The sequence below is a fragment of the Megasphaera hexanoica genome, from assembly GCF_043520715.1.
Classification (GTDB): Bacteria; Bacillota; Negativicutes; order Veillonellales; family Megasphaeraceae; genus Megasphaera; species Megasphaera hexanoica.
This window is the reverse complement of record NZ_CP171361.1, coordinates 1,380,329-1,841,701: the sequence shown is the minus strand read 5'-3', so window position 1 is coordinate 1,841,701 and position 461,373 is coordinate 1,380,329. Positions and strand designations below refer to the sequence as shown.

The window sequence follows — 461,373 nt, the reverse complement described above, 5'->3', positions numbered from 1 at the left end:
GTGTTGTTTTCCTTTACCCGGCGCGGCGCCAGACTCAGTATTTCCATACAGTCGTATCTGAAACTGTGTGGCTGGCAGGTCCGGGCATTGACAGGGAAAAAATTTGTATCGCTCGATTCCCAGCTGGAAGAAATCGAGCCGGATCTGGCCAGCTGTACCGGTCAGGCCTTTTCCGGGGCAGAACTGCTGGTCTTTATCGGGGCTTCCGGTATTGCCGTGCGCAGTATTGCTCCTTATATAAAGAGCAAAACGACCGATCCGGCTGTCCTGGTCATCGATGAAAAAGGGCAGTACGTCATTCCCCTCCTTTCGGGGCATATAGGCGGGGCCAATCAGATGACGCGCAAACTGGCCGGCTATCTTCATGGCCAGCCGGTCATTACGACGGCGACCGATGTCAACCATCTCTTTGCCGTCGATGAATGGGCGGCACGGAATCACATGGTCATTTCGTCCATGCGGGAAGCCAAGGCATTCTCGGCAGGACTTTTGGACGGCGGCCCCGTCGGGGTATACAGTGATTTTCCCGTAGAAGGTACGTTGCCGGAAGGACTGGAAATGCAGCCATCGGGGCCTCTGGGCATGGCCATTACTCTCAGCCAGGACTGTTATCCCTTTGCCGAAACAGTCGTGCTCCGGCCGCGCATCATCCATCTGGGCATCGGCTGCCGCAAGGATACGCCGGAAGAAGCCATCAGCCGCCTCGTACTGCGCGAGCTGCGGCGCCTGCGCATCGGCCTGAACCTCGTCGCCGATATAGCGACTATTGACATCAAGAAGCAGGAAAAGGGCCTGCTGCATTTTGCCAGGAACAACGCCATCCCCATCCAGTTTTACTCGGCCGGGCAGCTCAATGCGGCACCGGGCCTGGGATTTGCCTCGTCCCGGTTCGTACAGAAAACGACGGGGACCGATAATGTCTGCGAACGGGCTGCCGTACTGGCCAGCCGTGGAGGACGGCTCCTGCTGCATAAAACCGTCCGCGATGGCGTGACGCTGGCCATTGCCTGCGAAGAATTCTGCGTCAATTTTGAAATGATGGAGTGACCATATGAAGAAGAACGTATATGTCATCGGCATCGGTCCCGGGTCGCGTGATGAAATGACATTCCGGGCCGCCTGTGTACTAAAAGAGTGTGATGTCATCGCCGGTTATCAGACGTACATTGACCTCATTCGGGACGATTATCCCGATAAAGAATACATCATTACGGGCATGACCAAGGAGACCGACCGCTGCCGCATGGCCCTGGAACGGGCACAGCAGGGCGCCTCTGTCGCCCTCATATCCAGTGGTGACGCCGGCGTCTACGGCATGGCCGGCCTTATTTATCAGCTGGGCGCGGCCTATCCCGACGTGGATATCACGGTCATACCGGGAATCACGGCGGCCTGTTCCGGCGCAGCCCGTCTGGGTGCCCCGCTCATGAACGATTTCTGCCTCATTTCCCTGAGCGACCTCATGACGCCGTGGGAAACCATCGAAAAGCGCCTGGACTGTGCCGCAGCTGCTGATTTTGTCATCTGCCTGTACAATCCGGGAAGCCACAAACGGGCCGATTATCTCCAGAAGGCCTGTGCCATCATCTTGCGGCACCAGAATGGATCCGTCCCGGCCGGCCTGGTCCGTCACATTGGCCGGAAGGGAGAAGACGCGGCGATCATGACACTGGGCGAACTGCAGCATGTGCCGGTGGATATGTTTACGACCGTATTCATCGGCAACAGCCAGACAGAACTCATAGACGGCCACATGGTGACGCCCCGCGGGTATACGCTGCTGTGACGGGGACGCTTTGGATCATCGGCGGGACGACTGAAGGCCGGGAACTGGCCGCTTATGCCGGAAGCCGGGGCATTCCGACGTATGTCACTGTGGCCACGGCATACGGTGCATCCCTGATTCCGTCATGGCCGTCGCTGACGGTGTGGACCGGCCGCCTGACCGAAGAGGATATGGAACGATTCCTGCTGGAGCACGCCATTTCTCATGTCGTAGATGCCAGTCATCCCTATGCGGCTGTCGTAACCGGCAACTGCCGCACGGCATGTATGCGCCGCCGCGTTTCCTATATCCGCGTGACCCGGCCGGCATTTCCCCATGGAGACGCCGTATCAGTTTATTCCATGGAAGAAGCAGCGGATTTTCTCAGCGATACGGAAGGTGCGGTCTTTCTCACGACGGGCAGTAAGAATCTCGACGTGTTTACCCATATCCCGGACTATGAGAAACGGCTCTATGTGCGTATCCTGCCGCTCAGGGATTCGCTGGACCGGGCCTTGTCCCTGGGGTATGTGCCAGGACATATCATCTGTATGCAGGGGCCTTTTTCTACGGAATTGAACGCCGCCATGTTCCGTCAGTATCACAGCCGGTATGTCATTACCAAGGATTCGGGAAAACCGGGCGGATTTGCAGAAAAACAGGAGGCGGCCCGTATGGCCGGTGCCCGGCTGATCGTCGTCGGGCGGCCAGCGGAAACGGGGGATTCACTGCAGGCCGTCAAGGAGCAGCTCGAGGCCCTTTGGCACGATTCCTGAGAGAGGCGGAGAGGAGAAGAAATGATGGATGTCTATGTCATCGGTATCGGTCCGGGAAATCCGGAATATCTGACAGACCGGGCCCGTTCTGCTATTGCAGCCTGCCCGGTCCTGGTGGGAGACCGGCGCATGGTGGAGCCGTATGCGGCAGCGGGCAAACGACTCGTATATACGTATAAAAAAGATGAAATATATGAGCTGGCCCTGTCTCTCCTTCCGGACGGCGGCCCTATGGCTGTCCTCGTATCGGGCGACGTCGGGTTTTACAGTCTGGCGTCTCTCATCCGGGACTTGCCGGACTGTCATATCGTCCGCATACCCGGCATCAGCAGTCTGGTGTATTTCGCCGCTCTCCTGCAGACGAACTGGCATGATACCTATATTGTCAGCCGCCATGGCCGCCGCGATTCCCTGACAGAAGCCGTGCGCCATCATGGGAAGGTATTCTGCCTTACCGGTGGCAGTGACACGCCGGCCGCCTTGTGCCGCATGCTCTGTCATGCTGGTCTGGGACAGGCCCGGGTTGCCGTGGGATACCGACTGTCTTATGAAGATGAACACGTAGCCAGGGGCACGGCAGAAGAACTGGCCGTGCTGAAGGAAGAGGGCTCGCTGGCCGTCATGATGATCTGGAACGATAAGGCCCGGCCCTGGCAGCGTCCGGTCCACGGCCTTCCCGACGAGTCTTTTATCCGCGGCAAGGCGCCTATGACCAAGCAGGAAATCCGCAGTATTGCCCTGTCCCGTCTGGCGCCGTTTCCCCAGGCCGTTATTTATGATATCGGAGCCGGCACCGGTTCCTGTACGGTGGAACTGGCACTGCTGGCACCGGCGGGGGAAATCTTTGCCTTTGAAATCGATGAAGAAGTCCTGTCTGTCCTTACAGCCAATATAGACCGGTTTGCCTTGTCCAACGTGACCGTCGTTCCCGGGAATGCCGCCCGGACACTGCCCAGTGTGGCAGATGCGCCGGAATATGCCTTTATTGGCGGGACGAAGGGGAATATACCGGCTATACTGGATGAAATATACCGCAAGAACCGGGCCTGCCGCATCGTCATGACGGCTATCACTGTAGAAACACTGGCGGCGGTCACGGCGTATTATGCAGGCCGACCGGACTATACGCTGGATATCACCCAGGTCATGACGGCCCGGTCCCGTCGTGTAGGCAGCAGCCATATGATGATGGCCCAGAATCCCGTGTATATTATGACAGCCGCCTATGATCCCGTCCCGGGCGGAGAAAGGAGTTCGTCATGCCTATAACGGACCTGCCACGACTCATGGTTGCCGCTGCCAGCAGTGGCAGTGGCAAGACGACCGTCGTCTGTACACTCCTGGAACTGCTGCGCCGGCGTTCCTGTCAGGCCGCCGCCTTTAAAAGTGGTCCCGATTATATCGACCCCATGTTCCATAGGCGCGTACTGGATACGCCGTCGTATAATCTCGATCTGTTCCTCCTGGGACGGAACGAACCGGGCCGGGATACGGCCTGCCGCATTCTCGGGCGGCATGGCAGACAAAAGGAGATTGCCATACTGGAAGGAGCCATGGGGTATTACGACGGTATCGGTATGGGCAGTGAAGCCAGTGCCTATGAACTGGCTTCTGCGACGGGAACGCCGGTCGTACTCGTCGTCGATGGCCGGGGCAGTGCCCTGACACTGGCGGCGGTTCTCAAAGGGATGGCGGCATTCCGCAAAGACAGCCGGATTGCCGGTTTCATAGTCAACCGGGTAAAACCCATGGTGTATGCCCGTTACCGCCGTGCCTGGGAAGGGGAATCGGGACTCCGGTCGCTGGGTTATCTGCCGGACATGCCGGACTGTACCTTTTCCAGCCGTCATCTGGGATTGGTGACGGCTTCTGAAATCGCCGATTTACAGGATATACTGCGGAAATTAGGGGATGCAGGAAGAATGAGCCTGGATTGGAGTGCTATGATGGGACTGGCCCGGACGGCGCCGCCCCTTTCCTGGAAAGAACCGGACATGGCGGCTCCGGCTGATACGGTGCGTCTGGCCATCGCCCGGGATGAGGCATTCTGCTTCTACTATGAAGACAGTCTGGATACCTTACGGTCGTACGGGGCGGAGCTGATTCCCTTCAGTCCGCTCCACGATGGAAGCCTGCCCGATTGTGACGGCCTCTATCTGGGTGGCGGCTATCCGGAGCTGTATGCACAGAATCTGAGCCGCAATGGGAGCATGTCCGCATCAATCCGGCAGGCCATCAGGCAGGGCATGCCCTGTCTGGCCGAATGCGGGGGATTCATGTATCTCCATGACTATTACCGCTGCCAGGACGGGCAGCTGCTTCCCTGGGCTGGCGTCATTTCCGGCGAAACCTATATGACAGGCGGCCTGCGCCATTTTGGCTATGTGACCCTGGAAGCCCGGACCGACACCTTGCTGCTGCCCCGTGGTAAAACCCTGACGGCCCATGAATTTCACTATTCCGGTAGTACGGCTTCCGGTTCGTCCTGTACCGCTTATAAGGCCGGGAGCAGCCGCCAGTGGCCGGCTATTGTGGCCAGTGGGCGGCTATTTGCCGGGTATCCCCACATTCATTTCAGCGGCTGTCCGGACTGTGCATCCCGCTTTATCGGGGCCTGCCGCCAATTCAGAAAGGAACGAATGCGATGAAAGTAGAACACATCCTGCCGGCTGATATCGAACGGCGCAGTATGGAAATCATAGAAGAGGAACTGGGGGACATCATCCTGCCTCCCGATGAAAAAGACATCATCAAGCGCGTCGTCCATACGACGGCCGATTTTGACTATGTACGGAACCTGCGCTTCAGTCCCAGCGCCGTCCGGCGCGGACTGGAAGCGCTGAAGCATGGCTGTACGATCGTCACCGATACGAATATGGCCTGTATGGGCATCAGTGCGCCGGGACTAAACAAACTGGGAGCCGGCAAAGTATGTTACATGGCCGACAGTGATGTAGCACAGGCGGCCAGAGAACAGGGGACGACGCGGGCGCAGGCATCGATGGATAAAGCGGCAAAGCTCACCGGTCCCCTGATCATCGCCGTCGGTAATGCGCCTACGGCCTTATTGCGCCTGAAAGAGCTCATAGAATCCGGACGGATCAATCCGGACCTGATCATTGCCGTGCCGGTAGGATTCGTCAACGTCGTCTATGCCAAAGAAGAAATCATGAAAGCCGGCGTCCCGTACATCACGGCCCTGGGACGCAAAGGCGGCAGCAACGTCGCCGCGGCTATCTGCAATGCCCTGATTTATACACTGACGCGCCAGTCCTGATACGCTGGCAGAAAAGAGGGGATTTTATGAATTGGAAAGTCGTTCTGGCTATTCTGACCTGCAACATCCTCTTTATGTCATTCAGCTATACGATGCTCATTCCCTTCCTGCCAATCTATCTCACGGACGAATTGGGCGTTCTGCCGGGAGATGTCCACCTCTGGTCGGGCATTGTATTTTCCTCCACTTTTCTGGTCAGTACCATCATGGCACCCATCTGGGGAAAGCTGGCTGATGCCCACGGAAAAAAGCCTATGGCTATCCGGTCCTGTCTGTTTTTGTCGCTCAGCTATTTCTGCGGCGGCCTGGTCACCTCACCGGAACAGCTGACACTCATGCGGCTCCTCCAGGGGTTTGCCTACGGATTGTGGCCTATGGATCTGGCCATTATGACACTCTATGCTCCCGAAGACAAGCTTGGGTTCTGCCTGGGGACCATGCAGGGGGTCATGACGGCCGGCAGCGTCCTGGGACCGCTGTTTGGGGGCATCCTGTCCGATTTGTTCGGCATGCGCTTTTCTTTCTTTATCGCCGCCTTTTTCCTCTTTATAAACGGCCTCATGTTCATCTTCTTCATCAAGGAGCCGCCCGATCCGGAAAAGGACGAAGCCGGAAAGACGCGCCACCTGTCCCAGCTGGACGTATTGCGCCAGCCCCTCCTGCGCAATATGCTGGTATGCGGAGCACTGATCCAGATGGTCATTTTCATCCTCCAGCCCGTCCTGTCTACGTATATCACCAGTCTGGCCGGTGATATTCCCAATCTGGCCCTTACGACAGGATTCGTCATTTCCCTGTCCGGTGTTTCCGGTGCCATCGCCGCGCCGCTGTGGGGAAAGGCAGGGCAGAAGAAAGGCTTTATCCGCATCCTCACCGTGTCGATTTTTGTCACCGCTATGGGAGAAGCCCTGCAGGGCCTTCCCAATACGCTGGCAGCCTTTTCCGTGACTCAGTTCACCATCGGCCTCTGCTTTTCCGGCATCAATCCGGCTCTCAACGCCATCATGGCCCAGCATACGCCGCCAGATTTCAAAGGACGTATTTACGGTCTGCTGTTTACGGCCCAGCAGCTCGGCTCCATGGCCGGCCCTCTTCTGGGAGGAGCTCTTGCGACCTGGTGGGGTATGAAATCTATCTTCTTCGTTATGTCGGCTATCCTCCTGGCGGCCAGTTTCTGGCTCTACCGCACCTATCACAACGAGGACCCGAAACCGGTGTGGTTCTGAGTGGTTTTTAAAGGAAATGAGCCTTCCGGATAAAAAAAGACTGCCTTCATCAGATTCCCGTCGCCGTGTTTCCTGGGTAACGGTCTGAATCCGATTCAAGGCAGTCTTTTCTGCGCTGGTATGTCTTTATATATTAAAATACGATTTTGACCCGTTCGTCGATGGGCAGTTTTTCAATCGGTCCCGGCTGGCTCAGAGGCTGGCCGAAGGGCATCTGGGCGATGAGCTGCCACGAGGCCGGTACGTCGAATTCACTGGCCAGGGCTTCGTCGATGAGCGGGTTGTAGTGCTGCAGGTTGGCAGCCAGGCCCATATTGGCAAAGAGTGTCCACAGGGCATACTGCATCATGCCGTTGGCCTGCTGGGCCCATGTAGGGAAGTTGGCGGCATACAGGGGAAACTGTTCCTGCAGCTTTTTCACGACATCCGTATCGTCATAATAGAGGATGGTGCCGTAAGCGGCAGCAAAGGAATCGATTTTCTTTTCCGTATTGGCAAATGCTTCGGCCGGTACGACCGCCCGGAGGGTGTCTTTGGTTATCTGCCATATTTTGTCATGAGCACTGCCGTAGGCAATGATAATGCGGCCGGACTGCATATTGAAAGCCGACGGGACTTCCCGGACGACCGCTTCGATGCGGGCCGTGATTTCTTCCTGGGGCAGGGTGACATCCTTTCCCAATGTATAATTCGTACGACGTTTGGCGAACATCTGCTGTACTGTTTTTTCCATGGTATCACCTCATCATGAATATGTAATAAATAACGATTATTTATTATGTATAAAGTATACCAAAAATATCCACATAAGGCAAGCTATAATTGCAATGCCTGAATAAAACTTTCTCCCAAACTGGACAGGTATCGTCCTTTGGGCCAGATGGCGGCAATGCGCGTGCGCAGGGACGGTTCGTCGATAATTTTCACGCTCAGGTTATCGTGGGCTGCCAGATGTACGGCAGAAGCGGGCGTAACGGCGATGCCCAGACCGGCGTTGGCCCAGAGGATGGTCGTACGGGCATCGTCGTTGCGGCAGAAAAATACGGGATTCATATCCTGGCTGGTGCAGATATCCTGAAGGAGCTGGTTGAAGCGCCGGTAGATGATGAGCGGTTTCTGATTGAGTTCCCGGAGGGTAATATGAGTCCGGTCGGGACACCAGTCCAGTTCCCGGGGCAGTGCGGCCACCATCGGCTCTTCGTTGAGTATTTTACAATGGAAAGATCCGGCCTTGAACGGCGTGCGGACAATGCCGATTTCAACCAGGCCCTTGTGCAGCATATCGATGACCTCAAAGGTATTGCCATCATAAATTTCGAAATGAACGCTTTCATGCTTCTGATGAAAATCGCGCATAGCCGAACTGAGGATGACACTGCCTGAGCTCGATACGGTACCGATGTGCAGCGTTCCTTTGAGGCCCTGCCTGAAATCGCGGATTTCCCGCCTGGCCGAATCGCTGAGATTCAGGATCTGCCGGGCCCGTTCATAGAGCAGTTTTCCCGCTTCCGTCAGTTCCATGTGACGGTGCTCCCGGATAAACAAATCTACTTCCAGCTCTTTTTCCAGTAACTGTATCTGCTGGGATAGTGGCGGCTGTGCCATATGAAGCTGCCGGGCCGCTGCCGTAATCTGTCCTTCCTCGACGACGGCGACGAAATACCGGAGTTGTCGTAAATCCATGGATACCCCTTCCTTACTATATGAAAAATATATATTTGCTAAATTAAAATTATATTTTTAATATAGCACGAATGCTGGTATAATTCCAGATAGAAACGAGGAAACAATTGCACCTGTCTGATAAAGGAGGAACTACCGATGGAAGAAGAAACCACATTGGAACATCCCCGCCGGGATGCCCATTTTTTCTGGGTCTTATTTAAATCCACATTTATTATTAGTGCCTTTACCGTTGGCGGCGGCTATGTCATCGTGCCCCTTCTCAAGGCCAAATACGTCGATGAATACCACTGGATCAGCGACAAAGAAACGCTGGATATGGTCGCCATTGCCCAGTCCATGCCCGGTGTCATTGCCTGTAACAGTGCCATCATCCTGGGATACCGCATGGCCGGTATCGCCGGTACACTGACCGCCCTCATTGCGACGGTGCTGCCGCCGCTCATTACCTTGACCATTATTTCTTACTGCTATGATTTCTTTATCCAGAGCCAGATAGTCAAGATGATCCTGCGGGGCATGCAGTGCGGTGCTACAGCCCTCATGGTCAATGTAGGCATCAATCTGCTGATGAAGCAGTGCAAAAAAAAGCTCGTCCTGCCGCTGGTCATCATTGCCGCTACGTTCATTGCCAATGTCGTCTTCGACGTGAACCTCATGTATCTGGTCCTCATCGATGGCATCATCGGGCTGTTATGTATGCGTGATGCCAGGTATGATTAAAAAGGGGGAGATAGATCATGATTTACTGGCAATTATTCTGGGAATTCTGCAAAGTCGGCATTTTCTGTGTCGGCGGCGGTTATGCTTCCATGCCGCTCATCCAGGCATCGGTGGTCGATACCTTCCACTGGCTGTCTATGAGTGAATTTGTCGATATATTCACCATTTCACAAATGACACCCGGCCCGATTGGCATCAATGCGGCTACCTTTGCCGGGACGAAAATCGCCGGTCTCGGCGGTGCTGTCTGTGCGACGGCCGGATTTGTCGCTCCGTCCCTGATTCTGGGAATCATCCTGGCCCGGGTGTTCTTCAAATACGGCAATATCGGTCCCATCCGCGGCGTATTGAACGGATTGCGCCCGGCTGTCGTCGGACTGATCTGTGCGGCCAGCCTCAGCTTTGTCTGGCTCGCCGTGTGGAGCACTGAATCGGTGCCGGAAGACTTTGGGGCTTTCAGTCCGGCTGCCATCCTCGTCCTCATCCTGGCGCTGATGGCTATCCGCCGTAAAATCGGCGTCATCAAAGTCCTCATCGGATCGGGCGTCCTGGGCCTCGTACTGGGACTCATGGGCATCCTGCCTGTATAAGAAAGGAGACTGTTATGCATCTGGGAACACAAGAACTTATCCTGATTTTACTCATTGTCGTCGTCCTCTTTGGAGGCAAAAAAGTTGCCGGCCTGGGAAAGGCGCTGGGAACGAGCCTGCGGGAGTTCCGGGCAGAAGTCCGGAAAGACGATGACTCATCGTCAGAACAGACCGATACGTCACAGACGAAACCGGAAGAATCATCGGATGTATCATCAAAAGAAAACGATGAAACGTCTCACCGGCCGTCTACATAATATTGATACCTATCTAACCCTATATCACAGGAAAAGCCTGACTGACTGCCTTCTCCTTCGGCAGACCGGGCTTTTCTGCTTGAAAAATAAAGGATATACTTGATGGCAATGTAATGATTTTTAATATATATTGCCTCATATGTAAACAATTTAACCTAATCCGCCAGAAGTCCTCCACCTCTTAGGTGGGGGATGAAGGCGGGTATGGCGAATTTACGTAAGTAATTGAGCCATACCATTGCTCTGTAGATAGTTCTGTAGATAGTTCTGTAGATAGTTCTGTAGATAGTTCTGTAGTATAATTAGTCGTATATGAGAAAGAATTGATTATACTATGAAATTGGATAGCAATAACCATTCAGTATTCTTGCTCTATTACCATCTTGTTTTGGTGGTAAAGTATCGCCGCAAAGTATTCTCTATACAGAACTATCAAAATTCATCAATGCTTATAAAAGTGCCAGCTCTAGGCTGATCAAAAAAGATTTTCCAGAGGTTAGGCGTAAATTGTGAATACATAGAACATCAAGGCAGGTGAGATTATAGTGAATAAGGCATACCGATACAGGCTCTATCCAACGGCTGAACAAAAAATTATGTTTGCCAAGACTTTCGGCTGTGTCCGATTCATCTATAACAAGATGCTTGGAGACCGCCTTGATTACTATAAGGAAACCGGTAAGAAACTGAATAATACTCCTGCACAGTACAAGGAAGAATTCCCTTGGCTGAAAGAAGTGGACAGTCTTGCTCTTGCCAATGCACAGATGAACCTGAACAAGGCATATAACAATTTTTTTCGCAACCGAAAACATTTTGGCAAACCGCACTTCAAGTCTAAGAAGACAGGCCACTGCTCATATTCTACGAACAATCAGAAAGGCTCTGTCCGATTAGAAGGAAATAAGGTTAAATTGCCTAAAGTTGGTTGGGTAAAATTATGTCTGCATCGTCCCCTGATGGAAAACAGCACGATAAAGACCGTTACCATAAGCAGAACACCTTCAGGAAAATTCTATATCAGTATTTTGGTGGAGTACGAAAACCAAATACTCCCTATAATGCCGAAGAAATTTCTTGGGCTTGATTTTGCCATGCACGGTCTATATGTTGCTTCTGACGAAGATGATGCGAATTATCCAAACTTTTTGCGTAAAACCGAGAAGAGATTGGCTCAAGCACAAAGAAAACTATCCAAAAGGCAAAAAGGAAGCCACAATCGTGAAAAGCAAAGGCTTCGCGTAGCTGTGCTTCATGAGAAAATTGCCAATCAACGCCGCGACTTCCTGCACAAAAAAGCCCGCTACTTGGTAGACCACTATGATGCCATAGGTATTGAGGATATCAGCGTCAAGGCGATGGCTAAACGCAAGAAAGGCGGTAAATTCAGTTTTGGTAAGTCCGTAGCAGATAATGGCTGGAATATGTTCACAAATATATTGGAATACAAATTAGCATGGCAAGGAAAACAGCTTGTAAAGGTAGACAAGTGGTATCCAAGCAGTCAGCTATGTCATGTTTGTGGCTTCCAAAACGATGCAACTAAGGACTTATCTGTAAGGGAATGGGATTGTCCTAAATGTGGCAGTCACCATAACCGAGATAAGAACGCTGCGATAAATATACGAGAAGAAGCTAGGCGAATATCTGCCTGACATAACGCATAAAGTACCGTGGGTCGCACGGAAACTTACGCCTGTGGAGAGAGTGTAAGTCGCCACAACTCTTCAGAGTCAGTGGTGCTGTTCTCGTTGAAGCAGGAAGCCCCCGCCTCTATAGACGGGGGTACGTTCACTAAAAACAATTGACATATTTTATATATGGTGATATTATATGGCCATGAGTTGATCCTCATGAATGATATATCCGGGGCAATGAAGCCTTCTCTTCCTGATGGGAACGAGAAGGCTTTTTTAATAGCACCGAGGGGAAAACTCATGATACCCGCGCTGAAAGGGTCTTGCAGCCCAAGGCATGACGCTTTCAGTTTCATATACCTTTATCTCCCATATCCCAATGGAAAGGCCGTACAGACGACTCCTGCCTGTACGGCTTTTTCCTGTGTGGTTTTAGAAATCTCTTGTGTAAGAGTCGTATTCAGTATATGATAGAGAGAACATATCCTATAGAATGTGATACTAATGAAAGGGAGCAGGACCATGAGCGATATCCGCATTATTACAGGGCATACGACCCGGTTCAACCCGGACCAGACATTGCGCCTCCTGGGATGCCGGTCAGGCAGTGATGCCTGGGACCGGACAAAAAAAGATGTAATGGAACGAATACCGGTCCTGCGCCGCATCATCCGTCCCAAAGGGGCTTTTGCCATGAAAGAGGATGAGGGTAAAACCTGGATATATGCCATGATGACGCTGGGAGGAGCCATTACGGCGTATACCGGCCGCCTTCGCGAAGAGGGCGATGCCGCAGCAGCCCTGCTCTTAAACGCCATGGCAGACAGCAGCCTGTTTTCCTTTGAAGAAGAACTGCAGCAGGCTCTCCGGTCTTTTTGCCGGGAAAAAGGGTGTGGCATCTCCCGGCGGTATGAAATCGGGACGGACCTGCCACTCCCGTGGCAGCAGCGTGCCTATGACTGCCTGGCTGCCCGGCGTACGCTGGGACTGACCATGACGCCGGACTATATGGTCGTTCCGGAAAAGTCGCTGAGTCTTGTTTTTTCCGTGAGTCCGGACCCTGAAGAATTCCATGCCGGCCATGACTGCCGGCAGTGCGCCCACAGGGACTGCCGGCTCCGGCAACAGCCGTACGGAACAGAAACCGTTGTTTCTGCCAGTCCGGCCTTTCAGGAATACACCTGTCCTGCCGGACAGAATCTGGCCGTTTCCCTGCGTGGGCAGGGAGAGCTTCCTGCCCTGTGCGGTGGCAAGGGCACGTGCGGGCGCTGTGGTATCCAGCTCGTCGAAGGGGATCTTCCCGTCACGCCGGCCGACCGGAATTTTTATTCCGGAGAAGAGCTGAAAGACGGCTGGCGCCTGGCTTGTCAGGCCGTTCCTGCCGCACCGGTCCGGGTGCGTCTGCCCGTACATCGGGAAGGACAGATGACCGGCCTCCATCAGGAGAAGGCGGCCGCTGCCGTCCGGACCAGCGGAGACTATGGCCTGGCCGTTGACCTCGGTTCGACGACCATAGCCTCATCACTCGTATCCCTTTCCGATGGGACTGTACTGGATTCGGCAAGCGCCGTTAACCGCCAGCGCACTTTTGGTGCCGACGTTGTCAGCCGCATTGCTGCCGCTTGTGACGGACAGGCTGACGAGTTGCAGAAGCTGGCTATGGACAGCATAGAAGAAGTGCTGCATAAGCTGCTGGCTCCGTATCCCGGAATGAGGCAGCAGCTGCGGCGCATGACCCTGGCCGGGAATACGACCATGGAGCATCTCCTCATGGGATGGTCCTGTAAGGGGCTGGGAAGCTGGCCGTTCCAGCCCGTATCGCTAGGAGGAGTCACCCTGCCGGCAGCGGAACTATTTGGCAGGGTACTTCCCGATTCCTGTATGCTTACCATACTTCCCGGCTTTAGTACCTATGTGGGGGCCGATATTGCCTCGGGGCTCATTGCCTGCTCTATGGACCAGAGCAATACGAACAGCCTGTTCCTCGATTTGGGGACCAACGGGGAAATGGCACTGGGAAATGGCGATGGCATTTTTGTCGCTTCCACGGCAGCCGGGCCGGCCCTTGAAGGCGGACAGCTGCGCTGTGGCATGAGCAGCGTTCCCGGAGCTGTCTGCAGTGTGACATGGAATGGATCCGGACCGGTAGTCCGTACGATCGGCGATATTTCCCCCCGTGGACTGTGTGGTACCGGCGTGATAGAAGCCATGGCAGGCATGGTAGAGCATGGAATCGTGGACCGGCACGGGACGCTCAGGGAGCCGTGGTTTACAGAGGGATTTCCTCTGGCTCAGGGAGCAGACGGCACGCCTGTCGTGCTTACCCAGCGTGATATCCGCCAGATACAGATGGCAAAAAGCGCTATCCGGGCCGGTATATCCGTCCTTCTTAAGACAGCCGGCCTGCGCGAAGACGATGTGAAGACAATCTGGCTGGCCGGCGGATTCGGCTATTATCTTAAGCCGGAAGCAGCCGCCTCTATGGGACTCATCCCGCCGTCGTGGGCAGCCAGGACCCGTGCTGCCGGCAATACGTCTCTGCTGGGGGCCGTACAGGCCCTGACCGATGGCAGAGCCGTAGAACGGATGACATCGTTCATTCAGAAGGGAAGGGAAGTCGTCCTGGGAAATACGGCGGATTTCCAATCATTATACATACAGCATATGGATTTTACCGATGGAACGATATGATAGATATGGGGAGATAGATGATGACACGAGATGAATTCAGACAGTTATTGGAACAAGGTGTTTTTATCCTTGACGGTGCCACTGGTACCAACCTGCAGAAAGCCGGCATGCCCGTCGGCGTCTGCCCGGAACTATGGATTATGGAACATCCGCAGGCCATACAGGACCTGCAGCGCCAGTTCGTAGAGGCCGGTTCCCGCCTGGTCTATGCGCCGACTTTTACGGGCAACCGCATCAAGCTGGCCGAATACGGCCTGGAAGACCGGCTGATAGAAATTAATACCCGGCTGGTGCAGCTATCCAAAGAAGCCGTAGGGGACAAGGCCCTGGTCGCCGGCGACATGACCATGACCGGCCAGCAGCTCTATCCCATGGGAACGCTGACTTTTGAAGAATTGGTTGACGTATATAAAGAACAGGCCCGCGCCTTATATGAAGCGGGCTGTGATGTATTCATCGTCGAAACGATGATGAGCCTGCAGGAAACGCGGGCTGCCGTACTGGCTATCCGTGAAGTATGTGACCTTCCTGTCATGGCAACTCTCACCTTTGAAGCAGACGGCCGGACGCTCTATGGGACGCCGCCGGAAGCGGCCGTCGTCGTCCTGCAGGAACTGGGCGTCGATGCTATTGGCACCAATTGTTCCACCGGCCCGCTGGATATGGTGGAACGGATCCGGGCCATGTACCGCTACGCGACGGTGCCGCTCATAGCCAAGCCCAATGCGGGCCTTCCGGAAATCGTCGATGGGAAAACGGTCTATCAGACGACGCCGGAAGAATTTGCCCGTGATGCCCGTCTGCTCGTCGAAGCCGGCGCCCGCATCATCGGCGGCTGCTGTGGCACGACGGTGGATCATATCCGGGCCCTCCATGATGCCGTCCGGGATATGCGTCCCCAGCCTGTATCGGCAGTGAAAAAGCGCGCCCTGGCATCCGAACGGAGCGTCGTGGAAATCACCCTGGACGGCCCGTTCCAGGTCATTGGTAAACGCATCAATCCGACGGGAAAGAAAAAACTGCAGGCCGAACTGCGCGCCGGCAGCATGGCCATGGTCCGGTCCTTTGCCCGGCAGCAGGAAAAAGACGGTGCCGCCGTCCTCGACATCAACATGGGAACCAATGGCATCGATGAAAAGGATATGATGATACGGGCTGTCTATGAAGTGACGGCTGTTACGGGGCTGCCCCTGTGCATCGACTCCAGTTTCCCGGAAGTCATTGAAGCGGCCCTGCGCATCTATCCCGGCCGGGCTCTCATCAATTCGATTTCTCTGGAAGGGAAAAAGTGCCAGCGCCTGCTGAAGGCGGCTAAAAAATACGGGGCCATGTTCATTGCCCTGCCCGTATCGGACGCCGGCCTTCCCAAATCGGTTGAAGAAAAGCATGACATTATCCGGTCCCTTATCAGACAGGCAGAAGCAGCCGGCCTTGCCCGGGAAGACATAATCGTCGATGGCCTCGTCGGTGCCGTAGGGGCACTGCCGACGGCGGCTCTCGACTGCCTGGCCACGTTCCGCTACTGCCACGACGAATTGCAGATACCGACGGTCTGCGGTCTGTCCAACATTTCCTTCGGCCTTCCGGGACGGATTTATGCCAATATGACATTTTTGTCCATGGCGATTGCCAGCGGACTTACCATGGCCATTGCCAATCCTGGACAGGACCTGCTCATGAATGCCGCTGCGGCAGCCAACATGCTGATGAACCGTGCCGGCAGTGATCTGGCCTATATCCGGCGCATCCGCTATGTGGAAAAGAAAGAAGAGGAAAAGCGGCAGCATCAGCCGCCGGTTCCCCCTGCGGGTCCTTCCGTCCAGCCGGAAGGCAGTACAAAGCAGGCCGGTTCTCCGGTCAATGGGAACCCCGTATACCAGGCCGTCCTGAACGGGGAAAAGGACACGATCATCTCTTGTACGAAAGAAGAACTTCACAAGGGGACGGGTCCGGAAGACATCATCAACCAGCTTCTCATCCCGGCCATCAATACAGTAGGCCAGCTCTACAATGACCAGTATTATTTCCTGCCCCAGCTCATCGCCAGCGCAGCCGCCATGGAAACGGCTATCCATCATCTGGAACCGATGATACAGCGCAGCAGTAGTGAAAAACTGCCTACCATCGTCGTGGCAACCGTAGAAGGCGACGTCCACGATATAGGCAAAAATCTGGTAGCCCTCATGCTGCGCAACTACGGCTATGAAGTCATCGACCTGGGCAAGGATGTCCCGGCATCGGCCATCATTGAAAAAGCGCTGTCGGCCAAAGCGGCTGTCGTCGGCCTGTCGGCGCTCATGACGACGACGATGATGCACATGAAAGATGTCATTGCCGAAGCCGTCAAACGCCATTATGACGGTAAAATCATCATCGGAGGGGCTGCTGTAACTCCCAGTTTTGCCGACGAAATCGGTGCCGACGGTTATTCTAAGGATGCGGCGGACTGCGTGAAACTCGTAGGCCGGCTGCTCAAGTAACCGGTCATCATTGTCAAAAATCGGACACATTGTTCTAAACGGCCTTGCTGTCTCCTGCCGGGGAGTGATATAATTTCAACACTGGGGACCAGGCGTCCGGACGCCGTATGCCGACGCGGCCCATGCCAGCGGGTTCGCGCCGTTGTATCTGACGCGGGGCAGCATGAAACATAACAGTACCCTTATTTGTTGTAACGAAGCAGACCTTTACCGGCCTGCTTCTTTCTGTTATGATAGGTATACGGCCATATGTTTCTGGCCAACTCATCTATGAGGAGGAAAATTATGTTTCATTTCGATATACTGTCTCTCGTTGCCGCTATACCAGGGCTGCTCATGGCTCTTGTCATCCACGAATATGCCCATGCCCTGATAGCCGATAAAATGGGGGATTCTACGCCGCGCATGACGGGAAGGCTCACGCTGAATCCCATTGCCCACATCGATCCCATCGGCCTTATTATGCTGCTGGTTGCCCAGTTCGGCTGGGCCAAACCGGTCATGATTAATGCCAATAATTTCCGCAACTGGCGGAAAGGGGAAATCTGTGTGTCCCTGGCAGGACCCTTTGCCAATTTCATCCTGGCCCTCGTCATGTTTGCCATACGGATGATCCTGTACTGGAGCGGCATCCGCATGCGCAGTCTGGATTTGGTGCTGGATTTGATCATCATCTATAATATCAATTTCGGCATCTTCAATCTCATTCCCCTGCCGCCGCTGGACGGGTCGCGCCTCATCACGGTCTTTCTGCCGACAGAATGGGCGATACGCCTGGCCAGTGTGGAACGGTACAGCTTCCTTTTGCTGATCGTCCTCATGGCGACACCCGTATTCAGTTACATCCTGATTCCCTTGCAGCGCCTGATTTATCTGATTGATTACACGATTGTACAGGGGCTGTTTTATTGGATTTTCGTTTGACTCTGCAAATTCGTAATGCCATATGCCATGGCCTATGAGGAAGGAGGAATTCTTTATGAAATGGAAGACACGTCTGGCCGTACTGGCTGCCGCCATGTATATACCTGCCGGTGCGCTGGCTTTTGATTATAATCTGTCTATTGATGAAATCAGCGAACATCCCCTGACGGCGTATAATACGGTGTACCTGGGGATGCCCAAAAAGGATTTTGCCCTCAATTTTTCTATCCTGCCCGACTGGACGTTCTATGGAAGTGACGGCACGACGGAAAAAGCCGAACGGTCGGTGACCCAGGATGGCGTTACCGTCATCGAAGGGCTGTCTATCGAGACGGCCGATGGATCCCCGGCGGGACGGGTCCTGGCGTTTGAAAATTACTTCAGGACGACCAACCGCAAGACGGCCCGCGATATGTACGCCCGCCTGTCGGCAACGATTTATTCCAATATGGAAGACTTTCCAGCGAGCCAGAATAGTAAAGAAATCCGCTGGATACAGAATGATGTTACCATCGTGACCCGGCTCGATGACAAAAAAGACGGCGAAGGGTATTATACGGTCCTCATCCGCCGCTATAATAATCACGTCCTGTCCGAATAGTGATGCATAGAGAATATGAATCGAACATATTGACAGAATGACTTTTTCTGTTATAATATAGTAAATTCGGATTTTACCTTTTGACTTTTGATTTTTTAGAATAGAGGAGAGTAGTATGAACCGTTTAAAGACAGTCTTTCTCATGACTCTGCTGGCGGTGATTATGATGGCCATTGGCAGAGCGTTTGGCGGTGTTCATGGCATGACCGTCATGCTCATTCTCGCAACGGGGATGAATTTCTTTTCCTACTGGTTCAGTGATTCCATCGTCCTGCGCATGTACCACTGCCAGCCCGTAGGTCCGGAACATCGGCTCTACCACATCGTAGAAGATCTGGCACAGCGTGCCGAACTTCCCATGCCCAAAGTATATATCATGCCGACGGAAGTCCCCAATGCCTTTGCTACAGGGCGCAACCCGTCTCACGCGGCCATCGCGGCGACGGAAGGCATCCTCGACATGCTTGATGATGAAGAAATCCGCGGTGTCCTGGCTCATGAAATGTCCCATATCCTGCACCGGGATATCCTCCTGAGCACCGTCGTGGCTACTTTTGCCAGCGTTATTTCCTGGATTGCCAATATTGCCCAGTGGGCGGCTATATTCGGACGCGGCAACGATGATGACGACAATGGCGGCATCGTCGGCCTCCTGGTAACGATCATCATCGCTCCGATTGCGGCGACGATTATCCAGCTCGGCATCAGCCGGACACGGGAATATATGGCCGATGAAGAAGGCGGCCGCATGATCGACGATCCCCTGGCCCTGGCCCGGGCGCTTGCCAAGATAGACAACTACGCCCACTATCAGGTGCTGCCAGGTGCTTCTAAGACGACGGCACACATGTGCATCATCAATCCGTTTTCCGGTATCCAGTCGGGGCTGGCCAATCTGTTCAGTACCCATCCGCCGACAGAAAAGCGGATTGAACGCTTGAAAGAATTAGATTATGAACTGCATGGCTGATGTCATACACAAAGGAACGGGCCTGCCGCGTTATGGGCAGGCCCGTTCCTGGGTTCATACCATATATGTTCAATCAAAGCCCCTTTTCATCGAGGACCCGGCGCAGATCCGTGCAGGACGGTAATGAATCCGTTTCTTCGTTGACGGCTGCGTAAAGTATGGGCGAATCAAAGGTGTTCCCTTTCAGGAGTTCCGCTTTGGCAACCGGGCCAGTTGGCTGGATGATGACCTTGAATTCGTAATTTTCCTGTAAAAATGCGCGGACAGCCTGACGGACGGCATCGATATCATCCGTCGTCTGTGCCGGGAAGGTGATGTGGAATGTACGGGCTTCCAGGTCAGACAGACCGGTCAGGCGCTGTTCCAGGGATGAGGCCTCTGACGCATTGGTCAGGGACAGGGAAATGATCGGAATCAGGCCCGTATCCATACATTGTTCCGACAAATCATCTATGAGATCGGGGTCTGTATCGGCGGCGATTTCCAGTGCATCGGGAAGGCCGCTGCGCAGGGCAAAGGTCATGATGTCACGGTAGTCCCGTTCGGTACGGCAGTATTCAGGCAGATCTTTTTTTTCACATTTAAAAATAAACGTCCCTTCATTGGTTGCCTGGGTGATCATCAGCAGGGCATTCCACAGCTGGGACAAATTGGGCAGGCCGTTAAAGGTGCCGGCATTGTACTCAATGATGTCATGCGGTTTTTCCCGTATCTGCTGGCAGCTGTAACAGATGTCACCCACTGTTGCGCCAGTACAGGGAACACAGATAATCGGTTTTTTCCGGTTCAGCCGGATATTTGCTAAATTAGCCATACAAAGAACCTCCCATTGATATGTATCATACAATATCAAGTATAGTGTACCACGTTATGGATATTTTTGCACCGTTTGACTTTTTCCGGTGTTTCTGCCCGGCTGGAAAGCTCCGGGCACTATTTATTTTACTTTTTTTTCGCTATTTTAGCAGATTCTATCATTTCCGGCGGCGGTTTATGGTATAATATAATTCAATGCTTTTTTATATTTTAGTCACTGTTCCTTTTTTTCGATGAGGTGTAAATATGTTTATAGACAGAGCAAGAATATTTGTGCAGTCCGGCAAGGGCGGAGACGGGATGAGCAGCTTCCGTCATGAAAAGTTTGTACCCAAAGGCGGTCCCAATGGCGGTGACGGCGGCCAGGGAGGAAATGTCATCCTCGTGGCTGACCGCAATGTGAATACGCTGGTAGATTTCCGCTATCGCCGGTTGTTTAAAGCCAAACCGGGCGGAAAAGGCCAGGGGAGCAATAAATTCGGCCGCGACGCCGATGACCTGCTCATCCCCGTACCCGTCGGCACGGTCGTGCGCGATGAAGAATCGAACACTCTCCTCGCTGACCTGAGCCACGACGGACAGCAGGCCATCGTCGCTAAAGGCGGCCGCGGCGGCCGGGGCAACTATCATTTCCGTACCAGTGCCAACCGGGCACCAACCTTTGCTGAACGGGGGGAACCGGGGGAAGAACGCTGGCTGCGCCTGGAACTCAAAGTACTGGCCGATGTAGGGCTTCTGGGGTATCCCAGCGTAGGAAAATCGAGCATCCTGCGCAAAGTATCTGCGGCTGAACCGGAAGTAGCAGCCTATCATTTCACGACGCTGAACCCCATCCTCGGCGTCGTCGATCTGCCGGATCAACGCAGCTTCGTCATGGCCGATATTCCCGGCCTTATCGACGGGGCAGCCGAAGGCGTCGGTCTGGGCCATGATTTCCTGCGCCATATTGAACGGACGAAAATTCTCATCCACGTTCTCGACGTGTCCGGCAGTGAAGGACGCGATCCCATCGAGGATTATGAGAAAATCAATGGTGAACTGGCAAAATACAGTGAAAAACTGTCGCGGAAACAGCAGGTCATCGCAGCCAATAAAATCGATTTATTATCTGATGATACGAATCTGAAACGGCTCCAGCAGTATATGGATGAACGGGGCCGGGACGTATTCCCTATCTGTGCTATGTCCGGCGAAGGATTGCCGGAGCTGATGGAATATGTCTGGAAACTGCTGGAAACGTATGTGGAAGAACCGGACGAAACGGATGAAGAGGTCATCTATAAACCAGAAGAAAAACCGGATTTTGAAATTCATCGCGACGATGATGGTGCCTTTGTCATTACCGGCCCCCGGATCGAACGGCTCGTCGCCATGACGAATTTCGATGATGACATGTCCCTGCGCCGGTTCCAGCGTATCTGGCGTTATATGGAACTGGACAAGATGCTGCAAAAAGAGGGCATCCAGGAAGGCGATACGGTGCGCATTTATTCCATGGAATTTGAATACCGCAAATAAGGAGATAGAATATGAATAATAAAGATAAAAAACAACTCAAGGCACTGGCCAGCCAGATGCCGTCGGTCATCCAGATAGGAAAGGAAGGACTGTCCGACGCCGTCATCGATAGTGCCCGGGCTGCCATTACCGCCAGAGAACTGGTCAAGGCCCATGTGCTCAATAATGCCGACCTCGATACGGCGGAAACCATGGAAACACTGGCAGGTATGCTGGGAGCCGAACTCGTACAGGTCATCGGCCATTACGGTGTCCTGTTCAAAAAGAAGAAAGATAAATCGCATTACGACTATATTAAAGAGTAGGACAGTGATGGAAGTGGACTGCAAGCAGAGAGATTTTACCAATAAAAGACGCATCGTCGTCAAAGTAGGGTCCAGTACGATTTCTTATGAAAACGGCAAGCTCAATTACCGGCGCATCGAACATCTGGTCCGGGAACTGGCCGATTTGCAAAATCAGGGGAAAGAGATGATCCTCGTCAGTTCCGGTGCGACCAATGCCGGTCTGGCCCCGCTGCACCTGGACCACCGGCCGCGCAGTATCCGGGAAAAACAGGCGGTGGCAGCTGTCGGACAGGGCGTACTCATGCATACCTACGAAATGATGTTCCGCGAATATGGACAAATCGTAGGACAGGTACTTTTGACGCGGATGGATTCCCAGGACCGGAGCAAGTTCATGAATTCCCGCAATACGCTCCTGACCATGCTGGAGATGGGAATCATTCCTATCATCAATGAAAACGATGTCGTCGCCGTCGATGAATATAAAATCGGCGATAACGATACTCTTTCTGCTATGGTCAGCGGTCTCGTCGATGCCGATCTGCTCATCCTTCTCTCCGATATCGACGGGTTATACACGGACAATCCCAAAACACATCCGGAAGCGACCATCATTCCCGTCGTCCATACGATTGATAAACACATCTATGAAATCGCCGGTGATGCCGGATCCAGTATGGGCACTGGCGGCATGCATACCAAAATCCAGGCAGCCTCGATTGCTACTGCGGCCGATGTCGATATGGTCATCGCGTCGGGCAGTGAAGACGGCATTATCAGCCGCATCGTCGGAGGAGAAGCCATAGGTACGCTGTTTAAAGCCAAGGATACGCCTCTTCACTCCAAGAAGCGATGGCTCGTTTCGGGCAGCAGGGCGAAAGGCAGTATCGTCGTGGATAAGGGCTGCCGTGATGCCATCATCGACCACGGGTCGAGTCTTCTTCCCGTCGGGATTACGGCCGTAGAAGGTATATTCCAGGAGGGAGATATCGTCAACGTCCAGTACGATGGCATCATCATTGCTAAAGGGATAGCCAACTACAGCAGCATCAATATCAATGCCATCAAAGGCGTCCAGTCTTCCGATATTCCTAAAGTACTGGGCCATGACGGCATTTATGAAGAAGTCATTCACCGCGATAATCTCGTGGCTATGTATTAAAGGGGGAAGAGGCTATGGAATCAGAAGCCGTCCGGAAAGCCCGGGCAGCCCGGCAGGCATCGTATGCTCTGGCCAATGCGGATACAACAGTAAAAAATAATGCTCTCACCTATATTGCAGATGATTTGCTGGCTCAGGCCAGTTCTATTATGGAGGCCAACGCAGCCGATGTAGCGGCAGCCCGGGAAAAGGGAATGAGCGACGCCATGATTGACAGGCTGACCCTGACGCCGGACCGCATCCGGGGAATGGCTGAAGGAGTCCGTCAGGTCATTGCCCTGCCAGATCCCGTCGGGCAGACGCTGGCATCCTGGGACCGTCCCAACGGCCTGCATATCGATAAGGTGACCGTTCCGCTCGGCGTCATTGCCATCATCTTCGAATCCCGCCCTAATGTCACTGTCGATGCGGCTGTCCTGTGTCTGAAATCAGGTAATGCGACCGTATTGCGCGGAGGCAGTGAAGCCATCCATTCCAACGTGGCTCTGGCGGGAGTCATCCGCCATGCCATTGCACGTGCCGGCCTTCCGTCCGATGCCGTTACGATTATGGAAAATACCGACCGGGCCCTGGTCGGCGAACTGCTGACACTGCGCCAGTACATCAATCTGGCGATTCCCCGCGGGGGAGCCGGTCTGATCCGCATGGTCGTCGATACGGCGAAAGTTCCGGTCATCGAAACGGGAAGCGGCGTCTGCCATGTCTACGTCGATAAAGATGCCGACCTCGACATGGCCGTCAGCATCATTGAAAATGCCAAAGTATCCCGTCCCTCTACGTGCAATGCCATGGAAACACTGCTGGTCCACAAGGACGTCGTCCAGCCGCTTATGGAAAAGCTGGTACCGGTCCTGAAGGCCCGCCATGTTGAAATGAGGGCCGATACGGCTGCCAGAGAAGCTGGCGGAACGGGCATAGAAATGGCATCAGAAGAAGACTGGCGCACGGAATACAATGCCCTCATCATGTCTATCCGCACGGTTTCATCTCTCGATGAAGCGCTGGATCATATCCGCCGCTACAGCACCCATCATTCAGAAACTATTGTCACGGAAAATACAGATACGGCGGAACGATTCCTGCAGGAAGTCGATTCAGCAGCCGTGTATGTCAATGCCTCGACGCGGTTTACTGACGGCTTTGAATTTGGCTTTGGCGCAGAAATCGGCATCAGCACGCAGAAACTCCATGCCCGGGGACCGATGGGACTGGAAGCGCTGGTCAGCTATAAATATCTGATCCACGGTAAGGGACAGATCCGCCAATGATGCGATGCCTGCGCGGATACGTGCGGACGCTGCGTCAGTATGCGTCCTCGCCGAAGACGCAATATGAGTATAAACATTACGCCATTTTTTTGCTATTATATATAATAGTAGTGGCTATTATCTGGGGAGGTATGTATATCTATTATGGAAATCACTAGATTGGGTGTTATGGGCGGAACTTTCAATCCGATCCACCTGGGACACCTGATGATAGCCGAAGAAGCACGGGAAGCGTATTCGCTGGACCGCGTCCTCTTTATTCCTTCATACATTACCCCTCATAAAGAAGTACACGGCGCTACGGCACGACAGCGGCTGGAAATGACGCGTCTGGCGACGGCCGATAATCCCTATTTTACGGTCAGCGACATGGAAATACGCCGGAGAGGACCGTCGTATACGTTGGATACACTGCGTTTTTTAAAGAAATTGTACGGCCCCAGTCATGAATTGTATTTCATTTCCGGTACGGACACCATACAGGACCTTCCGAACTGGAATCATCCGGAAGATATATTACGTCTGTGCCATTTCATCGGCGCAACCCGTCCGGACGGTACAGAAGCCATCATGCCCGTCGTCCGGCATTTCGGCAGTCTGGGACATCACATCCTGAAGCTGTCCGTACCGACCATGGAACTCTCTTCGACGGAACTGCGCCGGCGCATCCGGGAAGGCCGCAGCATCCGCTATATGATTCCCCGGGCCGTTGCAGACTATATCAGGAAGAATGGGATATATCAATGTACAGCACAACGTTAAAAGAAGAAATAAAAAGTGATTTAAAAAGCATATTATCTGCCCACCGGTATAAGCATGTCCTGGGCGTAGCCAAGGCAGCCCGTCAGCTGGCTTTGCGTAATGACTATGATCCCGATAAAGCTGAAACGGCTGGTCTTCTGCACGATGCGGCCAAGCAGCTGCCTCTGGAGGAAATGCAGGAACTGGCCCGGCAGTCTTTCGGCGACCGTCTCGATGATGCCATCATGACAAACGGCGGCCTGCTCCATGGGTATGCGGCCGTCACCGTTGCCCGCACGAAGTATCACCTGACCGACGAGGAATTTCTTGCAGCCCTGGCCCATCATACGACTGGGGCAGAAGTTATGGGGACACTGGAAAAGATCATCTTTGTTGCCGATTACATCGAAGAAAACCGTGATTTCGACGGCGTAGAACACCTTCGCGAATTGGCCGCTGCAGACCTGGACCAGGCGGTCCTTGCCGGATACGATTCGACCATTTCCCATCTGCTGGAACAGGACAAGCTTATTTTTGCCGGCACGGTCATCAACCGCAATGCCCAGATTCTGGCGATGCAGAAGAAGGGGAGACAGAAAAATGGGTGAAACGCAAAAGAAAGGGAAGACGCGGAACAAGCGTCGCCGGACCGTCAGCCCGGATGAACGGAAACGCCGGTTCTGGCACAGATTGGGAATGGCAATCCTCATCGGGCTGGCTATCATTGCCGGTGTACTGGCCTGGTTTCATTTCCGTCCGTCACCGGCAAACGAAGAATTTGCCCAACAGAGTCCGGATATACCTCTCTATGTGCTGGTTATCGGTGTCGATGAAGAAGCGGCGCCGCGGACGAATTTCGTCGGACTGGCAGCCGTCAATAAAGAAAAGAAGACCGTTGATTTCATCATGCTGCCCAATAACACCAAGATTGAAGGACGGAAGGGAAAAGGAGTACAGGCACTGCAGGATATTTACACCGAAGGCGGGATGAGCCTTACCCGGGCTGTCGTAGAAGATATCTTCCACATCCGCATTCCGTATTATATTTCTTTTACGCCTGAATCGTTTGCCCGGATGATCGATATCAATGACGGCCTGCCACTGTATGTAGAAAAACCGATGTACGGGGAAACCAGCGATGGGGCGGTTGATTTTAATCTCGGTCAGGGATACCAGCTGCTTACGGGGCGGGAATCTGCCGGCTATATGAGTTATAGTGACAAGGAAGGCCCGCTTTTCCAGGCACTGCGGCAGGAACGATTCCTTAAAGCGTTTTATGAAGACCGGGAAACCCACTTTGGCATAACGAATGCGGTAAACGCATACCGCGTCTGGCACGACGTAGATTCCAACATATCGGCCAAAGACATGGCACGACTTGTCTGGACATTCCGCAATGTGCCCGTGTCGGACATTCACTTTTACATGCTGCCCGGCGAAATTGCCAAGAGTGGAGAAACGAAAACGGCTACATCGGATACGTTATGGAATTTTGATCCCGTAGAAGTACAAAAGATTATCGGGACGAGCAGCCATGCCATAGCCAATGAATAGTACGGCGTGGATGGGATAAAAAAGGAGAAGATAGAAAGAAATGCCATTAGTAATGAAAGAACAGACACACGACACAAAGGAAAAGACTTGTTATGAAATCGCAGCCCAGGCTGCATATGACAAAAAAGGCTGGGATATCATCATCCTCGATATGATGACGGCATCGATCATGGCCGATTATTTTGTCATCTGCAGCGCCCGCAATACCCGTCAGGCCCAGAGTATTGCCGACAACGTGGAAGAAGAACTTGAAAAGAACGGATACACGGTCCGTCATGTCGAAGGCTACCGTTCCGGCCGCTGGATCCTCATTGATGCCGGCGATGTGGTGACCCACGTTTTTGTCGATCAGGACCGCAGCTATTATGAACTGGAAAATCTCTGGTGCGATGCACCGCGGATTCCCTTTGAAGGAGAATAAGATGAATCAACTTTTGCAGGAAAACAGTATCGCTGCCCTGAAAGTGCTCCGTCTCGGCGAGATGGGCGCCTTCCTCGATGGCGGTACGGGCAATACGAATGATGATATCCTGCTGCACAAAAATCAGCAGACTCATCCTGTTGCTGTCGGGGATACGGTGACCGTATTCCTGTATCATGACCCGTCAGGCCGGCTGACTGCCAGCATGCGCCTGCCAAAAATCAAAATCGGTCAGATTGGCTATGCCCCTATCATCAACACGACCCGTTTCGGCGCCTTTGTCGATGTCGGGACAGAGCGGGGGATTTTCATGCCCTTTGCCGAAATGAAGGGACGGCCGAAAGAAGGGGAATATGTATGGGTCCGTCTCTATGAGGATAAATCCCATCGTCTGGCCGTTTCCATGGAAGTAGAAGACGAAATGCGCCGCGCTTCCCGGCCGGCGACCGATGCCAGGATTGGCGACTGGGTAGAAGGTGCCGTCTATAATATGAACGACCAGGGTGCCTATATCATGACCCGGGAACGGTGGATTGCGTTCCTGCACCGCAGCGAGTTCCATGGCCCTATCCTGATTGGCCAGATGATCAAAGGGCGCATTACCTACCTGCGGGAAGATGGCCGTATCAATATTTCTCTGCGACCGGTCAAGGAAAAGGCGATGGATGAAGACTGTGCCCAGATTGTAACATTCCTGCAGAGCCGTAAGGGGAAGATGCCCTACAGTGATTCGACGGCACCGGCTGTCATCAAGGCAAAATTTGGCCTGAGCAAATCGGCGTTCAAGCGTGCGCTGGGGCATCTCATGAAAGAAGGGAAAGTCCATCAGGAAGATGGCTGGACCTATCTCGATGAGCAACAGTCCTGAGTGCTATGTGATTTCTTTGCAAAAAATGCATATATGAGGCGATTTAACTTTTAAAGTGCTTTTCTGATGAGCAACAGAGTTTGTCCGATGGACAAACTCTGTTTTTTTATGTGGTATGTCCCGGGGAGCAGGAAAATCCTTGAGTATGGTTCATACATATTGTATACAAAATTCAATTCATACTAAAAATATAGATTAAATAGGCAATTTGATAAAAATATAATCATTTATTTTAAAAATTTAAATTGTTTTTCCGAAATACCCTTGAAAAAATTTAATAAATGTTCTATACTTTAATCATTCAGTGAACTGAATTCTTCGGGAAATAAAAAAATAAAATGAATATTTTAATATTGTAAAAGAATATTCATGCGAACTATGTCCTGAAGGAATACCAACTGGAAAGGAGAGAGGTATATGCGAGTGTTGATTACAGCCATACCATTCATCTGGTCCATCTTCTGTCTTCCCTTTGTCAATGTGGCTCATCCTTACGTGCTGGGGCTTCCCTTTGTCGCCTTCTGGGAACTGGCAGGAATCATCATTTCCGTAATCGCATTGCAGCTTTTGTGGAATGTGGACCACAAACCTGGCGGTATTGCCTCAAAGGATCATTTGTACATGGATCCGAACGTCAATCGTGATGACATCAAATAAGTGCAAGAGGGGATGTGAACTGGATGGATAATTTCGGTGCATTAATCATTTTATTTGCTTTTATTATCGGTATCTCTATTCTCGGTGCTATTCCGGGCCTGAAGGATAGAAAAATGAGTGCTGAAAACTGGGCTGTCGGCGGCCGTAATTTCGGGCGCTGGCTGAACTGGTTCATTATGTGCGGGGAAGTATACACCGCCTTTGCTTTCTTAGGTGCCAGTGGGTGGGCATATGCCCGTGGGGGCCCTACCTTCTATATCCTGGCTTATGGCGGTCTGGCATATCTCGTCGGTTACCACGTATTGCCCCGTGTCTGTGCGCTCGGCCATCGTCATAAATTAGTGACCCAGGCAGACATGGTAGAATATCTCTACAGCAGCCGTCCCCTTGGGATTTTCATTTCCTGTGTCGGCGTCGCCTTCCTCCTGCCGTATCTGCAGCTGCAGCTTACTGCTCTGGGTCTTATCGTGGAAGTCGCTTCTCTCGGAGCCATCGGCCGCGTCCAGGCCATGCTCATCGCCTTCGTCATGGTTGCGGCATTCGTCTTCCTGAGCGGCTTGAAAGGTGTTGCTTCTACGGCAGTATTTAAGGACGTCAGCATGATCGCTGCTATGCTGATTTTTGGTATTTATCTTCCGTATCATTACTGCGGCGGTTTCTCTGAAATGTTTACAGCCGTAGAATCGATTAAACCCGATTTCCTGACTTTCCCTGGCGGCACGAAGAACCTCGATGTGACCTGGGGGATGTCTACCATCGCACTGACTGCCCTGGGTTTTTATATGTGGCCCCATTTTTCGACCAATACGTTCAGTGCAAAAGACCCGGACGTACCGCGTCATAATGCCATTTATCTGCCCTTTGCCCAGCTAGCACTGATTTTCCCAATGCTCGTCGGCTTTACGGCAGTCATCGTATACGCCAGCAATCCGCTGCCTCGTACCGATATGGCATTCCTGTTCCTCGTAAAGGATACGTTCCCGACATGGGTACTGGGAATCCTCGGCGGTGCCGGCGCTCTGGCCTGCATGATTCCCGCAGCGGATCTGCTCCTTTCTACGTCGCTGCTCATTTCCCGCAACATTTATGTACGCGGCTTCCGTCATAACGATGAACATGTTACACCGGAACACATGAAGAACGTAGCCCGGTATCTCATCCTCATCCTGACGGCTGTTGCTCTTTACCTTTCCATTTTCCATGCCAACCTGCTGGTCAATCTGCTGCTCACGGGCTATGCCGGCGTTACTCAGTTCTTCCCGATTATCGTACTCGGCCTGTTCTGGAAAAAAGCCAGCAAGCTCGGCGCCGTCTGTGGCCTCATTGTCGGAGAATTCCTGGTATTCTTCCTCATCCTGAGCAAAATGGATCCCGTTGCCCTCGGTTCGGTCCATATCAATGCCGGATTCTTTGCCCTGTGCATCAACACGCTTGTCTTCGTCATCGTCAGCATGATTACTTCGTCGGGCAAGACGAAGATGATTTAACGGTCTCTATCCTCATGATTGACAACTCCCACAAGATTTGCTATGATTAGTGGCATGAAAGCCGATGAAAGAAAGTAGTATGCAGTCCGCCACAGCGAGGCAGGGAAGGTGTGAGCCTGCCAGAAGGAGTGCAGAAGGCATTCTGAAGGCGGCAGCCGGAAGCCGTTGTGGTGTGTATGGCTGCATAAAGTGAGCGGGTCAATCGACCAATCAGGGTGGAACCGCGGGTGTTAACTCGTCCCTGTAACATCAAGAGATGTTACAGGGACTTTTTTTGTACAGGAGGGAAAAGCAACATGAACTTTCAGGAAATGAGCTTCGCTTTGAAGAAATTTTGGTCCTCCCAAGGCTGCATCATCCAGGAACCGTATGATGTAGAAAAAGGGGCAGGTACAATGAATCCGGCGACGTTCCTGCGTACGCTGGGACCGGAACCGTGGCACGTCGCATACGTCGAACCGTCCCGCCGTCCGGCCGATGGCCGTTATGGCGATAATCCAAACCGGCTGTATCAGCATCATCAGTTCCAGGTCATCTGCAAACCGAGCCCGGACAATATCCAGGAACTGTATCTGCAGAGTCTGGAAGTACTGGGCATCAACCCGAGAGAACACGATATCCGCTTTGTCGAAGACAACTGGGAATCGCCGACACTGGGTGCCTGGGGTCTCGGCTGGGAAGTCTGGCTCGACGGCATGGAAGTCACACAGTTTACTTATTTCCAGCAGGTGGGCGGCATAGACGTTCATCCTGTATCATCGGAAATCACATATGGCATGGAACGACTGGCCATGTACATTCAGGGTGTAGACAACGTATACGACCTGGAATGGACGGATGGCGTGACCTATGGTGACATTTTCCATCAGAACGAATTCGAACAGTCGTCCTATGCCTTTGAAGTCAGCGATGCCAAGCTGCTGTTCCATCTCTTTGACCTCTATGAAGCCGAAGCCATGCGGACCATCGAAGCCGGCTTTGTCCTGCCCGCCTATGACTATGCGCTGAAATGCTCTCATACGTTCAACCTGCTCGATGCGCGGGGCGCTATCAGCGTCAGTGAACGGGCTGCTTTTATCGGCCGTGTCCGCAACTTGTCCCGGGCCTGCGCCAAAGCCTATCTCGAACAGCGTAAAAAACTGGGGTTCCCTATGTTGAAGGAGGAAAAATAAATGAGCAAAGATTTACTGCTTGAAATTGGTACGGAAGAAATCCCGGCTCATTATATGCCGAGTATCCTCAGTCAGATTAAGGATCTGGCCCATAAAAAACTGGATGAAGCTAACATATCCTATGAATCCATCCGCTCGCTGGGCACGCCGCGCCGTGTAGCTCTTCTGATTGCTGGTGTGGCAGAAAAGCAGTCCGATGTATCGGCCAAGAACAAAGGGCCGTCCGTCAAGATTGCCTATGACAGCGAAGGCAAACCGACGAAAGCTGCTATGGGGTTTGCCCGGGGCCAGAAGATAGCCGTAGAAGACCTGGTCGTAGAAGACGGGTATGTCTATGCCAACGTTACGACAATCGGCAAGGATACAGCCAGTCTGCTGCCGGATATCCTGAAAGATATCATCCTGTCCCTGAGTTTCCCCAAGAGCATGATCTGGGGTGACCAGACGGTTCATTTCGTACGGCCTCTGCGCTGGTTCGTAGCGCTCTTTGGCACGGATGTCGTTCCCTTTGAAATTGCCAAAGTAAAATCCGGGCGCATCAGCCGCGGCCACCGTTTCCTCGGTACGGGCGATTTTGAAATCCCGTCTATGAAAGACTATGAAGCCGTAACGAGAGAACATTTCCTCATCGTCGATCCGGAAGAACGCAAACAGATGATTCTCCAGGGCATGCAGAAACTGGCAGACGAAAAGGGCGGTACGATCATCATGGATGAAGACCTCCTGGAAGAAGTCGTATTCCTCGTCGAATATCCTACGGCCCTGTGCGGCGGATTCGATACGGAATTCCTCCAGCTCCCGGAAGCGGCCATCATTACGCCGATGAAAGACCATCAGCGGTATTTCCCCATGCGCGATAAAGACGGCAAGCTCATGAACCTGTTCCTCACCGTCCGCAATGGCGATGACTATCATCTGGAAACGGTCCAGCACGGCAATGAACGGGTACTGCGCGCCCGCCTGGATGATGCCAAGTTCTTCTTTGAAGAAGATAAGAAAAAGAAACTTATCGACCGCGTCGATGACCTGCAGCGCATCGTATTCCAGGACGGCCTGGGTACACTCAAAGATAAGGCACAGCGTCTGGAACAGATTACGACATTCCTCAATCACAAACTGGATCTGGGCCTCGATGATGGCGACCTTACCCGCCTGTCCGACTTGGCCAAGACTGACCTCCTGACCCAGATGGTAGCTGAATTTACGGAACTTCAGGGCGTCATGGGACGAGAATATGCCATGATTGACGGCGAAAAGCAGGAAATTGCCGATGCCATCAACGAACAGTATCTACCGCGTTTTGCCGGCGACGAACTGCCTCAGACTACGATGGGTAAAGTCCTCGGCATTGCCGATAAATTCGATACCATTACCGGCTCGTTCAGTTTGGGCCTCATTCCGACAGGGTCGCAGGATCCCTTTGCTCTGCGCCGCCAGACTATCGGTATCCTGAATATCCTCATGGATGCCGGTTGGAACCTCAACTGTGACGAAGTCTTTGCTTTCATTCTCAATCTCCTTCACGTGGAAGAAGATAAGCAGGCCGAAGTCATGAGCCAGCTCAATGAATACTTCACCCTGCGTCTGAAAAATATCTTCCAGGATAAAGGGATGGATTATCATATCATCGACTGCGTACTGGCATCGGATACGCTCAATGCATCGGAAGCGGCCAAGAGAGCCGATGCGCTCATCCGGGCCGACCTCATGAGCCAGACCGAACTGCTCCAGGCTTATACCCGTGTAGGGAACATGGTCAAAGACGCTGACGATACTCAGGTTAATCCGGACCTCTTTGAAACAGAAGAAGAACGGGCCCTTTATGGAGCCGTCGTAGCCATGCAGGCCAATCTGCCGCAAAAATACGCCGTATACGACTATGCCGGCGCTGCTGAAGTCCTGACGGAAGGCATCGGGGCCATCAATGCCTTCCTCGACAACGTTCTGGTCATGCATAAAGACGAAGCGGTCAAACAGAACCGTCTCAATCTCCTGACGCTGACCTTCAGCCTGATCCAGCCTATCGGCGATATCAAAAAATTGAGCTGATACAGCAGATGGGTGTGTCACAATCTTCTTACAGTCTGTAGTATTCGGCTGACGATATGACAAATTCATGATATAATAGAAGCAAAAATAGATGTGGATCCGCTCCACATCTATTTTTAAATGATGTATACGAAGGGAATGATATGGATGAAAGGAAAGAAAATCGCGCTGCTTCTGGCTGGTCTGGCTCTCGTTTCCTCCACAGCCCTGGCAGCTAATACACCGTATGGACTGCTGGACAGCTCCGATAAAGACAGCTATGCCAAAATCATGGTCTATCAGGCTAACGATATGAATTATTACCGCTACATCAACAGCAGCTATCATTATGCGCTGGATATTCCGACAGAAGTCAATAAAGCCGACGAAAATGAAGGGGGAGATGGCTGCTATTTCCAGAACCTCAAAAATAAAGTCGTCGTCACGACCTATGCCGTTAAGAATCAGATGAATTTTTCCCTGGATGAATTGTACAACATGGATATCGGCATGAATGGATCTCCAAAACTGACGACAGACAATAAGACGGTCAATCACTATGCCATCGCCTGGACGAAAGACGGCAGGAATTTCTATAAAGAACTGTATCTCCTGAATGATACGAATACCTATGTCTGCTTTTCCGTCGTCTATCCGACTAAGCTGGAAAAGAAATACCAGAAGTATATTTTCCACATGAGCCAGAGCTTTATGCCAAGCGGAGCCGTTATCTAAAAAAAGCTTGCAATACTGTTTCTCCTATGGTATAATATCGCTGTTAATTTAGGCAGTCCTCTGCCCGTAAGGCGATTGTCACAGCTGGGTGATGACGCGGGCACGAATGTCTTATAGGAGGAAAATAAACATGAACATCATCAGCGTACTTGAACAAGAACAGCTTCGTAAGGACATCCCCGATTTCCGCCCTGGCGATACCGTCAAGGTACACGTAAAGGTTGTCGAAGGCAACCGCGAACGTATCCAGGTATTTGAAGGCGTCGTTATCGGCCGTCAGAACGGCGGTGTCCGTGAAACATTCACGGTTCGTCGTGTTTCCTACGGTGTCGGCGTTGAACGTACTTTCCTGGTACATTCCCCGCGTCTGGCCAAAATCGAAGTTGTACGTCATGGTATCGTTCGTCGTGCAAAGCTGAACTATCTGCGCGGTCTTACAGGCAAAGCTGCCCGTATCCGCGAACGCCGCTAATTTGCAGGCAAGAACACTGGAAAAAAGACTGTCTGATGGCAGTCTTTTTTTTATCCATATTGGTGCCCTCCTATGGCAGGTGGCCGTGACGTATGGTATAATAAACAACAGGATTAATTAAATTACAAGTATTTAATGAGGTGATTTATTGTGGCAAAACCAATTTTTGTTACAGGGCATAAAAGCCCCGATACAGATTCTATCTGTTCCTCCCTTGCATTCGCGAAATTAAAACAGCTCCAGGGCATCGACGCCGTCGCTATCCGGGCTGGTGAAATGAATAAGGAAACGGCCTTTGCGCTCGATTATTTCCACGTCGAACCACAGCCGATCGTCAAAGATTTTTATATCAAAGTGGGCGATGCTGTCCATACAGAAGTTGAAGCACTGAAAATCAGCGCCAGCCTCAAAGACGCAGCCAAATGGTTTGCAGCTCATCCGTCTCCCATCGCTCCCGTTGCCGACAATGGCACATTCGTAGGTGTCATCGACCGGGCCGCCCTGGCAGAAGAATTCATCAAGACCGTTACCGGGGAAGAACTGAGCATGGTCAAAGACCTGGTACATGATCCGGACCGCTTCTTCCAGACGACGGATAAAGGTTGTGATATCCCGCAAGACGGCAAATATGTCGTCGTCGATGATGGCAAATACGTCGGCATGGTATGTGCCGAATGCGTAGCCGCTGCAGAAAAACAGCAGGTCATCCTCGTAGACCACAACGAAAAGAAACAGATCATCGACGGTTCTGAAGATGCCGACATCGTCGGTGTCGTAGACCACCACCGCATCGGCGGCACCCTTTCGACAGAAGGCCCGATTTTCATTCTCTTCCGTCCAGTAGGCTGCACGGCGACGATCGTAACCGGTCTGTACAAACAGGCAGGCATCGCTATTCCTAAGGATATAGCCGGCCTTCTCCTTTCGGCCGTAATCTCCGACACGGCCCTGTTCCGCAGCCCTACCTGCACGGAAGAAGATAAGAAGACCGCCGCTGAACTGGCTGCTATTGCCGGCGTCGATGTCGAAAAATATGGCATGGAAATGCTGAAAGCCGGCGCCAATGTATCGGATCTTACACCGGAAGAAATTGCTGCCAACGACATGAAAGAATTTTCTGACAGCGGCAAGACCTTTACGATTTCTCAGGTTCAGGTCATGGACACATCGGATCTTCTGCAGCAGAAAGACGTATTGCTCAATGCGCTGGAAAAAATGCGCGCTGCCCACAGTTACGATGCCGCATTCCTCATGATTACCAGCATCATCGACGAATCGACCAACCTGATCTTTGCCGGCAACATGGATGACGTAGTCACCAAGGCCTTTGCTAAAGACGTCGTCGATAAGGAAGTCTATCTCCCGGGCGTCATGAGCCGTAAGAAACAGATCGTTCCGCCCATCCTGACGGCTCTGAAATAAGTTTTGCTATACCTGTAATCCAACAAGGGACTGTCGTCGTGCGGCAGTCCCATTTTATACGTATGCCGTCTCATAAAGGAGTTTGAATGAATCCTATTTTTGCTACTCTTAACGAACGCCAGTTCGAAGCTGTCCAGCATACAGAAGGGCCGCTGCTCATCACGGCCGGTGCCGGCTCGGGTAAAACAAAGGTACTGACCTGCCGGATTGCCCATTTACTGGAGCTAGGCATTGCGCCATATCGCATCCTGGCCATCACCTTTACCAATAAAGCTGCCAGGGAAATGCGGGAACGTGTAGAAAATCTTGTCGGTGCCGAAGCAGAACGCATCTGGCTCAGTACGTTCCATTCCTTTTGTGCCAAACTGCTGCGTTTTGAAATCGACGGATTTCAAGGGTATACCCGGAATTTCACGATTTACGATGCGACGGACCAGCAGACACTCGTCAAGGACTGCCTGAAAGAACTGAATCTGGACGATAAGCAATTTCCACCTCGATCCGTTCTGGGAACTATCTCCGGAGCCAAGAATGCGCTCATGGATTCCCAGGCGTTCGCCCGCCGGGCCGGTGATTTCTATGAACAAAAAGTAGCCGATGTCTACGACCTGTATGAAAAGAAACTGAAAGCCAATAATGCCCTCGACTTCGACGATTTGCTGCTCCTGGCTGTGCGCCTGCTGCAGGAAAACGAAGAGGTCCGGGAAAAATATCAGGACCGGTTCCAGTATATTCTCGTCGATGAATATCAGGATACGAACCATGCCCAGTACATGCTGACCCACATCCTGGCGGCCAAATGGAAGAACATCTGCGTCGTCGGCGATGCCGATCAGAGCATCTACGCCTGGCGTGGTGCCGATATCCGCAATATCATGGATTTCAACCGCGACTACCCTCAGGCTGCGTCCATCAAGCTGGAGCAGAATTACCGTTCTACCAAAACAATCCTCAAAGCAGCCAATGCCGTCATCGACAACAATATGGACCGGCCGCAGAAGAATCTGTGGACGGAAAATCCGGAAGGCCATAAAATCATACATTATCACGCCCAGACGGAACACGATGAAGCCGATTATGTAGCGGGTGTCATCTATAACCGTCATACCATTGAAAATGAGCCGTACGGTGATATGGCCATCCTGTTCCGCACCAATTCCCAGTCCCGTGTGCTGGAAGAAAAACTGATGCGCTATTCGATTCCCTATACCATGGTAGGCGGTACGAAATTCTATGACCGCAAAGAAATCAAGGATATTATCGCCTATCTGCGCCTTTTGTATAATCCGGAAGACAGCCTGAGCCTGATGCGCATCATCAATGTACCGAAGCGCAACCTCGGCGCTACTACGCTGGAACATCTGGCAGAATATGCCGAAAAGAAGGGCATTTCCTTATTTGAAGCCCTTTCGTCTACGGAAGAAATCCCCGTCACCAAACGGGCCAAGGCCTCACTGGAACAGTTTTCCATTATGATTTTCGATTTGCTGGGCCATGTCGATGAATGGGATGTCCAGACTCTGATGGAAGAAGTCATCCGCCAGACCGGATATGGCGATATGCTCGATAAAGAAGCTGCCCATGATCCGCAGGGGGAAAGCCGTAAGGATAATGTCGGCGAATTTCTTTCCGTTGCCAAAGATTATGTCGATTCCAATCCGGAAGGGAGTCTGCAGGATTTTCTGGAAAATGTCGCTTTGGTCAGCGATGTCGATGAATTTGAAAGCAGCGATTCCAAGGTTACGCTCATGACGCTTCACGCCGCGAAAGGCCTGGAATTCCCTGTCGTATTTCTGGTCGGCATGGATGAAGGATTGTTCCCTCACAGCCGGACTCTCATGGACGAATCCCAAATAGAAGAAGAACGGCGCCTGGCCTATGTCGGCATTACCCGGGCGGAACGCCAGCTGTATGTGACCAATGCTTCGACGCGCACCATGTACGGCCGTATTTCCGCCTATCTTCCCAGCCGCTTCCTCGACGAAATCCCGGAATCGCTGGTTGAAGAGTACCACCGCCGCACGGCCATGCCCCAGAATCACGCCGGGGACGTGCCAGCACGGCAACGCGTGTCTATCCTGACCAAGCCGGTCACGACGAGTCTGCCCAAAAAGCACGCTGTCGATCACACCTGGCAGAAAGGGGATACGGTACGTCATAAAATATGGGGAACCGGCAAGGTCCTGGAAGTCATAGGCAGTGGTGAAAATCTGCAGTTGAAATTGGAATTTCCCACTAAGGGTGTGCGCCAGGTCATGGCAAAATTTGCACCCATAGAAAAAGTGTAGCCGCACAGGCTCACCGAGGAGGTCTGAATGGAAAAAGAAAAAGCGCGCCTGCTGGAATTGCGCAAGACGATCGATGAACTCAGCTATCAGTACTATACACTCGATAAGCCGACGATGACCGATTATGAATACGATATGCTGTACCGGGAACTGGAAACGATAGAAAAGAATCATCCGGACTGGGTGACGCCTGACTCGCCGACCCAGCGCGTCGGCTCGAAAATTTCCGGCGGCTTTGAAAAATATACCCACGACAGACCCATGCTCAGTATGGGAGATGTCTTCAACGACCAGGAACTGATGGAGTTTGATCAGCGTGTCCGCAGTGATCTGGGGGGAGAAGACCTGGAATATGTGGTCGAACTGAAAATCGACGGGCTGGCAGTCAATCTCATTTATGAAAATGGCCGGTTCATACGTGGCGTTACCCGCGGAGACGGGCGGGTCGGTGAAGATGTCACCAATAATGTCCGTACTATCCGTACGATCCCCCTTCATATCGACAGCACTTCCCCCCACATGGAAATCCGCGGCGAAGTCTATATGCCGATACAGGCCTTTGAACAACTCAATGCCCAGCGCCGTGATGACGAGCTGGAACCTTTCGCCAATCCCCGCAATGCCGCGGCCGGATCGCTGCGGCAACTTGACCCGCAGATTACGGCCCAGCGCAAACTCGCCTTTTTCGCCTATGCCATAGGGGGAACGGTAGGCATTGACATTCCCAGCCAGGAAGCACTGCTGGAAGATCTGAAAGCATTTCACTTCCAGGTCAACAAGGAATACCGGAAGTTTAAGACGATGGCCGATGTCATTACTTTCATCCATAGCTGGGATGACCGGCGGGACAAGCTGCCATATGCGACAGACGGCATGGTCGTCAAAGTCAATTCCTTCGCCCAGCAGGCCCGTCTGGGGAACACGGTCAAGATTCCCCGCTGGGCCATCGCCTATAAATTCCCGCCGGAACAGGCCCGTACGAAGGTGCTGAATATTTCTGTCAGCCTGGGCCGGACCGGGGTTCTGACACCGGCTGCCGACCTCAAACCGGTCCGTCTCGCCGGGACTGTAGTCAAACGGGCCACGTTGCACAACGAAGACTATATCCGCGAAAAGGATATCCGCATCGGCGATACGGTAATCATCCAGAAGGCAGGAGAAATCATTCCCGAGGTGGTCCGCGCTGTTACAGCTGACCGTGATGGCAGCGAACAGGTATTTTCCATGCCGGCCCGCTGCCCGAGTTGTGGCGGACCGGTCGTACGCCGCGAAGGAGAAGCGGCTACGCGCTGTATCAATCCCGACTGTCCGGCCGTCATCCTCGAACGGGTCGCCCACTTCGTTTCCCGCAATGCCATGAATATTGACGGCCTCGGCGATGCCATCGTCAGCCAGCTCCTGGATCATCATCTGATCCATACCGTAGCCGATATTTATGGCCTGAAGAAGGAAGATTTGCTGGACCTCGACGGATTTGCCGATAAATCGGCAGATAATCTGCTGAAAGCTATCGAAACGAGCAAACATGTAGGCCTGGCACGGGTCTTGTTTGCCCTGGGAATCCGCTTTGTCGGTGCCAAAGCCGGTCGGATCCTGGCCGAATGTTTCGGATCCATCGATGCCATCATGGAAGCTAAGGCAGATGAGCTGACCGTCATCGACGAAATCGGACCGCGTATTGCCGAAAGTGTCGTTTCTTACTTTGCCGATGATAAAAGCCGGGCCCTCATCGAGCAACTGCGCCAATATGGTGTCGATATGACTTGCGAAAAACGGCAGCTCATCAATGCTTCCTTTGATGGGGAAGTAGTCGTCCTCACAGGAAAACTGGAATCCATGACCCGCCAGGAAGCGCAAAAAGCCGTGGAAGACCGCGGTGGCCGGTGTACTTCGTCAGTTACGAAAAAGACGACTCTCGTCATAGCCGGTGCCGATCCGGGAAGTAAGTATGAAAAAGCACAGCAGCTAGGCACACATATCATCTCAGAAGCGGAATTCCGTGAATGGCTGGAACGGGAATGATAACGCATTAGAAGAGTCATGACGCTGTCCGTGGCAGTGTCATAGTCAGGGGACTGCAGCAAAATGGGAAAACAAGGCCCGTTCTGTTACAGTCCTCTTTTTCTCTGTGACTTTAGTATGAAAATTCTTGATTTATTTCATTAATAATGAAATAATATACATAACAAATATCCTATGTTGAAGGACTGATGCAACATGAAAAATAACAAGCTGACGATTGGACAAATGGCAAAAATGAATCATACGACGATCAGTACGCTTCGCTTGTATGATAAACTGGGCATTTTAAAGCCAATCTATGTCAATCCAAACAGCAATTACCGGTATTATGACATCCGTCAGTGCATCACTTTCCGTGCCATACAATTTCACAAAAATATCGGATTAAGCTTAAAAGAAGTTGAAAATATATCCCAAACAGATACATTTTCTTATGTCGAAGAATTATACTATCGCCGTCTTGATGAACTATCCAAACAAATCGAAGCCCTTAATGCCCAGCAGCGGGCTATCATCCGATCTCTCCATGCAATCCGCCATATCGTCGATCTGCCTCCCGTCGGGACAACCAGCCTGACGTACTTCGATACAGAATATGCGTATACCAAACCAGCAGAGCGCGATTACTTAAAAGAAGATTCCGGCAGCGTAGAACTGGGGATTTCTCATCTTTTGGAGGACATGGAAAAAAACAACTATTCTTATGAATATGCCTTCTTTATTGGCCTGACGGTCCGACGTGAAGATTTTCTTTCTAATAGTGCGAGAAGTGATATGTTATGCCTGTATGTTGACCGGTCGTATGCGGACAAACGCCATATCCAGGAGCAGCCTCAGGGTCTCTACGCCTGCATATATTTTGACACGTTCAGCAGAATTGGCGAATACATGGATAAACTGTACCAGTTTTGCCAGGAAAAAAACTGTACGATTACAGGAGATGTCATTTGCCGTTGGATGGGAACGATGAATCTGCAGCGGTTCATTAATCATGAAGAATTTTTACGCCTGCAAGTACCTGTCACTCTTCCTGAACCACCGGATATAAACGTTTAACTATTTTTTCAAACAGAGTTTAAAATCGTATAGTTTTAGTTAATTTGTCTACATGCCAACGTAAAATAAGATGAAAACTATTATGCTAAATCAATATGATTTTAAAATAAAAAATATATCATATTTAAACGGGATTAATCCTTATTTTTCTTCTAAAAATTAACATAATATAAAAAATAATTAAACAAATACATGATATATTCTTATTACACCATAAAAAACAATTTGTTTGACTCTCGCCTCTATATATGAGTTATAATTATATATATAATTTTTAATCTTTTGTTCATCATAACATGTATCCATATAACATTTTTGAATCAGGCAGGGGAATAAACAGTCAGGGGAGAGAAATAATTATGGTGCAGTATACAGATCGATTGAAATATTTGCGAATCAGTAATAACCTTTCACAGAAAGATGTTGCCAATTTGTTGGGGTGTTCTCAGGTCGCCTATGGCATGTATGAGCTGGGAAAACGCCGCATTTCTCTCGAGAAACTCATCATTCTTGCAAAATATTATAATACGACGCTGGATTACATTGCCGGTTTATCTGACAAAAAATAAGGTGGTTGTACGGCCACATTGCTTTCGTGGGAATGTGGCATTTTTTCTTTTGTTGTTTTTGCAACAGAAAAAAACAGCGTTTCCGTCTATACTGATAACGTAATAAGAGACGCCAGAGGAGGCGGAAACGATATGGATAAAACAATTGATGATATCTGGTCTATTGTGCCGGATTATTTTAACAGAAAAGAATGTGAAGGCTGCGGCTGCTGTATCAGCATCTGCCCGGCCCATGCGATTACCATGATAGAGCGCATGGATGGCAGTGAACGGCCTGTCGTCGATATGAGCAAGTGCATCCGTTGCACCCGCTGCATGGATGCCTGTGAAATTTACAAGTGCTATCATGCCTGAGCGGCGTACCGCTCCGTTATTATCAGGATTGCTATTCAAAACAGGAAGAAGTTCTATGTCAAAGGGCATCTTCCTGTTTTTATTTTGTCCTCATACAGCTGAACGTTTTTTTCAAAATTATGCAATATATTTTTGAAACTTCCATCAACTTTCATTGCAATATATAATACATAAGCTTATAATAAAATCTGTCATAAGAAAAACATAATACTCCAGTGCATAGTTTAAGGGGAGGAATTAAAACATGAATGCATGGATCAATAACGTTTGTGAAAGGCGGTTTCATCTCAGCCGGTTTCATTCATCTGTCAGTACAGAAATTATAGCCGGGCTGACTACTTTTGCCACGATGGGTTACGTACTAGCTGTCGTGCCCCATATGATGGGGGAAGCCGGATTGCCTGGCGGGGCCGTTCTGACAGCTATGGTACTCATGATTTTTCTGACTACGATGGCCATGGGCCTGTATACAAACCGGCCCTTTGTCCTGGCTCCGGGAATGGGCAGCGTTGCCATATTTTCTATTACCTTGGTGCAGTTACAGCATGTATCGGTCAGTATTGCCAGTGCTATCGTATTTTTAAGCGGTATTTTATTCATTCTCGTCACGGTTCTCGGTATCCGCAAAGCCATCGTTATGGTCATTCCTAAGGGTATCAAGATTTCCATCAGTGCCGGTGTCGGCATGTTCCTTGCCGTAATTGGCCTGCGCAATGCTAAATTACTGGCAGCTAATGCCAAGAAAGTCGCCCTGTCTTTCGGTGACCTGACACAGCCTGTCGTCATTCTGGCTATGATTACCTTCATCATTCTGCTGGCACTGCAGGCGCGCCGTGTCAAAGGGGCAGCTCTGATCAGTATCATTGCCGGTACTATCATTGGTATCCCCATGGGTATTACCAAAATCCCGGCTACGCTGTTTACCATGCCGGACAGCTTGGCACCGGTATTTTTTAATTTTGACCTGTTCGGGGCACTGGACGTCAAATACTTGCCGTATTTATTCGTATTTTTCCTGCCGGATTTCTTTTCTAGTTTTGGAACGGCTATTGGTATAGGCGGCAAAGCGGGATTCCTCGATAAAAACGGGGATCTTCCTGACATAGATAAAGTGTTCCAGGTCGATTCGGTAGCAGCTACGCTGGGTTCCTTCTTTACCATTCCTGTACTCATTACCTATCTGGAATCGGGTGCCGGTGTCGAAGCCGGTGGCCGTACGGGGCTGACTGCAATTACTACGGCTATTATGTTTCTCCTTATCCTGGCCGTGACTCCACTGGCTCTCATGATTCCGGCAGCGGCTACAGCTCCTGTCCTGGTCTATGTCGGTGTGAGTATGATGGCAGGCATGAGAAATCTGGATTACACTGATATGTGTGAATATATACCGGCTTTCCTTTGTATTGCCTTTACGGCTTTTACTTTTAATATTGCTAACGGTATCTCCGTTGCGTTCATTGCCTATGTCATCATGAAAGTCGCTTCCGGCAGAGCATCGGAACTGAATAAAGGACATTTTCTGCTGGCACTGCTTCTGGCGTATTATTTCTATGCCATTGCTGGCGTTAAATAAGGGAGTGATGGATGGTGAAAATCGATTGGCTGTTAAAAAATGGGAATATCTATAATGTCTATCTGAAAAAATTTATTCCCTGTAATCTGGCTATCAGTGGGAAACGATTTTGTTATATGGGAAATGACCCTCTGCCCATCAAGCCGGAACATGTGCGGGATCTTGATGGCCAGTACGTAATCCCCGGCTTCATCGATTGCCACATGCATATTGAAAGTACGATGGCAGCACCGCGTACCTTCATGAAAGGAGCTGTCCGCAATGGTGTAACGACACTCATTGCCGAACCTCATGAAATTGCCAACGTATTCGGCCTTGCAGGCATACAGGCCATGGCTAAAACAATGCAAGAGGGGCCATGTGACGTTTATATCGCCATTCCCAGTTCGGTCCCATCGACAAATGAAGAACTGGAAACGACCGGTGGCGTCATCGATAATGATGATGTAGAATCTCTGATGCATATGGACCACGTCATCTGTCTGGGCGAAGTCATGAACTGCCGCGACGTCATACGGGACAGCCATTCCAAGACCAGCCGCCTGATCCGGCAGATCCGGGCTGGCCGGCCCGATTTCTCTCTGGAAGGCCATTGCCCCCGGTTCAGTGGCTGGGAGCTGGCCCAGATTTTGATGAGCGGCGTGAATTCCGACCATACGGATCAGTCGCTGGAAGGCCTGAAGGAACGGCTTATGAATGGCATGTTCGTACAGTTGCAGGAAAAGTCACTGAAACCGGAATTTATCTCTTATATTAAAGAAAATAATCTACTGGAACACATGGCCATCGTAACGGACGATACCATGCCCGATGCCTTCATGGAACGGGGCCATCTCAATTATCTGGTAAAAAAGGCCATGCACAATGGCCTGACACCGGAAGAAGCTATCTATACAGCGACGTATACACCTGCCCGGCGCATGGGCTTGCGCGATAAAGGGAGCATTGCACCTGGCAAAATCGCTGATTTCGTCATTTTGTCTGACCTGGCTGACCTGACCGTTGAAAGTACCTGGTGTGCCGGGCAGGAAGTCTATACAAAAGGAGATTCCTGGCAGGAAGCAGAACGGGATACGTCTTTCCCGAAAGCCTTTTATCATAGTGTCCACGTCGCGCCGCGCACGTCCGATGATTTTACTCTGAAGGCTCCTATAGAAGAAGGGGAGGTTACCTGCCGCATCCTGGAGGTGCAGGAACATACGACCTTTGTCAAAGAAGGACGGGCCGTGCTGCCAGTCCATCATGGAGAAGTTGATTGGGAACATAGCCCTTATAATCTGGCAATCGTCTGGGAACGCCATGGAAAGAACGGTGCCCATGGGACAGCTCTTGTCGGGGGAACGGCCATGACAAGGGGTGCTGCAGCTACGACCTATGCCCATGACCATCATAATCTCCTTGTCATAGGTCAGACAAAAGAAGATATGATGGCGGCTGCTAATACGGTCATCGCCAATCAGGGAGGCTATGCCGTAGCTTGTGACGGCGTCACAAAAGCCTTTGCTCCGCTTCCCATTGCCGGGATTCTGTCCGACCGGCCGCTGCCTGTATTGGGAAAACAAATACAAGAGGTGCATCGAGTCCTGACAGATTGTGGATATCGCCATGATAATGTCATCATGTCCCTCAGTACCTTGTCACTTCCCGTAAGCCCATTCTTTAAATTGACCGATAAGGGGATCATTGATGTCCGTAATGCGAAAATCGTCCCACTTATTACGGAAGCACGGGAAAAGCCGTAGAATACGAATAAGTAAATAGATAAACGAAACAGACGTGCTGTCTGGAGCTCTATACACCAGACGGCACGTCTGTTTTACTACATCCGGACGTTAAAAGGATTGAAGTGGAACGGAGATTGGGTATAATGAATGTAAAAGGAAGTGATACGTGTGAATATAGCCATTGTAACAGGAGCTTCCAGTGGTCTCGGCAGGGAATATGTACGGCTTCTTGATGAACAGTCTGTCGATGAAATCTGGCTCATCAGCCGCCGTCAGGAAAAACTGGAAGAGACGGCACATGCATTGAAAACAAAATCCCGCATTTTACCGCTGGACTTGCAGAAACCGGCATCGTATACGTCTTTTGCTACAGCTCTCAGGCAGGAACAGCCCGTCGTTTCGTATTTCATCCATACTGCCGGATATGGCCGTATGGGCCGGGCTGCTGCTATGACAGAAGCAGATACATCCGGTATGATTGCCGTACACTGCCAGGCCGCTGTCTCCCTGACGAAGGCGGTCATTCCCTATTGCCAGCAGGGCAGTCACATTGTTGAAATCTGTTCCTGTGCTGCTTTCCAGCCATTGCCATATCTGGCCGTATACGCTGCCTGCAAGGCCTTTCTTCTCCGGTACAGCCGGGCATTGGCAGAAGAACTGAAACCATCGGGGATTCTGGTCTCGGCAGTCTGCCCATACTGGGTCAAAGATACGGCTTTTATTGCGACGGCAAAGAAGACCGACCAAGAAAACCGGTTTACGCACTACCTATTTGCCGGAGACAAGAAGACTATCGCCCGCCGTTCTTTCCGTCAAATCCGTCAGGGACGTGTCGTCATTACTCCTGACCTGATTTCTACACTTCATCGCATCAGCTCCGGTATCCTGCCGCAATCCTTTTTCATCTGGATCAGCCGCTTTTTCCGCTGAAAATAGATATCCTGTGTGTCTGTAAAGCCGGATATTGTCAGGTTTTATTGCGTATGGCAGAGGGGATGATGCCAATGGCGCAGAGAATGGTAAAAATCAAAAATGCCAGCTGGATATGGGCTGTAAGCCATGATACCGTACCATTCTGGTTCTGCGAAAGAATCAGTGTAATAATGGCAACACTCAGGACCTGCCCGATGAGCCGGACTGTTCCGACGACGGATGAGGCAGCACCGTAATACTGGGGTGTAACGGAACCCATGATGGCATTGTTATTGGGGGCCGTGAAGAGGGAAAAACCGATACCGATGATAACCAGGGCGGCAATAATACAGATAAACAACGGATGGGTGACAGTATAGGTCAGTGTGGCAAGACCAGCTGTGATGAACACCATGCCGGATGAAGCCAGGACAGACGGGCTGATTTTATCGGACAGCGTCCCTGTCACCGGCGATAACACCGCCATGAATACGGGCTGCATCAATAAGATGAGGCCCGTATCGCGGGCATTCATGCCCATGACACGCTGCAGGTAAATGGACAAGAGAAAACTGATGCCAAAGGTTGCACAATAATTGAGCATGGCAGCCAGGCTGGAAAAGGAAAAGACACGGTTGCCGGAAAAAATACGTACAGGCAGAACCGGGCTGGCCGTATGCCATTCACGATACAGGAATACGCCGAATGCCAATAGTCCTGCTGTCAGCAGATATTTCCCAACGTCCCAGACGGCTAGTTCAGAAAGGCCGGTCATGACGGCTACCATAGCCAGTGCATACAAAAGACTGCCTGTACCGTCCAGACTGCCGCCAGCGTTGACGATCCATTCTTCTTTCATATAGCGCAGCGATAAAAGATAGACAATGGCACATACGAGGGCAATAAAATAAAAAATAGCCTGCCAGTTCAAATAATACGAAAAAAAGCCGCCCAGGACAGGGCCAAAAGACAGGCCGCTATATACTGCCGCTATGGTAAATCCCATAGCACGGCCCCGGCGCTGAGGATTGGTAACGAGTGAAATGATTGCCATATTGGTAGCAAAAATACAGGCGCTGGCCAGCCCCTGCAGGACGCGTATGACGAGCAATGCCATAATGGATGAAACGAAAAATACCGATAGAGAAGAACAGCAGAAGAGAAGGACGCCGATTAAGAATATGCGCCGTTTGCCCCACCGGTCTGCCATTTTGCTGACGGGCATAATCGTGATAGTGGAGACGATGAGAAACGTTTCAATGACCCAGCTCAGGGCCATTTCACTGGCTCCGTATGCAGTTCCAATGTCAGGGAGAGCTGTTGTAAGAGCACTGCTGGTGAACGGATTGATGAACGAAACCATCATCATGAGAATTAAAATCTTATTTTCATAGGAAATGCGTTCCATGCCATTATCCTTTCTGTATTATAGATTACACGGCTAAGCCGGTTTGTTGACGTATTTTATCATACGCTTTATTCCATATTCTGACAAGAAAATTTCCCTATGTATCACTAAATATATGAAATAATTTACCAAAGACATCGCTGGTCTTGACAGATTGTTTACATCAGCCTGATATAGTGAATGCAGATATACAGGAGGTGTAATTTCATATGAATAAAAAATGGAAACGCTGGATAGCTCTAGGATTGGCCGTGTCTTGTCTGGGAAGTGCTGCCGTGCTGGCTGAGGGAGTCCAGACTAAATCGTATATTGTACATGCCGATTCCTATCAGCTGCCCTATAAAGGCAACGAAAAAGCCTTCAAGCATCACATTAATCCAGGATACGGGTCGGCATTGGCCCTGAAGGATATCAAAACCGATGGAACCATCGAATTTTATGCAATTACAGACCGGGGCCCTAATGGAGACATCCCGACATACATAAAAAATGGTAAAAAAGTAAGTGGAAAATTCTTCCCAACCCCCGATTTTGCCCCGTCTATCGGAGTCATTACCGTACGTCCCGGACAGAATCGTGCCGATATAACAGAATCTATCCCGCTGAAGGTACAGGGGAAAGCGATTACAGGCAAACCGGTACCGAAAGGAATGACTGGTTCTACAAAGGAAATCGCCCTCAATTTTAAAATGAAGGATTTGGGAACCGATATCAACGGTCTGGATACGGAAGGACTGGCCATAGATAAAGACGGTAATTTCTGGATCAGCGACGAATACGGCCCTTTTATCGTCAAAGCCGATAAAAATGGCAATATAGTGGAAAAATTTGCTCCCGGTGCCGGACTGCCCAGCATCCTTGCCAGCCGCGTTCCCAATAGAGGCAGTGAAGGCCTGACCATTGATGAACAGGGACATATCTTTGCTTTGATTCAGAGTCCGCTGAATGTAGATGGCAAAACGGGCAAAACATCTAAATATACACGTATTGTAGAACTCGACCCGGTAACTAAAGAAACGAAAATGTACGCTTACCCTGTCGATTCAGGCTATAAAAACACAGGAGCCGCCAAATTAGGCGATATCACCTCCATCGGCCACGGCCAGTTCCTCATGATTGAACAGGGGAAACAACACGGTGTTATGCAAAACCTGATTTATAAAGTAGATCTCAATGGTGCCACGCCCGTAGCAAATAATGGCAATCTGGAATATGGACGCCTCGACGGAAAACTGATACCAGCCAGGAAAGAACTCGTTTTAGACCTGCGTGCCAACGGCTGGAATATCGAAAAAGCCGAAGGCCTGGCACTATTGCCGGACCGCAGGACCATAGCCGTCGTAAACGACAATGACTTTGGTATGGACATTTCCGTACAGGACCCCAAAGCCCCGTCAGCCGATGTATCGGACTATACCTATGACAGCGACAAAAAAGTCATGATATATAATAAAGACAAAACAGTCCATAAAGTAAAACTCAGCCTTAAGAAAAATGCACCGTCTGAACAAGAAAGCCAGATTTGGTTTTTCACATTGCCCAAATCATTGTAAAGAGAAGTATTTACTTCCGATAACGTTAATGAAACGGATAACCCGCATAAACACTGGGCTCGCGGGACTTTTTCCGCTATTTTTTCCGCTATAAATTTGAAATAGCGGAAATGCCTTAAAGTATGCTGTCCATTACAGAGAGAGCCTCTTTTTCGCGCTTGTCGGTTATCGTATCGTAGACATTGGCCGTAGTATAGATAGATGAGTGTCCCAGCCGCTTACTAACGTAATCCAGCGCAAGACCATTTTCTATCAGCATCGTTGCGTGCGTATGCCGGAATGAATGGAAACTAAGCCCGCCGAACGTCTGCCGGCACCAAAGATTAAAATACCGGAGATTATTACTTGTAAGCGGCTTCCCGCAGGCTTCCGTGCAAATAAAATCCGTGCGATCATAATATTTCCCATACTGGAAACTATTTTTCTCCTGCCAGAGTTTCTGGGCCTGCAGTTCATCGGCCAGTTTCTTGCCGAACGTAATGACCCGGATAGATGATTCTGTTTTCGGCGACTGAATACAGGTTCCTGATTTATCGTATTTATTTCCCACGACTTCAATGGTCCGGGACGCAAGGTCTACGTGCTTCCAGGCAAGGGCAAGACACTCACCAAGTCTCATGCCGGTACAATAGGACAGCATGCAGGGCATATGGAGCTGATTCCCGCGGGGGAATCGCTCGAATATTTTTCGGATCTGTGCCGGTGAGAATATTTTTACAGCGGCAATTTTAGGTTCATACCGCGGAAGCCGTACGTTATCCATGGGGTTGATCGTGATGTACCGCCGATTTGCTACGCACCAGCGCAGTGATGCACGAAGTACGGCCATGATGGCTTTCAGCGTCCCGCAGGAATATTGATTTCTGAGACCCGTAATGTAATCCTGGAGCATGGGAGTTGTAAGGTCCTTCAGCCGGATCCGCGCAAATGTCGGGGCCAGATGGTTCCGGATGATACTGCCGTATGTATCGGCTGTATTTGGCTTGCGATTAATTTCGACCTCCTTTTCCATCCATTCACTAAGAAAATCGGGAAATAACATATCGCTCGGCTCGAAAAACTTCCCCGTCCGGTCGATTTCCTGCATGGCGGCGCGGTACGCTTTAGCAGCCTCTGTCCGAGTGAATCCTCCGAAATGTTCGTGCTTATGATATTTGCCCAGGTTGTCTTTTTCGTTGATGGTGTAATACCAACGGCCGTTTATTTGACGTAGAAACATAAAAAAATCAGCCTCCTTATAGCTATAGCGGATAGCGGGCTGATTGTGGTATACTATACCTGTAAATCAGCCCTGACTGGTGGTGGATTTACTGCGTGCGAGGATGGCGCCCCGCACATTCCCTGTTATCGTGTCACGAACGGTAACAGGGATTTTTTAGTTATTTCTTGACAAAAGATGATATAATAAAATTAAGAGAGGAGGGATTGGCAATGAGTAAAAATATAGCTAAGGCAAGGATTGCTTATGATGGTCCAGCATTAGAGCAGGGAACTATAGATGTTCGAGAACTTGCCCCCTCCTTATTGGCATTCGCCGATTTAGTTGACAACGTAAATAAAGTTCTTGGAGGAGAACAAAAAATACAAGTCCTATTGAATCAGGATAGCATACAAAAAGGTTCTTTTGATATCACAACCATTTTACAATATTCCCTTATACAGCAGGTACAGTTGTTTGTTTCGACAGCAGATCAAAATGGCCTTAGCAGTATTATGACGGTACTTGGATGGGGAGCCATTGGTGAGGGGATTGTTGCTGGAATATTTACTTTTATAAAAAAAATACAGGGACGTAAAATTAAAGCAGTTGAAGAACAAGGAAATAAAGTAACTGTAACGTTAAGTGACGGGAAGACCATTGTTACTAGTCAAAATACATTTAATGTATATCTCAATATTAATTGCCGGCAATCTATTGATCGTGTTTTAGCGCCTTTACAGACCGAAGGAATTGATACGTTTGAATTACGAGATCCCAAGCAATCAACAAATAAACAGGCAATCGAGTCTATAGATAAAACAGATGTACCTTATTTCAAAGCCCCGCCGGCAAACTCAGCAGAAAATATAGAAACGTTTCCAGAACAAGAAATGACTGTAAAAATAACGTCTGTTACTTTTGAAAAAGGAAATAAGTGGAAACTAACAGATGGGAATAATACGTTTTGGGCAACTATTAAAGATGAAAAATTTTTAGATGATGTTGATAAAGGGAACATTGCTTTTAAAAACGGGGACATGCTTCGTATTAGATATCACATCCAACAAATACAGAAAGGAAAAACGCTGTCTACTGAATATACAGTTACAAAAATTTTAGAAGTAAAAGAACGACCCGAACAAATAAAATTAGATATTTAGTCGCTATGCTTTCCGCCGTATAAATTACGGCGGATTTTTTTATTAATAATTTAGTAGATTAAGTTATGACAGCGCGGGCATTGCTCCGTTCCTTTTTCGACCAGCATGCCGCACGTTGGGCATTTTATCATGTTGTCTGTATTTTGTGGTTCCGATTTTGGAAGTTCCCGGCGGCAATGAGGGCAAACAACGGCCCCGGACTTTACCGGTTCCCTGCAATACGGACACTCGATATAGCCAGCGTTTTTCAATTCTTTTTCTTTTTGTTCGTTCGTCTTACCAATAATCAGGGAGTGGGGAATAGCTATAATGAGCAGGCATACACCGTATATATACCACAATACGAAACTACGCCCTTTGTTACTTGCGATGAACGCGGGAATTAGCGCAAGACCTAATAATATAAGAATCATATCAATTGTCATACTATACACCTCGATTACTGGATTACTTTGTCCGTTTTTACAGTATCGGCTTCCACGGGATTACTTTGAGATGCCTTCCAGGATGTACCATCTGTATAATGGATTTCGTATATTTTAGCGTGGAATTTAGTACCATTTTCATAACCATGAAGAGTCCAATAATACCGAAAATCAGATAAGGCGCCGGGATCAATTTTGCGTTGACTCATCAAACTGGCAACAGGCTTACCGCCACCAAATTCACGAACTTCTTTGCCGAAATTATCTTTTGCAGATACAAGTACTTTGAAACCATCAATTGTTTTATCACTATTGTTTTTGATCTGAATTTTTGCAATAGGTTCTCCAATGACATTGATATCAATTTCGAAATTTTCAATAGACGTTGGTGCTGGTATTTTTTGTACTTCTTCTTTTGATTTTGCCTGAGTTGTTTTAGTTGATGATGCTGGCTTACTAGTCGTTGATGCCGGTTTAGAGCTGAACGCCATTGTAATAACTCCTAATAGAATAGCAATGCCAATAACTGACGCAATAACCGTTGACTTTTTAGATGATGTTTGAGGTGGCTTATCTGGAATATACGGTGTCGGCTTATCAACATGTTTTTGCATATTTTCTGGCGTTTCTGCTGGATTTCCGCAATATGGACAGAACTTTGAATCATCAGGAATTTGCTTACCGCATTTTGTACAGAACATAACATTGACCTCCTTATTGTGAATAAAATTTCTTGAAAGCTGAGCGCCTACCAAATTAAATCATATATCTGTTGGAAGTGAGCCGAACTAGATACAGATGCATTCTGCACTTGAGGACTAGAGAACATATAAATTTGACTACCATTGGCGCGGTGCCCGCGTCCATAAATCCACGATATTTGTCCGCTTTTTGTAACGTACCACTGCATCAAATAACAATCTCCATCGGATGTTTCTGTCTTAGTCCAAACAATTGCATATGTATCACTCTTAACGACATGCGAATTATCTAGATACATATTAGCTGTCTTATCGCTGAATAGATAATACCAGTTAGTGTTCGGGTCGTCTTCTTGTGAATAGGCAGAAACATTAGAAAATACGCAGCCAACAAGAATTGTTAGTATTATAATTAATCGTTTAATCATGACACAACACCTCTTCACGTCAAAGTATGGCCCTTAAAACATTTTAAATTTATGAACCGTTCAGGTACGCCGCGAAGCCGGGCTATCGTATATAAAGACATGTCCGCATGATCCGCCAGATACTCATCGTTTAACAGCAATTCAACAGCAAACTGATTAGCTGTATGTTCAACTTTATCCGCGTTGATGCTCATTGTATACGTTTTTAGCCATTGTGTATTATCTTTAGACGTACATATCGCGTGCCCCAGTTCGTGCGCACAGACAAAGGGGAGCAGATGGGCTGGAGTGCGTACATCATCTATAATGATAAATTTTGATTTCTTATATTTTAGATAGTTCCCGTATTTACCGCCCAGATCGCCATACATGATGATGATGTTCAGATGATCCGCCAGGCGGAACGGATCATCTGTTTTAAATTTACGAATCAGTTGGTATACGTGCCGTCTTACATCCATAGCGTTTTCAGCCCTTTCGATATTTCTTTGGCGTATATTTTTTCTTGGCTATTTTCTTTGCTTGGATCATTGCCGCCTTGATAGTTGCTTTAAAAGCTTCTGCGTCTTCCATTTCTTCTTCATTATCATAAGCAGCCGATGCGACGGCGTTCATCATGTCTTCAAGGTCTGATTCTATTTCACGTTCATCAGATTTATTTAATTCTGGTAAACAATGTATTGATTGTTTATCGGTTGGAATCTCATCAGACAACAAATCTAATGGCGATAATTTAAGCGCCTTGGCTAATAAGGCCATTTTATCGCGGCGCATATTCTTGATATATCCTGATTCCCATTTTTTAACAGTACTTTTACCAACGCCAACAGTTTGTGCAACTTCTTCCAGTGTCATTCCAAGTTCTTTGCGGCGAGCGGCAATTAGTTCATTAACCTTCATGTATTTAATCGTATCATTTTTATCTGGATATTTAGATTTACCCAAAATCCACATTGGATTTACATTTAATGCCCTTGCAATAGCATCAATTACGGGCATTTTTATTTTGTTTATTTCGCCTTTTTCGTATCTCGAAATCGTAGAGGCGGCAACATGAATTTTATTCGCAAGTTCTTTTGCTGTAATGTTTTTTGCTTTTCTTGCTTTTATAATCCTAGCTCCGATTATACGATTGTTTGATGTATTTTGTTTCATAGTAGAATCGAGTCCCAATAACCAAGCAGGCGATACGTTAAGAGCATATGCTAATTTATATAGATTATTTGACTTGGCTTCCCATCTGCCAGAAATATATGAACTTAATGCTCCTCGAGAAATGCCGGTTTTTTCTGCAAGCTCTATTTGTTTTATACCTCTTAGATTCATTACTTCTTTGAGTCTGTTGCCAAAATCATTGGTATTCATTATGTAAAAATCCTTTGTATTTTCCAAATATTAATAGTACATTAAAATTTATTTTTCTCACCAGGTTCTGCGACTTTCGACAACCTTGCCAAGAATAGACACTGGAAGTAACTGTATTTGTTGATCAGAATAAAAATGTGGTTCATAAACATCTGTATTAAACCCAAAAAGCATAATGCCGCCTTGCACTTTTTTCACCTGTTTAATTGTCGCGTCGTTCCCATTTACTAATACAATAGCAACATCTCCTGTTTCAACGTCTTCTTGCTTTTTAACTATTACAATATCTCCGTCTTCTAATTTAGGAAGCATTGAATCTCCTTTTACTTTTAAGGCGAAGAATTCACCAGTGGCGGCAAGCTCAGGGGTGATTTCTTCATAATCAAGAACTTCCTGAATAGCGTCTATAGGAATACCAGCCACTACACGACCTAAAACTGGGATACGAACAGCTCTTGATTGCTCCATTGAACTACTAATATTTTTTTCTTCTAAAAGGTCTGATTTTTCAATACCAAAATACAATGCTAATTGTTCAACTTTATTCATTCGTGGCATTTTAGTTCCATTAATCCATGTAGATACGGTAGACTTGTTTAAATCCAAATCATTAACCAAATCACTTTGAGTTTTATTATGTTTAACAAGCTGTGCGTTTAGGTTTTTTGCAAAGATTCTTTTAAAATCAGTCATTACGACGCCCTCCCTTTTTATTCTATATTAATACTATTAGTAGAAAAAATCAATACTAAAAATAAAAAAAGTTTACTTTTGGTATTGACATTCTACTAAAAGTAAACTAAAATAAACGTATCAAAAGGAGGTGATCAAAATGAAACGTTTAAAAATATCGTTAAAAGCGGCTAGAACAAACGCCCAATTATCTCAGGCGCAAGTAGCAAAAGCATTGCATAAATCTAAGACTACTATTAATAATTGGGAAACAGGGAAAACATACATTGACTATGGAAATTTATTAGCGTTATGTTCTCTATATTCTATTACCATTGACGATATTATTTTGCCATTTTAGTCTACTTTAAGTAAACCATTTATATGGAGAAACCACTATGCACGATTTAGAAATCCGCATCATACGGTTCCTTGATAAGCAGGAGGAAACGTATGGCAGGGATATAGCCCAGATGTTCCTGTCGATTTATCTATGGGCGATATTATCCATTATTTCAATATGGATATTCTTGATAGTACAGTTTGCCAGTCTATAGCGTACAGCAACAGATTAGTTACGATTGTTCCCAAAATACTAACGAATAGCGGAACAACAAGCCTATATTTCCAATACAGCCAATGCCAATACCGGCGGTGCCGGGCGAGATTAGTCGGATAGATTGTCTGGCAATCAGTCAGATATCCATAGGAAACTAAATCGCGAATAATCGTTTCCAATTTTCCGGGATCGTAATCCCGATATAGTTCAACGAAACGGGAAGCAAAATAAACCTGGTCATCCTGATAACATTGCAAAATGGAAGTAAGGATTTTCGACTGCTCTTTGTTAAGCGGGACAAATGGTCCGTAATCAGACATTTTCATACGCTATCACCTCAAACTAATTGTATCATACGGAGGCTATTTTATGGGAAATGTAGAAAAGCAGCTCTATCAGCTGTATCTCAAATCGCCGGATATCGGCAACAAAGACGCGGCCGCGGCGCTGGGATGGTCGGAGCAGATGCAGAATACGACAAAATCCCGGCTCAAGAAAAAGGGGCTGATTACCGTCACACCGCACAAAGTCATCTGCAACAAAAAGTTTCTTTTCGAGGACACGACAGAAGAGGATGCCATCAAACAGTCGGAGCGGTTCAAGCTGAAGCAGGAATACTATGAACAACTGCTTGATTTATGCATGGAACGGCTGAAAACAAGGGAATTATCCGATTCAGCATTTACCGCCCTGGTACTCGAAATTCGTCAGATTCTGGCGCAGTTATAGGAAGGCGATATCATGACCACAAACGCACAGAAAATCATGGCACTGGCGCATTTTGAAAGCGCGCTGGCGGCAGGCGGCAAGCATTTCCAGTTAAGGCTCATCGACGATAATACCGTCGAGCTGACCGACCTGGAAGGCGGCGCAATGAAAAACATCAATATCGCACTGGATAACGTCCCGGCCATGCTCTATGACATCCTGAGACAGGGCGGAGACTGGATTATGTAAGGAGACGATATCATGGCAGAAAAAACGCAGAAACTAGAAGACCGGCTGTTATCGGTCAACGAGGCGGCTAAATGTCTGGGCGTCGCCCCAGCACTAGTCGTCCGGATGGCCAAAGCCGACATACTCCCGGCGCTCTTGTTCGGTAGGCGTTGGAAGTTCAGCACAGAAGCAATAAAAATATTTTTCAAGGAATACGAAGGACGAGACGTTATGAAAGCCCTGAAAGAAAAGGAGGCGAAAGCATGAAGCGGCAGGAAATCACCATTGCAGAATGGATAAACAAAAAGCCCATTCCGGATATACCGGAATGGGTGAACCAGAAACAGCCCCGCGTACGGGCCGAACCGGAAGGCGATGACGCCAATGAAGGTGTTGGCTTTGCGGCGGTTATCGCCATTATGGCCATATTTGCCGGATTGTTGTAAAAAAAAATCCGCCCGCTGGAAGCGGACGAATCAACCACTTATAGTATAGCACGAAACAGGAGGCTAGACAATGATTGTATATGTATCCCATCCATTCGGTGGAAAAGAATCCGCAAAGGAAGACGTCCGGCGCATCTGCCAGAACGACGCCGAAAACCTGCCGGATGTATTATTCATCCCGGCGCTAACGATAACCTGCCGGGACTACGATCCAACAGAATACGCCCGGGGCCTGGGACTGCTGATTGAACTCGAAAGCCGTTGCGACGCCGTGTTAATGGCGGGTAACTGGGAACGGTCCATCGGGTGCCGCACGGAATACGAATATGCCGCCCGAAATGGCATCCCCGTTGCAGAAAACTGGCCGGAACTACTTGCCATTTATTACGACTGGAGGAAACGTAAATGAAGAAGGAAATTCTGATAGAAGAAATTCTATCGTTGACTGAATTATTGAATAAATATACTGATGCAGAAGCCATACTATATATCGTATCCAGAATCGACGCAGTATCATACGAACTTGAAAAGGAGGTAAAAAAGAATGACGCTGTATGAAATCGACGAACAGATACGGAACTGTATCCGTATCGATGAAAAATCAGCCGTAGATACATTGACTGGGGAAGTCATTGACCTGAAACAATTGGACGAGCTTGCGATGGAACGATCGCAGAAAATCAAGAATATCGCTCTGTGGTATAAAAATCTCGTTGCTGACGCAAGGGCGCTGAAAGACGAAGAAACCGCGTTTGCCATCCGCCGGAAGACAGCCGAAAACAAGGCGGAACAGCTGAAAAGCTATCTGCAGACCATCCTGAATGGCGAAAAAGTAAAAGACCTGCAGTTTGCTATCACATGGCGGAAATCCCAGGCTGTACAGATTGATGATGAAAAATGTATCCCCGCTGAATTCCGAATCCCCCAGCCAGACAAAATTGATAAATACGGTATCCGGAATGCCCTGAAAAACGGTGAATCCATTGCCGGGGCGGAACTGGTGGAACGGAATAATATACAGATTAAATAATTAAGGAGTGATTTATATGGGTATACCGGTACTAATTCTTGGCCAGTCGGGGAGCGGAAAAACGGCCAGCCTGCGGAATTTCAGCGAGAACGAACTGGGCGTTTTCAACGTTGCCAGCAAGCCACTGCCATTCCGAAAACGGCTGCCATTAATTAATCATCCGTCATATCAGATTATCGAGGCGACGCTTAAGAAAAACAGCCTCAAAATATACGTCATCGACGACAGCCAGTATCTCATGGCGTTCGGTTTATTCCAACGGGCGAAAGAACTCGGCTATCAGAAATTTACCGATTGCGCGCTGAATTTCTATAACCTCGTATCATCGGTAATCAACGACACATCGGATGATACGATCGTCTATTTCCTGCATCATACCGAACGCGCAGAAGATGGCCATATCAAGGCTAAAACATCCGGAAAGATGCTGGACAACCAGCTGACGCTGGAGGGCCTGTTTTCCATCGTTTTGCTAGCGGAAACAGACGGTAAGGAACATTATTTCTTGACTCAATCGGACGGCATGACAACGGTTAAATCACCGATGGACATGTTCCCGCTGAAAATCGAAAATGACCTGAAATTAGTCGACACGACCATCCGTAAATACTACGGATTCACGAAGGAGGATAAAAAACAATGAAACAGATTAACTGGAAAGACATCGATGAAGCGAAAGACTATGAATATCCCGGCGCCGGCGGCTATGTGTGCCGTATCGTGAAAGTCGAAGACAAACCGGACCGGGAATACCTGCTCGTTGAAATGGACATCGCAGAAGGCGAATTTAAAGGATTTGCCGAAGCCGCCGAAGCATCGACGGGCAACGATTGGAGCTATATCCGTCTGTATCGCTCGTACAAGGAAAAAGCGCGCCGTATGTTCGCCGCGTTCCTGGGAACGCTTGAACGGTCGAATCCAGGTAAATTCACAAAGAACGGTTTCGACGGCGATGAACAGAAAATGGTAGGTTTAACTATCGGCGTCGTACTCGGACAGGAAGAATACGAAAAGAAAGACGGCGATATCGGATTACGTACCGTTGTGAAGAAAATCATGACGCCCGACAAAATCCGTAAAGGCGATTTTACCGTACCGGAACTGAAGAAACTGGTAGTTAGCCAGCAGACAACACCAGAAGAAACAACGGTAAACGATGCCGACTTACCGTTCTAGACTCACACTCGATGATGTGTTACCCGTTCTAACGAATGTGAAGCGTAAAGTAGATGGATCAGCGGTCGCCGCTTGCCCGATATGTGAGGCGGGCGACAGCCGCGGCCATCATCTCTATTTAAAAGATGATGGCAGTAAACTGCTGGTATACTGCCAGAAATGCAACGCGCATTTTACGGACCTGCTGCCGAAATTCGAGGAACTCGGAGCGCGACACGACGAACCGGAGCCAACGGAACGGACCGTCATCGAAGAGACGTCATATGAGTATCGAAGTCCCACGGGCGAAACGGAATACTACAAACTACGTCGGAAATTTTCCGACGGCAGTAAAACGTTCGTATTTGCCTACCGGGACGAAAACGACAAGGTGATCAAACGGAAACCAGACGGGTGCGACAACCTGTACAACCTGGATAAGATGCAAGTCGCTGATGTGGATACGGTGTTATACATCGTTGAAGGTGAAAAATGTGCAGATGCCATGACGCGGCATGGATTTTTAGCCACAACGGCCAACACGGGTGCACAGAAACAGGTCAAACTATCCGAAACGGATAAAACGATGTTACAGAAATTCAAGAACATCATCCTGATACCAGACAACGACGAAAAAGGCGCCGATTATGCCGGCGCATGGCCTGTTAACGTGCAGGTGCTACCAATGACAAGTATCTGGCCTAAATGTCCTAAAAAGGGCGATATAGCCGATTTTTTCCAATACGGCGGAACGGCGGACGAGATACGGCAATATAAACCGTTGGAGCCGGAAAAACTCGACGCCTACAGCATTATATCAAGGCAGACGCTCGAACAGCTCTATTCCATCCGGGACCCGTACGATCGGGAGCAGATGTACAACACGTTACAGCTCAGAGCGAAAGAACTACGAGCATCTCAGGAATTCAAGCACTGCTGGAAGGCGTTCTTACAGAAAAAAGCTGCTGATGGTATTCTATCGGAAAACAGTACGAACTTCCCACCGGGAGTCGGTGTATCGTTTAAATCCGGCGAATGGACGGCAAATGCAACTGGGATTTTTAAATCCGTTACAGATGCCAACGGGAAGACGCGGCGCGATACCGCATCGCCGATACCCATTCTGCCCGTTGCCGTCTATCGGAACTACGAGGACAACACGGAAAAGGTGAAATTAGCGTTCTATAAAGATGAAATCTGGAACCATATCACGGTACCACGGTCCATCATTGCCAGTACACCGAAAATCGTCAATCTGGCGGATTATGGCATACCAGTAAATTCGAATAATGCGAAATATCTGGTACAGTACATCGCTGATATCATGGCACTCAATCCGGAAAAACTCATTCCGATTAAATCATCAGGTCATATGGGATGGGTCGAAAAAAAATTCTTGCCGTATGACACGGAATACGCGCTCGATTGCGAAACGCAATTCCGCAGTATCGTTTCCGCTATCCGTAGCGAAGGCGATTTAGATTCCTGGATACTCTACATGGACCGGTTACGGGAGAATACAGCATTCCGCCTGACACTCGATGCCGCGTTTTCCAGCCCGCTCGTTGAAATCGTCGGTGCTCTGCCGTATGTGTATCACCTGTTCGGCGGCACAGGGTCCGGTAAAACCGTGGCGCTCATGTGCGCGGCGAGTATCTACGGTAATCCGTCTATCGGAGCACTGGTCCGGACGCTGAATTCGACAGTTAACGCGATGATCACGACAGCCTACGTACTGCATAATATCCCGTTTTATGGGGACGAATTGCAGACGATTAAAAACCGGGAAGGGAATTACGACCGTCTGCTGATGCAGGTAACGGAAGGCGTGAACCGCGGTCGGATGACGTCGGGTACAGAGGTACAGAAACGGATGGACTGGCGGAATGTATTCATGTTCACCGGCGAAGAGCCGGCGACAAATCCGGGTAGCGGCGGCGGCGTATATAACCGCGTCATTGAGGCTGAATGTACAGAGCCGGTCGTTAAGAACGGCGGCGACGTCGTGGATTTTATCCGGAATAACTACGGGGCGGCGGGACGGAAATACATTGAAAACCTGCCGGGCGCTGCCGAAATCAAGAAACTGCATCGGCAGTATACACAACAGCTGCTCGACCGGTTCGACACGACGGAAAAACAGGCTATCAGCATGGGATTAATCCTGACGGCGGATGCCATTGCGAATCAGATATTCTGGCCGAATACATTCGAAATCAGCCTGGATGATATCGGCACGTACTTGAAACGGATTAAAGAAGTCGATGCCGCCGAACGTGCCTACAGTAAAATCATCGATTGTATCAATGAAAATATCAACCGGTTCGACGCTCCGGATGAGAATCCGGGTACCGTCTGGGGAACGATTGTAAACGATTATGTGTTAATGAATAAATCAGTCCTTGAAAGGGAGCTGAATAAAATGGGATTTAATTTTAACGCCGTGAAACGAAAATGGGCGGCAAATGGATACATTGCATTAAACAGCCAAGGGAAAATATCGCATCAGACCAGTGTAAACGGCGAACGTGGTAGTTATATCAAAATATTGTTAAATAATAGCGATGTGAAATAAAGGTAAGATTGGTAAGACATTGGTAAGACGCAAAAACCCGCATGGTTGAGCGGTTTATATATATATATCTTACTTTCTTACATATCTTACTTATATTTAGTATACATATGTGAAAAGAAAAAAATAATTATTTTTATATTTAAATACATACACCCTTTGCGAAAAATGGTAAGAAGGTAAGACATTGGCTTAACCATGCGGTTTATCGTCATTTTTTAGGTAAGAATTTAGGGTGAATTTTAGTAAGTTTCTTACAAATGGGGGCGATTTTATGGAATTACGACCGTATCAGCAAGATCTGGTCAATAATATCAAAAAATCCATGCTGAACGGTCATCGGCATATCGTTGCCGTGTTAGGATGCGGCGGCGGCAAATCAGTTATCCAGGCGGCAATAGCAAAATCAGCAACGGATAAAGGCAACCGTGTATTGTTTCTTGTACATCGCAAGGAACTATGTGAGCAAATAGAACGTACGTTTCGTGATATGGGAGTCAATTTGAATCTATGCCATATCGGGATGGTACAGACGGTCACACGACGATTAGCGCGGATGGAAATACCGGCGGTTATCCTACAGGATGAAGCGCACCATGCGTTATCGCCGACGTATCGACGGATTTACGACCATTTCAGTGACGCGTATCTGTTAGGATTCACAGCGACGCCGCAACGGATGAACGAGGGCAGTTTAGGTGCCGTATTCGACGACCTGATAACGTCCGTCTCGACGTCGTGGCTCATTGAACATCACTATCTAGCGCCGTATCACTATTATGGCGTGACGTTAGCTGATACATCACAGTTGCACACGAAACACGGCGAATTTGATAAAGCCGAAGTCGAAGAACTGATGAGTAAGCACGTTATTTACGGTAACACGGTGAAAAACTGGAAGAAATACGCGGACGGTAAACAGACTGTCGTCTATTGCGCGTCCATCGTTGCCAGCAAGGCGACGGCAGACGAATTCAGAGCCGCCGGAGTAAACGCGATACATCTCGACGGTTCGACGCCGAAACACGAACGCGAACGAGCCGTTCAGGCTTTTCGGGATGGTGCCGTTACCGTTATCTGCAACGTTGACCTGTTCGGTGAAGGATTCGACGTACCGGATTGCGAGGCTGTCGTATTGCTCAGACCAACGAAATCGCTGGCACTCCATATCCAGCAGTCTATGAGATCCATGCGATATAAGCCGAATAAAGAGGCTATCATCATGGACCACGTAGGGAATTTCATGCGGCACGGTTTACCAGATGATGAACGGACCTGGACGCTGAAAACGAAGAAAAAGAAGACGAAGAACAAGATAAACGTTAAACGCTGCCCGAACTGTTATATGGTCGTGCCGGTATCAGCTAAAGTATGTCCGACATGCGGTATGGAACTGACGCGCGAAACGGAAACGAATCCGTCGAAAACGCTCGATATCATGCTACAGGAAATATCACGGCTGCCGTACGACGATTACCAGAAGTGTAAAACCTGGGACCAGTTGGAATTATTCCGGAAGGCGAAGAAATATAAATTTGCATGGTCTTTGCATAAGGCACTCGAAATCGGGATAGATATCCCGGATAAATATAATTATATGCTCTACAGAATGGGGATGAGGCGATGACGGAAACTGATATCATGCATCAGATTATGCTCGATGTATCCGCAGCGGGAAACCTGATTTTCAGGGGCAACGTCGGGAAAGTGAAATTGCGAGATGGGAGATGGTTCGATACGGGACTGCCGAAGGGATTTAGTGATCTGTTCGGAGCCGATAAAGATGGACGATTATTTTTCATCGAGGTTAAAGTACCCGGCGGACGCGTACGGGACGAACAGAAGAAATTTATTACAGCAATGCGGAAACGCGGTTTAAAGGCGGGTATCGCACACGACAGCAAGGAGGCTTTAGAAATAATCAATGGACATTCGGAACGCATTTAAAGCAATTTTAAACGATATGGATACGAACGGGCCGCTGAAAACGGATAAAGAAACACAGGATGCCTTAAAGGTAATCGTTGCCCGTGTCGAATATTTCAGGGACGAGAATAACTGGCCTGTCATGGAATATACGGACGATTTTAAACAGTTCCATCCTCGGGATTCTGCCTTATGGGAACAACTGTTCACTCTGGCGGCGCTGAAAAACCAGAACCTTGCTGATGTGTTGTGCTTCCTGCGCGGCTCCGGGTGCGAATTGATCCCGGATGCAAAATATGGATACGCCATCCGCCCGATTATCGGCGGTCATGGATTCAAGTCGCACCGGGAATACGAGGAAATGCGCAAAGGATTGGCACTATACAGTTCAACGTTGGTTGATGTGTTGAAAAAACTCGGGGAGATGAATCATGGATAAGTGGAAACGGACAACGGATTCAACCAAATGGGCCAGCAGGTACAGGAAGAAATCCCATTCTAAGGCGGTGACGCCATGAAGCACTGTTATTATTGCGGAAAGCCGATTGCAGGTTTCTGTCATTACGTCGTCTTGTCAGATGGCAAAGAGGTGCCCGTATGCGCCGATGACAGGACTTGCAAACCACGCGGCATGAAAACATATGGGCACAAGCCCCAAACGTCCAAAAACGGCAAAATTCGCGCATTAGAAAGGAGTAGAGACAAGTATGCAGGTACGGATTAAGAAATGGTTAGACAATTACGGAACGGAAGACGTGAAGTTACCACTCATCACGGATGGAAACGCATGTTTCGATTTTTACGCACCGGAAAAAGTAGTCATCTATCCGGGAGAAACGGGAGTGTTAGTCGGGACCGGGGTAGCGTTTGAAATTCCAAAAGGCTATCACATGAAGCTGTTCATGCGGTCGAGCTACGGAGCGCATCGGAAATTGAGACAATCCAATTGTGTAGGTATCATCGACAGCTCATACCGTGGCGAAGTCAAAGGGCTGTTCGATAATGTCGGCGATTTGCCGGAAATCATCGAGAAAGGCGAACGGTTTATGCAGGGACTCATAGAAAAGAACGTTGAAATCGAATTCAAGGAAGTGGATACGCTGACAGAAACACAGCGTGGAAGCGGAGGTTTTGGCAGTACAGGGAGATGATCGCATGAAATTCGGGAAGTATCAGCCGCAAGTAAGCCGGTCAGACTGGGGGAACGAACGATACATTTTCCAATTTGAGAACGGCTACGGGGCAAGCGTCATCAGGAACCACCTTTCATACGGCGGCCCGGAAGGATTTTACGAACTGGCAGTACTGAAAAACGGGAAAATTATATATGACACACCGATCACCAATGATGTGGTCGGCTGGCTGGACAAAAACGATGTTGCAGATACACTGAAGCAGATAGAAGAACTATAGGAGGCAGACATGAGAAACGATTTAGGCGAACTTAATGACATTCTTTTCCAGCGATTGCGTGCGCTCGATAATCCAAACCTGACTGGAGAAAAACTGGACGAAGAAATCCGCAAAACTGATGCGGTTATTGATGTCAGTCAGTCCATCATTGCAACGGGAAACCTGGTACTCAAGGCTGCCCTTGCCCGGAGCGACGGTATGTACCGAAAAGACTCCGAAGCGCCGAAGATGCTCATGACGGGAGATGATGACAATGAGTAGGTCATGGCTTAAAGACAGCGCCGAAGCCGCGTGGCTCCGTGAGAACTACAAGGGTCGGCATATTAAAGATATCGCAGATGAGATGTCCCGTATATTTGGATACAACGTCAAGCCATCACGGATAACAAGCTACTTATATCACCACAAATTAAAAACCGGCACGGGTGAACCTTTACTAACGAAAGAGCAGTATCAATGGCTTAAAGACCACTGTCATGGCTTGTCTTACGAGGATCAGCAGAAACAGATACTGGAACGGTTCGGGGTCTATGTGACGCCTGACCAGGTAAAGAATATGCGTAACCGGTACAAAATGAATTCCGGGCTTACCGGACAATTTAAGAAAGGAAACGTACCGTGGAACAAAGGAATGAAAGGGTGCAGCACCGGCGGCAGATCTACTCAGTTCCGGCCCGGCCACATGCCACATAATACGAGACCGGAAAATTATGAATCGGTTGATATAGATGGCTATGTGCATATCAAGCCGCCGGGAGAGAAATATATGATACTGAAACACCGGTGGATATGGGAGCAGGCATACGGACCGATTCCGCCTGGGCACTGCCTGATATTTTTAGACAGAAATAAACAGAACTGTTCCCTGAATAATCTGGCATTGATTACGCGGGCCGAACACGCCAGAATGTGCCAAAAACACTTGCAATTCGATAATCCGGAGTATACGAAAGCAGGTATCCAAATTGCGAAACTAATGCTGAAAAAATCAGAACAGAGCAGGAAGCGGAGGAGACGAAAATGATATGTGTGGCTTGCAACAAAGAATTCGAATCAAAGAACAATGAAACAATATGTCCCGTCTGTTTCCAACGTATACTCCGCGATATTCAGAAGCCAAAAAACGGCACATGTCCTATATGTGGTATTCCATCCAAAAGGTACAAATATTGTAGCAACCGTTGCTATAACATTGCTCATTCGGTCCTGGCGCGTAAATATTACAAAGCTCATTCTGAGGAAATACTTAAGAAACAAAAAGCCGGGAGAATGCGTAAATATAAACATGGTGACCGGATGGACGCAATCGAACGAATCGGTCGGTCTATTCATATGAGTTACGGCATGACCCGAGCATTGTTACAGCGGCGGGCAGCCAGGGACGGGATATCACTCGATATGGTTATAGCGATTGTGCAACAGGAAAGGAGGATATGACGAATATATTTTGAAAGGTGGAAGTAAACGGAACTTAAAGAGGCCACATCACAATTAGTGACATTATTAAATGTGAATACGGTAAAAGATATACCGATGCTAAAACAGCACTAAATCAACGAGAAAATATGTTGCTGGCAGAGATGCGAGATGCAGCATTGCCAGGGTTAATGTCCGGAAAAATTAAAACCGGACAGGATATAGAACAGCATGGTAGGTGAATAGAATGATGAAACAAGAAGAACTGATTGAGCAATTACGATTAATCCGGTTGATGACAGACCGTCTGTGTAGGGATACCGATGATGCGATATATAAAAATTTCAAGCCTGAGTGGCCTGCACACTGCTGTACGCGTACGGCCGCGATGGATAGGATACGGATACTGCGTGCCGAACTAACCAGACTGAGTAAATTAATAGAGGGGTATAACATATATGATAACTGACGTAGAGGCCAGACAGGCGGCAATGACGATCATCAGGTATTGCGTCGAAAACACATGTGATACATGCGCTCTCAGCCATGCCTGCTACAAGCTGAGAGGCGAAGAAATGCCGCCGGATGAAATGTCAATACATGATTTGCAACCGAAATTAGAACCGGTAACAAATTGTGTTGAATCAGACGTAGACCCAAGGTTACATGCGTCGTATGTAGACCATGACGGAAATGTCGTGTTTGTGGATTGAGGAGGCGAATAACATGATGGCAGAAAGATACATTTTGCAATTTCCACGGGGTATTGCGATTACGATTTTTCCGCATGATATGAGTCAATTCCATCAGTTTGAGTTTTGGGACGACTTCAGGGAGCAGATTAAGAAGTCGTTCAGGGATTACACAAAGGGAACAAATCCTGATTACATTATTCAGGATAAATTATCTTTTATTAATTTAATCCGGGAACTGAATTTCAACGTATCGGGTAAACAAATTGTAAACGAACACATACGGGAAGAGTTCGACGATAAAAACGAGGTGTATCTGGAAGATATATCAGATACCAACTCAATTGAAGAAATGATTGACGAGGGATTATCCAGGTATAAAAAAGATTGGAACCGTTGGAGCGGGGATAAGCACGTTGATGAAATGGTATGCGCACTCGTTGCCGACGCGATAAAGACCGTCATGGAATACTCAGAGCTGGAAATAAAATCTGCAAAAAAGAGAGGTGAATAGCATGTGGGAAAAAACACCGTGGTGGACATACTCTTTAAATGATGAATCGAGCTTTATGCCGTTTCAATACACATCAAAAGAAGATGCGCTAAAAGCGGCGATGGAAGATGCAGAAATAGATGAGGCAGAACGGGTATATATCGGACGGATTAATGAATATATACCAACCGTCGATGCGGCACAGGTTATTGACCAGATACGGCTTGATGAAGCCAATGAGGCGAAAAAAGCAGACACAAAACTCCCATTTGATTTAATTGATAACGCGACTGTTGATGATATCTATGAACTGGAAGAGATGCTTACTAACGCATACAGAAAATGGGAAGACAAGCATGGATACACATCAGGTGTTTATAAAATTACGGATATCGAAGAATTCCAGGCGGGGGAGAAATAAACATGAACACGACACTAATGAGAGCAGAAGAAGCCCGAACACTGACAGCACTAAATGAGAAATATATAGCTAAAAAAATCCTCGTTGAGCAGATTAACGAAGCAGTCGAAGACGCAGTATACGAAACAGGTATAGCAGAATGGTGCATGACCCCGGAAAACAAGAAATGGCTGGAAGATTACGGCTATATCGTAGAAAAAGACCCGGATCACAAATGCTATACAATATCATGGAAATAACATCCCGTGCAGATGCACGAAATGGTTAACGGAGGTGACAACGAATGTATCAAGTACCAATGGATGATGACTTTCAACTAATGCTGGTATCCGCTTTACGGTATGCGTTAACACGTAATAGCTATATTGTAGGGCTGACAATCGAATACATAGAGTGGAAGATGCCACTTATGGACAAGAAGTATCTGGCTATTATGAGCCGGGACATAGGTGAAGAAATAAAGCTGTCCGATAGGCTAAGCAAAGACATAGACAAGCGCTGGATGAGTAAAGACATGGACAAGCGCTGGATACAGCTGAAAGAAAAGATTGATGAAAGACTGAAGGAGGTATAAGCATGATATACGAAGTGCAGAAACCGGAAGACGCGACGTTTGCTACGCAGTATGACGGAAGCACGAGCAGTATTGCAAGAATTATTTATATGGTGTCCGCCAAATGCGGATATGGAATATCTGTAACCGTTGGTGGCAAGAAAAGTCGCGCTGAATGCGAGCAGAAAGAAGGTAGCCTCACAATTCGCATCGCAGGTGAGGGGTGGTATGGTATTGATGTTGCTCAACTTCTGACGTTACATAGCGATGAGTATTTACTTGCCCGTCCAAAAGGCGAATTTACAATAGCCGGACCAAATGAATTTAACGCGGCGTACGACATCAATGATATTGATTAGATTGAGGGTTAAACGTAACGGAAGATTTGAACGATTTCTAGGAATAGGCTAAAAGGCGAGGTGATACGTATGGACAAAACTAATCTCATCAACGCCATGCATGACGTGCTGTTAAACTATTGCATCACAACGCTTAGAACGAAAAAAGCGGCATTGGCAGGACACAAAGACGATTTCACAGCATTTGATTACGGTGCATATATTGGGGCGAAAAACATGGCCATTACGGTGCTGGAACATATCTCTAGTCAGGAAGAGACGAGAAAATTTTTAGACAGGATATACGAAGAAGCTAGGAGGCGGATAGAAGATGAAGACTAAATGCCGTAAAAAATTGCGCAGAACCGGCCCGTAAAGAGCCTAAATATATGAGCTATACAGATACCTATCGGGCGGTATATGACCTTGCATACGGCCTGCTGAGAGCCGAAAACGGCGACGAATATGCAGACCAGATATTGCAGGAAATAGACACGAAATGCGGCTTGGACTGAATGGGAGGGGCAAAGAATGATAAAAACATACACTGCTGTGGAAATGAAAACATATAGTGAACTACGAGAAATGGCCTATGTTATGGAACAAATCAAGGAAGCGGCTGACCGGGGAGAATTCGATACCAGGATTGCGCTGGGTGGACGCCGTGAAAAAAAAATAAAGATACTAAAAGACTTGGGATATGAGGTTACGCCAACGGATCATGGCGACCCATATATCGTCAGTTGGAAATAGAAAGGAGCATATAGTATGGAATATGCCGCACGAGCAAAGAAGCGATTCAACAAACAGCCACATCCGTTATTAGGCGGAGGAATCGAAAGTGATGTATATCGGGGATTGAAAGGCCGGCATAGTGTCCGCTCGCTGGAAGAGCAGGAGCAATTCAATAAATATCTGGCTACGATAAAAGACCAGATAACGGCGCAGGCACTGGATTATATGATCGTAATCGTTATGAATGCCTTACATGATGAATTCGGGTTCGGAGTCAAGCGGTGCCAGCAGGCGTTCGATAAAATCAACCGGATAGCGTCGTGCGTCAACGTAACGGTTTCATGGGACGAACTGACACGGTTTATGGCCTGTGACTTCGACGAACGAAAATACGAAAAGCTGTACGGCCCGCGGTCTCAATATGATACGGAAGAAGCTGACAAGAAGATGCGCCGCATCATACGGCTGGTAGCAACGGACGATTTATATCAGCGTCTGGATGCAGTAGCCGAAAAGAAAGGCATGACGGTCAATCAGCTTGCTATTAAAGCGTTGGCAAACGTCGCGGCAGGAGAGTGGGAGCCATGAAAAATTACTATAAACCTGGCGAGTGTATTACCCGCCAAATGACACCAGAAGAAATGGAAGCGGACCGAAAGGAGCAGGCTGCCAGACGCCGGAAATTCCCCTGGCGCTACAAAGGCGCACAGGCCGAACATGACTGCAACGATTACTGCATCGAGCAGAAATATCTAAGTGTTACGGGGAAACGGAGGAAATCGAAATGAGCCAACGGAAAACCTATTATGTTATGACAGATGCGTACGGGCATACGGTGGCAGTTACAAATAAGCTGAAGCGGGTAGCCGTTTTCATGGACGGACATCCGTTTGGCCCGGACATTACGGTCATTCGGTATACCTGTGACACGGCAGACGGGTCGGTCGTCCATTGTGAGGTGATACTTGATGAGTAAAGCATGCGTTGTTTGTGGCGCGTCCGCTATGCCAAATAGCAATCTATGTAAGCGATGCGAGGACGAAATCGCACGGCGTATCTGGAATCCCATACCCGGCAGATGCCCAGTATGCGGTTCCCGTGTGCGAGGACGCAAAAAATACTGCGGCCAGATATGCTATCATATTGGGAGTAATATTCGTCAGAAAGAAGCGTATTATCGGCAGGAAAAACAACGGCGAAAAGTTCATTCTGGTTCCAGACTGGACGAGCATATTCGCAAATCCCGTGAGCTTGGTATTTCTTACGGTATGTATATGGCAAGACTAAGAGGTGATAGCGTATGACATTAATGGTTTTTATGCTAATTGCCGGCGCGCTGTTTGCCGTCTGGTCGGCCGCAACGATATGGCTGGTATTTACCATTCGTGATTTTATGAGACACAGGGGGTGACAGTATGACAGAACCAGTTCATCATCCGGACCATTATACATGGCGTGGCGAAGAATGCTTAACGATTATTAGCGCTATGACCGATGGCTCGGACGGTTATGAAGGATACTGTATTGGTAATATTATTAAATATCTGTACCGGTATCCGCGGAAAGGCGACATGGTACAAGACCTGGAAAAAGCAAGAGAATATATGGATATGCTCATCCGGTATTTCAAGGGGGACGATGAATGACAGCTACAGAATATCTGGAATCCATCCGTCGGCTGGATGTACGGCTCCGGATGAAGGAAAAGGAACGCGCCTGTGTCGAGCAGGATATATGTTCTATCCAGGCCATTGACTATAGCAAGGACCACGTCAGTGGGACGCATACCGCCGATATTGCCGATAAGATTACGCGTCTTGATGATATCATAGCTGAAATCGAGCGGGAGTGGGACGAACTCATTAACCGGCGCGCAGCAGCGCGGCGGCTGATACGGACCATGCCGGATGGCATCGGGCAGGAACTGCTGATTGCTGTCTACGTCCGTGCCCGGGATATCCACGAGGTAGCAGACGATATGCATGTGTCCCGGTCTCAGTTCTATCGTATGCGTATGGCGGCTATCCAGGAGTTCGCTCCGTATTATCATAAGTTGGGACAAATTGGGACTCCATGAGACGCGGAAACGTAGTATAATATAAACTAGGAAAAGATGAAAAATGAAACGCCTCCGTTTTTCTCTACCTATAAGGACATCCAATCGGGTGTCCTTTTTTATATCCAGTGCAGGGAGGTGATGACCATGGCAATGCCCCGGAAAGAATTCGATAAAGAACAGTTCGAAAAGCTCTGTCAGATGTTCTGTACAGAAAAAGAAATCTGTTCGTGGTTTGGAACCAGTGATAAGACGTTAAGCAACTGGTGCAAACGTACATATGGAAAAACATTCTCCGAAACTTACAAAGAAAAACGAGAAGGCGGGAAGGCCAGTCTCAGGCGTATACAGCTCCACCTGGCGGAGAAATCGGCGGCTATGGCCATTTTCCTCGGCAAGAACTATCTGGGCCAGTCGGACGCTGATACGCACAAACAGGCAGTAGATAAGGCTAATCTGGAACTGCGTAAGCGGGAAGTCGAGGCGAAAGAGTTCTAATGGCACAGTCATGGGCGGTACAATTCTACAAATCAGAAGCGTGGCGCGCACTGCGACGGGCTCTCATTCAGGAGCGCGGGACGGTATGTCCTGTCTGCCATAAGGATTATCTGTTCGACACCTCGAAGCTCATCGCGCATCATATCAAGGAACTAACGCCGGACACGGTACGCGATGCGTCTATTGCCCTTAATCCTGATAACGTCGAGCTCATCTGCTTCGACTGCCACAATGCCGTTCATAAGCGGTTTGGCAAGGGCGTCCATCGTATATATATAGTATATGGCCCGCCATGCAGCGGCAAAACAACGTTGGTTCGGCAGATGATGCATCGCGGCGACCTCGTCGTCGATATGGACCTGTTATATCAGGCGGTGTCTGGGTGTGCGTTATATGACAAGCCGGATCAGTTAAAGGCTAATGTATTCGGCATTCGCAGACTGCTGTATGACCAGATTGCCAGGCGCGTCGGACACTGGGGTGACGCCTACATCATCGGTGGGTTTCCGCATCAGCTGGAGCGGGACGAACTGGCAGTACGGTTAGGAGCCGAATGTATCTTGTGTTATGAGCCATATGATATATGTATCCTCAATGCTAAACGAGCGCGGGGAACACTGGCAGGCGAATGGGCTGGGTATATCCAGCGGTGGTTCGATGAATTCGATGGACCGCCCCCCGGGTCAGAAGAAAAATCGCAAAAAATCTGAACCGTTGAGGGAACTCTTTTTTCATCTGCACCAAAATTTTGACTTTTCTGATGACGTTTTGAAAATGGAGGCAAGATTGATGGAAATAGGAGAAGAGTACGAGAGAATCAAAAAACTTTTCGACGGCGTAGATGACAACCAGCTGGCGCTGGTGGATGGAGCGATTGCAGAAGCGGCCCGCTTACGTGTCGAACTGGACCGGCTCCATGAAATTGTAGATAAAACTGGTCTGGTAAAAATAGATCCAAATAATCCGCTACGCCAAAAAGAACTGCCCGTATCTCGGATGCTCCCAAAGGTGCGGGCGAATTATACGAATATTATTTTTAAACTGGCTGGTATCCTCGGCCGGTCAGTTGAGGATGAAGACCTTGGACTTGACGAGTACGAATGAGTTATATACAGGAATACTACGAAAAAATCAAATCGGGAGATATCATTGCCGGGCGATATATTAAGGCAGAGCTAAACCTGCTTATGAATGATATACATAACAACGACGTGCGCATGGATTACGATGCATCGAATAAACGTATTGCCTTCATTGAGCACGAATTGCGGCATGGCCAGGCGCCGTTTGCAGGTAAGCCGTTTAAACTTGAATTATTTCAGAAGGCCATCATTGAGGCGATTTTCGCGCCACATATCTATGACGAAGAACTTAGGCGGTGGGTGCGCAAATATCAGGATGTACTGTTAATAGAAGCCAGAAAAAATGGTAAGACGCCACTGGCGTCAGCGATATCATTAGCTGAATGGGTGTGCGGTCCAATGGGCGGCAATATTTTGTTCGGATCTAACGATTTTGACCAGGCGGATTTGCTTTTCCAAAGCACGAATGACATGCGAGAGGAGTCGCCGAAGCTAGTCCGATGCACCCACAAGAACCAGAAGGGTATTTTCTGGGGCAATCAGAAGCAGAAGCACGCCCGCGGGAAATTCAGCCGGCAGAACAAAGGGACCATCAAGAAATTGTCGGCACGGCAGAGCGCTAAGGAAGGGAAGAACATTTCCATCGGCGTCGTCGACGAAGTGCATGAAATGCAGGACAACACACTGGTCATGCCTATCCGCCAGGCCCTGTCTACACAGGACGAGCCGCTTTATATTGAAATTACGACAGAAGGATTTACAGAAGATGGATATCTTGATGAACGATTGCGGCTTGCAAGACAGGTATTAACGGGCGACGTCGATATGCCCAGATGGCTGATATTCCTATATCAGCAGGATACCGAGATGGAAGTGTTCCAGGACGAACAATCCTGGTATAAAGCGAATCCCGGGTTGGGAACAATTAAGAAATGGTCCTTCCTTCGTCAGATGGTCGATGAAGCTCGGACGAACCGGAAGACGCGGGCCTTCGTGCTGGCCAAGGATTTCAATATCAAACAGAGCGTTGCGGCGGCATGGCTTGATACGGCTACTATCCAGAATGAACAGACATTCGAGCCGGAAGAAATCGACGGACAGTATTATATCGGCTCCCTTGATTTCGCTGAAACGACCGATTTGTGCAGCGCCAAGGCATTGTTCGTGAATCCGTGGACGCGGAAGAAACGAACGCTGTCCATGTATTTCATTCCGGAAATCAAGGCAAGTGCACTGGATACCGACAGCGAGCAGGCACTCAATCCGGAAAAACGTGATTACCGGGAATGGGCGCGTCAGGGTCTTGTTACTATCTGCCCGGGGTCGGAAGTCGATGCAAGAATGGTCGCCGATTGGTTCCTGAAGCTGTATGAACAATATCACGCTATACCGTTTAAAATCGGATACGACAACTGGCACGCTAAGGACTTTAAGAAAATCATCGCTGAATATTTCGGTGAGGAAGTCCTTGAGCGTATCATTATGGACTATTTGTCTTTGTCGAATCCCATGTCTGCATTAGAAAGCGATCTCAAACGTAAAACGTTAAACTATAACAACAACCCTATCGATAAATGGTGTTTGTCTAATACGGCATTTAAAATGAACAATCTCAGCCAGATGATGCCGGTTAAGGTATACGGCCAGTCAAAGAACCGCATTGACGGGGCGCTGGGATTTATTATTGCCTATGCCGCTTACGGACGATTTAAATCAGAATATCACGAACAACAGAAATTGATTATTCCGGAACCCGCAGGAGGTGACATCCGGTGCTGAAATTTTTTTCTACGCTGCTAACTAAATACCAGAAACACCGGAATGATCAACTCATGACATCCATCTATACCGGAAATATCGCAGTCATGAAACAATTCGGCAGGGATATCTACCTATCGGATCTTGTGAATAACTGCATCAACCGCGTAGCGAAAGAAGTGGGGAAAATCAAAATCGTATCCGTTATTGACACGAATGATGCGGTACAGCCACAGAATGATGATATTTCCCGTTTGTTCCGGTTCCGGCCGAACCCGTTGCAGACCACCAAGGATTTCCTGGAATGTGTGCAATGGCTGAAAATGAAGACCCGTCACTGCTGGATTTTTCCGGAATGGTACGAAATCACGGACAATAAAGGGGCTGTGCATCGTTATTATACAGCTATGTATCCACTGAATCCGCAGAGCGTCGAGATGGGGCCGGTAGACGATGGTACATGGTACGTCAAATTCTGGTGGCATGACGGGACGACGGATACGGTTCCGCTGGGAGACCTTATCCATCTCTGTTGGCGGCGCGGTACGAATACGATTCTTTGCGGCGGCGATGATTTAGGTCTTGCCGACGACAGGGATACCTTGCAGACGCTGTCTGTACTTGATGAGGCGAAACAGGGTGTTGCAAAGAGCATTATTAGTGCATTGCAGATACGCGGAGTGCTTATTAACAAGACGGTTATCGCTAACGATAAATTGCAGAAATCCATGGAAGACTTTGAATCTCATATCCATCAGTCAAAAAGCGGCGTCGTGGCCATGGATCTGGCTGGCGAATATGTGCCGATTAATAATGCCGTTCCGGTCATCCCGGAAACAACGCTTAATTTTCTGAAATCGGATATCCGTGAAAAATATGGCATATCTGAGGCGGTTTTGTCCGGTGATTATACCGGCGACCAGCAGGACGCGTTTTATCAGTCTTGTGTCGAGGAATCCATTATAGAAATCGAACAGGCGTTCTCAGCGGCGCTATTTACGCAACGGGAACAGGACGTGGGGCACCGCGTACGGTGTTATTATAATCAGCTGAGTCACTTGTCAACGAATGGGAAAATCGAGCTGGCTAAAATCGCTCATGATACCGGTGTTCTGACGCTGAATCAGATAGGCGCGATGTTCGGTATGCCACCGTTCGAGGGTGGCGACCGTCGTCTGCAGAGTCTGAATTACGTCAATCAGAATCTTGTTGATAGCTATCAGTTGTATTTGAATACCAAAGGGGGAGAAAAATCAGATGGCAAATCCAAAGATTGATGAGCTGAAGAAAAAGGCGTTTGAATGGCGCCGGTTCGGAATCGAGAACCTGAGAGCCGAAATCCGTTCGGGCGGCGATGGCGAGCCAGGCAAACGCATTATTGATGGTCATGCCGCTGTATATAACCGGCAGACGGATATTGGAGACTGGTTCCATGAAATTATTGAGCCGGGGGCATTTGATGGCTGTGACCTGACGGACGTACCGTTTATTGTTAATCACGACTCCCGTAAGATTCCGCTGGCGCGGAGTCGCAATAATAACGGAAACAGCACGTTGACACTTACTATTGATAATGTTGGTTTGGCGTTTACCGCATCCGTCGATACTGAGAATAATCCAGAAGCACGTCAACTCTATTCCGCTATTCAGCGCGGCGACATCGACGGAATGAGTTATTGTTTCCGTATCCAGGAAGACCGCTGGACCGACCTGGACCAGGATATGCCGACACGGCACATTCTTAAAATTTCGAAAGTGTTTGAAATAAGCGCGGTTACATTCCCCGCTTATGAAGATACCGACATCAACGCGCGGTCCGAACAGATGGTACTGGAAAGTGCCAGAGAAGCGCTGGAGAGCGCCAGGGCCAAGGCAGGGCTGGACAGCCGGGCCAATGAATCGCTGGATAGCGAACTGCGTGATGCATATAAATTGAAGAATCGTATTTTAGCAGGAGGGTATACACATGGATTTTAAACAGAAAATCACTGAATTAGAGCAGCGCATGGCAGAGCTTGTGAAACGCTCGGAAGCGTCGGAAGATGTAACCGAACTGCGCTCGATTAATCACGACATCCAGGCATGCCGTGAACAGATTGATACGCTGAGAAGCGCACAGGCAGAAGTACAGGCCGCTGAAGAACGTGCCGCTAAACAGCCGGAACCGGTCGTTGATGACCGTACTGCGGCTGTGAACGAAGAAGCCGAAAAACGTGCCAACGTTCCGGCAGGAGCTATAAAAACTCCTGTTTCCAACGAACAGCGTGAACAGGATGCGCGGGCGGAAATGGAACAGCGCGGTGCCAACCTTAAACAGCGCGGTACGGTTGTCCGTTTTGCCGCAGAAGGTCTGTTCCCGCATGAAAAACGTTCCATCCTGACGTCTACACCGACGATTATCGTTCCTACATTTGACAGCTCTACAATCAACGAAGGATTTAATACCGTGTCGTCCCTGGTGGACCGTGTAAAACATGTCAACCTTAATGGCGGCGAATCGTATGAAGAACCGTATCGCATCGATATCCCCGATGGGGCATATACGGCTGAAGGGGCTGCGGCATCTGATACAGATGTAACGTTCGGTAAGGCTGCTATGACGAAATCGAAGATTACTGCGTACAGCGAAATCTCCCGTGAAATGCTGAAACTGCCGAACGCCGATTATGCTGGTTATGTACAGAATGCTATCCGCACCTCTATCCGTGCGAAGATGACGAAAGAAATCCTGCTCGGCAGCGGTGCGACCAACTCCTTCGTCGGCATCTTCTCCAACAAGGCCACAGCCATCGACCCGAATACGGATCTTACGCTGACTGGCATTGATGATACGACGCTTGATCAGATTATCTTTAACTACGGCGGTAAAGAAGACGTCGAAGATGCGGCTGTCCTCATCCTGAACAAGCTCGACCTTCTGGCATTTGCTTCCGTTCGTACGTCTACAAAACAGAAATTCTACGATATCAAGAGCCAGGGCAATACGGGCACTATCAACGGTATTCCGTACATTATCAACAGTGCCTGCAACCAGCTGACTGACTCTACTAAGAAGACGGCCGATTACTGCATGGCTTACGGTTCTCTCTCGAACTACACTATCGCAACGTTTGCCGACATCGAAGTTGCTCAGTCCGACCAGTATAAGTTCAAGGAAGGTATGATCTGCAACCGTGGCGATGTTTATGCTGGCGGTAACGTTACCGTTTATAACGGCTTCCTCCGTATCAAACGGAAAGCAACAACCTAGAAAGGAGGTGACGGCAGGTGGCTGATCCAACATTTCCAGCAGATGATCTGAAACGTCTGCTCCATATCGACAGCAATGAAGAATTGCAGAACGCGCAGGACCTGCAAGCGGCGGCTGAAATTTATTTGAGCAATGCAGGCGTAGAAAAAGATTATAACAACGCCCTGTATCGGCAGGTAATCATCAGTTATGTTGCTAAAATGATGGATCAGCCCGACCTGCTGACCAACCTTTCTGAAAATACAGGGCTGATGCTCAATGGGTTCATCCATCAGCTGCGGCTGAGCCAGACGGCGGGTGACACGCCATGAACTATAATAGCTATGGCGAATTACGGTCGGGCGATTTGAACCGGCGCATTACGATTTTGACGTATCCAGAACAGGATGATGGCCAGGGCGGTACCTATATTGATCGCGACCATCCTGTACAGGTAACGGTCTGGGCGTATATGGCTAAACCACATTTCGCTGAACAGACATCGGGTGGCGGGCCGGCATCTATCATCACGCAGGGATTTGTTATCCGTAAACGTGTCGTTAATGCCAATGATATTGTTACATACGAGGGACAGCGGTACAAAATCCTGCATATTGATATGTCCGGTACGCGAAATATGACGCTTACCTGTCAGGCGGTGGTGCATAATGGCTAAATCGTTCTGGGTCTCGACGAACATCACAGCCGAGGTCAAAAAAGCACTGGGAGATATCACGAAATACGACGCTGCTACCCGGCAACGCCTTGATGGTGTCATTCGCGACATGACAGGGCGTGTGTTCGAGGGCGCCGTATCCCGTGTACCAAAGAAAACCGGAAAACTGGCCGGTAGCATCAAACAGGAATTCCGGACAACACCGCACGGTCTGCAGGGCTACGTTAAGGCCATGGACCCCATCGCCCATATCATTGAATTTGGTGCAGCCGGGGCGGTTGTAATCCCGACACGGAAAAAGGCCCTGCATCCGGGAGCAGAAGGATGGTTCGCGGCACATGCCATTATTCCGCAACGGGCGGCGCATCCGTTCATGAAACCAGCAATGGACGCCGTACGGCCAGAGATGGAACGTGCTGTCAAGGAGGCAGTAGACCATGATAAGTAGAATCCCGTTCAACGAAATACAAAAAGGGTTATATCAGCTCCTGCACAAGGGGCAGACGATTCCTGTCTATGACAGCATCCCTGATGGTACGGAAACCATGCCATATATCTGGCTGGGCGAATTCCACGGCGCCCCGGCCGAAGAAAACAAAACAGTCGTAATGCATCAGGTGTCGCAACAGCTCCATATCTGGAGTGCTCAGAAGGGCAAAAAAGAAGTAAATAGTATTATGAACGACGTCGTTACCCTGCTGACGAAATATCAGCTATCCATGGATGGCTTCCGGCAGGTGGGAACGGCGATTATCTCTCTCTATCAGACGACCGGGGAACTCTATGAGAATGGCGATAAGGCCTATCATGGTGTTATCCAGGTCGAATATCTCGTAGAACAGTTGAATTAGGAGGTAGAATATGGCATTAACAGAGGAACAAATCAGCAACCTTCCCGTAATGGACGATAACATCAAAGCCGTCGCCGGGAAAGATACTCTGCTTCTGATTGGTAAATCTACCGATCAGAACGAATTCTTACTGCTGGGCGGCCAGCGTAACAACCCGCTTTCCCGTAAGGCCGATAGCATCGACGCCACTAGCAAGGACAGTGGGGACTTTTCTGACAAACTGCCCGGTATGCTGTCGTGGTCGATGAGTTACGAAGGATTATTCATCCTGAATGATAACGCATATGAAATCGTTGATTACTGCTACACACACCGTAAGCCTGTTTTCATCCGTCAGGAATATCCGGACGGCTCGTATCGTACCGGCTGGGCAACGATTACCCAGCTTGATGAAGACCATAGCTATAACGGCGTGTCGACGCTGAAAATTACGCTGGAAGGCAAGGGCGCTATCAGCGATGTACAGACAGTCGGCACGCCGACTATCGCATCGCCGACGATTACCTTTAGTTCTGCCAGCGCGAAAGACGCTACGGTCAATATTACGCCAACGAACGCATTCCCGCGTTCTATTACAACGAGCGATGGCGATCAGCTGACACAGGATGTGGATTACACATATAGTAAGGGCACACTGACAATCAAAAAAGAATATTTGACAAAGAAGAAAGCGGCATTTACGCTTAATGTTAAGCTGACCGCCGATGTAGAAGTAGCGGTAAAAGCCACCGTTTCTGCATAAAAAACAAAATGATAAGGACGTCTATATGACGTCCTTATTTTATTATAGGAAGGAAGATATCCATGAAAGAACAGATTACGATACAGATAAAAGATAAGCAGTATCCGTTATATTTAACGATTGGCGACCTGCGTATGCTTGAACGCGGCATCGGCCATTCCGTATTATCTATCATGTCAGGCAATACGGTAGATGATGCAGTATCTTATATCATGACCGATGAACTAGTAGAACTTATCCGCTGGGGCATTCATGACGACAAACACGGCAAGCGCACTGATGACGAATGCTACGATTTTCTGCAGGCGTACTGCGACAGCGGTCATAATTACGATGAAGCTACCGCGCTCTTTATCAGAGCGGTGTGGAATACAGGCTTGTTCGTTCCGCTTCCGGGGCTGAAACCAAAAAACGCCAGAATGGCGGAACAGAAAAAGTAGTACGTTCCGCCACAGAATGGATTGAAACGGTTGAGCCAATTGCATACGGCCCGTTGGCACTTAGCCCGGACGGATTCGCCGCATTGCAGGTTGGCGAATTCAATAAACTGCTGGCCGGTTATATGCGGCGTCGGCAGGAAACCGACCGTCGGCAGTCGTATTTTACGGCCTGCCTGATGAGTGCCCTGTCTACGGCACCGGTCAAGCCAGATGATATTTATTACGGACTGCATCCGGAAGAGAAGCCTGACCTTGCCAGCGAACGGGACGAATTTTTAAAGGCGATGGGAATGCCGGTTATGAAAAAGGGGGACAGGCAGTAAATGTCTACGATAGCAGACTTATTAATTAAAATCGGGGCGGACAGTTCTGGACTGTCCTCTGAACTGAATAAATCAAAAGACACGATAAACAACACGTTCAGTGTCAGCCCGGTAAAAGAATTTTCAGGAAGCATCGATGATGTTACCGGTAAAGTCATCGGACTTACGTCTAGCTTTACGAAACTGGCTGGCCTTGCCGCTGGTGGTTTTGGCCTGAATGCCGTCGTCCAAAGCGCCGTCAATGCCGGTGAAGCTGTCTACCAGTTAGGTCAGCGCTATAGCATGTCCGCCGCCCAGGCGGGCCAGCTGAACGCAATCATGAAACTGACTGGTGGCGACGTCGATACCGCAGCCGCGGCTATGATGCGCTTCGACAAGACTCTTTCGTCATCAGGCTCAGCTGGCGACAAAGCCCGAAACATCATGCAGCAGCTCGGCATCTCGATGACCGACTCTTCGGGCCGTTTGAAGCCGCTGAACGAACAACTGGGGGAACTTGCCAAGGGCTATGAAAAGGCGAAGGCCGCCGGCCAGGGACAGGAATTCTTGATGAATACGCTCGGCGTCCGGGGCCGGGCTTTAACGAAAACCTTGGACAACTATACGGAAGCCGCGGAACGGGCTTCTAAAATCAAAGGCGTCGGGCTGAACCCTGCCGAGATGCACAAAGCTTACATGGACATGCAGGAAGTCAACATGCAATTCGACCAGCTCGGTATTGTGACCGGGGCGGCACTGGCACCACTGGTATCAGAATTACTTCCGTCCGTTGAAAAGGACCTTGCGGGTGTCGCCGGGTGGATACGGAACAACAAAGAGCTGGTCAGCGGTACGATCGTAGAAATTACGAAGCTAGCAGTGGCGTATGAGGCGATGAAAGTCGCCCGTAAGGCGATTAATACCGGCAAGGAAATTTATGATAAAGTACAAGGCACGCTAAAGCCATCTGCTGATACAGGCGAGGAAGAACGGTTATCCCGCGAACAGGAACGGATTATCAAGAAATCCCAGGCAGACGCAGAAAAGATGTACGCCGCAAGGCGGCGGGAAGCAATCCGTACGGCTAAGCAGGAAAACCTATCAGCGCAGGAAATGCAGGCATTCCTGACGGAAAAATTCACGCAGATAGGGCAGGAGGCCGCTATTACGTCGGAACGCATCCGCACAGAAATGACTGCGGCGTTCCAGCAGGCAAATATTGCAGCCCAGGAGGCCGCGATCGGCGTGCAGGAAGCAAACGCCCGGATGCTGGCCAGCAATGCAAATGTCAGCGAATCAGAAATGCAGACTGGAACGGCGGCACAGGAATCGGCGGCCGTCAAGCAGGAAGCGAATGCCATTAAGATGGCATCTAACGAGGAAGTTATTGCCAGTAACGCGGGTGTCAGTGAATCAGAAGCGCAGACCGGCGTTTCGGCGCAGGAAGGTGCGGCCTTAAAAGAAGAGGCCAGTGCGGCTAAAATCGCCAGCAATGAAAGCGTTATGGCAAGCAACGCCGAACTGGGTGCGACAGAAGTTGCCGCCGGTGAAAAATCCGTAGCCGCCAGTACCATGGCTGCTAGTGGTTTGGCTCAGGTAGAGGGGAAGGCGAAAGATACTGCTAAGGCGCATGTCGTTGCTGGAACCGAGGCAGTAAAAACTGGTGCGAAAACCGTAGGGGCAGCGGCCCAGGGATTCGGCGCAATTGGCAAAGTCACGTCTGCGTTGTCTATGATGGCCGGCGGCTGGATGGGTGTTGCCGCTGCGGCCCTGTATGCTGCGTACTGCGCGTTTAAATATTTTAATGCGAAATATGAAGCGGCTAAGAGTAATACGTGGACGGGTGATGACGGATACACCTATGTAAATCATGACGGGAAAATTTACCGTCAGATACCGGGTAATGATACTCCAGATGTAGACCCGATGGGGCTCGGAAGTATCGGAAGCGGTGGTGCCACAGAAGAAGAAGTTGACCTCGACTCAGAAGCCGGGCAAGCTGCGTATCAACATTTTAGAAATACAAAAGGCAGTGAAACCTATAACTATGAACAGGCGCAGAAAGCCGCGAAAGAAGCGCAGGAACAAGCGGATGCAGTAAACAAGAATTTCCCGGCTGCATTTGACCTTAGTGGATTTGGCGATGATGATGGTAGTGGAAAAAAGAAATCAGGCGCATCTGCTAAGGCGGAAAAAGCGGCATCGACTATTACCAGGTATTCCTTTGAAGACGACCCGGAATTAGCACAATGGGCTAACCAAATCGAATACGCGGCCAATTATCATGGAATCGACCCGCGATTATTGGCGGCCGTTATCAAAAGGGAAAGCCATGGGCGGACAGGTCCGGGCAATGACTGGTCGTCAGATTATGCACATTACGGGCTTGCCCAGATATCGCAGGATATTGCTGATACGTATAATGGCGGTCAGGGTTACGGCGAAGGTTCGGACCCGAATCAGAACATATTGGCGGCTGCGGCGTATTTAGCCGATTTATACAATACGTATGGCGACGTATCGCAGACGATATCTGCATATAACGCCGGTCATCCCACTGGCAGTAATCAGGCATATGTAAATGACGTTATGGGCTACATGAGTGCCATGACGGCAACGCAGGTCTCCGGGTCGTCCGCGGCTAACACACAGCCTGTAGCGTATGATATCCCGGTCGGCGAATATGTCGCTTATCGGGCAATGAGTGATTATTATGACGGCGAACAGTGGCGTGGTGAGTTAGGTAATGATGTTGACGGCTGGTGTGATGATTTCACTCATGATTTGTATGAACGTGTGTTTTCGTCACTGGGCCGTCAAAATCCATTCGCTGGTGGTGGCGTCGTTAACGATGAGGATTTCAAAGCTCTCGGTGCGTATCACGAAGGGAACTTGGATGCTGTCCGTGGTGCTTTACAGCCTGGCGATCTGGTAGACACACCGGGGCATGTCGGCGTCTATATCGGCAATGGCATGGTCCGGTCCCGACAGTCGTCTGCTGGCGTCCATGACCTGTCACTGGATGAATTCAATTCGACGTTTGGTGGCATCCAGGGCTATGGATCAATAGCAGAAGCGTCTGGCAATATGCAGGTAACGTCAACGCTGGTCGGGAAAACGGCATCTAATAAGGCCGCTGCGGAAGCGGCACGGAAACTGGCTAAGGCAAAACAAGATTACGCTGATATTGTTACAGGCCTGCAGGCGGCACTGAACACAGAATCGGGCACAGAATACGAATCAGCCCTTGCTAAAGTACAGAAAGCCGTTGCGGATCAGATGAAAAAAATTCGTGCCGTCGATAATGTCGGTGGCGTCGATACGTCATATGCCAAAGAATTGCTGAAGCAGTATCGCACAGCCGAACTCGATAAAGTGAACCAGAAGCTGATACAGAATCAGCAGAAATTAAAGGACGAAACGGCTAAAATAAACGCCGAAGTAAAAGGCGATTATGCTGCGCTGTATGACGCCGAATTAAAGGCCGCTGTTGAACGACTGGAGAAAGAAAAGCAGGAATGGTTTAAAGCTGTTGCTCAGCATAAGAATGATATCGAAGCCATGAAGGCCGTTGAAGAATGGTATACGGCTGAAGTAAGCAAACTGACCCAGAAACGGGAACAGGAACGGGCACAGGAATTTGATAAGGCCGTGCAATCTGCTATATCTAATCGGGACATGTCAGCATTCAACCAGCTGTTTACCAGCCAGAAGTCGAAGCAGGGCCTCGCCGGTATCGACTGGGAAGGAAAAGGAAAGGCGATGACAGAGTTCTACAGCCTGTGGAAAGATGCGAATATTTCGACCATGGATATCGCGGCTGAAGCCGCTGGTTCTCTGGAATCAGGCCTATCGAATGTATTTTCCGACCTTGGAAGTAACATCGAAAACGTTGGGAAGCTGGCTGATAACATGGGCAAGGTCATCCTGACGACGATTGCCAGTATTGTGGCAAAATGGTCGGCCGCAAAGATTACTATGGGCTTACTGGGCGGATTTATGGGTATGGGCGCAAGCTCAGCCGGCTGGAATTATTCGAGTGGATACGGTAGCTGGTATTCTGGCGCCGGACTTCCGGAAATACCTAAATTTGCAAACGGTGGTCGTGTTACTGCCCCGACGTTGGCCATGATAGGTGAGGGGCAGGACGAAGAAGGCGTTTTTCCGCTTAATAGCGATACCTATTCCCGGATTGCCAGCGGCATCGTAGCGGCCCGCGGAGGCGGCGGGAATGCTCCCGTTGTCAATATTATTAATAACAGCAGTAGTCAGGTCAGCGTTAAGGATAGTCATTACGACAACAACCTGCGTCGTTGGGTGCTGAACGCTGTCGTTGAAGACGTCAATAATAACGTCGATGGTTCTGCGACTAATCTGAAAGCCGCACTGGGGGTGAAATAAATGAATGTTTTTCCATCGGATGAAATACCGAAACCACTGGTCCAGTCGGCATCCAACATTGGCAATACGCACGTTGAGACCATATCGCCCAGTACGATATCGACGGAAACTGATGGCGGATACAAACAGACGCGTCCGCGGAATACACGGATGAAATCGACGTGGACGTATTCGTGGGCTAATCTGACAGACGTTCAGTATCAGACGCTTCGTACGTTCTATAAATCCGTCGGTACGGCTGATATGTTTACATTTACTGATTATTCATTAGGAGAATCGCATACCGTGCGGTTCGCCGGTGACTGGTCTGGGCAGTATTACCATCCCACTGGATGGTCCGTAACGTTGCAGTTCGAGGAGGTGTAAAGCGTGCTTACATGGGAAACAGCGGCTATCATGGAGAAAAACAAATTATCCAGCGATAAGCCGTTTTTACTGCTGTTACAGGTGGAACACAAGAGCCTGCCGGAAGTCGTTCGACTGGCCCGCAACACAGAAGACGTGACCTGGAACGGTCACACATGGACACGGTTCCCGATTAAATTTGAGTCTGTTACAGCCGACGGCAAGACTATGCCGACATGCAAGATATCCGTATCGAGTTGCGGCGGCCTTCTGATGACATATGTAAAAAAATATGAGGGGCTGACAGATGCGGTCGTAACGATTTATACCGTCCATGCTGCTATGTTGGACCATACACAGCCGCTCCTGACGCTGGAATTCGTGAACCGCGGTACGAGTTATGACGAAAACTGGATTACCTTTGAACTGGGATGCGCGCCGGACGTATATAACCGGTTCCCGCCGGATAAATATATGATGAACTATTGTCCGTTTGTATTTAAATCTATTCAGTGCGGATATTCCGGTACGGCGGCGTGCTGTAATAATACACTCAAGGAATGCCGTATTCCATCTAGGTTTGGCGGGGAACAGGGGATGACAGGAACCTATGTATAACTATCAGGAGCTGGTTGGGATTCCGTTTGTCGATGGCGGCAGGAATCCGAAAACAGGATTCGATTGCTGGGGACTGGCACGGTATATCTATCATATGCGTGGTATCGACCTGCCGGAATATCCTATCGACCCGCGTGATCATCAGGCTGTCCACGCTAATATTGTAACTGCATCAGCAGACTGGGACAGCGTGGGACATCCAGAAGAAGGCGACCTTGTACTATTACAGCTGTACGAAGGGGTAGCTAATCATGTCGGCATTTATATTGGCAATGGCGATTTTATCCACGCGTATGGCACGTCTGTCGTCATTGACAGGCTTAGACGGTGGCGGTCCCGGGTCGTTGGATTCTATCGGCCCAAAGGAGCAGAAATATGTTTACACTCATCATAGTAACTAATCCATTTACAATCGAGAAAACAGTACAAAAAATTAACTATACCGGACGGCCATTGTCATTTTACGTCCCGGACTTAGATGTATATGATGTGTATAAAAATGGCCGCCTGATTAGCGGCCCGGCATCGTGCTATCCGCAAGACGGGGAAGAATTCATTGTAACGCCTCACATCGGCGGCCATGGGTTCAAGAAGTTCTTCGGCATGGCTTTGATGATAGGACTGATGATTGCCGCCCCGCACATCACGTTTGGCGTAACCAGTATGTTTGGGCGGGCCTTAGTATCCGGAGCGGTAATGATTCTGGGTGGCAAGCTGATTAACAGCATGTTCCACCTGAGTCAGGTCCCGTCGTCCGAAATGAGCAGTTCGCAGTCGTATGGCTGGGACCTTCCAGGTGTTCAGACGCAAGAAGGAAACGTTATCGGTGAAACATACGGTGAGTGCATCCCGGCTCCGCAGCTTCTAATGTGTCACGTAGAAACGGCGGATGAAGACACACAGTATCTTAATGTACTGTATTGCGGCGGTTATGGCCCGGTAGATAGCATTTCTGATATCCGTATCGGCTATACTCCGATTGAGAATTTTTCCAACTGCCAGATAGAAACCCGGCTCGGTACAAACGACCAGACACCGATTTCTTTCTTCCCGGATACAGTAGCCGACCAAAGCATCGACCTGACATTAAAGGAAGGAAATCCCGTTACTAGAAGTACGGACAGCAATGAAGTCAATAAAATCGAGGTCGCTGTAACATTTCCCTCTGGCATCTATTACCAGAAAGACAACGGGAATTTTGGAGACCAGACGGCAAAATTTAATATTTCGTACCGCGTAACTGGTACGCAGACATGGACAACTCATGAATATTCGCTGACACGAAAAACGAACCAGTCTATCCGCAAAGTATATACGTTTGCCGGCCTTGCTTCGAATCGATATGACGTCATGGTGACAGCTATAGAAACACCGCTTACGAATCGTCGGTGCGCACTCATGCAATGGTCTACATTGTCATCTTATATCTATACCGGAGCATTTGTCCGGCCAAATAAAGTACTCGTTGCGATGCGCGTCAAAGCAACTAGTCAGCTGAATGGCAGTGTCCCGAATGTGACCTGGAAACAGACGCGGGCACATGTCTGGGTATATGACCCATCGGCGAAAAAATACGTACAAAAAAACGCAAATAATCCTATCTGGGCGGCGTATGACATTCTGCATCATTGCCGGCAGTTGAAGAACATCAATACGGGAGCTATGGAATTCGTTGCAGACGGAACGCCGAAAGAACGATTTACACGGTATTGGGATGAATGGAAGGATGCGGCCGCTTATGCCGACGAACAGATAGCTACAAACGACGGAACTAAAGAAACACGCTTCCAGTTTGACGCGATATTCGATACGTCGCAGAAACGGCTGGAAGCGGCCAACAAAGCGGCGTCTGTTGGACATGGTGTCATTATTCAGCATGGAACACAATTAGGTATCGCCGTTGATAAACCAGGTGTCATGCGTCAGATTTTCGGCGAGGGACGCACGATTATGTCATCGTTTAACGGGTCTTTCTCGTCACTCGACGATCGGGCGCGTTCTGTTGAAATCACATATAATGATAAAGACAACGACTATAAGAATACTGAATTTTTCATCCGTTCGCCCCGCTACGCGCAAGATGTAGAATTACAGGATAATACCGCACAGCTTACGTTGTTTGGCGTAGCCAGACGCTCTCAGGCTTATCGAGAAGGTATGTATCTTCTTGCAACGAACGAACGGCAATTAGAAACGGTTACGTTTTCCGCTGACATCAATGCCATCGTCTGCGAATATGGCGATATCATCGGCATTAGCCATAGTGTGGCCCGTATCGGACTGGCGTCTGGCAGGATCGTGGCCGTAAATGGAAACACAATTACTTTAGATAAGGAAATTATATTGACAGCTAATGAGGCGTACGGGATTAAAATACAGCTGTCGAAAAATGATCAGATCGTAACGCGGGATGTTAAAACAGTATCTGCCGACACAACAACGAAAACGATTACCATTACGGAGGCGTTCGATGCCGATTCAACGCCAGCACAATATGACTGCTACGCCTTAGGCGTCGTTGATAAAATCGTACAGCCGTTTCGCATTACAAAGGTGGAACGAGACGGAGATGAAAAAGTATCGCTTACCTGTGTGCAATATGACGAAGCAATTTATGATGTGGATTATAGCCGGTATCCCGTTATTGATTACACGGCGCAGGACCCATTGCGAGCACCGATTAACTTACAGCTCGTTGAGCAGGCTCAGCAGAATTATGCAGGTGTAAAAACTTGTAACATCGTAGCAAGCTGGCAGATGCCTAGTAACAGCCGTTATGATAGTTTCCATGTGTATTACTCGACGGACGGTATCAGCTGGACGAATGCGGGCAGTACGAGCGATATGCAGTATACGATTACCAATGCGGACCCGTTACAGGGATATCGAGTGCGCATATGTGCCGTACTAGACGGCGTAGAATCGGCGTATACGACGGCAACGATTAGCCTGACGGGTAATATACAGCCAGCCGTTGAACCGACGAATCTGACGGCATATACGCGCTATCGGGTACTGGCAGACGGTACGCCGCGCTATGATATCGAGCTGACCTGGGACCCGGATAGTTTAACGGGCCGGGTATACTATAAGCCGAATCATGTACAGGCGGACCAGCTCGTAATAGCAGAGGGAGTATCAGCAGACGACCTCGGATGGTACGGGCCATGGACGTACGCCGGATTAGGTACGAATCAGTTTAGTATTCCGCAATGTGTGCCGGGTGATACCTATCGGATAGCCGTCTGCACGGCGAACGAGGTCGGCGAATACACGAAGCCAGACAACGCGCCGTATATCGAAGTATTATGCGCGGCGAAAACGACGACGCCGAACACACCGGATAAACTGACGATAGTATTCACGAAATCAGCGGCAACGCTGAACTGGTCGGCAGTTACCAACGCGGATATTGCATACTACGAAATCCGTACGGATACGGCAACGGGCGTCAAATCGGACGCGTTTTTATTGCGTACGAATAACCTGACAGCAGAATTGAAGTTACCGTCGAGGTCGGGGACGATATATGTATTTGCATGCGGGACCGACGGGAAATACAGCGCGGCGGCTGAATTACAGTACAATAAACCGGCACCAAAAAAGCCGGACGCACCGACGGTAACGGATAAACTCGGCGGTATGAGTATCGTTGCGGACAGTATTCCGACGGATTGTACGGGTATGTACGTTAAAATCAACGATACCGTCGTATATACGGTAAATAACACGATAACGTATACATGCGCGGCGGGTGTGTATAACGTCAGTATCGCATACGTCGACTTGTTCGGCGCGGGCGAATATTCCGACGAAACGACCTGTACGGTAAAGGTTAAGGTCGACCAGAGCCTGTTAGACGCTGAAGCCGTGTCCATTGATAACGTCAATAAAGCACTGAAAGAGGCTATTGACAAAGGCGTTGATGCACAGGACAAGGTCATTACGATTGCCGGGAACCTGGACGATGAAAACGGCTATAAAAAATATTCCGCGCTAGTACAGCTCCAAAATGCTATGGAGGCGCGCGTTGAAGACACAGAAAAGCATCTGATAAGTAAAATAAACTTGTCGCCGGAAACCATTACGATAGATGGGAAATGGATACATGTAACGGGCGATACTACGTTTGATAATAATGTCATTACGAAAGGGATGATTCAAGCCGGGGCTGTTACGGCAGAGAAAATTGCGACTAATTCCGTCACGGCCGATAAAATGAATGTGGAAAGCTTGTCAGCTATCACGGCAACTATCGGGCTGCTACGAACGGCATCAAGCGGGGCTAGGACAGAAATTAGAGATAACCTGGTTGAAGTTTACGATAATAACAATGTTGTGCGTGTGAGGATTGGAGTGTGGTAGATGTGGAAGATTGGATGATTTTAATTCTTTTAGTAGGTATCGCAGTAGTAGCAATGTATATAAAAAAAGAAAGAAGGAAAAAGATATGCCAGCCGGGATACAGATTTTTGATGCAAATGGGAATAAGACTTTGGATTATACAGAAAGCCTGACACGAATTGGCGGAATTATATGCCCACGAACCGTTACAGGGTCGTATACGATTGATAATCCTAATAATGAACGGATATGGCTGGATGTGTATTCTATAAACACTACGACAGATAGGTTTTTCGGATATTGTCCAATTTCCATTTCAATTAATGGAAATACAATTTCTTGGACTTATAGCACACAAAGCATCTATGGCGACCGCGCTAAAAACTTAGATGTATTCGGTTTTAATATCCGGTATGGTACGTTTTAGGAGGAACTTATGTCTAATTATATAGAAGTAAAAAACGATAAATCTGTTATTATTAATGATTCGTATCAAAACGTTTCATTTGATTATAGCGTAGCCGTTAGAGGTACCAATGAAGTGAATTGGTCTAAGGGATATCGTTTTAGTGATATCTCTCACGGAAGCTATCTATGGTATAGCGCTTCAAATACGATTATCCTATATTTTCATGTCCCTACAGATAAAATCATTGGTATCTACTGCCCATCACCTAACTTCGGTATTAGAACAATGAGATTATATAATGGTGAATGGCTCCAAGTGTATGTAAAAAATCGTGCCGGTGGCAGTGCTAGGGATATTTTAAATGTTGATTTAATACTATACTACTTTTCATATAAATCCAGTAATCAGCGAAATGGGTTGCAAGTAATGAATGCCAGCGGACAATGCATCTTTAATAGCAATCTAAAGTATTTACGCGTAATCGATTATATTTTGCAACGAAATGATTCAGACCCGAATGACCTTGGAACTAAAAGTTATAATTGTAATATTGCAGTAATGATTGGTTGTTTGCAGGAGAGAGTAGGTGCAAAACATGCAAAAGACCAATATGTGTACTTTCCAAATCATAAATCATTTGGCGTATACGTATATGATGATTATGTCAGTTCAGACGGTACATCAAAAGAAGTATATGGCTGTACCAGTATTGTTGTGATAAATACAGATAATTATTAAAGAGGTGAATGTAATGAAACGACAGGCATTCCAGCCCGGCGAAATCCGGGACGAAAACGATAATATAATCCGCGAGGGTACGTATGGAAAAAAATCGGCGTTTGCCACGGCTGACAACAAGGGTATCCTGGATTACATGATTAATAACTTTGACGCGCTGAAAGACGCCATCGACGGCGGACGTGTATACGTAGCCAGCGCATCAGATTTACCGAAAACTGGCGATACAGCTGCCGTGTATATCGTAGAAGACAGCGGTAAATGGTATTACTGGGATTCCAAAACAGCGGCATATATAACGATGGATAACGCAAGAACAATAGCTAACGAAGCTATTGCCGCACGTGACGCAGCTAAAGCCAGTCAGACAGCGGCAAAAACGTCGGAAACGAACGCGAAAACCTCTGAAACAAATGCAGGTAACAGCCAGTCCGCTGCAGCCAGCTCTGCCAGTGCAGCAAAAACATCGGAAACCAACGCAAAGAGTAGCCAGACCGCAGCCGCATCGTCAGCGTCGGCGTCCGCGTCCAGTGCATCAGCAGCTAAAACAAGTCAAACCGCCGCGGCGACAAGCGAAACAAATGCGAAAACAGCTCTGGTGTCCTGTCAAAACATCCAGACTCAGGTCAACAACGGCCTACAGTCTTTGACGAGTGCGGTCAAATATCGTGGGTCCGTCGCATCATTTTCCGCCCTGCCTACCTCCGGGCAGAGTGTCGGTGATATGTATAACATCAAAGCGGCAGGCGGTACCGATGCGAACGGGACAGCTGTCCGCGCCGGGGATAACGTTGTCTGGAATGGCTCCGGCTGGGATGATCAGGCGGGGACAGTGGACCTGTCGAACTACTACACAAAGAACGAAATTAATGGGGCTGTTATATCTACTACCGTATCAAACGACACTATCACCTTTATCCACAAAGACGCCTCAAAGACGACAGCAACAGTTAATAACGTCGGCCACGCAACGAAAGCCTCTCAAGACGATAAGGGGCAAACCATCGACGTAGCAGCGTTAAAGACGCTCATCACGAAGACCGTCGATGACGCTGTGTTGCAATGCAAAAAAGATTTATACCCCGTCGGCTCTGTATTCGTCAGTATGACCGACAGCCGCAATCCGTCAGCTATCCTCGGATTCGGTACATGGGAAGCCCTGCCAGCAGGCTACGGGCTAGTAGCACAAGGCACGGCCACGGCAGAGGACGGAAGTACGCTCACATTTACAGCTGGACAGAAGTCTGGCGAATTCAAGCACCAACTCTCTGTCTGGGAACTGGCTAGTCACCAGCATGAGATAATTACACATACTTCTGGCGGCCAATCTACTACCGACCATAAGTGGACTGCTTCGATTGCTAACGTGGCAGATAATACTGTTGTAGACATATCTAGTGGCTTGGTAACCGCCGGAACATCTATATCTGGTAACAGTGAGTATCACAACAACGTATCTCCCGTCATGGCAGCCTATCTATGGAAGCGCACTGCGTAGCTGTCGGAGAAATGCCTAGCCATAATCACGAGACCAATGAAGACGCCCCAGGGCTTTTTGAAGGCTGGGGGTCCAAATCACAAGACGGCTGGGTTACAGCGGCAAGGCAAAACAATAATGGTGGGACATACCGAACGGCGTACGCAGGTGGTAATCAGTATCACAATAACGTCGCCCCATGTATAGCAGCTTATGTTTGGCAACGTACCGCCTAGCTGTCGGGGAGATGCCTAAAGGAAAGTGAGGGCCGCATCATGAGTCTCAAAATAGCCAAGTGGCCGCTGCTTGCCGGCTATTGTCTTTTTAACGACAAACGGGCGCCTCCTGTGACCCTGTAATTTATAAATAGTACCAAATCCATTAGGTAATCTCATTATAATCACACTCCGTTTTTATCTGAGTGTACTATGAAAGGACGGCGAAAAGAATTGCTGGACCAAATCATTGTAGCTGTCATCAGCTACGTCATTCCGGCCGCCAGCATCACGATGCTCGGCTGGATCATCAAGGCTTTCCGTAAGGATAGGACTCGTCAGCAGGCACTGGAAGAAGGGCTCAAATGTCTTCTCCGCGACCGCATCATAGCGGCACACCGTTATCACGTCATCGATGGCCACGAAGTGTCGCACGAAGAGTACAACGCCATGACTGATATGATTGCAAGTTATACGGCGCTAAAAGGCGCCAACGGTTACATCGAGCGCATCGCGAAAGAGTATACCGAGGCGCCGGTTGCCGATGCGCTGCACTGATGGGGGGAGCCATGAAAGAAAAAATCATCCGGCTTGGCCGTTGGGGCCAACAGAACTGGTTGCCGCTCATCATCATCCTCAGCTGCATCATGATGCTTTTCTTGGTCGCTGTCATGGTGAGCTGGCTGGTCGGGTATTGGGCCAACGCGCTGTGCGGCATGCACTTCGAGCTCTCCAGTTGCTGGAGCGGCATCAGCGTCGTTGTAACGGGACTAGCCGGGGTCGTCGCCCTGGCCGGTGCCTGCTGGACGAAATATCACACAGACTCTAAATTCAATACGCCGGCGGGACTTCCGCCGGTCGTATCCCGTATCGTAGACAAGGGAGGTAATGCGAAATGATGGAAGGTATCGATGTAAGCTATTGTCAAGCGGGTTTTGATTTTCAGGCCGCGGCGGATGCCGGAAAAGAATTCTGCATCGTTCGTATCGGACGAACGCGTAGTGACGGCCAGCAGGAGCTGGACGACTACTTCGTGGACAACATCAATGGCGCGAAAGCAGCCGGGATGAAACTCGGTATCTATTTCTATTCGCTGGCGACGACGGAAACCGAAGCCGCTCAGGAAGCGAACTGGCTCTTAGACACGATGCATGAGTACCTTGACGGCGTATCGCTCGAAGCCGGAATCTGGCTCGACGTCGAAGCACCGTGCCAGCTCGCTCTGAGCCCTGCGCAGTTGACTGCAACCGTCATGAGCTGGGTCAACACCATGAATGCTGCGGGCGTCTATGTCGGTATCTACTCATATTACTCGATGTTCAACGACAACTTCGAGCTCGGCAGCATCCCGGGGTACGTACCGCTGTGGGTCGCGAACACGGCGTCGGTCAACTACCTTAAAGTCGAGAACCCGGAACTCAACATCCCGGTCTGGCAGTACTCCGATGCAGGTAACATCGCCGGCATCAACGTCGACCTGGACGTATGGTATTAAGGTGGCGGTACGATGAGCCGAAAAGAGGTCGTCCTCCAATTTTTCCATGATAACTGGAAATTTTGGCTTTCTGTGTGCCTGGTTGTCGCGCTTTTCGCTATCGCTGTGACAGTTTATATGCGCAAAGAAGAAAAACGCGTCACAGAGCCGCTGACTGTGAAATATGAGGATTCAACCAATTCCGAGAAAATGAAGAAGGCCTTGGACGTCGATTCGGGCGCGTCTCGGGAAATCACGAGGGAAATCGAGCGAATTCACGATGGCGATGTGCGGCCGGTCGTTACATATACCGTTGAAGCGCCGACCATAGAAGCCGCAGCCATGGAAACGGCAAAGAATATCGAACAGAGAGATACCCGTCTGCCGAAACAGGCCGTTGAAAAAACAGACCGCACCGTCATTACACCAGACCCAAATAAGCAGACAGTCGATGTTTACAAGATTAATCTGCGGAACAACCATAAAATAAAAGTTGGTGTTCTTCAGGTCGATGGTAAAACATACGGTGGTGCAGGGTATCAGGCAGGACGATGGGAAGGAATGGTTTATACGAGAGACGGCAGGCAGATAGACGCCGGCAGTATTATGTATACAATTAAACAGTGGTAATAATAAACCCCTGGCTACGAGTGCGTGGCCGGGGGATATTTTTATACTTAAATTGTTGTTTTTTGTCCTATTACTAGTAGAGGCAGGAAATGTTTTATAGAATCATCAGATTTTACTACCTGTCGCGGCTATTTAGTAGGAGGATGATAATATGAATAAAAAGGTACAAGGATTATTAGACAATGCACGTTATTTCAGGGACAAAGGGGCTATGTATATTTACAAGGCAGAAATAAGTGATACCCATTCTTTACAGTTTGACCGTTATTTGCAACGGGCCGCTTCTGCACTCGACGCGTCTACTACTTATTACAAAACGGCGTATCATGTAGCTACTGATATATATGGAGAAAACGAAGCCATTGAAATACTTCTAGATGATATTGGCAATAATAGTAAATTGCTTAATTACCTGACAAATATCACAGAATAATAAAAAACGAGCATCGAGCGCATGCGTTGACAAAAATCCCGACACGCTGATAAATTCCAGTGTGACGGGATTTTTCTTTTCCGCTATTTTTTCCGCTATAGCCCATGTTTTTATGTATAATTGTTTATATTTGTTTGTATTTATATAATATGGTAATTCCTTATTAAATAGCATAATACTGCATGTTAATGGTAATTGTTTATAAGAGTATATGATTGTATATTTCATTACTTCCGATAACGTTAATTTATCGGAAGTAATGAAATGAGTGATTTCCGGGAGTATCTTTAAGGTCTCGTAAACCGCTTATTTATGCCAACTATCAGGTATTACTGTACATTGGTAATGCTCTTCAACGTTTGTCGAATCTCTTAAATTAGTATCTCATAGTGGGAAGGTTTGTGGGAAGGCTGATAAATACCGCTGTAAATTTATTATGCGGTATTTTAACAATGGTATGCTAATCGATATCATACAAAGAATGGCCAATTGCAAAAATGCAGCTGGCCATTCTGTTTTTTATTCTTGTTCTTAAAATCAAACATAATACGCTTACCATTTGTACTACGTACGTGATATAATACCTGTATACAGCAAGTTATTGTGATGCCCACGAAGGAGGGTGTATTTACTATGTTAGCAAAAAAAGTAGCTAAATTGATTAATGACCAGGTTACCTTAGAATTTTATTCTGCTTACCTCTATCTGGATTTTGCAAATTATTATATTGATGAAGGACTCGATGGCTTTGCTCATTGGTTCGAAATCCAGGCCCAGGAAGAACGGGATCATGCTATGCTCATGCGTACGTATCTGCAAAATAATGATGTCCGCGTCGTTTTTGGCACGATAGACAAACCGGATCAGGAATACAAGGATTTGAAAGCTCCTCTTAAGGCTGCGCTGGAACATGAACAGTTTATCACCGGCTGCATTAATAAGATTTATGGAGCTGCCTCTGATGAAAAGGATTACCGTACCATGGAATGCTTCAACTGGTTCGTCAAAGAACAAGGCGAAGAAGAAAAGAATGTCGGCGATCTGCTTAAGAAATTTAAACTCTTTGGCAATGACCCGAAGGGACTCTATGCATTGAATCAGGAACTGCTGACCCGGGTTTATGCGGCTCCGACACTAGTCCTCTAATCCAACTTTGAATTTCTTATATGATATATGACAAATCTCCCTGGCCGGGCGTACTCGTCGTCGCTAGCCAGGGAGATTTTTTTTACCAATATTGATGTATAATACGGGCCGTTTCATCATGGACCAGACCATTGGTAGCAATGATATGTTCATTGTGTAATACGTCAGGAACCTGTCCATCATATGTCGTGACTCTGCCGCCCGCTTCTTCGACAAGCAAAATACCGGCGGCCATATCCCACGGCTTCAGGTTGCGTTCGAAATAGATGTCCGTTCGCCCGGCTGCTACATAGGCCAGATCGAGGCAGGCGCTGCCCGTGCGGCGGATATCCAGACATTGGGAATACATGGCCTGGAATAAAGGGAAATTCTTTTCTGTATATTGCCGGTCATACGGAGACGTTCCAATGGCAACTAGACAGTGAGATAATGCTCCATTTCCAGTCACATAGATGGGTTTGCCATTTAAAAAGGCGCCGCCACCACGGGTTGCATGAAACAGTTCATCTGTAAACGGGTTATACACGACAGCCGCCTGTAAAGTGCCTTGTGCATAATAGGCCAGCGATACGGCACTCATATCGAAATGGCGGATAAAATTCTGGGTGCCGTCAATGGGATCAAGAATCCAGTATCGGCCATCGGGATCCATAACCTGACTATTGTCCTGCTCTTCTGACAAAAGTGTGACGTCCCTGTCTATTTCCTGCAGTTGAGTGCGCATATATTCCTGTACGGCAACATCCATCTGGGTGACGAAATTAGCCCTCCCTTTGGCCGTAATTTCTAAGTCTTTTTCTTCCGTCAGCATATCGTGGGTACTGCGAACGAGCTCTATTATTTCTCTTTCAAACATGAATCGCTGGCCCCCTTTTTTCTAGTGTGTTGAACATTTGTTTGGCGAGCAAATTCCGGCTTCCAGGAACACATGTTCGGAAGTTTTTCAAAGCGCCATGTCTGTTGGCAGTCGGGATATTTCTGGTGATCCACCTCACTCATAAACATGGCCAGAGGCCGCAGATAATGGCCATACGAGCCATAAAGCGCCTGATACACTACATAGGATTCGCCGGTCTTAGCATCCTCTGCCAACGTGATGATACGGTACTGTTTTTCTTTGAAATGGATCCAGATCTCTCCGGCTGATGGCAGTGCTCTATTCATGATGACCTCCTTATCCGCGTATTGATTGCGTATCGATATGAAAATACTACTTCAGATAATAAACTCTGTCTGCTTTTCTCGGTGCGGCTTTGGGGAGCGCTCCTGCCGGATAGCCTATGATGCAATGTCCAATGCCTTCCCATTCATCAGAAGACAGGCCAACCTGGTCCAATATCTTCTTTCCCAGAGGCGTATCCATTTCCTCTTTGGCCCGGTGAATCCAACAGCTGCCAAGACCTAGGGAATAAGCGGCAAGCATCATGTTTCCCATGACCAGGCTGCCATCGTATTTTTCTTTTCCTTCTCCCGTTTTGCCTAATACGAGAATGACGACAGGAGCGCCATAAAATGGGTCATTGCCAGCAGGCCAGCCGCCAATCTGATTGTTGAGTTCTGACAAATCGTGACGGAGTTCATCGTTCGTAATCACAATAATTTTCGTATTCTGCCGCCCCATACTGCTGGCCGCATAGAGGCCGGCTTCGACGATTTCATGGATCAGCTCTTCAGGTACCGGTTTATCTTCATACGTACGGATGCTGCGCCGTTCTAACATGGCTTTTATGATTTCATTCATATCAATCACCCTTTCTTTTTTTACCTTTTTCCGTCACTTTTGACCTGTGTCGCAACGAGGAGCGTAAAGACGCCCGTACCGCCGATGATATTTCCCAGGCCCGTTGGCAGGAGAAAACGGAAGAAATAATCAAACATCGTGGAACCACCCATGAGTACATCATAGGCCGCTTCGCACGACCCGACGACGACATGGGCGAAGTTTCCGATAGAAATGAAATAAGTAAACATAAAAATGATAAAAAAGGCAAAGCTCCGCGACATGGGCATCATCCAGACGATAGCTGCAATCAGCATGCCTGCCGGAATCCCCCGCATGATGTTATCTACCGGACCGGGGGCCATGATATGGTGGGACACGTTATACAGGCACTGGGTAATTTCCGGTGTCGTGAAAATCGGGCTGGACATGAAAAGAGCCGCGATCGCGGTGCCGACAATATTGGAAAGGAAAACAATCCCCCAGAGCCGCAGGAGCAGGCGGAGATTCTTCCAGCAAGGATCACGGAAAACGGGGATGACCGTAGTAATCGTGTTCTCCGTAAAAAGCTGGAGCCGGCCTAAAATAACGATGAGGAAACCCGTCGTATATCCGACACCGGTGATGGCTTCTGCCCAGGAAGCACTCCCAATATAGACATTGATAATGGAGCGGAAATAGAAAGAAAAAGAAATCATCAATCCCGCAGCCAGTGCCGATAAGACGAGGGGCCAGGCCTTGCGTTCCAGTTCCAATTCGCCGTCATGACGGATAATTTCAAAAATCAGATTCGGTGATAATTTTTCATATTCTTCCACAATGACGCGGGTCTTCTGCTCTTCTGACTGAGGGCAGGAAAAATCGCAATCGCAGGGATATTTCGTTGTCATACATCCTCCTGATAGATACTAAAATATTACTAATAACTGGGTTATTGTACCACATACAGCTTCATTTTGGAATAGAAATTATCCGGCTAAGAAAGCTTCTAATTGTTCAAACGACGAAAGAAAGGCGACTTGTCCGGCCCAATGATTATCAACAAACCCTTCCTCTGCCATATGCCGTATGAGTGATTTCATCGGCTGGTAATAGCCATTGAAATCGAGGAATGCAAAACGGCCCTGCAATAATCCCAATTTAATCTGACTCATGACTTCACTGATTTCTTCCAGAGTCCCTATTCCTCCAGGGAATGCCAGGAACACATCGCCCAGTTCCATCATCTTTTCTTTGCGCGATGCCATATCGTTTGTCACAATGAGCTGGGTCAATCCTTCATGCTGCAATTCGTCGTCCATAAAAAACTGCGGTTCCACGCCAATGACGCGCCCGCCGTGCTCCAGAGCTCCATCGGCCAGCTTTCCCATGAGTCCGGTCCGGCTTCCCCCATAAATGAGCGTATGACCGTGACAGGCAATCCATGCTCCCAGTTCATAGGCATATGAACGATAGACTGCACTGTGTCCCGTCCTTGCTCCCAAATACACCGTAATATTCATGATATTCCCCCGGTTAATCGTCTTTAAGTGATGCATCAATGAAATGCAGATTTACTTCCTGTGTCCCTGCTCCGTATACGGTCGTAACCCACGCTCGCAGAAAACCTGGCACATCGCCTTCTCTGTCATCCCTGGCAGGGTATCCTGGTACCCCTTCCTGCCCCAGCGCAAACTGTACCAGAGACTGTACGAGGTCCTTTCGCGTCAATACGCAGGCATAAGAAGGCAACCCGGAAGGCACATCACCGTTTGTATCATACATACAGTGGATAGTGCCTTCCAGAGCCTTGCTGCCATCAAGTTGATCCCATTGCTCCTGATAATACCGTGCCATGGCAAAGCGCCGATTAACAGCCTTTTTATATGCTTCATACCGGGCACTGATTTTAGAAATCCGGTCCCGGTCCGCCGCCGACTGCATGCACATGCGGAACAGATTCCGTTTCTCTTCCTCCGTTACGACCAGAGGATGAACAGCAAACCGTGGGAAATCTCCCAACTCCTCCTTATCAACCTGTACCAATTGCTGCCAATGCTGCAGAATCGTTTTCTTTTCATCACGCGTACTCATGGACATCCCTCCCATTTATACAATCTGGAAATCTCTCTGTTTAATACTTTATTATATATTATAGCAAAAATCAGTTTGTCATTACAGACATTGCGAACCATCATAAAGAACTCAAAAACCATTGGAATATCCAGGAAGGTTAGTGTCAAGAAGTTTCCGGTTATTTTACATCAGCCTGATGCAATAGGCACAGTATAGTTGAATATTCAACTATACTGTAGAAAGTGTGATGTAGAAGCATATGGGGCTTCTATATTTGATACTCGTATCAGTTCCTGTCGATACGTTGATTATGTAATATCAAGGCCCCAGGGATTATTCCTGAGGCCTTTTTCAGAAGCATTATTTCAAATGATATTCTTGTAGTAATTTTTCCTGATATTCATTGTCCTGCAAAACGCGGTTGATATCTTCTGTCCTGCCTTCCTGCAACAGTTTTTGAAGCAACGCACTGAGTGCCTGCCTCCCTGTTTTCTCACCGCGTTCCTGGCCAATTCTTTCGCCGCGTTCCTGGCCAATTCTTTCGCCACGTTCCTGGCCAATTCTTTCACCGCGTTCCTGACCTGCCTTTTCCCGGCTGTAAAGGGCCGAAGCAATATCGCGCATGGTACGTTCATGCTCCCAATAGGCCGATTTCAGCTCATTATTGGTGGCAAATTGTTTTTCATAATCCATCGCTTCCCGGATAGCCGTATCACTCATTGCAAGCGCCCTCCTTTCCTGGTCCGTAAAATTAGGTGAGAAATATGCAATCCATCGTTCAGACCGTTTCAGCTTTTTAATGTCGCTGATATGGATTTTCTTGAGTTCGATGAAATGCATTTCCAAATGGTTCGTCAATATATCATGGGTATCATCATTTGTGATATGATACGTGTTTACATACGTATCATACTGTGGAAATCGGTTGAAATCTAACAGATTGATGGTGATGACCGGACGAAGGTCTCCATATAAATCCCCCTTTTCCAGCTCACGACTGTATATACGTCCCCAGTAGTACAAGGACCGATTGACCATGTATTCATCCATGAGCACCTGTACTTCTACATGCACCCGCGTCCCGTCATCCATTTTCACCAGAACATCAAGAAATGATAATTTTCCATCAATCCGTGGAGGAACGATTTCCTTATCTGAAAATGTAATGGACGTAAAAGCATTGCTGCCTTCCCGGTTCAAGATGGCATTGATGAAATTCAACGTCAGTGTTTTCCGCTCTTCAGAGCCTAACAAGGCCTTAAAGAATACATCGTTAAGGCGGTTTAAATGAGTAATATCAGGAATATCCTGCATTGGCATCGCAATCACCTCTTAATTCATTCTATCATTGGCGTGATAGAACGTCAATCATGATTCAAGACCCGGTTACTGTCAAAAAGTTTTCGTTTGTTTCCCATCAGTCTGCTGCGATAGATGCAATATGGTTGAATGTTCAACTATGCTATCTGAAAACTGGCCCCTGCCAGTCAGAATCATGGGAATCTGGTGACAGGGGTTTTGGTTTATACTTGATATATGGTTGGAATGTTATGTGCCTATAGCTCTTTTAGGTATTCACGGAAAGATGGGCCCAGGTCTTGTCGTCTTAGGGCATATTCTACCGTTGCTTTTAGGTAGTCCAGTTTGTTGGCTGTGTCGTATCGTTTGCCTTGTATTGGGCAGGCGTATATTGTTTGTCGGTCCAGCATGAGGCGCAGGGCATCGTGCAAGTGGATTTCTCCATCGTCCCTGGGTTCTACCCGGTTCAGGATTTCAAAGATATCCGGGGTGAAAACGTATCTTCCCAGGCAATTATAGTTTTGGCTACCTTTGGGTGCTTTGTGCAGCTCTTGTATATTGTGAACGCGTATGAGTCCACTATCGGCACATTGGCTTCCTTTCAGGGCATCTACGGGCATCATTTGTTCTTCCGTCATTGGCTGACAGCCCATAATCGTTGTTCCTGTCTTTTCGTAGGCCTGCAATAGTTGCTGAAGTGCAGGATTCTGATTATTATACATCATATCATCGCCGAGAAGGACGGCAAAGGGATCATTGTCAATGAATGATTTAGCACAAAGAATGGCATCTCCCAAACCGCGGATATGTTTCTGATGGATATAATGAACGTTGATTGCCGAAATGTCTTGTACCAGCTTCAACATCTGGGCTTTTCCTTTTTGATACAGGTCATACTCTAATTCTACGTTGGTGTCGAAATGGTCTTCAATAGCCCGTTTTCCATGGCCGGTAATAATCAAAATTTCTTCGATGCCGCTTTGCAACGCTTCTTCTACAATGTATTGAATGACGGGTTTATCTACGATAGGAATCATTTCTTTGGGAATAGATTTGGTGGCCGGTAGAAAACGGGTACCAAATCCAGCTGCCGGGATGACGGCCTTGCGTATCGGTTTCATCATTATATCTCCTACTCTATTCTGCCATTACTTTCTTTACCATATCCAATGCACTGGCAATGACATCATCCATATCGTAATACTTATATTCAGCCAGACGACCGCCAAAGATGACATTTTTTTCTTCTGCTGCCAGAGCGGCATATTGACAGTATAATTTCTGGTTCCGTTCATTATTTACCGGATAGTATGCTTCTTTTCCGGGCTGCCAGTCAGCCGGATATTCCTTGGTTACATACGTGACAGGCTGTGCGCCAAATTCAAAATGCTTGTGTTCGATGCTGCGCGTGTACGGCGTTTTCCGATCGGTGTAATTCATGACGGCTACGCCTTGGTGATTCACTTCTTCCAGCCGTTCTGTTTCAAAGCGGAGTCCCCGATATTCCAGTCGCCCCAATTTATAATCAAAGTATTCATCAATAGGTCCCGTATATACTACTGTTTTTGCCAAACCTTCATATTCCTGACGGACCTGATTATAATCGACGCCAGTACGCACTTCGATACCTTTGAGAAGCGCGTCAATCAATACATTATAACCGCCGATAGGAATGCCCTGATAACGGTCATTGAAATAATTATTGTCAAACGTATAGCGTACAGGCAGACGCTTGATGATGAAAGCAGGAAGTTCTGTACAGCTACGGCCCCACTGTTTTTCCGTGTAGCCTTTGATCAGTTTCGTGTAGATATCCGTACCAATAAGGGAAATAGCTTGTTCTTCCAGATTCTTCGGTTCCGTAATCCCTGCTTCCTGTCGCTGCTGGGCAATCTTTGCGGCAGCTTCTGCCGGCGTTACGACACCCCACATTTTGGCAAAGGTATTCATATTAAAGGGAAGATTGTACAATTCTCCCTTATAATTCGCTACAGGCGAATTGACATAATTATTGAATTCCACGAACTGGTTCACATAATCCCAGACTTCTTTAATCGATGTGTGGAAAATATGGGCACCATATTTATGAATATGGATACCTTCCTTTTCTTCACAATACACATTTCCGCCCACATGGTCACGACGTTCCAGAACCAAACAAGACTTGCCAGCCTTCGTCATTTTATGAGCGAATACTGAACCAAACAATCCACTACCAATAATAAGATAATCGTACATCACACTAATAGCCCCCTTAAAACTATAACCAATTTAAAGAACTTATCCTCGGACCTTTTTATATTTCATTATGTCTCTTTGCTTGAACTATAATTACAATATATACCTCTTTTCAAAGGAAATCTAACCTCGTACAGCACGCCTCTTCATAACATAATTCCAAATCGTCACAATTACTGTAGCAAAAATCTTTGCTAGCATATAGTACATGCCTACTAATTCCACAAACAACCACATACAAAGTTGATTTAGACCCAACCCAGCGATACTGGACCCGATAAATAATATTGCTTGTTTTTTTGTTTGATTTTTGGCACCTTCAAATACATAGTTAACACAAAGCCAGTAATTAAATATAACAGATACTGTAAAAGATACTGCAGATGAATATAGGTAATATATTTCAAGAAATTCAGTACATATATATAATAAACCATAATCTACTAAAAAAGAAGCTCCCCCCACGATACAGAACCGAGTGATTTCCCATAATCTATCTTTGCTCATGCCTTAACATCATCCTGATAATGTTCATTTGTATTTCAAAGTTTTTACGACTATTAGTTGCATTCGTATCTAATATTAAGCCGCATACAACTGATAATAAGGAAATTGTCATAAAAAAAGCACTGACAATAAGTGTAGGGAATCGGGGAACCAATCCTGAATATAAATATTCGATAAAGATAGGAATAAATAAGATCAACGAAAAGAGGCACAATAAAACAGCTAATATGCCGAAAAAACTCATAGGTTTATAGTCTCTGTACAAGTTAAAGATTGTGAGTAGTACTTTTAGCCCATCAGTATATGTATTAAGTTTGCTTTCACTTCCTTCTGGTCTGTCTCTATATTGTACGGGTAAGCTACGGATCATTAAATTTTTATCTAATGCATGGATTGTCATTTCCGTCTCAATTTCAAATCCTTGAGACAGAATAGGAAATGTTTTAACAAACATTGGGCTAAATGCACGGTATCCTGTCATAACGTCTTTTATCTCTTCTTTAGGATGCCAAAGGAAGTTGATAGATTTACGGACCAGGTCATTTCCAAAGTTATGAAAAGGCCGTTTATTTTCTTCAAAGTAAGTAGAGGACAGACGGTCACCAATTACCATATCGGCCTTACCATCAAGAATTAATTGGCACATTTCGCTTGCATTCTCTGCCGGATATGTGTCGTCTCCATCTATCATAAGGTAACAATCGGCATCAATATCACGGAACATGGTTCGAATGACATTTCCCTTCCCTTGACGATACTCATGTCGAACAATTGCTCCTGCTTCTATGGCTATCTCAGCAGTATCATCCGTAGAATTATTATCATAAACGTAAATGTCAGCATCTGGCAATACAGCTTTATAATCTGTTACTACTTTTGCAATGGTTTGTGATTCATTATAGCATGGTATTAATACAGCTACTTTATTCATAGTATTCCCTTTCTAATTTTTCAGATTCATTTTTATAGACAAATAAACACCACGAAATAATTAAGGGAAACGTGTATACGAGCGGATATAAATACCGTCTTCCTTCGAAGTGAATAGAAACAGGCGCTAACCAACATCCCAAAACGATAGATACAATCATAGGAATTGCTGGAAGCCAATATTGGATATCTTTCTTTTTATGTTTTCGAATAACAGTGCCTAGCATAAACGCGGGAACTATTGAAGCATAAAAACCATAACACAAAAAGATTGTAAAAAACGGTATATTGAACAAGTTATCAAATAAATTCTGATAGATAGTTGCCGTCATCTCAGAAAAATTATTTCTTTCAGGAACCCATGCCGGAATCATGTCAGGATTTAACTGATTATGCCAGGCCATATCCATCAATGGTTTATATTCATAAAAAGAAAACCATCCTGATACCATTGCGTTATATGCATTTATATATACATTAGGATGTCTGATTCCTTGAGATATCCAGGTTTCTAAATATATAAAGTAATCTTTTTTAGTTCCTTTTTGACTATAGCCTTTTACAGGGTCGGCAGAAATTGGTTCATATCGGTACGGTAAATTATTAAAATCTAATACTTTATCAATAGCTGCCCTTTCTTTAGGTGTTATATCATTTGGGTAATATTTTACATACCTAGCGGTTTGTTGAAAAGGTATTGAAAACATTTCTTGAAGTCCACCAGAGGATATGCCTAGTGCATGGCGTATCCCTGGTAAAATAACTCCAATTGCACATAAGGTAATTAATAAACATATAACTATTCTCTTTTTATTAATAATTTTAGCTACTAATAAAGCAAGCATTGATATAGCAATAACATATATTCCTACTTTTTTAGTTAAGATACAAAAAAGTACTATTAGAATAAATTTAATAAAAAATCGCTTCTCTCTTAAAATAAGTCCTTTAGTCCTAATAATTTCCATAAAACATAAAAAAAATAGAACATACCCCCATGAAAACAACGCATCTTTTGATACAGTTTGTACGCTCGCTGCATATATAGGAAAGATACAATACACTATTAATATACTAATAGAAAATTCATTTCCGATTTTCAACTTATGATATACATATAGTATTGAATAAGCAAAAACAAAACTAGTTATAATCGCTTGTATAATTACATAGCTAAAAATAGCAATATGCCATGTTCCAGTTATTTTTGTCAAAGGAATAATAAAGCTTCCTATAAGAAAAGTATCAAAAAAAGGATGATGATCACTCAACACGTTTCTATGCAATGTACCATCATTTGTAAACTCTATAAATTGTTGCAATTGTCCCCATGTATCATTTATTAAAGTACCTGGATAGAGTACTATTAATATGGGTAACCAACAAATAAAGATCACCAATGTTATTTTTAATAATGCCCATTTAGAGTAAAAAAGATAATTGCATATATGTACAAGTTTAGAACGATTATTATCCAATTTGTTTTTTAAGGACATACTGTAATATAAGAATATCGCTCTTCTAATAATTGCACTACATCCCAATAAAAACAAAAACAGGAAGAGTACTGACCCAAAATATACACTATCAAATTGACAACTGCCATTTTTTATATAATATGGGGATGCAATAAAAGCCAATGATAAAAATAAACAAAGTAATACATCAATCTTCATTATACACTTATTCATTTTATTCCTTCCACTCTGCTAACAATTTTTTAAATGTGCTTCATTCCAAAACGAAAATTATAAAATCCAAATAGATTAATTTAAAATCAAATTTTTCAAAGATAGGTCTTTAATTCATATCTGTATAGACTGCAAGATATATGTTTACAGCAGATTATACAACTCGCCTTTATAATTTGTGACCGGCGAATTGACATAATCATTGAATTCGACGAACTGGTTCACATAATCCCAGACTTCTTTATTCAAGGGGTGGAAAATATGGGCACCATATTTATGAATATGGATACCTTCCTTTTCTTAACAATACACATTTCCGCCTACATGACCACGCCGTTCCAGAACTAAACAGGACTTACCAGCCTTCGCCATTTCATGAGCGAATACTGAGCTAAACAGACCATTACCAACAATAAGATAATCGTACATGTAAAATACCTCCTGTGAAATGCCATAAACATTTTAATTATACCATATCACAACTTGTCTGTCCGATATAAATGTGATATATATAGAAGAGTGTAAAATTCATTAATTCAAGTAGGAGTATTCTATGTCAAATAGTGTTTCAAAAAACTACATCTATAATGTCAGCTATCAGTTGCTCTTATTGATTACCCCCTTTATTACGACGCCATATCTGTCCCGCGTACTGGAGCCGGCTGGTATTGGGACTTATAGTTATACCTATTCCATTGTTTCGTATTTTATCTTATTAGCATCTCTCGGTGTCGCCGATTATGCTCAACGGGAAATTGCCTATCAACAGGATAATCCGCATCTCCAGAGCCGAACTTTCTATGAAGTGAACCTTATCCGCTTCCTGCTGGTCGGCTTAAGTCTTTGCATCTATTACTTCGTTGTTTCCAGCTTTCTTGGAAATCATCTAATTTATTGGTACCAGGCACTGAATATTATTGCCGTCCTTTTTGATATCTCTTGGTTCTTTCAAGGTCTAGAAGAATTCGGCAAAATCGTACTGAGGAATTTTATCATCAAATTTGCCAGTATTATCCTCATTTTCGTTTTGATTCATCAGCCAGAGGACTTAAATAAATATGTCTGCCTTATAGGCATGATGAACGTCCTTTCCGGCCTTTCTATCTGGCTCTATCTTCCCAAATATCTCGTTGTCGTACCACGGCAGGAAATCAAGCCGTTCCGAAACTTCTCTATTATCATCCAAATGTTTTTACCACAAATTGCAATCCAAATTTATACAGTCCTCGACAAGACGATGATCGGCGTCATAACCGGTTCGCCACTAGAAAACGGCTATTACGAACAGGCAGAAAAAGTCGTAAAACTTTCCCTGACCATTGTTACCTCGCTAGGAACCGTTATGTTACCTCGTATTGCATATGCTTATGCACATAAAGACTATGAAACCATTAAAACAAATATGATGCGCTCCTATCGTTTCGTCTGGTTTCTAACTATGCCTATGTTTTTCGGATTTATAGCAATCAGCAACAATTTTGTTCCATGGTTCTTCGGTCCTGGTTACGACAAAGTCGTTCCACTTATGCAAATTCTCAGCGGTCTCGTCATTGCCATTGGACTTAGCAATGTAACTGGAATTCAATATATGCTACCCACAAATCAGCAAAATAAATTGACACTGACCGTCGTCTGCGGTGCAATCGTGAACTTTATTCTTAACTTTTTCTTCATACCCATGATGCAGTCCATCGGGGCCGCTATTGCCTCATTGATTGCAGAAATCACTGTTACAGCCGTACAATTCTATATCGTTCGTAATATATTTTCAATTACCGAAATCGGACGGCTTTCTATTAAATATTTATTTAGCGGTCTCATCATGTTTACAATAATCTGTCCGCTCAGTATTTACCTGAAACCGGGCATTGTCCATACCTTTATAACAATAACAGCAGGATTCCTCATTTACATTGGTATCCTGCTGCTAACAAAAGATTCTATGCTTTATATGTTCATCTCAAAAGTGCAAAGAAAAATTCATCATTGAGATTTAGAATCACACTCCAAGGTTCCATAATAACCAATCAAGGCGCCCAATAAAAGCCAATAAATATAAAGCTGAGTTGAATTTCCTCCAATAAAAGCAACCATCAGACCAAAATAACTAATACCCAAAATTGCAATATGCATATATTCTTGGAGACCAGCCTTTATCCAATAAACTTTCTTCTTAAATAAAAGAAACATGGCATAAAAAGAAGGCATTAAAAATAAAATAAACCCAGGAAGGCCATAACTGGCAAATTGGTGCGTGTAGTCACTAATAATCGGAAAACCAGATTTTAATAGCCCCTTCGTCTTTTGATAAGTAACCCACAAACGTACTTCTCGATTTTTCATTAACCAATTAGGAATATAAGAAACAAAATATGCTTGTTTCAGCTCTTGTCCACCTACTCCAAAGAAAGGATGAGCACGTCCGATTAACGTTTCTACATGCATCATCCCATAACGTTGCTGATTACTCCCTTCTGTTTGAGATGTCATAGCAGTCATCTTATTTTCTAGCGGCTCTGCCTCTCCTTTATCTACCAAACGATTTTGATTCCACTGTAACGTAAATTTTGCTGCACCTTGAGAAGCAAGTCTTATGTCATTTTGAAACGCATTATTGGTTGTCAGTTCCATTACAACATTAGAATATTCTTCTTTACTGATAGGTTCTGGAAGCCTAACTGCAACTTCACAACTTTGACCAGGAAATAAAGTTCTATCTAATGGAACATTTACACGTCCCGATTCGTCTTCCCAATCCTTCGTAAACCAAGCACTTGTAAGATCAATGCCTGTTCGTTTATCCCAAACAATAGGACTCTTATTTGTTATCTTTAGCGTAACAGTATCATTTGATGTAATAGAAATTAAATCATAGTCCACAGCATATCGATGTTGGAAAAGCCAATTCAATCCTATACCAGTACCACATAAAAGGATAATAATCAATAATGGAAAAAAAGATTTCTTTAAAGAAATCTTTTTTCTACGCAAATAGAAAAAAATAATGGCACTTAAAGCTTCAGCCAGTAAAATTCCCATAGCCGTTTTGCTATTTGTTCCCCACATCATAAAAAGTTGCATGGCAAATAAAACTTTCCAGAACCATTTTTTAGTTTTCGCTATACGGATCTGTGCTAAAAGAAACGGAATCGTTACCGTCATATAAAGTGCCATATATGCTGGTTCTGCAAATATGGAACGTACTCGATTCCCACCTAATAATGGTGGCCACCATCCATGTGATATTTCTATGTCATAAATCCAAGAATTGATATGTGCCAAAATTGCCATAGCATCATAACTACCAAAAAGATATAAAAATTCTATGACAGAATATGTTGAACAAATGATAGCACCACTCAAAATCCCATAACGTAATGCTTGAAAAGAAATTTCCCTATTTCGATAAAACAAAGAAATTCCCCATATTACAACACCATAAGTCACAACGTATTCTAAAATATGTGTAAAAATAAGTTTTATCGCCCACCAAGTGTGTCCGATGACCAAGGTATCAAGAAAAATTCCTTTACTAGATAAAATTGAAAGTAAAAAATCCAATTTTTTAAATTGATTAGCTGATATTTCTTGCCAATTAGGAAATATCACTAATCCATGTATCAGTGAGAAAATTTGCCAAACAAGGAGAATGCAAAAAAAAGTACTGCATATTTTAGGAACATACCATTCTCGTTTTTTTACACATTGGTATAAAAAAAGGCATAATCCAATCAGTACAGGAAAAATGCTTAATTTGCTTCCCATACTTCCAAAAAGAGAAATACTCAAAGCCATGTGTCCAGTATGAAATGGTATTAAAAAAACAGCAATACCAAACATTATGTATTCCCAATCATAAAGAGAACGAGTTTTAAAGTTAAATATCACTTTATGCATCACATTTCACCAATTCTATAAAACACAATAATAATTGTCATATCGATACCTTTTATAATCTCACATGTACTATTAAAGACTTAACTGATGTAATACCGATCTTGTAAATCCCCCATCAATAACTGTCTCTTGCAACTGATGAATATTCTTTTTATAAGCTGAATATTTTTTTTCATCAATGGTATCTATTATTTCAGATATCTGCAGAACACTATCCACTACGAACCCAATATTATTATTTTGTATAAACTCTGCAATAGCAGCTTGTCTCCACGTGATGACTGGTATTCCTGACGCAATATAAAGAGATAATTTATGAGGATTGTTATACTTTAAATAGTTACCCATAAATCCTTTACATTCATCTAAAGAATTGCCATCCCAAACAAGTCCAAAACTCCCTTCTAATTTAAAAGGAATTTCATTTGGGCCATAGCTTCCCTGCCAAATAATATTTTTTTTATTTTTTAAAGAAGCTGGCATGCCATTACCATATAAATTCCAGGTTAAATTCTCGCCAGCATGAGATAACAGCGGCAAAAAGCCGCTTTTTTGTAAATTACCGGCAAAAACAATTTCTTTTCCAAAATGAATCCTATTTTGATAATTATTAGGTTTTTGATCAAGAACATAATCAAATAGACCTAATTCAATTACCTTTGCAGTAAGGCCATGCTTGCATAAAATATCTTTCATATAATGATTATGAACAATAACTATTTTAGCTTGATTTAATAATTTTATCTCATCTTCCAAAACAGCATGACCAAAATGTCTCAAAGAATCAATATCATGAACAAAAATAATCACGCTATTATTTAAGATAAAATTGTTCAAAAGATGATTATGTATTCTATTAAAATAAAATGGATATTGTAAAATCACAGTATCAGTAAATATTTTCCGCAATTCGCTAGCACTTTTTAAATTTTGTTTTTGAGTAAAATATTTTATTTTTAATAAGATATTTTTAATTTTATTTGTTCTTGTTGGCATCGCTTCAATATTAAATAAACAATCATAGTTTTCATGTAATATTATTTCAATATCAGCTCTTGCCTTAGACCCTGCATTTTTACTAAAAGCTAAATTTTCACCTACATATTTCATTTTTACATTCTCCGCCATTTCAATTTTTTTCTAAATAAATATCTTCCATCTTTTTAGATATCCCATGTATGTCATATCCTTTTTCTGCAACAACATTAGCAAACTTAGCGCGTTCAGTGCAATGACTCCTTGCAATCTTTTTTGCCCATTCCTCATCGGACTTTTCGAGGGAGATAAAATGTGCCAATTCTGTCAAACCAACTTCTCGTGTAATGGTATCCGAAAAAAAACATGGTAACCCCGCAGCCTGTGCCTCTATTCCAACTACAGGCAACCCTTCAAACCTTGAAGGTAAGAGAAAACAATCCATCGCTTGCATCAAAAACGGTACATCACTCCGCATACCCAAAAATTGCACACAATTCATCAAACCATATTGCTGTACTTTTTGTTTTGCAATTTTATAGTATAATTTATCTCCTACTACATTGCCAATTAATAGTAGTACAGCTTTGGGATTTATTTTGTGGATCTCATAAAAAATCTCAATCAAAAAATTATGATTTTTCTGATAAGTAAATCTACCAACATGACCTATAACAAATTTATCATCAATATCTAATGATTTCCGCAGTTCTTTGCGAACATCTGAATTAAAGCGAAATTTATTACAATCAATCGCATTTGGTATGACTGTAAAAGGAATCTTATCACCAAACATCCATCTTCCAGCTAGTTTGGAACAAGCAAAGTAGTCAGTTGCCCCCCATTTCAATAGTCGCCTATTTATAGTTATTATAATTTTTTTTATAAAGCCAATTTTGTGTTCAAATCCAGAATTATGAGAATGCATAATTCTCATGGGAATTCCAAAAAATCTTGCAATAAAAATAGGGAAAACATACGTAATACTATTAGAATTTAAAACAATAGCCGTATATTCTCCAGCTATATTATGAAGTAATTTAATCCATTGCCAATAATGCCGTATAGGATTTGAATGCCTAGAACGCACACCATAGATTCGACTACCGGCTTGCAAAATTTTATCTTTAAAGACAATTTCATCCTCACTCGTAATATTGACAAAGTCATATACAACTTGACTTTTGTCTAAATAATCGAATTGCTGTATCAGGTAAGTCTCTACGCCGCCAATATTCTTAGTCATGCCAATTTGTAACACTCGAATAGGCATCTTTTTCTTCATTATATTCACCTCTTTAATACAGCAAAAATAAAAGGACAATGTATCCGGACAAAGCTGATTCCATGAATCACGCCATGGATCAATACTTCATATTTCGAACGCAAAATTAAAATCATGATTTTTTGTTTCACGCTGATATCTACAAAATGAACGGATCGATAAATAGCAAATAAATCACTGCTTCGAATGGCTTTAATAAAAGTATTAACGGGCTCGTTATTAGCCGTCTTACGCTGTATAGCAGAATATACAAAACGGGTATACAGCCAAAAAATATCACTCATTGTCTGAGCATCGATGCTTTCTATTGAAGAAAAACTCTGCAGGAATTCTTTGATTTTCATCATATGCAATTCATAATATTCATCATTATTTTTCGTCGATAAGCTGAGACTATTCAGCCGTTTCGCATAATGATAGCCGCAATAGGAACTGCACTGCATCCGTTGTACATACTTAAAATAGCGGATATTAAAATCAAAATCTTCATTAACTCGATACTGGACATTAAATAAAAGACCTTTATCTAAAATAATCGAAGCTCGGTATATCGTATTCCACAGATAGCCAAAAAGCGGAATTAGTTCCATACGAACCATCTGTTGTCGGATAGTATCAGGAGTGTCATAAACCTGCTCAGTTAAACAACATTCTTTTGAATAAGCCTTTTTCCCATCAGAATTAAAGTATTCCTCAATACAACCAAATTTTACGCAATCTATTTGATTATCATTGACATAGGAATACGCAACCGCCAAGAAGTCCTGATCAATGGTATCATCACTATCAACAAAAACTATATATTGGCCTTGAACGTAATCAAAGGCCAAATTACGTGCTGCCGCCGCGCCTCTATTTTGTTTAGCTTGTACTACCTTAACCCGATTATCGTGTTGTGCTATTTTCTCACAAATAAAGTAACTATTATCATCTGATTGATCATCCACTATGATAAGTTCAAAATTTGAATATGATTGATTCAAAATAGATTGAATCGCTATTTCTACATATTTTTTAGAATTATATACAGGCATGACAACTGAAAAAAAGGGCTTAAATTTTCCATGAAAATACCTACTTTTATTTTTTAAAATCAGAAAAATTAGATAACAAAGAGGAAATTTCTAATAATTTATCTCTTACGCCTTGATTAATAATTAATTTCCCAATAATTATTTCATCACTATTTTCACTGCTAAATAATGCGTTATATAACGAGTCTGCTCTTTTTTCTATATCAATAAAGGTTTTACTAGTTTCAGTTCGTAAAAAAGTTTCCTTATCGCCTAATAAAAAATCCACAACTCTATCATACTGAGTCATATTTTTTATTACATTAACAAAAAGCGGGGCTTCTTCTCCGCGAATGAATTTTCCATATAATTCGGGCTGAATAACATTAATACCCAGCATAATAGGAACTACAAAAAATCCACAAAAAGTTAATGCATCTCTTTGATTCATGTCCAATAACATCATATTTGGAATTTTATTAATAGTATCCTTTAGAAGTTGGCTGGCACTGATAAAGCGAATGATGTCACGTAATTCAAAATGAAAAGAACTAATAACCGTACGGATTGCATAATCATAATAATAGTGATCTCCCAATCCAAATTTTTTATAGTAATTATCTAAATTGGCTGGATTTAATTTTATAATTAAATCAAAGAAACGGCCTAAGTACCTGCCAGCATTAAATGCTTCTCCATAAAAATGTCGAACAGTATTAGATAGTTCCTCAAGATTTATAGAAAATACAAATGTAATTTTTTCATCTACAAAATAATGTTTTATACGTTCTAATAATTTAACAGCAAAATCAGGTCGGCATCTATCTAATTCATCAATAATGACAACAAGCCTATTTCCATTTTCATAAATTAAACTGTGTAAAAAAGTTTGAATATCTTCCTGCAAGGTTGCTTTATTTTTTTGTTCATTTAATATATTAGATGTCTTAAATAATTCTGACAACGCAGGTAAAACTGCCCCACTTCCAGGTAAAATTCTATCAATAATTTTTTGTCCAACATCCATTAGCATCTTTTTAGAGTCTATACTTAAAGTATCAAAGTAATCATACGCTTCTGTAATACTGTAAATTAACGATAAAATAGGATCAATATCATTGTCATGCTCCCAGGCATCATAATAAACAGGATACTGTGGTTGTAAATCATCCACTTTGGTTACATTTGACAGTGTTTCTTTTATACTAGTTCTTTTTTCATCATCCATAGAAATGGAATCATTACAGGCATCCAAAGCTAATTTTGCTTGTTTTACAAAGAACGTTTTACCGCTTCCCCATTTTCCATCGATAGCAATTGAGTAAGCATCTTCAACATGATTTAAGAGTTCAAGGAAATAGCCTAATTCTGTATTACGACCAAGAATATTTTCGTTTAGTGTTGCAATAATATTATCATCTGTCGGTAATAATTCTAATTTTCTCATACATGACCTCCCAATTAAAGGAATCAATTTCTACGCAACAATAACTCCGGTCAATATTACAAATTGAATATATTTATAAGTAACAGTTTCAACAACTATTATTTATCTCCCAAAGATTTTTCTTTTCAAAAATGCTCCGCCTTTTTTTATCCAGTCCTGTTTTTCCATAAAGGAAACATTCTGCTCGGCATATTTAATTTGATTATGTTCAAGCCAAATATCTAAAAGCAATTCACTGACAAAGCCATAAATACGGGATTCATATGTATCCCAGCCTGTAATATCTATTCGTTTTTCCAGTTCAAAAAGGATTGCAAACATCCATTGCATATAGTTGTCATAAAGGTCGCGGCGCATAACGAACATATTAAACATATGAGCCCATGTACGATTCATTACTTCTTCAAAAGCAGGGAGATATTCCGGATATGCCTCTTTGATAATTTCTTGAGTTATATCCAGGCCTTCTGGATAATGGGCATGATTATAATGGGAACGGTTTGTTTCAATATAATAGTTTCGTTTATCCGGCACGATGACGGGATGTTGGGCTAATAATGCAGTCCATTCAGGTCCAGTAAGAATCTGCTTCTTTTTACCCTCAATGGAGCGTACTTCTTTACGGGTAAAATAACGGCGGTAATGGACAAGTCCCAGATAGTCAGCATCCAGATTTTTCCAAACCCAGTAGAGTCCAGTGAGTTCACAGAAATGGGGATTTTTCGCGCTAATGTTTTCGCCCGTATTATCCGGTGTATAGCCTATGTCTTTTTTCCCTTCTGCACCAACCTGTACCGGCAAATATACCGGATCTGTTGGCATCCAATATGGTTTATGAGCAGCAACGATAATTGATATATGCATACTTTAGTAACTCACTTTCCGTTTAATTTTCAAATTTTACAATCAAATAATCATACATATTTTTAACTACCAAAAGAATATTTCCTATTCTCTTATGACTTTTTTCGGTAAACAGAATAAAATCTCTCAGGATTTCTTTTTATTAGAATCACCAACAGGTTTATAACAAAATTTTAATTCTTTCACTTGAAATGATTTTACGCTATTGCACACAAAAGTTTTCTCATTAAAAACAGCATAATTCACTCCACCCTGATGCAAGGTACTGGAAAAACAAATACCATCATAACCAAGTCGTTTTGCAAAATCAGCAATGTATTGTGATGGAAGGTAGTCCAGTACACTATCATTTCTTCTCATTGGTTTGGCTATTTCCTGACTGATCTGATGAAGAATTTCAACATTGACAGCGAACCAATCCACTCCAATACCAATTGTAGCAAAAGGGCTCAGTTTGTCGAGCTGTCTAAAATCAACCATATTAACAGTTTTTACAGGTGAAAACTTTGCTACCGTAATTTCATCAAAAGCCCTGGCTCTAATTTCATGAAGCGTTGTTTCTATGGTATCAGCTAAATATAAACACGGAATTCCTTTGGAATTAACTCTTCCCTCTGATGCCTTACTGGCAGGTGGCACCCCCATTTCCTCTTTACGATAAAACCCATCATTACTAATTCTTGAACGATATAATTCAATTTTAGGATTTAGCTTCAAATGTAGAGTTTCACTTTCCAATAATGTTCTTAATACATCTAAATTTAAATGATTATGAAATCTTAACTCATGTTTAAGTGAATTAGAAAAATTCTCCCAAGTTTTTTCTCCTGTAAGGCAGTTATCTTTTAAGAAACTAGAATCACTTAGTTCGCTTAGTCCTACAGGTTCTTGAAATATGGTTTCATTACCACTATATTCACTTTTACATATAGCTAATACAATGTCCCGGATATTAGTTGGACTTATTGAAGGAGAAAAGATTCTCCAATCTGTGTAGAGTCTATTTTCAATTAAATCAAAAGACTGACGTCCATTGTCTTCCAGTTCGTTTTTAGGAGCATATAGACTGAGTATAGATGAAATATTCGCTTCCAAATCATTTACTTGATTCTTATTGGTATCATATACCCAAACATCGCCTCTATTTTGAATATCGCAATGTCCCTTTAAATTTTCAGACTGAATAATGGAGCGAATTTGTAGATCATTAAAACAATCAATACCGATTTGCATTTTATTAAACTCCGTTTAAATAGTGATCCATTAGTTCTAAATGGTGCATAATAGAATATTTTTTTACTGTACCCAACCCAGGATATTTACGTTCTTTTTGTGTTTCTAACAGAGAATTCAATCCTGCAGTATAATATATATTTTCAGGATTTTTTTGGCACCATTCAGCTATTTTATTCACTGCTTCGCCATATTTCCCTGCTGGATCATTAATATCGCTATTTGAATCAGATACAAAATGATGAACTCTCAAGTCATCATTTTTGTCAAAATAAACCACATGAATAGCAACTGCTAAAGGCGCAAAACCAGTTTCATTATATTTATTTCCAATAACAGAATAATCCGAAAATCCAATGAAACCTTCTGATTCAATTCCTACGTGGTCATCTGAGAAAAATTCATCGTCCTTCTTTGCATAATCCGCATTTCTGTCTTTTAAAGGAAAATGATCTTCAAGCAGTATTTTTCCTTTGTGAATTTTTTTCTTGAATTGTCTTTTATCTGGTATAAGTGTAAATTTAGGTTCTGCTTCGTTAGTAAAAATTTCATTAAAAGTCGCATAACAATCCATATCGTTGTTAATAACCATTATGTTATCATGTGAAATATGACATAATTTATTAACAACTTTTTTATTCATTAAATAAGCGTTAATTTGTTTACTTTCAGAAACACTGTTTTTATATTCGTTTTCTATATCCTGACTTTTTTTTATTTGTTCCCAAAAGTTGCCATATTGAGGATTTTGAATAAGAGCATATATTTTGCTTTTTTCCTTAAAAACCTTTAATGTCTTAATCAAAGTAGGCGAAAATCTCACAGGCTCAATGATAGGAACGACTTTATTTGAAAGACAATTCTTTTCTACTAGATCTCGTAGTGCAAGCAATTCAAATTGCCTTCCACGTAAATAAGGATAATATGTTAAACTCATTTTAGCCTCCATAAACTGTTGTTAAAAGTTTCTTAAGTTTTGGCATACGCCGTTCTCCTGTTCTATCTGTATAAACTAGGAAACGTAAAGTTTCAGGTATTTTAACTGCCACATCTCTTTTTTCCATACTTATACGACTTTTTAATTCTCGTAACATTTCTTTTTGAGCAGTTTGTACATCAATTTGAGAAAACAGTGCAAAACATTCTTTATAATAGCAAAAAGCATCACATTCAGGTAATGATTTTCCCGAACGCAAAATAATGGACTCAAATTCTTCTTTTCTCAAAATTTTAAAAATAGTCTCTCTATCAAAAAATTCCTTATCATCGAGTGCTTTCCGTATAGTGCGCAAGGCTCCTCTTCTTGTTAAAACCATGATTCCAACAGAGGGAGGAACTATTTTCTCAACCTTTCCAATATTTTTTTCATGCGTAAGAACAACTACCTGAGAAAAAGCTTTATAGTAATCATTAATTTGTGATGTAAGACGATCAAGGTTATCTAACTCAGTTTTTATTTCATAAACTTTTCCTATTCCATTAATCATTACAAAATCAGCTTTAGACCGCGCAATTGGCAGCTCAGTAAAAGCTACAGTTGTACGAGGATTGTGCTTTTTTAGGAGTATCTTGTTGAACAATGAATTTTTATAATAGTATTCTGTCCGATAAGAATGCGAAATATATAAATAAATACAATCAAATAGTTGAGTATAAGTCATTCCTTTGGGATGCTCCACGTACTTGTTAATTGTTGCTGAGAAAAAACTATCATGTTTATTCAAAATAAGACGTTGAAGCATTGATTTAGAAAAAAATCGTTTAAGTATTTGATCTGATTGCATGCTTCTTCATCTCCGTTCTTTTCTCTACTTAACTAAAATTCAACAAATAAGCTAACTATACGTAGCGAATAATCATTTGACTAAAGTCTAAAATACTACTACAATCACCAAGTTGCTTTACCTGTATTTTTGGATGCCTAATACGCACCCTTGTGTTTCAATACAACGGATATGGTTCTCCAGATGAGTACGATGTCGAACCAGACATTCCAGTTGCGGACGTACCAGGTATCCATCTGGACCCGTTCGTCGTAGGTTGTGTCACTGCGGCCGCTGGTCTGCCACATGCCGGTTACGCCGGGGCGGACCATGTAGAAGTCTTCGATGTATTTGCCGTATTTGGGAACTTCGGCCTGTATGATGGGACGTGGGCCGACGAGGCTCATTTCTCCTTTTAGGACGTTGAATAATTGCGGTAGTTCATCCAGGCTGGTTTTGCGCAGGAATGCACCGCTACGGGTAATCCGGGGGTCGTCTTTGAGTTTGAATTCTTTCTCCCATTCTTTGCGGGCTTCCGGATTTTTGGCCAGGAGTTCTTTGAGCCTGACATCGGCATCGACGCACATGCTTCGGAATTTGTAACAGTTGAATTCCTTTCCATGACGGCCGACGCGGCGGTGCTTGAATATGATAGGGCCGGGCGAGTCTTTGTATATCCATAGGGAAACAGCCAGGAAAACAGGGCTCAGACAGATAATGCCGATACAAGTACAGACTATATCGAACAGGCGCTTGATGATACGGTTGTACCGCCGGGCCATGTTATTGCGGATTTGGAAGGCGACGATGTGTCCATCGATGAGGGTTTCCATATCGAGGGTGGCCAGAGGCATGGTTCCCATATCGGGGATGAAGGCGATGTTTTTGACTTTGGGCTGCAACCGGTAAATGATATCCTGTACTTTATCATTGCTGAGGCCCGGCGCTATGACCAGGACGTGCTGGACGCCTGTCTGGTCGATGACGGCTTCGGCATCGGCAAAGGTCCCCAGATGCGGCATGAGTCTGGCAACGTCTGGTTCCGGCTTATTATCTTCCAGAAAACCGATGAAATCATAGGCAAGACCGGAATCGTCCCTGAAGTATTTCAATACGATGGCAGCCGTCTTTCCTGCCCCCATAATGAGGACCGGGAGCTGCAGCATATGGAGACGGTTCAGTATTTTACGGCTGATGAAACGGAATAATACGAGAAAAAAGAAGGAAAAAATCCATACGAATCCAATAAATAACCGCGATGTATGGGATGCTGTTTCCAGAACATACATGAGAAATATCATCATCCCGACAGCATACAAATCGGCTTTGAAAATACGGGAAATGATGCGCCAGAACTGCATGCGCCGCGTATACAGGGATTGCACCTGCATAAAGAGGATAAAAATAGCTGGCCCAATTACGTGAAAACTGAGCCAGGAAATATGTAAGACTGAATCAGTTATTAGCACATTACGTAATGAATAAGATACGTATTCAGCCAACAAAACTGCCAGATAATCAATAACGCCCCATACCAAAGGCAATATGGCGGTACTGTATTTATTTTTAATAGAAATGGATGTCTTCATGACCCCACCATGGCCGTTCATTCCTGCAACCCCTTTCAAGCATTATAGCATGCTCTATTCTAACACAAATCCCAGTCTTTGTCAGTATTATCAAACGGTATGCTCTAAGCAATTTATCTTTTTAGTCTATTTAATGAAACTATAAAAACATCATTCCTTAATTTCAAACATCAAGTTATTAGATGGGGCTATCCATTTTGCTTTCCAATCTTCTAATACAAATAGCTTGCTTTCTGGATTAGGAGAATCAGCACTTTTATCTTTTTTACCTATTTCTAAGATACACTGACATTCCAACATATATAATGCCGATAACATAAGCAGGCAATTTTCCAAAGTAGCCTTGGAGAAATACTCTATACGATTGTGCTTAATACCCGTAAATGCTTTCCACCAAGTCATAGGACGATTCTTAAGGACACCTTTACATTTTTCGAAAGGAATCAATATAATATCTGTATCTAAAATTTTTACCCTTTGTTGAATCAGTTTAGGTTGTTTATCAATGAGCTGTTTGATATATATTTTAATATTAAAATCGTTACTGCGCTTTATTTCAAAAAACGCCTTAAAGAAAGCATCTAATTCTGCACCGGTTAATTGCAGGATAGACGCATATTGATTGGAATACGTTCCGAAATTATCTTTATTTAATGCCACAAAATCGAACGTATTCATAAGTAACTGTTCCAAATGTATGTAATATTTCCAATATTCTTGAAAAATGCGTCTCTCCATGATTCTCCTTATTATCCATTAGATATATTCTAATATAATGGACTCATGATATGGACTCTGTATTTGAGTAAGACTCCTTCAGACGCCTACGGCGCCAGCTTCATCTCTGCTGTCCGTTTTGACAGCCAGCCTGCATCTTTCCTTTAGTCGATACGTGTTGGGCCAAAAAGGCCCCTAACGGGGACGGCTTTTAGCGTTCGTAGGCTGGGATTATAAACTGACAGCATCTTGGAATTCAGCATATTTTGTATTATTGCGTATGTAAGTTCGTTTGAAGGCGGCAAAAGCAGCATCTCTTTTTAAGCGGACCATCACTCGTCTTTTATTCATGAGTGTTTTATGTTCTTCGTAGTTTTGCAACTCATTATAAAATATATTCATTTCCTTTTGTAGAGCTTTGAATCTGTATTCAGATTTATTTATTCGCATTCCTGTATTTTTTAAATTAAATACTTCATAAATTAATTCTGCAGTCGATTGTGACGTTGGCTCTTTATCTAGAGCTGTAATACAAACTTCTCTGTCTTTATATTCACATTTTATGTGTTTTTCCGGGTCTTCCTGACAACAATTTATAATCTTACCATCATATTTTCTTTTATTTTTGATACTATTACAATGGCCACAGCTCCAGAAAAGGTTATTCCAATCAAATTTCAAGTCAAGATTTCCTTTATGTGGAATCAAGTGCTCGATTTCAGGATCTTGAAGCCCTTTCAGTTCACAAATATAGCATTTATCATGAAAATCTGTCTTCAGCTGTTTTACGACATCATCGTTACGATATGAGCCACTGTTACCTTTTGCTTTTTCCATTTCCAGAGATGCTGGTGCAATCGGGGATTTATCACATTTTACCATCTTACCTACTCCTTCTGCGATAATTCCAATTTTAATTTTTTGTAATCGGTCATAAAGTCTAATCCCAGATAATCAGGGATTTCATCGAGATAATATTCAAGATCTGCAATTTCTGTATAATCATCGTCAGTTAAATTCTGTTTATGAGCTAGTTGTTTGTATCTTTCGTATTTTTGCTTTAACTCATTAGAAAGCATGGATGCTTTGAAATACCCTTCTACAATTCCATCGTAAGGGATGTTAGATAATCCTTCCGGATTATCTACTAATGTATGATTAGCTAAGTCATATATCACAGCATTAGATATGGAGTTTAGGATGAAGGGAGAATGGGTCGTCACAATAAATTGGATATTAGAGAAAATACCTGTTAGAATCGGTAAGATTTTCTTTTGAAGTTCAAGATGCAAATGTGTTTCGATTTCATCAATCAATACAACACCTTCCAAATCGTAACGCTTCCCGGCTTTCTTTTCCATTCGCATCATCAAATCTACGACAATATCCAAGACGGCTGCATATCCGCTGGATAATGTGTCAAAGGTAAATGGTTCTCTGCCTGGCACGATAATATGAAATTCAAACGTTTCAATATTAAAATCTAAATGGGCCTGAACATTGTCAAAAATGGTTTGCAGAACATGGTCGAAATTATGGAACCATTGTTTGATTTCAGCAGCTCTTTCCGCTTTACCACTGACTTCGGCCATAGCTCCAATTGTTTTGAGATTTAGGATATATTTTACAAACTCCTGTCCCGGATGTTCATGGATAGCATATTTTTCTTTTAAATCCACTTTCGATACGTTTTTTTCATTATGCGCCGCATATTCACGTTCAGCTTTATAGCATGCAAAGATATATTCGCCCGTATATACCTTGGACTGCATGCTTTCTATGTCATTGAATTGAGCAGTTACTCCTCGGTAAAAGTGATTGATATACTCTTGGTGTTGCTTTATTCTTTCTGAAATCTCTTTATATTGGGAATCCAAAGGATCTAATGATTTGATTTTTTCTTTGTCCGCCAACAACTGCCTTTTGCAATACTCAAGTGTATTAACAGTACTACTATCTTCTGTATATATAGATAAATACGCACTCAGTGCCTCAATGACGCTGGTTTTACCACTGCCATTTTTCCCTGTCAGAATCAGATGTTTACAAGTTGTTTCTGATAATGGAATGGTGATATTTTGTAAGTGCCGTATTTTATCGATATGTATGCTTGTAATAAAATGCTGATTCATCCAATCATCTCCTATGTTTTATAAGGATTCAAGATAAGATTCATATTTGAGTAAAGCCCCTTCAGACGCCTACGGCGCCAGCTTCATCTCTGCTGTCCGTTTTGGCAACCAGCCTGCATCTTCCTTTGGTCGATACCTGCTGGGCCAAAAAGGCCCCTCGCGGGGACGGCTTTTTACGATGCAAACTGGCTCTATTCTGATTTTCCTTTGGGTTATATTAGCAATCACTCTTTAGCCTTGCTTTTAGATACCAAATAATGATACCTGAATATTCTTTATACTTACCTTCATTGTCTTTGCTCTCATAGTAACCCAGCATTTTTCGTAAAAACGATTGATTCCAATCCTCTGGCCTGTCTTTTCTTTGTTTATTCATCTTTTCAAGACATACTTCAAGCACATTGCGTCGATTTAAACATAGACTAAAATCTGGTCCTTCATAATTTAGATTTAAGGTATTATTCAAATCGTCATTAATTTGTGCATCATCAGAATATATCTCACCTGTTCGAGTATGATATTTAATTTTTTGAATTAAGTGTTTGTCTAATGGATTGATTTTTAAATATTTATTCTGTCTATGAGTATCACAAGTTGTACAGTCATACGGTTTACCAGCATTTCCCATGCATACGGCAAGCATATTTTTGAAATCTAACTTTTCTGCTTCTGAACATTGGCTTTCAGGAAGCCAATGTTCAATCTTCATATGGACTAAACCACCGTCCGATAAGTTACCATCACTTATACGTCGCATACAATATGCACAAAGATATCCCTGGTCTTCCAATAGTCTTTTTCTTATATCTGCTTTATTGCATCCATCATAATACGCATTGGATTGGAGTTTATATTTTGTCAATGACCTTAGCTCCATTCTTTTTTTATATAACGCATTTCAGTCCTCCGCAAAAGCTATTTCTAAATCCAATCGTTCCCTGGCTTTCACGACAATCGGGTTTTCTAATCCGATTTCATTTTCTAATTTCAGTAACATCCCCTCAGCTTGATGCAGACTACCATCATCAACATACTGATAAAAATCTTTTAACATCTGTGTTACCAAATCAGGCAGATTGGCAGCATGCTGGATATTTTTCAAAATATAATCCACTTCCAGGCCATACCCGTTCATGGAACATTTTGGTTTCCTGATATTCTCTATGTTAATACACCAAACAGATTTTGCCGAAGCAATGATAATAGGTGAGTGAGTCGTTGCAATAAATTGTACACAAGGAAAAGCATGACGTAATACTTCGATGATTTTCCATTGCCAGCGGGGATGGAGATGCACGTCTAATTCATCAATCAAAACAATTCCAGTTGTTTCATGAATATCATCTGTCATGAAAGGGTTTAAAACTGCCATGCGATAAGCAATATCAAAAATCATCCATATAAGCGATTGATACCCTGCACTTAATACGGAGATAGGAACTACTTCATCCCCTTTTTGGTACATCAATTCTTCAGATTGCTTATCATAAAAAACGGTAACGGGTATATGTTCTAATATCGTCATTGCTTTGGCTACAGCTTGTTTGACAGCCTCATATTCACGTACAGGCTTATTTTTTTGCCATGAAATTTGTTCCATTCGTGAACACCAGTCTAACATTACCTTCATGCTGGACTCATCACTGACACAATCAATATAACCGGCAATTCTGCTAGTTTTCTTTCGGGTGAATGTGTTCGTTTGTTTTTTCCGCTTCTGTGACCATACGCGAGCTGCACTTTGATAGCATATTACAGGTAATTTAGCTGATATATCTGCTAAAAGTTTTTCTGCAAGATGGCAAATATCACGGGGACTGGTTACCGTTTGAGCCCCGTAGCCAGCTTTAGAACGCACCCATGTATATTGCTGACTATCTATATCAGCTGTAATTTCAACGCTGGGCCAATACGTAATGGGTTCATAGGCCCCGTCACCTTGCAATGTATATACCATCCGGGCCTCTTCTGGTAAAAAATTCCGTGAACGGATGCCATTTCCATGTATGCCAGAGATAAAGCCACTTAATCCAATAGATAGTGCTTCCAGAATAGACGTTTTCCCCCGTCCGTTTTCACCAATTATTAAGTTAAAACCTTCTCTAAAAGAAAGGTGACAATCGTCAATCCCTTTAAAATTATGAATTGAAAGTTCTTTTATATACACTTTGATCACCTCTTTATACTTCTTTTATATTGCAAAAAGCAATCCTTTCGACATGGCCAATCCTGATTTAATACGCGCCCTTGTGCTTTAGTACGACTCCTATGGTTCTCCAGATGAGTACGATGTCGAACCAGACATCCCAGTTGCGGACGTACCAGGTATCCATCTGGACCCGTTCGTCGTAGGTTGTGTCACTGCGGCCGCTGGTCTGCCACATGCCGGTTACGCCGGGGCGGACCATGTAGAAGTCTTCGATGTATTTGCCGTATTTGGGAACTTCGGACTGTATGATGGGACGAGGGCCGACGAGGCTCATTTCTCCTTTTAGGACGTTGAATAATTGCGGTAGTTCATCCAGGCTGGTTTTGCGCAGGAATGCGCCGCTTTTTGTAATCCGCGGATCGTCTTTGAGTTTGAATTCTTTTTCCCATTCTTTGCGGGCTTCCGGGTCTTTTGCCAGGAGTTCTTTGAGCCTGACATCGGCATCGACGCACATGCTGCGGAATTTATAGCAGTTGAATTCTTTTCCGTGACGGCCAACGCGGCGATGCTTGAATATGATAGGGCCGGGCGAGTCTTTGTATATCCACAGGGAAATAGCCAGGAATACGGGACTCAGGCAGATAATGCCCATGCAGGTACAGACTATATCGAATACGCGTTTGATGATACGGTTATACCTCCGGGCCATGTTATTGCGGATCTGGAAGGCGACGATGTGCCCATCGATGAGGGTTTCCATATCGAGGGTGGCCAGTGGCATGGTTCCCATATCGGGAATAAAGGCGATATTTTTTACCTTGGGTTGCAGCCGGTATATGATGTCCTGTACTCTATCATTGCTGAGGCCCGGCGCGATGACCAGGACGTGCTGGACGCCTGTCTGGTCGATGACGGCTTCGGCATCGGCAAAGGTTCCCAGATGAGGCATGAGTCTGGCTACTTCCGGTTCTGGTTTATGATCTTCCAGGAAGCCTATGAAATCATAGGCAAGGCCGGAATCGTCCTTAAAATATTTCAGCACAATAGCAGCCGTCTTTCCTGCCCCCATGATGAGGACCGGGAGCTGCAGCATATGGAGACGGTTCAGTATTTTACGGCTGATGAAACGGAATAATACGAGAAAGAAGAAGGCAAAAATCCAGATAAATCCGATGAATAATCGCGATGTATGGGATGCTGTTTCCAGGACATACATGAGAAATATCATCACACCGACGGCATACAGATCAGCTTTGAAAATACGGGAAATGATGCGCCAGAACTGCATGCGCCGCGTATATAGGGATTGCACCTGCATGAAAAGGATAAAAATTGCTGGCCCGATGACGTGAAAACTGAGCCAGGAAATATGCAGGGTGGAATTGGTAATAAGTGTATTGCGCAGGGAAAAAGCCAGGAACTCTGCCAGAAGGACGGCTATGTAGTCAATGACGACCCATACCAAAGGCAGCACGACCGTACTGTATTTATTTTTGATAGAAATGGATGTTTTCATGACCTCACCATGTCCGTTCATTCCCAGAATCCTCCTAGTTTGTAGCTTTTTTCATTTTAGCACACCCGGCAATTTTTGTCATTACGAATCAAACGTTTTGTTTTTTCTTTGAAATAGCGTAATCGGTTCAGTCTTATTTCATGGTCGTACGTACAGAAAATCCGCACAGCAACCAAATCTACTGTGCGGATTTACATCATTCATAATCAGTTTCTTTCAGATTGAATCCGTTATTTCTTTTGCATCTCATTTGTGATATGATTGTAAAAAAGCATACGAAAGGAACTGCCAAATGAACTTAAAATGCGCATTGCTCTTGTTTGTTCTGACAGCCATTTCCATGTCCGGCAGCCCCAGTCTGGCTGCCAGTTCTTCTGCTCCGGTACGTATCCCTGATGATGTACAGTCTGAGCCTTTGGAAGACCAGGAAATCCCGACAACACTCAAAAATACCTATCCCTATGTAGAAGTGCACGGTGATTACCGCTGGCTCTGGGGAAAAGGACGGTTTTCCGCTCATACCGCCCAGCCTGGCAGGGAGAGTCGCCGCCATGATGAAACGATATATATGGCGACGCGCCGGCTGCGTATCTTTCCTTTCATCTATGTGAACGAACATACGTCTATCCGGACCCAGCTGGAAGATAACCGGAATGATAAAGACCATGAGGCAGACCATCATCTTTATCTGGGCAGACTGTATATCCAGCATGAGACGGAGCAGACGAAAGTAGAAGCAGGCCGTTTCAATTATTATCTGCTCGATGGCAATGTCATCGACAAAAAGGTGGACGGCCTGCGGTTCCGCCTCGGCCAGAAAGGGATTTCTCCCGGCAGCATCACTCTCTTTGCCGGCCGTACGACAGGGCCTGATGATGAGCATCGGAAAATAGGATGGAGTCTCCTTCACAGCAGGCTTAACGGCCGCTTCCAGAGCGATACGGCCTTTCTGTATTTCCGCAATGCCAGCAGTCTCCCACCGACGTTTCCATCATTGACCGCTTACGGGATATATCCGGGGCAGGCCGGTACGAGGTATGACCGGCAGCGCATCTTCCTGTGGCGCGGATCTTATCAGATACGGCCGGATTTGTCGGCCCGGCTGGAATGGCTCCACGCCTGGGGACGTCATGAGGCGGACCACTACAGCCAGTCTGAAACGGGATTTGTCGCCTCCCTCATCTACGGAGAGCTGGATGAACGGAAACAAGGCTCCTACGAAGCATGGATCCGCTATTATGATCAGCCTGCTTCTACCATCCTGTACCACACGATGGATGCCGATGCGACATTTTTCCGTCGCATGGGATTCCGTGGCTGGGGACTCCGTCTGGACTATGTTCTCCAGCCGGGACTTATTTGGGCTGTCGAAGGCTTTTCCCTGAAAAACCGTCATGATACCACCTATATGGCTTCTTTCCATGAATATGTCATCGGCACCAGTCTGACGGCTTATTTCTAGGGTCCCGACGCATATCCTTTATCAGCAGCTTCGACAGCCAAGCCAACGATGCTTTTATGGCCGGTCTTACTTAGCATATTGCTGATATGAAAGCTGACGGTCCGCTTGCTGATTCCCAGTTCGTCGGCAATTTCCTGATAGGACAAATTGCGGCAGATCAGCTGGAGGATATCCAGTTCCCGCTCGGTCAGGGTTACGCCACAGACACCGAACGTCACATTCCCCTGTACATCGGGATATATCTGCTCGCCTGCCACCGTCCGCTTCATATAGTCTATAAAGGCGGCGGCCGAACTTTCTTTATAGATGAAACTGTCGGCCCCGGCATCACGGGCCATTTCCAAAAAACTAATATCCTGAAACCCGGTCATGATGATGATTTTCTGACCGGGATTTTTTTCTTTTAACCGCTTTGTCAGTTCGATACCACTGTTTTTCCCCTCCATGCAGATATCCATGAAAATGACATCCGGCTTTGTCAAAGAGCAGGCGGATTCGGCCATCTCCGAGAATGGAATCGTTCCGACAATTTCTACATCGTCACATTGAGATAAAATGGCTGCCAGTCCTTCGAGCAGAATTTTTTGATCGTCAATGACGAGTACGCGAATCATAGTCATCCTCTCCTTCTACGGACAGAACAAAATGAGGATTTCCTTTCAGATGGAGTGCAGCGCCCATTTTTCTGACTCTTCGTTCAATTCCCTGCAGTCCATTGCCGGGCTGTATAGGCCCCCGGCACCCGATACCGTTATCACGGATGGTCAGTATCCGTTTTCCCGTAAGAGGAAGCTCTATGGAGACCCGGCTTGCCTTTCCGTGGAGGAGGGCATTGGTCAGGGATTCCCGGATAATACTTACCAGATCAGCCGCGTCCTCTGTGTCTGCCGGCAGAGCACCGGTCAGGGTGACGTCGATGCCAAGGCCGCAGTAGGTACGGATGAGTACGTCCAACCGTTCTGCCGGATTATCCGCCGTCTCGCGGCGCATATCGGCCAGGACATTTTCTACCAGTGGCAGGATTGCCCCATAATCGGTCGTATTTTTATTATTCAGGAGCTGCTGCAGGATAGTAATGCGCTGCCCCATGAGATCGTGGATTTTATAGCGCATTTCTTCTGTCGTCCGCTGGGTTTGTATATCGACAAGATGATTGAGAAGGTATTTCATTTTTTCATTCCGCTGTTCCAGAAGCTGGTTTTTCTGGTCCAATTCCCGGTTCACCCGGTCTAGATTCGTCACATCCAGTGCCGTGATCTGCCAGCCAGACTGATTTCTGAACTGGATATGATGCCGCTGCAGCAGCCATGCCATGCCATTTTTCTTACGGAACAGAAGGTCCTGCCCCTGCCGCTCCATGGTAACGTGTTCCGTATTGCTCCAGTTTGCCAGGAGATGCCAGAAGATATTCGCATTGCGGATGACCGTGCCCAGCAGCTTTTCCATGACATCATACATGACGTAATTGACCAGGACAGGCTCTCCTTTTTCCAGACTGAACAAGACTCCCTCTTCCAGAAAATCGACGGCCGCCTGGATGGAACGGGCTGTCAGCTGCTCCCGGTATTGGCGGTATGCCGCCGGAAAAACACGGACGAGGCGAAGGGCAATGCATGACAATGCCAATAGCAATGACCAGGGGAGCCACGTATCTAATTCCGGAAGGAGAAAGAACGAGGCAATGAGCAGGTACTGGCCGCCGGCATGGAAATCATGGATCATGTACAATGTGCTGATGATAATTACCAGTATGATGCCATAACGCCAGATATTCAGTGCTTCTATATACAGGATGCCATCGGCTCCATCACTCATGACTTCATATAAGATAGTCACAATTGCCAGAAGAACAATGAGATTGCTCCCCTCGAGGCATTTGCGGCCCATATTGCGGAATTCCTGCTGTGGCATCAGAAAATAGTACAGCAGGCTGCTGGCAATGAAGAGGATGATGGCCACGGTCATACAACTGATACAGAATGTACGGGAAAGGGTGTAAATATTAATCATGATACGACTCCTTTCCAACAGAAACAGTCAGACGGCGCCCATATTCGAGCCTGTCATAGATAAGCGGCGATGGCAGTATGCCGCCGGCCAGAGCCCGGGGAAGCCAGTCCGATTCTTCCGGCCGGTCTTCCAACATGACCGAAAGCGTCCATGCCCGGCCGGTTTCGGAAAAATGACAGATCCAGTACGGTTCCTGATGAGCAATAGATGCTTCACCTATTTCTTCAAACATATCATATAGAAAGAGCGCTGCCTTATCCGGTATGGTCCCGGAAAGACGGACCGTAGCCATGCCACGCAGGCCTGCGACCGTCATATAATGCTGGGATTCGCTGACTGCCAGAGATAATTCCCGGATTTCCAGGATACCCTTTTCTTTTCCGCGGAGCAAGAGGATGCACCGCTTCTTCAGATAACAGACCATGACATTGAGCCGGCTGACGATGGCATCGGCTTCGATTCCCGGCTTCATAGACTGCAGCGCTTTCATATAGGCTGCAATACGCTCCCGCTTGCTGCTGATGACTTGCTCCAGTTCGGCATAGATACGCCGGCTGACTTCCTGATGAATGACCTGGCGCTGGATTTCCTCTTCTCTCCGTAACAGGCGGTACGACCGTTCCAGTGCCTGCGCGACGAGGGAAAGCTTGCTCTTTTGCTGACGCAGCTGTCGTACATCGCGATACCAGCGCACCCAGCCACCCCGTATGGGCATGGTCTGGATTTCCATATCTTCCAGAGGCAGATTATCTATATCCCGTGATGCATATGCGACACGGCCCGAATCATCACAGAGCTGTATGGCCAGACGGGACTGACGGAAAAATTCGATATAGCCTTCATTAGTCGGGATAATCCGGATACGCATCGCTACTTCCAGCCAGATAAGCGTCCATAAGACGGTCGTAAAGACTAGTTCAGAAATATGGCAGAAAGGGATTTTCATCAGATAGCCGACGATATATCCTCCGTAGAACAGGCAGCACAGGAACGGCAGAATAAGGCGGAACGAACGCTGCACATGCTGCTTCCACGATGCATAACAGAGCCAGAAATTAACGACCAGGAACTCGACGCCATACGATACGGCCAGGAGGTAATACAGCGGTCCATTAACATGATGAGAATCGGCATCGGCTGCAATGACCGGCAGGATGAATGCCCATTGATGTATATCATTCGCACATACGAGTACGGCCAGTACCAGATTATAAGAAAACAACAGGCGCAGCCATGGCGGGCAATCGGGGTGCCAGTCCGGTTGTGACGCCATGTAGCCGATCCATACGATCAGGGAAACGAGCAGGCCGAAAAAAAGGTAGTAGCCATACCAGCTCCAGCGCATCCAATCCACAGCATATCCCGGCAGCATTAATTTGTATATGCGCAGGAGAATCCATCCACAAAGGGCAAGGGTGAGATAAGCATAGGCATTCCGCATACGGGGCTGTATGACGTGGCGGCGCAGGCGGCAGCCCCAGAGGATTGTCACAAACAGGGCGGCCATATACCATAACATGTTATTCGTACCGGTGAGGACATTTTTTTCATACACATGAAAAACATGGAACAGCATCTGATGGCTGATCGAATCGGCACCGACAAAAAAGGATTCCAGATCAGATATCCGCACGGCCCCTTCCATGGGCTCTGTCCGATAAGCGGCATCATCCAGACGTTCAGCCAGTGCGGCATCATCCACTACCAGAGGCGTCTTGGATAAAAGCCCCTTCTGAAAGGCCAGTGTTCCTTCATGGGGTACGACGATGTGGATAGGCGCCCCGCGCCGCTGCCATTGCCGCGCCTGGTAATCGTAGAGAACATAGACTTGTGCAGCCGGACGGTTTCTGTAGGGCTGCATGATATTAAATCCCGTGAGTGTGTCCAGCTGGAACCGGCTCTCCTCATGGATTTTCTTCAGTGCCTGCACGGCCAGCTGGCCGGAAACATCTCTGCCTAATCCATAACTCATAGCCTGGATAGAAAAAAAATATTGTGGCCGTGATGAAAGGATACAGACCGATACAGGCATGGTCTGCAGACTATGCCAGCCTGTAATGTCATACGGGCAGTCATCACTGACAGCTAATACGACAGTTGCCATATAATGAGGATACCAATAATAAGAATAATGGGTGCTTTTCTGTAATACGGCGGCCTGGATATCGTATGCTTCCATAGCCGTTACATCCGTATCGGTAAATAATTCCATGATATAGTCGTCATGGCCGGTACATTCATCTAAAGAAAAGACGCTGCGTTCCAGGACCTGTCCATAGGCATCGCTCCAGGTGTTATCGTATATGACAGAAACGGCCTGGCACATCATTGATATGAGCCAGAATACAACAATTCCGCATGCGGTCAGCCATTTTTTTCTGATCATCGTTTCACCTGCCAGTCGCAAATGTATCTATTGCTCATTTGTTATAAATATTATACCATGCACACATGACAGCTGTCACGACAATATAATGTAGATATGGCAAGAGGAACCGGCCGCTGGCCAGTCCCTCCTGCTCTACTGTTGCAGGTCTATCCGGTAAATATGCTGTACCTTTTGTTTGTTATCGTATAGAGTGAAATACACATGGTTCGTATCATCTGTGGCAATAGTATCCGGTGTATACACTTTGTCATCGATTTGATAGGTGATATCACCGACGGCGGAACCTGTCTTTTTATCAAATATGCGGAACAGTCCCCGTCCTGTAAAACCGACATAATCGCGGGTGACAAAGACAGGTCCGCTGGCGGAAGCTTTTTGCATCCCTTCAGCCAGGCCCGTATTCACTTCAAAGGAACGCAGTTCCTTGCCATCCGGGTCAAAAGCATAAAGCGGGTTTGTCCATCCCGTGCCATTTGTTGAACCATTACGGGCCGTCCACTGCATATAGAAGCCGTCTGCATCAGCTGCAATCAGCTTGGGAGCGACTTCGTCTTTAGCAGCTTTGCGCTGGTCCATATAACCAAAGGTCGCCAGCAGCAGTTTGGGATTCGAAAAACCGTCTTTCGTGAGCGTGGCCCGCGTGATGCCGGCAGTCGCGCTGGCCCCTTCGCGATCGAAATAGACCGTATCACTGCCGTAGACAGTCTGGAGGGAGCGTTCCCGGTTGCTGCTCAGGGCCGCCTGGGTGACAGCCGAACCGTCATAGATTCCCTGAACCTGATCACCCTGACAAAAATAAACGTTCTTGCCGTTCGTCATCAGCCAGGACAGTTTCATCAGACCGATTTCTTGTCCGGCCGAGAGCTTGTCGCCCTTCATCGGGAATTTCCAGATTTGTATTATTTCTATTAAATTATCGGTAAGTCTTCAAAGCCCGATGGTAATCCGTCCCTGTCCGGCCGGGTTCCCATAGTCAGCAGCCAGTGTGTCCCCTTTATGGGCGAGATAGTCTGCCAGGGCCTCGACATCGGACAATCCCGTATCTTCCAGCAGGATACCGCCTTGCAGGCTGGTTTGTCCATCGCCGCCATTTCGCAGGACGTAAGCCGTACCGCCGCCGCGGTAGTCTTCATCGGCCTCGATGGTCTTTCCGTTGACCATGACGTCTTTGACCCGCCGCGGGCCGGCTACTTTGACGAAACGGCCTTTATCGTCGAGGACGACGGAACTGGGAATAGCCGGATCGATGCGGTAAGTCAGGCCGGATACCTGCAAAAATCCGCCAAATTCCTGAGGATACCGCGAAGCCCCCATTTCCAGGGCATCGAGGAGCTGCTGGCCCGTTACGCTGCAGACGACGAGCTGATTGGAAAAGGGAAAGACGCGGTATAGCGATTCATAGGTCACGACGCCGGCTGATAGCGGGGCCCGGAAGGAGCCGCCGTTCAGGAGAGCCACATCGGTATGCAGCCGGTAACGGATGGCATCGACGGCTAAATCAGCCAGGTTGGTTTCCCCGTTACGGACGCGCCGCTGGCCCTGGATATCTGTCACGAAATCCACAGGCGACATGGCAACCTGCAGCTGGAGCTGTTCCCGGACGACAGCCATCCCCCGCTGTACGACGGCTTCTGTTGCCGCATCGGCCCCGTCCAGCCGGGTCACTAATTCGCCCTGCACGTGGCCGTAGTCATCGATGACCAGCTTGCCGATGGACTGGAATTTCGTTCCCGTCTGTGCGATGAGGACGGGCTGGCCTTTGCTGTTCCTGACCAGGTGTTCATACCGTTCATGGGAATGACCATCGATGATGGCTGCCACTTTCTGCGTATGTGCAGCCAGGGCCTCGCTGGTCCAGACCGGGAGCGATCCATTCTGGCCCAGGTGGGTAACCAGGATGATTGTCCGGGCCCCCTCTTCCCAAGCCTGGTCTATAGCCTTTTGGACCTGTTCATAGAGTTTCTGTCCTGTCGCATCTTCGGAAAAGCCGTAGATGAACTGTCCCTTATCGTCCTGGAAGTAACGGGGCGTCGAGGAAATCAGTGTCTGGGGTGTCGTCACACCGATGAAGGCCGCCTTTTTCCCGCCGTCATAGGTCACCATCTTATACGGCGGAAAGACCGTTTTCCCCGTCCGCAGATCCACCAGGTTACAGCTGTAATAGCCGCCAGTAAGCTGTGGTGCCAGTTCCAGCAGGCGTGCTACGCCATAGTCGAATTCGTGATTGCCGGGAATGGCGAAATCATAGCCAGCGGCATTCATGATGTCGATAACGGCCTGCCCCCGGGTCAGACTTCCCAGGGGTTCGCCCTGGATGGCATCGCCAGCATCGACGAGCTGCACCGTATCGTCAGGATTCTTCATCAATTCCTTCTTATACTGGGCTACCTGGGCATAACCCAGCTGATTCTCCACGCCACAGTGGGCATCGTTAGTGTGTAAGACGACGAGATCGGCACGGACCTGGCCTGACCCCTGCAGGGCCAGGCAGAGGGCCAGGACCAGCCAGTATTTCCTGCCAAAAGCCATCCTGTTCCCTCCTTCTTAATAGACCTTTAATACATAAACGGTGATGCCTTTGGTAGAAATCTGTTTGATTTCATTAGCGCCACATCTCTTGAGATAGCCTACGAGGACCGTATTGGGGGTCATGATTTCACTGCCTGTGCCGCGCAGCGCCGCATAAATGTCTTCGGCTGCCGTCCGGCCGCTGTGGCTGGAATAATATTCCTTGACACTGCTGCCATTTTTGACGTACACCGACGTCCGCGACCGGTCCGTCACTCTGACCCACATCGTATTTTCCGTAATATTATAAATAGTTACCCGGCTGGTATCGGGCCCTCCGGTAGCAGCCAGTGCGGCACCAGTGGTGAAAAAGCAGGCTGCGAGCAGCGTGACCAACAGTTTCTTCTGCTTCATTCCAAGCGAGGTTGTCCTGAATTTCATAGCAAACACGTCCTTTCTTATGAACGACAGGGCTTATCCAAATCCTTCTTTACGGCCCATATAGATGTCATAGCTGTCCTGGAGCATCCATTCGACGATTTCCGTACGGCCTACCCAGGGGCCGGCTGCCGTTTCAGGATGCATGGTGAACCAGGCGATGTTATGCTGGAAGATGTGCCGGTAATACCATTGCTTGCTCTTCAAGGTCAGGCCCTGGCGCTGAGGGTTCACTTCATGGACGACGGGAACGGTTTTTCCCTTCTGGTCCTGCGTCAGGATTTCCAGCAGGCCGTCGCCGTCTAGGTCGGTGACAGCAAATTTCTTTAAGGGGTTCCCGTCCCTGGGATAAATGGTATCCCAGTATTGCGTAAAAACGTGAATCTGCTGCGCTTCATCAGAATCCAGGCGCACGGCCCGGCGATACCCTTCTTCACAGGCTAAGGCACTGGTTCCAATCAGGCAGGCCGCCATCAGCATGAGCAGTATTTTTTTCTCATATCTCATAACGAGCTCTCCTTATACACCTGTTTAAAACTTCCCTCCTCCGCCACCGTGACTGCTGTCGGTGCTATCGTGGCGTTCTTCTTTTTTGGCTTTGGCTACGCGGGACACGTTCATGAACAGGAAGGTATCGTCCTTCTCTACGAGGTCGAAACTGTCTTCATCAAGGTAGGCCGAAGCCGCCAGGGCCGGGGCGACATTGCTCATGGTACTAATGAGATAGCGCCGGATGAGGAAGCCACCGCCGATACCGAGGACCAGGGCGATGGCCAGGGCCGTAACACTGAACTGGTCATGAGGATCGTAGGCCTTGCCATTGGCTTCATAATAAGCCAACAGTTCACCAGACTCCGACGCATACGCTTTGAAAGCATCGGCATATTTCTTTTCTTTCAGCAGAGGCAGGAATTGTTCTTCCAGTGCCGGTATGCCGCCTTTATCCGTGATGCGCTGGCGCATGGTCTTATCTGTAGCGATGTAGTAATCGCGTGTATCCATGGCCAGGACCAGGACCATATTGCCATTCTTTCCGTCCTTATAGGTGCTGTCCAGAATCTGATTGGCATAGTCACCGATTTTCACTTGCTTCGTCGAGGCGACCGTGACGACAGCCAGGCGCACGCCATATTTCTTTTCGACATTGCCGATTTCATTTAACACGGCAATGCGTTCACTTCCCTTTAAGAGCTGAGCCCCGTCAGCCAGGCTGGACGGATTGGCAGCCAGGGCGTTCATCGTCAGGAAGAACAGGCAGACAAGGAACAGCATACATTTCGTTACATATCCTTTCATGACTATCCCTCCTTATACGAACAACTTGGCGATGAAGTAAGAAATCACTGTCAGGATCAGAGAGCTGCCGGCCCAGTACAGATTAGCTTTCTGCTTGTCATAGGGCAGGCTGCCGATCATCTTGCCGGTCTGGCCGTTCATCATGAAGGTATACGGCTGGTCCTGGTAACGCGTCGTCAAAATCCACACCGGCGCCATGGCGTAGGACACAGCTCCTTCATCTTTGCTGATGACATCTTCTTTGAGTTCTACCCGGTCATACCCTTCGACGGTATCTTCGAGGACACCGATGGCGCTCTGGCGGACCCGTTCGTCTGCCCGGGGTACGGCTGCTTCAGCATCGACATCGTATTTATCGGCAAGGCATCCCGTCAGGTAGACACTGCTGAAATCTTTCATGCCATCATAATCGTAAGGTTCGATGCTTTCCATGTACGTGTCATCCATCTTCTGGCTGCCATCGACGGGGATACGCTGGAAGCGCATAGTCCCCTTGCGGTCGCAGCGGTAGACGCTGGTCTCAGTGATGCGTTCGTCTTTCGTTTCATAGACCGTATCAGTCTCTGCCTTGAATTCAGCCGACGCCGTCACTTCGGAATCAAAGAGCCAGAAGGGCACGTACATGGGCTGGATGGCTTCTACGCGGTTATGGGCCGTAAAAGCTTTTGGCAGGAGCCGCTTTCCCTTATAAAACGCATTTAATGCTGCTATGGCATCTTCTTTTGTCTTTGTAAAGGGGATGACAAAGTCCGGCTTGAGCATCCCCGAGAAACGACTGGGCAGCATGGTAGGATTGCCACAATAACAGCATTCTGTCGCCATTGTATTGCTATCACTGACGATTTCAGCACCACAAGACGAACAAGTGAAAATCTGCAGTTGGGCTGCTTCGTCTTCACTCCATTCACTGCCGGCATTTGCCGTATCCCATTTAGCTTCCTTTGCAGCCTGGGCTTCTGCCGCCATCTTTTCTTGCTTTGCAAACAATTCTTCGATTTTGGCAACTTCGAATTCCGTATCACAATACGGACAGGTTACCTTGGCGGTACCAGGAGCAAATTCCAGAGGCCCTCCACAATTGGGGCATGTATATCCCACAGAGGTATTAGCCATAATCTCACCTCATTTCATACGTCACTGTTTATCGTTGTCATCAAAAGGATCGCCGCACTGAGGGCAGAATTTTGGCGGATGATGGGGATCCGGCGGCTGCCAGCCACATTTATCGCATTTGAAAAGAGGGGCATCAGCCGGCTTTTTCGTACCGCATTCCATACAGAACTTGCCCTGATTGACAGCGCCGCACTGCGGGCAGGTCCATCCATCGGCATCTTTTTTCTGTTCCGGACGGGGCTTGCCACAATTTTCACAGAATTTTCCCGTATTGCCTTTCTGTCCACAGCCACAGTCCCACATACCTTCAGCCGGTTTAGGTTCCGGTTTCTTCGTTCCGCAGTTGAGGCAGAACTTGCCCTGGTTCGCCGTGCCGCATTGCGGGCAGGTCCAGCTGCCTGCCGTACCGGCCGCCATCGCTCCGCCTGCCTGCGCAGCTACGACCCGTTCCGCTTCGAACTGCTGCGGGTCCATCAGTCGTTGCCGCCGGTTCATCAGCTCCTGCTGCTGAGCCATCTGCTGATACATGCCGGCACCGGCATTGCCGGCCATACTCATGTTCATGAAACCAAAAGCTGCACCGCCGGCACCTTCATTCTGGGCGGCCATACGCATGGAATCGCTGGTGGCATCAGCCATAGCTCCCATGGCCAGGGACGGATCTGACAGCGTCTTACCCATCTGTACTTTCTGGATTTTCGCTTCATCTTCTTCATTAGCTTTGATACTGTTGATGCCAAAGGATACGATTTCCAGACCGCGCAGTTCCCGCCATCGTTTGGACAGGACCTCATTCAGGGCATCGGCGATTTCAAACGTCCGTCCTGGCAGTTCGACGTAGTCAATCCTCTGGGCGCTCAACCTGGCGAAAGCCGGCTGCAGCGCATTGAGCAGTTCCGATTTCAACTGGCTGTCAATCTGGCTGCGTTCATACCTGTCGTCGACATTGCTCGCTATATTCGTATAGAACAGGACGGGATCGACGATATGATAACTATATTCGCCAAAACAACGCAGACGGATCAGAAGAATCTGCCCCGTATCGGGATCTTTCATCTTGAAAGGAACTTCCTGGGGCGTACCGTATTTATTACCGACCAGTTCTTTCATGTTGAAATAGTAGACACGCTGATCTTTCCCCGTATCGCCACCAAAGGTAAATCGTTCCTTCATCTGTCCCCACATGTCTTTGAGTCCCTGCTTGAGATCACCTGTAAAAATAGATGGCTCCGTAGATTTATCATAAATATACTCGCCCGGCTCGTTGCAGAGATCGACGACCTTGCCCGATTCGACAATCATCATACACTGTCCGTTATTGACGGCAATTTTCGAGCCGTTAGAAATGATGTTGTCTTCCCCGCTCGTATTGGAACTGCGGCCACGGGAACTAATCCGCTTCTGCCCTTTCATCATCAGGACGTCTGCAGGCATACTGTCACAATAGAAAAACTCTTTCCACTGGTCGGCCAGGACGCCACCTGCCGCACCCATCGCTGCTTTAATTAAACCCATAATACAACCTCCTTTACAAAATGATTCATCGTGGGCATTCTTTTGTTATTTTTTTAGTTCTATTTATCTACGTATAGGATACTAAATTTCAAAAAAAAATAACCTGTACTTTAATACAGGTTATTGATACATATTGTGAATAGAAATATCTTATTTCTCCAGTCAATATGCATATATTAGATAAATAACTTCCTGTTCTTTTGGCTGAATACCTGTTTCGCTTGAGAGACAATGGCCGTACGACGCAAAAACACCTGCCTTATGAGATAATTCTCCCATAAGACAGGTGTTTACTTTATACAGTATTACTGCATCACAGACTGCAACGTTTATTAGAATGCATTGTGGCTGTATTCATAATACAGATTCAGCAATTCATCCATCTTGTCGTTCATGATGACCATCAGGTCGGAAGCCGTGTCATAATCTTTGACAGCCAGGGCTTTTTTGATTTTGGAGAAGATAGACAGATTCTTTTCCGTATCGCGGCCCAGTTCTGTACGGAGCGTGTTGATGATCTTCCAGCGTTCAACTTCCAGCGGGTTGGAATCGGCTTCTGTATGAAGTTGTTTGCATGCGATGACCTTTTCCAGGTTGTCCGGGATGATGCGGTACTGGAGTTCCAGAGCCCAGCGGGTAAGAGCACCCAGTTTAAACGATTCTACAAAACGTTTTTCAAAGGCACCTTTGGTAATTTCTGCCAGTTTTTCCGGATATTCGTCGAGAGCTTTGAAGTTTTCCCAGACGGTCTTCGGAGCCTTGCCAAACATGTCAGCCCGTTCTTCATCGGTAAAGGCTTCAAATACATCGACTTCGCTGCGGTATGCACGGTCTTTTTCAAGGTAATCGGCGTCATCGCCCGGTTTCTTCGAAAGTTCGGCACATAATTCAGCCGGTGTCTTGCCACTGGACAGGGCATATTTGATACCGTCGAGAGCGGCAATATACAACAGGGAAATGGCAATATAAGTATTAGTGAAAGCGTTAGGAGCACGCAGTTCGAAACGGGTAGCAGCCGGTTTCATCGTATTGCGGATCAGGCCGATGAGGACCGAACGGTTACGGGACTGTACAGCCGGTGTTTCGCCACCGAGGGCTGTTACGATGCAGACCGGAGCTTCAAAGCCCGGTTTGAGACGATTGAGGGCATCGTTTGTCGAAGAAACGAACGGATTGATGACTTCGTAATGTTTCAGGATGCCCATGATAGCACCATAGCCGAGAGCAGACAGGAATTCCTGGGACATGTCATCAGGATTGTAGAGGTTGACGAATTTACCGTTCTTCATGATGGCACCGATGCCGATATGGGTGTGTTCGCCACTGCCGGCAACGCCCTGAATCGGTTTAGCCTGGAACGTAACTTCAAGACCGTTTTCACGGAATACTTCACGGACGATGACACGGGCCTGGATTTCGTTATCAGCCGTCTGTACGGGATCGCCTGTGTATTTCCAGTCGATTTCGAGCTGTTCGAGAACGTAAATCAGATTACCGGAATCATCAATTTGGGCTTTGATACCACCGACTTCTTTATGCCCCATTTCTGGTTCGAGGCCATAGAGACGGAGGCGTTCAACAGCCTGTTCCAAAGCTGTACGGACTACGCCGTGTGTACGCTGCCAATACGATTCCTGCAGTTTCTGTGTAACGGAAAGGCTGCGTGTTGCCACTTCCTGGCTCGGGGTCTTGACCCAGAATTCCAGTTCGGTTGCCGTCGTAAATACGATTTTTTCGATATCGTCAGTATTAATGGTCAGGCCTTTGACGCCGTATTTTTTGATGACTGCCAGAAGTTCATCATTAACATAATTCAATGTGTTGCGGAGAATGGAACGGGAATCGATATAGCCCGTTGCATGACGCAGAAAGCTGGGGATACGGAGAGTACCAACCGGCTTGCCTGTTGCATAATCGATGTTGCCATCGTTATAATCGACGAACCAGTTTACGCCGGGGTCAGCCTTGATATCAACACGGGCATTGGAAAGCGTTGCAATACCCGGCAGGACGACGGAAGAACCATCTGTCTGGAAAGCCGTTGCATTGAAGAAATCATCATAGTCATCAAAGAACGTAGAAATAGGAATCTTTTCATCTGTATCATTGCCGGCGAGATCGACGCCTACGAGAGATACAAATTTGATTTCCGGATGCTGTTCGAGCAGGGCCAATACCCCTTCTTTACCATACTGACCTGCAGGAATGACATAAACTAAATCTTCTTTTACCATACCCAATTCCTCCTTAACAAATAAAAAAGACTTCTCCCCTAAAATTTGGTTTGAAGTCTTCTTTGACTTGATTCATGACTTATTTTGTTGTCTAAATCATGGTTAAATATTACAATCAATCAGCGGATTTGTCAAGCGATTTATGATAAATTCACTACTTGTTTTGTAAGATTTTTTTGACGGTCTGGGAAACGACCTTCCCGTCGGCTTTGCCCTTGACTTTCGGCATGACGAGCTTCATGACATCGCCCATCTTAAGAGACGACGCATCCTGCCCGGCAATGGTGTCACGGACGATTTGCGCAACTTCATCTTCCGTCAGCTGTTTTGGCATATACTTTTCCAGAACGGCCATTTCAGCCTTTGTCTGGTCTGCCAGGTCAGTACGGCCGGCTTTTTCAAATTCAGCCAGCGATTCTTTGCGCTGTTTCATTTCTTTGGCAATGACTGCTGCCACACCGGCATCATCCAGTTCGCATTTACCATTGATTTCCGTATTTCTAATGGAATTACGGACCATGCGTATGACGGAAAGAGCTGTCTTACCAGCTTCTTTCGCTTTCATTGCCGTTTTCATATCTTGAAGCAGTTCTTCTTTCAGAGACATGATATCACCCTTCTACTCTTTGCGATTATGCTCTATACTTCCGTTTCCGTGCTGCTTCAGATTTTTTCTTTCTCCGTACGCTCGGTTTTTCATAGTGTTCGCGTTTCCGGACTTCGGAAAGAACACCTGCTTTTTGGCAAGAACGTTTGAAACGGCGCAGTGCGCTGTCCAAGGATTCATTTTTACCAACTTTGATTTCTGCCATTCTATATCCCTCCCTCCAAATGTATGTTAGGGAGTGCTTTACTGCACACATTGAAATTATACTCAAAAAGAGCATATTTGTCAATCCGTAAAGTACTGTAGAAAGTGAAGTCATACACTTTCGTCAGGCAGACATCAAGGACAATTGCCTATTATAATCCGGCTTCTTTACGGAGAATATCGGCCTTATCGGTCTTTTCCCAGGGAAGATCCAGATCGTTGCGGCCAAAGTGACCATAAGCAGCGGTCTGTTTGTAGATAGGACGCTGCAGGTCGAGCATTTCGATGATGCCGGCCGGGCGGAGATCAAAGTGTTTATTGATCAGGCTGACGATGACATCGTTATCGACCTTGCCTGTACCGAACGTTTCAACGTGGATAGAAACAGGGCGGGCAACGCCTATGGCATAAGCCAGCTGGATTTCGACCTTATCAGCCAGTCCCGCGGCAACAATATTCTTGGCTACATAACGGGCTGCATAAGCGGCCGAACGGTCGACTTTTGTGGGGTCCTTGCCGGAGAAGCATCCGCCGCCATGACGGGCCATGCCGCCGTACGTATCGACGATGATTTTCCGTCCCGTGAGTCCCGAATCACCCTGAGGGCCGCCGATGACGAACCGTCCCGTCGGATTAATATACAGTTTCGTCTTGTCATCGAACAGGCCTTCAGGAAGTTCCGGCTTGATGACGTATTCGAGGAGATCTTTTTCAATCTGGTCACGTGTTACTTCCGGGCTGTGTTGTGCCGAAATGACAATGGTATCGATGCGGACCGGCTTGCCGTCATCGTATTCGACCGTGACCTGTGTCTTTCCATCGGGACGGAGATAAGACAGCGTGCCATCCTTACGGACCTTCGCCAGGCGGCGTGCCAGACGGTGTGCCAGGGAAATCGGCAGTGGCATGTAATCGTCCGTTTCATTAGTAGCGTAGCCGAACATCATACCCTGGTCACCGGCACCAATCATATCAAATTTATCCTTCTGCCCTTCTTTTGCTTCCATAGCTTCATCGACGCCCATAGCAATATCTGAAGACTGTTCGTCAAGGGATACGAGGATGCCGCATGTATCGCAGTCAAAGCCGTATTTAGCCCGCGTGTAACCGATTTCACGGATTGTTTCGCGGACGATATGTGGAATATCGACATAACAGGTAGTGGAAATTTCACCTACGACATGGACCATGCCAGTCGTTACCAGCGTTTCGCAGGCAACGCGGGCATTTTTGTCTTTTGCCAGGATGGCATCAAGGATGCTGTCGGAAATCTGGTCAGCCATCTTATCAGGATGACCTTCAGTAACGGATTCAGAAGTAAAGAATTCGCGGTTTTTAGCCATTTGTATATCCTCCTTAACTTTTTTAGTTCCATTTGATACGTATGTAAAAAAAAGCCCTCTCTGACAAGAGGGGGCTACGTATACCCATCTGCCAGTATATACACTGTTGGATTTAGCACCTTTCAATAGATGAAGGTTGCTGCGGCATCACAGGGCCAGTCCCTCCGCCGTCTCTTGATGGAACTATATTTTATTTGACGTAAGATAGTATACCCGATATAGCAGGATAATGCAAGTCTTTTTCAAAAGAAATTTTCCCTGCCCGGTAACACCTATACCGTATCAGTCTTCGGGCACAGCTGTTGTTTTTTCATCCCGGGCATTGTCCTTTGTAACAGGATTGAGTTCGTCCTTCGAAATGGTAAGACGATGCTGGGCTGCTGCCAGGATGAGGTCTGCTGTCTTTACGACACCGTAATCGCTGGATTTCAGGCTCATATCGTAATTGGCCCCATATCCCCAGTAGGAATCAGTACAATACATGCAGTGGTCGCGCCGTTCCTTGTTGACGCGGTTGCGGATTTTCATGGCCGTATCGGCATCGACGTGTTCGCGCAGCATGATGCGCTGCACAGCCCAGTCCGGATCAGAAGAAATAAATACATTAAATGTATTGGGACGCTTGCGCAGGATATAGTTTGCCAGCCGCCCGACGATAACGCAGGATTTACCGTTGGTTAGTTCCCGGATGACATCGGATTCATCATTAAACATCTCCTGCCGCTTCGATTCATACCCTGTCGAATAATGGACGTAATCATCGTAGACTTTAGCCAGGAGCGGACCGAGATGATTGTCTTTTTCCCTGCGCCAGGCTTCGAATGTCTGGGGATGTTCTTTCCGTGTCATATTGAGAATAGCCGTGTCATAGTAGGGCACGCCCAGCTTGCGGGCTACGAGTTTGCCTATATTGCGGCCGCCACTGCCGAATTCCCGGGAAATAGTGATGACCAGCGGGCATTCTGCATCTTCCCGTATCCACGCCGGATGATTCTTACGCCCTTCGATTTCACCGACCGCATGATGGCGGAACAGGAGATGTTCGATAGGCCCTGCCATGGTACAGCCCAGAAGGATGAGAACCAGACCGATGACAGCGTTCATTGTAATCGGTTCCGACAGAATAATCGCCGACAGGATCAACGCGATGACTGGTTTAATGAAGAAGGCAAAAGATGCATTAGAAGGGCCAGTCAGTTCAATTGCTTTCATGAAGCACAGGTACCCGAAACCGGTAACGACGAGGGAGCAATAAATGAGCGGCCAGATAGTACTGGAATTGATGCCGCCCAGGATAGGATCGCCGTGAAACAGGAGGATAAAGAACAGGAAAAAGCAGCCCAGAAGGAAACTGAAGGCATTTTCTACATTGCCGCCCAATTTGGCAATACGCAGCTTACCAAGTGTCGTATAGAGGGCAAAGGAAACAGCTGCCGCAGCCGAAACGAGCAGCCCAAAATTGCCGCTTTCGATAATGGCTACGGGATTGGCCACGATAATCAGACCGACGATACTCAGGACCAGGGTAATTGCCTTTTTGCGGGTAAATGCTTCATGAATAATAAAATACGAAAAAATCATGACAAAGACAGGATTACTGGAAAAGACGATAGCCGCAAGACCGGCATTGGCCATATTGACCCCAATCTGGAACAAAATCATGCTGAAACAAATATTGACCAGCCCCAGCACAGCCAGATAGGCTATATCAGAACGATTCAGATGGATATGGCGCTTCTTCATATCCCGCAGTGCCAGAGGCATCAACAGCAAACCACCGACGAGAAAACGAAGAAAGGTCAATTGAAAGGGAGTAAAAGCAGTGCCAGCGATTTTCAACGAGATTTCCATGGTCCCGAAGGCAATTGCTGTCAGCACAATACAGATTGTGCCTAATTTAGATGACATAGAAAAGCCTCCTCTTCATACATTACTGCTTTTAAATGAAATGATACATCAAACCATCAAAGCAAATCTCATTATATACCCGCTCGATAAGCGTTGCAATATAAAAAGGTGCTACACTTTTCCATCCCATTCTTTTGTTTTTTTATATTCCCGGTGTTCACTACACCATCTATTCAGACAGGCTGGCAGCAAGCCGCTTCCGTCTCGGCGTATCGTTGAGGACGTATAATAAGCCTTCTTTCGTCGCATTCAGAACGAGAGATTCAGGAAAACAAGCGTCTTGCAAAAAGGCGTCCGACCGCTGCAAATCTCCGACATCGAGCCATATATGCGCGTCACTGCCGGCAATGACAGGAACCTGATACTGCTGACAATATTTCAGCAGCACAGGAATATTTTTTTCTGCACCGGTACGCCCGTTACGTGGCGAAGCAGAACTATTATTGATTTCCATGGCAATATGTTCGTGGGAAGCCGCCTCTACGAGTCTTTCATAATCGACAGGAAAGCGGTCATCGTCAGGATGCCCCAGAATTTTAACATAGGGATTTTTCATAGCCTGTATGAGCGCCGATGTGTTCTCCTCTACCGATCCGGACTGGATGCAGTCTTTATGGAGACTGGCAATGATGTAATCGACTTTCTGCAATATGCGTTCTTCCATATCGACATGTCCATCATAATCAATAATATTTAGTTCCATTCCTGTAAAGACGTGCAGTCCATCGATGATGTCAGGGATTACTTTAAAATTGGTAAAAAAGATAGGCTGCGGCGCACCGGGCATGGAACTGGAATGTTCTGATACCCCCAGACCCCAGAGGCCCCGTTTCCTGGCCGCAGCAATATTATCCGTAAAGGAACCATAGGCGTGGCCACTGGCCAGCGTATGGGTATGCAGATCAAATAAATAATTCATATGCTTTCCTCTTTTCACGCTGTAAATACGAGCCGTACCGATTCGCCGGGGAAAAATACTTCTCCTGACCGGGCAAAAACTTGGAATTCTTCTTTACCACAGGTGACGGCGTAGTGTATTTCCCTGCCGTGAAACTGCCGGTTCGTTATGGTCGCTTCCAGTCCCGGCCCATCATAGGTGATATGGAATTGTTCCGGCCGGACGGGATAGAGGCCTTTTTCTTTTAAAGGACAGGCAATACCCGTATCAGGATATACGAAAGGATGTCCCGCCACATGAAAATCACTCCCCTGCCAGGTGCCATGAAGGAGATTACATTTGCTGACGAAGGTAGCGACGAATTCGCTTTCCGGGTGAGTATAAATTTCTTCCGGTGTTCCCAGTTGTTCGATGACGCCGTAACGCATGACCAGAATGCGGTCTGCCATGGCCAGAGCTTCGCTCTGATCGTGCGTGACGTATATGATAATGGCGCCCGTACGGCGGTGTATGTCCTGGATTTCTTTGCGCATATTGATTTTAAGTTCGGCATCGAGAGCACTCAGAGGTTCATCCATAAGCAGGATGGACGGCTTGCTGACGATAGCCCGGGCCAGGGATACGCGCTGGCGCTGGCCGCCGGACAGTTCCCCGGGATAGCGGTCGGCCAATGCATCGAGTCCCATATCATGGATGGCCTGGGCGGCAGCGGCTTCTTTTTTCTCTGCCGGCCAGCCTGCTTTTTTACGGCTCTTCAGGGGAAATTCCACATGTTCCCGCACAGTCATGTGTGGCCACAGGGCAAAGGACTGGAACACCATGCCAAGGTCTCTGTTTTCAATGGGAACCATGACTGATGAATCAGAATAGACCGTGCCATCGAGGCGTACTGTGCCAGAGGTAGGTTTCAGGAAGCCGCCGATAATCCGCAGCAATGTCGTCTTGCCACAACCGGACGGGCCGAGGATAGCAAGGAATTCTGACGGTCTGATAACCAGATTAATATCATTAAGCACTGGCGTGCTGCCGAATTTCTGTTTTATGTGTTCGAGATGCAAGCTCATACACGTTTTTCTCCTTCTTTTTTAAAGATGTAGCCCAGGCCAGCATATATCCGCCAAGGAGCAGTAATACGACGACGGTGGACATGGCCGCCGACAGGCTGTAATCGCCGGCCTGCTGAAAACTGAAAATCGTAAGGCCGATGGTCTTTGTACCGGCACTGGCCAGAATAGACGATAAGGTTAGTTCGGTCAGGGACAGGCCGAATATGAGAAACGAACCGGAAAGGACAGGCCGCATCAGCAGGGGCACCAGCACATAGCGCCAGACTGACAGCATAGAACCGCCGCTGGCACGGACAGCATCCTCCAGTTCGGGATTAATGGCATTCAGTGCAGTCTTACTGCTCTTTATCTGAAGAATCAGGTAACGCGTGATGTACGCAAACAGCAGGATGTAGATTGTCCCATAGAGCTGGGGCCGGACCCCGGGGAGCGGTTCCGTCCACTGGAAAATCATGGCCAGAGCCAGGACAATGCCCGGCAGTGCATAGGTCAGGGCTGCGCATTTTTCAGCAATTGCAGCGGCCAGACTATGGCAACGCACTTGACGGAATGCCAGGACCGTACCGATCACGATGCATACCAGACAGGTGACCAGTGCCAGAATCAGGCTGTTGCGGACAGCCGTAAGAACGCCCGTATTGGTAAAGACAAAGGAAAAATTACGCAACGATATATTACTATAGGTCACGGCAAGGCCATAATTTTTCAAGAACGCGTTGAGAATCATATCAGCTAATGGAACGAAGTTGAGAAGGCTGAGCAGACCCGTGACACCCCACTCCAAAATCTTTCGTCTGCTGCCGTTCAGGATGATGCGGGGCTGGAAATCTTCTTTGATGGATTCCATGGCGCTGCGGCTATGGACAAAACAGCTTTCCAACAGTGTCCCGCCAATGGCGATGCACGACAACAGGACAGACAATGCGGCTGCCATGGGAAATGCATCGGGTCCGAAACTGATGGCCTTTTCGTAGATGTACGTACTGAGTACGGGAATCCCCGATGAAATGCCCAGAAAGGCCGGCACGGCAAAGTTATCAATAGCAGCCAGGAATGCCAGCAGGCTGCCACTGGCGATAGCCGGCCAGACTTCCCGCAGGTCAATGCGCCATATAGTCTGCCAGATAGTAAAGCCGCAGGCCCGGGAGGCCCATTCCATCTCTGCAGGTATCTTGCGCAGCATGTGGACGACGCTGAGGTAGACAACGGGAATATTGATGAACCCCAGGACAACCCATATGCCGGTCAGACTGTATAAATCGAGCGGGGCAAGCCCCAGTGATGTCACAAACGTATTAATATGGCCTTGCTTCAGCAAAAGGCCTGACCAGGACAGTGTCACAATATAAGACGGGATGATAAACGGCATGAGAACGAGCAGTTCCAGCAGCTTTTTGTGACGAATATTGGTATAGGCTGACACAAAAGCAAGGAAACTGCCCACAAAGGCAGCCATAATCGTCGACGCAATGGAAATGATCAATGTATTTTTTATGGCTTCCCACGTCCGCTGGTCATGGAACAAGGTAATGAAATTGGCCAGACTATAGCCATCTGCGCCATGAAAACTCATGACGCAGAGGCGCAGGACCGGAGCCACAAAGACAAAACACAGAAGGCTGTAGAACACCAGTCGTACTATCGGCCGCTGTATCTTTGAGGATAACAATGGAAGTCCCCCTTTATGAGAAGATGCTGCTGAACTGTTTTTTATCGGCTTCACGGTTGGTAAAGAGTGTCGTCACGTCGCCAGACAGTACATGGATATCCGTAATCGATTTCAAACCTTCCGGAGCAGCGACTCCTTCTTTGATCGGCGTATATCCGATGCTGGCAGCCAGTTCCTGTCCCTTTTTAGACAGTACGAAATCGATAAAAGCCTGGGCTGCTTTTTTATGTTTGGCATTCTTTATCAGGCCGATTGGTTCGGTTACGGCAGGAGATCCTTCCGACGGATAAATGAAGGTGACAGGCGCTCCGTCTTTCCGGGACCGGTTAGCCATGAAATCGGCAACGATACCGTAAGCTTTTTCACCAGAAACGACAGCTTTCTGAACGGAACCATTTCCCTTATCGACTTTAACGCCATTGGCTTTCAGGGCATTATACCAGTCCCAGCCAAGGCCGTTTGTCCGGGTAAGCAGGCTCAGGTTATAGGCAGCCGCGCCGGAATATAGCGGACTCGGCATGGATACTTCGTCTTTCATCGCCGTTTTTGTCAAATCGGCAAAAGCAGCCGGCTGTTCTTTGGCTTTATCCGTATTGACCATAATGCCCGTCGTGATGACTTTCGTTCCCGTATACATGTGGTCCTTATCGATGAACTGACTGGGAATACCGGACAGTTCTGACGATTCATAAGCTTCCAGCATATCTTTATTTTTCAGGGATTCAAAGGTTACATTATCGGCGACCAGCAGCACATCTGCTTTGATATCACCGGCCGATTGTTCTGCCATGACTTTACTGATGACTTCTTCCGTACCGGACCGGAATACACTGACTTTGACATCAGGATGTTCCTTGTTAAACGCTTCTATCAGCTTCTGGGCATCTTTTTCCGGCTGGGACGTATAGAGGACGACTTCCCCTTTAAGGTCGTCTTTGGCAGCCGATGACTGTTCCCCGCTTCCTCCGCAGCCAGCAAGACTAAACAGCGTAACACCGGTCAGTAAGAGACCGCAGGTTTTTTTTATCCATGTATTCATGTTGTTCCTCCTCATGTAAGAAATCAAGATTTTTGTGTAATATCGTGTAGCCGGTACCGGCATCAAACCCTTCTACGACCAATGGCAGCTGCCGGCTGTATAAAACGGGCAGCAGTTTCATGAAGTCATAATCTCCTTCCCTAAGGGGCGTATGATATACGGGACCCTGACGGTTGCTGATATGTATCTTAGACAGCCGTGGCATCTCATTCAATATGCGACGGATTTCCGCTGTACTGTCACAGTGGGCCGTGTCCAATGTATAATAAAATGCATCAAATAAATCTCCTGCTGCGTTCTCCATAGCCTCAACAGATGTGACGAACTCTTTCGGAATCTTCTCCATAATTTCCAGTGATACGGGGATTCCTAAAACATGAGATGCTTCGGCAATCTGTTCCAGCGACTGATGAAACAGGGCCACGCTGGTCCTGGGCCAGAATGGCATAGTCATATGTCCGGGATGAACCGTCACTTCAGAAGCTTCCAGATCTCTGGCCAGATGCAGAGAAGCTATGACTTCCTGAACAGAAGCCTGCCGTATTCCCTCATTGAGTGAAGCCAGGTTCAGATCCCAGCTGCAGCTGTGCACAAAAGTTTTCATCTGGAATTTCCTGGCATATTCTCTATAAACATTCCGGTCGTACTGATGATAGAAAAAATGCTGTGCCCATACTTCTATCCCTGCCAGCTGATGGTCCCGGACGACCTGTGCCATATCCTGCAAAGGTGCACTCCACATCAGCGTGGAAGAGAAAAAAACTTGCTTCATATAACCCCTCCTTCTGCACGAACACATCTATTGTGAATCGCCTTTGTAAAGATTTCCTATATATCCCGTTGCTTCTATGTAAAACTTTCTACTTCTATCGAAAATTATGGTATATCCACACATCGGGGATTCTGGTATACTATGTTCAGTATTACACTTTCTTTTTCGAAAGGAGCCTTTCCATGACCGATATTTCTCAGGAAACGAAATCAGAAATACAGAGCCGCTTCCCTCTGTTTAAAGAAGCCTGCCACGCTTTCTATGCCAAAGAGCTGCCGCCTGCCAAATACAAGGGCACGTCTGGCAAGTTTGGAAGCTATGGTGAACGGGGCGGGCAGAGTTCTATGCTGCGCCTGCGCTTTTCCGGCGGTGCCGTCCGGAAAAAGCATATTCTCTTTTTAAAAGATATACTCGGGCGGTATCCCTTAGACCTGATTCATTTCACGACAGGTGAAGCTCTCCAGATTCACCATTTGTCTGAAGAAAATCTGCTGGCTTTGTACCAGGAATGCTTCGATGCCGGCATATACTGTTATGGCGCTGGAAGCGACAATCCGCGTAATATAACGGCCAGTCCCCTCCACGGCGTCGAACAGGGTGAATACTTTGATATGACCCCTTATATCGAAGCAGCTTCCCACTTCGTCATCAATCTCATGCCCAGGCTGAACCTTCCCCGCAAATTTAAAATCAGCTTTTCAAACGGCCTCGACAATGAAGGTCATGCAACGTTTAAAGATCTGGGATTTGTAGCCCGCCCGGACCATACATTCGATGTCTATGCCGGCGGAGGTTTCGGCGTCAATGGCTCCCGCTTTGGCATTCTCATCGACCACGGTATCGATCCCCTAGATATTTCTTACTACATTTTTGCCTATGCCCGCGATATTTATATGAAATATGGTGATTATGACCACCGCGGCCGCAATCGTTCCCGCTTTATTCTGGAAGCCATGGGAGAAGATGCGTTCCGTAAGGCCGTTCGGGACGCCGTCAGGAAAGTCCGCTCTGAAGGAAATTACAGACTGACGATTGAACCGCAGACACCGTCGACAAAAGGCAGTGATGACGATCGCATATTGTCTGACCCGCGCATAGGAAAGCAAAAACAGCCCGGCCTGTACTATGTAGCCTACAAGCCCCTGGGAGGTACGCCGGATATGACTGTATTCACCCGTCTTCTTACGGCACTTTCAGCTATGGATGATGTCGAAATCCGGCTCAACGCTGATGAAACAGCATATATAATCAATCTGACTGCCCCTGAAGCCCGGGCGATAGCGGATATTACCGTAAGTGATACGGCACGGACACCGTTTGAACAGTCGGTCAGCTGCATCGGCGCAACGGTATGCCAGCAGGGATTGCGCGATTCGCACGGTACATTCGTCCATATTGCCACCGTACTACGGGAAAGTGGCAAAGACACGACGCTTTTGCCAAAATGTCATTTTTCCGGATGTCCGTCTAATTGCACGGTCCAGCAGCTGGCCATACTGGGATTGCGCGGATCCGGCAAAAAAACAGGCACTGCCATGGAAGAAGCGTTCGACATCTACGCTGGCGGCAGTTATGCCATCGGTCAGGGTGTCATGGGCACACAGATTGGCACGATTACAACGAAAAATCTGCCGGCATTCTTTCTGGCGCTGAATGACCGTCTCCTCGCCGATTCCCAGGCCTTTACTGACTGGTATCCGTCTCATAAAGATACCTTCCGGGACCTGGTACAGCAGTTTGAATAATTTTGAATACAAAAGAGGGGCCGCAGCAAAATGAACTATCCTGGTCATTTTGCTGCGGCCCTTTTTTTGTTTTATATCGTAATGCTTCATGCTTCTGGTAATCCGTATGTCCCCAGAAGGATGCATTTAGTTTTTACATGCACTTACGGTTTTTCTGTTTCATATTTTTTCAGCTTCAGCAGATGAGTTCCCTTTAGTTTTTCAGCATAGATATTCAGTTCCACATCATCGCGAAGTTGTGGCAAAAGGCGATAGAGATTCTTGCCCGGGCAGTCCGTACTGTTCACATCGCGGTGACCGACAATCGTTGCCGGGCCGGGATCGATATGATAGATACGGCAAAGCGCCGTCACCAATTCTGTAAGGGATTTCATCTGGGCATCAGTCGGGACTTCTTTGTCAAAATTTCCAGTCACGTTAATGCCGACGGTATGATAATTTTCCCCGTAGGCATGAGCTCCCACAACGGCCAGAGGCCGGCCCCGTTCGATAACGCCATTTTTGCGGATGACATAATGATAGCCGATGCCAGCCCATCCATTGGCCAGATGAGCCCGGTGGATAGCCGCTGCCGGTGTATCACCATCGGGGATTCCTACATGATGGATGACAATCATATCTGTCCTGGGCCGTACAAGGAGTGGTTCAGTAAAATGAAAATTCGTTTCCTCAATGACCAGTCCTTCCGATGGAGCTGCATCCTTTTCAGGATTGTAGACAGAAAGGCCGTCATCGTGTGCTGCCTGTCCTTTCTGATACGTATCGGCTTTTTCCGTACTGGTGGCCGGTCTTACCTGAGCCGCCTTTTTTTTCGACTTCTTTGTCTTTTTCTTTTTTACCTGCTCTTTTGATGACGCATTCTGTACGGCTGCCGTCTGATCTTGAGACTGAACAGCTTCCGCCTGTTCACTGGCACTGACGGACGGCAGGCTGAAGACAGAAACGGCCACTGCGGTCGTCAATACAAATACAAATTTCATAAAGGATTTCATCTTGTTACCTCCTTACGCCAAAAGTGACTGCCCCAGGAAATGTAATACTCCTGGGGCAGCTGTCTTTTCTATTTTCCTTGTTACGGCTGGGGGATATGTTCCGCCAGTGGTTTTGTCATTTCCATATTAGCAAAGTAAGCATGGGTCTTCCACAAAAGGGCACTGAATGCACTAAAGGTCAGACGGAAACGGAAATGTTTGAAACTGACCGGACCTTCAAAGAAGGGGACCCGGTCCAGATCGTAGTGGTCATCCCAGGGGAAATCACGGCCTGTTTCTACAGTAAATCCATAATCATACCCGGCATTTTTCGTTTCTTCCATGACCATAGCATTGAACTTTCCTTCCGGGAAAGCGATGAAATTACAAACCTTGCCCGTCCGGGCTTCAATCATGGCTTTCGATTCCTGCAATTCTTTTCGTACGCCATCGCGGTCAAAACTGGTCAGAGGCTTGTGGCTGATCGTATGGGATCCGAATTCCATCCCGTCGTCGCTCATTTCCTTGACCATATTCCAGGTCAGATATCCTGGCTTTTCCATGAGATTCATGATGAGAAAAATGGTGCCACGGAATCCATATTTTTTCATGATAGGATAGGCGAACTCGTAATTATCGACATATCCATCATCAAAGGTAATCAGAACCGGACGGTCCGGCAATGACCCTTCCCCGCGCATATAGGCATCAAATTGTTCCTGAGTAATGGAATGATAATCGTTGTCGTGCAGATATTTCATCTGTGCTTCAAAGTTTTCAGGCTTCATAGTGAGACATGTCTCATAGCGGTTGTTGACCTGATGATAATTGAGGACGGGAACCCCCGTCAGATGATAATTGGTCGATCCAAAATACCAATACGCAAAGATACCGGCTACAAGAACGATGACTGTAAAAAGAATACCTAAAAACCAGGAAAAAAATTTTTTCACATTAAAACTCCCTTGTCCTGACTCTAAGCAATTCATATCTGTTTAAGGATATCACAACATGTGTGTACTGACAAGGATTTTTTCGCACTAAATATGATTTATTGTTTTGATAAACCCATTTTCCCGGAGCCAGTTCTTGTCTTTTTGTTCTAATGCCTGCTGCAGGTCTTTCAAGCAGACATTTTCCGTTTCCGCTGTTTCCCGCACGTGAACGAGGTACTGTGTATCTTCGAAAATGTATTCTTTTAATTCTTCAGGATCTACGATGCCTCTTATGGCATAACGGATATCTTCCGATTCCTGCACGATATGGAGGATTTCCTTCCAATTGTCGTATTCCTGTTCAGAGAGGATGAATTCCCCCATCACGCCCGTATCGAGCCGCTCCTGGGAACAAATGACACTTTTTGCGTAATCGACGCCGCTGCTGCGGTCGTAAACGTGGAGTTCCCGTTCTTCATTGTTGACGTATACTATCATGATTAGTGTCTCCTTCATTAAAAATATTTTCTATTATATCATATTAATGTTTATTCCATAGCATCTTTTGTCACATAAAATGATGCTGTCCAATGTAAAATTACAGTGAAAACACTTTCTTTCTCCGCAACGATGGTATACTATGGTTGCATACAACATGTATTCTGGTATACAGGAGGCAATACGATGAAATCAACCCCTTCTCTAAAAGAAATGAATGACCTATATCAAACCTTGTTCGAACTTCGCCAGAACGTTTTAGAGCAGGGCATGAAAATGTATCAAGCTGTTTCTCCATCTATCCGGCGCAGCTCCTTCCGCTTCAGTGCCCTGAATCTGGCTTTTTATCTTGCCATACGCTGCCACGACCTGCGGCCCCTGCAGGAAAAGCTGCTGTTATTGGGATTATCTTCACTTGGGCGCAGCGAAGCCCGTACGATGGCGAATCTCGATGCCGTCATCGCTTCATTGGGGCGGATCTGCCACAAGCAGGAACATGAACTCATCGCCTATCCTGCACCAAAATGGTTTTTCCACGGCAACCGCCTGCTAGCTCATAATTCCAATCTGATATTTGGCATTCATCCTGATGCATCCTATACGAATATTATGGTGACTATGCCGCCGGAAGCAGCTACGGACTACAAACTGGTCCGCAATCTTCTCGAAGCAGGCATGGACATGGCCCGCATCAACTGCGCTCATGATACACGGGATATGTGGCAGGCCATGCTGCACCATATCCATAAAGCGGAAAAGGAAACAAAGAAACGCTGTAAAATCTACATGGACCTGGCCGGTCCGAAAGTCCGCATTTCCCAGGTATTAGTCCCCGGTGATGACGACCGTGTCTTTACAGATGATTTCTTTTTCCTCGCCCGTGGAAAAATTTCCGATTACCCTGCCGATTATACAGGAAATGTCATCATTACCTGTAGTATCCCCCAAGTATTCGATCATCTTCAGGAAGGCGATTCCGTCGTCATCGATGATGGCAAACTGAATTGTGTCGTCACCAGGCTTACGCCTCAGGGAGCCTATCTGCGCGTCATTTCGACAAAAGCCAAGGGATTCCGTCTGAAAAATAAAAAAAGCTTGAATTTCCCTAAAACACCACTGGACATTACGCCCCTGACGAAAAAGGATCTGACCGATCTCGATTTCATTATCCATCATGCCGACGCAATCGGCTATTCGTTCGTCCGCAGCCGCGCCGATATTCTCCTGTTGCAGGATGAACTGTACAAACGGATGGGAAATAAAGCACGGAACATGGCTATCATCGCAAAAATAGAGACCAGAGACAGTGTGCATAATCTGCCAGAAATCATCGTCCAGGCCGCTTCCCGGAATCCCTTTGGCGTCATGATTGCCCGGGGCGATCTGGCCGTTGAAGCGGGATATCATCGTCTGGCAGAGCTGCAGGAAGAAATACTCTGGATTTGTGAAGCTGCCCATATTCCCGTCATCTGGGCTACACAGGTTCTGGAAAACCTTGTCAAGACAGGCATTCCGTCCCGGGCTGAAATCACCGATGCCGCCATGAGTGAACGGGCCGAATGCGTCATGCTCAATAAAGGACCGTACATCGTAAAAGCCGTTTCCAGCCTGGCGGATATTGTTAAGCGTATGGAAGGCCATCAGTATAAAAAAGCACCCCAGCTGCGCACGCTCCATATCGCATCAGATGCGCTGAAAGCATTCGATAATTAAATTATTGACTTTTGTTGTTTATATTATTGACATATGTCGTTATATGATGTATACTCTTTAATAGAAGAAAGATTCAGTATAGTCAGGTTATATTAAGGAGGAATTCATATGATGACAAATGGCAAAATTGCCGTAACCTATGACAACGGCAGCGTATTCCAGCATTTTGGACGGACAGAAGCATTCAAGTTTTATACAGTAGAAGACAAAATCGTAACGGGGAGCGAAATCATTTCCACCAACGGTGTCGGCCACGAACCGCTGGCCCAGTGGCTCAAAGATCACGGTGCTGACGTACTCCTCTGTGGCAATATGGGACCGGGAGCGCGTAATGCCCTGCAGCAGGCTGGTATCCCCTTCTACTGTGGCGTTCAGGGATCCTGTGACGAAGCCGTACAGGCATTCCTGGAAGACCGGCTGCAGTATAATCCGGATGCCACCTGCAGCGGCGGTCATCATCAGCACCACGCCGGTCATGGTCATACATGCAATCATCAGTAGTCCTACCGGACAAGAGTACAGCGGAAATCACATCAGCTGTACTCTTTTTACGTTTTCTTACTGCGTTAACAGAATTACTGTTTTCCCCTTTTTCCGGCTCGTGTTTATAATAAAAAGTAACAAAAGAGCACGTGTTCTGCAGCACAGCTTTTGTCTGTTCCTGCGCCGTCTGCAGCTGGATACGAAAATCCTCTTACATGTCCCTTTTAGGATTCTTGTATGCTGATTTTAGCAGGAATATATTTATATCGAGACTCCCTGAAAAAGGGGCTGCAGCAAAGTGAACCAGAAGCATTCACCTTGCTGCAGCCCCTTTTTCCACGCACAGATTTTCTTTAATGGAAATATCCATTCATGTAAGACTATCTTTAATGAACTCTTTCGTACATTCAATGAACGCCCTGGCCGGGACAGAACATTCACTAAAGGAAGCCACTGTCAGGATAATATCACAAGTCAGGGACGGTGAAATCGGCCGTGCTGTGAGTCCCGGATGCATAGGAGCATAAAAATCCCACATATAAACGGGAAGCAGACTGACACAAGGTGTCTGTTCCAGTTTTTTCAACATGACATAATTGCAGTTGGACGTAAACGTCGAAAGAGGCTGCAGATTATACTTTTTCATGTACTCGGCTACATTCGATTCCAGACCATGGCGTGAACGGAACATGAGTACCCGGGACTGCTGCATTTCTTCTGCCGTAATGCATTCGTTCCGGGACAAAGGGTTCTGTTTGGACAGGACAGCCACATAAGGATTGACATTGAGGATAATCCATTCATTTTCATAATCTGGCTGTTTCGTCGTAATCGTAATATCGGCAACGCCGCTGCGCACCCATTCGGCTAGCGTTTTAGGACTGTTCTCTTCCAGAATGTCCACATCAATATTGGGGTATCGTTCCTGAAAGCGCTCGACGACAGGCAGTATGATGGCACAGGCCGTGCTGGTGAATCCGGCAATGCGCAGGCGGCCCAAATGAATGCCCTTGATATTTTCACACTGCTCTTCCAGCCGTTCTTCCACTTCTACGAGCTGCCGGGCATAGGGCAGGATGGCGTGTCCTTCTTTGGTCAGAACAACACCTTTGTTGCTCCGCTGTAGCAGGCTGAAACCACATTCATTTTCCAGGGAATTCATCATCTGGGTCACCGCCGACGGCGTATATCCCAGTTCCCGCGCAGCCTGGATGAAGCTTCCCTTGCGGGCTGCCGTGAGAAAGACTTTGTATTTTTCTATATTCATACAATCACCGCTTTTTCTGTAATTCATATACGGTAACTTCCCGGGAGCACAAGACCCGGAAAGGCAGCCAGTGGCCCGTACCGCGATTGACATACCCATAGCAGCCGTCTTTTTGGAACAGGCCGCGGAGATATTTAAATCCTACGGCCTGGACTAAAGGCCCGATAGGTGCAAACTGGGCACCATGGGTATGACCACACATCGTAAGAGGAATATGATGAGCGAATCCTTCATCGATGAAGGCCGAATTGTGTGCCAGCAGAATCGTAAATGCACCTTCTGGTATTCCCTGCAAGGCTGTCTGCGTATAGTCCCGGCGCTGTTCATCGTGGAGACGGCCGCTGGGGGCAAAACTGAAATCTGTGCCGGCAATATAAAAGGGCCTGTTATCCCTTCCGGAACGGCCGGAAAGATTCCGTCCCCCTCCGGGACTGGCACAGAAATGGCTGTTGCGTACGATACGTATGGGTGTCGATTCCAGCATGTCTGTAATATCCGCCAGTCCCCGGTAATATTCATGGTTGCCGTAGCAGAAATCAATGCCATCGGGAAACAAAGCGGCTCCCTCCATAAGGACCTGCCGGCACTGAGGAAGCCGGCTCAGCTCATCGATGAGATCCCCCGTAATTTCCAAGCGGTTGACTTTTTCCGCTGCCAGGCGCTCCATCGCTGTTTTTAAGTCCTCCGGGCTGAAAAACAGCCCAATATGGCTATCAGAAATCTGTCCGATGCGGTACCCTTCCAGATAATCAGGTAAGTCCGGAAAGGAAAGGGGAAGTTTGGTCACAGCCAGATAACTTTCGCCCACGACATTTCCCAGTCCGCTCGTCGCTGCTGCCGCTACGGGAACGGCAGCGGCCATCCCTTTCAGGAATGTCCGCCGGCTCATGGATGGCCCCTGATGTTCCCTGGCAGTCATATTTTCTGCCGGTGTAACCGGTCGGCCGCGCCGCTTCAGCCGGTAAAAAAAGATGCCAGCCGCCAGCACCACCAGGACAGGAAATGCCAGGAGAAAGGTGAGGAACCAGCTCACTGACGCCAAAGCTCCTATATGGAGCCCCATCAGGCGGATGCCCCCCGTCAGATTGGGGAACCAGTGGCTGTACCAATACAACTCCCCTGCCCCCAGCGCCGAGCAGCATGCCGTGAGCAAAGCAATTTTCTTTCCCTGTCCGCCTTGTACGATGTAGTTATATAGTACGCCTGCTGCTACGGAAAAACAGGACAGGATTACCATAAAATTAATAAAAAAAAGACCTTTCATCTAAACTATGGCAGTGATTTTTCCATGGGGCCCGGCCCAGGGAACCTGCGTGTAGCCAGCCTGTGGCAGCCACTGCCAATCCTCCTTATCCAATAGCGTCCCATTTGCATACGGGGCTGTATATATCGTCATCTGCCAGACTTTGTGGGAAAATACATGGCGCAGTGTACCGACTGGCCCGCTGGCACTACCGGCGCGGATTCCTGCTTTTTTCAGAACTTCTCTGGCTGCATCCAGCCCGGCATTTCCCTTTCCCACGGCATTGGGAAATTCCCACATAGAAGCGAGCAGTCCCTTTGCCGGACGGCGATGGATGAGCCAGGACTGCCGGTCGGAAACGACCAGAACGGTTATATCCACCGCAGGCTTGTCTTTTTTGACAATGCGGACCGGAAGTTCCGTCTCCCGCCCTTTTTCATGGGCAAGGCAGCAGGAAACAAGAGGACATTCCTGACAGCGCGGATGACGGGGAATGCAGATCGAAGCTCCCAGGTCCATGAGCGCTTCATTGAAATCGCCCGGCGCATCGTCGGGGATGACATCCTGTGCCAGGCGGGTAACTTCTTTTTTTACTTTCGCCGATAAAATATTATCCTCTATGAGGTACAGGCGGGAAAAGATGCGGAGCACGTTGCCATCGACAGCCGGGACCGGCCGGCCATAGGCAATACTGAGGACTGCCCCGGCCGTATAGGCACCGACTCCTTTGAGTGACAGCATATCCTTTTCCCTATCCGGTACCTTCCCGCCGTACCGGGCCTGCACTTCACAAACGGCCTGATGGAGATTGCGTGCCCGCGAATAATACCCCAGCCCCTGCCATTGGCGCAGCACTTCTTCCTGGGTGGCACTGGCCAGGGACGCCACCGTAGGAAAATGATCCAGCCAGTTTTCATAGTACGGCCGGACGGCTTCGACTTTCGTCTGCTGCAGCATAATTTCTGAAACCCATACTTTATACGGATCACGCGGCGAAGTGCGCCAGGGCAGGTCACGGCGGTGAGTCCGGAACCAGCCGAGCAGCAGCTGCGGCCAGTCATGGGCTGTTTCGTTGTGTATCGTCATAAACGGTTCATACCTCTGTTTTTTCAATGTAATCACACCGGAATGCCAGTCTGGCTCCGGTGCTTTATATTATACCACATCCCCTGCCATATATCGTATTTGAAAAAGCGTATCTCTATGCTACAATATACGGTAGGTATTAGTAAAGGAGTCCGTCATAATGGAACACAATCCGTCATTACATACATTGATATACAATCTGGACCTGGGCAGGACAAAGCCGGATACGGTGCACCGCGACGCGTCGTACTGCCCGTTCTGCGACGTGGCACATTTAAAAAACATCATGGAAACGCGGGGACACATGATATGGCTGGAAAATGCCTATCCGGTCCTCAAGGATTCCTGGCAGACACTAATCATCGAAAGTGACGACTGCGACGGTGAATTTTGTGAATATACGCCGGATTATGCCACAAAGCTCATCGATTTCGGTCTGGAAAAGTGGCAGCAGGTCAAAGAAATGGGGCGCTTCCGTTCCGTCGTTTTTTACAGGAATCACGGTTACATGTCCGGTGGAACTATTCATCATCCCCATTCCCAGATAGTCGGATTTGAAAACTATGATTATCATGACGACATCAAGCTCTACCATCTCCTGGGGACGCCCATCATCGAAGAAGACGGTCTGGAAATCAATCTTTCAACCCGTCCCATCATCGGCTTTTATGAAGTCAACCTGATTCTTGAAAACAAGGAAAAACTGCCAGAGTTCGTTCGCTATATGCAGCTCGTCGCCCACTACTTCATCCACGATTTCGTGTGGCGCAACGAAAGCTATAACATCTTTTTCTACGATTTTCCCGGTGACAGCCGGCTCTTTGTCAAAATAGTCCCACGTTTTCTTACCAATCCGCTGTACGTAGGATATATGATTGCCCAGGTCGCCAACAAGGGACATCAGCAGCGGGTTATAGAAAAACTGCGTACCATTTTATCGGAAAGGAAATAATATATGCGTTTATTTGCAATCGGTGATTTACATCTGTCCGGTAATCCGCCTAAAAAGCCCATGGAGGTCTTTGGTCCCCGCTGGATCAATCACTGGCAGCGGATCCGGGAAGACTGGCTCAGCCGTGTCCATGAAGACGACGTCGTCCTCATCGCCGGTGATACATCGTGGGCCATGCATCTTAAAGAAGCTCAGGAAGATCTCGACGAAATCCGGGAACTTCCCGGCACGAAATATATCATCCGCGGCAATCACGATTACTGGTGGGAAAGTGCCGGCAAGTTAAACCGCCTCGATGAAGGAAAGGGCATGCACTACTTATACGGCAGCACCGTCACTCTCGACGAAGGCCGCATCGCTGTCTGCGGTACTCATGGCTGGGTCTGCCCCGGCGACATCCACTATCATGAAGAAAAAGACGCCAAACCTTACCGCCGGGAACTGCTCCGCGTCGAACGGTGCCTGCAGGAAGCGGCAGCACTGAATTGTGAGCACACGATTCTGCTTCTCCACTACCCGCCGGTCTGTGATCTGACAAGACCCAGCGGTTTTACAGAACTTCTGGAAAAGTATCACGTTCCTCTGTGCGTGTTCGGCCATCTCCACGGCATGCAGCCCAACACCATGTTCCCCCGCAGATATAACGGGACATTGCTGCAGCTCGTCTCTGCCGATTACCGGGACTGCCAGCTGCTGGAAATTACATTTGATGATAAAGGAGAAGAATCATGAGCCAGATTGCCCAGAAACATCTATTAGCCGGGTTCATCTTCGGCGATAAAGAAAATAACGAATACATCTATCTGCCCGGTGGCGAAGTCGGCACGGAACATCCACTCTGCGTGTATGAACACGATGGTTCCCGGGAAGATATTCCCCTGGAAGAAGCAGGCTATCTCGTCGGCCATCTGACGCTGAAGCCGTGCAGTCATCCCGTGCTGGGAAAAAAGTCGTTTTAATGCAATATGAGGCCGCAGCATAATGACATGAACCATTCATTTTGCTGCGGCCTCCTTTATTTGCCGTTCATAGCAGTTTTGCGACAGTCATCCGAATGAAACGAATCAGCAGGCTTTCAGAGTAAACCAGAATGTTACGCCGTCCGGTTCATTGTACACGCCATACGTTTCATGGTGCAGTTTCAATAAGGCTGCCACGATTCCCAGACCCAGGCCATGACCGCCAAAAATACGCTGGGATTTACGGGTCCTGGCGGCATCTACTTTATAGAACGGTTCCCAGACGCGGCTCAGGTCATGCTCCGGTATCTGGATTCCCTGATTGTAGATACTGATGGTATAACGGTCTCCCGAACGGACGGCAGAAAGAATAATACGTCGTCCTTTTTCCGTATAGTCGATAGCATTGGAAAGGAAATTGCTAAGGACTGTATCAATGCGTTCCGGATCGGCATAGACGACCATTTCTTCAGGCAGGCAGCACGAAAACCGGATTTCTTTTTCCTTCAGGACTCCTTCGAAACGGCAGCGCGCTTCTTCTACGAGAGCCCGGAAATCAAACTCCGTCATATCGATGCGGAACGTCCCCGTTTCCAGCCGTGACAGGTTGAGCAGGTCCTTCACCAGATGATCCATCTTCATCGTCTCACTGTGTATGACCTTGCAGTAATGCTGCCTCGTCGATTCATCCACATCGAGACTGTCCAGCCCTTCGGCATATCCCTGGATAAGGGCCAGTGGCGTCTTCAGCTCATGAGACACAGCAGAAATAAATTCTTTACGCATCTTTTCCACTTCATTGGCTTTTTTTAGCTGTACTTCCAGTTCGCTATTTGCCTGTTTGAGCTCTGTAAGGGCCGTATTCAGCTGATTAGACAAATTATTCAGGCTCTGGCCCAGTTCCCCGATTTCATCATTGCGCGTATTCGTCCATTTATGGGAAAAGTCGAGATGGGCCATAGCAACAGACAGCTTTTTCAGATGAATCAACGGCTTCGTCAGGGCGTTGGTAAACAGGATGGAACCGATGATGGCAACAAACAGCCATATGATACCGCACAATGCAACGAAATTCTGCACGACGACAACGGTCGCTTCCAGTGGTTCCAGCGGTTGGGAAACAATAACGTAACTATTACGGTCTTCGTCTACAGGATAGACATAACTGATGAATCGCATGTGATCGTCCCGGCCGTCAATGTAAATTTCATTAGTTTCATCCTGGCTTAAGGCTTCGCCATTGAACAGTTTGCGCATGATGGTGACATGCCGTGGCTCTTTCATCGGCTGCTCTTCCCCATCGGGATTGAGCCTTTTCAGTCCTGGGGCAGTAAATTCCTGCTGTCCCTTGAATGACGGTCTTCCCAGTACAGCTTTCCGGTTCGGCATGGACGAATACACAAGATGCTGATTGTCCACGATATAAATGACAGAACTGTTCTGCTGGCTAAGGCGGTCGAACTGTTCTGTATTATCGGTCCCGGCTTCGTGGTACATGCGGCCGATATCCTTGGACATAGATATAAGTGTGTCCTTCCTGTATTCCAGATAAAAAGTCTTAAAACCTATCCCAATAGCCAGCATGAGCAGCAGCGCCGACAAAATCGTAAAGGCAGCAAGGAAAAAGCATGTTTTTTTGCGCAGTGATATCTTCATCATTTCGACGCTTCGTAACGGTACCCGTAACCACGTACGGTTTTAATGACATATCCTTTGTCACCGAGTTTAATGCGCAGTCTGTTAATATGCGTATCAACCGTGCGAAGATCGCCGTAATATTCATAATTCCAGACTTTATTGAGAATCTGGCGGCGGCTCAGCGCTTTGCCGGCATTGGTCATGAGATAGTTGAGCAGTTTATATTCTGTCGGACTGAGATCAACGTTTTTGCCATCGATGACGACCTGACGGGCATCTCGGTCAATAGATACACCTTCAGCCGCCTGGGGTTGTTCTTCTTCAGCTTGTACGCGGCGCAGCAGCGCTTTTATTTTGGCTACGAGAATTTTGGGGCTGAAAGGTTTGGTTATATATTCATCGACACCCAGATCGTAGGCAAAGAGCTGGTCTATTTCTTCACCTTTCGCCGTCAGCATCATAATAGGTACAGTCGATTCCCGGCGGATTTCCCGGCAGACCGTCCACCCGTCGTATCCAGGCATCATGACATCGAGAAGAATCAGATCCGGATGTTCTGACCGGTATTTTTCCAATGCTTCTTTTCCATCAGCAGCTTCTACGATTTCATAGCCTTCTGGTTTTAAAAAATCAATGACCAGCTGCCTCATCAATTGTTCATCATCGGCAATCAGTATCTTTTCCATAATCTTCTCCTATTCTATTTTAATAATCTGCCTGCGTTCGGGCAGCTTTATCAGCAGTTGTCCGATATCAGTTCCCCCTATCGTCAGATGAGGGGCAATTTCCTGCAATGGCACGAGGACAAAAGCCCGCTGTGTCAGATATGGATGGGGCAGTGTCAGCTCTGCGGTCCGGCAGGTCACGTCAGGACTGTACACGAGGTCTATATCGATCGTGCGGGCTCCCCATTTTTCGTGCCGTACCCGGCCCAATGCCGTTTCCACAGCCTGACACTTCCGGAGAAATTCCACGACAGGGAGCGATGTCTCTGCCAGTGCTGCCGCATTGATGAACGGCGGCTGATTCTCTTTTCCCCAGGGCGGAGTTTCATAAAAGGATGATACAGCAGCCAGACGCACCCCGTCAAGAGCCGATATGGCACGGACCGCCTGCTGCAGCGTTTCCTTCCGTCTGCCCAGATTAGCCCCCAGGCTCAGATAGACCCTGATCACGACCGGCTCCGCCTGATGACAAAGGTCACATCATCAAAATGACCGTCAATGGGCGCCTGCGGCTTGTGGAGTGTCACTTCCACCGCCTGTATCCTGTGATACGTATCAAGTACCGTATCGGCAATAACGGCAGCTACTTTTTCGATCAGTTTGTATGGCCTGCCTTCGACGATTTCCTGTACTGTCGTATAGACGGCACTATAATCTACTGTATCTTTGATGCTGTCACTTTGCACGGCATCGCTTGTATCCAGTTCCATGATCAGATCGACGGAAAAAGGCTGCCCCTTTCTCGTTTCTTCCGGAAATACGCCGTGATACCCATAAAAATGCAATCCTTTTAATACTATTTTATCCATAGGAATCTCCTTATCCACTTATTCCGGCCGTAATGCATCGGCCATTTTACACATGCGTGCTATAGGTCCGACGTCATGGACGCGGACGATAGCCGCCCCGTCGAGTACACCGGCTACACAGGTTGCACCTGTTCCTTCCATGCGTTCCGTCACAGGAAGATCCAGGATGCGTCCGATGAACCCTTTACGGCTCGTACCGAGAAGCAGCGGATAAGGCAGGTCCGTCAGTTCGCGGAGATGTTTCATGACGTACACATTCTGTTCAAACGTCTTGCCAAACCCGATTCCGATTCCCGGATCAGTAATAATGTTATCGCGGCTGACACCGGCAGCGTCGGCAATAGCTACGGAGCGGGCAAAAAAAGCCTTCATATCGCCTATGATATCGCCGTATTCCGTCCCATCCTGATTGTGCATGACGATGACCGGCACGTCGAATTCAGCGGCGACGGCGGCCATTTCTCCCGGTTCCGGGGCGTATTGCAGTCCCCATATATCATTCATGATGTGGGCACCGCAGGACATGGCATAATGTGCCGTCTTGGCCTTGTAGGTATCGACCGATACGGGAACCGGGCAGTCTGATACGAGGCGGCGCAGGATGGGTTCCAGTCGGCTGATCTCTTCCTCTGCCGAAATAGGGGTAAACCCCGGCCGTGATGATTCGGCGCCAATGTCGATGATATCGGCACCGGCCGCTACCATATCTTCCATATGGTGAAGAGCCTTATCCACGTCATTCCAGCTCCCGCCGTCCGAAAAGGAATCGGGCGTATAATTCAATATGCCCATAATCAATGTCTTATCCCCGACAGTAAGAGTCTTGCCATCTTTCCAGTGATACGTGCGATGTTGTCTTGTCATTCCTGTGCATCCCCTTCCATAAGCAGTTTCCATGCCTGATGCCCTGCATCGGTACCGTCGGCCAGACATCCCAGCCCGGCCTGGGTAATAATATCTGAATCGCCGCCCAGATGATTGCGCATGGAAAGGCACAAATGAGTCCCCCGGACGATGACCAGGGCACCTCTGGCCCCCAGTCCATCCTGAACGGCTTTACATATTTCATAGGTAAATCGTTCCTGAAGCTGCGGTCTGCGGGCCAGTACGTCTACCACTTCGGCAAAGTGGCCAAACCCGGCTATTTTGCCTTCTGCCGGATAATACGCGATGTGAACGATGCCAAAAAAAGGCAGCAGGTGATGTTCACACATGGAATAAAACCGAATGTTGCGTACGGCAACCAGCCCGTCCGACTGGGTAGGGATTAATTCACCCCAGCAGTTTTCCGGATTTTCTTTCAAGCCAGAAAAGAAATGGGAAAAGGCCATAGCTACCCTGTACGGTGTTTTTTCCATGCCGAGTTGTTTGAGGTCCAGTCCCAGAGCCTGCAGAAAATCTCCCGCGGCCTGTACGGCCTTTTCGTTCACTTCAGTCTGCTCCGTCATATGTTTTGAAAAATCAGTCATGACTATACTTCCTTACATTGTAATATAATAAGTTGCAATAAATATCAAGCCGCCGACAATGATCATGAACGGACTGGCATACTGCTGCAGCGTCGTCTGTTCGTGATACAAATAGATTTCTTCCGGTTTTTGCGGATTGTAGCGGATATCGACGGTATCGCCAGCTTCAAAGCTCCACTCACTGTTGCCGAAGGTATAGCGGGCCGTATACTGCTCTGCTCCCGCCTGAAAGCGGATGACGGGGTAATACATATCGCCGCTTTTATTTTTCTGTACGTCAAACTGCACCACCGTGCCCGTTGCCGGAACCGTACAATGCCTCGTCAGGGCACGCAGCCGCCAGCCATGCCAGGTGCCGATACCGATGAACAGCACGCCAAGGACAGCTGGTACATAATAGAAAATGCTCATTGCGCCATGTCTCCTTCTAAGAGGATGGAAACCCTCTCTTAACTATCTCTACATGTGTCTTAAAATATGATACAATAAAAAGCTGAAAGTATCTAGTGCAAACTTATATGAATGAGGTGCGAGATGTCAAAACGTTTTATACAGTCTATTAATTATATGCGTGGCCTTTGTATGCTGGGAGTCATCGGGATCCACGTCGGCTCCGTAGCCCTTCTCAGCCCCTCTCCCAATCTGGGACTGGTCGCCGTGCTGGAAATTCTCTCCCGCTTTTCCGTTCCGGCCTTTTTTTTCCTGTCCGCTTTCGGCATGTTCCTCAGCCAGCCTCTCAATCAGCCTTTTGTATACAAAGAGTACCTGAAGCGCCGCCTGCGCACGGTCCTAATCCCTTACCTCTCCTGGTCCTTATTTTACATGTTGTACGTTTCCGTCATCGGCCATAATTTTACTCTGTTCCATCCCGGACAGTTCATCCGTACACTCTGGTACGGCCTGGCCATGTATCACATCTATTTTCTCGTCATTCTCCTGTGGTTCTATTTTCTCATGCCCCTCTGGCGGCCCCTTTTGCGCTGGATGGATAAGAAACCGGCCCTATCCTTTACCATTCTCTTTTTCGCCAACATGATATTTAACTTCTATTCCAGTTATATCTGGAATTTTCATTTTGCCAGCCCGATTCTGCAGGATGCCTTCAATTACCGCCTCAATTACGTCGTCCTTCATTATCTGTTCATCTTCCTGTTCGGCGCTTTTACGGCAGAACACTTTTCCGCCGTCTGCGACTGGCTTATAAATCACGGACTTCTGGTCAATCTCTTCCAGGGGCTTTCCACAGCAGGCATGCTGGCCGCTTATTACGGCATCATGTACTATAAGGGCTATGATGCCCTGTCTGCCGTGTTTACCATCCACCAGCTCAGTCCGGTAGGAATGGTTTATACTTTGTCTACGATGCTGTTCTGCCTGTACTGGTGGCAATGCCGTCCCGTGCCGCGTGCGGTGGATAAAGTGTTTTCTCTCCTGGGCGATTACTCCTATCCCATCTATCTGGTCCATCCCCTGTTTCTGGCACTGCTCACCCATCTGGCATCTCACTTTCATATTTTTCTGCGCAGTCTGTACATCATGGCCATCTACTGCATCGTAACTCTCCTGGCCATCGCCTTTTCCATCGTCGTCACCAAAGCTACACTGCCGCGGTGGCTGCGCATCTGCATCAAAGGAAAATAACCACATACATATAGACGCAGAAAAGAAGCGGCCGCATTAAGCATAAACACGTAATGCGGCCGCTTCCATTTTGTTATTTATTGAGTTTTTCCAGTACTTTCTGCAGTACTTCATCGGCCATGCGGGCCCGTGCCTTGATGACATTATTGCCGTTCTTGATGGATTCGGGATAAAAACTGCTTTTATACTTGCTCTTTTTCGTCTTTGTTACCATTTCCTTGAGCTGGATGGTCTGTTCATCCACGTTGTAGACATAGGTGCAGTAATCCGTCGAATCACCAGCTTTTTCTACCGTATGGAAGGTAAGAGTCTGCATGCCTGCCGGATAGGAAATCTTCGCTGAGCTCATATCAATAGTCGTAAACTGATTGTACTGCCACACTTCTTCCTTGGCAAAAGCCGTAACGGATACAGCCAGGGACAAAACCAGGGCAGCCAGTATTTTTTTCATTTTCAAGAAGAACACCGCCTTTATGTTTACTATGAACTATCGTTTGTTCTATTATACCATATCTTTTCCAATTTCTGTCAATGGCAGAAAAACTGAGACAAAACCGTAACCTGAAAGTATCTGTCAACGGTTGTCGATGGTTTCCGGATAGAGATCGTGCTGAGACAGGCGCTGCCAGGCTACCTGTTCCCAGGGAGTCCCGGCACGGCCGTAATTGCAGTACGGGTCGATGCTGATACCGCCACGGGGCAGGAATTTCCCCCACACCTCAATGTATTTCGGGTCCATGGCATGGATCAGGTCGTCCATGATGATGTTGACACAGTCTTCGTGGAAGTCCCCGTGATTGCGGAAACTAAACAGATAGAGCTTCAGCGATTTGCTTTCTACCATCCGCTGGTCCGGTACATACGAAATATACAAAGTAGCGTAATCGGGCTGTCCCGTCTTGGGGCAGAGACTGGTAAATTCGGGACAGTTGAACTTGACGAAATAGTCCCGGCCGGGATGTTTATTAATAAACGTTTCCAACAGTGATGGATCATAATCGAACGTATAGGCTGTATGCTGATTTCCCAGAGACGTAACTCCCTGTAATTCTTCCTTTGTGCGGCTCATAAAAAAACTCCTTTCCTACAAAAAAAGTGCAAGAGTACGGCACGTATACAAGCGGTACGCGCACCGGCTCTTACACCCTATTTACCAAATGACTTTCCCCAGGACGTGATCAACCGGGACCGGCCCGATGAAGCGGCTGTCACTGCTGTGGTTACGGTTATCGCCCATGCAGAAGACATATCCTTCCGGCACCTGGACTTCCCCTTTGCGGCTATAAGTCATGGGTTCATTGATATACGGTTCATCCAAAGCCTCACCGTTGCGCCATACTTTGCCGTCATGGAAAGCCAGCGTGTCGCCCGGGCGGCCAATGACCCGTTTTACCCAGACATTCTTCGTCTGGAAGCGGGAGCTGAACAGGGCCAGATAATTGTCCATTGGTTCGGCTACGTCATCTTTCCACGTCCGGGGATAGCCGACGCGGCTGTCGATGATGACGATGTCACCGTAATTGGGTACATCTCCCATAATATGTCCCATTTTTGAAATAATCAGATATTCACCGTTATGCAGGGTCGGCACCATGGATTCACCTGAAACCCGTGTCGGCTGCAAAAAGAATATATGGATAACCATGGCAATGGCCAGCGCAATGACAATGGCATAGAGCCATTCCAATATTTCATGTAATACCGTATTCACTATATGTTCCTCCTCGCGTACTTATATATTGTAGCAAAGAGGCCCCTATAAAGCAAGCAATATTTCCACGGCGGCCGGTAAGAACAGGCGTCTTACAACTGTTCCAGGAGCCAGGGAATACGGCTTTCGCCAACAACGGAAATGCCCTCTTTCCTGAACAGGGCCGCTGTCACGCCATCACCTTCTGTAAGAGTGCGCGTAAACGTGCCGTCGTAAATGCAGAAGCTGCCACAGGACGGGCTTTTCTCCTTGAGGACGGCCCAGCGGCAGCCATATAGCCTGGCCAGGCGCAGTGCCTCACGTGCTCCCCGTTCATACTCAGCGGTCATATCGCGCCCTTCCCGGGTAAAGACGCCGTTTTTGGATCGTTCCGCTGCTGGTCTCGGCGTAGCCAGGCCTCCGGCCTGTTCCGGACAGACGGGAATGAGCACGATGTCTTTCCGGCTGCACAATGGGGTAATCTCCGGATACTCCCGGCATTGCCCGTCATAACGGCAGGATTGCCCTAAGAGACAGGCACTGATGATAATAAACTGCATAAATCGCATCTCCTTTCACATTACGAAAGAAAAATTTGTATGTTAAATTTTAGGATGCAGAATATAATTCTACATCGCGGCATAATATTTGACAGGTAATTTATCATAAACATTGGATAAACCCTTGTATTTACAGTATTTTATTTCTCCATTCATTCATTTTCGCAAAGGAAAGAATTATTAAAACTAGATTAAATTTCATATTGTGAAATTGAAAAAGTCATTTCCAGATACTATAATTGGAGCCGCAACAGAAAAGTATCTGTGTTATTAAGAGAGGGGATCATCCAATGAAAACAAAACAGCGCAATACAGCCGATCTTTTAGTCGAATGTCTGGAAGAAGAAGGCGTTCATTATATTTTTGGCATTCCCGGCGAAGAAAACCTCGCCATCATGGAAGCACTGAAAAGATCTAAAATAGAATTCATCACTGTCCGTCACGAACAGGGCGCCGCCTTTATGGCTGACGTCTATGGCAGACTGACCGGCAAGGCCGGCGTCTGCATGGCAACTCTCGGGCCGGGGGCGACAAACCTCATCACCGGCGTTGCCGATGCCGACTGCGACGGGGCGCCGCTGGTTGCTATTTCCGGTCAGGTAGGCACAGACAAGATGCACATTACGGCCCATCAGTATCTGGACCTGCGCTCTATGTTTGAACCGATCACCCGCCGCGCCTATACGGTCGTCCGGCCTGATACGATGGCAGAAATCACACGGCTCGCCTTTAAATATGCCGAACGGGAAAAACCAGGTGCTACCTTCATCGACCTGCCGGTTAATATCAGTAAAATGCCCGTCGGTGACGACGAAAGGCCACTGCAGCGCAAGACCATCCAGCCGGAAACGGCCCTGGAAGCGCAGATTGAAGCCGCTGCATCCATGATTTCCTATGCCAAGAATCCGGTCATCCTCGCCGGAAGCAGCGTTATCCGCAGCCATGCCACAGAAATGCTCACTAAATTTGCAGAAAAGCTGAAACTGCCGGTTATCAATACGATGATGGCCAAAGGGGCTATTCCCTTTGACAATCCCTATTCGATGTGGACTGTCGGCATCCCCATGGACGATTATCAGACGAAGATGTTGGAAAAAGCCAGCCTGGTCATCGCCATCGGTTACGATATCATCGAATATGCCCCGGCTAAATGGCACATGTCCAACGCCGATATCATCCATATCGATACGATGCCGGCCGACATCAACAAAAATTACCAGCCCGAAGTGGAAGTCGTCGGCAATATTCCCGATGCGCTGGAACGGATCATGAATAAAGCAGCCCGCCTGCAGGAACCGGTCCCCTTCCTCAATCTGCGGAAACAGATGGTCGAAGAACATGAAAGCTATGCCCAGGACCTTTCCTATCCTGTCAAGCCGCAGAAAGCACTCATCGACTGCCGGCGCGTCATGGACAAGGATGATATCGTCATCTCCGACGTAGGGGCCAATAAGGTCTGGGTTGCCCGCCATTATAACTGCTATAAGCCCAATACATGCATCATCTCCAACGGATTCGCCACCATGGGTCTGGCCGTCCCCGGCGCTATTGCCGCAAAACTGGTCCATCCTGACAGAAAAGTGCTGGCCATCACTGGTGATGCCGGCTTCATGATGAACTGCCAGGAATTCGAAACGGCTCACCGGCTGGGAACGAATTTCGTCACCCTCATCTTCAATGACCGCAGCTACGGCCTGATCAAATGGAAGCAGGACATGCAGTACGGCCATCACGAATACGTCGATTTCACCAATCCTGATTTCGTGAAATTTGCCGAAAGCATGGGGGCCATCGGCTACCGCATCGAAAAGGCGGAAGACCTGCTGCCGACGCTCATCAAATCCTTCAAGCAGGATAAACCAGTCATCATCGACTGCCCCATCGATTACAGTGAAAATATGAAACTGACCCATCATCTGGAAGAACTGATGAAGGAACTTTGAGAAAGGTGATCTTACGAAAAAATGCCGCTATGAACGCGGCATTTTTTTTGCATTTTCCAGCGCAGACAGCAGTGTATCGGGAAGATGCTGATCTTCTTCGTTGTGACCGAAGATAACGGCTATTTCAACGAAATCGCCATGCTGCCAGGCCAGAACATAAATGGACTCGGTAAAATAAGACTGGTTGATGAGCAGTACGTGACGCAGCCGGCTTTCATAGAACGTCGTCCCCCGCACTTTCCGTGCCGTGAATGGCTGAACCAGTTCAAATTCTGATGGGAGAGAAATACGGAGCCGGTTATTGGCATGGCTGGCCAGCGTCTGCGCCGACGGGCGGCTGCCAATATCGCGGAGATAGGCATTCTCCTGCTGTTTTCCTTCTACGGCCGCTTCAACCTGCCATATGTCAAGGCTGTAGCGCAACATGTATCCGTATTGAAAACTGGCATCATCCTTTTCTACAATCTGCCAGCATACCGGTTCGGCCGGATATATTTCTTCCAGCATACGTACGACATCATTGCCATAGGACCGGGCTGTCAGAAATGGCTGCGTCCCTTCTTCCATCGTGATATCCGGAGGCACTGTCACGATTCCCCAGTTGTCAAACCGCGTTTCCACGCCTTTATCTTTATCTTTCGCCATTACAGGCAGGCTCAGGCAGATAAGAGCCAGAGCCACAAGACACCATTTACCCTTCACGAGCTACCCTTCCTTCTCCTATTGCTTACAAGTATAATTCATTGTACCGTATTTCTTTTATAAAGTCCACTGGCCGGACCCGTCCTATTCATTCTGCGCACAATATGGTACAATAAAATAAAAAAATGAATAGCGAGGGATGAAATAATGGATTTCACACTTACTCTGCAATCTTCTGCAGAAACAACAGAAAAAGTTACCGAACAGAATACAGCTATCCGCTACGCCAGCGGCACGGCCCCCGTCTACGCCACACCGGCACTGGTAGGCCTCATGGAACACGCCGCCGTTCTGGCCGGTGATTCCCAGCTACCGGAAGGCTATAGCACCGTCGGCATCTCCATGAACGTCAAGCACCTGTCGGCCACTCCTATTGGCCTTACGGTCCGTGCCAAAGCCGTCCTGACAGAACAGGACAGACGAAAACTGACCTTTACCATCCAGGCCTGGGATGATGCCGGACTCGTTGGGGAAGCCGTTCACGAACGGTTCATCATCGAATCGGCACCGTTTGTCGCCAAGGCGGAAAGCAAACTGAAAAAATAACTTCGTAAGCAAAACCCCACAGGAAGGAATCATCCTCCTGCGGGGTTCTTCTATTTCTGCATCTCCTGCTTATCTACCCTTTTTGTCTTTATCCATTTCATGCTGCAGACGCACCAGATCCTGCAGCGTAATGTGATCGACGACATCGTTGATAGCCGTAGCCAGTTTCTTCCACACATACTCTACAGCGCACGGCGGCAGATCAGGGTTGATTTCCGGTACAGGTGACAAATCACCTTCCATCAGACGCAGTATTTCACCTATGGTAAACTCTTCAGGCGGCCGTGCCAACCGGTAGCCGCCAGCCGGACCGCGGGCACTGAATACCATGCCGCCCCGTCCCAAACGTGTGACAATCTGTTCCAGATACTTCTCGGAAAGATGCTGGTGATCCGCTATCCCCTTGATGGAAATATAGCGGGGCTCCTGTTCGTGCATAGCCAGTTCCAGCATCAGACGCAATGCATAACGACCACGGGTAGATATTTTCATGGAGATTACCTCTTCTCACTATTGGGTAATAACGGCTAAGATATCTCCTGTCTTAACGTTATCACCGACCTGGACACGGATTTCATGAAGGGTTCCATCAGCTGTGGCAGTAATATCGTTCTGCATCTTCATCGCTTCCAGTACGACCAGTACATCACCTCTCTTGACTGACGCACCACTTTCTGCCTTGACTGCGGAAATCTTGCCCGGCATAGGAGCTTTTACCGTGATGGCTCCTTCCGGAACCGGGCCTTTGGGAACAACCGGCGCTGCCGGAGCCGGCTGGGCTGCCGGTGCTTTCTGTACAGGCTGCGCGGCTGGAGACGGTGCCGGAGCTGCAGCAGGAGCAGCCGGCGCAGCTGCCTTCTGAGGGGCGCCAACTTCTTCTACTTCTACTTCATAGGTCTTGCCATTGACAGTTACGTTAAATTTTTTCATTATACTAATTCCTCCTGGAGTCCAATTTCTCTTATCTCATACCAGCCAGACGGCCTGCCATGACCCAGCCACGGCTCTGATGCGGCCGGGTTGTATCCCGCCGTATCGACCGGATGGCTGCAGGGCTGTAACCGCAGGCGGCAACGGCAGCCATGATGACGGCTACGACTTCAGGCGGTATTTCACTATCCGATGGGACGTCTTCTATAGCATCTGTTTCCGGCTCTTCCACAGAGGCAGTCTGCACCGGTTCTTCTGCCACAGTTTCCGCCACTTCCTGCACAGCCGTTTCTGCCGGTTCTACAGGAGACGAAGCTGCTGCCAGAGAGGCCGGAGCCGCAGCCAGTTTTTCTTCTGCCGCGTTCAGGCGTGCCTGAAGGCCATCCCGTTCTTTCTGCAGGGCTTTTACATCCGCAGCCAGCGATTGAATCTTGCTGTTTAAAATATACCAGCCGAGCAGGAGCAGCACAGCCAGGGCAATCAGGGCCGCTAATACGAGTTCCATCGAAATGGCTGATGTTTCTTCCATGACCTGATTCCCCCTTATAACGGAATATTACCGTGTTTCTTCTGCGGCCGGTCTTCCCGCTTGCTGTAGAGCATAGCCAGGGCATTGATGATGCGCGGACGCGTTTCTTTCGGATCGATGACGCAATCGACGTAGCCGTGTTCCGCCGCTTTGTACGGTGTCAGGAATTCCTTGATATATTCCTGTTTCTTGGCTTCCTTGTCAGGATCGCGTTTGAAAATGATGTCAGCTGCTCCATCAGGTCCCATGACGGCGATTTCCGCTGTCGGCCAGGCAAATACCATGTCGGCGCCGAGCTGGCGGCAGCACATGCCGATGTAGGCGCCGCCGTAGGCTTTGCGCGTGACGACCGTCACTTTGGGAACCGTCGCTTCGCAGTATGCGTAGAGCAGTTTGGCACCGTGGCGGATGATGCCGCCGTGTTCCTGATTGATGCCCGGCAGGAATCCTGGTACGTCCACGAAGGTGACGACAGGGATATTGAAGGCATCGCAGAAGCGGATGAAGCGGGCAGCTTTGTCGGACGCATTGATGTCGAGGCAGCCGGCTAGGAATTTAGGCTGATTGGCAATGATACCCACGCTCTGGCCGTCGAAACGGGCAAAGCAGGTAATCATGTTCATGGCATAGTTTTCCAGCACCTGATAGATTTCCCCGTTATCGACGCAGGATTTGATGACATCAACCATATCGTAAGCTACGTTGTCGCTGTCGGGAATGATGGAATCGAGGGATTCATCCATCCGTCCGGGATCATCGGACGAATCGTATACGGGAGCTTCTTCCATGTTATTGCTGGGCAGAAAATCGAGCAGGTATTTAATCTGCTCGATGCAGTCCGTTTCGTTTTCACAGGCAAAATGCGCCACGCCGGAAATGGTATTGTGCGCTACGGCACCGCCCAGGTCTTCTGCCGTCACTTCTTCCATAGTGACCGATTTGATGACCTTCGGTCCCGTAATGAACATGTTGCTCGTGTTCTTTACCATGTAGATGAAATCGGTCAGGGCCGGACTGTAGACGGCACCGCCGGCACAGGGTCCCATGATGACAGAAATCTGGGGAATGACTCCGGACGCCTTGGTATTATTCATAAAGATGCGGCCAAATCCGGAAAGGGCATCGACACCTTCCTGGATGCGGGCACCGCCGGAATCATTGATACCGACAATGGGAGCTCCCATTTTGAGTGCCATTTCCTGTACCTGGCAGATCTTGTGGGCATGCATTTCCCCAAGAGAGCCGCCTTCGACGGTAAAATCTTCTGCATAGGCAAAGACGAGGCGGCCATTGACATTGCCGTATCCCGTGACGACGCCGTCGCCGGGGATTTCCTTCTTTTCCATGCCAAAATTGGTGCAGCGGTGATGGATAAACTGGCTGATTTCGGTAAAACTGCCTTCGTCAAAAAGCATATGCAGCCGTTCCCGGGCTGTCATCTTCCCTTTTTCATGCTGTTTATCAATTTTCTGCTGGCCGCCGCCCATTTCTATCGTATCAAGCTTCTGATGCAGGAGCTCAATCTTTTCCTGAACTGTTGCCATAATGCACCTCCAATACACTTTATCGCATAGTTATTATATTTTATCATATTTCCCATGTTTTTACTACAGTTATTCTCTATTTATTATAATACTATTTTACTCATCATTCCACAAAAATTTGTAAATACGTACGCCATATCATCATAAGGATACAAAAATACCGCGGCAACTGGCATACAATACCAACTGCCACGGTAGAAAACGGACTCAACGTATAAAAACTCTGAATATAAGCAAAGCCCCCTCAGTCAGCATAGCTGACAGCTTCCCCTGCAAATAATCTCTTCCTACTGATGGAGGAAGAAGGTTTTTCCTTCTTCTGTTTCACACGTAAGGTCGCAGTCGGGAGACAGGGTATGGCCATCGAGGATGTAGACGACGGCACGGCACCAGTCACGAATCATCGCTTCGGTGAAGTGCAGGAGGTAGGCCACGTCCACAATATAATCCAGCTGATCATTATAAATGCGGTCATCGATGGCGGCAAGCATAAAGAACCAAAAAACTGTATCGTAGGGAGCAGACTCGGGAACACGGATATCATAATAGCTACTGCCAGTAGCATTGGGCTTAGAAATAGAGAAACTATTGTTTTGAACATAACCATATACATTATTTCCCATCTCACACCGGGAAAAAATAGATTCTGCTACTAACATGTTGATATAGGGATTATCGACGTATGAAGAAAGCCATTCAGGACCTACAGGAACACAAGGAATACTTGAAGAAGACCTATAAGGCCATAAATATTTTTGCAGTCGTTCGACGGTTGTTTTAAATTTTACAATCTTCATTTGCGTTACTTCTGCGTTCTGTTCGTTATCTGCCATGGGTATTCTCTCCTTTATTCTGTCTGTACGTATGTCTATTTTGTCTCATAGCCAGGATAGCTGATTTCCTGTATTTTCTGTTATGCACTCCTTATAGCCGGTCGAGGAAACGCTGGAAGGCTCCTTCTTTTCTGCAGGACCGGGCTGCCAATATGAGAGGGCGCGTCGAGACGTCAATATCAAAAGTCGCCCGTCCCAGTTCTGCCTGGGCCGTATCCAGCAGGCAGTGTGTCGAGACGTCGATATCGAAGGTCGCATGTCCCAGTTCTTCCCGGGCTGCATCCAGCAGGCGGTGTGTCGAGACGTCGATATCGAAGGTCGCCCGTCCCAGTTCTTCCCGGGCTGCATCCAGCAGGCGGTGTGTCGAAACGTCAATATCAAAGGTCGCATGTCCCAGTTCTGCCTGGGCTGTGTCCAGCAGCTGCCTCGTCGCTACGTCGATATCGAACACGGCTGCTCCCAGTATATGCTGGGCTTCTTCGTACAGGACCGCTGCTTTTTGCTGCTGTTCGTCATTCAGCTGGCTTTGAAAGGCCTCGGACACGACGTACGGCTTATCCTGTTTATGGTTCTGCCGTACTGGTTCCGGTGGTTCTTCCGGTATTCTCAGCTGTTCCGGCAGATCAGCCTGTTCAAAGACAATTCCCTTTTCTTCCAGTTCGTCGGGCGATGCAGCGTCAATCTGGATGCGGGGCCTGCCGAGAATGCCAATATAGGTCCGCTGCACCACATCAGCCGGCACGGTAAATTCCTCACCGCATAGGTATATGACCGGTACGCCGTCACCGATGAGCTCATCCAGATCTCCCTGGGTGAAAGCTGTCGTTTCCCCGTGCTGCCAGATGGATTCATCGGCTGTCATCTGCCGCAGCAACGCTTCTTTTTCCTGCCGCCGCTGCATCCGTGTCACATCTACAGTCGTTTCCTTCGCTTCCCAGGCGACACCCAGGAGATGGCACAGCTGCTGTTCCAGATCCGGACTTTCCGCCGGCAGAGACTCTACGGACGCGGCCAGTTCATCAAAATACCGGTCCCGCAGCCATTCTGCCAGTTTGCCGTCGAGAAAATATCCCAGTACATGGGGCCAGTCGAAATGGTCCCGCAAATCTTCCAATGTCCGCACTTTGGCCCCGTCGGCCATGGTGAGGGCATATTTTATTTTTTTTACCATAGGTACACTCCTGCATCAGAAAAAACTAAAAATGCTCTTAAGGCCGTTCTTGATTCCTCTGGCAACCGCCTTTGCACCGGAATACAGAGCATGGCCCACGCTTTTGGCGACGCGGACAGCCGTTTTGGCAACGGTTTTGACGCCGCTGTACACGGCTTTTCCCACAGTAGAACCGGCCAGACAGCCGGTCAGGCCGCCTACGATGCCACCTACGATGGCACCGACACCGGTCCCGATGACGGGGATCCACGAAAGCATGGCGGCTCCTGTAATGGCGCCTTCAACCATACCGATACTGCCGGCGATGTATCCGCCAACGGTCGATACGGTGACGCGGCCCATGGCGTCGATAGCCTCCATAGCCGTCAGTTCTCCCTTGGCGGCACGATAGCAGATTTTGACCTGTTCGATACCGGCCCAGGCCAGGGGCGTCAGTACCGCAACCGGCGTCCCTCTGGCCAGTAAGGGAATGAGATTTTTTTCCACACTGACTTTGAGAGCCCCGGCGGCAGCCGCCTTGATTCCCGTATCGGCGCCGGTCGTAATGGCCGTGCGGACCACTTCTTCGCCATCGATTTTTTCTCCCTTCAGAGCTTTTCCCGCCAGATGGAATCCTGTGGCCAGAGCTGCGCCGGAAATACCGGCCAGAGCCGCCTGTTTGCCGATATGCAGGGCCAGGGAACGGGTATTGAAGGAATTCCAGTTGTCCTGAGCCAGCCGGCGTCCACGCTGGACGCGTTCCTGCATGGCCTTGGCCTGTTCTTTGCCCAGTGGCCGGGACTGGACGCCATCGGGGCTTTCTATCGTATCGGACACGTGTTTCCCCGGCGAGACGCGCTGACGGACTTCACTTACCTGCCCTTTCGGCACCAGGGCGCGCTGGCCCCGGTAGTCGCCGTGCTCCAGATAGGAGGCCGTAGCATCGGCATTGCGGCCAAATTTCAGCTGATAGCGCCGTACCGGTGTCTGCACCTTCAGACGGGTATCGCGGATGACGACATCGACGGAATTTTTTCCATAAGTTGTACCGTCAGGCTGGAGTACATCCGCACGGTACGGGGAGTTTTCCAGTGCCGCCGCCCGGTTGAAGGAATTGACCTGTTGCTGTTCGGCAATGAATCCATCGAGATTTGGGTTCATATTGACCGTGCCATTCTGTTTCATGATTACCTTGAGCATGGCCTGATTGTTATCAGCCAGTACGTCGTCTATGTGCTGCAGATACTGGCCCATAGTCGTCACGCCGACGCCGACAGATGCCTGCTGCACTTCATCAGCAAGCCACGATTCCTTTGTCTGCCCCGCCGCACAGGCCTTGTCCAGTGACGTCTTGCGCGCTTCAGCCTGTTCTATTTCGCGCACGATGTCCCGGCTCATAGCGGCTATGTCGTCCTTACTGTACGATGGAAGCTCTTTGCCCAGTGTTTCCGTCAGCCACTCCTCGGTGCTCACGGCCGGGTCCTTTGCCCCGTAAGAACGGAAAAACCGTTCCATGACGGGCCGCATTTGCCGTACCATGTCTTCGCCGCTCGTCTGACGGGGCTGTTCTTTTTCTTCCATGATTTTGCTCCTTTCTATGCCGAAGCATTTTTGAACTTCCGTTGTTTATAGAGAGATTCCATCTTTTGCAGGGAATCTTTCATGATTTCCTTCAGAGAATGCGTCTGGCTGACTGCCTCCAGGATGCCGTCGGTCGTAATCGCATCTTCTCCTTTGGCAAAAGCTGCTTCGATGCTGTCCTTGACGACGCCTTCGATATCGGCGCCGCTGTAGCCGTCCGTACGGGCTGCCAGCCGGTCCAGGTCGATACCTTCCAGATCGTCGGGCCGCCGTTTCCCGATGTGGATGGAAAAGATTTTTTTCCGTTCTTCCTTATTGGGCAATGCCACATAGAAGATTTCATCGAAACGGCCTTTCCGCAGCAGTTCCGGCGGCATATTGGCGATGTTATTGGCCGTGGCCACGACAAAGGCCTGACTGTCTTTTTCCTGCAGCCACGTAAGGAACGTTCCGAACAGACGGGTTGTCACGTCTGCTGCGCCGCCGCTGCCACCGACTCCGGCAAAGGCTTTTTCCAGTTCATCGATCCAGAGCACACATGGCGCAATGGCTTCGGCCAGGCCGATGGCCTTGCGCATATTGGCTTCCGATTCACCGACATATTTGCCCATGAGGCGTCCCATATCGAGGCGCAGCAGGGGAACACCGAAGAGCTTGGCCGCCGCCTTGGCATTTAAGGATTTGCCACAGCCGGGCATGCCGGCAATGAGAACGCCTTTGGGCATATCGACACCAAAGGCCGCCGCGGCCTCCATATTGCGGAAAATCTTTTCCTTTCTCTGGAGCCATTGTTTCAGGCTTTCCAGTCCGCCAATATCGTCCATGCCTTCTTTGAGGGGAATCATTTCCAGTATGCCCGATTTCTGTACGACCTGTTTTTTCTGTTCCAATATGAGCGATAAATCAGACCGGGTGATTTCCCCGTCGTCGGACAGAGCCAGTGCCAGGATGGTATTGATTTCATATTCCGACAGGCCCTTGAACATCTGGGACAGTTCGCGGATGAATTCCGGCAGCATGTCCACTTCCTGATCGTGGCAGAATTGTTCGATGACGCCGCGGATATCCGATACAGTCAGGTAATCGTCGTGGAGAATGGTCAGGAAGGGATCGAGTTCTCCGGGAATGTAGACCTCAGAAGACACAATGACAATATTAAAATCGGGCAGGGAGCCATTGCCAATCCGCCGGGCCAGGTATTTCAGCAGTTCGATGACGGCCATCTGATCTTTGAAAAGGGGTACGTCTTTGAGGACCAGAACGGACCGCTGCAGGGACAGGGGGTCATCGATAAGTGTCCGCAGGATATCTTCCAGCGGCGCTTCGGCCTGCATGAGTACCTGGTTTTCAAAATAGCCGCGCACATTCCATTCCTCTATTTTCCGGCCGCCGGCAACGGACCGGATAAGGTCATCGGCTTTATCTTCTTCATACGTATCGAGGTAAATAATGGGAAATCCTGCATCCATATAGCGGATGAATTGTTCTTTTATATGCTTCATGTCGGGCAATCCTCCTTACTATCAGTATAAGCGTTTTGTATTTTCTGCAGTGTCTGGATAAAGGCCTGCCGGAACGGTTCCGGCCCGATAATGACGATGGCATCGCCCTGCATGAGGAGCCAGCGGAAAAAACCGGGAATGCTTACGGTCACTTCCACCAGTACGGTCTCCTCTTCCCAAGAAAGTACCGTGTGAGCGGGGATTTTATCGAACAGGGCTTCGGCCGCCCGATGCTGACAGCGCAGGGTCAGACGGACTGGATTTCCACCGAACATAAAGGGCGTCGTCGAACGCAGGCGGCGGAGAGAAAAGTCATTGTCTTCCGGGGAGAATCCGTTCCCGGGAAGGACATCGAAGGAACGGATGCGGTCGAGGCGGAAAAATGCCGGTTCCTTGTGAATCGTCCCTTCCACGGTGGCGATGAGATAAAAATATCCATCGGAAACGACGACTGAGAGGGGAAACACGATATGCGCCGTCCGCATGTCATCGCCGCGGCTGTAATGAAGGCAGATTTTTCTGTGGTCCCGTATGCACTGCTGCAGGTCCCATTGGGTCTTGATGATGGCCTGATGATGAGACGGTTCACGATAGCCGTCAAGCTCTTCTTCCAGCAGCCGTGAAAATTCCATTTCATCCCGGGGCGACAATAATCCGCACAGGGCCTGTACCAGCCCTTCCATCTCATCGAGACGCAGTGCCCGGCTGCCCAGCAGGATTTTCAGGATGGTCAGTGCCTCCATGCTCTGCAGCGGCCGGTGCTGATAGTGGTTCAGGATATAGGACCCCTTCTGCCGGTCCCAGAGAAGTACGACCGGGCTGCGGGCTTCGGAAAGGACGGCGCGGATGGACTGCATATCCCGTTCGATGGTTCGTTCTGTCGTATTAAATTCCAGTGCCAGATTCGTCTTATTCAGCCATTCGTGTTTCAATAAACGGCAGAATACGAGAAGTATCCGCTCAGCTTTATCCATACTCTCTCCTTTCATCCCTATAGTATCATAAAATTACGACACATATTGTCGCTGTATTCATAAACAATTTGTAACATATTATAACATAAAATGGGGCTTTACATGCAAAAATCCCTCAGGATATACGGTGCTCCTGAGGGATTTCACTAAGACTGTTATTTTTCGTAATGTTCGTGCCACTGATGGTGAAACGTGCCTTCCCGGTCGGTGCGCTGATAGGTGTGGGCCCCGAAGTAATCCCGCAGAGCCTGTATCAGATTGGCTCCGACGCGGGGACTGCGGTAGGCGTCGAGATATTCCATGGCATTGGCAAAAGCCGGGATGGGAATGCCTTCCTGTACGGCCAGGCAGACAATCTGGCGCAGGCTTTCTTCGTTGGCATTGATTTTATCCAGGAAGAATTGGTCGAATATCAGGTTTTCCAGATCCGGATTCTTTTCATAGGCTTTGGTAATCTTATTGAGGAACTCCGCCTGGATGATGCAACCGGCCCGGAAGATAGAGGCAATACGGCCGTAGTCGAGATCCCAGTGGTACGTTTCCGAGGCACTGCGGTAGAGTGAAAATCCCTGGGCGTAGGCCACGATTTTCCCCGTATACAGACTGCGCCGCACGGCTTCGATGAATTTTTCTCCTTTTACAAGCTTATGTTCCGGCCCGGAAATAACCGTTTCAGCCATGTGCCGCTGAGACAGGTTGGACATGACGCGGGCGTTGCAGGCAGCGGTGATCATAGAAATGTCGACGCCCTGTCTCAATGCTTCGATGCTGGTCCAGCGGCCTGTCCCCTTCTGCCCTGCCGCATCGACGATTTTGTCAATGACCTGTCCGCCTGTTTCGTCATCTTCGGCAAAAATATCGGCGGCGATGCCGATGAGGAAACTGTGCAGTTCGCCCTGATTCCACTGGTGGAAAATATTGGCGATTTCACTATTCGTATAGCCGCCGACGGTTTTCAGCAGCAGATACGATTCGGCAATGAGCTGCATATCCGCATATTCGATGCCGTTATGGACCATCTTGACATAATGGCCGGCGCCATCACTGCCGATATAGGTGCAGCAGGGTTTGCCATCACTGGCTTTGGCTGCAATGGCTTCATAAATGGGCTGGATTTCGGAATACGTGTCTTTATTGCCGCCGGGCATGATGGACGGGCCGCGGCGGGCGCCGGTTTCCCCGCCCGATATACCCATGCCATAAAAATGGATGCCCTGCTTGCGGCAGTATTCATAGCGGCGGCGCGTATCACCGAAATAAGAATTGCCGCCGTCGATGAGGATATCCCCCTGGTCGAGGAGAGGGATGAGCTGGTCAATCATGCTGTCTACGGGCTTTCCCGCCATAATCATGAACATGATTTTCCGTGGCCGTTTGAGAGACGATACGAAATCCTGCAGGCCGTAATAGGCAGTAATATGATCATGGGGCCGTTCTTTGACAAATTTTTCCGTCAGATCCGGTGTGTAGTTATAGACGCTGACCGTAAATCCATGGTCTGCCATATTGAGAGCCAGGTTGCTGCCCATGACGGCCATGCCGACAACGCCGATATCATGTAAATCCATTGTATATTCGCTCCTTTATCACGGACTTCGTCCGGTCAGATTTTTTTCTGGTATTCTGTAATTTCTGCAAATTCGTCCTGCAGTTTCAGATACAGCCGGGCAAAAATACTGTACAGCTCCCGGTATGTCGCCACGTTTTCGGCTATCGGTGTATATACTTTCTTTGCATGGACCAGATGGGCCGTGTCGGCAATGCTCTTTAGTCTGCCGCTGGCAATGAATCCCAGTGTCGCCGCGCCGAAGGCTGCTCCCTCGCTGTTGTCGGGGAGAGTCAGTTTTTCGTTTAGCACGTCCGACAGGATCTGCAGCCAGAGGCGGGATTTGGTAAAGCTGCCACTAACGCGGATATCGCGGATATCACCGAATTCCCGGAGGGCCAGCATGACGCTGTTCAGGCTGTAGCAGATTCCTTCCATGACGGCCCGGATGATGTGGGACCGGCTGTGATTGAGGGAAAACCCGAAGAACATGCCCCGCAATTCCGAATTCCAGTAGGGCGCCCGTTCCCCTGTAAAGCAAGGCAGGCAGATGAGGCCGTCGGCACCGGCATCGACGTGTTCAGCCTTCATGGTCATGAGGTCATAGGGGTCGATGTCCAGGTCTTCCAGCTTGCTGCCGCCGTAATGGCAGATTTTGTCGCGTACCCAGCGCAGGATCATGCCGCCGTTATTGATGGCGCCGCCGGCAACCCACATGTCATCGGTCAGATTATAGCACCAGGTGCGCATCTGCGGATCCGTCTTCGGCTGTCTGGTCAGCATGCGCAGAGCTCCGCTGGTACCGATGGTCGCGCTGAGCTGGCCCGGCTGGACGGCACCGATGCCGACGTTGACCAATACGCCATCAGTAGCGCCGATGACCACGGGAAGTCCTTCCGGCAGATGCATGGTCCCGGCGGCTTTGGGTGCCAGCGTGTGCATGTACGTCGTGGAAACGACAGGCGGCATATACGACTTGTCTATCCCAGCATAGGAAAGGATTTCATCGTCCCACTGGAGTGTCCGTTCATTGTACATGCCGCTGGTACTGGCCGTCGATTTATCGATGACCCACTGACCCGTCAGATGATAAAAAAGATAGTCTTTGATGGATCCGACGTATTTCATCTGGCGGAACAGGTCCGGCTGATGGCGTTTGAGCCAGAGAACCTTGGCCAGGGGATAACAGGCATGGATGGGGCAGCCCGTCCGTTCGTAAAAAGAATGGCACAGGACCGGATCTTTTTTCATATCACGGACTACATCGGCACTGCGGCTGTCGGCCCAGGTCTGCATATCCATGAGAGGTTCCAAGTGTTCGTCAAGACCGGCAAAACTGTGCATGACCGTGCTCAGGGCAATCCCTGCCAGTTCTTTGTTTTTATACCACAGCTGGGCCGCCGTCTTGCTGATGACTTCTTCTACCGATTCGTATATCTGAAGCGGACTTTCTTCGGCCCAGTCCGGGTGGGGCGTCAGGAGCGGGTAAAACGCTTCGGACGAGCACACATTCGTACCGTCTTCCGTATAGGCAATGGCCCGCACGCCTGTCGTTCCTACGTCGACGCCAATCCATACTTCCTGATTGGATGATTCCATACTCATGATTATCTTCTCCCTTTCCGTTTATCACAGATTTTCACTCATGGTTCAGACCACAAGGGCTCCTACGATATCGGTAATATGTGTAATGCCTTCTTCTTCGCAATACTGGGCCATCCCCTCAGCAATTTCCTGTACCGCCCGGGGATTGACAAAGTTATAAGCCCCTACGGCGACGGCACTGGCTCCGGCCAGCATGAATTCAATTGCATCCTGCCAGCAGGCAATGCCACCCAGGCCGAGAATGGGAATCTGCACGGCCTTTGCTGTCTGCCATACCATGCGCAGAGCAATCGGTTTGACGGCAGGACCAGATAGGCCTCCGGTGATATTACCCAAAAGAGGGCGCCGCGACCGGATATCAATGGCCATCCCCGTCAATGTATTGATGAGGGACACGGCATCGGCACCGGCCGCTTCCACGGCTTTCGCCATGACCGTGATATCTGTCACGTTCGGTGATAATTTTACAATGACCGGCTTTTTCGTATGAGATTTGACCTGTCCGGTTACGGCAGCGGCCGCTTTAGGGTCGGTCCCGAATACGATGCCGCCTTCTTTGACATTAGGGCAGGAAATATTGACTTCCAGGCCGGCTACGCCATCGACATCGAGGGCTTCCGCCAGCTGGCCGTATTCTTCAGCCGAACCGGCCGAAATATTGACAATAATGGGAGTTCCCATCTGTTTTGTCCGCGGCAGGATGTCCCGTTTGAACGCATCGAGACCGGGATTTTCCAGACCGATGCAATTGAGCATGCCCGACGGCGTTTCCGCCACCCGTACACCGGGATTACCCGCCCTCGGCAGGGGCGTAATCCCCTTGGAAATGACAGCGCCGATTTCACTGAGGTCGAGGAAATCACTATATTCCACGCCAAATCCGAATGTACCCGAAGCTCCCATGACGGGAGTCTTCATAGGAATACCGGCGAATGTAACGTTTAACCGATCTGTATTCATTAAAATACCTCCTTCGCCGGAAATACCGGTCCATCTGCACATACCTTATGCCGTCTGCCATCGATTTTGCTGGCAAAGGTACAGCCGAGACAGACGCCGATGCCGCAGGCCATGCGTTTTTCCATGGATACTTCACAATATACATCCGCTTCGGCCGCAGCTTCTGCAATGGTCTTCATCATCACCGTCGGGCCGCAGACGGAAATGCGGTCTATGGCATGTTCCTGAAAAATTACAGGCAGTGCCTGTACGGCAAATCCTTTTATTCCCCGGGACCCGTCATCAGTCGTCACGTAGATATATTCCGCATAGGGTTCAAAAAACCGTGTCCAGAACGTTTCTGCCGCCGTCTTGCCAGCCACGAGGACCACCGGATGATCCAGCCTTTTTGCCAGGAAAATGAGCGGTGCCAGCCCGACGCCGCCCCCAGCCAGCAGGACCTTGCCAGGGGAAGTCGTAAAGACGCCATCTCCCAGAGGACCTTCCACATTCAGCACATCACCGGGATGCAGCCGCGATAATTCTTCCGTTCCCGTACCGACGATACGGTAGATAATCGTGACCGTACCCTCTGTTGACGTATCGACGATGCCAAAGGGACGGCGCAAAAAGGTCGTACCGCCATCATAGTGTACGTTGACAAACTGCCCCGGCCGTGCTGTCCGGGCAATCTGCGGCGCATGGAATTTCATCTGCCATACGGCAGGAATAATCGCTTCGTTTTTTAGTATTTCAGCTTGCTCCACATATTTCATAAGCAATGCCTCCTATAAAAAGTTTCCCCGGATTTCTCCTTTTCCTATTCTACCATAGATAGAAAGAAAGTAAAAACGCCCTGCATGAATATTGTGTTCACACAGGGCGTATCCTATACCTGTTATTTATGTTCGACTTCTTTTTCCATATTCAGGGTAACTTCATCACGCCAGATACCGAGTCGGGCCACACAGTCAGCAGCCGATGCGTCCCACTTTCCATCTTGGAGGCGCTGTTTGTAATCGTCTACGAGAATCTTGACTTTGCCGCTCAGAAGGAAAACGACAATGAGGTTGCAGACGACACATGTGCCATAGAAGAAATCGAAGGAAGACCACAGTGTCTTGGCTGCTCCGATAGCACCGACAATAGCCCAGGCACAACCGATGGCATAGTAAATTTTGATCCATGCGCCTTCAAGGCCCAGGGAGTTGAGGCAGATACCGCCATAATATACGTTGACAACACAGGTCGTAAAAGCAAAGAAAGTAATGATGACTGAAATAAATACAGCACCGACAGCCACACTGCCAAAGGCAGAGGAAAAACCAGCTGTCGTAAGAGCAGCACCGGAAATACCCGTATTCCACAGGCCCGAGGTCATAACGACCATAGCCGTCATCGTGCAGACGACGATGGTATCGAAGAAGACTTCAAAAATCCCCCACAGGCCCTGTTTGACCGGATGGTTGACCGATGCCGACGAATGAGCCAGCGGAGCTGTACCCGTACCGGCTTCGTTGGAATAAATACCACGGGCCAGGCCCCAGCGGACGGCCAGCATGACCGTGCTGCCAGCAAAGCCGCCCGTTGCAGCCGTACCGGTGAAAGCATCTTCAAAAATCATAGCAAAGGCCGAAGGAATCATGCTGGCATTGACGATGATAACGAAGATAGCACCGACGATGTAAATGACAGCCATAAACGGAACGACGAGATTAGCGAAATTGGAAATACTCTTGAGACCGCCCAGGAGAACTGCTGCCATTAGGACAGCAACGGTGATGCCGACGATATACGGATTGACAGCAAAGGCTGTATTAATGGCATTGGAGATTTCTGCTGCCTGGATAGACGGGGCAAACATCATGCCCGCTGCCATAACGATAGCCCAGATAGCCGACAGCCAGCGCCAGTTTTTGCCGAGACCGTTCTTGACATACCAGGGGAAACCGCCGTGCCAGACACCGCTTACGGGATCTTTTTCACGATAAGCCAGGCCCAGGGTAACTTCTGAGAACTTGACGATCAGGCCCAGCATGGCGATGAACCACATCCAGAAGACGGCACCGGGACCGCCCGTTGCGATAGCGACGGAAACGCCGGCGATGTTGCCAACACCCAATGTCGAAGCCAGAGCCGTACAGGCCGCCTTAAACGGCTTGATATTGCCGTCACCAGACCCTTTGTCAAAGATTTTGCCAAAGGTATTCTTCATAACATGGCCAAAAAAGGCAAACTGGAAAAAGCCGAGACGGATGGATAAGAAGACGGCTACAAAGGACGTGCCGATGAGCAGCGGCCAGCCCCAGATAAAATCAGCAAAAGCCATCATCCCTTTTGCAATCAAACCAAAAAATTCCATACACATTGCCCCCTCATGCAATTATTGGAATTCTCGAATAAAATAATGATGATATCTGTAAAAGCGGAACGATACCGGCCGAGAACCCCCCAGAGATACGATATGACGTTCCTTTAAGAATGTGAAACAACACACTTACTATAGCACATTATCAAGCTCTTTGTAAATATATTTTTAGCATACTAGGACAATTTAGCTGAATATTTCTATTTTTATCTGGTAAAATACTTCTTTTTGGTATTTTGTATACAATATTCAATCAATTTTTAAGTATATATATCTTTATTTTTGCTTTGAAATACAAAAAAAGCACTCAGATAATCTCTGAATGCTTTAACTTCTTCTTGGTGACCCAGTAGGGATTCGAACCCTAGACCCACAGCTTAGAAGGCTGTTGCTCTATCCAGCTGAGCTACTGAGTCATAAAAAAATGGAGCGGGTGATGGGAATCGAACCCACGTAACCAGCTTGGAAGGCTGACGCTCTACCATTGAGCTACACCCGCGTGCAGATGGTCGGAGCAGCAGGATTCGAACCTGCGACCCCCTGGTCCCAAGCCAGGTGCGCTACCAAACTGCGCTATGCCCCGTCAACGTAAAATATTATACACGTTATCCCATCATTTGTCAAACATGAATATACATTAATTTTGAAGGTGGTAAAATTGGATATCGGCCAGCCGGCCATCTTCTGCCGTAACGATGGCATACGTCCCCTTCCGCCCGTCTCTGGGCCGGCTGATACTGCCGGGATTGACGATGACAAGGTCTTCCTGTTCCAGCAGATACTGGCGGTGTGTATGGCCAAACACAACCAGGTCGGCCCCGGCATGATGACCCCATTCTTCTAATTTCTGGAGTCTCTTTTCTCCATACCACTGGCTGCCATGGATGACCGCAATGGTAAGGCCCGCCACTTTTACAAGGCGTCGTTCCGGCACATTCAGGTCTGTCAGGTAATCATTGTTGCCGAGGACGGCATACACGGGAACGGCAGCATAGGCTCCTAAATCTTCCGCATCTTCACAATAATCTCCTCCATGTATCCAGCAGCAGACGTCAGGAGCCTGATCTACCATCTGTTCCAGGCAGGAAAAGCGGCCATGGCTGTCACTGACTAATCCGATGCGTACCACACTCATGGCAACAGCTCCAACAGTTTTTTCAGAGCCCGGCCACGGTGGCTGATCTTGTTCTTCTCTTCCAGTGATAATTCCGCCATAGTCCTTCCATAGGACGGAACATAGAATAATGGATCGTATCCGAATCCGCCTGTACCAGCATAGAAATCACGGATAAGGCCGGAACAGGTCCCTTCAGCATGGATTTCCCGTCCATCAGGCCAGATGAGGACCAGATCGCATACATAATGGGCCGTCCGCTTTTCCGGCGGGAAAGGCCGTAATTCTTCAATGAGTTTCTGGTTATTCTGTCCGTCGTCACATTCCGGTCCGGCATAGCGTGCCGAATAGACACCAGGACGACCATCAAGTACATCGGCAATGATTCCCGAATCGTCAGCCAGGCAGGGACGGCCTGTAGCCTTCATATAATACCGGGCTTTCAGGCGGGCATTTTCCACAAAGGTCGTACCCGTTTCTTCCGGCTCCTTGATATCAGAAATGACGTCATGCACAGACACGACGTCATATCCCAATGGTTCAAGAGCGCCTTTGAATTCTCTGATTTTTCCAGCATTATGCGTCGCCAGGATAATCGTTTCTTTCATAGCAGGTTCCTTCTCCATCGTTAGTTATTTTCTTTGGCAGCGGTTTCACTTTTTTGTTCCCGCACGGCCTGGGCATAATTCTTGATGACGACAATAGGCGTCTTCTGCGATGCATTGCCAAAGGGGTTATTAATCAGGATACGGGCGATTTCCTTTGGATTCAGGCCGCGGGAATGGCCCAGTACAGCTGAACGCTTAAGGTCATTGACGTCGGCCACGCAGGCGCCATAACAGCCCATGCGTTTTTTGATTGCTTCAGCCACTTCATCAGGCTTATCCGGGCCATAGACGATGCATTTATCAAAAGGCGGCATCGTGCCCGTCACGTCATCAGTCAGCGATGCCTGGCGGCATTTGGCATACCACACGCCATTTTTGCCAACCAGTTTTGCCAAAAAACCGATGATGAACCAGAAGAGCATCTTCCATTCCCCTTCAAGGTTCATCGCCGCCTGCATGCCATAGAGACTGGCCATGCTCCCTTCACCGGGTACGAAGCGGCGCATGAGACGGCACTGCCAGGTTGGTGTCAGTTCTTCCGGGCGGGTATAGCGGTGCTGGGTGATGGCGACAACGCTTTCTGCCGAGCATACAATATCATCAGGTCCGACGATATCTTTTGCATATTCTTCTATGACATCGACGATGTCATCTTTATCAGTAAGAATTCTGGTCTTTACCGGTACTAATTCTAATTCTGCCATGTCTATTTTCCTCCTATGCTTGTTCCATAGCCCGTTTTACTTCTGAAGCTTTGAGTGTAATACGGGCCTTGTGAATATACCATTCACTGCGGGAAACGACCTGATATACCAGGTCAATGGGCATATCGGGGAAGGTCTTTAAATCTTCACGGATGGTTCCTTCCTTGCTCACCAGTTCAATCGTAACGCGGATGCGGCCCGATTCACCGGGATTGATGATGACCGATTCCCAATATCCATCGTTCCGTTCAGCTGCTTTATTTGCCAGCTGGGAGTGGACAATGACCTTGTCATACTGTTCATAAGGCAACAGGGTCCGGGGATAAAAATCCATAATCGTTCCTAGTTGTTTCCCTATATTCTTAAAGGGAACTTCTGTTTCAAATACAGCTGTACCGGCAGTCAGGCTTTTTAAGGCAAAAGGCTGGCGTCTCCGCGCTTCGATGACAAACCGGGCATCCCCCTGGTGCCAGGCAAAGAGGCGGAATAACAGATACAGTACGGCAATGAGGCCGACGATAAAGATAATGATGTTCAGCAACTGATAGACAATCACGACACAAGACTCCTTTAGGTAAAATATGAAGTAGAACTAGAACAACGGCTGCAGAAACAGATCACATTTCCTGCTGATCTGTTTCATACATGGCTTTCAGCCTGAGGTACGGACCATCGCCAATGCGGGCTACCTTTCCCGTATCCTTATGGGTAAAAACATTCTGCGTCGTTCCTTCGGCCATGAGGCGGCCGTCCCGTTTCCGCAGAATACGGTAGGCATATACCATCTGAGCCCGCGATAACTTGACCAGGCGGGCTTCGATGACGATTTCATCATCGTAATAGATATTATCGATGTATTCACAGTTTACGTTTTTAATAGGAAAAAGAATGCCTTCATCCATGAGTTCAAATAAATCGACACCGGCAGCACGCATATACTCGCAGCGCGCACATTCAAACCAGCGGATATGATTGGCATGATGGGCGTTTCCCATCATATCTGTCTCGCTGAAGCGGACCCGTTCTGTTACGCTGACCATTTTCTCCACTCCTGTCTTCACTTAAACATGCCCTATTATTTTACGCTGTATAGGAGCATTTGTCAAAACTTACCAGACAAAACCTGGCGCTTTATACTGTAAAAAAGCTGCCGCAGATGCGGCAGCCTGAAACACTATCCTCGGCGGATCTGCAATTGATGCAGACCTTCCTTCCACAGAGAAAATTACCAGTCGCAGTGAGCAAACGGAAGGATACGCCGTACTTTTTCTTTATGCTCCGGTTTGATGTAAGCCGCTGCAAACTTCAGAGCCGCCGCTACGACAGCAGCGTCATCGACCCAGCCGGCAACAGGCAGAAAATCGGGAACAACATCAATAGGCAGGATGACATATCCGATAGCACCCATAAGTACGAGCCGGACCAGTTTGGGCGTATCCTTATCCTGGATGCAATAGAAGATGGCCAGGAGCTTCGGGAGGAAATGTAGTTTTCCCTTCGTTTTACTCAGAAACCGCAGAAAACGGCCTGGCGAATAGAAACGGGTAAAAAACAACAGCAATTTCCACATAGGCACACCTTCATTTATTTTTCATCAAGAGGAATCTTGGCGTCTTCTACAGCTGCCTGTACTTTTTCATCGACAGACGGTTCCGCCGTATCGGCAGCTGGCTTTTCCCCTGCCGGTGCCGCTTCTTCCTGTGTCGTTTCTTTTACATCAGCACTGTCTTCTCTGGCTTCTTCCACATCATCGAGGACGCTGCGGCGCCGTACAGAATCAATGACTACCTGGCCCTTTTCCTTGACATCGTCAAAAGCATCAATAGCAGCGTCTTTGGCAACACTGCCCCAGCGCTTCATGAAATCTACTGTTTCATCTCCGAGCGGCACATTTTTCAGTGGATTATCACGCAATTTATCTACTTGTTCACGGGCCTTGTCCTTCCACTGGGCCATCATTTCGATGTACGGGCCCATATCGGTAGGCATGCCGTCTTTCATCCAGCGCTGTGTTACCCGGCCCAGGCTGTACGTAATACCGACGGCGACAGGGACCTGCACCGCACTGAACGGAATAAGCGTCGTCAGGAGATTTCCCGCCATACGGCTGCCCATGGCACCGAGGAAGGCAATGACAGCCCGTTCAGACAGCTTGACATTGTAGACTTTGGCAATGCGGCTGACGAGATACACTTCATTTGCCATGAGGGCGATTGTGCCAACGAGGGGAGCAATGACAATGGCTCCAGCACGGGCAGCTGCCCAGCGGCAATAGGTTTCAACCTTGAGATCAGCATCGGCAGCAGAATTTTCGATAGACTGGATTACTTCCAGGGAAGCAGTCGGCGCTACAGGCGCATGGGCTTCTTTTTCAGCTTTCATAGCTGCCAATTCTTTTTTCAGGGCATCGATTTCTTCTTGTAATGCCTGTACTTTATCCATTTCATCTGACATAGGAATCCCCCCATTTTCAAAATACATTTTTCTTTATTTTCCCATGTTTTCACCAGCTTGTCAAACCGCCATCGACAGGAACTGCTGTAGCCGTCATATACGACGCTTCCCGGCTGAGAAGGAATACGATGACCTGCCCTACCTCGGAAGCCTCAGCCAGCCGGTATAGCGGGTACTGCTGGCGCAGAGACTCTTCCGTTTCGTCAGGATTCGCTTCCATCTGGCGGGACAGAAGCGGAGTCTTTACATCGCCGGGGCAGACACAGTTGACCCGTACATCATGAGGGGCCAGTTCCAGGGCAAGTGATTTGCAAAAAGACACAACAGCCCCTTTAGTCGCACTGTAGACTGAACAGCCGATATTCCCCTGCAGGCCGGCATCACTGCTGACCATAACAATGCTTCCCTGATTTTTTTTCAATGGTTCCAGCGCTTCCCGGCAGAGATATATCGTACCGTAGACATTGGTGGCAAACAGGCTCTCTACGTCCCTGGCCGCAACATTTTCCAGCAGCTGTTCTTCATAATACCCGGCCGATGTTACCAGCCCGTCCAGCCTGCCAAAATGATGCAGTGTCTCCTGAACGATACGGCAGCACGCTCTCTCGTCGCTTACATCTCCCGGCACAAACTGGCAGGAACCGGGAAGAGACTGAAGATGTGAAAGAGCTGCCCGGCCCTTTGCGACATCCCGTCCATTGATGACGACACCGGCCCCTTTTCCCAGGAGGATCCGGGCCGTTGCCAGACCAATACCGGACGTACCGCCACTGATGAGAATGACTTTATCTTTCCAGTCCATACGCATACACCTCAGAATAGTCCTAAATACTGCAGAATCAGTTTGCCTATGAGCAGGGTCGTCACAGTCATCATGACGACGCGGACGAAGCCGCTGCCCCTGCGGATAGCCATACGGGATCCAAAAAAGGCGCCGATGAAAATGCCCAGAGCCATAGTCAGTCCATAAGCATACAGGACTTTTCCCGAATAGATGAACAGGCAGAACGCCGTAACATTGCTCACAAAATTCAGCACCTTGGCATTGCCGGCAGCAACGACGAAATCAAATCCGATCATGGCAAAAGCGATGATCAGGAATGTTCCCGTGCCCGGCCCGATAAAACCATCGTAGATACCGATGGCAAAGGCAAAAGCCACAGCCTGGATCAGCTTTTTCTTCGTTTCTCCCGTATAGGTACTGGCCGCCCCAAGGTCCCTGCGGCTAAAGACGAAAATAGCTACGGCTACCAGTGCAGCAATAACCAGGGGCTGAAGCACGGCTGCCGACATATGAAGCATGAGCAGGCATCCAAGGGCAGCCCCGATGAACGTAAATGGCACGAGTTTCTTCATGAGACCCGTATCTACTTTTCCAGCCCTCATGAACTGGACGGTACTGATACCGCTGCCAAAGGTGGCAGCAAATTTATTGGTACCGATGGCATAATGGGGCGGCATCCCCATGGCCAGAAAAACAGGCAGGGAAATGAGTCCCCCTCCGCCGGCAATGGAGTCGATGAATCCCGACAAAAAGCCTCCGCACAATGTAATCAGCAAATACTCCCAGGAAAGGGAAAGAAAATCCATATTCAAACGACTCCTATTCCATCAAATCTGTGGCAAAGACCAGGTCGATGCCTTCATTATGCAATTCGTCTATCATTTCACTGATAGCCTGTGCCGTATTCCAGCGGCAATGACCGATTACGATGGCACTGCCGTTTTCACGGGCAATTTGTCCAGCCTGGCGCAGGCGGCTCTTGACAGCATCGACGCTGGCATCGTTGTCGATAAACAGGTTATTGCGGCTGGTCACGACACCCATGGCCCGGGCCGTCTGTTCCCCAACAGATGTACTATTAGTGCGGCTGTCCAGGTATGCCAGGCCGCGGCTGTTCATGACCTGCATGACATCTTTCATGATCCGGCTGTCTGATGTTGCCAAAGACCCCTGATGATTATTCATGCCGATGGCATGGGGTACCTGATCCAGGATTTCATTGGCCGTAGCTTTTACTTTGCTGTCGCTCATATCCGTTCCGATATAGACCGATTCTGATGACGGAACTCCCTGGGGCTGCATGGGCATATGAACAAAGATCTGCCGTCCTGCCCGGTAGCCGCTGTCGGCACTTTCTGCTGTATGAGATTTATACGGCATGACGGCATAGGTCAGTGGAATGGGCATAGCATTGAACTGGTTCAGGATATCAAGGCTGCTTCCGCAGTCATCAATGACGATGGCCAGCCGTCCCCGTACTTCTGACGGATGCTGTTGGCCGGCCGTGCTCTTCTTTTCTTTCACACTGGCCAGGTCCTTATCTTTTGCGTTCAGCACGGCTTTCTTTACGGCCTCTTCTGTTTCTTTCGCAGCTCCCGGTTCGGTGACATACAATTTTGTCACGACGAGATAGACCTGTTCCTTATCCAGCATGTCGAATAAGGCGATGTCATATTCTGTAATGGTATTGCTGCCAGCTTTTTTCGTATCCACCTGATACAGGACAGCTTTTCCTCCACTCTTGGCAAGTTCCCTTTCCAGACTTGTCCGCGAAAATTCTTTATCCGGTACGACTTCGACCTGTTTCGTCGTCCAGCGGATTTTCCCTCCTGTCGCCCGGCGGTTTTCTTCCCTGTTTTCTGTCTTCAGGACTGTCACTGAAGCATGTTGTGCCTTCAGCCATGTTTCCACGGCATCCTGCAGTTCGCTGGCCGGTCCGGTATAATCAGCATCGACACCATTATCCTGTACGCTGTCTATACGGGTCATTTCTTCATCGGCCTTTTTTTCCGTATTGCCGTTGAGAAACCACCAGGCCCCGGCACAGAGGGCGATGAGCAGCACCAGGACGGCAAGCGGTCTTGCCAGGGACGAACTTCCGGAAGAGCGCCGGCTCCGTTTACGTTTTATCATATGTCTTCCTCCATAGTAAAAAGCGGAGCCGCTTTCATAGCAACTATCTATGAACAGCCACTCCGGTTTCTCTCATTTCTGAATCAAATCAGGCTTTTGAATATTCTTCTGTCGTTATATCCAGTTCCGGCTCAGCACTGCCATGAAGCAGCTCCAGAACGCGCCGCCCTATGATCTGTGCCCCGTTGCGGTGGCAGGCAAGGCTTGATGCGGACATTTGCTGCAGTGTTTCCGGCGATCTGAGCAGCTCGGAAACAACCGCTGCCAGGTCATCTTTCGTTTTGACCCAGCGGGCGCAGCCCTTGCTCTGCATATAGGTGGCATTGGCTTCTTCCTGCCCGGGAATAGGACTGTACAGCACGATGGGCACCTGAACAGTAGCCGCCTCCGTGCAGGTCAGGGCTCCTGGTTTGGTAACCAGAAGGGAGGCCCGTACCATCAATTCCGGGATGTGATTGGTATAACCCAGGATTTCCACATGGTGATGCAGTTCCCGCCGCATCTGGCAGAGTTCATCGTACAAATCAGCATTATATCCTGTTACGACAGTAAAATCACCTACATCAGGAAGCTTATCCAGAACAGATAATGACTGGCGAATCGACCCCATGCCGAGGCCGCCGCCCATGATGAGGACGTTGCGCCGTCTTTCGTGGTCTTCATCCCAATGCCAGCGCTGCTGCTGGAAGGTATTGCGTACAGGAATACCGGAAACGACGATTTTTTCAGCCGCCACATGCTGCTCCATGAGCTGCTGTTTCAACTGGGACGTCGCTACACAGTACAGATCCATTTGCGGATAGACCCAGAGCTGATGGATGGTAAAGTCCGTAATGACGCCAACCAGGGGAATCTGCAGGCGGTGCTGCCGTTTCAATAAGACTGCCGCCCCTGCCGGGAATGGATGAGTAAAAACGATAATGTCGGGATTCTTGTCCGCCAGCACGCGCAACATACGGCGTTTCAATCCCCACGAAAAAAGTGTTTTCACTACCATGCCTTTTTTATAACCCTGGGAGGAATAATACATCAGATCATAAAGCATGGGAAATACATCGAGTATTTTCAAATACGTTTCCTTGACAATGTTGTCGATAGAAAGCACATCATTGGATATGAAATCAAAGTGTTCCACTTCGCATTCTGCCGGCAGGGTTTTCAGATATTCTTCTATAGCATGTGCTGCCTGAGTATGACCGCTCCCAATAGAAGCTGACATAATCAGCACTTTTTTCTTCGTCATCCTGATTCCCTCTTTCAGACGGATAGTCCTACTAAATTATATATCCATGGTACGACAAAATGCAAGAAAAGAAAAGAGCCGTTTCTGACTGCGGCTCTTTTTCTCATTGACTTATTTATTGTTAACCAGATCTTTGAGCTGTTTGCCCGCTTTGAATGCCGGTGTATTGGAAGCGGCAATCTTGATGGTTTCTTTAGTCTGCGGATTGCGGCCTTCCCGTTCTTTGCGGTGACGTACTTCAAAGGTACCAAAGCCGATAATCTGAACTTTGTCATCCTTCTGAAGGCTTTCGCTGATAGCTTCAAATACAGCTTTTACAGCTTTTTCAGCATCTTTTTTCGTGATATCAGCTTTTTCTGCTACACTGTTTACTAATTCGGTTTTATTCATTGTAAATCCTCCTTTGATTTGTTACATCTATCGTTTCCGTCTAACAGGAGTTCCCGCATCTTTTCGTTCTTCCCGCTTCGCCTTTTGCCAGAAGCCATCCAGCTCATCCAGGGAAAATTCAGACCAGTCTCTGCCCGAAGCACGGACACAATCCTCTACATAGGAAAATCTGCTGCGGAACTTGTTGTTAGCCCGATGTAACGCACACTCCGGTTCTATGTCATATCGCCGGCATAAATTGGCCAGAACGAACAGGACATCGCCTGCTTCTTCCTCCATATGATTCCTGTCACCTTCAGCCACGGCATCCAGGAATTCCTGCCATTCTTCGTGGACTTTGGCTACCACTTGTTCAGCCGTATCCCACTCAAATCCTTTTTTTGCAGATTTTTCCTGAAGTTTATAGGCGGCAAGGAGTGAAGGAAGGCCTTTGACGACTCCATCGAGAAGATGGTCGTGCTGCTGGCGTCGTTCGCTCTGTTTCAATCTATCCCAGTTTACCATACTCATATGCCTGTTTTCAAGGGGTTTATCCGTAAAAACATGGGGATGGCGGCGAATCATCTTCTTTGTTACATCGTTTACAATATCCTGTGCTGAAAAAAGGCCTTCTTCTTCAGCTATGCGGGCATGGATGACGACCTGATACAGAATATCGCCCAATTCTTCCCGGATACCTTCTATGTCGTTCTGATCTATGGCATCGAGCATTTCATACACTTCTTCGATGAGGAACCGTCGCAGGGTCTTGTGAGTCTGCCGTTTATCCCAGGGGCACCCTCGTTCGCCGCGCAGGCGTGCCATGACCTGTACCAGGGGATCGAGATCAAAAGGCATCCCCTCTTGCGGCGTTTCTCCATCCTCTGACACCACATCCCCTTCTACCGGCGGCACAGGAAGAAAGAGACTGGTCAGGTGGTCAATCTGGTCACAGCGATCCAGTTCATAAAGCTTTATCGGCCGTATCGATTCGTCAGGAAGACTGACATGATACACCAGCTGTGCTTCATATTCGTCACCGTAAATATCCATCAAAGACAGTTTCAAATCCGATGCGACGTGGCGGTCGTATACCTGGGTCACGATAAAGGGCGTGCGGATATCACGCGGAACCTGTCCGGCATCGGAACTGTCGATAATGGTCACGCCGTTTACCGGGTCAAAACGGAGCCGCGTGTACATGACTTCGAGGAAACTCATCCCCGGATGGACTACGACGGGGATATGACGTCCCGCTCCCTCTTTTTCCAGCATAAGTACCGTCCGTTCCGCTACGACGGGACTACCCGGCACGGCATAGACGACATCTCCTTCCGATGCCCGGTCCAGCACATAATCAGTAATGCCCTGATAGACGCTGTCAAAAGATGTCCCCTGTTCGTAAAAACGGTCCAGTGCCTCGTAGGCAATATGTGCTTCATCGAGCATAGAAACAGACGGATGCACAGCCGTCCGCAGCAGCAGGCAGCGCGCTTCCTGCATAAGCCGGAAAGCCGAAAGTGTAATCAGGCCGGCATCTCCCGGACCCAGCCCGACAATATGTATCGTTCCCATAATCAGCCTCTTTTCCATAACGTCATTATTCCAGTTTTTTTACCCAGCGATATATACGGGGCCCCAATACGGGGATTTTAGCAACATCCTCAGTGGCGATAGCCCGAAAGGCAAACAGACAAATGAGGTAAATCAGTGCTGCCATTCCCATAGCGGCGACCGTGGCCAGCGCGTCAGGAGCTACTGCCGACAAACCTTTGTGGACAAACCAGGCTGTCCCGGCCATGGCCGCTGCCGCCAGAAATAGTTTTCCTATATAAAGCCATTGTACGGCATAGCGGCAGTAGCGCCGGGCAAAATATAAATTGAGTGCGGCAGCAATAGCCAGATCGGCATTGGTCGCCCAGGCGGCCCCTACTTCAGCCAGCCAGGGCAGGGCCGTCAGATACCAGCTCAGGGCAATTTTGGCAATGGCCGCGGCGGCCATATTATACAGAGGAATCGCCGTACGGCCCAATCCCTGCAGGAGACCACCCGTGACCTGCTGCAGGCCGATGAGGAACACTGACAGTCCCAGGACACAGATGGAAGGCCCTGCAGCCGGTGTCGCATAGAGCAGCCGTGAAATAGGCACGGCCAGTACAGCCAGTCCCAGGGAAGCGGGAATAGTAATCAGGCAGGCAATGCGCATGGCCGTATGGGTCCGCGCCAGCACCAGATCTCTTCTGCCACTGGCAAGGGCTGCCGAGACTGCCGGGACGAGACTGGTAGCAAGAGCCATAGTCAGGATAGCCGGCAGCTGCACCAGCCCGTTAGCCATGCCAGAAAGATAGCCGAACAGGGCCGTAGCTTCATGAGCCGTGTATCCGGCAGCAATGAGACGGCGCGGCACGATGAACAAATCAATACTGGCTACGGCTGGCAGCAGCATATTAGCTGCCGCGACCGGAACGGCAAGGACAACCAGGCGTCTGATGACAGTCAGGACGTGTAACGGTGCAAATGTTCCTGTATCGGGTAGCTGCTCTTTTTTTTCATGGCGGATGTACAATGCGGCGATGATACAGAGTCCAGCCGCTGCACCGGGGACAGCGCCAAAAGCAGCTCCGGAGGCAGCCGGTACCAATCCATATGGCAAAAGGGCCCAGGCCAGCGTAAGCATGACACACACCCGGACGAACTGGTCCAGCATCTGGGACAAAGCTGTCGGAGTCATGAGCTGCAGGCCCTGGAAATAGCCGCGAAAGCAGCAGGTCAGGACAGATAAAGACAAAGCCGGAGCCAGTACGACCAGAGGCCAGTAGGCCCGTTCATCACTGACAAGCCCCGTAGCAATGAGTGCGCGGGCTCCCAGCACCATACCCAGACCGCACAAAACGGCAATGACAGCCATGAAAGCCAGAGTAACGTGAAAAATCCTCCGCGTACCGCTGTAATTGCCCCGGGCCGCCTGCTCGGCCACCATGATGGAGACAGCAATAGGAATGCCGGCGCCGACAATACTGAGCAGCAGGATATACATGGGATAGGCCATCTGATAGAGACCGATTCCCTCACCGCCCAGAAGGCGGGACAGGAGAATGCGGTTCACGCCGCCCAGGATTTTTACGACAATCCCGGCAACGGTGAGCACCATAGCTCCCCGCAGGAAAGAAACGTTAGCCAAGGGAATTCCCCTTTCTCACTGTGTTGAAAGACGCAAAAATCTGATCTAAGAAGGTCAGGATATCTTCTACCCCGGCAAGACTGATCCGCAGCATTAGGGGCATACCCGGTACCGTACGGAACCGGCGCCGCAGCGGCCCTGTCAGCTCTGCCAGCGGTGGCATATCCTGCAGGCTGCGCCACTTCAATTCCAGCGTGTCCCGTTTTTGTGCGATGAGTGTAAGGCCCAGGCTGCGTCCCGTAAGACGGATCCGCGTCGCGTGGAGCAGCGTCTCTACGGGACGGGTAGGACGACCGTAGCGGTCCAGTAGTTCTTTTTCCAAATCATTCAATTCTTTTTCGTCGGTAATAGTGGCCAGACGCTGATACATTTCTATCTTCTGTCCACCGTTGCTGATGTAGGCATCATCGATAAAGGCATCAATATGCGTTTCCATGACCGTTTCCGGTGGCGGCAGTTCATCGCTCTGTCCTTTCTGGGCTTTGGCGATGGCTTTTTCCAGCATGCTGCAGTACATGGCAAACCCGACACTGGCAATATTGCCATGCTGTTCCCGTCCCAGGAGATTGCCGGCACCGCGGATTTCCAAATCGCGCATGGCTATTTTAAACCCTGAGCCCAGTTCGGTAAATTCCTTAATTGCCTGAAGACGTTTTTCTGCCACTTCCGACAGGACTTTATCCCGGCGGTACAGGAAATAGGCATAGGCCATGCGATGACTGCGGCCGACACGGCCCCGCATCTGATACAGCTGGGACAGGCCGAAATGGTCCGCATCATAGATGATGATCGTATTGGCATTGGCCACATCCAGACCGTTTTCGACGAGGCTGGAACACAGGAGAATATCATAGCGGCCTTCATAAAAGTCGAACATGACCTGTTCCAACAGTGTCCCGGCCATCTGGCCGTGGGCGATGCCGATAGATAAATCCGGCAGTAATGCCTGAAGCTGGTCTTTCATTTTTTCGATGGAATCTACCATGTTGTAGACAAAAAATACCTGCCCGCCCCGGTGCTTTTCCCGCATGACCGCGTCACGGACAATACGGGCATCGTATTCGGTGACATAGGTCTGGACGGGGAAACGGTCTGTCGGTGGCGTTTCGATGACACACATCTGGCGCAGATTGACCAGGGACATATGAAGCGTACGTGGTATCGGCGTCGCGCTCAGAGTCAGCACATCGATATGGGCTGCCCAGGCTTTCCATTTTTCTTTCTGGGCCACACCAAAACGCTGTTCTTCATCGACGACAAGCAATCCCAGATCTTTAAATTTCACACGTTTATTGAGCAGACTATGAGTCCCGATAAGGACATCGATTTCTCCGGTCAGCGTCCGGCGCAGGATGTCCTTCTTTTCCTTTTGTGACCGGAACCGGTTGAGAACATCACAGTTGACACCAAAATTACGGAACCGTTCCGTAAAAGTCTGGAAATGCTGCTGGGCCAGAACTGTCGTCGGGACGAGGACCGCAACCTGTTTGCCTCCCATGACGGCTTTGAATACGGCCCGCATGGCGACTTCCGTCTTGCCAAAACCAACATCGCCACAGACAAGACAATCCATCGGGAATGGTTTTTCCATGCTCTTTTTGATTTCTGCTACGGCTTTCAGCTGATCTTCCGTTTCTTCATAGGGGAAGGCATCTTCAAATTCTTTCTGGAACGGCGTATCCGGCGGGAAAGCAAATCCTGGGACGATTTCACGCTTGGCATAGACTGCAACCAGTTTTTCCGCCAGGTCCGTAATCGATTTCTGCGCCTTTGCCCGTGTCTTCTGCCAGTCACTGCCACCCATCTTGTGCAGTTTTGGCGTATCACCTTCATTACCGATATAACGCTGCAGCAGATTAAGCTGGTCCGTCGGGACATACAAGATATCTTTTCCGGCATAATGGATTTCCAGATAATCTTTATGGACGCCGTCGATTTCTATGGTCTTGATGCCGGCGTAGCGGCCGATGCCGTGGACTTCATGAACGACATAATCGCCGGCTTTGAGATCGGTAAATACGTTGATTTCCTGCCCTTTCTGCACGTGATGGCGCAGGCGGTGCTTCTGCATGCCGTAAATATCCCGTTCAGATATGACGACTAACTTGGCATAAGGCAGTTCGAACCCATTTCGTATTTCCCCTTCTGCCAGGTAAATCTGGCTGGCCTCAAGGGGTATCGTTTCTTCGTATGCAGAAACGGAAAATCCGTTCTGGGCAAACCAGCTTTTCAGCGTCGCAATCCGCTGGCGGCTGCCGAGTACAAAAAGAATCGCATCGCCGCTTTCCTGCCAATGCGAAAGTTCATCGTGAAGCAGGTCAAACTGTTTCTGGAAACTGGCCATGGCCTTGGCAGAAAAGCTTGCCGACGAATCTATCATCATATCCGGTACGGACTGAGCCATGAGAGACAGGACAATCTGTGTCCCCTTTCGTTCTGCACCGGACAGAGATCGCCATGAACAGAGCCATTCTTTGTAATCGGCGCTTTCTTTCAGGAATTTCTTTAAATTTTCCCGGCAGCGGTTGGGTTCATCCCAGATAATAACGCCTTCGTCAAGATAATCGAGGATCGTATGTTCTTTGTCTTTATCGCCATCTATAGCAAAAGGAAGGATACGGACCGTATCGGTCTTATCGAGGGATTTCTGGCTCGACGCATCAAAAAAGCGCAGGCTTTCCAATGTATCGCCGAAAAATTCCAGACGGAGCGGCTGTTCATAGTTTACGGCAAATACATCGATAATATCACCGCGCACAGAAAAATGGCCCCGCCGTTCGACCATATCGACCCGTTCATATCCGTCATCTGCCAGGCGCCGGAGCAGCGTTTCCCGTTCGTAATCCTGCCCGGCAGATACGTTAAACGCTGCTGCATTGACATGTTCCGGCGCCGCGATGAACTGGGCCGCTTCTTCTATCGTCGCGACGACGGCACAAAAAGCATGACTGCAGAGTGCTGCCAATACTTCCATCTGCCGGGCTGTCCGTTCCATGCTCTTTGCCGTCGTTGAAAATACGGCCCGGTCCCCTAAGGGAAATGTATAGACGGGTAAATCCGCGGCAAAGAACTGCAGATCCGTCTGCCAGGCCGTTTCCTGCTCTTTCGATGGTACAATGATCAGAGCCGGTTTTCCCACAGCCATGACAGCCCGGGCGGCAAACGACGTTTTGACCGATCCTCCGACACCGTATATGCTGTGGCACCCGGGCTGGATAAACAAGTCAGCACAGGAATGTATATTGGCATCCTCGTTCATGCGTTGAAAAAAAGTATTCATATTACACGACCTCATAGAAAACGGGGCCTTAGTAAAAAATCCCTAAAGCCCTTTTAGTAAACAATGTTCAAGTGACGTTTCATTATATCATAGAACGATTTTTTTTTAAAGACACACTTGGCCCATTCAAAAGAAAGAGGCTGCAACAAAATGGGCTTTTACGCCGTACATTTTGCTCAGCCTCTTCCCGTTTACTGCAGATCGTGCTTCCGCTGGCATCAATTACTCAGGTTTTCCAACGAGCGGTGTCAGCAACTGCCTCCTGCGTCAGGAATAGTCATCCTGGTACTACTTATTATCCGACTGTGGCAGATCGCGGTTGGTACAGATGCGGCCCTGCCTTTTACCGATAGCAGCGATAATTTCGTCTACCCTGGCCGGGTCTTTTTCCATACCCGTTGCCGCCCGGACGAGATTCTTCAGATAATCCCAATCCGTAAACGACCGGGCCATGACGGTAGACGCTTCCTGGTTTCCTCCGCCGTGGAGAGCCATGGCCGTCCAGTTGGAACCGCGGGCCATATGTTCAATAAACCGGCCGGCTCGGAGACGATCCATTGCCGTATAGGCCGGATTGCCCGGATTAAACGCTCTCTGACAGAGTTCTCCTACTTCTTTACTGCGCATATCCAGTTCAGATGGCGCCGTTTCTCCAAATCCCGCCAGAATATCCCGGGCCAGCCGCACAGCTTCAAAAGGCATCTGGGTACAGGTATACTTACAGGTATGGGACATAAGCGGATTGGGGATCCAGAATCCGCTGGGGTGCTGGAATCCTTCGACGCCCGATGCCAGGGACAATCCGTACACCGTTTCGGCCGTCATGGCCATCTGGGTCAGCTTTGTGCGGATATGCCCGGCTTTCTGGACACCAATCATATCGGCAATGAGGCTGGCCGCACCACACAGGGCCGAACAGCCGCCTGCCTTGCAGCCACCGGCAGTCAGGCGATGGACAGCGGTGAAATAACTCAACAGGCGGCCGACATATTTTGTCTCGCCGCACATAAAGACCCGGTCATTGGGCACGAATACATGGTCAAAGTATACCAGAGCCTGATGGTCGGCATATTTTTTGCCCAGATCAATTCCTTCGATATCACCGCCGACTTCAAAGAAACGCTTATCCTGGGGCGTGCGGCCCAATACAAAGGTCAGGCCCGGCGTATCGGCCGGAACGGCACAGGCCAGAGCAAAATCTTTATCTTCAGGACGCATATTAGTCGTCGGGACGATGACGATTTCGTGAGCGAACAAGATGCCTGTCTGGTTGCATTTATAGCCGCTGATGACGATACCGTCATCGCGTACTTCATTAATGTGTACGTATGCATCTGGATCAGGCTGTTCGTGAGGGGCCAGCGTGCGCAGGCCTTTGACGTCCGTCACGGTTACCGTACAGGTCAGGTCATTGCGTTGCACATAATCGAGGAATTTCATGAACCGGTCGAAGTAATGAGTTCCCAGATCCTGATCCATATCATAGCAGGCCGGGCCCAGACCGGCAAAGGCTTCTGAACCGGTACAGCGGTGAGTACAACAGCCGACGACTTCCGCAAGAGCACGGGCAGCCCGGGTCTTGCGGTTTGCGTCTTCTGCCGAACGCAGGGGCGCATTGTAAATACTGACCGGCTGTCCGCTGAGATGGGATGGCACCGTAATCAGGTCTTTCCATTCCGGACGGCTCTGCAGGTCATAAATAGTAGAAATGGCATTAAAGCTGGCCGCCAGTGGCGGGAACGTCGTCAAGTCTTCGATTTTTTTGCCCAGAAAATAAACATTCATCGGTTTGCGGGCACGGATACTGGCTTGAAATTGCTCTTTTGTCATCAACATAGTGATTCCTCCTCCCGTACAGTCACAGCATCACACAATAATATGCATCTTTCTGGCTGCCTCCGTTAATTCTTCCCGGAAAGCAGGAGCTGCAATGCGAATCAGCGCTTTGGCACGCTGGGAACAGGTCAGCCCTTTCAGCCGTGCCATTCCAAACTCAGTAACTACATAATCGACATCGTTTCTCGTCGTACTGACACAGGCTCCTTCTGTGAGGACCGGTTTAATCTTGGACACTTTCCCTTTTTTTGCCGTTGCCGTAAAAGCGAGGAACGATTTTCCTCCTTTGGAAGCAGCGGCCCCACGGATGAAATCAATCTGCCCGCCTACACCGCTATAGTTCTTTGTTCCCATCGTTTCCGAGCATACCTGGCCGAACAAGTCGATTTCGATGCACGAATTGATGGAAATGACCTGATCATTCATAGCAATGACGCGGGGATCATTGACATACGATACGGGCAGGAAGGCGACACCGGGATTATTGTCAATAAAATCATAGGTCCTGCGGGAAGCAAAGGTAAAGGTCGCAACAGAGGTTCCGCGATGAATCCGTTTGCAGCCGTTAGTAATGACTCCGGCCAGTGTCAGATCAACCATGCTGTCACAAAACATTTCACTATGTACGCCCAGATTCCGCTTATCGAGCAGGCTCTGTGCCACCGCATTGGGAATGCCGCCAATTCCCAGCTGCAGCGTGGCTCCATTGGGTATCTCGTCAGCAATCATCTGCCCGATGGCAAGGTCCGTATTGGTAACCGGCGGCGGATCGACTACTGTAATGGGAGCATCATTTTCCCATATACCGTCTACTTCTGAAATATGGATAAAGGAACCAAACGACCGGGGCATAGTCGGATTTACTTCTACCAGTATTTTTTCTGCATGATGACGGACTTCACTCAAATCGGCCGCCGTACCGAAACTAAAATACCCGTGCTCATCCATAGGGGATACGGCAGCGTAAAACACATCCGGCTCAGGCAGGACACTGGTCCACACCTGTGGTACCTGACTGTAATGGGCCGGCATATAATCGCCGCGGCCTTCCCATATCATGTTCCTGTCATAAGCACTGACAAAGTGGGAAATGTGATAAATATATTTCTCCATACCGGCTTTCATGTACTCCTGCTGCCGGAGGGGAAGGAGTACACAATGGCGGATATGTTCCAGGTCCAGCTCGGGAGCATACGAGGCCAGTACCTGCAGAATTCCCGTCGGTTCCGCCACCTGCCCTGTGCTGACACAGACATCCCCGTTTTTGAACTGCCTGGCCAAGGATTCAGCCGTCATCTTCTTTTCTTCGTACATGCGCTGCCATTGATTCATCATGTCCGCCTCCTTTTCCCTCCATTCACATGATTTGGGATGGGATATTTTTTCCCTGCCCCTTTTCTCCCGTCTCTACAAGTATATATGAAATAATCGCGCCAATTATTCGTGAGCAAACGGAATGGGGCCGGAGCCCATGATTCAGGCATCGAAAAAAAAGAAGCGTTTCTTTGTGATGTCATTTTGCATCATCAAAAAAACGCTATATCAGAAATGCCGGCTGAACCGTGAGATCATCCCCTATAAAAAGACCGATTTCTGATGCAGGATTACATCAGAAAATATGCAGTCCTGCATCAACAGCCGGATATATTTATTTCTTCTTTCCCAGGGACAGACCGTACTTCTGCATCTTCCGGGATATAGTAGACTGATCAATATGCAGTACATCTGCCATGGCCCGTGTCGAACGGCACTGGGCTGCCGTCATCTGGAGCACTTTCCGCTCCACTTCGGCCATAGTCTGGTTCCATGGGGCCACACGGCGTATAGTGACGATAGCCTCGCTTTCTTCCATCTGGATCTGACTGATAAAATCTTCCGGCCGCAGGTCATCGCCTTCGGTCAGTACAACCAGTGTTTCCATGGCATTTTCCAGTTCCCTAATATTGCCGGGCCAGTCCTGGACCATGAGAAGACGGCAGAGTGCCGGTGTCAGTACTTTATGCTTCTCATATTTTGTATTGAACGTATGGAGAAACTGCGCTGCCAGCGGTATGACGTCCTCCCGCCGTTCCCGCAGCGGCGGAATGTGGATATGGATGACGTGGAGCCGGTAATACAAATCACTCCGGAACCTTCCCTGCTGCACCATGTCCCACAAATTCCGGTTCGTAGCGGCAATAAGACGGACATCAACGTGGATAGACCGGGTAGCGCCAATTCGCTGTACTTCCTGATTCTGTATGACCCGCAACAATTTGGCCTGAGCTGCCAGACTCAGTTCCCCTATTTCATCGAGCAGGAGTACGCCCTGATCGGCCAGTTCAAAAAAGCCGGCCTTACCCTGCCGCCTGGCTCCGGTAAAGGCACCGCTTTCATAACCGAACAATTCCGATTCAAAAAGCTCATCGGGGATGGCACCGCAGTTAATTTTCAGGAACGGTTTATCCCGGCGCCGGCTACGATGATAAATTTCATTGACGACGACTTCTTTACCCGTCCCCGATTCCCCTGTAATCAGCACCGTCGAATCGACATCCGAAACGACCTCGATGAGATGCATGACCTTCTGCATCGCCTGACTGCGGCCGATGACCATATCATGGGAATGACTGCTCAGAACGGCGACTTTGCGTATAAATTCATTCATATGCTGCCGCTGTTCCTTGAATTTTTCCCACAATATCTTCCATGATGACACATCCTGGATATCTACGACGATACAGCGCATCTGATGATTGCGGTCCAGTCCGGGAGTAGCCGTATAGACGAGCTTGCGCCCCTTATATTCGACAAGGGAGACGCCGTGCTGCCGTTTATGCAGCGCTTTATCCAGCAGTTCCCGGGGTATCTGCGTTTCTTCCCTGATTGTTTCGATAGACTTGCCTAATATGGCTTTCCGTTTCAGGCCGTATAATGCTTCAAACCGGCGGTTGACCCGTTTGATCATACCCCTGGAATCGAGCACTAAAAGTCCCGTCGAACCGGCTTCCAGCACGGCATCGATTTCCTCTACGACATCGCGCACGACATTCAGTTCCTGAACGGCACAGGAAGACACGCACGATTCATGGACAATGAAGATACTTCCCCGACGTCGCTTTCCTGTCTGCCATGGACGGATATGACAGATGAAATCACGCGATGCAGCCGTTACCACATAGCGGCCTTCACAGTGGACGGCATCAACCGTTTCTCCCAGTCTTTTGATGATTTCCCGGCACGATCCGGGCAATCTCCGTTCCAGATCACAGGCCGCACTGTTCCAATATACGGGAATCCCCTTTTCATTAACCAGTATGAGAATACAATACACCGCATCGGTAATCGCCATAAAATCTTCACGGGTTAATGCCAACGGTCTCGTATTCATCGCCATACACCTCCGGCAGTGGCAGGAAAACGTGCAGTATCGCAGGGGTAACAAGTCTATATTTTTATTATACCAAAAACAGCCTGCCCCTGTCCTGCACAACGCGAATCACTTTGTGTTACGCAGAAGAAACGAGTTTTTCCCAGCTTTTCTCCTCCTTTCCCTGTTTACGAACATCACTTTTCTTAGTATAATAGTATGTACTGTATTTTTTGATTATTCGAATTCATGAGGTGGAACATGTCATTAGTAGATGAAGTAAATAACCGCCGTACGTTTGCCATCATCTCTCACCCGGATGCTGGCAAGACGACATTGACTGAAAAACTGCTCCTCTACGGAGGTGCCATACATCTGGCTGGCTCTGTCAAAGCGAGAAAGACAGCCAAACATGCCGTATCTGACTGGATGGAAATCGAAAAACAGCGTGGTATTTCTGTCACCAGCTCGGTCCTTCAGTTCGATTATGAAGGCCATCATATCAATATCCTTGATACGCCGGGCCATCAGGATTTCAGTGAAGATACGTACCGTACGCTCATGGCCGCAGACAGTGCCGTCATGCTCATCGACGTCGCAAAAGGCGTCGAAGCCCAGACGAAGAAGCTGTTCCGGGTCTGTAAAGAACGGGGTATCCCCATCTTTACCTTTGTCAATAAAATTGATCATTTCGGCCGTAATCCTTTCGACCTGATGGATGAAATCGAAAATATCCTGGGCATCCACGCGTATCCCATGAACTGGCCCATCGGTCTCAATGGCAATTACCAAGGTATCTATGACCGGACGACAGCATCGATTGAACTGTTTGAAAAAGACACGTCCCACGGCCAGCGCAAGCTGGCATCGACCAAAGGTTCAGCCGACGACCCGGTCTTCAAGGAACTCCTCGATGACGATGTACATCAGGGACTCATCGACGACATCGAGCTCCTCGATATGGCCGGTGACGAATTCGATATGGAGAAAGTAAAAAATGGCCAGCTGACACCGATGTTCTTCGGTTCAGCCATGACCAACTTCGGTGTCAAGCCCTTCCTGGAAGAATTTCTGCGCCTGGCTCCACCGCCCCAGCCCCGTCCCTGTGCCGAAGGCGTAGTCGAACCGACGTCTGATCAGTTCACGTCGTTCGTATTCAAGATTCAGGCCAACATGAATCCCCAGCACCACGACCGCATCGTATTCATGCGCATCTGCTCCGGTCAGTTTGAAAAGGGCATGACCGTTACCCATCGTCAGTCGGGAAAGACCCTGCGTCTCATGCAGCCCCAGCAGTTCCTGGCGACAGAACGGACTATCGTCGAAGAAGCCTATCCTGGTGATATCATCGGTGTATTTGATAATGGCACCATGGGCGTCGGCGATACACTGTACTCAGGCAAAAAGAAAGTCACCTTCAAAGACTTCCCGACTTTCCCGCCGGAATTATTCGCCCGCATCCGTGCCAAAGATTCGATGAAGCGCAAGCAGTTCCTGAAAGGCATGACCCAGCTGGCCCAGGAAGGGGCCGTCCAGATTTACGAAAATCTCGGCTCCATGGAAAGTTATATCGTCGGTGCCGTCGGCCAGCTGCAATTCGAAGTGCTGGAATACCGGCTGAAGCATGAATACGGCGTCGATCTGGAAATGAACACTCTGCCTTACACGGTAGCCCGCTGGATTCAGACCAATGGCCATGACTACAAGGAACTGAAAAATATCGACAGTGCCATGATTGTCAAAGACCACAAGCAGCGTGTCGTACTGCTCATCGCCAACGAATGGCAGACCAACTGGATTGTCGAACGGAATCCGGACTTTACTTTCTGTACGACACCAGATGAACTGGCCATTGACGAACCAGACGAAGAATAACGATTCCGGCACGCATCCCGCGCTTAAGATTCCCTGTCAACTGTCAGATTTTTAATCTCAAACTCAAAAACGAGGCTATCGCATTATGTAATTTTAACCTAATGCGATAGCCTCGTTATTTTTCTTTATCTATGTTTTCCTTATCCAGATCTTCTGAAATCTTGCGCAATACCTTCTTTGCCTGCTGGCGCCGATGCCAGTACCAGAGTCCGCCATAAATCACCGTAATAGCAATAATCAGTATGGTAAGGCGCAGGGTATGATCTTCGAACATGACCACATCATGTCCAACGAACACTTCACAGGCTACCGACGGAAGCTTGCCAATAAAACAGCCCAGAATATAATCGCGGTAACTGATATGGCTCAGAGCGCCCAGGGCCGTCACCAGTCCGTTGGGTGAATACGGTACAGCCCGTGCTACGGTCATAGCCTGCCACGTGCTGTAATGGTCCAGCTTACTGAGCATTTTACTTTTTTCTATGACTTTTTTGGCTTTGCCCCGGAAGAGAGTCCGCATGAAAAAGAAACTGATGATGACACCGATTGTTTCGGCAATCCAGGAAACGATGGTTCCCTGGAATACGCCGAACACGACGCCGTTCGCCGTCGAAATAAAAATTGACGGCAAAAAGCCTACGATGTTGATGACTATATCAATAATCATGCTGACTGCCATAGCCCAGATTCCGAAAGACCGGAGATACGCTATGGTCCCCTGCATATTGCCACTCGTCGAAAGGTCCCAGACGGTGCGGTAAAAATCCGGGATAGCCAGATGAATCCCGGCCAGCATCACGACGAGCATGCCAAAAAATGCGATTTTTATATGCGTTTCGTTTACTTTCATGGTCTTCATACTTCTTCTTTTGCATTCCGTTCCCTAATCTCAGCCATTTCAGCAATACGATCGTGCTTGAGCTTAGTCAGGTACATAGAACCACCGATAATCAAAACGCCGCCTGCTACGGTGAGCAGGGTCAGCATTTCCTGGAATATGACAAAACCCCAAAGGGCATTGAAAAAAACGCCGATATAGGATACAAAACTGACGACGACCGGATTCGCCATGGCGTAGGCATCGGTCATCCAAATCTGGGCAATGACCGTAATCACGCCCAGTGTGATATACCAACCCCATTCCTGCAGATTGGGGACGAGGAAGCTGCCGCCTAATATCATGAGTACAGCTCCTGACAGGGCCGCACAGACGAGGAAATACAAAACGATTTCATAGGGATGGTGCTTTCCCGAATCAGTCAGCTTACTCACTGTCGTATAAGCACCGGCGGCAAACACGGCCTGTGCCAGAGCAAACAGGGAATAGACATTGAATGAATCAAAATTCCATGGCCGGACGACAAGACAACCGCCGGCAAAAATGATAACCAGAGGCAGTTTAGCCCCTTTGGGTAATACCTCTTGGAGAAAGATTGCCGCAAAGAGCATGACAAAAAATGCCGATAGCTGGGAAATGATGGACACGTCTGCCAGGGGCATTCCACGCAGGGCATAGAAAATGCATATCATACCCGTACCACCCAGTATGCCGCGCAGCCATAACGTCGGCCTGTCTTCATGAGACAAATGGACATGATTGGCCCGCATCAGTCCCAGGATAAGAACAGCACTGAGGAAACCGCGGAAAAACGCGATTTCCCCAGTGCTCATGGTATACGATAGCTCTTTGACAATGACGTTTTGAATACTGAACGCCAGAGCAGATAAAATGGCATATACAACGCCTTTGTTCATATAAAACCAGAGCGCCTCTTTTCTATTGCTTCTTGCTGATATCGTCGATAAAGGACAATACAGCCTGCTTCATATCTTCTTTTTCAATACTATCTGCAAAGCGGACCGGCTTCTGCTGCAACGCGGCCAGCGGTTCCGGCAGGGCGATGCCGGTCAGACTGCTGATAGACTGGAGCATGGCAAACGGATCGTCACTGGACGGCAATGCCAGGGCCTTGCAGATAACTGGCGGAAATTTGTATGGATGAGCCGTAGACATGATGACCGTATGACGCCCCTGGTCCATGCCCTGCTTGTGACGGTTCAGGTACACGCCATAGGCGACAGCCGTATGCGGATCCAGGAGATAGCCAAAGTCGTTATAGACGTGATTGATGACAGCTTCTGTTTCATCATCATCAATCCAGCCGCCACAGAAATCCTCCTGCAGCCAGGCCAGTTCGTCTGCGTTGACCGCCATCTTTCCCGTTTCCTGCAGGTCTTTTTCCCACTGGGCCACGCGCTGGCAATCGCCTTTGGCAACATAGAACAGAAATCGTTCAAAATTACTGGACAGAAGGATATCCATGGACGGGCTGTCCGTCGTATAGAAATCGCGGTTCATGTCATAGACACCGGTTTCAAAGAAATCGGCGAGGACCTTATTGCGGTTCGATGCACAGATGAGCCGGCCGATATGAGCCCCCATCTTTTTGGCAAACCATCCTGCCAGGATATTGCCAAAATTCCCTGTCGGCACGACGACATCAAATGATTCATCGGGAGCGATGACACAGTTGTCTACAAGGCGTACCCAGGTCGAAACATAGTAGGCAATCTGTGGAAAGAGCCGGCCGATATTAATGGAATTGGCACTGGAAAAGAGCACGCCATGGTCATGGGCATAGGTATTGACTTCTTCACTCGTAAAGACCCGTTTCAAAAAGCTCTGGGCATCGTCAAAATTTCCGTGTATAGCACTGACGCGGACATTTTTCCCTTCCTGCTTCTGCATCTGCTGCTTCTGCATGGGGCTGACGCCATCGCTGGGATAAAAGACCATGATGTTCGTGCCATTTACGTCTTTAAACCCTTCGAGAGCTGCTTTGCCCGTATCACCGCTGGTTGCCGTGAGGATGAGGATATCGCGCTTTTCTTCTTCCTGTATCTTGGCAGCTGTCAACAGATAGGGAAAGAGGGATAAGGCCAAATCTTTGAAAGCCAGTGTGCGGCCGTGATACAATTCGGCAACAGAAAGATCCGTATCGATTGAATGAAGCGGTACAATGCGGTCATCACGGAACGTCTGATCATTGTAGGCAGCATCAATCATTTTCTGCCGCACTTTAGGCGTAAAATTCGTAAAAAAGTACGCTAAAACAGCATCAGCGATTTCCTGATAGGACTTTTCTTTTAAATCTGTATACGATAATACCTGTTCCGGGAATTCTTCCGGGACATATAGTCCGCCATCGCGGGCCAGGCCATGTAATAATGCATAAGACGGAGTAACGGTTTCTTGCGAACGAGTGCTTCTGAACTTCATGGGACCCTCTCCTTTATTTCATTAAGTAATAGCAGAATCAATCTGCTGCTTTATTATATCATACTTAAACCATGGCGTCAGCCTTGTCTGAAGCCGGTCAGACGACCTGGAACAAGTAGAATTTCAAATAATTTGTTTCCGGCACATTCCAGAGAATAGGATGATCCGGCGACTGCTGGCGCCCTTCAATCTGGCGCAGGTGGACACCGGCATCGGAAGCCGCATCGGCCAGCATGGACCGGAACAAATCATCGCGCATGAAATGGGAACACGAACAGGTAGCCAGGTACCCGCCCCGGGGCAGCAGTTTCATGGCTTTCAGATTGATTTCCTTATAACCACGGATGGCATTGCGCACCGTATGGCCCGATTTGGTGAAGGCTGGCGGATCGAGGATGATGAAATCATAGTCATGGTTTTTATGGTCTGCCAGGTCCGTCAGAAGGTCAAAGACATTGGCCTGCATTGCCGTAACCTTGTCTTCCAGTCCGTTGCGGCGGATATTTTCCCTCGTCATGGAAACGGCTTCGTCCGATATATCGACGGCGGTAACACTGGCCGCTCCTCCTCTGGCTGCATTGAGGGCAAAGGCTCCCGTGTGGGTGAAACAGTCCAGTACATGATGGCCTGCGGCAATTTTGGCTACGGCCAGGCGGTTATATTTCTGATCGAGGAAAAAACCCGTCTTCTGGCCGTTCTCAACATCTACGTCATACAAGATGCCGTTCTCATCAATCGTCGTAAGGGCGCTGCCCGGTTCCGGCAGATAGGGCGTCTCGTACCAGCCCTTGTACTGTTCCATCCCGTCCAGTTCGCGGACGCGGACATCGTTACGTTCGTAAATTCCCCGGATGATGACACCCATATGGCGCAGCTGGTCTGTCAATGCCTTGAAGATGACCGGTTTTACGACATCCATGCCATAGCAAAGTGTTTGGGCTACGAGCAGGTCATTGTACCGGTCAACAGTCAGACCCGGCATTTCATCAGCATCACCAAAAATAAGGCGGCAGCAGGAAAAATCTTTCTCTCCCATGACGGTCCGGCGGTATGCCAACGCATACTGGACACGGCGCTGCCAGAAGGCTTCATCAAAGCGGTCATTGGCATTGCGTGATATGATGCGGACCCGGATTTTAGAAATATCATTGGCAAATCCCGTTCCCAAGTATTTTCCTTTTTCACTGAGGACATCTACCAAGTCTCCTGTCTTGTACTGCCCATCAACATGGGTTACTTCTTCTCCATAGACCCAGGGATGACCGCTGCGGGCAGCCCGTTCTCCTTTGCGGGTCAGGTACAATTTAGCGTAAGGTCTCATATGACTCCTTTATATTATACAAAAATGGTAAACAAAAGATAAATCAAATTTAAGATTATCTTTAATTATGGCAAATATTGTAGAGAAGTGCAATAGCCAGACCAGAAAATAAGGCCAGGACCACTGCAATACAGCGTTTCCCGGCCTTGATATATCCAGTTTCCGTTATTTTGCCTGCAATTTTTTGATTTCCCGCTGAAGGATAGGCATAACTTCAAACAAATCGCCTACAATGCCATAATTGGCAAATTTGAAAATGGGTGCGTCCGGATCCGTATTGACGGCAATGATCAGTTCTGCCTCTTTCAGGCCCAGTTGATGCTGGATGGCACCGGAAATTCCCAGAGCGATGTAAATCTTCGGAGCTATTTTTTTGCCTGTCACGCCAACCTGTGCATCATGGGGCATCCAGCCGTTATCGACCAGCGGTTTGGAAACGCCCAGCGGCGCGCCAATGGACTCGGCAAAGGCAGCTACCTTTTTAAGGCCGTCTTCGTCTCCTACCCCCCGGCCGGCTCCGACAACCAAATCAGCCGTTTCGATAGTCAGCGTTTCATCGAGCGGCGGCAGGCTTTCAAAGCCGGTCACCTTCTGGGATACGGTACGCGTACAGGAAAGACCGTCCTCTTTGATGACTTCTCCACTGCGGCTGCTGTCAAACGTATTGCCCCGGAAAATCCGTTCGCCAATCGTAGCCAGCTGGGGACGCGTCGTCGTCAGAATCTTAACGAACAATTTTCCCGTGTAAGCCGGCCGTATCCAGGTAAGACTGTCATCGTCTCCTTCGTACCGGCAATCGATGCAGTCGGCAACGAGTCCCAGATTCATAGCGGCAGAGAGCCGTCCACCCAGGTCACGGCCGTCAGGAGATGCGCCAATCAGCATAGCACTGGCTTCATATTTTGTCAGGATCTGCTGTACGATTTCCGTGTACTGCGAGGCATCAAACGTATCCAGCCCATCGCGGTTAACGACGACCGCCACATCGGCGCCATAGCCTATAATATCAGAAGCCGCTTCTTCTGCTCCCTTACCCACGAGAAGAGCCATCAGGGCTTTATTTCTACTATCGGCCAGTTCCCGGCCTTTTCCCAGCAGTTCAAGGCTCAGCTGTGACGGTTTCCCATCCACTAATTCTATGTACACCCAGATATTGTGTTTCTTTTCCATAACCATGCGCCTCCTTATATCAGTTTTTTCGCTGCCATATCTGCCATCAGTTTCTGGACAGCTTCTTCTGTCGTATTGCCGTCAATCATGATGCCGACAGCATGTTTTTCCGGCGCAAACACTTCGGTAACATCCGTTGCCGAACCGGCACTGCCCGATTCAGACGGATCGAGTCCGATATCTTCCAGCCGCCAGACATCAAAGACGGCTTTTTTTGCTTTCATCTTGTTACGGATACTGGGTGAACGGGGCACGTTCATCGTTTCCATGACTGAGCAGACTGCCGGAAGCTTCGTTTCTACTGTTTCCATTCCACCGTGATTCTTCCGCGATGCCCGGATCACCCCATCTTCTGCCGTGAGGCTTTCTGCATACGTTATGAGACTGAATCCCAGGTGTTCGGCAATAGCTGGCGGAATCTGTCCCGTATCACCGTCAGCCGATTGTTTTCCTGTAAGGACCAGATCGACAGGCGCCAGTTTTTTAATGGCCAGGGCAAGGATTTTCCCCGTCGCCAGCGTATCGGACCCGGCCATGCGTTCATCGGACAGAAGGACGCCGCCATCGGCCCCCATGGACACGCCTTCCCGCAGAGCTTCACTGGCCATAGCCGTCCCCATGGAAACCAGAGTCACTGTACCTCCCTGTGCTTCTTTAATGGCAATGGCTGCCTCAATGGCATTCTTGTCTACAGGGTTCAGCATCGTCGGCGCCCCGACACGGACCAGATTATGATTCTGACTGTCAATCTGGATATCCGAAACGGCTGGTACTTGTTTAATCAGTACTACGATATTCATACAACACTCCTCCTTTAGTCTAGCCGAATTATTTATGTATTAATATTATATATATTATCTCACGGTCACATAAATTTATCAAGAAATAATGTTTATTATTTTATAAAAAAGTTTGTAAAAAGAAAAGCATCCGGAAACGGATGCTGGTTCATATTATATATGCACACATTGTCTGGTCATCTTACAGGTAGCCCCGCTCACACAGGCTGACAAACACACCGTCACCGATGATGATGTGGTCCAGGATTGGGATCTCCATGACATCACCGGCTTGTACGAGGCGGCGCGTGACATCGATATCTTCCTGACTCGGCTCAGGATTGCCACTGGGATGGTTATGCAGCAGGACGACAGCGGCCGCATTACACTGCAGCGCGTAGCGGAACACGTCTCTGGCCTTGGCCAGGCTGGCATTAATAGTCCCTACGGTCAGAGTCTGGACGCGCAGGAGCTGATTCTTCGTCGAAAGGTACACGGCGGCAAACCGTTCCTGCGGTAGGAAGCGCATGTCTTCCATGACGTATTCGGCAATGACCTGAGGTGAACTGAAATCGGGATTATCCCGGCGTACCCGGCAGCGGACGATGCGCCGGCCGAGTTCCACGGCTGCACAAAGAGTGACAGCCTTGTCCGGGCCGATGCCGCGGATCCGGCATAATTCACTAAGCGTGATTTCGCCAAGACAGCCCAGATTACCTCCCGGCAGGGACGCCAGCAAATTCCGGGCCATATCCAGTACTGAACAGCCCCGGGTACCGGTCCGCAGGAGAATGGCCAGAAGCTCTGGATCCGTCAGCAGGCGGGCGCCATGCTGGATCAGTTTTTCCCGTGGTTTTTCCCGCGATGACAATTCTTTCAGACAAGTCATCCGATAATTTTTGCCTTCTGGAGCAGCGTATAGACCTGGGATAACGGCAGGCCGACTACGTTCGTATAGGAACCGTTGACTTTTTCAACGAAGACAGCGGCCTTTCCCTGGATACCATAAGCCCCGGCTTTATCCATGGGTTCACCAGAATGGACATAGTCCTTGATTTCACTGTCTTTCAACTTCCGGAACCAGACTTTGGTTTCCACGACTTTGGTATAAGTCTTTTTACCGCGCACCAGTGCTACGCCCGTGAACACGGAATGTTTACGGCCCGATAATTCCTGAAGCATGCGCATGGCATCTTTTTCATGCTTCGGCTTACCCAGGATTTCCCCGTCGAGTGCCACGACCGTATCGGCACCCAGTACCCACTGACCCGGATATTTGGCCGCTACATCATTGGCTTTACCCAGTGCCTGGGCCAGGACAAATTTAGCAGGATCTTTCTTTTTAGGTGCACCTTCTTCATAGGTGCTGGGATTGACCATATAGGCTACCCCAATCTGAGACAGCAATTCCCGGCGCCTCGGTGAAGCGGAAGCCAGAATAAGCATAATAAAAAAACCTCCTTATCCTTATATACTATTATAACCGGCGGAAAATAAGAAATGCCAGTATAATGCCAAGAATACTCAGCAGATTAGGGGCAAAATGAATGCCGAACTGGATCTGCATGACATACAGATTCAGATGGACGTTCTGAATATCAAATATTTCATAATGCTGGGACAAGAGCGGCATGAGACTGCCAAAGCTGACATGAGACAGCAGTTCTCCCAGGATTCCTCCCAGAATACCGCCTACGACAATAAATAAAATAAAAAGCAGGACACTATGTGTACCTAATACTTTCATACGCACATCTCCTCTGCAATAACTACGAACTTCATTATACCGTTATTACCGGTACAGCGCAACGATAAGACAGAAAAAGGCCGCTTTTCTCAGTTAATTTTAATATACTGAAAAAAAGCGGCTTATTTTCTCATTTCATTTTAATCTTATTGTTTCTTATTTATTTTTCTTCTGCATCTTAGCCCAGGTATCGCGCAAGCCGACGATACGGTTCACGACGATATGATCTTCTGTCGTATCGGGATCAATAACAAAGTACCCTTCCCGCAGGAACTGGAAGTGGTCGCCTGCTTTATACTGTTTGATGCAGGCTTCAGCCTTGCTGTGATACACATCTAGGCTGTGCGGATTGATCTGGGAAAGGAAATCCTTGCTGTCCGTTTCTTCTTCATCGTCGGTATCGGCATCTTTGAGCAGATAGTCATAGACCCTCGTTTCGATATCGACAGCATCATCAGCATTGACCCAGTGAAGTGTCCCTTTAACCTTGCGATTGGCATTTTTGCCGGTACCGCTCATGCTTTCCGGATCATGACTACAATGGATTTCTACGATATTGCCATCAGCATCTTTGATGACTTCTTCGCATTTGATGATATACGCATATTTAAGGCGCACTTCCCTGCCCGGAGCCAGGCGGAAGAATTTCTTTACCGGTTCTTCCATGAAGTCTTTGCGGTCAATATAGATGTTTTTGCTGAACGTCATCTGACGCGTACCCATGGCTTCATTTTCCTGGTTATTTTCTGCCGTAATGGTTTCGGTCTTGCCATCAGGATAATCCGTAATAACGACTTTGATGGGGTCGATGACGGTCATGATGCGCGGAGCCTTGAGCTTCAAATCTTCACGGATGCAGTATTCGAGGAGGGAAATATCGACGACGCTGTCGGCTTTTGCCACGCCGATGCGGTCGCAGAAATCACGGATGGATTCCGGTGTATAGCCACGGCGGCGGATACCGGCAATGGTCGGCATACGGGGATCATCCCAGCCGCTGACAATACCCTTTTCGACGAGGACACGGAGCTTGCGTTTGCTCATGACCATCTTGGTCACATTAAGGCGGGCAAATTCAATCTGACGGGGCAGCTGGCCTTCCGGGTCTTCCCAGTCCTGGATACACCATTCATAGAGAGGACGATGGTCTTCAAATTCGAGAGTGCAGATAGAATGGGTGATCCGTTCAATAGCGTCAGAAACAGGATGAGCAAAATCATACATAGGATAAATGCACCATTTGTCACCCGTACGGTGATGAGTAGCATGAAGAATACGGTAGATGACAGGGTCACGCATGTTGATATTAGGGCTTGCCATATCAATTTTGGCACGCAGGACCTTTTCGCCGTCGGCATATTTCCCGGCCTTCATTTCTTCAAACAGGCGCAGGTTTTCTTCGACACTGCGGTTGCGGTACGGACTTTCTTTTCCCGGCGTATTGAAGGTACCACGGTATGCTTTAATCTGTTCGCTTGTCAGATCATCGACATAGGCCTTACCCAGTTTGATCAGTTTGACCGCATATTCATAAATTTGATCAAAATAATCTGAGGTATAATACAAGCGGTCTCCCCAGTCAAATCCCAGCCATTTGACATCCTTTTTGATGGATTCAACAAATTCTGTATTTTCTTTGGACGGATTCGTATCATCAAAGCGCAGATTCGTCAGGCCGCCGTATTTTTTGGCAATGCCAAAATTCAGGCAGATAGACTTGGCATGACCGATATGCAGATACCCATTCGGTTCAGGCGGGAAACGGGTGTGTACGCGCTTCCCATATTTATTCGACGCATTATCTTCATCGATGAAATTTTCAATAAAGTTCTTAGTGATTTCAGTACCCATATAGTGTCGCTCCTCGCTATTACAATATAATACTCTCACATTGTATCATAAATATCGCTTCAACACTAGCATATATCAACATCTGACAGTGTCAAGATGTTGCGGGAATTTTGTGAGATGAGAGGAGCGTTTTTGCATCGCTACATAATCCTCATCCGCCAAGAGTCCCCCTGTTCAGTCGCGGCGGATGAGGAGATGGATGCCTTCTTTTTTGTAGGTCTTGTAGATGCTTTTGATGAACTGGTGCTTGAGAACGGCTTCGTCGACGATGTTGCGGATACGCAGAACGACTTTGAAAGAAATGCCGTATTCCCCCATCTGGTCATAGCGTACGAGGGGCTCGAAACCGGTGACGCCGTACTCGCTGTGGTCGAGGATATGGCGGGCTACGCCGAGGGTGACGTCTTCGACGTGCTGCAGGTCGTTATCATAAGTAATAGTCAAGGGAATGGAAATGGTACATTCGGCCAAGGGCTGTTCATAGTTAGTCAGTGTCGCAGTGGCAATGCTCTTGTTGGGGACGATGACCATATTCCCCGTCGCCGTGCGGATGGTCGTATTACGCCAGTTCATGTCGACGACGCGCCCCGCTTCGCCGCTGGCCAGGCGGATATAATCGCCCATGTGGACCTGTTTGGACACGAGCGTCGTAATGCCGGAAAAGAGGTTGGACAAGGTATCCTGCAAGGCCAAGGCCGATGCCAGGCCGCCGGCGCCGAGGGCTGTCAGGAGCGGTGAAATGGAAATGCCGTAGGAACTGAGGATGAAGAGGATGCCCATAATGTAGACGCCGAGGTCGACGACGGTCGTCAGGATGGACGTCGTCGCCTGCTTGTCGCCGCTCTTGGAGAGCTTATCCTTGAGGAAAGACGAAATCGTATGGGCACAGAAGAAGGTCACCGTAATGATGACGACACTGTGATAGTGATAGGACAAGATATTTTGGACGAAGTTAGGCAGATTCAGGATATCCTTGGTCAGGCGGATGCCCAGGAGAATACCGAGGAGGGTCGGCATGAATCGGAAGACATTGCGCCAACTGTCCCGCGGGACTTTCGTCACGCGGCTCAATACCTCGATGACGCCCCGGAAGACGCCGTGCAGGATGGCGATGCCGATGATGATAAATAAAATAAAGGCCAGGAAATGCACGTGCGGCCCGCCGTGTTCCAGCTCAAATGTAAACGTATTGACAATGTAATCCATAAAAAAATCCTCCCCCGAAGAAACAAATCAGAAAGTACGATTTATTATACTCCGGAGAAGGACAAACAACAACTCAAGAACGGTTACAGTTCCATGTCATTTATGATATGACACCTTTATTGTAAGGCCCTTTCAAAAGGCGTATACTAAAGAAAAATCAGCCCATAGGAGTGACATCATGGAAATACGGACCCTGCAATACTTCCCTGGCCGTCGCCAGGGAACAGAATATGACCGGAGCAGCCAATGCAGCCCAGCTCATCCGGACAGGCATTACCAGTGCCCTCGGCATCGACGAGTTCTTCCAACTCCAGACACCGGATTTAGTCTTTATCCCCTTGGAGCCAGCCGTCACCGTCTCATGTCTCGAAGCCTGGAAAAAATACCAGCTCCTGTCGCCGACGTGCGAAGCCTTTTTGAAAGGCCTGAAAGAAGAGATTCATCTACCAGGAAAGGATTGATAATGATGTTAGATTTACGGGTACTCAATTATTTCCTCACCGTCGCCCGAGAAGAAAGCATTACCCACGCAGCCGAAGCCCTGCACTTGTCCCAGCCGACACTGTCGCGGCAGTTGCGTGACATGGAAGAGATGCTAGGAAAAGAACTGATGATCCGCGGCCCCCGTCGCATTACGCTCACCGAGGAAGGCCTATTCCTGAAAAAGCGGGCTGAAGAAATCCTGTCTTTAGCCAGCCATACGGAACAGGAACTACGCAGTGACGATACGGAACTAAACGGAAACATCCGCATCGGTTCGGCTGAATCCGACAGTGTCCGCTTCATCATGCAGACTGCCCATAAACTGCAAAGCCACTACAAGAACCTCCATTTCCACGTTACCAGTGGCGATGGACAGGCCATCATGGAAGCCCTCGACAAAGGACTCATCGACGTCGCCGTCGTCTACGGTCATGTCGATACGGAAAAATATGAGGTCCTGCCCTGCCCATACACTGATCACTGGGGCCTTCTTTTGCAGCGCAGCCACCCGCTGGCAGCCAGGGAGGCAATCCGGCCACAAGATTTATGGTCGGAAAATCTCATCCTGTCCCAGCAGGTATTGCAAGCCAACAGCCATGGCAATAAATTGCAGACATGGATAAAAAAGCCCTTTGCCGAATTGAACATCCAGGCAACCTACAATCTGGCCTATAATGCATCCCTCATGGTCCGCGAAGGGCTGGGGTCCTGCATCATGTTGGAAAAAATCATCAACGTGCCACCCTATGACCCGGAGCTCTGCTTCCGACTCTTGGACCCGTTGTTGGAGGATACCCTGTTCATCGTATGGAAACGATTCCAAATATTCTCCAAAGGGACCCAGCAATTCATCCATCTCTTGAAGGAAGAGGCAGAAAAAATAAGCCAGCTATAAAACCTCACTGTTCAATGTTTTTGATAAAGTGAGCCGGTACGCCGCCGACGACAGTATACGGTGGGACGTCCCGGTTCACGACGGCACCGGCTGCGACGATGGCATAACGGCCGACAGTGACCCCAGCTGTTATGGTCGCATTAGCCCCAATCCAGACGCCTTCATGCAGGACGATCCGGCCCGGCATGAGCTCACTCCGTTTATCCGGGGCTGGATGATGATTGAGCGTAGCTAGGACAACATTATGTCCAATGAGGACATTATCGCCGATGAAAATACCTCCCTGGTCCTGGAACTTGCAGCCGCTATTGAAGAAGACATTCTTGCCAAGATGGATATTCTTGCCAAAATCCGTATAAAACGGTGGAAAGAAGGCAAATGTATCATCGACAGGACTGCCGATGAGCCGTGAAAAAAGTTGGCGCAGTACTTCCGGTTCATGGTACTGTGTATTGATTTCCATGAGAATCTTCTGCGCCTGTCGGCTGTAAAAGCGCATGGTTTCAATTTCGTCTGCTGTCGTACCGATGACCGGCTCCCGGCTCCATCGTTTCAAGGCTTGCGATAAAGATAACATATGAAGGATCCTTTCTAAGGTGCTTACTTTTATTTCAATGCATCGTCAAAAAATTGGACCAAATCGTCAAAAGGAATCTTATCCATCTGATCATATAAATCGGTATGCGTAGCCCCGGGAACAACGATTTCCCGTTTCGGAGCCTTCAATTTAGCATACGCCGCATCGGCAAAGTATTTCGAGTGAGCTTTCTCACCGGTAATGAGCAGGACCGGACGCGGGCTGATTTCATCAATGTGTTCCATGAGAGAGAAGTTGAAGAATCCATACGGCGTCGTCGAATCCCAGGCCAGTGTATTGGAGTTGATGGACCGCGGATGATATGCCCGCCCTACGTAATAATCATAAAATCCTTTCACTACACTATTTGCATCGGCTGGCAGTTTGTCTGGAAACATCGTATCATGAGAAATGACATGTCCCTGCGCATCGACGGCCAGTTCATGCGAGCCCGGGATAGCTTGCCCTTCTTTGGCTTCTTTGTCCCGCATAACAGCCAAATGTTCCTTCACTTTTTCCCGCTGTTCCGGCGTATAGTAATCTCCTTGATAGTGATTGCGGATACTGTCGGACATATCATACATCGCTGAAGTTGCGACGGCTTTGATGCGCGTGTCATTGGCAGCAGCCGTCAGAGCCATACCGGACAGACCACAGATGCCAATAGCCCCTACTTTATCGGGATTGACGAATTTCAAATTACTGATGAAATCGACAGCAGCACTATAATCTTCTACAAAGATATCAGGCGAAGCCATATTACGGCGCGTGCCCCCGCTTTCTCCAGTCATGGACGGATCAAAGGCGACAGCAACATATCCGTGTTTTGCCATTTCCTGAGCATATAAGCCGGAAGATTGTTCTTTGACAGCGCCGAAAGGCCCCGAAACGACGACGGCCTTATATTGCTTCTGGGCATCGAAATTTTTCGGCAAATAAAGGTGGCCAGCGATGTCGAAACCATAACGGTTCTGAAAGCGGACATTCTTCGCTTCAATCTTGGGGTCAACCTTGAATACCCGTGTATCATTCGTTAATTCGCTGATGGAAGACTGTTTCATCTGCGATCTCGCCTGCAAAACCGCTGCCGGTGTCGCCGCATATGCGGCACCCGTGCCGAATCCAGAAAAGGGAAAGGTACTCACACATAAAGCAGCCGCTATTAATAAGACTTTCTGATGTTTTTTCATCTTCATGGTGCGGCGGAGACTCGTGACTTTAGTCATGAGAGGAGCCGCACCTCCCCTCCTTTCAATAATAAATAATAGACTTTTAGCAAAAAAATTATGATATAATAATTTTGATGAAGTAGTATAGATTTTAGAAAGGTAGGTGAAAAAATGTCTAACCTAACTAAAACAATAAAACTTCGTATACATGCTACTCCCGAACAAGAGACGCTGTTCCGTCAGATGACGGAACAATACCGTCAGGCTTGTAACTTCGTGTCGCAGTACATCTTCAACAACCGATTTAACATGACCTACCAAAGTCTCAACAGAGAGCTGTACAGTGACCTGCGCAGCCAGTTCGGTCTGAAATCGCAGCTGGCCCAGTCTTCTATCAAGACGACGATTGCCAGATATAAGACGGTAAAACAACAGCTCTTCCAAAATCCCTACAGATATAAGGATAAGAATGACAACTGGCAACGCATCGCCAAGACATGGGAATGGCTTTGGAAGCCGATATTCTTTACTCGTCCGCAAGCTGATTTGGTCCGTAACCGAGATTACAGTTTCGTTGATGATGGTCAAATCCTATCTATCAATACACTCGGAAAAAGAACCAAATGCACTTTTGAGGGCGAACATTTCGCTGAATACCTTGATGGCGCTTATGACCTTGGAACAGCAAAACTGGTCGAACTCAAAGGTTTATGGTATCTCCATATTCCCGTAACCCAAGCTGTCGAAGATTTTCAGAAAGAAAACGTCCGTCACGTTGTCGGTATTGACCGTGGATTACGTTTTTTGACCGTTAGCTATGACGAGCAGGGCAAAACTGAATTCGTCTCTGGTAAGAAGATGGCTACTAAACGCCATAAATTTCAGGAAGTCCGCCGCCAGCTCCAGTCTAAAGGTACAAAATCAGCAAAGCGTAGACTCAAAGCCATTTCAGGACGAGAGAACCGTTGGATGTCTGATGTAAACCATCGGATTTCTAAGACACTCGTTGAAAAATACGGCAAAGATACGCTGTTTGTGCTTGAAGATTTGACCGGTGTTAGCTTCGAAGCGTCCCATCTTTCAAGAACTGCTAAACAAAATTACGACCTGCGCAGCTGGGCGTTCTATCAGTTGGAACAATTCTTGACTTATAAAGCTCATGAAAATCGTTCCGAAGTTCTGAAGGTATCTGCTAAATATACCTCTCAACGTTGTCCCAAATGCGGTACTATCCACAAGGAAAATCGTGACCATCACAAACACTTATATCGTTGCCAGTGTGGTTACAGATCTAACGATGACCGTATCGGAGCTATGAATATCCAGCTCCTCGGAACTATGTGGATTTCCGGAGATAACAATCCTCATTACGAAAGAATAACAACTGCTTCGGAGTAAACTCCTTAGCAAAGCGGGTGTTGTCAGCCACCCGATGATGTAGGCGGATTTGGGAAGACATCTTTTAGATGTCGTTAGTACCTATGCAGTTCCGACTTACAAGCTCCCGACTTTAGTCGGGAGTAGTTGACGTTACATACTCCTTTTTCAACACTTTTGAAACTCTCTATTGCTTGATTACAGTATACATTGCTATCTATTGAATAACAAATGCCTATGAACTTTGTTAATCAATGCTTTTTTGCTATGATTGTTTAAATAAAAAGAAGGCTGCCGTATTCAGACAACCTTCTTCTTTTTCTATCAGCGATTCAGGCTCTGAACCCACTGCTGAACCGTACTTTCCGACACATTGGACGGGAAACGCTTGCCTTCCAGCCAGCTGCCCGTGCCAGCCATCTGTTGCAGCTGTCTGCCGCTGTCGCCGAGGCCCGAACTGGCCGACGTGGCAAAGGGGATGACCGTCTTGCCACTGAAGTCATTGTGCTTGACAAAAGTATCTACCGGCCAGGCAGCGATGCCCCACCAAATAGGATACCCGATAAAGACCGTATCATAGCCTTCCCAGTTGTCGGCCTTATCCTTGACCAAGGGAATGTCGCGCAGGCTGGCATCATCGTGTTCGCGATAGACGCGGCTGTCCCGATTATTATAGTCCAGGTCCGCTTCCGTATAGTCCTGGACCGGTTTCAGTTCCATGACGTCGCCGTTGGTCGCTTTAGCGATATAATTGGCGACGTTCTTCGTATGGCCGCCAGCCGAATAATAGACGACCAACGTCTTGCCATTGCCCTTGGCCGGAGCCTGGGCCGCCGTATCGGTCTTTTTCGACGTGCTGGAAGACGCGTCTGCACTGTTTGTATTGCCACAGGCAGCCAGTCCCAGGACCATGAGGCTGCTCAAGGCGAGCGTTAAAATTTTCTTCATCATTTAACTCAGATCCTTTCTCAAAAATTACACTTTATTTAACATTTTCACTATATACTTCTTTGGCATAGCCAAAGGCCGCCCAAGCTTTGGGCCAGCCGCTGTAGAAACCGAGCTGTGTGATGATTTCTGCCATTTCTTCTTTCGTGACGCCGTTCTTCTTGGCCGTCTGGATATGATACTTCAAAGAACTGTCCGTAATCCCCTGAGCGATCAGGGCCGAAACGGTGACGATGCTGCGGTCGTGCAGGGAAAGGACATCGTTCTTGCTCCACACTTCACCAAAGAGGATGTCGTCATTATAACGGGCAAAATCGGGGGCAAAGTTTCCCAGCTGCTGCCGCCCTGCGGTCTGGACAATTTTAACGGCTTTTTTCGGCTGATTATCAGTTGTATTCATGGCAAATGCATCTCCTGTTCCCAAAAATCCTATCCCGGCCAGGGCGATGAGCCCGGCTGCTAACAACGGCTTACGGAAGAGCTTCATAATCAGCCTCCTTGACGGCTTCACACCATTCCGTACTCGTATCGGTCCCGTCGACTTCGATGGCCAGATGCTGGAAGGCACTGTCCTTGGCAGCACCGTGCCAATGCTTGACATTGGCCGGGATGTGGACGACGTCGCCAGCATGGAGCGCCTGGGCCGGTTTCCCCCATTCCTGATACCAGCCGCGGCCGGCCGTGACCAGGAGCATCTGGCCGCCGCCTTTTGTAGCATGATGGATGTGCCAGTGATTGCGGCAGCCCGCTTCAAAAGTCACATTGCCGACGACGACCTGCTTCAGTGAGATCATATTGAGATAGCTCGTACCGTCGAAATACTGGGCGTAATCGACATTTTCCCCGCCGATGGCAAAGGGACCGTTCTTTTTGATTTCTTCTAAATTCATGATTTTCCTCTTTTCACCTGATAAATCAAATAATCAAGACAATCGAGCTGGCGCTGGCCGTCATGTATGCGGCAGAGCAGTTCTTTCCGATGCTGCCGCAGGCGGCAAAGCTGTTCACTGCCGCTGCCCGCTGCTGCATAGTCGTCAATGAAGCCTTCCGAGCAGCCCGCATCGACCAGGTTCTGCCGTACTTTTTCATCCATGGCATCCACCTCCTGAGACCTTGTTTTCTTTACACTCTTATCTTACCAAGGTTCCTGTGAAATGTGAAATGCCTATAATTTAGTTTTAGGAATACGTACGGCAAATAGTGAATGTACCCCCGCCTACAGAGGCGGGAGCTTCCTGCTTCAACGAGAACAGCACTACAGCTCCGAGGAACTGCTGAGGCTTACACTCTCTCCACAGGCGTAGATTCCCGTGCGACCCACGGTACTTTATGCGTTATGTCAGGCAGATATTCGCCTGGCTTCTTCTCGTATATTTATGGCAGCGTTCTTATCTCTGTCATGATGACTGCCACATTTCGGGCAATCCCATTCTCGTATAGACAAATCTTTCGTTTCATTGTTCTGGTAACCGCAAACATGGCATAGCTGACTGCTTGGATACCATTTGTCTATCTTGATAAGCTGTTTGCCTTGCCAAGCCAGCTTATATTCCAACATGTTTGTGAACATATTCCAGCCATTGTCGGCTACGGACTTACCAAAACTGAATTTACCGCCTTTCTTGCGTTTAGCCATCGCCTTGACGCTGATATCCTCGATACCAATAGCATCATAGTGGTCTACCAAGTAGCGGGCTTTTTTGTGCAGGAAGTCGCGGCGTTGATTGGCAATTTTCTCATGAAGCACAGCTACGCGAAGCCTTTGCTTCTTACGATTGTGGCTTCCTTTTTGCCTTTTGGATAGTTTTCTTTGTGCTTGAGCCAATCTCTTCTCGGTTTTACGCAAAAAGTTTGGATAATTCGCATCATCTTCGTCAGAAGCAACATATAGACCGTGCATGGCAAAATCAAGCCCAAGAAATTTCTTCGGCATTATGGGAAGTATTTGGTTTTCGTACTCCACCAAAATACTGATATAGAATTTTCCTGAAGGTGTTCTGCTTATGGTAACGGTCTTTATCGTGCTGTTTTCCATCAGGGGACGATGCAGACATAATTTTACCCAACCAACTTTAGGCAATTTAACCTTATTTCCTTCTAACCGGACAGAGCCTTTCTGATTGTTCGTAGAATATGAGCCGTGTCCTGTCTTCTTAGACTTGAAGCAAGACTGTCCACTTCTTTCAGCCAAGGAAATTCTTCCTTATACTGTGCGGGAGTATTGTTCAGTTTCTTGCCTGTTTCTTTGTAGTAGTCAAGGCGGTCGCCAAGCATCTTGTTATAGATGAATCGGACACAGCCGAAAGTCTTGGCAAACATAATTTTTTGTGCAGCCGTTGGATAGAGCCTGTATCGGTATGCCTTATTCACTATAATCTCACCTGCCTTGAACAAGTAAATCTATAGAATACCTTATCACTTACACTTCCATGTTAATTCGTATTTCTCTTGGTATTATATCATATGTATCAAATATTAGAATCAGGCAACAAGCAACCAACAAAAAAAGAACGATGCATCGAGAAAATTTTTCTCTTTGCATCGTTCTTTTTCCTATCCGTTATTCAATGGTTCGTTGAGCTTATTTATTTTTGTTTTCTTTGACTGTGCGAACACGCTGAATCGTCGGATTGCCTGCTTTGTCTTTTGCTATCGTATCGACAGTGAAGTATTCTAATTCATGCGAGAATTCGCTGAGAATCTTGTCGGACAAGACAGCGCCTTTTGTCATGGCACGATACAAGATAGCTGCAAATTCATACCGCGTCATCGGGCGGTCTCCGGCAAAGTTGCCATCCGGATAGCCTTCGATCATGCCGTTGCCGGCCAGCTGTGCTACGTATTCGTAAGCCCAGTGATTCTGCGGTACATCCGGGAAGAGCTGCAGTTTGGATGTATCTATCTTCTTACCTGCATTGGCATCGAGCATGGCTGACTTCATAGCTTCCAATTCACCGCGCAGTTCTTTAATTTCCTTCGCCATCGCTACACGAGAAGTCGATACATGACTGCTTCCGGAACCTAGTTTGAAGCTTACGCCGGCATTAACCATGTTTTCGCCATTACCAAAGGTTCCGCCTACAGAGAACATCGTGTCTTCATTCGGACGATAGTATGCCCCAACAGCAGCTGCATTGGCGCCGCGGTAGTTGCCATAGCCTGCCGCAAAGTCCCACTTCGCATCCGGATCAAAATCCAATGGATGTAATGCTGCCAAAGCCGCAGCACCGGCACCGACTTTGTTGACACGGTTGTCGAGGTTGCTGATAGAATGGCTCAGTGACGAAATGTTGGTTGCGTTGTTGGCAATCGCCTGGTTCGTTTCATAGAGCTGGCTACCATTTACAGCGTCCTTGGAGGTTGCGCTGAGTTCACCTGCAGCAACATTGGTAACCTTTTGGTCATTAGCATTCAGGCCTTTATCGCTGATATAGGTCTTGCCGCCAACTTTTACGCCTTCATCGCTGATGGAGGTCTTGCCTGCGGTTACAGCAGTTGCAGATACGCTAACCTTATTGCCAACCTTCAGGCCGTCTTTGTTCATTACAGTTTGGTCAGCTTTAAAGGTATTGGCGGTTACGCTTTCAACAGTGATATCCTTTTTCAAAGCCACATTGTAGTTTTTGCTACCGTCAGTATTAGTTCCCGGAGTTACAGTAATGTTATCACCCTGGGTTACAGTAGTGTGCTTAGCTGCAGTTGCTGCTACGTCCTTCAACGCCTGGTCAAGCTTGCCGATAGAAGTAGTTGTGTTTTCGCCATTAGTAACATAATTACCCTTGCCGCCTTCTACATAGTTCAGGTCACCAACCTTGTTGTTCAACTTCTGGTTCAGGTTGTTTACAGCGTCAACAACGGTAGTATGGCTGCCGTTTTGGTTCTTAATATCGCTGTCAATATTATTAACCTCGCCTACGTCACTTGCTTTGGCTACGTCGGTAATGGTTACAGTACCGGTTACCTTACCTTCTTTATTAACAATATCCATAGATACGCCCTGAGATTTATTGCCAGTGCTGTCAGTTACTTCGCCAACTGCATAGTTGCCACTCTTAATATGCGTATCGTTAGCTGCAACATAATCCGTCAGCTGGCCTACGTTTACAGCGTCAGTATCGTCTTTACCTGCTACTACGCCTTGGATTCTGCCGTCACTGTTAAAAGTATTTTGGTTAACCTTAACATTGCTGCCTTCAAAGCTGATGCTTCCTGCGCCAGTGCCTGCACCAGTGATGGATTGAATACCCTTCAGGGTAGTATTCATAGACAGGCCGTCTTCGTTAACTACCAGGTTTTGCTCGCCGTCTTTCAGCTTAACGTTAATCTTCTTATCGGTGATGGAAATACCCTTACCTTCAGTCAAAGTTACGCCTGCAATCTGGTTATTCACATACCCTACGTTGGTTACAGATTCATTCTTGCTTGCATCAACGTTGGTTACATATGCATTTTGGGTAGTTACGCTGGTCAGACCTGTCAATTCTTTGTTCAGCTCTACCTTTACATCTTTGCCAGTATTGCTTACTTTGATGTTCTTGTCGCCGCTGAAGTCAACAGATTCGCCGGGTTTTACGTTGGTTGCTTCGGTTGCAACACCGTTGGTGGACAGGTTCCAGCCTGCATTTTCAGTTGCAGCCCTCAATTGTGCTACGTTTACAGCATCGGTAGCTTCGCTGCCAGCTGCTACATTGGTAATTTGACGAGTAATGGTATTGCTGCCTACAGATACAGCACCAGCATTGGCTTTCCAAGTAAGGCCGTCTGCACCTTCAGGAGCAAAAGCACCAACAACACCGGCTTCTGCTGCTCTATTAGCAACTGATGACGTACCCAAAGCGACACCACCATATACATTAGCTGTGGCAGCACCTCCCAAAGCAACAGCATTTTCTGCAGTTGCTTGTGATGAAGTTCCTATTGCCGTGGCAAATCGGCCTTCAGCTGTGGCAGCACCTCCCAAAGCAACAGTATTTTCTGCAGTTGCTTGTGATGCACTTCCTATTGCCGTGGCAAATTGGCCTTCAGCTTTGGCATACCCACCACCAATAGCAGTAGAATAATCTCCCCATGAACCACTTCCATACCCAATAGCAGTTGACATTTCACCAGACTTTCTCCATTCACCCGGATGCTGTTTATTCCAATCTGCATCTACGTTCGTCATCGCACCAAGTGCGGTAGAATAGTTACCAGTTGCATGTGCTTGTTGACCTACAGCTGTCGCTGAGACTCCAGTGGAATGGATATCATCACCAATTGCCACACTATACTGGCTATTAGCTGTTGTATCATTACCAATTGCGATGCTGTCACCGCCAGTAGCTTTTGTTTCACCGCCAATGGCAATGCTATCTAACGCTGTAGCTTCTGCCTTAACTCCAATCGCCGTGGAAGATTCTCCTGTAGCTTTCGTTTGATCACCAAGCGCAACAGACTTCATTCCTGTAGTTGCCTCTTTGCCAAGAGCAATTGACGATGAGCCTACGGTACCAGCGTTGGTGCTATGAAGTGACTTATTCTTATCATTATCTTGGTAGACTACTGCGACATCGTCAGACTTCGCATACTCGGACAAATCCACAGAAATCTTATTCTTATCATCAATCTTTACATTCTTTCCGGCACTGTATGTAGTATCTGTTGCATCAGCAGCATATATAACGCCTGTCCCGATAGTTAGCATAGTTGCTGCCATAACAGCCGCTACAGATGCAGCTTTTATACGGCTTGAACCCGTTTGATGATTTTTAGCAAATTCCGAAGCTACAACATAGCAATTTTTTGCTTTATTCCACACGACTTTATATATTTTATTCATATAGATATCCTCCTTCTTTTATACGTACTTTTTCAGGTATTATTTCTGTTCATACGAAACTTTCCGCCGTTTATTAAACCAGCGTTTTTGGCAGTCATCACAGCAAAAAGCCCGATGCCGGTCTTTGGGGGTCGTAACGATGACGATTTTCCCACATTCCCGGCAAGTAAATTCTCGATGCATTACTACCGAAGATACTTTTTTGGAATGTTTCCAATATAATTTTTCACAATGCTGTGAACAGAATTTAGTACGGCAGTCTCTGCCATCTGTTACCCGCACGTGTTTACCACACCGCAGACACGTAAATTCCCGTATAACGGGAGCATAAAGAGGCCCTTCGACACGGTTGTCATTGATTCCATGGTGATTGGCATACCTCCTGCAGGTATATCCGCAGTATCGCTGGGTAATACGGGTCGGGGGTAAATTCTTTGCCGCAAACAGCACATTTCATACGAACATGGCCATGCTCCTGTCATTCCATACTGAATGGCAGACAGGTGGTAACCAATAATTGGAAATAACAAACGAATGCAAACATGCCAAAAAGGAGAGTATATGCCTACACTGTCCTTCTTTATATCTATATGAAACAAGACGCACCCATTCCTGGGCCTGTTTTTTTATATATGTGCCTTTACTATCTTGTAAATCCCCCCCCTGTATATTGTTTAGCCGTCACCTCTCTGCCGATATGCATGATGGCCGTAAAACTAGTTGTAAAGTAAGAAATCATCAGTTGGACAGGATACATGATTTTCACCCCCCCTCTTACATTTTATGATAATTTTATTATAATATAACTATAGCATAATATGGAAGGAACGGCAAGATATCCGGAATCATAACCACCAGTAAAACTGGTGGTTTGCTCAGGCCCTATAAGGGCCTAACTCCTGTGGTAGCACTCTAAAGAGTGCACCGAATAAAAGTCTGGCAATCACACTTTTATTACAGGCTGCCCCCTACTCGGGGGCTTTTTTTGGCCTACTTTTTCCTGCTACCCGTAAACGGGTCTACGTATTCCTTGAAATCTAATGTATCCATTTCAATATCTTCTTGTAATTGATTGCGAATATACTCCTTAATAGCTCCTTCATATTTTCCCACTGTATCCACATAATAACCTCGGCGCCAAAAATGTCGATTCCCATATTTATATTTCAGGTTTGCATGGCGGTCAAAAATCATCAGGCTACTTTTACTCTTTAAATATCCCATGAATTGAGATACGCTAAGATGCGGTGGAATAGCCACTAAAATATGAATATGATCCGGGCAGCATTCTCCTTCAATTAACTCAACCTGCTTTCGATTACAAAGTGACCTTAATATCTTTCCTATATCTTCTTTTATTTGTCCATAAATAATTTGTCTACGGTACTTAGGCGCAAATACAATATGATACTTGCATCGCCATTTGCTATGTGATAAACTTTTTACGTCATTCATTGACATGAACCTCTCTTCTGAATAATGTAGTGGTTGCCAGACCATCTACATTGTATCATGAGAGGTTCTTTTTTTACTTTAAGAAATTTTACTTACCCCCAGTTGAACTGGGGGTTTAATCATGCCTATTCGGCGCCAATAAAGCAAACTATATACATACTTTAGTATATATATAGTTTTCAGTGTGAACGTACCCCCGCCTACAGAGGCGGGAGCTTCCTGCTTCAACGAGAACAGCACTACAGCTCCGAGGAACTGCTGCGGCTTACACTCTCTCCACAGGCGTAGATTCCCGTGCGACCCACGGTATTTTATGGATTACGTCAGGCTGATATTCGCCTGGCTTCTTCTCGGATATTTATGGCTGCGTTTTTATCCCTGTCATGATGACTGCCACATTTGGGACAATTCCATTCCCGTACAGACAAATCTTTAGTTTCACTAGTTCGGTAGCCACATACGTGACACAGCTGGCTGCTCGGATACCACTTGTCTATCTTGATAAGCTGTTTGCCTTGCCAAGCCAACTTATATTCCAGCATGTTCGTGAACAGATTCCAGCCATTGTCCGCTACGGATTTGCCAAAACTGAACTTACCACCCTTTTTCCGCTTTGCCATCGCTTTGACGCTGATATCCTCAATGCCAATGGCATCATAGCGGTCTGCAAGGTAGCGGGACTTTTTGTGCAGGAAATCCCGGCGTTGATTGGCCACTTTCTCATGGAGAATAGCTACGCGCAGTCTTTGTTTCTCTCTGTTGTGACTTCCTTTTTGTTTCTTGGATAGCTTCTGTTGCGCCTTAGCCAGTCTTTTCTCTGCCTTTCGCAGGAAATCGGGATATTTAGCATCCTCCTCATCGGAAGCCACATACAAGCCGTGCATCGCAAAATCCAAGCCAAGGAAGGTCTTCGGTATGACAGGGAGTACTTGGTTTTCATACTCCACCAGCATACTGATATAGTACTTTCCTGATGGCGTCTTGCTGATGGTTACGGTCTTTATGATACTGTTCTCTGGCAAGGGGCGATGCTGGCATAATTTCACCCAGCCGACTTTTGGCAGTTTCACCTTATGGCCCTCGATTCGGACAGAACCCTTCTGGTTGTTCGTGGAATACGAAGCGCGACTATTTTTCTTTGACTTGAAGCGCGGCTTGCCGAAATGCTGGCTGTCATTCCAAAAGTGGCTGTATGCCTTGTTCAGATTCAGTTGGGCATTGGCAAGGGCCAAACTATCGACTTCCTTTAGCCAAGGGAAGTCTTCCTTGTACTGCGCAGGCGTGTTATTCAGCTTTTGGCCGGTTTCCTTATAATAGTCAATGCGGTCACTCAGCATCTTGTTGTAGATGAATCGGACACACCCAAAGGTCTTGGCAAACATCATTTTCTGTGCCGTTGTCGGATAGATTCTGTATCGGTATGCCTTATTCACTATCATCACCTGCCTTGACTTTCTATATACTTTCACTCTTACTACTGATTATACTGCAAATCAACTTGTGAAGCTATTGTTTTTCTGATGGCATCGAGCCCTCAGAAAAACCTGCAATTCATCTCACCGCCTAAAGAGGCGGGAGACTTCTTGCAGAATCAGGATAAATAGGAGCCACGACATGATGTGACCCCCAATCGTTAGATGTTAGGTCTAACAATTGGGGGTCAGCTCAAAAAGTTTAATCTGTTTTTAATGACATTTCTCGGACTCAGATGGATGCTGCGTATCCTGAAATTCCGGATTGCATTACGACCGTGTGCCACATGTCATAAATTCCGGCTATGCCCAGGATTCACGCGGGCGCCCGGTTATGGGCGCCCCTACGGCCGTATAATTATTTAATATCGCCTGTATGCGATTTCGTAGGGGATTGCGCTTGGCAATCCCGCCCAGAATAATGGCATCGTCACGGAATTTATGACGGACTGCGCATGGTCGTAATATAATCCTGAGTCTAAAGGCACGCAGCGCCATCTGAGTCCGAGGCGATGCGTCAGCGAACCCGTTTCGCCAACGATGAACGATGAACGATTCCGCAATTTCCGGACTACGGACGGCCACAGGCACGTCTTGGATATTTACTTTTTTTCACTATGATGCAGCAGTTAGACGTAAAACACGTTCCCTTCCCTTACATGGCCTGCCGGAAGATATCCCTGATTTCGTCTTTGGTCAGGACTCGATAGCCGCCGTCGAGGATCAGCGTGCCGTTTACGAGGTCGTCGAGCATGTCTTCTGTCGCACCGAGTTCTTTGATGTGGAGCACGAGGCCGAGTTCCTGCATCCAGGTCTTCATGCGTTCCAGGCCGGCTGCGGCGATTTCTTCATCGCTCCTGCCGTCGGCATCGACATTCCATACGGCTTTGGCGAAGCGGACGAATTTCGGCAGACCGTCTTTCATGATGAAGCGGTAATACGGCAGGGACACGGCAGAGAGCGTCATGCCGTGCGTGGCATTCGTGCAGGCGCCGACGGCCTGGCCCAGCATGTGGACCATCCAGTCCATCGATTTCCCCTTGGCGATGAGCGTGTTCAGAGCCCAGGTGGCGTCCCACATCAGATTGGAGCGTGCTTCGTAATCCGTCGGATCGACGACGGCTTTGCGGCTGGCTTCGATGACATTGCGCATGAGGCCTTCGGCCAGATAGTCGCTGGTATTGTCGTCTTCACCGGAAAAATACTGTTCGCAGATGTGATTGAAGATGTCATAGATGCCAGCAATCATCTGATATTTCGGCAGGGTCATGGTGTAGACCGGATTCATGATGGAAAAACGGGGCATGACGCTTTCGTCAGCAAAGACATGGTCAATCTTCAGTTTCTTTTCCGGATAGGTAATGACGGAACCGGCGTTCATTTCAGAGCCCGTGCCAACCATGGTCAGGACATCGCCGACAGGGACGATGTCACAGCTCGGTTCTTCGAAGCGGATGAAATATTTATCCCACGGATCTTCGTCGCAGTGTACGGAGACGGCCAGGGCCTTGGCATAGTCGATGACGGAACCGCCGCCGACGGCGAGGATGAGGTCCACGCCGTGCTTTCTTGCGATGTCGATGCCTTCGCGCAGCTTATGGATTGTCGGATTGGGCATGACGCCGGCGATTTCCGCTACGTCCTTGCCTTCGTCCTGCAGGATTTTGACGACGTCGTCATAAATCCCGTTCTTCTTGATCGAGCCGCCGCCGTAGACCAGGACGATTTTCTTACCGTATTTCTGCAGTTCGCCGTGGAGGTTTTCCAGTGCATCTTTGCCAAAATAGAGTTTCGTCGGATTGCAGTATGTGAAATTCCCTAACATGAGTCTTCTTCATCCTTTCTGTAAATACCAGAATCAATTCATTTCATGCTCTTATCTTACCAAAAAAAGTATGAAATGTAAAAAACTTATATTTTATATCCGGAAATACGTAAAAAGCATTGCCAAATGGACAGACCTGCCGTATACTAAACGAAAAAGAAAGGAGTGTGTTGCCATGGAATTGCGGACATTACACTATTTTCTGGCCGTCGCCAGAGAAGGAAACATGACCGGAGCCGCCAATATGCTGCACATCACCCAGCCGACACTATCACGACAGATGGCCGACCTGGAAAAGGAGCTAGGTAAACAGCTCTTCATCCGGACCAACCGCAATACCCACCTGACAGAGGAAGGAATCCATCTCCGGCAGCGGGCCGAAGAAATCCTGTCCCTCGTTCGCCAGACTGAAGCCGAAATCAACAATGATCAGCTGGAACTGACTGGCTGTATCCGCATCGGTGCCGGGGAGACTCCGGTCATTCATTTCCTGACTGATGCCTTTGCCAGGCTGCATAGTCAGCATCCCGGTGTCACGTGCGAACTCTTTACGGGAAATGCCGATACGGTGGAAGAACGACTGGTCCATGGTCTCATCGACTTTGCCCTGTTCATCGAGCCGTTTAATCCGGAAAAATACGAATACCTCCGTTTGCCTGAAACCAATACGGTCGGAATCATTACCCGCAGCGACAACCCCTGGGCGAAACTCCCGGCCATTACACCGGACATCCTGAAGGATATCCCCTTGCTCACGTCTTCACGGACAGCAACGGCTGCCTTTGATGTCCGTACCTGGTCCGGAGGACAGGTGACAACGGAGGACCTGCAGATTGTCGGACGCTTCGATCTCATCGCCAATGCAGCCCAGCTTATCCGGACAGGTATTACCAGCGCATTTGGCATCAATGAACTCTTCCAGCTCCAGACGCCGGACCTGGCTTTTGTCCCCCTGAAGCCGGCCGTCTCCTGTTCCTGTCTCGTAGTCTGGAAAAAATACCAGCTTCTCACCAAACCATGCGAAGTCTTTTTACGACTGCTAAAGGAAAGCTGTCCACATACGGATACAGAGAATACATGACGCAATGAATTATGATATAATAAAACAAATATGACAAGGAGAAGATAGCTATGATGATAAAAAAACTGATTACCTTTGAAGACCTGGGATTCGTTCAGTGGGGCGTGCTGGATACCGAAGAAACAGGAGTATACAGCGCTATTGCCTTAGAAGAGGCGTTCTTTACCCCTCTTCCGGAAACATTGGCAGAATTTATCCAGCAGGGAAATGAAGGCCTGCTGGCCCTGGCCGATGCCCTCGAACAGAACGAAAAGACCCAGGCCGTGAAAGCCAAACCGCTGGCCACGGTACACATTCTGGCCCCGTTGCCGCAGCTTACGAAAAATATCTTCTGCGTCGGTGAAAACTATGCCGAACACATCGAAGAATTTCATAAGAAAAAACTCGATTCCCTGCCAAAATATCCCCAGTTTTTCACCAAAGCCCCGACCTGCGTCATCGGGCCGGAAGATACCATCGATTCTCATCCGCAGGTAACGAAAGAATTGGACTATGAAGGAGAACTGGCCGTCATCATCGGCACCAGCGGCAAGGATATCCCCGTCAGCGAAGCCATGAATCACGTCTATGGATTTACCATCATGAATGATGTAACCGCCCGTGACCTGCAGCGCAATCACGGCCAGTGGTTCCACGGTAAAAGCCTCGATACCTTTGCCCCCATGGGCCCCTGCATCCTGCTGCGCGATGCCGCTCCTGATACGTTTACTATCGTGACCAAAGTCAATGACGAAGTCCGCCAGGATGCCTCGACAGAAGAATTCATCTTCCCCATTCCGTCGCTCATATCCACCCTATCCCAGGGCACGACACTCCAGCCCGGTGATATCATTTCGACGGGTACACCATCAGGTGTCGGCGCCGGCTTCAAACCGCCCCGCTACATTCATTCGGGAGACACTGTAGAAATTTCCATCTCTTCCATCGGTACATTGAAAAACACGGTAAAATAAAGGATTGTTTCCAGTATAGAAAAAACAGTTTGCCATGCTATACTCTTCTGAATTACATATGAGAACTCAGATTATAAAGGCCACCACTAAAAAAGCCAGCCATAACGCAATTATGTTGCGTTATGGCTGGTTTCTTTTTGTCTGTTCTATTTTCGTTATGCAGACACGTACTACTTATCCATTCAGACGGGACAGGATTTCCTGAATCTGTTTCTTCATTTCCTGGTTTTCTTTTTCCAGGGCATCGATTCGTTTATCCTTGGCTGCATCGTTCGCTTTAATAGCCGAGATTTCTTCAGCCTGATCATGGATTGTCTGTGCCATTTCAGCCTTGCTGACGCCGTTGTATGCGGAGCCTTTGCCAATCTTGAAGGAGACACCGGCATTGAAGCCCGGGTCGCCATTGCCAATAGAAATGCCCATGTTGACCATGGTATTGGCATTCGGCTGATAGAAGGCACCGACAGCGGCTGCATTGGCGTTACGGTAATGGCCGTAACCGACGGCGAAGCTGGCTTTATCAGCCGGGTCGAAATCGAGCGGATGGAGAGCCGCCAAAGCATTGCTGCCGGCTGCCGCTCTGTTGATGTTCGTATCCAGACGGCTATAGGCATTGTTCATATCGCGGTAAATCTGCTGTGTATTGGCACTGGTAATACCGTTGACATAGCCGACATTTGCCGCACTGGTCAGATCTTTGCCATCTGTCATGACTCCTGTGATGACGCGGCCTGTAGTATTGCCATCCTTATCCTTTCCGCTGACATCAATCTTCGTAGCCGTGCTGTTGCCACCAATCTGGATGGTGTCACCCTTGGCGTTCGTGTGTATGAGGTCACTCGTCGTCTTGAGGCCCGAATCCAGAGCAGACAGGTTCTGACCGACCGTATTGTTACTCTTGATATAGGAACCATCGCTATCGACATGGACTTCCTTATAGAGCGTGTCGCCGGAAATCAGACCGGTATCGCCAGAAGCGACCTTGCCCGTGCCTTCGACATTGACGGCATACGTCGTCGGAGTCGTATCCGTGCCATCGACCTTAGTGACCGTCGTATTCTTGCCATCGACAACTTTGACAGCATCCTTGGCAATATTATGGATAGCTGTCTTGCTAGCATCCGTGAAGTCACCATTCTTAATCTTGGTAATTTCATTGGTGTTGTTCGTCACCTTTTCAGTAATGTCCTTGTCAGCCGCTTCACGAGCTTTCTGTTCGTTGTAGAGCTGCTTGCCATTGACGGCATCCGAGCTTTTTTCACTCAGAGCACCATCCTTGACGTTGGTGATTGTCGTGCCGCCTTCACCGCCCAGCGTGACTTTTGTCTTATTGGAATCTTTGTCATACTGGACAGCATTATCGCTGAGGTTTTTCACGCTGTTCGTGATATTCTGGATGGACTTAGTGTTATTCGCGATATTATCGGCATTGGTCTTGACCTGTGCATCGAGCGTGCTCAGGTTCTTAGAAATACTGTCATCCTTCTTGATGTAGTTTGCATCGTCATCCAATTTGCCAATCTTACTATCCAGAGCCGACAGATTTGCACCCGTAGTCTGATTTGTCTTCACATAGTTGCCATCTTCCTTAGGACGGACTTCATTATAGACGGTATTACCCGTTACCAGCTGGCCATTATTGGCTTCGATTTCACCAGTACCGATAGCCTTGCCCCAGGCATTTTCATTTGCAGTCTTTTTAGCATCAGATGCCGGAGTCTTGCCATCTTCATCTTTCAGATTAGCCCCGATGTTGGATGCATCGATATTGGCTTTGTTATTCAGACCATTATCACCACTGATCAATTCTGTCTTGGCATCATTGACCATGTTTTGAACATCGCCGATATTAGCGGCATTGCCTTTGTTCTGGTCTGTAACGGTATATTTGCCATTTGCATCTGTTTCAATGCCACTGCCTACATGGGTAATCTTATTGCCGCTGACATTAACATCGCCGCCGGAAATGGTAGTCGTGCCATCAGCACCAAGAGTAATCTTAGCACCGGTGGTTACATCCTTGCCGTCAACCTTAGTCGTCTTCTGATTGCTGATGGACGTGATGCCCGTCAGATCTTTTGCCAGCTGGACCTTCAGCTTGCCGCTGTCGTTGTTGACGCCGATGTTGCCTTCTGTCAGGTCGCCCTTCGCACCGCCGATGATATCGAGAGTGCTGTTGAGCTTCTTGTTAATGACAGTCGTATCATCACCCTTGAATTTCAAGCCGTCTTCCATGGTAGCTACCTGATGTTCACCGGCACCATCTGTGTAAACGATACGTGTCAGGCTTGTACCATCGACACCTTTTTCACCTTTGACACCATCCTTGCCATCTGTTCCAGCTTTTCCATCATAACCATTCTTGACGGTGATATCGATCGACGTTCCTGGCTGTCCATCTGCACCTTTTATGCCATTAGTGCCGGCGGGTCCCGTGAGACTGATATGGCCTTCTGTACCATTTTCACCATCGACAGCTTTCATGGTCACACCATCTTTGCCATCTCTGCCTTTGATGGAGATGCCGTCTTTGCCATCAATACCGATACCGGATTTGCCGTCCCGGCCGTTGATGCCGATGCTGCCGGGAGCACCATCTTTGCCATCCTTGCCATTTACAGCCAGCTTTTCCACAGACATATCCTTATCCATGAGGATGGTGATGTTGCCATTTCCATCGATCTCCGTAGTCAGATTATCAGCTGTGTATTCATGGCCCTCTTTCTTGGCAGTGCCCTGAATCGTCACCTTGCTGCCCAGCTTAGCCGTGTATTCGGCCCCAGAGTTAGCCGCGAATTTCAGTCCCTTGCCTGTCAAACTTGTAGCGGTACTTTCTGCAATGGTCTGGACATCGCCGATGTTGGCAGCATTCGTCTTGCTTGCTTCTGTGATGTTACCAGTAGCATCTTCTTCAATGCCACTGCCTACCTTGGTGATCTTGCCACCGTTGACATCAACATTGCCATCGGTGCCAAGGGTAATCTTAGCGCCGGTGGTCTTGCCGCCTTCGGTCTTCTGGTTGCTGATGGATGTGATATCTGTCAGATCTTTTGCCAGTTGGACTTTCAGCTTGCCATCCGTCGTGCTGTTGACGCCGATGTTGCCTTCTGTCAGGTCGCCCTTCGCACCGCCGATGATATCGAGAGTGCTGTTGAGCTTCTTGTTAATGACAGTCGTATCATCACCCTTGAATTTCAGGCCGTCTTCCATGGTAGCTACCTGATGTTCACCAGCACCATCTTTGTAGACGATACGGGTCAGGCTCGTTCCATCCACACCATTTTTACCGTTGACACCATTTGCTCCATCATAGCCGTTCTTGACGGTGATATCGATGGAAGTTCCCGTCTGTCCATCTGCACCTTTTATGCCATTGGTGCCAGCAGGGCCTGTCAGGCCGATATGGCCTTCCGTGCCATCCTTGCCATCGACAGCTTTCATGGTCACACCATCTTTGCCATCTCTGCCTTTGATGGAGATGCCGTCTTTGCCGTCAATACCAACACCGGACTGGCCGTCCTGGCCACTGATGCCGATGCTGCCGGGAGTACCGGGAGCACTATCTTTGCCATTCTTGCCGTTTACAGCCAGCTTTTCCACGGACATATCCTTATCCATGAGGATGGTGATGTTGCCATCTTTATCGATCTCCGTAGTCAGATTATCAGCCGTGTATTCATGGCCCTCTTTCTTGGCAGTGCCCTGAATCTTCACCGTGCTGCCCAGCGTAGCCGTGTATTCATCCCCAGAGTTAGCCGCGAATTTCAGTCCCTTGCCTGTCAAACTTGTAGCGGTACTTTCTGCAATGGTCTGGACATCGCCGATGTTGGCAGCATTCGTCTTGCTTGCTTCTGTGATGTTACCAGTAGCATCTTTTTCAATGCCACTGCCTACATGGGTAATCTTGCCACCGTTGACATCAACATTGCCATCGGTGCCAAGGGTAATCTTAGCGCCGGTGGTCTTGCCGCCTTCGGTCTTCTGGTTGCTGATGGATGTGATATCTGTCAGATCTTTTGCCAGCTGGACTTTCAGCTTGCCATCCGTCGTGCTGTTGACGCCGATGTTGCCTTCTGTCAGGTCGCCCTTCGCACCGCCGATGATATCGAGAGTGTTGTTGAGCTTCTTGTTAATGACAGTCGTATCATCACCCTTGAATTTCAAGCCGTCTTCCATGGTAGCTACCTGATGTTCACCAGCACCATCTTTGTAGACGATACGGGTCAGGCTCGTTCCATCCACACCATTTTTACCGTTGACACCATTTGCTCCATCATAGCCGTTCTTGACGGTGATATCAATGGAAGTTCCCGGCTTTCCATCTGCACCATTTATGCCATTGGTGCCAGCAGGGCCTGTCAGGCCGATATGGCCTTCCGTGCCATCCTTGCCATCGACAGCTTTCATGGTTACACCATCTTTGCCATCTCTGCCTTTGATGGAGATACCGTCTTTGCCGTCAATACCAACACCGGACTGGCCGTCCCGGCCGTTGATGCCGATGCTGCCGGGAGTGCCGGGAGCACCATCTTTGCCATCCTTGCCGTTTACAGCAAGTTTTTCCACGGACATATCCTTATCCATGAGGATGGTGATGTTGCCATTTTCATCAATTTCCGTGGTCAGATTATCAGCCGTGTATTCATGGCCCTCTTTCTTGGCAGTGCCCTGAATCTTCACCGTACTACCCAGCTTAGCCGTATATTCGGCCCCAGAATTAGCCGCGAATTTCAGGCCCTTATCTGCATTGGCTTTGACCTGTGCATCGAGAGCACTCAGGTTCTGGCCAGTCGTATTGTTTGCCGACACATAATTCAATTTCTTGTCAGCAGCTGCAGTCGGTGCGTCGTAGTTGTACAGCGTCTTGCCCGTTACCAGCTGGTCCGAAGTAGAAGCATTCGTAGCAGCATCGGATGTGCCTGTAGTAAACGGTTCTGCACCAAGAGCCTTGCCCCAGGCGTCTTTATTGGCGTTCTTCTGGTCTGCTGTCGCATCGGTTTCTGTAATGGTTTCTCCATCATTGCCGACGGTGTAGGTCTTCAGATTAGCGCCAACGTTAGATGCGTCCGATTTGGTATACGGTTTCAGCTGTTCCATGACCACGGCATCATGGGCATCAATGCCGTCAGCGGCTTTGACGAGACGGTTATAGTAGGCAGACTGATATGTTGTTTCTGTTTCAATAGGATCCTGAGTGTAATCGTTTAACGTCCCATCTGAATTGACTAGCTTATTATAATCATCAGCTGAAATTTCCTTATGGTTTGCATCGTAATATTTTACTGAATAATTATCGTCAACTTCCATAGTGGCTTTCTGTTTCCATTTTTTTGCTACGGAAGCTACATCTCCCTTATCATGGCCAAAGGCGATGACTCCCGGCGCATCGGCAGTGGACTGATAACCGACAGCTGTTGAAATCCGGTCCAAAACCTTTGGAGAAGAAGAACCATCACCAGTATCCACCTCTCCACTGAATCCAGGCCAGGATTTTATTCCTTGATTGATTTTATCTGCTTCATCCTGTGTGATAGGACGCCATTCTACACCACTATCAGTAACTACAGATTGATAACCGGCAGCCAGGGTGAATATCGCATTCTCACCAGTAGAACCTCCAGCGATTCCAGTCGAAGCGTTGCCATTTACACTAGAATCCTGACCACCTAAGGCAACTGAAGCATTGCCAAAGGCCATATTTTTCATACCGCCAGCAGCATAAGAGGAACTTCCATAACTGGTATTTTTAGCCCCGCCATTGACTGTACTATCCTCTCCTATGGCAACATTCTGAACGCCGCCAACGACAACAGATTCATTTCCTTTCGCATCATTATTTATTCCGCCTAAAGTAGTGGCATATCTTCCCGATGCTGTATTTATTGTACCACCTATTGCACTGGACCAGTCTCCATCGGCTTCATTATGGTCGCCGCCTAAGACAGAACTGTGCCCACCAGCGGCTTTATTCGACTGTCCACCAAATACTCCGGCTCCTCCACCGTCTGTTTCGTTCAATTCACCACCGACTACAATAGAATGGCCGCCAGATACCTTATTTTGATAACCTCCGACAATAACAGATCTTCGGCCTGTAACTGTGTTGGTATCACCGCCAACGATGACAGCATTTTCTCCTGTCTGAGTCACATCATTTGCAACGGTATCGATAAGATTATTGAAGCCGCCCACAAGGACCGAATCTTTGCCATATGCCCCGGCCTTGACATTATCCCCTTCGTTGTTGAACAGTATAGATGCGGCGCCGCCAAGAATCATGGAATTTTCGCCACCTGCTTCAAAAGTGACTTTCCCTTCACCTTTCCACGGATTCCCATAGTTCGTCCCCAGGTTGCGGTTCAGACTGATGACATTTTTAGTTACCTTTCCGGTCGTGTCTTTTTCATCAGCAACGTTGATGCCCCAGCCAGCATTGACAGAGAGGTCTTTCGTCAAATCGTTTGTAGCTTTGGTCAGCTGTTCCATGACGACGACATCATGGGCATCCTGACCGTCGGCAACTTTGACAAGGCGGTTGTAGTAAGCATCTTTATATGTCGTAGGAGTTACAGAATCGGGAACCTGCGTATAATCGTTGGTTGTATGATCTGCATTTGTCTTGCCATCGGTCCGCTTTTTCCATGTGACAGCATAACCAGATACATCTCCAGCATCATGGCCAAACGCAATCGTGCCTTCTTTATCAGTTGTGGCCTGATAGCCAACGGCTGTACCATTAGCTGTTGTGACAACGGACTGATTACCTGCCGCTAAGCCATTTAACGCATCAGTACCGGTAGAACCACCAGCCAGACTAACTGAGTAGTTACCATTTACACTAGTGCTGTAACCATACATACCATTGCCGCCCGTTCCGCCGATGGCGGTTGAAGAAGTCCCCAATGCATAGTTGTATGCACCACCAAGAGCAACAGCCTGCTGACCATTGGCAACATTCATGATACCGCCTCCGGCTGTAGAAGCAATACCAGCAGCCGTGTTATCACGTCCACCGAATACAGCAGACTGATTTCCTGCTGCATTATTGTTATCACCGCCGACGACTACAGACGTAGCGCCAGAAGCAACATTGTCCAATCCACCGACAACGACACTGCTCTTGCCGGATGCCAAGGCCTTACCAGCACCGACGATAACGGAATTTGCATCAGCAGCACCGTACTGTTTTGCAGGATCTCTGTCTTCAACCAGACCGCCGATGATCATGCCGTTAGCCTCGTCATCGTTGTACCCCGTGCCAAGATTGTGTTTCAGGCTGATGACATTTTTAGTTCCCTTTCCGGTGTTCGTCGGGTCGTTTTCATCAGCAACGTTGATGCCCCAACCGGCATTGACGTTCAAATTATCAGCTTGTTTAATAGCGTCATTCATCTGACCAACGGTAACAACATCGGAGTTATCGGTACCTTTAGCGACATTGGTAATGCGACGCTTAAGGTTTGCATTACCTACGGAGACGTAGGAATCATTTTTATCTGTAGATGTAGCATCTGAATAGGAACCAATGGCGATATTACCGTCTTTTGAATGAGCGTTATAGCCTAAAGCTACAGAAGCTCCCTGGATTGTCGGGTTTTCTTCTATTCCATAAGTATCATCACTTACTGTACCAGAAGTATTAGCATTCCCTACTTCTTTTACAACTTGGCTCTCCATCTTTGAATTTTCAGCGGTTGCATTAGAGCCGATGGCAATAGAACCCCAACCGGTAGCATCAGATTGGAACCCAACAGATGTCACATAGTTGTTTTTCATCCCAGCAGGATCATTATTCCCATTATTATATCCGCTATGTTCGCCTATGAATACACTGCCTTTTGACTGGCCAGCATTACGATCACCAATGGTAACCGTCTGCTGTCCTGCTTGTGCGTATAAACCTGCGGTGACGGCACCAGGGAACTTTGCACCACCGCCCTGATAGTTAGGTAATTTGCCTCGTGCACGGTTATTAAAGGCACTAGTCAATTTATATTGATATGTTGTCCATTCACCCTTATCTTCATCATAATACCAATATTGATCATTAGCTCCTACAAAATCGTTATTTCGTAAGCTTTCAGTGCCGTCGGCCGCCTGCACCACTGGCATCCCTACAAACGAGAAAGCTCCCAAGGCCAGCAACACAGCTGCCGTCAGGGCTGTTTTGCTTCTGGCGGTATGACTTTGTGTGGTTTTGCAATGACTTTTTGCTAGTTCTGAGACGACAACGTAGCAATGCCTGGTTTTGCTGTAAATAACTTTAAATATTTTGTTCATAAAATTACGCATCCTTTGTTTTTAACGATTTGATAATACGCGCAGACATTCTATAGTTTTTTATTACACCGCCTTTCATTTTATTACAATTTTATACGTATTATACAATCTTAAAGCTAAGGAATTATAGCATGTATTTTATGTGATTAAAAGGCTTTATATAGCCATAAAAATATTATTTACAGCTGTCTTTACATCATTTTGTTTCGATATATTTATTCATTTTATAATAAATAATTCATATATCATATATACAATATATTAATAAAATATTACATAAAAAATTTTATAAGAAAAGAGCATTTTATGTGGTATTACAGAGATATCTTAGTTTGATATTCAACAATAATATGGTATTACTGTGGTATTATTCATACATCACGCCAACCGCTTACATTACTTATGATTTCTTCGTCTCATCTTTAGCAGTAATATCGAAGGGAATCCGTTGTTCCCGTACAGATTTCATGATGAAAATGTTAATCGCCGTTGACATACTCATGCCCGTAGAACTGCAAAACTGCTCAAATTCTTTTTTCAAATTCTCATCTAAACGGATGCAAATCGTCGTTTGTGCCATTGTATACACTCCTATTTCTTACTAACGAGCCGTTTAATCATTGCATTTTGTTTCTTTATTGGGCCATTTATGGTGCGCTATATCACTTTCTGGTCCTAGTCTAACATTCAACCCCGTTCGTTACTTTCCGATATCATCACCAAAACGCAAAGTCCCCCCCCAGTAGACGGTAGGAATGACAAACTATTCTATTTATCTATTATTACGCCACTATTATACCACAAAGTATTATTTTGTTACAGTTTTATCGATTATTTTTTATTTAATATTATTTTTTTATTTATATTATTTATATTTATTATTCATGATTCTTCCAGATAGACATCATGGTATTATAAGAAACGTACAAAAAACGCATAGAATATAAAAACGCCTCAGAAAGCCATGTCACTTTCTGAGGCGTTTTCTTTACCTTACATATATCAGATTTTACTGAGTGCCTGATCCATATCGGCAATAATATCATCAGCGTGTTCTATGCCAATGGAGAACCGGATCATGCTAGCAGAGATACCACATTTCTTCAGTTCTTCCGGCGGATAGGCCCTGTGGCTTGTCTTGACAGGATAGGACAGGGTCGTCGAGAAGCTGGCCAGGCTCGGTACAAATTTGATGTACTGGCAGGCAGCAATAAAATCTTCTGCTCCTTTAGCACCGCCGGCAATGTCGGCACTGACCATACCGCCGCACATGCCATCGGTAAACTGGGAGACAGCCCGATCATGATAGGGAGAACTTTCAAGACCTGCATAATATACTTTTTCCACCTTGGGATGCTGTTCCAAGAATTGCGCCACTTTCAGTGCATTTTCACTATGCTGGCGGACACGCAGCTCCAGAGTGCGCATACTGCGCGTCAGGAGGAACGAGTCAAATGGGCTCAGGAGGTCACCGTACAACGTAGCATATTTCTGGATATTGGCAATATCCGCCGCACCGGCACAGACGGCACCGCCTGTGAAATCACTATGACCGCCCAGGTACTTGGTGGCACTGTAGACGACGATATCGGCACCCAGTTCCAGCGGCCGGCAGACGACCGGTGTAGCAAAGGTATTATCTACGACGAGTTTGCATCCGTGCGCATGAGCAGCAGCTGCCGCTTTGCGGATATCCGTAACTTCCATGAGCGGGTTGGCTATCGTTTCCGTATAGACGAGCTTCGTATTCGGTTTGATATGAGCTTCAATATCTTCCGTATCAAAATCGACAAAATCAACGGTTACACCCCACCGTGGCAGTTCATTGGCAAAATAATCGTAGACACCGCCATACAGAACCGGCGACGATACGATATGATCGCCGCTTTTTACATTGCTCATGATAGTCGTAATGATGGCAGCCATACCGGCACTGAAAACGATAGCCCCATCGGATCCTTCGGCAGCCCGCAGCACATCCTGAGCCGCATCAAGGCCCGGATTTGCCATGCGGCTGTACACATAACCGGATTTTTTACCTTCATAGACACTGTCCAGCGTAGGCACATCGTCAAAACTAAAGACACTGCTCATGTAAATAGGAATGACTTTGGGAACCGATACCGATTCCGCTATTTCCTTGGCCAGTTCATGTTCCCCCGCCCGGCACAACTTGGTTGTAAGATGACTTGTACTCATGACCATTCCCCCTCATCAGGCACTATATAGATAAAACCGATGTGACAGTACCACATATTTTTAAGTATCTATTCAGTCTGTCCATCATACATTCATTGACCTGCCTATGCGGTTATAGTATCATAAAACGAGTTACTTTACTAATAAAAATTATTTCATCAGTAATAGGTATTATCTATTATGTAATGAGGTGCACTATGCGTCTACAACAGTTATTATACGTAAAAGAAATCGCCCGCTGCCGTTCTATGAATCAGGCAGCCGTCCGTCTGTACATATCCCAGCCCAGTCTGTCCGAAGCCATACGGGACCTGGAAAAGGAATTTGGCATTACGCTCTTTGACCGATCCCGCCGTGGGGTGAGCCTGACGGCAGAAGGCATCGAATTTTTACAGCTGGCCGATAAAGTCCTTGCCGATGCCGACGAACTACGCAACCATTATCTCATAAAAAACGATGTGACACGGCTCCACCTGCAGATATCCTGCCAACATTATGCTTTTGTCATCGATGCCTTCATCCATTTTCTCCATACTTTTCAACAGGAACGCTACACCATTTCCCTGAAAGAAACGGAAACCATTACGGCACTGGAAGACGTATACTTAAAAAAAAGTGCCTTCAGTATCGTTGCTATCACTGAAGAAAATAGTCACTACATCCATCAGGTACTGGACAAATGGGGCCTGTCGTTCCACGTATTATGCCCTGTCATCCCTCACGTATTCATGAATATCCATCATCCCCTGGCCCAGCACCAGACGGTGACACTGGGCGATATACGGCCTTATCCACTGATTCAGTATGCCCAATCCGCAGCCACGAGATACGCCGACGAAGAACTGGTCACATTGAAAGATCATGACAAAATCATCTATTCATACGACCGGGGGACGACCAACAACCTTCTGGCCAGTACGGACTGCCTGAACATCGGCACGGGCTGCCTCATCCCGGCAGTCATGCCATCGGCCATCACCGCCATTCCCTTGTCAGGTCTCACCGTACAGGCTCAGATTGGTTATGTACAGCTCCATGCACAGCCATCCAACGAAATCATCAATGCTCTCATACAGGGCATCCAGCAATCACTAAAGACTTACAATCCGGGCAGATAATGCTGATATCATTCCTCCAGCAACTTTTCTAATTTCATCTGACAGGCCTTCAGGTCTTCCCTTTGCCGTTTCACGATTTCCGTATGCGTCGTTTCATTTTGTTTCATACGATGAAGCAGCATTTCCGACTGGGAAGTGAAAGCCAGCATCTGTTCCTGAATTTGCCGCCGTTTTTCCTTTAGCTTAGCTATCCCTTTTTCCACTCGCTTGTGCCAGACAAACGTATAGCGGTTCGCATTCGCTTCCATCTTGGTTTCATCCATATACCATTCTGTAAAATCTACGGAATCCAGTAAAGACAACTGATGCACAAACTGGACAAGCAAATGGCGAAGTACGGCTATGAGAATCCGGTGAAAGAAACGGCCAATGCCATAATCCAATGGCAAAACGAGTTGCCTCGGAGTGTAAGTAAGTTTTGGTATACTTTACGTGGTTGATTTTGTTTAGCATACAATAATTATACCAGCAAAGAGGCCCTTTGGGGCCTCTTTTGCTTAAAAAAATGGGCTCAGATAACTGAGTCCATTTTTTTAGATGAGGCTATTATGTTACAGCCCCCTTTTTGATGTTGTCTGAAGGCCTTATCTTTTTATTTTCAATCCATCATGAAAGGCCTGGCCTACGACGGGGCCGATCAGGCGATAGGTCATGGTGGAAATGTCAAAGATGATGGGCTGCAGTTTGTCGTAATCGATTTTGCCGTCAGTCAGAACCGATTCATCAGCCTGCTGGGCTACGATTCTGCCTACGAGAATGCCTGTGTTGTCATCATAGCTGGTGCATTCACATTCAAGTGTGACCGGAAATTCTTCGATAATCGGGGCATTGACATGAAGGCTCTTGTGGACGTGGCAGCCTGCTTTTTCTATCTTATTCACCTTGTTGCCCGTTTCTACGCCAAAGTAATCGGCAATGTCCACCGTATCTTTCGTTGCGAAGGCTACCGTAAAGGCCTTGGTGTGCTTGATGTTGTCCGTCGTCTTGTGCTTTGCCAGAAAGAGCGTGATTTCACCGTAATCCGACTGGGAACCCCAGGCCGCATTCATGGCATTGGGCACACCCTTTTCATCATATGTCCCGATGATGAATACCCCTTCCGGCGCGATGCACGCCTTCTTCCCTTCAAATTCTACACTCATCAGATATACCTCCTTATCAGTTATTCTTTACTTAGTATACACTATCTGACCACCTGACGGGAAGACAGGCCTCTGCCCGTACAAAATCTGCTCGATTGACAAACCACATTTTTGTTCTATACTAATAAACAGAATGTCATCGTCAAACGACCACATGAAGGGGTACACCACCTTGGGTGTAATCTTTCGTGCGGTCGTTTTTTTTAGTCAGGAGGTCATATATATGAAAAAAGAATCTCAAATGCAGCGCGGCCTGAAGAATCGTCATCTTCAGATGATTGCTCTTGGCGGCGCTATTGGCACCGGTTTATTTTATGGGTCGGCATCGACGATTTCCCTGGGCGGCCCATCCATCATCGCAGCCTATCTCATCTGTGGCATCGTCATTTTCCTCATCATGCGCATGTTAGGCGAAATGGCTGTGGAAGAGCCCGTATCCGGTTCCTTCAGTTACTATGCCAACAAGTATTGGGGCTCTTTTCCGGGTTTTATGCTGGGCTGGAACTATTGGTTTTCTTACGTCATCATCAGCATGGCTGAATTGACAGCTGTCGGCATTTATGTCCATTACTGGCTCCCGGACCTGCCCCAGTGGATCACAGCTCTTGTCTGCCTCATCGCCATTACCTGCCTCAACCTGGTCAATGTCCGCGCTTACGGCGAAACGGAGTTCTGGATGTCCTTCATCAAGGTAGCCGCTATCATAGGCATGATTTTTCTCGGGGCCTGGCTTATTGCTCAGGACAGCCGGCCATTTCCGCAGGATTTCAGTAATCTTTGGGCCTATGGAGGCATTTTGCCAAACGGAATCTGGGGGTTCTGTCTGGCTATGGTAACGGTCATCTTTTCTTTTGGAGGCGTCGAATTAATCGGTATCACCGCAGGAGAAGCAGAAAATCCCGAACGCTCCCTGCCCAAGGCAATCAATCAGATTATCTGGCGCATTCTCGTCTTCTACATCGGTACGATGGTCGTCATCATGAGCCTTTGGCCGTGGAATCAGATTGGCACGCAGAACAGCCCTTTCGTCCAGATTTTCACCAATGTGGGCTTTCCGTCTGCGGCAAATCTCCTCAATTTCGTTGTCCTGGCGGCGGCCATTTCCGTCTATAACTCGGCAATTTACGGCAATTCCCGCATCGCCTATGGACTGGCAGAAGAAGGTCATGCCCCACAATGGTTCAGGGAGCTGTCGGCCCGGGGCGTACCAGTCCACACGCTCTGCCTTTGCTCGGGCCTTACCTTGTTCGTCGTCGCCGTAACCTATTTCTTCCCAGGAAAAATTTTCATGTACTTCCTGTCCCTTACAGTCGGCGCTACCATCATCAACTGGGTCACCATCATCGTGACGCACTTGAAATTCAAGGCCTACCGCCAGAAAATGGGCAGGACGACGAAATTTCCGTCTCTCTGGTACCCGGCAGCAGACTATTTCTGCCTTGCCTTCCTCTGCTTCATCGTACTCATGATGACCCAGATGCCGGACATGCTCACAGCCGTCCTCATCATGCCTGTCTGGCTGGCTATCCTCTGGTGCTGCTGGCGCCGTCTGTCTCCTTCGCCAATGCCGACATACACCAGGCAAAAGCCTTAGCACAACGCTGACCCGTATGCTGGAAATGATTTCCTTTGTTCCATTCTAACGTGGTCTGGATATGGGGCAGTATTTCCAGATGCGCATACTGCTGACGGATACAGCCTCCTACCGTCGCCATGATGGGATTTCGCGTCCGTTCTTCTCTATCACCCAGACTCAGATATACGGCTTTCGTCATTGGCTGCTGCTGCCTGGCATAGTCCAACCAGCCAGGGAACCAGACAGAGGGGGAAGCGGCAGCAACAGCTGAAAAGATATCGGTCTGCCAGCCACTCCACAAAGAAAAGAGAGCTGCCAGAGAATAGCCGCCTAATATGACAGGCACTTCGTCAGACAAGTGAAATTGTGTTCGGACAGCTGGCAGAAGTTCATTTTCTACAAAATACAGAGTTCCCGCCGCGCCGTGCCCGAAGTCATCCGGTCCAAAAACAGCCGGACTATCCCAGGGAGATAATTCCCCGTTCCAGTCCACCACAGGAAATGCCACAAATACGAAGGGCAATTGAGAGGCTTCGGCAATAGCTGTAACCTGCTCATCCAGCACTTCCCGGTCGTGGTCATCGACAGGCTGGACCAGCATATATGCCGGCTTGCCTGTCGAATACAAGAGACAGTCTCTACCGTCAATAGAATATATCGTCTTGTCCAAGAAATTCACCTTCCTTATCGTGTTCATGCTATTTCAAGTCATGGTATGAAAACGTAAACAAAATGGGACAGTACTTATTTTATCTGTCCTGGTTGTTTGTCATGATTTCTCGTGTTATAATAAGCACAAATCCTATAATCATGAGGTGATCATTGTGAAGAGGAAACACTTTGCATCCATTTTAGCCATCACAGCTATGCTGACCAGTTTCACCATGACGGGAACGATTGAAGGGGCCAGCCGGGCTGAGCTGGCAGCCATCCACGTCAATAAAGCAGGAAACTTCCAGTACTGGAACCGCGATTCCGCCGCTAAGGAAAAATTGGTATCGTATGTAAAGGATGTAACCAATCCGAAGAGTCCCCATTTCATCCCCGTAGAACATCGCCTGGCCGTCTTTGACATGGACGGGACCCTGTTAGGTGAACGGACGCCGTCCTACACAGATGGTGTATTTTATGCTGACCGGGTCCTTCACGATCCGAACTGTCAGGTATCGGCAGAAGATAAAAAATTTGCCCAGGACTATTGGGATGCCATTTCCCAGCGCAAGCCCGTTCCACCGGAAATCGACAATAATTTGTACAATAAACTATATGCCGGACTAGCCGGAATGACGCCGCAGTCCCTGGACACCTATGCGCAGGGATTCATGAAAAAGCCGGTCATCGGCCTGACCAACCTGACCTATGGCGAAGCATTTTATATGCCTATGGTAGAAGTCATCTCCTATTTGCAGTCCAATGACTTTACGTGTTACATCGTCTCTGCTTCGGACCGTCCCCTCGTCCGCGCACTGACCCGCGATGTCATCCATATCCGTCCTAATCAGATCATCGGTTCGGATCCACAGATTGTCGCCAGTCATCAGGGAAATACAGACGGCGGTTCCTACCAGATGACATACGAAGATACCATTCAGTACGGTACGCTGGACCGGGTAAATGAAAAGATGAATAAAGTATCCTCCATCGTCCGGGAAATCGGGATCCAGCCGGTTCTGGCCTTTGGCAACAGCAGCGGTGATTATTCTATGTTCCGCTATACCTTAAAGGATAATCCCTATAAAGCAGAAGTCTTCAATGTTCTCTGCGACGATACGCAACGTGAATACGGTCGTCCTGAACGGGCAGAACGGGATAAGAAGACATCCGACGAAAATGGCTGGAATACCATTTCCATGAAAAATGACTGGAAAACTATCTACGGGGATAATGTAAAGAAAACAAATTAAAAAACTTCAAAATAAGGAAAACTGGCATAGAACATGCTCTACATGCTCCATGCCAGTTTTTTTCATACTCCCGGCAGATTCAATCAGAACATAGTATTGCTATTTTCTGCTTTTTCCGGAATATCCTGGATAACGTCCCAGTGCTCTACGATTTTTCCATCTTTGACACGGAAAATATCGACTGCCGCCTGCCCCCGGTCCGAAGCATTCAGCGTAATATGGTTATGGATGAACACGAGGTCTCCATCAGCACCAATATGTTTGATGACTGCTTTGCTTTCGGGAAATTCCTTGAGGAATCCCTGAATACCATCTTCGAAAGCCTGGCGTCCATCAGCAAAACCCGGGCTATGCTGGATATAGTTTGGAGCTGTCATGCTGTCGATGACAGAGGTATTGTGCTTATTGAATACTTGATTCCAGAAATATTCGACCATCTGCTTGTTGTTTTTGAACGCCGGCATCTTATCCGCAGCAAAGGCAGGACCGGCAGACATGGCCGTAACCAGGCTCAATCCCAACAGTACCGCCATCATTTTCTTCATCTTTTTCATCTTCATAAAAGTTCCTCCTCATTCATGTTTCTTCATTTCATCCTGCATCTCTAAAAACAACTCTTTTAAAGTGACGCCCTGCATCTGTTGCAACAACAGCTGTTTCCATGCATCAAGATGCCTGTCCAGTACTCCTTTGATTGACTTTCCGACAGGACAGTTCGTATTCGGGTGCTCATGCATATGGAACAGTTCTTCCGTGGAATCCTCTACGGCTCCAAAAATATCCCTCACCGTGATATCTCCAGGCGCTTTTTTTAGGCAGGCACCACCAGTCCCTCTGCGGATTTCAATGAATCCGGCTTTCTTCAGGAGCTGTAGCGTCTTGCGTATATTGACTGCATTCACACCGGTCGTATCGGCAAGGACTTCAGATGTTACTTTCTCTTCTTTTTCATATTCTTCCAGATACAGCAGGATATGGATGGCCACGGTCATACGGCTGGAAAATTTCAACGGAATCACCTTTTTTCATTCGTTGTTGTCCGAACGGCTACATCTTATCATACTTTCGTTGTATTGTAAAGAGCAACAACAAAAATATATGATACGTAATCCGCCTGCTCCCTGCTCCAATACCAAAAGACGTCAGGATGACGAAATCGTTGGACGATAAAAAGGCCCATCGGCATGCGATGAGCCCGTTTCTATTTCTATTTATCAATATTTCAATGCATAGTCCAGAACGCGCCGGACGTTGGCTTTTGTTTCTTCAAAGCTTTCTCCCGGCTGAGCTTCATATAATTTATGGAAGCCGTCGAACATGCTGGGATCGTAATAATACTGATGACCAGCCACCAGGTCCGGATGCTGGGTTTCTTCAATCCAATCTATTTCTACTTTCCCATATTCCGGGTTTTCTGCAATCAGATCTTTCAGTGCCTTTTTGGCATTAGCACAATACGGGCAGCCTGTCAGATAAAAAGCGGTAATTTTTTTCATATCGTACACACTCCTCCAATGATATATTTGTAAGCAGGATTTCCGCCCTGCCTGCAGGGTAAACAAACGTTTTTCGTTGTGTTTTATAATACTACTATAGCATAGTTGATATGAATTTTCCACAAAAAAATAATTAGAAAAACCGGAGCCGTCTCACCATGACAGCTCCGGTTTTCTTACATTACATCCTATATGCGTTTTTACGCTTCTTCTGTTTCAGCTTTTTTGTCGGGAACGACTGCCTTGTAAATCAGACCGACGATGAATCCGGCTACGAGGAACGGAATCCAGTCCATACCGAGGGAATGGAGAGGCAATCCCTTGAAGATGGCATCAATCGGTCCCAGCGGAATCTTAGCTGTCTGCAGGCCCGTTACGAGAGCCGGTATAAAAGTGAAGATTGTCGAGCAGACCCATACACAGCGGCGACCGCCAAACAGATTGTGGGTAAAGGTAAGAATAATGTTGGCAACGACCAGAGGATATACGAACATCAGGACCGGGATAGCGGCGACGATGATGGTCTTCAGGCCGGCAGTTGCAACTGCAAAGGATGCAATGGTAAAAATGGTAACGTAATTCTTATAGCTCGTCTTGCCGATGAGCTGATGGAAGTACGCTGCACAAGACGTAATCAGACCGATTGAAGTGGAAAGACATGCCAGGAGTACGATGACTGCCAGCAGCAGAGCGCCGCCATAGCCGAAGAGAATCTGAGCACTCATAGAAAGAACAGGAGCGCCCGTTTCCTGCATGGAAATGGCCTGTACGGACTGGGCACCGAGATAGGCGACGAAGACGTAGACGAAAGCGAGCAGCGATACGGCCAGGCCGCCGGCTTTGAATACTTCATGGGTAATTTCTTCTTTCGTCGTAGCACCGTCTTCTTTGACGAATTCGATGACCAGGATGGCAAATACGAAGGCTGCGATGGCATCCAGCGTATTGTAACCATCGATAGCACCCTGTGCCAGTGCAGTAGTTGCCGTAGCATAAGCCGGCAGTGGCGGCTGGGGAACGCCCATAGGCGTAATCAGGGATTTTACAATCAGAGCCAGAATGGTGAGCAGCAGAGCCGGTGTCAGGACCTTGCCGATGCGGTCAACCAGTTTAGCTGGGTTGATGGAAAGCCACCAGGAAAATACAAAGAATAACACCAGGAATGCCCACATGATTGGCTGGGAACCGCCGCCATCGAGAAGCGGGCGGACGGCAATTTCATAGGAAACCGTCCCCGTTCTGGGGATAGCAAAGGCAGGACCAATAGCCAGATAGGAAATGACCGTGAAGAAAATAGCATATCTTTTATCTACACGATTCATCAATTCCTGCAGGTTGCTGCAGCCCGAATAACCCATAGCCAGTACACCCAAAAGCGGCAAGCCTACACCGGTAATAACAAAACCAGCAACAGCGTACCAGACGTTCGTACCTGCTGCCTGACCCATGGATGCAGGGAAAATAAGGTTACCGGCACCAAACCATAAGGCGAATAACATTAAGCCAATTGCAATCGTTCTATTGCCCTTTTTTCCTCCCATACGTCAAACCTCCTTACTTATAAGAACAGATAATATAGAATAATAACAACATACCAGAAGCTCTGCTTCATTTATTGTTTGTCTCATTCTACCATAAATTTTTAAAGTTATCTACCCTTATAAGTAGCAAATTTGCATATTTAACCTTATTTTAACTTTGCTTTAATCTTCATTTAATTTAAATGTGAATTTTTTCCTTTATAATGTCTGAAACGATATGTTAATGTGATAATATTGCCAGATTTCTTATTGTTATTCTTAAAATAATTAACTTTTATTTTTTAAGCATGCTTTTATTGTCTCTACGACATACTCATTCTCTTCCCTGCTGCGGACAGCCAGGCGGATGTAGTAGGAATCCAGCCCCGGATAGTTGCTGCAGTCACGGATGAGGATGCCCTGCTCCTGCATGTGTCCGGCCAGTACCGTCGCTGTCAGGCCCGTCTGTCTGATATGGCATAAAATGAAATTGACCGACGGCTGACATATTGTCACTCCGGGAATGCAGGACAACATCCGGCTCATCCAGTCTCTTTCTTCTCTTACCAGTGCCCGTGATGCTTTTTGATATGCCGTTTCTGCAAGGGCTTCTATACCGGCAGTCTGAGCCAACGTATTGACGTGCCACACATCCGTCTGCTCCATTAATCCCTGTATAACTGCTTCGGGTGCGATGCCGAACCCCAGCCGCAGACCGGGCAGAGCATAAAATTTCGTCAGTGAATGGATGACAAAAACCTGACCGGACTGGCTGGCAAAGTCTGCCACAGTGAAATCCGGACCATCGTCGAGGAAATCAAGAAAAGATTCATCGACAATGACAAACTGCCCTCGTTGTACCGCCCGTTCGAGAAAGGAAATCAATTTCTGCCGTCTGATGAGATTTCCCGTAGGGTTATTGGGATTGCCGAGGACAATGCAATCAGCATCTTTGACCTGACTTGCTATAGCAGTCAGATCAGGCTGAAACGCTTTATCTGCTTCCAGATAAGCATATACAATCTCTGCCCCGGCAGACCGGGCAGCCCGTTCGTATTCACTGAAAGCCGGAACGGGAATACAGACGCGCCGGAAGTGGAAATGATGAAAATACAAGTATAGCAGTTCCGCTGCCCCATTTCCAGGAACGATAGTTTCCACAGGGAGATGATAAAACCGGGACAGAGCTTCCCGCAGGGCCGTGCAATCAGGATCCGGATAGTGAATGACATCGTCCAGATGGGACGATATGGCATTGCGGACGCCTTCAGCCAGACCCAAAGGGTTGATATTGGCACTGAAATCCAGTACAGGCCTGCCGCCTGCATGGCGGTATATATTTCCTCCGTGTTCAAAGGGACGGATCATACAGTCACTCTTCTTTCTCTATGTCCATAGTACCACTGATAAGGGGCACCACATCTAGTAAGGTATAATCAGGGAAGCGGGCTGTCAATTCGGTCATGCACTGCTTCACTTCAGAAACAGGCATGAAGGAAGGAAATAATACGCCACACACTGTACCGCTGTGAGCCGCGTTAACGCCTAAAGCACCCATTTCCCGGCAAGCCTGTATCAGCTGGGGCAGGGCTGGTTTTGGCAATATATTCTGATGAGCCAGGGCACTCATCGTTGCCGCCTCTCCAATCTGCTCTTCCGTCGGCTCCTTGTCAAGAAGGGAGAGCGCAGCCACAGCCGGAGCTGTATGGTACGGCATGGTTTTATCCCACTGGTGGTGAAAGGTCTGCGTATCTACCGTGCCACCCGTATCCAGTATGGCAACGTTCATGGGCGGGACCGGTTCATACGACCGGATGATATTGCCACGACGGTATTGAATCAGCGAAAGTCCCCGGGCAAAAACGCCGTCTGTCGGATCTACACGAGCCGCCAGATGGCCTACGTCCTGCTCACTCAGTGTCCTGCCACAGGCACAGGCCACGGCCTGTATCACTGCTGCTACATCGGCACTGCTCGAGGCCATACCTTTTCCCCGAGGAATGGACGAAACAAGTTGCAGATGATAGGGAAAGGACGAACAGTGCAAATATGATAACGTAAAATTCACGGCTTGTGCTGCCTTTGGCGGGAGCCGTGAAAAGCCCGGTTCGTCAGATACAACAGCAGTGCTGAAAATCGGAACCGGACAGGTCAGAAGGAAGGGCGTCCCATGACAGACGCCCTGTACCAGTTCCCCACAGGATCCGGGAACACGGACGCGTATCACCATAGCCCCCTCCCTGCCCAGCACAAAATGGCAAGGGCTGCTCCCATCACTGTTACGGTATACATGAGTTGCACTGCCCCGCGGATATGACGGGCTTTGAGCGGCTGTCGCGCATCTCCCATGTAGGCCCGGAAGGTCATCTTGCCGAAATAGGAATTATACCCGCCAAGACGGATGTCCAGCGCCCCTGCAACAGAAGCTTCGGCATAGCCGCCATTGGGACTGGGATGCTTTGCGGCATCGCGGCGCATCATGCGCCAGGCATTTCTATAATCCAGTCGCAGGAGGAAGGCTGCCATGACAAATAACAGGCCCGTAATCCGCGCCGGAATAAAATTGCATACATCATCCAACCGAGCTGCCACCCGGCCAAAATAGAGATATTTTTCATTCTTATACCCCAGCATGGAATCCATGGTATTGACGGTCCGGTAAAGCAGCGCCAGGGGCAGACCGCCAAGGGCATAGAAAAATAGCGGGGAAATAATTCCGTCCGTCGTATTTTCTGCCACCGTTTCTACCGTCGCCCGCACAATTTCTCCTTCATCGAGCTGGTCTGTATCGCGTCCTACGATCCAACCAACCTTTTCCCGGGCAGCACCGAGATGATGATGAACGAGGAAGGTATAAATTTCCCCTGCCGCACTGGCCAGACTGCGTGGACAGATAGTAAAGCTCAGGAGCAGTGCTTCTACGCCTGTCGTGACATAGACGTTTCCCAAAATATCGAGTCCCCAGTACAGGATGTACAACACATTAAACACCACGAGGAGAACCAGAAGGACAACAACCATGCCGGCCGTCATCTGCATAAGCGGTCTGGCCTGTCTGGAATAAAAGAGATGGTCCAGCCAGCCGATGAGTTTTCCTATGAGGGCCACCGGGTGGAGACGCGTACGGGGATCACCAATCAGTGTATCGATTATAAATGCTGCCAAACATGTTATCATAAGCCACTATCTCTCATTATCCGTAATATTGTATCCATATCGAGATGCTGTGCCGTCACCGCCGCCAGACGGTCATAACTGCGTTCTTTTTCCGCCCGGTAATTGCGCTGTACCGGAAGAGGCGCAAGCCCTTTGTGACGGCGCAGGATATTAATCATATCCCGGCGGAACGGGTCATTGTCAAAGAGACCGTGAATATACGTACCAAAGACAAGACCATCTTCCCGGGCCGTCCCCACCGTAAGTGAGCAATCCCTGCCCGAACGCTGGCAGACGACAAACGGTTCGACAGCACCGGGCGCCACGTCAGTCTGACCCATGTGAATTTCGTATCCCCCAAGTCTTCCGGCCTGCAGTGTTTCTCCCATGAAAGAAAAGGGACGGCACAGGGCCTGTACCTGATAGGTCTGTTTCCAGTCGGCAAAAGTCGTCGTAACCGGCAGCAATCCCAGGCCGGCTACTTCCGAAAAATCTGATTCTGTATGATGCGGGTCATAAATAGACTGTCCCAACATCTGATATCCTCCGCAAATGCCAATGACGGGCGTCCCCCTTTTCACCTGCAAGGACAAACAATCGGCCAGTCCCGATGCCCGGAGCCAGCGCAAATCTTCGGTCGTATTCTTACTACCCGGCAGGATGATGACATCGGGATGTCCCAGCTCCTCTACTGTACGGACGTAGTACAGCGATGCATCTGGTTCTTCCGCCAGGCTGTCAAAATCAGTGAAATTAGAAATTTTCGGCGTCTGGATGACAGCTATCTGTACATCTCCTGTCTGAGGAACGCGCGGTTTGTCATCGAGAGAAACCGAGTCTTCTTCATCGATTCCCAATTTCTCTATATAGGGAATGACGCCTAGGACCGGTTTTCCCGTCTTTTGTTCCAGAAAATCCACGGCCGGCGTAAACAGGGATATATCTCCCCGGAATTTATTAATAATCAGCCCCTTGACCAAGTCCCGTTCCTCCGGTTCAAGCAGTTCCAGCGTACCAACCAGTGCTGCCAGAGATCCGCCACGGTCGATATCGGCTACGAGCAGGACCGGTGCCCGGAGATACTTTGCAACGCGCATATTGACGATATCATGGTCCCGGAGATTGACTTCGGCCGGGCTGCCCGCTCCTTCAATGACAATCGTGTCATACCGTTGTTTCAGCCGCTCCAGAGCCTCCGTAACAGCAGAAAAGGCACGGAGAGAATACCCTTTATGATAGTCCCGGGCAGACATATTCCCAATTGGCAGACCATCGATGATGACCTGGGAACAGCTGTTTCCCGTCGGTTTCAGCAGGACCGGATTCATATCGACCGCGGGTTCCAGTCCGGCAGCTTCAGCCTGGGCTACCTGGGCCCGCCCCATTTCCAGTCCCTGACGGGTCACGTATGAATTGAGTGCCATATTCTGTGCCTTAAAGGGGACGACCTGCCGTCCCATGCGGTAAAAAATACGGCATAACGCCGTCGTCAGGATACTTTTGCCTACGTGGGAACTCGTCCCCTGGAGCATAATATATTGTGTCAAATCGATTCACCACCTCTAAAGTGTAAAACATACATCATTATTATAAAGAAAACCTGCCGGAGATACAACCTCAGGCAGGTTTTGATTTGTTTATACTATGTGTGGTCTCAACCGGGCTTTATCCTGTTATTAGAGGATGTAATGGCTCAGATCAACATTTTGTACGACATCGTTCAGTTTATCCGCTACGAAGTCTTTATTGACGATGATATGCTTCGTTTCGATATCCGGCGCTTCGTATGCAACGTTTTCCAGAATTTTTTCCAGAATCGTATGGAGGCGGCGGGCGCCGATATTTTCCGTTTCCTGATTGACACGATGGGCATATTCGGCAATGGCATTGATACCGTCATCTGTAAATTCGAGAGTCACGCCATCAGTTGCCAAAAGTGCCGTATACTGTTTGACCAGAGATTGATTCGGTTCCGTCAAAATGCGGCGGAAATCATCGACTGTAAGCGACTGCAGTTCGACGCGGATAGGGAACCGGCCCTGCAATTCAGGGATAAGGTCGCTCGGCTTGGATACGTGAAAGGCCCCGGCGGCAATAAACAGGATATGATCCGTCTTGACCGGACCGTATTTCGTGTTGACCGTAGCCCCTTCGACAATAGGCAGAATATCCCGCTGTACGCCTTCGCGCGATACGTCCGGACCGTTGGAACGGCCTTTTTCTGCAATCTTATCGAATTCATCGATGAATACGATACCAGCTTCTTCTGTCGCTTCGATAGCTTTATCGACGATGACATCCATATCAAGACATTTTTCCAGTTCTTCTTCCTTGAAAACTTCCCGTGCCTTGGCAATGGTCATTTTTTTCTTCTTTTTCTTCTTCGGCAGGATACTGCCCAGCATTTCCTGGAAATTATTCGTTAGTTCTTCCGTCGAATTGCCTGTCAGGATGCCCTGGATGGTCCGTTCCTGTTCGGCTACTTCCACTTCGATTTCCCGGTCATCCATCTTGTGCTGGCAGATATCATCGAACATCTGCTGACGGCGGCCAGACATAGGTTCTTCCAGCTGTTTGGGCACATCTTTTTCTTCCCCTTCATCGTCGGAGGAAAAGAAGACATCCATCGGGTTGGGGACCTTTTCGGTCACACTTTTCTTCTTCGGCCACAGGACCTGTAAAATGCGCTTATTGGCTTCTTCTTCGGCTTTCTGTTCATAACGCTGGCTTTCCTGTTCCTGTACCATACGGATAGCATTGGTAACGAGGTCGCGGATAATCTGTTCCACGTCCCGGCCTACATAGCCTACTTCCGTATACTTCGTCGCTTCGACTTTAATAAACGGAGCCCCTACCAGGCGGGCCAGGCGGCGGGCGATTTCCGTTTTGCCTACGCCGGTCGGCCCGATGAGCAGGATATTCTTGGGAATGATTTCATTCTGCATATCCTCGCTCAGCCTTTTGCGGCGCCAACGGTTGCGCAGGGCAATGGCGACGGATTTCTTGGCTTCACCCTGGCCAACGATGTATTTATTCAGTTCAGCGACAATCTGCTTTGGCGTCAATTCGATTTCGTTCATGCTATACCTCTTTCCTACGTTTATATTTCTTCTACGATTACATTATGATTGGTGTAAACGCAGATATCTGCTGCTATATGAAGAGATTTCTCTGCAATATCCCGGGCAGACAGGTCCGTATTCTGCAGCAGGGCGCGGGCCGATGCCAGGGCATAGTTACCGCCCGAGCCGATTGCCAGTACGCCATCATCGGGTTCGATAACTTCGCCGTTGCCGGAAATGAGCAGGATGCGCTGGCTGTCTGCCACGAGGAGCAGGGCTTCCAGCTTGTGCAGTATCTTGTCAGACCGCCAGTCCTTGGCCAGTTCGACGGCACTACGCACCAGGTTGCCGTTATGTTCATTTAGTTTATCTTCAAAGCGGTCAAACAGGGTAAAGGCATCGGCTACGGATCCGGCAAACCCACTGACGATTTTACCATGATACAGGCGGCGGACCTTCTGGGCCGTCCCCTTCATGATGACCGAATTGCCCATAGTGACCTGTCCGTCACCGGCAATGGCCGTTTTGCCGTCCCGCTGGACGGCGCATATAGTCGTAGCATGAAATTCTGTTGTCATGTCAAATACTCTCCTTCATTGCATCAATTTCTTCCAGTGCCCGTTTAGCCAGAAGGCCATTCTTTTCCTTCTTTTTCATCCGTTTTTTAATTCCCAGCGGTTCCATGATACCAAAATTAATATTCATGGGCTGGAAATTGTCATGAGGCGATGAAATATACTGGCTCAGGCCGCCTATAGCCGTACGCTTGGAAAAGGTCAGGCAGGATTTTCCCTGCAGCAGCCGGGCGGCGTTGATTCCTGCCAGGAGCCCCATCGATGCCGATTCCAGATACCCTTCGACACCAGTCAGCTGGCCGGCGAAAAACACGTGTTTGTTTTTCCGGTACTGGAGGGTCGCGTCGAGGAGTTCCGGAGAATTGATATAGGAATTGCGGTGCATGACACCATAGCGGACAAATTCTGCCGATTCCAGGCCGGGAATCATGGAAAATACCCTCTTTTGTTCCGGGAATTTGAGATGTGTCTGGAAGCCGACAATATTATACAAAGTTGCACTGCCATTATCCTGACGAAGCTGTACGACCGCATAGGGAAGTTCCCCTGTGCCGGGAATTTCAAGGCCAACGGGCTTCATAGGACCGAACCGCAGGGTATCAATGCCACGAGCAGCCATGACTTCTACAGGCATGCATCCTTCAAACACGGCATCATTTTTTTCAAAATCGTGAAGTTCGGCACATTCTGCCGTCGTCAGGGCCTGCCAGAACGCTTCGTATTCTTCTTTCGTAAACGGACAGTTCAGATAATCGGCACCGCCCTTGCCATAACGGGCAGCCCGGTATACTTTAGTCATGTCCAGCGACTCTACTGTCACGATAGGCGCTGCAGCATCGTGAAAATGAAAATATTCTTCTCCCGTCATCTGGCGGATGGTCTCGGTCATAGCCGGGCTGGTCAGCGGCCCCGTGGCGATGATGCATATCTGATCATCGGGAAGGTGGGAAACTTCTTCATGACGGACCGTAACCAGGGGATGATTCTGGAGATGATCGGTAATATACTGACTGAAAGGGACCCGGTCTACTGCCAGTGCTCCCCCGGCCGGTACGCGGTGTGTATCAGCCGCTTCCATGATGAGCGACCCAAGACAGCGCATTTCTTCTTTCAGGAGACCGACGGCATTTTCAATATTGGCAGCCCGCAGAGAGTTACTGCAGACCAGCTCAGCAAAGAGGGCCGTATGATGGGCCGGAGACGGTTTGACCGGACGCATTTCCACCAGTTCGACGGGGATGCCCCGCTGTACCAACTGCCAAGCCGCTTCCGAACCGGCCAGGCCGGCGCCGATGACGAGTACACTATTCTTCATTCACTTCTTCACCCTTTTTATGATTTTCACATTCCGGATTACTGCAAAAGAGCTTGTCCGGACCTTTTTTATAATGTTTGATAGTCATGATGCTGCCACAAAGCTTGCAGCGTTTGTCTACCGGCTGGTTCCATAAGACAAAATCACATTCCGGATACTGGCTGCATCCATAAAAGACGCGGCCCCTCTTGGACTTGCGCCGGATGAGCGTCCCCTTGCCGCACTTGGGGCAGGTAATGCCCAGATCATCGACGATAGCCTTTGTATTGTGGCATTCAGGGAAATTAGAACAGGCCAGGAATTTGCCAAATCTGCCGAATTTATACACCATAGGAGCTCCGCAAAGTTCACATACTTCACCTGAATCCTGTCCGGCAATGGTGACTTTTTCCATTCCTTCTTCGGCCGCTTCCATTTCCGGTTCAAAGACATCATAAAATTCTTTCAAAACGTGGACATAGGTGTCCTTTCCCTGTTCGATGGCATCCAGTTCTTCTTCCATGTGAGCCGTGAAGCTGACGTTAATAATCCGTTCAAAGAATTTTTTCAACAGATCGACGATAATGACGCCCAACTCAGTCGGAACGAACTGTTTATCCTTCTTTTCGACATAATTGCGGTTCTGGATGGTATCCATAATCGGCGCATACGTACTCGGACGGCCGATACCTTTTTCTTCCAGCGTTTTAATCAGGCTGGCTTCGGTATAGCGGGCAGGCGGCTGAGTAAAATGCTGAATCGTATCAATGGTCTGATTATGTACTATCGTACCCGCCTCAATAGCCGGCAGCACCGATAGAGTCTTATCTTTCTTTGCATCTTCATACAGTTCCGTAAATCCTTTGAACAGGACGGTATACCCAGCAGCCCGCAGTTCATAAGATCCGCTCATGATGACGATAGTCATATGTTCCGTTTCTACAGGAGCCATCTGACTGGCCAGGAAACGGTTCCAGACAAGAGTATACAGGCGCAGCTGGTCCCGCGACAGATACGGCGCTACTTTGTCCGGCGTCAGTTCCAGCGACGTCGGCCGGATAGCTTCGTGAGCATCCTGGCTGGACTGTTTGGCTTTGTAAACATGTGGTTTAGCCGGAATATACTCTTTCCCATAGGTTGCCGTAATAAAATCACGGGCATTCTGCACCATATCATCATTAATACGGACAGAATCGGTACGCATGTAGGTAATGAGCCCCACATGACCGTGTTCGCCGATATCGAGGCCTTCATAAAGCTGCTGGGCCAGCATCATCGTCTTCTTGGCACCGAAATTGAGCTTGCTGACACATTCCTGCTGCATCGTAGACGTCGTAAACGGCGGCTGAGGCTGACGTTTGCGTTTCCGTTTCTCTACCTTTTCAATACGGTCCGGTTCATGACCGTCAGCTTTCCCTTTTTCCCATTGCAGGGCAGAAGCGATGGCAGCTGCCTGGTCCCCCGTTTCTATGGCCGCCTTTTTCCCGTCAATTTTTGCCAGTTCTGTATGGAGTTCCAGCCCGTCTTCCGTTTTGTATGTGCCTTCTACAGTCCAGTATTCTTCTGGTACGAAGGCCTTGATTTCTTCTTCCCGTTCGCAGATAAGCCGTACGGCTACAGACTGGACACGGCCGGCACTGAGTCCCTTACAGACCTTTTTCCAGAGGAGCGGGCTCAGCTTATACCCTACGATGCGGTCGAGGACGCGCCGTGCCTGCTGGGCATCCACTTTTTTCAGGTCGATGGGCTGAGGATGTTCCATTCCTGCCAGAACAGCTTTCTTGGTGATTTCATGGAACATGACACGACACGAAGTCTGGGGGTCCATATCGAGCAAGTGAGCCAGATGCCAGGAAATAGCCTCCCCTTCTCGGTCCGGGTCAGTTGCCAGATAAACGGTTTTGGAGCGGACGTATTCATTCTGCAGGTCTTCGATGAGTTTGCGCTTATCGAACATATTGGTATAGGTCGGCGTAAAATTATCTTCAATATTAACACCGAACTGATTGCGTGGCAGGTCGCGAAGATGGCCCCGGCTGGCCATGACTTTGTAGTCACTTCCCAGGAAGCGTTCAATTGTCTTCGCCTTGGCCGGTGATTCCACGATAACCAGGTTTTTGGCATTTTTAGGCAGGGGATCCATTTTCTTCAAAGGCTGCTTTTCCGGCAGATGGACCGTACCCTTTATGACCATTTTTTCATCGCTGCCCTTTTTTTTACGGCCCCGGCCTTTCTTTTTCTTATCGTCAATGACAATCGTTCGTTTAATTGGAAATTCTAACATCCCTATATCCCAACTCTCTGTGTATCATAGTATCGTATAGATTCTGCATGATTATAAACCTATGTATATTCAGTTATCCATGATACACTATAATCTCTGCAGGTTCAACCTCTATTGTAAGAAAACTGTCTGTCCGCTATGGCAGATGATCAAAAATACCGTGCATGGCACAACAGGAATCATCCTCAAAAGGTCAGACGCATCTGATGCCAAATGGCCCCGCCATGGACCGATTTGCTGGTCACCCCTTCATCGAGAAATCCAAATTCTCCATAATAGGAGATGAGCCGGTCTTTGCAGGTCAGAACTAAGCCGCGTCTTTTCTGACGGCGGGCATCGGCAATTGCAGCCTGGAGAAGCCGTCCGGCATAGCCCTTTTTACGATACGAAGGCATAGTATTGACACCAAAGATCATCTGCCATGCCCCCTGTTCATTGTGCAGTGCGGCCCGGGCGTACATGTCGTCGGTCAGGTCTTTGTCATCGGTGACCATGCCATCGACAAAAGATATGAGCGTATCTCCTTCAAAGAGGAGCCAGAAATGATTGGCATAATAGGTCAGGCGGTCGTAAAATTCATCTTTCGATGCCGCTTCAGCCGGAGGAAAACATGCTGCTTCTACAGCAGTTACGGCGTCCAGGTCCTGAAGCGTGGCAGTACGGATCGTAATCATGAGATTCAAGCCATCCCTTTCTTTTTTATCATGAAAATTTGAAAAGGGGCTGTCGCACCTGCGGCAGTCCCCTTTGTCTTATTTTCCACCATATTTATGAGCCACGTCGATGCGCAGCAGCGCTCGTTTCAAAGAAGCTTGCGCTCTGGCTTCATCGAGGTTTTCTTTCTTTTCCTGCAGGCGTTTTTCCGCTCTGGCCCGGGATTGTTCTGCCCGGTCCAGATCAATATCTGCCGGCAGTTCTGCCGCCGGTGTAATGACCGTTATGGTATTGCCATTGACTTCCAGGAAACCGGAAGCAACGCAGACACAATTACGCTTGCCATCTTTTTCGTAAACCAGCGGCCAGATACGCAAAGAAGCAATGAGCGGAGCATGACCGGGCATGATACCCAGGTCGCCATCGAGGGCACGGACGAGAACAAAACTGACATCCGTGTTCAGGACAGCAGCATCAGGCGTGATAATTTCCAGGTGGATTGTTTTGCCTGTTTCTGCCATGCCTTATTCTCCTTTCAGAGTTTTGGCTTTTTCATATGCTTCTTCGATGTTACCGACCATATAGAAGGCCTGTTCCGGCATATCATCGCATTTGCCCGACAGGATTTCCTTGAACCCTTCAATTGTTTCCTTCAGCGGAACATACCGGCCCGGCTGTCCTGTAAACTGTTCGGCAACGGCAAAAGGCTGGCTCAGGAAACGCTGGATCTTACGGGCACGGGCTACGGTCAGCTTATCTTCTTCTGACAGTTCGTCGATACCCAGGATAGCGATGATGTCCTGCAGATCGTTGTATTTCTGCAGGATAGCCTGTACGGCACGGGCCGTATTGTAATGGTCTTCCCCTAATACGTGGGGGTCGAGGATACGGGATGTCGAATCCAGGGGATCCACGGCAGGATAAATACCGAGTTCGGCAATCTGGCGGGACAGGACGGTCGTCGCATCCAGATGGGCAAAGGTAGCTGCCGGAGCCGGGTCTGTCAAATCATCGGCAGGAACGTATACGGCCTGTACAGACGTAATAGATCCGTTCTTAGTCGATGTAATCCGTTCCTGCAGGGCACCGACATCGGTTGCCAGTGTCGGCTGATAGCCAACAGCCGAAGGAATCCGGCCTAACAGAGCCGATACTTCCGAACCGGCCTGGATGAAACGGAAAATGTTATCAATAAAGAGCAGTACATCTTTGTGTTCCTTATCGCGGAAATATTCCGCCATCGTAAGTCCCGTCAGGCCAACACGCATACGGGCTCCTGGCGGTTCATTCATCTGGCCGTATACCAGCGCCGTCTTATCGATGACGCCCGATTCCTTCATTTCATTCCACAAGTCGTTGCCTTCACGAGTCCGTTCACCAACGCCGGTGAATACGGAATAGCCGCCGTGGCCGGTAGCTACATTGTGGATCAGTTCCATGATGAGGACGGTCTTGCCGACGCCGGCACCGCCGAAGAGGCCAATTTTGCCGCCTTTGGCATAGGGGCAGATGAGGTCAACGACTTTGATCCCTGTTTCAAAAATTTCCGTACCCGTAGCCTGGTCTTCAAATTTTGGTACCGGACGGTGGATAGGCCAGTGATCGTCAGCTTCAACCTTCTTATCTACTTTATCGACTGTCTGGCCCAGGACATTGAAAATCCGGCCCAGCACGCCTTCTCCGACAGGTACCTTGATCGGGCCGCCTGTATTTTCTGCTTTCATGCCACGCACCAGACCATCTGTGGAGCTCATGGCTACACAGCGGACAACATCGTCGCCCAGATGCTGCATGACTTCTGCTACCAGGTCAATCGCCTGATCGCCCGTACCACCGGTAATATGGATGGCGTTATATATAGCCGGCAGGTCTTCTTCGCTCGCAAAGCGGACGTCAACGACAGGGCCGATGACCTGAATTACTTTCCCAATTGTATTGCTCATGAAGAGGCTCTCCTCCTTATTTAGATTTTCCTTCGTCCTTACTGCAGTGCATTGGCACCGCTGACGATTTCCGTCAGTTCGTTGGTAATACCGGCCTGACGGACTTTATTATAATGAACGGTCAGTTTTTCAATCAATTCACCGGCATTATCGGTCGCACCGGTCATGGCCGTCATACGTGCTCCCAGTTCGCTGGCTGCAGACTGCAGGAGGCCATTATAAATGACCATATCGATATACTGCGGCAGCAGAGTCGATAAAACCTGACCAGCATCGGGGGCAAAGAGGTATTCTTCCGAAGGACCGCTTTTTTCCGATACGGAAGGTTCGATGGGCAGCAGCTTCGTCTGTGTCACGACCTGTGACAGGGCAGACTTGAACTTCGTATACACCAGGTACACTTCATCAACGTTACCGGCGAGGAACTCTTCCGTCGCTTTCCGTGCCAGATTCTGGGCATGGCCGAAATTCGGCTTGTCAGAAAAGCCCGTCCGTTTATAATCGGGCGTGATGCGAAGATGCTTCAGATAATCCACCGGCTTGCGTCCCGTCACGATGAGATATGACGCAGAGCGGGGCTTGTCTTTCAGTAGGCTTACCATTTCCTTATTGATGTTGGAATTGAAAGCTCCTGCCAGGCCCTTATCGGAGCCGATGATGATGTAGCACGTACGCTTTACATCACGCTGGATGAATAACGGATTATTTTCTCCCGGTATAGCTGCCGACAGACGCTGCAGCATCCCTTCCATTTTTTCAGTAAAAGGAGCAGTTGCCAGAGCGCGTTCCTGTGCACGGCGCAGACGAACGGAGGATACCATCTTCATAGCCTTTGTAATCTGCTGCGTATTCGTTACGGATTTAATCCGACGGTTTATTTCGCGTGCACTCGGCATAGACTATTCCTCCTCTTTAATCAGCTTATGGCTCGTACCGAACTGCTTGGTAAATTCCACAATTGCCTTTTTGAGAACTTCTTCATTATCTGCACCGAGTTCTTTTGTCTTTTTGATATCTGCACCGACTTCGGGATAGTTGGCATGCATGAATTTGATGAGCTGGTCTTCAAATGCCTGCACATCTTCTACTTCTACAGGCATGAGATATCCTTTGACGGCTGCATAAATCTGGATGACCTGGTCTTCGACGGGCATCGGCTGGTACTGTGGCTGGATCAGCATCTGCATCGTCCGTTCACCGGCGTCAATCTGGGCTTTGGTGCTCTTATCGAGGTCCGATCCAAACTGGGCAAAAGCTGCCAGTTCGCGGTACTGTGCCAGGCTCAGACGGAGTGTGCCGGCAATTTTCTTCATGGCCTTGATCTGAGCAGACCCGCCGACACGGGATACGGAGAGGCCGACGTTGATAGCAGGCCGTACACCGGAGTTGAATAATTCCGTTTCCAGGAAAATCTGGCCGTCGGTGATCGAAATGACGTTGGTCGGGATATAAGCGGATAAGTCGCCTGCCAGTGTTTCAATGATTGGCAGGGCTGTAATGGAACCGCCACCCAGTTCATCAGACAATTTGGCAGCTCGTTCGAGTAGACGGGAATGTAAGTAAAATACATCGCCCGGATAAGCTTCACGTCCTGGCGGACGACGGAGCAGCAGACTCATGGCTCGATACGCCTGGGCATGCTTGGACAAATCATCATATACACAGAGGCAGTCCTTGCCCTGATGCATGAAGTATTCAGCCATGGATACGCCGGAATACGGTGCCAGGTACTGAAGCGGCGAGCCGTCAGAAGCCGTAGCGGCAACGACGATAGTATATGCCATGGCTCCGTGTTCTTCCAATGTCCGTACAACGCGGGCAACAGTAGAAGCTTTCTGTCCGATGGCGACATAGACACAGATGACGCCTGTATCTTTCTGATTGATGATCGTATCGATGGCAATGGCCGTCTTACCGGTACCGCGGTCACCGATGATCAATTCACGCTGGCCCCGTCCGATAGGAACCATAGAGTCGATTGCTTTCAACCCTGTCTGGAGCGGCTGCTTGACCGGCTGACGTTCAGCAATACCATGAGCAACGACTTCGACGCGGCGGTATTCCGTCGCCTTGATGGCGCCCTTGCCATCAATAGGAGCTCCCAGGGGATTGACGACGCGGCCTATCATGGCATCACCGACAGGAACACTCATAACCTTGCCCGTCCGGCGTACCGTATCGCCTTCTTTAATGAGTTCGTCATCCCCGAGAAGGACGGCACCTACGTTGTCTTCTTCCAGGTTCATGGCCAGGCCATACACATTATGAGGCAATTCCAGGAGTTCCCCGGACATGCACTTATCCAAACCGTATATATGCGCTATGCCGTCCCCGACTTCCAGGACGGTGCCTACGTCATCGACGTTCATTTCGACGTTGTAGTCTTCGATTTGTTTTTTGATTATAGCCGTTATTTCTTCTGGCTTCATTTTCATTTTTCGTCCGTCACCTCATTCATTACGTCAGACTGAAGCAGGGAATGCTGCATATCTGTAAGCTGCCGCTTCAGGCTGCCGTCTATTAGCCGGTCGCCTATCTGGACAATCATACCGCCGATAATGGAAGGATCCATATAATACAGCGGTTCGATATGTTTGCCAGTCATCTTTTCCAGAGATGCGACCAATTGTTTTTCCTCTTCTGCTGACAGCGGTTTTACGAGGCGGATCTTCGCAACTTCGATATTCTGAGCCGCACGGGCCAAATCGATAAACCCGTCGATAGCTGCGATGATGGCCGCTTCCCTGCGCCGGTCTATCATGACGTAGAGAAACTGCAGGACAACAGGGGACACGTCATCAGCAAAAATAGCGTGGAGTGTTTCTTTCTTCGACTGGGGCGGAACCAGCGGATGATGGATGAACTTTTTCAGCTCCGGATTTAGCTGCATCGTATCGCGGACGGCTTTCAGTTCATCACCGTACACGTCCATCTTGTGCTGTTCCTTTGCTATGTCAAACATAGCCTGGCTGTATTTGCTGTACACGGCTTCAGGAATCATGATTTCTTACCTGCCGGATGCTGCCCGTCAAACTGCTTCAGGCATTCTGCTACCAGTTTTTGATTCATATCCGTATCCATGTTCTTTTTCAGCAGTTTTTCTGCCACAGCCATAGACAGCGTCACTACTTCATTTCTCATTTCGCGAATAGCTGCTTCCCGTTCATTGGCAATTTCAGCCTGAGCGATTTCCTTTTCCCGTGCAATCTGGGAACGGATAGCATCGAGCTGAGCCTGCGCTTCCTTGTCGGCTTGTTTTACAGCCTTGTCCACAATGGCCTGGGCTTCCGCATGGGCTTTCTGCAGCTGTGCTTCATAATCGGCTTTCAGTTTTTCCGCTGAAAGCCGGGCTTCTTCGGCACTGCTAAGGTCAGAAGCAATCTTGTTCTTGCGGTCTTCAAGCACTTTTAAAATGGGCTTGTATGCAAACTTGGCTAAAATAGCGACGAGGACAAAGAAGTTGATGAACTGGATTACCAGTGTAAAATTAATATCTACCAAAACTTTCTCCTCCTTTTACCGAACTGTGCCGGTACAGTTTAGCCTGCCAGAGGGTTGGCAAATACGAGCACGATAGCGATAACAGCTGCAATGATAGGCATAGATTCGATCAGACCTACAGAAATCAGGAAGTTGACCAGAAGCTTGCCACCCATTTCCGGCTGACGTGCCAGACCTTCGAGCATCTTCGATGCAGCATGACCATCACCGATAGCAGCACCCATTGCTGCCAGACCAATACCAATAGCTGCGCCCATTGCGGATAATGCTAATACTAATTCCATAATTATAATCCTCCTTGATGTATGAGTTACTTGTCTTCACTTACTCTTCTCTAAGGGAATCTGCCAGATACGATGTGGTCAGTATAGTGAAGATAAAGGCCTGAATCAGGCCGATGACCAGACTGAATATCAACCAGATGATAGGTACCCCGACGGGGACCAGTTTGTACAGCACTTCCATCAGGATTTCCCCGGCAAGGATATTGCCGAATAGACGGAAGGCCAGCGTAATAGGCTTTGTAAATTCTTCCAGCAGGTTGATGACAAAAAATACAGCGAACGGTTGAAAATAATGTTTGACGTGTTTTTTCAGACCTTGGTTGCGCAGAGCAACAAAATGTACCATAAAAGATGATACCAGGGCCAGGCCCAGCGTCGTATTGAGATCATTCGTCGGCGACGTCAGGATGTGCGGACTGGGCAGCAGCCCTAATTCATTGCCGACGAGGATAAACAGGAACATAGTCAGAAGGACTGATACGACCTGTCCCCACTTTGGGCCCAGTGTTTCCTTAAACTGTGCCAGGAGTGCCTCAACGACAATTTCAACTGCATTCTGGATACCGGAAGGAACCAGTGACCGGCCCCGCGTCGCAGCCAGCGTAATAATGATGACGATAGCCGCCGTGAGCCAGGTCATGTACAGCGTATCCATATTGACATTCATGCCAAACAGTTGATAAATCAAATGATGACCCGTATGCAGCTCCATGATAAGCGCCTCCTTTCCTTAAAGATGTCTTCGGATACAGGCGTGATACGCCGCTTCGAAGTATATGAGAACCCGATACGTCAGGATGCCCGCAACGACTGCCCATATGCGGACAGAGGGAAACTGCAGCACCACAATAAGTATCAGAACGATGGTAAGTATGCGCATCAGCGCGCCACCGCGGAGAACGGTGAATGCCTTAGCAGGGTCCATCTTCATGGCCCGAAAAGAGCGGCTGCACAACATGAGAAAGTACACGCCATTGATGGCACAGCCGATCAGCCAGCCACTGAGGTATTCTGCTTTTCCCAAAAGAAGGAGCAGTCCTGTAACCATTAGAGCCAGGCTCAGCAGTCTGAGCAGTGTCACTTTTACATATCGCGTAAATTCTTCCATAAGAGTCCTCTGCCCTATTCTCTTTCTAACGGGACGGATGATCATTCATAAAGCGCACGGCTTTTTTTAAAATAGACCAGAAGCCACTGACTGCGCCGAGAATACCTCCCAGGAGCAGCCCCCAGGGAATCGTTCCCAGCTGTGTATCCACCCAGTACCCGCAGGCAATGCCGATGCACAGGCTGACGCAGAGTGTCAGCCCCATAGACGCGGCACTGACCAGGATATCCCGGAGTCGCACCGGTTCCTTTTCGCCTTTTTTCTGCATAGTCTTTACCCCGGCATACATTGCATTACAATATTTCATGCATAGGATTCGTGTCCCGCAATACAGTTATTGTATCACGGGGCTTACATAAAATCAATAAATTTTTAGATATTAGTCATAAAACTAAAAAAAAATCTGTTTTATAAAAATTACTGCAAAAGTATGTAAAGTTACAATGTAAATTCATTTGGTTTTTCAGTGCTATTTCCAAAGGTATACAGGATAGCCTGTACAATGCGGCGCGACGCTTGTCCGTCCCCATAGGGATTAACAGCATTACTCATGGCATCATAGGCCGATTTATCCGTAAGGAGCCGTTTCGTTTCTTCATAGACGCGGTCCCTGTCAGTTCCAATGAGGCGGACCGTACCGGCTTCCACTGCTTCCGGCCGTTCTGTCGTATTGCGCAGGACCAGGACAGGCTTGCCCAAAGACGGCGCTTCTTCCTGGATACCGCCGGAATCGGTCAGTACGAGACAGCTGTGATGCATCAGATTGGCAAAGGGTTCGTATTCCATCGGCTCGATGAGATGGATACGATCTACGCCGGACAGTTCTTCTTCTACGACCTTGCGCACCAGCGGATTGCGGTGAACGGGGAAGACGATTTCCGTATCAGGGATTTCTTCAATGATCTGGCGTAGTGCTTTATAAATATGCCGCATGGGTTCGCCAAGATTTTCACGGCGATGCGTTGTAAGAAGAATAATGCGGTGATTCTGGAAATCAACCGACTGTAACTCTTCGTCTTCAAAATCATATCCTTCATCGACGGTTGTCATGAGGGCGTCAATGACTGTATTGCCGGTAACAAAAATGGCATCTTTGTCGATTCCTTCCCGCAGCAGATTACCCCGGGCGGTCATGGTCGGTGAAAAATGAATGGCCGCAATGGCTCCGGTGAGCTTACGGTTCATTTCTTCCGGAAATGGTGAATAAATATTTCCTGTACGCAGACCGGCTTCGACATGACCTACGGGAATCTGCTGATAATACGCAGCCAGTGCTCCGGCAAAAGTCGTCGTCGTGTCACCATGTACCAAAACCAGATCCGGTTTTTCCACTTCCATAACGGACTTCAGCCCTTGCAGGGAACGAGTCGTTATGTCATACAGTGTCTGTCCCTGACTCATAATATCCAGATCGTAATCCGGACGGATCTGGAACAAATCCAGTACCTGATCCAGCATCTGCCGGTGCTGGGCCGTAACGGCCACGACCGTCTGAATCTGATCCGGATGTTTTTTGAGTTCCAGGACGACCGGCGCCATTTTGATGGCCTCCGGACGCGTTCCGAATACAGTCATTACCTTAAGCATATAAAAACCTCCTTGAACTAAACAAATTCTACTCATAAATCAATCTTTATGAGTAGAATTTGTCGTTTTATGCAGTATTCCTATTCGCTTTGCTGAATATATAATCACCGCCAGAACCACTGCCACGGTCAAGATACCGGTTTTGTAATTGACATTAGCTACAAAAATAGCCACAATTCCCAATACGATACTGACACAATACATGATGAGCACGGCCTGCTTCTGGGACATCCCCAGTGCCAGCAGACGGTGATGGAGATGTCCCTTGTCCGGTGTGAAAATAGGCACACCGCTCATCTTGCGGCGGATGATGGCAAACAGTGTATCCAGGATAGGCAGGCCCAGGGCGATAACCGGTACGACCAGGGCAATCGTCGCAGCCGTCTTCACCAGTCCCAGCACGGCCGTTACAGCCATGGTATACCCCAGGAGCATACTACCCGTATCTCCCATAAAAATCTTGGCAGGATTGAAATTATACTGCAAAAACCCCAGAGCTGCCCCGGCCATAGAAATAATAATCATAGCCGGCAGGTACTGGTTCATACTGACAGCCATGAGAAACATCGAAATGGACGCAATAAAGGACACGCCGGCAGCCAGGCCGTCAAGGCCGTCGATGAGGTTGACTGTATTAGTAAAACCAATGATCCAGAATATGGTCAGGGGAATGGCAACGACTTCCGGCAGGATGATTAAATCGCCAAACGGATTGGTCAGCCATTCAATCTGGATGCCAAAGACGACGGGAATCGCCGCCGACAAGATCTGTCCGACCAGTTTGACTTTTGCCGGAATGTTGCAGATATCATCCCAGATACCGACACAGACGATGGCCGTACATCCCAGCAATAATCCCAGCATTTCATGATTCATGGGCATGGAATACAGGACGCCGGCCAGAAAACCGATATAAATAGCCAGACCGCCTAGACGGGGAATGACATGAGTATGAACTTTCCTCGCATTGGGTCTGTCAACAGCACCCACTTTGATAGCCAGTTTCTTGACGCTTGGCGTCAGGGCATACGCTACAATCAATGCTATAAAAAAGGGTACAAAATATACAAGCACAACACACGCCTACTTTCAAAGGGATTCTCGATGCCGCCCGTCAGTTCGTCAGGCTGCGCATCGGGGCCGGAATGCGGCCGCCACGGGCAATAAACGCATCAGACTTATATTTATTAATATCAATAATAGGACAATGACCTAAAAGGCCGCCGAATTCGACCGTATCGCCCACATCTTTGCCCGGTACAGGGATGACACGAACGGCCGTCGTCTTGTTGTTAATCATACCGATGGCAGCTTCATCGGCAATGAGTGCCGAAATAGTAGAAGCCGTCGTGCTGCCGGGAATGGCAATCATATCCAGACCGACGGAGCATACACAGGTCATGGCTTCCAGTTTTTCCAAACTCAGGCTGCCCCGGCCTACGGCTTCCAGCATGCCTTTATCTTCACTGACAGGAATGAATGCACCCGACAGGCCACCGACACGGCTTGATGCCATAAGACCGCCTTTCTTGACGGCGTCGTTGAGGAGAGCCAGAGCTGCCGTCGTACCACAGGCACCACAGCTTTCCAGTCCCATTTCTTCCAGGATTGCCGCCACACTATCACCAACGGCCGGCGTCGGTGCCAGTGACAGGTCGATGATACCAAAAGGAACGTGGAGCCGGCGCGATGCTTCCTGAGCTACGAGTTGACCGACACGGGTAATCTTGAATGCCGTCTTCTTGATGGTTTCCGCTACGACATCGAAAGGCTCGCCCTTGACGTTTTCCAAAGCCCGTTTGACGACGCCAGGGCCGCTGACGCCGACGCTGACACAGCTGTCACCCTGGGTAACACCATGAAAGGCGCCAGCCATGAACGGATTATCTTCTACGGCATTGGAAAAGACGACTAATTTGGCACAGCCCAGAGCATCCTGATCTTTGGTCAGTTCCCCCAGTTCCTTGAATACCCGGCCCATTTCAGCGACGGCATCCATATTAATGCCAGCCTTAGTCGAGCCAACGGCAACAGAACTGCAGACAAGATCGGTGCAGGCCAGTGCTTCCGGGATAGAAGCGATGAGCTTCTTATCTCCTTCAGCATAGCCACGTTCTACCAGAGCGGAGAATCCGCCGATAAAATCGATGCCGATCGTCTTGGCCGCTTTATCCAGGGTACGGGCGATTTCGACGTAATTATCGAGATCACTGCATCCGGCTACCAGAGCGATGGGAGTAACGGAAACACGCTTGTTGATGATGGGCACGCCAAATTCTCTGGCAATATCTTCCCCGGTCTGTACCAGATGTTCCCCATAGCGGGTCACTTTATCATAAATATTTTTGCAGAGCGTCCTGCCGTCACTGCTGCAGCAGTCGAGGAGACTAATGCCCATCGTAATGGTGCGGACGTCCAGGTTATGCTTCTGAATCATCTGATTTGTTTCTAACACGTCATGGATAGTCAGCATTCTCTCTTCCTCCTATCCTACACGGTGCATCGCGTTAAAGATTTCCATATTCTGCGCCCGGATTTCTACCCCCAGGGTATCGCCTTTTTCCTTCAGCAGCTGCTGCAGCGTACCCAGATTCACCGACGCCTGATCCATATCTACAATCATGGCCATATTGAAAATACCGTCAAGGATTACCTGATTGATAGTGAGAATATTTACCTGATGTTCTGCCATAATCTGGCTGACAGCGGCAATGATGCCGGTGCGGTCTACACCGACTACTGTAATGACAACTTTCATTCTGATGCCCACTCCTTTTCTATATGCGGAGACAAGATAGAATGCCCCTCTTGATCATTCTTCCCTATTATAGCATAAATCTGCGATAAATTACTATTGATTATTTTTTTAATGCCCGGCTGATAAGCGCCCGTCCTTCGTCCAACAGGTTCCGCGCATGGTCTTCAGATACGAAACTTTCGGCGTACAGTTTGTACATGTCTTCCGTACCGGATGGCCGTGCCGCAATCCAGCCATCGGGACTGCAGATTTTGACGCCGCCTATGGCATAATTTCCATAGGGGGAATGTGATAATACGGCTGTAATCGGACTGCCGCAGAGCGTCTTTTCGGCTACATCGGCTTCGGTGAGACTGCTGATCTTGGCCTTTTCGGCAAGCGTTGCCGGCGCATCACTGCGCATGGCATACGGCCGGCCCAGCTTCTGGCATAACTCATCATAATAGGCAAGGGGCAGCTTACCCGTCACGGCCCTGATTTCTGCTGCCAGGAGGCACATGATCATGCCGTCCTTGTCGGTCGTCCACAGGCTGCGGTCTTTGGCAATAAAGGAACCACCGGCACTTTCTTCACCGGAAAAGGCAATCTTCCCATCACTGTAGAGGGAACCAAAATACTTAAATCCTACGGGGACTTCATAGAGCGGCACGCCCAGGGAGGCAGCCGAACGGGCCAGAAGGTCTGTCGTCACTACAGTCTTGGCAATCCCCAGTCCGTCAAACTGACGGTGAGTCATGAGGTAATGGGACGCTACGGTCAGATAGGCATTGGCCGTAATCATCCCCTGACTGCCGGAAACAATGCCAAAACGGTCGTAATCGGGATCGTTGGCCAAGATGAGATCATAGTCCCCGCTCTGCTTTGTCACGGATGACATGACATAGGCTGAAGAGCAGTCCATGCGGACCTTGCCGTCATGGTCGTAATTCATGAAGGTAAACTGGGGATCATACGTATCGTTGACGAAATCCATATCAAGGCTATACTGTTCAGCAATAGCATGCCAGTAATTCATCCCGGACCCGCCCAGTGCGTTGACAAGAATATGAAGATGGGCACCTTTGATTGCTTCAGAATCAATGATAGATGATAATTCCGATACGTACAGGCCTTTGTAATCATAGCCCGTCACCAGGGAACTTTCCCGTGCCTGTTCATAGGGAATCTGCCGTACTTCGCAGTTCTTCCCTGCCAGCAGGCGGTTGGCTTCCGTTTCGATGGCTTTCGTAATATCCGAAGGCGCCGGTCCGCCGCTCGTGGGATTGTATTTGATGCCGCCATGTTCCGGAGGATTGTGGGATGGCGTAATAATGATGCCGTCTGCCAGATGGTCCCGGCGCCCTTTGTTATACCGTAAAATAGCACGGGAAACAGACGGCGTCGGCACAAAATCGTCTTCACTGTCGATATAAGCAGCTACGTCATTAGCTGCCAGTACACCCAGTACCGTTTCAAAGGCAAGCTTAGAAAGATAATGCGTATCTTCCCCGACAAACAGCGGTCCATCGGCACCAAAGGTCTTCCGCAGATTGCATACCGCCTGGGTAATAGCGGCAACATGAGCAGCCGTGAAGCTGCCGTTTCCGGCCTGCCCCCGGTGACCGGATGTCCCAAACCGCACCTGGCATTCCGGATTCGCTACATCCGGAATAATGTGGGCGTAGGCATCAGCAATTGCCTTCAAATCGATGTAATCTTCTTTTCTGACTTTCGTACCTGCTAATTCATGTACTGCCATACCAATCACCTGATTCCTTAATTTTGACAATCCCTATAAATTTCTATACAATAACGTCATATAATAGATAATACCCTATTGTTTACTGTATGAATTTATTATAACAAAGAATGAACAAATATTATAGCTTCATTGCAAAGAAAGGACAAAATCTCATGAAATGTATTTCCTGGAATGTAAACGGTCTGCGCGCTGTCATGAAAAAAGGATTCATGGATGTATTCCACCAGTTCGACTCCGATATCTTCGCCCTGCAGGAAACGAAGCTGCAGGCCGGCCAGATAGACATGGACCTGCCCGGGTATGAACAGTACTGGAATTACGCCGACCGCAAGGGCTACAGCGGTACGGCCGTCTTCAGCCGCCTCCATCCCCTGTCGGTCCACTACGGCATGGGCATGGACGAACACGACCATGAAGGGCGGCTCATCACCCTCGAATTCGACACGTTCTACTTCGTCACCTGCTATACCCCCAACAGTCAGAGCGAACTGGCCCGCCTCAATTACCGCATGAAGTGGGAAGACGATTTTCGGGCCTACCTGGCCGGACTCAATGAGAAAAAGCCAGTCATCCTCTGCGGTGACCTGAACGTTGCCCACGAAGAAATCGACCTGAAAAATCCCAAGACCAACCGCAACAACGCCGGCTTCACCGACCAGGAACGGCAGAAGATGACCGATCTGCTGGCTGCCGGCTTTACTGACACGTGGCGCTACTTTTATCCCGATGTAACGGGTATCTATTCGTGGTGGAGCTACCGCTTCAAAGCCCGCCAGAACAACGCCGGATGGCGCATCGACTACTTCATCACCTCGAAAAGTCTCGACAACAAGTTGAAAAAAGCCTCGATTTATACAGATATCACCGGCAGCGACCACTGCCCTGTCGGTCTGGAATTACTATGAAATCACGTAAAGGAGAAATATATATGTTAAAAAAACTGACGATAACCGCGATAGCCTTCACGGCTCTTGCCCTGCCCCAGGCTTTTGCCCTGCCGGTCGTACCGGAAGCGGGCATCAGCATCGGCGCCGGCACAAAAGAACAATATGCCGAAGCCAAAGTCCTGCCGCGGACGACCATCGGTTACAAACGGGCCGACCGCGACCAGTACGGCAATCAGAACGACATTTACGCCAAATATAATGTTATCGGCTCGAATGTCCAGCTTCTCGGCGGCTGGCGCAACAACATCGACCACCAGTCCGATTCGGCCTCCTTTTACGGTGGCATCGGCGTCGCTGCACCCCATATTCTGGGAATCCAGCCCTATGCCACATATGTCAAAGGCTCCCATTTCTCTGAAGCCCAGGCCGGCATCAATTATAACATCGCCCTGGGATGGGGACTGAACGTCAATTACCATAATTATATGCCTGAAGACGGCGATAACGAACACGGTGTTGGCGCCGGCATCACTTTCCATTTCTAAGAAATAAAGACTGCTCCAAACCAGACCCTCTTTTTTCTTTCCTGCAGTCGTAGTAAAATAAAACAAAAGAGCATTTGCATGGTAAAGGAGAATGATAACTATGTTTTGTACGAATTGCGGAAAACCGGTCCCTGACGGATCCAGATTCTGCCCGTACTGCGGAACACCAGTAGCCGGTTCAGCAGATGGACTTTCCTATGAAGATGTCCTAAAAAAGGTAAATAAGCAGAAAGAAGAAAAAATATATCCTATTTTCTGCTCTCCTGAAGACGATAGTCTGGAACTGAGGCCCTTCCATGACGGAGAAAGAGGCAAGTATGTCTTTGATGTAGACGGGTGCCATTTCGAATATGATGAACGACAGGTCGGTTTTATCCGTCTGGCAAAAGCCATGACCAAAGAAGCGCTGTCAGATAAAGAACTAAAACGCATATACTGGAAAAATGACAGCGTAGAAGAGCTTCTGCAATTCTTTACGAGCGAAGAAGCAGCCGAACAGATTATGGGCAGCGTGCTGAAGAAGGAATCTTCCCTCCTTTTATCCCGTGGTATTTACGGTCTTACGAAAGATAATCTCATGGCCCGTGACATGGCAGACGGCGCCCCTTCTGCTCTCGATGCATGGCAGGATTTTGTCCAGTCTCTGCTGGGCCAGGTTGGTAAAATCACAGGAAATGCCGAAGCAGAAAGAACCTACCGGGAACTGCGGAAAGAATACCGCGGCCGGATCATAGGCGGCGGCTTCGGCCTGGGCGGCGCTTTGCAGGGTATGATTACTGCCGGTGTTCTCAATCTGGCAAGCGGTGCGGCGCACAGCATATTTAATGCCATCGGCAATGCATTCACCAACAGCCGGGAAAAAAGACAGCTCGATGATTTGTTCCGTTCCGACGATCTGGTACAATCGTTTATTGATACGTACAGACGTTCTGTTTTCTATCTCACCATGGACGCCGCCGACCGCCTGAACCTTATTCCACCAGATCCAGAAAAGGATGAACTGCCTGAGGTCATGGAAGGTGCCATCAAGGATGGAACCGTAGGAAAAGAGGAGCGGAAAAAAGCAGCATTCTATGTGCTGGACCGCAATCCCTACAAGCCCCTTTCCTACAAGTTATTTTATCTCCATTTCAACGATAGAGACGGTATCGTAGACCGCATAGCCGAGGCGTTCGGACTTTCTGAAAAGCTGGAAAATGTCAAGTTCCGGATGACCAAAGGCGTACTTGGCTATTGGGGAAAGAAGAGAGATCTTCCCCTGGCCGATTTATTGGACTACATACAGGATGGGTGTCCTCTGATAGACGCGTTCATGTCCCTGGGTCTGCTTCCTCAGGCAGGTGACATAGCCGGGGCCCTGCATGATGTGCAGATGACCTTCCCCTATCCCCTTTTGGACAAGCTGAAGCAGGAAGCGGAAGAAATTGTCATCCTGAAAGGATCCTCCCAGGAAACAGGCGATGGAACGACTATTCCTTCCTTTCATTTTTACGGAGTCTCCGATGAATCCATTACCATACCCGAAGGGGTAACCACTATTTCAGACTATGCATTCTTCTGTTGCGAGCAACTGAAGGAACTCATCCTGCCACAAAGCCTGAAAACCATCGGCCACCGCGCCTTTTTCGATGTGCCATGTTTGAAGAAACTGGTCATCCCCCCTTCCGTTGCGGCCTATCCGTTATCTGCCGTCGGGGAAAAAACGGTAGTGTTCCTTTCTGAACACACTACTGTTGTCAATGATGAATTCTACAATATAGACGTACGCCTCGATATTCCCCTTGGCGGGAACGTCTATGAAGACATGAAATCATGGGGACTACTGGAACGCAATACATCCATTTTTACACACAAAAATGCCATAGACCGAATCAAAGGCAGCGAACACTGTGAGCTTCCCATAGAATCACGCAAGCTACTTCCGCCTATTTCCGATGTCTGCTATAAAGAAAGCAAACAGTATCCGGAAGTCATTCATATTCCCGAAGATACGGAAGATGAGGAAGATGCGCTGCCCTATACGAAGCTGGATACAAAAGCACTGGTATATGCCCCCATATGTTATCTCCATCTCACTGGTGATATACGGGAAATCGGAGAATGGTGTTTTATGAAATCCACCCTTCTTCAGTTCAAAGCGGAAGAAGGTCTGGAAACGATAGGGGCCCATGCTTTTGAAGGACTGCATTTTCTGGACCGGGTGGAACTTCCTGCCTCCCTTTCCCATGTGGGCGACGGTGCCTTTGCCCATTGCCGCGACCTTCATTTCATCGAACTGTTACAGATGGACTGCCATATAGGAGAAGACGTATTTGCCGGAACGGACATCACGGTCTGCTGCCTGCCAGGGAGTATCTGGGAAGCGTACTGCCAGAAACATGCCATCCCCTATTTCCTGAAAGGGGAAGATTCCCCCGTACGCCAGGAACTGAAAGAACGGCAAAACCTAGACGACAAACGCGCCTGGAAACACTATGATATTTATAAAGAATCAAAAACCTACACGTTATATAGCTATCGGTCGGATTTCCGGGACACAGTACATACTATCAGTAATGACATGGGCATCCCGATTCTTCCGGGAGGAGGAATCAATCCGAAAGACAATAAACGGATTTACGTCGTGAAAAGCCAGGCAGAGAAAAACGGCGACTATGACAGGGAAGCCATCGTCGCCGCCATCAGACGCCGTCCGGAAAAGCCTGCCTACCAATCGGAAGACGGCATGAGGGATATCATCATCCACCCATGGACTATGTCTTTCCAAAAATGTATCGGCGAAGACGCATATATGAATTCCTCCCTGATCTACGTCTACGGCGGAACGAACATTTCCTATATCGGAGAAAATGCTTTTGCCGGTTCCAAAATCGTTGCATTTTATGCAACTAAGGTGAAAGGCATCTGGGCCCGCGCATTCAAAGGATGCAGTGAACTTTCCTACGTAGAAGTAGGCGACTTCCTGGACTCGCTGGAAGACGAATCCTTCGCTGACTGCCCGAACCTCAAAACGATTAAATTCACGGATATCAATCATATAGGAAAAGACGTATTCAAAAACACCCCCGTCACCGTAATCTGCAGAAGAGACTCTCACGTCTATGAATACTGCATGGAAAACGGAATTGATGTGGATACATACAGTTTTGATTCAGACTGGTAACGTACAGCTAATACACACTCACCCCTAAGAGCACATCTGTTCCGGATTAAAAAAAAGGGGCTGTAACAAAATGAGCTTTTTAGCTCATTTTGTTACAGCCCCTTCATATTAATTAATTTTAATTTTCTTTGTCCCTATCAATGCCAGGGTAATAATTGTTCCTAAAATCCATCTAACGACTTTCATCAATGGTTCACTTTCTATAGGGAATATCCACCAAACAATCGTTATGACGCAAACAATCACCGCGCATATTGCCATGAAAATAGCAATACTTGATACTGTTTTGCGGAACAATGTAATAATATTGCTTACCATGACAATACACCTTCTTTGTTTCTATTATATCAGAGGCCGGAATGCTTTTCCACTAAAATCAATGTTGTCCTTGACAATTTAATTAAAATATAGTATATAAATCACCCGCTGTCTATATTGCTCAACAGCGGGTGATTACTACATATTTGCTTCGATTTTTTCAATAATCAAACGCTGTACCCATTTGGGTGGCATCCGATTTCCGGCATTCCATTCCTGGACCGTACGATAAGGCGCCCCTAAGAGTTCAGCCAATCCTTTTACATTTAATCCGGCTTTCTTGCGCGCGTACTTGATAGGATTATTTTCCCGGTCAATGACATCTTGATATGCGTCGGTATCAGCAACCACTAAATTAACGAATCCATTTTCCGGTACTTTTACTTTATCCCGCGGTGTCGGTCTGGGTATAGCCTGCTTTTGCTGTTCCATACTCCAAACCATTAAATTCAACACATCGTCTGCGTTTTCCATTGCTTCGGTCAAGGTTGCGCCATCGGTAAAGCAGCCGTCTACATCCGGAAAATTTACGTAATATACTTTGTCTTTTTCATCCCATTGGAATATAGCTGGGAAAATATATTTGCTCATGACGTCCTCCTTTTTATATGAATCAGGCCAAGGGGATTTCTCCCTTTGCCTTACTGAATACCAGCCTGTTTAAAAATAGCTTTAATAGTTCCTGACGGTATATCCTTATTGTGCCGCCAGACGGGGAATTGCTTTCCCGTTATCGGGCTGCAATACAGATCATGATTTCCACCATGCCCAATCAACTTGCACCCATTCTTTTTAAGGATCTTTAACAGCTCCGACCTCTTCATTCTGTAACCTCCTTCCTTTAATTATATTATACACCTTATGAGTATATTTGTAAATATAAAAGTACCTTCTGAGTATATTTTCATTTTTAAAAGGGCGATTTTTATGAAAAAAAGACCTGATGGCCGCTACAAAGTCTCTCTGACCATCGACGGCAAACGTCATTATTTTTACGGCCGAACCATTAAAGAAGCGGAACAGCGGCGCAATAACTACAAAAATACGCTCCATTCCGCACCTAACATCGATTATAACATCACCTTAGGTCAATGGCTGTCGATATGGCTACGAGGCGCCAAACCGACGTTGGCGACGGATACATACGAATCATACGTATATCAACTACGTCAATATGTGCTACCGACTATGGCTAAAATTAAGCTAATCGATTTACAGCCTCATATGTTCCGTAAATTGATTGCTGATTTACTGGCTCTCGGCTATAGCAACCGATCCGTGCAATACGCATTGGCTGTTGTCCGAATCGGACTCAACCAAGCTGTCAATGATGGAGTACTGCCAATCTCCCCTATGCGCGGTGTCAAATTACCGCAAAAGCAGAAGACGCAAGTATCCGCACTATCAAAAAATGAAGCTCAGCGCCTGCTAGGCGTCATTTCCAACCCCTGTCACTATAATCTATACTATGTGGCTTTGCATACGGGTCTGAGACGTTCTGAGATACTTGGTTTGCGTATTCGTGATGTCAATACGAAAGCATCAACCATTTCTGTCAATCAAACTGTTCTTATTGTCGGTGGAAAACCAATTATATCAGCTACAACCAAAAATGCCGCTTCCCGGCGTACGATTTCCGTTGATGCCAAGACGCTGTCTATTTTGCGGCGACAAATCATGTGGACGCTCAAAAACAGAATGGCCGCATCAGACTATGAAGATAACGGGTTATTGTTCTGCCGACGCGATGGACGTCCGTATGATCCGAAATATATCAGTCATACGGCCAATAAATATGGAAAGTCGGCAGGCTTCCACCTGACCTTTCATATGTTGCGACACACTCATGCCACACTACTTCTCAAAGCTGGCGTTCATTTCAAAGTCGTCCAGGTCCGCCTGGGCCACTCTTCCTTTCAGCAGACTATGGACACATACAGTCACGTTTTACCAGATATTGAAGAGAACGTTGTTGATAAATTAATTGACCTCGTTTAACTTTGCCCCGTCGCGGGGTCAAAAAGTTGTCAAACGCACCAGATATTATGAGGTCAATAAAAAAGGACAACCATCATTCAATGTGATGGTTGTCCCATTGGTGCGAGTGAAGGGACTTGAACCCTTACGCCGTGAGGCACCAGATCCTAAGTCTGGCGCGTCTGCCATTCCGCCACACTCGCATATGCAGATTGTCAGGTACGGCCTGACACGATATTTATTGTATCATGAATACGGGGACTATGCAAGGATTCTGCAGTCCCCGCTTCATGCTTCTGTTTTGATTCTGTATACCCTACCTGTTCTGTGGCGGTTACAAGGTCTGCACTACTTCCAGTGCTTTTTCGTACTGATAGTCTTCCGGGTCGTTGGGTTGCAACTGGACTTCTATATCAGGTTGTATTCCTACGCCATCAATTTCCCGGCCACTGGCCGTGCGGTATTTGGCAACAGTCAGCTTGATAGCGTCATCGGAATCAATGGGATAGACGCCCTGTACCGTTCCTTTTCCATAACTCTTCGTCCCGATAACTGGCCCCAATTTCAAGTCCTGGATGGCACCGGATACGATTTCAGAAGCGCTTGCTGAATTTTCATTGATGAGCACTACCAAAGGGATAGTATCACCACTTCCACTAGCCTTATATTCCGATTCGTCACCGGATCGGCTCGTAAAGGATACGATGACACTGTCCTTGGGAACGAAATTCGATGCTACGGCAACAGCTTGATCGACGATGCCACCGGGATTATTCCTGAGGTCGAGAATCATGCGCTTCATGCCCTGCTTACGCAGTTCCTGATACTGATGGGTAAACTCCTCGCCCGTATTTTCACTGAAAATTGCCACCCGGATATATCCCACATCAGTTCCTTCAATCATCTGGCCACCGACGGTTTTCATATGGATCTGACGGCGCGTTATGGCCATCTCCTGAGATTCACCATTTCTTCCCAGGGTCAGAGTAACTGTCGTATCCACGGGTCCCCGAATAGTCTTGGAAATGTCTTCCAGACTCATCCCCTTCGTAGATGTGCCGTTAATAGCCTGGATCAGGTCACCGCGCTGGACGCCGGCTTCAGCAGCCGGGCTGTCATCCATGACTCCGGCTACAATCGTACCTTCCTCACTGGAACCGATATACACACCAATACCGGCATAGGACCCGGACGTCTGGTCGGAAAATGCCTGGAAATCATCGCCGTCGAGATAGATGCTGTGTTTATCCCCCAGCTTTTTGACAATTCCTTCCAGTGCCCCATTAAGGAGATCCTGCTTATCGACAGCACCGGGAAAATTCTGTTCCACCACATGAAGAGTGCGGAAGAATTTAATGAATCCTACGGGCGTCCCCGTGTAGTAGTAAAAGAGGCCCACTAGCAGCAACACACTGCAGGCTGCCGTAAACAAACCCCAGGCAACGGCCCGGAACAACATCTGAAACATGTGTTTTTTCTGATTCATAGTCTGCCTCGTTTATAGATACGAATTCGGATCGACTGGTTCACCGCCGACACGGACTTCAAAGTGAACGTGTGGCCCCGTCGAATTCCCTGTAGAACCGGCATAGGCGATGACCTGGCCCTGAGAAACAGACTGTCCCGACGATACAGCCAGAGATTCGTTATGTCCATACAGAGTCGATGTCCCATTGCCGTGGTCAATGACGACGGCATAACCATAACCGCTGATCCATCCCGCTTCTACAACGACACCGCCGTCAGCAGCGTGGACCGGCGTCCCGTAATCGACGCCGATGTCAATGCCGGAATGAAGAATCTGGCGGCCGAAAATCGGGTGTTCCCGGTAACCAAAGGGCGATGTGATGACGCCATTTACCGGCCAGATCATCTGACCGGAACCACTGACTGGCTGGTAATAACCGCTGTCATCTCCGCCGGACGAACTGCCACTATCCCCGCTGCTGTCGCTGCCACTTTCCCCAGACGACGCTGCCGCCGCTGCCGCAGCCGCTGCTGCCTGCCGGGCTGCTTCACGGTCGCGGAGCATCTGGGCAATCTGATTGGACGACGCTTCCAGTTCGGCATAGGCTTCTTCTGCCGTCGCCTTATCAGTCTGGGCTTTTTCCAGGATAGCCTGCTGTTCAGCCTTATGCTTGGCGATTTCTTCCTTCTTGGCTGCTGCTTCTTCTTTTAGCTTTGCCTGCGTTTCCCGCTGCTCTTCCAGAGCCTGTTTCGTCTGGTTGATCTGGTCCCGTTCATCCTTTATGGACGAAATCAGTTCCAGATCCGAACTGACGATACGCCGCAGGAGTTCGACGCGGTTAGCAAAATCATTAAAATCCTTAGCCCCGACGACGACATCGAGGTAATTGAGCTGGCCGTGCATATAAATATCACGGATGCGGCGGCTTAGCACCTTTTCCCGGCTTCTCAGATGGGTTTCTGCCCTTTCCAGTTCGGCCTGGGTCCGGGTAATCTGCCGTTCTGTTTCAGTTAATTCTTGGGAAATAGACTTATATTGTGCATTGGCGGCATCGAGATTTTCCTGGATGACCCGCAATTTTTCAAAGACATTGCCGATAACTGCTTCGGCTTCACTCTTCTTCTGAGCCTGTTCTGCCATCTGCCCCTGAACTGTCGATAACTGATCCTGCAAATCTTCGTCTTCCGCAAAGATGAGACCACAGGGGTTCAGGAGATACAGGACCGTCAAAGCCGCTGCCAACGGCTTTTTATATTGTATACTCATCATACGTTACACCTTCATATAGCGTTTCAGAGAAATCGTACTGCCAATGGCCCCGATGACCATGCTCAGTACGAGTATCAGACCACTTGCCTGATACATGAATGGATACGGACTGACCATAGGCAGAAATGCCAGAGTCCGGTGAATCGTTATCGTGACAAATTCATAGAACTGCAATAAGGCCACATCGGCAATGAGACCGCCGATGAATCCCAGGAACAATCCTTCCAAGAGAAATGGCCAGCGGATGAACCAGTTGGTAGCGCCAACGTATTTCATGATGCCGATTTCCCGGCGCCGGGCAAAGACGGTCAGGCGGATCGTATTGGAAATGATGAACAGCGTCGCAAAAGTCAGGAAAATAATGAGGGCAATGCCTCCCCAGCGGATAATCGTCGCCACGCGGAACAACTGTTCCACGATTTCCTGTCCATAATGGGTGCTTTCCACTTCGTCATACTGTCCGACGACAGTTGCCGTCTTTTTAACCTGTTCCGGATTACTCAACGTCAGCGTATATGATGTCGGCAGCGGATTCTTCCCGTCGAGGGCATCGAGAATGCCCGGCTGGTCTTTCATACGTTCCTTTAGTTTATCCATGGCCTGGTCTTTGTTGGTAAATTCCAGTTCTTTTACATCGGGCAGGGCCTTCAGCCGGCTGCCTACACTCATGACCTGATCCGTTGTCAGATCATCTTTCAGATACACGCTGATCTGCACCTGGTTTTCCAGATTATCGGCAAAATAGTCCAGATTGGCTACCATGATCAGGAACAACCCTAAAATAAAAAATGAGACGGCTACGGTCGCAATGGACGCAATAGACATGAAGCTATTGCGCCAAAAAGACGTAAAGGCTTCCGAGAGGTAATACCTCATGGTTCTAATTTTCATCGTCGTATCCTCCCTGCTGTTCATCACGGACAATCTTGCCATCGACGATTTCAATGACCCGCTTGTTCATCATATCGACAAGCTGCTGGTCATGGGTCACCATGACGACAGTTGTCCCCATATGATTGACTTTGGTAAAAATATCCATGATTCCCTTTGACGTTTCTGGATCCAAATTACCCGTCGGTTCATCGGCAATGAGCAGGAGCGGCCGGTTGACGATGGCTCTGGCAATAGCCACACGCTGCTGTTCGCCGCCGCTGAGATTCGACGGCAGGGCATCGGCTTTACCGACCAGCCCTACCAAGTCGAGGACGTTGCGGACCCGTTCTTTGATCAGACGCCGCGGTGCTTCAATAACTTCCATGGCAAAGGCGACATTTTCCTCTGCCGTCTTATTGGGCAGCAGACGGAAATCCTGAAACACGATTCCCATGCGGCGGCGCAAGTACGGGACCCGGCTTTTTTTCAGCTTATTCACTTCAATGCCGTTGACGATGACTGAACCTTCCGTTGGCAGCTCTTCATGGTCGAGAAGCTTGATGAACGTAGACTTGCCGGCTCCGCTGGCACCTACGACAAATACGAACTCCCCTTTTTTGATATGCACATTGGCATGGTCCAGAGCAACAGACCCATTGTCGTACACTTTGGATACATTCTTAAAATATATCATAGATTTCCTCTTTTCTGGCAAACCATACTTTTATCAGACATACTCTATTATATATAAGGAAAAGCGGCCGTCAAGTCACTGCTCCTGCGAGCGTCAACCTTTCCGGGCCGCCGTATGTTCTTCTATAACGCGTAACGCCAGATAGGCATTACGCATAGACTGGCGTCGTAAGTGATTCATTCGCGCTCTGACTTCCGGCATAATACCGCCGGCCTTCAGTCTGGCCGTTACATCTGTCACCAGTGTCCTGGCAGTGACAGTCTCCATGGTCCCGCAAAGCGTATCACCAATGAGGCTGATGAACCCATCAATTTTGGGATCGTAGGAAATGGCCGTTACCGGCACCTGCATGATAGATGCAAAAATGAGTGCATGGAGCCGGTTTGCAATGACCACATCCATGCAGCCCATAAGGGCCATGAATTCCACCGTATTGTATGCTTCTTTCAGAACCGTCGCCGGTTCCTTCATACGCGCCGCCACATCAGACGCCGCTTCAGCATCGGCAGGATACTGCATGGGAATAAAAATAATGCGGGCTCCCATCGTACGTACCAGTTCATCTGCCGCCTTGGCAATCTCGTCTTTATACCGGGTCATATGCTGCCAGTTGCGGATGGCAATGCCGATACGGGTACCAACACCGTTAATACCGTGCTTTTTCAACAGATAAAAGCCAATCTTTTTATCCACAGGGGGCATAGATAGTACGGCATCGGCCGTCACGTGGATGGGTGGATCCGTAACGCCGAGCCGCTGCAATTCCTGTCGCGATTCACTGTCACGGACACCAATCATAGTCACTTTCTGCAGCACATTGCGAACCGCCTTCCGCGCCTTGGGACGGCGTATGGGACCGATGCCCTGGGCATAGAGCATGACCGGCTTGTGGAAAAAGAGAGCCATGCGCATGATGAGCAGATAATAATAGAGACTGCGGGCGCTGGTCACATCCTGCAGCAGACTTCCACCACCGCTGATGAGAAGATCAGCCCGGCAGATAGCCCTGGCAATGCCCGGAAAATTCAGCCTGTGTACTGCCTCTACATGATGATTTTCCCGTGTCATATCCGGGTGTCCCGAAATGACCGTGATGGAAGCACCGGGAATCAGGTCCTCCAGTGATCCGAGGAGTGCCGCCAGCATGGCTTCATCACCGGCATTGGCAAATCCGTAATAACCGGAAATGACAATGTTAGTCACGGGACTTCACCCGCTTTCCCATCCAGGCCGTCACATACTGAACAATGGCAATGGCACAAATGAGCAGGATACCCAGTACAAGCCCTGTAAGCCAGCCATTAAGGCCACGGATAAAGGACATGATAAACGGCGTCCGGATATGGGCAAAGGTTTCTACCATGGACCCTACGCCGATGACCGCTGCCAGTACCGTAAAGAAATGGACCAGTTCCGGCCATTTGCGATACATAGCCGCTACCATGAGGAAAAAGGCTGGATGGCCGATGAGAAATTCTTTTTCCCGCGGCCGGGCATACATGACCGTTTCCAGGAAACGGCGCATAGCCACTTCGATTCCCGGTACAGGTACACCGGCCGTATGACCGCTGCGGCCGACGAAGATAAAGGCCACCAGCCCCAGGAATCCGACGAGGATGAGCGTTCCCATGCGGATGGGGATGCGGAGAAAATCTTTGGCAAACGCTATGAAATCAGATGATGTGGCAAAATCGTGACCCATAAGGGGAAAGCGCCGCAGATAGCCAATCGCTACGATAATGATTGGCAGGATAAAGGTGAGTTTGACACCTCGGTAATAATCAAATTCCATAAAGAAGCGTATGTTCCCCAACATGGCCGCAATGAAAATACCTCCGACCATGGACATGAGGACAGCCGCCGTGAGTCCCAGCGCACCATCGCGGATGACCCGGCCATAGCCGAGTTTCTTTGTCAGATTCTGATGACGCCAGAAATCGAGCAGTACCAGTATTGCCGCCGATGGCGCCGTTACGGCACAACCGACAGCCATCATCTGTAAAAACAGGGCGCCTTTGGCAATCCAGGCTCCGCCGGCTCCAAAGAGTATGGCCAGTACGATAAGCCCGTAATTAACCCGGTCCGAAAGAGGAACGAGCAGATTCAGGAGGAACAAGAATCCACAGGCCGCTGCTGCCGCCGCAATCGCCAGGAGTACCTTATTGGGATAGTAGACAGGCAGTACAGACGCCCGGTCCAGCTGATAGCCCCGGCCTTCCAATTTCTGCGTAACCTTGCTGATATAGTTCAGATTCGTATCCAGCAAAGACTGGCCATACCGGGGTTTCTTATACAGTGGGAACAGGTTGACCCGGACATTACGTTCCAGGTCACTGATATAAAAGCGCATGGCCGCTTCTTCCGGTGTAATCTTTTCCAATTCCTCTTTGGCCATGGCATAGACACGGCCTGTATCATAATGCATAAGACCTGCCAGGTCGTACATGCCATCCTGGTTATCATACTGGAGCTGATTAACCGATTCAATCATATAAAACGGCATCTGCCGGGCCAGCATACGGTCTGCTGTCAGCTGCAGCATGTCTTTGCGCTGCGCCGGGTCCGGACTATAGCCCAGTACCTCCTTACCGACAAACATGATGCCCGTCACATTGCGGATTTTATCGGCGCGCTGGAAAAAGTGTTCCAGATCAGCCGCCGTGACATCATGATAATTAGTCGGCCGCAGGATGACGTTAAAGCCATAGCTGGCAATGCGGTTGGCATCGGCTGACATAATGCCCAGATTGACTTCGCCGAGGGCCGGCATGATGCCATGCAGTCCAAGAATACGGTACTGGGGATTGTCGATGACGACAGCATTTTCCTTGCCCAGCCGCAACTGCAGATCTTCTGTCAGTTCGTCAAAATACAGGTCCTTCTGGTCTTTTGGCTTGCCGACAAGATAATATTCGTACTGATACGAACCAAGATGGAACTGTGGATAATAGAGTTCAGCTCCCAAACGGGTAATGACAGAGCATTCTCCGCGCTGGGTCATTTTATTCAGCGTCGTATCGTATATGGTAAAACTGGTGATGCCGGCCTGACGGCACTTTTCCAGTGTCGTTTCCAGATCATATCCTTCGTTGCGTCCCAAAACGACAACAGCATCATAATCCATCGCCTGTTCGATCGACATATTGTCATGTTCCACATAGTACCGCTGCACACATAGATATATACATGAAATCAGGCCGACCAATACGACCAGGATCATGAGCAGGATACTGCGCTTATTCTTTTTTTCCATTCTATCCACCTTATTCAGTGATTGCTGACCCTGCCATGCAGTGTAAGCAATCCGTTATCCAGAGTGACCTGGTCCGGAACCATATGAAGGGGAAAATCTGTAAAATCATAGACTTCCAGCCGGGCCAGATTCGAAGCATTGACCCGGACCCCCTTCGCCGATATGGCGGCATCCTCCGGCAGGAACATCAGCTTATTCCCTTCCATAGCAAACCGGCCGGCTATATCAGCATCGGCACGCAAAAAACCGCCGACCCGTACTTTGCCTCTGACATGGATAGTATCACCATCAAAGGATACATCCATCTGTTCTGTGCCTTTTACCTGTTTTTTGATAAAGTCACTCAGGTCATCCTGGGAAACTGTAGCTACCAGTTCTCCCTGTTCAGCCGATTCAGCCTGCAAACGGCCATCCATCAGGCTGGCCAGAGGATCGAACCGGACTCCTTCCAGCGTGCAGTCAAAGGACTGAAAACGCAGCTTGCCGACGCGGAAATTGTCACCACCTGCATGAACCCGGTCCAGACGGCCCGTCAGTACAGACAGGCCGGGATGGGCTTCGACGAGGACATTATCCGGTGAAATTTCCATATGCCGGGAAAGGCCACGGTACAATCCATAAGCTGCCAGACGCGGAGCCGCTATATTCAGCCCCAGCAGAATGACTGCGACTGCCATGGCGGCATACATCCATTTTTTCATCATATAGTCTGCTTAGCCAGGCGCTTTTCTTTCTGCTGCTGCAAATATCCTTCGATGAACATATCGATATCGCCGTCCATGACAGCCTGGATATTTCCCGTTTCCACATTCGTCCGGTGATCTTTGACCATCGTGTATGGATGGAATACATAGGAACGGATCTGACTGCCCCATTCGATGGCCTGATGTTCACCGCCGATTTCTGCTTTGAGCTGCGCCTGCTTTTCCTGTTCTAATTCAAATAATTTGGCACGCAGGTACTTCATACACATTTCCCGGTTCTGTACCTGTGACCGTTCATTTTGGCACTGCACGACAATGCCTGTCGGGATATGGGTCATACGGACGGCAGAACTCGTCTTATTGACGTGCTGGCCACCGGCACCGGATGCGCGGAAATAATCGACGCGGACATCGTCCATGTTGATTTCTACATCTACATCATCGGGCAGTTCAGGCATGACATCGACGGCCGTAAAAGACGTATGACGCCGCGCAGCCGCATCAAAGGGCGAAATACGGACCAGGCGGTGTACGCCTTTTTCCGACTTGAGATAGCCGTAAGCGTATTCTCCTTCAATGGTAAAAGCCGCACTTTTGATGCCGGCTTCATCACCGGGCTGCATATCCATGACGGTTATGTGGAACCCGTGCTGTTCTGCCCAGCGCGTATACATGCGGACCAGCATCTGTGTCCAGTCCTGGGCTTCCGTTCCGCCGGCACCGGCATGGAAAGTCAGGATAGCATTGCACGTATCGTATTCGCCGGAAAGGAGCAGCAGTACTTCCCGCTTTTCAATGTCTTTCAGCAGGGCATGGTACTGCTTTTCGATTTCCTCGGCCATACCTGTTTCTTTTTCTTCAATGGCCATATCTAGGAAATCAAGCAGGTCCGCACACTGGGTTTCCAGTTTTTCATGCCCTTCTACTTCCGTCTTCAGGAGCGTTGCTTCCTGGGAAATTTTCTTTGCTTTATCCGGATCACTCCAAAAATCAGGGTCACTCATCTGCATATCGAGATCCATGATTTTTTCTTTTTTCCTGGGGAGGTTAAAGTGAATCCCCGATTTCCTGTATTCTCTTCTTCAAATCTTCCAGCGGTTTACGCATTTCATCTAATAACACAAGAATCACCATCTTTCAAAAACATAATCATAAACAAAACGCCACCACTTTGTGGTCCCATCTCTACTGTCCGTTTCGGCAACCGCCTTGCGCTTCCTTGCACTCAGCACCTTGTAGGCCGAAAAGGCCCTCCCCTTCACAGGGGAGGCTTTCTTGGGATATCTAAAACTGCGAACTGCGGGCTTTCCTACCTGTTAGCCGCTGACTGCGGTCTGCGGCCTACGAACTGCGGCTCTTTTACTGCCGTTCTTCGTCCCGCTTGATATCTTCTGCCGTGACCGGGGCACTTTCATCATGGACTTCCCGGGCGCCCTGCAGATGATCTTCTGCCTTTGGAACAGGCTTACTGTATGTAATCTGGATATGATAGAGGAATGTGACCGTCGTCCGTTTGATGGAATCGACCATTTCTTCAAACATATCATAAGCTTCAAACTTATATTCAACGAGAGGATTCTTCTGCCCGTATGCCCGGAGATTGATGCCTTCTTTCAGGGCATCCATAGCGTCAAGGTGATCCATCCACTTGCTGTCTACGACACGGAGCATGATGGCCCGTTCCAGTTCGCGCATCGTTTCTGTTCCGATTTCCTTTTCCCGGGCTTCATAGAGATCGACAGCAATCTGGTACAGCTTTTCTTTGACTTCGACACGGCTGAGATTTTCCAGTTCTTCGCTGGTTGTCGCGTCTTTCGGCACGAAATACTGCTGCATCTGTGTCAGAAGGCCGGCAAAATCCCATTCTTCCGGATAGAGTTTTTCATCGGCATATTTATTGAGGCCATCATCGATGATATCGCTGACCATGCCGAGAATCGTATCCTTGAGGGAATCCGCCGTCAGTACCTGACGGCGCTGTGCATAGAGCACTTCACGCTGCTGATTCATGACATCATCGTATTCCAGGACGTATTTACGGATTTCAAAGTTGTGGCTTTCGACTTTCTTCTGTGCCTTTTCAATCGATTTGGTGATCATCTTGGCCGTAATCGGTTCGTCTTCATCCAGGCCCAGTTTGTCCATGAACTTGGAAATATTGTCGGACCCGAAAATGCGCATGAGGTCGTCTTCCAGAGACAAATAGAACTGAGTCGTACCGGGATCCCCCTGACGGCCTGCACGGCCACGGAGCTGGTTGTCGATACGGCGGCTTTCATGGCGTTCCGTACCGATGATCATGAGCCCGCCCAGTTCGGCAACGCCCTTGCCCAGCTTGATATCGGTCCCACGGCCGGCCATGTTGGTTGCAATCGTGACCATATCGCGCTGCCCGGCATCTTTGATGATTTCCGCTTCTTTTTCATGATACTTGGCGTTCAGGACGTTATGTACGATATGTTCCTTGTTGAGCATCTGGCTCAGGATTTCCGACTGGCTGATGCTGGTCGTCCCTACCAGGATAGGCTGCCCCGTTGCATGGCGTTTGACGACTTCCCGCACGACCGCGCGGTACTTGGCATTCTTCGTCTTGTAAATGACATCGGGCAGGTCCTTACGGATCATCGGTTTATTGGTAGGAATGACATAGACATCGAGTTTATAAATCTTATTGAATTCGTCTTCTTCCGTCTTGGCCGTACCGGTCATACCGGCCAGTTTCTTGTACATACGGAAATAGTTCTGGAAGGTAATCGTGGCCAGAGTCTTGCTTTCACCCTGTACCTTGACATTTTCCTTGGCTTCAATGGACTGGTGCAGGCCATCGCTGTAGCGGCGGCCAAACATGAGACGGCCCGTAAATTCATCGACGATGACGATTTCGCCATTCTTCACGACATAATCCTTGTCACGGTGCATCATGAACCGGGCACGCAGGGCCTGAATGACCAGATGGTTCAAGTCAAGGTGTTCGTTATCGAACATGTTGCTGATGCCCAGCATCTTTTCGACCTTGGCAACGCCCGAATCAGTCGGGGCAATGGTCTTCTGTTTTTCATCCATGATGTAGTCATCTTTGGTGAAGGTCTTGACGATACCGGCCAGCGTATAGTAGAGGTCCGTCGATTTTTCACCAGGGCCGGAAATGATCAGCGGCGTACGGGCTTCATCGATGAGGATGGAGTCCACTTCATCGACGATACAGTAATTCAGCGGGCGCTGTACCATCTGTTCTTTACTGATGACCATGTTATCACGGAGATAATCAAAGCCAAATTCATTATTGGTACCATAGGTAATATCTGAATTATAAGCACGGCGGCGCTGTTCATAATTCAGGTCATGGACGATAAGTCCGACAGACAAGCCCAGGAACTTGTAAATCTGTCCCATTTCTTCACTATCACGGGTTGCCAGATAGTCGTTGACCGTGACGACGTGGGCGCCTTCTCCGGTGAGGGCATTCAAATATACCGGCAATGTCGCAACGAGCGTTTTCCCTTCGCCGGTCCTCATTTCTGCAATATCCCCGCGGTGCAGCACAATGCCGCCCAGAAGCTGTACATCAAAATGGCGCATGCCAAGAACACGCCGCGATGCTTCACGCACGACAGCAAAGGCTTCCGGCAGAATATCATCCAGCGTTTCTCCTTTTTGCAGGCGTTCTTTAAATTCAAAAGTCTTAGCCTGGAGGGACGAATCGCTGAGCGCCGTCATCTGTGGTTCTAAATCATTGATATGGCGCACGATAGGCCACATTTTTTTGAGTTCCCGGTCGGTATTATTGCCGAGAAGGTGTTGTATAAACGAATCAAACACGAAATAACCTCCATTGCAACTTATTCATCACATAGTAACATTCATATCAATTTTACATTTTACATCATTTACCCCACTTTATGCAATAGCTGGCACCGTATCCGTCCCATTCCTTTACACGTTTCTTACGTAAAACGGCTTCTGTATTCCATCCATATCGCCCCATCCAAAACATGTCGCGCTTCCATCAAATATCCTATGACCACATCATGATGGATATTCTAAAAAAGAGGGATAGCACAGCGGCAATCCCTCTTGGTCTGTTATCAATATTTTATTTATTGCGTTTGTCCAGGATGTCTTCGATGAGCTGGACGGCTTCGAATACCATGCCGTCACAGTGGGGCTTCTTTTCCCCGCCATTGGCCTGGTTCATGCGCAGCAAGTCCGCACAGTCAAGACAGTTCTGATGATGATCCAGGAATGCTTTGTGGAAAGCGGCAATGGTCGGTCCGTCTTCGATACCCAGAAGGCCCAATGTCATGAGACCGCCGGTGATAGCGCCGCAGGTACCGCCCCGTTTCATGCCGCTGCCGAAGTTTGCCCCAATTTTGCGCGATGTGGCATCATCGAGCCCGGTCAATTCTTCAAAGGCACAGATGACAGACTGTGCACAGTTATAATGCACGTCCGTAATGGCGCGCAGTTCTTTGGCTTTTTCCAGATATTTTCCCATGGGAATCACTCCAGTCTTTGTAGTACATGTTTCAATGATGCTGTGAGAATTTCGCATACACCATAAACAACGAAAATGCAACGAGTGCCGAAACAATAATGCCTATGAGTTGTGACATAGGATCACGTCCTTTTATGAAAAACGGTATCGGCAATATACCATTGCTGTCTTAGTCGTTATAAATGAGTGCCATGAATACCAGATCTTCCGTTCCATTATTAGCAATGCAATGGGACTGTCCCGGTTCGATGAGACAGCAGTCACCGGCCGTTACTTTGGTAACAGAACCGTCGTTATCGGTGAAATCACCTACACCGGACAAAATGTAGTACGGTTCAGTTTCATGGACATGCTGATGAAATCCCAGGCTGGAACCCGGCGGCAGGATGACTTTAGCATACATGCGGCCATGGCCCATCAGTTCGTCTTTCGTCAGGATATGACAGACTGTTGCCGGCCCTTTGCCACCAGCCAGTCCTTCTACTTGTACTCGGTTTTCTTTACGGATCATTGCAACCCCCTCCTTATACATTCTACTTCTGGTTATATTCTAGCATAGAAAGCAAAGGCTTTCTACTGTTTCTCTTTCAAAAGAAAAAAGTCCTTTCGTTCTTCTATGCAGCCTGTTACAATAGAATCGATAAAACTATGAACGGAACAGGAGAAATCAATGAAACAAAAACAGCTATGTATATTAGGCAGTACCGGTTCGATCGGCACCCAGGCGCTGGATGTCATCGCCGCCAATCCGGAAGAACTTCGTGTCCGCGTGCTGGCTGCCCATGGCAGCGTCTCTCTCATGGCAGACCAGATTCGCCGCTTTCACCCCGATTTCGCCGTCCTCACTGATGCAACGGCTGCCCGTACGTTGCAGCATCTGGTAGGAAAAGAATGTGATATCCTGAGCGGCATTGACGGCCTCAGGGCCGCCGCTTCCTATGGCCCTGTCGATACAGTGCTGGCCGCCATGGTAGGCTATGCCGGTCTTGAACCGACGCTCGGTGCCATTGCCGCCGGAAAAACCATCGCCCTGGCCAATAAGGAGACTCTCGTTGCTGCCGGCCATCTGGTCATGGAGTCAGCCCGGCAGCATGGCGTTCAGATTTTACCTGTAGACAGCGAGCACAGCGCCATTTTCCAATCTCTCCGCGGCGGCAGGAAAGAAGAAGTGCGCCGTCTCATTCTTACAGCATCAGGCGGCCCGTTCCGGGGCTATACGAGGGAACAGCTGCATCATGTAACGCGGGAGCAGTGTCTCCATCATCCCAACTGGAATATGGGACCCAAAGTAACCGTAGACAGCGCTACCCTGGCCAACAAAGGGCTGGAAGTCATGGAAGCACACTGGCTGTTTGACATGCCCTATGAGGCCATCGATATCATCATCCATCCCCAGAGCCTGGTCCACTCCCTCGTAGAATTCTGCGACGGATCGGTCATGGCCCAGATGGGACTGACCGATATGCGCCTTCCTATCCAGTACGCCTTTTCCTGGCCGGCCCGCTACGACTGCGCCTTTGGACATCTCGATCTGGTCCGTGCCGGTACGCTGACCTTTGAAGCGCCGGATCTGGATGCCTTCCCCGCCCTGCGCCTTGCCATCGAAGCCGGAAAGGCTGGCGGTACAGCCCCCTGCGTCTTCAATGCCTGTAATGAAGTCTGCGTACAGGCTTTCCTTGCAGGACGCATCGCCTATACGGACATTGCCCCGACGATTGCCACGATTCTCGACGCTCATAAGCCGATCAGCCATCCCTCACTGGAAGAAATCGCTGCAGCAGATCAAAGCACGCGTATAGATACAGAACAAGTCTTACAAAAAATTTAGTTTACTGGAAGCCTTACATCAGTCCAAACGATTGACCATTGTGGAACATACTATTGCACACCAAAAGAAGCTGTTGCATTAAGCAAAGATAATGCTAATGCAACAGCTTCTTTATCATAAATGGAAACTCACGGGACAAAAGATTTTCCCTTAAATCACTTCTAATCAGATGTCTTTATCAGCAGGAGCCTGGGGTGCTTCGTCTCGTGGGCCCTGCTGGTGCATGAGCTGCATGATTTCTTGCAGACGCGTTGTAGAGATTCCCGTTTCCTGGGATAGTTCCTGTTCTAATTTCTGACGGTCCGGTTTTTGTCCGTCAGCAGGCGCCTTAGGAGGCTGTCCCTGCCGGGAATGATGCTTCTGGAAACTCTGTTCCAATGCCGTCGCTTCACTTTGTGTGATGGATCCGTCTTTTACCAGCTGCTGGAGACGTGCCTGAGGCCCGAATCCGCGGCGCAAACGGGGCGGTGCCATGATTTCACGGAGCGTTTCTTCTGATATACCCGTCTTATTGGGCAGACTCTTCATAAATTTCTGATGATCTTTCGCTTCTTTTTTCCGGAAATCAGCTATCGCTTTTTTCAGTTTATTTGCTTGTTCCGATGTGATTTTTCCCTGCTGGACCATGCGGTCAATACGGGCATTCTGTCCTATACCGGGATGTATCGGCAGCATCTGCCGTGTCATTTTAGGACGGGTGCTGGCGCCCGCTGCCGCATCGGTCGTATCAGCAGCCTGTGCTATCGTAAAGGGAGCCACACCTATCATTACGGCCGCCGTTCCGGCCAGTACAGCAGCCAGCGTACGCCGCTGCCATGTATGTAACATCTTCATCGCCATCACTCCTTTTTTAGATGATGGACACAGTATAACAGACAAATGTTACATTTCTATGGCACAGGAGTCACAAATTGAAATAAACTGTTATAATTTAATTGGCTTCATAGGCCCGTACGCGCAGCGTCAGCCCCCGGTCTTCACAGATTTTACGGCACTTAGCGATTTCTTCTTCGCTTTCGACATGATCGACAACGGTCAGAACGACGTTGGGCACATACTTCTGACAGTGCTGGGCAAAGGTCAGCAGGGCTTCGTACGAACAGATGCCAAATTTGCTGCGCGTCAGGTCGAGATAACGCTGGGCGTTAGATGCATTGAGGCTGATGGAAACCGTATCAAGGATGCCGCCTTTGAAATCGACAGACGTATCACGGCCATATTCCAAATCCGACAGGCCATTGGTATTAATCCGCGTCTTGACATCACGATGATGTTTTTTGATATAGGTCAACAGAGTCACTACATCATCAAGGCGCATGGTCGGTTCCCCAAAGCCACAGAACACGACTTCACTGATGTAGTCCCAGGGCTGGCTGTCCAGTTCTTTTTCTACCTCGGCAACAGATGGTTCTTCTTTAAGCCACAGTTCCATATCTTCGGCTTCTTTTTTCAGACTGCGCAGACAGAACGTACAGGAACAGGTGCAACGGTTCGTCAGATTGACATAGAGGTTGCGTTTTCCCTCTGGCTGTTTGGCCAGACTTTCGGCCATGGTAATATAGTGTCCCTTGTCGTATACATAAGTAATCATCAGTGCCACATCCCTTTTCTATATAAAATTAATGTAATTCTGTCAAAAATTGTTCAAAGGCCAGCCCCCGGTTGGTCGGTAGTCCCAACTGTTCCGTATAGACCAGCGTCCTGCTGATAAAATCTGTCGCCCGTACGACGGCGTCTTTCAGACTGTCGCCGCGTACGACCGAAGCTGAAACGATGGCGGCAAAGGCATCGCCTGTACCGGAGCGGTCATGACCGATTTTCTTCACCGACACGATGTCCGGTTCTTTTCCCGTTTCATAGATGTAGTTGTCAATATGATCCCCGTCGGCCAGTCCCGTAATGACGATCTGTCCCGGTCCCATAGCAGCCAGCCGCCCGGCAATATCTTCGAGGTACGCCCGGTCCGTATGACCTTTTTCCGGATAGGGAATGCCCAGGAGCTGGCATGCTTCCGTAAGATTCGGCGTAATAACATCGGCATACTGCATGAGACGGCGCATTTCAGCGCATAGCTTTTCCGTATATGACGCATACAACTTGCCATAGTCCCCCATGACCGGATCGACGATGACGATGGTATCAGGCTGCTTGAACTGGTGGATAAAGTCGATGACAATATCGATCTGCTCGAGGGAATTCATGAATCCCGTAGAAATACCGTCAAAGGTCAGGCCATTTTTCTTCCAGCTGGCAATGTAATCTTTCATACGGTCCGTATAATCGTCGATGAAATACGTAGGAAATCCCGTATGGACCGACAGGATTGCCGTCGGCAGCGGACAGGCCTGTACTTTCAGGGCCGATATGAGCGGCAGTTCGACAGCAATAGAACAGCGCCCAAATCCTGTAATATCATTGATGAGTGCAATCTTCTTCTGTTGTTCCATCGCCGCGCCTCACCGTATACTGCCCTGACGGGTCGTGGGCAGCTGCTTGAGAAAAATCCCGGCACCCATGGCAGCAATCGTATTGAGAAGACCTTCCATGAGAAGTCCCGGTAGAGAAGCCAGACCGGCCTGGATACTACCGAAAAGGACGGCACCGGCCAGGGTATAGGCGATGGCCATCCACAGAGAAGAAAGGAGGAAGGCAATGAGCGTGCGGACAGAATAGAGGGCACTCTTCCGTGTTCCCCGGCAGCAGATGGCAAATACGATGAATACCATGACGTATTTAATGACAAAGGTCGGTGCAATCCACAATGGGAAACCGCCAAGGAAATCGGACAGACAAGAGCCGATAGCGGCAGCCAGGGCGGCTTCGCGGCGGTTAAAATACAGGAAGCTCAGGAAAATCACGGCGTCGCCGAGGTGGGCATATCCCAGTGGAATGGGAATGCGCGGTACAAAAGTCATAATAAAGACCACAGCAGCGAGGACCGCCGATAAACAAATGGACTTTGTCGTATACGGCGCCTGCGGCGCTGCATCAGCAGGACGAGACATACATACCCCTTCTTTCACGATACTGCATAAATACAATATCTTCTATTTGTCCTCTATTTTATTATAAAAACCGCATAAAGTAAATAGGACAGATTGGCAGATTTCTGTCATCGTCAAGCAAATCTAATGCCACTGTTCTGTATAGCGGTTAATTTCTCAACATAATGATATTTCTATCCAAGATAGTGTAAAGAGGTTGTGGGAATTTGTTAGTGTCAAGAAGTTCCCAGTCATTCCCCATCACCCCATAGGAGCTATCCGCCTGCTACTGAAAGATATATCATAGTTGAACGTTCAACCATATTACTTGAAGTATGATGCAGAAGCTGTAGGGGCTTCTACATCGGATGCTTGTACCAGGTGTAGGTTCGGGCTATGCCTTGTTCCAGAGTCATTTCTGGTTTTATGTGCAGGGTTTGTATCAGTTCTTTGTTGCTCAGGACGGAGCGCTGGATGTCTCCGGGGCGGGGTGATGCGTATTGCACTTCGGCCTTGTGTCCTATGGCCCGTTCGAAGGATCGGATCAGGTCGTTGATGCTCGTTTCAGTTCCTGTCGATACGTTGATCGTGTGATAGCCCGTGAGGGGCAATGCCTGTACGATAGCCGATGCGATGTCTCCGGCATAGACGAAGTCCCTCGTCTGATTGCCATCGCCATAGACAGTGATAGGGTTTCCCTGGGACAGGAGTTTGCAGAATATACTGACCACGCCGCCTTCTCCTTTTTCTCCCTGCCGTTCGCCGTAGACGTTGGCAAAGCGGAACACCGTCGCATCGAGGCCGTACAGTTCATGGTAGACCCGCATATACTGTTCCGTCGTCATCTTCGTAATACCATAGGGGGACATCGGGCAAAGGGGTTCCGATTCTTTCAGCGGGATATGCAAATTATCGCCATAAACAGCGGCACTAGATGAAAACAGCACATGGGGCACCTGCCATTTGCGGCAGGCTTCCAAAATACGCAGAATACCGCCCAGATTGACCTGGCAATCCAGAAGCGGATTCTCTACAGAAACCGGCACCATCGTCTGCGCTGCCAGATGGATGACTGCAGAAAAATGATGCCGGGAAAAGACATCTTCCACCACATTCCGATTCCGCACATCACCGACAACCAGTTCCATCCCGGATGGAACATGTTCCCTGCTCCCATTGGACAAATCATCCAGGACAACGACTTTGATGTCCTCAGCAGACTGTTCACTTACTTTTTGCAATTTTTCCAATACATGGGAACCGATAAACCCGGCCCCGCCCGTCACAAGTATGTCCATGGTTATACTCCTCTAAAATTCAATGGATGCTTCGTACTGATATATCAGAATTTAAATGTATCTTTCAGGCCCAGACATGTTTGATCTTTATCACTAAGATTCAGTGGTGTGCCATCGTCCAGTTGATATCCTTCTGCGCTGGGAGTGCCTTGATATTTGCCGACGAGATGGGGCCATTGGATGCCGATTTCCGGGTCTTCCAGGCCATTCCGCCTTCATCATTAGGATGCCAGAAATCGTTGACTTTTTTCCATGTACGATTGGTATCAATTGACCTAAATCAATTTATTTTTTTTAGCAAGCTCCTCAATTATAGATAGCGATAATTTGCTATACTTTGCTACTTTGTCCAAGGCCATCCCATCCTTCAACAACTCTAGAGCTAATTCTAATTTTCCTTCTGTTCTGCCTTCCTTTCTCCCCTCTGCTCTGCCTTCTTTTCTGCCTTCTTCCCAGCCCACTTGCTTGCCTTTCATCAGTCCATCTTCGTATATTCCTTCTCCTAAGTTGCACATGGTTTCCAAATCCCCCTCTCTTTCACGTGTTAAATCAATCCCAAAATCAGTATGCAAGACTGTAATTTTTTCACTGGCTTTCTTTCTCGATTTGAACATCAAATCCAGCAGGTTCATCATCTGGTCTTTGACTTTGCTGTTCCCTAAGTAGACGAATACGATGCCCATGAGGTCATAGTTCTGACAAGGTTCTTTATAACGGTGCAACAAATGCTGTTCTTTCAGTTGATACCGGTTGATAGCGCTTTTTCCATGTGGGGCTTCCATGCAGATCCAAATAGTATAGATCTTCTTTATTTTGTCGTAATCGCTATTAGTGAATTCGCTTCCTTTTTGCGAAGAAATCAACCGGCTCACATAATAGACCGCCCTTTTTAATAAAGGATAGGTCCCGCTGGGCTTCTTTTTCGGCTTCAACCGTTTCTGTGCTTCTACATTGATAATCAGTGTTATGACTTCATTAGTTGCCGGCGCCTTCGCCCGAAATAAGATATCAAAGACGATGCTTCCTTCCGTTATGCTGTTATCTTCATTTTGCGTTCCTTTGATTTCCAGGGTATCCTGACGCTCTAAGGCGTGGCGGACTGCATTCGTTTTGTCCTTAGAAACAGGAATAGTACTGACTTCTGGCGTCCCTTCGATGTAAATATTGGCAATATCATCAAGGCTGACCGATTCAAATTCGGGTACGGTCCGTTTCAAAATGTACGCCAGCACCTTTTTCTGCGACAAAACATTTTTTGCTGCTTTATCGTAGGCCAGAGCACCTGCCAGCTGTTCTTCTACGTCCTGCATTATCTCTTCATTCATTGGCCACACCTCCTTTGCCATCATTGTATCAGATTTTAAATTCGTTGTACAACTGGAATACCCAGGAGGTTAGTGTCAAGAAGTTCCCAGTCATTCCCCATCACCCCATAGGAGCTATCCGCCTGCTACTGAAAGATACAGCATAGTTGAACGTTCAACTATGCTGCTGAAGGTGTAATGTAGAAGCGGTAGGGCTTCTACATCGGATGCTTGTACCAGGTGTAGGTACGGGCTATGCCTTGTTCCAGAGTCATTTCTGGTTTCATGTGCAGGGTTTGTACCAGTTCTTTGTTGCTCAGGACGGAGCGCTGGATGTCTCCGGGGCGGGGTGGTGCGTATTGCACTTCGGCCTTGTGTCCTATGGCCCGTTCGAAGGATCGGATCAGGTCGTTGATGCTCGTTTCAGTTCCTGTTGATACGTTGATTGTGTGGTATCCAGTGAGAGGCAATGCCTGTACGATAGCCGATGCGATGTCTCCGGCATAGACGAAGTCTCGTGTCTGATTGCCATCGCCATAGACAGTGATAGGGTTTCCCTGGGACAGGAGTTTGCAGAATATACTGACCACGCCGCCTTCTCCTTTTTCTCCCTGCCGTTCGCCGTAGACGTTGGCAAAGCGGAACACCGTCGCATCGAGGCCGTACAGTTCATGGTAGACCCGCATATACTGTTCCGTCGTCATCTTCGTAATACCATAGGGTGACATCGGGCAAAGGGGTTCCGATTCTTTCAGCGGGATATTTTTTATATAAAAAAAGGCCCCGCATGATTATGAGGCCCTTACAAACCTTACTTACAGTTATGCTATTTGTACATTCTCCAATGGGTCTTTTACGACTGGTGACTCATATACGGTAAAGGAATCGATATCTATGCATCGTGTTTCATCGCGATTGCCTTACAAGTCCCAGGCTACTGTACCATTCAATACAGTCAGACACGAACGGAACGTTTCTAAATTCTGTAATTCCTGAAAAACACCTTGTCTGGTAATTAATTTAGAAGCATCACATTGTCGTACTGTTCCATCATTAAAATATACGAAAATAGAAGATAGTGTCAAGATGTTGTGGGAATTTTTTGGCATGAGAAAGGAGACCTTGGTATAAAAGCTACATAATATGCTGATAGCCGCCGTTTTCTATTAATCGCATCCATCCGCCCGTCAAGGTAGATTCACGGCCTGGCATATCATCCGCTTTTTCAGGAATGTAAGTGCAGTACTTTAATTTCCGAAAATTCCATTCTTTTTTCAAGACTTCCCGATTGATGTTCAGTTCCGTCATCTGCCCACCGGACGCAAACCGTTTCTGTGCATAGGCTTCCAGATTACCTCCATTGGCTATATACGTACGCATCCTGGCGACTTGTTCGGCCCCAACCGGACTCCATCCCATGCACCGGGAGCACATCCGATCAGACAGCATATGGCTTACGTGTCCTTCCATACTGCTGGTAGCATCTGGTTGCGTCAAAGCTTTATGGACGCCATCCCAGTTGGACAGGATGTATTGATACCCATCCATGATGGGCTTTTTCCGTTCCGGACCTGTCCGCAACTTTCGCTGTACTTCTTATACAAAAGCCGCCTGGTCGTTGGCTCTCAGTGCGTCATAGAGTACGCGGATCGTACCTTTCCCTGCGATTTTGCGAAGGTATTGGCTGGCATGATATCCATCCACAACATGGGTACTTTGGGCTAAATAGTTGGTCCCTGCTTTAATCCATGGAGCAGCATCTCCTTTGATTACCACTTCCGGCGTCTGCTCCGCTCCATAGGCTTGTTGGATATACTGATTCACTTCTGGCCATAACTGAGACGGAGCTTCCCATCCGGAAAATGTGCGCCGCCCACATAGCTTCCTGCGTCCCCGACAGACAAATACCTTCGAGTCATAGACATTGATCAGTTTCATCTCTTTGGCAGGGCATTTTTGCATCGCTGCATGGTCCTCATCCGCTTCTACATATACTTTGTGAATCTCTGGTTTGGCTTCTGGCATAGCGGCTGCCTGATTGGGGAGAGTCCTTAATTTACGGATAGACAATAAGACACTTTGGCCACTCAGGCTGGTGGGCGTTGTAAGAGCAGCTGCCTTACGATAACTTACGTCAGCGGAACGAGTGACTAAACGAGCCTGGCACAGCGGCTCAAAATGAGTCGATTTATCCAATCCCAGCCACTCATCTAACAAATAATGATATGATGAATCTGCCTTACATTGATAATACGTCCGGGCAAAGGTGACATCGCCCCACAGTGTGGTCAGCGTCTGTACGCGATGGTCTTTAACCTGATACTAATGGTTTGGTCTAATCGCTGCATAGATAGCCGCATCGGCTTGATCCAGGAGTGTTGTCATGATGGCTACTCCGATTTGATTGACCAATTGATCCAGATTTTGGCTTAACTGAGCTAATGATAGTTCCTGGGCCAAGATTTTCCGAAGAGATGCATTAAAAAAATCTACACAAACATTGGAAATTTGTTGTATACTAAACATGAGAAGGACTCCTTTCGTATGTGTTGGATCTACACTTTATTATACAATAAGGAGTTCCTTCTCTTTTTGTATTTTCTTTAATGTATTAAAGTTTTCCCACAATTATTTTACACTATCTGACATGAAAAAATCTTATGCAAAGATAAGGTAACATCCTGATATTAGGACACATTGCGATATCTCTGTAAATACGGGATTGAAAGGCAAAAAAAAACAAGGGCTGTGGTACCCTTTTTCTGCGATACCACAACCCCTGTATGATTCAGCTTAGTATTCCGGTTCAATCAGGCCATATTTACCATGTTTCCGTTTGTATACGACGTTGATGGCTTCCGTTTCCGAATTGAGGAAAACGAAGAAATCGTGGCCAACGAGATTCATCTGCAGGATAGCTTCTTCTACGTCCATAGGACGGGCTGCAAATTTCTTGACCCGGGCAATTTCAAAGTTTTCTTCCGGTGCAGCCGGTCCTTCGACGAGTCCTTCATGGAAGGAGCCGCCTTTCATACGGCGTGCCAGCTTCGTTTTATATTTGTGGATCTGGCGTACCATTTTGTCGTAAACCAGATCGATGGCGGCGTACATATCGTCATTGGCTTCGACGCCACGAAGAACGACACCATCTACTTTCAAGGTGATTTCAGCAATTTTACGATCTTTTTCGACGGAAAGAAGAGCCTGGACATTGACTTCATTTTCAAAGTACTTCGTTACTTTCTTTTCATGTTTCAGTACATAGTCCTTTAATGCCGGTGTAATTTCTAAATTCTTGCCTCTTACGATTGTTGCCATACAAATCCCTTCCTTTCGTGAGAAACTTCGTTCCGGACCATCCATGCTTAAAATCCGGATATCCTGCTCCTCATATATTAAGTATTCGATATAAAAAGGTAAATTCCTGCTTGACGATGAAATATTTTTTTCGAACGGCATTCAATTTTTTACACAAATAACATTGACAAGGATTCCTATTAGTGTTAGTATACAACTCAGCAATTACATAACCTATTCATCCAGAGCAGCCGAGGGAATGGCCCTATGACGCTGCGGCAACCCCCCATAGCGGGAAGGTGCCAAGTCCAACGGATTTCCATCCGGCAGATGAAATGATTGTATACGTACCGTCAGCATCTGTTGACGGCTTTTTTTATGCTATCAGCACCTCCAGGTGTATCCATTAAGGAGTTGATCTTGTGATTACCTTTGAAAACATTACCAAGACCTACGGCGGCAAAACGCACGTCCAGGCCCTGAAAGGCATCTCACTGACTATCCATGACGGCGAAATTTTCGGCATCATCGGGAAAAGTGGTGCCGGCAAATCGACGCTCGTCCGCTGCATCAATATGTTGGAAAAACCGACGACGGGCAAAGTCATCATCGACGATAAGGAACTGACGGCCATGTCCGACAGCCAGCTGCGGGCCGAACGCAAAAACATCGGCATGATTTTCCAGCATTTCAATCTGCTGTCGTCCCGTACCGTTTTTGACAATATCGCTTTTCCGCTGGAACTGGCTGGCGCTTCCAAAGAAGTCATCCGCAGCAAGGTCGATTCCCTGCTCGAACTGGTCGGCCTGACGGACCGGCAGTTCAATTATCCGTCCCAGCTTTCGGGTGGCCAGAAACAGCGTGTCGGCATCGCCCGCGCCCTGGCCAGCGATCCGAAAATCCTGTTGTGCGATGAAGCGACATCGGCACTGGATCCACAGACGACCAAATCCATCCTGGAACTGTTGAAAGACATCAACAAACGCCTGGGCATCACCATCGTCATCATTACCCACGAAATGGCCGTCATCAAGGAAATCTGCGACCGCGTGGCTGTCATCGAAGGCGGGGTCATCAAAGAACAGGGCCGGGTCATCGACGTCTTTACCAATCCCCAGTCGGAAACGATGAAGGAATTTGTCAAATCGGTCATCAATATGGAACTGCCCGAAGGCATCAAAAAACTGGGCGTCACCAATCAGCCATCGCCGGACCGGGATATGCTCGTCCGCTTCCGTTTCAAGGGAGCCGCTACCAACGAACCGCTGGTAGTCAATGTCGCCCGCAAGTTCAATCTCGATGTCAGTGTCCTTTACGGCAACATCGATTATATTCAGGATGTGCCGTTCGGCTATCTGATTGTCGTCATCATGGGCGATATGAAAGCCCAGACCGAAGCGTATTCGTATATTAAGACGCAACCTATTGAAAGCGAGGTTTTAGGATATGTCCCCAGAACTCATTAAATTAATGATACAGGGTATTGAAGAAACACTGTTCATGGTGTCCATCTCTACTCTCATTGCTGCTATCATCGGTATTCCTCTCGGCATTACCCTGGTTACGACCAGCAAAGGCCACATTCTGGAAAACAGGGTAATCAATCAGATTCTCGGAACTATCGTCAATATCATCCGTTCCATCCCGTTCATCATCCTCATGGTCGCCATCATCCCGCTGACCCGCCTCATTGCCGGTACGTCTATCGGCACGACGGCAGCCTGTGTACCACTGACTATCGTCGCTATTCCCTTCCTCAGCCGGCTCGTAGAAACGAGCATCCGCGATGTCGACTTCGGTCTCGTCGAAGCGGCAGAATCCATGGGTGCTTCTCCGCTGCAGATTATCCGCAAAGTCCTGCTTCCGGAAGCACTGCCTACAATCATCAATAACATTACCGTCCTCATCGTCAACCTCATCGGGGCTTCGGCCATGGCCGGTGCCATCGGTGGCGGCGGTCTTGGGGATATCGCCATCCGCTACGGCTACCAGCGTTTCCAGGCCGATGTTATGCTGGCTACGATCATCATCCTCGTCATCGGCGTCAATCTGATTCAGGCTTGCGGCGACTTTGCTTCCCGCAAGAAGAATAAAAAATAAAAGGAGTGTCTGTATCATGAAATCATTCATCAAAAAGGCCGTAACACTGGCGGCCCTCGCTACACTGTGCGTTTTTGCCGCCGGCTGTGGCAGCAGTGACAACAATTCCAAATCGGCTTCTTCCGACAAAAAAGAAATCACCGTCGGGGTCACACCGGGCATCCATGCGGAAATCATGGAACAGGTCAAAAAAGAAGCTGCCAAACAGGGCATTACCATTAAAATCATGGAATTCTCTGATTATGTAACTCCCGATGTCGCCCTCTCCAATAAGGAAATCGACATGAACTCGTACCAGCATAAACCGTATATGGACAACCTGGTCAAAGACAAGGGATTGAAAATCGTTTCTATCGGCCAGACCGTCGTAGCACCTATCGGCCTCTACTCTCACAAAATCAAGAGCCTCGATGACGTAAAAGACGGCATGACCGTAGCCGTTCCGAATGACCCGACCAACGGTGCCCGCGGCCTGCTGCTGCTCCAGAAAGCCGGTTTCATCAAGATTAAAGATGGCGTAAAATATCCGACACCGCAGGATATTACGGAAAATGCAAAACATCTCCAGATCAAAGAACTAGAAGCCGCTCAGATTCCCCGTTCTCTCGACGATGTTGACTTCGCCGCTATCAATACTAACTATGCAATGGATGCCGGCCTGAACCCTGTAACGGATGCCCTCCTGCGGGAAGACAAAGATTCGCCGTATGCTAATATCCTCGCCGTCCATGAAGATGACAAAGATAATCCGACGCTGAAGAAAATCGTCGAAATCTATAATTCTGATGTCATCAAGAAATATATCGAAGAACATTACAAAGGTGCCCTTATTCCGGCATTTTAATGTGTGAAAGAAAAGACGAGCCCCACGAAACATGCATGTTTCGTGGGGCTCGTCTTTTCTTTCATCAAACTTCAAACTCTCTCTCCCTTACACTTTCTTTCCCTCTTCTATCAGTTTACGGCATTTGAGTTGTCGGCCGCTGAGTTCTTCTACGTAGCTGTACAGCAGGTGTTCCAGGAATGCCAGTTGATTCCGGGGGAGCTGTATGGTATCTGTCTTTTGCCAGGAATAGGTTAAAAGAGTCTGCCAGAGCTGACGGACGGCTGACGGCAAAGGGACGGGCTGCATGTCTTCTCTTTCATCGGACAGGTAATAGGTCTTTCTGCCATCAGTCCCTGGTCCCATATACACCTGAGCGGCCGCTGTATCGGGCATATAGCCGGCACAGGCCGTCAGCTGCCATCCGGCGATGATGGTCGCTACGCGGACGTTGCGGCTGGCAATGGCCCGGCTGTAACAGCCGATGAGCTCATATATCCGTTCATCCGGTTCGCCAGCCGGTATAATGGCCAGCACCATTTCCACAAACATCTGGGTATAGACGTAATAGTTCCAAGTCAGGGCATCGAGAATCGTACTGCGATGGCTCTCGTATTCTCCCATAAACAGGACGTGATCCCGTTCCCAGGCATCAAAGGTAATGGGAGAAAAGACCATAAAACTGCCAAATCCCTGATTATATCCCTTTTTCCCTTTAGGCGCATAGACGTAGAGGATGCCCGATTCTTTTGTGAATATGGTCAGCTGCAGCTGCCGGGACCGGCCTTTCTGCAGGCGAAGGATGATGCCTGTATAGGCCCGGGTCTTCTGCATGGGACCGTAGGAATTAGTCCTTCTGTTCATCCGTTCCTTCCCCTTCTGTATCATCTGCCGGCGGCATAGGCACAGCCTTTATCCGGGCAATGCGGAACCCTTGTACTTCCAGCACACTGAATTTGTATGATCCGATGACGACTTCTTCACCTACGTTCGGCGTATGGCCCAGGAGATAAAAGACGTAGCCGCCGATTGTATCGGTATCGACATCTTCTTCCACCGGGATATGGAGCATTTCTTCTACATCTTCCAGGAGCACCGTGCCGTCAAATTCGTAGGCACCATTGGGAAGAGGCTGGATTTCTTCCTGTTCCGACGAATGTTCGTTCCGGATATTGCCTACCAGTTCTTCCAGAATATCTTCCAGCCCGATGAGGCCGACAGTGCTGCCGTATTCATCGACAACCGTCGCCAGATAGGTACGGCGGGCCCGCATGAGCTGCAGGAGCTGTGATGCCGGCATGATTTCCGGTACCATGAGGATAGGCCGCTTGATGAGGCGGAGATTGCTCCGTTTGTGAATATACAAATCCATGAAATCCTTAATGTGGATCAGTCCCAGGATATGGTCCTTATCTTCTGTACAGAGGGGATAGCGCGTATGGCGGGACTGACGGATGGTTTTCAGGTGCTGGTTCATCGTTTCTTCTACATAGAGGCAGACGATTTCCTGACGGGGCACCATGATTTCCTTGGCCAGACGGTCGGCAAAATCAAAGACGTTGCCAATGAGTTCGCTTTCCACCGGGTCTATTTTGCCTTCTTTGTGGCTGGCCGTGATGAGCATGCGGATTTCATCTTCCGAATGAGCCATATCGATTTCATTGGTCACGTCGAGATTGCGGTTTTTGAGGAGGCGCTGCCCCAGCCAGTTGCCAAAGATGATGAAGGGGTAAAACAGGCGGCTGGCAGAGTAAAGGAAATGGCTGACCCGTTTCAGTCCTCCTTCGGCCCGCTGCAGGCCAATCGATTTGGGAATCAGTTCGCCAAAAACCCACAGGCAGATGCAGACCAGGAGAATGACACAGATATACAGGATACCGACGGCCCAGAGCGGTATCCATCCGTGCAGCAGGGGAAATGCCTCATACAGTACATAAAATACGACAGCTCCCGCGGCCATACCAGAAATCACCATGCCCAGCTGAGCCATGCCGAGGAAAATAGCCGGTTTTTCATACAATTTTAATAAAAACCGGGCCTTTGTATCGCCGTCTCTCACCATTTCTTCAATGGATTCGCGGCGCAGCTGTACGAAGGCAAATTTACCAATAACACAAAAAACGCTCAGCAGAATGGAAGGCACAAGAAGCAGCAAATACTGTGCTATGTGTCCCAGCTCTGGTTCCATCATATATCGCTCCTCTGCTTACTCATTTTTATACCCGAATTCACTCAGCGCGGACGGCTTGTTGCGCCAGTCTTTTTTGACTTTGACCCAGATATCGAGGAATACGGACGATCCCAGGACGTGTTCGATTTCCTGACGGGCCAGACGACCTACTTCCTTCAGGATAGTGCCGTTCTTTCCGATGACGATGCGCTTCTGCGAGTCCCGTTCGACGTAGACCGTGACCCGGATATAGACTTTATTATGGCCACGATTCTTCATTTCTTCTACGTACACAGCGATGGAATGCGGTACTTCGTCGCGCAGGCACTGGAATAATTTTTCCCGTACAATTTCTGCGGCCAGCAGTCGTTCCGGCTGGTCGGTAATCATGTCATCGGGGAAATATTTCGGACCTTCTGGCAGGATTTTTTTGAGTTCATCCACGACGGCATCGACATTATCCCCTGTAAGAGCGGAAATAGGGATAATCTGGGCAAAATCAAAGAGGGCATTGTATTCGGTAATTTTGTGCAGAATTTCTTCCCGGCTCATGAGGTCCGTCTTATTGATGACCAGGAAAACAGGTACTTTCGTGCCTTTGAGCTTATCCAGGACGAACAGGTCGCCGGGGCCCTTTTTTTCATTTCCCGATATGAGGAACAACACGGCATCAATATCCTGCAGGGATTGATAGGCCGCTTCATCCATGAACTCGCCCAGTTTATGATGCGGTTTGTGGATTCCCGGCGTATCGAGGAATACAATCTGGCATTCTTCGTCTGTATGGATGCAGAGAATCCGGTTCCGCGTCGTCTGCGCTTTATCCGATACGATAGAGACTTTCTGTTTAATGATGTGATTGATCAGGGTCGATTTACCGACGTTCGGTCTGCCGACGACGGCAACAAATCCCGATTTAAATGTATCTTCCATAATTATGTTATTACCTTTCTTATATATGTATATAGAGTTAGCGGATGCCAGGCTGTGATCAGGCCATGGACGATTCATCAAAGGTCAGCGGCAGGAGCTGCTGCAGCGTGAACGTTTCATACGAATCGTCAGGTCGGGCCAGGATGATTTCAGGAATGGCAAATTCTGCCATGACCTGACGGCAGGCACCACAGGGTGCTGTGAGGTCCTTGCTGTCACCGGTGATGACCAGCGCCGCAAAACGCCGACAGCCACAGGCCACGGCGTGAAAGATGGCATTCCGTTCGGCACAGATAGTGAGCCCGTACGAAGCATTTTCCACATTGCAGCCCGTATATACCGTGCCATCTTCTCCCAGCAGGGCTGCCCCTACGCGGAAATGGGAATAGGGGGCATAGGCCCGTCCCTGTACGTCCCGCGCTGCCCGGATGAGGCGGGCAATCGTCGTTTCATCGGTCATCAGAGTTCTTCTCCTTCGCGGACGTAGCCAAGGCGCTGGAGGATAAATTCTTCTTCTTTGCGCATTTCCGCCTTGTCATCCGGTTCCATATGGTCGTATCCCAAAATGTGGAGCATGCCATGGATTGTGAGGTATGCCAGTTCCCGTTCAAAGGAATGACCGTATTCTTCGGCCTGTTCCTGAACCTTTTCCAGTGAAATGACAATATCTCCGAGAAGTGCTGTATCGGGTCCATCATAGCCATCGGCTTCACCTTCATTAAGGGCAAAGGACAGGACATCCGTCGGACGATCGATATTGCGGTACTGTTTATTCAGTTGATGGATGTACTCATTGTGGCAGAGCAATATGCTGATTTCCGCATTGGGGCCCAGTCCGTAGACCAGGGCGGCTTCATCACAGACCCGTTCGATCACCTGTTCATATCCATCTTTGCGAAAAGCTTCATCTTCATAATTAATGTTGATTTTCATAATACAGAACTCCTCTCGTCATTCCTTTTTATAAAAAGACTCATAGGCGCGTATGATCCGTCCGACCATATCATGACGGACGACATCGGCATCGGTGAAATGAACCATGCCGATACCCGGTACATGAGCCAGTACCTTTTCTGCTTCGGTCAGGCCGGAAAACTTACGGTCTGCCAGATCGATCTGCGTATTGTCCCCGTTGACGACGACCCGGGAATGATTTCCCATACGGGTGAGGAACATCTTCATCTGTTCCCGCGTCGTGTTCTGGGCTTCATCGAGTATGATAAACGATTCTTCCAGCGTACGGCCGCGCATGTATGCCAGAGGGGCCACTTCAATGATATTACGGGCAATGAGCTTCTGAAACTGGTCAAAGCCGAACATATCGGCCAGGGCATCGTACAGGGGCCGCAGATAGGGATCGATTTTTTCCTGCAGATCGCCCGGCAGAAATCCCAGTTTTTCCCCGGCTTCGACAGCCGGACGAGTGAGAATGATCCGTTCGACTTCCCGGTTTTTCAGATAAAAGGCAGCCAGGGCTACAGCCAGATAGGTCTTGCCTGTGCCGGCCGGGCCGATTCCGAATGTCACCAGATTCTTACGGATCGAATCGACGTAGCGTTTCTGTCCGGCCGTCTTCGGTTTGATCAGCCGGCCTCTGGCAGAAATGCTCACAGTGTCGCTGTAAATGTCGTGAAGCAGCTCTTCCTGTCCCTGGCGGATCAGGTCGGCCGAATAGCGCACGTGCTGGGTCGTAATATATGTATTTTCCCGGTTGAGGTAACGAAGTTCAGAAAATACCCGGGCTGCCTGCCTGACATCCGGTTCCGGACCGGTCAGGATGACTTCATTTCCCCTGGCAGCAATACGACAGCCGGGAAATTCCTTCTGCAGTGTTCTGAGAAATTCGTCTTTCATCCCCAATACGGCTTTGGCTTCTGTCATATCGATAAAGGTCAGTCTTTTTTCTATAGACACGCTATAAGTCTCCTTTTAGTCTTTTGTCATGAATTTACGTACGGCTTTGCCGCCGAGATAGTCACACTTTTTACCCTGCCATGTATCCTTCTGCAGGAGAGCCGCATCGATCATATCGCGGATTTTCCACCAGCCCATACCCCAGTTGGCAAATTCTGTCGCTTCTTTGGGGGCTCTGCCGATGAGACGCTGGAATACGATATCGGGACGGCTGTATTCGAGGAAGGTGACGACCCGGTCTACGTACTCTTCGACGGAGACCAGTGCGATATTTCCCTGATGATACCAGTCGGCCAATACGGTATTTTTGATGACGTACAGGGCATGCAATTTAACTTCGTCGCTGCCGAGGGCCGAAATGATTTTTGCCGTTTCCACGACATCGCCCATCGTATCCCAGGGAAGGTCCAGGATGACGTGGGTACAGGTACGGAACGGATACTCCCGCATCATCATCATGGCATCAATGTATTCTGCCAGCGTATGGCCGCGGTTGATTTTCTGCAGCGTCTTGTAGTTTGCCGTCTGCAGGCCGAATTCGACGAGGATATCGACACCGTATCTTTCCTTGATTTCCGCCATATAATCGAGATACACCTTGTTGATGCAGTCCGGCCGCGTAGCTACGGCGATACCGACGATATCGGGCTGACAGGCCTGGATCAGGTAATCCCGGAATGTCTCCGGTGGCAGGTAGGTATTGGTAAAATTCTGAAAATAGGCTATGAATTTCTTTGCTTTATATTTCGGCTGGATGTGGGCAATATTCTGCTCTATCTGTTCCTGAATCGTCACCGAAGCCGGCAGATTTTCATAACCGGCGCCGATGGATCCACAGTAAACGCAGCCCCTCACTCCCAGTGTACCATCCCGGTTCGGACAGGTATCGGGAATGCTGATCGGCAGTTTATATACCTTTTCTCCATATGTTGCTTTTAAATAAGAAGAGTATACGTTATATCGTTCCATGACAATCCTTTCCTGTATCTTCTGTCTCCTGCCGTCCATCCGCTGCTGCCGCCATCATCTGCCAGGATATGCCTTCATCGTCTTTGAAGGAGATGATCCAGGCGTGACCGGCTGGTGCATGGCGATAGCAGGACAGGGCTTCTTTCGTCCTGTCACACACTGGCCAGATGCGATAACGCATTTTAATATCCCGCCAGTTGGTAAACCGGTAGTTTCCTATATACGGGCGAAGCCGTTCTTCTTCGCGGAACAGCCGGTCCGTATCCTTCCGCGGCGCTTCCTGCCAGCCGAGAAAGTCTGGCAGCAGGCGGAACCGGAAGGTAATCAGCATGTCGAGGGACAACAATTCCTTTAGTACCCTATGAGCCGGTGCGGGAACACGGGCATCGTGACAGATGAAATCCCAGAGGAAGTGGCAGAGGGCTTTATCGGCCACGGCGATACGGTCATTGCCGGCTTTCAGCCAGGACCGGGTCATGGCTTCATAGAGCCGGAATATATTGTCTGCATAAAACCGCTCCAGATAACGCAGGGTATAGAAAAATTTTCCTGAATTATAGGTCCGTTCGAATACATCTTCCAGCACTTTCAGGAACTGCACCTTTTCATAAGGGAGCCAGGTCGTGGCCAGTACTTCATAAGGGCCGCACGGATCATAGCGGTAATCATCGGGATAGTCGCGGCGGATGCCCGATCCTTTGAGCAGCTTGAGGAAGCCAATCTGGAGTTTGTCCGGCCGCAACGCATAAATATCGTTGAACGACTGCTGCAGATGGTCATAATCTTCATAAGGCAGCCCGACGATCAGATCGAGATGGAGGTGCATCGTATGGAGGGCCGTCAGCTTCTTCATGATGGCCGTAATGCGGGGCCAGTCATTGTGGCGGTGAATCGCCTTCAGCGTCGGTTCATATGTAGACTGGATGCCCATTTCCAGCTGGATCCGTCCTTTCGGGGCCCGGGCCAGCAGATCCAGATCGTCATCGGTGAGGACGCCCGGTTCAATCTCGAGATGGAAATTGACCGGCTTCTGCACGTGAATCATGTATTCGATGAGGGGCCGGTGATGACGGGGATTGCAGTTGAATGTCCGGTCCACGAATTTTACCTGGTGGACCCCGGCGGCGACGAACTGCTCCAGTTCAGACAGGACCAGCGGCACGGAGCGGAACCGGACCGTATCACTCATGCCGGACAGGCAGTATTGGCAGTGGAACGGACATCCCCGTGAGCTTTCATAATAGATGATTTTATGGGCCAGCTGGCTGAAATCTTCACCTTCGTAGGGAAAAGGCAGGGTATCCAGGTCCGCTACTTCGGCAAACACTTCATTTCCCCGTATCTCCCCTGCCACACGGCCCAGGACGCCGGGAATATCCGTACCGTCGCGGCCTTCTTCCAATGCGCGCAGGAAAGCCGGTACGATGCGTTCCCCTTCTCCCTGAAGGACGTAGTCGATATCGGGATGGTCGTCGAGGACTTCCCGGGCAGTATACGATACTTCCGGTCCTCCTACGAAGATACAGACATGGGGCATGACCTGGCGGATCAGCGTGATGATGCGGCAGGTCATTTCTATATTCCAGATATAACACGAAAAGCCGATGACTTCTGCATGGAACTGGTAAATATGGCGCAAAATGTCATAGGCATTGTGATTGATCGTATATTCTGCCGTTACTACATCCGTGCGTCCGGCATGGAGGCAGGCCGTGCGCAGGCAGCGCAGGGCCAGGGATGATTGAACGTATTTAGCATTTAATGTCGTAAGAAGCGTCTTCATGAAATAGTCCTTTATCAATAGTGTATATATAAATTATACTACAAAGGCCGTCGGACGTGAAGAAAAAGCCATATAAAACAAACCAGCCCGGTAACTGGCCGGGCTGGCAGAAATGTGTCTGTACTTATTGTACTTTCAGGCCGGAGCGATGGAGCGCCATGACAATCGGCGTAACGATGAGGCCCGAAACGATGGCTTCAGGAATGCCGTTGACGACAGTGATCCCGGCCATGATATTGAAAACGTTAGCCAGGGTAATGCCGTGTGCTTCGGCATAGGGCATGCCGACGATAGCCGTAAAGGATCCGAGGAACATGACCGTATGGCAGACCGTCGTGACAACAGCCGTTACGGCAACACGGGCAACTTCACGGATTTTCAGGTGCTTGTACAATTCATAGGCTACGACACCGATCATAATACGCGGTACGATGCAGATGAAGGCGTCTGCCACGATGCTGTACTGTACGGCAAACATCAACAGGGCACTCGGTGCCTGCAGCGTACGGATGAATGAAAACAAACCGAACATGAAACCGACAATCATACCGACGCGGCGTCCTGCGGAGATGCTGCCGATGATCGTCGGAATGTGAAGAATGGTCGCATTCATGATGATCAGGGGAATGAAGCCATATCCGGTAAGTCCCAGAAAAATGGTAATAGCCGACAGAAAACCGGCAACCGTAAGCTGCCGTACACTCATGAACTGATGCTGCCCAGGTAACGTTTTTACTTTTTCCATATGAAATTCTCCTCCGTTCTTACTCCCGCTTTCTCATGGGATATAAGTCGTAACAAAAATTTGTGTCCTCATGTCGTGGAAGCCACGGTTCAGCTCGTCGTGGATACTGACCAGCCCTTTGTTTCACGACCCTCTGGCACTTTGCATAGTTTAGCATAGAACGGACCATTTGACAATAGATTTTTTCTAAAATTAGTGAAAAAAATAACGTATAACGACAACAAAAAAGAGAGTTCTCCTCATAGATGACCTATAAGGAAAAACTCTCTTTTATACGAGCCTGTATGATTATGCTTCGGCTTCAACCGGGTAAACGCTGACTTTCCGGTTGTATTTGCCAGCACGTTCAAAAGCAACTTTACCAGCAGCCGTAGCAAATAACGTATCATCTTTGCCGATGCCTACGTTCGTGCCCGGATGGAAGTGAGTGCCGCGCTGGCGAACGATGATGTTGCCGGCTTTAACGATAACGCCGTCGTGGCATTTGACACCAAGGCGTTTGGATTCGCTGTCACGGCCGTTACGTGTACTACCTACCCCTTTTTTATGGGCAAACAGCTGTAAATCAAATTTGAACATTACGTTCACCTCCTGACTTCTATGAGTCGAATACGACGTATTGTCCATACTGTCGTACAATTTCCTCTAAACCAAGAACCATCGTTTCCAGGATGACCTGCGTCGTTTCGTTCCGTTCAGCAAGACGTATGGAAAAATACCCTTCTCGCTGTTCGTACGCCGGTTTCTTCCCGTAATGACACAGCCCCAGAAAGGCTGTCTGGGCCAGTACGGACACGGCCGCACAGACGAGATCGTATCCCGCATCTACCGATCCGGCATGACCGGAAATACGGAAACCACTGTAACGCTGTTGTTCATCCCGTTGTAATGCAATGGTAATCATTAGCCTTCAATCTTTTCAATGACGACTTTCGTGTAAGGCTGACGATGGCCCTGACGACGACGATAGTCGGATTTAGCTTTGTATTTGAAAACGAGGACTTTCTTTTCTTTGCCCTGTTCCAATACTTTAGCTGTAACTTTAGCACCTTCGACAACAGGAGAACCTACTTTGACATCTCCGTCGTTGACGACAGCCAGTACCTGGTCGAATACGACTTCGGAATCCACATCGCTGGCGAGTTTTTCAACAAAAATGTTGTCCCCTTCCTGAACGCGATACTGTTTTCCACCGGTTTTGATAATAGCGTACATAGTGACACCTCCTCATCAATATACTCGCTGAATACGGCGCCTTGCGGACTTGTATGCCTCTTCATGCGGCTTATCTGTCTAGCCACTTGTGCATGCTACGACTTTTATATTGTAAGCGATTCTCCGGCCCTTGTCAAGGAAATTTCAGGAATAATCAAACAGTATGGACAGCACAAATCAGGACCGCATGGGGCTGACCGATATGGCAGCTGGATGGGCAGGACAGTGGTATTCACAGGCGCCGCAGCCGATGCAGCGTGCCCCATCGACCTTGGGATAACTGCGGCCGTCGCGGTTTTCTACCATAGTGATGGCCTGTACCGGACAATGGCGGGCACAATTTCCACAGATGATGCCCTCACGGGCAATGAGGCAGTGAAACTGGGCATAGCGGGCAATGCCTATTTTCGTCTGCTGTTTCACATCCAACTGTAAAGGACGGATGGCCCCGGCCGGACAGACCTGGGAACAGAAATTGCAGTTATACACGCAGTAGCCGCGGGTAAAGTCCATATAAGGCTGACCCATCTGCATGATTCCGTTTTCGAGGACAGCCGGCGTCAGCACCTTGCTGGGACAGCGGCTGACACAGAGATGACAGGCCGTACAGTGCTGGGAAAAATCAGTCAGTGACAAGGCTCCCGGCGGCAAAACCGCTTTCTTCCCCTTTCCCGTTCCCAGCAGACCCGGAATCAGCGGCTGGCTGCGTGCAAGGCCCGCGGCCAGCGTTCCGGCAGCGACAGCTGTCATAATCAGCATATCCCGGCGGCTGATGCCTTCTGTCTCCGGCATTTCCGGCGCTTCTTTCTCCTCAGTCCGCTCTACAGCACTTTGTTTCCTGCCACGGTGGGACATGGACAGTGCTCCTTTGGGACAAATGGAGATGCAGTCAAAGCAATCGACACAGCGGCTGGAATCTATGGTTCCATGAGTCACGTCAATACAGGACGAACGGCAAATCTTCTCGCATTGCCCGCACCGGACACAGCGGCTGCTGTCTATGACGGGACGAAACAGGCTGAAACGGCTGACCGTTCCCAGCAAGGTGCCTACAGGACACAAGGTGTTGCAATACCAGCGGCCATACCGCCAGGAAAGGATGGCTAGGATGAGGAAATACACCCCGGCCATTACGGCAGCCGGGACTACCAGAGGCAGGATATCCACTTTCGATATAGTCGGAAGCCAGCCAGATGAAAGACCTGCCAGGCCATTCCACACATAGGATGCCGGGATGGCCAGTATATCTGTGACGATACGGCCAAAGATACTGTATGGATCTACAAGAGCTGGAACCAGGGATATGCCCAGCATCAGGGATATGGCCACTGCAGTCAGGATACCATACCGGATCCACCGCTGCTCTCTATGATAAGCAAATTTCCGGCGATTTTTTTTGCGCCTTTTTGCCAGCCAGTATACGGCATCCTGCCCGATTCCCAGAGGACAGATCACACTGCAGTACAGCCGGCCACAGAAAAATGTGACGAGAAGAATGACAGCAATGGCAAGGACATTAGAAGCCAGCAGGGCCGGCAGGAACTGCCACCGGGTAAGGAACGGCGTCACTACTCCACCAAAAGACAGCAAGACGGCCGCCATCGTAAGCCACGACAGGAATATGCGTCCTTTCTGTATCATCTATATCACGACCTTTCCCGTGTCCCGGCTGAACTGCTGCACCATATCATCAATAGCGCGAATATTTTTGGAAATGGGAATATGCTGGGGGCACCGTGGCAGGCAGGTGTTGCAGGCCGTACACTGGGATGCCCGCTGATTCCGTTCCAGATTATTTTGATACCGCGTCAGGAACTGCCGTTTTTTCGCATCATCCGCTCTGTCCGGATGGGCCATATCGATACCGGCCGGTTCACCAAAGCGGTTATACAGTTGAAACACCGTAGCTATATCGACGCCGTAAGGACAGGGATCACAATACCGGCAGTACGTACAGGGAATGGCCATACTGTCCGCGTTCTTTCCCATAGACCTCTGAATGGCCCGTTCTTCTGCTGGCGATAAGGGGCTAAAATCGCTCATGGTCCGGACATTATCCAGGACCTGTTCCAGATTACTCATCCCCGAATTCATCGTAATGACCCCGTCTTTCGATCCTACCCAGCGCAGTGCCCACGACGCCAGGCTGGCGTCAGGATGCAATTCTTTCAAAATTGCCGCTGAAGAAGCTGGCAGATCAGCCAGATTACCTCCTTTGACCGGTTCCATGACGAAAATGGGGACGTTCTTTTCCCGGCACTTACGGTATAAATCGCCGGCCTGACGACTGCCCGACGGCGCTTCTCCCATACCATTCCAGTCGGCATAGTTGAGCTGGATCATACAGAAATCCCACGGATACTGGTCCATGAGATACTGGAAGAAAGGCACGTCGCCATGAAAGGAAAATCCCAGACAGCGGATGCGGCCCCGGGATTTCTCCTGACGAAGATACTCGAGGATTCCGTTCTGGATATACAGCCGCTCAAATTCGTCCCGGCTGGTGAGAGAATGGAGCATGTAATTGTCAAAATACGTGACCTGGCAACGGTCGAGCTGCGTTTGGAAAATCTCCTTTGCCTGATTGAGGCTCTCCAGAATCGGCGTCGGCATTTTATCGGCAAGGAACACACTGTCACGGGGGTATTTTTTTAGGGCCTGGCCGATAAAGCCTTCCGATTGCCCGTCATGATAAAACCAGGCCGTATCGAAATAATTGATGCCGTGGCGGTAGGCGAAATCAATCATCTTTTCGCCCAATTCCGTATCAATGACCCGGCCCTGGGCAGAGAATTTCGTCGGCAGGCGCATGCACCCAAATCCCAACAGAGACAGGTCTTTCCCCAGTGGGGCATAATACCTGGTCGCAACCCTGCCCATATCCTGCCCTGCATCAGCTGCAGCTTTATCGGCATCGAGAAAGGCCATGATTTCATGACGTTTCCACACGGCCCCGCCAGCAGCCATACCGGCCAATCCCCCACCAAGAATTTTCAAAAACGTGCGCCGGCTCACTTCCTTACTCACGATACCACCTTCTTCTTCTTTCTTTGTACGTCCGCCTGACTTATTCTGTATGATGTCTTACTGATTTCATGAACAGATTAAATAATATCGCTTTTTACACTGTGGTTCAATAATTTTCCTGCTTTAATATCCAGCGCAGGATATTGTTTTTGCAACGTCTTAACGGCTGTCTGCAAGCCACTGCCACCTGATGTAGCAAAGACTACAATTTCTTTATTGCTCAGATCATTGCTTTCTACAAATGTGTTGATGATTTTAGGTGCGATACCCCACCAAATGGGGAAGCCCAGATAAATCCGGTCGTATCCTGCCAAATTCATGTTCCCATGTTCCAATGCCGGCCGGACTGCATCATCGAGATTTTCCTGATAACTGCGGCTCTTCTGATTAGTCCAATCCAAGTCAGCCAACGAGTACCGTTGTGCCGGTACGATAGCCTGTATATCCGATCCAGTCACAGCAGCCAGTTCCCTGGCCCGTTTTTCCGTAATGCCACTGGCTGAAAAATAAATGACTATTTTTTTCATGTTATTACCTCCATCATTTAAATGCCTTATATTCTTTAATCATGAAATCTCAGGAAACTGCCCGTATTCCAAATCCCGGTGAACCATCACAGTAGGCCTGCCTGCACCAGCCAGGAATCGATGACGCCGTAATCCGTATCTTTATCCAGGGTCAGTCCTTTGAAAATCCGCGCGCCCGGTGCTGCCGCTGCCAATGCAGGCAGTGTCACTTCAAAGGGGCTGCTGTAAGAGCACATATAGGGAACGATGAGCTTTCCTTCCAGATTCTGTCCTTCCAGGAATGACGGGATAATCATAGGAGCCGTGAACCACCAGCAGGGATAGCCCAGGACAATGACGTCATACTGGGAAAAACCCGGCCGTTCCCCTGCCAGCTGGGGCCGGGCGTTGTCATCGACTTCTTTTACCGATTCCTTTAGGACTGTCGAGTAATCACGGGAATAATCGGGATCCCGCTTGATTTCATATATGTCGCCGCCGATTTTATCATGAATCATATGGGCCACTTCCCCGGACCGGCCGCCCCAGGTAAAATAAGCGATGAGGATGCGCTGACCTTTGTGACTTCCCTTTGGTTCTTCCTGGATGGTCTTGATAGATGCCGCTTCCTGCTTATGCTTTGTTTCCAGCTCATCCTTGATGTCTTCCGACATAGGTTTGCCCGTCTGATTCGGTACGTAGACCCCTGTCGATGCCGATGGGGTATCCTGCACTGCCTGGGTATTTTCTGTATTTCCGCAGGCCGTAAGAGTACAAAGAGCCATTCCCATGCATATTATCTTTAAGATAGATGTAAGTTTCATACGGTATTCCCTCTCTTTAAAATATCATATTCACGCGTACGGTGACACGCCCCGGGCCTATTCCGGCACTGTCTGGGAACCGGCCGTCATGCAGGTCTGATGCCGGGTATACAACAATTGGTTGATTTTCTTCAGAGACTGCTGCAGCTCAACCATCTTCCGAAGCAATGTTTTCTGCGTCGCCAGTAATAATATATGCTGCTGTTCTTTTCCTTCTTTTCCCCTCTGCATCAACTCCAGATAGTTCCGGATATCGTTCAGAGAAAGTCCGCTGGCTTTTAAATACACAATCTTCTGAACTTCTTCAATTTCCACCTCGCCATATACCCGGTGTCCGCCGGCATCACGGGGAACGTGAGCCAGCAGCCCGATTTTTTCATAATACCTCAGGGTATCTTCTGAAAGATGTACCCGTTTAGCCATTTCCCGTATAAACATATTCTCCCCTCATTTCTACACTAATACACCGTATCATAGAGTCAATACAGCCATCACAGTAAGATTGCACACAGCGATAATAGTTCTTTTTCATAAGGCAATACTTCTTTTCTGGCTGACTCCTGATTAGTTTCATTTCCTGCTTGTATTATATGGTCCCGGTTGTGACATGTAAAATGCTTATTATCACAAGTTAAGGAATGCTCAAAAAGCATAGCAAAAGCAATAAGGTAACAAAAAACAGAGACCGTAGCAAAATAGCTCTAAAAGCTCGTTTTGTCACAGTCTCTGTTTTAACTTAGATTAACTAACCATATTGAAGTGATTACGACGTACGTTTCACCTTAAACCAAGCAGCGTACATAGTCGGAAGGACCAGGAGTGTCAGGACTGTCGCTACGAACAATCCACTGGCGATGGCGACAGCCAGCGGCCCCCAGAAGACGCTGCGCATGAGAGGAATCATCCCCAGAATGGCCGCTGCCGCTGTCAACATGATAGGACGGAAACGCATGACTGCCGAGTCGATGACGGCATGCCACGGGTCTTCTCCGGCTGCCATGTGCTTCTGGATCTGATCAAGGAGGATGATGGAGTTACGGATGATCATCCCGCCCAGCGCCAGGATTCCCAGATAGGCCACGAATCCCAGAGACTTGCCAAAGAGAAGCATCCCCAGGGATACGCCAATGAGTCCCATAGGCGCCGTGACCAGTGCCAGTACCATCAGCGACGGGCTGCGGAGCTGGAACATGAGCAGGGTCATGATGATGATAATCATGACCGGCACGGGAACGAGCAGATAATTCAGTGATTTCTTGCTGTTTTCCAGCGCCCCGTCTACTTCAACGGTATATCCAAAAGGCATGCTTTCCCGGATATCGGCAATGGAATCATAGGCCTTCTGCGTTGCGTCGTTGGCCGTTCCCGACTTGATACCGCCATTGATGGTAATGGTCGGCTTTAGATCCCGGCGCCAGATGAGTCCGTCTTCCCCTTCATAGGAAATCCGGGCAATCTGTTCCAGTGGCACGTAACCAGCCTGGCCAACGTAGACAGGCAGGCTCTTGATCTTGGAAAGGTCATTGCGGTCGCTGTCCTGAAGGCGGAGCTGGATGCCGATGGTCTTATCGCCGGCATAATACTGCGCCACTGTAGCGCCGGACAATTCGGTGTACAGGGTCTGGGCAATATTCTGACCGGAAATTCCCATGGCCCGCAGTTTATTCTGGTCCAGTTCGACGTGCATGACCTTGTTTTTCTGATTCCAGTTGAGGAATACGTTTTCCGTATTGGGATCTTTGGCTATGCGGTCGGCAATCTGCTGGGCATAAGCTTTGACCTTATCCGTATCATAACCGGATACACGCAGCATGATGGGATAATCCGACGGCGGACCGAGAGGCACGTTCTTGACATTGCAGCGGACATTGGGGAACTGGTCCGCCATTTCCTGTTTGATTTCCTTCGTCAGTTTTTCCCTCGTGTCCGTGTCTTTGGCGACGACGACAAACTGGGCGTAGTTATTAGCCGGCAGGACCGGTTCAATGGTCAGGACAAACCGCGGTGCCCCTTCGCCGACATAGTAGGAATAATCCTTCAGCTGGGACTGCTGCGTGTCGAGATACTGGGCAAAACGGGCTGCCTCATTCTGGGTAGCCTGCATGGAAGACCCTTCAGGGAGGGTCATTTCCACAATCAGTTCGGGACGCAGGGACGGCGGGAAGAATTCCTGGGGAATGAGTTTCATGAGTCCCAGTGACAGGACAAACATAGCCGCCGTACCGCCGATAACTACCGCACGGTGTGTCAGGCACCAGGTCAGGACCTTGCGGAAGAACACGTAGAAGCGGCTCTGATACAATGGCTCCGGTTTTTCGTCTTTGCTGACTTTCGGCTTAATCAGATAATAGCCAAAGAGAGGTGCCACCATGACCGATACAATCCACGACAGGACCAGCGATGCCGTGATGACGGGGAACAGGTCTTTACAGAATTCCGAGGCGGCCCCGTCGGCAAAGGCGACGGGAATAAACCCGGCGCAAGTAATGAGCGTGCCCGTCAGCATGGGCTTGGCCGTCGCTTTGAAAGCATAGCAGGCCGCATCGACGCGGTTCATTCCCTTTTCCAACTGGACGGTCATCATTTCAACAGCAATGATGGCATCATCGACGAGAAGGCCCAGGGCGATGATGAGCGATCCCAGGGACACTTTATGCAGGTCAATGCCAAAGATTTCCATCACACAGAACACACCTGTAAGGACCAGAGGAATGCAGAATGCGACGACCAGTCCCGTACGAAGGCCCAAGCTCAGGAAGCTGACGATGAGGACGATGATAATGGCTTCCCGCAGGGTATTGATAAAGTCACTGATTGATTCCTTGACTACCTGCGGCTGATCCGACACCTGATGGATTTCCATGCCTGCCGGCAGGTCCGGCTTGACGCTCTGCTGCAATTTTTTCAGATTTTCACCGAGCTTCAGATTGTTGCCGCCGCTCTTCATGGACAGGGCAATGCCGACGGCCGGTTTGCCATTGTAAAACATCTTGGGATCCGACGGCTGGGTATATCTCCGTTCTACCGTCGCAATGTCGCCGAGGCGGAATACACGGCCATTGGCATTGATAGGCAGATTGCGGATGGCTTCCACATCTTCAAAGACGCCGGACAGGCGGAGGTACACATTGTCCGATTTCGTATCCACCATGCCGGCGGGCGTCATGGCGTTCTGTCCCTTGACGGCATCAGCAATAGCCGTCGGCGCAATGCCCAGTTCAGCCAGCTTGGAATTGGCCACTTCGATGTAAACCTTTTCCGATTGTTCTCCTACGAGTTCCACCTTGCTGACATCATCGACAGACATCATCATGCGGCGGATCTTTTCAGCCTTCTGGCGCAATTCCTCATAGGAATAGCCGTCGCCAGTGATGGCATAGATAGACCCGTAGACATCGTCGAAGCGGTCATTGTAATAGGGACCATACACACCATCGGGCAGGTCTTTTTTCATATCTTCCGTCAGGTTACGCACTTCATGCCAGGTACTGCGGATACTGTCCCGTGGCGCCTTATCATCGAGGTACACGTAAATAACCGACTGACCGGGACGGGAATAGCTTTTGATATAATCAAGGTTTGGCGTATCCTGCAGTTTCTTTTCGATTTTATCGGTTACCTGTTCCTGCATCTGCTCTGCCGTCGCGCCGGGCCAGGCTACGGAAACGACCATGGTCCGTACCGTATAAGTCGGATCTTCCATGCGGCCCAGTTTCATGTAGGAGAAAATGCCGGCAATAGCGATGAGGATGATAAAGTACCAGACGAGGACCCGGTTGTGGATAGAGACTTCCGATAAATTTCTCATTCATCTTCCCCCTCTACCCGTACGGTTTCACCGGCACTGAGCATGTGGACGCCGGCTGTCACGACTTTATCGCCACGGGTAAGGCCGGTAACCTGTACCGTATTGTCGCCAAAGTCCGTGACCGTTACATCTTTAAGGGACAGCGTATGATCACTTCCGACAACCCATACCTTTGGTGTATCCCCGGTCTGATAAATAGCCGAAATCGGCAGAGTAAAAGCGTCACCGGCAGATGCTTCTTCACTGCCGTTGGCCACCGTCGCCGTCATGCCGAGCTGCATTCCTTCCGGCGGATCGGGCAGGGAAATATCGACTTCATAGGTCCGCGATGCCGCATCTGCCATAGGCGATACTTCCCGTACGACGCCTTGTACATGCTGGCCCTGCAAGGCCCAGAAGGACACGGATACGGTCCGGCCAATGGGAAAATCGGCCAGCTTGTTTTCCGGCACGTTAACTTTGACTTCCAAATCCCCAGAGTGGACCAGGGTGACGACGGTCTGACCGGCTGCTACGACCTGTCCGACTTCTGCAGAGACAGATGAAATAACGCCGTCGGCATCGGCGGTGAGCTGCGTGTAGGACAACTGGTTTTCCTGGGCCTGCCGGGCTGCCAGGGCCTGATTATACTGGGCGGCAGCCTGGTCATACGCCGTCTGGTACTGATCGAGTACGGAGGCACTGATGGCATCGACCTGGTACAGCTGCTGATAACGGGCCAGATTCGACTGGGCCAGCTGCAGCTGGGCGGCCGCGGCGTCTACCTGGGCCTGTGTCTGATTGACGGCCTGGGCAATATCCCTGGGATTGACCGTCATGAGGACATCGCCGGCATGAACCTGGGAACCGAGCTGCACGTTCCGCGCCGTAATCCTGCCGCCTGCCTGGAAAGACAGGTTGCTCTGATACCGGCCTTTGACCGTACCGGAATAAGTTCCGGCCGTACTGCCAGCCGTATCACTGCCGGCGCGGATGACCTTGACCAGCTGGGCCTGTTCTGGTTGTTCCGTCTTCTGGCCGCATCCCGACAGGGCCAGTGCCAGCACGACCAGCAGGGCCAGTGCCGTATACGTTCCATTTTTCTTCATAATTTTATCTCCTTTACCGGGCCAAGTGCCGGGATATCGGCATGTGCCGCGTTTTCCGCAACGGCATGCATAATGTCCAGGGCCTTGTCCAACGCATGTTCATCAATACCCTGCACCAGCGCTTCTACCCATTTTTTCAAGATATTTTCCATCGTTCCCTGTAAGGACCAGGCTTTTTCTGTGAGATAAATATATTTAACCCGCCGGTCCTGCTCACTCTGATTACGGAAGAGGAACCCCTTCTCTTCCAAAGTCTTGACGCAGCGGGCGACCAGTGCCTTATCCGCTTTGATGGCTTTGCCTAATTCATTCTGCTGACATCCACTGCGTGTATACAGACTCATGAGGATGATGTACTCGGAATAGGACAGATTCCAGGGTTTGCAGATTTCCGTCACATAGGCCTGGGAACGCCGGTTTATGATGCCAAAATCATGACTGGCTTTAAGATAATCCATACAGCACGACTTCCTTTCTTTTAGTTGATTTAATCAACTAATTGCCTATAGTATAGCAAATTAAAGGTACAAGTGCAATATACATCGTCTGTTCCTCACAAAAAAACTGCCAGCCAGATTCTTATCCTCTGACTGACAGTAAGGGAATTTCCCTTTTCCGGCAGACCCTGATCTCATACACTGCCTATGAGATGATTCATCAGACCTTCCGTTCCTGATGCGGCCTCGGGAAAGCGGCGCAGATCCGTCTGTCCCTCCATAAAATCGAGGAAGGCACACATACTCTTTTCTATATCACAGCGGCTTTCCTCTGAGACAGTTTCCAGCAAAGCCTGCCGGTTCTGGTCGTACCGCCCAAGAATGGCCAATAAATGGCTGAAATCAGCCTGCTTCCCACTCCACTTCCGGCAGTCTTCCAAAAAAGCCTGACAGGCTGCTGTCAGAGATACGACCGATCCGGCCGTGCCCTGCCGGATACGCCAACTGTCCAGGACAGCCGAAAAAAAGGTGAACAACGTGATGACGGCCGTCCGTTCATACCGACACACCAGCAGATTGGCCTTCGGGCCCTGCTTATGACGGTGGCTGTCTGCTTTTTTGCAAAAGAACTGATAATCTCTCCACAGATCTTCCTGCAGCGATTCTTTCACTATATTCATATCACCATTCGAAAAAATAGTGACGCCAAACTTGGTTTTCAAGTCCATCACACTCCGGAAAACAAACTAAACGGACCTGCCACACATAAGGCAGGCCCGCTTCATCATACCGTTACATTCCGGCATCGCCCTATTTTTCAGGCAATTCACTCGTACAATGGGGACACCGTGTCGCATCGTCCGCAATGGGCTGACGGCAATACGGGCACAGGCGGGGTTCCGCTACCGGTTCCGGTTTGGGCAGCAGACGGTTCAGCTGACGGATGACGATAAAAATAGAAAAAGCAATGATGAGAAATTCCAGTACCGTATTCAGGAAAGCACCATAGGCAATGACGGGAATACCAGCCGCCTTTGCTTCTGCCAGACTTCCAACGTGCTGTGTACTGAGGGGAATAAAGAAATCGGAAAAATCAATACCTCCCAGGAGAACGCCGATAGGTGGCATGATGATATTATTAACTAATGACGTGACAATCTTGCCAAAGGCACCGCCGACTACGACGCCGACAGCCATATCCATGACATTGCCGCGCATAGCAAATTCTTTGAATTCCTTGATGAAACTCATTCCATCCACTCCAATCCGTTTTACATAGGAAACATTACATAGAACCTGTCTCATCATATACTAATCAGCGGATTTTTGCAATATGTTAAAACGAAAGGTTGTTCTTATTTTTTCCCACTGCTCAATTTCAGTAAATCGGGATTCTTTTTTGCCATTCGTTCGAGAATCTTGCTGTATCCGCCACTGCCATAATTCAGGCACCGCTTGATACGGCTGATCGTTGCCGTACTGGCCCCGGTCTTTTTGACGATATCTTCATAAATATCACCGGCCTTCAGCATCCGGGCTACTTCCAGACGGGATGAAATGGCTTTCATCTCCTGGATGGTACACAAATCTTCAAAAAACTCATAACATTCATCGATTGACTGGAGTTCCAGGATTGCCTGGAAAAGCTGGTCATGAAGATGATCCCTTAATTTTTCATTGACAGCCATGATGACACCTCACTTGCCGCTTTCATACTTTAGCATAGTAAATACTCTACCTTATTATAAAGCAGAACGGCCGCTCTGTCGATACCTCTTACATGGCAAATAAATCGAGTTGTTCATCTTCGGGCAAATCGTCCAAGCATCCTTCGGCCGTCATAGCATCAACAAGGGACTTGGACACTTTCCCGCGGATCTTCAAATCCGCTTTGGATGTAAAAGGCCGTTCCTCGCGGGCCGCTACAATCTGTTCGGCAACGTTGGCACCCAGTCCGTCAATAGCCGTGAATGGCGGCAGGATTTTCCCATCGCAGACGGTAAATTTCGTCGCTGCTGACCGTTTGATATCGACGTTCATGAAGGAATAGCCGCGAAGGCTCATTTCTTTCGCCAGTTCCAGAGCCGAATACAGATCCTGGTCTATTTTGGACGCGCTCTTACCCTGAGCCTTGATTTCCTTCATGACCTTCACCTGCGTATCCAGCCCATGGATCATGGCCGATAATTTGAAGGCCTTGGCGCGGATCGTAAAGAATGCCGCATAATACGCCAGGGGATAGTTGATCTTATACCAGGCAATGCGGAAGGCCATCATGACATAGGCAACGGCGTGGGCCCGGGGGAACAGGTAGCCGATCTTATGGCACGAGTCGATGAACCACTGTGGAATGTTCCCCGCTTTCAGTTCCCCTTCATAATCAGTCGTCTTCTGCCCGGCCTTGTTCAGTTTGTCAATACCCTTGCCTTTACGGACGTTTTCCATGACCTTGAAGCTCGTCTTGGGCTTGATGCCATGCTGGATGAGATAGTTCATGATGTCGTCACGGGTAGAGACGGCTTCTTTCAGCGGTACGACTTTATCACGGATCAGGTCCTGGGCATTGTTCAGCCAGACGTCTGTCCCATGGGAAAATCCGGAAATACGGACCAGTTCGGAAAAGGTTTTCGGTTTCGTATCGACCAGCATCTGGCGGACGAAAGGCGTACCGAATTCGGGGATTCCCAGACTTCCGACCTGGGAGCCCAGTTCTTCCGGCGTCAGTCCCAGGGCCTTCGTCGAACTAAACAGGCTCATCGTCGCCGGATCATCGAAGGGGATGGTCGTCGCCTTGATGCCAGTCAGATCTTCCAGCATGCGGATGACCGTCGGATCATCGTGGCCGAGAATATCCAGCTTGACCAGACGGCCTTCGATAGAATGATAATCGAAGTGGGTCGTAATGATGCCCGAATCCTTTTTGTTGGCCGGATACTGTACAGGCGTAAAATGATGGACATCCATGTCGCGGGGAATGACCATGACGCCGCCGGGGTGCTGTCCCGTCGTATTCTTTACGCCCGTACAGCCGGCGACGAGGCTGTTGACATAAGCGTCGTTGACTTTAATACCGCGGGCATCGGCCCATTTCATGACATATCCATAAGCCGTCTTGTCCTGGACGACGCCGGTCGTACCAGCCCGGAATACGTTATCTTTACCAAAAAGTTCTTCCGTGTATTTATGGGCTTTGGGATGGTATTCACCGGAGAAGTTCAAGTCGATATCCGGTACTTTGTCTCCGTCAAAACCAAGGAATATGGCAAAGGGGATATTATGGCCGTTCTTTTTCAGATCCGCCCCGCACTTCGGGCATTTCTTGTCGGGCAGATCGAAGCCGCCGCCATATTCGCCGTGGGTAAAAAACTCACTGTACTGACATTCAGGGCACACATAATGAGGTGGCAGCGGATTGACTTCCGTAATATCCGACATAGTCGCGACAAAGGACGAGCCGACGGATCCACGGGAGCCGACCAGGTAGCCATCATCATTGGAATGCTTGACCAGCTTGTGGGCAATGTAATACAAGACGCCGAACCCATGGCCCAGGATGGATGTGAATTCCTCAGTCAAACGGTCTTCTACGATCTGGGGAAGAGGATCGCCATAGATTTCATGAGCCTTGTCATAGCACATCTTTTTCAGTGCTTCCGAAGAGCCGGCAATCTGCGGGAAATATAGTGTTTCTTTGGGCACAGGCCGGACATGGTCGATCATGTCGTTAATCTTGTTGGGATTAGTGATGACTACTTCCCGGGCCCGGTCTTCACCCAGGTAGGAGAATTCCTGCAGCATTTCATCGGTCGTCCGGAAATACAGGTCCGGCTGATACTGGGCATCTTTAAAGCCCTTGCCGGTCATGAGGATTTCCCGGTATATCTTGTCTTCAGGATTGAGGAAATGAGCGTCGCAGGTCGCTACGGTCATTTTGCCCAGCTCATCGGCCAGACGGATGATAGTGCGGTTGATATTGCGCAGCCCTTCTTCATCTTGTACCAGCCCTTCCCGGACGAGGAACTGGTTATTGGTCAGGGGCTGGATTTCCAGATAATCATAATACGAGGCTATCTTCAGCAGTTCTTCATAGGGCAGGTTTTTCTGCACCATCGAGCGGACCAGCTCCCCTGCTTCACAGGCCGACCCCAGAATCAGGCCTTCGCGGTATTCATTGAGCACCGCCCGGGGGATACGTGGCCGCCCGCGGTAGATATATTTCAGGTGGGAAATGCTGACAAGTTTGTATAAATTGCGGATGCCTATCTGGTTTTTGGCCAGGATGACGATGTGATACGATTCATCTACTTTCGTATCGAACAGGTAGCCTTCCATTCCATAGATGACTTTGACGTTATTCGTCTTATCCGTTGAAATTTCCTGCAGCAGGGGAAAGGACTGGACGACGCCGTGGTCGGTGACGGCAATGGCCGGATGATGCCATTTTTTGACGGTCCTGATGAGCTGCTTGACCGTAATCAGGGCATCCATATCGCTCATGACCGTATGCAGGTGCAGTTCCACCCGCGGCGTCGGATTGGTATCTTCCCGTTCGACCGCACCGCCTTTGGAAGGCATGATGCTGTCCACGTTGAGGACATAGTCGTTGAGATAATCGCTGTATTTGACATCGCCATGGACGCGGACCCAGGCGCCTTCTTTCATGTTGCCCTTCAGGGCCTCCAGTTCTTCTGCGGTAATCGTATTGCGCCGGCGGTACTTGCTGTTGCTGCTGCCGCCGATGTCGAGGAATTTCTGGGCGGAAATACCATTGGTCTTATCGGCCATCTGGAAGTTCAGGATAATGCGTTTCGTCTTCGTTTCCCGGAACTCTACCCGCACCAGTTTGCCCCGGAAAATGACATCGGGCCGTTCTTCTCCCAGGACATCATTGATGGGCGTAACCTCGCCATCGACATATTTTCCCAGCCAGACGCGGCTGTCGCTTTGGGCCGGACTGGTGCTTCCCTTTTTACTGCTGTGCTTCGTACTGCTGTTTTCTTTGCCATTTCCTGCAGCAGCCGCACAGGCTTTCTGGTATTCCGGATCATCTTTGAGCCAGTCTTCTTCGTCGTTGACATCATATATATCTTCGTGAGGAATACCGTACCCATCCATATCATCACAACTGACCTGGACTGCACTATTCCACTCCGCTTCCGTCTGGCTGAGAGGGATATCGCCGCCGTGGCGTATAAATTCCACCTCATTTTCCAGCGTCACTTCTCCCGGCAGCTGCAACGCCTGGCAGACAGCCTGTTTCAACACGTCTGCATCAGTTACCTTCCAGTCCGATTTCGTGCGGACATGCCAGCGTGGGCCCGGGTCTTCTGCACAAATCTCATGGACCAGGACATAGTGGTCCTTATCGACAGGGATAGAAAATTCTTTTTTCGGGAGAATGTGCCAAATTTTCATAAGGTTTCCTTTCTATGTGATGTATCTCTACCGGGCTTACTCGTCGTCAGCCGCTTCACTGTCACTGCCATCGGCCCCGTCACCGCTATCCGTTTCAGAAACGGCCGGTTCAGGGATCTTCGTCGGGTCATGGGGAGCGTTGATCATGGCGTCCTGAGGCTGTTCTCCATCGAGATTCGTCGTCTGCACGACTTCTTCTGAAGAATCGCCCGGCGTGAGGATGATTTCCGTATTAGGGTCATAGTGGGATACAATCGTATCGGTATAATGATCCCCGTCCGTATAGTTGATGGTACGGCGGATGGTAATATCATGTCCGTCGTAGCCTTCCTGGTCCCGTTTATCTTCCGTCACTTTGTCATCATGACGACGTACGACGCGATGAGGCAGGGTTTTCTGGGATACGGTGTTAAAGGTCACGTTGCACGTGTCAGCGTGATTGCCAAGGATATAGACGGTTACGGATGCGTCGCCCATTTCCGTGTAAATATACACAGGGCGGGTAAAGGGATTGGTAAAAGCAAAATCCAGTGAATCGTCGGCTACGGTAGCGTCCATGCCGACGGGCACATACCCTGCCGGGGCGTAGTGGGGCGAACGGCTGGCGATGATCATGCCGGCCCTAAGAGCTGCATTGAATAAGGTCGTGCTGACCTGACAGACACCGCCGCCGGCATCGAGGACGACTTTATTGTCGAAATAGACAGGGGCATCTTTATATCCTTTTTCTCTCGTCCGTTTGCCAACAGTCTTATTGAAGGAACAATCTTTCCCGGCCGGGACGAGCGTATCGTTCAGCGCTTTCTGGGCGATGCGGATGTTATCATCGCGGTTATCATTTTTCCCATCGAAGTGGGTCGTATAATAGGAAAGGACAGTGTCGATACTCTTGAGGTCCTTTTCTTTAATCTGCGCTTCTTTACGGGCCGTGACCGGTACTTCTACCGTATCAGTCCTGCCGTCGCCCAATTCGTCGAGGACAGCCGACTGCAGGGCTTCCGAATCGATGGTAATCTGGTCCCGTTCTTTCTGGATGGTAACACCGCTTCCATCAGGCCGGGCATGGGCGTTGCGCGGTTCCTGATCGTACCGGTCGTGCATGTCGCCGATGTACGATGCGAGTTTCTCTTCATCGACGGCTATGGACAGAGGAACATCCCGGCCAAAGCGCAGAATAGAAATGACATCAGCAACCCGTCTGACTGGCGAACCGGTGCGGCCGACGAGGAACAGCGCATCGTTGATACGCTGCCGGTCAAAATGGGCATCGACTTTTCCAAGGGGCAGCGTTTCATCGACATCATCGGCGGTAAAATGCACCGATTGTTTCTGCAGGTCACCTTCGCGTTTATCGAGAAATTCCCGCACATCTTCTTCGGTCATTTCCGTAACCGGCTTTCCTTCGAGTGTCACCATCGACGCGGCTTTGCTCTGGGCTGCAAAAAAACTGCCCGATGCGGCAATGCAGATGCCAATGATTACAGCGGCTATTTTTTTCAGCCGGTTGGGGTGTTCTTTGATGCCGTGTTTTTCCCGATAGCGGCGGCGGTATTCTTTCATTCGTTCTTTACGTGCTTTTTCTTCGTCCTGCAATTTAAACCCTGCCTTTATTGCTGCAATACAAACAGATGAGCTGCTCCATATCCATGGACTGGGCCGTCCCTCTGCGTATATTGAGTTGTAATGTAAAAATCTGGAGGAGTAATTCGTCCAGCTCCTCTATTTTCCAATAAGATGCTATTTTTTTCAAGTGGTATAACGCATATTTTACCGGTTTCCCTTTATTGACCCTGGTCAGGACCTGTTCAGACTGCTTTTCTTTCATCCCTGCCGCCTGTAGTTCTTTATATGCCCGCAGGAGGCGCAGCCGGGACAACATATACCCCGTATTTTTCAAGAAAGCATCCTGGCGGCTGAACAGACTGGAAATAAAAGGAATCGTGTGACGGCCGTCCCGGCGCAGGAAGTAATCCATAAAGGTAAAGAGATTTTTTTCCATAGTGCCGGAAAAGAGGGACGTCAGATGGGTTGTTTCTATTTCCCTTGTCCCGTCGGGGAGCATGATGCACAACTTGTCCAGTTCAGAAAACACGTACTGCAGCGGGATAGCATCCCAGGTCTGGAACAGTCCCCGCAGATAACGGTCGGCGGAAGGAGACAGATGCAGTCCCCGTCCGTTCATATATGAACTGACATAGGTCATGACCGTCTTGTCCGTAACCGGCTGGCATTCTGCCACTTCAGCCAGCTTTTTAACTTCCTTGAAGAACACACAGCCCGTATCGAGTCTGCTTGTTTCCTTCGGAAATTTAATGACAAATAAAAGCCCGTTCCCTTCAGGGATTGCCGCCAGCTGTTCCAGGAACCACGTTTCTTCTTTAGTGAGCTTGCTGCGGGACCTCCCGCCCCGTTTGATGGGAAGGTACGGACAGTCATGCCAGATGCAGACATTTGTACCGCCAAAGAGAGACGACGACTGGAACGCCTCTACGACCTGGGCAGGCGCGGCATCTTTGCCAAAGACAGAAAGTTCCGGTTCTTCTCCTGCCCGTTTCCGGAATGCCTCCAGGAACGATTGCTCTTCCCGATGCATTAGATACGTTTCACTGCCATATATGATTTTTACCTGTTTCAAACCATTCACCACCTGACCGTACGGTCCAGCATCCCCTGCGCCAGGAAAGAATGACAGCTCCGTCTTCTTCCGGCGTCACACAGGGTATATCGTAAAGAGCTGCCGTCTCGCACCATCGCTTCCACTGGACATCCCGGGGGCCGCTGCGGTGCAGGATCAAAAAGTCAGCATCCCGGGGAAACGCCGTCCGGCCCGCCTGGCGCAGCGACTGGACTTCCAGCACGGAGCCCGATGGAAACTGTCTGGGTAGAGACGTTTCATATAAGTAGTACGGGACCCCTGTCTGAATTAGTCCGGCAGCATCACCATCGACCGGCTCAGTCACAACCTGGAGGTCGCCGATCGTAAAATCCTGCCGCAGCTGCGCTTCTGCCGGTCCGGCATCGCCACTGACCCATACCCGGTCCAGATGAAATATACCACAATGCCGCAGGGCCGGCGTGAGGGCGCAGGCTATTTGTCCTTCATGGGACCACTGGCTCTTATTATACCACAGGCAGGCCGAAGTATCATCATAGACGATGCAGGTTGCCCGGTCATTTCCCATATCATAACTGTAAATCATGATTTCCGGCCGGGTATAGACGGCATACAGAGTAGAAACGAGGAACAGAATACCTGCCATACGCAGCAGCACCTTACGGTATGGCGGCAAAAAGAACAGACCGGTCAGTACGAGATAATAGGCAGCCGAGGTGTACACCGGCCAGGCCCCCTGCCAGAAACGGCTATATGGCAGGGAGGAAATGAAATAATTGCCCTTGACGGCAAGACTCAGCAGAGGCTGCAAGACGTAAAGCAGTACCTGGCCCAGAGGCAGTACGGCCATTCCCAGTACAGAAGCGGCGAGTCCCAGCAGGATGACGAAGTCCAGGACGGGCGCAACCAGCAGATTGGCCAGCAGGGAGTATACGGGCAGTGCTGAAAAATAGTGCAGCAAAAAGGGAATGAGCAGCAGCTGGGCACAGATGCAGACGCTGATACCAGAACGCAAGAACGACGGCAGGAAGGAAAACCATCGTTCTACCGGGCGCTGGAGCAGCACGATGCCTGCCGATGCCCCGCAGGACAACTGAAAAGACAGGTCAAAGAGCAGGTAGGGACTATATAGCAGCATAGCTATAATTGCCAGAGCCAAGGCGTGACAGGCCGTGTACTGCCGGCGGACTGTCAGGCTGTAGGCAGATATAAGACCCATGAGAGACGAGCGGATGACCGGCGCCGTCCCTTCGGCCAGCGCACCGTATACAATGACGACGACGGCAGAAAGGATGAACAGGGGCTTTTCCCGCAAAGAAGCCAGTCTCCCCAGTATCTGTACGGCTGCCAGCAACAAAGAAATGTGAGACCCCGATACGGACAGGATATGGATCAGTCCGGTAACACTGAAACTCTCCAGCAGGGACGGAGGCAGGTCATCATAGTGACCGCCAAAAAGGAGACTGCTCAGGATATAGGCATTGTCCCTGTCCAGGACGGTCTGGTACATATGGGTCAGATACTGCCTCAGACGCCATAGCTGACAGAGTATCCCCCGGCCTGGCTCCAGTGTTTCTATTTTCGTATCGGGTACCGTGTATCCTTTCAGAAAAATCGATTGTTCCCGGTCCCGGTGCCTGGCATCGTACAGGCCGGGATTCCCGTAATAGGTGAGCTCTTTCAGGTTCAGTCTCAGCCCGAGGCGCTCCGATGGAGGGTGGACGGGACTGGCCGGAAGGGTGACATATATACTCCCCTTTCCCCTGTGCCATGCCGGATCGTCCGGGAATGCAAAATAGTCCATGTCGATGACATAGCGGCTCATCGTTCCCTGCTCCGTTTCATAAGAATGTTTCTTTTCCTTCACCGTCCCTTCTACATATACTTCCATTCCTGCCAGATACGCAGGCAGCGCTTCATACTGTCTGCTTTCCCAGGCCAGTCGGAAGAGGCCCAGCGAAAACATCAGGCATAATAACAAAATCAGGGCCCAGCGCATGCGATGCCTCAAGGCCCACATAGCGGGCAGGCAGAACCCTGCTCCGGCCAGTCCGGCGGCCGCCGGGACCGGCACGATATCCGCTGCGATGATGCCACAGGCAAAAGCCAGGGCGGCGAAAATACTGATATAGGTCATACGGTCACCTTATCCTTTAACTTTTCATACTTGGCAGCACCAATGCCTTTGACCTGCTGCAGCTGCTCACACTCGGTAAATCCTCCGTGTTCATCCCGGTACTCGATGATGTGTTTTGCCATGGCGGGGCCGATGCCGGGAAGACCGGTCAGTTTCTTTTCATCAGCCTCATTGATATTGATCTTACCATCACTATCTGCTGCAGGAGGTACGCCATCGAGATTGTATGGCAGGTGGATCTGCATGCCATCTTCGATGCGGGAAGCATAGTTTACGGCCGACGCCTCAGCGTACGGGAGTGCATCGCCTGCCGCGTGGACGGCATCGCCGACGGTGACGGCATGAGTAAAGGAATACAGGCCGGGCTTTCTGACGGCACCGGTAATATACACGATATAGTCCGGTTTTTCCACCTCTTCTACGACAGGGGCCTGCGGTACGGGCGACACATGGGGCAGACCTTCGTTCCAGACAAATCCGATGATTAACAGGACACAACCGATTATTATAAAAAATTTTTTCATCATTCTTCCTCCCATTATCTGCTGATATATTTTCCGTTTATAAACAAAAAAACAGCCTCTGATACACATAGGTATCAAAAAGCTGTTTCCTTAAAGGACTAAACATTCACTTACCAATTTCCCCGTTTTTTCCAGAAGCTGACGTGCAGCATAGCCAGGACGGTGAATAATTCCAGCCGCCCGAGGAGCATGGAAATACACAATATGGCCTTGGAAAAATTGGACAGGCCGGCATAGGTGCAGGTAGCGCCGGTAATGCCGAACGACGGGCCGATACAGCCCATGGTCGTGACGCTGATGCCGATGGCGTCAAAAATGCCGATGCCGTCGAAGGTCAAAAGCAGTGCCCAGAAAGCGATGAACGCCAGGTACAGGAAAAAAAACTGGTTGACCCGGATAATCGTGTCCTGGCTGATGAGCTGGCCATTCATCCTGACATCCATGACCATCCGGGGGTGAAGTTTTTCCCGGACAGCCGCCACGAGAGAGCGGCACAGGATGACGACACGGGAAATCTTGATTCCCGCCGCCGTAGAACCGCTGCAGCCGCCGCTGATCATCAAAAGCAGGAGGATTCCCTTGGAAAAGGAAGGCCACTGATCGTAATCGGCCGAGACAAACCCCGTCGTGGCAATGGACGCAGCCTGAAATGAAGAAAAGCGCAGGGCCGTAACGATGTCGGCACCGAAGGCATGTATCAAATCGGCGGCGATGCATACGGTCGCCAGGAACAGGATGAGCAGGTAGGCTTTAAATTCCGTATTTTTCTTCAGGACATGGAACCCTTTGCGGTATAACTGATAATATAAGCCAAAATTACCACCAGCCAGAATCATAAAAAAAGTCATCCAGCCTTCCACAGCCGCGCTTTCAAAATGAGCAGCACTGTCATTAAACGTAGAGAATCCGCCGGCTGAAATGGTAGACATGGCGTGGTTGAGGGCACTGAAGAAATCCATGCCGCAGAGCATGAAAATGACGAAGGCAATGGCCGTAAAAGTCATATAAATGCGGAACAGGACGCCGGTCATATCCCTGAGGCGCGGCAGCAGGCGGTCCGTCGCCGGCCCGGCTGATTCGGCATTATGAAGATAGAGCGTATTCTGCCCTGCTGCCGGCAGAAGGGCAATGAAAATGACGACGATGCCCAATCCTCCCAACCAGTGGGTCATGCTGCGCCAGAATAAGATACTGAAGGGCAGACTCTCTATATCTTCAATGACCGTCGCTCCCGTACCGGTAAAACCGGAAATGCTCTCAAACACGCCGTCGATGAGATTCAGATATCCGCCTGTCACGTACGGAATCATTCCCAGGAAGGTGGCCAAAAGCCAGCCCAGGCCGGTAATGGCTATACCTTCGCGGATGGTCAGATGCTTGGTTCTCACCCTGCCGTACCGGAGAAGAAGAATCCCGCAGGCAATCATGCTGCCAATGGCCATGATAAAAGCTCCGGTACACTCATCACCAAAGCCCAGTGCCAGAAGCAGCGGAACGCAGGTTACACCCGATTCGGCTATCGATATTCTCCCTAAAAACCGGCAGACTACACGTAAATCCATAACAACACCTTTTTCATTTCTATTCTGCCCTACCAGTTACTATGCCGCCAGAAAGACGGCATGAGCAATGCCAGAACGGGGAACATTTCCAGCCTTCCCAAGAGCATGGAAATGCACACGATGATTTTACTGAAAACGGGGAGCTCCGCATAGGTACAAGTCGGGCCGACCGACCCGAAAGCCGGGCCGCAGCTTCCCATCGTCGAAACACTGAGACCGATGGCATCCAGTGTCGGCACGCCATCCCCGATGAACAAGACGGTCCACAAGACATCCAGTATGGCATAGGCCACAAAAAACCGGGCTACACCGTACAATATTTCTTCATTATACTCTTCTCCGTTGGCATGGACCTGCACGACGCTCCGGGGAGACAGTTTCTGCCAGACGACGGAGTGCATAGTCTTGATGAGCAGCATGAGCCGCGTTATTTTCAGACCGCCGGCCGTCGACCCGGCACAGCCGCCACAGAACATGAGGAGCAGCAGGATTCCTTTGGAAAAGGAAGGCCATTGATCAAAATCAGCCGAAACAAAGCCCGTCGATGACGAAATGGACGCAGCCTGGAAGAAGGATTCACGCACGGCTTCCAGGGAATCATATGATGCCCCATAGATCAGATTGAGACTCATGAGGGCCGTGGCCCCCAGGACCATTGCCACGTACAGGCGGAATTCCGTATCCCTGAAAATGACCCGGGCTCCCTTTCGCCAGGCCGCCACGTAAATAGAAAAGTTGGCACTGGAAAGAATCATGAATACAATCAGGACTCCTTCGATGAGGGGGCTGTTAAAGTGGGCCACACTATCATTAAAAGGAGAAAATCCTCCTGTCGCAATGGTCGAAAACGCATGTTCCAGAGCCGTCAGGAAATCGAGGCCGCAAATCATAAGCGCCGCTGTCGCCGCCGTAGTCAGGATGACGTACACCGTAAATAGGGCCTTTGCCATCTGGCCTATCCGGGGCAGCATGCGATCTGATGTCGGCCCCGTACTTTCGGCGTCCATCATGTGCACGACGCCGTGGCCGAATTGAGGAAACAAGGCGATGAAAATGACGATGATGCCCAGTCCTCCCAGCCAGTGGGTCAGACTGCGCCAGACGAGTATACTCTGAGGCAGTATTTCTATATCCGTAAGGACCGTCGCCCCTGTGCCGGACAGGCCGGAAATACATTCCAGTATGCCATCCAGGATATCCAGATAGCCTCCGAACACATAGGGCAGCATTCCCAGAAAGGTGACGAGGATCCAGCTGAGACTGGTAATGGCAATCCCTTCCCGGACGCTCAGGTTATCAACCGCCGACGGCTTTTCATGCTGCAGTATCATACCGGCAGTCAAACTGACCAGAGCGGCTCCAGCCAGCGCCGCAAAACCGGCGTCGCCACAGACGACGGACAGAGCGGCCGTCAGTCCCAGTGCCAGGCCCAGCGCCATGGAAATACGTCCTAAGAAATACAGGACAACGCGCATATTCATAATTCGCACACTTCTCTCTCAAGATGGAAAATTACCATTTGCTGTGAAACCGGGCTGCTATGGTCTGCAATACGATGAGGAAAGAAAAGATTTCTATGCGTCCCAGAATCATGACAAAGGTACAATATAACTTCGTCCACACCGGGAGCGATGCATACGAAGCCAGTCCGTAGAGCTCGGCTGTCGATCCGACACTGGACAGGCATCCGGCCGCTACTCCCATGGACTGTAACAGAGGGATGCCCGACAGGGAAATGACCAGCATGGAAAAAAAGAACACTCCCATATACAGGAAGAAAAAGCTCAGGACCCGGCTGATGATTTTCATGGAAACAGAAACGCCGTCTATCTTCAGGCTGACGACCATCTGAGGATGAAGAGTGCGGCGCATTTCCCGGGCTGCCATGCGGAACAGGACGATGATACGCATGATGCGCAATCCCCCCGTAGCCGAACCGATACAGCCGCCGGCAAAGACGAGGAGGAATAAGACATAGCGGTCAAATCCGGGCCAGAGGGAAAACTGGGCCGACGCATAGCCGGTCGTGCTCAGAAAGGAAACGACGGCAAAAGTTCCGTAGCGAAGACTTTGCCAGAAATCGTAAACACCGCTGCGCCAGAGATGAAAGACGATGAGCGCACTGACGGCGCCCACGATGGCCAGGAACGTCCGCAATTCCGTATCCGAAAAGATAAACCGCAACTCCCGCCGGGACAGAGCCCTCCAGATGAGGAGAAAGTTGCAGCTGGCCAGGATCATCGATATCATAGCCGCTATTTCCAGGAACGAATTGTCATAGCCGGCGAAATCAAGCGATGTCGTACCGCCGCTTGTCGAAGCCGTGGTCATAGCCTGGTTGATGGCTTCGAACACATTCATCCCAGCCGCCAGATACAGCAGCGCAGAAATGATGGTGATCCCGGCATATATTTTACCGGTCTGCAGCGCCGCATTTCGCATACGGCTGATCATCGGGCTGAAGGCGATGCTCTGATGAGCCGACAAGGTCACGCCGAAACAGCCGCTGACCTGGGGTACTACCGTGACCAGCATGATGATGAAATTCAGGCCGCCCATCCATTCCATGAGACTGTGCCAGAACAGGAGGGAATGGGCTTCTGCCTGTCCAGCCGCCAGAAGGGAAATACCTGTCGTCGTATAGGCGGAAACGCTTTCAAAAAACGCATCGGCCGGCGTGAGCATTCCTGTCCATACGTACGGCATCATGCCGATCAGCCCCAGCAGGAACCAGATGGACAGCAGATACCATGCGCCTTCAGCCACACCGAGCTGTTTTTTATGCTGCTTCCCTGCTGTTTTTAGCAGCAGTCCCAGCACGAGCGTCACCGCCAGGGGTCCGGCAAAAGCCAGCACCGTATCTTCTCCCCAATACAGGGCACAGCCGAGCGGCAGTCCCAGGACGGCAGCATTCAATAAGGCTATCCGTCCCAGAAGAAACAGATAGAGCCGCATATTCATACTCAGTCCCTGCCTTTAAAATATTTCATGACTTTTTTAGAATGTTCTGTCTGGATGAACAAAATCGTCCGGTCTCCCGCCTGCAGTATAGAACTGCCATTCGGTATATGGGCCTGTCCGTCGCGGACGTAGGCACAGACCAGGCATTCCCGGGGCAGCTGTACATCCATCAGGCGCTTACCGGCGACAGGAGCCCCTTCCTGGACGATGACTTCTACAGCTTCCGCCTTGGCACCTTCCAGAAGAGAAACGGAAACGACGCCGCCGCGGCGGGCAAAGGCCAGCACTTCGCTGGCGGACAGGAGCCGCGCCGAAAGGACGATATCGACGCCGACTTTCTGCATGAGATCGACATATTCGATGCGGGCCACACGGACGATGGTCTTTTTGGCGCCAAAATGCTTGGCAATGAGGGCCAGCATGAGATTCAGCTTGTCGTCGTCAGTCACACAGATGACCACATCGGCATCGGCAACGCCCTCCTGGACGAGCAGGTCGATATCCGTGCCATCCCCGCAGATGGCAATTCCTTCGTCCAGCTTATCTGCCACCATGCGGCACCGTTCCCGGTCCTGTTCGATGACCTTGACCCGGACACCCTGTTTATCCATCATGGGAGCCAGGAAACGGCCCGTCCGTCCGGCACCGATGATCATAGCCCGTTCGACTTTCTTCGTGCCGCTGGGAATGAAATTTTCACTGAATTTTTCAATGGCCTTGGGGTCCCCGATAAAATAGGCATTGTCGTGAGGCAGGAGGCAGTCATCGCCATGAGGGATAATCATGCGGTGATCGCGGAATATCATCCCCGCCAGGATGGACTTGGGCATCTGCAGATCTTTCAAGGGCACATTGGCCAGGTGGGAATGACGGCGCACCTTCGTTTCAAAGAGCCGGACCTTGCCATTGGCAAAGTCTTCGACATCGAGAGCGGCCGGCATCATGAGGATGCGGTCGATTTCACGGGCCGTAATCAATTCCGGGTTCAGCATGAGATCGATATCAAAATTTTCTTTCAGATAATCCTGGGCTTCCGACATGAACTGCATATCACGGATGCGGGCGGCCGTATAGCGTATGCCGTGTTTTTTTGCAAGAATACAGGAAACCATGTTGACTTCATCGATGGCCGTTACGGCGACGAGAATGTCCGAATTGCGGATATCCGGATCGTTCATGGTAATAGGGCTGGCGCCATTGGCCAGGATCGTCAGCACGTCGAGATTGTTTTTGACGGCTTCCAGCCGTTCTTCATTCTGATCGACGACGACGACGTCATATTGTTCATTAGATAACAGCTCGGCAATACTGTACCCCAGCTTACCGGCTCCGATTATTACAATACGCAAGATATGTCCCTCCCTTGATATCTGTATAGTATAGCATACCTCGCTGAATAAAGACAGCTTTCCCCCTTTCTCTATCTTTTTCTCTGACAATATGATAAAATGAGTTGTTTGTTATAGATTTTTTCCATCATTTCCTGCAAAAAGAGGTTTCATAATGGCCAATAAATTCGTATCAGGTACGCTGATCCTGACCCTTTCCGGTTTTGTCGTCAAGGCGATCGGCAGTATCAACTGGATCATCCTTTCCCGTATCCTTGGGGGCGAAGGTATCGGTATTTACCAGATGGCATTCCCTATTTATCTGCTCGCACTGGAAATATCCAGTGCCGGCATCCCCATCGCCATTTCCATCATCACCGCCGAAAAAGCGGCCCGTGAGGACTATAACGGCGCCCAGCGCATCTTTCGCGTTTCCCTGACTATGCTCTGTTCGACGGCTCTGTTTCTCAGCGTCCTCGTCTTCTTCGGCTCGCGGTTCCTCATCGATTATCACATCATCCGTGAAAGCCGTGCCTATTATTCACTCATCGCCCTGGCTCCGGCCATCTTCTTTACGACCATCATTGCCGGCTACCGCGGATATCTCCAGGGCTGGCAGCAGATGACACCGACGGCATTATCGCAGATTGTCGAACAGCTCGTCCGCGTCGTAGTCATGCTCGGTTTTGCCGCACTGCTGCTTCCCTACGGGCTCGATTATGCCGCCGGCGGTGCCAGTCTCGGTGCCGGTGCCGGCGGGGTAGCTGCCTGGCTGGTGCTTATCTACTACTATCATAAACTGAAGCGCCATCTGCCAACAGACGGCCCCGTCTTTCCCAAAGAAAGCATCCGCCACATCCTGAAGCGGCTCATCGTCCTGGCTGTTCCCATTTCCCTGGCCAGCATCATGCTCCCGGTCGTCTCCAACCTGGACCTTTTAATCGTACCGCGCCGTCTGGAAGTAGCCGGATACCCGACCCATCAGGCAACGGAATTATTCGGGTACCTCACGGGCATGTCCGTACCGCTCATCAATCTGGCTACGATTCTCACGGCGGCCATGGCCATGAGTCTCGTACCGGCTATCAGCCACAGCTTCACTCTCGGCGATACGAAGGAAATTTACAATAAAACGTCTGGCGCCATGCGCATCGCCCTCCTGGTCACCATCCCCTTTTCGGTCATGCTCTACGTGCTGGCCGAACCGGTCGTTACCTTTATCTACAATGCTCCGGCCGCGACCGACGCTACCCGGGCCGTTGCCATCGCCATTTGTTTTCTGGGGCTTCATCAGATTACGACGGCCATCCTGCAGGGCCTCAAAAAGCCAAAAATCCCGGTTATCAATATGGGAGTCGCCTGCCTGGTCAAAGTGGCCTGCAACTGGTTCCTGGTTGCCATTCCGGCTCTGGGCATCACCGGTGCTTCTTACGCTACCGTCGCCGATATCGGCGTAGCCGCTGCCCTGAATCTGGTCTTCATCTATCGCAAGACCGGTTATATCATCGATGTGAAAACAGTCGTGCGCAACGTCGTCTGCGCCGCTATCATGGGCGTTGCCATGTATTTTCTCTACGGTGCCATCGGGCATATCGGTCTGTTCCTCAGCCTTGCGGCCACGACCGTCGTCGGATCTGCCATCTACATCGGCCTCATGGCCGTATCGGGCGGCGTCACCCGTGCCGACGCCCAGCGGCTGCCGTTTTTTGGCCGTTTCTTCTGATTTCTCATGACCTGTACCATCCAAGAGCCCTCATAGAGCGGCTCTTTTTTTGTATATGCATGAGATGCATTTACCGGTAAAATATGGTACTATAATAGGTAATTGAAATCTAACCCATGTACCAGGGAGGTTTATCTCATGCTGAAAATAGCACTCGCCCAGCTGAACGTCCATCCCGGTGACCCGCGACGGAACGTACAGTCTATGGAACGCTGCATATCCCAGGCAAAAGAGCAGCACTGCCACATCATCGTATTTCCGGAATTGTCGATTCCGGGATATCTCATCGGAGATATTTGGGACCAGCCGGATTATATCCGGGAATGTGTCCACTTCGGGGAACGGATCCGTGCCCTGTCCGATAGGATCACCATTTTCTTCGGCAATGTCGCCTGCGATGAAACCCGTCTCAATCCCGATGGACGGCAGCGTAAATATAACGCATTGTTTGTAGCGCAGAATGGCCAATTCATCGGTCCGGAACGGTCCCCCTATCCTTACTACATCAAGACACTGATGCCTAATTACCGCGAGTTCAGCGACACCCGGTATTTTACCTCACTACTGCAGGTGTCCCAGGAACGGCACCTCTTCCCGGAAGATTTGATTTCACCGATTACCCTGACCTTCTCCGGCGGTCAGACGCTCCGGGTCGGTCCGCTCATCTGTGAAGACAGCTGGGATGATAACTACCCCTTCAAACCCATGCAGTATCTCCACGACAACTATCCTCTGGATGTATTCATCAATATTTCTAATTCTCCTTTTACCCTCGGCAAGACCCAGCGCCGTCACCGTCTGTTCGGCAAATCCATCGGCCAGTTCAACGTACCGGCCCTGTATGTCAATTGCACGGGCATCCAGAATAACGGCAAAAATATCTATACCTTCGACGGGGCCAGCGGGGCCTATGGCAAAGACGGATCCCTCCATTATGAATGCCCCCTCTTTCATGAAGAACTGGCAATTCTCGATTTCGACGAAACGTCTCATACGTTCGTCAGCCCGCAGAAGCAGAACCCTCAGGAAGAAGAAGTGGCCGACATCTGTCACAGCCTTCAGTACGGCATCCGGTCTTTCATGGAAAATGCCGGCCTCAGCAAGGTCGTACTCGGCGTCTCCGGTGGCATCGATTCGGCAGTCAATGCCGCCTTATACGCTTCCATTCTCCCCAAAGAAAATATTCTCCTCGTCAACATGCCCAGTGTCTACAACTCGTCTATGACCAAAGACCTGGCACAGCAGCTGGCAGATCATATCGGCTGCTACTACACAGTCATACCCGTCCAGGACAGTCTGGAACTGACGCGGAAACAATTCCGGGAAGCACCACTCCTGCAGAATGGCGAAGAAAAAGGCCATCTGGCACTCACCAGTTTCATCGAAGAAAATATCCAGGCCCGGGACCGTTCCAGCCGTATCCTGGCGGCGGCAGCGGCGGCTTTCGGCGGTGTCTTTACGTGCAACGCCAATAAAGCCGAATCATCTGTCGGCTATGCGACACTCTATGGCGACCATGCCGGTTTCCTGGCCGCAACAGCCGATTTATGGAAACATCAGGTTTATGCACTCGCCCGGTATCTGAACGATGTCGTATTCCAGCGGGAAGTCGTTCCCCAGGGCAGCATCGATATCGTTCCCAGTGCGGAATTATCGGCCAGCCAGGACATCACCAAAGGCCAAGGGGACCCCATCGTCTATCCCTATCACGATTACCTGTTCCGCGCCATGGTCGAACGGTGGCAGCGGGTCACACCGGAAACCATCCTCACCTGGTATGCCGAAGGAACACTGGAAAAGCAGATTGGCTGCTCCGTCAACGTCCGGGATGTCTTCCCCACGGCCAAAGCCTTTATCGACGACCTGGAACGGTGGTGGCGCCTCCTGTCGGGCTTTGCCGTGGCAAAACGGATCCAGAGCCCGCCCGTCCTTTCCATCAGCCGACGCTCCTTTGGCTACGACCTGCGGGAAGCCCAGCTGAAACCGTATTACACGACACGATATGAAGAACTAAAACAAACGTTGCTGAACCAGTAACTAAACCGGTACAAAACAAGGGACTGTCTCATGATGACATAAGCCTTCATGAGACAGTCCCTTGCTCTTTATATTTTATAGCAGTCTGTAGTTTTTAGAATTTTTAAATGTTCAGGCAACATCTGCAAACAATAAACTTAAAACTTAAAAAGGAGCTGTCTTCATGGGACAGCTCCTTTTTTACATGGTGTCAGTGAACCTTCACGGAATCATACATCCTGTATCCGCTGTACACCCTGATTCTTCTTTTTCGAACGATGTCCGATGTTTTCTACGATGATGAACAGCATAGGAATGAGGAATACGCCGAATATGGTCGCAACGGACGTACCGAAGACGACAGTCACGCCCATGTTTACTCGCGACGCGGCGCCCGCCCCAGTGGCGATGGCCAGGGGGATAGAACCTACGACGAAGGCCAGGGATGTCATGATGATCGGGCGGAGACGGATCTTGGCCGCTTCGATTGCTGCCGATACGGGATCCATGCCCCGTTCATCGACACGGACTTTCGCGTATTCGATGATCAGGATAGCGTTCTTGGCAGCCAGGCCGATAACGGCGAGGATACCAATCTGGAAGTAAATATTATTCTGCTGATTGAGCAGATAGGCAAATGCAGAAGCCCCGAACAGGCCGGCCGGCACACTGAACAATACAGCAAAAGGTACCTTCCAGCTTTCGTACAAGGCAGCCAGTACCAGGAATACGAAGAGGATAGCCAGACTGAATACATAAACGGTCTTATTTCCTGCTTCGATTTCTTCACGGCTCATGCCGCTCCATTCGTAGGCATAACCTTCACCGAGCGTATCCTGGGCAATTTCTTTCAATGCATTCAGGGCATCACCAGAACTGTAGCCATTGGCCGGTGCCCCCTGAACAGTAATGGAAGGATAATCATTGAAGCGGTTGATAATAGAAGCAGAACCGATAGGCTTGGGCCGGACAAAATTAGATACCGGTATGAGCTCTCCACTGCTGTTCTTGACATAGAGATGTTTATTGGCATCAATAGACTGGCGGAACTCCGGCGCCGCCTGAATGACGACTTTAAAGTTACGGCCAAAAATGGTGAAATCATTGACCTGATAGGAACCATAGAAGGATTGCAGCGTCGTATACAAATCACTCAGCGATACTCCTTCCCGTGCTACCTTGTCGCGGTCAATATCCAACTGATAGCCCGGAGTATCGGCAGCAAAGGCCGTATAGACAGAACCGATTTCCGGACGCTGACGGGCAGCGGCGATAAATTTCTGCGTCGTCGCATTCAAATCCGATGTGCCATGACCACCACGGTCTTCAATGACAATGCTGAAGCCGGACGATGTACCCATGCCATCAATAGGAGGCGGATTCAAGGCCATGACCTGTGCCTGAGGAATCTGGTTGCCAAACATCATCGTTTTACCTACCAGCGCATCGACAGACAAATCTTTCGTCTTACGCTGCGACCAGTCATCCATACCCAAGAAAATAGTCATACCATTCGGTTTGGCACCACCAGCCAGGATACTGAAACCGGTAACGTTCATGACGCCCTTGACAGCCGGCTGACTTTGAAGCCATTGTGTCATCTTTGTCGTCAATTTCTTGGTTTCTACCTGCGATGTCCCTTCCGGGAGTGTGGCGTTGACCATGATGAACCCATTATCTTCAGAAGGAACAAATCCCGTAGGCATAACCCTGAAAACAACCCCGGTCAGGCAGCAAAGGAGAAGAAGGAACGCCACGACCCATTTCAGATGGAGCTGGAGATGAGCCAGGCGGATGCCATACCAGTCGATGAGGCGGTCAAAGGCCAGGTTGAATTTCTGGAAGAACTTATAAATGCCCTTCGGGTTGTCATTGGGCTTGTGTATATTCAGGATAGAAGCGCACATGGCCGGCGTCAGCGTCAGGGCGACGAAGGCCGAAATGGCGACGGAAATGGCGATGGTAAAGGCGAACTGCCGGTACAAAATACCACTCATGCCGCTCAGGAAACCGACCGGTATGAATACCGATGCCAGTACACAGGCAACGCCGATAACCGGGTTCTGTACATTGCGCATGGCGATGATCGTCGCCTCCCGCGGCCCCTTGGCATTATACTTGATTTCGTATTCGACGGCTTCGATGACGACGATGGCATCATCGACGAGCAGGCCGATAGCCAGGACCATGGCAAACAGGGTCAGTGTGTTGATGGAGAAATCGAGCACTTTGAAGCTGGCGAAGGTCCCCAGCAGCGATACCGGTACGGCGATGAGCGGAATCAGTGTCGAGCGGCCGCTCTGAAGGAACAGATATACGATGAACGCAACGAGAAGCAGCGCTTCCACGAACGTTTCAATAACTTCTTTAATAGAGGCCCGTACAAACTGTGTACTATCATAGACTACACTGTAATCCATGTCATTCGGGAAAGACTGCTTTGCCTTTTCCAATACTTTTCGTACACCATCGACAGTCTGCATGGCGTTGGCATCGGATGTCAGGCTGACCATGAACCCTGCCGAATTCTGGCCATTATAAGAGCTGGTGACATTATAATCTTTATTGCCAAGATTGACACTGGCAATGTCGCCTATGCGGATCATAGATCCGTCACTGTTAGTGCGGACAATAATATTCTTAAACTGTTCCGCTGTCTGAAGGCGGCCGTCTGTACGCATACTGTACTGATACGTCTGGCTATCTGGCGTAGGCTGTGACCCTACTGTACCGACAGCAGCCTGCGTATTCTGCGATTTAATCGCCGCCATGACTTCGGTCGGCGTTACTTTTAAAATGCTCATTTTCATCGGATTGAGCCAGATACGCATGGCATAGTCCGATCCGAATTCCTGTACGTTACCGACACCAGACACGGATTTTAATTCATCCATGAAGTACTGGGTCGCATAGTTTTTCAAAAACGTTGCATCATACGTGCCACTAGGAGATACGAGCGCAAAAACCATAGCGGTCGAACTCGTTGACTTCTGTACAGTTACCCCCGTCTGCGTTACTTCCGACGGCAGGGTGGACTGAATCTGACTGATACGGTTCTGGGTATTGACCATGTCCATATCATCATTCGTGCCCGTTTTAAACTGGGCCGTCATGGAATACCGGCCATCATCGTTACTGGAGCTGGAAATATAATCGAGCCCGTCAACACCGGTCATCTGACGTTCGATGACGCTGGCTACGGTCGTCCCGATGACTTCCGAGTTGGCCCCGACATATGTCGCCGATACACTAATCTGCGGCGGCGTTACTTTTGGATATTTTGCTATCGGCAATGTCAGCAGAGACAACAGCCCCAGAATGGAGATGACCAGCGAAATGACGATGGCAAAAATAGGCCTGTCTATAAAAAACTTAGATATCACTGTGCTGCCTCCTATTTGGATGTACTATCTGTCGTCGTATCAGAACTGCTTTCAATATCCGTCTTTGTCAGCAGATGCTGATCCAGCGTTGCTCCTTTGGCTTTCTGATACCCGTCGACGATGACTGTATCCCCGTCGGACAGACCGTCGGTGATAATCCAGAATTTTCCGACTTTCTGCCCCGGCGTAACTTCTTTCGTCTGAGCCTTTCCGTCGCTGTCGATGATGGAAATGTAATATTTACCCAATGTCTGCTGTACGGCACGCTGCGGTACAGCCAAAGCATTCCGCTGTACCTGGGTATCGGAAACTACCGTCGCATACAATCCGGGAATGAGCAAATTATCTGGATTGTCGAATACTGCCTTTACGATAATCGAGCCGGAATTGCCATCCATGCCATGGTTGACCTGGACGACGCGGCCTTCATAGGGATAGGTAGATCCGTCGCTGAGGCGCAGGAGCAGGTGATCGCCCCAGCTGCCGGCTCCGGTCTGTTTCGTCATCTGCAGGTATTCCGATTCGCTGATGGAAAATTCGACAAACACGGGATTAGTGGAGGAAATCGTAACCAGTGCGGTAGAACCGGCCGTCGCAAAGGTACCGATAGGTACATCATCGACATTCAGCTTGCCCGAGAACGGCGCATACACAATGGTATCATCGACGTTGTCCTGGGCGGCATCGACCTGGGCGGCATTGGCTTCTACGACAGCCTGCTGCTGGGCCGTAGCCGCTTCCTGATCGGTGACGATCTGCTGGGCCACGGCATCCTGGCTGGCCAGTGTCTGATAACGGCGCAGGTTCAGTTCCTGATTGGCCAGATTGGCCGCGGCCTGGGCCTGATTGGCCTTGGCCTGAGCCAGAGCCGCATCATAGGTACGGCTGTCCAGACGGAACAAAGCCTGGCCGGCCGTTACTTCCTGACCGCCCTGGACATATTTTTCCACTACCCGGCCGGAAATCTTCGGCCGTACGGGAACTTTATCCGTTGCCGTCACGGTGCCGCTGTATTCTGCTTTGACAGGCGTATCTTCCGCCTGCACCTTGTACGTATTGACGGCGACAGCACCTTTCTGCGCCCCCTGCTGGGCTCCGCAACCCGTCAATAAGGCCGCAACAGTCAGAGCCGTTACGCCCAGTTTAAATAAATCACCCTTCTTTATCATGCAATGTAAGCCCCCTGTCTTTTTTTATTCCATATAAAATGATACGGATACATTTTTCCATATATTCAGGAAAGGAATAGTCCTGATTAGTCTGCTCGAGAAAATCCAGTACATCATCAGCCGCACTGTGAAGCATGTGAATGAGGAGTTTTTTATCAAAATGATTAAACTCATCGTTTTCCTGGGCCTGTTCAAAAATCTGTTCCAGTACTTTCCAGTCCCGTTCGGAATAGGTCTGCATGGTGGCGCAGATTTCCGGCATTTTCGTAAAAATCTCCTTGGCTTTACGCATAGAAAATACCTTGCCGCTGGCATTGACATTAAAATACTCCACCAGTTTCTCTTCTGCCGTAAGATCCGGATCCTGCAGCAATTTCACATGGCGGGTATATACCTCATCCATCAGTGAATATAACGCTTCTATAATCATTTCCTGCTTGGACGAGAAATGTTCATATAAGGTTCTCTTGCTGATGCGGAGACGGCGGGCCAGATCATCCATGTGGAAATTCGGACCATGCATGCGCAACTCATCTAATGATGCCTGTAAAATTTGTTCACGCATATCTATATTCATGCACTCACCCTATCCATCCTCCACTTCAAACCAACACAAGTCTCAAAAATCATTAAAAAACTCAAATAGAAAACTCAGTACCAATTTATAGTTTAATATACGGGACTGCATTAGTCAATGAAAATCTACAGTCCCGCAGGAATTTGTTTCGTTTTAGAACTATCTATTCTGTTATCGTTTCAGCATGTCTTCGACCATCCGTTTCAGCGGAATGATTTTGAGGAAGACAGCCCCGCAGATGGCACCGATGAATGTGTTAGGCAGGAAGGCGACGACAAAAAACCAGAGGGCAACGGCTTTGGAATCGAGGATGAAGGCGGCCAGAGGGTAGGCAACCAGTCCGCCCAGTATGCCCGTACCAAAAATTTCCCCGACGACGGCGCCCCAGATGGACCCGGTCTTCTTATACAGAATCCCCGAAAGGCAGGCGCCGATCATGCTGCCCGGATAAGCCAGAATGGTGCCGACTCCCAGGGCGATGCGGATAGAAGAAATACAGAAAGCACCGGCAACCGAATAGCGCCATCCCAGCAGGACGGCCAGGAGGACATTAATCAAATGCTGCAGGGGAAATACACGGGCGCCCCCAAACGGGAACGATACAAGAGGGGCCAGGAGAACGCCGAGAGCAATAAAAATAGCTGTAAAGGTGAGTTTCTTCAAGTATACATTTTGATTATTCATCGTAATTCAGGACCTTTCCACAGGTAAGATATGTTTCTGTTTGCAACTGGTATAACGCATCGATAAGATGCAGGTGAAACGTACCCGGCCCCTGGGACAGGCGGGCTGCTGTTTCCCCGGCAATTCCCATGGAGAGGATACCGCTTACAGCCGCCGTAAACGGGCCGGACACGGCTGCAAAGGACGCGATGAGCGATGTCGTCATACAGCCCGTTCCTGTCACATAGGTCAGGAGAGGCGTCCCATTTCCCAGGAGGACGCTGCGCCGGCCATCGGATACGGCATCAACCGGGCCAGTAATGGCCACTGTCGTTTTCAGCAGCCGCGCCAGATGGCGGACTTTTTCTATGGTCATGACTTCCCTGTCATGGCTGTCCACGCCGGGATTGATTCCGCTTCTTCCTGCAGCGAGACACATCATTTCGCTCATATTGCCCCGGATAACGGTAAGGGGCAGCCGTGCTGCCAGCTGCAGTGCGCCCTGCGTCCGGTACGTCGTACCACCGGCACCTACGGGATCCAGCACGATGGGGACATCCTTCTCTGCTGCCGCTTTGCCGGCCCGTTCCATCGCATCTATCGTCCAGGGCTGAAGCGTTCCCATATTGAGGACCAGCGACGAAGCAGCTCCGGCCAATTCTCCTACTTCAGCGGGAGCCCAGGTCATGGTCGGCGATGCACCTATGGCAAGAGTCGCATTGGCACAATCATTGATGGTGACGACATTAGTTATATGATGGACGAGAGGGCGTTTCTGCCGCAACCGCTGCAGCGCCTCTCCCGCTTCCTGTAATACATTCATGATATGTCCTCTCAGATATGGATTTTCATAATGATTTTACGGACGGGACCGCACAGCCCGTGAGGAGCACACAACGGGCGGTGGCCGTCGCCGGGAAGAAAGATAGCAAAGGTACCCGGTGTCATGAGGACCTGCGTATCATCTTCATAAGAACCGTCGTAGAACCAGATGTCATCATCGGGCCGTGCTTCTACGACCTTGCCCGAGCGGCACAGAGGCTGCCAGCCGATGTATTCTCTCCCGGCCAGTACCATCTGGATATCGATGTAAGACCGGTGCGCTTCTATCTTACGTGCCGGCGCGTTTTCCGTCATGACTTCATCGATATTGAAGAAATTCGCTCCCGGAAGTTCATGCCGTCCCGGTTTGAGCAATGACGTATGAAGGGAGGCCAGTTCTTTGATCCAGGGCCGCAGCCATTCCGGCAGTGCCTGTACTTCCGTCTCCCATTGCCTGATATTTCCTGCATACATGAAAATCCCACCCTTCCAGAATTAATCCTCTTCTTGTTCTCTCTTTTCTACATTGCGGTCAAAGAGGGCATCGGCAAACTGGGCCGCATCAAAGGGGCGCAGGTCATCGACGCCTTCACCGACGCCGACCCAGCGCACAGGTACGCCCAGTTCCCGTTTGACCGATAAAATGACACCGCCCTTGGCCGTGCCATCCAACTTGGTGAGAACGACGCCCGTAAGCGGTACGACATCGCCGAACAACTTGGCCTGGCTGACCGCATTCTGCCCGGTCGTCGCATCGAGGACCAGCAGCGTTTCCTGCGGTGCCCCTTCGATATTGCGGGAGGCCACGCGGGCCATTTTCCGCAATTCTTCCATGAGGTTGGATTTCGTCTGCAGACGGCCGGCCGTATCGACGAGGAGGATATCCGTATGATGAGCCTTGGCCGACGCCGTCGCATCGAAGACGACTGCCGCCGCATCGGCTCCTTCCTGATGCTTCACGATAGGGACGCCCGTACGGTCCGCCCAGATAGTGAGCTGTTCTGCCGCCGCTGCCCGGAAGGTGTCGCCTGCGGCCAGCATGACCGATTTGCCCTGCTGGGTATAGTATTTGGCCAGCTTGCCGATCGTCGTTGTCTTGCCGACGCCATTGACGCCGACGATAAAGATGACATCGGTCGTACCGGTGCAATCCGGTACGGGGTCGTTATTTTCTTCCAGAAGGGCTACGATGCACTTTTCCAGGTAAGGAATGACATCATCGCCATTCTGGATTTCCCGGCTCTTTACGCCGCTGCGGATCTGGTCGAGAAGATATTCCGTCGTTTCCACTCCTATATCGCCGGTGAGCATGACCGCTTCCAGATCATCGTACATCTCGTCATCAATTTTGGCATACCCGCGTACGACGGTCTCGATGTTCTTAATGAGCGAGCCTTTCGTTTTTTCCAATCCCTTGCGTAATCTTGAAAAAAATCCCATAATTAACTTCCTTTCTCTATCATATCGTCTACTTTAACGGTAAGCAGGCGGGATACGCCTTTTTCTTCCATGGTCACGCCCTGGAGCGTATTGGCTGCCTCCATCGTCTTGCGCCGGTGGGTGATGACGATGAACTGGGTCGTGCCACTATAATTTTTCATATACCTGGCCATGCGGATGACATTGGCTTCATCGAGGGCTGCATCAACTTCGTCAAACAGCACGAATGGTGCCGGATGGTAGGCCAGGAATGCCAGCAGCAGGGCAATGACGGTCAGCGCCCGTTCACCGCCGGAAAGGAGCGTCAGTGGCTGCTGCTTCTTTCCCGGCGGCTGAATGAGAATGGACACGCCGGACTGCAGGACATCCTGGCTGCCGGTCAGGGAAATATGGGCCGTGCCCCCGCCGAAAAGCTGGCTGAATATGCGCTGGAAATGACGGGCAATCTCAGCAAAAGCCTGGCTGAACTGACTGGACATGGCCTGGTCGATTTCTGCCACGACGATCTGCAACCGTTTCCGCGATTCCAGCAGGTCATCGCACTGGCGATGGTAAAAGTCCCGTTTATCTACGGCGTTCTGATATTCCGTATCGGCATTGGGATTGATTTGTCCCAAGCCGGCAATCTGCTGACGCAAACGCGATACGCGTTCATTCAATTCGCGGAGAGAGCCTTCGCGGCGCCGTTTCATCGCCTCTTCCCGGCTCAGTCCCTGCCGGGCCAGGTGTTCTTCTCCCCGTTCAATCTCGCCACGGTACTTTTCCTGTTGCACTTCTGCCGCATGGACGCGCTGATTCCACTGTTCCTGTTCGTCCCTAAAGTCGTTTATCTGCTGTTCCAGCTCCCGGCTCTTCTCAAAATCGGCTTCCCGTGAAGCATAAAAGGCCTTTTTTTTCTCATCCTTGGCCTTCGTTTCTTTTTCTTTTTCCCGGATATGCGTTGTCAGGTTTTGCAGCAGCTGCCGCGTTTCGTCCTGACGCCGCCCGATGGATGCCAGCCGGTCTGCCGCTTCTTTCGAGGCATCGGCGGCCTGCCGGGACAATTCTTCGTGCTGGCGGATCTGCTCTTCCAGATGACGGATCTGTTCTTCCAGGGTAGCCAGCGCTACCTGCCGGTCGGTCAGGGCATGACGGCACTGTTCCAGTTCGTCCTGTGCCCGCTGCTGTTCTTCTTCCAGTACTTTCGTATCGGCCGGCTTTTCGTCCATCCAGGCTGCGTACGTTTCCTCTTTCTGTACCAGCTCTGCCTGGATGTCCGACCGGGCCGCATACAGCTTCTGCAAGGTCTGTCCGGCCTCACGGGCCCGTTCCCGGGCCTGTTGTTCTTCCCGTTCCATGCTCTGCAGGCTAAGCTGCAGTTTCTGCTGCTCCATATCGGCCTGCCGGCAGGTCTGCTGCTGCCGGGATGCGGCCTTGTCTGCTTCGCCGGCCGCGCGGCGCAGGTCATTTCCCCTTTGGACCAGTTCCTGCAGCTTTTTCTCCGCTGCCGCCGCTTCCTGCTTCAAATCCTGCAGGGCCGCCCGCCGGCTGATGAGGGATCCTTCCCGGTTTTTTACGCTGCCGCCAGTCAGTGAGCCCCCGGCATTGAACAATGTCCCATCAAGGCAGACGATACGCAGCCGGTGCTGGTATGCCCGGGCTGCGGCAGAGGCGGCATCGGCCGTTTCTGCTACGAGCGTCTTATGGAGGAGAGACGAAAAAACAGGCTTGTACTTGTCGTCATACTGTATCAGATCGTCGGCAAAGCCGATGATGCCTGCCATGGCAGAAGCCGCTTCTTCGTCACGGGTCCGGCTGCGGGGCCGCACCGTATCCAGCGGCAGGAAGGTCGTCCGGCCGGCATGGCGTTCTTTCAAATAGGAAATAGCCTGCCGGGCCGTCCGTTCATCGTCGGTCACCACGTGTTGGGATGCTCCGCCCAGGGCGATGTCCAAGGCCGTCGCGTAAGCTGCCGGTATGGTACACAATTCGCCGACGACGCCACAGATACGCGGCCGCCACGGAAGCTGTGCCAGTAATACGGCTTTTACGGCACGGCCCAGTCCTTCATGTTCCTGTTCCATGCTTTCCAGCACGCGGATGCGCTGGGAAAGGGCCGCCGTCTTTCCCTGCAGGCTGCGGTACACCTGTTCTGCCTTCCGGAGCTGCTCATTGGCCTCCTGCTGCTTTGCTTCCCACGTCTTACAAAGAGCCGACGAAGACTGGAACTGCTGTCTGGCCTGTTCCAGATCATCCCTGACCTGTTGCACGGCACCGGCCATGCGGGATGCAGCCTGTTCCTGATCCGTCTTCGCCTGTTCCAGTCCGCCGGCCTGACTGCGGTTCTCTTCCAGGCGGCGGCGCAAATCTTCCATATCCCGTGTCAGGACGAATACATCCTGCTGCCTCCGGGCACTCTCTGTCTGCACCTGTGCCAGGGCATCGGCAGTTTTGCAGGCTTTTTCCCCGGCCTGGCGGAACAGTTCCTCTGTCAGGGAAAGGCCCTGACGGGCTGCATCCCGTTCCTGTTTTTTCCCTTCCAGCTGACTTGTATAGGCGGCCTTTTGTTCCTTGATCTGCCCTTCCTTTTTTTCCGCTGCCTGGACATCCTGCCCGGCCTGGCGGAACGATTCGGCCAGTTCCTGCTGGCGGCTGGAAAAGGCTTCGTGCCGGCTCTTCATGCTGTCCAGTTCATTGTGGACGGCCAGGGTCTCTTCATCGAGGCGCTGCAGGGCCGAATTTTCTTTTTCCATGCGCGTCACCAGCTGCTTCCGCAGGGCTGCCGCCTGTTCCAGTTTTGCCGTGGCTGTATCCCGTTCCTGCTGAGCCGTAATACGGTTATTTTCCGCTTTGGAAAGAAGTCGTTCGGCGTTGCGCAATTCCTGCAGGGCCAGCGTACCTTCATAGGCCAGCCGTTCGCCGTCCAGTTCCCGGAACGTCTGCAGCCGCTGTGCCTGTTCTTTCATCGGTTCCAGCTGGTCTTCCAATACACTCATCATATCGTGGATGCGTTCGAGGTTATGTTCCGTTTCTTCTATCTTGCGCAACCCGTCCTGTTTGCGGCTTTTATAGCGGCTGATACCAGCCACTTCTTCGAAGATGATCCGCCGTTCTTCCGGCTTGCTGTTCAGGATGCGGTCTACCCGGTTCTGGCCGATGACGGCCATCGAATCCTGGCCGATGCCCGTATCGGCAAAGAGGAGATGAATATCCTTGAGACGGCACGGCCGCTTATTAATGAAAAATTCACTTTCACCGGAACGAAATATGCGTCGTGTCACGACGACTTCCGTAAATTCGACGTCGAGCTGATGGTCGCTGTTGTCGAAATACAAAGATACTTCGGCCGCACCCTGGGGACGCCGCTTTTCCGTACCGGAAAAGATAATATCTTCCGACTTCTGGCCGCGCAGCTGGCGGACGTTCTGTTCGCCCATGACCCAGCGGATGGCATCAGAAATATTGCTCTTGCCGCTGCCGTTCGGCCCGACAATAGCCGTGATGCCTTTATCAAATGTCAGTGTTGTCTTATCTGCGAACGATTTAAATCCCCGCAGCTCCATCTTTAGTAATTGCATAGGCTGCCAACTTTCCCATCCAGATATCCCTATGGATAGGAGTCTGTCGTCATACCCATAGTCTTTCTGCTGTAATAAACATATTCTATCATACCATAGATATGTGAAAACACCAATATAGGAGTGGAAAAGAATGAGTAATAAAAAAACCGCAACAAATGACTCTATCATGCCATTTGTTACAGTTTTTTCTCAGCCGATGAAATGATAATAAATCATCGGTATGAACAAGGCCGGGAGGAAATCAGCAATTTTCAACTTTGTCGTGCCGAACATGTTGAGGGCTATCCCGAGGATCATGATGCCGCCTACGGCATTGAGCTCCCGGATGACATCGGCCGTCATGAGCGGCAGAAAGAGTGTTGCCAGCACGTAGAACAATCCCTGGTACACCAGGACGACGAGTCCCACCGGCACGATTCCCAGGCCGTATATGGTCGCAAAGATAAAAGCCGACGTAAAATCGAGGACGCTCTTAAAATACAACAGTTCATTATTACCGAGAGCTGCCTGGACCGGACCCAGGATTGCCATGGCACCGATGACCTGCATGGAAGACAAGGTGACAAATCCCTTGACGAAATTCGATTCATTGCCTGCACGGAGCCGTTTTCTCAGAAATTCCCCGAACTGCTGCATATGGTCCTCTATATGCAGCGCCGTCCCAACCAGCGTACCTACGATCATACTGGCCAGTACGAGGATGAGATTCTGCGTCGCTACGGCAGCCTGTATCCCCATGATGGCGACACACAGAGAAATGACGCCGAAAATGGCCTGTGTATAATGCTGGGGAATCCCCCGTTTCAGAAAAAATCCAATAAGAGCTCCCAAAGAAGTCATACAACCATTGAGTATGACAGCCAACATAATCCATTCCCCCATATCATAGAAAATAAAACCATTTTATTATAGCAAATTCCCCTATTCCCCGCCACCATTACCTTGCCAGAGGCAGGCAGCTGCGATTTTACCGGATCCTTACATTTAATATGGCCTTTTCTCTTGACGAATGAGTAAATTATGATTATATTGTAATTTGGACTTACAACACATACAAAGGGAAAGGGGCTGCCATCATGATTCAAGTCTATAAACACAATAATGGCCATCTGGAAGACAATATTTCTCTCGCCTCTGCTGAGAAAGGCTCCTGGATACATGTAGTCAACCCCGATTCAGAAGATCTCCAGCTCGTTTCCATGGTAACGGAAATTCCGACGGACGTCCTCAAGACTTCCCTGGATACGGAAGAACGGTCTCACGTGGAACTGGAAGACAATTATATCTTCATCGTCATCAACATTCCTATCATCCTGGAAACAGACAGCTATGATACACTGCCGCTGGGCATCTTCATCACGCCGGACTTCATCATTACCCTGTGCATTCAGGAAACGGAAGTCATGCGCACCTTCACGGAAAACAAATATCCCCTGTTTTATACATTCAAAAAAACGCGCTTTCTCTTCCAGATTCTGTACCGCACGGCGACGCTCTTCCTGCGGTATTTGCAGCAGATCAACCACCGGACCGATGACATCGAAAAAGACCTGCGCCATTCCATGCAGAATAAAGAATTCTTCCTGCTGCTGGAATTACAGAAATCACTGACTTACTTCACATCGGCCCTGCGAGGCAACGGCATCGTCATGGAAAAACTCATGCGCCTGCGCCGTAACACGGCCCTGCATCATCTGCTCAAGATGTACGAAGAAGACGAAGACCTCCTGGAAGACGTCATCATCGAAAACAAACAGGCTATCGAAATGGTCGAAATGTACTCCAACATCCTCATGAACATGTCCGATACTTTCGCATCGATCATATCCAACAATCTCAACATTGTCATGAAATTTCTCGCCTCGATTACGATCATCCTGGCCGTGCCGACGATCATCTTCAGCCTCTGGGGTATAAACGTTCCCGTTCCCTGGGCCGAAGACCCCTTTGGCTTCCCTATCATCATCGCCATTGCCGTCCTCTGCTCCGGTGCTGCCGTCGCCCTGCTCTGGCTCAAGCATTTATTTTAAGAAATACAATTTCGCAAAAAGCTGCCCCATCAGGCGGTCAATCTGCTCATGATATGCTCTCTTCCCGGTAGACAAGTGACACAATACAAGCTTGTTTACCGGGAAGGGAGCATTTTTATGAAAAGGCACAAGTTCAAAGCAAGCGTAAGATAGCGTAAGATAGCGTAAGATACCGTCAAAAGACCTGTTGACTTAGACTGTACTCCATCATTTATAATACGGACTAAGAGGTGATACCATTGAAGATCAAAGAAGTCAGTGAAAAGTATAATCTGACCCCTGATACATTGCGATATTATGAACGAATCGGCCTTATCAGCCAGGTGCCGCGCAATAAAAACGGCATCCGTGAATATACCGATGAAAATTGTGCCAGTATTGCGTTCATCAAATGCATGCGTGCCGCCGATGTCTCAATTGAAGGTCTGGCTGCCTATCTGAAATTATACCGCCAGGATGGTGATACCCGGTCTGCCCGCCGGAAAATCCTCCTGCAGGAAAAGCAGCGTCTGAGCGAACGGATGCGCCATATGCAGGAGGCACTGGACCGCCTCGACACCAAACTTCGTCTTCTCGATGAATCATAATATATTAATGGAAATATAGGAAATCTGTTACAGGCTGCCCTGCGGATCATTGCCCAAACCTGCAGGACAGCCTTTTCGCGTACCTTCTGCTACACATTTCTGTCAAGCCATGTGTCTATCCTATACCTTTTAATCATAATTTTATGAACTAGTGGTATACTATAGGTAAAGAATTCATCGTCCGGTTTCATCTTTGTTCCCACTTACTGAGAATACCGGCAAAGGAGGTACTATATATGAAATTCCCAAAACTCGACAAAAAATCGCTCACTGATGGCATCACGATTCCTCATATGGTCCGCGTCCGCCAGACCTTTCCCGATGAATACCTGACCGATCCCGTAGGCGAACTACAGAAGCAGCTCTCCGCCCATGAAGGCGAACTGGCTCCGGCTGTAAAAGGCCAGCGTATCGGCATTACGGCCGGCAGCCGTGGCGTACCGTATTACAAAGAACTGCTCCGCCTTTTGTGCCGCCAGCTGCAGGAATGGGGAGCCAGCCCCTTTATTTTCCCGGCCATGGGCAGTCATGCCGGTGCGACAGCAGAAGGACAGAAACAGCATCTGGCCCAGTTCGGCATCTGCGAAGAGTACCTGGGCGTACCGGTCATCTCCACCATGGAAACAGTACAGGTAGATCAGCTTCCCGATGGCATGCCGGTCTATTGCGACAAATCCGCCTACGAAGCCGACGGGATCATTCTGTTCAACAAAATCAAACCGCACACCCATTTCAAAGCGCCCCATGAATCGGGTCTCTTGAAAATGATCTGCATCGGCGTGGGAAAACACCGCGGCGCCAGCGCATTTCATTCCCTGGGCTACGATCACTTCGGCGAAAACCTGGAACGCGTATCGGAAGCCTTCCTGAAGAAAGTACGGGTATTCTTCTCGGTCGGGCTGACCCAGAGTCCCTCCGACCATATCGGCCACCTGGAAGTCATCCCGACTCCCCGTTTATTTGAAGAAGATGCCCGCCTGCAGCAGCTGGCACGGGCAGAAATGCCCCACCTTTTGCTGCCCCGTATCGACGTGCTGGTCATCGATGAAGTCGGCAAGGAAATCAGCGGCGCCGGCATGGACCCCAACGTAACGGGCCGTACGGAACGGGAAAGCCAGTTTGCAGGTTTCCACAAACTGGCACCGGATATCGAAAAAATCGTCCTGCTCGATATTACGGAAAAGGCCCACGGCAATGCAACCGGAGCCGGCGTAGCCGATATCATCAGCTATCGCTTCGTCAATAAAATCGATTTTGCCATGACCTATACAAATATCATCACAGCGAAGTCATTCCACATGGGCGCTATGCCGCTATATGCCAACAGCGATAAAGATGCCATCGAAATGGCTATTGCCCATTCCTTCCTGCCCGACCCGTCACAGGCAAAAGTGGTCCGCATCAAAAATACGATTTCCCTGAATGAACTGGAATGCTCCGTTGCCTGCATCCCTGATATCCAGAAAATTCCCGCCATGGAAGTCATATCGGATCCCTATGACTGGAAATTCAATGAAGAAGATAATCTCTGGTAAGTATATTTACGATACCTGCCAGTGTTATCAAAAGTTTTACCTCATTCTAATGAAGGGGCTGCCTCACTATCAGGCAGCCCCTTTGCTATAACCGTTCTATATCTTTATTTCTCTTTACCAGCATCTTTATTTCTCTTTACCAGCATCTTTATTTCTCTTTACCAGCCGCTAATTTGATGATTTCTATAACCGTTTCACAGGACTTTTTCAATGAATCCAGTGGCAGGTATTCAAACCGCCCGTGGAAATTGGCTCCGCCCGTGAAGAGGTTGGGACAGGGCAGTCCCCGGAAGGAAAGCTGGGCCCCGTCCGTACCGCCCCGGATAGGCGCTACGACCGGTGTTATGCCGACGGCCTTCATGGCGTCCTTTGCCAGATCCACTACATCCATATGACCGTCGCGGATGACATCGAGCATGTTGTAATACACGTCGTGTTCCTTGATGACGACCGTATGATCGCCGTATGTTTCGTTGAAAAAACGGGCCATGTTGCGGAGATACTGTTTCCGCGCTTCAAAGCGATCCCGGTCATGGTCGCGGACGAGCATGTGGAGGGTGCATTGTTCGACTCCGCCGCTTATTTTATAGACATGGAAAAAGCCGTCCCGGCCTTCCGTATATTCCGGTTTTTCTCCTGCCGGGAGCATCTGCTGCCATTTTGAGGCAAGAGAAATGGCATTGATCATCTTTCCTTTGGCATCTCCCGTATGAACGCTGCGGCCATACAGGGTAATGACTGGATTGGCAGCATTGAAATTTTCATATTCCAGCCCGCCGAGTTCACCGCCATCTACGGTATAGGCGAAATCAGCGGCGAATTTTGCCACATCAAAGAGAAGGGCACTGCGCCCCGTTTCTTCATCCGGTGTAAACCCGATGCGGACGGTTCCGTGCGGAATTTCCCGATGATGGAGCAGGTATTCTGCCGCAGTGACAATCGCCGTCATCCCGGCCTTGTCATCAGCTCCGAGCAGAGTCTTTCCGTCGGTCACCATGATATCCTGTCCCTTATACGCCAGAAGCCGAGGGAAATCCTTCGGGGACAGGATGATGTGTTCTTCCTGATTGAGGACGATATCCCCGCCATCATAGGCAGTGACAATGTGAGGCTGGACGGGGCCTCCCGGGGCATCAGGACTCGTATCGAGATGGGAAATAAAGCCTACTACAGGCGCCTTCTCTGCCCCATTGGCCGGCAGCGTCGCCATGACATAGCCGTTTTCATCGAGAGACACATCACGAAGTCCCAGCCGTTTCAATTCATCAGCCAGATACTGCGCCAGTACGGTCTGTCCCTTCGTACTCGGGCAGACCGTGTCGTTATCTTCATCGGACTGGGTATCAAAGGATACGTATTTCATGAAACGGTTTAACAGAATATCTCTGTCTATCATGTCAGATTCCCCCTTACACATCTTCATCCCAGGCATTGATGACAACGGCTTCTTTCTTCAGCATATCCAGCTGGGCCGGGCTGAAGTGTTCCCGGCGGATGACGGCTTCGTAGACGAATTCATTGAAATACGCTTCGGAGCAGACGAAATAGCCTTTGTCTCCCACGTCCTTGCCCCAGGAATTTTCTATCTTCCAGCGGTCCGGACGGCCCGATTCATCGAAATGGACTCCCGTCAGAATCATAGCGTGGGTAGCGGAACTGCTTTTATATTCCAGTCTCTTTCCTTTCGGCATATCCGTAGAAAAACCGCCAAGGAGCACTTCATAACGCACGCTGTCCGGGTCCCAGACGCCTTCTTTGCGCGCACCGGCCGCGCCGGCATCACAGGCAAACCATACGGCCTGTCCGGCCTTTAACTGCCTGATGCACAACTCTTCCAGTTCTTTCCCGGAAATATTGAGAGCCGTCATGTCGCGGTCTGCCATATTTTCCGTCCCATGGAACCGGACAAGCCCATTCATCGGCTTGTCCGTCGTCGGTTCATTAATGACCGGTACATACTGGTCCAGGTCCAGTCCGACATATTTTTCATAGAAGGACTGTGGTGTCAGATTGCGGTCTTCATGATAGGCGCCGTCAGCATCGCGATAAGCGAAATCAAAGGTTTCAACGGGCTGCCCGAAGGCAATGCATTCTGCCTTGTAGACTTCCCGCATCATTTCCTGTTTCCGTGCATACGGGTCCCTGCCAGCAAGCACCAGTTCCCGCAATTCCATGGCATCCTTGCGCAGAAGCTTATTGATTGTAGCTACAAAATGATCCGTGTGTTCTGACTGATACGTTTCTGGCTGCACCTGTTTGGGCACAACACCGTATTTTTTTATCAGGTCTGCTGCTTCACACCAGTATCCGCCATCGCTCATACCGCGCAGAATATACTGCATGCACTGTCCCTTGAGCGGTTCATCGGCATGGTCGATGACCATCTGGAGGAAATTATTGGCCTTTTCCAGTTTGTCATAAAAGGACAGGTAATTCTGGGACAATTCAAATTCATTCAGGTGGCACGAATCTGCCACGATTTCTCTGAGTATATTAAGGGCGGCAAAGAGCCAGCAGCGGCCTGATTTCTGCTGGGCCGTGATTCCTCTCGTCTTTACTTCTACAGAAAAAGCACCTTTGAGCTGCGCCGCTGCACCGGGTACATAAGACAGGCCTGCCATATCGGTTTTGGCAAGGGCCGCATGAAGGATAGGAGCTGTCGTATCCGCTTCATAGGCCGAGCGGAACTGCTGCAATACATCTGTCGTAATCGTTTTCATACCATAGCGCCTCACTTATCTGTCAACTGTATCAGAAAGCATAGCTTTCCTATAGGTTATTGTACCACACCCGGGGCACTGTGGCGATACAGGTGCAGCAGTCTGTCCATAGCATTTAATTATAAACCATGCATATTTTCTAAACAGGTGATTTCTGCTATACTTATTTCGTAACAAATACAAATTTTAACACTTAAAAGAGGCATTACGTCATGGAAAAACGATTTGACATTAATAAAGACGGCTATAGTATCCGCTGCCGGCTGATTTTCAGTGACCATGAGAAAACGACCCGCACCTTTTCTCATATCGTCCTGGTCACCCATGGATTCGGAAGCAGTAAAGACACGGCCGGTACACAGCATTTTGGCGAACATCTGGCATCGAAATACAGTGACTATGCGGCCCTCGCCTTTGACTGGCCCTGCCATGGAGAGGACGCCCGGAAAAAACTGACCATCGAAGAATGCATGACCTATCTCGATCTGGTCATACAGTACGCCCGTGAAGAACTTCAGGCGGAAACGCTTTACATCTACTCCACCAGTTTCGGTGGCTACGTCACGCTCCGCTACCTGATTGAACGGGGAAATCCTTTTAAAAAAATAGCCCTGCGCTGCCCGGCCGTCAATATGTATCAGACTATGTGCGATTTTATTCCCGAAGCAGATAAGACTAAACTCCACAGAGGAAAGGAAATCCAGATCGGGTTTGAGCGGAAGATGAAAATCGACCAGCACTTCCTCGATTCGCTCCGGGATTTCGATATTATGAAGCAGGAGTATTTCGACTATGCCGACGACATGATCGTCATCCACGGGACAAAGGACGAAATGGTCCCTATAGAAGCATCCCAGCGATTCGCCGAAAACAACGTAATCGAATTCATCCCCGTGGAAGGCGCCAACCACCCCTTCCAGAACCCGAATCACATGTCCCTGGCTATTCACAAGATCATCGAATTTTTCAGCTGATACAGACGGATATACAAAAAAGACTGCCCCTGTATGATTCTGCGCCAGATTCAGTAATCTGACGCAACGGATCATCACAATAGGCAGTCTCTATTTATGAAGCATATATTTAGATAAAATAATGGGAGGCAATGAACCAGCCCAGCCCCAGTATGATAAAGGAGCACAAAAAGGCTCCCGCCATGGGACGGACCCCTTCTTTGGCAATGACGCTGAAATTGACATTCAGGCCTAATGCCGCCATAGCCATTCCCAGAATGACATAGGCCGCCTGTACAAAATACGGGACCAGTATTTCAACAGCCGGCACATACGAACCGATGGCACTGGCCAATATGAACCCTCCCATGAACCAGGGAATGGGGATTTTCATGTCCTGCTTGCTATCGTCGTTCCGCCGGTTGCGCCAGGCTTCGAGAATCCCCACGATAATGGCGACCGGGGCCAGCAACAGGACACGGGAAAGCTTGGCGATGATGGCACTATCCGTTCCTACCGGCCCTGCACTGCCGCCGGCAGCCACGGCATGGGCGATTTCATGAAGGCTGAGGCCGGCCATGACACCGAACTGGCTGTCCGTAAATCCCAGCAGCGGCTGCAGTCCGACTTCGATCAGGGTAAATACCGTTCCCAGTACGGCCACGACAGCTACGGCCAGGACAGACTGGCTGGCTTTGGCTTTTACCGTCCCCGATATACCCATGACGGCAGCAGCCCCGCAGATGCTGCATCCACAGGCCGTAAGAAGTGCCAGCGTATGATCGACCCGGAATAACCGTGCCATGCCATAATTGATGAGGATCATCACCGCAACGACGACGACAGCCGCTTCCAGACTGTGCAGCCCCGACGTCATCAGGATGACCAGATTCAGTTTGAATCCCAGCAGGATAATACCGGCCCGTAAAAATTTATTGGCAATGAATCCCGTGCTTTCCCGGGCCGTCAGGGTCAGCGTACGGAAGAGCTGAAACGCCATACCCAGAAGCAGAGCCAGCACAAGATGGCCAATCAGGGAAAACCCCGGCAGCTTTGCCAGCTGCCAGCCTGCCAGGGAACAAGCCAGTGTCAGGATGACCCCGACAGAGGCGCGATGCCATTCCACAAATTTCATGTTACTCATTTTTGTCCACTCCTCTATTTCTCGTTGCGATGGAATAAGTATACCGCGCCTCTTTTCATATGGAAAATACCGATATATAATATATACCATAAGTAAATACTTATACTAACAGAGGTAATCTCATGACTATCCGCCATTTACAAATATTTATCGCCGTCTGCGAAACCATGAATATGACCCACGCTGCCCGGCAGCTGCACATCAGCCAGCCATCCATTACCCAGGCCATCCATGAACTGGAAGATCACTATGGGCTGTTGCTGTTCCATCGTCTGGGCCGGCGTATCTTCGTGACTGCTGCCGGCCAGCACCTCTTGCAATATGCCTACCAGATTACATCCCTCATCGAAAAAGCAGAAACGGGGATGAAATCCCTGCAAAATCAGATTCCCATACGTCTGGGTGCCAGCATTACCATAGGGGAAGTCCTATTGGTCGAATTACTGCAGCACGAACACGTACGGCTACCCGGGCAGGAAATCCTCTCAGAAATCCACAACACCAAAGAACTGGAACAACGGCTTATGGAAGATAAACTGGACCTGGCTCTCATCGAAGGCCGCCTGACATCTCCTTACCTCACGGCCCTTCCATTCCTGACAGACGAACTGACGGCCATTGCCGCTCCTCAAAATCCCTGGAGCCGAAAGGAAATCCTCCAGTGCCACGATCTGGACCATATCCCTGTATTTCTGAGAGAGTCTGGCAGCGGCACGCGGGAATTGTTTGCCCGCATCATGGACGATCACGCCATTCCCTATCATGTCTGCGGCGTCTACAATAATTCCGAAGCCATCAAAAAAGCCGTCATAGCCAATCTGGGGACAGCCTTTCTCTCGCGCCGCCTGGTACAACGGGAAATCGAAGAGGGACTTCTATGTGAACTTCCCCTGCCGGGCCTTTCATTTCAGCGTATCTTCCAAATTGTCTACCATAAAGATAAATTTCTCACGCCATCCATGACCCACATCATCCGGGAATGCCTCACCATCCAAAACTGGCTGCCGGGGACCCACCCCGGCGAGGGTATCTGAGATAGTTAAGAAACGGAGGTTTGTTCTATGAATCGTGTACAAGCAGGATTATTTGATTTTCTGGAAAAGGCCGTATCCCCCTTCCACTCGGTTAAAGCAGGTATTTCCCTGCTGGAAGAAAAAGGATTTACGCCTCTTTCCTTATCTCATACGTGGTCACTGACGCCGGGAAAGTCATACTATACCCGCGTATTCGGTTCGATGCTCCTGGCATTCCGCATCGGCAGGAAGCCGCGTAGTCACCTGCACATCGCCACGGCCCATACGGATTTCCCCTGTCTGCGCATCAAGCCCCATGCGGCGATTCAGACACAGCAGTACGGGAAACTCAATGTCGAAGTATATGGCGGCATGATCCGAAACACCTGGCTGGACCGCCCGCTGTCTCTGGCCGGTAAAATCGTGCTCCGCAGTGACGACGCCTATCATCCGGATGTGCGCTATGTCGATGCCCGCCGCCCTCTCCTTACGATTCCTCACCTGGCAATCCATATGAATCCCACGGTAAATGAAGGGGAAAAACTGAATCCCCAGAAAGACATGCTCCCCTTGTTCACCCTGACTGACCGGGATTCTTCCGGCGATGACCGGTCCGTTTTCCTGCAATTTCTGGCAGACGAATTTTCCCTGCAGGCAGCCGATATCCTGTCGTACGAATTGACGGTGTATCCGACAGAACCGCCTTGTCTCTTGGGGCGGAATAATGAATTCATTTCCGCCTCCCGCCTGGATAACCAGACATCGGTATATGCCTGCCTCATGGGCCTGATCCATGGCACCAGTACGGATGGAATCAATCTCATCGCCCTCTTTGACAATGAGGAAGTCGGCAGCCGCAGCAAGCAGGGGGCCGCATCACTCGTCTGCCCTCAGATCCTGCAGCGGATATACACCGGACTCGGATATACGGAATCGGAATTATGGGCCGATATGAGCGGCGGATACGTCTTCTCCCTCGATGCCGCCCACGCGTACCACCCCAACTATCCCGATAAAATCGATCCCACCAACCTCCCCGTCCTCAACGGCGGTCCGGTCCTGAAAATAGCCTGCAGCCAGACCTATGCGGGCGATGCCGAGGCGATTGCCATCGCCCGCAGCCTCTGCGAAAGCCAAGATATCCCCTGTCAATTTTTCCTGAACCGCTCGGACATGCGCGGCGGCTCTACCCTGGGATCTCTCCTGTCGGCCAACATGCCCATGCGCACCATGGACATCGGACTGCCACTTTTGGCCATGCACTCTGCCCGGGAAACCATGGGAGCAGCAGACCAGGAAGCCCTGCAAAAACTGATGACCCTGTTCTTCAGCCGGTAACCGGGAAAAGCAAACGAGGCTTACCACATGATAGCAACTGTTTCATGCGATAAGCCTTGTCTGTTTAGTATGGGGACGGTATATTTCGATGAAACCTTATTTTGTCTAGTGAACGTACCCCCGTCTATAGAGGCGGGGGCTTCCTGCTTCAACGAGAACAGCACCACTGACTCTGAAGAGTTGTGGCGACTTACACTCTCTCCACAGGCGTAAGTTTCCGTGCGACCCACGGTACTTTATGCGTTATGTCAGGCAGATATTCGCCTAGCTTCTTCTCGTATATTTATCGCAGCGTTCTTATCTCGGTTATGGTGACTGCCACATTTAGGACAATCCCATTCCCTTACAGATAAGTCCTTAGTTGCATCGTTTTGGAAGCCACAAACATGACATAGCTGACTGCTTGGATACCACTTGTCTACCTTTACAAGCTGTTTTCCTTGCCATGCTAATTTGTATTCCAATATATTTGTGAACATATTCCAGCCATTATCTGCTACGGACTTACCAAAACTGAATTTACCGCCTTTCTTGCGTTTAGCCATCGCCTTGACGCTGATATCCTCAATACCTATGGCATCATAGTGGTCTACCAAGTAGCGGGCTTTTTTGTGCAGGAAGTCGCGGCGTTGATTGGCAATTTTCTCATGAAGCACAGCTACGCGAAGCCTTTGCTTTTCACGATTGTGGCTTCCTTTTTGCCTTTTGGATAGTTTTCTTTGTGCTTGAGCCAATCTCTTCTCGGTTTTACGCAAAAAGTTTGGATAATTCGCATCATCTTCGTCAGAAGCAACATATAGACCGTGCATGGCAAAATCAAGCCCAAGAAATTTCTTCGGCATTATAGGGAGTATTTGGTTTTCGTACTCCACCAAAATACTGATATAGAATTTTCCTGAAGGTGTTCTGCTTATGGTAACGGTCTTTATCGTGCTGTTTTCCATCAGGGGACGATGCAGACATAATTTTACCCAACCAACTTTAGGCAATTTAACCTTATTTCCTTCTAATCGGACAGAGCCTTTCTGATTGTTCGTAGAATATGAGCAGTGGCCTGTCTTCTTAGACTTGAAGTGCGGTTTGCCAAAATGTTTTCGGTTGCGAAAAAAATTGTTATATGCCTTGTTCAGGTTCATCTGTGCATTGGCAAGAGCAAGACTGTCCACTTCTTTCAGCCAAGGGAATTCTTCCTTGTACTGTGCAGGAGTATTATTCAGTTTCTTACCGGTTTCCTTATAGTAATCAAGGCGGTCTCCAAGCATCTTGTTATAGATGAATCGGACACAGCCGAAAGTCTTGGCAAACATAATTTTTTGTTCAGCCGTTGGATAGAGCCTGTATCGGTATGCCTTATTCACTATAATCTCACCAGCCTTGATGTTCTATGTATTCACAATTTACGCCTAACCTCTGGAAAATCTTTTTTGATCAGCCTAGAGCTGGCACTTTTATAAGCATTGATGAATTTTGATAGTTCTGTATAGAGAATACTTTGCGGCGATACTTTACCACCAAAACAAGATGGTAATAGAGTAAGAATACTGAATGGTTATTGCTATCCAATTTCATAGTATAATCAATTCTTTCTCATATACGACTAATTATACTACAGAACTATCTACAGAACTATCTACAGAGCAATGGTATGGCTCAATTACTTACGTAAATTCGCCATACCCGCCTTCATCCCCCACCTAAGAGGTGGAGGACTTCTGGCGGATTAGGTTAAAAGAAGATATACGAATATATGACGGGACAGAAAGACAAAGCCGTTCATCATATGCAGATACTGGTTGAGGCACATCCGGAATGGAAAAAGGACAGGATGCTCAGTTACATCATCAGCCGGAACTATATTGCGCTGAATCAGAAAGACCGGGGTCTTGCTTATTATCAGGACTACCTGTCCCACGATGCCAATCCCGCCCGGGGCCATCTGGACTATGCCCGATTTCTGACCCAATCCGGAAAACTCTCTTACAACCAAAAAAGGAGCTGTACCTGCCGATATGTATACCGCCGTACTGACGGAAAGCATATCACAGGCCAGCTCCTTTTTCTTTATGAACGGATCTGTATGAGCAAATGATTCTGTTATAAGAAGGAAGCAAACGTTCCGGCCAGTACGACCGAGGTAATGGTAACCGTTACGAAACCACCTACCAGCATGGACGGGAACATACGACTCATAAGGAATTCCTTTTCTTCAGGAGACGTTGCCAGAGAATCACAGGTCGATTCCGTAATGATGATATTGGGCGGGAAACCATACAGGGCAGTAAGTCCATTGGCAAATGCCAGGTAAAACGAAATATGAAGAACACGAGCGGCAATAAAGGCAATGATAGCCATGCCGATAACGCCGATGATAATCAGGACGAACATGGGCCCGATAATGGATAACAACATTTCCTGTGTGCAGTCTTTCAGGCCATCAAATATGAACATCATCAGTGCAAACATGCAAATGCCGTACGAATTCGCTTTGTTCAGGGCATCGCGGTCGAGGAAACCAATGGTACAGAAGACGACACCAAACACAAGAGCCCAGATAGCACCGGAAATTCCCGTCGCCGAACCAGCCAGGGTCGCCAGCCATGCGACAAATCCCAGCTTTCCTAATTTTACAACAGTCGTATCGAACTGAGCCGGCAGCTGTGGCAGAATCGTTTTGGCATGACTGACACCTACGGCGGCGTTGGCATTTTCTACGGCATGTTTATCGGCTTCACTCATGGTGATTTTTCCGGCCCGGAATAATTTCAATTGTTGTTTTCCGTACGTTTTAAGGCAAACCGCCGTCAGAGGATAGCCGGCAAAACCTTGTACACAATATATCGTAATGGCAAAGACAGCCGCCGTCACGAGTCCTGCCTTGGCAGCAGCCTGCTGCATGATCGTAGCCGCGACAATCCCGCCGGTCAGAGCCGGAAGTCCCGTAATCATGAGGGTCCGGTCCATAAACAGGGGGCACAGGAACCAGCAGGCCGTACACATCCCGATCAGACCGGCAAGACAGATGACAATGGTCCGCCATTGCATCATAAGCTGTTTCAGGCTGAGTACCGTTCCCATATGGACCAGTAACAGGAACAGGCCCAGTGTAGCACCAAACGGCAGCAGTACACTATCTGTAATCAGATTATACGGCAGGATAAACCAGTAACCCAGCAGCATCAGAATAGCCGTAACAAAGACAGATGGCACCCAGGCATGAGTAAGTTTGTCTACCCATTCCCCGGCAATATAAAATATAGCACAGATGGTAAAAGCTAAAGCAAAGTTATACATACAATCACCCTTTCTTGTATGTTCCGGCTGCCAGACGATCCCCACCGCAGCAGCCTTGTATCTCCATGATTCTGTATCAGCTATTTTGTTTCAGCCAGTCAATGGCCATCTGGGCATATACCCGTGCACCGCCGGCAAGAACTGATTCATCAGAGGTAAAATAATTGCTGTGATTCGGATAGGTTGCGTTACAATCGGGATTATGGGTACCTACAAATATGAAACATCCCGGTTTGTCTTCCTGATAAAATGCAAAGTCTTCTCCGCCCATGACCAGATCACTTTCCTGAATGGCATCGGGTCCCAGCACTTCCGTCACAGCCTGGCGGGCGATGGCCGTACAGGCATCGTCATTAATGGTGGGCAGAATGAGGAACTGATAGTCTAATTCTGCCGTGGCGCCATAGGCTTTGGCCGTTTCTTCTACAATGCGTTCCATCCGTTCCTTCAGTTCCGGGCCGATTTCGCGGCGGAAATACCGCGTTGTCCCTTCCAGTACGGCTTCGCCGCTCACAATATTCCAGCGATCGCCACCCTGGAATTTACCGACCGTCACGACGACCGGATCAATGGCATAGAGCTGACGGGATACAATGGACTGGAGATTCGTAACAATAGCCGAACCGACCACGATGGCATCGACGCCGGACCAAGGCTGGGAACCGTGAGACTGGACTCCGTGAATGCGGATAGTAAATTTATCTGCCGCCGCCATGAATGGGCCAGTGCGGATGGCAACGGTACCAGCCGGTACGCTGCTCCAGATATGGGCACCGAAAATGGCCCCTATTTTCGCAAACCAGTCACCAAATTTCTTCATATAGACCGCGCCTTTGCCAGCTTCCTCTGCCGGCTGAAACACCAGATAGACATCGCCATATATTTGATCTCTTATATCAAGCAGCATCCGTGCCGCTCCCAGGAGCATGGCAATATGATTATCATGACCGCAGGCATGCATCCGTCCGGGAACTTCCGAAGCAAAAGGAAGTCCTGTTTTTTCCGTTACAGGAAGAGCATCTATATCGGCCCGGAGAGCCACCGCTTTTCCAGGATGGGCACCGGAAATCCTGGCAACCAGTCCTGTATGTTTTTCCTCATTAATCTGATACGGAATCCCCCATTCATCCAGAACAGATGCTATCCTCCGCGTAGTTTCTGTCTCCTCGAAACTGAGTTCCGGATGCCGGTGAAACTCCCTGCGCAGGCGGATGATGTCATCATTATATCGTTCCATCAGCTTATCATGTTCCATATGTTTTCACTCCAATCACATAAATATTCATTAAATAATACGAATACGACATAGTAAAGAAAATAAGATTTGATAATTGAAAGATAATTCTTTTTCAATATATCATCTTAGCGCTTTTTTATTCTTTGTACGCGTACATGAAAATCATACAGTTTTTATTTTTTGTCCGGCCAGCTAGAATATAAACGCATTAATTAAATGCGTTTATATTCTTTATAGCTTGATTTTACGTCATTTTCATTATTTTGTAAAGCATTTATTTTAAATTATAAATGCTAATACTAATATTATTCCAATTATTTTTAAATTTTATAGAATATGCATAAAACAATGCCTTATTTGATATGTCTATTGCGAAATTACAAATATCAATTAATTATTGTGAAAAATGTTTTGTTTTATCTCAATCAATTACCAAAACGCATATTCAGAACTTCTATTTTTATGCATTTAGAAAAATTTGGCTTATTATGAAATATTTTAAGAAAACAAGGGTATTAATTTACTATATTTAATACTTTCACACTGCTATATTGTCCATTTCACAAAGACAGAAGAACATTTCGTATATGGCGTTCCCCGTTTTCTGAATACCGATTGTATAAGCTTGTCATATATATTTAGTCAGGTCCATGGCAATTCCTATCCTGGCAGCTAAAAATCCATATAGGCACAGGCATTTTTTCTGCCCTGGTATCGATAAACAAGAAATAGTATAATAGATCCAGAATAATTGACAGGAAAGGTGACGAACTGATGAAACAATTGGAAGTCGTAGCGGCTATTCTGACGTATAATGGAAACATTCTCTGCATGCAGCGGGGAAAGGGGAAATATCCTTATGTATCGTTCAAATATGAATTTCCTGGCGGAAAAATAGAACCGGGAGAATCACGGCACGCCGCACTGGAACGGGAATTACGGGAAGAAATGAACATTCATACGACCATCAAGGAAAGTGACTTATATATGACGGTCCATCATCAGTACCCCGATTTTGCCATTACCATGCATGCCTTCTATTGTCCCCTCTCTTCACCGGAATTTATCCGCAAAGAGCATATTGCGTCATGCTGGCTTCCGCCGCAGGAACTGCCATCCCTGGACTGGGCGGCAGCCGATCAGCCTATCATGGAAAAATTAGTTTTTGAATCGAAACCGGATTAAATAGTAAAGGGTGCTCCACGATGACGACAGGCAATGTACTGGAAAATTGTTTACGCGAAGGTTTTATCGATTATAATACGAAAGCGGATTCACGGTATGTTCCCCGTATTGTGACCAATAACCGCGCACAAAAGACGAAAGTGCTGGATACACTGGTTACGCAGCTTTCTTATTGCGATGAGTTTTATTTTTCCGTAGCCTTTATCACCAAATCAGGCATTGCCTGCCTGAAAGATGTGCTGCTGGAATATAAAGACCGTCCGGTCAAAGGCTATATCCTGGCTTCCCAGTATCTGAACTTCACTGAACCCGACGCCCTTCGCGACCTGCTCACCCTGCAGACCTATCTCTGTCCGCCATCATCCATCGAGCTCCGCATGGTCACGGAAGACCACGGCTTCCACGCCAAAGGCTATCTGTTCCATCTGCCCAACCGGACTCAGGAAAACTACACGATGATTCTGGGCAGCAGCAACCTCACGGCCTCCGCCCTGACGACAAACCAGGAATGGAATGTCTTTTTCACCTCATCCAAAGATGGCGGCCTCATCCGGCAGATGCGTTCAGAATTCGATATGCTTTGGAGGGAAGCCGTCCCCGTCGATGAAAACTGGATCAACGCGTACGAACGTGTATACACCTGTAACAGGCCCCGGCATACCCATCTGGCACGCATGCAGACCATCAATCCCAATGCCATGCAGAAGGAAGCCCTGCAGGGACTCCGGCAGCTGCGCGACCAGGGCGCTGACAGGGGGCTCCTCATTTCGGCAACGGGCACAGGCAAAACCTATCTGTCTGCTTTTGACGTGCGCATCTTCCAGCCAAAGCGTTTCTTATTCGTCGTCCACCGGGAACTCATCGCCAAAGCGGCCCGCCGGAGTTATGAAACCGTCTGGTGCAACCGGGAAGATACGGGCCTGTTATCCGGCAATCAGAAAGACTGGAATGCACCTTACCTCTTCTGTACGATCCAGACCCTTTCCCAGCCTGACGTATATACAAAATTCTCTCCGGACTCGTTTGATTATATTGTCGTCGATGAAGTACACCGTGCCGGAGCGGCTTCCTACCAACGGATATTCCACTATTTCAAACCCCGGTTCTGGCTGGGCATGACGGCCACGCCGGAACGGTCCGACGATTTCGATATCTACGAACTGTTTCATCACCACATCGCCTATGAAATCCGTCTCCATCAGGCATTGGCGGAAAATATGCTGGTACCGTTCCACTATCACGGCATTGCCGATATTTCCGTAAATGGGGAACTACTGGATGAATCCGCCACCATACAGGATCTGACCTGCGAAGAACGGGTCCGCCATATCCTGTACTACTCTTCTTATTACGGGTGTGATGGAAACCGCCTGCGCTGTCTTATATTCTGCAGCCGCGTCGAAGAAGCCCGCATACTGGCCGGCTTATTGCAAAAGCATGGCCGCCGGGCCATAGCACTCAGCGGTGATTCTACCCCGGAAATGAGGGATGATGCCATCCGCCGCCTCGAAGGCAGTCCGGATACGACGCCTGATTATATCGAGTACATCCTGACCCGCGATATATTCAACGAAGGGGTCGATATTCCCTCAATCGACCAGATCATCATGCTGCGCCCTACCCAGTCGGCCATCATCTTCGTCCAGCAATTGGGCCGCGGCCTGCGCAAATTCCCCCATAAACGCTATCTGGAAGTCCTCGATTTCATCGGCAATTACAAAAACAATTTTCTTCTGCCTATCGCCCTCTACGGAGACCGCACCTACAACAAGGACGATGTGCGGCGTACGATGTCACAGAATTTCCTGCCCGGTTCCACCTCTGTCCATTTCCAGGATGTCGTCAAAGAAAAAATATACGAAGCCATCAACAACCGGAAATGGCTGGCCGATGCGCAGGAACTAAAGCAGTCTTATAAAGATTTGAAATACCGTCTGGGACGGCGGCCGCTCATGATGGATTTCGTAAGGCTTGGGGATAAAGATCCGTACTTATATGTCAAAAAAAGTCAGTCCTATTTCGCCTACGCTCAAAGCATCGATAAGACACCGGCAACGCTCACGGAAGACCATGAAGCCGTGCTGAAACTGGTCAGTCTGGAACTGGCCAATGGCAAACGGCTGGAGGAATTGTGGATCCTGCAGTATCTCTTATCCCATCCTTCCCTTTCTATAAGCGATTTCCGGGCGTATATACGTCATACCTGTGGCTATGAAACATCGGAAAAAACGATTGCCGGCATCGAAAATGTCCTGTCCCTGCACTTTTTTACACAGACGGCCCAGAAAAAATACCGGCACATTGCCCTCGTATCGCTCAAGGAAGATCAGTTCGTCCTGACGCCCCAGATGAAGTTCCTCATAAAAAACAGCGAATTTCTGACCTATTTGAACGATTGTCTGGCCTATGGCATATACCAGTTCCACAAGCAGACCGACGGCCAGGCCTATGCCGGCGGATTCGTCCGCTATGGAAAATACTCCCGTAAAGACGTATCGCGCCTGCTCAATTATAAGACGAACCGCGAAGGGACGCTCAATGGCTATGCCATCGTCGATGACAGCGATTTTGAAACGACGGGACGGCGCACCTGCCCGATTTTTGTCACCTATAAAAAGAGCGACGATATTTCCGAAAGCACCAAATACGAAGACCAGTTCATCGCGCCCGGCCGCTTCAGCTGGATGACCCGGTCCCGTGTCCGGCTGGATTCCAGAGAAGTTCCCAAAATCCAGTCGCCACTGACGCGGAAACTGCTCTTTGTCAAAAAAAGTGACAGCGAAGGCACCGATTTCTACTATCTGGGAGACCTCGCGGTAGTCGCCGGACCACTACAAAAAGAAATGACTGGCAATGATGGGAAAACACTGCCAGTCGTCAATTTCCAGTTCAAGCTGGATGTCCCGGTCGAAACCAGGCTGTATGAATATCTTACCCACTGACCGGCCGATAGGGGATTCCGTTACCGTTTCATCAGCCGGTGCACCATACGGATGCAGAAAACAAACAGGATTCCTGCCATGCATCCGCCACTATCCAGCAGGACATCATGCCCGGGAAAATGCACGGAAAATGGCACGGCAGTCCTCATGAGAGGGGAACCCATATTCCGGATGCCACTGGACGGCCCATACAAAGCGTTTCCCCGGCATATAGACGGCTTCTACAAGGCCATCCTCCGATAGGGCCATTTCCCGCAAATCCGGTGCCAGTTTCCGTATAGCCTGGTGATGAATGCTGTTGACGCCCATATGCTCCGTCTGCAACAGATCATAAAGCGGCGTGTCCCGCAGGACCCGGACCGTATGAACAGGCCGGTCATAGGGAGGCGTCATATGATGATCCGTGTCTGACGGATGCTGCAGCGGCAGGTCCTGGTATAACGTACCTCCCAGTGCCACATTCAGGATCTGCAGTCCCCGGCAGATTCCCAGGACAGGCATATCCTGAGCCAGTGCATGGGATATGACCCTCTCTTCCATCACATCTCTCGTCTCATTCCATTCAACCGATGCATTCACCGGTTCCTCCTGATACAGCGAAGGATTGACATCGTGTCCCCCGGTCAGCAGGATCTGGTCACAAAGCCCGACAAGCCGTTTCACTTCATCCTCATCCTGCGTCATAGGGAAAATAAAAGAATCCATCCCTGCCGCTTTCAAGCCTTCCATATATGCCGGCAACATCCAGATACTTTCCTTTTCATCATCCCAGAGCGGCATCACGCCGACCATTTTTTTCATAATCAACCCCTCCTCATCATAAATCCAGTCCGACATAAAACAACATTCCTCAATCCCTCATAGCGTGAAGACTCCGTTATCCACGCCAGTCTGTACATTCTAAAATGGATTTCCTGGTGACCGTATAATGCCACGGCTTCTTTTTCTTCCTTTTTCCTCCGATAAATCCCGGACGGCCATGCCTCATTAATTTCCAGACCCTATCTTTGATAAAACCGGGGACATCTGAACGCACGGCATAGGATGCCAAATGGTCATAGATTGCCAGAATCGTATCTTCCAATGAGCGGAAATATAAGGGTTGTACATGAAATTTTTTCATCGTACCGGCTTCACCGCGTATTAAGTTCTTGTGGACAAAAGGACCATGATAAATCAGGATTCTCTTTTTAGTCTGCGAATATTTAATCAGCCATGTGCAGTTTTTTCATCTGCTGACGCTGACACACTTTACACAAGCGGTATCCCTTATCTTCCGCTTCCTGGGCGGTATAAAAATAGCCAAGGTGGGATTCACCGATCCGACGGACCACAGGGCATTGTTCCATATGATAAATTTTATGCGTTCCAGAAGAATGCTTACTGTAAACAAACACCTGATCACCTTGCTATCTCTTTGTCTATAATCAAGTCTATTATATCATATCTGCACGTTATCATATACAATGATGTAAACCGATAGTATTTACGGGGCAAGTGTCCATGGCTTCCGCCTCTTCATGACTTTAGCTCCGTCTCTGATGTTTCATGCGATAGCTGTATATACGATGTCCTGCCTCACACGCTCCGGGCTTTATCAGTTTGACTTCACCCGGTATCTGTCATTGGTTGGATGGTTCTACAACAGTGTACATAATATACATCCCGTTAGTATTCATGCCACTTGCCCCTGCTACCAGTTCCTAGAAAGCCTCATAGCCATATTTTCTACTATCATCGTTGCTGATCACCATCGTCTTGTTTAATCCGTAATGACCGTTCATTTACCCATCCGGCTAGTTCCCATGACTGTTCATCTTCCGTGGAAGCAAAGTGAAAAACCGTGATAGGATTTCAGTCGTAGTTGCTTATCAAGTAGATAGATGCCTTTTTCCCTGACTTTTTTCATCCGCCAGCGAACAAACGACACCGTACAGGCATTGCACCATCCGCCCATTCCAGTACTCTACGACATATCCTTACTTTTTGTATTCCTTTGCTAATTCCAAGTCGAGCCGCTCTGGTCCTTGGGTGTACACGCAGGACGATTAACCGGCTGATCATCCGTTATCACCAAGAAGGAAAAGCGGCCTTCCGTCATGGCAATAAGGGCCGTAAACCAGCCCATACCATCCCGGACTCCGTCAAAGAATCTATCCGTTCAACTGTACGAAAACGACTATTCTGATGCCAATTTTACCCATTTTCAGGAGATTCTGGAACAGCAGGAATATATCTGTATTTCTGTTTCAGCCCTGACCTCTATCTTGGAGAACCGGTATATCCTGTCTCACAAAGCAACCAAAGCAAAAAAGAAACGAATACAACATGAAATCTTTACCGATAGGCGTACTGTGTTCACCTATCAATGCAAAAAATCCCCATCGATTGATGAGGATTCCTAAGGAGAATCCATCTTTGCCTTAGACCATGAGCCATCCGTGGAAACGAGCCTCCTTTGAACGGTATATTGCCGCTCAAAAACATCATACATCAACGGAAATATCACGACTCATGTTGTAATATTAATACTATAAAATTATAAAACTCTCTCTTCTAAGCCCTATAATTTTGGGCTAATAAATAGCTTTTTTCGAAACATTTTCAAAAATGCTTGACATCACTTTTACTTGGCAGTTAGCATAAAGAAATTTCCAGCCATTCCAAAAAAATCATAAAAGCACTCGCCCCACTGTGCCAGGGCTATCATAGTTGAGCTTTCAACTATGATAGCTGAAGAAAGATGTAGAAGCACGGGAGCTTCTGCATCGGATGCCTGTACCAGGCTAAGGTACAGGCTACGCCTCGTTCCGGGTCCGCGGCTTTCCCTGTACAGTGGATACTGCCGTCCAGTAATTGCCCGGGATAAAATGTGGGATGTCTCCGGGACGCGGCGCTGCCTGCCGGCCTGTTACATCCGTCTGCCTTATCTTCCCAGTGCCAGGACCAGGCGGTACATATTTTCATCCAGCGGGAAATGAAGCCGTTCTGCTTCTGTATACGGTGTCGCGACGATGCGTTCGCCTATCTGCCCGATGACGCAGTTATACGTGCCGGCCAGCAGACTGTCTATGGCCTTTTCGGCAAACAAACTGGCCATGATGGCATCCTTTGCCGACGGAGAACCGCCGCGCTGTACATATCCCAGCACTGTCAGCGTCGGTTCCAGATAGGTGTGACCTTTAATATAATCGACCACATCGGCTCCCTTGGCTGCCCCTTCGGCCACGATGACAATACTGCTCATCTTCTTCATGCGGTGAGATTCGTTGAGGTGCGTGCACAAGTCTTCCAGTGATACTTCATGTTCCGGTACCAGCACCGCTTCCGCACCGGCAGCCATCCCGGCATACAGGGCGATAAATCCGGCATGCCGGCCCATGACTTCAATGACGGCGACGCGGTCATGGGAAAAGGCCGTATCGCGGATCTTATTGACCGACTCCAGGACCGTATTGACCGCCGTGTCGAAACCGACCGTATACTCCGTCCCCCCCATATCGTTATCAATCGTACCGGGGATGACGATCGTAGGGATTCCCAGACGGCTCAGGGCCTGGGCACCGCGCATCGATCCATCGCCACCGATGACGACCAGCGCATCCATTTCCTGTTCGCGGATATAGTCTGCCGCTTTTTTCTGCGTTTCTTCTTCCAAAAATTCCAGGCAGCGGGCCGTGCGCAGCATCGTACCGCCGCGATGAATGATAGCACCGACACTGCGGCGGTTAAGTGGCATGATTTCATGACTTAAAAGTCCTTCATACCCCCGGATGATACCCGTGACTTCCAGTCCCTTTTCAATCGCATACCGGGTAACGCCACGGATAGCCGCATTCATGCCCGGTGCATCACCACCACTTGTGAGTACACCAATTTTATTTATCATGATGACCATCTGCCTCCTTTGGCTCACGGGAAACGAAGACTATATCGTCTCCTTTAATTCGTTTTACAATAATATCTACAATTTCTTCAGCACTGTAATCCGTCGTATCGACGACATAATCACAGTACGGATATACATGCTTCCACTGGGCATCCATGCGCGTTACAAAAGCATGGAGATTGTCATAGTCTACCGTCGGCCTCTTGCCAATATGGCGTCCCACCCGCTCTTCCACGCGGTACGGCTGGGAACGGAGGGCCACGATATACCCATGACGATGGAGGATACGGTATGTTTCGATATTCATGGGGAAATTCCCGCCAAAAGAAATAACCGCTTCATGGTAGCGGCTGACCTGTTGCAGCACATTGATTTCCCGTTCACGGAACACCTTTTCTCCTGCCCGTTCAAAAAAGTCAGCAATAGACTGTCCCATCTGGCGTTCAATGCGGCGGTCCGTATCGACAAACTGCCATCCCAGACGAACGGCTAGTTTGCGTCCTATATGGCTTTTGCCACTGCCCATCATGCCTACGAGAACTATATTGCGCTTGATCATACCCTTCCCCTCCTTGCAGTATATTGCACCTGCAACGTATTTCATTTATTTAGTATAACAGGAAATTACATAAATGTCTCTTTTTTTGCCAAATATGATTAAATAAGCGGTGGTGATTCCCTTTATAAATCATTTAATAATCACATTTTACTCTGTTTACTCATATTTCACCAGTTATTTTTGACGATTTTTTGACGGCAGGAACGACAAAAGGCACACCATCCATTACGGACAGTGTGCCTTCTTTTAGTCTCCCAGTTTGAGTACAGCTTTCTTTGCAATCCCACGCATCTTGACTTTCCTGGTATCAATCTGCGTCCGCTTTTCTTCTGCACTCATCTTTGGATTATCCTGTATGTCACGTATTTCCTTATTAAGCTTTGATACGGTTTTCATTGCCGTGCGTACCTGCGCTAATTCCGTTGGTACTTTTGCGCCTTTCTTGCCTTTCTGTACTGCATAGCTGTCACTCCGTTTGTAATCGGTTTCCATCTGGTCCGATAAATCATACAGCCGGTCTACATATGCCGACCGCTGACTATCGTCGTTTCTGACAAAACTGCCAATGACGGGTGATTCATACCAATATTTAGCTGGTTCAGTCGGGCGGTCCTTGCCGCGCAATGATTCAATTGGCTTATCCAATGTTTTGGCCAACGTGCGTCCCATACTTCCAAACCATGCAGAGAAGAAGTTATCGATTGCAATAGGCGATATGCCGTGCCGGTCACCAACGCTGATGTTCTTAGCAATCCATGTGTCTCCCAACAGTTTAGCAAGTTCGCTTGTAGAGTTTGTGTACTGTTGTTCGCTTGGCAGCTTTTCCAATCGTTTCGGAACCAAATTGTGATTAGTCCATAAGCTGTAATTCCGTTGCCATTCAAAGAACGGTCTAATCATAGTGACAGCCAACCCCGGTGTCATAACTCCGGCCAGTTCCCACGCCCATTGTTTCATGGCTTTCGGATCATCGGCTAAGAACTGGTTCAAAACCGCTTCAATACCAGAGCCAAACATGACGCCAACTTCCTGCGGTTTGGGGATAAGGAAATGGGTGTCCGTGCCGGGGATGTGAATACACCAGTTCAGGTATTTTGTTGTCGGGTCTAAATCTTTATACCAATCGTCATCATGGTTGAACGCCCAGCAGGCCAGAGACGGAAGAATGATGTACTTAATAGTTGCCCATATAGCCCGTTTCGGATTTTCCTTGAACGTACGGATGAATTTATCAATGCCCTGAATAGAAGCGTTGAAGAATGGGATGTAGCGGTTAATTTTTTTCCCTACACTGCCATGGCGTGAGAAGTTGATAGATACTTCCCTTGCGGCATATCCCGCTTCTTCTTCCGTTGCGCCTTTCTTTCTGGCTTTAAGGAACTCTCCCGCACGGGTACCCTGTTCAATCAGTTCCCCGACGTTGTTGTATTTATGTGCCGTAGCACTCATAAACCACATAGCCTGTCTAATACCGAACGGATATTTCTTGAGGTCCTTCCGTAACTTCTTCTTGAAGTCCTGTGCACCCCGGATATCATTGCGGATATATGTATCCATCGGCACGCCCTGTGCATAGAAGTCTGCTTTGAACTGCTTATCATGGGTCAGTTTCCACATACCCCGGAAGCTGTCAACCAATGGAGTAAATCCATATTTACTATTTATGCCAGCCGTTACGGTATCACGAATGAAGTTTCTCATCATGAAGCTTGGCGTATTTGTTGCGCCAAAACGAAGTGCATCCGTAAATTTGCCAAATAGGTTTGACATAAATGCCGCGCTATTGGTATCCATCTGCGTAATGGATTCATACAGTTCCGGCGTTGTCCGGTACACTACTTTTTTGCCGGCCTTAATTACCGTAAATGCACATCTCTGTCTATCGGCCCCGGTAAGAGTTGGGTCGCGAACAATAACATTGCCCAGCCCGCCATGGTCTTCCGCACATTGAACCATGATTTTAGCCACATTGTTCCGTTCACATTTGCCAATCAGGACTGTTGTCATGTTAATCATGGAGTCAACCGGATTGATGACAGGTCGGCTACTACCGCCAGACAGCGATTTGATACCAGATGTCTGATTGATGAATCCCCTGCCCGTATTGATAGTTGCAATATGTGTGTCTACGCTATCACCTTCATTAAAATCTCGATACATGGGGCAGTATTTCTTGTATTTGCGCATACCTTCAGCGGCCGCATGTGTAATCAATCCCTGCTGTTCAATGATATTAACCAGATTTTCATTGTATTTCCAGAACATGGTAGCCGCATCTTTGATTGCCTGCGGTGCATTTACAAGGATACGCATACAGGTTTCATGCTCATATCCATCTGGCCGGATATAATCTTTATTGTTTTCAATGATTTCTTCCGTTCTAGCGGCGATAAGGTACATACTTAGTAGTGTTTCCGCATCCTTTACTTCTGCCTTTTTCAGTTCGGCTTTTGTTACCTTGCCCAGCTTGTCAATAACATCAGCAAATACGACTTTATTCTTGATTGCCCCTTTATATACCTTATTAAGCGCCTTGAGGTTTGCAACGCGGTTATCTCCATCAAGCAACATGAATGCTCTGGCAGATGCCACGCTATTGCACATAAGGGCACGTTTATGCGGGTCTTTTTCGTCCGCAATCTTTGCTCCTGTTTCCAGTTCCAGGGCTTTAGTCAACTGCCCGATTGGGTCAGTTTCATCAACCATCTGCGCATACAGGTGAAGCAGTCTCTTTTTCATCCGCTCTTTCCATGTAAGTTGAGAATCTGGCTTCCCGTTGCTGATACCAGCGGCGGCAGACAATAACGGATTCTGCCGTACTCTCTGGTCCTGCAACGCAAGGACTTTTTCGACACCAGCTTTTTCTTTAGGCATACCGTCAAGAGCTTTCTCGAATAAGTCGTAATACTGGGGATACGTTTCTTTGGCACGTTCGTTATCAAGGAAATAGAGCCTGCCAAAATTCCGTACGCCTTCTTGTCTTGCCTGGGAAGGGCTGATATCAGGGGGAACTTTGCTCTTGTACTTCTTGGCGTTCCGTTGTTCCATTTGACGGTCTTCAATGATATCTTTGGTCAGTTCTATATTGGCCCCCTTGATTTCTCCAATGCTGTCAATGTGAAGCGCAATGGCAGAACCGATATCACCAACGTCAAAACTACCGGGAACAAATCCGGCCCGTTGGCGTGCGTCATAGTGGTATTTGGCCGGCGATTTTTCTCCTACCTTCGACTTGGTATAGATAGGCATAATTTTACGGGCTTCCATAAGAATATCATTCAAGGTAACCGCGGTATTTTCTGCATCCTGTTCCGCCTTTTCCCTGGCTTCCTCTGCGGCATCTTTGGGCTTTCTAATAGAGTAATGGGTGGGATTAGCTTCTTTTAACTTGCCTAAATCGGTTTCGTCTGCTATAATATTAGACAAATTAAAGGAATCGACCACCAGTGGACCATTAGGCGTCCGGGCTGAGGTATTTATACCAGTAAGCCAGTGGTCGGTTCTTTTTTTGTTTATATAAATACAATCGCCACGCATTAACCTGTTGATATACCATGTATTGTTTGGATGATTGTTGTCGTTCCCGATTGTTTTTCCATAAACACTTTTTATAATATTTCCCGTAATTTTATTTCCGTCTCTCGTTTTTTGTTCCATAACAAATGGAACCATGATGGTTGCCCCATTATTATCCTTTAAATCAATGACTACAATTTTTGAAGATATATCTTCAACGCCTTTATTATCAATAGCTTTTAAGATAAACATTGGGTCTGCAATCCTACGAGGTATTTCTTTTAGCACTTCCGGAGAAATTTCTAGTCCGTGTTTCCAATGCAACACCTTATCTAATACATGGGGTGAAATATACACTGGTAACATTTTCTCACCAATCAAATTTAATACTAAGGGTGTATCCATCACTTTTACATAATCATTAGACGACAACTTCCCACTCATGAAGTCGTCTATTTTTTTTGCAAAGGCCTGCATGTCTTCTTTCAATTTTCTTTTAGCATACATGGAGTAGCTCGCGCGCTGATCGCTATTATTCGCATTCCGTTCCCAGACTTCCCCGGATTCAATCTTGCGGAATACGTTATGTACGTTCTCTTCTCCGGTGAGGATTGTTTTCATCTTCATGGCAAAATCTTTGATTTTTTGGAACAATTTGCCCCATGCAGTACCGCGTCCGTGCTTGCGTGCTTCTACCCATTCAGCGTACTTGTCGGCGCGTTCTTCGGCGTCCGGGATAGCCTTCTTGATAGCAGCTTTTTCGCGGTCGGTCAGAACGGCATCTTCTGCGATATGATAGGCTTCATGGAATCCAGTACCTTCGCGGCTCCCCTGTGCCAGTGCGATATAGGCGCCCTTTCCGTGTGCTTCGGCGTACCCTTCGACAACGACGTTGCCGTTATCGTCGATATGGTGGTCTTTCTTCGCCTGTTCCAGTTCCTTGTCCGTCAAGATAATTTTGTTCTTCAAGTCAACGACGATATGGGACCCGTTCGGCATGGTGAAGGTCATGCGTTCGCCTTCATCCTTGATTTCTTTGGCGTTCGGGAACGCTTCTTTGATTTCTGCCTTCAAATCTTCCTTGGAGCGGGTCAACTGGCCATTTGCTTCTCGTACTGAATATTTCTTTCCTTTTTCCGCTTTATCTGCCTCTTTAAGGGGACTACCAGATTCTGTACGATAGCCGTTAGCTAATTTAAAGTCGTCCTTTGGGGCGGCTTTTTTTGTTTTTGCTTGTGCAAGGACTTGGGATTTTTCTTTTGACAACGCATCGTCAATGACTTCTTGTGCCGCCTGTTTCAGGTCTTCTCTGTCACATACGACTTCTTTTGTCGCAACGTCTACATAGCATTTAGTACCTTCTATGCGTCTGGCTTCTGAGTTGCTGATTGTTTCCCCGTTGAATTTTGCAGATGAAATGTTGCCGGATTTGTACCGGGTAAGTTCAAGCCCTAAATATTCCGGTTTAATATAGAGCCGATCCATCACCTTGCCATTAGACAGTTTCTTCGTCCAGCGGTTGAAGCCTCTGTCTGTGAGCGTCTTGATTTCATCGTCAGTGAATCCGCCGGCTGCTTTTTCTTTGGGCTGTTCCGTCGGCTTCGTTTCTTTCGGTTGTTCCGCTTTAGGCGCCGTCTCTTTTCCGGCAGTCTTGATGATGGTACGCAATGTCTTGTGAGCGTCTGCATTGATGGTGGCGACTTCATGCCAGTTCCGGCCGCCGTCTTTGTTCATGAATGCATCCCAATGCTTTGAATTAGTCAAATACTGGTATTCATCCGTTACGATTTTATCGCCTATTTTGGCATTTTTACGGCTTCCGTTGGCATTTGCGATGGCTTTATCAACGACGATTTTATAAGCGTCTATAACCTGTTTAGGCGTTGATTTTTCATCATCCAGTACATTATGGAATTTACTTATTTCTTCTTGTACGTCACCTTGGGAACCTTCTTCGGCATGGGTACTTTCCTTGTCTTTACTTTCAGTTTGCTGAGGTTCGGTGTTGACATGGTTACTTTCGGTGTTTTCTTCATTGGCTTCTCCTTTCGCTACTTCTGGTCTGCTTTCTGTTTTTCCTGTGCTTTCTTCTTTTCGTTCGCTTCCATTAGCGCCAGCATTCGTTTCAGTACCTGCGGACGTACCCGGCAGTACCCCGTCGGCCATTCTTCCACTGGCCGTGTCCGTCTGATTTCCTTCACTTCTTCCGGTGTCAAATAACGATTGTACTCCATTGTTTTCAACCTTCCTTTCGGCAATGTTGATGACTTCTTCCATGGTCGGGTTCTCCGATGCGATCAATGCGCCCTGGTCCGGATGCCCCTGCAATTCGATTTCATTGCATATTTCATTGAAGAACGCTGTAATCGTTTTTCCACTGCGTTTGTTCCTGTCAATGAACCGCAATACGTCATTGATACTGTCCTGGTTTTCGCTTTCCGATATCAGTGACGTTTCTTCTAAATAGAATTTTACAGGTTTATTCTGCTCCCGTAAACCGATAAGCGTCTTGGCTGAGCCGGAAATTACGTCAGATAACGGATAAGAATAGAACAGTCCTTTTCCCATTCCGTCGTTCAGCATAGCGACCTTCGGGGCAACGGTCAGCATAGCGTTCATGACGTTACGGATATTATTGTCCGTCGATTCACTCATCTTGGTAAGCAGATAGTCGTCACCATATGCCTTGGCGAATAATGCGTTCTTGGCACGGGTAATACCTGCCTGACTGATTTTGCCGGTCTTAGTATACAGTGTATTCAGTTCTTCCGGGCTGGCAACGTCTTTCAATACAGAGTTTACGAACTTCCGGTTGCTTTCCTGCGTGAGGTCACCGCTGTCAGATGCCAGTTGCAGTGTTGACTGCTTGATTCTGTCGGCGTCTTTCTTTGCAGTTTCTCCTGCGCTCATCTGCGAACCGCCGGCCTTGCTGTTGATGATATCCTGCACTGGTGCATCATCTGCTACCTGACGGACGAGTACCGGATTCTTAACACCGTCAATCGTTGCCGGGTCGATTCCCAGAGACTTGGCATTCTGTTTAAGGAAGTCTTTATATGCTTTAATCTGTTTCGGCTTCCCTTTGTATACGGATTTAAGCGCCATGGTACGGCCATTGCCATTCAGTACAACGCCTTGGCTGTTGATAACAGGTGCGCCCATATTGGCGTTGTTAGACGCTCCCAGGGCAGACGGATTCAGGTTGTTGGCCATGTCTTCCACCTGTTTACGCATCCCTGCACGGGTACGGTCACGGGGCTGATACTGCTGAGGATAGAAGGCGTTGACAGAGCCGTCTGTATTATTGGATGGCGTGATATCGTCCGCCGATACAATCTTGTATTGTGCCGGGTATTCGGTCTTTACATCGTCTGACAGGATAGTTTCCGTCTTTCCCGCTGGTGCTTTAGCTATCCGCTGTTGGTGCGCATTCAGTGCCGTTGCAATAATGTGCTGTTGCACTGCATCCACGATGTTCTGATTGAGATTTCCAACAGACTCTTTGGCCACTGAATCGCCATTCATTGCCCGGGTAACAAGGTTAAGCATGGCCGGGTCATGGATGGCTTTATTGATACGCGGGTCCTGTGTGCCTGCAGGGGTCTGGATAGGCTGCGCCTGTGCAGTCTGTACAGGCTGATTCTGCTGTACAGTCTTTGTTGCGGTCTTTGTTGCTGTATTTGCCCCCGTAATGGCCGTTTGCTGTCCAATGGGTGCCGTTGCATCAACAGTTGTATCTGTCCCGTTCTGCGGCTGATTCTGAGCTATTTCCGGCGTCTGTGCAGGCTGTTCTTCCTGTGTGCCGCTGGTCAGTGTCTTCAGCGTTTCTTCCTGCTGTTTCTTCGCCGCTTCCGTGTCACGTTGTGTTTCGTCAAAGGCGTTCTCTACGGAATTATCGTTCATGATACGATTCATAGCGGCCCGGGAGTCATCGTTGATTTCCCGTTCCTGTTCGTCAAAGGCCCGGTCCTCTGCATCCTGCTGTCTGCGGATATCTGCCATGTCGCTGTCAGCCCTTCCGGTCCCGCCATTCAAGCCGCCGGTATAGCCGCCCAGATGGAGATGGTAGCCGCTTCCTACGTCATGGAACAATACTTCTTTGAACGCTCCTGTCGATTTGAACCGGTCCAGTACTGCCTGAGCCTGTTCTTCTGTCGTACCTTCAGGAAGGACGATATCAACCGCATCACCGCCGCCCCGTTCGTCATCGTTGATATGGTACGAGTGTTCAGCTCCACCGACTTCTGCGTTATGTGCGCTTGTCCGGCCTGCGGATGAAATAGCAGAGCCGTCGGCCAGCCCCATATCATTCAGGATACCGCCGATTGCAGGGAGCGCCTGTTTCCATCCCGGCTTGAGCGTTTCCACCTGTGCCGTGATTTCATCACTCTGTGTTGGCAGGTCATATCCGGATACGCCACCAGACCACGACGAGCCGCCGATATCGCCCAAATTATCGTAGTTTTGCTGTATCTGGGTCAGGTACTGGTCTGCCGCTTCTCCTGCGCCGTTATAGCCACGCACCCCGGCCCATGTGTCGCCGCCAGCTTCCTCTATCTTTTTCTTGAGGATGTACATGCCGGCTTCTGCATTCTGTTCCGGATCGCTACGCCAGTCTGGGTACAGGTCGTTCACGCCATACCATCCGGCGCTATCTTCCGTTATCTGCATCAATCCGCCACCTTTAGCCATGTGTATAGCGTTCACATCATCACCGCCGCTTTCACGGGCGGCAATGGCCAATGCTATCTTCGGGTCGATGCCTTGGTCGTTGGCGGCCTTGACTACATACCCGATAAACGGATTATCGCTGTTAATGGATACGTTCCCGGTCGGTTGTTCTTCGTCCTGCTGTTCGGCCTGGGCGGCTTCCTGTTCCTGTGTTTCCGCTGTCGATTCTACGGCTGTCTGATAGGCTTTGTGTACTTCGTCCGGGTCCGTGCTGTTGAGCGTATTGTACAGCCAGTCATAGTTTTTCTGTCCGCCCATCTGTTCAATGGTATTGTCGTTGAGGTACTGTCTGATACGGTCCTTTTCGGCTTCCATCTCTGCGTTGACTGGCCCTGTCTGGTCTTCCCCGGCGGTCATATCCGTTGATACCGTCGAGTCGGTCGATATACCCTGTTTTTCTTTCCAGCTTGCAAGAGAGTCATTAGCTAGTTTGATGAGCGCCGGATTGCCACTGTTAGCCAGTTCGAGATACGAGTTATACGTATCGCTGTCCATATTGCCATAGGAAGCGTCATTCATCAGCGTATTCTTGATATCCTGTACTTGTGTCTGTGCTTCCGGGCTGAGGTCAGCTTGTTTCGTGTCTGGGCGGTATGCCGTTGCTACGTTGCCGGGTATACCCATCAGTGCGCCGCCGACAAAGCCGGCCCGGGCAGACCGCCAGTCTTCGGGCGTCCACGTAACAGGGTTATACCATCCTCCGTCACGTTCCCCTTTTGTCTGGTCCTCCAGCGCGTTCTGTGCGCCTTCCTGATACCCTTCTGTGATACCGCTCAGTCCGGAAAGGATACCCGTACGGGCTGTCCCTTTGGCAAGGCCCTTGCCTATGTTTTCCCCGGCGTTCCGTTTGAGCAGTCCTGTAATAAGGCCTTTGCCGCCTTTGGCAATGCCCAGTTCAAGCGGCAGTACAGCCGTATCCAGTGCCATGTTCTTGTAGAAGATAGGTACGGCCTGCGCCCGTGCTTCGTCTTCACTCATTCCGTTCTGCATCAAATCGTGAACGACTCCGCCATATTCAGACAGAGAATCCGCCAGCGATGACGACGGCAGTGTGCGGACGGTATCAGCTATGAGTGCCTGCCCGGCTTTAGACATGGCAAGACGTCCCAGACCCGCACGGCTTAATGCCCCCGTAAGGGCGCGGGAGCCGCCTGCTACTAAGGCCCCCGGCGTCATTGCGGACAATGCAAGGATAGGGGCAGTCGAACCTATCACTGCCCCTGCATCGTTTGCAAAGTTATTAGGATTGAGGAAATAATTGTCACCATAGGTTGCGTCCCACTGTTTTCGGTAGTCCTGCATCCCCTTCTCGAACTGTTCGGCATTTTGCAGAGTGCTATCGCCCAAACCTAGTGCATTCTGGATACCCCCGACGACATTGGCGCCATTTTCTACAGCACCGGCACCGGCTCCGTACAGTCTGGGCCAGTTAGCCGCCATGTAATCGGCGGAATCCTGCATTCTGGCGTTACGGACGCTTTCATCTTCCAGTGTGCCTAAATCAACAGGCGTGCCAGGGATGTCGGTATATACGCTGTCATCGAGCGGACGAGGTGTGTAATTGGGTGCCAATACGGTATAGATGTTCTGCCCGTCTGCCATGTTCTGGTCATGCACTTCATTCGTCAGATTATCGGCATAGGGAGTCTGGGAGTAAATCTCAGCTCCCGGATTGTCAGCGTTACCATATGCCTGCCCCGCATCAGACAGAAAAGTGGATATCTTATCAAACAGGCCGGGATTTGATTGCTCCTGAGGTTGTGTGTCATTGCTGTTGTCTGTATCAGATGCCAGCTTCCCGCCGTTGGCGTTTCTAATAATATCGTCTAAGGTCATAGAATCCTCCTATTTCAAATATCCTTCGCTCTGCAAATTTCCAATAATAGAAGGTGCCATATCATCATTCATACTGTTCAAAGCATTAATAATTTCCTGATTGGTATATTTGCCGCTCATGATTGCCCGTGAAGCGAACCGGTACAAATCAGAAGCATTATTGGGGTCATATTGAGGTTCGGTGAATTTATCTAGTTCTACTTTTCGTGCTACATAATCGGGGTCAGACTTCCACGTGTCATCAGACTCACCTTTATGCGCATCTTCAAAGTTATTAACCCAATCCTTCAGCTCCTGGTACCGTTGTTTGTCGCCGCTAGATCCACGGCCAGAACCGCCAGTTGAACCTTTTCTGTCGGCACCATATGCGGCTTTTACTGCATCGTTATAGCTCATACCCGCACTTTGTAACATGGATACCTTTTCACTCAACGTCGCCTTGTCGTATTTGTGCTTTTCCGCCATTTCCCAGTTCTTATAAATCTGTCTTTGTCTCCACTCTATCAGGCTCTGATTTATGCGGTTCCTGCTATTATTGTTATCCCGTTCAATGTCGTATCCATGCTGTACCTGCATATTTTCCCGCTTGTACTTCTGGCCCTGCGCCGCCTTTTCTTTAGCTACCTGCGTCGAGTAGAAGTTAAGCCCGGTCGGCAGTCCTGCTATCATGGTAGCCGCCAACTGTGGATTGTACTGCTCCATTCCCTGCGCTATCTGTGCGGCGGCCGGATAATTACCGAGTGCGGCGGCTGTGTAATAGGCTGGATATAACTGGCTTTCCTGATACCGGTTATACGCCTGTTCTTTAGCCTGCCACTGTGGTCTGGCAAGGTTTACTACGGCATTGATGACACTGGCGGGAGTACCCCGCATCAGTTCACTGCGTACGAATTCATTTTCCCTATCGGAGGCACTGAACTTTTCTGGTACGCCGCCTGTCATGTCGATACGGGTATTTTCATTGGACGGCCCCCACGACCAGTTTTCTACTTTGGCCGGGATGTTATTCAGTTCAGCCGCCATTGCCGCTTTTTTCTTCGGGTCTTTTTCTTTATTCATCAGTGTACGCAATGCCACATATTGCGGATTATCGACCATTTCCGGCTGTTTCTGCTCCGCCTGGTCAGATTGTTCCTTGATGGGCTGTTCGTTCGTTATAGGCCCTTCTACAGCCTTTATCGGCTGTTCGTTCTTAATGGGCTGTTCGTCCTTGATTGGCTGGGGTGCAGCTGTTCCGTCTGCTGGCGATGAAGCTGCTACATCGTCACCGGCTTTTTTTAAGTAGTCAAATTTTCCCTGCCACGGAAGGCTGAGTGCGCTTGTGTTCATATTGAGGCTCCCGTTGATAGGATTGCCCAGCCGTCCCGTAATGGCCGGGATACTGGCGTTAGACTGGTTAGGGGCCTGCACATTAGCTGTCGGCAGAACGCCCATAGACTGCGATACCGGATTATCAGCCGCGTTGTTGCCGCCTGCCATGGCCTGTAACTGGCTGAAATTCAGTAATCCCTGTCCGCCGTTCGGAGCCGTCTGCCCGTTAAGGTAATCGGAAAAACTGAAATTCGTGTCTTTGATATTCCCGTTACCGTCTACGGCTGTCGGGTAATAGCCATACAAGTTATTCTGGGCCTGCATGGACGGCAGGAATGCCGGCGTCTGATATCCGGTTGCCGCCCCGGTAGTTGGGTCGTACTGCAGTTTCCCCTGCACATTCTGCAGGTTCGTCAGAAAATCATTGGATACTCCGTTGTCCCCGTTGAATTTGTTGTATGCTGTACCGACTGCATAATTCCCGTTCGCATTCGTCGGGATGCTGTTTGTATCGAACAGTTTCGCATTATCCGGGATAGCGGTCGGATTATCCCGCCGGAACTGGCGTTGTGCCGCGTCCTTTTCCAGTTTTGAGCCTAAATACTGCCCGCCCAGATTGCCGAGAAGCATGCCGAGTGCAAACTTCGGGTCGTTCCAGGCATATTGTGCAAATTGCAACTGCGGTACCGCCTGTGTGCTGTATGAAGGGGTATAGTTCTGCATTGCACTTGCCGTTAAATAGTCAGGCTGTTTTTTTACCATTTATGCTTCCTCCTTTACCCAGTTGTCCGTGCTTCCGCCTTTGGCTATGAAGCCATCTGCGTAATAGTTGTTGTCGCCGGATACCTGCAGATCGTATACTTTCCGTTCGCCGGAGTAAACCATATTGATGATTTTCCCGCGTCCTTTGATATCCGTACCCAGAGTTAGTTTCCCTAGTTCAACGAATCCGTCGGTTTCCGTCAGTACCGGTTGTGTAAGCGTTGCGCTTACATAGTAGGTGTTCAGTCCGTCCTTGCACACGAGGTTCCATACATCGTTGTAGTGTGGCTTCATCGTCTGTAGGACGGTTTCTTCTGTTTCTGTCCCGTCTTCGTGCGGACAAATGACTTTATCGCCAGCCTTTACATCTGTAATCGGGATTTCCCGGCCATCAGCCATGCGTACTTTTGTTTCCGGCGCAAAACAGAACAGAGCCGAATTGCCGGCAAGACCAGTGAGAATCCCGCCGAACAATCCGCCGCCGCTTGAACTTTGTTTCTGCGTTGTCGTGCCTTTACCACCAATAGCCGACAATGCCCCGGTCGTTGCCCCGTTAAGTCCCAGTGATGCATTCCAGAGATTAAGGGCTGGTTGCTGTGCGCCTTCCTGTGCGGCCGCCGCTGTCGCAATCGGCTGTCCTGCGGCGTCGATGTTCTGGCCGTAGATATTGGCCAACTGCGATACCGTATTCTGCCAGTTCTGCGCCATAGCGTCACTGGCACTGTCACTGATGCCTTTAAGGCCCGTATCCATGACGGAGCTGTTCACTACACCACGGGCGCCCATATCCTGTAAAAGGTTACCCATGGAGCCTTGCACCCCTTTCTTGATACTGGCTTCCATCGCATCTTGATAGGCCGCCGGTATTTGACCTTGTGCCAACCCTCTAAGGCCCTGCTGGCCCCACTGGATTTGAGACAGTGCGTCATTCATGAGCGTGTTGTAGTCTACCTTCGTATCACCCAGAGAGTCATACAGAAGGTTGCCGGCTACGTCATTCAGCTTTAAGGCGTTCGGCTTTATCGCCTTAATGTAATCCAGTTGTTCATTCATCAAGGCTTTTTCTTCCGCCGACGGTTTGTACGTCGTTGAGCTGGAACTTCCTCCTGATTTTTTACCCATCTAATCACTCCCTTTCATCTGCGTTCTTCCACGGCTTATATTTTCGCCTGAGTTCATTTGTTACAAAATAATTCACTGAACCGTCTTTAAATACGCATTTTGGCGTAATGACGACTTCCCGGCCCTGTTTGTCTGAGCAAATATACCGGTGCAGTCCGTCATCCTTTACAAAGTCCTGTTCTATCTTCCATCCCCAGTACCGGATATATGCCTTTATCGGCAGGATGCATACGGTCATTATCCGGTCGTAGCCGAACTGAAGGGCAACGCATTCCAGTGCGTCACGCCAGAATTTTGCATCATGGCATAAGCTCCAGCACAAAATGGTTTTGTTTTTGTCCATGGGTTTCCACTGGCAGAATCCCCGGTCCGGCAGATACCATAATGTGAATCCCGGCAGTGCCTGGAATTTGTCCCCTGTCCGTTTTTCGTATTCCTGTATCCATCCCAGCAGTTCCCTTCGGTCCGTCATAATTCAGCCACCTCCAGATTAATATGGTCAACGGTGAAGCGATCGTTTGATTTTACGGTGATGTCGAGACAGTCCGTAGAATGATTGCACCGGAACTTATTCCGTGACGCCGTGGGTATCTCTACATCCAGACTGCCATCTATGATTTCCGCTTTCCCGGCGTAATCGGCGGTGAACTTCGTATCGACGCTTTTCAGCAATATTTGTTCTGCCCCTATGACGGCCTTCGGCTTCAGGATGTAGTCTATCTTCAGCCCGTCGTCATCAAGATACTGGCTGTCCCATGCGTATATCTTTCCGTTCCCGGCCGCCAGAATCATCGACGCCGTTTCGCATATCGCATCGACCGGAACAGCGAACCGTATCGTCGTAGCACTGCCCAGAAGGTAGTTATAGGCTACATAATACCGGTAGTCACTGGTTGGCCGTATGAGTATCATGTTATGCCGTTGCAGGTGGTAGAACTGCGGTTCATACATGCCGTCCGTCAGTAATCCGTTGAATTTATCGCCGATATCAGCCGACTGGATGTTCCCATATTCCATGACTGCTGATAACGTCTTCAGGCCCCGGATAGACAGGAAAATAACCGAACTGCCGATATTGACTGCGCATCTCGTCCCTGCGATATCGGTATTGTTTGCTATTTCCGTTACCTGCCAGTCGGTCGGTTCTGCGTCCCCGGTGAGCTGATATATCTTTCCGTTAGACTTAATGAATACGATATCCGTTGCCAGTGGTACGATAGCAGCTATATCCCCGCTGTCACCATATCCAACATCCAACCACTGTTCCTTATCGGCCCGGTTCGTGTCTTCTGACCAGTCGGTACCATCGCCGACGCCGGACAGGTAAAAGCCGTCTGTCCCGTTCATGGATACCGCTATCCGTGAGAACCGCTGAAATACGATGTTGCATGTCGGGCTGTCTGGGACAACTGTCAGCTGTCCGTTTTGCGTGTAATCGTAGTATTGCAGTTTTCCACCGCTCGCGATCCATATCTTATCCATGAATTTTGCACACATGGGAATGTCTGAGCCTTCCAGGTCACCGATATATACAGGTGCCTGCCCCACGACGTACCGATAGGCCTTGTACTGGTTCGTGAAGTACATCAATACGTTGGTGTCTACGTCGTACCACATATCCCGGATGTTTTCATTTCCCGGCAGTGTATAGAGCGTCCCCAGACCGTTACGGCCTGTGAGACGCTTGCTATCACGCGCATAAATGAAATTCTGTGCTTCCTGCAGTTCCGTTGCATCTATCTGCTCCGGTGCCATGGATATGTTGACGCCGCCCACAAGACCCGTAAATGATATCGTTTGTGATTGATGCTTGTTTGCTCGTCTCATTTCAACGCTCCTATTTCACGATGCAGCCAATCAGCAGAATTCCAGCCGCCCCGGCCCACATATCACGCTGTCGTTTAGTCACGGCTTGTTTGTGTTCCGCGGATTTGATTTGCTCTGTCAATGTCTCTAAGGATTGACTCTGCTGTTTTAAGACTTCGTTTGCTTGACTCAATGAGCTGTCGGCTGTCGTCAATGATTGCTTTGTTTTCATCAACTGTTCTTTGGCCTGCGTCAATTGAGTCTGTAACATTGTCGAGTTGCTGTCCAGCCTGTCTAATTTGCTCTGAAGCTGTCCCAATGCTATCTCTTGCCCGTTGATTATCATCTTTAACTGATTGTACTGTTCGAGTGACATCTGCACCGTCTGCGGCGGCTGTGTGGTCGTAGTATCGGCACAATAACCAGCCGCTGGCAAACACAAGGCAAACAAGGATAACAGCAATAGCAATACGTACTTTCGGATTTTTAGCAAGTGTACCGACCTCCTCTTTTAATTGCGGCAGATAAGACAAAGAGATCACCTCCTGTTAGAATCCATACCACTCGTTTTCGTCCTGCGTTTCGTCGTGAGTCGTGAACTGCCATGCGACGTGATGAAGTTCCGGATGTTCCGCTTTCAGGCTGTTTTCAAAATAGCCGTACTGGGCCACCCAGACAGGGATTTGATACTGAGCCAGTTCGGCCAAATCAATGAACTGATTGAAATAGCTGTACTGTGCATAGATGCCAATCTTCTGGCTGTTGTTCCACCATGATTGCATAGTCCCGATTGCATCCCGTAGCTGTGGCCATACGTCATCCCGGCATACAGGCCCTATTTCCATATCCCACCATGTGCCGAGTTCCGGCTCCTGTCCGCCGAGCAGGTTATACACCTGGTCATTGATGAACTTCGCTTCTTCCATGAATTCCGCCATATCCCGTGCATGGCTGACATAATAGATACCATAGGGAAGCCCGGCGGCAACGACATCATTCACGAACTGGATGAATTTGCTATCAAGAGTCGGTGTCCCGTGCAGTGTTTCCCCGAGTTTAAGGATGATACCTTCTGCCCCCTGTGCTACCAGTTGGCCAACTCTGTCATCAGGCTGGAAATCGGAGATATCGAATACTTTCATTTCAAATCACCCTTTCAGTTTACTTACTACTTTTTCTACCGTATTTGCCGTTTTAACGGCTGTTTCCGGTACTTTAGGCATTGTCCCTGCCGGCGTATTGTAACGGCTGTCATATCCGTATTTTGTCCAACATGCTTTACCCAGACCGATAACACCGCCAAGGCCTGTGATACTGGCCCCGATACCTGCCAGACAGGACGACAATTCAAAGTGCATCCCGTACAGGGCGTTTGCCCAGTAGCCGATGAGCCAGCTTATCATGACGAAATATAAAAATATCATCATCGTCACACCTAGTACAATTACCAGTGACAGCCAGTTCTTTTCGGCCCATTTGCCGAACTTGATGATTCTATTCTTCATCAGTCATCACCTTTCAGTTCCGGCATATCTATGACCTTTTTGTAGATGGCGTCCATTACGCCGTTCTTCCCGAGTTTGTGATAGCACTCGTACATATTACAGAAATTCTGCTTCTCTGATACCGTGCATCCCTTCTCCTTAAATTCACTGTACGCCATCAGCATGTCATATCGTAGAACGGCCTGCACCCCTCGTTGAACAGTCGCCGAGGCCCTGTATAATCCAAAAAAATACGCCCCTGCCGATGACAGAAGCGTGATGATAAGTGTTGTAGCAATTTGCTCAATCATAAATTACCTCCCTTACAGAAAGGACTTGATACGATGAAATTACCAAATGGCTATGGTAGTATTACTAAACTGCCCGGCAACAGGCGGAAACCGTATGCCGTGCGTAAAACAGTGAACGGCAGACAGAAATATCTGAAATTCGAGTCTACCTTTGAAAAGGCTCTTGCATGGCTTGTCGATTAGAATAAATCACCATCCGTCCTTGATTCTGCTGATTTAACGTTCTCCCGTCTATACCACCTAGAGATGCGAGAACGCTGTACCCGTATAGCCGATACGACGCGGAAAAATAACGTATTGTGCGTGTGTATGTTGTGCTAACTCCCCGACAGCTAGGCGGTACGTTGCCAAACATAAGCTGCTATACATGGGGCGACGTTATTGTGATACTGATTACCACCTGCGTACGCCGTTCGGTATGTCCCACCATTATTGTTTTGCCTTGCCGCTGTAACCCAGCCGTCTTGTGATTTGGACCCCCAGCCTTCAAAAAGCCCTGGGGCGTCTTCATTGGTCTCGTGATTATGGCTAGGCATTTCTCCGACAGCTACGCAGTGCGCTTCCATAGATAGGCTGCCATGACGGGAGATACGTTGTTGTGATACTCACTGTTACCAGATATAGATGTTCCGGCGGTTACCAAGCCACTAGATATGTCTACAACAGTATTATCTGCCACGTTAGCAATCGAAGCAGTCCACTTATGGTCGGTAGTAGATTGGCCGCCAGAAGTATGTGTAATTATCTCATGCTGGTGACTAGCCAGTTCCCAGACAGAGAGTTGGTGCTTGAATTCGCCAGACTTCTGTCCAGCTGTAAATGTGAGCGTACTGCCATCTTCCGCCGTGGCCGTGCCTTGTGCTACCAGCCCGTAGCCCGCTGGGAGGGCTTCCCAGGTGCCCCCGAACAGTGTGCCGGGGTTAGTAGGCTTATCGCTGAAATAATAGCTTCCTACTGGATGTGCTTCTGATAGCGCTTCTTTCTTTGCGGCGGCAATCATATCGCTGAATATATCCGTCCATGTACCTGTGCCGTCATCAGCAATGGCAGTGCAGATATACAGCTTTTTATTAGCGGTATCATAGTACTGCTGGCCGACGAATTTAGGCGTTGGAGCGGTCGTACCACTGAAATTACTGGCGGTGGAATCCATAGCGGACTGCATCGCCGGGATAATGTCTTTCACTGTTTTGGTAAGGTCAACAGAATAAGTCTGCAATATATCAACTCCTTTCTATCCACCGGGGAACTTGCTAACCACAACCACAACATTTCAATCTCTACGGCTAATTTAGACGGGTATTTATCTACGGAAAACACATATATGAATGGTGGTCCAGGTCATCGTGATGGCGGAGGTATTGTGCAATTAGAAAATACATATAATGCTTATAGAGCGGATGGTGGTAGCGATAAAAGTAACTATATGGGGCGTAATCTGCACATTGCGGCATCTCATGGTCATAGTGCTACGATATCAACCGCCGGCAATAATCAGGCCCATGAAAACAGGATGCCTTATACAGTCATTAACCGTTGGAAGAGAACGGCTTAAGCAGTTCTGTACCACCTGGCAACCACTTGATAGGGCTGGCGGTTTTCGTGTGATTCATTGCCGCCTACTGACGATATATTGTGTGTGTGATTGCCACTCGTTGATGTTTTTAATATGTTTTGGTTATCAAAATCGCCCACTGTATCAGGACCAGGGCCAGTAACATGTTCACTACTAATATCTTGATTCCTCGAAATTAAGTGATAGTGGTCCCCGTTGGATGTCATTGAATGGCTATGCTTAGCAAGCTCCCCGGTGGTGAGTTGATGCTTTGCTTCCCCGCCCTTATCACCAAGGTTATAGGTATACTTCGTGCCATTTTCCGTATACGTGCCAGCCGATACTAATACACGGCCTGCGTCCATCTGAACCCATGTCGTACCGGACCATAAGACATTGGGGTCGTCGGTTGTTGTGGTTTCCCAGATACTGCCAACAGGATGCACGATATCAATGACCTGCTTTATCGTCCGCTGTTGTACCTGTTTCCAGGTGCCGTCTGCTGACAGGTAGTAGGTATCCTGCTGGCCCTTTGTCGGTTCCGGGACGAGTCCGCCTGTACCGTTTGACGTTGACGTTGCGCCTGTATACGTAGTGATTTTACCTACCGCATCGCTTACTGCACCATCTACATAGGATTTAGACGGCAGGAGCTGCCACGTAACCGGGTTGTCGCTGATGAGCTGATAGCGGTTGTTATTGTCATCTGTCCGGGTACATACCATCCCCACCAGCAGATTGCTTGTCGGGAATGACGTTCCGCTGAAGTTACTGGCAACGGACTGTACGTTATTATCCAATTTCGGCAGGTACACATTAACAGCTTCCGTTGTCGCTAGTTTGTTAAATTCCTGCATATTACCATCCTTTCGCAACCCACGAGACGATACCCGTTGTGCGGTTGCCGGAACTATTCAGTAATTCGATTTCAAAATACCGTCCCTTGTCGTCGTTGCCGTCGGTCGCTAGGATGTTCGGAACCGGCGTCGTCGTGCCCGTACTGCCTTTTACCATGGCGTTGACTTCTGGGGCGTTATAATAATGCTTGTTGTAATAAACTTTCGTCGCCGCTGTCGTATCGGTAATCTCTACCTGCCCTTTATCGTCGGTATCGTCGATATCGACATGCGGTGATACGTCGTACAGTAACGGCTGTGAATGTGTTGCGTTACTGATAACGCAGAGTCTCATAAGTGCCTTTTCGTACTCATAATCGCCGACGTTGAAGTCAGTGAACGCTTCGTACATCGGCGGCGTATCGGCCATAGCTGAAAACCCTGCCGCGTCTTTCACGTCGCTGTATACCTGTATCGACTCGATATATGCATTGCTGGCCCGGACGAATGCGTCATAGATGGCGATATCTTCCGCCGAGCTTTTCCCCATATCCCGGATAAGCCCGTCTCCTACGGATACCAAATCACGGAACCCACGCTTGAATGCCGCTGTCCGGTTGAATGACTCTTCCGTTTCCATGGCTTCTTTCAGGCTCTTTTCCGTTGCAATCAGGATTTTATCGGCAACCGCAATCCGTTCATCCTGCGTATGGTAGATATCCCGGTGCATTGCGTCGATGGCCTGCAATTCTTCTCTGAACTCTTTGATAGCACGCCACATCCTTTTGAAGCCGTCATCGATGTAGATATGCTCATTTTGTACGCTGATGGCCTTTTTAACGGCTGTATCCAGTGCCGATATATATTCACTCTGCAAACTGGTTACGGACCGTCTGGAGCCGTCTATGATGCTTATCTCATCGCGTAACGGTCTTTTCACGTATTTACCTATACCATCAGAAACGGCCAGGCCTTCCTGCATGGGCCGCATCAGATACCGGGACAGCGCATCCATGCCTTTGAGCTTTTCACTGACGATATGGCGCATATCCCGGCGCAGTCCGTCCAACAGGGTCAGGCTGTCATAGAGTACGTGCTCTATCTTCCGCCGCTCTCCTTCGGCGATATCCACGCTGTCCCGTTTATTCAGCCCCGGGCATTTACTGAGCCAGTCGAGGAACCGGAACGAATCGCGCATCTGTGCCGACATGGCCTTTTGCAGTGCGTCCGTTGTGCGTATGTTCTCCGTGATATGAATGAGGAACAACACGTTATCCCAGTATATTTCCGTGATATGCATCATTTCCTTACGGACGATGGCCAGCATGTTCTTTTCCCCGTCCGTCAGCTTCACACGGTCGCTATAGAGCGGTTTCGCATGGCTGGCATATCCATCTATGGCTTTAATCGCCGCCCGGAATGAACGACGCAGGGCCTTTGCAAGCACCGGCTTTACATGGATTGCATCCTTGCGTACTGCCGTCAGTTTCTTCGTCTGCCGGTCTGAAAGCCTCAGCCGTTCAGCCGCTACCTTCCCAGGATTGCCACCATACCGGCCGGCAATAGCAAACGTTTCACTCTTTTTTGCCTTGACGGATTTATACGGCCTGTCCTTCACTGCCAGCGTTTCCTTACGCCGTGCGCCGATGGCCTTTATCTGTCTGTCGGCAATGGACAGGGTTTCCTGTACTGTCCGGAACCAGTTGAAGGACGCCGTAATAGAATCGACGAGAATCACGACTTCACACGGATTGATGAATACCGCCTTTATGGGCCGCTCCTTCATTGCCATTTCTTCCGCCGTGACTTTCTTCGTCCGGGCCGTTTCCTTATCACTGATACGGGCCTGTTCTGCCGGATTTCGCTTCCATTGCGTTTTAAGCCCCGTTTTGGAGACAGCGTGTATACTTTCCCGTTTCGGTACAGAAAGTTCCTTATACGTCATTTCAGACGCCTTTAACGCCTGCTTATATACGCTGTGTACCGATGTTTTGCGGTCATCGGTTATCCGTAGTCGTTCGTTACGGCTTCCCTGCTGTAGTCCGGCCTTCTTCAGGTCCCGGACCTTCACACTTTCAAGTACCCGCATAACGAACAATACGTTGTCCCAGTAGGTTTCCCGGAATGCGACTGTATCTTTCAGCGGTATCGTGAGCTTTCGCAGCTGTTTCTCTGCCGTATGTACGGTTTCAAGTGGCGTCGCTCCGTATACATAGTGATACAGTTCGTTTACCGGGGTTGTGATATCTGCTACCGGCTCCGTCAGGTTGTTAACGCGGTAATAGCGCAGGAAGATATCAAGGATGAACGTCGGCGTTGCATGGCGTCTGCCGTATTCCTCTGTCAGGTATATCGTTGCTGTTTCGTTCACGCCGAATGCCGTCTTGCCAAAAACATCCAACGTCCTGTCTGCCCGTGAGTCAGACAGGGTAAATGTTGTGTCTGCAAGCTTGTACAGCGTGAATGTTTTGGCAATATCAACCATAGGCCGTTACGACAAGGTGAACTGGAAGGTCGTTGTCATGGTATCGTCGGCGGCCTTGTTGATAACGTCGAATACGACGCGATCGAGGAACGTGCCACCGGAAGCGGCATTGCAGATACCGGCTTCTGTAATGGCTCCTGTAGCTTCACCGGCGGCGAATGTCGTTGTCAGTGTAAATACCTTCGTGCCGGATGTGTGTGCGTAGCTTGCTGATTTGCGCTTAATTTCCGTGGTAAGGCCTGTCTGTGTAGCAGCTACGGCTGTTGTCCCTGTGCCGACGGCTGTAAAGCCCATCAGGTCGGGACGGGTCGGATTGGCAATCGCGGCACATATGAAGTCAAAGCCAGCATTCAGGATGAGATTATCTTTGCGCCGCGTTTCCACGTCGCCGTTTGCATGGTGGATGACGACATTCAGCGCGCCTTTGATTTTCATTTCGTCTTTATTCATATGCTCTACTCCTTCGGATTCAAATACATACGGTCGAATGAACTGCACGGGTTCATGAATACCTGCAGACGTTTTTCCGTATTTAGATTAAATTCGTGTATAAAAAATAGCCGTTTATCAGAACTCTGGGAGAGTCCGAAAAACAGCCAGTCACGTTCAGTTGTCTGTAACTGTAGATACAATATCCTATTGTGTACGCTGTCCCGTACGTAGAACGAGTCCAGACGCTTGTCATACCCGATTACCAGTATGATATTGAAGAATATCCCGTCAGCACTTAAATGCTGTGCATCGTAGGAATTGACGGCAAATGTCATGTCCTTCACGGCCATATAATCACGGCCGTTCGGCTTCGTGCCCCATAGTTCCATGATGATACAGTCGTTCAGTACATCGTTCTTCTTGAACCAGAAGCCGATGGAGAATGTATCCGGGATATTTACGTTATATTCCAGCTGTGTCGTATCGGTGATGAGTACGCCTTTGTTCCAACGTACCTGGGAAAACGATGTGTTCCGTTCCTCCCGGATACTGCCACTTGATATAGCACTGGTACCGTCTGTCACGGCATGGATGATATCCGTTGTTTTGCCAGTGTACCGGGCAATCTGTTTCTGCAGCTCTACGCCGTCGAGGTCGCCGAGGATGCCGCATACCAGTACACGCTGTGCTTCGTATGACTCTACGGCAAAATCCATGTCTTTTACGGCTATACTGCTGGATGTAACGGCATTTATCTTGCAGTCTATCCAGTTCCGCGCCCGTATCGTCTGGGGCAGTGTAATGCCCATCAGGTACTCGCCGTTAAAGGATGTCTTTTCCAGTCTCAGCCCGCCCATGGCCGAATCATAGTACATATTCGTCTTGATTCCACTGTAGCCAACGTCCTTCTGGTTATAGTCAAGGATGACGTTTTTATTGATTTCCGGGTCGGCTGACAGGAGATACCACGTAGCATTGACGGAATAATTGTCGTGATCGTCCACGGCTTTAATCATGAAATAACAGTCGCCTTCATTTGGCCGGATATAGCGGTATTTGTTGACCTTTGACCGGAATATCTCTATTCCCTGTTCCCAGTCCCGCGTCTGTCCGACTTTTACGACGTACTTGATATTGTAGATATTCAGTGCATCCCAATAGAAATACAGGTTGGCCCCGTTCTTTTCTACCCAGAAGCCGGTTACATCCGGCACATAGCAGGAAAGGTATGCCCGTTCCCCTTCGCCGAACTGGTCGTAATAGGCAATGTATATTTCCTTGATATTCGACTTGGGATATAAATAGACGTTATCGACGGTCTGGTACTTGATACCGTCTATGTACAGGTTAGCCCCGATGCAGTTAGACGGTATTTCAAGGAAAGTAATCAGTGTGCCTTCATTGTTCTTCGTGAGGGAAATGTCAGACGGTGCCGCCGGCCGGCGTTTGTTGTAGGAAATGGTCCTTCCGTTCGATACTTTCCCGTCCTTGCTGACGGCGAACAGATATATCTTGCCACTGGCAGTCTGTGGCAGTATCGTGCTTGACGTAGCCGTCGTCTTTTCCAGCAGTCCATACCCGGCCCCAATATTAGCGTCTGTCCGCAGTTCGTAGTAGGCAAGGCTGTCGTCATCTACCGCATCCCAGTTCAGTACCCCGCCCAGCCGGTCGAACGTCAACGTGAAGTTCTTCGGCATGGGGAAGTCTCCTTTGGTGCTGGCGTCTACATCGTCCGCCGTGAAGCCATTCGCTACATTGACCTGTTCATTAACGGACTTCAGGTATTTCCGCATCAGCGACAGGAAGTATCTGCCGTCGCCCTGTATGGTGTTCGGCAGGTCCGGCATTGTCAGTATTTTTTTGTTCAGGTCTGCCATAGCATCAACTCATTCCTGCACTGATAGCCTGCTGTAAGGCGTTCACGATATTCGTATCGGCTGAAATATCGTATTCGTTCTCGTTGAGCGCAAGCAATACCGCCGATTTGACGATGACATCATTGATTGCATCGTGTTCAAACGGCATGTCGGTCGAGGCGTTGTCCAGTAAATCGGGAGTGGCAAAATACCGGAATTTAACCGATGTATACGCCGAGTCCGTGATATGTGCTTTCCCTGCCGTCATAGACAGCGGATAGGTGCCGCATGCGTTCAGGTAGTTGTGCGGAATGGAATCACCGTCCTGGATGGTCGTTTCCTGCACCAGTACCGGCCATTTGGCCCCAATAAGAAGCCCCGCTACCTGTTGTGTTGCCGTATTGAGGAACTGGATGCACCGTTCACGGCTGTATTCACTGCTGATATCATGCGTTTCCTGCTGTATCCGTGTAATGGCTGTGTCTACTTTCATTCCGTCACCCCCTAACAGTAAAACGGCATCCGTTTTTCCATGTTGGTGTATTTCCGTAGAGGCACGACGTTGGCCAGCGCATCATCAACGGCACTGCTCATAACATCCGTATCCGGATTGTTCTGCAATACCGTGCAGGTCAGCTTTGCCAGTGCGTCCTTGAATACGAACGGCAGTTCGATACTGTCCGTAAGTGCTGATACGCTCATAAATCCGGCATTATACAGCATGTCAACGTCTTTCACGCCGGCATACAAACGATTCTGGAGTATCTTGTACTCGTCCCATCGTGGCGGACGAATGGCGTCACATGGATGCAGGTCCCGGCCATGGCCGTCTACGATACGTACGATCGTGAGGAAATCTTCCGGGAGTTCTACGCCTGTCATCATCATGTCGATATGCTCTTTAGGTGTCGGCGTCGTCGTTTCGTCCCCTGGGTCCGGTGTAAGGCTTGCGTTGTATTCGTCTATTTCCCGGTTCATGTCGTCCTGCCGGTAGTGCTGAACTTTTTCAAGGAAATCGCTATTGATGTAATACTGATTGACGTAGCGTAACACCTCATTGATAGCTTGTATAATGTCATAGTCGCTGTACTGGACTTCGTTGTTGTCTTTGAGCTTATAGCGGATGAGATTCTTTAATTCCTGTACGGTAATCATCCCAGCAACACCGCCCCGGTACCGCGCCACATCGTGCGCTTATGATTGACTTTAAAGGCCGTATGCGTACGAAAAAAGGCTTTCATGTCTTTCATGTAGGTACGCATATCGCCTTCCTGCTGTGCCCGTCGTGCGGCAATCAGCCATGGGTCAAACGTCCAGAATTCAGGTGGGATGTATCCCATCAGTTGCATCCGTTCGTTCTTGTCACCGAACCAACCGCCGTTATCTGCTTCGTTCGCCATCCGTGCCGCATCAATCGCTTCCGAACAATCTACGGTGTTACGCAATACGATATTGTCGCCGTCTTTAAACAATCTCTGCTTCGTGATCATATTGTCACCACCTTACTAAATAAGGGATACGAGCATCCCCGTATCCCTTTATGAAATTCAGCGTTGGATATCGACGATAGAGCAGGACGCTTTCGGCTGTGTGCCCTGCAGGCCGACGCGGGTTTCGATAACAAACTTTTCATATGTTCCGTCTTTGCCGAGGTTCGTGACTTCGTGCGGGCGGGACAGATACCGCATATCCCAGTACTGCATGTCGAGGATATCGACACGTTCGTCCGGGTAGAGGCGGTGAATATTAGCATTGACTACGCCAAATGCTCCCTGATAGATCGTTGCCACCATTGCGGCTTTCTTTTCACCAGATTTACGGTAGGTGGTTGTCTGGGCCAGTACGAGGTCCGAGAATTTACGGAATTTGCTTGAAGACATGAATGCTTCCGTCGGATTGCCGCCACGTTTGAATGCCATTTCCATCGCGTTGTTGATATCATCCAGCGTGAAATCAGCAGAGCCGCCGAGGGAAATGATGTTGTTCGCAACGAGCTGTACAGACGTGCCTGCGGCTGTCGGTTTTACCTGCTTGTCAGCAATATTTTCGACTGCGCCTTTCTGTGTATCGAACAGCGTCAGTTTCTTCGGGTCCGATGCATCGACACGTACATAGTAGTACAGGCCTTTTTTGAGGCCGGTCGGCATCGTTTTAGCGACAAAGTACACGATATCGCCGGTATCCAATTTCGGGTCTGTAGAGGCGGTAACGGTGCCATCTGTAGACGATACGGTTACGTCAATCGTATTCATAGACATGAAATACGGAATGCCGCCGGACAGCGGTGCCACTGTCTTTGTTCCATCTACTTTCTTTTCGCCGTTGACGAGCATGTATTCAATGTCCTGCGCCTGGTATTTATAAGCGTCGAATTTGGCGTCATCAAGGTCGGTGCCGTGTTCGTTGTTGTAGGCCTTTACGACTTCATTCTGTACGTCCGATACGAGTCCGGAGTTCTGGAAGAACTGTACGTTATTGGACAGCCCTTCGATAGAGCCGACCGGTTCGAATTCGTACTTTTCGTATTCGAGATGAGCGTTTGTCTGAGGCGGTCTGAGGCCTTTCGTCATCCACGAGAAGGTTGTTTCCGTTGCCGGTTTCGTGTTGCCGAATTTAGAGTAAAACAGCGTTACTTCCGGGGTAATATTAGTCAGAATCGGGCTGAGGTCTTCTGCATGCCCGATGGCGTCGTACGTAAACGACTGGTTAGCGGATTTGTTTAAATTTCTGGTTACATCTGCCATCTATTCATCTCTCCTTTATCTGCCGTGCCAGTATCTAGACAGTGCGGCACGGCGTTCGCGTTCTGTCATGTCTCTTAATTTGCTGAAATCAAACGGTTTTGGCGGTTCTGTTGCCCCCGTTCCCGGCCCTTCGACCTTCGGTACCGGTACTTTCTTCGGCTGTTTCGTCAGATCGTTGGCTTTTGCGTAGTATGCGGCCCGGGTGACGTTGTAATAGCTTTCCAGCACCTTGCACTGCTGTTCGTTGATTTTTCCCGCATTGAGCGCCTGTATAGCATCTGATACCGCGGCGGCGTCTTTGAACGGCATGTTCTGGTAATGAGTGGTCATCATTTGATTGATTTCTTGAAAATGCTTTTCCGTCTGCGACTTATCCGCAACGAACTCGGCAATGCTCTGGTAAATAGCGTTCTGCTGGGTCTTGGCCTGCTGGGCCTGCTGTTGCTGGCTCTGGATGGCTCCAATGAGTTGTTGCTGATAGTATTGTTTCGCCGTGTTGTACATCTCTACACGCTGTTTCAGCTGTGCGTCATCGGAGTAATCCGCTGTTTCAAGGTCCTGTTGACTGACCCCAGTTACCTGCCGGGCCTGATTTTCGGCCGCTGTTTCGATGTCTGTAAACATCTTTTTCATCTGTTCCTGCTGGGCCTGTTGGGCCTGCTGTTGTAACTGTGCCTGTTGAGCCTGTAACTGCTGTGCCCGCTGGGCCTGTTGCTGTCTGAACTGCTGATACTGTAACTGGTACTGTACCGGTATCCGCGATTCATCAACGGTATTGCTGTTGATCGCCGCGTTCAGCTCATCCAGCGTATAAGGCCCGGTCTGTATCAGCGGTTTTTCTTCCGGCTTTTCTTCCGTCGTTGGTTCCGCTGGTTCCGTAGTGTTGGTTTCCGGTTTGTCTTCCTGCGGTTCCGCCGGGGTTGGCTCCTGTACCGGTTCTTGTGCCGGTGTCGGCTCCTGCGGTGCCTGTGCTTCCGGCTTCTGTGGTTCTGCCGGGGCTTCGCTTACAATCCGTTTCCGGCCCGTCTGGGGGTCTGTAACGAGGTATCGGGCTGTTGTATCCTGTGCCGGTTCTGTGGCCGGCTCTGTTGCCGTCGTGGTTTCCTGGGAGGTGCCCGCGACGTTTTCGTTGGTCGTTGCTGTGGTTGCATCATTTGCTCCCTCTCCAAACAACTGCATATCAAATGTAAACACGTCTTATTCTCCTTCCTGTAACTTGTGCCGGCGGCTCTTAGCCGTAGCTATGATTTGATTGATGTAGGCATATACACGTAGGGCGGCTTGATAGTCCCGCTGGATATCGTCGCTATCTTCCCGGGTATTAAGCCGCTCTAATGCTGTGCGTTCTTCATCTTTTAAAAATTCGTCTATGAACTCTTTTAGATCGTCCGCCCTCTGCCCTCTTTCGAGTGTTTTAGCCAGCCGTATCTCCCTGTCTTTGTCGTTGAGTGTCCTATAATCCATTCGGTGTCACTCCCTGCTGTGGCGGCTGTACAGGCGGCTGACTCTGTTGGTTCTGGTTCATATAGTGCTGTACGACGTCTTGTATCGTCGTTGTGCCGGCTGTAGCATTGTTGATAATCTGCATCTGCGTAGCAAGTGGGAGATTGTCAAAGTTAAGCCGCAAACTCGGTATCTTCGCTACCTGCGTCTTCCCTGCGTAGTCGGCTTGTTTCAACGTCAATTGCTTCTGCAGGTCCGCCTGGTCTTTCATAGCAGCTATCTGCAGTTCCTGCTGTGCCGTTTGTTGCTGTTGCTGTTGCGCTTCCGGCGAATCCGGGTCCAGCAGTATTCCCTGCGTATTCTTGAGTCCCATTTCTTCCAGCAGTGCCGTACCGGCGGCGTAATAGCTCTTGGGAGTAGCGACTCCCGCTTGTGATAGTACCGGATATACCTGACTGAGCAGTAACATGTAGCTCTGTATCCGGGCTTCTTTTGTCCCGGCGCCGTTGCCAACGTTGATAACTAGGTCGTAGTCTATATCGAGGTCGTCGCTTGATATGCTTACTTCCTTGTCTTTAAATCGGAACGTCTGGACCTGTTCACCGTACTTCTTGTTTAGCAGGATGATGAACCGTATCATTGGTACTATCCAGTTTTCAGCGAAAAGGCGGGCGATCAGACGGATTCTTTTATCTGCCTGCCCCAGAATTGCCGTTATCCCTGTAGCCGTACTATTAAGGCTGTTAGCATCAAGGCCTTGATTATACTTTGTACTGCCGGTACGGTTTTCCAGTTCGCTTTCAGCGTAGTTGACTACGTCCATCGTAAGTGGCGAAAGGTTAGCTTGCGGCGCATTTGCAATGGCCTGGTTCGGGTCCCCTTTAATCGGGACATATTCGTCGCCGTTCAGCAGTGCGTCTATATCCCCAATCGCTGTGACATCTACAAACTTCTGTTGGTCGTTGTTCTTCGCAACGTTGATGACGATTTGACGGATTAGTGCGGTCTTCAGGTCCTGCAGGCCCTCTACCTGTTCTGCAAGAGCGCTATCGGCAAAAATACGCCGTTTTTCCCGAACTCCACCTATTGCAAAAAAAGGAGCTATGTCAAATTCGTTCGTCTGTACAGAGAGTAGTACATCGCCGACACAATGTACTATCAAATGCTCGTATATGCCGTCATTGTTATAGTCAACGTCTATATAGCATTCATACAGTTCGACGTCTTTAGACGCCGCGTCATTGTCTGTCGGCCGCATCCCGCCTTCATCAAGCTGTGGATTGATGTACTTATCCGCATCCGTGAAGTGTGTGTCCCCGGCGGCTTTCAGTGCTTCGTCTACGTTCTGATACGTCCCGTCCTGCTCTTTGCGCTTTAAGTAGTCGCCTTTTACAATCTTGCGGTGTGCGACAAACTTGCATTGCTGTAGTGAGCCAGCTTCCGGCGTAAAGCGTAGTTCCGTGGGCGGTACATACTGCACTACCGGGTAGTTTGCTGTGACTTTTACCCGGTCGAATTGGATTTCATACAAATCTGGTGCATCTTTCAGTGGCTTTACGCTCTGTACCTCGATTTCGCCGGTCATCGTTGCCTGCGTGAGCATCTCTGCGCTCTGCAGATCGTTGATGTCAAGCATCATCTTGTACCGTGTCCGGTCTTCTTCACGCTTCCACCATACCTTTGCAACGCCTAAATTCGTTCCCAGGGCTTCATCCACTACATCCGTAACCATGCTCGTGTAGTTGTTCTTCCGCATCAGCTGGTACTCAATGAGTTGCTGTATCTTCGTCGCTGTGTCGTCGTTCTGGATAGTACTGCCAGCGATCGTTACCGGCGATTCATTGCCCGTGAAGACTTCTACTAAGCTCGGTTTCATCCACTCAATGATGTTATTGAAGTCCATGCTGACGAACTTACTCTTTTTCGATAAGTTCTCAAACTTATGCTTGTAAAGCTTCTGGTCACCTTTTCGGAGCTGTTCGCGGTGTATAAGCCGTGGTTCGACTTCGCCCTCGTAGTATTTCTTAGCAATTTCCCGGCCTTCTCTTACACTCTCTGTAATCTTTTCGGTTTCTTCCGGCTTGAGTGTATCGAGTGATACCGTCTTTTCCTGCGGCTCTGCCTGCTGTGTGAGCCAGTCTGTCAGGCTCATCTGTGGCGGTGCGTCCCGGCCGAAAAGCCCGCCTACATCCTGTGCTGACGACAGGCTGTTATTAATATCGTCCATCACATCAACTCCTTATTTTAGGGCAATAAAAAAGCGCCCATGGCGCCGAATGGTGGCAGTGTGCGGAGCGGTCCCCGGTTACTGCCATGATTGGGGACAGCCTGCCAGCTATCCCGGTTACATGTATCCTGCCCGATGCATTTTCCCTCTTGTGAGTGCCTTCCACTTATCTGCCATGGACGTATTGTCCCGGTATAGCTTTGCGCATAAGTACGCTAAACAGTCCATCAGATGGCTGTATTCGTTCTTTTCCGGCTCGTCCAGTGTGCGCCCGGCTACGACTTTACGATGATAACCGCCTGTAAACGCCTCGATGAGCATCTGACAGCGTGGGTCCAGCTGTAAGAGCGGCTTGCCGTCCGGTGTGAGTGTCGTCAAGTAGTATCTGACTGCTTCACTGCGCCCGGTTTGTGTGAGTTCGCCTGGCTCGACGGTAATACCGTACCGGTCACGCAATATTTCGTTCGCGGTCTTTTCATCGCTCTGTGCTCGCTGATTCCCTGCCGGGTCCCCGACTGCGCTATAGCTGTATCCGCTGTAAAACGTCTGTAGTTCAGCTTGTACCGCCCGGCCATGGGCCAGCATCCCACAATCCCAGGACTGCAATTCGGATAAGATGAGCAACTGCCCTTTCGCCGTTGTCTGTGCAATGATCGTTGCAGGGGTAAGCCCGTAGTCAAACGACAAAATGAGCGGTCTGCCTTCTATCGGGTGCAGCTCTTCCAGAGCTACATGGCGTTGATAGTCGAATTCCGGGTAGTACTTCGGTTCAGCGCTGACAGTCCAGTTGATTTCGTACTCACGTTCCCAACCTTCCGTAGTCGTGCCCTTCTTTTCATGCTCTTTCCATTCTTCACTGCGTTTGTTGGGGTCTGCAGTGTAGTGTATCCGTGCAATGTACACACCGTTTCTCCGGTATTCGTGTACGCCTTCCAGTACGTCGTGCGGTTCCTGCTCTTCGTCCGGTTCGCCCTCGTTTAGCTGGCCGGTCACTAGCTGACAGAAAAAGCCAGGATTCGCTGATGAGTCAATGAAGATACGTCCGCCACCTTCAATGGTTGGCCGGAGGGAGTTCCATGTCGCTTGTGCAAAGTCCCAGAACGCCATTTCTGTGCAGTATACGACAGAGGCAGTGTACTGGCGGAGCTGGTCGGCCCCTTCTGCAACGGCTCTCAGTTCGACGCCATTGCTGAATTTGATGTAGTCGTAGCCCATCTTTGAGCGTGTCTTTCTCTCTACTACCGGCCATTCGTGTGTTTTTGGAAGATGCTCATACAGAAACATAAGCCGGCTGTCTCCCAGCAAATACGCGCTATCGTCGTACTTCTTAGACTGCACGAATATCGACAAGTTTTTCCCGAACATGGCGTAATGCAGGAGATTAGCCAGGCACCGCCATGTCATCATCATGCGTCGGCTCTTCGGGAATGCCGCTACCTGCTCGTGATGTATGATTTCATCGACTCGTGCAAGATAATCAAGTTTCGGAAAATGCTCTACTGCCCCGCTCTTCGCTTCATTGACTGTATAACAGCAATCGTTTATAAATGCTGTCGGGTCTTTCTTCCAGAGTTTCCATTCCATCAACTGCATTAGCTCGATTTTCTCTTTTAGACTCGTTTTGATAGGTTTATTCACTCTTTTTGTTGCTTTCATACTATCAACCCCGACTCAAGCCAGCTGACTTTGCATAAATATTACTTACCAATCACTTACCATTAACTTACCAATGGCCTATTTCGTATCTTTCAACTTGCTTTCAAGCTCTTTGATGCGCTTATCTACGTCAGATTCTGTCAGCGTTTCGACTTTGACTGCCCCGCCGTCTGCCCCTGTTATTGCGTTTTCCACGCGATCACGCCATTCAGCCCGTTTGCGGTTTTTCAGCCAGAATATTTGAGCCGTCGTGTTGGGCTGTACTTCTTTGTGTACGACTTTCGTTACGACCAGTTCGTCGTCCCGGCGTTCTTCTGTGACTTCATCGTACATATACCCCAGGGCGGATTTGAGAAGCGCGTTCTCTACCTGCCTGTCTACGACCTCTTTACCGTCCTTTAAGGCATTGCGAATGTCGCAAAACTCATTTTCCCAGCGATACAGTGTAGCAACGTTAATACCCATATTAGTCGCTATCTGCTCATCGGTCAGTCCGTCCCTGGCCCATCCCTGCAGTCGTAGCAGCCCTTCTTTTGTCAACCACTCATGATATTTACCTTTTGCCACTGTATCACCGCCATTTCATCAAATACTTAAAAAAATAAGGCCCTGTATGGCGATTTAAGCGCCGATAACAAGGCCTTGCATATATTTATACCTGCTGTTTGCTAACTTTGTAATTCGTTACTTGCTCAATTAACCGGGGATTGTCTATCAATACATTGAGTATCCCTTTTGCAATCAGGTCGATTGCTTTCTCGTCTCCCGCTGGTACGTCTTCAATCCGATACTCGTTTACAATGCCGTGCATAATCTCATGCATCAGCGTTGCCGGTTTGTGTGCCCCACAATTCGCGTTTATCTGTATGAGTGGCTTTACATAGTCTATTGCCCCGTAGCATACAGCATTATCTACTATGATAGGCTCTGCCGTCTCACTGACAGGATATGTAATACTACCAATGCGTACACTGTCAATCATCGTTATCAAGTGCCTCCCTTACTGCTCTTCCCAGTTCCCAGGATACTTCCAGTTCATCAGTACCGTGCCAGTGCCGAACGTAATAGCCCCGATACCGGAGGAAAGATATGAGTCCTTTTACTTCCATTGCCCCGTAGCCGGCAGGAAGGTGATACTTTACAGTGCTTGCACCGGTTTTAGCGGCGGTATACATCGCATGATGCACATGATCATATAAACTTAACGCTGTCAGTTGTCGCTGGTCCTGTGCTGTCGGTATCCTGTCTTCCATCGCAATCTCCCGTATACGACAAATACCCCGGACACGCGGCTATGCATGAAGGTATCCCCGGGGCACTGTCTATGTAGTTTTTGGAGGCTGGGCGCTGTAACGCCCTACATTTCACACTATTATTCTATCATATGCAGAGATGAGTTATTTTTAAAATAAGCAAAATAGTAAAAAAATAAGGCCGATACGTTATGTACCGACCTTTTCACTTATGCTTCCTTCCAGAAGCGTACCGCCCGGGAAGTTTCTTCCCCGAAGGGCTTCGCCGTATACACGGTACGGCTTCCGTCGAACGGGTCATACAAGACTATCGTCTCGGCCCGTTCTGTACCCCAGATGAATGAGCAGTTCCATCCATCTGGGTAAATGTCTTCTTCTGTTTCCGACCAGAAGAAGATGTCTCCGGAATTATACAATTTTTCTGCTTCCTGCCTTGTGCAGGAGGCAAGTTCGTATTCCGGACCGAAGAATCTAGTACTTTCCGCCCGATTGCCTATTTTTCTAAATTCCTTTGTCCCCGATATTTTTTCTACTGCCGTCGTCTTCATATCAACCTCTCCTTTCGGCTTTCCCCGGGACTTCCTCGTCCCTCTTTCTGATTATATTGTACTGCAAGTAGTACAACTTGTCAAGGCTTTTTTAAGATTTTTCTGCCTTTTCTTTGCATGCCTCCTGAATATATGCGGCCATACTTAGACCAGCCATTTCAGCCCAGGTCTTAATCTGCTCTTTGGTCCCCTTGGGGACTCTGATAGTGATTGACTCGTAGTTTTTTGCGAGCCATTTTTTATTGGCTTTTTTTCTACTGTCCAGCATTTTCATTCTCCTTTTTAAATTGTTCGAGACGTATCAAGTAATCGCCATCGGGCTTATCGTCTGCTACTCCTATCACTGGCAAAGCCTGGCACCCGGCACGATACCAGTACAGCAAGAGGTCGCGTACTACAGCCGTAGGATGTTGCCAGCCATTTTCCCACTGCTGAAGTGAGACGATGGATACCCCCGTCCGATCATGCACGGTTTGGCGCGTTACACACGCTTTTTCCCTGGCATCTCTCAGCTCTTTGTCGGGAATACACGACCGTTTCTTCTGGGGCGGGGCTTTTTCGACGAGTGGCTCGATATACAGTTCTTCCAGCATCTTCCGATACTCTATCGCTTCTTCGAGCGTATCGAAGCGTTTTTTCTTTTCGACGCCTTTGACTTTGATGCCGCCCACCCACTTTGAGCGGGTTTTATCCCAGTGCACGCCGCGAACGCCAGAAGTGTTGCTACTTCGTATATTCTTGCTAGTAAGTATGCTCAGATTCGTCCCGTCTTTTGACAGTGATTTAATATCTCCGTGGCCTGGCACTGTCTCCCTGCGCAGACATCCGCAGGAATGGATACCTCCTTGCATGAGTAACCATTTTCTAACTCTCTTGTCGTTGCCACAATCGCAGTGACAGACGACGTACCCGTTGCCAAGCTCTTTCGTCACTACAAGTCTTCCGTAGCGCTTTCCAACGATATTTTTTCTTACTTTACTCATGATTATTCTTCTTTCATTATAGCGCCAGGGCAGACGATATAAGACGTTCCGTGTTCGTCATGTAGGGATACTGCTTTATATCCCATTTTTTCAGCCAGCAGGCTTGCCTGTCGCTGGAGTTCATACGACATTTCCCACTCTTCTAATCCCGGAAACAGGCGATTTATAACTTCTCTCTGTTCTTCGTCTGCTTCCCACGGAACGATCTCGTCGCAAACGATGTCAAGCATGACGTCGGCATCGTCGCCCCACAGTTCACGAGCTGCTCCCACGGAAGAATCTTCATATGCAAGTTCGTTAACGTCTGCAATTTTATCGTCGCTAATGTCTACGCTGTAATAATAGCGCGGTTCAGCTCCGGGACCAAACGCGCTTTCTTTTTCATCTGAAAAGAACATGCCGTTGAACATGTTACCGGCCCGGACTGTCATAGATAATTTATCATAGCTCCCGTGATACAGCTTCATGTTTTTTGTCTCCTTTCTATTTGGGCTTCCCGCCCTCTTTCTGATTATATTGTACTGCATGTAGTGTAATATGTCAATACTATTTTTGATTATTTTTTACGGATTTCTATAGTATATCCACACTTCTCTACAATCTCGCTAAGCTCTACATATTTCATAGATCCGTTTTTGATTTTTGCATTAAGATTCTGCTGAAACATACCGTTTTCGCGGGCGATTTCTGCTTCTGACTTGTCTACATCGATAAGCCATTTTTTCCACATCTTCTGAAATTGTTCTCTTGTCATTTTTACATCACTCCCATCTATTGATTATATACTATTACACATTTTATAAAATGTCAATGACATTATTTATTTTTAAAAAAATAATTAATTTTAGTGTTGACAACACCTAGTAACATGTGATATAGTTTAGACAACAAGAAAAACAGTGTTACACAAAGGAGGAAAACATTATGACAATGTTAAAGAGCGCATACATCATCGACGCGGAAGAATTGCAGAAAAAAATCTTGAGTGAAATTGATTCTGTGAAGCACTGCTATTGTAAATGGAAAGAACCTGGTTCAGAAGATGCAGATTTCTATTACATGCTGTTCAAAGAACATTACGGTGTTTTAAGGATGTTGCTTGCCATTCAGGGCAATAGCGATTCAGAAGTAGCAACGATTCTGAATTACATGAAAGATTTGGCATATCGTGAATCCATTCGCGACCAAATCAACTACCTTGATGACGAAATCGAAGACCTGGGCACAAAGATGTATGAAATCATCAGGAATTTCAAAGTTGAAGACGACGGCGAAAGCGAAAAGCCGCGGTATTATGCGGTCAAAGCTCAGCGAGATGAATTAATCAATCGCCGCAACGTCTTAATCCATAAAATTGCTAAATAGCGGTTGTACGGGGGGCGCAAGGCCCCTGGGTGGAAAAATACAAAGATGAAATCCGTGAATGGTAATAGATGGGCGGTCAGAAATGGCCGCCATTTTTATAAGGAGGCTATAGAATGAAAAGAACAATTTACATGAGCGAACCGCTCGAACGACTTGCAGAAGAAACAAAAGGTGATAGCCGCCGCACAAGCGGTTTTTCCCGGCGTTTAGGAGAAATTGTAGAACGGTACAAGATTATGCTTGAACTTGATACCCCGCCGGAATTGACGGAGACTGAATTGGCAATCGTAGGTGAAGTTCTGGCCGGTGCTGTTATTGATCGCCGAAAAATCCGCGGTCTGCATCTCGACGTGCTGGATGCAGCTACGGGGACTCCCGACGACCGGAAGCAACTGTCTAAGAAAATAGAGGGACTGACAGCCGGCCAAAGGCTGGCACTTGTAGAAAGCCTGGGATTATGAGAAAATTTGAATAAAAAAGGACGGCTCGTAATGAGTCGCCTTTTTTTTACTCTATCACTTTTATTAATCCTAGCTGACACGCCGCCATCTTTGATAGTATCCGTGCCCGGTTGACTATGTGATAGTACGTGTTTGTATCAATGTTTAACTCTGTCATCGTTGTCTTGTAGTCTTCGTTGCTGTACTTCCGGCGTATGACGCGCTTTTCTAAGTCATCTAGTTTGTCATACACGCCCCGTACTACTCTCATCCACCGCTCAGGATTCCGGACAACTACCCCGTCGTACAGTGTGACTTGCTTTAGTTCCGTGGCAAGTCGAATGCCTTCAATGGCTGTCGGGTCAGATACAAATGCATGTCCGCAACTGCCTCCGCTGTGTCCGGATCGCGTGCTTTCTCTTGCCTGTCTGATTGCGCGCTCTATTTCCTTCTGCCGGTAAAACATAAATTCCACAAGCCGCGTCGTTAAATCTGGTGGAGTTCGTTGATTCATAGCATCACTTCCGTTTCTTTCCGGTGGCGTTCCGAAATTTCTGCTCTGATAAGTAAGATTTATAGTCCGAAATGGGTGTATTCCCTTTATATCGCCATGGGTGCTTTTGCCGTTCTTCTTCCCTGCGCTTCCGGTCCGCTTCCAGCTCTTCCGGGGTCATATAGTGTACTTTGCACTCCCCTGGTTTGTAGTAATTCATGCGTTACCACTCCTTACTCTGGCCATGTATATACCGTATGAGAGGCCCATTTCCCGGGCTTTTAAAGCGTTTTCGTCAAGCCGTGATTTCCTCTTTACTGTCCTCTTTTTTGGCGTCTGTCGGGGCACAATGTCTTGTGGCAGGTGCTTCCGGTGCTCTATGTGCCATATTTTTTGATTGACTTTTATGCTGATGTTGTAGCAATCCGGGGAGCAGTATTTACTGTTGTTCTTCTTCCCATTGTGTACCACTTTTTTACCACATATCGGGCATATACCCGGCTCGGGATGGTGTATTTTCTCGTTTAACCGGTCTATACAGTCATCGCATATCTTCCACTTTGCTCCCGTATCTTTGCCGCATATGATACAGATTTCTCCCATTCTATCGCCCCCTGTCTGCTTCTTTCACTCTTATAGCTGCATCCGTTATTTTGTCAACCAGCTTACCTATCTGGTCTTGCGTAAAATCCGTACCGTTCTTGATGTTTTCTGTTGTCAGTACATTAGCAATCATCATTTTATTCATCGTTGCGTCCGTCGGGACTATAATAATCAATGTTACACACACAAAAAATACGATGCATAGCTTCTTCACTGTATTTATCACTTTGTTGGTGTACCAATTATCAGGACCGTAGTCGCGTACATGGTCACAATGAAAAGCATATGCCACTACGCACGCGATTATAGACAACCCAGCACCGATAACAGCCATAAAATGTAGCGTATTTAACACACTTACTAGATAGAACCACCACGGGTTTATGATGTAATCCATTATTTATCACGTCCTATTTAACAAAACCATTCTTTTATGCGTTGCCACGGGCTTTTATGTTCTTTCCAGCTGATTCTGTAATACACATCTTCACAACAAATATCATCGTATACGTCTGTATGCTTAGTTACTGTAAAGCCTTTTTCTTTTAGGGACTCTATCGCCTCTTCTTCTTGGCAGGTAAAAGGCCCATGGACTTCCAAAACATATTTACCTTTATTGGCCGCCTGTTGTATGCTTCCTATGTACTGCGGGTACAGCCTTTTTACCTCCCTGTAACCATTCATTTTCGCCAACAATCTTGCTTCTTTTGCTGTCTTTATCATGTATACCCCATCCCTTATGATGGGCCCCGGGCCAGCCATGTTCCGGGGCCTCTTGTCATCAATACACTATATACCAATCGTTAGCCAGCATGTCCGTTTGAGTCGGTGCCCAGCCAATGATGAGCTGATTTTGAGCGTTCTTCATGTCAATATGCGGCATGATTTCCACGGAATCGTCTTTATCAAAAGAGTTTATAATCATTTTGCGCGTATTTTCTTTTAAGTGGCGGCATGTCACATTGCTTCCGTTTGTCATATAGATGTACTGCCCCTTACCATTCCATCCACGCCGAGAGCATCTCAGGCCTTGTCGTAAGTATACCAGTGCATCACCAAAATCTAAATCAGTTTCACTCGGCCATACAGGTTTATACGTTTTCTTGAAAATATCCGGTTTACATGGATATTGCTCTCCGTTTACGCCCGTGATGATGAAATCGCCGACACTGGCTTTCATATCGCCTTCTAATGTATGGATAATCATTTCTTTGTCTGTCTGATAGGCTTCGATCACAACAGGTTTTTTTACGTATTTAGCCATGTTCTATCTCTCCTTTTTCGTTCATACTCTTGCTTATCTCTGATTTAACGGTTTCTATCATGCAATAATTGATCGTGCGGATTTCGTTGCCTTCTACTGTAAACTGGGCCGGGTAGGCCATAGGGCATTGGCCATCTCTGACGCAATGCTCCATGGCGCGGTCCTTAGTACACATATGTATACGGAAGGCTTCTAGCAGGTTTAACAGCCTGATTTTATCGTCTTTACTCATTTGTCGTTTTCTTTAACCGTGTCGATTTCGTCACCTTTGGAGAAAAATAGATCGCGGTTTTTCTTTGCTCTGGTAGTCCATTCGTCAGGCCGAAAATAATCGCTATCTGTTAAGACATACCGTGCTTGCTTCGGTTCTCCCATCCAATTGAATTTGACATAAACGACATTTGGAATATCCCATTTCGTTAATCTTGTTGTAACGCCGTTTCCGTACCCACCTGGAGGGACTTCAACGCCTGTCACTTTGGTGTGTGATTTCTCACATAGCACGGCTTCTTCTTTCGAGTGCCAATGTTTCCCGCACTTGTCGCAGACATACTCTGTCGTCATCATGCACACCTCTCAGTCTTTTACACAAATGTTTTCCCACTTTTTGTAGACGTCAACGTAGGTTTCGCCCTTGTCGCCGTTATGTGTGACTTCATAGTACATGCCGTCTGATACACTTGTGCTGACTAAGCACTTCCAGTTTTGCAGTGTTTTGCAGAACCAGACGACAAATACGTCATCCATCGTGATTTGCTTCTTATCGGTTTTGTCAGCATGAGCGTTGAAATAATCCATTACAATCTTTCTTGCTTTTTCCTGCATCTGTATTCATCCTCCTGTGAATTTTATTAAGTGGTCTAAGATACAATGACTAATTTCCTGTCATCTCTATTTGTTTCTCCCTTTATCTGCTCGTAGCAAATTCCATGCCATATTGACAATATTGCAGTGTCCGGCCCCGTCTTTCTTTGCGTCCAAAAGGGCCAAAAGCTGTTCTTCTTTATATGCTTCCATGCTACTCCCTCCAGCTGATGATGTAGTATGGACTTCTTTTGACTGCCAGTTGGCCAATGCGGTCTAAAACAAAGTCGTTTGGATTTATTTCGACAACTTTATATCCCAATTCGTCTAGCTTTTTCATTTTTTCGCTAGTCATGTCTTCAGCTTCTATCTTCAGCATGTAACCGCCTTCTCTCGCGGCGTCTCTTATCTTTTTCATGAGACACCTTATTTCAGATGCTTTTGTGTATTCTCTCATTTCTTCCGCTGTGTAATTTATTTCTGGAATGCACTCCGTACAGATTTTTCCCATGTCTTTTTCTCCTTATATTGTACTAAATTCGGCATTTTTCCCCTTTTAATCCATGCTTTATGCAAGGTCATCTAACCACTTCATGCTCTCGTTTCGTCACCTCAAAATCCACATCTTCGTAGCAAATAAACTGGTATTGCGCGGCTTCCTCTTCGCCAAATTTATTGCGGAATTTTGCATAAACCACATTCGGTCGTAATTTGTCACGTGTATACGCTTTTCCTGGCATGACGTGGAATTCAATTAGTTTTCCATGTTTATTTTCGCACGCTACGGCTTCTGCTTTTGTATCATACATAGTGCCGCATTGCTCACAAATGTATTTAGTCTTCATCTTCTACCTGCCTCCTTGCTTCTTCATATATCTTGTCTAAAAACTTTCTCGTCTCTTGCTGGCCGTAAATGTGCTCCAATACTGTAACGGCCATTCTTTCCGCGCCGAAATATATCCCGTAATCAAGTGCTGTACCAAAATCATCTTTATGACCGGCCTGTACCTCTTTTAAGGTCCTCAATGTTGTAATGCCGTAGCCCAACAGCACGTCATGCATGGCGTTGATGAGATTAGTTTTGTCCATACGTATCACCTCGCCTTTTAGCCGATTCCTGGAAACTGCCCAGATTTTCAAGCCAGTTGAATAAGCACGTACGCGTTCTATTGTCCCATGCCGGGCATACGTGTATATGCTGTATTTCCCCCCGGTTGATGTAACAACATCCGTGTTCAATGACGCTTTCGCAATACAAATCACAAAATTCTGCTTTTTTCAGTCCGGCCAGCCACATAAACATGTGTTCTTCTGTTATCGTCATTACGCTTAATCCTCCATTTAATCAATGATGTCGTCGATGTCGTACGCCGCGTTAAATTCATTCGGTCCGGCTATTGTAAATTCGCCTTTTGGACGGGCAAGTAAATACTCATCGCTATGTAACGTCAGAAGTTGAGCAACATCAATACCATACCACCCCTTACCAGCGATTCTAATTGTGAGGCTACCTTCTTTCTGCTCGCATTCAGCGCGACTTTTCTTGCCACCAACGGTTACAGATATTCCATACCCGCATTTAGCGGATACTATATAAATAATTATTGCAATACTGCTCGTGCTTCCGTCATATTGCGTAGCAAACGTCACGTCTTCCGGTTTATGCACTTCGTATATCATGCTTATACCTCCTTCAGTCTTTCATCAATCTTTTCTTTCAGTTGTATCCAGCGCTTGTCCATGTCTTTACTCATCCAGCGCTTGTCTATGTCTTTGCTCAGCCTATCGGACAGCTTCATTTCTTCGTCTATGTCCCGGCTCATAATAGCCAGATACTTCTTGTCCATGAGTGGTATTTTCCACTCTATGTATTCGATTGTCAGCCCTACAATATAGCTATTACGTGTTAACGCATACCGTAAGGCCGATACCATCATTTGCTGGAAATCATCGTCAATTGGTACTTGATACATTCGTTGTCACCTCCATGGTATTTTATAGCAATGCATTAAATATACTTTCGAAAATTGGTACAGGTATTGAGTTACCGGCCTGCTTATACAGTGCTCGTCGAGAATTAACACCGGCGGCCGCTTCGAAATCTCCGTCGTTGTATCCTTGTAGCCTCCAACATTCTCTTTCCGTCAAGTATCTGTATTTGCCATTACCTATGGGAAGACAGCCACTACCCGGCGTTCTGTCTGGTCGCTCCGTGATTGTGTAGCAGTAATCTTTGATAATCGGCAAGCGGCGCACAGTCCCCGTTTTCCCGATTGCCCGTAACATACTGGGCGCCTTGACGGTATAAAAGTCGTCTATCGGGCCGTTTTCTAAATAGTTGGAAATGGGTTGCATAGGCTTTCGTTCAAGTGTATCAAAGTCAAAATCTTGACCGCCCAACACCGATATAGTAAATATTCGCTGTCTAGCCTGCGGCAGGCTAAAGTCTCTAGCATCCAACATGCTAAAGTTGCTTGTGTAGCCCAGATTTTTCAGCTCATCCATGTACCGCTCATGGTTATGCACCATGTAGCGACTTCTTACATTCTTTACATTTTCCCAGATTATAATTCTCGGCCGCCACAATCCCATGTTTTTAACGATATTTAGTGTTTCCCACATGAGTGACGATCGAGTACCACTCCCTGGGTCTGCCCCTTTTTGACGCCCTGCAATAGAGAAGTCCTGACAGGGGCTACCGTGAATAAGGATATCAGGCTTTAAGTTCCATCCGCGGACGTCCTGCGTTTTATATGGAAGTTCGCTATTGAATATGGCATTGTAGCTGCGCACTGCTTTTTCGTCGATTTCTACGTAATCTATCGCTTTTACGGGAATACCTAAATTCCGCAATGCAACTCTAGGGCTGCCGATTCCGCCGAACAATTCTAATATTTTCAGCAATCAAATCACCTGTTATTCCTCTCTATGTTTTGCAGATTTTATTTCCAGCTCTGAGTATTCCATGACGGTCTTTATCGCGTCGGCAACGAGTGCGCATACCATTTCATCAACGTGCTTATCCCCGCTCCAACGGTTCCAATCTTTTTTATACCTGGATAATCCCTCGTCAATCATTTCTTCAATTGAGTTGGTATCTGATATATCTTCTAGATACACCTCGTTTTTATCGTCGAACTCTTCCCGTATGTGTTCGTTTACAATTTGTTTACCCGATACGTTGAAATTCAGTTCCCGGATTAAATTAATAAACGAAAGTTTGTCTTCCACGATGTATTCTGGATTAGTTTCCTTTGTGTAATCACTGAACGACTTCTTAATCTGCGCCCTGAAGTCGTCCCAGAACTTATACTGATGGAATTCACTCATATCATGCGGGAAAATCGTAATCACAATCCCTCGCGGAAATTGCAAAATGTATCTTTCTGTCATGCTATTCACCTCCGCCTAGACTAACCACTCCCGCTGAAGTATCATGGCTTTACCCTCTCTTTCCACCTTTTGAGCGTGGCACGGTCGCCGCCATATACGCCCAGCAAAAAGCACAGATGATTCGATGACGTTCCACCGTCGTATCCTGTGCCACGCAGAATCAGAAAGGAAACGACCTCTGCAAATGTCGTATGCATGTTACGGTGATACGTCATGAAGTTATCCATGATACGTTCCGCCTTTTTAAAGTCAAAGCCTTTCGGGAAAAGCGGATGCCCTGAGGCGTCGAAATATATGTCGCGTTCATTCACTGTCTTCACCTCCTGGATACCCTCGGTTTAATCGAGGGTATTTCCGTCGTAAAAATCTAAATCAACAAAATAATCTCCGTCTCCAAGGTCACGACGGTCCGCCGAAAACGGTCGGCCGTGGCGTTCCCACAATTCGCGCTGCGCTTCCAGGGCCTGCTTGGTAATCCGGCCATTCTTAAAGCGTTTGCTTGCCAGCGTCCGCAGTTCATCATCGCTCATTCCTGATACTTTCACGCTACTCATCTCCTAGACCAACCACCCGGCCGGGCACCGTTCTTCTGACGGTTCACCGGCCATTAATGCGCATTTATGCGGCGTGTTAAAAATGCAGTTTTGACATCCGCCGTCGGTATCATTTAGCATGTCATTACAATATATTTTGATGCTTTTGGCACAAGACATTAATTTTTCTTTGCTTTCTTCGGTGTAATTCACGCTCATCCGCCTCCTCAATCCACAAACACGACATTTCCGTCATGGTCTACATACGACGCATGTAACCTCGGGTCTACGTCTGATTCAACACAATTTGTTACCGATTCTAATTTCGGTTGCAAATCATTTATTGACATTTCATCCGGCGGCATTTCTTCGCCTCTCAGCTTGTAGCACGCATGGCTGAGAGCGCATGTATCACATGTGTTTTCGACGCAATACCTAATGATCGTCATTGCCGCCTGCCTGGCTTCTATGTCAGTTATCACTATCTGTCACTCCTTCCAGATAATCATCTTCTTCTGGCTCCTCTATGTCTTCATAGGCCGGGTTTCTCCATGGCCCCATCTTCATGCACCAGTCATCAATGGCACACCCTTCGCATGTCGGCTGATTCCTCTGGCAGTAAATGTGCAGATAGTTTACTGCATCTATTGCCTTAAAGTCATCCATGCCTACATGGTGCCAATTTCCAGTATCGCCTATAAGGGCGCTGTTCATCAGTATTCTCGTTCGGGACTCACTGTATTCCATTCTGAGTTCATCGTGTACGGTATCCCGGATTGCACGGTAGCGATGCAGGTATTCCTTTTCCCCTGTATCCGTCCACGCTCTATATGCTTCCGCATACTGTTTCAACAGCTTTATATATATTTCATGGCTTTTCATCGTCATCCTCTGCCTTCTTCCTGATTTCCGTCACAATTATTTTCGTTGCGTGTACCATCTGCTCGATGGCTTCTTCGAATTGCTCGTACTTCCTTGTTATCCAGCGGATTATCATGCCGATTATGCCCATCGTGATCACGATCATGTAGTGTGTCAGGCATGTCGCTGTTACTAGTAGTGAAACACCTAGCAGCCCTAACCAACCAGCACATAAATATAGTACCGTGCTGGCTTTCATCTCAATCGGTTGGATTTTCACTGTTTGTTTCCTCCCTGATGTCCTTAAATCGTTCAAAATCGCCGTTTAACAGCTTTTTATTTAACTTCGGGTGCAACTTGTACAGCGGGTAATTAACGTTCGTTATTTCGCTTATTTTGACGATTGTGCAGGGGTCTTCTTTGTCAATCCCCGCTATCATCGAGTCATCGATTCCTGCGATGTAACCGTCGTCTTCGATGATGCCCGCGCTTTCGAGGATATCCGCCGTCGCCTGGACCAGCCCGAAAAGGTCGGGCCAGCCCTTGCGGTTCGGCATGTAATACGTTGCGGCCATCGTGACGGCGCAATCAATTGGCTTTTTGGGCCTTATTTGCTCTTTTAACTGCCATATAGCGTCTTTGGCATATTCTCTATATGCTTTACCCTGTATAAGCCCGTAGCGTGTCTTCTGGAGCGAATTTTTCTTAGTCATTGGCCGTCCGTGTATCACAAAACGGTACTTCACGTGTGTAATCATCTCCCTTGTCATCAATTTTTAAAGTAAAATTGTTCCAACTCCTAAAACGTAGCCAATCAGTACGGCCAGCAGTGTGAACTGTAGTCCTCTCTGCAACTCTGTTTGCCGCTTCACTGTCTGCCGTTTGAATGTTTCAAAATTGGACTGCAGTTCAGCTAATTTATCTTCCAATTTATACCCGTGTTCTTCATTTACGCCCAACCTCATCCGGATTGCTTCGTTTGCCTCTTTAAGCTGTTTGACTCCCGCTTTTAAGTCCTCTATGTCCTGCTGTTTCCTCATCTGGACGTGATACATAAGGTCATTTTTCATATCGGCATTCCGTCCTCTCCGTAGATTTTTCCGTAACGCTTCATCCAGCCATCCAGCGCGCCGAACTCTAGCCGGCATTCCGTATGTAGCATCCAGAAGAATTCTGTCAGCTTGCAGTTTCCCTCTATCAGTGCCCACATGTCGTTTTTGACATACGCCTGTAACAAATTCAGTTTCCGTTTGCCGAATTTGTATTTCGTGCAGAGAATGAACGACGTGAGTTTGTACGTCACTTCTGCCGCTTCTAGATATCTTTTCTTGTCTTCACTCTTACGTACTGGCGGCCGTCCCAGGATGCGTTTATAGGTATCGTCTCTCTCGACGATTTTAACAACCCTATGCATGTAATCATGGTACATGTTGGGGTCCATGCCGTTGGCGTCATTGGTTTTGTCAATTATTTGTTCCGTAAGGCCCGTCCATTTGCCATTTTGGATTTTGCCGAACCAGTTCATGATGCCGTCCATTTTTGGCTTGCCATACAGAAAATGATCGTGCAGGTTTTTATAGAAAATCAGCAGTGTCACAACGGCCCCGATATTGTCCGGCCGGTGCATCGTCCGTGCCGCCTGTGCCGCCCGTATTGCACCCCAGTTCAGTTGATACATCTATGATTTCCCTCCTCTTGATTTCTCCTGTAGCTGCATCGCATGTGTACCTCGTGACAATTAGTCCATAGTCGAACTGGCATGACGTGATGTATGCCAACGCCCGGCGTAATTTGTTCGTAAGTACCCTTTTACGACCGTACTCGTCGCTTACTTCGTAATAGGTCTTTTTACTTTTCATCGTCGCCCTCCGGTATCTGCATCGAATGATATTCCATGGTGCAGTCTTTACATAGCCGGTTCAGGTACCATAATGCCTTTTCGTAGTCCTGGGTTTCTGCCCCTTTCAGTCCTGCCCGGCTGAGATACTTGATTACGTTCCCTTTCAGGAAGCCCCTGTATTCCGCCTGTGTGAGTTTTGCTTTCAGGAAGTCTATGACTTCGATTCCCCCGGCTGTGTAATGTCTGGGATGGTTCACATTATCCATGTTTCTTCTTTTTCCTCCTTTTGTACTTAGACATGTACGAGTTTGAATTTTTTATAAAAAGTGCTTCATCTATTTCCTTCCATGTAAGGCCAGCTTCATGCATGGCCCGGCACTCTGCGCCACGATTGAAGGGAAGCCCGTCTAAATCTTTCCCGTGTTGCCGTTGTCCCGTCTCGTATAGTGCAAAACTGTCTTCTATCGTTACCGGCGTCGGGTGCCATATCGCAATGGCCACGGCACACCAGTTGGCACCATTCAGAACGTTGAACGCTGACGGGCTTCTCATTCCTTTCCTCCCGGCAATGCCTTTATCTTGTCCAGAAGCTCCTCTACCTCGTCCGGGTCCAGCCAGCCAATCACGTCGTTTGTTATCGGCGTCTTATAATTAATTTTCCCGTCCTTCAGGACTGCCAGTTCATAGAATCCTTCCGGCCCTCCGTATGAAAGGTGGTTCCTGATGACGCTTGCCCCGTAGCCGTTCTCAAATTGGAAAATGTATCGTTCGTTCCCCCAGTCTGAACGGCTTTCTTCCGGCTGATACTTTCCGAATTTCATGCGATCATCTCCCTGTACTGCCAAAACCTCCGCTTCCACGCTGTGTTTCTGTCAGCGTATCCACTTCCTTGAATTCGATTTCAACGTTCTTTTCTATGAGTCCCTGCATAAACCGTTCGCCTTTCTCGATGATTTCCGGCAAATCGCCGACATTATCGAACAGCCCTTTGACTTCGCCACGGTATGAGCTGTCGATGATACCTACACAATTGGATTGTCTCAATTTCCGATGCGCTCCGTAGCTCGACCGCATGAACAGTTTCATGTGATACCCTTTTGGGATTTCAAACGCTACCCCCGTACCGACTAACACTCCCGTTTCTCCCGGATAGATGACTACTTTTTCCGGTGCGTAAAAATCGAAACATGCGTTTCCCTCTGTGATGAGTGGTAACTTCACGTCTTCCGTTCCGTAATTGTCTAACCATTTCTTAATCCGTACCTGCATACTTATCTCTGTTCCTTTCTAATGCGCGAATTTTGCCGTTTTTAGACGTTTTAGGTTTGTGCCCATACGTTTTCATGCCGTGCGGTTTGCAAGCCCTGTCATCGGCACACACGGGTACTTCTTTTCCATCTGCCAGTACAACGTAGTGGCAGAACCCTGTAAGTGGCTTTCCGCAATAATAACAGTGCTTCATGGCGTCACCGCCTTAGAATGGGATTTCTTCCTGTACCGGCTGGCCCATCCGGTTGAATCCGTTGTCCGTTCCTCCGCTCATTTTCGCGATCGGGTAGACCATATCAACAGCCATGTATGTTTTGTACTGCTTTTTTCCGTCCTGACCATCCCAGGAACGTGTCTTGATTTTTCCCATTACAAGGACATATGCCCCTTTTCCCATTTCTCCCATGCGTTCGGCTGTCTTTTCCCATGCTTCACACGGTACATAATCCGGTGCGTATTCCTCGCCTGTCTGCCGGTTCCGGCCATTGTTGCAGGCCACTGTAAACGACGCCACTGCCTTCCCCGACTTCGTGGAACGTACATCCGGTTCCTTTGTGAGATTTCCGATTAATTCTACTTTGTTCATGACAACATCTCCTTTTCTACATTCCCATTTTGTCTGTAAGCATTTGAATATTACTTTCGATTTGTTTATGATTTGATGTTTTCAACACCCCGATAAAGACGTTCACTTCTTCGTCCTTATGGCTTTCAACCAGTTCTTCATACACCCGGCGGAATTGTGCCCGTAAAATTCCGGTATCTTCGACCGGGGTACAGCATATATCTTTCCATCCCATGCGTTCGACTGCTTCAGCAATCAGCGGTGAAGTGAATTTCGGCTTCCCACAATACCCGGTTGCCCGTATCTGCCGTTGTACCTCTCCCCATGCCGCTCCTGAGTCCGGTTCCTGGGTACCGGCTTCCGCCTTCCTGATATCCAGTGCCGTATCCCTGATTTCTGCAATGCTCGGCAGGTACTTGCTTGTGTATATTAATTTCTTGACAGCCTTGTCGATGTATTCCGGGTCGATATCAACTAGCATTTGTACGTAAAAATCGAATTGATCTTCTGCTAAATCCTTCCTGAAAGCCAACTGCAGTGGTGCCAGTGCTTTCAGCGTGTTCACTTTTGATTTCTCCATATGCCATCTCCTACTTTCCGTTACATTCAGCGGATTCATATTTCTCCTGCAATCGTCTAACAACGTCTATGGCTTCTTTCTTGTCATCTGTACTGCGTTTGGAGCTTTTCAATGCAAAGAAGCCTTGCCACGAGTTCATGATTGACTGATTCACAATATCCAACATGTCCGGCTGGAAACCATCCGATAATTTGAACAGCTTGTCAAGGTTTAGTCTCAACGCTCTTTCTGTCGAGACTGGCTTTTTTAGTGAAGCCCTCATATCAATCCAGTCCGTGATAGCCTGTTCTAGTGGTTCATTCCCTGCTGAAAACTCTTTTATTATTTTCTGAAAGATATCTTTATTCTTATCCTTCTTATCATTCTTACTATTCTTATCTTTCTTATCTTTCTTACTTTCTTCTTTTATTGTTGGGTTATGGTTGGGTTTGCCTTGGGTTAGGGTTGGGTTATGGTTGGGTTGGCCTTGGGTTAGGGTTGGGTTAATTACTGGGTTAGTATCATCAATCAAACCCTGATATTTACGCCAATTCACTATGGTTATTAGCGTTCCCTTTTGGGTTGGTTCTTGGGTTAAAAATCCCAAATTTTCAAAACGTTTGAACGCCGTGCGTACTTTTTGGCGTGAAACTCCATGTCCACAAATTTTTGAAAAATCACGGATTGAAACGAATCCTTGGCCTGGGTTCAATGTGAACTGACGCCCGAAAACATCCCATTTCTTTGGCTTCCATGTCACAAAAAACAACAACTGTATCAATATTACACATTGTTCAGCGGTACTATTTGTCCATATCGGGTCTTCCAGCAGTGACCTGTATAGTTTGATGTAACCGCTATCCATCATCACACCTCCTCTCTGCCAACAATTTCTCTCGTACCGTTCTGGCTTCTGTGCTATGTGCCCGTCTATGACAGTCCGGGCAGAGCAGAGCCAAATTATTCAAGTTGCTAGTCCCGCAATGGGAACGAAAAATTATGTGGTGGACGTCAGTCCCTCTTGCGCACTTACATAATTCGCATATCCCGTTTGCCCGTTCATAAGCTGGCAGACGGTTCTTTTTTAGTAGTGCGTCATCCCTTCTTTTCCGCTTGTTCGTTATTCTCATCCTCCCAGTCATTCAGCAATTTTTCTATGTATTCGCTATCCTCGACACTGGCACCGACGTTGTGAGCTTCGTCCACCAGACAATCAATGAGTCGGCTCATTTCCTCGACGGTGTAGGAGCTGGACCCGGCATACAGATGCAGGACGGTACAGCCTTTTATCTTGCTGTCCCTGGCGTTGATTGCCGTCCAGCCTATCCCGTTGTGGTGCCATTTACGGATAACGCTGTCTGCTATTTTGGTTTGTACACATACCGGCATGAAGCTTTGCGAATCCTGAATGGCTTCACGGTATATCTCCTCTTTGCTGACGTACTGCCCGTCACGGCTGAGTTTCTCCGCGATCCGCTGGCATAGCAGCCAACAGTAGGAATTAGCGTTTAGGCTTCTCTTTCTTCCCGGACGTTTCAGCTCTATGCTGTACTCTACATCCGGCCTGATTAAATTCAGTTCTTCGTCTTTTGGTGCCGGTATCAGGAGCATCATGCCCCCGATACCTTTCAGCACCTGGATGCTTTTAGATTTCCACTTCATGCCATACTCTTTTCAAGAATTTCGTCATCTTTGGCCTGTGCTTCTTTTACAAGGCTTTCTATGTTGTCGTAAAAAGCCTTTGCTTCCGGGAGCGTCAATGTTTCAAATTTATGCTTGTTGAACTTTTCTGTAATCAGCGGACCGATAAAGGCGACTGCCTTATGTTCCCTTGCCCAGTCAATCGTCAGTTCGTAGTAGTCATGAACCGTAGTAGGCGTTTTTTTCGGCTGGGCCTGCTGTGGCGGCGTTTTTTCGGACTTTGCGTCGTTTTGAATGTGATTACCCTTAGAAGCCGTTTCCCGTGCGTTAGAACGGCCCCGAGGGCCTTTTGTGGCTATATTAGCGTCATCGTCATCGTCCCATGCCACGCCCAGCACAGCGGACAGGGAATAACGCCTTGCATAGGTGATTGCGGACCCACCAGCTTGTGGGTCGTTTTTTACGGCATGTAGCACGAATGGATCACTTTCAATCCATTCCCCGCTGTCGTGCATCAGGAGTGTTGTTACTCCCATATCCTGCCCGTTTGATACTGGGCTTTGTATGAAAGAAAGTCCATTTGTCGCTAGCACCGGACGTACCGCATCAAGAAGTCCGTCCAGCGCTACATACTTGCTTTTAAAATATGGATTGTCTTTATCTCTTGCCGGGTCTTTGATATCTGCCTGGAATTTTGCCAGTGCCTTTGCAATGTTTTTTAATTCGTCACTGTGTTTCATGCTTTTTCCCTCCTACCATCACTTAATCTGAATATTCATGTTTTCAATTAGTTCAGCCCCCGGAACGTCTTCGCCGTCTTTCAATGCCTTCCCGATTGCGGTCTTGTCAACCTTAGGTGGCTGTGCAATCAGAAAGATTTCCGGCAGTTTCTTTTCGTCTGTAATCGTGACGGCTTTGCTCTTGCGCCAGCCAATGGCAAATTCCGTTTCCTTGACTTTTTCACCGTCGAGAACGTTGGCAAGGTAGCTTTCCAGCTGTGCGGCCTTGTTTTCTGCGGCCTTCTGTCGCTTGTAGAATCCTTCCTTTTCTTCCTTGAGAGCCTTTGCATCGGCCTTCAAGTTTTTAATCCACAAGGCAATGTTGCGGATTTTTTCGCTTCGCTCCATTTTCAGCAGGGAAAGTTTTTCAAGGTCGATGACTTCCCCGGTTTCCATATTGACCGTCGTTCCCGGTTCAACTTCTACGCAATTCAAAATGGATTGATTGATTTCATATAAGCTCGCCATCTTCGTCTTCCTCCTGATCTTCGTCTTCGTCGTCATAGTCGGGATATTCTGCCCCCAGATTGTAGTAGTCAATTCCGCATGTATAAGCTCCGCTTACCATGCCGTTTTCTAATTCACGCATTTTCGGCCTCCCATTTACCGTAATCGTCTTTTATAAGATTGACGGCCTTTTCCTGTAGCCGTTCAAAGTCTTCTAATGCTTCTTTGTAATCATCTATTCTATGCGGTGTTTCGTCGCTCACTTCCGCCATCCAGTGAAGGCGCTGGACCATCAGGTCAGCCGCATGTACGGCGTCTTGAATAACGAACTCTCTATATGTTGTTTGCATAATTCGTTCCTTTCTGCTAAAATAGACATGTAAGACGCCGAACGTCTTACCCATGCCGCCCTCCTTGAGCGGCTTTTCCCTTATATAAGGCCAATGATGATGGCCCCGAGTATCAGGAACGCCGCCAGCCAGACAGCTTCTGACAACTCGTTTTCTTCAGCCGCTTCCACTTCCGGGAGCGGCTTTTTTGCGTTTACCCAACTAGGAATAACTATTTCATTCTTGCGGTTCACCCAGTCGGGAATAACTATTTCCTGACGCTTCATTTGCTCTCACCTCCGCATGCGGCTATTTGTACGTTTTCCAGTCGCCGCCGTAACTCTGAAACTTCATCCTTTAGCCGCAACAATTCGTCCGTTACGGCTTCCCATTCCTCATCACTGTGAGCCGGCTCTTCAAACTCGCAAAGCTCTCGTACATCACTTGCCCGGTACCATACGCCGGGAAGGCCGTACAGGCGGTGAAGCCTGCCGTCTTTCTCCATCCGGGTGATTGTCTGCCGGGAGTAGTGGAAGAGCTTCTGTAGCTCTTCCGTGTTATAGGCCATTTTCATGGATCATGCCTCCCCAGCCAGGAATTTATTAATGAAATACTGCTGACCTTTTCCAGTAACCTTTGTCGTTTTTGTAATGATGTTGTTCCCTTTACCATCAACATAAGAGCCTTCCTTGACCCGGAACAATCCTAATTCCATTGCTCTCTGTGTCGGCATGTTGTAACTCGTGCCTTTCTGCTTAATGAGGAATCCGTGTTCACGCATCCATGCGAATAAGCGTCCGCGGCCAATCTTGATACCGTTACCGTGCAGAATTTTCGCTAAGTCACCAATCAAAATAGAAGAGTTGGAAGCACTGACCGCATCGGCAAATATTTCTTTCGGCTTCATGCGTTCCGTTTCCGCTTCTAATGAATGGATACGTTGTTCTCGATTTTCTATTGTCTTCTTAGCTATCAGTAATGCCTTGGACATGATTTCCGCATCCGTCATTGTTTCGGCGTTAGCGATGTATCCGCCTGTTCTTCTGATTGCCGGTAGGACTTCACTCGTAATCCAGTGCTTGAACTTTTTGGCGGTTGGAAGTTTACTGGAAAGCACCAGGCTATAAAGGCCGGATTCATTGATGATTGTCATTTCTTGTGCTCCACCAAGGGTGTCACATTTCGTTACCCCCTTGTCTTCGTCGTCAACATGGTCGTTAAGAGCCTTGCGCGTGTTGGTATATCCAAGTGCTGTTGCTATATCCTTGCCAACCAACCACGGCTCACCGTCTATCGTTACTGTTCTTACCTGCCCAAATTCTTGGCTTTTAAAAATCTGTAATTCGTTCATGCTTCTGCTCCTTTCAAATCAAATCTGTAACCTTGCATTGGAGTGCTTCTGCAATCCGGTACAAGGTGGAAAGTTTTACGTCTGCGCCGTGCTCTACATCCCACAAGTTGCGGTATGCCAGCCCAGTACTATTTGCCAGCCAGTACAGCGACTTTCCTTTCTGCTGTCTGACTTTTTTTACGTTGTTCTTCATTGGTAACTCGCCTCTCGTTTGATATAATGTTGTATAGGGAATATATCGATGAGGTGATATTTTTGGATAACAAGACATTAAAATTGCTAGAGTTCTTTTATAATCACGACGGAATAAGGATTTTCGACGCCCCAGTCATTTGCCAACTTAAAAATAACGATCGAGACGCATTGGACTTTCTTCGCGAAAACCATTATGTTAACCAATCAAGCAAGGACGGGGTTATTACCGTCACGCGTTATGGCCGTGAAATTGTTGAATTGTCGCTCCGTGAACAACGGTTGATTGAAATTCAAGAATCAAACAACTCAATCCAAAAACGACTTAAGTTTGTCCAATATGTTCTTACGGTTATTGCCCTGGTTAATGTTGTTATCGCCGTTTTCAAATTCTTTGGATTCTTCCTTTAGTTTTCTGAGATGAGAGTCGATAATGTCGTGCATATCAATCATTTTTTGCAGGTGAATTTCATACGACCATTTTTCTTTGTCATAGTCACAAACACGTTCTTTCATGCGTTCGTGGTTGAACCTTTTCAATGCATCGGCAAAGTCATCAATTTCCATGTACCTATGGCCGCTAAAGTGTTTGTATACAATAGCGGCTATTTCTCTATAGTCATTACCGCCTACATTTTTAAAAAAGGCCTCAAAGTCAAGGGCGTTAAAAAAGCCTTTTGATAGTTCTGTCAGATTTTCAGCCGCATCATGAACTTCTTTTCGGTACTCGTCTGCCACGTTGTCACCGCCTTTACGTCTACTCGTCAGCGTTAATTGTCGTTTTTAAATTAAGAGTGCAGCATAGTCTGTACTCTTTTTTTAATTCATCCGCCAGTTTAGCCATTTCTTGTATTTCCCGTTTTACGTTTTCTGGTTTGCCGTTAATGGCAACGTCGATGTTGACGTTGTGTACTGTGTAATCCATATCAGCTGTCCTTTCTGGTATAATCTCCTTATAAGGAGGCGTGTGTTATGACCCAAAACGATGTAAAAAAATTAATCTTGCTATTCGATGGAAACAAACTGCCTTATTCAAAGCTTCATCAAACTATGCCTTGTATTTCCGATGACGATGTTCTTTCGCTGATGGGGCGTTTGAGTTCAAATACCAGGCTGTTCACGGTATCCAGCAACGCCGCTACGGACGATATAAGGCGGCACGGTTTTAAACCGGGCGATGTATTTACGCTTACAGAAGAAGGTGAAGAACTTCTTCATATTGTTCAGAAGGACAAACACCTAACTGATTTAGCCGAACAATCACTTAGTGAAGCCAAGAAAGCGACTTTGTACGCCCAGCTAGCTGTATTACTTTCCGTTGTTTCTATCGCAATATCAGTTTTAATGGGATAGAAAGTATATTGATAACCGTCAGTGGGATGAGTACCCACAACCATTTCTGAATCTGTCTGCCGTTCTCTGTATCCGAAAACTTGTACGGATTAGAGAACAACCACTTCACCATATTCACATTCGTTGAGCCTTTGCTTTCGCAAGGGCTTTTTTCTTGTCTTACTCCAAACACGTTGTCACCGCCTTTCAATTATCTTTGCGTTTTGCAAAGTTTAGGGATAAAAAAATAGTATTGGGACTTACTCGCAGTTTTTTTGCTATTTTTACGCCGATTTCTAGGCTCATTCTTCTCTTACCTGCAACTAATAAGCTTACTTGAGATTCCGAAAGGTTTAAAAGGGAACATAAGTCCCTCTGTTTTACCCCTCTTTCTTCTAGTAAATCTTGCAAAGTTTGTTCTTTTTCCATTTGCGTCACCTCCTAACTTTGCATTTCGCAAGATTTGTCTATAGCATATCACCAACATTGCGTATTGTCAAGTATTTTTGTAAATATTTTTGACATTTCGCAAAGTTTTATTGTTTTACTTGAACTTTACGGAGAGCAAAGTTATACTCAAACTATAATTTACTTGTTGCAAAGGAGGCTAAGGCTATGAGTTTTGGTGAAAAATTAAAATCATGCAGAAAAAATATGCGGTTAAATCAAAAAGAATTTGGTCAAAAAATAGGAGTAGCCGAATCTACAGTCTCCCTATATGAATCAAATAAACGGTTCCCAGACGCAGATACATTGAAGAAAATAGCAAACCTCTTTGATGTTTCTCTAGATTATTTGCTGGGAAACGTTAAAGACAATCACGCCGCAGAAGGCAAAATGCCGAAAGACCTTAACAAATTCTTACAGCAGTCAGAAATCATATTTGACGGCGATACCTATAACCTTACAGAAGATGAACGGGACATGGTTATGAAGTCTCTTGAGGTTGCCTTTTACGCGGCTAAACAGGCAAATAAACGCAAAAAAGGCGACTCTCCTACTAAATAGAAGGTGTCGCCTATGGCTCGGAAAAATATCAAACTACGTGTTAAAAATCTTGTCGGAAGGACCGGAACTGCCAGCCCTTTACAAATCGCCTCTATGCTACGGATACCCGTTGTATATGCTCCATTGCCCGATAAGATACGGGGATACCTTACAAGGCCGGTACGGAGAAAAACGATCGTAATTAACGATAATCTGGATGAACGGGAAATCCCGATTGTCGTTGCCCATGAGCTAGGTCACGCTCTCCTGCATGGCGTTACAGGGACATTTCATGCCGATACCGTGAATTACTGCAATGCCCGGAGTGAGTATGAAGCGAACATTTTCGCACTGTATCTGCTCTCCTATAGCTACGATATAGACGAACGGCTGTTACAAGCTGCCCCCAGGAATCGGGACGTAATGACATATAAAGAAGCTCATTTATTACTATGTAGGTGTATTGAAAGGTGGTAATGCTATGAACATCATTCGTTGGATACTTGTCATCCCTGCCTTTGTGATAAGCTATGTTGTCATGCGATGGATATGCTTGTTTCTGTTATTGTCGTTTGCAGGTGCGTCCGGAATAATTTACGCGATCAGCAGTTGTATTGTCGAAGGCGGACTGGCTGTTGGTATGGGGTTATTCGCTTCTATAAAAGTAGCTCCATCACATAAAACCGCCGTTATTTATATGTTATCTGTCCTTGTTTCACTAATGGCCATTTTTAACATGTCATTGTCATTACTTAGTGGTTACGGTTTTGGTGACGTACCAAAGTTGCAAGGATATGCCACCATTGTCCTTACAATCATAACGTGCATTTACACATCATACAAAGTGAAAAAAGATGGTATAAAATCCGTATTCCCAGACGCTGGTAACTAAGGAAATTAAAGAACTGCCTGTCCAAATACTGGGAAAGGTGGTTGAACTCAGGGGAAAATTATAAATCAGCGATTCTTTTCCATTCATCAACAAATAGGAAGTGATCGTCATGAAGCCAATAAAAATAATCCAATTAGGAATATTAGCAACTGCCATTGCTCTTATATTCCCACCAATTCACTATAAAAAAATAGTTAACGGGAAATTTGTAGATTATATATCCGCTGGACATAGCATGATTTTTAGTATTCCGGCCAAACATTATATTGATTGGACTACCTTAGTTTTGGAATTGGGCATTATATTATGCGTTACTTTCTTTTTTTATTACCAGTGTAAGGGGAAAGGATTAAAAAAAGATACCAAATCCAATGCAAGCATATCAAATACAAATCAATTCATGATTCCGGCGACGCCAACTGTAAGCAACGACTGGGTTATTGGAGATGTTCATGTAAACGACGCTTTTTATAAGCCTGCCATAGAAAAGTGCATCGGCAAAATAATCTCCTCAATAGAATTACCAGAAATCAAGTATGTGAAGGAAACTAAAAAGCCACAAAGATACAACGGGAAATTAGGACATGTAGTATTGATTAATAACAAAGTAGTAGTTATTAATTCTTGGAATCCGGGGGTGACAACTCCTAGAGGGATTATAATTGGCGTTTCAACGATACACGATGTAATTAATAAGTACGGAATGAATATAATACGTGTTCGACGCAAGGAACAAAAACATCTTTTTGTATATTCCCAGGATAGTGCCGATTTAGGATTTTTTGTTAATGATAGCGGTACGGTAGTAGGTATTGAAGCCAACATTCCATTAGATTAAGAACGTAAAAAAAAATAAGCCCGTATCGAACCATACAGGCTTAGGATGGAGGGATTTTATCATGGATTCGAAAACGTTGAAGGCTTTGCAGTTCTTTTATGATAGAGGACCCACGCCTTTTATCAAATTAAGCAACTATCTGCATGAGTTCTCCGCTGAATATCGTTATCTCCTCGCTACAGGTATGATTGAACGTACTCACTGCGGGCAAATGGTTGAAGTCACGATTGCTGGAAGGGATGCTTATGAGCGGAACAAACCTGCCAGTAAAGTAAACATTGCCACATGGATAGCTGTGATTCTGCAAGCTTTAACTATGATATTGTCTCCTCATGATTATAGTGTACCACAAATAATAAAGGATTGTATAGGACATATTTTTAATCAAATATGTCAATGGCTATAAGAAATAAGCCTACACGGCACATACCATGCAGGCTTATCCTGTGGACAACATAAGTCATCTGGCCGGCCCCAGGAGCATGGGGATTCTAACCCGCACCGCGCCCCGTAGAGCTGACAGCACTCGCAAAAGGCTACTCCCATTCCGGGAACCCAGCTTTATTCCTTCACAAGCCGGTCATACTTATAGTATATCATTCATCAATACTATTGTCATTAACTAGCCGGTCAATCAGCTTGCAGTTGTTTCCAATATCATCCAGAAGCATTTCAATAGCTTCATTTTCCCCATACATATCGGCGGCTACACGATATGCTGTTTCGTAATAAGTGGTAGACGCATTAAGTGCAGATGCAGCCCGTTGCAAATAGCGGTCGAACTGTGGCGAATGGATATCACTCATTTCTGCCTTGTTAATGTACATAGCACCTTTGTCTCTGAAAAGCCGTGCATTGTCTAACAATCCTTGTACCATTTTGTTCATAATATCATCCTCCTACTTACTAGCCTTGGCCGGCTGTATAATCTGACGGTTTAAAAAAAATATTTTCCGTCTCTATTAGTAGCAGGACAAAACGGATGACTTTAAGTACCTTTTTTATAAAAAAGTCAACGATTTATCAAAAGGTTTGCAAAATTATCAAGGAACTTTAAGTTACCTTTTGAGTATATTCAAAAAAGAGAAACACACTCAATTTATAGAACATATATTCTTTTCGGTCGTTCCGCCGGGAAAGGAGTTTCCATGTACGATATCACACACAACTTCACATACCGGCAAAAAGATAAAGGATGGCAGGTAATACTTTCCTATAAGGACGGTGATAAATGGCGTCAGAAGTCAAAACAGGGCCTAAAAACGAAGCAATTAGCTAAAGCCGCCGGACTACGGCTGTATGAGGATTTAAAGAAAAGTTTCGTCCCATCATCTAATGATTTGGCGCACATAACACTCAAAGAGTTTATACCTATCTTCACAAAAGATAAGCCGCTATTAAGTGATTCTTCTAAATATTCATTTAATCGTATCCCGATATTTTTTGATGATCTCGGTAATAAGATGCTGGCTAAAATAACAACAGCTGATATCAGCCGTGCTGTAACCAAAAACAATCACTATGCCGACCATACCATTTCCCAACAACTGGCTTTGCTTCATGCAGTGTTTTCTCATGCAATAAACGTCTATGGATTTACGATGAATAATCCAGTATCAAATGTCCCCAGGAGAAAGCGCATCAAGTCTTCCCGTATCAAGTCCGTTTCACAAGCAGATTTTGAGCGACTGTTGGCAAGTGATGTTTCCCCAAAACATGAGAATTATAAGATATGCGTTCAACTGGCATATTATACTGGAATGCGGTTCGGTGAAATGGCAGGGTTGTCATGGGATGATGTATCCTTTTCAACTGGCATTATATCCGTGAAAAGGCAATTAAAAGTGTGTCGTATTGACGGTAAAGTACAACACCGCATAGGCGCACTTAAAACAAACAATTCGTACCGTGATATCCCGATGCCTGGAATATTGATACGTGTATTGAGTGACTGGAAGCCTAACACGGTTCCGACATCCGTTCTTGGATTTAGGACAGCAGAATCATATCCATTAAATTACTGGATAAAGAAAACACTCCCGAACACAAGCATACACGACTTCCGGCATACCTATGCAACAAACCTTTTAGCGAATGGTGTGGACGTGAAAACGGTGGCAGCTCTTTGTGGCGATACAGTTACTACCATTATCAACACGTACATTGATTTCACGGAAGAAATGAGAAAAAAAGCGTCCCGTGATGTGGACGCAATTTTCTCTAAATGATTTTTGACGAATTTTTGACGAACAGGAAAACGGCACTATAAATACCGCATTAACAGGCTATTTCAGATATATTTTCTATAATTATTTATTATAGCAAAAATTGAAAGGTATGAGTATATATAAATTAAAAAAACAAGCATAAACAAATGCCCCTGTCAGTCCGGCTTTCCGCACGGGCTGACAGGGGCATCTGCCATCGTTCAGTTGCGCTATACGTCTGTTATATGCCGTTGTTATCGAAATAATCGGCCAGACCTTTTACGATGCTTTCGGCAAAGTTCTGCTGCTGTGCTTCCGAGTTCAGGGCTTTTTCTTCACCCGGATTGGAAATGAAGCCCAGTTCCAGCAGGGTTGCCGGCATGTTCGTGTGGAGCAGGACGTAGAAATTAGCCGTCCGTACGCCCCGGTCCTGGAAATTCGTCGCCTTCATATTCTGATTATGAATATACTTGGCAAGGCCGGCATCATGGGATGTCTTGCTGTTGTAATAAGCCGTTACGCCGCCGGCATCAGCCGAGGAGTAAGAATCGATGTGGATGCAGACAAAGGCATCGGCCTTGGCCGCATTGGCGATATTGCAGCGGGCCTGCAGTTCTTCTACGGCCCCGTCATTCGGTGCATACACATCGACATCGGTCGTGCGGGTCATGATGACGTTGGCCCCGGCCTGCTGCAGGAGAGTCTGTACTTTTTTGGAAATGGCCAGGGTAATATTCTTTTCCTGGCTGAACGCGCCGAGGGCTCCCGTATCACTGCCACCGTGGCCGGGATCTATGCAGATGGTCTTGCCTTTCAGCCCCTTGGTCAGGCTGTAGCTGGCACTGCCGCCGTAGGATGGCACCGTAACGGATGAACCGCCCGTTTTAGTTCCCTTCGTATTTTGCGAGGAATGAATGCCGATAGATTCATTGCCCCAGTGTTTCCACTGTTTTACTTTACCGGATTTGTCATTGACATCGACGACTACCCGGTCTGAGCGGTTGGCTTTCTTATCTCCCGGCAGGGTAAATACCTTCACATCCTGAGCCGTGACCTGGCGTGGAACCTTGATATTCAGGTCCGTACCGGACGAACGCTGGGTCAGCCAGATACGGGATACGACATTGGAATTGGCATCGTACTGCTTCTGCACATTTTTATCGATTTTCGTATTTGGCAGCGTAACCGTCACGTATCGGCCGCTCTTGTCGATATACAGACGGGGCGTGACCTTTCTGGACACATCGAGGACGGTCCGGACAAAGGGTGTATTGGCATCATTGCGTGTCGCTACGCGGACACTGGTAATTTCCGTATTGGCGGCAGCCTGGACGGAAACGAGCGGCAGCAGGCAGGCAATCGCCAATAGCGGTATCATACATAATTTTTTCAGCAATTGTATCTTCTCCTTTACAAATGAACGTTACTATTATACCATACCTCCTGCTCTATTTTAAGTTCTGAATTATCACAAATCCGTCACAAAGTTCTATCTCCGTGTGCCGTTTTTATCGTATAGGATGTACCGTCGCTATCAATCGAAATGGTCCCGTCCCGGTCGGTACGATAGATGGGTATACGATATGCCGCAAGGAGAGAGACGACTTCCCTGTGAGGAAATCCGAAGGAATTGCCAGCTCCGCAGGAAATGACCGCTGCCGACGGGGCCGCTTCTTTTACCAGTTCTTCTGTCGTGGCCGTACGGCTGCCGTGGTGGCCGTTTTTCAGGATCGTCGTCCTCAGCGCCCCGGATGTCATGTACTGCAGCAGGACCCGTTCACTTTCCTTTTCCGCATCGCCCATGAACAGCATAGAGAAAGTCCCGTATTCCAGGCGGCAGACGAGAGAAAAATTATTCTCCCTGCCCTGGGAAGACTGGAGCGCCCCGTATCCCCGTTCTCCCCGTGCGGGTGGCGATACAATTTCCAGAGTCAGCCCGTCCGTCCAGGACAGTACCTGTCCGCGCTGCAGTGTTTTACAGTCAATCCCCTTTTGGACAGCTATCTTACGGTAGTGGGCATATATGGGAGAATCCGATTTCTGCCCGTTGTCATAAATGCAGGCGACCGGCAGTGTTTCTAATAACACCGGCGCACCGCCAATATGGTCTTCGTGAGGGTGGGTCAGGATCAGCGCTTCCAGTTGGCGCACGTGGAACTGCTGCAGCTGGGACAAAAGCCGGTCCGTGCCGTCGCTGTCCCCGCAGTCGATGAGGAAATCACCTGTCTTATGCCGTATGAGTACAGCATCTGCCTGTCCGGCCGACAGGACGTGAATGTGCAGATTGCTGTCATCGCGCGTATGTGATGCACAGCCTGCCAGACAAAAAACAAGGACTGTCGCCAGTATCAGTGCGATACGGAACAGTCCTTTTCCCTTACAGGGATACACGAATTATGCCTCCGTCACCAGGGGCCGCTGCAATACGGGCAGCGGACGGCTGTCTTCCAGGCGGGTAATGACCCGGGGAACGGCGTCGGCCACTTCCATAGGCAAGAATCCATAGGAGCCATACGTATCATGGCAGATATCACCGGCGGCACTATGGAGCCACACCGCCGCGCAGGCTGCCGTAGTCAGGCTGGTCATGCCGTCGTGTACGGCCAGGGCCGCTACCATGCCCGTCAGGATATCTCCCATGCCGCCACAGGCCATGCCGGCATTGCCGCCGGGATTGACGTAGGCGTGGAGTGTCCTGGGCGAGACGATGACGGTCGGCGCCCCTTTCAGGACCAGCGTTACCTGCCATTCCCGGACAAACTGTTTGGCTGCAGCGATACAGTCTTTTTTGATATCCGCCAGGGGCAGTCCGCTGAGACGGCTGAACTCTGCCAGATGAGGCGTCATGATGATGCGTCCGCCGTAAGGTGCAATGAAATCCCGTTCTCCTGCCAGAAGGTTCAGGGCATCGGCATCAAGTACCAGCGGGCACGACGTGTGGGCAATGACTTCTTTCAGGAACATCCTGGTATCTTCCTGTTTTCCCATGCCCGGTCCCATGGCCAGTACCGACCAGTTCCGGCTTTCTTCGATGATTTCTGCCGCATCGGCTGCCGTAAAATGATCGCCCGTTCCGACGCCGCGCACCATAGCTTCAGCCTGCCGGCCAATGCAGTAAGGCGCCGTACGCGCCGGCACCCGCAAAAAGAGCTTGCCTGCTCCGCTGCGAAGAGCGCCGCGGGCAGCCATCAGGGCCGCTCCGGCCATATCACTGCTGCCGGTCACGATAGCGACCGTGCCATGCGTTCCCTTATGGGAATCGGGACTGCGCGGCGCCAGGACTTCCGATATGTCGCTTTCTTCCAGCATATACGCCCCATCGTCTTCCCGTCCGGTCAAAAGCGGCCGGGGCATGCCGATATCGTCGCAGACGACAACACCGGAACAAGTGCGTCCCGGATACAGGAGCAGTCCCCGTTTCCAGACACCGAAGGTGACGGTCATATCGGCAAAGACCGGCCCGGCCGCCTCTTCATCGCCACTGCCGCTGACATCGCCCGTATCGGCATTGACGCCCGTCGGGATATCGACGGCAATGACCCGGAGCGTACCCGACGCGGCCACTTCGTTGACCATATTGACTATCCGGCTCACGGGCATGCGCAGCGTGCCGTGGAATCCCGTTCCCAGAATGGCGTCGATGACAACCTGGCTGGAAGACAGGCGCCGGTACAGCCTGTCCCATGCCTTGTCCGATGGCGCAAAGTAATCGATGAGGCACGTTTCTTCATCGGCCAGTTCCTGCAGCGTATGGAGATGAGCCCGGGCTTCCGGGCTGTACGATTCCACCGTTCCCAGTACATAGACGTATACCCGGGCGCCACGGTTCAGCAGATGACGGGCGATGACAAAGCCGTCTCCGCCGTTATTTCCCTTGCCGCACAAGATGACAACGTCCTTACCCTGCCAGCCATGAACGGCTGTTTCTGCATGGGTAACGACGGCATGGCCGGCATTTTCCATGAGGACCGCCGGCGCGATGGCATACTGGCCGTGCATGGCCGTCTGGTCCATGAGCCGCATCTGGGCCGCCGTATTGAGTTTTTGCATGAGAACCTCCTTAAGGTGTATTACAAGTATAACGCCGGGTCAACGGCTTCCCCATTGACGCGGATTTCAAAATGGACGTGGGGCCCTGTCGAATTTCCCGTAGAACCGGCATAAGCAATGATGTCTCCCTGCTTTACGGTCTGCCCGGTTACGACATTGAGGCGTTCATTA

General features: G+C 48.7%; 474 protein-coding genes, 4 tRNA genes, 4 pseudogenes and 2 riboswitches (2 of these 484 only partly in view). Of the genes and pseudogenes, 153 read left to right on the top strand and 329 right to left on the bottom strand.

From position 1 onward, the window contains the following. The 7 genes in view from ACGTIC_RS09130 to ACGTIC_RS09100 are tightly spaced (at most 26 nt apart) and all read left to right on the top strand, a layout consistent with a single transcriptional unit that may run on beyond the window. Nucleotides 1-1,047, top strand: partial view of a cobalt-precorrin 5A hydrolase gene (locus ACGTIC_RS09130; RefSeq protein WP_113855852.1) — the 3' portion only. Its footprint begins 9 nt before the window's first position; 1,047 of the gene's 1,056 nt are visible here — the last part of the coding sequence; its start codon lies beyond the left edge, outside the window; it ends in the stop codon at nt 1,045-1,047. A 4-nt stretch (nt 1,048-1,051) separates the two neighbouring features. Continuing rightward, complete coding sequence (gene cobJ, locus ACGTIC_RS09125; RefSeq protein WP_059075809.1) at nt 1,052-1,786, top strand: precorrin-3B C(17)-methyltransferase; 735 nt, start codon at nt 1,052-1,054, stop codon at nt 1,784-1,786. Continuing rightward, complete coding sequence (cobK, locus tag ACGTIC_RS09120) at nt 1,783-2,541, top strand: precorrin-6A reductase (protein ID WP_059075810.1); 759 nt, start codon at nt 1,783-1,785, stop codon at nt 2,539-2,541. Before cobJ ends, cobK begins: the two co-directional genes overlap by 4 nt. Before the next feature lie 21 nt (nt 2,542-2,562). After that, a complete protein-coding gene (gene cbiE, locus ACGTIC_RS09115; protein ID WP_257536502.1) occupies nt 2,563-3,810 on the top strand; it encodes a precorrin-6y C5,15-methyltransferase (decarboxylating) subunit CbiE in 1,248 nt (415 codons plus the stop codon). After that, nucleotides 3,801-5,189 (top strand): cobyrinate a,c-diamide synthase, encoded by a 1,389-nt coding sequence (locus ACGTIC_RS09110; RefSeq protein WP_113855854.1) that lies wholly within the window; start codon nt 3,801-3,803, stop codon nt 5,187-5,189. The genes cbiE and ACGTIC_RS09110 overlap by 10 nt, the downstream gene beginning before the upstream one ends. Beyond that, complete coding sequence (locus ACGTIC_RS09105; protein WP_113855855.1) at nt 5,186-5,818, top strand: precorrin-8X methylmutase; 633 nt, start codon at nt 5,186-5,188, stop codon at nt 5,816-5,818. Before ACGTIC_RS09110 ends, ACGTIC_RS09105 begins: the two co-directional genes overlap by 4 nt. Before the next feature lie 26 nt (nt 5,819-5,844). Then, entirely contained in the window at nt 5,845-7,044 is a 1,200-nt protein-coding gene (locus ACGTIC_RS09100) for an MFS transporter (RefSeq protein WP_113855856.1), read from the top strand. A 133-nt stretch (nt 7,045-7,177) separates the two neighbouring features. On the opposite strand, the gene ACGTIC_RS09095 is transcribed toward ACGTIC_RS09100, so the two are convergent. Together ACGTIC_RS09095 and ACGTIC_RS09090 are read right to left on the bottom strand one after the other, a co-directional pair. Next, complete coding sequence (locus ACGTIC_RS09095) at nt 7,178-7,777, bottom strand: nitroreductase family protein (RefSeq protein ID WP_059075815.1); 600 nt, start codon at nt 7,775-7,777, stop codon at nt 7,178-7,180. Nucleotides 7,778-7,860: 83 nt separating this feature from the next. Next, nucleotides 7,861-8,727, bottom strand: a complete 867-nt coding sequence (locus ACGTIC_RS09090) for a LysR family transcriptional regulator (protein WP_059075816.1) — start codon at nt 8,725-8,727, stop codon at nt 7,861-7,863. Between the two features lie 138 nt (nt 8,728-8,865). Between ACGTIC_RS09090 and ACGTIC_RS09085 the strand changes: the two genes are divergently transcribed. From ACGTIC_RS09085 to ACGTIC_RS09055, 7 genes and pseudogenes are all read left to right on the top strand, one after another. Continuing rightward, on the top strand, nt 8,866-9,450 hold the full coding sequence (locus ACGTIC_RS09085; RefSeq protein WP_059075817.1) for a chromate transporter: 585 nt from the start codon (nt 8,866-8,868) through the stop codon (nt 9,448-9,450). A 17-nt stretch (nt 9,451-9,467) separates the two neighbouring features. Then, nucleotides 9,468-10,040, top strand: coding sequence for a chromate transporter (locus ACGTIC_RS09080; protein WP_113855857.1), 573 nt, complete (start codon nt 9,468-9,470; stop codon nt 10,038-10,040). A gap of 14 nt (nt 10,041-10,054) precedes the next feature. Next, nucleotides 10,055-10,297, top strand: a complete 243-nt coding sequence (locus tag ACGTIC_RS09075; RefSeq protein ID WP_113855858.1) for a twin-arginine translocase TatA/TatE family subunit — start codon at nt 10,055-10,057, stop codon at nt 10,295-10,297. Between the two features lie 334 nt (nt 10,298-10,631). Continuing rightward, a pseudogene (locus ACGTIC_RS09070) lies at nt 10,632-10,807 on the top strand (IS200/IS605 family transposase); the annotation flags it as partial. A 35-nt stretch (nt 10,808-10,842) separates the two neighbouring features. After that, the gene (tnpB, locus tag ACGTIC_RS09065) at nt 10,843-11,952 is read left to right on the top strand and encodes an IS200/IS605 family element RNA-guided endonuclease TnpB (protein ID WP_394542126.1); all 1,110 of its coding nucleotides are present in this window, start codon (nt 10,843-10,845) and stop codon (nt 11,950-11,952) included. 504 nt (nt 11,953-12,456) lie between these two features. Beyond that, complete coding sequence (locus ACGTIC_RS09060) at nt 12,457-14,625, top strand: ASKHA domain-containing protein (RefSeq protein WP_162816247.1); 2,169 nt, start codon at nt 12,457-12,459, stop codon at nt 14,623-14,625. 17 nt (nt 14,626-14,642) lie between these two features. Further along, the gene (locus tag ACGTIC_RS09055; RefSeq protein WP_394522246.1) at nt 14,643-17,105 is read left to right on the top strand and encodes a homocysteine S-methyltransferase family protein; all 2,463 of its coding nucleotides are present in this window, start codon (nt 14,643-14,645) and stop codon (nt 17,103-17,105) included. Between the two features lie 34 nt (nt 17,106-17,139). Here the strand turns inward: ACGTIC_RS09055 and ACGTIC_RS09050 are convergent, their stop codons facing one another. Then, nucleotides 17,140-17,277: a hypothetical protein gene (locus ACGTIC_RS09050; protein ID WP_162816248.1), complete on the bottom strand. Its 138-nt coding sequence runs from the start codon at nt 17,275-17,277 to the stop codon at nt 17,140-17,142. Between the two features lie 113 nt (nt 17,278-17,390). Here ACGTIC_RS09050 and ACGTIC_RS09045 point away from each other — a divergent pair, with 113 nt between their 5' ends. The 3 genes from ACGTIC_RS09045 (at nt 17,391) to htpX (ending at nt 19,600) form a co-directional block, all read left to right on the top strand. Continuing rightward, nucleotides 17,391-18,029 carry a site-2 protease family protein gene (locus ACGTIC_RS09045; RefSeq protein WP_059075822.1) on the top strand — a complete coding sequence of 213 codons (639 nt, stop codon included), beginning with the start codon at nt 17,391-17,393 and terminating at the stop codon, nt 18,027-18,029. A gap of 55 nt (nt 18,030-18,084) precedes the next feature. Beyond that, nucleotides 18,085-18,630, top strand: coding sequence for a hypothetical protein (locus ACGTIC_RS09040; RefSeq protein ID WP_075582374.1), 546 nt, complete (start codon nt 18,085-18,087; stop codon nt 18,628-18,630). A gap of 115 nt (nt 18,631-18,745) precedes the next feature. Continuing rightward, nucleotides 18,746-19,600: a zinc metalloprotease HtpX gene (gene htpX, locus ACGTIC_RS09035; RefSeq protein WP_075582373.1), complete on the top strand. Its 855-nt coding sequence runs from the start codon at nt 18,746-18,748 to the stop codon at nt 19,598-19,600. Between the two features lie 73 nt (nt 19,601-19,673). On the opposite strand, the gene ACGTIC_RS09030 is transcribed toward htpX, so the two are convergent. Then, nucleotides 19,674-20,414, bottom strand: a complete 741-nt coding sequence (locus ACGTIC_RS09030; protein WP_059075825.1) for a type I 3-dehydroquinate dehydratase — start codon at nt 20,412-20,414, stop codon at nt 19,674-19,676. A gap of 248 nt (nt 20,415-20,662) precedes the next feature. Between ACGTIC_RS09030 and obgE the strand changes: the two genes are divergently transcribed. From obgE to ACGTIC_RS08910, 24 genes are all read left to right on the top strand, one after another. Next, nucleotides 20,663-21,934, top strand: coding sequence for a GTPase ObgE (gene obgE, locus ACGTIC_RS09025; protein WP_113855861.1), 1,272 nt, complete (start codon nt 20,663-20,665; stop codon nt 21,932-21,934). 11 nt (nt 21,935-21,945) lie between these two features. Then, nucleotides 21,946-22,239: a YhbY family RNA-binding protein gene (locus ACGTIC_RS09020; protein WP_059075827.1), complete on the top strand. Its 294-nt coding sequence runs from the start codon at nt 21,946-21,948 to the stop codon at nt 22,237-22,239. Nucleotides 22,240-22,246: 7 nt separating this feature from the next. Beyond that, entirely contained in the window at nt 22,247-23,383 is a 1,137-nt protein-coding gene (proB, locus tag ACGTIC_RS09015) for a glutamate 5-kinase (RefSeq protein ID WP_257536672.1), read from the top strand. A 14-nt stretch (nt 23,384-23,397) separates the two neighbouring features. Continuing rightward, nucleotides 23,398-24,651 (top strand): glutamate-5-semialdehyde dehydrogenase, encoded by a 1,254-nt coding sequence (locus tag ACGTIC_RS09010; protein ID WP_113855862.1) that lies wholly within the window; start codon nt 23,398-23,400, stop codon nt 24,649-24,651. Between the two features lie 144 nt (nt 24,652-24,795). Further along, a complete protein-coding gene (gene nadD / locus ACGTIC_RS09005) occupies nt 24,796-25,413 on the top strand; it encodes a nicotinate-nucleotide adenylyltransferase (protein ID WP_113855863.1) in 618 nt (205 codons plus the stop codon). Then, nucleotides 25,395-26,000 (top strand): bis(5'-nucleosyl)-tetraphosphatase (symmetrical) YqeK, encoded by a 606-nt coding sequence (yqeK, locus tag ACGTIC_RS09000; RefSeq protein ID WP_059075830.1) that lies wholly within the window; start codon nt 25,395-25,397, stop codon nt 25,998-26,000. Before nadD ends, yqeK begins: the two co-directional genes overlap by 19 nt. Next, nucleotides 25,993-26,946 carry an LCP family protein gene (locus ACGTIC_RS08995; RefSeq protein WP_083501444.1) on the top strand — a complete coding sequence of 318 codons (954 nt, stop codon included), beginning with the start codon at nt 25,993-25,995 and terminating at the stop codon, nt 26,944-26,946. Before yqeK ends, ACGTIC_RS08995 begins: the two co-directional genes overlap by 8 nt. A 40-nt stretch (nt 26,947-26,986) precedes the next feature. Further along, a complete protein-coding gene (rsfS, locus tag ACGTIC_RS08990; protein WP_059075831.1) occupies nt 26,987-27,367 on the top strand; it encodes a ribosome silencing factor in 381 nt (126 codons plus the stop codon). Nucleotide 27,368: 1 nt separating this feature from the next. After that, nucleotides 27,369-28,235 carry a S1 RNA-binding domain-containing protein gene (locus tag ACGTIC_RS08985; protein WP_075582368.1) on the top strand — a complete coding sequence of 289 codons (867 nt, stop codon included), beginning with the start codon at nt 27,369-27,371 and terminating at the stop codon, nt 28,233-28,235. Nucleotides 28,236-28,652: 417 nt separating this feature from the next. Continuing rightward, a complete protein-coding gene (locus ACGTIC_RS08980) occupies nt 28,653-28,892 on the top strand; it encodes a DUF3311 domain-containing protein (protein WP_113855864.1) in 240 nt (79 codons plus the stop codon). Between the two features lie 23 nt (nt 28,893-28,915). After that, entirely contained in the window at nt 28,916-30,379 is a 1,464-nt protein-coding gene (locus ACGTIC_RS08975; RefSeq protein WP_113855865.1) for a sodium:solute symporter, read from the top strand. Between the two features lie 296 nt (nt 30,380-30,675). Continuing rightward, on the top strand, nt 30,676-31,551 hold the full coding sequence (glyQ, locus tag ACGTIC_RS08970) for a glycine--tRNA ligase subunit alpha (protein ID WP_059075835.1): 876 nt from the start codon (nt 30,676-30,678) through the stop codon (nt 31,549-31,551). Continuing rightward, nucleotides 31,552-33,600, top strand: a complete 2,049-nt coding sequence (gene glyS / locus ACGTIC_RS08965) for a glycine--tRNA ligase subunit beta (RefSeq protein ID WP_113855866.1) — start codon at nt 31,552-31,554, stop codon at nt 33,598-33,600. A 147-nt stretch (nt 33,601-33,747) separates the two neighbouring features. Beyond that, complete coding sequence (locus ACGTIC_RS08960; protein ID WP_113855867.1) at nt 33,748-34,314, top strand: hypothetical protein; 567 nt, start codon at nt 33,748-33,750, stop codon at nt 34,312-34,314. A gap of 130 nt (nt 34,315-34,444) precedes the next feature. Beyond that, nucleotides 34,445-34,786 (top strand): 50S ribosomal protein L19, encoded by a 342-nt coding sequence (gene rplS / locus ACGTIC_RS08955; protein ID WP_059075838.1) that lies wholly within the window; start codon nt 34,445-34,447, stop codon nt 34,784-34,786. A 150-nt stretch (nt 34,787-34,936) separates the two neighbouring features. Then, a complete protein-coding gene (locus ACGTIC_RS08950; RefSeq protein WP_394522251.1) occupies nt 34,937-36,208 on the top strand; it encodes a manganese-dependent inorganic pyrophosphatase in 1,272 nt (423 codons plus the stop codon). 86 nt (nt 36,209-36,294) lie between these two features. Continuing rightward, nucleotides 36,295-38,496: a DNA helicase PcrA gene (gene pcrA, locus ACGTIC_RS08945; RefSeq protein ID WP_113855868.1), complete on the top strand. Its 2,202-nt coding sequence runs from the start codon at nt 36,295-36,297 to the stop codon at nt 38,494-38,496. Between the two features lie 27 nt (nt 38,497-38,523). Next, nucleotides 38,524-40,518: an NAD-dependent DNA ligase LigA gene (gene ligA, locus ACGTIC_RS08940; RefSeq protein WP_113855869.1), complete on the top strand. Its 1,995-nt coding sequence runs from the start codon at nt 38,524-38,526 to the stop codon at nt 40,516-40,518. 195 nt (nt 40,519-40,713) lie between these two features. Continuing rightward, entirely contained in the window at nt 40,714-41,574 is an 861-nt protein-coding gene (locus tag ACGTIC_RS08935; RefSeq protein WP_113855870.1) for a MerR family transcriptional regulator, read from the top strand. Nucleotides 41,575-41,933: 359 nt separating this feature from the next. After that, entirely contained in the window at nt 41,934-42,143 is a 210-nt protein-coding gene (locus ACGTIC_RS08930) for a helix-turn-helix domain-containing protein (RefSeq protein ID WP_206085051.1), read from the top strand. Between the two features lie 132 nt (nt 42,144-42,275). Then, the gene (locus ACGTIC_RS08925; RefSeq protein WP_113855871.1) at nt 42,276-42,497 is read left to right on the top strand and encodes a 4Fe-4S binding protein; all 222 of its coding nucleotides are present in this window, start codon (nt 42,276-42,278) and stop codon (nt 42,495-42,497) included. 244 nt (nt 42,498-42,741) lie between these two features. Continuing rightward, a complete protein-coding gene (locus tag ACGTIC_RS08920) occupies nt 42,742-44,070 on the top strand; it encodes an NCS2 family permease (protein ID WP_257536504.1) in 1,329 nt (442 codons plus the stop codon). Nucleotides 44,071-44,081: 11 nt separating this feature from the next. Then, the gene (locus ACGTIC_RS08915) at nt 44,082-45,812 is read left to right on the top strand and encodes an adenine deaminase C-terminal domain-containing protein (protein WP_257536505.1); all 1,731 of its coding nucleotides are present in this window, start codon (nt 44,082-44,084) and stop codon (nt 45,810-45,812) included. Between the two features lie 150 nt (nt 45,813-45,962). Then, nucleotides 45,963-46,724, top strand: coding sequence for an SDR family oxidoreductase (locus ACGTIC_RS08910; RefSeq protein WP_113855872.1), 762 nt, complete (start codon nt 45,963-45,965; stop codon nt 46,722-46,724). Between the two features lie 37 nt (nt 46,725-46,761). On the opposite strand, the gene ACGTIC_RS08905 is transcribed toward ACGTIC_RS08910, so the two are convergent. After that, entirely contained in the window at nt 46,762-48,114 is a 1,353-nt protein-coding gene (locus ACGTIC_RS08905) for an MFS transporter (protein ID WP_113855873.1), read from the bottom strand. A 209-nt stretch (nt 48,115-48,323) separates the two neighbouring features. Between ACGTIC_RS08905 and ACGTIC_RS08900 the strand changes: the two genes are divergently transcribed. Then, nucleotides 48,324-49,667 carry an esterase-like activity of phytase family protein gene (locus tag ACGTIC_RS08900; RefSeq protein ID WP_113855874.1) on the top strand — a complete coding sequence of 448 codons (1,344 nt, stop codon included), beginning with the start codon at nt 48,324-48,326 and terminating at the stop codon, nt 49,665-49,667. A 115-nt stretch (nt 49,668-49,782) separates the two neighbouring features. Here the strand turns inward: ACGTIC_RS08900 and ACGTIC_RS08895 are convergent, their stop codons facing one another. Continuing rightward, nucleotides 49,783-50,886: a site-specific integrase gene (locus ACGTIC_RS08895; RefSeq protein ID WP_113855875.1), complete on the bottom strand. Its 1,104-nt coding sequence runs from the start codon at nt 50,884-50,886 to the stop codon at nt 49,783-49,785. Between the two features lie 212 nt (nt 50,887-51,098). Between ACGTIC_RS08895 and ACGTIC_RS08890 the strand changes: the two genes are divergently transcribed. Then, nucleotides 51,099-52,028: a hypothetical protein gene (locus ACGTIC_RS08890; protein ID WP_113855876.1), complete on the top strand. Its 930-nt coding sequence runs from the start codon at nt 51,099-51,101 to the stop codon at nt 52,026-52,028. A 50-nt stretch (nt 52,029-52,078) separates the two neighbouring features. Here the strand turns inward: ACGTIC_RS08890 and ACGTIC_RS08885 are convergent, their stop codons facing one another. Genes ACGTIC_RS08885 through ACGTIC_RS08860 form a run of 6 tightly spaced genes read right to left on the bottom strand, consistent with a single transcriptional unit; the run spans nt 52,079 to nt 55,640 of the window. Further along, the gene (locus ACGTIC_RS08885; RefSeq protein ID WP_113855877.1) at nt 52,079-52,453 is read right to left on the bottom strand and encodes a zinc ribbon domain-containing protein; all 375 of its coding nucleotides are present in this window, start codon (nt 52,451-52,453) and stop codon (nt 52,079-52,081) included. 14 nt (nt 52,454-52,467) lie between these two features. Beyond that, the gene (locus ACGTIC_RS08880; protein ID WP_113855878.1) at nt 52,468-53,154 is read right to left on the bottom strand and encodes a zinc ribbon domain-containing protein; all 687 of its coding nucleotides are present in this window, start codon (nt 53,152-53,154) and stop codon (nt 52,468-52,470) included. A 47-nt stretch (nt 53,155-53,201) separates the two neighbouring features. Continuing rightward, nucleotides 53,202-53,582, bottom strand: coding sequence for a hypothetical protein (locus tag ACGTIC_RS08875; RefSeq protein ID WP_113855879.1), 381 nt, complete (start codon nt 53,580-53,582; stop codon nt 53,202-53,204). 14 nt (nt 53,583-53,596) lie between these two features. Then, complete coding sequence (locus ACGTIC_RS08870) at nt 53,597-54,043, bottom strand: ImmA/IrrE family metallo-endopeptidase (protein WP_113855880.1); 447 nt, start codon at nt 54,041-54,043, stop codon at nt 53,597-53,599. 7 nt (nt 54,044-54,050) lie between these two features. After that, nucleotides 54,051-54,947 (bottom strand): helix-turn-helix domain-containing protein, encoded by an 897-nt coding sequence (locus ACGTIC_RS08865; RefSeq protein WP_113855881.1) that lies wholly within the window; start codon nt 54,945-54,947, stop codon nt 54,051-54,053. A 57-nt stretch (nt 54,948-55,004) separates the two neighbouring features. Beyond that, nucleotides 55,005-55,640 (bottom strand): LexA family transcriptional regulator, encoded by a 636-nt coding sequence (locus ACGTIC_RS08860; RefSeq protein WP_257536506.1) that lies wholly within the window; start codon nt 55,638-55,640, stop codon nt 55,005-55,007. Nucleotides 55,641-55,779: 139 nt separating this feature from the next. Here ACGTIC_RS08860 and ACGTIC_RS08855 point away from each other — a divergent pair, with 139 nt between their 5' ends. From ACGTIC_RS08855 to ACGTIC_RS08565, 59 genes are all read left to right on the top strand, one after another. Next, nucleotides 55,780-55,980, top strand: coding sequence for a helix-turn-helix transcriptional regulator (locus ACGTIC_RS08855; RefSeq protein ID WP_113855882.1), 201 nt, complete (start codon nt 55,780-55,782; stop codon nt 55,978-55,980). 567 nt (nt 55,981-56,547) lie between these two features. Beyond that, nucleotides 56,548-56,907, top strand: a complete 360-nt coding sequence (locus ACGTIC_RS08850) for a hypothetical protein (RefSeq protein WP_113855883.1) — start codon at nt 56,548-56,550, stop codon at nt 56,905-56,907. Between the two features lie 12 nt (nt 56,908-56,919). Continuing rightward, a complete protein-coding gene (locus ACGTIC_RS08845; RefSeq protein WP_113855884.1) occupies nt 56,920-57,135 on the top strand; it encodes a hypothetical protein in 216 nt (71 codons plus the stop codon). 12 nt (nt 57,136-57,147) lie between these two features. Beyond that, nucleotides 57,148-57,381 carry a helix-turn-helix domain-containing protein gene (locus tag ACGTIC_RS08840; RefSeq protein WP_113855885.1) on the top strand — a complete coding sequence of 78 codons (234 nt, stop codon included), beginning with the start codon at nt 57,148-57,150 and terminating at the stop codon, nt 57,379-57,381. Beyond that, nucleotides 57,378-57,560 (top strand): hypothetical protein, encoded by a 183-nt coding sequence (locus ACGTIC_RS08835; protein WP_113855886.1) that lies wholly within the window; start codon nt 57,378-57,380, stop codon nt 57,558-57,560. The genes ACGTIC_RS08840 and ACGTIC_RS08835 overlap by 4 nt, the downstream gene beginning before the upstream one ends. A gap of 70 nt (nt 57,561-57,630) precedes the next feature. Further along, entirely contained in the window at nt 57,631-57,969 is a 339-nt protein-coding gene (locus ACGTIC_RS08830; RefSeq protein ID WP_113855887.1) for a DUF4406 domain-containing protein, read from the top strand. Next, the gene (locus tag ACGTIC_RS08825) at nt 57,966-58,118 is read left to right on the top strand and encodes a hypothetical protein (RefSeq protein WP_162816249.1); all 153 of its coding nucleotides are present in this window, start codon (nt 57,966-57,968) and stop codon (nt 58,116-58,118) included. Before ACGTIC_RS08830 ends, ACGTIC_RS08825 begins: the two co-directional genes overlap by 4 nt. Continuing rightward, on the top strand, nt 58,105-58,590 hold the full coding sequence (locus ACGTIC_RS08820) for a siphovirus Gp157 family protein (RefSeq protein ID WP_113855888.1): 486 nt from the start codon (nt 58,105-58,107) through the stop codon (nt 58,588-58,590). Before ACGTIC_RS08825 ends, ACGTIC_RS08820 begins: the two co-directional genes overlap by 14 nt. Nucleotides 58,591-58,606: 16 nt before the next feature. Beyond that, nucleotides 58,607-59,233: an ATP-binding protein gene (locus ACGTIC_RS08815; protein WP_113855889.1), complete on the top strand. Its 627-nt coding sequence runs from the start codon at nt 58,607-58,609 to the stop codon at nt 59,231-59,233. Next, nucleotides 59,230-59,766, top strand: coding sequence for a hypothetical protein (locus ACGTIC_RS08810; RefSeq protein ID WP_113855890.1), 537 nt, complete (start codon nt 59,230-59,232; stop codon nt 59,764-59,766). Before ACGTIC_RS08815 ends, ACGTIC_RS08810 begins: the two co-directional genes overlap by 4 nt. 37 nt (nt 59,767-59,803) lie before the next feature. After that, on the top strand, nt 59,804-62,320 hold the full coding sequence (locus ACGTIC_RS08805; RefSeq protein ID WP_162816250.1) for a DUF927 domain-containing protein: 2,517 nt from the start codon (nt 59,804-59,806) through the stop codon (nt 62,318-62,320). A gap of 271 nt (nt 62,321-62,591) precedes the next feature. Next, complete coding sequence (locus ACGTIC_RS08800; RefSeq protein ID WP_113855892.1) at nt 62,592-63,944, top strand: DEAD/DEAH box helicase; 1,353 nt, start codon at nt 62,592-62,594, stop codon at nt 63,942-63,944. Beyond that, the gene (locus tag ACGTIC_RS08795) at nt 63,941-64,264 is read left to right on the top strand and encodes a VRR-NUC domain-containing protein (RefSeq protein WP_113855893.1); all 324 of its coding nucleotides are present in this window, start codon (nt 63,941-63,943) and stop codon (nt 64,262-64,264) included. The genes ACGTIC_RS08800 and ACGTIC_RS08795 overlap by 4 nt, the downstream gene beginning before the upstream one ends. Nucleotides 64,265-64,280: 16 nt before the next feature. Continuing rightward, nucleotides 64,281-64,682, top strand: a complete 402-nt coding sequence (locus ACGTIC_RS08790) for a hypothetical protein (RefSeq protein WP_394522259.1) — start codon at nt 64,281-64,283, stop codon at nt 64,680-64,682. Between the two features lie 268 nt (nt 64,683-64,950). Continuing rightward, a complete protein-coding gene (dut, locus tag ACGTIC_RS08785) occupies nt 64,951-65,394 on the top strand; it encodes a dUTP diphosphatase (protein ID WP_113855895.1) in 444 nt (147 codons plus the stop codon). Nucleotides 65,395-65,398: 4 nt separating this feature from the next. Beyond that, nucleotides 65,399-65,656: a hypothetical protein gene (locus tag ACGTIC_RS08780; protein WP_113855896.1), complete on the top strand. Its 258-nt coding sequence runs from the start codon at nt 65,399-65,401 to the stop codon at nt 65,654-65,656. 9 nt (nt 65,657-65,665) lie between these two features. Beyond that, complete coding sequence (locus tag ACGTIC_RS08775) at nt 65,666-65,917, top strand: hypothetical protein (protein WP_113855897.1); 252 nt, start codon at nt 65,666-65,668, stop codon at nt 65,915-65,917. Beyond that, a complete protein-coding gene (locus ACGTIC_RS08770; RefSeq protein WP_257536507.1) occupies nt 65,910-66,680 on the top strand; it encodes an HNH endonuclease signature motif containing protein in 771 nt (256 codons plus the stop codon). The genes ACGTIC_RS08775 and ACGTIC_RS08770 overlap by 8 nt, the downstream gene beginning before the upstream one ends. 1,118 nt (nt 66,681-67,798) lie before the next feature. Next, the gene (locus ACGTIC_RS08765; RefSeq protein ID WP_257536508.1) at nt 67,799-68,278 is read left to right on the top strand and encodes a hypothetical protein; all 480 of its coding nucleotides are present in this window, start codon (nt 67,799-67,801) and stop codon (nt 68,276-68,278) included. Nucleotide 68,279: 1 nt separating this feature from the next. Then, on the top strand, nt 68,280-68,678 hold the full coding sequence (locus ACGTIC_RS08760) for a hypothetical protein (RefSeq protein ID WP_113855902.1): 399 nt from the start codon (nt 68,280-68,282) through the stop codon (nt 68,676-68,678). Between the two features lie 2 nt (nt 68,679-68,680). Beyond that, entirely contained in the window at nt 68,681-68,917 is a 237-nt protein-coding gene (locus tag ACGTIC_RS08755; RefSeq protein ID WP_113855903.1) for a hypothetical protein, read from the top strand. 44 nt (nt 68,918-68,961) lie between these two features. Beyond that, nucleotides 68,962-69,252 carry a hypothetical protein gene (locus tag ACGTIC_RS08750; RefSeq protein WP_113855904.1) on the top strand — a complete coding sequence of 97 codons (291 nt, stop codon included), beginning with the start codon at nt 68,962-68,964 and terminating at the stop codon, nt 69,250-69,252. 2 nt (nt 69,253-69,254) lie between these two features. Continuing rightward, nucleotides 69,255-69,590 carry a hypothetical protein gene (locus tag ACGTIC_RS08745; RefSeq protein WP_113855905.1) on the top strand — a complete coding sequence of 112 codons (336 nt, stop codon included), beginning with the start codon at nt 69,255-69,257 and terminating at the stop codon, nt 69,588-69,590. 69 nt (nt 69,591-69,659) lie between these two features. Beyond that, entirely contained in the window at nt 69,660-69,911 is a 252-nt protein-coding gene (locus ACGTIC_RS08740; RefSeq protein ID WP_113855906.1) for a hypothetical protein, read from the top strand. Between the two features lie 47 nt (nt 69,912-69,958). After that, on the top strand, nt 69,959-70,084 hold the full coding sequence (locus ACGTIC_RS08735; protein ID WP_257536509.1) for a hypothetical protein: 126 nt from the start codon (nt 69,959-69,961) through the stop codon (nt 70,082-70,084). A gap of 16 nt (nt 70,085-70,100) precedes the next feature. Beyond that, nucleotides 70,101-70,322, top strand: coding sequence for a hypothetical protein (locus tag ACGTIC_RS08730; protein ID WP_113855907.1), 222 nt, complete (start codon nt 70,101-70,103; stop codon nt 70,320-70,322). Nucleotides 70,323-70,337: 15 nt separating this feature from the next. Then, entirely contained in the window at nt 70,338-70,892 is a 555-nt protein-coding gene (locus ACGTIC_RS08725) for a hypothetical protein (RefSeq protein ID WP_113855908.1), read from the top strand. Next, the gene (locus ACGTIC_RS08720; protein ID WP_113855909.1) at nt 70,889-71,092 is read left to right on the top strand and encodes a hypothetical protein; all 204 of its coding nucleotides are present in this window, start codon (nt 70,889-70,891) and stop codon (nt 71,090-71,092) included. The genes ACGTIC_RS08725 and ACGTIC_RS08720 overlap by 4 nt, the downstream gene beginning before the upstream one ends. Then, nucleotides 71,089-71,280 (top strand): hypothetical protein, encoded by a 192-nt coding sequence (locus tag ACGTIC_RS08715; RefSeq protein ID WP_113855910.1) that lies wholly within the window; start codon nt 71,089-71,091, stop codon nt 71,278-71,280. Before ACGTIC_RS08720 ends, ACGTIC_RS08715 begins: the two co-directional genes overlap by 4 nt. Nucleotides 71,281-71,719: 439 nt before the next feature. Then, entirely contained in the window at nt 71,720-71,950 is a 231-nt protein-coding gene (locus ACGTIC_RS08710) for a DUF3310 domain-containing protein (protein WP_113855912.1), read from the top strand. After that, nucleotides 71,947-72,381, top strand: a complete 435-nt coding sequence (locus ACGTIC_RS08705; RefSeq protein ID WP_113855913.1) for a DUF1492 domain-containing protein — start codon at nt 71,947-71,949, stop codon at nt 72,379-72,381. Before ACGTIC_RS08710 ends, ACGTIC_RS08705 begins: the two co-directional genes overlap by 4 nt. A 126-nt stretch (nt 72,382-72,507) precedes the next feature. After that, on the top strand, nt 72,508-72,858 hold the full coding sequence (locus ACGTIC_RS08700) for a hypothetical protein (protein ID WP_113855914.1): 351 nt from the start codon (nt 72,508-72,510) through the stop codon (nt 72,856-72,858). Next, complete coding sequence (locus ACGTIC_RS08695) at nt 72,858-73,568, top strand: HNH endonuclease (protein ID WP_113855915.1); 711 nt, start codon at nt 72,858-72,860, stop codon at nt 73,566-73,568. Before ACGTIC_RS08700 ends, ACGTIC_RS08695 begins: the two co-directional genes overlap by 1 nt. 76 nt (nt 73,569-73,644) lie before the next feature. Further along, the gene (locus ACGTIC_RS08690; RefSeq protein WP_394522265.1) at nt 73,645-73,962 is read left to right on the top strand and encodes a hypothetical protein; all 318 of its coding nucleotides are present in this window, start codon (nt 73,645-73,647) and stop codon (nt 73,960-73,962) included. Then, nucleotides 73,959-75,719 carry a terminase large subunit gene (locus ACGTIC_RS08685; protein ID WP_113855917.1) on the top strand — a complete coding sequence of 587 codons (1,761 nt, stop codon included), beginning with the start codon at nt 73,959-73,961 and terminating at the stop codon, nt 75,717-75,719. Before ACGTIC_RS08690 ends, ACGTIC_RS08685 begins: the two co-directional genes overlap by 4 nt. Continuing rightward, nucleotides 75,713-76,975 carry a phage portal protein gene (locus ACGTIC_RS08680; RefSeq protein ID WP_113855918.1) on the top strand — a complete coding sequence of 421 codons (1,263 nt, stop codon included), beginning with the start codon at nt 75,713-75,715 and terminating at the stop codon, nt 76,973-76,975. The genes ACGTIC_RS08685 and ACGTIC_RS08680 overlap by 7 nt, the downstream gene beginning before the upstream one ends. After that, on the top strand, nt 76,956-77,675 hold the full coding sequence (locus ACGTIC_RS08675) for an HK97 family phage prohead protease (protein ID WP_113855919.1): 720 nt from the start codon (nt 76,956-76,958) through the stop codon (nt 77,673-77,675). The genes ACGTIC_RS08680 and ACGTIC_RS08675 overlap by 20 nt, the downstream gene beginning before the upstream one ends. Beyond that, the gene (locus ACGTIC_RS08670) at nt 77,665-78,948 is read left to right on the top strand and encodes a phage major capsid protein (protein ID WP_113855920.1); all 1,284 of its coding nucleotides are present in this window, start codon (nt 77,665-77,667) and stop codon (nt 78,946-78,948) included. Before ACGTIC_RS08675 ends, ACGTIC_RS08670 begins: the two co-directional genes overlap by 11 nt. A 17-nt stretch (nt 78,949-78,965) precedes the next feature. Beyond that, nucleotides 78,966-79,259, top strand: coding sequence for a head-tail connector protein (locus tag ACGTIC_RS08665; protein WP_113855921.1), 294 nt, complete (start codon nt 78,966-78,968; stop codon nt 79,257-79,259). Then, entirely contained in the window at nt 79,256-79,603 is a 348-nt protein-coding gene (locus ACGTIC_RS08660; RefSeq protein ID WP_113855922.1) for a phage head closure protein, read from the top strand. Before ACGTIC_RS08665 ends, ACGTIC_RS08660 begins: the two co-directional genes overlap by 4 nt. Then, nucleotides 79,596-80,051 (top strand): HK97 gp10 family phage protein, encoded by a 456-nt coding sequence (locus ACGTIC_RS08655; protein WP_113855923.1) that lies wholly within the window; start codon nt 79,596-79,598, stop codon nt 80,049-80,051. Before ACGTIC_RS08660 ends, ACGTIC_RS08655 begins: the two co-directional genes overlap by 8 nt. Next, nucleotides 80,041-80,454 carry a DUF3168 domain-containing protein gene (locus ACGTIC_RS08650; protein ID WP_113855924.1) on the top strand — a complete coding sequence of 138 codons (414 nt, stop codon included), beginning with the start codon at nt 80,041-80,043 and terminating at the stop codon, nt 80,452-80,454. The genes ACGTIC_RS08655 and ACGTIC_RS08650 overlap by 11 nt, the downstream gene beginning before the upstream one ends. A gap of 10 nt (nt 80,455-80,464) precedes the next feature. After that, the gene (locus ACGTIC_RS08645) at nt 80,465-81,196 is read left to right on the top strand and encodes a phage tail tube protein (RefSeq protein WP_113855925.1); all 732 of its coding nucleotides are present in this window, start codon (nt 80,465-80,467) and stop codon (nt 81,194-81,196) included. 62 nt (nt 81,197-81,258) lie between these two features. After that, nucleotides 81,259-81,636: a hypothetical protein gene (locus ACGTIC_RS08640; protein WP_113855926.1), complete on the top strand. Its 378-nt coding sequence runs from the start codon at nt 81,259-81,261 to the stop codon at nt 81,634-81,636. After that, entirely contained in the window at nt 81,561-81,959 is a 399-nt protein-coding gene (locus tag ACGTIC_RS08635) for a hypothetical protein (RefSeq protein ID WP_162816251.1), read from the top strand. Before ACGTIC_RS08640 ends, ACGTIC_RS08635 begins: the two co-directional genes overlap by 76 nt. After that, on the top strand, nt 81,960-86,339 hold the full coding sequence (locus ACGTIC_RS08630) for a transglycosylase SLT domain-containing protein (protein ID WP_113855928.1): 4,380 nt from the start codon (nt 81,960-81,962) through the stop codon (nt 86,337-86,339). After that, nucleotides 86,340-86,705: a phage tail protein gene (locus ACGTIC_RS08625; RefSeq protein WP_113855929.1), complete on the top strand. Its 366-nt coding sequence runs from the start codon at nt 86,340-86,342 to the stop codon at nt 86,703-86,705. A gap of 3 nt (nt 86,706-86,708) precedes the next feature. Continuing rightward, the gene (locus ACGTIC_RS08620; RefSeq protein ID WP_113855930.1) at nt 86,709-87,302 is read left to right on the top strand and encodes a hypothetical protein; all 594 of its coding nucleotides are present in this window, start codon (nt 86,709-86,711) and stop codon (nt 87,300-87,302) included. Continuing rightward, a complete protein-coding gene (locus ACGTIC_RS08615) occupies nt 87,295-87,696 on the top strand; it encodes a C40 family peptidase (RefSeq protein WP_113855931.1) in 402 nt (133 codons plus the stop codon). The genes ACGTIC_RS08620 and ACGTIC_RS08615 overlap by 8 nt, the downstream gene beginning before the upstream one ends. After that, on the top strand, nt 87,678-91,667 hold the full coding sequence (locus ACGTIC_RS08610; RefSeq protein ID WP_113855932.1) for a phage tail protein: 3,990 nt from the start codon (nt 87,678-87,680) through the stop codon (nt 91,665-91,667). Before ACGTIC_RS08615 ends, ACGTIC_RS08610 begins: the two co-directional genes overlap by 19 nt. Further along, nucleotides 91,661-91,819, top strand: coding sequence for a hypothetical protein (locus ACGTIC_RS08605; protein WP_162816252.1), 159 nt, complete (start codon nt 91,661-91,663; stop codon nt 91,817-91,819). The genes ACGTIC_RS08610 and ACGTIC_RS08605 overlap by 7 nt, the downstream gene beginning before the upstream one ends. A 263-nt stretch (nt 91,820-92,082) precedes the next feature. After that, nucleotides 92,083-92,793 carry a hypothetical protein gene (locus ACGTIC_RS08600; protein WP_113855933.1) on the top strand — a complete coding sequence of 237 codons (711 nt, stop codon included), beginning with the start codon at nt 92,083-92,085 and terminating at the stop codon, nt 92,791-92,793. Nucleotides 92,794-92,806: 13 nt separating this feature from the next. Continuing rightward, nucleotides 92,807-94,291 carry a phage baseplate protein gene (locus tag ACGTIC_RS08595; RefSeq protein WP_113855934.1) on the top strand — a complete coding sequence of 495 codons (1,485 nt, stop codon included), beginning with the start codon at nt 92,807-92,809 and terminating at the stop codon, nt 94,289-94,291. 407 nt (nt 94,292-94,698) lie between these two features. Next, nucleotides 94,699-95,043 (top strand): hypothetical protein, encoded by a 345-nt coding sequence (locus ACGTIC_RS08590; RefSeq protein ID WP_113855935.1) that lies wholly within the window; start codon nt 94,699-94,701, stop codon nt 95,041-95,043. Nucleotides 95,044-95,054: 11 nt separating this feature from the next. Continuing rightward, nucleotides 95,055-95,384: a hypothetical protein gene (locus ACGTIC_RS08585; RefSeq protein WP_113856548.1), complete on the top strand. Its 330-nt coding sequence runs from the start codon at nt 95,055-95,057 to the stop codon at nt 95,382-95,384. After that, complete coding sequence (locus ACGTIC_RS08580) at nt 95,381-95,980, top strand: GH25 family lysozyme (RefSeq protein ID WP_113855936.1); 600 nt, start codon at nt 95,381-95,383, stop codon at nt 95,978-95,980. The genes ACGTIC_RS08585 and ACGTIC_RS08580 overlap by 4 nt, the downstream gene beginning before the upstream one ends. 12 nt (nt 95,981-95,992) lie before the next feature. Then, a complete protein-coding gene (locus ACGTIC_RS08575) occupies nt 95,993-96,589 on the top strand; it encodes a hypothetical protein (RefSeq protein WP_113855937.1) in 597 nt (198 codons plus the stop codon). A gap of 151 nt (nt 96,590-96,740) precedes the next feature. Further along, nucleotides 96,741-97,022 (top strand): hypothetical protein, encoded by a 282-nt coding sequence (locus ACGTIC_RS08570; protein ID WP_113855938.1) that lies wholly within the window; start codon nt 96,741-96,743, stop codon nt 97,020-97,022. Nucleotides 97,023-97,655: 633 nt separating this feature from the next. Continuing rightward, a complete protein-coding gene (locus ACGTIC_RS08565; RefSeq protein ID WP_059075847.1) occupies nt 97,656-98,168 on the top strand; it encodes a ferritin in 513 nt (170 codons plus the stop codon). An 82-nt stretch (nt 98,169-98,250) separates the two neighbouring features. Here ACGTIC_RS08565 and ACGTIC_RS08560 read toward each other — a convergent pair whose 3' ends face one another. The 13 genes and pseudogenes from ACGTIC_RS08560 to ACGTIC_RS08500 form a co-directional block, all read right to left on the bottom strand. Then, entirely contained in the window at nt 98,251-99,024 is a 774-nt protein-coding gene (locus ACGTIC_RS08560) for an inositol monophosphatase family protein (RefSeq protein ID WP_113855939.1), read from the bottom strand. Further along, nucleotides 99,006-99,332: a DUF1653 domain-containing protein gene (locus tag ACGTIC_RS08555; RefSeq protein WP_113855940.1), complete on the bottom strand. Its 327-nt coding sequence runs from the start codon at nt 99,330-99,332 to the stop codon at nt 99,006-99,008. The genes ACGTIC_RS08560 and ACGTIC_RS08555 overlap by 19 nt, the downstream gene beginning before the upstream one ends. A 46-nt stretch (nt 99,333-99,378) precedes the next feature. Then, the gene (locus ACGTIC_RS08550; protein WP_113855941.1) at nt 99,379-99,909 is read right to left on the bottom strand and encodes a nitroreductase; all 531 of its coding nucleotides are present in this window, start codon (nt 99,907-99,909) and stop codon (nt 99,379-99,381) included. A 20-nt stretch (nt 99,910-99,929) separates the two neighbouring features. Next, nucleotides 99,930-100,778 (bottom strand): formate/nitrite transporter family protein, encoded by an 849-nt coding sequence (locus ACGTIC_RS08545; RefSeq protein ID WP_072235717.1) that lies wholly within the window; start codon nt 100,776-100,778, stop codon nt 99,930-99,932. A 78-nt stretch (nt 100,779-100,856) separates the two neighbouring features. Next, entirely contained in the window at nt 100,857-101,390 is a 534-nt protein-coding gene (locus tag ACGTIC_RS08540) for a TIGR00730 family Rossman fold protein (RefSeq protein WP_075582357.1), read from the bottom strand. 13 nt (nt 101,391-101,403) lie between these two features. After that, nucleotides 101,404-101,961 carry a hypothetical protein gene (locus ACGTIC_RS08535; RefSeq protein WP_113855942.1) on the bottom strand — a complete coding sequence of 186 codons (558 nt, stop codon included), beginning with the start codon at nt 101,959-101,961 and terminating at the stop codon, nt 101,404-101,406. A gap of 342 nt (nt 101,962-102,303) precedes the next feature. Beyond that, complete coding sequence (locus tag ACGTIC_RS08530; RefSeq protein WP_113855943.1) at nt 102,304-103,263, bottom strand: Rpn family recombination-promoting nuclease/putative transposase; 960 nt, start codon at nt 103,261-103,263, stop codon at nt 102,304-102,306. 236 nt (nt 103,264-103,499) lie between these two features. Beyond that, nucleotides 103,500-104,363 (bottom strand): UTP--glucose-1-phosphate uridylyltransferase, encoded by an 864-nt coding sequence (locus ACGTIC_RS08525; protein WP_113855944.1) that lies wholly within the window; start codon nt 104,361-104,363, stop codon nt 103,500-103,502. Between the two features lie 16 nt (nt 104,364-104,379). Beyond that, on the bottom strand, nt 104,380-105,480 hold the full coding sequence (glf, locus tag ACGTIC_RS08520; protein WP_113855945.1) for a UDP-galactopyranose mutase: 1,101 nt from the start codon (nt 105,478-105,480) through the stop codon (nt 104,380-104,382). A gap of 123 nt (nt 105,481-105,603) precedes the next feature. Then, nucleotides 105,604-105,987 (bottom strand): GtrA family protein, encoded by a 384-nt coding sequence (locus ACGTIC_RS08515; protein ID WP_113855946.1) that lies wholly within the window; start codon nt 105,985-105,987, stop codon nt 105,604-105,606. Next, nucleotides 105,974-106,918 (bottom strand): glycosyltransferase family 2 protein, encoded by a 945-nt coding sequence (locus ACGTIC_RS08510; RefSeq protein ID WP_113855947.1) that lies wholly within the window; start codon nt 106,916-106,918, stop codon nt 105,974-105,976. The genes ACGTIC_RS08515 and ACGTIC_RS08510 overlap by 14 nt, the downstream gene beginning before the upstream one ends. After that, nucleotides 106,911-108,593 carry a DUF6020 family protein gene (locus tag ACGTIC_RS08505; RefSeq protein ID WP_162816253.1) on the bottom strand — a complete coding sequence of 561 codons (1,683 nt, stop codon included), beginning with the start codon at nt 108,591-108,593 and terminating at the stop codon, nt 106,911-106,913. The genes ACGTIC_RS08510 and ACGTIC_RS08505 overlap by 8 nt, the downstream gene beginning before the upstream one ends. Before the next feature lie 165 nt (nt 108,594-108,758). Continuing rightward, nucleotides 108,759-109,037 (bottom strand): annotated as a pseudogene (locus tag ACGTIC_RS08500) (NAD(P)-binding protein); the annotation flags it as partial. 124 nt (nt 109,038-109,161) lie between these two features. Here ACGTIC_RS08500 and ACGTIC_RS08495 point away from each other — a divergent pair. After that, nucleotides 109,162-110,598: a flippase gene (locus ACGTIC_RS08495; protein ID WP_113855949.1), complete on the top strand. Its 1,437-nt coding sequence runs from the start codon at nt 109,162-109,164 to the stop codon at nt 110,596-110,598. Here the strand turns inward: ACGTIC_RS08495 and ACGTIC_RS08490 are convergent. The 16 genes from ACGTIC_RS08490 to wbaP (ACGTIC_RS08415) form a co-directional block, all read right to left on the bottom strand. Further along, a complete protein-coding gene (locus ACGTIC_RS08490) occupies nt 110,592-112,448 on the bottom strand; it encodes a hypothetical protein (RefSeq protein WP_162816254.1) in 1,857 nt (618 codons plus the stop codon). The genes ACGTIC_RS08495 and ACGTIC_RS08490 overlap by 7 nt on opposite strands. Nucleotides 112,449-112,577: 129 nt before the next feature. After that, the gene (locus ACGTIC_RS08485) at nt 112,578-113,615 is read right to left on the bottom strand and encodes a hypothetical protein (RefSeq protein ID WP_162816255.1); all 1,038 of its coding nucleotides are present in this window, start codon (nt 113,613-113,615) and stop codon (nt 112,578-112,580) included. A gap of 19 nt (nt 113,616-113,634) precedes the next feature. After that, a complete protein-coding gene (locus tag ACGTIC_RS08480) occupies nt 113,635-114,765 on the bottom strand; it encodes a glycosyltransferase family 1 protein (protein WP_113855952.1) in 1,131 nt (376 codons plus the stop codon). A 5-nt stretch (nt 114,766-114,770) separates the two neighbouring features. Then, nucleotides 114,771-115,799, bottom strand: a complete 1,029-nt coding sequence (locus tag ACGTIC_RS08475; RefSeq protein WP_394522274.1) for a glycosyltransferase family 2 protein — start codon at nt 115,797-115,799, stop codon at nt 114,771-114,773. A gap of 46 nt (nt 115,800-115,845) precedes the next feature. After that, on the bottom strand, nt 115,846-117,225 hold the full coding sequence (locus tag ACGTIC_RS08470; protein ID WP_113855954.1) for a P-loop NTPase fold protein: 1,380 nt from the start codon (nt 117,223-117,225) through the stop codon (nt 115,846-115,848). A gap of 102 nt (nt 117,226-117,327) precedes the next feature. Next, nucleotides 117,328-118,089: a DUF4422 domain-containing protein gene (locus tag ACGTIC_RS08465; protein WP_113855955.1), complete on the bottom strand. Its 762-nt coding sequence runs from the start codon at nt 118,087-118,089 to the stop codon at nt 117,328-117,330. Nucleotides 118,090-118,215: 126 nt separating this feature from the next. Beyond that, nucleotides 118,216-119,322 (bottom strand): RES family NAD+ phosphorylase, encoded by a 1,107-nt coding sequence (locus tag ACGTIC_RS08460; protein ID WP_113855956.1) that lies wholly within the window; start codon nt 119,320-119,322, stop codon nt 118,216-118,218. Between the two features lie 4 nt (nt 119,323-119,326). After that, complete coding sequence (locus ACGTIC_RS08455; RefSeq protein ID WP_113855957.1) at nt 119,327-120,259, bottom strand: sce7725 family protein; 933 nt, start codon at nt 120,257-120,259, stop codon at nt 119,327-119,329. A gap of 1 nt (nt 120,260) precedes the next feature. Next, a complete protein-coding gene (locus tag ACGTIC_RS08450; RefSeq protein ID WP_113855958.1) occupies nt 120,261-121,106 on the bottom strand; it encodes a sce7726 family protein in 846 nt (281 codons plus the stop codon). Nucleotides 121,107-121,243: 137 nt separating this feature from the next. Then, nucleotides 121,244-122,695, bottom strand: coding sequence for an undecaprenyl-phosphate galactose phosphotransferase WbaP (gene wbaP / locus ACGTIC_RS08445; RefSeq protein WP_257536510.1), 1,452 nt, complete (start codon nt 122,693-122,695; stop codon nt 121,244-121,246). Nucleotides 122,696-122,824: 129 nt separating this feature from the next. Next, nucleotides 122,825-123,412 carry a hypothetical protein gene (locus ACGTIC_RS08440; protein ID WP_113855959.1) on the bottom strand — a complete coding sequence of 196 codons (588 nt, stop codon included), beginning with the start codon at nt 123,410-123,412 and terminating at the stop codon, nt 122,825-122,827. Between the two features lie 210 nt (nt 123,413-123,622). After that, nucleotides 123,623-124,273 carry an HNH endonuclease gene (locus tag ACGTIC_RS08435; RefSeq protein ID WP_113855960.1) on the bottom strand — a complete coding sequence of 217 codons (651 nt, stop codon included), beginning with the start codon at nt 124,271-124,273 and terminating at the stop codon, nt 123,623-123,625. Nucleotides 124,274-124,278: 5 nt separating this feature from the next. After that, nucleotides 124,279-125,523, bottom strand: a complete 1,245-nt coding sequence (locus ACGTIC_RS08430; protein ID WP_113855961.1) for an AAA family ATPase — start codon at nt 125,521-125,523, stop codon at nt 124,279-124,281. A gap of 217 nt (nt 125,524-125,740) precedes the next feature. Continuing rightward, nucleotides 125,741-126,232 carry a TIGR02646 family protein gene (locus ACGTIC_RS08425; protein ID WP_162816256.1) on the bottom strand — a complete coding sequence of 164 codons (492 nt, stop codon included), beginning with the start codon at nt 126,230-126,232 and terminating at the stop codon, nt 125,741-125,743. 189 nt (nt 126,233-126,421) lie between these two features. Further along, nucleotides 126,422-127,690, bottom strand: a complete 1,269-nt coding sequence (locus ACGTIC_RS08420; protein ID WP_162816257.1) for an AAA family ATPase — start codon at nt 127,688-127,690, stop codon at nt 126,422-126,424. 67 nt (nt 127,691-127,757) lie between these two features. Then, a complete protein-coding gene (wbaP, locus tag ACGTIC_RS08415) occupies nt 127,758-129,209 on the bottom strand; it encodes an undecaprenyl-phosphate galactose phosphotransferase WbaP (RefSeq protein ID WP_257536511.1) in 1,452 nt (483 codons plus the stop codon). A 271-nt stretch (nt 129,210-129,480) separates the two neighbouring features. On the opposite strand from wbaP (ACGTIC_RS08415), the gene ACGTIC_RS08410 reads away from it, so the two are divergent. Then, complete coding sequence (locus tag ACGTIC_RS08410; RefSeq protein WP_113855964.1) at nt 129,481-130,650, top strand: hypothetical protein; 1,170 nt, start codon at nt 129,481-129,483, stop codon at nt 130,648-130,650. Here the strand turns inward: ACGTIC_RS08410 and ACGTIC_RS08405 are convergent. The 20 genes from ACGTIC_RS08405 to ACGTIC_RS08310 form a co-directional block, all read right to left on the bottom strand. After that, entirely contained in the window at nt 130,647-131,264 is a 618-nt protein-coding gene (locus tag ACGTIC_RS08405; protein ID WP_113855965.1) for a response regulator, read from the bottom strand. The genes ACGTIC_RS08410 and ACGTIC_RS08405 overlap by 4 nt on opposite strands. Next, nucleotides 131,242-132,660 (bottom strand): sensor histidine kinase, encoded by a 1,419-nt coding sequence (locus tag ACGTIC_RS08400; protein ID WP_113855966.1) that lies wholly within the window; start codon nt 132,658-132,660, stop codon nt 131,242-131,244. Before ACGTIC_RS08400 ends, ACGTIC_RS08405 begins: the two co-directional genes overlap by 23 nt. Further along, nucleotides 132,653-135,046, bottom strand: coding sequence for a hypothetical protein (locus ACGTIC_RS08395; RefSeq protein ID WP_113855967.1), 2,394 nt, complete (start codon nt 135,044-135,046; stop codon nt 132,653-132,655). Before ACGTIC_RS08395 ends, ACGTIC_RS08400 begins: the two co-directional genes overlap by 8 nt. A 135-nt stretch (nt 135,047-135,181) precedes the next feature. After that, nucleotides 135,182-135,928: a hypothetical protein gene (locus ACGTIC_RS08390; protein ID WP_113855968.1), complete on the bottom strand. Its 747-nt coding sequence runs from the start codon at nt 135,926-135,928 to the stop codon at nt 135,182-135,184. Nucleotides 135,929-135,976: 48 nt separating this feature from the next. After that, complete coding sequence (locus tag ACGTIC_RS08385; protein WP_113855969.1) at nt 135,977-137,578, bottom strand: bifunctional UDP-sugar hydrolase/5'-nucleotidase; 1,602 nt, start codon at nt 137,576-137,578, stop codon at nt 135,977-135,979. A 15-nt stretch (nt 137,579-137,593) separates the two neighbouring features. Then, a complete protein-coding gene (locus tag ACGTIC_RS08380; protein WP_113855970.1) occupies nt 137,594-137,998 on the bottom strand; it encodes a hypothetical protein in 405 nt (134 codons plus the stop codon). A gap of 33 nt (nt 137,999-138,031) precedes the next feature. Beyond that, nucleotides 138,032-138,502 (bottom strand): hypothetical protein, encoded by a 471-nt coding sequence (locus tag ACGTIC_RS08375; RefSeq protein WP_059077471.1) that lies wholly within the window; start codon nt 138,500-138,502, stop codon nt 138,032-138,034. A gap of 24 nt (nt 138,503-138,526) precedes the next feature. Next, the gene (locus ACGTIC_RS08370; RefSeq protein ID WP_059077470.1) at nt 138,527-139,291 is read right to left on the bottom strand and encodes a YgcG family protein; all 765 of its coding nucleotides are present in this window, start codon (nt 139,289-139,291) and stop codon (nt 138,527-138,529) included. A 12-nt stretch (nt 139,292-139,303) separates the two neighbouring features. Further along, entirely contained in the window at nt 139,304-140,404 is a 1,101-nt protein-coding gene (locus tag ACGTIC_RS08365; protein ID WP_113855971.1) for an IBR domain-containing protein, read from the bottom strand. Nucleotides 140,405-140,425: 21 nt separating this feature from the next. Then, nucleotides 140,426-141,919, bottom strand: coding sequence for an SPFH domain-containing protein (locus tag ACGTIC_RS08360; RefSeq protein ID WP_113855972.1), 1,494 nt, complete (start codon nt 141,917-141,919; stop codon nt 140,426-140,428). 332 nt (nt 141,920-142,251) lie between these two features. Further along, nucleotides 142,252-144,153 (bottom strand): glutamine synthetase, encoded by a 1,902-nt coding sequence (locus ACGTIC_RS08355; RefSeq protein WP_075582325.1) that lies wholly within the window; start codon nt 144,151-144,153, stop codon nt 142,252-142,254. A gap of 154 nt (nt 144,154-144,307) precedes the next feature. Beyond that, the gene (locus ACGTIC_RS08350) at nt 144,308-144,760 is read right to left on the bottom strand and encodes a GatB/YqeY domain-containing protein (RefSeq protein WP_059077466.1); all 453 of its coding nucleotides are present in this window, start codon (nt 144,758-144,760) and stop codon (nt 144,308-144,310) included. Nucleotides 144,761-144,785: 25 nt separating this feature from the next. Further along, nucleotides 144,786-144,965 (bottom strand): 30S ribosomal protein S21, encoded by a 180-nt coding sequence (gene rpsU, locus ACGTIC_RS08345; RefSeq protein WP_059077465.1) that lies wholly within the window; start codon nt 144,963-144,965, stop codon nt 144,786-144,788. A gap of 151 nt (nt 144,966-145,116) precedes the next feature. Beyond that, on the bottom strand, nt 145,117-146,307 hold the full coding sequence (metK, locus tag ACGTIC_RS08340) for a methionine adenosyltransferase (protein ID WP_059077464.1): 1,191 nt from the start codon (nt 146,305-146,307) through the stop codon (nt 145,117-145,119). Between the two features lie 81 nt (nt 146,308-146,388). Then, nucleotides 146,389-146,491: riboswitch (SAM riboswitch) on the bottom strand. Nucleotides 146,492-146,589: 98 nt separating this feature from the next. After that, on the bottom strand, nt 146,590-148,215 hold the full coding sequence (locus ACGTIC_RS08335) for an EamA family transporter (protein ID WP_113855973.1): 1,626 nt from the start codon (nt 148,213-148,215) through the stop codon (nt 146,590-146,592). A 169-nt stretch (nt 148,216-148,384) separates the two neighbouring features. Continuing rightward, nucleotides 148,385-149,134, bottom strand: coding sequence for a phosphatase (locus ACGTIC_RS08330; protein WP_113855974.1), 750 nt, complete (start codon nt 149,132-149,134; stop codon nt 148,385-148,387). A 14-nt stretch (nt 149,135-149,148) separates the two neighbouring features. Next, a complete protein-coding gene (locus ACGTIC_RS08325; RefSeq protein WP_113855975.1) occupies nt 149,149-150,177 on the bottom strand; it encodes an ABC transporter ATP-binding protein in 1,029 nt (342 codons plus the stop codon). Next, the gene (locus tag ACGTIC_RS08320; RefSeq protein ID WP_257536512.1) at nt 150,122-151,849 is read right to left on the bottom strand and encodes an iron ABC transporter permease; all 1,728 of its coding nucleotides are present in this window, start codon (nt 151,847-151,849) and stop codon (nt 150,122-150,124) included. The genes ACGTIC_RS08325 and ACGTIC_RS08320 overlap by 56 nt, the downstream gene beginning before the upstream one ends. Before the next feature lie 13 nt (nt 151,850-151,862). Then, nucleotides 151,863-152,888 (bottom strand): ABC transporter substrate-binding protein, encoded by a 1,026-nt coding sequence (locus tag ACGTIC_RS08315; RefSeq protein WP_113855976.1) that lies wholly within the window; start codon nt 152,886-152,888, stop codon nt 151,863-151,865. Further along, the gene (locus ACGTIC_RS08310) at nt 152,830-153,660 is read right to left on the bottom strand and encodes a sugar phosphate isomerase/epimerase (RefSeq protein WP_113855977.1); all 831 of its coding nucleotides are present in this window, start codon (nt 153,658-153,660) and stop codon (nt 152,830-152,832) included. Before ACGTIC_RS08310 ends, ACGTIC_RS08315 begins: the two co-directional genes overlap by 59 nt. Nucleotides 153,661-153,842: 182 nt before the next feature. Between ACGTIC_RS08310 and ACGTIC_RS08305 the strand changes: the two genes are divergently transcribed. Further along, entirely contained in the window at nt 153,843-155,405 is a 1,563-nt protein-coding gene (locus ACGTIC_RS08305; RefSeq protein ID WP_113855978.1) for a nitrite/sulfite reductase, read from the top strand. A 143-nt stretch (nt 155,406-155,548) separates the two neighbouring features. Here the strand turns inward: ACGTIC_RS08305 and ACGTIC_RS08300 are convergent, their stop codons facing one another. From ACGTIC_RS08300 to ACGTIC_RS08290, 3 genes are all read right to left on the bottom strand, one after another. Continuing rightward, nucleotides 155,549-156,397, bottom strand: coding sequence for a peptidoglycan recognition family protein (locus tag ACGTIC_RS08300; RefSeq protein WP_113855979.1), 849 nt, complete (start codon nt 156,395-156,397; stop codon nt 155,549-155,551). A gap of 80 nt (nt 156,398-156,477) precedes the next feature. After that, nucleotides 156,478-157,329, bottom strand: coding sequence for a polysaccharide deacetylase family protein (locus tag ACGTIC_RS08295; RefSeq protein ID WP_257536513.1), 852 nt, complete (start codon nt 157,327-157,329; stop codon nt 156,478-156,480). 87 nt (nt 157,330-157,416) lie between these two features. Beyond that, on the bottom strand, nt 157,417-157,809 hold the full coding sequence (locus ACGTIC_RS08290) for a hypothetical protein (protein ID WP_075582313.1): 393 nt from the start codon (nt 157,807-157,809) through the stop codon (nt 157,417-157,419). Between the two features lie 186 nt (nt 157,810-157,995). Between ACGTIC_RS08290 and ACGTIC_RS08285 the strand changes: the two genes are divergently transcribed. Both ACGTIC_RS08285 and ACGTIC_RS08280 read left to right on the top strand, forming a co-directional pair. Beyond that, entirely contained in the window at nt 157,996-159,522 is a 1,527-nt protein-coding gene (locus ACGTIC_RS08285; protein ID WP_113855980.1) for a pyruvate kinase, read from the top strand. A gap of 108 nt (nt 159,523-159,630) precedes the next feature. Then, nucleotides 159,631-160,023 carry a NifB/NifX family molybdenum-iron cluster-binding protein gene (locus ACGTIC_RS08280; RefSeq protein ID WP_200817467.1) on the top strand — a complete coding sequence of 131 codons (393 nt, stop codon included), beginning with the start codon at nt 159,631-159,633 and terminating at the stop codon, nt 160,021-160,023. 352 nt (nt 160,024-160,375) lie between these two features. On the opposite strand, the gene ACGTIC_RS08275 is transcribed toward ACGTIC_RS08280, so the two are convergent. The 3 genes from ACGTIC_RS08275 to mutY form a co-directional block, all read right to left on the bottom strand. Next, the gene (locus tag ACGTIC_RS08275) at nt 160,376-161,299 is read right to left on the bottom strand and encodes a LysR family transcriptional regulator (RefSeq protein WP_075582312.1); all 924 of its coding nucleotides are present in this window, start codon (nt 161,297-161,299) and stop codon (nt 160,376-160,378) included. After that, a complete protein-coding gene (locus ACGTIC_RS08270) occupies nt 161,277-162,386 on the bottom strand; it encodes a metallophosphoesterase (protein ID WP_257536514.1) in 1,110 nt (369 codons plus the stop codon). The genes ACGTIC_RS08275 and ACGTIC_RS08270 overlap by 23 nt, the downstream gene beginning before the upstream one ends. A 150-nt stretch (nt 162,387-162,536) precedes the next feature. Beyond that, the gene (gene mutY, locus ACGTIC_RS08265; protein WP_059077449.1) at nt 162,537-163,601 is read right to left on the bottom strand and encodes an A/G-specific adenine glycosylase; all 1,065 of its coding nucleotides are present in this window, start codon (nt 163,599-163,601) and stop codon (nt 162,537-162,539) included. 160 nt (nt 163,602-163,761) lie between these two features. On the opposite strand from mutY, the gene ACGTIC_RS08260 reads away from it, so the two are divergent. Genes ACGTIC_RS08260 through ACGTIC_RS08250 form a run of 3 tightly spaced genes read left to right on the top strand, consistent with a single transcriptional unit; the run spans nt 163,762 to nt 165,512 of the window. Further along, complete coding sequence (locus ACGTIC_RS08260) at nt 163,762-164,553, top strand: DUF4931 domain-containing protein (RefSeq protein WP_075582310.1); 792 nt, start codon at nt 163,762-163,764, stop codon at nt 164,551-164,553. Between the two features lie 3 nt (nt 164,554-164,556). Beyond that, nucleotides 164,557-165,285 carry a metallophosphoesterase gene (locus ACGTIC_RS08255; protein ID WP_113855982.1) on the top strand — a complete coding sequence of 243 codons (729 nt, stop codon included), beginning with the start codon at nt 164,557-164,559 and terminating at the stop codon, nt 165,283-165,285. Further along, on the top strand, nt 165,282-165,512 hold the full coding sequence (locus ACGTIC_RS08250) for a hypothetical protein (RefSeq protein ID WP_059077446.1): 231 nt from the start codon (nt 165,282-165,284) through the stop codon (nt 165,510-165,512). The genes ACGTIC_RS08255 and ACGTIC_RS08250 overlap by 4 nt, the downstream gene beginning before the upstream one ends. 105 nt (nt 165,513-165,617) lie before the next feature. Here the strand turns inward: ACGTIC_RS08250 and ACGTIC_RS08245 are convergent, their stop codons facing one another. Genes ACGTIC_RS08245 through ACGTIC_RS08215 form a run of 7 tightly spaced genes read right to left on the bottom strand, consistent with a single transcriptional unit; the run spans nt 165,618 to nt 170,564 of the window. Then, a complete protein-coding gene (locus ACGTIC_RS08245; protein ID WP_113855983.1) occupies nt 165,618-167,171 on the bottom strand; it encodes a HAMP domain-containing sensor histidine kinase in 1,554 nt (517 codons plus the stop codon). Then, the gene (locus ACGTIC_RS08240; RefSeq protein WP_059077444.1) at nt 167,168-167,836 is read right to left on the bottom strand and encodes a response regulator transcription factor; all 669 of its coding nucleotides are present in this window, start codon (nt 167,834-167,836) and stop codon (nt 167,168-167,170) included. The genes ACGTIC_RS08245 and ACGTIC_RS08240 overlap by 4 nt, the downstream gene beginning before the upstream one ends. Before the next feature lie 9 nt (nt 167,837-167,845). Then, nucleotides 167,846-168,325, bottom strand: coding sequence for a 2-amino-4-hydroxy-6-hydroxymethyldihydropteridine diphosphokinase (gene folK, locus ACGTIC_RS08235; protein WP_059077443.1), 480 nt, complete (start codon nt 168,323-168,325; stop codon nt 167,846-167,848). Next, nucleotides 168,322-168,684, bottom strand: coding sequence for a dihydroneopterin aldolase (folB, locus tag ACGTIC_RS08230; protein WP_059077442.1), 363 nt, complete (start codon nt 168,682-168,684; stop codon nt 168,322-168,324). The genes folK and folB overlap by 4 nt, the downstream gene beginning before the upstream one ends. Before the next feature lie 18 nt (nt 168,685-168,702). Continuing rightward, on the bottom strand, nt 168,703-169,548 hold the full coding sequence (folP, locus tag ACGTIC_RS08225) for a dihydropteroate synthase (protein WP_113855984.1): 846 nt from the start codon (nt 169,546-169,548) through the stop codon (nt 168,703-168,705). Continuing rightward, nucleotides 169,545-170,153 (bottom strand): GTP cyclohydrolase I, encoded by a 609-nt coding sequence (gene folE, locus ACGTIC_RS08220; RefSeq protein WP_234995338.1) that lies wholly within the window; start codon nt 170,151-170,153, stop codon nt 169,545-169,547. Before folE ends, folP begins: the two co-directional genes overlap by 4 nt. Before the next feature lie 12 nt (nt 170,154-170,165). Further along, a complete protein-coding gene (locus ACGTIC_RS08215; protein ID WP_059077440.1) occupies nt 170,166-170,564 on the bottom strand; it encodes a DUF3592 domain-containing protein in 399 nt (132 codons plus the stop codon). Nucleotides 170,565-170,687: 123 nt separating this feature from the next. Here ACGTIC_RS08215 and ACGTIC_RS08210 point away from each other — a divergent pair, with 123 nt between their 5' ends. Further along, nucleotides 170,688-171,794 carry an acyltransferase gene (locus ACGTIC_RS08210; RefSeq protein ID WP_113855985.1) on the top strand — a complete coding sequence of 369 codons (1,107 nt, stop codon included), beginning with the start codon at nt 170,688-170,690 and terminating at the stop codon, nt 171,792-171,794. Between the two features lie 73 nt (nt 171,795-171,867). Here the strand turns inward: ACGTIC_RS08210 and ACGTIC_RS08205 are convergent, their stop codons facing one another. The 4 genes from ACGTIC_RS08205 to ACGTIC_RS08190 form a co-directional block, all read right to left on the bottom strand. Beyond that, the gene (locus tag ACGTIC_RS08205) at nt 171,868-172,245 is read right to left on the bottom strand and encodes a hypothetical protein (RefSeq protein ID WP_234995339.1); all 378 of its coding nucleotides are present in this window, start codon (nt 172,243-172,245) and stop codon (nt 171,868-171,870) included. Nucleotides 172,246-172,368: 123 nt separating this feature from the next. Beyond that, complete coding sequence (gene queF, locus ACGTIC_RS08200; protein ID WP_075582304.1) at nt 172,369-172,863, bottom strand: preQ(1) synthase; 495 nt, start codon at nt 172,861-172,863, stop codon at nt 172,369-172,371. Between the two features lie 81 nt (nt 172,864-172,944). After that, complete coding sequence (gene lepB / locus ACGTIC_RS08195) at nt 172,945-173,505, bottom strand: signal peptidase I (protein ID WP_059077436.1); 561 nt, start codon at nt 173,503-173,505, stop codon at nt 172,945-172,947. A gap of 92 nt (nt 173,506-173,597) precedes the next feature. Further along, nucleotides 173,598-174,044 carry a DUF523 domain-containing protein gene (locus ACGTIC_RS08190; RefSeq protein ID WP_113855986.1) on the bottom strand — a complete coding sequence of 149 codons (447 nt, stop codon included), beginning with the start codon at nt 174,042-174,044 and terminating at the stop codon, nt 173,598-173,600. A 290-nt stretch (nt 174,045-174,334) separates the two neighbouring features. On the opposite strand from ACGTIC_RS08190, the gene ACGTIC_RS08185 reads away from it, so the two are divergent. After that, nucleotides 174,335-175,987 carry an acetolactate synthase large subunit gene (locus ACGTIC_RS08185; RefSeq protein ID WP_059077434.1) on the top strand — a complete coding sequence of 551 codons (1,653 nt, stop codon included), beginning with the start codon at nt 174,335-174,337 and terminating at the stop codon, nt 175,985-175,987. 27 nt (nt 175,988-176,014) lie between these two features. Here ACGTIC_RS08185 and ACGTIC_RS08180 read toward each other — a convergent pair whose 3' ends face one another. Next, nucleotides 176,015-176,689, bottom strand: coding sequence for a hypothetical protein (locus ACGTIC_RS08180; RefSeq protein WP_113855987.1), 675 nt, complete (start codon nt 176,687-176,689; stop codon nt 176,015-176,017). A 147-nt stretch (nt 176,690-176,836) separates the two neighbouring features. Here ACGTIC_RS08180 and ACGTIC_RS08175 point away from each other — a divergent pair, with 147 nt between their 5' ends. After that, nucleotides 176,837-177,235 (top strand): thioesterase family protein, encoded by a 399-nt coding sequence (locus tag ACGTIC_RS08175; protein ID WP_075582300.1) that lies wholly within the window; start codon nt 176,837-176,839, stop codon nt 177,233-177,235. 69 nt (nt 177,236-177,304) lie between these two features. Here ACGTIC_RS08175 and ACGTIC_RS08170 read toward each other — a convergent pair whose 3' ends face one another. The 35 genes from ACGTIC_RS08170 to ACGTIC_RS08000 form a co-directional block, all read right to left on the bottom strand. Next, nucleotides 177,305-177,727 (bottom strand): Rrf2 family transcriptional regulator, encoded by a 423-nt coding sequence (locus ACGTIC_RS08170; RefSeq protein ID WP_059077431.1) that lies wholly within the window; start codon nt 177,725-177,727, stop codon nt 177,305-177,307. Nucleotides 177,728-177,745: 18 nt separating this feature from the next. Beyond that, nucleotides 177,746-178,165 (bottom strand): biotin/lipoyl-containing protein, encoded by a 420-nt coding sequence (locus ACGTIC_RS08165; RefSeq protein WP_059077430.1) that lies wholly within the window; start codon nt 178,163-178,165, stop codon nt 177,746-177,748. 31 nt (nt 178,166-178,196) lie between these two features. Then, a complete protein-coding gene (locus ACGTIC_RS08160) occupies nt 178,197-178,694 on the bottom strand; it encodes a hypothetical protein (RefSeq protein ID WP_113855988.1) in 498 nt (165 codons plus the stop codon). 14 nt (nt 178,695-178,708) lie between these two features. Next, a complete protein-coding gene (locus tag ACGTIC_RS08155; RefSeq protein WP_113855989.1) occupies nt 178,709-180,238 on the bottom strand; it encodes an acyl-CoA carboxylase subunit beta in 1,530 nt (509 codons plus the stop codon). Between the two features lie 287 nt (nt 180,239-180,525). Then, nucleotides 180,526-181,071, bottom strand: a complete 546-nt coding sequence (locus ACGTIC_RS08150; RefSeq protein ID WP_113855990.1) for a hypothetical protein — start codon at nt 181,069-181,071, stop codon at nt 180,526-180,528. Between the two features lie 91 nt (nt 181,072-181,162). Next, the gene (locus ACGTIC_RS08145) at nt 181,163-182,242 is read right to left on the bottom strand and encodes a hypothetical protein (protein WP_113855991.1); all 1,080 of its coding nucleotides are present in this window, start codon (nt 182,240-182,242) and stop codon (nt 181,163-181,165) included. 15 nt (nt 182,243-182,257) lie between these two features. Next, nucleotides 182,258-183,802 (bottom strand): hypothetical protein, encoded by a 1,545-nt coding sequence (locus ACGTIC_RS08140; RefSeq protein ID WP_059077425.1) that lies wholly within the window; start codon nt 183,800-183,802, stop codon nt 182,258-182,260. Nucleotides 183,803-183,816: 14 nt separating this feature from the next. Then, nucleotides 183,817-185,304, bottom strand: coding sequence for an AAA family ATPase (locus tag ACGTIC_RS08135; protein WP_075582294.1), 1,488 nt, complete (start codon nt 185,302-185,304; stop codon nt 183,817-183,819). Further along, complete coding sequence (locus tag ACGTIC_RS08130) at nt 185,301-186,278, bottom strand: YafY family protein (protein WP_162816258.1); 978 nt, start codon at nt 186,276-186,278, stop codon at nt 185,301-185,303. The genes ACGTIC_RS08135 and ACGTIC_RS08130 overlap by 4 nt, the downstream gene beginning before the upstream one ends. Before the next feature lie 155 nt (nt 186,279-186,433). Then, complete coding sequence (gnd, locus tag ACGTIC_RS08125; protein ID WP_113855993.1) at nt 186,434-187,846, bottom strand: decarboxylating NADP(+)-dependent phosphogluconate dehydrogenase; 1,413 nt, start codon at nt 187,844-187,846, stop codon at nt 186,434-186,436. Nucleotides 187,847-187,881: 35 nt separating this feature from the next. Then, entirely contained in the window at nt 187,882-189,423 is a 1,542-nt protein-coding gene (locus ACGTIC_RS08120; protein WP_372237437.1) for a gluconokinase, read from the bottom strand. Between the two features lie 51 nt (nt 189,424-189,474). Then, a complete protein-coding gene (locus tag ACGTIC_RS08115; protein WP_059077420.1) occupies nt 189,475-190,389 on the bottom strand; it encodes a dihydroorotate dehydrogenase in 915 nt (304 codons plus the stop codon). Continuing rightward, nucleotides 190,389-191,144, bottom strand: coding sequence for a dihydroorotate dehydrogenase electron transfer subunit (locus ACGTIC_RS08110; RefSeq protein ID WP_113855995.1), 756 nt, complete (start codon nt 191,142-191,144; stop codon nt 190,389-190,391). The genes ACGTIC_RS08115 and ACGTIC_RS08110 overlap by 1 nt, the downstream gene beginning before the upstream one ends. Before the next feature lie 122 nt (nt 191,145-191,266). Continuing rightward, nucleotides 191,267-192,730, bottom strand: a complete 1,464-nt coding sequence (locus ACGTIC_RS08105; RefSeq protein WP_257536515.1) for a sodium:alanine symporter family protein — start codon at nt 192,728-192,730, stop codon at nt 191,267-191,269. Nucleotides 192,731-193,075: 345 nt separating this feature from the next. Continuing rightward, nucleotides 193,076-193,152: transfer RNA gene (locus tag ACGTIC_RS08100), tRNA-Arg, on the bottom strand. 9 nt (nt 193,153-193,161) lie between these two features. After that, a tRNA-Gly gene (locus ACGTIC_RS08095) sits at nt 193,162-193,235 on the bottom strand. A gap of 7 nt (nt 193,236-193,242) precedes the next feature. After that, nucleotides 193,243-193,319, bottom strand: a tRNA-Pro gene (locus ACGTIC_RS08090). A gap of 54 nt (nt 193,320-193,373) precedes the next feature. Further along, nucleotides 193,374-193,871 carry a metallophosphoesterase gene (locus tag ACGTIC_RS08085; protein WP_075582289.1) on the bottom strand — a complete coding sequence of 166 codons (498 nt, stop codon included), beginning with the start codon at nt 193,869-193,871 and terminating at the stop codon, nt 193,374-193,376. Then, complete coding sequence (locus tag ACGTIC_RS08080; protein WP_059077416.1) at nt 193,868-194,458, bottom strand: XTP/dITP diphosphatase; 591 nt, start codon at nt 194,456-194,458, stop codon at nt 193,868-193,870. Before ACGTIC_RS08080 ends, ACGTIC_RS08085 begins: the two co-directional genes overlap by 4 nt. Nucleotides 194,459-194,478: 20 nt before the next feature. Then, the gene (locus ACGTIC_RS08075) at nt 194,479-195,162 is read right to left on the bottom strand and encodes a coenzyme F420-0:L-glutamate ligase (protein WP_059077415.1); all 684 of its coding nucleotides are present in this window, start codon (nt 195,160-195,162) and stop codon (nt 194,479-194,481) included. Between the two features lie 13 nt (nt 195,163-195,175). Then, nucleotides 195,176-195,718 carry a hypothetical protein gene (locus ACGTIC_RS08070; RefSeq protein ID WP_059077414.1) on the bottom strand — a complete coding sequence of 181 codons (543 nt, stop codon included), beginning with the start codon at nt 195,716-195,718 and terminating at the stop codon, nt 195,176-195,178. Between the two features lie 61 nt (nt 195,719-195,779). Continuing rightward, the gene (locus tag ACGTIC_RS08065; protein ID WP_059077413.1) at nt 195,780-196,202 is read right to left on the bottom strand and encodes a thioesterase family protein; all 423 of its coding nucleotides are present in this window, start codon (nt 196,200-196,202) and stop codon (nt 195,780-195,782) included. A 185-nt stretch (nt 196,203-196,387) separates the two neighbouring features. Continuing rightward, nucleotides 196,388-196,732 (bottom strand): YkvA family protein, encoded by a 345-nt coding sequence (locus tag ACGTIC_RS08060; RefSeq protein ID WP_075582286.1) that lies wholly within the window; start codon nt 196,730-196,732, stop codon nt 196,388-196,390. Nucleotides 196,733-196,746: 14 nt separating this feature from the next. After that, nucleotides 196,747-197,616: a hypothetical protein gene (locus ACGTIC_RS08055; protein WP_113856553.1), complete on the bottom strand. Its 870-nt coding sequence runs from the start codon at nt 197,614-197,616 to the stop codon at nt 196,747-196,749. A gap of 49 nt (nt 197,617-197,665) precedes the next feature. Further along, nucleotides 197,666-198,418, bottom strand: coding sequence for an SDR family NAD(P)-dependent oxidoreductase (locus ACGTIC_RS08050; protein ID WP_113855996.1), 753 nt, complete (start codon nt 198,416-198,418; stop codon nt 197,666-197,668). 11 nt (nt 198,419-198,429) lie between these two features. After that, complete coding sequence (locus ACGTIC_RS08045) at nt 198,430-199,206, bottom strand: TSUP family transporter (RefSeq protein ID WP_113855997.1); 777 nt, start codon at nt 199,204-199,206, stop codon at nt 198,430-198,432. A gap of 13 nt (nt 199,207-199,219) precedes the next feature. Beyond that, entirely contained in the window at nt 199,220-200,533 is a 1,314-nt protein-coding gene (locus ACGTIC_RS08040) for a divergent polysaccharide deacetylase family protein (RefSeq protein ID WP_113855998.1), read from the bottom strand. Between the two features lie 88 nt (nt 200,534-200,621). Further along, a complete protein-coding gene (locus ACGTIC_RS08035) occupies nt 200,622-201,776 on the bottom strand; it encodes a glycosyltransferase (RefSeq protein WP_075582283.1) in 1,155 nt (384 codons plus the stop codon). Between the two features lie 111 nt (nt 201,777-201,887). After that, nucleotides 201,888-202,166 (bottom strand): HU family DNA-binding protein, encoded by a 279-nt coding sequence (locus tag ACGTIC_RS08030; protein WP_059077406.1) that lies wholly within the window; start codon nt 202,164-202,166, stop codon nt 201,888-201,890. Nucleotides 202,167-202,193: 27 nt separating this feature from the next. Further along, nucleotides 202,194-203,720, bottom strand: a complete 1,527-nt coding sequence (gene mazG, locus ACGTIC_RS08025; protein ID WP_113855999.1) for a nucleoside triphosphate pyrophosphohydrolase — start codon at nt 203,718-203,720, stop codon at nt 202,194-202,196. A 25-nt stretch (nt 203,721-203,745) separates the two neighbouring features. Continuing rightward, nucleotides 203,746-205,296, bottom strand: a complete 1,551-nt coding sequence (locus tag ACGTIC_RS08020; RefSeq protein WP_372237438.1) for a polysaccharide biosynthesis protein — start codon at nt 205,294-205,296, stop codon at nt 203,746-203,748. Between the two features lie 22 nt (nt 205,297-205,318). Further along, nucleotides 205,319-208,606 (bottom strand): transcription-repair coupling factor, encoded by a 3,288-nt coding sequence (mfd, locus tag ACGTIC_RS08015; RefSeq protein ID WP_113856001.1) that lies wholly within the window; start codon nt 208,604-208,606, stop codon nt 205,319-205,321. A 288-nt stretch (nt 208,607-208,894) separates the two neighbouring features. Further along, nucleotides 208,895-210,442, bottom strand: coding sequence for a 4-hydroxyphenylacetate 3-hydroxylase N-terminal domain-containing protein (locus ACGTIC_RS08010; RefSeq protein ID WP_059077403.1), 1,548 nt, complete (start codon nt 210,440-210,442; stop codon nt 208,895-208,897). Nucleotides 210,443-210,472: 30 nt separating this feature from the next. After that, a complete protein-coding gene (locus ACGTIC_RS08005; RefSeq protein WP_201784386.1) occupies nt 210,473-211,777 on the bottom strand; it encodes an acetyl-CoA hydrolase/transferase family protein in 1,305 nt (434 codons plus the stop codon). A gap of 313 nt (nt 211,778-212,090) precedes the next feature. Next, a complete protein-coding gene (locus ACGTIC_RS08000) occupies nt 212,091-213,812 on the bottom strand; it encodes a sigma-54-dependent Fis family transcriptional regulator (RefSeq protein WP_059077401.1) in 1,722 nt (573 codons plus the stop codon). Nucleotides 213,813-214,052: 240 nt separating this feature from the next. Here ACGTIC_RS08000 and ACGTIC_RS07995 point away from each other — a divergent pair, with 240 nt between their 5' ends. After that, entirely contained in the window at nt 214,053-215,666 is a 1,614-nt protein-coding gene (locus ACGTIC_RS07995) for a peptide chain release factor 3 (RefSeq protein WP_059077400.1), read from the top strand. A 115-nt stretch (nt 215,667-215,781) separates the two neighbouring features. Here ACGTIC_RS07995 and ACGTIC_RS07990 read toward each other — a convergent pair whose 3' ends face one another. From ACGTIC_RS07990 to ACGTIC_RS07940, 11 genes are all read right to left on the bottom strand, one after another. Continuing rightward, nucleotides 215,782-216,516, bottom strand: a complete 735-nt coding sequence (locus tag ACGTIC_RS07990; RefSeq protein ID WP_059077495.1) for a TVP38/TMEM64 family protein — start codon at nt 216,514-216,516, stop codon at nt 215,782-215,784. A gap of 5 nt (nt 216,517-216,521) precedes the next feature. Continuing rightward, entirely contained in the window at nt 216,522-217,421 is a 900-nt protein-coding gene (locus tag ACGTIC_RS07985; protein WP_059077399.1) for a DMT family transporter, read from the bottom strand. 22 nt (nt 217,422-217,443) lie between these two features. Further along, a complete protein-coding gene (thrC, locus tag ACGTIC_RS07980) occupies nt 217,444-218,946 on the bottom strand; it encodes a threonine synthase (RefSeq protein WP_113856002.1) in 1,503 nt (500 codons plus the stop codon). A gap of 97 nt (nt 218,947-219,043) precedes the next feature. Next, the gene (locus ACGTIC_RS07975; protein WP_113856003.1) at nt 219,044-220,267 is read right to left on the bottom strand and encodes a class I SAM-dependent rRNA methyltransferase; all 1,224 of its coding nucleotides are present in this window, start codon (nt 220,265-220,267) and stop codon (nt 219,044-219,046) included. Nucleotides 220,268-220,432: 165 nt separating this feature from the next. Beyond that, nucleotides 220,433-221,437 carry an electron transfer flavoprotein subunit alpha/FixB family protein gene (locus ACGTIC_RS07970; RefSeq protein WP_075582278.1) on the bottom strand — a complete coding sequence of 335 codons (1,005 nt, stop codon included), beginning with the start codon at nt 221,435-221,437 and terminating at the stop codon, nt 220,433-220,435. A 14-nt stretch (nt 221,438-221,451) separates the two neighbouring features. Then, on the bottom strand, nt 221,452-222,237 hold the full coding sequence (locus ACGTIC_RS07965) for an electron transfer flavoprotein subunit beta/FixA family protein (RefSeq protein WP_113856004.1): 786 nt from the start codon (nt 222,235-222,237) through the stop codon (nt 221,452-221,454). A 181-nt stretch (nt 222,238-222,418) separates the two neighbouring features. After that, the gene (radC, locus tag ACGTIC_RS07960; protein ID WP_075582276.1) at nt 222,419-223,105 is read right to left on the bottom strand and encodes a DNA repair protein RadC; all 687 of its coding nucleotides are present in this window, start codon (nt 223,103-223,105) and stop codon (nt 222,419-222,421) included. Continuing rightward, nucleotides 223,102-223,662, bottom strand: a complete 561-nt coding sequence (locus ACGTIC_RS07955) for a nucleoside triphosphate pyrophosphatase (protein WP_059077393.1) — start codon at nt 223,660-223,662, stop codon at nt 223,102-223,104. Before ACGTIC_RS07955 ends, radC begins: the two co-directional genes overlap by 4 nt. A 31-nt stretch (nt 223,663-223,693) precedes the next feature. Beyond that, the gene (locus ACGTIC_RS07950; RefSeq protein ID WP_059077392.1) at nt 223,694-223,963 is read right to left on the bottom strand and encodes a DUF4321 domain-containing protein; all 270 of its coding nucleotides are present in this window, start codon (nt 223,961-223,963) and stop codon (nt 223,694-223,696) included. Between the two features lie 156 nt (nt 223,964-224,119). After that, nucleotides 224,120-225,814 carry a glutamine--tRNA ligase/YqeY domain fusion protein gene (locus ACGTIC_RS07945; RefSeq protein WP_113856005.1) on the bottom strand — a complete coding sequence of 565 codons (1,695 nt, stop codon included), beginning with the start codon at nt 225,812-225,814 and terminating at the stop codon, nt 224,120-224,122. Nucleotides 225,815-225,988: 174 nt separating this feature from the next. Continuing rightward, nucleotides 225,989-227,020 (bottom strand): mechanosensitive ion channel family protein, encoded by a 1,032-nt coding sequence (locus ACGTIC_RS07940; protein WP_113856006.1) that lies wholly within the window; start codon nt 227,018-227,020, stop codon nt 225,989-225,991. 170 nt (nt 227,021-227,190) lie between these two features. On the opposite strand from ACGTIC_RS07940, the gene ACGTIC_RS07935 reads away from it, so the two are divergent. Both ACGTIC_RS07935 and ACGTIC_RS07930 read left to right on the top strand, forming a co-directional pair. Continuing rightward, nucleotides 227,191-227,481, top strand: a complete 291-nt coding sequence (locus ACGTIC_RS07935; RefSeq protein WP_257536516.1) for a hypothetical protein — start codon at nt 227,191-227,193, stop codon at nt 227,479-227,481. A 2-nt stretch (nt 227,482-227,483) separates the two neighbouring features. Further along, nucleotides 227,484-228,398: a LysR family transcriptional regulator gene (locus ACGTIC_RS07930; protein ID WP_257536517.1), complete on the top strand. Its 915-nt coding sequence runs from the start codon at nt 227,484-227,486 to the stop codon at nt 228,396-228,398. Nucleotides 228,399-228,402: 4 nt separating this feature from the next. Here the strand turns inward: ACGTIC_RS07930 and ACGTIC_RS07925 are convergent, their stop codons facing one another. Together ACGTIC_RS07925 and ACGTIC_RS07920 are read right to left on the bottom strand one after the other, a co-directional pair. Further along, entirely contained in the window at nt 228,403-228,975 is a 573-nt protein-coding gene (locus tag ACGTIC_RS07925) for a DapH/DapD/GlmU-related protein (protein ID WP_113856007.1), read from the bottom strand. 29 nt (nt 228,976-229,004) lie between these two features. Beyond that, nucleotides 229,005-230,201 carry an alpha/beta hydrolase gene (locus tag ACGTIC_RS07920; protein ID WP_257536518.1) on the bottom strand — a complete coding sequence of 399 codons (1,197 nt, stop codon included), beginning with the start codon at nt 230,199-230,201 and terminating at the stop codon, nt 229,005-229,007. Nucleotides 230,202-230,315: 114 nt separating this feature from the next. Here ACGTIC_RS07920 and ACGTIC_RS07915 point away from each other — a divergent pair, with 114 nt between their 5' ends. Next, nucleotides 230,316-231,542: an RNA-guided endonuclease TnpB family protein gene (locus ACGTIC_RS07915; protein ID WP_113856008.1), complete on the top strand. Its 1,227-nt coding sequence runs from the start codon at nt 230,316-230,318 to the stop codon at nt 231,540-231,542. A gap of 303 nt (nt 231,543-231,845) precedes the next feature. Here the strand turns inward: ACGTIC_RS07915 and ACGTIC_RS07910 are convergent, their stop codons facing one another. The 10 genes from ACGTIC_RS07910 to ACGTIC_RS07865 all read right to left on the bottom strand — a co-directional run bounded on the left by ACGTIC_RS07910 (nt 231,846) and on the right by ACGTIC_RS07865 (nt 243,039). Next, a complete protein-coding gene (locus ACGTIC_RS07910) occupies nt 231,846-232,472 on the bottom strand; it encodes a flavodoxin (RefSeq protein WP_113856009.1) in 627 nt (208 codons plus the stop codon). 31 nt (nt 232,473-232,503) lie between these two features. Beyond that, nucleotides 232,504-232,956: a carboxymuconolactone decarboxylase family protein gene (locus ACGTIC_RS07905; protein ID WP_113856010.1), complete on the bottom strand. Its 453-nt coding sequence runs from the start codon at nt 232,954-232,956 to the stop codon at nt 232,504-232,506. Next, nucleotides 232,940-233,359 carry a cupin domain-containing protein gene (locus tag ACGTIC_RS07900; protein ID WP_095340615.1) on the bottom strand — a complete coding sequence of 140 codons (420 nt, stop codon included), beginning with the start codon at nt 233,357-233,359 and terminating at the stop codon, nt 232,940-232,942. Before ACGTIC_RS07900 ends, ACGTIC_RS07905 begins: the two co-directional genes overlap by 17 nt. Further along, nucleotides 233,356-233,562 carry a hypothetical protein gene (locus ACGTIC_RS07895; RefSeq protein WP_054336947.1) on the bottom strand — a complete coding sequence of 69 codons (207 nt, stop codon included), beginning with the start codon at nt 233,560-233,562 and terminating at the stop codon, nt 233,356-233,358. Before ACGTIC_RS07895 ends, ACGTIC_RS07900 begins: the two co-directional genes overlap by 4 nt. Nucleotides 233,563-233,808: 246 nt before the next feature. Beyond that, nucleotides 233,809-234,660: a transposase gene (locus ACGTIC_RS07890; protein WP_257536519.1), complete on the bottom strand. Its 852-nt coding sequence runs from the start codon at nt 234,658-234,660 to the stop codon at nt 233,809-233,811. Beyond that, a complete protein-coding gene (locus ACGTIC_RS07885; protein ID WP_257536673.1) occupies nt 234,567-234,788 on the bottom strand; it encodes a helix-turn-helix domain-containing protein in 222 nt (73 codons plus the stop codon). Before ACGTIC_RS07885 ends, ACGTIC_RS07890 begins: the two co-directional genes overlap by 94 nt. A 262-nt stretch (nt 234,789-235,050) precedes the next feature. After that, entirely contained in the window at nt 235,051-238,287 is a 3,237-nt protein-coding gene (locus tag ACGTIC_RS07880) for an ESPR-type extended signal peptide-containing protein (protein WP_113856011.1), read from the bottom strand. Nucleotides 238,288-239,277: 990 nt separating this feature from the next. Next, complete coding sequence (gene tnpA / locus ACGTIC_RS07875) at nt 239,278-239,742, bottom strand: IS200/IS605 family transposase (protein WP_072983749.1); 465 nt, start codon at nt 239,740-239,742, stop codon at nt 239,278-239,280. Between the two features lie 323 nt (nt 239,743-240,065). Then, a complete protein-coding gene (locus ACGTIC_RS07870; protein ID WP_036203056.1) occupies nt 240,066-241,181 on the bottom strand; it encodes an RNA-guided endonuclease TnpB family protein in 1,116 nt (371 codons plus the stop codon). A gap of 688 nt (nt 241,182-241,869) precedes the next feature. Then, entirely contained in the window at nt 241,870-243,039 is a 1,170-nt protein-coding gene (locus ACGTIC_RS07865; RefSeq protein WP_113856014.1) for an iron-containing alcohol dehydrogenase, read from the bottom strand. Between the two features lie 175 nt (nt 243,040-243,214). Between ACGTIC_RS07865 and ACGTIC_RS07860 the strand changes: the two genes are divergently transcribed. Together ACGTIC_RS07860 and ACGTIC_RS07855 are read left to right on the top strand one after the other, a co-directional pair. Next, the gene (locus ACGTIC_RS07860; RefSeq protein WP_113856015.1) at nt 243,215-244,120 is read left to right on the top strand and encodes a LysR family transcriptional regulator; all 906 of its coding nucleotides are present in this window, start codon (nt 243,215-243,217) and stop codon (nt 244,118-244,120) included. A gap of 50 nt (nt 244,121-244,170) precedes the next feature. After that, nucleotides 244,171-245,073: a fumarylacetoacetate hydrolase family protein gene (locus ACGTIC_RS07855; protein WP_059077251.1), complete on the top strand. Its 903-nt coding sequence runs from the start codon at nt 244,171-244,173 to the stop codon at nt 245,071-245,073. Between the two features lie 174 nt (nt 245,074-245,247). On the opposite strand, the gene ACGTIC_RS07850 is transcribed toward ACGTIC_RS07855, so the two are convergent. From ACGTIC_RS07850 to ACGTIC_RS07840, 3 genes are all read right to left on the bottom strand, one after another. After that, a complete protein-coding gene (locus ACGTIC_RS07850; protein WP_162816259.1) occupies nt 245,248-253,353 on the bottom strand; it encodes an ESPR-type extended signal peptide-containing protein in 8,106 nt (2,701 codons plus the stop codon). 400 nt (nt 253,354-253,753) lie between these two features. Next, nucleotides 253,754-253,933: a type II toxin-antitoxin system RelB/DinJ family antitoxin gene (locus ACGTIC_RS07845; RefSeq protein ID WP_075582262.1), complete on the bottom strand. Its 180-nt coding sequence runs from the start codon at nt 253,931-253,933 to the stop codon at nt 253,754-253,756. Nucleotides 253,934-254,355: 422 nt separating this feature from the next. Continuing rightward, on the bottom strand, nt 254,356-255,552 hold the full coding sequence (locus ACGTIC_RS07840) for a PLP-dependent aspartate aminotransferase family protein (protein ID WP_070807778.1): 1,197 nt from the start codon (nt 255,550-255,552) through the stop codon (nt 254,356-254,358). Between the two features lie 197 nt (nt 255,553-255,749). On the opposite strand from ACGTIC_RS07840, the gene ACGTIC_RS07835 reads away from it, so the two are divergent. Beyond that, nucleotides 255,750-256,670: a LysR family transcriptional regulator gene (locus tag ACGTIC_RS07835; protein WP_162816260.1), complete on the top strand. Its 921-nt coding sequence runs from the start codon at nt 255,750-255,752 to the stop codon at nt 256,668-256,670. Nucleotides 256,671-256,678: 8 nt separating this feature from the next. On the opposite strand, the gene ACGTIC_RS07830 is transcribed toward ACGTIC_RS07835, so the two are convergent. Together ACGTIC_RS07830 and ACGTIC_RS07825 are read right to left on the bottom strand one after the other, a co-directional pair. Next, complete coding sequence (locus tag ACGTIC_RS07830) at nt 256,679-257,059, bottom strand: hypothetical protein (protein WP_257536520.1); 381 nt, start codon at nt 257,057-257,059, stop codon at nt 256,679-256,681. A 195-nt stretch (nt 257,060-257,254) separates the two neighbouring features. Then, nucleotides 257,255-257,812, bottom strand: coding sequence for a flavin reductase family protein (locus ACGTIC_RS07825; protein ID WP_075582259.1), 558 nt, complete (start codon nt 257,810-257,812; stop codon nt 257,255-257,257). Nucleotides 257,813-258,035: 223 nt separating this feature from the next. Between ACGTIC_RS07825 and ACGTIC_RS07820 the strand changes: the two genes are divergently transcribed. After that, nucleotides 258,036-259,406 carry an amino acid permease gene (locus ACGTIC_RS07820; protein ID WP_113856017.1) on the top strand — a complete coding sequence of 457 codons (1,371 nt, stop codon included), beginning with the start codon at nt 258,036-258,038 and terminating at the stop codon, nt 259,404-259,406. Here ACGTIC_RS07820 and ACGTIC_RS07815 read toward each other — a convergent pair. Further along, nucleotides 259,336-260,058: an alpha/beta hydrolase-fold protein gene (locus ACGTIC_RS07815; protein ID WP_257536521.1), complete on the bottom strand. Its 723-nt coding sequence runs from the start codon at nt 260,056-260,058 to the stop codon at nt 259,336-259,338. The genes ACGTIC_RS07820 and ACGTIC_RS07815 overlap by 71 nt on opposite strands. A gap of 154 nt (nt 260,059-260,212) precedes the next feature. On the opposite strand from ACGTIC_RS07815, the gene ACGTIC_RS07810 reads away from it, so the two are divergent. Continuing rightward, nucleotides 260,213-261,292, top strand: coding sequence for an HAD family hydrolase (locus ACGTIC_RS07810; RefSeq protein WP_257536522.1), 1,080 nt, complete (start codon nt 260,213-260,215; stop codon nt 261,290-261,292). 83 nt (nt 261,293-261,375) lie between these two features. Here the strand turns inward: ACGTIC_RS07810 and ACGTIC_RS07805 are convergent, their stop codons facing one another. From ACGTIC_RS07805 to ACGTIC_RS07670, 28 genes are all read right to left on the bottom strand, one after another. Continuing rightward, the gene (locus ACGTIC_RS07805; protein WP_257536523.1) at nt 261,376-261,852 is read right to left on the bottom strand and encodes an ester cyclase; all 477 of its coding nucleotides are present in this window, start codon (nt 261,850-261,852) and stop codon (nt 261,376-261,378) included. A gap of 12 nt (nt 261,853-261,864) precedes the next feature. Then, nucleotides 261,865-262,311 carry an Rrf2 family transcriptional regulator gene (locus ACGTIC_RS07800; RefSeq protein WP_162816261.1) on the bottom strand — a complete coding sequence of 149 codons (447 nt, stop codon included), beginning with the start codon at nt 262,309-262,311 and terminating at the stop codon, nt 261,865-261,867. 195 nt (nt 262,312-262,506) lie between these two features. Beyond that, on the bottom strand, nt 262,507-262,788 hold the full coding sequence (locus ACGTIC_RS07795; protein WP_059077245.1) for a thioredoxin domain-containing protein: 282 nt from the start codon (nt 262,786-262,788) through the stop codon (nt 262,507-262,509). A 200-nt stretch (nt 262,789-262,988) separates the two neighbouring features. Beyond that, nucleotides 262,989-264,329, bottom strand: a complete 1,341-nt coding sequence (brnQ, locus tag ACGTIC_RS07790; RefSeq protein ID WP_059077244.1) for a branched-chain amino acid transport system II carrier protein — start codon at nt 264,327-264,329, stop codon at nt 262,989-262,991. A 267-nt stretch (nt 264,330-264,596) separates the two neighbouring features. Continuing rightward, entirely contained in the window at nt 264,597-265,676 is a 1,080-nt protein-coding gene (cobD, locus tag ACGTIC_RS07785; RefSeq protein WP_113856018.1) for a threonine-phosphate decarboxylase CobD, read from the bottom strand. A gap of 4 nt (nt 265,677-265,680) precedes the next feature. Then, the gene (locus tag ACGTIC_RS07780) at nt 265,681-266,538 is read right to left on the bottom strand and encodes a GHMP kinase (protein ID WP_113856019.1); all 858 of its coding nucleotides are present in this window, start codon (nt 266,536-266,538) and stop codon (nt 265,681-265,683) included. Next, entirely contained in the window at nt 266,532-267,473 is a 942-nt protein-coding gene (cbiB, locus tag ACGTIC_RS07775; RefSeq protein ID WP_307788680.1) for an adenosylcobinamide-phosphate synthase CbiB, read from the bottom strand. The genes ACGTIC_RS07780 and cbiB overlap by 7 nt, the downstream gene beginning before the upstream one ends. Nucleotides 267,474-267,481: 8 nt before the next feature. Further along, nucleotides 267,482-269,011 (bottom strand): cobyric acid synthase, encoded by a 1,530-nt coding sequence (locus ACGTIC_RS07770; RefSeq protein ID WP_113856021.1) that lies wholly within the window; start codon nt 269,009-269,011, stop codon nt 267,482-267,484. A 129-nt stretch (nt 269,012-269,140) separates the two neighbouring features. Beyond that, nucleotides 269,141-270,544, bottom strand: coding sequence for an ATP-dependent protease ATPase subunit HslU (gene hslU, locus ACGTIC_RS07765; protein ID WP_113856022.1), 1,404 nt, complete (start codon nt 270,542-270,544; stop codon nt 269,141-269,143). A 20-nt stretch (nt 270,545-270,564) separates the two neighbouring features. Next, nucleotides 270,565-271,104, bottom strand: coding sequence for an ATP-dependent protease subunit HslV (hslV, locus tag ACGTIC_RS07760; protein WP_059077238.1), 540 nt, complete (start codon nt 271,102-271,104; stop codon nt 270,565-270,567). A 1-nt stretch (nt 271,105) separates the two neighbouring features. Further along, nucleotides 271,106-272,416, bottom strand: coding sequence for a methylenetetrahydrofolate--tRNA-(uracil(54)-C(5))-methyltransferase (FADH(2)-oxidizing) TrmFO (gene trmFO / locus ACGTIC_RS07755; RefSeq protein ID WP_059077237.1), 1,311 nt, complete (start codon nt 272,414-272,416; stop codon nt 271,106-271,108). Further along, nucleotides 272,406-274,679, bottom strand: coding sequence for a type I DNA topoisomerase (gene topA / locus ACGTIC_RS07750; RefSeq protein WP_113856023.1), 2,274 nt, complete (start codon nt 274,677-274,679; stop codon nt 272,406-272,408). The genes trmFO and topA overlap by 11 nt, the downstream gene beginning before the upstream one ends. Before the next feature lie 185 nt (nt 274,680-274,864). Beyond that, a complete protein-coding gene (locus ACGTIC_RS07745; protein WP_083237137.1) occupies nt 274,865-275,353 on the bottom strand; it encodes a GNAT family N-acetyltransferase in 489 nt (162 codons plus the stop codon). Nucleotides 275,354-275,431: 78 nt separating this feature from the next. Beyond that, nucleotides 275,432-275,854 carry a F0F1 ATP synthase subunit epsilon gene (locus ACGTIC_RS07740; protein WP_059077235.1) on the bottom strand — a complete coding sequence of 141 codons (423 nt, stop codon included), beginning with the start codon at nt 275,852-275,854 and terminating at the stop codon, nt 275,432-275,434. 3 nt (nt 275,855-275,857) lie between these two features. Further along, nucleotides 275,858-277,276, bottom strand: coding sequence for a F0F1 ATP synthase subunit beta (atpD, locus tag ACGTIC_RS07735; protein WP_113856024.1), 1,419 nt, complete (start codon nt 277,274-277,276; stop codon nt 275,858-275,860). A 38-nt stretch (nt 277,277-277,314) separates the two neighbouring features. Further along, nucleotides 277,315-278,172: an ATP synthase F1 subunit gamma gene (gene atpG, locus ACGTIC_RS07730; RefSeq protein ID WP_113856025.1), complete on the bottom strand. Its 858-nt coding sequence runs from the start codon at nt 278,170-278,172 to the stop codon at nt 277,315-277,317. A gap of 3 nt (nt 278,173-278,175) precedes the next feature. Beyond that, on the bottom strand, nt 278,176-279,711 hold the full coding sequence (gene atpA / locus ACGTIC_RS07725; RefSeq protein ID WP_059077232.1) for a F0F1 ATP synthase subunit alpha: 1,536 nt from the start codon (nt 279,709-279,711) through the stop codon (nt 278,176-278,178). Next, nucleotides 279,708-280,277 carry a F0F1 ATP synthase subunit delta gene (locus ACGTIC_RS07720; RefSeq protein ID WP_075582248.1) on the bottom strand — a complete coding sequence of 190 codons (570 nt, stop codon included), beginning with the start codon at nt 280,275-280,277 and terminating at the stop codon, nt 279,708-279,710. Before ACGTIC_RS07720 ends, atpA begins: the two co-directional genes overlap by 4 nt. Next, entirely contained in the window at nt 280,274-280,777 is a 504-nt protein-coding gene (gene atpF / locus ACGTIC_RS07715) for a F0F1 ATP synthase subunit B (RefSeq protein WP_059077230.1), read from the bottom strand. The genes ACGTIC_RS07720 and atpF overlap by 4 nt, the downstream gene beginning before the upstream one ends. Nucleotides 280,778-280,815: 38 nt before the next feature. Then, entirely contained in the window at nt 280,816-281,061 is a 246-nt protein-coding gene (gene atpE, locus ACGTIC_RS07710) for a F0F1 ATP synthase subunit C (RefSeq protein ID WP_059077229.1), read from the bottom strand. Nucleotides 281,062-281,101: 40 nt separating this feature from the next. Beyond that, entirely contained in the window at nt 281,102-281,773 is a 672-nt protein-coding gene (gene atpB / locus ACGTIC_RS07705; RefSeq protein ID WP_075582246.1) for a F0F1 ATP synthase subunit A, read from the bottom strand. Nucleotides 281,774-281,791: 18 nt separating this feature from the next. Next, nucleotides 281,792-282,169 (bottom strand): ATP synthase subunit I, encoded by a 378-nt coding sequence (locus ACGTIC_RS07700; protein ID WP_059077227.1) that lies wholly within the window; start codon nt 282,167-282,169, stop codon nt 281,792-281,794. Between the two features lie 25 nt (nt 282,170-282,194). Further along, nucleotides 282,195-282,437, bottom strand: a complete 243-nt coding sequence (locus ACGTIC_RS07695; RefSeq protein WP_059077267.1) for an AtpZ/AtpI family protein — start codon at nt 282,435-282,437, stop codon at nt 282,195-282,197. Nucleotides 282,438-282,607: 170 nt separating this feature from the next. Then, nucleotides 282,608-283,756: a non-hydrolyzing UDP-N-acetylglucosamine 2-epimerase gene (wecB, locus tag ACGTIC_RS07690; protein ID WP_113856026.1), complete on the bottom strand. Its 1,149-nt coding sequence runs from the start codon at nt 283,754-283,756 to the stop codon at nt 282,608-282,610. Nucleotides 283,757-283,795: 39 nt separating this feature from the next. Continuing rightward, the gene (locus ACGTIC_RS07685) at nt 283,796-284,830 is read right to left on the bottom strand and encodes a glycosyltransferase family 4 protein (protein ID WP_059077225.1); all 1,035 of its coding nucleotides are present in this window, start codon (nt 284,828-284,830) and stop codon (nt 283,796-283,798) included. Between the two features lie 40 nt (nt 284,831-284,870). Then, complete coding sequence (locus tag ACGTIC_RS07680) at nt 284,871-286,229, bottom strand: PFL family protein (RefSeq protein ID WP_075582245.1); 1,359 nt, start codon at nt 286,227-286,229, stop codon at nt 284,871-284,873. Between the two features lie 12 nt (nt 286,230-286,241). After that, nucleotides 286,242-286,514: an ACT domain-containing protein gene (locus ACGTIC_RS07675; RefSeq protein WP_113856027.1), complete on the bottom strand. Its 273-nt coding sequence runs from the start codon at nt 286,512-286,514 to the stop codon at nt 286,242-286,244. 100 nt (nt 286,515-286,614) lie between these two features. Continuing rightward, on the bottom strand, nt 286,615-288,252 hold the full coding sequence (locus ACGTIC_RS07670; RefSeq protein ID WP_113856028.1) for a phosphoglucomutase: 1,638 nt from the start codon (nt 288,250-288,252) through the stop codon (nt 286,615-286,617). A gap of 155 nt (nt 288,253-288,407) precedes the next feature. On the opposite strand from ACGTIC_RS07670, the gene ACGTIC_RS07665 reads away from it, so the two are divergent. From ACGTIC_RS07665 to ACGTIC_RS07655, 3 genes are all read left to right on the top strand, one after another. Then, a complete protein-coding gene (locus ACGTIC_RS07665; RefSeq protein WP_059077221.1) occupies nt 288,408-289,160 on the top strand; it encodes an exodeoxyribonuclease III in 753 nt (250 codons plus the stop codon). Nucleotides 289,161-289,183: 23 nt separating this feature from the next. Continuing rightward, entirely contained in the window at nt 289,184-289,687 is a 504-nt protein-coding gene (locus ACGTIC_RS07660) for a hypothetical protein (protein WP_113856029.1), read from the top strand. Between the two features lie 100 nt (nt 289,688-289,787). Beyond that, the gene (locus ACGTIC_RS07655; RefSeq protein ID WP_162816262.1) at nt 289,788-292,850 is read left to right on the top strand and encodes a leucine-rich repeat protein; all 3,063 of its coding nucleotides are present in this window, start codon (nt 289,788-289,790) and stop codon (nt 292,848-292,850) included. A 108-nt stretch (nt 292,851-292,958) separates the two neighbouring features. Here ACGTIC_RS07655 and ACGTIC_RS07650 read toward each other — a convergent pair whose 3' ends face one another. The 3 genes from ACGTIC_RS07650 to ACGTIC_RS07640 all read right to left on the bottom strand — a co-directional run bounded on the left by ACGTIC_RS07650 (nt 292,959) and on the right by ACGTIC_RS07640 (nt 293,992). Further along, nucleotides 292,959-293,168, bottom strand: a complete 210-nt coding sequence (locus ACGTIC_RS07650; RefSeq protein WP_113856031.1) for a hypothetical protein — start codon at nt 293,166-293,168, stop codon at nt 292,959-292,961. A gap of 138 nt (nt 293,169-293,306) precedes the next feature. Next, nucleotides 293,307-293,759 carry a type II toxin-antitoxin system HicB family antitoxin gene (locus ACGTIC_RS07645; protein WP_113856032.1) on the bottom strand — a complete coding sequence of 151 codons (453 nt, stop codon included), beginning with the start codon at nt 293,757-293,759 and terminating at the stop codon, nt 293,307-293,309. Nucleotides 293,760-293,809: 50 nt separating this feature from the next. Next, complete coding sequence (locus ACGTIC_RS07640; protein WP_113856033.1) at nt 293,810-293,992, bottom strand: type II toxin-antitoxin system HicA family toxin; 183 nt, start codon at nt 293,990-293,992, stop codon at nt 293,810-293,812. Between the two features lie 103 nt (nt 293,993-294,095). On the opposite strand from ACGTIC_RS07640, the gene ACGTIC_RS07635 reads away from it, so the two are divergent. Continuing rightward, nucleotides 294,096-295,166 carry a site-specific integrase gene (locus ACGTIC_RS07635; protein ID WP_113856034.1) on the top strand — a complete coding sequence of 357 codons (1,071 nt, stop codon included), beginning with the start codon at nt 294,096-294,098 and terminating at the stop codon, nt 295,164-295,166. Nucleotides 295,167-295,264: 98 nt separating this feature from the next. Here ACGTIC_RS07635 and ACGTIC_RS07630 read toward each other — a convergent pair. From ACGTIC_RS07630 to ACGTIC_RS07575, 12 genes are all read right to left on the bottom strand, one after another. Next, a tRNA-Leu gene (locus ACGTIC_RS07630) sits at nt 295,265-295,348 on the bottom strand. 131 nt (nt 295,349-295,479) lie between these two features. Next, complete coding sequence (locus ACGTIC_RS07625) at nt 295,480-296,631, bottom strand: S41 family peptidase (protein WP_113856035.1); 1,152 nt, start codon at nt 296,629-296,631, stop codon at nt 295,480-295,482. A 12-nt stretch (nt 296,632-296,643) separates the two neighbouring features. Then, entirely contained in the window at nt 296,644-297,882 is a 1,239-nt protein-coding gene (locus ACGTIC_RS07620) for a murein hydrolase activator EnvC (RefSeq protein WP_059077215.1), read from the bottom strand. A gap of 3 nt (nt 297,883-297,885) precedes the next feature. After that, nucleotides 297,886-298,773 (bottom strand): permease-like cell division protein FtsX, encoded by an 888-nt coding sequence (gene ftsX / locus ACGTIC_RS07615; RefSeq protein ID WP_059077214.1) that lies wholly within the window; start codon nt 298,771-298,773, stop codon nt 297,886-297,888. Beyond that, complete coding sequence (gene ftsE, locus ACGTIC_RS07610) at nt 298,763-299,449, bottom strand: cell division ATP-binding protein FtsE (RefSeq protein WP_059077213.1); 687 nt, start codon at nt 299,447-299,449, stop codon at nt 298,763-298,765. The genes ftsX and ftsE overlap by 11 nt, the downstream gene beginning before the upstream one ends. 93 nt (nt 299,450-299,542) lie before the next feature. Beyond that, on the bottom strand, nt 299,543-300,652 hold the full coding sequence (csaB, locus tag ACGTIC_RS07605; RefSeq protein ID WP_113856037.1) for a polysaccharide pyruvyl transferase CsaB: 1,110 nt from the start codon (nt 300,650-300,652) through the stop codon (nt 299,543-299,545). Continuing rightward, nucleotides 300,645-302,702 carry a DUF5693 family protein gene (locus ACGTIC_RS07600; protein WP_113856038.1) on the bottom strand — a complete coding sequence of 686 codons (2,058 nt, stop codon included), beginning with the start codon at nt 302,700-302,702 and terminating at the stop codon, nt 300,645-300,647. The genes csaB and ACGTIC_RS07600 overlap by 8 nt, the downstream gene beginning before the upstream one ends. 14 nt (nt 302,703-302,716) lie before the next feature. Continuing rightward, nucleotides 302,717-303,406, bottom strand: coding sequence for an LmeA family phospholipid-binding protein (locus ACGTIC_RS07595; RefSeq protein WP_113856039.1), 690 nt, complete (start codon nt 303,404-303,406; stop codon nt 302,717-302,719). Next, nucleotides 303,403-304,540, bottom strand: a protein-coding gene (prfB, locus tag ACGTIC_RS07590; RefSeq protein ID WP_338086663.1) for a peptide chain release factor 2 whose coding sequence is annotated in 2 segments (ribosomal slippage) — nt 303,403-304,455 and nt 304,457-304,540 — 1,137 coding nt in all. Because the reading frame shifts where the segments join, the coding sequence is not laid out codon by codon here. Before prfB ends, ACGTIC_RS07595 begins: the two co-directional genes overlap by 4 nt. Before the next feature lie 225 nt (nt 304,541-304,765). Next, a complete protein-coding gene (gene secA, locus ACGTIC_RS07585; protein ID WP_113856040.1) occupies nt 304,766-307,225 on the bottom strand; it encodes a preprotein translocase subunit SecA in 2,460 nt (819 codons plus the stop codon). Nucleotides 307,226-307,499: 274 nt separating this feature from the next. Further along, the gene (locus ACGTIC_RS07580) at nt 307,500-307,901 is read right to left on the bottom strand and encodes a C-GCAxxG-C-C family protein (protein ID WP_059077209.1); all 402 of its coding nucleotides are present in this window, start codon (nt 307,899-307,901) and stop codon (nt 307,500-307,502) included. Nucleotides 307,902-308,070: 169 nt separating this feature from the next. Further along, nucleotides 308,071-308,412: a cupin domain-containing protein gene (locus ACGTIC_RS07575; RefSeq protein WP_075582235.1), complete on the bottom strand. Its 342-nt coding sequence runs from the start codon at nt 308,410-308,412 to the stop codon at nt 308,071-308,073. 159 nt (nt 308,413-308,571) lie between these two features. Between ACGTIC_RS07575 and ACGTIC_RS07570 the strand changes: the two genes are divergently transcribed. Further along, complete coding sequence (locus ACGTIC_RS07570; protein ID WP_113856041.1) at nt 308,572-309,729, top strand: 1-deoxy-D-xylulose-5-phosphate reductoisomerase; 1,158 nt, start codon at nt 308,572-308,574, stop codon at nt 309,727-309,729. 165 nt (nt 309,730-309,894) lie between these two features. Here ACGTIC_RS07570 and ACGTIC_RS07565 read toward each other — a convergent pair whose 3' ends face one another. The 11 genes and pseudogenes from ACGTIC_RS07565 to hpf form a co-directional block, all read right to left on the bottom strand. Beyond that, nucleotides 309,895-310,563: a hypothetical protein gene (locus tag ACGTIC_RS07565; protein WP_113856042.1), complete on the bottom strand. Its 669-nt coding sequence runs from the start codon at nt 310,561-310,563 to the stop codon at nt 309,895-309,897. Between the two features lie 97 nt (nt 310,564-310,660). Next, the gene (locus ACGTIC_RS07560; protein WP_113856043.1) at nt 310,661-311,320 is read right to left on the bottom strand and encodes a TatD family nuclease-associated radical SAM protein; all 660 of its coding nucleotides are present in this window, start codon (nt 311,318-311,320) and stop codon (nt 310,661-310,663) included. Between the two features lie 28 nt (nt 311,321-311,348). Beyond that, entirely contained in the window at nt 311,349-312,176 is an 828-nt protein-coding gene (locus ACGTIC_RS07555; protein ID WP_059077204.1) for a pyridoxamine kinase, read from the bottom strand. 9 nt (nt 312,177-312,185) lie between these two features. Then, nucleotides 312,186-312,734 (bottom strand): ECF transporter S component, encoded by a 549-nt coding sequence (locus ACGTIC_RS07550; protein WP_113856044.1) that lies wholly within the window; start codon nt 312,732-312,734, stop codon nt 312,186-312,188. Between the two features lie 338 nt (nt 312,735-313,072). After that, nucleotides 313,073-314,011 (bottom strand): NAD-dependent epimerase/dehydratase family protein, encoded by a 939-nt coding sequence (locus ACGTIC_RS07545; RefSeq protein WP_113856045.1) that lies wholly within the window; start codon nt 314,009-314,011, stop codon nt 313,073-313,075. Between the two features lie 275 nt (nt 314,012-314,286). Beyond that, nucleotides 314,287-315,336 (bottom strand): hypothetical protein, encoded by a 1,050-nt coding sequence (locus tag ACGTIC_RS07540; RefSeq protein WP_257536524.1) that lies wholly within the window; start codon nt 315,334-315,336, stop codon nt 314,287-314,289. Between the two features lie 197 nt (nt 315,337-315,533). Continuing rightward, nucleotides 315,534-316,070: an NAD-dependent epimerase/dehydratase family protein gene (locus ACGTIC_RS07535; protein WP_257536674.1), complete on the bottom strand. Its 537-nt coding sequence runs from the start codon at nt 316,068-316,070 to the stop codon at nt 315,534-315,536. Between the two features lie 379 nt (nt 316,071-316,449). Then, nucleotides 316,450-316,863, bottom strand: coding sequence for a hypothetical protein (locus tag ACGTIC_RS07530; protein WP_394542127.1), 414 nt, complete (start codon nt 316,861-316,863; stop codon nt 316,450-316,452). Between the two features lie 48 nt (nt 316,864-316,911). Beyond that, nucleotides 316,912-317,625: pseudogene (locus ACGTIC_RS07525) on the bottom strand (UPF0236 family transposase-like protein); the annotation flags it as partial. A gap of 12 nt (nt 317,626-317,637) precedes the next feature. Then, nucleotides 317,638-317,841 carry a hypothetical protein gene (locus ACGTIC_RS07520; RefSeq protein ID WP_257536526.1) on the bottom strand — a complete coding sequence of 68 codons (204 nt, stop codon included), beginning with the start codon at nt 317,839-317,841 and terminating at the stop codon, nt 317,638-317,640. Nucleotides 317,842-318,108: 267 nt separating this feature from the next. Beyond that, the gene (hpf, locus tag ACGTIC_RS07515; RefSeq protein ID WP_059077183.1) at nt 318,109-318,633 is read right to left on the bottom strand and encodes a ribosome hibernation-promoting factor, HPF/YfiA family; all 525 of its coding nucleotides are present in this window, start codon (nt 318,631-318,633) and stop codon (nt 318,109-318,111) included. Nucleotides 318,634-318,847: 214 nt separating this feature from the next. Further along, nucleotides 318,848-318,949: riboswitch (SAM riboswitch) on the top strand. A gap of 85 nt (nt 318,950-319,034) precedes the next feature. Between hpf and ACGTIC_RS07510 the strand changes: the two genes are divergently transcribed. The 3 genes from ACGTIC_RS07510 to ACGTIC_RS07500 are packed head-to-tail and all read left to right on the top strand — an operon-like array spanning nt 319,035 to nt 321,556. Beyond that, a complete protein-coding gene (locus tag ACGTIC_RS07510) occupies nt 319,035-320,078 on the top strand; it encodes a methionine ABC transporter ATP-binding protein (RefSeq protein ID WP_059077182.1) in 1,044 nt (347 codons plus the stop codon). Next, on the top strand, nt 320,059-320,712 hold the full coding sequence (locus tag ACGTIC_RS07505; RefSeq protein WP_059077181.1) for a methionine ABC transporter permease: 654 nt from the start codon (nt 320,059-320,061) through the stop codon (nt 320,710-320,712). The genes ACGTIC_RS07510 and ACGTIC_RS07505 overlap by 20 nt, the downstream gene beginning before the upstream one ends. A 16-nt stretch (nt 320,713-320,728) precedes the next feature. Then, on the top strand, nt 320,729-321,556 hold the full coding sequence (locus ACGTIC_RS07500) for a MetQ/NlpA family ABC transporter substrate-binding protein (protein WP_113856047.1): 828 nt from the start codon (nt 320,729-320,731) through the stop codon (nt 321,554-321,556). Nucleotides 321,557-321,643: 87 nt separating this feature from the next. Here the strand turns inward: ACGTIC_RS07500 and ACGTIC_RS07495 are convergent, their stop codons facing one another. The 32 genes from ACGTIC_RS07495 to trkA all read right to left on the bottom strand — a co-directional run bounded on the left by ACGTIC_RS07495 (nt 321,644) and on the right by trkA (nt 357,516). Beyond that, entirely contained in the window at nt 321,644-322,399 is a 756-nt protein-coding gene (locus tag ACGTIC_RS07495; protein ID WP_162816263.1) for a DNA repair protein RecO, read from the bottom strand. Next, nucleotides 322,383-323,726 carry a hemolysin family protein gene (locus tag ACGTIC_RS07490; RefSeq protein ID WP_307788684.1) on the bottom strand — a complete coding sequence of 448 codons (1,344 nt, stop codon included), beginning with the start codon at nt 323,724-323,726 and terminating at the stop codon, nt 322,383-322,385. The genes ACGTIC_RS07495 and ACGTIC_RS07490 overlap by 17 nt, the downstream gene beginning before the upstream one ends. 15 nt (nt 323,727-323,741) lie before the next feature. Next, nucleotides 323,742-324,638, bottom strand: a complete 897-nt coding sequence (gene era / locus ACGTIC_RS07485; protein WP_059077177.1) for a GTPase Era — start codon at nt 324,636-324,638, stop codon at nt 323,742-323,744. Nucleotides 324,639-324,696: 58 nt separating this feature from the next. Next, nucleotides 324,697-325,098, bottom strand: coding sequence for a cytidine deaminase (locus ACGTIC_RS07480; protein ID WP_113856049.1), 402 nt, complete (start codon nt 325,096-325,098; stop codon nt 324,697-324,699). Continuing rightward, the gene (ybeY, locus tag ACGTIC_RS07475) at nt 325,098-325,571 is read right to left on the bottom strand and encodes an rRNA maturation RNase YbeY (protein ID WP_059077175.1); all 474 of its coding nucleotides are present in this window, start codon (nt 325,569-325,571) and stop codon (nt 325,098-325,100) included. The genes ACGTIC_RS07480 and ybeY overlap by 1 nt, the downstream gene beginning before the upstream one ends. An 18-nt stretch (nt 325,572-325,589) precedes the next feature. After that, complete coding sequence (locus tag ACGTIC_RS07470; RefSeq protein WP_257536675.1) at nt 325,590-326,492, bottom strand: PhoH family protein; 903 nt, start codon at nt 326,490-326,492, stop codon at nt 325,590-325,592. Nucleotides 326,493-326,567: 75 nt separating this feature from the next. Further along, a complete protein-coding gene (locus ACGTIC_RS07465; RefSeq protein WP_257536527.1) occupies nt 326,568-327,521 on the bottom strand; it encodes a TIGR01212 family radical SAM protein in 954 nt (317 codons plus the stop codon). Beyond that, the gene (locus tag ACGTIC_RS07460) at nt 327,508-329,304 is read right to left on the bottom strand and encodes a B12-binding domain-containing radical SAM protein (protein WP_113856051.1); all 1,797 of its coding nucleotides are present in this window, start codon (nt 329,302-329,304) and stop codon (nt 327,508-327,510) included. Before ACGTIC_RS07460 ends, ACGTIC_RS07465 begins: the two co-directional genes overlap by 14 nt. Nucleotides 329,305-329,428: 124 nt before the next feature. Next, entirely contained in the window at nt 329,429-330,049 is a 621-nt protein-coding gene (locus tag ACGTIC_RS07455) for an ECF transporter S component (protein ID WP_059077173.1), read from the bottom strand. 288 nt (nt 330,050-330,337) lie between these two features. Further along, on the bottom strand, nt 330,338-330,628 hold the full coding sequence (gene rpmA / locus ACGTIC_RS07450) for a 50S ribosomal protein L27 (protein ID WP_059077172.1): 291 nt from the start codon (nt 330,626-330,628) through the stop codon (nt 330,338-330,340). A gap of 19 nt (nt 330,629-330,647) precedes the next feature. Continuing rightward, entirely contained in the window at nt 330,648-330,953 is a 306-nt protein-coding gene (locus ACGTIC_RS07445) for a ribosomal-processing cysteine protease Prp (protein ID WP_059077171.1), read from the bottom strand. Beyond that, nucleotides 330,953-331,264 carry a 50S ribosomal protein L21 gene (gene rplU, locus ACGTIC_RS07440; protein WP_059077170.1) on the bottom strand — a complete coding sequence of 104 codons (312 nt, stop codon included), beginning with the start codon at nt 331,262-331,264 and terminating at the stop codon, nt 330,953-330,955. Before rplU ends, ACGTIC_RS07445 begins: the two co-directional genes overlap by 1 nt. A gap of 177 nt (nt 331,265-331,441) precedes the next feature. Next, nucleotides 331,442-332,905 (bottom strand): 4Fe-4S binding protein, encoded by a 1,464-nt coding sequence (locus tag ACGTIC_RS07435; RefSeq protein WP_113856052.1) that lies wholly within the window; start codon nt 332,903-332,905, stop codon nt 331,442-331,444. Further along, nucleotides 332,906-334,291: an aldo/keto reductase gene (locus ACGTIC_RS07430; RefSeq protein WP_113856053.1), complete on the bottom strand. Its 1,386-nt coding sequence runs from the start codon at nt 334,289-334,291 to the stop codon at nt 332,906-332,908. A gap of 77 nt (nt 334,292-334,368) precedes the next feature. Continuing rightward, nucleotides 334,369-334,818 (bottom strand): flavodoxin, encoded by a 450-nt coding sequence (locus ACGTIC_RS07425; RefSeq protein WP_075582222.1) that lies wholly within the window; start codon nt 334,816-334,818, stop codon nt 334,369-334,371. An 86-nt stretch (nt 334,819-334,904) separates the two neighbouring features. Next, nucleotides 334,905-335,621: a flavodoxin gene (locus ACGTIC_RS07420; RefSeq protein ID WP_113856054.1), complete on the bottom strand. Its 717-nt coding sequence runs from the start codon at nt 335,619-335,621 to the stop codon at nt 334,905-334,907. 57 nt (nt 335,622-335,678) lie between these two features. After that, nucleotides 335,679-336,059, bottom strand: coding sequence for a MerR family transcriptional regulator (locus ACGTIC_RS07415; RefSeq protein ID WP_113856055.1), 381 nt, complete (start codon nt 336,057-336,059; stop codon nt 335,679-335,681). A gap of 325 nt (nt 336,060-336,384) precedes the next feature. Beyond that, nucleotides 336,385-339,429: an efflux RND transporter permease subunit gene (locus ACGTIC_RS07410; protein WP_113856056.1), complete on the bottom strand. Its 3,045-nt coding sequence runs from the start codon at nt 339,427-339,429 to the stop codon at nt 336,385-336,387. Beyond that, complete coding sequence (locus tag ACGTIC_RS07405) at nt 339,426-340,517, bottom strand: efflux RND transporter periplasmic adaptor subunit (protein ID WP_113856057.1); 1,092 nt, start codon at nt 340,515-340,517, stop codon at nt 339,426-339,428. The genes ACGTIC_RS07410 and ACGTIC_RS07405 overlap by 4 nt, the downstream gene beginning before the upstream one ends. Further along, nucleotides 340,514-340,975 carry a MarR family winged helix-turn-helix transcriptional regulator gene (locus ACGTIC_RS07400; RefSeq protein WP_113856058.1) on the bottom strand — a complete coding sequence of 154 codons (462 nt, stop codon included), beginning with the start codon at nt 340,973-340,975 and terminating at the stop codon, nt 340,514-340,516. The genes ACGTIC_RS07405 and ACGTIC_RS07400 overlap by 4 nt, the downstream gene beginning before the upstream one ends. Before the next feature lie 173 nt (nt 340,976-341,148). Further along, complete coding sequence (locus ACGTIC_RS07395) at nt 341,149-341,676, bottom strand: hypothetical protein (RefSeq protein WP_162816264.1); 528 nt, start codon at nt 341,674-341,676, stop codon at nt 341,149-341,151. 88 nt (nt 341,677-341,764) lie between these two features. Next, nucleotides 341,765-342,205, bottom strand: a complete 441-nt coding sequence (gene mscL, locus ACGTIC_RS07390) for a large conductance mechanosensitive channel protein MscL (RefSeq protein WP_059077161.1) — start codon at nt 342,203-342,205, stop codon at nt 341,765-341,767. 104 nt (nt 342,206-342,309) lie between these two features. Further along, nucleotides 342,310-342,642 carry a YerC/YecD family TrpR-related protein gene (locus ACGTIC_RS07385; protein ID WP_059077160.1) on the bottom strand — a complete coding sequence of 111 codons (333 nt, stop codon included), beginning with the start codon at nt 342,640-342,642 and terminating at the stop codon, nt 342,310-342,312. A gap of 88 nt (nt 342,643-342,730) precedes the next feature. After that, entirely contained in the window at nt 342,731-346,369 is a 3,639-nt protein-coding gene (locus ACGTIC_RS07380; protein WP_113856060.1) for a PolC-type DNA polymerase III, read from the bottom strand. 36 nt (nt 346,370-346,405) lie between these two features. Further along, entirely contained in the window at nt 346,406-347,962 is a 1,557-nt protein-coding gene (locus ACGTIC_RS07375) for a VanW family protein (RefSeq protein WP_257536528.1), read from the bottom strand. Between the two features lies 1 nt (nt 347,963). Next, complete coding sequence (gene holA / locus ACGTIC_RS07370) at nt 347,964-349,004, bottom strand: DNA polymerase III subunit delta (protein WP_072235740.1); 1,041 nt, start codon at nt 349,002-349,004, stop codon at nt 347,964-347,966. Then, nucleotides 348,973-351,120: a ComEC/Rec2 family competence protein gene (locus ACGTIC_RS07365; RefSeq protein ID WP_113856062.1), complete on the bottom strand. Its 2,148-nt coding sequence runs from the start codon at nt 351,118-351,120 to the stop codon at nt 348,973-348,975. Before ACGTIC_RS07365 ends, holA begins: the two co-directional genes overlap by 32 nt. Then, complete coding sequence (locus ACGTIC_RS07360; RefSeq protein WP_236699690.1) at nt 351,117-351,647, bottom strand: helix-hairpin-helix domain-containing protein; 531 nt, start codon at nt 351,645-351,647, stop codon at nt 351,117-351,119. The genes ACGTIC_RS07365 and ACGTIC_RS07360 overlap by 4 nt, the downstream gene beginning before the upstream one ends. A gap of 107 nt (nt 351,648-351,754) precedes the next feature. Next, nucleotides 351,755-353,206 carry a TrkH family potassium uptake protein gene (locus ACGTIC_RS07355; protein ID WP_113856063.1) on the bottom strand — a complete coding sequence of 484 codons (1,452 nt, stop codon included), beginning with the start codon at nt 353,204-353,206 and terminating at the stop codon, nt 351,755-351,757. 29 nt (nt 353,207-353,235) lie between these two features. Next, entirely contained in the window at nt 353,236-354,687 is a 1,452-nt protein-coding gene (locus ACGTIC_RS07350; protein ID WP_113856064.1) for a TrkH family potassium uptake protein, read from the bottom strand. Between the two features lie 31 nt (nt 354,688-354,718). Further along, nucleotides 354,719-356,167, bottom strand: coding sequence for a TrkH family potassium uptake protein (locus ACGTIC_RS07345; protein ID WP_113856065.1), 1,449 nt, complete (start codon nt 356,165-356,167; stop codon nt 354,719-354,721). A gap of 2 nt (nt 356,168-356,169) precedes the next feature. Next, a complete protein-coding gene (gene trkA / locus ACGTIC_RS07340; protein ID WP_075582210.1) occupies nt 356,170-357,516 on the bottom strand; it encodes a Trk system potassium transporter TrkA in 1,347 nt (448 codons plus the stop codon). A gap of 154 nt (nt 357,517-357,670) precedes the next feature. Between trkA and ACGTIC_RS07335 the strand changes: the two genes are divergently transcribed. Continuing rightward, nucleotides 357,671-359,218 carry a polysaccharide biosynthesis protein gene (locus ACGTIC_RS07335; protein WP_059077152.1) on the top strand — a complete coding sequence of 516 codons (1,548 nt, stop codon included), beginning with the start codon at nt 357,671-357,673 and terminating at the stop codon, nt 359,216-359,218. Nucleotides 359,219-359,356: 138 nt separating this feature from the next. After that, nucleotides 359,357-361,255: an NAD(+) synthase gene (gene nadE, locus ACGTIC_RS07330; protein ID WP_113856066.1), complete on the top strand. Its 1,899-nt coding sequence runs from the start codon at nt 359,357-359,359 to the stop codon at nt 361,253-361,255. Nucleotides 361,256-361,464: 209 nt separating this feature from the next. Here nadE and ACGTIC_RS07325 read toward each other — a convergent pair whose 3' ends face one another. From ACGTIC_RS07325 to ACGTIC_RS07285, 9 genes are all read right to left on the bottom strand, one after another. Continuing rightward, a complete protein-coding gene (locus tag ACGTIC_RS07325; protein ID WP_113856067.1) occupies nt 361,465-364,617 on the bottom strand; it encodes an efflux RND transporter permease subunit in 3,153 nt (1,050 codons plus the stop codon). Between the two features lie 11 nt (nt 364,618-364,628). Further along, a complete protein-coding gene (locus tag ACGTIC_RS07320; protein ID WP_113856068.1) occupies nt 364,629-365,786 on the bottom strand; it encodes an efflux RND transporter periplasmic adaptor subunit in 1,158 nt (385 codons plus the stop codon). Beyond that, nucleotides 365,770-366,363 carry a TetR/AcrR family transcriptional regulator gene (locus ACGTIC_RS07315; RefSeq protein ID WP_113856069.1) on the bottom strand — a complete coding sequence of 198 codons (594 nt, stop codon included), beginning with the start codon at nt 366,361-366,363 and terminating at the stop codon, nt 365,770-365,772. The genes ACGTIC_RS07320 and ACGTIC_RS07315 overlap by 17 nt, the downstream gene beginning before the upstream one ends. 171 nt (nt 366,364-366,534) lie before the next feature. Then, nucleotides 366,535-367,047 (bottom strand): energy coupling factor transporter S component ThiW, encoded by a 513-nt coding sequence (gene thiW, locus ACGTIC_RS07310; RefSeq protein ID WP_075582208.1) that lies wholly within the window; start codon nt 367,045-367,047, stop codon nt 366,535-366,537. After that, complete coding sequence (gene thiM, locus ACGTIC_RS07305) at nt 367,040-367,849, bottom strand: hydroxyethylthiazole kinase (protein WP_113856070.1); 810 nt, start codon at nt 367,847-367,849, stop codon at nt 367,040-367,042. Before thiM ends, thiW begins: the two co-directional genes overlap by 8 nt. 11 nt (nt 367,850-367,860) lie before the next feature. Further along, the gene (locus ACGTIC_RS07300; RefSeq protein WP_113856071.1) at nt 367,861-368,322 is read right to left on the bottom strand and encodes a YhcH/YjgK/YiaL family protein; all 462 of its coding nucleotides are present in this window, start codon (nt 368,320-368,322) and stop codon (nt 367,861-367,863) included. A 21-nt stretch (nt 368,323-368,343) separates the two neighbouring features. Then, nucleotides 368,344-369,288 (bottom strand): signal recognition particle-docking protein FtsY, encoded by a 945-nt coding sequence (ftsY, locus tag ACGTIC_RS07295; protein ID WP_059077145.1) that lies wholly within the window; start codon nt 369,286-369,288, stop codon nt 368,344-368,346. A 2-nt stretch (nt 369,289-369,290) separates the two neighbouring features. Beyond that, nucleotides 369,291-372,845 (bottom strand): chromosome segregation protein SMC, encoded by a 3,555-nt coding sequence (gene smc / locus ACGTIC_RS07290; protein WP_113856072.1) that lies wholly within the window; start codon nt 372,843-372,845, stop codon nt 369,291-369,293. A 192-nt stretch (nt 372,846-373,037) separates the two neighbouring features. Then, nucleotides 373,038-373,715 carry a DUF554 domain-containing protein gene (locus tag ACGTIC_RS07285; protein WP_059077143.1) on the bottom strand — a complete coding sequence of 226 codons (678 nt, stop codon included), beginning with the start codon at nt 373,713-373,715 and terminating at the stop codon, nt 373,038-373,040. A 209-nt stretch (nt 373,716-373,924) separates the two neighbouring features. Between ACGTIC_RS07285 and ACGTIC_RS07280 the strand changes: the two genes are divergently transcribed. The 3 genes from ACGTIC_RS07280 (at nt 373,925) to ACGTIC_RS07270 (ending at nt 377,000) form a co-directional block, all read left to right on the top strand. Then, a complete protein-coding gene (locus ACGTIC_RS07280) occupies nt 373,925-374,878 on the top strand; it encodes a magnesium transporter CorA family protein (RefSeq protein ID WP_394522312.1) in 954 nt (317 codons plus the stop codon). 239 nt (nt 374,879-375,117) lie between these two features. Continuing rightward, nucleotides 375,118-375,465, top strand: a complete 348-nt coding sequence (locus ACGTIC_RS07275; protein ID WP_075582204.1) for a MerR family transcriptional regulator — start codon at nt 375,118-375,120, stop codon at nt 375,463-375,465. A 236-nt stretch (nt 375,466-375,701) separates the two neighbouring features. Further along, nucleotides 375,702-377,000, top strand: coding sequence for a lactate racemase domain-containing protein (locus ACGTIC_RS07270; RefSeq protein ID WP_113856074.1), 1,299 nt, complete (start codon nt 375,702-375,704; stop codon nt 376,998-377,000). 148 nt (nt 377,001-377,148) lie between these two features. Here the strand turns inward: ACGTIC_RS07270 and pepT are convergent, their stop codons facing one another. Both pepT and ACGTIC_RS07260 read right to left on the bottom strand, forming a co-directional pair. Then, a complete protein-coding gene (pepT, locus tag ACGTIC_RS07265; RefSeq protein WP_113856075.1) occupies nt 377,149-378,396 on the bottom strand; it encodes a peptidase T in 1,248 nt (415 codons plus the stop codon). A gap of 13 nt (nt 378,397-378,409) precedes the next feature. After that, complete coding sequence (locus tag ACGTIC_RS07260) at nt 378,410-379,720, bottom strand: aminopeptidase C (RefSeq protein WP_113856076.1); 1,311 nt, start codon at nt 379,718-379,720, stop codon at nt 378,410-378,412. A 212-nt stretch (nt 379,721-379,932) separates the two neighbouring features. On the opposite strand from ACGTIC_RS07260, the gene ACGTIC_RS07255 reads away from it, so the two are divergent. After that, complete coding sequence (locus ACGTIC_RS07255) at nt 379,933-380,694, top strand: alpha/beta hydrolase (protein ID WP_113856077.1); 762 nt, start codon at nt 379,933-379,935, stop codon at nt 380,692-380,694. Between the two features lie 109 nt (nt 380,695-380,803). Here the strand turns inward: ACGTIC_RS07255 and ACGTIC_RS07250 are convergent, their stop codons facing one another. Further along, nucleotides 380,804-381,817 (bottom strand): YeiH family protein, encoded by a 1,014-nt coding sequence (locus tag ACGTIC_RS07250; RefSeq protein WP_059077136.1) that lies wholly within the window; start codon nt 381,815-381,817, stop codon nt 380,804-380,806. A 122-nt stretch (nt 381,818-381,939) separates the two neighbouring features. On the opposite strand from ACGTIC_RS07250, the gene ACGTIC_RS07245 reads away from it, so the two are divergent. Continuing rightward, nucleotides 381,940-382,851, top strand: a complete 912-nt coding sequence (locus ACGTIC_RS07245) for a LysR family transcriptional regulator (RefSeq protein WP_113856078.1) — start codon at nt 381,940-381,942, stop codon at nt 382,849-382,851. Between the two features lie 27 nt (nt 382,852-382,878). Continuing rightward, complete coding sequence (locus ACGTIC_RS07240; protein WP_113856079.1) at nt 382,879-384,168, top strand: M18 family aminopeptidase; 1,290 nt, start codon at nt 382,879-382,881, stop codon at nt 384,166-384,168. A 248-nt stretch (nt 384,169-384,416) separates the two neighbouring features. Here the strand turns inward: ACGTIC_RS07240 and tnpB (ACGTIC_RS07235) are convergent, their stop codons facing one another. Beyond that, nucleotides 384,417-385,526: an IS200/IS605 family element RNA-guided endonuclease TnpB gene (tnpB, locus tag ACGTIC_RS07235; protein ID WP_394542126.1), complete on the bottom strand. Its 1,110-nt coding sequence runs from the start codon at nt 385,524-385,526 to the stop codon at nt 384,417-384,419. Between the two features lie 35 nt (nt 385,527-385,561). After that, nucleotides 385,562-385,737: pseudogene (locus ACGTIC_RS07230) on the bottom strand (IS200/IS605 family transposase); the annotation flags it as partial. A gap of 178 nt (nt 385,738-385,915) precedes the next feature. Here ACGTIC_RS07230 and ACGTIC_RS07225 point away from each other — a divergent pair. Then, nucleotides 385,916-386,257, top strand: a complete 342-nt coding sequence (locus tag ACGTIC_RS07225; RefSeq protein ID WP_113856080.1) for a M48 family metallopeptidase — start codon at nt 385,916-385,918, stop codon at nt 386,255-386,257. Between the two features lie 5 nt (nt 386,258-386,262). Here ACGTIC_RS07225 and ACGTIC_RS07220 read toward each other — a convergent pair whose 3' ends face one another. Together ACGTIC_RS07220 and ACGTIC_RS07215 are read right to left on the bottom strand one after the other, a co-directional pair. Then, nucleotides 386,263-387,459, bottom strand: coding sequence for a hypothetical protein (locus ACGTIC_RS07220; RefSeq protein WP_075582197.1), 1,197 nt, complete (start codon nt 387,457-387,459; stop codon nt 386,263-386,265). A 76-nt stretch (nt 387,460-387,535) separates the two neighbouring features. Next, nucleotides 387,536-388,714, bottom strand: coding sequence for a M20 family metallopeptidase (locus tag ACGTIC_RS07215; RefSeq protein ID WP_113856081.1), 1,179 nt, complete (start codon nt 388,712-388,714; stop codon nt 387,536-387,538). Nucleotides 388,715-389,470: 756 nt separating this feature from the next. Between ACGTIC_RS07215 and ACGTIC_RS07210 the strand changes: the two genes are divergently transcribed. Further along, complete coding sequence (locus ACGTIC_RS07210) at nt 389,471-389,881, top strand: (deoxy)nucleoside triphosphate pyrophosphohydrolase (protein ID WP_113856082.1); 411 nt, start codon at nt 389,471-389,473, stop codon at nt 389,879-389,881. Nucleotides 389,882-389,901: 20 nt separating this feature from the next. Continuing rightward, nucleotides 389,902-392,823 (top strand): DUF3427 domain-containing protein, encoded by a 2,922-nt coding sequence (locus ACGTIC_RS07205; protein WP_113856083.1) that lies wholly within the window; start codon nt 389,902-389,904, stop codon nt 392,821-392,823. 105 nt (nt 392,824-392,928) lie between these two features. Here ACGTIC_RS07205 and ACGTIC_RS07200 read toward each other — a convergent pair whose 3' ends face one another. The 3 genes from ACGTIC_RS07200 to ACGTIC_RS07190 all read right to left on the bottom strand — a co-directional run bounded on the left by ACGTIC_RS07200 (nt 392,929) and on the right by ACGTIC_RS07190 (nt 394,220). Then, a complete protein-coding gene (locus ACGTIC_RS07200) occupies nt 392,929-393,624 on the bottom strand; it encodes a gamma-glutamyl-gamma-aminobutyrate hydrolase family protein (RefSeq protein ID WP_113856084.1) in 696 nt (231 codons plus the stop codon). Nucleotides 393,625-393,700: 76 nt separating this feature from the next. Beyond that, the gene (locus tag ACGTIC_RS07195; RefSeq protein ID WP_113856085.1) at nt 393,701-393,946 is read right to left on the bottom strand and encodes a hypothetical protein; all 246 of its coding nucleotides are present in this window, start codon (nt 393,944-393,946) and stop codon (nt 393,701-393,703) included. An 82-nt stretch (nt 393,947-394,028) separates the two neighbouring features. Continuing rightward, nucleotides 394,029-394,220 carry an Ada metal-binding domain-containing protein gene (locus ACGTIC_RS07190; protein WP_113856086.1) on the bottom strand — a complete coding sequence of 64 codons (192 nt, stop codon included), beginning with the start codon at nt 394,218-394,220 and terminating at the stop codon, nt 394,029-394,031. A gap of 599 nt (nt 394,221-394,819) precedes the next feature. On the opposite strand from ACGTIC_RS07190, the gene ACGTIC_RS07185 reads away from it, so the two are divergent. Beyond that, entirely contained in the window at nt 394,820-395,011 is a 192-nt protein-coding gene (locus tag ACGTIC_RS07185; RefSeq protein WP_162816265.1) for a helix-turn-helix domain-containing protein, read from the top strand. Between the two features lie 738 nt (nt 395,012-395,749). Here the strand turns inward: ACGTIC_RS07185 and pfkA are convergent. The 11 genes from pfkA to ACGTIC_RS07130 form a co-directional block, all read right to left on the bottom strand. Next, a complete protein-coding gene (gene pfkA, locus ACGTIC_RS07180; protein ID WP_075582517.1) occupies nt 395,750-396,712 on the bottom strand; it encodes a 6-phosphofructokinase in 963 nt (320 codons plus the stop codon). Then, nucleotides 396,702-397,271: a shikimate kinase gene (locus ACGTIC_RS07175; RefSeq protein WP_059077275.1), complete on the bottom strand. Its 570-nt coding sequence runs from the start codon at nt 397,269-397,271 to the stop codon at nt 396,702-396,704. Before ACGTIC_RS07175 ends, pfkA begins: the two co-directional genes overlap by 11 nt. A gap of 246 nt (nt 397,272-397,517) precedes the next feature. Beyond that, on the bottom strand, nt 397,518-407,354 hold the full coding sequence (locus tag ACGTIC_RS07170; RefSeq protein WP_113856088.1) for an LPD38 domain-containing protein: 9,837 nt from the start codon (nt 407,352-407,354) through the stop codon (nt 397,518-397,520). 9 nt (nt 407,355-407,363) lie between these two features. Continuing rightward, nucleotides 407,364-409,427 (bottom strand): hypothetical protein, encoded by a 2,064-nt coding sequence (locus tag ACGTIC_RS07165; protein WP_113856089.1) that lies wholly within the window; start codon nt 409,425-409,427, stop codon nt 407,364-407,366. Beyond that, complete coding sequence (locus ACGTIC_RS07160) at nt 409,428-410,549, bottom strand: Hint domain-containing protein (RefSeq protein ID WP_113856090.1); 1,122 nt, start codon at nt 410,547-410,549, stop codon at nt 409,428-409,430. Nucleotides 410,550-410,553: 4 nt separating this feature from the next. Beyond that, nucleotides 410,554-411,021 carry a hypothetical protein gene (locus ACGTIC_RS07155; protein WP_113856091.1) on the bottom strand — a complete coding sequence of 156 codons (468 nt, stop codon included), beginning with the start codon at nt 411,019-411,021 and terminating at the stop codon, nt 410,554-410,556. Further along, a complete protein-coding gene (locus tag ACGTIC_RS07150) occupies nt 411,018-412,376 on the bottom strand; it encodes a hypothetical protein (RefSeq protein WP_113856092.1) in 1,359 nt (452 codons plus the stop codon). The genes ACGTIC_RS07155 and ACGTIC_RS07150 overlap by 4 nt, the downstream gene beginning before the upstream one ends. Nucleotides 412,377-412,450: 74 nt before the next feature. Further along, nucleotides 412,451-412,888 carry a hypothetical protein gene (locus ACGTIC_RS07145; RefSeq protein ID WP_162816266.1) on the bottom strand — a complete coding sequence of 146 codons (438 nt, stop codon included), beginning with the start codon at nt 412,886-412,888 and terminating at the stop codon, nt 412,451-412,453. Nucleotides 412,889-412,903: 15 nt separating this feature from the next. Then, nucleotides 412,904-413,497: a GH25 family lysozyme gene (locus tag ACGTIC_RS07140; protein WP_113856094.1), complete on the bottom strand. Its 594-nt coding sequence runs from the start codon at nt 413,495-413,497 to the stop codon at nt 412,904-412,906. A 6-nt stretch (nt 413,498-413,503) separates the two neighbouring features. After that, on the bottom strand, nt 413,504-413,860 hold the full coding sequence (locus ACGTIC_RS07135; protein WP_257536530.1) for a hypothetical protein: 357 nt from the start codon (nt 413,858-413,860) through the stop codon (nt 413,504-413,506). Further along, nucleotides 413,860-414,150: a hypothetical protein gene (locus tag ACGTIC_RS07130; protein WP_113856095.1), complete on the bottom strand. Its 291-nt coding sequence runs from the start codon at nt 414,148-414,150 to the stop codon at nt 413,860-413,862. The genes ACGTIC_RS07135 and ACGTIC_RS07130 overlap by 1 nt, the downstream gene beginning before the upstream one ends. A gap of 33 nt (nt 414,151-414,183) precedes the next feature. Between ACGTIC_RS07130 and ACGTIC_RS07125 the strand changes: the two genes are divergently transcribed. After that, on the top strand, nt 414,184-414,333 hold the full coding sequence (locus tag ACGTIC_RS07125) for a hypothetical protein (RefSeq protein WP_162816178.1): 150 nt from the start codon (nt 414,184-414,186) through the stop codon (nt 414,331-414,333). Nucleotides 414,334-414,697: 364 nt separating this feature from the next. On the opposite strand, the gene ACGTIC_RS07120 is transcribed toward ACGTIC_RS07125, so the two are convergent. Further along, on the bottom strand, nt 414,698-415,369 hold the full coding sequence (locus tag ACGTIC_RS07120) for a phage baseplate protein (RefSeq protein WP_113856096.1): 672 nt from the start codon (nt 415,367-415,369) through the stop codon (nt 414,698-414,700). Nucleotides 415,370-415,474: 105 nt separating this feature from the next. Between ACGTIC_RS07120 and ACGTIC_RS07115 the strand changes: the two genes are divergently transcribed. After that, entirely contained in the window at nt 415,475-415,705 is a 231-nt protein-coding gene (locus tag ACGTIC_RS07115; protein WP_162816267.1) for a hypothetical protein, read from the top strand. Here the strand turns inward: ACGTIC_RS07115 and ACGTIC_RS07110 are convergent. The 20 genes from ACGTIC_RS07110 to ACGTIC_RS07015 all read right to left on the bottom strand — a co-directional run bounded on the left by ACGTIC_RS07110 (nt 415,702) and on the right by ACGTIC_RS07015 (nt 432,922). Continuing rightward, on the bottom strand, nt 415,702-416,562 hold the full coding sequence (locus ACGTIC_RS07110) for a phage baseplate protein (protein WP_113856097.1): 861 nt from the start codon (nt 416,560-416,562) through the stop codon (nt 415,702-415,704). The genes ACGTIC_RS07115 and ACGTIC_RS07110 overlap by 4 nt on opposite strands. A gap of 1 nt (nt 416,563) precedes the next feature. Beyond that, a complete protein-coding gene (locus ACGTIC_RS07105; protein WP_162816268.1) occupies nt 416,564-418,912 on the bottom strand; it encodes a hypothetical protein in 2,349 nt (782 codons plus the stop codon). A 120-nt stretch (nt 418,913-419,032) separates the two neighbouring features. After that, nucleotides 419,033-419,476, bottom strand: coding sequence for a hypothetical protein (locus tag ACGTIC_RS07100; protein WP_113856099.1), 444 nt, complete (start codon nt 419,474-419,476; stop codon nt 419,033-419,035). A gap of 5 nt (nt 419,477-419,481) precedes the next feature. Then, nucleotides 419,482-421,335, bottom strand: coding sequence for a hypothetical protein (locus tag ACGTIC_RS07095; protein ID WP_113856100.1), 1,854 nt, complete (start codon nt 421,333-421,335; stop codon nt 419,482-419,484). Between the two features lie 4 nt (nt 421,336-421,339). Then, the gene (locus ACGTIC_RS07090; RefSeq protein WP_113856101.1) at nt 421,340-421,807 is read right to left on the bottom strand and encodes a hypothetical protein; all 468 of its coding nucleotides are present in this window, start codon (nt 421,805-421,807) and stop codon (nt 421,340-421,342) included. 11 nt (nt 421,808-421,818) lie between these two features. Beyond that, on the bottom strand, nt 421,819-422,469 hold the full coding sequence (locus ACGTIC_RS07085; RefSeq protein WP_113856102.1) for a hypothetical protein: 651 nt from the start codon (nt 422,467-422,469) through the stop codon (nt 421,819-421,821). Next, a complete protein-coding gene (locus ACGTIC_RS07080; protein WP_113856103.1) occupies nt 422,466-422,804 on the bottom strand; it encodes a hypothetical protein in 339 nt (112 codons plus the stop codon). Before ACGTIC_RS07080 ends, ACGTIC_RS07085 begins: the two co-directional genes overlap by 4 nt. 57 nt (nt 422,805-422,861) lie before the next feature. Beyond that, a complete protein-coding gene (locus tag ACGTIC_RS07075; RefSeq protein ID WP_113856104.1) occupies nt 422,862-424,058 on the bottom strand; it encodes a DUF5309 family protein in 1,197 nt (398 codons plus the stop codon). A gap of 15 nt (nt 424,059-424,073) precedes the next feature. Continuing rightward, nucleotides 424,074-425,252: a hypothetical protein gene (locus tag ACGTIC_RS07070; protein WP_113856105.1), complete on the bottom strand. Its 1,179-nt coding sequence runs from the start codon at nt 425,250-425,252 to the stop codon at nt 424,074-424,076. A gap of 3 nt (nt 425,253-425,255) precedes the next feature. Then, the gene (locus ACGTIC_RS07065; RefSeq protein ID WP_113856106.1) at nt 425,256-425,522 is read right to left on the bottom strand and encodes a hypothetical protein; all 267 of its coding nucleotides are present in this window, start codon (nt 425,520-425,522) and stop codon (nt 425,256-425,258) included. After that, the gene (locus ACGTIC_RS07060) at nt 425,512-427,728 is read right to left on the bottom strand and encodes a hypothetical protein (protein ID WP_113856107.1); all 2,217 of its coding nucleotides are present in this window, start codon (nt 427,726-427,728) and stop codon (nt 425,512-425,514) included. The genes ACGTIC_RS07065 and ACGTIC_RS07060 overlap by 11 nt, the downstream gene beginning before the upstream one ends. A gap of 117 nt (nt 427,729-427,845) precedes the next feature. Beyond that, on the bottom strand, nt 427,846-429,384 hold the full coding sequence (locus tag ACGTIC_RS07055; RefSeq protein WP_113856108.1) for a hypothetical protein: 1,539 nt from the start codon (nt 429,382-429,384) through the stop codon (nt 427,846-427,848). Between the two features lie 78 nt (nt 429,385-429,462). After that, on the bottom strand, nt 429,463-429,951 hold the full coding sequence (locus ACGTIC_RS07050; protein ID WP_113856109.1) for a helix-turn-helix domain-containing protein: 489 nt from the start codon (nt 429,949-429,951) through the stop codon (nt 429,463-429,465). Nucleotides 429,952-430,036: 85 nt separating this feature from the next. Continuing rightward, entirely contained in the window at nt 430,037-430,366 is a 330-nt protein-coding gene (locus ACGTIC_RS07045; protein WP_113856110.1) for a hypothetical protein, read from the bottom strand. Beyond that, the gene (locus ACGTIC_RS07040; protein WP_113856111.1) at nt 430,359-430,637 is read right to left on the bottom strand and encodes a hypothetical protein; all 279 of its coding nucleotides are present in this window, start codon (nt 430,635-430,637) and stop codon (nt 430,359-430,361) included. The genes ACGTIC_RS07045 and ACGTIC_RS07040 overlap by 8 nt, the downstream gene beginning before the upstream one ends. A 209-nt stretch (nt 430,638-430,846) precedes the next feature. Beyond that, nucleotides 430,847-431,185, bottom strand: a complete 339-nt coding sequence (locus tag ACGTIC_RS07035) for a hypothetical protein (RefSeq protein WP_113856112.1) — start codon at nt 431,183-431,185, stop codon at nt 430,847-430,849. Nucleotides 431,186-431,276: 91 nt separating this feature from the next. Beyond that, complete coding sequence (locus tag ACGTIC_RS07030; RefSeq protein ID WP_257536531.1) at nt 431,277-431,453, bottom strand: hypothetical protein; 177 nt, start codon at nt 431,451-431,453, stop codon at nt 431,277-431,279. Beyond that, nucleotides 431,440-432,117 (bottom strand): hypothetical protein, encoded by a 678-nt coding sequence (locus ACGTIC_RS07025; RefSeq protein WP_162816269.1) that lies wholly within the window; start codon nt 432,115-432,117, stop codon nt 431,440-431,442. The genes ACGTIC_RS07030 and ACGTIC_RS07025 overlap by 14 nt, the downstream gene beginning before the upstream one ends. 53 nt (nt 432,118-432,170) lie before the next feature. Continuing rightward, the gene (locus tag ACGTIC_RS07020; protein ID WP_113856114.1) at nt 432,171-432,635 is read right to left on the bottom strand and encodes a hypothetical protein; all 465 of its coding nucleotides are present in this window, start codon (nt 432,633-432,635) and stop codon (nt 432,171-432,173) included. An 89-nt stretch (nt 432,636-432,724) separates the two neighbouring features. Then, nucleotides 432,725-432,922, bottom strand: coding sequence for a hypothetical protein (locus tag ACGTIC_RS07015; RefSeq protein WP_113856115.1), 198 nt, complete (start codon nt 432,920-432,922; stop codon nt 432,725-432,727). A gap of 170 nt (nt 432,923-433,092) precedes the next feature. Between ACGTIC_RS07015 and ACGTIC_RS07010 the strand changes: the two genes are divergently transcribed. Together ACGTIC_RS07010 and ACGTIC_RS07005 are read left to right on the top strand one after the other, a co-directional pair. Then, nucleotides 433,093-433,533 (top strand): hypothetical protein, encoded by a 441-nt coding sequence (locus ACGTIC_RS07010; RefSeq protein WP_113856116.1) that lies wholly within the window; start codon nt 433,093-433,095, stop codon nt 433,531-433,533. Between the two features lie 113 nt (nt 433,534-433,646). Beyond that, on the top strand, nt 433,647-433,994 hold the full coding sequence (locus ACGTIC_RS07005) for a hypothetical protein (protein ID WP_113856117.1): 348 nt from the start codon (nt 433,647-433,649) through the stop codon (nt 433,992-433,994). A 497-nt stretch (nt 433,995-434,491) separates the two neighbouring features. Here the strand turns inward: ACGTIC_RS07005 and ACGTIC_RS07000 are convergent, their stop codons facing one another. From ACGTIC_RS07000 to ACGTIC_RS06790, 43 genes are all read right to left on the bottom strand, one after another. Beyond that, complete coding sequence (locus ACGTIC_RS07000; RefSeq protein WP_113856119.1) at nt 434,492-434,686, bottom strand: hypothetical protein; 195 nt, start codon at nt 434,684-434,686, stop codon at nt 434,492-434,494. Next, nucleotides 434,683-435,069 (bottom strand): hypothetical protein, encoded by a 387-nt coding sequence (locus ACGTIC_RS06995; protein ID WP_113856120.1) that lies wholly within the window; start codon nt 435,067-435,069, stop codon nt 434,683-434,685. Before ACGTIC_RS06995 ends, ACGTIC_RS07000 begins: the two co-directional genes overlap by 4 nt. A 1-nt stretch (nt 435,070) precedes the next feature. Next, nucleotides 435,071-435,466 carry a hypothetical protein gene (locus ACGTIC_RS06990; RefSeq protein WP_113856121.1) on the bottom strand — a complete coding sequence of 132 codons (396 nt, stop codon included), beginning with the start codon at nt 435,464-435,466 and terminating at the stop codon, nt 435,071-435,073. A gap of 17 nt (nt 435,467-435,483) precedes the next feature. Beyond that, nucleotides 435,484-435,792 carry a hypothetical protein gene (locus tag ACGTIC_RS06985; RefSeq protein ID WP_162816270.1) on the bottom strand — a complete coding sequence of 103 codons (309 nt, stop codon included), beginning with the start codon at nt 435,790-435,792 and terminating at the stop codon, nt 435,484-435,486. A 58-nt stretch (nt 435,793-435,850) separates the two neighbouring features. Next, nucleotides 435,851-436,333 (bottom strand): DUF2829 domain-containing protein, encoded by a 483-nt coding sequence (locus ACGTIC_RS06980; protein WP_113856123.1) that lies wholly within the window; start codon nt 436,331-436,333, stop codon nt 435,851-435,853. Further along, nucleotides 436,326-436,565 carry a hypothetical protein gene (locus ACGTIC_RS06975; protein ID WP_113856124.1) on the bottom strand — a complete coding sequence of 80 codons (240 nt, stop codon included), beginning with the start codon at nt 436,563-436,565 and terminating at the stop codon, nt 436,326-436,328. The genes ACGTIC_RS06980 and ACGTIC_RS06975 overlap by 8 nt, the downstream gene beginning before the upstream one ends. Beyond that, nucleotides 436,562-436,900, bottom strand: a complete 339-nt coding sequence (locus tag ACGTIC_RS06970; protein WP_162816271.1) for a hypothetical protein — start codon at nt 436,898-436,900, stop codon at nt 436,562-436,564. The genes ACGTIC_RS06975 and ACGTIC_RS06970 overlap by 4 nt, the downstream gene beginning before the upstream one ends. Before the next feature lie 9 nt (nt 436,901-436,909). Further along, complete coding sequence (locus ACGTIC_RS06965) at nt 436,910-437,158, bottom strand: DUF6275 family protein (RefSeq protein WP_113856126.1); 249 nt, start codon at nt 437,156-437,158, stop codon at nt 436,910-436,912. 66 nt (nt 437,159-437,224) lie between these two features. After that, entirely contained in the window at nt 437,225-437,350 is a 126-nt protein-coding gene (locus tag ACGTIC_RS06960; protein WP_257536532.1) for a hypothetical protein, read from the bottom strand. A 1-nt stretch (nt 437,351) separates the two neighbouring features. Further along, nucleotides 437,352-437,648, bottom strand: coding sequence for a hypothetical protein (locus tag ACGTIC_RS06955; RefSeq protein ID WP_113856127.1), 297 nt, complete (start codon nt 437,646-437,648; stop codon nt 437,352-437,354). A 67-nt stretch (nt 437,649-437,715) separates the two neighbouring features. Beyond that, a complete protein-coding gene (locus ACGTIC_RS06950; protein ID WP_113856128.1) occupies nt 437,716-437,982 on the bottom strand; it encodes a hypothetical protein in 267 nt (88 codons plus the stop codon). After that, nucleotides 437,972-438,226 carry a hypothetical protein gene (locus tag ACGTIC_RS06945; protein ID WP_113856129.1) on the bottom strand — a complete coding sequence of 85 codons (255 nt, stop codon included), beginning with the start codon at nt 438,224-438,226 and terminating at the stop codon, nt 437,972-437,974. The genes ACGTIC_RS06950 and ACGTIC_RS06945 overlap by 11 nt, the downstream gene beginning before the upstream one ends. Then, the gene (locus tag ACGTIC_RS06940; protein ID WP_113856130.1) at nt 438,213-438,461 is read right to left on the bottom strand and encodes a hypothetical protein; all 249 of its coding nucleotides are present in this window, start codon (nt 438,459-438,461) and stop codon (nt 438,213-438,215) included. The genes ACGTIC_RS06945 and ACGTIC_RS06940 overlap by 14 nt, the downstream gene beginning before the upstream one ends. Nucleotides 438,462-438,478: 17 nt before the next feature. Continuing rightward, on the bottom strand, nt 438,479-438,817 hold the full coding sequence (locus ACGTIC_RS06935; protein ID WP_113856131.1) for a hypothetical protein: 339 nt from the start codon (nt 438,815-438,817) through the stop codon (nt 438,479-438,481). A gap of 2 nt (nt 438,818-438,819) precedes the next feature. Further along, the gene (locus ACGTIC_RS06930; RefSeq protein ID WP_113856132.1) at nt 438,820-439,110 is read right to left on the bottom strand and encodes a hypothetical protein; all 291 of its coding nucleotides are present in this window, start codon (nt 439,108-439,110) and stop codon (nt 438,820-438,822) included. A 22-nt stretch (nt 439,111-439,132) separates the two neighbouring features. After that, nucleotides 439,133-440,041, bottom strand: a complete 909-nt coding sequence (locus ACGTIC_RS06925) for a DNA cytosine methyltransferase (protein ID WP_113856133.1) — start codon at nt 440,039-440,041, stop codon at nt 439,133-439,135. 12 nt (nt 440,042-440,053) lie between these two features. Next, nucleotides 440,054-440,530 carry a hypothetical protein gene (locus tag ACGTIC_RS06920; RefSeq protein WP_257536533.1) on the bottom strand — a complete coding sequence of 159 codons (477 nt, stop codon included), beginning with the start codon at nt 440,528-440,530 and terminating at the stop codon, nt 440,054-440,056. A gap of 41 nt (nt 440,531-440,571) precedes the next feature. Next, a complete protein-coding gene (locus ACGTIC_RS06915; protein WP_113856134.1) occupies nt 440,572-440,841 on the bottom strand; it encodes a hypothetical protein in 270 nt (89 codons plus the stop codon). Nucleotides 440,842-440,868: 27 nt separating this feature from the next. Next, entirely contained in the window at nt 440,869-441,084 is a 216-nt protein-coding gene (locus ACGTIC_RS06910) for a hypothetical protein (protein ID WP_162816272.1), read from the bottom strand. Nucleotides 441,085-441,534: 450 nt separating this feature from the next. Then, complete coding sequence (locus tag ACGTIC_RS06905) at nt 441,535-441,951, bottom strand: hypothetical protein (protein ID WP_113856138.1); 417 nt, start codon at nt 441,949-441,951, stop codon at nt 441,535-441,537. Further along, on the bottom strand, nt 441,932-442,204 hold the full coding sequence (locus ACGTIC_RS06900) for a hypothetical protein (protein WP_113856139.1): 273 nt from the start codon (nt 442,202-442,204) through the stop codon (nt 441,932-441,934). Before ACGTIC_RS06900 ends, ACGTIC_RS06905 begins: the two co-directional genes overlap by 20 nt. Continuing rightward, nucleotides 442,185-442,637, bottom strand: a complete 453-nt coding sequence (locus ACGTIC_RS06895; RefSeq protein WP_257536534.1) for a RusA family crossover junction endodeoxyribonuclease — start codon at nt 442,635-442,637, stop codon at nt 442,185-442,187. Before ACGTIC_RS06895 ends, ACGTIC_RS06900 begins: the two co-directional genes overlap by 20 nt. 63 nt (nt 442,638-442,700) lie before the next feature. Further along, nucleotides 442,701-442,994, bottom strand: coding sequence for a hypothetical protein (locus ACGTIC_RS06890; protein WP_113856140.1), 294 nt, complete (start codon nt 442,992-442,994; stop codon nt 442,701-442,703). Beyond that, nucleotides 442,991-443,602: a hypothetical protein gene (locus ACGTIC_RS06885; protein ID WP_113856141.1), complete on the bottom strand. Its 612-nt coding sequence runs from the start codon at nt 443,600-443,602 to the stop codon at nt 442,991-442,993. The genes ACGTIC_RS06890 and ACGTIC_RS06885 overlap by 4 nt, the downstream gene beginning before the upstream one ends. A gap of 170 nt (nt 443,603-443,772) precedes the next feature. Beyond that, a complete protein-coding gene (locus tag ACGTIC_RS06880) occupies nt 443,773-444,030 on the bottom strand; it encodes a DUF3310 domain-containing protein (RefSeq protein WP_113856142.1) in 258 nt (85 codons plus the stop codon). Then, nucleotides 444,023-444,316, bottom strand: coding sequence for a hypothetical protein (locus tag ACGTIC_RS06875; RefSeq protein WP_113856143.1), 294 nt, complete (start codon nt 444,314-444,316; stop codon nt 444,023-444,025). The genes ACGTIC_RS06880 and ACGTIC_RS06875 overlap by 8 nt, the downstream gene beginning before the upstream one ends. Continuing rightward, nucleotides 444,313-444,585, bottom strand: coding sequence for a hypothetical protein (locus ACGTIC_RS06870; RefSeq protein ID WP_113856144.1), 273 nt, complete (start codon nt 444,583-444,585; stop codon nt 444,313-444,315). The genes ACGTIC_RS06875 and ACGTIC_RS06870 overlap by 4 nt, the downstream gene beginning before the upstream one ends. Nucleotides 444,586-444,589: 4 nt before the next feature. Beyond that, nucleotides 444,590-445,033: a dUTP diphosphatase gene (gene dut / locus ACGTIC_RS06865; protein ID WP_113856145.1), complete on the bottom strand. Its 444-nt coding sequence runs from the start codon at nt 445,031-445,033 to the stop codon at nt 444,590-444,592. A 205-nt stretch (nt 445,034-445,238) separates the two neighbouring features. After that, nucleotides 445,239-445,619, bottom strand: coding sequence for a single-stranded DNA-binding protein (locus tag ACGTIC_RS06860; RefSeq protein WP_113856147.1), 381 nt, complete (start codon nt 445,617-445,619; stop codon nt 445,239-445,241). A gap of 16 nt (nt 445,620-445,635) precedes the next feature. Then, nucleotides 445,636-446,178, bottom strand: a complete 543-nt coding sequence (locus ACGTIC_RS06855; protein ID WP_113856148.1) for a replicative helicase loader/inhibitor — start codon at nt 446,176-446,178, stop codon at nt 445,636-445,638. A 10-nt stretch (nt 446,179-446,188) separates the two neighbouring features. After that, complete coding sequence (locus ACGTIC_RS06850; protein ID WP_113856149.1) at nt 446,189-447,022, bottom strand: hypothetical protein; 834 nt, start codon at nt 447,020-447,022, stop codon at nt 446,189-446,191. Further along, nucleotides 447,015-447,287, bottom strand: a complete 273-nt coding sequence (locus ACGTIC_RS06845) for an HNH endonuclease signature motif containing protein (RefSeq protein ID WP_162816273.1) — start codon at nt 447,285-447,287, stop codon at nt 447,015-447,017. The genes ACGTIC_RS06850 and ACGTIC_RS06845 overlap by 8 nt, the downstream gene beginning before the upstream one ends. Next, a complete protein-coding gene (locus tag ACGTIC_RS06840; protein ID WP_113856151.1) occupies nt 447,253-447,819 on the bottom strand; it encodes a hypothetical protein in 567 nt (188 codons plus the stop codon). Before ACGTIC_RS06840 ends, ACGTIC_RS06845 begins: the two co-directional genes overlap by 35 nt. Further along, nucleotides 447,816-448,538: an ERF family protein gene (locus ACGTIC_RS06835; RefSeq protein WP_113856152.1), complete on the bottom strand. Its 723-nt coding sequence runs from the start codon at nt 448,536-448,538 to the stop codon at nt 447,816-447,818. Before ACGTIC_RS06835 ends, ACGTIC_RS06840 begins: the two co-directional genes overlap by 4 nt. Nucleotides 448,539-448,556: 18 nt before the next feature. Continuing rightward, nucleotides 448,557-449,045 (bottom strand): siphovirus Gp157 family protein, encoded by a 489-nt coding sequence (locus ACGTIC_RS06830; RefSeq protein ID WP_113856153.1) that lies wholly within the window; start codon nt 449,043-449,045, stop codon nt 448,557-448,559. After that, a complete protein-coding gene (locus ACGTIC_RS06825; protein ID WP_162816274.1) occupies nt 449,029-449,166 on the bottom strand; it encodes a hypothetical protein in 138 nt (45 codons plus the stop codon). The genes ACGTIC_RS06830 and ACGTIC_RS06825 overlap by 17 nt, the downstream gene beginning before the upstream one ends. Continuing rightward, nucleotides 449,159-449,428, bottom strand: coding sequence for a hypothetical protein (locus ACGTIC_RS06820; protein WP_113856154.1), 270 nt, complete (start codon nt 449,426-449,428; stop codon nt 449,159-449,161). The genes ACGTIC_RS06825 and ACGTIC_RS06820 overlap by 8 nt, the downstream gene beginning before the upstream one ends. 26 nt (nt 449,429-449,454) lie before the next feature. Then, on the bottom strand, nt 449,455-449,640 hold the full coding sequence (locus ACGTIC_RS06815) for a hypothetical protein (protein WP_113856155.1): 186 nt from the start codon (nt 449,638-449,640) through the stop codon (nt 449,455-449,457). Then, nucleotides 449,637-449,927, bottom strand: a complete 291-nt coding sequence (locus ACGTIC_RS06810) for a hypothetical protein (protein WP_113856156.1) — start codon at nt 449,925-449,927, stop codon at nt 449,637-449,639. Before ACGTIC_RS06810 ends, ACGTIC_RS06815 begins: the two co-directional genes overlap by 4 nt. Before the next feature lie 3 nt (nt 449,928-449,930). Next, on the bottom strand, nt 449,931-450,704 hold the full coding sequence (locus tag ACGTIC_RS06805) for a phage antirepressor (protein ID WP_113856157.1): 774 nt from the start codon (nt 450,702-450,704) through the stop codon (nt 449,931-449,933). 13 nt (nt 450,705-450,717) lie between these two features. Then, complete coding sequence (locus ACGTIC_RS06800) at nt 450,718-450,897, bottom strand: helix-turn-helix transcriptional regulator (protein WP_162816275.1); 180 nt, start codon at nt 450,895-450,897, stop codon at nt 450,718-450,720. 308 nt (nt 450,898-451,205) lie between these two features. Further along, on the bottom strand, nt 451,206-451,634 hold the full coding sequence (locus ACGTIC_RS06795; protein WP_113856159.1) for a hypothetical protein: 429 nt from the start codon (nt 451,632-451,634) through the stop codon (nt 451,206-451,208). Nucleotides 451,635-451,653: 19 nt separating this feature from the next. Further along, nucleotides 451,654-451,821, bottom strand: coding sequence for a hypothetical protein (locus tag ACGTIC_RS06790; RefSeq protein ID WP_162816276.1), 168 nt, complete (start codon nt 451,819-451,821; stop codon nt 451,654-451,656). A gap of 47 nt (nt 451,822-451,868) precedes the next feature. Between ACGTIC_RS06790 and ACGTIC_RS06785 the strand changes: the two genes are divergently transcribed. Next, entirely contained in the window at nt 451,869-452,249 is a 381-nt protein-coding gene (locus ACGTIC_RS06785; protein ID WP_113856160.1) for a hypothetical protein, read from the top strand. A 186-nt stretch (nt 452,250-452,435) separates the two neighbouring features. Here the strand turns inward: ACGTIC_RS06785 and ACGTIC_RS06780 are convergent, their stop codons facing one another. Further along, on the bottom strand, nt 452,436-452,657 hold the full coding sequence (locus ACGTIC_RS06780; protein WP_113856161.1) for a helix-turn-helix transcriptional regulator: 222 nt from the start codon (nt 452,655-452,657) through the stop codon (nt 452,436-452,438). 186 nt (nt 452,658-452,843) lie between these two features. Here ACGTIC_RS06780 and ACGTIC_RS06775 point away from each other — a divergent pair, with 186 nt between their 5' ends. The 5 genes from ACGTIC_RS06775 to ACGTIC_RS06755 all read left to right on the top strand — a co-directional run bounded on the left by ACGTIC_RS06775 (nt 452,844) and on the right by ACGTIC_RS06755 (nt 455,351). Then, nucleotides 452,844-453,236 (top strand): helix-turn-helix domain-containing protein, encoded by a 393-nt coding sequence (locus tag ACGTIC_RS06775; RefSeq protein ID WP_113856162.1) that lies wholly within the window; start codon nt 452,844-452,846, stop codon nt 453,234-453,236. A 12-nt stretch (nt 453,237-453,248) separates the two neighbouring features. Next, nucleotides 453,249-453,692: an ImmA/IrrE family metallo-endopeptidase gene (locus ACGTIC_RS06770; RefSeq protein WP_113856163.1), complete on the top strand. Its 444-nt coding sequence runs from the start codon at nt 453,249-453,251 to the stop codon at nt 453,690-453,692. A gap of 4 nt (nt 453,693-453,696) precedes the next feature. After that, nucleotides 453,697-454,107, top strand: coding sequence for a hypothetical protein (locus ACGTIC_RS06765; RefSeq protein WP_113856164.1), 411 nt, complete (start codon nt 453,697-453,699; stop codon nt 454,105-454,107). 109 nt (nt 454,108-454,216) lie between these two features. Beyond that, complete coding sequence (locus ACGTIC_RS06760; protein ID WP_113856165.1) at nt 454,217-454,945, top strand: hypothetical protein; 729 nt, start codon at nt 454,217-454,219, stop codon at nt 454,943-454,945. 61 nt (nt 454,946-455,006) lie between these two features. Further along, nucleotides 455,007-455,351, top strand: coding sequence for a hypothetical protein (locus ACGTIC_RS06755; RefSeq protein WP_113856166.1), 345 nt, complete (start codon nt 455,007-455,009; stop codon nt 455,349-455,351). 190 nt (nt 455,352-455,541) lie between these two features. Here the strand turns inward: ACGTIC_RS06755 and ACGTIC_RS06750 are convergent, their stop codons facing one another. Beyond that, nucleotides 455,542-455,832, bottom strand: coding sequence for a hypothetical protein (locus ACGTIC_RS06750; protein ID WP_113856167.1), 291 nt, complete (start codon nt 455,830-455,832; stop codon nt 455,542-455,544). 261 nt (nt 455,833-456,093) lie between these two features. Here ACGTIC_RS06750 and ACGTIC_RS06745 point away from each other — a divergent pair, with 261 nt between their 5' ends. Further along, nucleotides 456,094-457,173, top strand: coding sequence for a site-specific integrase (locus ACGTIC_RS06745; protein WP_113856168.1), 1,080 nt, complete (start codon nt 456,094-456,096; stop codon nt 457,171-457,173). A 220-nt stretch (nt 457,174-457,393) separates the two neighbouring features. On the opposite strand, the gene ACGTIC_RS06740 is transcribed toward ACGTIC_RS06745, so the two are convergent. From ACGTIC_RS06740 to ACGTIC_RS06725, 4 genes are all read right to left on the bottom strand, one after another. Next, a complete protein-coding gene (locus tag ACGTIC_RS06740) occupies nt 457,394-458,548 on the bottom strand; it encodes an N-acetylmuramoyl-L-alanine amidase (RefSeq protein WP_257536535.1) in 1,155 nt (384 codons plus the stop codon). Between the two features lie 83 nt (nt 458,549-458,631). Next, nucleotides 458,632-459,543, bottom strand: coding sequence for a ComEC/Rec2 family competence protein (locus tag ACGTIC_RS06735; RefSeq protein WP_113856169.1), 912 nt, complete (start codon nt 459,541-459,543; stop codon nt 458,632-458,634). Nucleotides 459,544-459,546: 3 nt separating this feature from the next. Then, complete coding sequence (locus ACGTIC_RS06730; protein WP_113856170.1) at nt 459,547-461,202, bottom strand: NAD(P)H-hydrate dehydratase; 1,656 nt, start codon at nt 461,200-461,202, stop codon at nt 459,547-459,549. Between the two features lie 20 nt (nt 461,203-461,222). Then, a protein-coding gene (locus ACGTIC_RS06725; protein WP_257536536.1) for a M23 family metallopeptidase crosses the window boundary here: on the bottom strand, nt 461,223-461,373 show its 3' portion. The gene runs 782 nt beyond the window's last position; the window shows 151 of its 933 coding nt (coding positions 783-933); its start codon lies off the right edge, out of view; its stop codon occupies nt 461,223-461,225.

Coding starts and splice junctions, on each gene's coding strand:
- ACGTIC_RS07905 (WP_113856010.1), bottom strand. CDS start 232,956: ATGAAGCTCTTCCGTAAGCCGTTGTTAGCAGCCGGGCTCATCGCCCTG.
- ACGTIC_RS08140 (WP_059077425.1), bottom strand. CDS start 183,802: ATGGAAGAAAAAGAACAGCCCCGTCAGACGAGCGGCGAAGACATGGTA.
- ACGTIC_RS08510 (WP_113855947.1), bottom strand. CDS start 106,918: ATGAATAAAGTAGCTGTATTAATACCATGCTATAATGAATCACAAACC.
- ACGTIC_RS07100 (WP_113856099.1), bottom strand. CDS start 419,476: ATGAATAAAGACGAAATGAAAATCAAAGGCGCGCTGAATGTCGTCATC.
- ACGTIC_RS07975 (WP_113856003.1), bottom strand. CDS start 220,267: ATGAGACCTTACGCTAAATTGTACCTGACCCGCAAAGGAGAACGGGCT.
- ACGTIC_RS06765 (WP_113856164.1), top strand. CDS start 453,697: ATGAACATCATTCGTTGGATACTTGTCATCCCTGCCTTTGTGATAAGC.
- ACGTIC_RS07945 (WP_113856005.1), bottom strand. CDS start 225,814: ATGGGTACTGAAATCACTAAGAACTTTATTGAAAATTTCATCGATGAA.
- ACGTIC_RS08845 (WP_113855884.1), top strand. CDS start 56,920: ATGACCACAAACGCACAGAAAATCATGGCACTGGCGCATTTTGAAAGC.
- ACGTIC_RS07495 (WP_162816263.1), bottom strand. CDS start 322,399: ATGAACAGAAGGACTAATTCCTACGGTCCCATGCAGAAGACCCGGGCC.
- wbaP (WP_257536510.1), bottom strand. CDS start 122,695: ATGAACGGCCATGGTGGGGTCATGAAGACATCCATTTCTATTAAAAAT.
- ACGTIC_RS06780 (WP_113856161.1), bottom strand. CDS start 452,657: ATGGAAAAAGAACAAACTTTGCAAGATTTACTAGAAGAAAGAGGGGTA.
- ACGTIC_RS08770 (WP_257536507.1), top strand. CDS start 65,910: ATGAGTAGGTCATGGCTTAAAGACAGCGCCGAAGCCGCGTGGCTCCGT.
- ftsX (WP_059077214.1), bottom strand. CDS start 298,773: ATGAAAATTAGAACCATGAGGTATTACCTCTCGGAAGCCTTTACGTCT.
- ACGTIC_RS07000 (WP_113856119.1), bottom strand. CDS start 434,686: ATGAATTACTACAAACCAGGGGAGTGCAAAGTACACTATATGACCCCG.
- ACGTIC_RS06910 (WP_162816272.1), bottom strand. CDS start 441,084: ATGAGTAGCGTGAAAGTATCAGGAATGAGCGATGATGAACTGCGGACG.
- wecB (WP_113856026.1), bottom strand. CDS start 283,756: ATGCTTAAGGTAATGACTGTATTCGGAACGCGTCCGGAGGCCATCAAA.
- ACGTIC_RS08585 (WP_113856548.1), top strand. CDS start 95,055: ATGAAAGAAAAAATCATCCGGCTTGGCCGTTGGGGCCAACAGAACTGG.
- ACGTIC_RS08000 (WP_059077401.1), bottom strand. CDS start 213,812: ATGAATACGAGACCGTTGGCATTAACCCGTGAAGATTTTATGGCGATT.
- ACGTIC_RS08625 (WP_113855929.1), top strand. CDS start 86,340: ATGAATGTTTTTCCATCGGATGAAATACCGAAACCACTGGTCCAGTCG.
- ACGTIC_RS08335 (WP_113855973.1), bottom strand. CDS start 148,215: ATGTCATCTAAATTAGGCACAATCTGTATTGTGCTGACAGCAATTGCC.
- ACGTIC_RS08530 (WP_113855943.1), bottom strand. CDS start 103,263: ATGCCAATGCAGGATATTCCTGATATTACTCATTTAAACCGCCTTAAC.
- ACGTIC_RS08405 (WP_113855965.1), bottom strand. CDS start 131,264: ATGATTCGCGTACTCGTCATTGACGATCAAAAAATTCTGCTCGAAGGA.
- ACGTIC_RS07090 (WP_113856101.1), bottom strand. CDS start 421,807: ATGAAAGTAGACACAGCCATTACACGGATACAGCAGGAAACGCATGAT.
- ACGTIC_RS07155 (WP_113856091.1), bottom strand. CDS start 411,021: ATGACGGACCGAAGGGAACTGCTGGGATGGATACAGGAATACGAAAAA.
- ACGTIC_RS07220 (WP_075582197.1), bottom strand. CDS start 387,459: ATGTATAACTTTGCTTTAGCTTTTACCATCTGTGCTATATTTTATATT.
- ACGTIC_RS07595 (WP_113856039.1), bottom strand. CDS start 303,406: ATGATGAAAAAATGGATGTATGCCGCCATGGCAGTCGCAGTCATTCTG.
- ACGTIC_RS07990 (WP_059077495.1), bottom strand. CDS start 216,516: ATGAAAGTAAACGAAACGCATATAAAAATCGCATTTTTTGGCATGCTC.
- ACGTIC_RS07480 (WP_113856049.1), bottom strand. CDS start 325,098: ATGACCGATGAAACGACGATTGCCCGCCTCATCCGGGCAGCGCGGGAC.
- ACGTIC_RS06770 (WP_113856163.1), top strand. CDS start 453,249: ATGGCTCGGAAAAATATCAAACTACGTGTTAAAAATCTTGTCGGAAGG.
- ACGTIC_RS07240 (WP_113856079.1), top strand. CDS start 382,879: ATGAATCGTGTACAAGCAGGATTATTTGATTTTCTGGAAAAGGCCGTA.
- atpA (WP_059077232.1), bottom strand. CDS start 279,711: ATGAAAATGAAGCCAGAAGAAATAACGGCTATAATCAAAAAACAAATC.
- rpsU (WP_059077465.1), bottom strand. CDS start 144,965: ATGGCAGAAATCAAAGTTGGTAAAAATGAATCCTTGGACAGCGCACTG.
- ACGTIC_RS08150 (WP_113855990.1), bottom strand. CDS start 181,071: ATGGCAGATAACGAACAGAACGCAGAAGTAACGCAAATGAAGATTGTA.
- ACGTIC_RS08775 (WP_113855897.1), top strand. CDS start 65,666: ATGAGAAACGATTTAGGCGAACTTAATGACATTCTTTTCCAGCGATTG.
- ACGTIC_RS08880 (WP_113855878.1), bottom strand. CDS start 53,154: ATGTTCTGTACAAAATGCGGTAAGCAAATTCCTGATGATTCAAAGTTC.
- ACGTIC_RS08995 (WP_083501444.1), top strand. CDS start 25,993: ATGGGTGAAACGCAAAAGAAAGGGAAGACGCGGAACAAGCGTCGCCGG.
- glf (WP_113855945.1), bottom strand. CDS start 105,480: ATGTACGATTATCTTATTATTGGTAGTGGATTGTTTGGTTCAGTATTC.
- ACGTIC_RS07965 (WP_113856004.1), bottom strand. CDS start 222,237: ATGAATATCGTAGTACTGATTAAACAAGTACCAGCCGTTTCGGATATC.
- ACGTIC_RS07645 (WP_113856032.1), bottom strand. CDS start 293,759: ATGAGCAAATATATTTTCCCAGCTATATTCCAATGGGATGAAAAAGAC.
- ACGTIC_RS07020 (WP_113856114.1), bottom strand. CDS start 432,635: ATGAAGCTGTATCACGGGAGCTATGATAAATTATCTATGACAGTCCGG.
- ACGTIC_RS07560 (WP_113856043.1), bottom strand. CDS start 311,320: ATGATTACTTATGTATACGACAAGGGACACTATATTACCATGGCCGAA.
- ACGTIC_RS08765 (WP_257536508.1), top strand. CDS start 67,799: ATGATGGCAGAAAGATACATTTTGCAATTTCCACGGGGTATTGCGATT.
- ACGTIC_RS08705 (WP_113855913.1), top strand. CDS start 71,947: ATGACAGCTACAGAATATCTGGAATCCATCCGTCGGCTGGATGTACGG.
- ACGTIC_RS08675 (WP_113855919.1), top strand. CDS start 76,956: ATGGCAAATCCAAAGATTGATGAGCTGAAGAAAAAGGCGTTTGAATGG.
- ACGTIC_RS07925 (WP_113856007.1), bottom strand. CDS start 228,975: ATGTTATCTTTATCGCAAGCCTTGAAACGATGGAGCCGGGAGCCGGTC.
- ACGTIC_RS06820 (WP_113856154.1), bottom strand. CDS start 449,428: ATGGGTAAGACGTTCGGCGTCTTACATGTCTATTTTAGCAGAAAGGAA.
- ACGTIC_RS07085 (WP_113856102.1), bottom strand. CDS start 422,469: ATGATTACCGTACAGGAATTAAAGAATCTCATCCGCTATAAGCTCAAA.
- ACGTIC_RS07660 (WP_113856029.1), top strand. CDS start 289,184: ATGTTAAAAAAACTGACGATAACCGCGATAGCCTTCACGGCTCTTGCC.
- ACGTIC_RS08010 (WP_059077403.1), bottom strand. CDS start 210,442: ATGTTGATGACAAAAGAGCAATTTCAAGCCAGTATCCGTGCCCGCAAA.
- ACGTIC_RS07920 (WP_257536518.1), bottom strand. CDS start 230,201: ATGACTAAAGTCACGAGTCTCCGCCGCACCATGAAGATGAAAAAACAT.
- ACGTIC_RS07135 (WP_257536530.1), bottom strand. CDS start 413,860: ATGAAGAATAGAATCATCAAGTTCGGCAAATGGGCCGAAAAGAACTGG.
- ACGTIC_RS07880 (WP_113856011.1), bottom strand. CDS start 238,287: ATGAATAAAATATATAAAGTCGTGTGGAATAAAGCAAAAAATTGCTAT.
- ACGTIC_RS08790 (WP_394522259.1), top strand. CDS start 64,281: ATGGATACGAACGGGCCGCTGAAAACGGATAAAGAAACACAGGATGCC.
- ACGTIC_RS07540 (WP_257536524.1), bottom strand. CDS start 315,336: ATGAATGAAGAGATAATGCAGGACGTAGAAGAACAGCTGGCAGGTGCT.
- ACGTIC_RS09105 (WP_113855855.1), top strand. CDS start 5,186: ATGAAAGTAGAACACATCCTGCCGGCTGATATCGAACGGCGCAGTATG.
- ACGTIC_RS07030 (WP_257536531.1), bottom strand. CDS start 431,453: ATGCTGGACAGTAGAAAAAAAGCCAATAAAAAATGGCTCGCAAAAAAC.
- ACGTIC_RS07835 (WP_162816260.1), top strand. CDS start 255,750: ATGCGTCTACAACAGTTATTATACGTAAAAGAAATCGCCCGCTGCCGT.
- ACGTIC_RS08110 (WP_113855995.1), bottom strand. CDS start 191,144: ATGAAATATGTGGAGCAAGCTGAAATACTAAAAAACGAAGCGATTATT.
- ACGTIC_RS08850 (WP_113855883.1), top strand. CDS start 56,548: ATGGGAAATGTAGAAAAGCAGCTCTATCAGCTGTATCTCAAATCGCCG.
- ACGTIC_RS07740 (WP_059077235.1), bottom strand. CDS start 275,854: ATGGCAGAAACAGGCAAAACAATCCACCTGGAAATTATCACGCCTGAT.
- ACGTIC_RS07405 (WP_113856057.1), bottom strand. CDS start 340,517: ATGAAGAAAAATGGAACGTATACGGCACTGGCCCTGCTGGTCGTGCTG.
- ACGTIC_RS07695 (WP_059077267.1), bottom strand. CDS start 282,437: ATGCAGAAAAAAGGCGAAAAGGAACCGGTGCGACTCCGGGATATCCTG.
- folE (WP_234995338.1), bottom strand. CDS start 170,153: ATGACTGATTTTTCAAAACATATGACGGAGCAGACTGAAGTGAACGAA.
- ACGTIC_RS07530 (WP_394542127.1), bottom strand. CDS start 316,863: ATGGATGGGTATCAATACATCCTGTCCAACTGGGATGGCGTCCATAAA.
- pfkA (WP_075582517.1), bottom strand. CDS start 396,712: ATGATAAATAAAATTGGTGTACTCACAAGTGGTGGTGATGCACCGGGC.
- ACGTIC_RS08885 (WP_113855877.1), bottom strand. CDS start 52,453: ATGACAATTGATATGATTCTTATATTATTAGGTCTTGCGCTAATTCCC.
- ACGTIC_RS08895 (WP_113855875.1), bottom strand. CDS start 50,886: ATGTTTCTACGTCAAATAAACGGCCGTTGGTATTACACCATCAACGAA.
- ACGTIC_RS07010 (WP_113856116.1), top strand. CDS start 433,093: ATGACAATGTTAAAGAGCGCATACATCATCGACGCGGAAGAATTGCAG.
- ACGTIC_RS08300 (WP_113855979.1), bottom strand. CDS start 156,397: ATGAAATCCTTTATGAAATTTGTATTTGTATTGACGACCGCAGTGGCC.
- ACGTIC_RS08370 (WP_059077470.1), bottom strand. CDS start 139,291: ATGAAAGGATATGTAACGAAATGTATGCTGTTCCTTGTCTGCCTGTTC.
- ACGTIC_RS07840 (WP_070807778.1), bottom strand. CDS start 255,552: ATGAGTACAAGTCATCTTACAACCAAGTTGTGCCGGGCGGGGGAACAT.
- ACGTIC_RS08080 (WP_059077416.1), bottom strand. CDS start 194,458: ATGAAAGAAACGATTATCCTGGCGACGCATAATGCTGGAAAAATCAGA.
- ACGTIC_RS08720 (WP_113855909.1), top strand. CDS start 70,889: ATGAAAAATTACTATAAACCTGGCGAGTGTATTACCCGCCAAATGACA.
- ACGTIC_RS08875 (WP_113855879.1), bottom strand. CDS start 53,582: ATGATTAAACGATTAATTATAATACTAACAATTCTTGTTGGCTGCGTA.
- pepT (WP_113856075.1), bottom strand. CDS start 378,396: ATGATAGACAGAGATATTCTGTTAAACCGTTTCATGAAATACGTATCC.
- ybeY (WP_059077175.1), bottom strand. CDS start 325,571: ATGAAAATCAACATTAATTATGAAGATGAAGCTTTTCGCAAAGATGGA.
- ACGTIC_RS07215 (WP_113856081.1), bottom strand. CDS start 388,714: ATGGAACATGATAAGCTGATGGAACGATATAATGATGACATCATCCGC.
- ACGTIC_RS08535 (WP_113855942.1), bottom strand. CDS start 101,961: ATGAGTACGCGTGATGAAAAGAAAACGATTCTGCAGCATTGGCAGCAA.
- ACGTIC_RS08185 (WP_059077434.1), top strand. CDS start 174,335: ATGAAAACAAAACAGCGCAATACAGCCGATCTTTTAGTCGAATGTCTG.
- ACGTIC_RS07420 (WP_113856054.1), bottom strand. CDS start 335,621: ATGAAACTTACATCTATCTTAAAGATAATATGCATGGGAATGGCTCTT.
- ACGTIC_RS08215 (WP_059077440.1), bottom strand. CDS start 170,564: ATGAGCATTTTCTATTATGTACCAGCTGTCCTTGGCGTGCTGTTCATC.
- atpD (WP_113856024.1), bottom strand. CDS start 277,276: ATGAGCAATACAATTGGGAAAGTAATTCAGGTCATCGGCCCTGTCGTT.
- ACGTIC_RS09095 (WP_059075815.1), bottom strand. CDS start 7,777: ATGGAAAAAACAGTACAGCAGATGTTCGCCAAACGTCGTACGAATTAT.
- thiW (WP_075582208.1), bottom strand. CDS start 367,047: ATGAATAATCAAAATGTATACTTGAAGAAACTCACCTTTACAGCTATT.
- ACGTIC_RS06730 (WP_113856170.1), bottom strand. CDS start 461,202: ATGCAAAAACTCAATACGGCGGCCCAGATGCGGCTCATGGACCAGACG.
- dut (WP_113856145.1), bottom strand. CDS start 445,033: ATGCAGGTACGGATTAAGAAATGGTTAGACAATTACGGAACGGAAGAC.
- ACGTIC_RS07985 (WP_059077399.1), bottom strand. CDS start 217,421: ATGAACAAAGGCGTTGTATATGCCATTTTATCTGCTCTGGCGTTCAGT.
- ACGTIC_RS07400 (WP_113856058.1), bottom strand. CDS start 340,975: ATGGATTATCTTAAAGCCAGTCATGATTTTGGCATCATAAACCGGCGT.
- ACGTIC_RS08020 (WP_372237438.1), bottom strand. CDS start 205,296: ATGGTGCTCACCGTTGCCGGGATTGTCGTAAAAATCCTGGGCGGCGTG.
- ACGTIC_RS07205 (WP_113856083.1), top strand. CDS start 389,902: ATGACGACAGGCAATGTACTGGAAAATTGTTTACGCGAAGGTTTTATC.
- ACGTIC_RS08660 (WP_113855922.1), top strand. CDS start 79,256: ATGAACTATAATAGCTATGGCGAATTACGGTCGGGCGATTTGAACCGG.
- ACGTIC_RS08925 (WP_113855871.1), top strand. CDS start 42,276: ATGGATAAAACAATTGATGATATCTGGTCTATTGTGCCGGATTATTTT.
- ACGTIC_RS07035 (WP_113856112.1), bottom strand. CDS start 431,185: ATGAAGACGACGGCAGTAGAAAAAATATCGGGGACAAAGGAATTTAGA.
- ACGTIC_RS08330 (WP_113855974.1), bottom strand. CDS start 149,134: ATGAATTATTTATTTGATCTGCATACCCATACGCTGGCCAGTGGCCAC.
- ACGTIC_RS07865 (WP_113856014.1), bottom strand. CDS start 243,039: ATGTTAGGGAATTTCACATACTGCAATCCGACGAAACTCTATTTTGGC.
- ACGTIC_RS06805 (WP_113856157.1), bottom strand. CDS start 450,704: ATGAACGAATTACAGATTTTTAAAAGCCAAGAATTTGGGCAGGTAAGA.
- atpG (WP_113856025.1), bottom strand. CDS start 278,172: ATGCCGAGTGCACGCGAAATAAACCGTCGGATTAAATCCGTAACGAAT.
- ACGTIC_RS06895 (WP_257536534.1), bottom strand. CDS start 442,637: ATGACTAAGAAAAATTCGCTCCAGAAGACACGCTACGGGCTTATACAG.
- ACGTIC_RS08060 (WP_075582286.1), bottom strand. CDS start 196,732: ATGTGGAAATTGCTGTTGTTTTTTACCCGTTTCTATTCGCCAGGCCGT.
- ACGTIC_RS07490 (WP_307788684.1), bottom strand. CDS start 323,726: ATGATGGAACCAGAGCTGGGACACATAGCACAGTATTTGCTGCTTCTT.
- ACGTIC_RS06950 (WP_113856128.1), bottom strand. CDS start 437,982: ATGAAGACTAAATACATTTGTGAGCAATGCGGCACTATGTATGATACA.
- ACGTIC_RS08485 (WP_162816255.1), bottom strand. CDS start 113,615: ATGAAATATGTAGGTGAAAATTTAGCTTTTAGTAAAAATGCAGGGTCT.
- hpf (WP_059077183.1), bottom strand. CDS start 318,633: ATGGCAACAATCGTAAGAGGCAAGAATTTAGAAATTACACCGGCATTA.
- ACGTIC_RS06815 (WP_113856155.1), bottom strand. CDS start 449,640: ATGAAGCGTCAGGAAATAGTTATTCCCGACTGGGTGAACCGCAAGAAT.
- ACGTIC_RS08780 (WP_113855896.1), top strand. CDS start 65,399: ATGAAATTCGGGAAGTATCAGCCGCAAGTAAGCCGGTCAGACTGGGGG.
- ACGTIC_RS07175 (WP_059077275.1), bottom strand. CDS start 397,271: ATGATCAAGCGCAATATAGTTCTCGTAGGCATGATGGGCAGTGGCAAA.
- ACGTIC_RS07040 (WP_113856111.1), bottom strand. CDS start 430,637: ATGGAAGACAGGATACCGACAGCACAGGACCAGCGACAACTGACAGCG.
- ACGTIC_RS07380 (WP_113856060.1), bottom strand. CDS start 346,369: ATGAAAATTTGGCACATTCTCCCGAAAAAAGAATTTTCTATCCCTGTC.
- ACGTIC_RS08430 (WP_113855961.1), bottom strand. CDS start 125,523: ATGAATCAGCATTTTATTACAAGCATACATATCGATAAAATACGGCAC.
- ACGTIC_RS08555 (WP_113855940.1), bottom strand. CDS start 99,332: ATGAATAGAGCACTGCCATCAGCCGGAGAGATCTGGATCCATTTCAAA.
- ACGTIC_RS07195 (WP_113856085.1), bottom strand. CDS start 393,946: ATGAAAAAATTTCATGTACAACCCTTATATTTCCGCTCATTGGAAGAT.
- ACGTIC_RS08290 (WP_075582313.1), bottom strand. CDS start 157,809: ATGATAGTATACGTCAACAATGAAGAACGGGAACTCCACGTTTACGAC.
- nadD (WP_113855863.1), top strand. CDS start 24,796: ATGGAAATCACTAGATTGGGTGTTATGGGCGGAACTTTCAATCCGATC.
- glyQ (WP_059075835.1), top strand. CDS start 30,676: ATGAACTTTCAGGAAATGAGCTTCGCTTTGAAGAAATTTTGGTCCTCC.
- ACGTIC_RS08590 (WP_113855935.1), top strand. CDS start 94,699: ATGAAAGGACGGCGAAAAGAATTGCTGGACCAAATCATTGTAGCTGTC.
- cobJ (WP_059075809.1), top strand. CDS start 1,052: ATGAAGAAGAACGTATATGTCATCGGCATCGGTCCCGGGTCGCGTGAT.
- ACGTIC_RS06840 (WP_113856151.1), bottom strand. CDS start 447,819: ATGAAGTGGAAATCTAAAAGCATCCAGGTGCTGAAAGGTATCGGGGGC.
- ftsY (WP_059077145.1), bottom strand. CDS start 369,288: ATGGGATTTTTTTCAAGATTACGCAAGGGATTGGAAAAAACGAAAGGC.
- ACGTIC_RS08155 (WP_113855989.1), bottom strand. CDS start 180,238: ATGGCAACAGTTCAGGAAAAGATTGAGCTCCTGCATCAGAAGCTTGAT.
- ACGTIC_RS09040 (WP_075582374.1), top strand. CDS start 18,085: ATGAAATGGAAGACACGTCTGGCCGTACTGGCTGCCGCCATGTATATA.
- ACGTIC_RS08245 (WP_113855983.1), bottom strand. CDS start 167,171: ATGATGAAGATATCACTGCGCAAAAAAACATGCTTTTTCCTTGCTGCC.
- ACGTIC_RS08275 (WP_075582312.1), bottom strand. CDS start 161,299: ATGAATTACAGAAAAAGCGGTGATTGTATGAATATAGAAAAATACAAA.
- ACGTIC_RS08190 (WP_113855986.1), bottom strand. CDS start 174,044: ATGCAGTTTATTATCATCAGTGCCTGTCTCTTAGGGCAATCCTGCCGT.
- ACGTIC_RS07115 (WP_162816267.1), top strand. CDS start 415,475: ATGAATGGTGGTCCAGGTCATCGTGATGGCGGAGGTATTGTGCAATTA.
- ACGTIC_RS08985 (WP_075582368.1), top strand. CDS start 27,369: ATGAATCAACTTTTGCAGGAAAACAGTATCGCTGCCCTGAAAGTGCTC.
- ACGTIC_RS08115 (WP_059077420.1), bottom strand. CDS start 190,389: ATGAATACAGATCGGTTAAACGTTACATTCGCCGGTATTCCTATGAAG.
- ACGTIC_RS07700 (WP_059077227.1), bottom strand. CDS start 282,169: ATGGAAGAATTTACGCGATATGTAAAAGTGACACTGCTCAGACTGCTG.
- ACGTIC_RS08935 (WP_113855870.1), top strand. CDS start 40,714: ATGAAAAATAACAAGCTGACGATTGGACAAATGGCAAAAATGAATCAT.
- ACGTIC_RS07520 (WP_257536526.1), bottom strand. CDS start 317,841: ATGTTTAGTATACAACAAATTTCCAATGTTTGTGTAGATTTTTTTAAT.
- ACGTIC_RS08305 (WP_113855978.1), top strand. CDS start 153,843: ATGACCGATATTTCTCAGGAAACGAAATCAGAAATACAGAGCCGCTTC.
- ACGTIC_RS08890 (WP_113855876.1), top strand. CDS start 51,099: ATGAGTAAAAATATAGCTAAGGCAAGGATTGCTTATGATGGTCCAGCA.
- ACGTIC_RS07970 (WP_075582278.1), bottom strand. CDS start 221,437: ATGGAAAAGAAACACAATATCTGGGTGTACATAGAATTAGTGGATGGG.
- ACGTIC_RS08980 (WP_113855864.1), top strand. CDS start 28,653: ATGCGAGTGTTGATTACAGCCATACCATTCATCTGGTCCATCTTCTGT.
- ligA (WP_113855869.1), top strand. CDS start 38,524: ATGGAAAAAGAAAAAGCGCGCCTGCTGGAATTGCGCAAGACGATCGAT.
- ACGTIC_RS06930 (WP_113856132.1), bottom strand. CDS start 439,110: ATGTATCAAGTACCAATTGACGATGATTTCCAGCAAATGATGGTATCG.
- ACGTIC_RS08825 (WP_162816249.1), top strand. CDS start 57,966: ATGAAGAAGGAAATTCTGATAGAAGAAATTCTATCGTTGACTGAATTA.
- ACGTIC_RS06885 (WP_113856141.1), bottom strand. CDS start 443,602: ATGTATCAACTGAACTGGGGTGCAATACGGGCGGCACAGGCGGCACGG.
- ACGTIC_RS09050 (WP_162816248.1), bottom strand. CDS start 17,277: ATGTTTCATGCTGCCCCGCGTCAGATACAACGGCGCGAACCCGCTGGC.
- ACGTIC_RS06810 (WP_113856156.1), bottom strand. CDS start 449,927: ATGAAAATGGCCTATAACACGGAAGAGCTACAGAAGCTCTTCCACTAC.
- ACGTIC_RS07320 (WP_113856068.1), bottom strand. CDS start 365,786: ATGATAAAGAAGGGTGATTTATTTAAACTGGGCGTAACGGCTCTGACT.
- ACGTIC_RS07360 (WP_236699690.1), bottom strand. CDS start 351,647: ATGATGAAAAAATTTTTTATAATAATCGGTTGTGTCCTGTTAATCATC.
- trmFO (WP_059077237.1), bottom strand. CDS start 272,416: ATGAAGAATAGTGTACTCGTCATCGGCGCCGGCCTGGCCGGTTCGGAA.
- ACGTIC_RS07805 (WP_257536523.1), bottom strand. CDS start 261,852: ATGAAGATGAAAAAGATGAAGAAAATGATGGCGGTACTGTTGGGATTG.
- ACGTIC_RS07505 (WP_059077181.1), top strand. CDS start 320,059: ATGTCCCCAGAACTCATTAAATTAATGATACAGGGTATTGAAGAAACA.
- ACGTIC_RS07075 (WP_113856104.1), bottom strand. CDS start 424,058: ATGGCAGATGTAACCAGAAATTTAAACAAATCCGCTAACCAGTCGTTT.
- ACGTIC_RS07225 (WP_113856080.1), top strand. CDS start 385,916: ATGACGGGACAGAAAGACAAAGCCGTTCATCATATGCAGATACTGGTT.
- ACGTIC_RS08830 (WP_113855887.1), top strand. CDS start 57,631: ATGATTGTATATGTATCCCATCCATTCGGTGGAAAAGAATCCGCAAAG.
- ACGTIC_RS08540 (WP_075582357.1), bottom strand. CDS start 101,390: ATGAATATTACGGTGTATTTGGGAGCAAGGACGGGACACAGTGCAGTC.
- ACGTIC_RS08425 (WP_162816256.1), bottom strand. CDS start 126,232: ATGAAGATTGAACATTGGCTTCCTGAAAGCCAATGTTCAGAAGCAGAA.
- ACGTIC_RS07795 (WP_059077245.1), bottom strand. CDS start 262,788: ATGAAAAAAATTACCGCTTTTTATCTGACAGGCTGCCCGTATTGTGCT.
- ACGTIC_RS08005 (WP_201784386.1), bottom strand. CDS start 211,777: ATGATGAATCAATGGCAGCGCATGTACGAAGAAAAGAAGATGACGGCT.
- ACGTIC_RS08760 (WP_113855902.1), top strand. CDS start 68,280: ATGTGGGAAAAAACACCGTGGTGGACATACTCTTTAAATGATGAATCG.
- cobD (WP_113856018.1), bottom strand. CDS start 265,676: ATGATCCGTCCCTTTGAACACGGAGGAAATATATACCGCCATGCAGGC.
- mazG (WP_113855999.1), bottom strand. CDS start 203,720: ATGGGAACGATACATATTGTCGGGCTGGGTCCGGGAGATGCCGGCCTG.
- ACGTIC_RS08470 (WP_113855954.1), bottom strand. CDS start 117,225: ATGAGAAAATTAGAATTATTACCGACAGATGATAATATTATTGCAACA.
- ACGTIC_RS06935 (WP_113856131.1), bottom strand. CDS start 438,817: ATGATATACGAAGTGCATAAACCGGAAGACGTGACGTTTGCTACGCAA.
- ACGTIC_RS08400 (WP_113855966.1), bottom strand. CDS start 132,660: ATGATTAATATTTACACCCTTTCCCGTACATTCTGTATCAGTTGTATG.
- ACGTIC_RS08490 (WP_162816254.1), bottom strand. CDS start 112,448: ATGTTTGGTATTGCTGTTTTTTTAATACCATTTCATACTGGACACATG.
- ACGTIC_RS07445 (WP_059077171.1), bottom strand. CDS start 330,953: ATGATTACCATTGCATTACAACGGGATGAACAACAGCGTTACAGTGGT.
- ACGTIC_RS07955 (WP_059077393.1), bottom strand. CDS start 223,662: ATGCTTATTCTGGCTTCCGCTTCACCGAGGCGCCGGGAATTGCTGTCT.
- atpE (WP_059077229.1), bottom strand. CDS start 281,061: ATGGAATTAGTATTAGCATTATCCGCAATGGGCGCAGCTATTGGTATT.
- ACGTIC_RS06790 (WP_162816276.1), bottom strand. CDS start 451,821: ATGGATTACACAGTACACAACGTCAACATCGACGTTGCCATTAACGGC.
- ACGTIC_RS07665 (WP_059077221.1), top strand. CDS start 288,408: ATGAAATGTATTTCCTGGAATGTAAACGGTCTGCGCGCTGTCATGAAA.
- ACGTIC_RS07250 (WP_059077136.1), bottom strand. CDS start 381,817: ATGAGTAACATGAAATTTGTGGAATGGCATCGCGCCTCTGTCGGGGTC.
- ACGTIC_RS08725 (WP_113855908.1), top strand. CDS start 70,338: ATGGAATATGCCGCACGAGCAAAGAAGCGATTCAACAAACAGCCACAT.
- ACGTIC_RS07625 (WP_113856035.1), bottom strand. CDS start 296,631: ATGAATCAGAAAAAACACATGTTTCAGATGTTGTTCCGGGCCGTTGCC.
- ACGTIC_RS08695 (WP_113855915.1), top strand. CDS start 72,858: ATGGCACAGTCATGGGCGGTACAATTCTACAAATCAGAAGCGTGGCGC.
- ACGTIC_RS07570 (WP_113856041.1), top strand. CDS start 308,572: ATGAAACAAAAACAGCTATGTATATTAGGCAGTACCGGTTCGATCGGC.
- rsfS (WP_059075831.1), top strand. CDS start 26,987: ATGCCATTAGTAATGAAAGAACAGACACACGACACAAAGGAAAAGACT.
- ACGTIC_RS08360 (WP_113855972.1), bottom strand. CDS start 141,919: ATGGGTTTAATTAAAGCAGCGATGGGTGCGGCAGGTGGCGTCCTGGCC.
- ACGTIC_RS06750 (WP_113856167.1), bottom strand. CDS start 455,832: ATGAACAAAATGGTACAAGGATTGTTAGACAATGCACGGCTTTTCAGA.
- ftsE (WP_059077213.1), bottom strand. CDS start 299,449: ATGATATATTTTAAGAATGTATCCAAAGTGTACGACAATGGGTCTGTT.
- ACGTIC_RS07355 (WP_113856063.1), bottom strand. CDS start 353,206: ATGGATTTACGTGTAGTCTGCCGGTTTTTAGGGAGAATATCGATAGCC.
- ACGTIC_RS06830 (WP_113856153.1), bottom strand. CDS start 449,045: ATGGCGAGCTTATATGAAATCAATCAATCCATTTTGAATTGCGTAGAA.
- ACGTIC_RS08900 (WP_113855874.1), top strand. CDS start 48,324: ATGAATAAAAAATGGAAACGCTGGATAGCTCTAGGATTGGCCGTGTCT.
- thiM (WP_113856070.1), bottom strand. CDS start 367,849: ATGAATGTATTACAGGAAGCGGGAGAGGCGCTGCAGCGGTTGCGGCAG.
- ACGTIC_RS07415 (WP_113856055.1), bottom strand. CDS start 336,059: ATGTTTATACGGGAAATGGCTAAACGGGTACATCTTTCAGAAGATACC.
- folP (WP_113855984.1), bottom strand. CDS start 169,548: ATGACAAGACAACATCGCACGTATCACTGGAAAGATGGCAAGACTCTT.
- ACGTIC_RS07855 (WP_059077251.1), top strand. CDS start 244,171: ATGATGATAAAAAAACTGATTACCTTTGAAGACCTGGGATTCGTTCAG.
- ACGTIC_RS08860 (WP_257536506.1), bottom strand. CDS start 55,640: ATGACTGATTTTAAAAGAATCTTTGCAAAAAACCTAAACGCACAGCTT.
- ACGTIC_RS08815 (WP_113855889.1), top strand. CDS start 58,607: ATGGGTATACCGGTACTAATTCTTGGCCAGTCGGGGAGCGGAAAAACG.
- ACGTIC_RS08920 (WP_257536504.1), top strand. CDS start 42,742: ATGAATGCATGGATCAATAACGTTTGTGAAAGGCGGTTTCATCTCAGC.
- ACGTIC_RS08055 (WP_113856553.1), bottom strand. CDS start 197,616: ATGTCAGATGAAATGGATAAAGTACAGGCATTACAAGAAGAAATCGAT.
- ACGTIC_RS08280 (WP_200817467.1), top strand. CDS start 159,631: ATGATGACAAATGGCAAAATTGCCGTAACCTATGACAACGGCAGCGTA.
- ACGTIC_RS06990 (WP_113856121.1), bottom strand. CDS start 435,466: ATGGATTACATCATAAACCCGTGGTGGTTCTATCTAGTAAGTGTGTTA.
- ACGTIC_RS07300 (WP_113856071.1), bottom strand. CDS start 368,322: ATGTATGCAGGAAATATCAGGCAATGGGAGACGGAAGTACAGGCACTG.
- ACGTIC_RS08570 (WP_113855938.1), top strand. CDS start 96,741: ATGAATAAAAAGGTACAAGGATTATTAGACAATGCACGTTATTTCAGG.
- ACGTIC_RS08495 (WP_113855949.1), top strand. CDS start 109,162: ATGTCAAATAGTGTTTCAAAAAACTACATCTATAATGTCAGCTATCAG.
- ACGTIC_RS08560 (WP_113855939.1), bottom strand. CDS start 99,024: ATGTTTGAAAGAGAAATAATAGAGCTCGTTCGCAGTACCCACGATATG.
- queF (WP_075582304.1), bottom strand. CDS start 172,863: ATGAGCCGCACAAAGGAAGAATTACAGGGAGTTACGTCTCTGGGAAAT.
- ACGTIC_RS07995 (WP_059077400.1), top strand. CDS start 214,053: ATGTCATTAGTAGATGAAGTAAATAACCGCCGTACGTTTGCCATCATC.
- ACGTIC_RS06940 (WP_113856130.1), bottom strand. CDS start 438,461: ATGACGATAACAGAAGAACACATGTTTATGTGGCTGGCCGGACTGAAA.
- ACGTIC_RS08480 (WP_113855952.1), bottom strand. CDS start 114,765: ATGAAGAAAAAGATGCCTATTCGAGTGTTACAAATTGGCATGACTAAG.
- ACGTIC_RS07455 (WP_059077173.1), bottom strand. CDS start 330,049: ATGGAAAAAGTAAAAACGTTACCTGGGCAGCATCAGTTCATGAGTGTA.
- ACGTIC_RS07680 (WP_075582245.1), bottom strand. CDS start 286,229: ATGCTGACTATCCATGACGTGTTAGAAACAAATCAGATGATTCAGAAG.
- ACGTIC_RS07845 (WP_075582262.1), bottom strand. CDS start 253,933: ATGGCACAAACGACGATTTGCATCCGTTTAGATGAGAATTTGAAAAAA.
- ACGTIC_RS08035 (WP_075582283.1), bottom strand. CDS start 201,776: ATGACGAAGAAAAAAGTGCTGATTATGTCAGCTTCTATTGGGAGCGGT.
- ACGTIC_RS08130 (WP_162816258.1), bottom strand. CDS start 186,278: ATGGATAAAGCTGAGCGGATACTTCTCGTATTCTGCCGTTTATTGAAA.
- ACGTIC_RS09030 (WP_059075825.1), bottom strand. CDS start 20,414: ATGGCTAATTTAGCAAATATCCGGCTGAACCGGAAAAAACCGATTATC.
- ACGTIC_RS08700 (WP_113855914.1), top strand. CDS start 72,508: ATGGCAATGCCCCGGAAAGAATTCGATAAAGAACAGTTCGAAAAGCTC.
- ACGTIC_RS07255 (WP_113856077.1), top strand. CDS start 379,933: ATGGAAAAACGATTTGACATTAATAAAGACGGCTATAGTATCCGCTGC.
- ACGTIC_RS08640 (WP_113855926.1), top strand. CDS start 81,259: ATGAAAGAACAGATTACGATACAGATAAAAGATAAGCAGTATCCGTTA.
- ACGTIC_RS06835 (WP_113856152.1), bottom strand. CDS start 448,538: ATGAAACACAGTGACGAATTAAAAAACATTGCAAAGGCACTGGCAAAA.
- ACGTIC_RS07670 (WP_113856028.1), bottom strand. CDS start 288,252: ATGGCAGTACATGAATTAGCAGGTACGAAAGTCAGAAAAGAAGATTAC.
- ACGTIC_RS08755 (WP_113855903.1), top strand. CDS start 68,681: ATGAACACGACACTAATGAGAGCAGAAGAAGCCCGAACACTGACAGCA.
- ACGTIC_RS06995 (WP_113856120.1), bottom strand. CDS start 435,069: ATGGGAGAAATCTGTATCATATGCGGCAAAGATACGGGAGCAAAGTGG.
- ACGTIC_RS08450 (WP_113855958.1), bottom strand. CDS start 121,106: ATGCAATCAGATCAAATACTTAAACGATTTTTTTCTAAATCAATGCTT.
- rplU (WP_059077170.1), bottom strand. CDS start 331,264: ATGTACGCTATTATCAAAACCGGTGGAAAACAGTATCGCGTTCAGGAA.
- ACGTIC_RS07280 (WP_394522312.1), top strand. CDS start 373,925: ATGATTCAAGTCTATAAACACAATAATGGCCATCTGGAAGACAATATT.
- ACGTIC_RS08380 (WP_113855970.1), bottom strand. CDS start 137,998: ATGAAATTCAGGACAACCTCGCTTGGAATGAAGCAGAAGAAACTGTTG.
- ACGTIC_RS07895 (WP_054336947.1), bottom strand. CDS start 233,562: ATGGATGAAAAAGTACGGCAGAACCTGGTCGATGCGGGCTGCTCGGAA.
- ACGTIC_RS07780 (WP_113856019.1), bottom strand. CDS start 266,538: ATGGTGATACGCGTCCGTGTTCCCGGATCCTGTGGGGAACTGGTACAG.
- ACGTIC_RS07900 (WP_095340615.1), bottom strand. CDS start 233,359: ATGAATTTAGAAGAAATCAAAAAGAACGGTCCCTTTGCCATCGGCGGG.
- ACGTIC_RS08670 (WP_113855920.1), top strand. CDS start 77,665: ATGGATTTTAAACAGAAAATCACTGAATTAGAGCAGCGCATGGCAGAG.
- ACGTIC_RS07825 (WP_075582259.1), bottom strand. CDS start 257,812: ATGAGTGTAGAATTTGAAGGGAAGAAGGCGTGCATCGCGCCGGAAGGG.
- ACGTIC_RS07315 (WP_113856069.1), bottom strand. CDS start 366,363: ATGAATATAGATATGCGTGAACAAATTTTACAGGCATCATTAGATGAG.
- ACGTIC_RS09090 (WP_059075816.1), bottom strand. CDS start 8,727: ATGGATTTACGACAACTCCGGTATTTCGTCGCCGTCGTCGAGGAAGGA.
- ACGTIC_RS07950 (WP_059077392.1), bottom strand. CDS start 223,963: ATGAAAGTATTAGGTACACATAGTGTCCTGCTTTTTATTTTATTTATT.
- mscL (WP_059077161.1), bottom strand. CDS start 342,205: ATGAGTTTCATCAAGGAATTCAAAGAATTTGCTATGCGCGGCAATGTC.
- ACGTIC_RS06945 (WP_113856129.1), bottom strand. CDS start 438,226: ATGGACAAAACTAATCTCATCAACGCCATGCATGACGTGCTGTTGGGC.
- htpX (WP_075582373.1), top strand. CDS start 18,746: ATGAACCGTTTAAAGACAGTCTTTCTCATGACTCTGCTGGCGGTGATT.
- ACGTIC_RS08835 (WP_113855886.1), top strand. CDS start 57,378: ATGAAGCGGCAGGAAATCACCATTGCAGAATGGATAAACAAAAAGCCC.
- ACGTIC_RS08030 (WP_059077406.1), bottom strand. CDS start 202,166: ATGAATAAAACCGAATTAGTAAACAGTGTAGCAGAAAAAGCTGATATC.
- ACGTIC_RS08175 (WP_075582300.1), top strand. CDS start 176,837: ATGGATTTCACACTTACTCTGCAATCTTCTGCAGAAACAACAGAAAAA.
- ACGTIC_RS07910 (WP_113856009.1), bottom strand. CDS start 232,472: ATGATGAAGAAAATTTTAACGCTCGCCTTGAGCAGCCTCATGGTCCTG.
- ACGTIC_RS06855 (WP_113856148.1), bottom strand. CDS start 446,178: ATGGAGAAATCAAAAGTGAACACGCTGAAAGCACTGGCACCACTGCAG.
- ACGTIC_RS08260 (WP_075582310.1), top strand. CDS start 163,762: ATGGAACACAATCCGTCATTACATACATTGATATACAATCTGGACCTG.
- ACGTIC_RS08715 (WP_113855910.1), top strand. CDS start 71,089: ATGAGCCAACGGAAAACCTATTATGTTATGACAGATGCGTACGGGCAT.
- ACGTIC_RS08685 (WP_113855917.1), top strand. CDS start 73,959: ATGAGTTATATACAGGAATACTACGAAAAAATCAAATCGGGAGATATC.
- ACGTIC_RS07555 (WP_059077204.1), bottom strand. CDS start 312,176: ATGGAACAACAGAAGAAGATTGCACTCATCAATGATATTACAGGATTT.
- ACGTIC_RS08390 (WP_113855968.1), bottom strand. CDS start 135,928: ATGAAGGGCGACAAGCTCTCGGCCGGACAAGAAATCGGTCTGATGAAA.
- ACGTIC_RS08315 (WP_113855976.1), bottom strand. CDS start 152,888: ATGAATACATGGATAAAAAAAACCTGCGGTCTCTTACTGACCGGTGTT.
- ACGTIC_RS06785 (WP_113856160.1), top strand. CDS start 451,869: ATGACCCAAAACGATGTAAAAAAATTAATCTTGCTATTCGATGGAAAC.
- ACGTIC_RS08285 (WP_113855980.1), top strand. CDS start 157,996: ATGAAATCAACCCCTTCTCTAAAAGAAATGAATGACCTATATCAAACC.
- ACGTIC_RS06890 (WP_113856140.1), bottom strand. CDS start 442,994: ATGAAAAATGACCTTATGTATCACGTCCAGATGAGGAAACAGCAGGAC.
- ACGTIC_RS07095 (WP_113856100.1), bottom strand. CDS start 421,335: ATGGCAGACCTGAACAAAAAAATACTGACAATGCCGGACCTGCCGAAC.
- ACGTIC_RS07600 (WP_113856038.1), bottom strand. CDS start 302,702: ATGGAAAAAAAGAATAAGCGCAGTATCCTGCTCATGATCCTGGTCGTA.
- ACGTIC_RS08550 (WP_113855941.1), bottom strand. CDS start 99,909: ATGAATGAAATCATAAAAGCCATGTTAGAACGGCGCAGCATCCGTACG.
- ACGTIC_RS08040 (WP_113855998.1), bottom strand. CDS start 200,533: ATGATAAAACGTAAACGGAGCCGGCGCTCTTCCGGAAGTTCGTCCCTG.
- ACGTIC_RS07655 (WP_162816262.1), top strand. CDS start 289,788: ATGTTTTGTACGAATTGCGGAAAACCGGTCCCTGACGGATCCAGATTC.
- ACGTIC_RS08865 (WP_113855881.1), bottom strand. CDS start 54,947: ATGAATACCAATGATTTTGGCAACAGACTCAAAGAAGTAATGAATCTA.
- ACGTIC_RS07460 (WP_113856051.1), bottom strand. CDS start 329,304: ATGAAGACGCTTCTTACGACATTAAATGCTAAATACGTTCAATCATCC.
- ACGTIC_RS07385 (WP_059077160.1), bottom strand. CDS start 342,642: ATGGCTGTCAATGAAAAATTAAGGGATCATCTTCATGACCAGCTTTTC.
- ACGTIC_RS07055 (WP_113856108.1), bottom strand. CDS start 429,384: ATGAAAGCAACAAAAAGAGTGAATAAACCTATCAAAACGAGTCTAAAA.
- ACGTIC_RS08580 (WP_113855936.1), top strand. CDS start 95,381: ATGATGGAAGGTATCGATGTAAGCTATTGTCAAGCGGGTTTTGATTTT.
- ACGTIC_RS06965 (WP_113856126.1), bottom strand. CDS start 437,158: ATGCAGGAAAAAGCAAGAAAGATTGTAATGGATTATTTCAACGCTCAT.
- ACGTIC_RS08375 (WP_059077471.1), bottom strand. CDS start 138,502: ATGAGATATGAGAAAAAAATACTGCTCATGCTGATGGCGGCCTGCCTG.
- ACGTIC_RS07885 (WP_257536673.1), bottom strand. CDS start 234,788: ATGTTTGCCAAGACTTTCGGCTGTGTCCGATTCATCTATAACAAGATG.
- ACGTIC_RS07545 (WP_113856045.1), bottom strand. CDS start 314,011: ATGGACATACTTGTGACGGGCGGGGCCGGGTTTATCGGTTCCCATGTA.
- ACGTIC_RS08750 (WP_113855904.1), top strand. CDS start 68,962: ATGTATCAAGTACCAATGGATGATGACTTTCAACTAATGCTGGTATCC.
- ACGTIC_RS09080 (WP_113855857.1), top strand. CDS start 9,468: ATGATTTACTGGCAATTATTCTGGGAATTCTGCAAAGTCGGCATTTTC.
- ACGTIC_RS07110 (WP_113856097.1), bottom strand. CDS start 416,562: ATGCAGGAATTTAACAAACTAGCGACAACGGAAGCTGTTAATGTGTAC.
- ACGTIC_RS08065 (WP_059077413.1), bottom strand. CDS start 196,202: ATGGTCAGCGTAACAGAACGGGTCCGCTTCAGCGAGACAGATATGATG.
- ACGTIC_RS08710 (WP_113855912.1), top strand. CDS start 71,720: ATGACAGAACCAGTTCATCATCCGGACCATTATACATGGCGTGGCGAA.
- ACGTIC_RS08975 (WP_113855865.1), top strand. CDS start 28,916: ATGGATAATTTCGGTGCATTAATCATTTTATTTGCTTTTATTATCGGT.
- ACGTIC_RS06880 (WP_113856142.1), bottom strand. CDS start 444,030: ATGGATAATGTGAACCATCCCAGACATTACACAGCCGGGGGAATCGAA.
- ACGTIC_RS07125 (WP_162816178.1), top strand. CDS start 414,184: ATGAAATTACCAAATGGCTATGGTAGTATTACTAAACTGCCCGGCAAC.
- ACGTIC_RS08930 (WP_206085051.1), top strand. CDS start 41,934: ATGGTGCAGTATACAGATCGATTGAAATATTTGCGAATCAGTAATAAC.
- ACGTIC_RS08840 (WP_113855885.1), top strand. CDS start 57,148: ATGGCAGAAAAAACGCAGAAACTAGAAGACCGGCTGTTATCGGTCAAC.
- ACGTIC_RS08145 (WP_113855991.1), bottom strand. CDS start 182,242: ATGGTAAAAAAAATAAAATATGCCCTCACCATGGCCGACGGGGCCAAA.
- ACGTIC_RS07245 (WP_113856078.1), top strand. CDS start 381,940: ATGACTATCCGCCATTTACAAATATTTATCGCCGTCTGCGAAACCATG.
- ACGTIC_RS08575 (WP_113855937.1), top strand. CDS start 95,993: ATGAGCCGAAAAGAGGTCGTCCTCCAATTTTTCCATGATAACTGGAAA.
- ACGTIC_RS07160 (WP_113856090.1), bottom strand. CDS start 410,549: ATGGGTAAAAAATCAGGAGGAAGTTCCAGCTCAACGACGTACAAACCG.
- ACGTIC_RS08795 (WP_113855893.1), top strand. CDS start 63,941: ATGACGGAAACTGATATCATGCATCAGATTATGCTCGATGTATCCGCA.
- ACGTIC_RS08740 (WP_113855906.1), top strand. CDS start 69,660: ATGGACAAAACTAATCTCATCAACGCCATGCATGACGTGCTGTTAAAC.
- ACGTIC_RS08255 (WP_113855982.1), top strand. CDS start 164,557: ATGCGTTTATTTGCAATCGGTGATTTACATCTGTCCGGTAATCCGCCT.
- ACGTIC_RS07575 (WP_075582235.1), bottom strand. CDS start 308,412: ATGATCCGTAAAGAAAACCGAGTACAAGTAGAAGGACTGGCTGGTGGC.
- rplS (WP_059075838.1), top strand. CDS start 34,445: ATGAACATCATCAGCGTACTTGAACAAGAACAGCTTCGTAAGGACATC.
- ACGTIC_RS08465 (WP_113855955.1), bottom strand. CDS start 118,089: ATGCATATATCAATTATCGTTGCTGCTCATAAACCATATTGGATGCCA.
- ACGTIC_RS08205 (WP_234995339.1), bottom strand. CDS start 172,245: ATGAAAAAAATACTGGCTGCCCTGGTTTTGTCCCTGGCTGTATCCGTT.
- ACGTIC_RS07410 (WP_113856056.1), bottom strand. CDS start 339,429: ATGAGAAATTTATCGGAAGTCTCTATCCACAACCGGGTCCTCGTCTGG.
- ACGTIC_RS08730 (WP_113855907.1), top strand. CDS start 70,101: ATGATAAAAACATACACTGCTGTGGAAATGAAAACATATAGTGAACTA.
- ACGTIC_RS07580 (WP_059077209.1), bottom strand. CDS start 307,901: ATGGGAAAATATCTGGAAAAAGCCAAAGAACTGCGCGCCATTACGGAC.
- ACGTIC_RS08610 (WP_113855932.1), top strand. CDS start 87,678: ATGTTTACACTCATCATAGTAACTAATCCATTTACAATCGAGAAAACA.
- ACGTIC_RS08515 (WP_113855946.1), bottom strand. CDS start 105,987: ATGAGCAAAGATAGATTATGGGAAATCACTCGGTTCTGTATCGTGGGG.
- ACGTIC_RS07005 (WP_113856117.1), top strand. CDS start 433,647: ATGAAAAGAACAATTTACATGAGCGAACCGCTCGAACGACTTGCAGAA.
- ACGTIC_RS06970 (WP_162816271.1), bottom strand. CDS start 436,900: ATGATGACGACAGAGTATGTCTGCGACAAGTGCGGGAAACATTGGCAC.
- ACGTIC_RS07425 (WP_075582222.1), bottom strand. CDS start 334,818: ATGAAAAAAATAGTCATTTATTTTTCAGCCAGTGGCATTACGGAAAAA.
- ACGTIC_RS07140 (WP_113856094.1), bottom strand. CDS start 413,497: ATGAAAGTATTCGATATCTCCGATTTCCAGCCTGATGACAGAGTTGGC.
- ACGTIC_RS07165 (WP_113856089.1), bottom strand. CDS start 409,427: ATGGTAAAAAAACAGCCTGACTATTTAACGGCAAGTGCAATGCAGAAC.
- ACGTIC_RS08525 (WP_113855944.1), bottom strand. CDS start 104,363: ATGAAACCGATACGCAAGGCCGTCATCCCGGCAGCTGGATTTGGTACC.
- ACGTIC_RS08160 (WP_113855988.1), bottom strand. CDS start 178,694: ATGGAAGAAACATCAGCCATTTCGATGGAACTCGTATTAGCGGCCCTG.
- ACGTIC_RS07650 (WP_113856031.1), bottom strand. CDS start 293,168: ATGGTAAGCAATATTATTACATTGTTCCGCAAAACAGTATCAAGTATT.
- mfd (WP_113856001.1), bottom strand. CDS start 208,606: ATGAATACTTTTTTTCAACGCATGAACGAGGATGCCAATATACATTCC.
- ACGTIC_RS08655 (WP_113855923.1), top strand. CDS start 79,596: ATGGCTAAATCGTTCTGGGTCTCGACGAACATCACAGCCGAGGTCAAA.
- ACGTIC_RS07060 (WP_113856107.1), bottom strand. CDS start 427,728: ATGGACGATATTAATAACAGCCTGTCGTCAGCACAGGATGTAGGCGGG.
- ACGTIC_RS07550 (WP_113856044.1), bottom strand. CDS start 312,734: ATGTCTCGTCCTGCTGATGCAGCGCCGCAGGCGCCGTATACGACAAAG.
- ACGTIC_RS08210 (WP_113855985.1), top strand. CDS start 170,688: ATGTCAAAACGTTTTATACAGTCTATTAATTATATGCGTGGCCTTTGT.
- era (WP_059077177.1), bottom strand. CDS start 324,638: ATGGAAGATACATTTAAATCGGGATTTGTTGCCGTCGTCGGCAGACCG.
- ACGTIC_RS08085 (WP_075582289.1), bottom strand. CDS start 193,871: ATGAGTGTGGTACGCATCGGATTAGTCAGTGACAGCCATGGCCGCTTT.
- ACGTIC_RS08165 (WP_059077430.1), bottom strand. CDS start 178,165: ATGAAAAAATTTAACGTAACTGTCAATGGCAAGACCTATGAAGTAGAA.
- ACGTIC_RS07870 (WP_036203056.1), bottom strand. CDS start 241,181: ATGATAGTGAATAAGGCATACCGATACAGAATCTATCCGACAACGGCA.
- ACGTIC_RS08475 (WP_394522274.1), bottom strand. CDS start 115,799: ATGCCTGTATATAATTCTAAAAAATATGTAGAAATAGCGATTCAATCT.
- smc (WP_113856072.1), bottom strand. CDS start 372,845: ATGCAATTACTAAAGATGGAGCTGCGGGGATTTAAATCGTTCGCAGAT.
- ACGTIC_RS08135 (WP_075582294.1), bottom strand. CDS start 185,304: ATGAAGCATATAAAAGAACAATTCATCCGCTATATGGATGCAGGATTT.
- dut (WP_113855895.1), top strand. CDS start 64,951: ATGCAGGTACGGATTAAGAAATGGTTAGACAATTACGGAACGGAAGAC.
- ACGTIC_RS07465 (WP_257536527.1), bottom strand. CDS start 327,521: ATGGAACGATATAACGTATACTCTTCTTATTTAAAAGCAACATATGGA.
- ACGTIC_RS07940 (WP_113856006.1), bottom strand. CDS start 227,020: ATGGATTACATTGTCAATACGTTTACATTTGAGCTGGAACACGGCGGG.
- ACGTIC_RS06870 (WP_113856144.1), bottom strand. CDS start 444,585: ATGAAATTCGGAAAGTATCAGCCGGAAGAAAGCCGTTCAGACTGGGGG.
- ACGTIC_RS08045 (WP_113855997.1), bottom strand. CDS start 199,206: ATGGATTTTCTTTCCCTTTCCTGGGAGTATTTGCTGATTACATTGTGC.
- proB (WP_257536672.1), top strand. CDS start 22,247: ATGGAAGTGGACTGCAAGCAGAGAGATTTTACCAATAAAAGACGCATC.
- ACGTIC_RS08435 (WP_113855960.1), bottom strand. CDS start 124,273: ATGGTAAAATGTGATAAATCCCCGATTGCACCAGCATCTCTGGAAATG.
- ACGTIC_RS08240 (WP_059077444.1), bottom strand. CDS start 167,836: ATGGAAAAGATACTGATTGCCGATGATGAACAATTGATGAGGCAGCTG.
- ACGTIC_RS07365 (WP_113856062.1), bottom strand. CDS start 351,120: ATGACCTATATCAGTATTTTCGCCGCCCTGGCTTTTGCCTGTGGCATC.
- ACGTIC_RS09010 (WP_113855862.1), top strand. CDS start 23,398: ATGGAATCAGAAGCCGTCCGGAAAGCCCGGGCAGCCCGGCAGGCATCG.
- ACGTIC_RS08050 (WP_113855996.1), bottom strand. CDS start 198,418: ATGGACTGGAAAGATAAAGTCATTCTCATCAGTGGCGGTACGTCCGGT.
- ACGTIC_RS09060 (WP_162816247.1), top strand. CDS start 12,457: ATGAGCGATATCCGCATTATTACAGGGCATACGACCCGGTTCAACCCG.
- ACGTIC_RS07820 (WP_113856017.1), top strand. CDS start 258,036: ATGAAAAAAGAATCTCAAATGCAGCGCGGCCTGAAGAATCGTCATCTT.
- ACGTIC_RS08365 (WP_113855971.1), bottom strand. CDS start 140,404: ATGGCTAATACCTCTGTGGGATATACATGCCCCAATTGTGGAGGGCCT.
- ACGTIC_RS06960 (WP_257536532.1), bottom strand. CDS start 437,350: ATGGAAGCATATAAAGAAGAACAGCTTTTGGCCCTTTTGGACGCAAAG.
- ACGTIC_RS08820 (WP_113855888.1), top strand. CDS start 58,105: ATGACGCTGTATGAAATCGACGAACAGATACGGAACTGTATCCGTATC.
- ACGTIC_RS08460 (WP_113855956.1), bottom strand. CDS start 119,322: ATGCAAATCGGTATTGATTGTTTTAATGATCTACAAATTCGCTCCATT.
- ACGTIC_RS09110 (WP_113855854.1), top strand. CDS start 3,801: ATGCCTATAACGGACCTGCCACGACTCATGGTTGCCGCTGCCAGCAGT.
- ACGTIC_RS07285 (WP_059077143.1), bottom strand. CDS start 373,715: ATGTTGGCTGTCATACTCAATGGTTGTATGACTTCTTTGGGAGCTCTT.
- ACGTIC_RS09100 (WP_113855856.1), top strand. CDS start 5,845: ATGAATTGGAAAGTCGTTCTGGCTATTCTGACCTGCAACATCCTCTTT.
- ACGTIC_RS08650 (WP_113855924.1), top strand. CDS start 80,041: ATGATAAGTAGAATCCCGTTCAACGAAATACAAAAAGGGTTATATCAG.
- ACGTIC_RS08105 (WP_257536515.1), bottom strand. CDS start 192,730: ATGGAATTTTTTGGTTTGATTGCAAAAGGGATGATGGCTTTTGCTGAT.
- hslU (WP_113856022.1), bottom strand. CDS start 270,544: ATGAACGAAATCGAATTGACGCCAAAGCAGATTGTCGCTGAACTGAAT.
- ACGTIC_RS07620 (WP_059077215.1), bottom strand. CDS start 297,882: ATGATGAGTATACAATATAAAAAGCCGTTGGCAGCGGCTTTGACGGTC.
- ACGTIC_RS08630 (WP_113855928.1), top strand. CDS start 81,960: ATGTCTACGATAGCAGACTTATTAATTAAAATCGGGGCGGACAGTTCT.
- ACGTIC_RS08120 (WP_372237437.1), bottom strand. CDS start 189,423: ATGGAATCATCCAATCAGGAAGTATGGATTGGCGTCGACGTAGGAACG.
- ACGTIC_RS06745 (WP_113856168.1), top strand. CDS start 456,094: ATGTACGATATCACACACAACTTCACATACCGGCAAAAAGATAAAGGA.
- atpB (WP_075582246.1), bottom strand. CDS start 281,773: ATGGAGCTGCATACGGGTCATCATTTGATTTATCAACTGTTTGGCATG.
- ACGTIC_RS06905 (WP_113856138.1), bottom strand. CDS start 441,951: ATGACGATGAAAAGCCATGAAATATATATAAAGCTGTTGAAACAGTAT.
- radC (WP_075582276.1), bottom strand. CDS start 223,105: ATGACTTGTCTGAAAGAATTGTCATCGCGGGAAAAACCACGGGAAAAA.
- ACGTIC_RS08855 (WP_113855882.1), top strand. CDS start 55,780: ATGAAACGTTTAAAAATATCGTTAAAAGCGGCTAGAACAAACGCCCAA.
- cbiE (WP_257536502.1), top strand. CDS start 2,563: ATGATGGATGTCTATGTCATCGGTATCGGTCCGGGAAATCCGGAATAT.
- ACGTIC_RS09020 (WP_059075827.1), top strand. CDS start 21,946: ATGAATAATAAAGATAAAAAACAACTCAAGGCACTGGCCAGCCAGATG.
- ACGTIC_RS08735 (WP_257536509.1), top strand. CDS start 69,959: ATGAGCTATACAGATACCTATCGGGCGGTATATGACCTTGCATACGGC.
- ACGTIC_RS06850 (WP_113856149.1), bottom strand. CDS start 447,022: ATGGATAGCGGTTACATCAAACTATACAGGTCACTGCTGGAAGACCCG.
- ACGTIC_RS08800 (WP_113855892.1), top strand. CDS start 62,592: ATGGAATTACGACCGTATCAGCAAGATCTGGTCAATAATATCAAAAAA.
- ACGTIC_RS07170 (WP_113856088.1), bottom strand. CDS start 407,354: ATGACCTTAGACGATATTATTAGAAACGCCAACGGCGGGAAGCTGGCA.
- rpmA (WP_059077172.1), bottom strand. CDS start 330,628: ATGTTCAAATTTGATTTACAGCTGTTTGCCCATAAAAAAGGGGTAGGT.
- ACGTIC_RS08075 (WP_059077415.1), bottom strand. CDS start 195,162: ATGGCAGAATTAGAATTAGTACCGGTAAAGACCAGAATTCTTACTGAT.
- ACGTIC_RS06875 (WP_113856143.1), bottom strand. CDS start 444,316: ATGAGAAGCCCGTCAGCGTTCAACGTTCTGAATGGTGCCAACTGGTGT.
- ACGTIC_RS07635 (WP_113856034.1), top strand. CDS start 294,096: ATGAAAAAAAGACCTGATGGCCGCTACAAAGTCTCTCTGACCATCGAC.
- tnpA (WP_072983749.1), bottom strand. CDS start 239,742: ATGAATGACGTAAAAAGTTTATCACATAGCAAATGGCGATGCAAGTAT.
- ACGTIC_RS07915 (WP_113856008.1), top strand. CDS start 230,316: ATGTCTAACCTAACTAAAACAATAAAACTTCGTATACATGCTACTCCC.
- ACGTIC_RS07745 (WP_083237137.1), bottom strand. CDS start 275,353: ATGATTACGATCCGTACTGCCACGCTTCAGGACCTGGACGCCGTAACT.
- hslV (WP_059077238.1), bottom strand. CDS start 271,104: ATGACAACAGAATTTCATGCTACGACTATATGCGCCGTCCAGCGGGAC.
- ACGTIC_RS07065 (WP_113856106.1), bottom strand. CDS start 425,522: ATGGATTATAGGACACTCAACGACAAAGACAGGGAGATACGGCTGGCT.
- ACGTIC_RS07210 (WP_113856082.1), top strand. CDS start 389,471: ATGAAACAATTGGAAGTCGTAGCGGCTATTCTGACGTATAATGGAAAC.
- ACGTIC_RS08355 (WP_075582325.1), bottom strand. CDS start 144,153: ATGGTAAAAGAAGATTTAGTTTATGTCATTCCTGCAGGTCAGTATGGT.
- ACGTIC_RS07350 (WP_113856064.1), bottom strand. CDS start 354,687: ATGAATATGCGCGTTGTCCTGTATTTCTTAGGACGTATTTCCATGGCG.
- metK (WP_059077464.1), bottom strand. CDS start 146,307: ATGGCTAAAAACCGCGAATTCTTTACTTCTGAATCCGTTACTGAAGGT.
- pcrA (WP_113855868.1), top strand. CDS start 36,295: ATGAATCCTATTTTTGCTACTCTTAACGAACGCCAGTTCGAAGCTGTC.
- ACGTIC_RS08505 (WP_162816253.1), bottom strand. CDS start 108,593: ATGAAGATTGATGTATTACTTTGTTTATTTTTATCATTGGCTTTTATT.
- ACGTIC_RS08595 (WP_113855934.1), top strand. CDS start 92,807: ATGAAACGACAGGCATTCCAGCCCGGCGAAATCCGGGACGAAAACGAT.
- ACGTIC_RS09085 (WP_059075817.1), top strand. CDS start 8,866: ATGGAAGAAGAAACCACATTGGAACATCCCCGCCGGGATGCCCATTTT.
- ACGTIC_RS08960 (WP_113855867.1), top strand. CDS start 33,748: ATGAAAGGAAAGAAAATCGCGCTGCTTCTGGCTGGTCTGGCTCTCGTT.
- ACGTIC_RS08545 (WP_072235717.1), bottom strand. CDS start 100,778: ATGACAACGAAATATCCCTGCGATTGCGATTTTTCCTGCCCTCAGTCA.
- gnd (WP_113855993.1), bottom strand. CDS start 187,846: ATGGATTTACATGATATCGGCGTTGTCGGCATGGCCGTCATGGGCAGC.
- ACGTIC_RS07640 (WP_113856033.1), bottom strand. CDS start 293,992: ATGAAGAGGTCGGAGCTGTTAAAGATCCTTAAAAAGAATGGGTGCAAG.
- wbaP (WP_257536511.1), bottom strand. CDS start 129,209: ATGAACGGACATGGTGAGGTCATGAAAACATCCATTTCTATCAAAAAT.
- ACGTIC_RS07930 (WP_257536517.1), top strand. CDS start 227,484: ATGATGTTAGATTTACGGGTACTCAATTATTTCCTCACCGTCGCCCGA.
- ACGTIC_RS08325 (WP_113855975.1), bottom strand. CDS start 150,177: ATGAGCTTGCATCTCGAACACATAAAACAGAAATTCGGCAGCACGCCA.
- ACGTIC_RS09045 (WP_059075822.1), top strand. CDS start 17,391: ATGTTTCATTTCGATATACTGTCTCTCGTTGCCGCTATACCAGGGCTG.
- ACGTIC_RS08410 (WP_113855964.1), top strand. CDS start 129,481: ATGAACTTAAAATGCGCATTGCTCTTGTTTGTTCTGACAGCCATTTCC.
- ACGTIC_RS07130 (WP_113856095.1), bottom strand. CDS start 414,150: ATGATTGAGCAAATTGCTACAACACTTATCATCACGCTTCTGTCATCG.
- ACGTIC_RS06955 (WP_113856127.1), bottom strand. CDS start 437,648: ATGGGAAAAATCTGTACGGAGTGCATTCCAGAAATAAATTACACAGCG.
- ACGTIC_RS08905 (WP_113855873.1), bottom strand. CDS start 48,114: ATGGAACGCATTTCCTATGAAAATAAGATTTTAATTCTCATGATGATG.
- ACGTIC_RS08395 (WP_113855967.1), bottom strand. CDS start 135,046: ATGATCAGAAAAAAATGGCTGACCGCATGCGGAATTGTTGTATTCTGG.
- ACGTIC_RS09075 (WP_113855858.1), top strand. CDS start 10,055: ATGCATCTGGGAACACAAGAACTTATCCTGATTTTACTCATTGTCGTC.
- ACGTIC_RS08170 (WP_059077431.1), bottom strand. CDS start 177,727: ATGAAAATATCTACCCGTGGTCGTTATGCATTGCGTCTGATGCTGGAA.
- ACGTIC_RS06985 (WP_162816270.1), bottom strand. CDS start 435,792: ATGATAAAGACAGCAAAAGAAGCAAGATTGTTGGCGAAAATGAATGGT.
- ACGTIC_RS08645 (WP_113855925.1), top strand. CDS start 80,465: ATGGCATTAACAGAGGAACAAATCAGCAACCTTCCCGTAATGGACGAT.
- glyS (WP_113855866.1), top strand. CDS start 31,552: ATGAGCAAAGATTTACTGCTTGAAATTGGTACGGAAGAAATCCCGGCT.
- ACGTIC_RS08250 (WP_059077446.1), top strand. CDS start 165,282: ATGAGCCAGATTGCCCAGAAACATCTATTAGCCGGGTTCATCTTCGGC.
- ACGTIC_RS08350 (WP_059077466.1), bottom strand. CDS start 144,760: ATGTCTCTGAAAGAAGAACTGCTTCAAGATATGAAAACGGCAATGAAA.
- ACGTIC_RS07675 (WP_113856027.1), bottom strand. CDS start 286,514: ATGAAAGTTGTCATTACAGTAGTCGGTGTAGACCGCACCGGCATCATT.
- ACGTIC_RS07270 (WP_113856074.1), top strand. CDS start 375,702: ATGAAATTCCCAAAACTCGACAAAAAATCGCTCACTGATGGCATCACG.
- ACGTIC_RS07720 (WP_075582248.1), bottom strand. CDS start 280,277: ATGATTCCTGAAGCCGTGTACAGCAAATACAGCCAGGCTATGTTTGAC.
- ACGTIC_RS08385 (WP_113855969.1), bottom strand. CDS start 137,578: ATGGCTTTTGGCAGGAAATACTGGCTGGTCCTGGCCCTCTGCCTGGCC.
- ACGTIC_RS07015 (WP_113856115.1), bottom strand. CDS start 432,922: ATGACAAGAGAACAATTTCAGAAGATGTGGAAAAAATGGCTTATCGAT.
- ACGTIC_RS08600 (WP_113855933.1), top strand. CDS start 92,083: ATGTCTAATTATATAGAAGTAAAAAACGATAAATCTGTTATTATTAAT.
- ACGTIC_RS07850 (WP_162816259.1), bottom strand. CDS start 253,353: ATGAACAAAATATTTAAAGTTATTTACAGCAAAACCAGGCATTGCTAC.
- obgE (WP_113855861.1), top strand. CDS start 20,663: ATGTTTATAGACAGAGCAAGAATATTTGTGCAGTCCGGCAAGGGCGGA.
- ACGTIC_RS06845 (WP_162816273.1), bottom strand. CDS start 447,287: ATGAGAATAACGAACAAGCGGAAAAGAAGGGATGACGCACTACTAAAA.
- ACGTIC_RS07335 (WP_059077152.1), top strand. CDS start 357,671: ATGGCCAATAAATTCGTATCAGGTACGCTGATCCTGACCCTTTCCGGT.
- ACGTIC_RS07470 (WP_257536675.1), bottom strand. CDS start 326,492: ATGAAAGACGAATTTCTCAGAACACTGCAGAAGGAATTTCCCGGCTGT.
- ACGTIC_RS07045 (WP_113856110.1), bottom strand. CDS start 430,366: ATGATTGACAGTGTACGCATTGGTAGTATTACATATCCTGTCAGTGAG.
- ACGTIC_RS08810 (WP_113855890.1), top strand. CDS start 59,230: ATGAAACAGATTAACTGGAAAGACATCGATGAAGCGAAAGACTATGAA.
- ACGTIC_RS07565 (WP_113856042.1), bottom strand. CDS start 310,563: ATGAAGATGTTACATACATGGCAGCGGCGTACGCTGGCTGCTGTACTG.
- ACGTIC_RS06760 (WP_113856165.1), top strand. CDS start 454,217: ATGAAGCCAATAAAAATAATCCAATTAGGAATATTAGCAACTGCCATT.
- ACGTIC_RS07080 (WP_113856103.1), bottom strand. CDS start 422,804: ATGATCACGAAGCAGAGATTGTTTAAAGACGGCGACAATATCGTATTG.
- ACGTIC_RS06980 (WP_113856123.1), bottom strand. CDS start 436,333: ATGGCTAAATACGTAAAAAAACCTGTTGTGATCGAAGCCTATCAGACA.
- ACGTIC_RS08310 (WP_113855977.1), bottom strand. CDS start 153,660: ATGAAGCAAGTTTTTTTCTCTTCCACGCTGATGTGGAGTGCACCTTTG.
- ACGTIC_RS06860 (WP_113856147.1), bottom strand. CDS start 445,619: ATGAACAAAGTAGAATTAATCGGAAATCTCACAAAGGAACCGGATGTA.
- ACGTIC_RS08565 (WP_059075847.1), top strand. CDS start 97,656: ATGTTAGCAAAAAAAGTAGCTAAATTGATTAATGACCAGGTTACCTTA.
- ACGTIC_RS07260 (WP_113856076.1), bottom strand. CDS start 379,720: ATGAAAACGATTACGACAGATGTATTGCAGCAGTTCCGCTCGGCCTAT.
- topA (WP_113856023.1), bottom strand. CDS start 274,679: ATGTTAGAATTTCCAATTAAACGAACGATTGTCATTGACGATAAGAAA.
- ACGTIC_RS08615 (WP_113855931.1), top strand. CDS start 87,295: ATGTATAACTATCAGGAGCTGGTTGGGATTCCGTTTGTCGATGGCGGC.
- ACGTIC_RS06755 (WP_113856166.1), top strand. CDS start 455,007: ATGGATTCGAAAACGTTGAAGGCTTTGCAGTTCTTTTATGATAGAGGA.
- ACGTIC_RS06825 (WP_162816274.1), bottom strand. CDS start 449,166: ATGCGTGAATTAGAAAACGGCATGGTAAGCGGAGCTTATACATGCGGA.
- ACGTIC_RS08455 (WP_113855957.1), bottom strand. CDS start 120,259: ATGAGTTTAACATATTATCCTTATTTACGTGGAAGGCAATTTGAATTG.
- ACGTIC_RS06800 (WP_162816275.1), bottom strand. CDS start 450,897: ATGAAGAACAACGTAAAAAAAGTCAGACAGCAGAAAGGAAAGTCGCTG.
- ACGTIC_RS08440 (WP_113855959.1), bottom strand. CDS start 123,412: ATGGAGAGACGCATTTTTCAAGAATATTGGAAATATTACATACATTTG.
- mutY (WP_059077449.1), bottom strand. CDS start 163,601: ATGACGATACACAACGAAACAGCCCATGACTGGCCGCAGCTGCTGCTC.
- ACGTIC_RS07860 (WP_113856015.1), top strand. CDS start 243,215: ATGGAATTGCGGACATTACACTATTTTCTGGCCGTCGCCAGAGAAGGA.
- ACGTIC_RS08745 (WP_113855905.1), top strand. CDS start 69,255: ATGATATACGAAGTGCAGAAACCGGAAGACGCGACGTTTGCTACGCAG.
- ACGTIC_RS06975 (WP_113856124.1), bottom strand. CDS start 436,565: ATGAGTAAAGACGATAAAATCAGGCTGTTAAACCTGCTAGAAGCCTTC.
- brnQ (WP_059077244.1), bottom strand. CDS start 264,329: ATGGGAGGAAAAAAGGGCAATAGAACGATTGCAATTGGCTTAATGTTA.
- nadE (WP_113856066.1), top strand. CDS start 359,357: ATGCTGAAAATAGCACTCGCCCAGCTGAACGTCCATCCCGGTGACCCG.
- ACGTIC_RS07435 (WP_113856052.1), bottom strand. CDS start 332,905: ATGATACAGAAAGGACGCATATTCCTGTCGTGGCTTACGATGGCGGCC.
- ACGTIC_RS08870 (WP_113855880.1), bottom strand. CDS start 54,043: ATGGATGTAAGACGGCACGTATACCAACTGATTCGTAAATTTAAAACA.
- ACGTIC_RS08915 (WP_257536505.1), top strand. CDS start 44,082: ATGGTGAAAATCGATTGGCTGTTAAAAAATGGGAATATCTATAATGTC.
- ACGTIC_RS07150 (WP_113856092.1), bottom strand. CDS start 412,376: ATGAGACGAGCAAACAAGCATCAATCACAAACGATATCATTTACGGGT.
- ACGTIC_RS06920 (WP_257536533.1), bottom strand. CDS start 440,530: ATGACAGAAAGATACATTTTGCAATTTCCGCGAGGGATTGTGATTACG.
- ACGTIC_RS09055 (WP_394522246.1), top strand. CDS start 14,643: ATGATGACACGAGATGAATTCAGACAGTTATTGGAACAAGGTGTTTTT.
- folB (WP_059077442.1), bottom strand. CDS start 168,684: ATGGATAAAATAGTATTAAAAGGATTGCATTTTTATGGGTATCACGGC.
- ACGTIC_RS07345 (WP_113856065.1), bottom strand. CDS start 356,167: ATGAATATGCGGCTCTATCTGTTTCTTCTGGGACGGATAGCCTTATTG.
- ACGTIC_RS07500 (WP_113856047.1), top strand. CDS start 320,729: ATGAAATCATTCATCAAAAAGGCCGTAACACTGGCGGCCCTCGCTACA.
- thrC (WP_113856002.1), bottom strand. CDS start 218,946: ATGAAGTTCAGAAGCACTCGTTCGCAAGAAACCGTTACTCCGTCTTAT.
- ACGTIC_RS06775 (WP_113856162.1), top strand. CDS start 452,844: ATGAGTTTTGGTGAAAAATTAAAATCATGCAGAAAAAATATGCGGTTA.
- yqeK (WP_059075830.1), top strand. CDS start 25,395: ATGTACAGCACAACGTTAAAAGAAGAAATAAAAAGTGATTTAAAAAGC.
- ACGTIC_RS07200 (WP_113856084.1), bottom strand. CDS start 393,624: ATGAAAAAAATGGTCGGCGTGATGCCGCTCTGGGATGATGAAAAGGAA.